This window comes from Flavobacterium procerum (assembly GCF_042431625.1).
Lineage (GTDB): Bacteria > Bacteroidota > Bacteroidia > Flavobacteriales > Flavobacteriaceae > Flavobacterium > Flavobacterium procerum.
On sequence record NZ_JBHLYW010000009.1, the window covers coordinates 453,351 to 782,252 of the forward strand.

235 protein-coding genes, 1 tRNA gene and 3 pseudogenes (1 of these 239 cut by a window edge) are annotated in these 328,902 nt (G+C 35.0%); 91 read left to right on the top strand and 148 right to left on the bottom strand.

Annotated elements, in window-relative coordinates; all coding sequences use genetic code 11:
- From ACFFLS_RS13245 to ACFFLS_RS13270, 6 genes are all read right to left on the bottom strand, one after another.
- Positions 1–2,002 carry the 5' portion of a glycosyl hydrolase gene (locus ACFFLS_RS13245; RefSeq protein WP_379682058.1) on the bottom strand. Its footprint begins 1,385 nt before the window's first position, so 2,002 of the gene's 3,387 nt are visible here — the first part of the coding sequence; the start codon lies at positions 2,000–2,002; its stop codon lies off the left edge, out of view.
- A gap of 256 nt (positions 2,003–2,258) precedes the next feature.
- On the bottom strand, positions 2,259–5,600 hold the full coding sequence (locus ACFFLS_RS13250) for a glycoside hydrolase family 2 TIM barrel-domain containing protein (RefSeq protein ID WP_379682059.1): 3,342 nt from the start codon (positions 5,598–5,600) through the stop codon (positions 2,259–2,261).
- A 137-nt stretch (positions 5,601–5,737) separates the two neighbouring features.
- Positions 5,738–6,862 carry a glycoside hydrolase family protein gene (locus ACFFLS_RS13255; RefSeq protein WP_379682060.1) on the bottom strand — a complete coding sequence of 375 codons (1,125 nt, stop codon included), beginning with the start codon at positions 6,860–6,862 and terminating at the stop codon, positions 5,738–5,740.
- Between the two features lie 312 nt (positions 6,863–7,174).
- Positions 7,175–8,842 (bottom strand): hypothetical protein, encoded by a 1,668-nt coding sequence (locus ACFFLS_RS13260; protein ID WP_379682061.1) that lies wholly within the window; start codon positions 8,840–8,842, stop codon positions 7,175–7,177.
- A 278-nt stretch (positions 8,843–9,120) separates the two neighbouring features.
- Complete coding sequence (locus tag ACFFLS_RS13265; RefSeq protein ID WP_379682062.1) at positions 9,121–11,307, bottom strand: alpha-L-rhamnosidase-related protein; 2,187 nt, start codon at positions 11,305–11,307, stop codon at positions 9,121–9,123.
- Between the two features lie 438 nt (positions 11,308–11,745).
- Complete coding sequence (locus ACFFLS_RS13270) at positions 11,746–12,537, bottom strand: AraC family transcriptional regulator (protein ID WP_379682063.1); 792 nt, start codon at positions 12,535–12,537, stop codon at positions 11,746–11,748.
- Positions 12,538–12,666: 129 nt separating this feature from the next.
- On the opposite strand from ACFFLS_RS13270, the gene ACFFLS_RS13275 reads away from it, so the two are divergent.
- Positions 12,667–13,875 (top strand): MFS transporter, encoded by a 1,209-nt coding sequence (locus ACFFLS_RS13275; RefSeq protein ID WP_379682064.1) that lies wholly within the window; start codon positions 12,667–12,669, stop codon positions 13,873–13,875.
- 251 nt (positions 13,876–14,126) lie between these two features.
- Positions 14,127–15,497, top strand: coding sequence for a phophatidylserine decarboxylase associated domain-containing protein (locus ACFFLS_RS13280; RefSeq protein ID WP_379682065.1), 1,371 nt, complete (start codon positions 14,127–14,129; stop codon positions 15,495–15,497).
- Positions 15,498–15,846: 349 nt separating this feature from the next.
- On the opposite strand, the gene ACFFLS_RS13285 is transcribed toward ACFFLS_RS13280, so the two are convergent.
- Positions 15,847–15,990 (bottom strand): hypothetical protein, encoded by a 144-nt coding sequence (locus ACFFLS_RS13285; protein ID WP_379682066.1) that lies wholly within the window; start codon positions 15,988–15,990, stop codon positions 15,847–15,849.
- 2 nt (positions 15,991–15,992) lie between these two features.
- Positions 15,993–16,523 (bottom strand): hypothetical protein, encoded by a 531-nt coding sequence (locus tag ACFFLS_RS13290; protein ID WP_379682067.1) that lies wholly within the window; start codon positions 16,521–16,523, stop codon positions 15,993–15,995.
- Positions 16,524–16,614: 91 nt separating this feature from the next.
- On the opposite strand from ACFFLS_RS13290, the gene ACFFLS_RS13295 reads away from it, so the two are divergent.
- Complete coding sequence (locus ACFFLS_RS13295) at positions 16,615–16,737, top strand: helix-turn-helix domain-containing protein (protein WP_379683380.1); 123 nt, start codon at positions 16,615–16,617, stop codon at positions 16,735–16,737.
- Between the two features lie 48 nt (positions 16,738–16,785).
- On the opposite strand, the gene ACFFLS_RS13300 is transcribed toward ACFFLS_RS13295, so the two are convergent.
- The 4 genes from ACFFLS_RS13300 to ACFFLS_RS13315 all read right to left on the bottom strand — a co-directional run bounded on the left by ACFFLS_RS13300 (position 16,786) and on the right by ACFFLS_RS13315 (position 23,695).
- Positions 16,786–18,294 (bottom strand): hypothetical protein, encoded by a 1,509-nt coding sequence (locus ACFFLS_RS13300; protein WP_379682068.1) that lies wholly within the window; start codon positions 18,292–18,294, stop codon positions 16,786–16,788.
- A 133-nt stretch (positions 18,295–18,427) separates the two neighbouring features.
- Positions 18,428–20,008 carry a sodium:solute symporter gene (locus tag ACFFLS_RS13305; RefSeq protein WP_379682069.1) on the bottom strand — a complete coding sequence of 527 codons (1,581 nt, stop codon included), beginning with the start codon at positions 20,006–20,008 and terminating at the stop codon, positions 18,428–18,430.
- Positions 20,005–21,069 carry a Gfo/Idh/MocA family protein gene (locus ACFFLS_RS13310; protein WP_379682070.1) on the bottom strand — a complete coding sequence of 355 codons (1,065 nt, stop codon included), beginning with the start codon at positions 21,067–21,069 and terminating at the stop codon, positions 20,005–20,007. Before ACFFLS_RS13310 ends, ACFFLS_RS13305 begins: the two co-directional genes overlap by 4 nt.
- A 115-nt stretch (positions 21,070–21,184) precedes the next feature.
- Positions 21,185–23,695 (bottom strand): right-handed parallel beta-helix repeat-containing protein, encoded by a 2,511-nt coding sequence (locus ACFFLS_RS13315; RefSeq protein WP_379682071.1) that lies wholly within the window; start codon positions 23,693–23,695, stop codon positions 21,185–21,187.
- A 426-nt stretch (positions 23,696–24,121) separates the two neighbouring features.
- Here ACFFLS_RS13315 and ACFFLS_RS13320 point away from each other — a divergent pair, with 426 nt between their 5' ends.
- A complete protein-coding gene (locus tag ACFFLS_RS13320; protein WP_379682072.1) occupies positions 24,122–25,801 on the top strand; it encodes a glycoside hydrolase family 28 protein in 1,680 nt (559 codons plus the stop codon).
- 393 nt (positions 25,802–26,194) lie between these two features.
- Here the strand turns inward: ACFFLS_RS13320 and ACFFLS_RS13325 are convergent, their stop codons facing one another.
- From ACFFLS_RS13325 to ACFFLS_RS13340, 4 genes are all read right to left on the bottom strand, one after another.
- On the bottom strand, positions 26,195–27,025 hold the full coding sequence (locus ACFFLS_RS13325; protein ID WP_379682073.1) for an amidohydrolase family protein: 831 nt from the start codon (positions 27,023–27,025) through the stop codon (positions 26,195–26,197).
- A 6-nt stretch (positions 27,026–27,031) separates the two neighbouring features.
- Complete coding sequence (locus ACFFLS_RS13330) at positions 27,032–27,829, bottom strand: SDR family oxidoreductase (RefSeq protein ID WP_379682074.1); 798 nt, start codon at positions 27,827–27,829, stop codon at positions 27,032–27,034.
- Between the two features lie 170 nt (positions 27,830–27,999).
- Complete coding sequence (locus ACFFLS_RS13335; protein ID WP_379682075.1) at positions 28,000–29,013, bottom strand: zinc-binding alcohol dehydrogenase family protein; 1,014 nt, start codon at positions 29,011–29,013, stop codon at positions 28,000–28,002.
- 197 nt (positions 29,014–29,210) lie between these two features.
- Entirely contained in the window at positions 29,211–30,065 is an 855-nt protein-coding gene (locus tag ACFFLS_RS13340) for a fumarylacetoacetate hydrolase family protein (protein ID WP_379682076.1), read from the bottom strand.
- Between the two features lie 401 nt (positions 30,066–30,466).
- On the opposite strand from ACFFLS_RS13340, the gene ACFFLS_RS13345 reads away from it, so the two are divergent.
- From ACFFLS_RS13345 to fucP, 7 genes are all read left to right on the top strand, one after another.
- A complete protein-coding gene (locus tag ACFFLS_RS13345) occupies positions 30,467–31,615 on the top strand; it encodes an ABC transporter substrate-binding protein (RefSeq protein ID WP_379682077.1) in 1,149 nt (382 codons plus the stop codon).
- Positions 31,612–32,754 (top strand): CaiB/BaiF CoA transferase family protein, encoded by a 1,143-nt coding sequence (locus tag ACFFLS_RS13350; protein WP_379682078.1) that lies wholly within the window; start codon positions 31,612–31,614, stop codon positions 32,752–32,754. Before ACFFLS_RS13345 ends, ACFFLS_RS13350 begins: the two co-directional genes overlap by 4 nt.
- Before the next feature lie 207 nt (positions 32,755–32,961).
- Positions 32,962–34,101: a CaiB/BaiF CoA transferase family protein gene (locus tag ACFFLS_RS13355; RefSeq protein WP_379682079.1), complete on the top strand. Its 1,140-nt coding sequence runs from the start codon at positions 32,962–32,964 to the stop codon at positions 34,099–34,101.
- Positions 34,101–35,327 (top strand): extracellular solute-binding protein, encoded by a 1,227-nt coding sequence (locus tag ACFFLS_RS13360; RefSeq protein ID WP_379682080.1) that lies wholly within the window; start codon positions 34,101–34,103, stop codon positions 35,325–35,327. Before ACFFLS_RS13355 ends, ACFFLS_RS13360 begins: the two co-directional genes overlap by 1 nt.
- Positions 35,328–35,382: 55 nt before the next feature.
- Positions 35,383–36,456, top strand: coding sequence for a Gfo/Idh/MocA family protein (locus ACFFLS_RS13365; protein ID WP_379682081.1), 1,074 nt, complete (start codon positions 35,383–35,385; stop codon positions 36,454–36,456).
- A gap of 109 nt (positions 36,457–36,565) precedes the next feature.
- Positions 36,566–37,009 (top strand): MaoC/PaaZ C-terminal domain-containing protein, encoded by a 444-nt coding sequence (locus ACFFLS_RS13370; RefSeq protein ID WP_379682082.1) that lies wholly within the window; start codon positions 36,566–36,568, stop codon positions 37,007–37,009.
- A gap of 197 nt (positions 37,010–37,206) precedes the next feature.
- Entirely contained in the window at positions 37,207–38,511 is a 1,305-nt protein-coding gene (fucP, locus tag ACFFLS_RS13375) for an L-fucose:H+ symporter permease (RefSeq protein WP_379682083.1), read from the top strand.
- A 277-nt stretch (positions 38,512–38,788) separates the two neighbouring features.
- On the opposite strand, the gene ACFFLS_RS13380 is transcribed toward fucP, so the two are convergent.
- The 9 genes from ACFFLS_RS13380 to ACFFLS_RS13420 form a co-directional block, all read right to left on the bottom strand.
- Entirely contained in the window at positions 38,789–39,571 is a 783-nt protein-coding gene (locus ACFFLS_RS13380; RefSeq protein ID WP_379682084.1) for a hypothetical protein, read from the bottom strand.
- Positions 39,572–39,579: 8 nt separating this feature from the next.
- Positions 39,580–40,377: a hypothetical protein gene (locus ACFFLS_RS13385; RefSeq protein ID WP_379682085.1), complete on the bottom strand. Its 798-nt coding sequence runs from the start codon at positions 40,375–40,377 to the stop codon at positions 39,580–39,582.
- On the bottom strand, positions 40,365–41,867 hold the full coding sequence (locus tag ACFFLS_RS13390) for a hypothetical protein (protein WP_379682086.1): 1,503 nt from the start codon (positions 41,865–41,867) through the stop codon (positions 40,365–40,367). Before ACFFLS_RS13390 ends, ACFFLS_RS13385 begins: the two co-directional genes overlap by 13 nt.
- 15 nt (positions 41,868–41,882) lie before the next feature.
- Positions 41,883–43,463, bottom strand: coding sequence for a type VI secretion system Vgr family protein (locus ACFFLS_RS13395; protein WP_379682087.1), 1,581 nt, complete (start codon positions 43,461–43,463; stop codon positions 41,883–41,885).
- Between the two features lie 69 nt (positions 43,464–43,532).
- Positions 43,533–43,691 (bottom strand): hypothetical protein, encoded by a 159-nt coding sequence (locus ACFFLS_RS13400; protein WP_379682088.1) that lies wholly within the window; start codon positions 43,689–43,691, stop codon positions 43,533–43,535.
- Between the two features lie 172 nt (positions 43,692–43,863).
- Positions 43,864–44,361 (bottom strand): hypothetical protein, encoded by a 498-nt coding sequence (locus tag ACFFLS_RS13405; protein ID WP_379682089.1) that lies wholly within the window; start codon positions 44,359–44,361, stop codon positions 43,864–43,866.
- Positions 44,362–44,711: 350 nt separating this feature from the next.
- Positions 44,712–46,118 (bottom strand): efflux transporter outer membrane subunit, encoded by a 1,407-nt coding sequence (locus ACFFLS_RS13410; protein ID WP_379682090.1) that lies wholly within the window; start codon positions 46,116–46,118, stop codon positions 44,712–44,714.
- 18 nt (positions 46,119–46,136) lie between these two features.
- Positions 46,137–49,307 (bottom strand): efflux RND transporter permease subunit, encoded by a 3,171-nt coding sequence (locus tag ACFFLS_RS13415; RefSeq protein ID WP_379682091.1) that lies wholly within the window; start codon positions 49,305–49,307, stop codon positions 46,137–46,139.
- A 5-nt stretch (positions 49,308–49,312) separates the two neighbouring features.
- Entirely contained in the window at positions 49,313–50,467 is a 1,155-nt protein-coding gene (locus ACFFLS_RS13420; RefSeq protein WP_379682092.1) for an efflux RND transporter periplasmic adaptor subunit, read from the bottom strand.
- 266 nt (positions 50,468–50,733) lie between these two features.
- Between ACFFLS_RS13420 and ACFFLS_RS13425 the strand changes: the two genes are divergently transcribed.
- From ACFFLS_RS13425 to ACFFLS_RS13445, 5 genes are all read left to right on the top strand, one after another.
- Complete coding sequence (locus ACFFLS_RS13425) at positions 50,734–51,783, top strand: sensor histidine kinase (protein ID WP_379682093.1); 1,050 nt, start codon at positions 50,734–50,736, stop codon at positions 51,781–51,783.
- The gene (locus ACFFLS_RS13430; protein WP_379682094.1) at positions 51,780–52,511 is read left to right on the top strand and encodes a LytR/AlgR family response regulator transcription factor; all 732 of its coding nucleotides are present in this window, start codon (positions 51,780–51,782) and stop codon (positions 52,509–52,511) included. The genes ACFFLS_RS13425 and ACFFLS_RS13430 overlap by 4 nt, the downstream gene beginning before the upstream one ends.
- 22 nt (positions 52,512–52,533) lie before the next feature.
- Positions 52,534–52,827 carry a DUF3861 domain-containing protein gene (locus ACFFLS_RS13435; protein WP_379682095.1) on the top strand — a complete coding sequence of 98 codons (294 nt, stop codon included), beginning with the start codon at positions 52,534–52,536 and terminating at the stop codon, positions 52,825–52,827.
- 64 nt (positions 52,828–52,891) lie between these two features.
- On the top strand, positions 52,892–53,782 hold the full coding sequence (locus tag ACFFLS_RS13440) for a dienelactone hydrolase family protein (protein WP_379682096.1): 891 nt from the start codon (positions 52,892–52,894) through the stop codon (positions 53,780–53,782).
- Positions 53,783–54,139: 357 nt separating this feature from the next.
- Positions 54,140–55,366 (top strand): PQQ-dependent sugar dehydrogenase, encoded by a 1,227-nt coding sequence (locus tag ACFFLS_RS13445; RefSeq protein ID WP_379682097.1) that lies wholly within the window; start codon positions 54,140–54,142, stop codon positions 55,364–55,366.
- A 161-nt stretch (positions 55,367–55,527) separates the two neighbouring features.
- Here ACFFLS_RS13445 and ACFFLS_RS13450 read toward each other — a convergent pair whose 3' ends face one another.
- The 9 genes from ACFFLS_RS13450 to ACFFLS_RS13490 all read right to left on the bottom strand — a co-directional run bounded on the left by ACFFLS_RS13450 (position 55,528) and on the right by ACFFLS_RS13490 (position 64,129).
- A complete protein-coding gene (locus ACFFLS_RS13450; RefSeq protein WP_379682098.1) occupies positions 55,528–56,142 on the bottom strand; it encodes a thioredoxin family protein in 615 nt (204 codons plus the stop codon).
- A gap of 3 nt (positions 56,143–56,145) precedes the next feature.
- The gene (locus ACFFLS_RS13455; RefSeq protein WP_379682099.1) at positions 56,146–56,622 is read right to left on the bottom strand and encodes a TlpA disulfide reductase family protein; all 477 of its coding nucleotides are present in this window, start codon (positions 56,620–56,622) and stop codon (positions 56,146–56,148) included.
- A 457-nt stretch (positions 56,623–57,079) separates the two neighbouring features.
- Positions 57,080–59,566, bottom strand: coding sequence for a DUF1963 domain-containing protein (locus ACFFLS_RS13460; protein WP_379682100.1), 2,487 nt, complete (start codon positions 59,564–59,566; stop codon positions 57,080–57,082).
- A gap of 53 nt (positions 59,567–59,619) precedes the next feature.
- The gene (locus ACFFLS_RS13465) at positions 59,620–60,270 is read right to left on the bottom strand and encodes an Imm19 family immunity protein (RefSeq protein ID WP_379682101.1); all 651 of its coding nucleotides are present in this window, start codon (positions 60,268–60,270) and stop codon (positions 59,620–59,622) included.
- A gap of 25 nt (positions 60,271–60,295) precedes the next feature.
- Positions 60,296–60,883 (bottom strand): hypothetical protein, encoded by a 588-nt coding sequence (locus tag ACFFLS_RS13470; protein ID WP_379682102.1) that lies wholly within the window; start codon positions 60,881–60,883, stop codon positions 60,296–60,298.
- Between the two features lie 11 nt (positions 60,884–60,894).
- The gene (locus ACFFLS_RS13475) at positions 60,895–61,617 is read right to left on the bottom strand and encodes a DUF1963 domain-containing protein (RefSeq protein ID WP_379682103.1); all 723 of its coding nucleotides are present in this window, start codon (positions 61,615–61,617) and stop codon (positions 60,895–60,897) included.
- A gap of 54 nt (positions 61,618–61,671) precedes the next feature.
- The gene (locus ACFFLS_RS13480) at positions 61,672–62,046 is read right to left on the bottom strand and encodes a hypothetical protein (RefSeq protein ID WP_379682104.1); all 375 of its coding nucleotides are present in this window, start codon (positions 62,044–62,046) and stop codon (positions 61,672–61,674) included.
- A gap of 8 nt (positions 62,047–62,054) precedes the next feature.
- Complete coding sequence (locus tag ACFFLS_RS13485) at positions 62,055–63,419, bottom strand: DUF6138 family protein (RefSeq protein ID WP_379682105.1); 1,365 nt, start codon at positions 63,417–63,419, stop codon at positions 62,055–62,057.
- 8 nt (positions 63,420–63,427) lie between these two features.
- On the bottom strand, positions 63,428–64,129 hold the full coding sequence (locus ACFFLS_RS13490) for an SMI1/KNR4 family protein (RefSeq protein WP_379682106.1): 702 nt from the start codon (positions 64,127–64,129) through the stop codon (positions 63,428–63,430).
- 293 nt (positions 64,130–64,422) lie between these two features.
- Between ACFFLS_RS13490 and ACFFLS_RS13495 the strand changes: the two genes are divergently transcribed.
- Positions 64,423–65,340 carry a DsbA family protein gene (locus ACFFLS_RS13495; protein WP_379683381.1) on the top strand — a complete coding sequence of 306 codons (918 nt, stop codon included), beginning with the start codon at positions 64,423–64,425 and terminating at the stop codon, positions 65,338–65,340.
- Positions 65,341–65,535: 195 nt separating this feature from the next.
- Here ACFFLS_RS13495 and tnpA read toward each other — a convergent pair whose 3' ends face one another.
- Entirely contained in the window at positions 65,536–65,997 is a 462-nt protein-coding gene (tnpA, locus tag ACFFLS_RS13500; protein ID WP_379682107.1) for an IS200/IS605 family transposase, read from the bottom strand.
- A gap of 483 nt (positions 65,998–66,480) precedes the next feature.
- On the opposite strand from tnpA, the gene ACFFLS_RS13505 reads away from it, so the two are divergent.
- From ACFFLS_RS13505 to ACFFLS_RS13515, 3 genes are read left to right on the top strand one after another with little or no spacing between them, the layout of a single operon-like run.
- Complete coding sequence (locus tag ACFFLS_RS13505) at positions 66,481–66,963, top strand: hypothetical protein (RefSeq protein ID WP_379682108.1); 483 nt, start codon at positions 66,481–66,483, stop codon at positions 66,961–66,963.
- Between the two features lie 9 nt (positions 66,964–66,972).
- A complete protein-coding gene (locus tag ACFFLS_RS13510; RefSeq protein ID WP_379682109.1) occupies positions 66,973–67,377 on the top strand; it encodes a hypothetical protein in 405 nt (134 codons plus the stop codon).
- 24 nt (positions 67,378–67,401) lie between these two features.
- Positions 67,402–67,677, top strand: a complete 276-nt coding sequence (locus tag ACFFLS_RS13515; protein WP_379682110.1) for a PrgI family protein — start codon at positions 67,402–67,404, stop codon at positions 67,675–67,677.
- A gap of 91 nt (positions 67,678–67,768) precedes the next feature.
- On the opposite strand, the gene ACFFLS_RS13520 is transcribed toward ACFFLS_RS13515, so the two are convergent.
- The 12 genes from ACFFLS_RS13520 to ACFFLS_RS13575 form a co-directional block, all read right to left on the bottom strand.
- The gene (locus ACFFLS_RS13520; RefSeq protein WP_379682111.1) at positions 67,769–68,137 is read right to left on the bottom strand and encodes a SpoIIAA family protein; all 369 of its coding nucleotides are present in this window, start codon (positions 68,135–68,137) and stop codon (positions 67,769–67,771) included.
- Between the two features lie 311 nt (positions 68,138–68,448).
- Positions 68,449–70,383, bottom strand: a complete 1,935-nt coding sequence (locus ACFFLS_RS13525; protein ID WP_379682112.1) for a metallophosphoesterase family protein — start codon at positions 70,381–70,383, stop codon at positions 68,449–68,451.
- A gap of 284 nt (positions 70,384–70,667) precedes the next feature.
- Positions 70,668–73,529 (bottom strand): carbohydrate-binding protein, encoded by a 2,862-nt coding sequence (locus tag ACFFLS_RS13530; RefSeq protein ID WP_379682113.1) that lies wholly within the window; start codon positions 73,527–73,529, stop codon positions 70,668–70,670.
- Between the two features lie 109 nt (positions 73,530–73,638).
- On the bottom strand, positions 73,639–75,267 hold the full coding sequence (locus tag ACFFLS_RS13535) for a glycosyl hydrolase family 18 protein (protein ID WP_379682114.1): 1,629 nt from the start codon (positions 75,265–75,267) through the stop codon (positions 73,639–73,641).
- A 132-nt stretch (positions 75,268–75,399) separates the two neighbouring features.
- Positions 75,400–78,051: a beta-1,3-glucanase family protein gene (locus ACFFLS_RS13540; protein ID WP_379682115.1), complete on the bottom strand. Its 2,652-nt coding sequence runs from the start codon at positions 78,049–78,051 to the stop codon at positions 75,400–75,402.
- A 172-nt stretch (positions 78,052–78,223) separates the two neighbouring features.
- Positions 78,224–82,177, bottom strand: a complete 3,954-nt coding sequence (locus tag ACFFLS_RS13545) for a family 16 glycosylhydrolase (protein WP_379682116.1) — start codon at positions 82,175–82,177, stop codon at positions 78,224–78,226.
- 218 nt (positions 82,178–82,395) lie between these two features.
- Positions 82,396–85,326, bottom strand: coding sequence for a triple tyrosine motif-containing protein (locus tag ACFFLS_RS13550; protein WP_379682117.1), 2,931 nt, complete (start codon positions 85,324–85,326; stop codon positions 82,396–82,398).
- 276 nt (positions 85,327–85,602) lie between these two features.
- The gene (locus tag ACFFLS_RS13555) at positions 85,603–86,754 is read right to left on the bottom strand and encodes a hypothetical protein (RefSeq protein ID WP_379682118.1); all 1,152 of its coding nucleotides are present in this window, start codon (positions 86,752–86,754) and stop codon (positions 85,603–85,605) included.
- Positions 86,755–86,920: 166 nt separating this feature from the next.
- Complete coding sequence (locus ACFFLS_RS13560; protein ID WP_379682119.1) at positions 86,921–87,559, bottom strand: HAD family hydrolase; 639 nt, start codon at positions 87,557–87,559, stop codon at positions 86,921–86,923.
- Between the two features lie 26 nt (positions 87,560–87,585).
- Positions 87,586–90,591: an AAA domain-containing protein gene (locus tag ACFFLS_RS13565; RefSeq protein WP_379682120.1), complete on the bottom strand. Its 3,006-nt coding sequence runs from the start codon at positions 90,589–90,591 to the stop codon at positions 87,586–87,588.
- A 48-nt stretch (positions 90,592–90,639) separates the two neighbouring features.
- Complete coding sequence (locus ACFFLS_RS13570; RefSeq protein WP_379682121.1) at positions 90,640–91,713, bottom strand: hypothetical protein; 1,074 nt, start codon at positions 91,711–91,713, stop codon at positions 90,640–90,642.
- Between the two features lie 3 nt (positions 91,714–91,716).
- Entirely contained in the window at positions 91,717–92,652 is a 936-nt protein-coding gene (locus ACFFLS_RS13575; protein WP_379682122.1) for a hypothetical protein, read from the bottom strand.
- A 196-nt stretch (positions 92,653–92,848) separates the two neighbouring features.
- On the opposite strand from ACFFLS_RS13575, the gene ACFFLS_RS13580 reads away from it, so the two are divergent.
- Positions 92,849–94,012 carry a BT3233 family polysaccharide utilization protein gene (locus ACFFLS_RS13580; protein WP_379682123.1) on the top strand — a complete coding sequence of 388 codons (1,164 nt, stop codon included), beginning with the start codon at positions 92,849–92,851 and terminating at the stop codon, positions 94,010–94,012.
- Positions 94,013–94,108: 96 nt separating this feature from the next.
- Here ACFFLS_RS13580 and ACFFLS_RS13585 read toward each other — a convergent pair whose 3' ends face one another.
- On the bottom strand, positions 94,109–95,164 hold the full coding sequence (locus tag ACFFLS_RS13585) for a substrate-binding domain-containing protein (protein ID WP_379689443.1): 1,056 nt from the start codon (positions 95,162–95,164) through the stop codon (positions 94,109–94,111).
- 227 nt (positions 95,165–95,391) lie between these two features.
- Here ACFFLS_RS13585 and ACFFLS_RS13590 point away from each other — a divergent pair, with 227 nt between their 5' ends.
- The 11 genes from ACFFLS_RS13590 (at position 95,392) to ACFFLS_RS13640 (ending at position 115,861) form a co-directional block, all read left to right on the top strand.
- Entirely contained in the window at positions 95,392–95,841 is a 450-nt protein-coding gene (locus tag ACFFLS_RS13590; RefSeq protein ID WP_379689445.1) for a NanQ anomerase/TabA/YiaL family protein, read from the top strand.
- Positions 95,842–95,972: 131 nt separating this feature from the next.
- Complete coding sequence (locus ACFFLS_RS13595; RefSeq protein WP_379682125.1) at positions 95,973–96,785, top strand: SDR family oxidoreductase; 813 nt, start codon at positions 95,973–95,975, stop codon at positions 96,783–96,785.
- A gap of 124 nt (positions 96,786–96,909) precedes the next feature.
- Positions 96,910–98,094, top strand: a complete 1,185-nt coding sequence (uxuA, locus tag ACFFLS_RS13600; protein WP_379682126.1) for a mannonate dehydratase — start codon at positions 96,910–96,912, stop codon at positions 98,092–98,094.
- A 234-nt stretch (positions 98,095–98,328) separates the two neighbouring features.
- Entirely contained in the window at positions 98,329–99,957 is a 1,629-nt protein-coding gene (locus tag ACFFLS_RS13605; RefSeq protein WP_379682127.1) for a hypothetical protein, read from the top strand.
- A gap of 110 nt (positions 99,958–100,067) precedes the next feature.
- A complete protein-coding gene (locus ACFFLS_RS13610; protein WP_379682128.1) occupies positions 100,068–104,159 on the top strand; it encodes a two-component regulator propeller domain-containing protein in 4,092 nt (1,363 codons plus the stop codon).
- Positions 104,160–104,376: 217 nt separating this feature from the next.
- Entirely contained in the window at positions 104,377–107,379 is a 3,003-nt protein-coding gene (locus tag ACFFLS_RS13615; protein WP_379689447.1) for a SusC/RagA family TonB-linked outer membrane protein, read from the top strand.
- A gap of 15 nt (positions 107,380–107,394) precedes the next feature.
- A complete protein-coding gene (locus tag ACFFLS_RS13620) occupies positions 107,395–108,915 on the top strand; it encodes a RagB/SusD family nutrient uptake outer membrane protein (protein WP_379682130.1) in 1,521 nt (506 codons plus the stop codon).
- Positions 108,916–109,464: 549 nt separating this feature from the next.
- Entirely contained in the window at positions 109,465–110,658 is a 1,194-nt protein-coding gene (locus tag ACFFLS_RS13625; protein ID WP_379682131.1) for a glycoside hydrolase family 88 protein, read from the top strand.
- Between the two features lie 72 nt (positions 110,659–110,730).
- Positions 110,731–113,145: a glycoside hydrolase family 2 protein gene (locus ACFFLS_RS13630; RefSeq protein WP_379682132.1), complete on the top strand. Its 2,415-nt coding sequence runs from the start codon at positions 110,731–110,733 to the stop codon at positions 113,143–113,145.
- A 210-nt stretch (positions 113,146–113,355) separates the two neighbouring features.
- Entirely contained in the window at positions 113,356–115,170 is a 1,815-nt protein-coding gene (locus tag ACFFLS_RS13635; RefSeq protein WP_379682133.1) for a glycoside hydrolase family 2 protein, read from the top strand.
- A 127-nt stretch (positions 115,171–115,297) separates the two neighbouring features.
- Entirely contained in the window at positions 115,298–115,861 is a 564-nt protein-coding gene (locus tag ACFFLS_RS13640; RefSeq protein ID WP_379682134.1) for a DUF2911 domain-containing protein, read from the top strand.
- 381 nt (positions 115,862–116,242) lie between these two features.
- Here the strand turns inward: ACFFLS_RS13640 and ACFFLS_RS13645 are convergent, their stop codons facing one another.
- The 3 genes from ACFFLS_RS13645 to ACFFLS_RS13655 are packed head-to-tail and all read right to left on the bottom strand — an operon-like array spanning position 116,243 to position 120,070.
- Positions 116,243–118,447: a xanthine dehydrogenase family protein molybdopterin-binding subunit gene (locus tag ACFFLS_RS13645; RefSeq protein WP_379682135.1), complete on the bottom strand. Its 2,205-nt coding sequence runs from the start codon at positions 118,445–118,447 to the stop codon at positions 116,243–116,245.
- Between the two features lie 7 nt (positions 118,448–118,454).
- Positions 118,455–119,435: an FAD binding domain-containing protein gene (locus tag ACFFLS_RS13650; RefSeq protein WP_379682136.1), complete on the bottom strand. Its 981-nt coding sequence runs from the start codon at positions 119,433–119,435 to the stop codon at positions 118,455–118,457.
- The gene (locus tag ACFFLS_RS13655; RefSeq protein ID WP_379682137.1) at positions 119,432–120,070 is read right to left on the bottom strand and encodes a (2Fe-2S)-binding protein; all 639 of its coding nucleotides are present in this window, start codon (positions 120,068–120,070) and stop codon (positions 119,432–119,434) included. Before ACFFLS_RS13655 ends, ACFFLS_RS13650 begins: the two co-directional genes overlap by 4 nt.
- A 396-nt stretch (positions 120,071–120,466) precedes the next feature.
- Here ACFFLS_RS13655 and ACFFLS_RS13660 point away from each other — a divergent pair, with 396 nt between their 5' ends.
- A complete protein-coding gene (locus ACFFLS_RS13660) occupies positions 120,467–121,615 on the top strand; it encodes a cysteine desulfurase family protein (protein WP_379682138.1) in 1,149 nt (382 codons plus the stop codon).
- Positions 121,616–121,738: 123 nt separating this feature from the next.
- Here the strand turns inward: ACFFLS_RS13660 and ACFFLS_RS13665 are convergent, their stop codons facing one another.
- Genes ACFFLS_RS13665 through ACFFLS_RS13675 form a run of 3 tightly spaced genes read right to left on the bottom strand, consistent with a single transcriptional unit; the run spans position 121,739 to position 124,280 of the window.
- Positions 121,739–122,362, bottom strand: a complete 624-nt coding sequence (locus tag ACFFLS_RS13665) for a nucleotidyltransferase family protein (RefSeq protein ID WP_379682139.1) — start codon at positions 122,360–122,362, stop codon at positions 121,739–121,741.
- Positions 122,343–123,476: an XdhC family protein gene (locus ACFFLS_RS13670; RefSeq protein ID WP_379682140.1), complete on the bottom strand. Its 1,134-nt coding sequence runs from the start codon at positions 123,474–123,476 to the stop codon at positions 122,343–122,345. Before ACFFLS_RS13670 ends, ACFFLS_RS13665 begins: the two co-directional genes overlap by 20 nt.
- A 36-nt stretch (positions 123,477–123,512) precedes the next feature.
- Entirely contained in the window at positions 123,513–124,280 is a 768-nt protein-coding gene (locus ACFFLS_RS13675) for a response regulator transcription factor (protein WP_379682141.1), read from the bottom strand.
- 111 nt (positions 124,281–124,391) lie between these two features.
- Here ACFFLS_RS13675 and ACFFLS_RS13680 point away from each other — a divergent pair, with 111 nt between their 5' ends.
- Both ACFFLS_RS13680 and ACFFLS_RS13685 read left to right on the top strand, forming a co-directional pair.
- A complete protein-coding gene (locus tag ACFFLS_RS13680) occupies positions 124,392–125,141 on the top strand; it encodes a DUF1349 domain-containing protein (protein WP_379682142.1) in 750 nt (249 codons plus the stop codon).
- Positions 125,142–125,297: 156 nt separating this feature from the next.
- A complete protein-coding gene (locus tag ACFFLS_RS13685; RefSeq protein ID WP_379682143.1) occupies positions 125,298–125,630 on the top strand; it encodes a YegP family protein in 333 nt (110 codons plus the stop codon).
- A gap of 67 nt (positions 125,631–125,697) precedes the next feature.
- Here ACFFLS_RS13685 and ACFFLS_RS13690 read toward each other — a convergent pair whose 3' ends face one another.
- The 20 genes from ACFFLS_RS13690 to rhaT form a co-directional block, all read right to left on the bottom strand.
- Positions 125,698–126,612, bottom strand: a complete 915-nt coding sequence (locus ACFFLS_RS13690; protein WP_379682144.1) for a PorP/SprF family type IX secretion system membrane protein — start codon at positions 126,610–126,612, stop codon at positions 125,698–125,700.
- Between the two features lie 9 nt (positions 126,613–126,621).
- Positions 126,622–127,836 carry a T9SS type B sorting domain-containing protein gene (locus ACFFLS_RS13695; RefSeq protein ID WP_379689450.1) on the bottom strand — a complete coding sequence of 405 codons (1,215 nt, stop codon included), beginning with the start codon at positions 127,834–127,836 and terminating at the stop codon, positions 126,622–126,624.
- A gap of 61 nt (positions 127,837–127,897) precedes the next feature.
- Positions 127,898–132,343, bottom strand: a complete 4,446-nt coding sequence (locus tag ACFFLS_RS13700; protein WP_379689452.1) for a beta strand repeat-containing protein — start codon at positions 132,341–132,343, stop codon at positions 127,898–127,900.
- 490 nt (positions 132,344–132,833) lie between these two features.
- Positions 132,834–134,768, bottom strand: a complete 1,935-nt coding sequence (locus ACFFLS_RS13705; RefSeq protein ID WP_379689453.1) for a glycoside hydrolase family 43 protein — start codon at positions 134,766–134,768, stop codon at positions 132,834–132,836.
- Positions 134,769–134,816: 48 nt separating this feature from the next.
- A complete protein-coding gene (locus ACFFLS_RS13710) occupies positions 134,817–137,375 on the bottom strand; it encodes an alpha-L-arabinofuranosidase family protein (RefSeq protein WP_379689456.1) in 2,559 nt (852 codons plus the stop codon).
- Positions 137,375–138,745, bottom strand: coding sequence for a beta-L-arabinopyranosidase (locus ACFFLS_RS13715; protein ID WP_379689459.1), 1,371 nt, complete (start codon positions 138,743–138,745; stop codon positions 137,375–137,377). Before ACFFLS_RS13715 ends, ACFFLS_RS13710 begins: the two co-directional genes overlap by 1 nt.
- 308 nt (positions 138,746–139,053) lie before the next feature.
- Positions 139,054–141,477, bottom strand: coding sequence for a glycoside hydrolase family 2 TIM barrel-domain containing protein (locus ACFFLS_RS13720; protein ID WP_379682153.1), 2,424 nt, complete (start codon positions 141,475–141,477; stop codon positions 139,054–139,056).
- 119 nt (positions 141,478–141,596) lie between these two features.
- Positions 141,597–143,180 (bottom strand): glycoside hydrolase, encoded by a 1,584-nt coding sequence (locus ACFFLS_RS13725; RefSeq protein WP_379682154.1) that lies wholly within the window; start codon positions 143,178–143,180, stop codon positions 141,597–141,599.
- Between the two features lie 144 nt (positions 143,181–143,324).
- Positions 143,325–144,962, bottom strand: a complete 1,638-nt coding sequence (locus ACFFLS_RS13730) for a glycoside hydrolase (protein ID WP_379682155.1) — start codon at positions 144,960–144,962, stop codon at positions 143,325–143,327.
- Position 144,963: 1 nt separating this feature from the next.
- Entirely contained in the window at positions 144,964–146,565 is a 1,602-nt protein-coding gene (locus ACFFLS_RS13735) for a RagB/SusD family nutrient uptake outer membrane protein (RefSeq protein ID WP_379682156.1), read from the bottom strand.
- Positions 146,566–146,576: 11 nt separating this feature from the next.
- Entirely contained in the window at positions 146,577–149,609 is a 3,033-nt protein-coding gene (locus tag ACFFLS_RS13740; protein WP_379682157.1) for a SusC/RagA family TonB-linked outer membrane protein, read from the bottom strand.
- A gap of 46 nt (positions 149,610–149,655) precedes the next feature.
- Positions 149,656–151,053 (bottom strand): hypothetical protein, encoded by a 1,398-nt coding sequence (locus ACFFLS_RS13745; RefSeq protein WP_379682158.1) that lies wholly within the window; start codon positions 151,051–151,053, stop codon positions 149,656–149,658.
- Positions 151,054–151,673: 620 nt separating this feature from the next.
- Positions 151,674–155,693: a two-component regulator propeller domain-containing protein gene (locus ACFFLS_RS13750; protein WP_379682159.1), complete on the bottom strand. Its 4,020-nt coding sequence runs from the start codon at positions 155,691–155,693 to the stop codon at positions 151,674–151,676.
- A 202-nt stretch (positions 155,694–155,895) separates the two neighbouring features.
- Positions 155,896–156,483, bottom strand: coding sequence for a LutC/YkgG family protein (locus ACFFLS_RS13755; RefSeq protein WP_379682160.1), 588 nt, complete (start codon positions 156,481–156,483; stop codon positions 155,896–155,898).
- Positions 156,476–157,876, bottom strand: coding sequence for a lactate utilization protein B (locus ACFFLS_RS13760; RefSeq protein WP_379682161.1), 1,401 nt, complete (start codon positions 157,874–157,876; stop codon positions 156,476–156,478). Before ACFFLS_RS13760 ends, ACFFLS_RS13755 begins: the two co-directional genes overlap by 8 nt.
- Positions 157,877–158,047: 171 nt before the next feature.
- A complete protein-coding gene (locus tag ACFFLS_RS13765) occupies positions 158,048–158,788 on the bottom strand; it encodes a (Fe-S)-binding protein (protein WP_379682162.1) in 741 nt (246 codons plus the stop codon).
- A gap of 95 nt (positions 158,789–158,883) precedes the next feature.
- Positions 158,884–160,245: an FGGY-family carbohydrate kinase gene (locus ACFFLS_RS13770; RefSeq protein ID WP_379682163.1), complete on the bottom strand. Its 1,362-nt coding sequence runs from the start codon at positions 160,243–160,245 to the stop codon at positions 158,884–158,886.
- A gap of 178 nt (positions 160,246–160,423) precedes the next feature.
- Positions 160,424–161,698, bottom strand: coding sequence for a sugar isomerase (locus ACFFLS_RS13775; protein WP_379682164.1), 1,275 nt, complete (start codon positions 161,696–161,698; stop codon positions 160,424–160,426).
- A gap of 514 nt (positions 161,699–162,212) precedes the next feature.
- Complete coding sequence (locus ACFFLS_RS13780) at positions 162,213–164,354, bottom strand: bifunctional aldolase/short-chain dehydrogenase (RefSeq protein ID WP_379682165.1); 2,142 nt, start codon at positions 164,352–164,354, stop codon at positions 162,213–162,215.
- Between the two features lie 27 nt (positions 164,355–164,381).
- Positions 164,382–165,452, bottom strand: coding sequence for an L-rhamnose/proton symporter RhaT (gene rhaT / locus ACFFLS_RS13785; protein WP_379682166.1), 1,071 nt, complete (start codon positions 165,450–165,452; stop codon positions 164,382–164,384).
- Positions 165,453–165,833: 381 nt separating this feature from the next.
- On the opposite strand from rhaT, the gene ACFFLS_RS13790 reads away from it, so the two are divergent.
- The gene (locus tag ACFFLS_RS13790) at positions 165,834–166,874 is read left to right on the top strand and encodes a GntR family transcriptional regulator (protein WP_379682167.1); all 1,041 of its coding nucleotides are present in this window, start codon (positions 165,834–165,836) and stop codon (positions 166,872–166,874) included.
- Between the two features lie 106 nt (positions 166,875–166,980).
- On the opposite strand, the gene ACFFLS_RS13795 is transcribed toward ACFFLS_RS13790, so the two are convergent.
- From ACFFLS_RS13795 to ACFFLS_RS13860, 14 genes are all read right to left on the bottom strand, one after another.
- Positions 166,981–167,157, bottom strand: a complete 177-nt coding sequence (locus ACFFLS_RS13795; RefSeq protein WP_012026201.1) for a BF3379 family histone-like protein — start codon at positions 167,155–167,157, stop codon at positions 166,981–166,983.
- 431 nt (positions 167,158–167,588) lie between these two features.
- Entirely contained in the window at positions 167,589–168,878 is a 1,290-nt protein-coding gene (locus ACFFLS_RS13800) for a DUF4861 family protein (protein ID WP_379682168.1), read from the bottom strand.
- Between the two features lie 172 nt (positions 168,879–169,050).
- Complete coding sequence (locus ACFFLS_RS13805; protein ID WP_379682169.1) at positions 169,051–169,446, bottom strand: hypothetical protein; 396 nt, start codon at positions 169,444–169,446, stop codon at positions 169,051–169,053.
- A gap of 504 nt (positions 169,447–169,950) precedes the next feature.
- Positions 169,951–171,369, bottom strand: coding sequence for a tail fiber domain-containing protein (locus tag ACFFLS_RS13810; RefSeq protein ID WP_379682170.1), 1,419 nt, complete (start codon positions 171,367–171,369; stop codon positions 169,951–169,953).
- Between the two features lie 414 nt (positions 171,370–171,783).
- Positions 171,784–172,527 (bottom strand): rhamnogalacturonan acetylesterase, encoded by a 744-nt coding sequence (locus ACFFLS_RS13815; RefSeq protein ID WP_379682171.1) that lies wholly within the window; start codon positions 172,525–172,527, stop codon positions 171,784–171,786.
- 72 nt (positions 172,528–172,599) lie between these two features.
- Complete coding sequence (locus ACFFLS_RS13820; RefSeq protein ID WP_379682172.1) at positions 172,600–173,949, bottom strand: glycoside hydrolase family 28 protein; 1,350 nt, start codon at positions 173,947–173,949, stop codon at positions 172,600–172,602.
- A gap of 22 nt (positions 173,950–173,971) precedes the next feature.
- Positions 173,972–175,972 (bottom strand): pectate lyase, encoded by a 2,001-nt coding sequence (gene pelA, locus ACFFLS_RS13825; RefSeq protein ID WP_379682173.1) that lies wholly within the window; start codon positions 175,970–175,972, stop codon positions 173,972–173,974.
- Positions 175,973–175,979: 7 nt separating this feature from the next.
- The gene (locus ACFFLS_RS13830) at positions 175,980–177,575 is read right to left on the bottom strand and encodes a glycoside hydrolase family 43 protein (RefSeq protein ID WP_379682174.1); all 1,596 of its coding nucleotides are present in this window, start codon (positions 177,573–177,575) and stop codon (positions 175,980–175,982) included.
- A gap of 84 nt (positions 177,576–177,659) precedes the next feature.
- Entirely contained in the window at positions 177,660–178,886 is a 1,227-nt protein-coding gene (locus ACFFLS_RS13835) for a glycoside hydrolase family 88/105 protein (protein ID WP_379682175.1), read from the bottom strand.
- A 22-nt stretch (positions 178,887–178,908) separates the two neighbouring features.
- On the bottom strand, positions 178,909–180,126 hold the full coding sequence (locus ACFFLS_RS13840; RefSeq protein WP_379682176.1) for a glycoside hydrolase family 88/105 protein: 1,218 nt from the start codon (positions 180,124–180,126) through the stop codon (positions 178,909–178,911).
- A gap of 30 nt (positions 180,127–180,156) precedes the next feature.
- Positions 180,157–181,095 (bottom strand): alpha/beta hydrolase fold domain-containing protein, encoded by a 939-nt coding sequence (locus tag ACFFLS_RS13845; protein ID WP_379682177.1) that lies wholly within the window; start codon positions 181,093–181,095, stop codon positions 180,157–180,159.
- Positions 181,096–181,193: 98 nt separating this feature from the next.
- On the bottom strand, positions 181,194–182,867 hold the full coding sequence (locus tag ACFFLS_RS13850) for a RagB/SusD family nutrient uptake outer membrane protein (protein WP_379682178.1): 1,674 nt from the start codon (positions 182,865–182,867) through the stop codon (positions 181,194–181,196).
- A 12-nt stretch (positions 182,868–182,879) separates the two neighbouring features.
- Positions 182,880–185,927, bottom strand: coding sequence for a SusC/RagA family TonB-linked outer membrane protein (locus ACFFLS_RS13855; protein ID WP_379682179.1), 3,048 nt, complete (start codon positions 185,925–185,927; stop codon positions 182,880–182,882).
- 119 nt (positions 185,928–186,046) lie between these two features.
- Positions 186,047–187,486 carry a glycoside hydrolase family 28 protein gene (locus ACFFLS_RS13860; RefSeq protein ID WP_379682180.1) on the bottom strand — a complete coding sequence of 480 codons (1,440 nt, stop codon included), beginning with the start codon at positions 187,484–187,486 and terminating at the stop codon, positions 186,047–186,049.
- 287 nt (positions 187,487–187,773) lie between these two features.
- Here ACFFLS_RS13860 and ACFFLS_RS13865 point away from each other — a divergent pair, with 287 nt between their 5' ends.
- Positions 187,774–188,802 carry a LacI family DNA-binding transcriptional regulator gene (locus tag ACFFLS_RS13865; protein ID WP_379682181.1) on the top strand — a complete coding sequence of 343 codons (1,029 nt, stop codon included), beginning with the start codon at positions 187,774–187,776 and terminating at the stop codon, positions 188,800–188,802.
- A 161-nt stretch (positions 188,803–188,963) separates the two neighbouring features.
- Here ACFFLS_RS13865 and ACFFLS_RS13870 read toward each other — a convergent pair whose 3' ends face one another.
- The 9 genes from ACFFLS_RS13870 to ACFFLS_RS13910 form a co-directional block, all read right to left on the bottom strand.
- On the bottom strand, positions 188,964–190,586 hold the full coding sequence (locus ACFFLS_RS13870; RefSeq protein WP_379682182.1) for a UxaA family hydrolase: 1,623 nt from the start codon (positions 190,584–190,586) through the stop codon (positions 188,964–188,966).
- A gap of 189 nt (positions 190,587–190,775) precedes the next feature.
- Complete coding sequence (locus ACFFLS_RS13875; protein WP_379682183.1) at positions 190,776–192,221, bottom strand: tagaturonate reductase; 1,446 nt, start codon at positions 192,219–192,221, stop codon at positions 190,776–190,778.
- Positions 192,222–192,433: 212 nt separating this feature from the next.
- The gene (locus ACFFLS_RS13880) at positions 192,434–193,105 is read right to left on the bottom strand and encodes a bifunctional 4-hydroxy-2-oxoglutarate aldolase/2-dehydro-3-deoxy-phosphogluconate aldolase (protein ID WP_379682184.1); all 672 of its coding nucleotides are present in this window, start codon (positions 193,103–193,105) and stop codon (positions 192,434–192,436) included.
- A gap of 10 nt (positions 193,106–193,115) precedes the next feature.
- On the bottom strand, positions 193,116–194,138 hold the full coding sequence (locus tag ACFFLS_RS13885; protein ID WP_379682185.1) for a PfkB family carbohydrate kinase: 1,023 nt from the start codon (positions 194,136–194,138) through the stop codon (positions 193,116–193,118).
- Between the two features lie 201 nt (positions 194,139–194,339).
- Positions 194,340–195,740 carry a glucuronate isomerase gene (gene uxaC / locus ACFFLS_RS13890; protein ID WP_379682186.1) on the bottom strand — a complete coding sequence of 467 codons (1,401 nt, stop codon included), beginning with the start codon at positions 195,738–195,740 and terminating at the stop codon, positions 194,340–194,342.
- Positions 195,741–195,764: 24 nt separating this feature from the next.
- On the bottom strand, positions 195,765–196,556 hold the full coding sequence (locus tag ACFFLS_RS13895; protein ID WP_379682187.1) for a gluconate 5-dehydrogenase: 792 nt from the start codon (positions 196,554–196,556) through the stop codon (positions 195,765–195,767).
- Positions 196,557–196,560: 4 nt separating this feature from the next.
- Positions 196,561–197,400, bottom strand: coding sequence for a 5-dehydro-4-deoxy-D-glucuronate isomerase (kduI, locus tag ACFFLS_RS13900; RefSeq protein ID WP_379682188.1), 840 nt, complete (start codon positions 197,398–197,400; stop codon positions 196,561–196,563).
- A 95-nt stretch (positions 197,401–197,495) separates the two neighbouring features.
- Positions 197,496–198,818: an MFS transporter gene (locus ACFFLS_RS13905; RefSeq protein ID WP_379682189.1), complete on the bottom strand. Its 1,323-nt coding sequence runs from the start codon at positions 198,816–198,818 to the stop codon at positions 197,496–197,498.
- 48 nt (positions 198,819–198,866) lie between these two features.
- The gene (locus ACFFLS_RS13910) at positions 198,867–200,462 is read right to left on the bottom strand and encodes an MFS transporter (protein WP_379682190.1); all 1,596 of its coding nucleotides are present in this window, start codon (positions 200,460–200,462) and stop codon (positions 198,867–198,869) included.
- A 379-nt stretch (positions 200,463–200,841) separates the two neighbouring features.
- Between ACFFLS_RS13910 and ACFFLS_RS13915 the strand changes: the two genes are divergently transcribed.
- The 6 genes from ACFFLS_RS13915 (at position 200,842) to ACFFLS_RS13940 (ending at position 206,336) form a co-directional block, all read left to right on the top strand.
- Entirely contained in the window at positions 200,842–201,804 is a 963-nt protein-coding gene (locus ACFFLS_RS13915) for an alpha/beta hydrolase (RefSeq protein WP_379682191.1), read from the top strand.
- A gap of 603 nt (positions 201,805–202,407) precedes the next feature.
- Entirely contained in the window at positions 202,408–202,722 is a 315-nt protein-coding gene (locus tag ACFFLS_RS13920; protein WP_379682192.1) for a hypothetical protein, read from the top strand.
- 23 nt (positions 202,723–202,745) lie between these two features.
- On the top strand, positions 202,746–203,309 hold the full coding sequence (locus ACFFLS_RS13925) for a 2'-5' RNA ligase family protein (RefSeq protein ID WP_379682193.1): 564 nt from the start codon (positions 202,746–202,748) through the stop codon (positions 203,307–203,309).
- A gap of 256 nt (positions 203,310–203,565) precedes the next feature.
- Positions 203,566–204,489, top strand: a complete 924-nt coding sequence (locus ACFFLS_RS13930) for a helix-turn-helix domain-containing protein (RefSeq protein ID WP_379682194.1) — start codon at positions 203,566–203,568, stop codon at positions 204,487–204,489.
- A 193-nt stretch (positions 204,490–204,682) separates the two neighbouring features.
- Positions 204,683–205,405 carry an SDR family oxidoreductase gene (locus ACFFLS_RS13935; RefSeq protein ID WP_379682195.1) on the top strand — a complete coding sequence of 241 codons (723 nt, stop codon included), beginning with the start codon at positions 204,683–204,685 and terminating at the stop codon, positions 205,403–205,405.
- 166 nt (positions 205,406–205,571) lie between these two features.
- Entirely contained in the window at positions 205,572–206,336 is a 765-nt protein-coding gene (locus ACFFLS_RS13940) for an SDR family oxidoreductase (RefSeq protein WP_379682196.1), read from the top strand.
- Positions 206,337–206,504: 168 nt separating this feature from the next.
- On the opposite strand, the gene ACFFLS_RS13945 is transcribed toward ACFFLS_RS13940, so the two are convergent.
- The 3 genes from ACFFLS_RS13945 to ACFFLS_RS13955 form a co-directional block, all read right to left on the bottom strand.
- Complete coding sequence (locus ACFFLS_RS13945; protein ID WP_379682197.1) at positions 206,505–206,978, bottom strand: PepSY-like domain-containing protein; 474 nt, start codon at positions 206,976–206,978, stop codon at positions 206,505–206,507.
- A gap of 146 nt (positions 206,979–207,124) precedes the next feature.
- Complete coding sequence (locus tag ACFFLS_RS13950; protein ID WP_379682198.1) at positions 207,125–207,823, bottom strand: LytR/AlgR family response regulator transcription factor; 699 nt, start codon at positions 207,821–207,823, stop codon at positions 207,125–207,127.
- A complete protein-coding gene (locus ACFFLS_RS13955; RefSeq protein WP_379682199.1) occupies positions 207,820–208,857 on the bottom strand; it encodes a sensor histidine kinase in 1,038 nt (345 codons plus the stop codon). The genes ACFFLS_RS13950 and ACFFLS_RS13955 overlap by 4 nt, the downstream gene beginning before the upstream one ends.
- Positions 208,858–209,031: 174 nt before the next feature.
- Between ACFFLS_RS13955 and ACFFLS_RS13960 the strand changes: the two genes are divergently transcribed.
- From ACFFLS_RS13960 to ACFFLS_RS13985, 6 genes are all read left to right on the top strand, one after another.
- Positions 209,032–210,417 carry a TolC family protein gene (locus ACFFLS_RS13960; RefSeq protein WP_379682200.1) on the top strand — a complete coding sequence of 462 codons (1,386 nt, stop codon included), beginning with the start codon at positions 209,032–209,034 and terminating at the stop codon, positions 210,415–210,417.
- Positions 210,418–210,429: 12 nt separating this feature from the next.
- Positions 210,430–213,720: an efflux RND transporter permease subunit gene (locus ACFFLS_RS13965; protein WP_379682201.1), complete on the top strand. Its 3,291-nt coding sequence runs from the start codon at positions 210,430–210,432 to the stop codon at positions 213,718–213,720.
- A 225-nt stretch (positions 213,721–213,945) separates the two neighbouring features.
- On the top strand, positions 213,946–215,034 hold the full coding sequence (locus ACFFLS_RS13970; RefSeq protein ID WP_379682202.1) for an efflux RND transporter periplasmic adaptor subunit: 1,089 nt from the start codon (positions 213,946–213,948) through the stop codon (positions 215,032–215,034).
- A 263-nt stretch (positions 215,035–215,297) separates the two neighbouring features.
- Positions 215,298–218,537, top strand: coding sequence for a DEAD/DEAH box helicase (locus ACFFLS_RS13975; RefSeq protein WP_379682203.1), 3,240 nt, complete (start codon positions 215,298–215,300; stop codon positions 218,535–218,537).
- Between the two features lie 9 nt (positions 218,538–218,546).
- Complete coding sequence (locus ACFFLS_RS13980; RefSeq protein ID WP_379682204.1) at positions 218,547–219,086, top strand: hypothetical protein; 540 nt, start codon at positions 218,547–218,549, stop codon at positions 219,084–219,086.
- 354 nt (positions 219,087–219,440) lie between these two features.
- Positions 219,441–219,758, top strand: a complete 318-nt coding sequence (locus ACFFLS_RS13985; protein WP_379682205.1) for a GIY-YIG nuclease family protein — start codon at positions 219,441–219,443, stop codon at positions 219,756–219,758.
- Positions 219,759–220,056: 298 nt separating this feature from the next.
- Here the strand turns inward: ACFFLS_RS13985 and ACFFLS_RS13990 are convergent, their stop codons facing one another.
- Entirely contained in the window at positions 220,057–220,605 is a 549-nt protein-coding gene (locus ACFFLS_RS13990; protein ID WP_379682206.1) for a type 1 glutamine amidotransferase domain-containing protein, read from the bottom strand.
- 374 nt (positions 220,606–220,979) lie between these two features.
- On the opposite strand from ACFFLS_RS13990, the gene ACFFLS_RS13995 reads away from it, so the two are divergent.
- The 3 genes from ACFFLS_RS13995 (at position 220,980) to ACFFLS_RS14005 (ending at position 222,654) form a co-directional block, all read left to right on the top strand.
- Positions 220,980–221,633 carry a DUF4253 domain-containing protein gene (locus ACFFLS_RS13995; RefSeq protein ID WP_379682207.1) on the top strand — a complete coding sequence of 218 codons (654 nt, stop codon included), beginning with the start codon at positions 220,980–220,982 and terminating at the stop codon, positions 221,631–221,633.
- A 237-nt stretch (positions 221,634–221,870) separates the two neighbouring features.
- The gene (locus tag ACFFLS_RS14000) at positions 221,871–222,113 is read left to right on the top strand and encodes a hypothetical protein (RefSeq protein ID WP_379682208.1); all 243 of its coding nucleotides are present in this window, start codon (positions 221,871–221,873) and stop codon (positions 222,111–222,113) included.
- Positions 222,114–222,162: 49 nt separating this feature from the next.
- A complete protein-coding gene (locus ACFFLS_RS14005; protein WP_379682209.1) occupies positions 222,163–222,654 on the top strand; it encodes a hypothetical protein in 492 nt (163 codons plus the stop codon).
- Positions 222,655–222,735: 81 nt separating this feature from the next.
- On the opposite strand, the gene ACFFLS_RS14010 is transcribed toward ACFFLS_RS14005, so the two are convergent.
- Positions 222,736–223,173 (bottom strand): cupin domain-containing protein, encoded by a 438-nt coding sequence (locus ACFFLS_RS14010; protein WP_379682210.1) that lies wholly within the window; start codon positions 223,171–223,173, stop codon positions 222,736–222,738.
- Between the two features lie 130 nt (positions 223,174–223,303).
- Between ACFFLS_RS14010 and ACFFLS_RS14015 the strand changes: the two genes are divergently transcribed.
- From ACFFLS_RS14015 to ACFFLS_RS14100, 18 genes are all read left to right on the top strand, one after another.
- Positions 223,304–223,531, top strand: a complete 228-nt coding sequence (locus ACFFLS_RS14015; RefSeq protein WP_379682211.1) for a DUF2683 family protein — start codon at positions 223,304–223,306, stop codon at positions 223,529–223,531.
- Positions 223,521–223,820, top strand: coding sequence for a type II toxin-antitoxin system RelE/ParE family toxin (locus ACFFLS_RS14020; protein WP_379682212.1), 300 nt, complete (start codon positions 223,521–223,523; stop codon positions 223,818–223,820). Before ACFFLS_RS14015 ends, ACFFLS_RS14020 begins: the two co-directional genes overlap by 11 nt.
- A 462-nt stretch (positions 223,821–224,282) precedes the next feature.
- Positions 224,283–224,876 (top strand): TetR/AcrR family transcriptional regulator, encoded by a 594-nt coding sequence (locus ACFFLS_RS14025; protein WP_379682213.1) that lies wholly within the window; start codon positions 224,283–224,285, stop codon positions 224,874–224,876.
- Positions 224,877–225,124: 248 nt separating this feature from the next.
- Positions 225,125–226,342 carry an efflux RND transporter periplasmic adaptor subunit gene (locus ACFFLS_RS14030; protein ID WP_379682214.1) on the top strand — a complete coding sequence of 406 codons (1,218 nt, stop codon included), beginning with the start codon at positions 225,125–225,127 and terminating at the stop codon, positions 226,340–226,342.
- A gap of 12 nt (positions 226,343–226,354) precedes the next feature.
- On the top strand, positions 226,355–229,519 hold the full coding sequence (locus ACFFLS_RS14035) for an efflux RND transporter permease subunit (protein ID WP_379682215.1): 3,165 nt from the start codon (positions 226,355–226,357) through the stop codon (positions 229,517–229,519).
- Positions 229,520–229,841: 322 nt separating this feature from the next.
- The gene (locus tag ACFFLS_RS14040; RefSeq protein ID WP_379682216.1) at positions 229,842–231,260 is read left to right on the top strand and encodes a TolC family protein; all 1,419 of its coding nucleotides are present in this window, start codon (positions 229,842–229,844) and stop codon (positions 231,258–231,260) included.
- A 262-nt stretch (positions 231,261–231,522) separates the two neighbouring features.
- Positions 231,523–232,128: a Crp/Fnr family transcriptional regulator gene (locus ACFFLS_RS14045; protein WP_379682217.1), complete on the top strand. Its 606-nt coding sequence runs from the start codon at positions 231,523–231,525 to the stop codon at positions 232,126–232,128.
- 73 nt (positions 232,129–232,201) lie between these two features.
- A complete protein-coding gene (locus ACFFLS_RS14050) occupies positions 232,202–232,933 on the top strand; it encodes a GNAT family N-acetyltransferase (RefSeq protein WP_379682218.1) in 732 nt (243 codons plus the stop codon).
- Between the two features lie 392 nt (positions 232,934–233,325).
- A complete protein-coding gene (locus ACFFLS_RS14055) occupies positions 233,326–233,706 on the top strand; it encodes a DoxX family protein (protein WP_379682219.1) in 381 nt (126 codons plus the stop codon).
- Between the two features lie 12 nt (positions 233,707–233,718).
- Positions 233,719–233,928: a hypothetical protein gene (locus tag ACFFLS_RS14060; RefSeq protein WP_379682220.1), complete on the top strand. Its 210-nt coding sequence runs from the start codon at positions 233,719–233,721 to the stop codon at positions 233,926–233,928.
- Between the two features lie 175 nt (positions 233,929–234,103).
- The gene (locus tag ACFFLS_RS14065; protein WP_379682221.1) at positions 234,104–234,613 is read left to right on the top strand and encodes a DinB family protein; all 510 of its coding nucleotides are present in this window, start codon (positions 234,104–234,106) and stop codon (positions 234,611–234,613) included.
- 27 nt (positions 234,614–234,640) lie between these two features.
- Positions 234,641–235,108, top strand: a complete 468-nt coding sequence (locus tag ACFFLS_RS14070) for a DUF1440 domain-containing protein (RefSeq protein ID WP_379682222.1) — start codon at positions 234,641–234,643, stop codon at positions 235,106–235,108.
- Between the two features lie 351 nt (positions 235,109–235,459).
- Positions 235,460–237,730 carry a glycosyltransferase gene (locus ACFFLS_RS14075; protein ID WP_379682223.1) on the top strand — a complete coding sequence of 757 codons (2,271 nt, stop codon included), beginning with the start codon at positions 235,460–235,462 and terminating at the stop codon, positions 237,728–237,730.
- A gap of 276 nt (positions 237,731–238,006) precedes the next feature.
- Complete coding sequence (locus ACFFLS_RS14080) at positions 238,007–238,765, top strand: MlaE family ABC transporter permease (RefSeq protein WP_379682224.1); 759 nt, start codon at positions 238,007–238,009, stop codon at positions 238,763–238,765.
- A gap of 2 nt (positions 238,766–238,767) precedes the next feature.
- Positions 238,768–239,547, top strand: a complete 780-nt coding sequence (locus ACFFLS_RS14085; protein WP_379682225.1) for an ABC transporter ATP-binding protein — start codon at positions 238,768–238,770, stop codon at positions 239,545–239,547.
- A gap of 23 nt (positions 239,548–239,570) precedes the next feature.
- On the top strand, positions 239,571–240,416 hold the full coding sequence (locus ACFFLS_RS14090) for an MlaD family protein (protein WP_379682226.1): 846 nt from the start codon (positions 239,571–239,573) through the stop codon (positions 240,414–240,416).
- A gap of 135 nt (positions 240,417–240,551) precedes the next feature.
- Complete coding sequence (locus ACFFLS_RS14095) at positions 240,552–243,368, top strand: AsmA family protein (protein ID WP_379682227.1); 2,817 nt, start codon at positions 240,552–240,554, stop codon at positions 243,366–243,368.
- A gap of 54 nt (positions 243,369–243,422) precedes the next feature.
- Positions 243,423–244,622, top strand: coding sequence for an NAD(P)/FAD-dependent oxidoreductase (locus ACFFLS_RS14100; RefSeq protein ID WP_379689461.1), 1,200 nt, complete (start codon positions 243,423–243,425; stop codon positions 244,620–244,622).
- A gap of 490 nt (positions 244,623–245,112) precedes the next feature.
- Here the strand turns inward: ACFFLS_RS14100 and ACFFLS_RS14105 are convergent, their stop codons facing one another.
- Positions 245,113–246,138, bottom strand: coding sequence for a helix-turn-helix domain-containing protein (locus ACFFLS_RS14105; RefSeq protein WP_379682229.1), 1,026 nt, complete (start codon positions 246,136–246,138; stop codon positions 245,113–245,115).
- A 196-nt stretch (positions 246,139–246,334) separates the two neighbouring features.
- On the opposite strand from ACFFLS_RS14105, the gene ACFFLS_RS14110 reads away from it, so the two are divergent.
- From ACFFLS_RS14110 to ACFFLS_RS14120, 3 genes are all read left to right on the top strand, one after another.
- A complete protein-coding gene (locus ACFFLS_RS14110; protein ID WP_379682230.1) occupies positions 246,335–246,820 on the top strand; it encodes a DNA-deoxyinosine glycosylase in 486 nt (161 codons plus the stop codon).
- A gap of 315 nt (positions 246,821–247,135) precedes the next feature.
- Complete coding sequence (locus ACFFLS_RS14115; protein WP_379682231.1) at positions 247,136–247,570, top strand: DUF6526 family protein; 435 nt, start codon at positions 247,136–247,138, stop codon at positions 247,568–247,570.
- Positions 247,571–247,945: 375 nt separating this feature from the next.
- Entirely contained in the window at positions 247,946–248,854 is a 909-nt protein-coding gene (locus ACFFLS_RS14120) for a hypothetical protein (RefSeq protein WP_379682232.1), read from the top strand.
- 338 nt (positions 248,855–249,192) lie between these two features.
- Here the strand turns inward: ACFFLS_RS14120 and ACFFLS_RS14125 are convergent, their stop codons facing one another.
- The 6 genes from ACFFLS_RS14125 to ACFFLS_RS14150 form a co-directional block, all read right to left on the bottom strand.
- Positions 249,193–251,211, bottom strand: a complete 2,019-nt coding sequence (locus ACFFLS_RS14125) for a glycoside hydrolase family 97 protein (RefSeq protein ID WP_379682233.1) — start codon at positions 251,209–251,211, stop codon at positions 249,193–249,195.
- A 25-nt stretch (positions 251,212–251,236) separates the two neighbouring features.
- Positions 251,237–252,481 (bottom strand): glycoside hydrolase family 99 protein, encoded by a 1,245-nt coding sequence (locus ACFFLS_RS14130; RefSeq protein ID WP_379682234.1) that lies wholly within the window; start codon positions 252,479–252,481, stop codon positions 251,237–251,239.
- A 342-nt stretch (positions 252,482–252,823) separates the two neighbouring features.
- Positions 252,824–254,332 carry a RagB/SusD family nutrient uptake outer membrane protein gene (locus ACFFLS_RS14135; RefSeq protein ID WP_379682235.1) on the bottom strand — a complete coding sequence of 503 codons (1,509 nt, stop codon included), beginning with the start codon at positions 254,330–254,332 and terminating at the stop codon, positions 252,824–252,826.
- A 28-nt stretch (positions 254,333–254,360) separates the two neighbouring features.
- Positions 254,361–257,378, bottom strand: coding sequence for a SusC/RagA family TonB-linked outer membrane protein (locus ACFFLS_RS14140; protein ID WP_379682236.1), 3,018 nt, complete (start codon positions 257,376–257,378; stop codon positions 254,361–254,363).
- Between the two features lie 29 nt (positions 257,379–257,407).
- Positions 257,408–258,490, bottom strand: coding sequence for a hypothetical protein (locus ACFFLS_RS14145; RefSeq protein WP_379682237.1), 1,083 nt, complete (start codon positions 258,488–258,490; stop codon positions 257,408–257,410).
- Positions 258,491–258,498: 8 nt separating this feature from the next.
- Complete coding sequence (locus ACFFLS_RS14150) at positions 258,499–259,020, bottom strand: DUF5004 domain-containing protein (protein WP_379689463.1); 522 nt, start codon at positions 259,018–259,020, stop codon at positions 258,499–258,501.
- Positions 259,021–259,501: 481 nt separating this feature from the next.
- Between ACFFLS_RS14150 and susR the strand changes: the two genes are divergently transcribed.
- Positions 259,502–261,100, top strand: coding sequence for a SusR family glycan utilization regulator (gene susR, locus ACFFLS_RS14155; protein WP_379682239.1), 1,599 nt, complete (start codon positions 259,502–259,504; stop codon positions 261,098–261,100).
- 138 nt (positions 261,101–261,238) lie between these two features.
- On the opposite strand, the gene ACFFLS_RS14160 is transcribed toward susR, so the two are convergent.
- The 9 genes from ACFFLS_RS14160 to ACFFLS_RS14200 all read right to left on the bottom strand — a co-directional run bounded on the left by ACFFLS_RS14160 (position 261,239) and on the right by ACFFLS_RS14200 (position 269,651).
- Positions 261,239–262,462, bottom strand: coding sequence for a sterol desaturase family protein (locus ACFFLS_RS14160; RefSeq protein ID WP_379682240.1), 1,224 nt, complete (start codon positions 262,460–262,462; stop codon positions 261,239–261,241).
- Between the two features lie 132 nt (positions 262,463–262,594).
- Positions 262,595–263,881, bottom strand: coding sequence for a Glu/Leu/Phe/Val family dehydrogenase (locus tag ACFFLS_RS14165; protein ID WP_379682241.1), 1,287 nt, complete (start codon positions 263,879–263,881; stop codon positions 262,595–262,597).
- A gap of 430 nt (positions 263,882–264,311) precedes the next feature.
- Positions 264,312–265,166, bottom strand: a complete 855-nt coding sequence (locus ACFFLS_RS14170; protein ID WP_379682242.1) for an EamA family transporter — start codon at positions 265,164–265,166, stop codon at positions 264,312–264,314.
- Positions 265,167–265,428: 262 nt separating this feature from the next.
- Positions 265,429–266,892 (bottom strand): MoxR family ATPase, encoded by a 1,464-nt coding sequence (locus ACFFLS_RS14175; RefSeq protein ID WP_379682243.1) that lies wholly within the window; start codon positions 266,890–266,892, stop codon positions 265,429–265,431.
- A gap of 160 nt (positions 266,893–267,052) precedes the next feature.
- A complete protein-coding gene (locus ACFFLS_RS14180; protein WP_379682244.1) occupies positions 267,053–268,171 on the bottom strand; it encodes a vWA domain-containing protein in 1,119 nt (372 codons plus the stop codon).
- 106 nt (positions 268,172–268,277) lie between these two features.
- Complete coding sequence (locus ACFFLS_RS14185) at positions 268,278–268,676, bottom strand: YchJ family protein (RefSeq protein ID WP_379682245.1); 399 nt, start codon at positions 268,674–268,676, stop codon at positions 268,278–268,280.
- Positions 268,648–268,881 carry a hypothetical protein gene (locus tag ACFFLS_RS14190; protein ID WP_057116258.1) on the bottom strand — a complete coding sequence of 78 codons (234 nt, stop codon included), beginning with the start codon at positions 268,879–268,881 and terminating at the stop codon, positions 268,648–268,650. Before ACFFLS_RS14190 ends, ACFFLS_RS14185 begins: the two co-directional genes overlap by 29 nt.
- 81 nt (positions 268,882–268,962) lie before the next feature.
- Positions 268,963–269,109: a hypothetical protein gene (locus ACFFLS_RS14195; protein ID WP_179005364.1), complete on the bottom strand. Its 147-nt coding sequence runs from the start codon at positions 269,107–269,109 to the stop codon at positions 268,963–268,965.
- Complete coding sequence (locus ACFFLS_RS14200; protein WP_379682246.1) at positions 269,109–269,651, bottom strand: hypothetical protein; 543 nt, start codon at positions 269,649–269,651, stop codon at positions 269,109–269,111. The genes ACFFLS_RS14195 and ACFFLS_RS14200 overlap by 1 nt, the downstream gene beginning before the upstream one ends.
- Positions 269,652–269,738: 87 nt before the next feature.
- On the opposite strand from ACFFLS_RS14200, the gene ACFFLS_RS14205 reads away from it, so the two are divergent.
- The 6 genes and pseudogenes from ACFFLS_RS14205 to ACFFLS_RS14230 all read left to right on the top strand — a co-directional run bounded on the left by ACFFLS_RS14205 (position 269,739) and on the right by ACFFLS_RS14230 (position 273,079).
- Positions 269,739–269,984, top strand: a complete 246-nt coding sequence (locus ACFFLS_RS14205; protein WP_379682247.1) for a hypothetical protein — start codon at positions 269,739–269,741, stop codon at positions 269,982–269,984.
- 323 nt (positions 269,985–270,307) lie between these two features.
- The gene (locus ACFFLS_RS14210; RefSeq protein WP_111366992.1) at positions 270,308–270,748 is read left to right on the top strand and encodes a KTSC domain-containing protein; all 441 of its coding nucleotides are present in this window, start codon (positions 270,308–270,310) and stop codon (positions 270,746–270,748) included.
- Between the two features lie 259 nt (positions 270,749–271,007).
- Complete coding sequence (locus ACFFLS_RS14215; protein ID WP_379682248.1) at positions 271,008–271,769, top strand: DUF4369 domain-containing protein; 762 nt, start codon at positions 271,008–271,010, stop codon at positions 271,767–271,769.
- 18 nt (positions 271,770–271,787) lie between these two features.
- A pseudogene (locus tag ACFFLS_RS14220) lies at positions 271,788–272,174 on the top strand (TlpA family protein disulfide reductase); the annotation flags it as partial.
- Between the two features lie 184 nt (positions 272,175–272,358).
- Positions 272,359–272,439 (top strand) — tRNA-Tyr (locus ACFFLS_RS14225).
- A 292-nt stretch (positions 272,440–272,731) separates the two neighbouring features.
- The gene (locus ACFFLS_RS14230) at positions 272,732–273,079 is read left to right on the top strand and encodes an Arm DNA-binding domain-containing protein (RefSeq protein WP_379682249.1); all 348 of its coding nucleotides are present in this window, start codon (positions 272,732–272,734) and stop codon (positions 273,077–273,079) included.
- On the opposite strand, the gene ACFFLS_RS14235 is transcribed toward ACFFLS_RS14230, so the two are convergent.
- From ACFFLS_RS14235 to ACFFLS_RS14330, 20 genes and pseudogenes are all read right to left on the bottom strand, one after another.
- Positions 273,051–273,716 carry an IS6 family transposase gene (locus ACFFLS_RS14235; protein ID WP_379682250.1) on the bottom strand — a complete coding sequence of 222 codons (666 nt, stop codon included), beginning with the start codon at positions 273,714–273,716 and terminating at the stop codon, positions 273,051–273,053. The genes ACFFLS_RS14230 and ACFFLS_RS14235 overlap by 29 nt on opposite strands.
- Before the next feature lie 189 nt (positions 273,717–273,905).
- A complete protein-coding gene (locus ACFFLS_RS14240) occupies positions 273,906–274,283 on the bottom strand; it encodes a YbaN family protein (RefSeq protein ID WP_379682251.1) in 378 nt (125 codons plus the stop codon).
- A gap of 12 nt (positions 274,284–274,295) precedes the next feature.
- On the bottom strand, positions 274,296–276,605 hold the full coding sequence (locus tag ACFFLS_RS14245; protein ID WP_379682252.1) for a hydroxymethylglutaryl-coenzyme A reductase family protein: 2,310 nt from the start codon (positions 276,603–276,605) through the stop codon (positions 274,296–274,298).
- Positions 276,606–276,607: 2 nt separating this feature from the next.
- On the bottom strand, positions 276,608–277,408 hold the full coding sequence (locus ACFFLS_RS14250; RefSeq protein WP_379682253.1) for a hypothetical protein: 801 nt from the start codon (positions 277,406–277,408) through the stop codon (positions 276,608–276,610).
- On the bottom strand, positions 277,405–278,007 hold the full coding sequence (locus tag ACFFLS_RS14255; RefSeq protein ID WP_379682254.1) for an AAA family ATPase: 603 nt from the start codon (positions 278,005–278,007) through the stop codon (positions 277,405–277,407). Before ACFFLS_RS14255 ends, ACFFLS_RS14250 begins: the two co-directional genes overlap by 4 nt.
- On the bottom strand, positions 277,997–279,361 hold the full coding sequence (locus tag ACFFLS_RS14260; RefSeq protein WP_379682255.1) for a nucleotidyltransferase family protein: 1,365 nt from the start codon (positions 279,359–279,361) through the stop codon (positions 277,997–277,999). Before ACFFLS_RS14260 ends, ACFFLS_RS14255 begins: the two co-directional genes overlap by 11 nt.
- On the bottom strand, positions 279,354–281,825 hold the full coding sequence (locus tag ACFFLS_RS14265) for a PEP/pyruvate-binding domain-containing protein (RefSeq protein ID WP_379682256.1): 2,472 nt from the start codon (positions 281,823–281,825) through the stop codon (positions 279,354–279,356). The genes ACFFLS_RS14260 and ACFFLS_RS14265 overlap by 8 nt, the downstream gene beginning before the upstream one ends.
- Before the next feature lie 629 nt (positions 281,826–282,454).
- Positions 282,455–282,862, bottom strand: a pseudogene (locus tag ACFFLS_RS14270) (transposase family protein); the annotation flags it as partial.
- A gap of 117 nt (positions 282,863–282,979) precedes the next feature.
- Positions 282,980–291,046, bottom strand: coding sequence for an RHS repeat-associated core domain-containing protein (locus ACFFLS_RS14275; protein ID WP_379689466.1), 8,067 nt, complete (start codon positions 291,044–291,046; stop codon positions 282,980–282,982).
- Between the two features lie 217 nt (positions 291,047–291,263).
- Positions 291,264–292,382: a prenyltransferase/squalene oxidase repeat-containing protein gene (locus ACFFLS_RS14280; RefSeq protein WP_078227663.1), complete on the bottom strand. Its 1,119-nt coding sequence runs from the start codon at positions 292,380–292,382 to the stop codon at positions 291,264–291,266.
- Entirely contained in the window at positions 292,369–293,244 is an 876-nt protein-coding gene (locus tag ACFFLS_RS14285; protein WP_379682261.1) for a phytanoyl-CoA dioxygenase family protein, read from the bottom strand. The genes ACFFLS_RS14280 and ACFFLS_RS14285 overlap by 14 nt, the downstream gene beginning before the upstream one ends.
- Before the next feature lie 2 nt (positions 293,245–293,246).
- Positions 293,247–294,101, bottom strand: coding sequence for a phytanoyl-CoA dioxygenase family protein (locus ACFFLS_RS14290; RefSeq protein ID WP_379682262.1), 855 nt, complete (start codon positions 294,099–294,101; stop codon positions 293,247–293,249).
- 29 nt (positions 294,102–294,130) lie between these two features.
- Positions 294,131–294,436, bottom strand: coding sequence for a hypothetical protein (locus ACFFLS_RS14295; protein WP_379682263.1), 306 nt, complete (start codon positions 294,434–294,436; stop codon positions 294,131–294,133).
- A gap of 278 nt (positions 294,437–294,714) precedes the next feature.
- Positions 294,715–294,810: pseudogene (locus ACFFLS_RS26135) on the bottom strand (transposase family protein); the annotation flags it as partial.
- 155 nt (positions 294,811–294,965) lie between these two features.
- Complete coding sequence (locus ACFFLS_RS14305; protein WP_379682264.1) at positions 294,966–295,367, bottom strand: transposase; 402 nt, start codon at positions 295,365–295,367, stop codon at positions 294,966–294,968.
- Between the two features lie 143 nt (positions 295,368–295,510).
- Positions 295,511–296,533, bottom strand: coding sequence for a hypothetical protein (locus tag ACFFLS_RS14310; RefSeq protein WP_379682265.1), 1,023 nt, complete (start codon positions 296,531–296,533; stop codon positions 295,511–295,513).
- 12 nt (positions 296,534–296,545) lie between these two features.
- The gene (locus tag ACFFLS_RS14315; RefSeq protein ID WP_379682266.1) at positions 296,546–297,214 is read right to left on the bottom strand and encodes a hypothetical protein; all 669 of its coding nucleotides are present in this window, start codon (positions 297,212–297,214) and stop codon (positions 296,546–296,548) included.
- A 33-nt stretch (positions 297,215–297,247) separates the two neighbouring features.
- Positions 297,248–297,589, bottom strand: a complete 342-nt coding sequence (locus tag ACFFLS_RS14320) for a hypothetical protein (protein ID WP_379682267.1) — start codon at positions 297,587–297,589, stop codon at positions 297,248–297,250.
- A gap of 1,056 nt (positions 297,590–298,645) precedes the next feature.
- Positions 298,646–299,140, bottom strand: coding sequence for a hypothetical protein (locus ACFFLS_RS14325; protein ID WP_379682268.1), 495 nt, complete (start codon positions 299,138–299,140; stop codon positions 298,646–298,648).
- A 92-nt stretch (positions 299,141–299,232) separates the two neighbouring features.
- Complete coding sequence (locus ACFFLS_RS14330) at positions 299,233–299,898, bottom strand: IS6 family transposase (RefSeq protein WP_379682269.1); 666 nt, start codon at positions 299,896–299,898, stop codon at positions 299,233–299,235.
- A 193-nt stretch (positions 299,899–300,091) separates the two neighbouring features.
- Between ACFFLS_RS14330 and ACFFLS_RS14335 the strand changes: the two genes are divergently transcribed.
- Positions 300,092–301,069, top strand: coding sequence for a helix-turn-helix transcriptional regulator (locus ACFFLS_RS14335; protein WP_379682270.1), 978 nt, complete (start codon positions 300,092–300,094; stop codon positions 301,067–301,069).
- Positions 301,070–301,077: 8 nt separating this feature from the next.
- Here the strand turns inward: ACFFLS_RS14335 and ACFFLS_RS14340 are convergent, their stop codons facing one another.
- From ACFFLS_RS14340 to ACFFLS_RS14350, 3 genes are read right to left on the bottom strand one after another with little or no spacing between them, the layout of a single operon-like run.
- Positions 301,078–302,916 carry a heme ABC transporter ATP-binding protein gene (locus tag ACFFLS_RS14340; protein ID WP_379682271.1) on the bottom strand — a complete coding sequence of 613 codons (1,839 nt, stop codon included), beginning with the start codon at positions 302,914–302,916 and terminating at the stop codon, positions 301,078–301,080.
- Positions 302,917–302,935: 19 nt separating this feature from the next.
- Positions 302,936–303,979 (bottom strand): FecCD family ABC transporter permease, encoded by a 1,044-nt coding sequence (locus ACFFLS_RS14345; protein WP_379682272.1) that lies wholly within the window; start codon positions 303,977–303,979, stop codon positions 302,936–302,938.
- 5 nt (positions 303,980–303,984) lie between these two features.
- Positions 303,985–304,836 carry a heme/hemin ABC transporter substrate-binding protein gene (locus ACFFLS_RS14350; RefSeq protein ID WP_379682273.1) on the bottom strand — a complete coding sequence of 284 codons (852 nt, stop codon included), beginning with the start codon at positions 304,834–304,836 and terminating at the stop codon, positions 303,985–303,987.
- A gap of 393 nt (positions 304,837–305,229) precedes the next feature.
- On the opposite strand from ACFFLS_RS14350, the gene ACFFLS_RS14355 reads away from it, so the two are divergent.
- From ACFFLS_RS14355 to ACFFLS_RS14395, 9 genes are all read left to right on the top strand, one after another.
- The gene (locus ACFFLS_RS14355) at positions 305,230–307,572 is read left to right on the top strand and encodes a TonB-dependent receptor (protein WP_379689468.1); all 2,343 of its coding nucleotides are present in this window, start codon (positions 305,230–305,232) and stop codon (positions 307,570–307,572) included.
- A 38-nt stretch (positions 307,573–307,610) separates the two neighbouring features.
- On the top strand, positions 307,611–308,291 hold the full coding sequence (locus tag ACFFLS_RS14360; RefSeq protein WP_379682275.1) for an HmuY family protein: 681 nt from the start codon (positions 307,611–307,613) through the stop codon (positions 308,289–308,291).
- Positions 308,292–308,297: 6 nt separating this feature from the next.
- A complete protein-coding gene (locus tag ACFFLS_RS14365; protein ID WP_379682276.1) occupies positions 308,298–309,134 on the top strand; it encodes an HmuY family protein in 837 nt (278 codons plus the stop codon).
- A 42-nt stretch (positions 309,135–309,176) separates the two neighbouring features.
- Positions 309,177–309,998 carry a hypothetical protein gene (locus ACFFLS_RS14370; RefSeq protein WP_379682277.1) on the top strand — a complete coding sequence of 274 codons (822 nt, stop codon included), beginning with the start codon at positions 309,177–309,179 and terminating at the stop codon, positions 309,996–309,998.
- Positions 309,999–310,256: 258 nt separating this feature from the next.
- The gene (locus ACFFLS_RS14375; RefSeq protein ID WP_379682278.1) at positions 310,257–311,105 is read left to right on the top strand and encodes a hypothetical protein; all 849 of its coding nucleotides are present in this window, start codon (positions 310,257–310,259) and stop codon (positions 311,103–311,105) included.
- A 167-nt stretch (positions 311,106–311,272) separates the two neighbouring features.
- Positions 311,273–312,028 carry an HmuY family protein gene (locus ACFFLS_RS14380; RefSeq protein ID WP_379682279.1) on the top strand — a complete coding sequence of 252 codons (756 nt, stop codon included), beginning with the start codon at positions 311,273–311,275 and terminating at the stop codon, positions 312,026–312,028.
- Positions 312,029–313,294, top strand: a complete 1,266-nt coding sequence (locus ACFFLS_RS14385) for a S41 family peptidase (RefSeq protein ID WP_379682280.1) — start codon at positions 312,029–312,031, stop codon at positions 313,292–313,294. It begins immediately after the preceding gene.
- 58 nt (positions 313,295–313,352) lie between these two features.
- Positions 313,353–313,916 carry a biliverdin-producing heme oxygenase gene (locus ACFFLS_RS14390; RefSeq protein WP_379682281.1) on the top strand — a complete coding sequence of 188 codons (564 nt, stop codon included), beginning with the start codon at positions 313,353–313,355 and terminating at the stop codon, positions 313,914–313,916.
- Between the two features lie 107 nt (positions 313,917–314,023).
- Complete coding sequence (locus ACFFLS_RS14395) at positions 314,024–314,323, top strand: helix-turn-helix domain-containing protein (RefSeq protein ID WP_379682282.1); 300 nt, start codon at positions 314,024–314,026, stop codon at positions 314,321–314,323.
- Between the two features lie 616 nt (positions 314,324–314,939).
- On the opposite strand, the gene ACFFLS_RS14400 is transcribed toward ACFFLS_RS14395, so the two are convergent.
- From ACFFLS_RS14400 to ACFFLS_RS14425, 6 genes are all read right to left on the bottom strand, one after another.
- The gene (locus tag ACFFLS_RS14400) at positions 314,940–317,741 is read right to left on the bottom strand and encodes a M16 family metallopeptidase (protein ID WP_379682283.1); all 2,802 of its coding nucleotides are present in this window, start codon (positions 317,739–317,741) and stop codon (positions 314,940–314,942) included.
- Between the two features lie 41 nt (positions 317,742–317,782).
- Positions 317,783–319,834, bottom strand: coding sequence for a protein-disulfide reductase DsbD family protein (locus ACFFLS_RS14405; RefSeq protein ID WP_379682284.1), 2,052 nt, complete (start codon positions 319,832–319,834; stop codon positions 317,783–317,785).
- Between the two features lie 97 nt (positions 319,835–319,931).
- Positions 319,932–321,326 (bottom strand): TlpA family protein disulfide reductase, encoded by a 1,395-nt coding sequence (locus ACFFLS_RS14410; protein ID WP_379682285.1) that lies wholly within the window; start codon positions 321,324–321,326, stop codon positions 319,932–319,934.
- A gap of 28 nt (positions 321,327–321,354) precedes the next feature.
- Positions 321,355–322,686 (bottom strand): RagB/SusD family nutrient uptake outer membrane protein, encoded by a 1,332-nt coding sequence (locus tag ACFFLS_RS14415; RefSeq protein ID WP_379682286.1) that lies wholly within the window; start codon positions 322,684–322,686, stop codon positions 321,355–321,357.
- Between the two features lie 71 nt (positions 322,687–322,757).
- Positions 322,758–326,252 (bottom strand): SusC/RagA family TonB-linked outer membrane protein, encoded by a 3,495-nt coding sequence (locus ACFFLS_RS14420; protein ID WP_379682287.1) that lies wholly within the window; start codon positions 326,250–326,252, stop codon positions 322,758–322,760.
- Positions 326,253–326,348: 96 nt separating this feature from the next.
- Complete coding sequence (locus tag ACFFLS_RS14425; RefSeq protein ID WP_379682288.1) at positions 326,349–327,488, bottom strand: FecR family protein; 1,140 nt, start codon at positions 327,486–327,488, stop codon at positions 326,349–326,351.
- A gap of 112 nt (positions 327,489–327,600) precedes the next feature.
- Between ACFFLS_RS14425 and ACFFLS_RS14430 the strand changes: the two genes are divergently transcribed.
- Entirely contained in the window at positions 327,601–328,209 is a 609-nt protein-coding gene (locus ACFFLS_RS14430) for an RNA polymerase sigma factor (protein WP_379682289.1), read from the top strand.
- Positions 328,210–328,352: 143 nt separating this feature from the next.
- Here the strand turns inward: ACFFLS_RS14430 and ACFFLS_RS14435 are convergent, their stop codons facing one another.
- On the bottom strand, positions 328,353–328,724 hold the full coding sequence (locus ACFFLS_RS14435; protein WP_379682290.1) for a helix-turn-helix domain-containing protein: 372 nt from the start codon (positions 328,722–328,724) through the stop codon (positions 328,353–328,355).
- Between the last annotated feature and the right edge of the window lie 178 nt (positions 328,725–328,902).

A 328,902-nucleotide genomic window follows, 5' to 3' on the forward strand; every position in this document is an offset into this window, starting at 1 on the left:
CTGCCAGATCAATTACAGGTTTTCCTTTTTGCAATTGAAACTGCACTCTTTGACAATAATCAAACCAAGCTTGCCCAGGCTTCCACCAAGTTTGGTCTCTCTGGAAAAAGGTTCCAATATCATCTAAAGTCATTCCCGGTTTTCTGTCTGTCCACGGATTATGTACAAAAACATGATAGAATAAACGGTTAATCCCTAAAGCGTAATTACGGTCTGCCGTTGTTTTTAAGTTTCCTGGATGTTCATCCCAATCCATTCGCAGAGCCGTAAAAGATTCCGCCTGAATAATATCTTTTCCGTAAATATGCCCACCCGAAATGGCGTCGACCATATCAAAAGGTTTGTCGTGCGTTGGGCTTTTCAGCCAAAATTCTCCACCCGGATAATCAACATATTTATAATGTAACAAAGCATCACTCATCATTGTTGGCGCAACGTTCTCTGAACTTAACTTAACGTTATATTCTTTGGCGATTTGCGCTACAGTTCCGTAGAAATTATCAGCAACTAAATCGGCAATTGTTTTTCTAACATCATATAAAACTTTCTCCGAGAAATCGGCACTTTCTACTGGAATTCCCACCATTACAGGCAAATATTCCACAATATCGTAACCACGTCTCTTTTTAAATTCCGCTTGAAAAACCGAAGACCAGTTTTGACTTCCGCACTCCCAGCTGTCAAAATGAAGAATTTCTAAAACTTTTGAAGCTAATTCAGGACCAGCAGAACGAACAGCTTCTCCAAACCAATGATCCAACTGAAAACGAATTAATTCGGGATTAAATTTGTCAACTTCTAATCCTTTTCCTGCTCCACCAGTTGCATTTTCATGTCCGGTCGAAGTATGTCCCATTCGGATAATTTTCCATTTTCCTTTTGGTGCTTTCCAGTTCAAATTTCCATCAGCATCAACGAAATTGGAAATATTGATGATTTCTGCTTTTTTGAATGCATCAGAATTTGGAATCTCTTTTTCTGTAGTCTGCGGAGTCAAACGCCAGATTGCTCCCGATTTTCCTTCGTAATTATTAATCAATGATTGGTTCGAAAGGGTTATTTTACTGACTTTCAGATTTTGTTTCCACTTCGCAAAGTCCAAATCTTCTGCTCCAGGTTCTGTTCCTTTTGGATCATAAACGAATCGGAAATATTTTGCTGTTACGGGTGTAATCGTATGTGTATTGGGGAAATCCATGTCTTGCCAGCCGTGACGCGGTGCAATCATTCTTTCGTGAAATCTAAAATTAATTCCGTCGTCACTCACTTCTACAATAAGACGTTGTGCCTGAAAATCTCTTCCCTTGGTTTCTATCACAATAGATTTGCAGGTAAATGGTTGAGTAAATTCATACTGAATCCAACCTGCATCAGCAAATTTGAAGTTTTCGTCTTTTTTAGAATCTGCCAAAAACGAGGCGTCGCTATTGTTGGATGTCGTTACTTTTGGTAATTGCATCTGCGAAGTAATTTGATATTCTTTTATCGGAATAGCAAAAGTGGCAATGTCTTTATAATAGTCTTTGTAATGTGCTGGAACTGGTAGTTTTGAAGTAACTTTTTTTCCGCCTAAAATTTCAGTCATTGACCAAACTATTTTTTGCATCGACATTTCTGGCGTAATCCAAGGCCCACCTGCAACGGCAAATCCGTCTGCTCCATGAAAGGCTAGTTTCAAACCTAAACGATCGGCTTCTTTAAAAGCCCAATGAATCATATCCCAAAACTCCGGACTCAACTGCAAAACCGGCGGATCTATCAATGTTGGATTGGCTGGCCCTTTGATAGTCATTAAATAAGCACCCGCAATTCCCGCTTGTTTCATCGCTTCTAAATCGGCTGTGATTCCGGGTTTAGAATACGCCGATTTCATCCAATACCAATATACCCAAGCTCTTGAGGATTCTAAAGTTGGATGAAAAGATTCTTTTTTATGGATTTCCTGTGCACAGACGAAACTTGCGAAAAGGAGGATAAAAAAGAGGTGTTTTTTTTGAAACATTTTATTATTTTTTTTGATAATCTGCTTTATCTGCCAAATCTGCGAGAGCAAATTTTTCCCGCAGATTTAGCAGATTTTGCAGATTTTTTTTCTGATATCTCGCTTTTTTTGTCATTTCGACGTAAGGAGAAATCACACTCGAAACTCCACAACGTACTTCTCCAATCTTTGTCGAAATACGCGTGTGATTTCTCCTTACGTCGAAATGAAATGAACTATGCTTTTTAATTTTTAAATCTTAATTTTTAATTATCTACTAATATTTAAACTTCTTCAAACTATTTTCCAATTCATTCTTAGAACCACTAAAAGGCGTCAAATAAAAACTATACTCATAATTTCCTGATTTAATCTGATATTGTTCTAACGGCTGTGCCACAATCGTCCAGCTGTCGTTTCCTCCTACTCCCATTTGAATTAAATCGATGTTCAGTGTTAAAAATCCTGGATCTTTCAAATCGTACGTATGTCCTGATGCACTTAGGTTTTCTTGTGTATAAGGCCATGCGCTCATGCTTAGAACTTTACTATCGTTTACTACTAAAAATCCGTTATTTTTCTGTGGAGTGCTTAATGCCATCCATCTTACATCGCATCTGTTTCCATTTTCTTGTGGTTTTGGATAATGTTCGATAAAATCATTTATTTGAAGCGAATATTTTCCAACAAATGAACCAAAACTTCTGTCGTTGTAATTTTCCAATTCGCCTTTTCCGTACCATGAAATCTGATCGAAACTTCTCTTAATTCCCATCTGCATTCCGATTTTTGGAATGTTTGGCAATTTGTCTGATGCTTTTAGGCTGTAATCTACTTTTATTAATCCGTTTGGTAAAATGCTGTAGATTACTTTTACACTTGCGCTGTCTTTTATGACTTCGTAATCGCTTGTAATTTTAATTGCTGAATCCGATTTATCAATGGCAATATCTACCAATTTTGGTTTTGCTTTATACCATTGTTTTAATAATTTTTGAGACTTCCATCCACGTTTATCGTTGTCTGTAAGCGGTCTTACGAAGTTTGGTAATAGCGGTGCGAAAACTTGTTCTTCTCCATTATAAATATAAGAACTCAAAGCTCCGTTTGTTTTTCCAATTGTAATATCAAAAGTTTTTCCTTTTATTTTGAAATCTGAATCGGATTCAGAAACGTTTATATTCTCTTTTTTCGATTCAGGCGAAACAGCTTCTTTCTTTTTCAACACAAACTGATCTTCCGCGACAGCGTAACCTTTTGAAGCCCACAACTCATCCTTTGAAAGCTGGAATTCTATATTTAAAATATATTCCGCATCCGCTTTCATTTTTGGAAGATACGGACTCACATCTAAAGTTGTCGATTGTCCCGCTTCTATTTTAAATGGTTTTAAAATTTGAGCTTTGATTACGTTTCCGTTCTCTAAAACTTTTAAAACCGGAATATAACCTTCTAAAGATTTAACGGCCTGACGATTTTTAATTTCTAACTGATTTCCGTTTAAAGTTGAAATCGCTGGCTGATACACCCATTTATTCTCAAAAATCGAACCTTTTGGTTTTCCGTTAGAATCTACAATTCCTTTTGTATTGAAGTTTCCGTCATGATATTTTTCGCCAAAATCTCCTCCATGTGCAAAATAATTCTGTCCTGATCTTGAATCAAATTTCACAATTCCCTGATCTTTGAATTCCCAAATACAACCTCCGATAACTCTTGGAAGCGAACGGAATTCATCCCATAATTCTTTTAAATTCCCAACTGAATTCCCCATTGCATGAGAATATTCAACGAAAATAATCGGACGTGTATCTTTCTTTTGGTCTACTAAAAATTTTGGTGTGAAAACGCCCGGATAAAAACGGCTAACCATATCGACATACGAATCATCCTGCGGGTTTTCGAATCGGTACGCATGATCGATTGTTTTTGGATATCCTGGATCAAGCGGATCGATATAACCATCTAATTTTGCATTTCCCTGCGCTGGTTCATAATGAACTGGACGTGTAATATCAAAATCGTGAACCCAACCCGACATTGCAGCATGATTTGGCCCTTTTCCGCCCTCATTTCCTAAACTCCACATCACAACCGACGGATGGTTTTTATCTCTTTCGACCATTCGAATCATTCGTTCCATATAAGCATTCGTCCAAAGTGGGTCATTGCTTAATTTACCGCCAATTCCGTGTGTTTCCTGATTCGCTTCGTCCATAACCATGATTCCGTATTGATCGCATAATTCGTAGAAATAAGGATCGTTTGGATAATGGCTCGTACGTATAAAATTGAAATTGAACTTTTTAATCGTGGTAATATCTTGTTTGATGTCTTCTCTCGTAACGGCTTTTCCTCTTGTGGGATGGTGATCGTGACGGTTTACGCCATAAACATACGTTTCTTTTCCGTTAATGAGCATTTTGCCATTCTCTTTCGAAAATTCAATCGAACGGAAACCTACTTTACAGCTTTTTGCTTCGGTAACGTTTCCGTTTTTATCTTTTATCGAAATAACCATTGTATATAAATTCGGCTCTTCTGAACTCCATTTTTTAGGATTTTTGATGGTCTCTTGAAAGAATCCAAAACGAACATTATCCAAACGGGGATAACTTTCATTAATTAAATCAATCACAGGCCTTTGAAGCGGTTCTTTGAACATTGCAGTATTATTGGCATCATATAACTGCACATTCATCGTATAATCTTTGACTTTTTCTCCTGTCAAATTTTCAACTTTCGGACGCAATTTGAAGATAGCATCTGTGTATTGTTTGTCTAATTTGGTTTGAACAAAGAAATCCTGAATACGCAATTTCGGCTCAGCCATAATGAAAACTTCACGCTGGATTCCGCTCATACGCCAATGATCCTGGTCTTCTAAATAAGAACCATCTGTCCAACGAATTACACGAACTGAAACTACATTTTCTCCTGCTTTTAAATAAGGCGTAATATCAAATTCGGATGGCAGAAAACTGTCTTCACCATATCCTAAAAATTCCCCATTTAACCAGACTTCAAAACCTGAACTTACGGCTCCGAAATGTAAAGTCACGGTCATATCTTTCCACTTTTCAGGAACAGTAAAACTTCTTTGATAAGAACCAACTCCGTTATAATCTTTCGGGATATATGGCGGATTTATTGGTCGAAACGGATAAACGGCACTTTTGTAAATTGGATTATCATATCCTTTCATTTCCCAGTTGGAAGGCACGTCGATTTTATCCCAACCTGAAACAGTATTTTTATAGAAATCTTTTGAAGCTTCTTTTAAATTTACAGCATATTTGAAATCCCAATCGCCATTTAGCATCTGGATTCGGCTTTTGGTTCTGTCGCCTTTTAGTGCGTCTTCAACAGAAGTGTATGAATATGAAGTTGCTCTTGATGGCTGCCTGTTGATGCTTGTAATTGTTGGATCTTCCCACGGAGCAAATTCGTATTTTTTATGTAATTCTGGAACTCCCGCTGGTTCTCCTGTTACGGATTGGGCCTGTGTGTAAGTTGTGAATAGTAAAATGTAAAATGTATACGTCAAAAATCGTAATCTGAAAAATGGATTATTGTATTTTGATTTCGATGTAAACATTGGCTTTATATTATTTTTCATTATTATTTGATTCAATTGTCCCTACGGGACAAAATTTTCTCTGCGCTATTTCTTTTCTACCGACGAGAGCCTCCTAACGGAGTCATTTCAGTTGGGAGTATTAAGGTATTTCATAATTCATAATTCATAACTCACAACTATTTCTTCGTCTTTTTCTCCGGCGGTGCTACAAAATTCAATTTGCTTTTTCCTAAATCCTTTGATGTTGCAATGGCAATTCCTCTTTGTTCTGCTTTGTTTACAGCGCAATAGAAATGATACACAACGCTGTCATGTTTTACCACAAATGATTTGTGTGCAAACAAATCATCGTATGGTTCTGATGATTTAACTAAATCATCTCCTTTCCAGTCCGTCCAGTTTACTAAATCATTTGAAACGGCGAAACGGTTAAATGCACCTTGATTCCAACCTGTCCAAAAAGCTCCAAAATAAAACATCACCCAAGTATCATTAATTCGCTGAATATAAGCATCTCCCGAAATTCCTTTATGATGGTTAATTAACGGTTTATCGCCATAACGTTTCCATGTTTTCATATCGTTCGACACTGCCATCGCGATACGCTCTGCCCCTTTTGCAGGATTTAAACTATCACCTCTGGCATTATAATACATAATAAAATTGTGTCCTGTCAGTTTATCTTTATCACGGATTACACTGTTTTTATACATCGTACTATTATCCCACCATCTGGCGTCTTTGTCTTTTGGCGTTAAAACCGGATTTTCTAACCTTTGAAATTCGTGCGGTTTTGTCGGAGATTCTTTGGTATATGCCATTCCGATTGATAAAACGCCTGCTTCGTAACCTTTGCTGTCTCCGCCAAAATAACTCATCCAGTATTTATCATCGTATTTTTCCCATTCGTAGCTTCCGCCCCAAGTCAGATCTTGCAACGAAATATATCCTGCTTTTTGGTTGACGTCCCAATGTTTTTCATTTTCTGAAAAGGACATTACTTTTCCTAGATATTTCCAGTCTAACAAATTATCACTTTCTGCTAACCAAGTTTCATAACCTCGTCCGTCATAAATTAAATACGTCATGTACCATTTACCGTCTTTTCTGAATACACTCGGGCAATCCATTTTGTATGAGTTGTCGGTAGGAACCATCACCAAACCGTATTTATAAGGCGTTTTGATTTCTTGGTAAATCTCCTGCATTACGCTATCGGTAATTTCCCTTTTCTTGTATTTGGTCGCACAGCTGGTTATAGCAAGTGCTGAAATGATTAGAATTAGATATTTAATTTTCATTTTTATGTTTTATTTTGCCACGAAGGCGCTAAGGCTCTAAGTTTTTTTTTATTTGTGACTTTGTGTCTTTGCGAGATTAATATCTAAGCTTTACATTTAGCTCTCGCAAAGTCGCTAAGACGCAGAGTTTGTTTATTTTTCTCTCGCAGATTTTGCAGATTTAACTGATTTTTTTATCTGCTTGATCTGCAAAATCTGGGGGAAACTTTAATTTATTTTCTAAGTTTCAAATCAATCAATTAAAATAAAATCTGTGTAAATCAGCGTTTTTACGAAGTAAATCCGTTTAATCCGCGTTCTATTTATGCTCAATTATTTCTTCAATTCTCTTAATTTAGATTCCATCACATCTTTGTTCAGTTTTACTTTTACCATTCCGGTTGGGTGAAATCTTCTTTTTAAATCGATTGCATTATACACGATTGTATAAACATCATTTCCTTCTGGGATTAAACACAAAGGCGTTCTCATAATATCCCACCATTTATCTACTTTAGTTTCTATTGGAAGATAATGTGCTTCTGCCCAATTAACGCCGTCTGCTGATAAAGAATACGCAATCATGTTCGGCAAATGATGTCCCCAGCCGTCTGGGCCTCCGTCGAAAATTGCAATGTACAGACCGTTTGGCAACTGACTTACAATTGGATTTTCTACAAACTGTGGATGCATAGTTTTAATGGGTTCCAAACCTTTGTTCATTCTCAACCAAGGACCTTCTAAGCTTTTGGATTCGGCTAAAGCCACAAACCAGCCTTTTCCTGATTTCTTCGGATAATCTGCCCATGAATTAAACGGATAAGCTCCGCTGTAAAATCCGAAATATTTATCGCCTACTTGATACGGAAAAAAAGAAGCTACACCTTGACGTCCTTCCCAAGGCTGAGAATCTAATCCCGGTTCCATAATGATTCCCATATCTTTATACGGGCCACCAATTCCGTTGATTCCTTCAACTGTTGATTCGCAACGCCAAATTCTTCCAAAAGAGTGATTGGGTTCTATTTCTTTACTTACGGTATAAGCTAAATAATAGCCGTACCATTTGTTTGCTTTTTCGTTGAAAACCGGCATATACGACCAAATGGCTGCACGACGGTCGTTCATCGGGTTATCATCTTCGGTTACGGCGTAAGTTCCGCTGGCTTGATAAATGGTTGATTCTCTTTTCCAGTGAATGGCATCTTTGCTTGTCCAATGTCCGATTTTGGTTTTGACACGGTCGTAATAATAATCAACGCCTTTTTCTCCCGCTCTTTCGGTTGGAAACATGTGATAGGTATCGCCGACTTTTACTACACGTCCGCCTTCAAAACCGCCTTGAATTCCTTCTGTTCCAGACATTCCTTCATCAATGACTGGTTTGTTTTCTCCTCCGATAATTTCGAAAAGCGGTTTTTCATCTGAAAATCCTTCAACAATAAAAGTTGGATTCCAAAGTTTTCCATCTGGCAATTTGGCATTTCTGAATTCTAGTTTTTCAGAAGCTTTTACAACTCCTAAAATAGCGAATGGTCGGTTTACTGGATTAATCAGTTGGATTCCTTTTGCATAGCTCACCGAATATACATTCATCGGAGGCAAACCAGTTACAGTTAAACCATTTTCAATCAATAATTTAGCACTGTTTAATGGAGTAAATTCAGCCGTACTTATATCCTGAAACACACCAATTAAAATATTAACTGATTCTTTAAACTTTAGTTGTAATGTGGAATTAGCTCCATTTTCATACGTTACAGGAAGTTCGATACCTGTTAGCCCCTGCAATTCTGGAGCTAAACGAACAATATTATGTTTACTTCCTGAAAATATATGAGCATATTGTGTTGTTTTGAAAGTTTTGTAATTGAATTTTACGATTTCAAAAGATGCTGGTTTCCATGCGTTCGTTTGTGCTGTCGCTTGGATGCAGACAGACAACAGCATTAGGAAAGCGGTTTTTAATTTGATGTTGTATTTTTTATTTTTTGAAAACATTATTTTTATTTTTTGGCTTTTATTCTTTTAATGTATTTTCCCAATCTTGTCATTTCGAGGAACGAGAAATCTTCGTGAGAAACTCTACAAAGATTAGCGACATTCGGTGCGGAGCTACTTGCGAAGATTTCTCCTTACGTCGAAATGACAAATTGTACGTGATAATCTTTGTGGTTACGAGTGTGATTTGCTTCGCCTATTCGCTATGGCTCGGGTCTCCTTCGTCGAAATGACAAACAGTACTAAGAACTAATTACTAGGCACTAAGGACTAATCACTTACAAAGCCTTATAACTCACTTTATATTCCACATTCGGTTTTACAATCAATTGATATTTATTCTTTGTTAATTCTGTAATCGTTCCAGAGTTTGTTTTCGGTTTACTCGAGCTTTCAAAAATCAATTTTCCTTCTCCTTCACCTGCTTTTACTTTGATTTCTTTGATACTGCAATACACGGCAACTTCTCCGTTTGGTGTTGGTACTTTCCCTTCCATCCATTTTAATCCTCCTAAATTTGGCTTGATTTCGTATTCTGAATAACCCGGAGCAGTTGGTTTTACACCTAAATAATATTTCCCTAATAAGTAAATCGGACTTGCACCCCAAGCGTGGCAAAGGCTTTTTCCGTAAGGACGACCGTACATCGTTAAGTGTTCCGTTCCTTTTTTGTTTGGATTGTATTCTTCCCAGAAAGAGGTTGCGCCTTCATTCAGCATTCCGCCCCAATAATCTTTCATTTCTTTTAAAACATAATTCTGTTCGCCCATAGCACACAATGCTTCCAACTCATAAAAACGCATATATGGAGTTGTGATTTGAAGAACATTTTTATTCAGTAACACTTTATTTTTTACGCTTTGCTTTTGTTCTTCATTAAAATAATTAAAGAAAATACCGAACATATTAGCGTATCTGGTTACAATATCCTGCATTTTTCCATCGATACGTTGGTGTTTCATGACGTTTTCTTTTTTATCCCAAAAAACATCAAACAATTTCGTTTTTAAATCAGTTCCTAATTTTTGATATTGTTTTTGGTCTTCGACTTTACCAGCAATTTCAGCACTTACTGCCATCGCTTCTAAACTTCTCGCTAAAAGCATTTGCTCAAAACTAACCTCGCCTGTTTTTGGCAATCCGTCAGCCCAGTCGATGAAAACCCAATCACCTTCTAATGGCTCAAGGAATCCGTTTTTGTTTCTTCTCTCTAAGCAGAAATCCATAAGTGATTTCATTCTCGGATAAAAAGTTTTGATGAATTTCGTATCGCCTGTGTGTAAGTAGTAATCATAAACTCCAACAAACCAATACAACGAATAATCCATTATAATGTTTACGTGAGCCGTTACAGGATCTTTTCCGCGAAGCGCTAACAGTGTTCGTTCTACAGAAGCCGAATCAAAGAATAGATAATAATTCATTAAATAACTTTGATAAGCGTCGCCTGACCAAACCCAGCGGTCACGTTTAATTCCGTCTATAAAAAATTCACGAGAAGTTAAATGCATCGTATAAGCCGACACATCCCAAATTTTATTCAATTGCTCATCCGAAGATTTGAATGCGCCACGGTAATCTAATGGCAGATACTCATAAAGCATCGAAATTGAGTCATATTTTACTCCTGCATCTGCTTGAACCTGAACATAACGAAATGCTTTTGAACCGTTATGAGTGTAAGTTTCAGATTGTTTTCCGTCAAAAGATAAATGGTCTAAAGTTTCGCATTTGGCAGAATCCAAAGCTTCTTCACGAGATTCTCCATAATACAATGCTAGTTTCCCTTTTCCCTTTAAACCGTGAATTTTAATATAACCAAAAGTCTCTTTTCCAAAATCTACCAACTGACCCGCTCCAATTTTTTCTGTTTTTTTAGCACTTAAAGGTTTCGTCGTCAGTTTGAATCCAGAAGGTTTACTTTCTGGCGAATTAAAATTCCAAGAACCAACAGGAACCCATGGCGTACCGGATTGCTGTGCTTTTCCGGTTTCATCAATCCAAAGTTTATCTTCGTTGGTTACCTTCCAAGAGGCATCGGATTTAACATATTTACCAGCAATATAAATAGCCGGCAACACTTCCTGATTATAAACTTTAAAGGAAATTTTATGTTTTCCGGCAGGAACTGTAATTGATTTTGGCTGTCCATAAATCTGAACGCCATCTAAAAGTAATTGAAAAGGTCCTTCTGAAAAGATTTTTACCTCGTCTGGTTTTGGAATATCTACTTCTGTCTGAAAAGTGACCAAAGCATACGGACTGTAATATTGCCAAAGCGGAGGAAATACAGCCTCGCGTTCTGTACGTCTTACCTGCATTTTATTGCTTAACCAAACTTCAAAATCTCCTGGATACCAAATCCATGTCGCTTCTTTTGGTTTTTCTTGAGCTGACAAGAAAGAGGACGGACATAATATAGTAAGAACCAATAAAAATTTAAAAATTGAAAGGCGGTTTAGCATAGTAAGTTTATTTTGGGACTAAAGATAAGTGTTATTTTTACATTTCACAACCCGCACTGTCCTGTATTTTCTTAATATAGCTTGATTTTGATAATTTTTTAAGGTTAAAATTATGAGTTATCACTTTTTTAGTACTAAAAAAAATAATGTTACAATTTTTATGAGACGCGGATGAGAGGGATTCCTTATCGCGAAGATGCGGATGAAAACGGATTTTAATTTTTTAAACACATAGAGACATAGAATTGCTCCATGCGTAAAAGACGTTTCACTTGCATACATACACATAGCTATGTGTTAATGACTAGTCATTTTCATTATTTCTATTTAGCAAAGAGAATAAAAACCTATGTTTCTATGTGTTTAAAAAATCCGTGTCAATCCGCGTCTTTACGAAGTAAATCCGTTTTATCCGCGTTCTATCTTCAGGTCTAAAATCTAAGCCGATAACTTATCGTTCTCATTTTCATCTTCCAAAATATAATTAGAAGGCGTTTTTCCCAAATGCTTTTTGAACATATAAATAAAAGCGCTTGTGTTTTCGTAACCTAAATTGAGAGCAATCTCTTTTATGGATTGTTTTTCGCCCAAACGTTTTATGGCTTCCAATAATTTTAAACGAGTTCGCCAGTCGCTGAAATTCATTCCGAGTTCTTTGATGAATAAGCGTGATAAAGTTCTACTACTCATAAACGAAAGTTCGGCGTAGTAATCGATGGTGTTTTTACTGGCAATATCATCCATTATAAGCTCGACAACTTTTTGCAATCTTTCGTGATTGGTTGTTGGCAGGAAAGTGGCACTTGGTTCTATTAAAGCCAATTCATCCAGAAAAACCGATATGATTCGGTGTTGTGGAGGAGTTAAATTTCCTTTAACTCCAAAAGAAATAATCTTGAAAACCAACTGCTTTAAAAACATCGGAATATCAAAAGAGAAACTGTTTTCTGGCAATCCTTCCATAAAAGATGGATCGATAAAAACGCTGTAATAATTAACGTCTTTCTGAAAAGTAACCTGATGTTCTACTCCACCCGGAAGCCATAAGCCTTGCAACGGATTCACAACCCAAATATGATTGCCCACTACAACATTCATTACGCCACGAGTTGCGTAGATTAGCTGACCTCTTGGATGCGAGTGTGAAATACACATTTCATTGGTTACCATTTCGGTATAGCCAATAACAGGAATCGATGGATCAACTCTGTATCCATGATCCTGTGCCATTCGATATGTCCGAATCTGGTTATTCATTGTCCAAATATAGCAATTCTGACATTACTATTCTTTTAATCTTTGCAAAAAATAATACAGCTGTTGTTTTTTAACCTAATTTAAAAATCAAAAAAATATCTCATGGACACTATTAAAGCAAATCCTGACATAGTTAAAAAAACCACCTACTCCATCTTATTCATCATAAGTTTTTCTCATTTAATAAATGATCTTTTACAGGCGGTAGTGCCATCAATTTATCCGTTAATTAAAGAAAACTTTAATCTGAGCTTCTCTCAAATCGGAATCATCACTTTTACTTATCAAATCGTAGCTTCTATACTTCAACCTTTTGTGGGAATGTACACCGACAAAAATTCTAAACCATATTCTTTAATAATCGGAATGTGTTTTACAATGGTCGGACTTTTTATGGTTTCGATTGCGACTAGCTTTGTTTACTTATTATTATCAGTAAGTTTAATCGGAATCGGATCTTCCATTTTTCATCCTGAATCTTCTCGTGTAGCACATTTGGCTTCGGGTGGAAAAAGAGGTTTGGCACAATCCATCTTTCAATTGGGCGGAAATGCAGGAAGTGCGATTGGTCCTTTGTTAGCGGCGTTTATCGTAATTCCACACGGACAGTCTTATATTGCCTGGTTTTGTATTATTGCATTAATTGGCGTTTTTGCTCTGTATAAAATTGCGATTTGGTACACAGAACATTTGTCTGAAAGAAACGCAAACAAATCGGCTCATAAAATTGAAACGCATCACTTATCTAAAAACCGTGTAATTGCTTCGTTGATTATTTTATTGGTTCTGATTTTCTCTAAATACTTCTACATGAGTAGTATTACAAGTTATTATACGTTCTTTTTGATAGATAAATTCCATATCTCAATTCAGCAGTCGCAAGTTTACTTATTCTTGTTTTCTGGAGCTGTCGCAGCCGGAACTTTAATTGGAGGTCCAATTGGAGATCGTTTCGGACGTAAATATGTAATCTGGGCTTCTATACTTGGAGTTGCTCCATTTACTTTAATGTTGCCTTATGTTTCTTTGTTCTGGGTTGGGACTTTATCTGTAATTATCGGATTGATTCTTTCTTCTGCTTTCTCTGCAATCTTAGTTTATGCAACTGAATTAATGCCAGGAAAAGTTGGTTTAGTAGCGGGTCTTTTCTTCGGCTTTGCTTTCGGAATGGGCGGATTGGGTTCTGCTGTTTTAGGTAAAATCGCCGATGCAACGAACATTGAATATGTATTTAAGATATGTGCGTTTCTGCCTCTGATTGGTGTTATTACTGGTTTCTTGCCTAATATTGAAGGGAGAAAAAAGGACTAATTTTTTAAACACATAGAAACATAGTATTTTTGGATTGTCTTTAGAAGGCATTTCATTTCATAATAAAAACACATAGTTTTTCTGGATTGAAAAGCTATGTGTTTTTTTTATCTAAGTTGCTTTTCCAAAAGTATTTCGTTCCCTGTCAGCAATATAAGCTCTTCATAACATAAAAACAAGCACTTGTAACTAATTATTTTTTTTGCATTATTTTCTAAAATACCTTCGATATAATTTTAACCCAAAGACCTATGGAAGCAACAAATTTTAATAAAGCAAAACAATTATTGGGAGGCTGGTTACCACAAAGCCCACAAATTATCGAAGATTGGATTCTAAAAATCAAAGAATTTACCAAAAAAAATCCAACACCGCTTATTCCTGAAATTGCCGAATTTCGAGATCTAGTATATTCAGACTCTGTTTTGTATGCTAATGTGCAGGGAATGTTTGCCGAAGCACATTTTTTAAAACTAAGAACTCCTTTGCTTTGGGAACCAGAGCCCTTGAATTTTGAGGATTTTCTTGTTTTACTCAACGGAATCATGCAAACCGCACCCGAGGCCTATCAAACTGGTCTTCCTGGAAATCAAACACCTGCAGGTATGATTGGTTTTCCTATCAATGCTCTTTTAGCTTGGCCAATGGCAACCAATTTTGGGTATGACGTTTTCTCAAACGCTTTGGTCAATCAGCAACTAAAAAAAATATTAAACTACTGGTCTAAATATTTGGTTACAGAAGATTCTCGATATGTTTTGATAGAAAATGATCCTTCAGAAAACGTAATTGCTTGGTTAAGTGACGTAGCGCAAGCCGAAATGATGCAAGTCGCCCAAGGTGCATTAGGTTTAGAACCGAATCCTATTCCGTCTAACGCTACATTTTCTGATGTTTTTCAGTCAGACCCTTCAGTTCCTTATTATGGATTCAAAAGCTGGGACGATTTCTTCACGCGATTGTTTTGCCCAAATGTACGCCCAGTTACTGCACCGAATGATGATTCGATTATTGTAAACGCCTGCGAATCGGCACCTTTGCAAGTGGCAAAAAATGTAGCATTATCGGATCAATTTTGGTTAAAGGGACAACCTTATTCGTTGGAAAACATGATGAATTTTGATGAATTAGCGCCTCAATTTGATGGAGGAACAGTTTATCAGGCCTTTTTGAGTGCCTTGAGTTATCACCGTTGGCACAGTCCAGTAAACGGTAAAATCGTAAAAACGGCTATTATAAACGGTTCTTATTATTTAGAAAATCTACACCAAGGTTTCTACAATCCAGAGGGAGCCGATTCAAGTGCGCCCAACGATTCACAACCTTTTTTAACGGCAGTTGCAACCAGAGCTGCTATATTTATTGAAGCAGATAATCCCGCAATTGGACTTATGTGTGTAATGCCTGTAGGCATGGCAGAGGTTTCTAGCTGCGAAATAACAGTAAAAGCTGGCGACATTGTGAAAAAAGGCGACGAACTGGGTATGTTTCATTTTGGAGGCTCAACACATTGCCTGATTTTTAGACCAGGTGTTAATTTAGAATTCACCACTTACGAAACACCAGGTTTGGATGCTCCAAACAATATTCGTGTAAACACACAAATAGCAAAAGTGGTTTAAAACTCAAGTTACTTTTATAAAGCTCAAAAGGCTTTAGCCAAAATATCTACAATTTCGCTAAAGCCTTTTCTATTTTTACTACATACACCTCCAGTTAAAACTGAAGGCAACTTACAAAATAGCTTTGCTTTATTATTTATAATCTTTTTCAAAACATAGCCAGAGGTTTCAGCCACTAGGACGCAAAGGATATCACATTACGTTTATCAAAATACGTTTCCCGTGGTTGAAACCACGGGCTATGTTTGAATGGATGTCTTTTATTATTTTGAATAAAACTCAGAAAATTATTCCGGTAGCTTTTTCATTTTTATTACAAATAAAAAAACACATAACATCATCCTAAATGTTATGTGTTTTTTACTTTTTCAGTTTTCTTTTTTATTGCTTTTTTCTTTTTAAAAAAATCACTTAGGGCTTTTTCTTCTGCAACTGTTAAAGAACTTAAACCTCCTATAGTGTCAATTTCTAAATCTAATTTTTTAGTTTTCATATTTACTTATTTTGAAAATACTTATTAATCAATTTCAATGCTGATTTTGTTTCAATTATCATAATTCTGCCTCCAAAATGAAATGCTCCAAGTGTTTTTTCATAATGTTCTACCAATTGCGATTTTGAAAGAAAAGATACGTTTCCATCATGTCCACGCTGAAAAGATAATTTACAAGCATAAGCAACTAAATTACCTGCTACTCCCACATAGACTTTTGTTTGTCCTTTGTTAAATGGTGCATTTTCTAATAAATGCATATAAACATGGTCAGCTTTAACTTCTAAACTAACAAGACCTTGAATAATCTGAGAATTTCCTAAAATTGTAAGTTTATATACATCTCTAACTGGATTTTTAAATTCTTCAACCCAATTAAAAACCCAACCATTTTTTTTTGTTATAGATTTTAAATCTGAATTTTGAAGAATAGAAATTTCAGTCTGAAAACTATCTCCTGTAATTACATTTTCTATTGAGTTCGTTAACTTATCAATTATAAAATCCAGACCAAATCCTACTTCTCTATTCATTCAGCTAATTTAATGAATATAATCTAATTTTAGAAATATTGTCTATCATAGCTTTATTTCAAGAAACTAGCCAATCAATCATTTAGGTAAAATTGAATCAACCGTTTCTCGCTGGTGCACAAATGAAGTTCAGCCGACTGTTGAAACACTTTATGAGATTTCTAAATATTTGAAGGTTGATATTCGGGAGTTGTTGATTTCGACTGGGAAATAATGATAGATTATAAAAACTCGTTGAGTTTTTATAATCTATCATTAAATTCTAGACAGATTTTGATTTAAAGTATCTCTTATATCCTTTTAACAATCTCTTAATCAAAGAATCATTGCTAGCTAATTTTACATCTGCAATCTTCTTTTTTATTTCTTCATTATTATAATACAATTGTAACCATCCATTTATTCTAACAAGTTTTATCTCGCCAACATCTGATAACCAATGCCTACCTCCCCATATTTCATTCTGAATTTCAGAAATTTCAAATAATTCTAATCCATTTTTATCTGGACCAAAAGCTTCGTAAAACATTCTAACTAATGATTCGATCTCTTTAAATGCAGTGTATATTTTACTTGGATTGGGAGGAACCGTACTTAATGTAAAATAAAAATAATCTTCTCCCTTATTAACCGGAACCCAAATTTTATTGAAAAAATTGAAGAAATACTCGTTTGGATATGCAAATTTTCCAAAATATTCTCCTTCATCATTATCTGTATCATAAAAAATTGGTTTAGTAAAAATTTCAAATAACGATTTAAAATGATCTGAAATTGAATTATAATTTAGATACTCATTGTAGTACTCTATAAATTCTGCTGGTTTCAAAACTTTTGTTTCGATTGAAAGTTTTTTATATACAGCTTTTGTTTTAAGATAATTTTTGTCATCATTAGTTAGATAAAAACTACAAATAGAGGCAAAAGCCGTATGAGATGCATCATCTGTTGTATTTGAAAACGTATTTTTCTCTTTTTCAGACACTTTAACTTTGTCAGATTTGTAACCATGCATATCTAGATAAAGATATTCATTCATAATTTCATCATACCATTCGGGTGCATTTTTACCCTTTGGTAAATATTCATTAGATTTAAAATTTTCAATTCCTTTCTTTTTATATGAATTGTCAATTAACTCGAATGGATCTTTATTTTCATTAAAATGCCCACTATTTACACCTATTTTTTGAACTATTTGTCTTAAATCCTTATAACCTTCTGTCTCATTTAAATTATAGTTCATTTTACTAAAGCTATTGAAAAAGCCATTCATTGTAAGATCATCTTTCAATCCTGGAAATATATCATTTAGAATTTTTGCAGATTCTGGATTTTCAAATGCTTCTTTAAAAACAGAGTCTAATTCTAAAGATTTTAGGGTTGTTTTAAAATATTCTAATAATGAATTTAAAGCAGGATCATCGGAATCACTTTTGAATAAATTATCGATCGATAAATCTGAAAAAATATCCGACTCTTCAATTCTACTATCAAGTAATTCTTGTGGATCATATTGGTCCAGAATTATATTTTTACCATCATTAAAGAGACAAAAATCATTCGTTATTTTTGTTATGAATTCTAAATCATCTTGAATTCTTGCTTTCTGTTCTTCATCATCCGAATAACTTCGAAAAATATCACTAATATGTGATGTTGAATATAAACACAAGAATTTATCATTGTTTAAAAGTATAGATAATAATTCTGGGAAGTGGTTACTTCTCATTCCTGACATTATATTCCAGTCAACATATATTTTAATCATATTTAATTTTTATTTCTTTGAAATTCATATAAATATACGAACAATTTTAAAAAATATATTTTAAAACATAAACACAAAAAACGCTTCCTATTATTAGGAAGCGTTTTTCTATAATATAAGTTTAATAACTATTCTAATTCCCATTAAAAACCAAATACAAAGCCAAAATCACTAACCCCAACAAACCAAACAACAGCTTCACATTTTTACTAGTTTTAGGAATATCAGTTTCATCTGAAACATTCACTTCAGGATTTTTATCGGTTAAAGAAATAATAACTGCACTAATCATTAAAACAGCAAAAATGTAAAACGAAATCAATAAAAAGTGAGGCCAAACTGGATATTTATCGGCTGGGAAAATCCATAAATATAAAACTCCAACAAGCAAACTAAAAGCAGAACCCCAAGAAAGCGTTGCATTTACAGCTTTTTTAGTCGTACGTTTCCAAAAAACACTCAAAAGAAAAACAACAGACAACGAAGGCGCCAAGAAACCTAAAACCGCCTGAAAAATGTTGAATAAATTCTGTCCTTTGATATTGTCAATTGCAACGGCAATTAAAATCGCAAATACACATCCTGCAGCAATTGTCAAACGACCAATTTTAATCTGATCCTTAATCGTTGCTGTTGGATTTATTTTCTTTACATAAATATCATTGGTAAAAACAGTACTTAAAGCATTTAGCGAAGAACCAATCGTTCCTACCAAAACGGCAATCATCACGCAGATTACCAAACCGTTCATTCCGCTTGGGAAAAGGTTGGTGACCATGGTCATATAAGCTAAATCGGAGTTTTTACCTAATTCAGGATACAAAGCATAACACAAAATTCCAGGTAAGATAAATAACGGAAGCGCCATCACTTTCAGCCATCCAATAAAGTTCACCCCAAGCTGTCCTTGCTCTAGGTTTTTAGCTCCTAAAACGCTCTGCACCATCGATTGATCGGTACAGAAAAAAGCAACTGCCGCTACAGGATATCCCAACAAAATAGCAGGCCACGGATAATGTGCATCGTTGGCAGGCTGAACTAAATTCCAGAAATTAGATGGTGTTTTTGCAATTAAAACATCGATTCCACCTAACTTTTGTAAACCTAAATACGAAAGGGTTAATGAAACCACAATCAGCAGAATCATTTGAAAAACATTGACTTTGGCAATCGCTTTTAATCCTCCAGCGAAAGTGAAAATTCCAGAGAAAATCACTAAAACCGTAACACTCTGCCACATCGGAATTCCCAAAATCTGACGTACTAAAACGCCTCCGCTGAATAATCCTAAAGACAGCCAGCTTACTAATATTTTTACTAAAGCGTACCATGCTAAAATATTCTGCGTACTGTCGCCGTAACGTTTTCCCATATATTCGGGCATCGTGCTTACTTTACTCGCAATATATCTTGGTGCAAAAACCATCGCCAAAAGCAGTAAAAACACAAAAGCGTACCATTCGAAATTTCCAGCTACAATTCCAGTAGCGTAACCAATACTCGCAAAAGCCAATAATGACGAAGGTCCAACGTTTGTTCCCCACATATTAAACCCAATGCTATACCAGTTTAAAGAATTTCCGGCAAGAAAAAGCGTTTCGTTTTTCTTTCTCTGCTTCATACTTACTACATATCCAATGACTAATAAAGCCACCAAATAACCCGCAACAATGACAAAATCGAGCGTGGTTAATTTATCGTAGATACTGTTCATAGTCCATATTCGTTAAGAATATCGGCAATTTTAACCGGCATTCCAGTTTGCAGGGATTTGTCCATTGCTTGTAATAAAGCTACGGTTCCAATTCCTTCTTCCATGTTTGGATAAGCTTCAAAACCTTGCTCGATACTATCTGTAAAATATTCTAAGTAATTCTGATATTCTCCGCCGTGATGACTTTGTCCTTCAAAACGGAAATAATATTTTATAGTACTATCACCCCAAGTAATCACTTTTTCTTCTCCTGTTTTGTCTGTAACGGCATAACGCAATTCATGATAATCTGCCTGACTTGCTCCTTCTGTAGCTCGTAGAATTGTACTCATTCCGCTGTCGCGTTGCGCTGGCTGAGTTGGCGAAGTATACACACCACTTACACGAGCGATTCTTCCATCGGTTGCTTTGAAGATAAAATGCATAGTATCTTCATTCTTTAATCCTGCCGATTGTCCGTTACTGCTGATCATTCCATACCCCATTACTTCCTGAATATTTGGCAAATACCATCTGATGAAATCCACAGGATGGCTCAAACCTCCGTACAGCCATTTAAATGATTGCAAAAGCGACCATTCTTTCTTCAAAAACCATCTGTGATCGGCGTGGTATTGTGCTTCAATCGTAATTAAATCTCCTATTAAACCCGCTTCGTAATCGGCTCTTTGTCTTTTGGCTGGTTCGAAAAAACGAGAACTTTGTCCGATGAAAACTTTCTTTCCTGTTGATTTGCTTAATTCTAAAAGTTCTTTTGCATCCGAAAGATCATCAATAAATGGTTTTGTACAAACGACATGTTTTCCGCTCAATAAAGCTTGTTTTACGTGTTGTGCGTGCAGATGATCTGGCGTATAAATCGCGATAATATCAATTGATTCATCGTTTAACAAATCGTCATAATTAGTAGTGTACGAATGAAAATCGAATTCTTTTGCACGCTGTTTGCACAATTCTTCGTTTCGGTCGCATATTTTAACGAGTTCTAGTTTTGAACTTTCGATTGCAGCCGACATTGTGCTTCGTCCTTCTCCTAGTCCCAGAATGGCTATTTTTAACATGAGTTGTGGTTATTTTAGATTGTTGAGTTTAGTTTTTAGATTTTTTTGCCACAGATTAAAAGGATTAAAATGATTTTTTTTAATCTGTGGAAATCCTTTAATCTGTGGCAAAATATTATTTCGTTTCTACTTTGTTTAAGAAAATCCAGGTTTCGTCTGGTTTTGCGCCTTCAATTCCTGATTGGTATTTTTTCATTAAAGCGTTCCAATCATCAACTCTTGGATTATTTTGGGTAGTTTTTGGATTTAATTTGTCTAGATTTTCTCCTTTCGGAATACTGATTACCAAAATTAATTGTCTATCTTTTTTGAAAACCTGCAATTGTTGGAAATCGGCATTACAGAAACCTTTGGCAACTTCCGGCCATTTTTCGAATTGTGTTTTGTGATACTCTACATATTCTTTTTGCAATTTTTCATCAGAGGGAAGATTCGCTGTTAAAACCACATTTTCCCAATCCGATGCTGGTTTTGAATCTTTACATCTTTCGAAGTTTTGGAAATCGTAAACCAAATCTTCGTAGATTTTGATTTGTAATGATGGAAAAGCCCCAGCCAATTTTCTCTTCGTTCTTTCCGGCTGATTCATTTTTCCGTAAATCACTAAATGATTTTTCCATTGGTACAATTCCTGCCCCACAATTCTAAACCCAACCAAAGTCGATTTGATTTTTTCGATATCAAAATCAGAACCTATCAATTCGATTGCATACGGTTTTGGCATTTCCTGCAATCCCCATTTTTCATCGATTACGACTTCTTTTTCTAAATCTTTGTAAGGCGCTCTGATTCCAGCTGCATCTTTAATTTTTGCACTTACATACGGATCATTGTACTCCCAGATATTTCCTTTTGGGCCATTATGGTTTTTAAGGATTTTCTTTTCGGCAATCCAGTTGTTTTTAATCGTAAAACCTTCACTTCCTTCATCGGTGTACAAATACAGCCATAAAAACGGATCGTGTGCATACGGACTGTTGTAAACCTTGTCAATATAGTTTTCTTCAATTCGGCTTCCTGGCTGAGCCGAAAGTGTATAAATTCCAGCTACATCATGTAAATGTTTCGCATAATGATGAATTTTATTACCCAGAATTTTATTGTTCTGCATTACGTTTGGCGTGTGCGTCCAACCCCAGCCCATCGCCATTCCTGAGTAGGATACGTCCGAAATTTCGTTGTGTTCAATCGTAATATTTCGAACAAAACCAGCACTGATTCCCAAAGTTCCCCAATCTTCATTGGTTACGTTTGTAATTAAATTATCAGCTATTACTTCATCAGAACACATTTCTCTTTCATCTTTTATGATTAAAGGCAAATGCGCTTCGAAAGCTTCTTCAGAGAAAATTCCAACGTTGATGGCACTTCCCCCAATATCTTTAAATAAATTTCCTTTTACGGTATTGTGATTTGTTCCTTTATTTAAATCCAAACCAGTCGAAGACAAATGTTCAAAACGACAGGATTCAAACTGAATGTTATTCGCATAATTTACTTCAACCGCGGCACGAGGTCTTCCAACCCAAGCCTGATTTTCCAAATTCGCCTGATTTGGTGTTCCCGGCTGTTTCAATTTATAAGCATCCAACAAATATAATCCTGACTGCAACGGCACGTGACCTTGCTGTGAAGGACGAAGCCAGTTGCTGTACTGAAACGAAATTCCTTTAAACTGAAAATGATGTACAGGCGAATCGATTGTTCCTTTTACTTCAACTAAATTTTCTAAAACTGGAGCTGTAATAATAACCGAATTAATTTCTTCTCCAGCTCTCGGAACATAATAGATTTTAGCATTTTTCTTGTCCAAATACCATTCCCCAGGCTCGTTTAAAAGCGAAAAAGCATTGTTTAAAAAATAAGCTGAATTTCCATTATTTTTCGAAATCCACGGCGCTGGCCATGGATGTTCGCTTTGAATTCGGCTTTCTGGTTCTTCAAACGAAAGTTTGGCGCTGTCTTTCTGAACTTCGATATTTTTAATACGCAGATTGGCATTCGACCACCATTGTACAATAAACATTTCCATTCCCGGCTCAAACTTAACCGATTTATCTTTAAATGGAATCCAGCAGGTTTGTTCTTCGTGATTCCAAGACAGAATGCGTTCCATTGTTGTTCCGGCTGTATTTTTGGCCCTTACAGCTTTTTTTCCATTCACCCATAATTGTCTAAAATCAATTAAAGTTCCTGCTTTTTTAGGAGCATCTGCCACCCAAACCGATCCTTTTTTAAGTCCGTTAATTACTGTTGTCGATTTTGTCCAGTTTTTTATTTCAATTCCACCATTTATGATTGGTTTTGCATTTACATCGGCTATAATTGTGGTTGGACTTTCTGCCGTTCCCGAATCTTCTGGTCGTACAAATAAAGGTTCGTTTAAATAATACGTTCCATCCATTACTATAATTCTAATGCCATCCTTTATTGACGCATCTTTTAAACGACGAAGTTCTCTGGCTTTTCGCATTGCCATATGAACCGTTGCCAATGGACTTTCTTTTGTTCCCAAATTTTTATCGCTCCCTTTTGTGGAAACCCATATTTCGGCCGCACTAATAGGAAGTGAAAAAACGATTAACAAAAAGAAAATGAGTATTTTAGTAACAGGATTTAAGCGCATTATTTAGATTTTTGATTTTTTTCTTGGAATAAATTTACGAGGCATTCAATTTAAATACTATTAATTTTACAAATAAATGTATTTTTAACACTTTTACCAAATAATTCGTCCAATTTAAACGAACATAAAATCAATGGCATCCTGTACCCTCCTGTTTTTCTTTGTAACCGAATCGCATTGAAAGTTTCCTACGTTCTAATTTTGAATTACATGCATTTTTAAAAATCCTATCTCTTTGTGAGAAAAAACAATAGAATTCAAGTAAATAGCAGACTTCAAAGTTGTTTAACTTAATTTTACGAATACAGTTTATTGTTAATCCAAAATTTTTAATAGATTTGTGTAATCGATTACATTTAACTATTGTTATTTATGTGAGATTAATTTTTCACATACATAAAAATAATCAACAAAAAATTACTAACAATGAAAACTAACCGACTCAACCTCCTCACACTTGCCATGGCTGTACTACTTTGCTGCAATTCTAAAAATCTCATTGCCCAAAATAACTCTTCGGCAGACAGCTATAGTAATATCGAATTCAAAATGTCTAAAATTAACGAGCCTGTTATTCCAAACAATACCGTAAACTTAAAAGATTATGGTGCAGTAAATGGAGGCTATGTTTTAAATACAAAAGCATTTGCTGATGCAATTGATGCGTTGTCTAAAAAAGGCGGTGGAAAACTAATTATTCCTCCTGGAATTTGGCTTACAGGTCCGATTATCTTAAAAAGTAATATTGAACTGCATGCTCAAAGAGGTGCTCTAATAAAATTTTCTCCAGACAAAACTTTGTATCCTTTGGTTGAAACCAATTTTGAAGGCTTAAATACTTGGCGTTGTATCTCTCCTATTTATGGCAAAAACCTTGAAAATATAGCTTTTACAGGAAATGGCGTATGGGATGGTTCAGGTGAAGTATGGAGACAGGTTAAGAAAAGTAAAGTAACAGACAGCCAGTGGAAAGAAGTTATTTCTAGAGGTGGTGTTTTAAATAAAGACAAAACAAGCTGGTATCCATCGGAGGTTTTTATGAATGCCTCTAAAGGTGCTGACCAAAATGTACGTCCTGATTTAAAAACAAAAGAAGAATTTGAAACCATTCATGATTTTCTTCGTCCGGTAATGGTAAGCATTCAAAATAGTAAAAGAGTTTTATTTGACGGTCCTGTTTTTCAGAATTCGCCAGCTTGGAATATTCACCCTTTTATGGTTGAAGATTTGATTGTTCGAAATGTAAGTGTTCGTAATCCTTGGTATTCTCAAAACGGAGACGGTCTTGATGTAGAATGCTGTAAAAATGTATTGGTTGAAAATTCAAGTTTTGATGTCGGAGATGATGCTATCTGCATTAAATCTGGAAAAGATAAAGACGGACGTGAAAGAGGTGTTCCTTGCGAAAACATCATTGTGAGAAATAATATCGTGTATCACGGTCACGGCGGTGTTACAGTTGGAAGTGAAATGTCTGGTGGTGTAAAAAATCTTCATGTGTCTAACTGCACTTTTATGGGAACAGATGTAGGACTTCGTTTTAAAAGTGCCAGAGGAAGAGGTGGTGTTGTTGAAAACATCTTTATTTCGGATGTGTTTATGACTGATATTCCGTCTCAGGCTATCTCTTTTAATTTGTATTACGGAGGAAAATCAATTGCTGAAACATTGGAAGAAGGTGGCGATAAAATCGTTAATAAAGCAATGCCCGTAACAGTTGAAACACCTCAATTCAAAAACATTTCGATTAAAAACATTACGATAAAAGGTGCTCAGCAAGCAGTATTTTTACAAGGTTTGCCTGAAATGAATTTAGAGAATATTGAAATTACGAACTTAATTGCTAAAGCAGAAAAAGGTTTTTCAATTATTGATGCTAAAGGAATAAAAATCAGCAACCTGCAATTAGATATAGAAGCTAAAAATGCATTTGAGATTTACAATGCGCAAAATCTTTCTCTAAAAAATGTAGCATTTAATCCTTCTTCTTCAAACACAATTACGATTGCAGGTGAAGCGAGTAAAAACATCGATTTAAGCGGTTCAAATTTATCAAAAACGACTACGGTTGATAAAAGCGTTCCTAAGAAAGCGGTTAAATTTTAAAAACATTTTTCAAATATAGCCCGTGGTTTCAACCACGGGGACGCAATATTGTCAAGTCTAGTTATCTATTGACATAGTTTTTAATATAGTAAAGGAATATTATGATGTTTGCTTTATGTTCCCGTGGTTGAAACCACGGGCTATGTTTTTGTCATTTTTGATAATAGGCCAAAGGCCTCAAAGCATCACCATAGGGCAACGCCCTATGAATTGATATAGAACAGCATAATAAAGCCCTGAAAGGGCATAAGCAATTACATGACGATTAATGCTTACGCCCTTTCAGGGCTTTGTTACTCTTAGTATTTGCTGTCACTGGGCGTTGCCCGGTGTTCATGATGTGAGCCTTTCAGGCTTTTATAATCTATGAGCTAACTCATAACAATTCATGGCTTACAACTCATAAAACTCATTCGCATTTTCAAACCAAATCTTATTCTGGTCTTCAACAGAAAGCTTCGAAATATAATCTTCTAAAGTTTTTACCACTTCATTATAATCAGAAGCGACGTTTAAAACCGGCCAATCTGAACCATACATCAATTTATCTGCTGAGAAATTTTCAAAAATCACATCTAAATAAGGTTTTAGATCTTCTGCCTTCCAGTTTTTCCAATCGGCTTCTGTGACCATTCCTGAGATTTTACACCAAACATTGTCGTATTTTGCAATTTCTTCTATGCCACTTTTCCAAGAATCAATACTGCCTGATTTAATATCTGGTTTAGCAATATGATCAATCACAAACTTTTGATTTGGGAAATCTTTTACCAAACTTACTGCAGCCGGAAGCTGTCTGTGGAAAATTAAAATATCGTAAGTATAATTGAATGGCTTTAAAGCTTTGATTCCTCTTCTGAATTCCTCACCATCCATAAAATCATCGGCTTCGCCTTGAACTACATGTCTAAAACCTTTTAGTTTTTTTTGATTGGAAAAGAATTGTAAACGCTCTTCGATATTTTCATTTCTTAAATCTATCCAGCCGACAACACCTTTTATAAAATCATTTTTTGAAGCTAAATCCAATAAAAAATGTGTTTCTTCTTCAGATTGACTCGCTTGAACAGCGACACAACCTTCAAATTGATTTTCTTTTAAAATTGGCTGTAAATCTTCAGGAAGAAAATCTCTTTGAATATTCTGCATGGTTTCATCAATCCAGCTGTCTCGAACAGGATCAAATACCCAAAAATGCTGATGGGAATCTATTCTTTTACTCATAACTTTTTAATTAACATCGCTGATTAAAGCGCGGTCTAAATGTACGTAACCTCCATCCACAAAAACAAATTGTCCTGTAGTATGCGATGATTTTTCTGAAATGACAAAAAGAGCCGTATCTGCTATTTCTACTGTTTTAGTCATTCTTCCTTCAAACGGAATACTTTTGTTGATTTTCTTCAAAACAGTTTCGCCATCTGGCAATGTTTTAATCCAATCTTCGTAAGCTGGCGTATAACTTTCAGCAATTATAATGGCATTCGAACGGATTCCGTACTGAATCAAATCTACCGCCCATTCTCTTGTTAAACCTAAAACGCCACCTTTCGCAGCAGCGTAACCAGAAGTACCGCCCTGTCCGGTTAAAGCAACTTTTGAACCGATATTCAAAATATTTCCTTTTGATTCTTTCAAAAACGGAAGCGCATATTTTACCAATAAAAAGTAACTTACTACATTCAGTTTCAGAGAATCCATAAATTCCTCATAAGAAGCGTCTAATCCTGCTCCGTCGTTAACACCAACGTTGTTAATTACTGCATCAATTCTTCCGTATTTTGAAGTAATGGTTTTGACTGCATTTTCGATTTCGATAGGATCTGTAACATCAGTCTGAACAAATAATGAATCAATTCCTTTTTTCTGAAGATTTTCCGCGTAAGCGAAACCTCTTGCGTTTCTATCAACTAAAACCGGAATTGCACCTTCATCTGCCAATCTGTTGATTATAGTTTCTCCGATACTGCCCTCTTTTCCAGCCGAACCAGAAACGACAATTATTTTGTTTTTTAAGTTTAAATCCATTTTTGTGGTTATTTAAGATTCATTTTTAAACACATAGAAACATAGTTTTGGAACCGCATAAAGGCGTTTCACTTGCATTAATTCACATAGTTCTATGTGTTAGAAACTAGTTTCTTTTTATTCTCTTTCGATAAATAAAAAAATCTATGTTTCTATGTGTTTAAAAAAAATTATTCTATTTCAATCAACGCCTTAATCACATTATTCTTAGGATCAATCAAATTCCCAAAATCAGTAATCATTTCATCAAAACTCGTTCTATGTGTGATGTATTTCTTCGGATCAATTTTTCCTTCTTTCAGGCATTTCATTACATATTCGAAGTCTTCAATTGTAGCATTTCTGCTGCTCATTAAAGTCGATTCTCTTTTGTGGAAATCAGGATGACTGAAACTCAATTCTCCTTTTTGAAGTCCCACCAAAACAAATCTTCCGCCATGCGAAATATAATTGAAAGCACTATTCATTACTTTCTGATTTCCAGTCGCGTCAATTACTACATTCGCCATATCTCCATTTGTCAATTCAGCTAATTTTTGAGCAACATCATCGTTCAAAGGATTAATCGTTTCGTCTGCCTGCAATTGTTCTTTGCAGAAATTCAATCTGTAATCGTTAATGTCCATTACAATAACTTTCGCTCCGGCAATTTTAGCAAACTGAATCAAACCAATTCCGATTGGTCCAGCTCCCATTACCAAAACTTTATCTGTAGCTTTTACAGCCGCTCTTCTTACGCCGTGTGCCGCAATTGCCAAAGGTTCAACCAAAGCCAATTCATCATAATCTAAACCTTGGCCGTGCAATAAATATTGTTCTGGAATCGAAACATATTCAGCCATTCCGCCATCAATATGAACTCCGAAAACTTTAATATTTACACAGCAGTTTGTCAATCCGTTTCTGCACGCCACACATTTTCCACAATTAAAATACGGAATAAAAGTAACTTTATCTCCTGGCTTAAAACCTGCTGCATTTCCTTTTACATATTCTGCGGCCAATTCGTGGCCCAGAATTCTTGGATATTCAAAATAAGGCTGCGTTCCGCCAAAAGCGTGAATATCAGTTCCGCAGATTCCGATTCTTTTAATTTTCAATAAAACTTCACCTTCTTTAGGTTCTGGAATACTGGTTTCTTTTAGTAAAAATTCCTGCGGTTTTTCGCAAACAATATATTTCATTTTTTTGTTTTGTTTAAATTTCTAATTAGACGCGGATGATACAGATTCGCTATCGCGAAGACACGGATTAAAAGGATTTTTCATTAGTTTTCTTAAATATAAAATCCGTTTAAATCCGCGTTTTTACGAAGTAAATCTGTTTCATCCGCGTCACAATTTATAATTATTGAATTATTTAGTTCAAACAGATATTTATATTACTCTTTGTAAGCTACAGCCTTTTGCTTACTAGTTCCTAAACCTTCAATTCCAAGCTCAATAACATCACCTGCTTTAATGTAAATCGGATCTGGTTTTATTCCTAATCCAACTCCCGGAGGCGTTCCTGTACTGATAATATCGCCCGGAAGCAAGGTCATAAACTGGCTTAAATAATGCAGTAAATAAGGAATTTTGAAAACCAAATTTAAGGTATTGCTGTCTTGGTATTTTTTACCGTTTACCGTCAGCCACATTTTTAAATTGTCTACATCTACAATTTCGTCTTTTGTAGCCAAAAATGGTCCAAGAGGCGCAAAAGTATCACTTCCTTTTCCTTTTGCCCATTGGCCTCCGCGCTCTAGTTGAAATGCTCTTTCACTGTAATCATTCAACAAAGCGTATCCAGCCACATAATCTAAAGCATCAGCTTCTTCAATATAACTTGCTTTTTTGCCAACAACAAAAGCCAATTCCACTTCCCAGTCTGTTTTTTCACTGTTTTTAGGAATAATCAAATCATCGTCTGCCCCACACAAAGAAGTAGTCGATTTAAAAAAGATAATAGGTTCTGTCGGAATCGGAGCATTTGTTTCTTTACAGTGATCGATATAATTTAGACCAATACAAATAATTTTTGAAGGTCTTGCAACCGGCGAACCCAAACGTACAGAGGCATCTACTTCTGGCAAAGTTGGATTACTTTCTAATGCTTTTTGTAGTTTTTCTAAACCGTTTTCTTCAAAGAAACTTTCATTAAAATCGGTTACAATCGAAGAAACATCATATCTCTTTTCTCCAATTAAAACTCCAGGTTTCTCTTTTCCGATTTCTCCAAAACGTATTAATTTCATAATCGTATACTATTTTAAATTGTTAGTTTATTTTTTTTAATGGATGAGTTTCACCAATCATTCAATTTCAGTAGCAATTATAGCAGTTATCAATTCAAAACCTGCTACAAACGCAAGCAAAATTAATAAATGTAAAAATCACAATTACAAAAGTACTTTTTAAAAATTAATATTCGTGATATATTTTATTTTCAGCCAATGAAAATAACCATACTTTAAAAATTTATAACATTTTTTAGATGGTTTGTAAAAAATCAGTCTTAAATTTTTAACTTTATTTAAAAAAGCCCCTTATTAACACAGGGATTTCTTGTGCATTACAATCTTATTTCTACTTTTGTAATTGTATTTTTTACATTTATTATTTCTAACGACATCACAATCCAAAATTCCAATAAAAAATGATAAAATTAAAAGGCATAACCTGGAATCACACAAGAGGTTTACTTCCTATGGTTGCCACTTCACAGCGTTTTACCGAATTACACCCTGAAGTTGAAATTTCTTGGGAAAAAAGAAGCTTGCAAGAATTTGCAGATGCTTCAATAGAAGATCTTGCCAAAAGATTTGACTTGCTGGTAATTGATCATCCATGGACGGGTTTTGGAGCACAAACCAAAGCTATTCTACCATTAACCGACTTTTTATCAAACGACTACATAAAAGATCAGGAACAAAATACTGTTGGAAAATCATATGGGAGTTATGTTTTTCACAATAAATTATGGGCTCTTCCTATAGATGCTGCAACTCCAGTAGCTTCTGCCCGATTAGATATTTTAGAAAAAAACAATCTGGAAGTACCAAAAACCTACGATGATTTACTAGTATTGGCTCAAAAAGGGCTTGTTGCTTTTGCCGGAATTCCAGTTGATGTTTTGATGAGTTTTTATATGTTTTGCTGCAGTCTTGGAGAAGCGCCTTTTCTTACTGAAGAAAAAGTAATCTCTGAAACTACAGGAACAAAAGCACTACAGATGTTTAGAGAACTGGCGCAGTTGATTGATCCGGCGAACTTTAACCGAAATCCGATTCAGGTTTACGAGGCTATGGTCAATACAGACGAAATTGCCTACTGCCCTTTTGCTTATGGTTATTCTAACTATTCTCGTATTGGATACAGCCAAAAATTACTTCATTTTTACGATTTGGTAAGTTTAGAAGGAAAACCAATGATTTCATCACTTGGCGGAACCGGATTGGCAGTTTCTTCTTTTAGCGAGCATATCGGAGAAGCAATGCGCTATGCTGAATTTACAGGATCTTCTCAAGTACAGCAAAATATATACACCGATAACGGAGGTCAGCCGGGACACTTACAGGCATGGAAAAATGAGCGATTGAATGAGCTGACACACGATTATTTTACCAATACATTACCTGCTTTACAACGAGCATTTTTGCGTCCGCGTTATTACGGTCATATGTATTTCCAAGATCACGCAGGAGATGTAGTTCGTAATTATTTGATTTACGGCGGTGACGAACAGAAAGTTTTAGACGAAATGAATTCGCTTTACGCAGAATCTCTAAAAATTCAGACGGTATGAGGCCTTTAGAAGGATTAATTGTTCTTGAATTCTGTCAGTTTTTGGCAGGGCCTTCAGCTGGATTAAAACTGGCTGATTTGGGTGCACGTGTTATTAAAATTGAGCGTCCTGTAAAAGGCGAAGCCTGCAGACAATTGAGTATTAAAGATTTGTTTGTAGACGACAGCAGTTTGCTTTTTCATACCATTAACAGAAATAAAGAATCTTTTGCAGCCGATTTAAAAAATCCTGACGATTTGGTTTTGATAAAAAAACTAATCGAAAAGGCTGATATTATGACGCATAATTTCAGACCTGGAGTAATGGAAAAAATCGGTTTAGATTTTGAAAATACTTTGGATATTAATCCGAAGCTTATTTACGGAACGATTACAGGTTATGGAAATGATGGTCCGTGGGCAAAAAAACCAGGACAGGATTTATTGTTGCAATCGCTTTCTGGATTAAGCTGGCTGAGCGGACGTAAAAGTCAAGGCCCGGTCCCTTTTGGTTTGGCTGTAGCCGATTTAATGTGTGGGAATCATTTTGTACAGGGAATTTTAGCGGCACTTTTAAAAAGAGCTAAAACTAAAAAAGGCGTTTTGGTTGAAGTCAGCTTGTTGGAATCTATTTTGGATGTACAATTTGAGGCCATTACTTCTTTCTTAAACGATGGCGGTCAACAGCCAGAAAGAGGCGATATTAAAGGAAGTGCGCATGCTTTTTTAAGCGCTCCTTATGGCGTTTACCCAACTCAGGACGGCTATTTATCGCTGGCAATGGGCGATTTGATTTTCATTGGAAAAACCTTAGGATTGGATTTAAACGCTTACGCGGATAAACATCTTTGGTTTGAAAAAAGAGATGAAATCAGAACGATTTTAAGTGAAAAAATTCAAACCCAAACTTCTGATTATTGGATCGAAATCCTGCAAAAAGAAGGCATTTGGTGCGGAAAAGTTTTCAATTACGAAGAATTAGACAGTCAGCCTTTTGTCAATGAATTACAGCTGAAACAAACTGTGAAAAATACCGAAGGCGAAACGATGGTAACCACCAGAAGCCCTATTCAATTGGATGGTGAGATTTTAAAAAGCGAAAAAGCAGCACCAAAAGTAGGTCAAGATAATTTAGCAATACATCAAGAGTTTATTCAATAATCAGCTAAAATCTATTATTCATCAGCTTAGATTTAAATCTGTCTAATCTGCTTTAATCTGTGTAAATCTGCGTGAAAAAATCTATACGCAAAAAAGTATTTCACGCAGATTTAAAAAGATTTGAGCAGATTAAATTAGATTTTTAATTATTGAATAAAACGATTCAACAAACAAACAAACAAACAAACCAAAACGGTTAAACATAACATGAAACCATTAGAAGATTATTTAATTGTAGATTTCAGTCAGTTTCTTTCGGGGCCTTCAGCCAGTTTACGATTGGCTGATTTGGGAGCACGCGTTATAAAAATTGAAAAACCAGGAACAGGAGACATCTGTCGCACTTTATATACTTCTGATTTGATTATGAACGGCGAATCGTCTGTTTTTCATACCATCAACAGAAACAAAGAATCTTTTGCAATTGATTTTAAACAGCCAGAAGAACTTCAAAAACTAAAAAAGTTATTAGCCAAAGCCGATGTTGTCATGCATAATTTCAGACCCGGAGTTATGGAGCGCATTGGTTTGAGTTATGAAGATGTAAAAAATATTAATTCAAATGTGATTTACGGTTCGATTTCTGGTTTTGGAGAACATCCAGACTTGAAAGATTTACCAGGACAGGATTTGCTTTTGCAATCTTTAACGGCTTTAACTTGGTTAAGCGGTAACCAAGAAGATGGTCCAGTCCCAATGGGATTATCGATTGTAGATATGCTCGCCGGAGCCCATTTGGCACAAGGAATTTTGGCTGCTTTATACAGAAAAACAACTCATAATATGGGTGCACAAGTTCAGGTAAGCATGCTTGAATCTGCGTTTGATTTTCAGTTTGAAACCATTACAACTTATTTTAATGATGGTGGTGAATTGCCTGTTCGAACCAAAACCAACAACGCCCACGCTTATTTAGGCGCACCATACGGAATTTACAAAACCAAAAATGGTTATTTAGCCTTGGCAATGGGATCAATTCCTGTTTTGGCTTCTTTATTAAAATGCGATGCTTTACTTGCTTTTCCTGAAAATAAATTTACGCTTAGAGACGAAATCAAAAACATTTTAGCTGAGCATTTGCAAACGCAGGAAACACAATTTTGGCTAGATATTTTAGAACCAGCAGATATTTGGTGTGCAGGGGTTTTAAATTATCAGCAATTATTTGCAGAAGATGGATTTAAGGTTTTGAATTTTACCCAACAAGTTGAAATGCTTGATGGATACTCTTATAAAACAACACGTTGTCCGATAAAAATTGATGGTGAATATCTGACTTCTGGAAAAGGTTCTCCGAAACTAGGTCAAGACAACGAAAAAATTATTAAAGAATTTATAGACTGCTGATGGAAAAATTTAGAATCGCTGTTCGAAAATTTGATCCTTTCGAAAGTACGCTGCAAAAACTCTGGGATACCTTCTGTCTTCAAAATAATATTGAAATAGAAGCAGAAATGATTCCATACGAACTGCATAATCTGTATGTGGAAACTATAGCTAAAAAAGGATTAGAAAACGGAAATTGGGATATTGCACACTTAAATACAGACTGGATTTTTGATGCTGCAAATGAAAAAGCGGTTTTGGATTTAACTTCTTTTATTACTGAAAATCCGCCTGAAAATTATCCTGATGGCTGGCATAATTCACTATTACATTTACAGCAAATCGACAATGGAACTTATGGACTACCTTTTCATGACGGTCCAGAATGTCTTATTTTCAGAAAAGATTTATTTGAAAATCCTTTAGAAAAAGAAAACTTTAAAAAACAGTTTGGCTATGAACTTCATCCGCCAGAAAACTGGGAAGAGTTCTCACAAATTGCTTCTTTTTTTAACCGCCCCGAAGAAAATCTTTATGGTGCTGTATTTGCCAATTTTCCAGACGGACACAATATGGTTTTCGATTTCTGCTTGCAACTGTGGACAAGAGGCGGTTCTTTGTTAAATGAACACAATCAAATTAATATTAATCATATTGAAGCAGTACAAGCTTTAGATTTTTATCGAAACATCGTCAATAATGACAATGCGGTTCATCCAAAATCTAAAAAATTCGGCTCTGTAGAAGCTGGTTTGGCTTTCGCCGAAGGGCAAGCCGCAATGGCAATTAACTGGTTCGGATTTGCTTCAATGTGCGAAGTGATTGATGAATCAAAAGTAAAAGGAAAAGTTGATATTGCGGCTCTGCCACATGATCCAAATCATAAAACGGCTTCATTAAACGTGTATTGGCTTTACACAATAGGTTCTGGCAGTAAACATCAAAAACTGGCTTATGATTTTTTGAGATTTGCTACAACTGCAGAAAGCGACAAATTGTTGACCACAGAAGGCGGTATCGGATGCCGAAAATCGACTTGGAAAGACGACGAAATCAATAAGCTTATTCCCTATTATCATAAATTGGAAATGCTGCACGAAAATGCTTTGACATTACCACAGACACCAATTTGGCCAAAAGTTGCAGAATTGATTGACCAAATGGTATTGAAAGCGATTGAAACGGATATTTCTACTGAAAAACTTTTGCAGGAAACACAAAAAGCGATTCAAAAATTACAGAACTAATAACTTTATCAATCTTTAAATATTGATAAAGATTACAAATCAAAACAACATAAAAATGAATATTCCATATAAACCTTTATTGCCCGAAACAGAACAGCCAATCGTAATTATTGGCGCTAGTGGCATTGTAAAAGACGCGCATCTTCCGGCTTACGAAATGGCTGGATTCAAGGTTTTTGGCATCACCAACAGAACCATTTCTAAAGCATACGATTTACAGAAGCAATTCAAAATTGATCATGTTTTTGAAAATGTTGCCGAAGCTGTTAAAAATGCTCCATCAAATGCAGTTTATGATATTACGGTTTTGCCTGATCAATACATCGAAATTTTAGAGCAGTTGCCAGACGGCGCAGCAGTTCTGATTCAGAAACCAATGGGTAATGATTTGGCTCAGGCACGAGAAATTGTGGAAGTCTGCGAAAGAAAAAAACTTGTTGCTGCAATCAATTTCCAGCTTCGTTTTTCTTCGTTTGTAAGTGCTGCACGTTACTTAATGACAGAAGGCATTATCGGCGATTTGTATGATTTGGAATTTAAAGTTACTGTAAATACGCCATGGGAATTGTTTCCATTAATTAAAGAACATCCGAGATTGGAAATACTTTTTCACAGTGTTCATTACATTGATTGTATTCGTTCTTTTCTGGGAAATCCGAAAAGCGTAATGGCAAAAACAGCAAGCCATCCGCTTAAGAAATTATCATCAAGTCGATCTACGATTATTTTAGATTATGGCGAAAATATGCATGTTGTAATCAATACAAATCACGATCATCATTTTGGTCCGAAACACGAAGAAAGTTATATAAAATGGGAAGGAACAAAAGGTGCTATTAAAGCAAAAATGGGATTGTTGATGAACTATCCTGACGGTTTACCAGATGTTTTTGAATATGCGCTGCCAAAAAAAGATAATGAAAATGAGTATGAATGGACCGAAGTAAAACTTGAAGGCTCATGGTTTCCGGAAGCTTTTATTGGCGCAATGTCAAACCTGATGCGCTTTAAAGAAGGTTCTGATGAGAAATTATCTGCCAGTGTTCAGGATGTTTTAGGAACTATGAGGGTTGTGGAAGCTTGCTACGAGAGCAGTAAAAATGGCGGAATTTCTTTTGATGAAGTGTAATTAAAACACTATATTTCAAAACCAAAAAAAAACAAATTTCAGTCCGTCTCAAAATAAAAGTCTTTTAACATTTATTTGAAGAGCCAGACCGATAAAAAATATCTAGAATATGTATTTTAAATCCACTTTTTTCGAAGATTATACAATCAACGACAAACGAGTAACATTAGGCAGAACAATAACAGAAACTGATTTCGTAGTTCACGCCGGACACACTGGGGATTTCTTCCCGCACCACATGGACGAAGAATGGTGTAAAACACAACCTTTCGGACAAAGAATCGCACACGGAACCATGGTTTTCAGCATCGGAATCGGCTTAACGGCATCAGAGATAAATCCAGAAGCTTTTTCAAGAGGTTACGATAAAATGCGTTTTGTAAAACCTGTACATATTGGCGATACCATTCACTCAGAAATCACAATTTCTGAAAAAGGAGAAGCCAAAAACCCTGAAATGGGAACTGTGACCGAACACGTAGAAATCATTAACCAACGTGGTGAAGTCGTTTTGGTTTGTGATCATTTACTTTTAGTCAAAAAGAGATACTAAGACTCTAAGCTGCTAAGATTTTTTTTACAATCTTTGGCTTAAACACTTTGCGTCTTAGCGACTCTGCGAGATTACTTTTAAAGTATTCTTTTTTTAGTCTCGCAAAGTCGCAAAGAAAAAATGAAAATACTTTGAGTCTTAGCGCCTTCGTGGCAAAACAAAAAACTCCAAAAAATAACAAAAAAACTATCAACACAATGCAAATTACAAACCAAGCCGGTGATCAACACAAAGTGCCGACAGAAGGCGGAAAAGGAAATCAGTATCTTTTGCCGTTTATTTTAGTTACATGCCTATTTTTCCTGTGGGGAATGGCTCATAACCTTGATTCTGTATTAATTCCGCACCTGAAAAAAGCGTGTGAATTAAATAATAGACAATCTACGCTAATCGACACTTCTGTGTTTTTTGCCTATTTTATTATGGCAATTCCTGCTGGAATGCTGATTAAAAGATTTGGATATAAAAACAGTATTATAACGGGATTACTAGTTTTTGCCGTCGGAGCATTTTTATTTGTGCCTGCTGCCAATACCAGAACTTATGAATTATTTTTATTTGCGCTTTTTGTAATTGGCTGTGGTTTAACAATTTTAGAGACAAGTGCAAACCCATACGCGGCGATTTTAGGGCCTGCAGAATCTTCATCAAAAAGATTGAATTTAGCAGCTTCTTTTAATGGTTTAGCTGCAATGGTTGCGCCAATTGTAGGGTCTTTGTTTATACTATCGGGAACCAATCATACACCAGAAGAAATGGCTGCAATGCCAGAAGCTGAAAAAGCTGCCTATTTATTGGGCGAAGCCGCTTCTGTAAAAATGCCATATATTGTTTTGGGAAGCATCTTGGTTTTGGTTGCTATTATATTCTACTTCGTTCAATTGCCTTCAATGAAAGCAACTCACGCAGAAGCAGAAATTAAACCTGGATTTTTCTCTGTTTTAAAATTCAGACATTTAAGCTGGGGCGTTATCGCTCAGTTTTTCTATGTTGGTGCGCAAGTTTGTATCACAAGCTTCTTTATTCGTATTGCACAACAAGGCGCTGGATTAGACGAAAAAACAGCAGGATATTATTTAGGAATCTATGGTTTCCTTTTTATGGCGGGACGTTTTATTGGGACTTTCTTTTTACGTTTTGTAAAAGATTATGTTCTACTTTCTATCTACTGTGTAATGAGTGCTATTCTTTGTTTAGTAGCTATTTACGGATCTGGAATTGTAGTGATTTACGCTCTTGGCGGAATCGGGTTCTTCATGTCGATTATGTTTCCAACTATTTTCTCTTTAGGAATCAAAGGATTAAAATCAAACACTGAAACGGGTTCTTCATGGTTGGTAATGTCGATTGTTGGTGGCGCTATTATTCCTTACGGAATGGGAACTTTAATCGATATGAATCATGATGATATTCAGTCGGGATATATTATTCCATTAGTTTGTTTCTTGATTATTCTTTCTTTTGGAGCTATCGGACATAAAGTAAAAACGGTTTCGGAATAAGAAATTTTAAATATATAATTGAAAAGGCTTTCTCAAAAAAATGAGAAAGTCTTTTTTTTATAATTAAAACCTAATTGCTTAGGAGAAGATAAATGTTTATAGACATAAAGCTCCAACGGAGCGACATAAATATTGTAATAATACGTTTCCCCCGCTAACATTCCGCACCCTGTTATTTTCAACTGCACTTAATACACCTTGTTTATTAGAAGCTCTGTCTAATTTAAAAACAGTAAAACTATATTTTTAATCATTGTCATCTCAGGTCTATCTTTTTTTATCCCCTTGTTTTTTTATACACTTCTTTTTCATGAGCGTCCCATTCGTTTCGTGTATAATCTTTACCCTCAAAAGTTAACAAATACTCGTCTGGTATTTCTTGATTGTCTAGCTTTCTTTGATATTCATCAAAAGGCATTCTTCCTTCGCGTCTGTAATAGAAAGTTTTATATAATAATTTGCCAGTTGTACCATCAATTAAATAGTATCTTCTTTTATATTCATTTTCTTCGCATACCAATCTTACCTCATAAAAAACTCTGCCTTTAAATTTTTTATCTTCGGGTTTACGTCTTAATACCCAATTTCCTAATGTGAAATCTTCTAAATCGACATGGTATTCTTTCTTAAATTTTTTTATCAATTTTTTTATCGAAAATTTATAGAGTCTATCATTATCAATTTCTTTAATAAGCTTCCCATTTTCATCGTAGTATTTGTCAATTTCAATTGAAATTTGATAAAAATAAATTCCTTCTGCAAATAATCTTTTTGTACTGTTTGAAAAAGCTTTAACTAACTTGTATGGATACTTTATATTGCTTTCAGTTGTTTTAATTGATTTATCTGAAAAATTTATCTCTACTCTTTCATTCTCTCTCTTCAGGAATTTATCATTCTCATACAAAGTATAAGTACTGTCTGTTTCCCAATCCTTATATTTATCTATATCAAAATATTCTTTGGTTTCCTTTTTTGCTGTTGTTTTCTTTTTTTTTGTTTGTGCAATTGTATTGTTGCCCAAGCTTAAAAATAAAAACAGTACAATGATGTTTTTCATGATTGTCATTATGGATCTGTAATTTTCTTGGTTCCTTTGTATTTTTTATAAAATGCACGTTCATAAGCATCCCATTCGTTTCTTGTATAATCTTTGCCCTTAAAGGTTAATAAATATTTATCTGGTATTTCGCGATTGTCTAGCTTTATTTGATATTCATAAAAAGGGCTTCTTCCTTCACGTCTATAATAAAAGGTTTTATACAATAATTTGCCAGTGGTGCCATCTATCAAATAATATCTTGTTTTATTTTTGTTTTCTTCACTCACTAGTCCTACCCCGTAAAAGGCCTTGCCTTTAAGCTCTTCTGATTCAAATCTCTCTACATAATTTTCTAATTTGAAATCTTCTAAATCGACATGATATTCTTTTTTAAATTTTTGAATCAATTTTTGTACAGAAAACTTATAAAGTTTGTCATTATTCATTTCCTTAATAAGTTTTCCGTTTTCATCGTAGTCTTTATCAATTCCAATTGGAAACTGATAAAAATAGATTGCTTCTCCAAATAATCTTTTTGTACTATTTGAGAAAACTTTAACGAATTCGTATGGAGAGTTTATATTTTTTAAACTTAGCTTAATTGCATCTTCTGAAAAATCTATCTCTACTCTTTCAGAGCCTCTTTTTAAAAATTTATAATTTTCTTTCGTAGAATGATCATTATCAATTTCCCAGTCTTTATACTTTTCTATATCAAAATATTCTTTGTTCTCTTTTTTTACTGTTGATGTTGTCTTTTTTTTGGTTTGAGCAAAAATATTGTTCAGACTTAAAAACAAAAACAGTAAGATTATATTTCGCATAATTTTTTAATATTAGGATTAATAATTTCCCACTGCCATTTCCATGAAGAAAAAGCATCGTTGTCTATATACGCCATAACATTATTTGTAGCATAGTGTGACATAAATTCACCAGAAGGATAAGTGTATTTGCAGCTGCTATATATAATTGCTTCCTTGCTAGGATGATGGATGTGTCTTAAACCTAAACCGTGCATAGTCTCATGACATAATGTACAATTATCTTTTTTACTTGTCGTAAGCATAATAACATTCCGTACCCAAATTTTTTCAACTGCTCCCACAACAGCACTTTCGTTAGAAGCTATTCCAAATTTAAAAATAGTAAAATACTCCTCATATTTTAAATTTAGCTTAATCCCTTTATCATCTTTCTCATCAAAAAATAGGGTGGTGCAATCTTTATATACATTTAAATATTTTTGTAGTTCGTTTTCATTATCACGGTAAAAAAGCTTTACATTTTTGTCTATTATATTTATATGTTTACCTCCAATCTGAAAATCTGCATTTTTTCTTAAATCTAAGATCGTTTCTTCAACAACAGGAACAATCAATGCCTGATACAATGTTTTATATAAATATTGTTTTTCTTCTAGGGAAAACTCTCCATTTTTTTCTCCTTTTTTTAATTTTTTTCCAACGTCCGTTTTTACTTCTACCAGCACAATTTTTTCTTCTTTGCGTACTGTACTGTCATTTTTAAGCACTATTATTTTTCCTGCCAGTTTTTTGTCTGTGTTACTTTTATCTTTTGGATAGGCATAAATACAAATTTCCTTATATTGGTCAAGGTCTTTCAGGCATTTTATTTTTATGGTTTTTTCTGCAGGCTTAAGCCCCATATTCTTTTTGCTTTCTGCGAGCTGGTCGTAACTGAGTTGAAAAAAATCACGATTATAGTCAAATTCCAGTTTTTCCAGATCTTCGTCTATGTACAAAAGCATTCTTAGCTCTGCTTCAAAACAAGGCTTCACAAGCATTTCTGGCATTTTTTTTGACAGAGCCTCGACAAACTGCTCAGAAAACAAGGTTAAATAAGGCACATAATATTTTTCAGGAATACCAGAATTGGTTTCTGCCACCTCCTTCTCTTTTAAACTAATATCTATGCTCTTGTATTCTGTTTTTAACTGTTCATAAGCTTCTTCTTTGTTTAGATTATTTACTCCATCTTTATAACCGCCTTCTATTATGTCTTTATACGGAGGCTCAAGATTATAGCCATTGTCTTTTTCCCTAAGCCAGTCAAATCCGTATTCTCCCTTCCATTCTTTTTCTAAAGGACGAAAATAAACTACTGCAAGTGCTATAGGTTCTTCAAGAAAAACTGCTTTTTTTGGGGGCTGTTCAGGCTCTCCATAGGTATAATTCTTGGCATAATAATCAATACTCCCTCCCGAATTAATTTTAATACTGTTTCCAAAAATCTTGGAAGTTCCTCCTGTAACTTCAGTAATTTTTCCTTTTACTATTCTTGTTCTTGACATAATTTTTCAAAGTTTTTAATTTTGTGTAGTATCTTCGGTGCTGTTGTTTTGGATGTCATTTTTTGAATGAAACTCAACATTTTTTTCACTTTGAGAAACAACATCAGAATGTCCGATTGTATGTCTGTCCTGTTTAGCTTCAGAATGATAATCCCCATCTATTTGTTCATGGAAGCCACCAATTACATAAAGTATTTTGTCTCCTCCAACACTTGTATTCATAACCCCGCCAACGTTCGTTGATTTGTTGATAGTTGCCGTTTCAGAAATATTTGTTCCCGCTTTTAGCGTAATACTTTCACTAGCCTCAAAAACAATATTTTTGGCTCGTATGGTTACTGTCTCCGGCGATGTAGCATTTATATTTTTGTTCTCTTCATCCAGATGAATCTCATTCCCGCTTGGGTCAGAAAGCCAGATGCCCACTTTTTCAATAAACTTGAGCAGCATTCCAAATCGAAGCTTCCAGCCTTTTATCATATTCTTCGGGTCAAAAAAATCAGGTTTTTCTTTTCCGTTGTAATACGTTCCCGATACATACGGGCATTCGGCATTGCCTCCCTGAAAACTGACCTGCACTTCTTCTCCAATTTCGGGTCTGAAGTAACCGCCCTTTCCTGATCCCGCATATAGCTGTGTTACGCGCATCCATTCGCTCTCATTTCCCCAGCCATTCCAGTAATATTGCACTTTAACGCGTCCTAGGCCTTCCGGGTCATTGTTGTCGGTTACTTTGGCAGGCTGGGCTTCGGCAGAAGCAAAGACATTTACATTGGTATAATGTGGTGCAGCAACATCAGATGGAATAGCTTTGAATTCACATTTGTAATTGCCATTTACCTCAGAATGGTGAATGACTTCTACAGCTATCAGGCTATGTTCGACCGTTTTGTTTAGAATGCTAAAAACCTGCCCGACGCCAATCGGAAAATAGGATACGCCGCTGTAAAAAACGCAATTGGCATTATGTGCCGAGGTCTGCAGTTTGACCATTTCATCGATTTCTTCTTTGTTCTGCGCATTATTGGTATAAGTTCCTACACTTAATTCCTTTGTGGTTACAGCTGGCTGATTCCAGACCATTGAGGAGGTAAATCTGTCTCGGCTTCCGTTATCATTAACCAATGCCGCATTGCGAATATTTGATGCCGTGAGGTAATCATAGCCTCCAAACGAACTTTTGTGCGAAAACAGATTGGTTTCTATCGTAAACTCATGCAACGATGAACCATTGATCAGTTTGATATTGGTGGCCTTGGTTTCTCCAAACTGCATTCGCATTCCGTCAAAGTAAAACCACTGCCCATAGCGTTGAGAAAGACGTTTCAAGAAATTAAAGCTTGTTTCGTTATACTGCGGCTTAAAAGAAAAACTTTTGGCATAAGTCGGCTTGATGGCCTGTCTCTGATAAAATTCATCGGATTGGGTTTCACCAAATATTTCAAGCGCAATCTGTTCCAGGTTTTTATTGAGAAAAATTCTTGATTTAGGACCGTCTTCTAGAAAAACTGTATGACTGATTCCATAAACATGAAGGCCAGCCGGGCTTCCATGGCGATCAATTGATTTGAGTCCACGAACAATACCTTTGGACATTAACTTAATTCCGTTGACCTGAAAAGTAAAAATGACTTCACTCCCTATGTATTTTGAAATAGCATCAGCCTATTTTTTGGGATCAATTACAGCTTCTGCGGTGTGTTGCCAAGTAAAAGAAAAATAATGGTGGTCTGCCATTGACTGAGTCAGCTTTAAATCATAGTAAACAATGTTTTTTTTGAAAGTGCTGATAGAAATGTGAACTTGGTCTGAAAATTTACTCATAACTTAAAGTTTTTAGTTAATTACAATTGTTTTAAATTTAGAATTAGCAAAACAGTAATAAAGACACTAAAAGATATAATTATGACAGAATAAGACTTTTAACTAAAAATCATAATGTTGTAAATAAAAAACGCCTCCGAATTGGAGGCGTTTTCTTTAGTCATGTTAAGAATTAACGGTGTTTGCCGTTATAATCGTGGTCTTTGCTTGACTGTTGTTTGGAGTTATTTTTACCTTTATTTTTTTCTGTATTTTCAGATTTTTTTTGTCCTTTTCCATTGTCATTTTTTTCTGGTCTTTCTCCTCTATTCTTTTGAGGTTCTCCTTTATAACCTTTTGGATAAGCTTTTCTGTGTTTTGTATGATAATTATAAGGTGAATTTCCTTTATAATCTGTCAAAACTACTTTGTAGCCTGAATACAAATCATATCTTCTATATTTCGATGGAAGGTTTTTATCACCAGTCCATTTTCCAGCGTTATTGTAAATAAACAAACTTTGATCAATATCATAATATACATCAATATCTGGCAGATAATAATATCTACTATCATCGTAGCCTTGTGGTCCCCAATTTGGCGGTGTTCCAATGTTTACATTAATGGTCACTTGCGCTTGGGCAAAAAATACACTCATAAAGAGTACGGAGGCGAATACTAATTTTTTCATGATCTTTAATTTTAAATATTAATTTTAGTAGATATGAATCTAAAGTAGTGCCATTATTTAACGCAGTCGCATTCATTATACAAAACCTCAAAACTAATCGACGAACAGCACTTTCCAACCGACATGGATTTAAAAAAAAATGCCTCATTTATGAGGCATTTTTAAATCATGTTTTTATTTCAATTAAGCGATTATTAAAACAATTATAATAATAGTGGAACTTATATAATAGGCTTTTAATTATTTTAACTGTTTCAAAGGTATAGCCAATTATTTAATAGTAATCATAAATTAGACGAAATGTATAATTATTCCGACAAACGACATTTTTTTCGAATTGAAGATGTCATTTATTTCCAACCTCCGCCCAAAGCTCTATACAAATTAACAACAGCCTGCAATTTCTGAAGATTGTCGTTGATGCCGCTTAACTGCGCTGACAATAGATTTTGTTCTGAAGTCAAAACATCAGTATAATTAGTGGCTGAGCTATATTCTAAAAGCTGTTGTGTAAAATCAACCGCTTTTTCAAGAGCTTCAATTTGTTTCTTTCTTGAATCTTCTTTTTCAACTGCCATTTCATACGAATACAAAGCATTCGAAACTTCCTGACCTGCTACCAAAAGCGTTTGCTGGAAACTGTTATACGCTTGCAATTGTTGAGACTGAGCCGTTGTTAATCTCATCTTATTCAATCCTTGATTAAAAATTGGTTGTGTTAAACCTCCGATAATTGAATAAAATATAGAGTTGGTGAAAAAGTCTTTCAATTCTAAATTAGAAAAACCTGTACTAGCTGTAAGCGTCAAACTTGGATAAAAATAAGTTTTCGCCAAATTAGTAGATTCAAACGCAACTCTGAAATTAAATTCCGCCTGACGAACATCTGGACGGTTATTCAATAATTGAGCAGGCATTCCGATTGCAATATTTTCAGGAATAATCTGAGTTCCTAATTCTCCTCTATCAATTGTCCCTGGTCCTTGTCCTAATAAGATATTTAGAGCATTTTCGGTTTCGCGAATGCTTTGTTTCAAATCTGGAATCAGAACCTCTGCTGCATGTTGATTGGCTTCACTCTGCACAACCGCCGCTCCTGTAACAATTGCACCTTCTTTTAAAGCTTTAATTGTTTCCACATTTTTAATTCGGCTTTCCAAAGTCTCCTGCGTAATTTTCAATGATTTATCATAAGCCAAAAGCATGAAATAATTATTGGCAATATCAGCAATCAATTGTGTCTGAATAGCTTGTTTCGCAGCATCGGTTGCTAAATAAGTTGCCAAAGCCGCTCTTTTAGAACTGCTCAGTTTTCCCCAAATATCCAATTCCCAAGAAGTACTTGCCCCTAATTTGTAAGTAGTTGTCAAAGTATTAATATTAATTCCAGGAGGGAAGTTAAGTCCTGCTTGAGATTGCTTGTTATGCGTAACACTTGCGTCTAATTGTAAAGTCGGATAATAAGCCAATTTACTCTGACGCAATGAAGCTCGAGCTTGAACAATATTCTCAATCGCATTCTTCAGATTCAGGTTTTGATCTAATCCTTTCTGAATTAAAGCGTTCAGTTTTTCATCTTTAAAAACACTCTGCCAAGGCATATCAGCAATTGTAGTCGAATCTGTTGAAGATTGATCGCGATAAAGTTGATCTGTTTTTAAGGTTGTGGGACGTTCGTATTTCTTGGTAACGGAGCATGCACTCAAAAGTGCGGCCGTCATTACCAGTAAAATATATTTATTTGAACTATTAATCATTTCTTTCTTAATTAAATTTTACTCTTTATGAGCTTCTATTAAATGAATTTCGTCTTCATCGTCATCGTCTTCATCGTAACCGTCTTTTGCAGGACCACTAATTTTTTCTTGTAAATTTTGGAAAATGATAAACAGAACTGGAATTACGAAAACTCCTAAAATGGTTCCAATCAACATACCACCTACTGCTCCAGTACCAATCGATTTGTTACCAACAGCACCTGCTCCAGAAGCAAACATTAATGGAACAAGTCCAAGGATAAAAGCGAATGAAGTCATCAAAATCGGACGTAAACGCGCTACTGCTCCCTCGATTGCCGCTTGAACAACTGGCAGACCTTTTCGTCTTCTGTCCAAAGCAAATTCCACAATCAAAATACCGTTCTTGGCGAGAAGTCCAATCAACATGATTAAGGAAATCTGCAAGTAGATGTTACTATTCAGTTTGAAAATAATCGAGAACAAATAAGCTCCTGCTAATCCAAACGGAATGGAGAATAATACAGCAAACGGCAAAATATAACTTTCGTACTGTGCACTCAATAAGAAATAAACGAATACTAAACACAAAGCAAAAATGAATATCGTTTCACTTCCAGAAGCTAATTCCTCACGTGTCAATCCAGAAAATTCGTAACCATAACCTGCCGGAAGATTTTCTGCTGCAACTTCCTGAATTGCTTTAATCGCATCTCCAGAACTATATCCAGGATTTGGTGCACCTGTTATCGAAATCGACGTAAACAAGTTAAATCTCGAAATCGATTCTGGCCCGAAGACTCTTGTCATTTTTACAAACTCCGTAATTGGCGCCATATTTCCCGCACTGTTACGAACGAATATTTTATTCAATCCTTGTGTATTTGCTCTAAATTCTGGAGCAGCCTGAACCATTACACGGTATTGTTTTCCGAACTTATTGAAATTCGAAGCGTACAATCCTCCGTAATATCCTTGCATGGTTGATAGAATCGTATTTACAGAAACTCCTGCATCTTTCGCTTTCGCTAAATTAATATCCATCATATACTGAGGGAATCCTGGATTGAAAGGTGTTGTCGCGTATTGAATTTCTGGACGCTCTGATAATTTCGCTAAAAATTCATTATTAACTTTAAAGAATTCGGCAGTTGTGTGTCCACCTTTATCCTGTAATTGGAATTCGAATCCACCACTTTGTCCAAAACCTTGAATCGTTGGCGGCGAAATAAAGAAGATATTAGCCTCACGAATACCACTAGTTTTAGCAAAAAGCTGTCCGATTACATCATCAACACTTAAATCGCGCTGGTCCCATGGTTTCAATTTTACAATAACCATACTGTAGGCACTACCCGCTCCAGCCGTAAAGTTCTGCCCCACGATTCGAAGTGTATTTTTAACTCCCGGAATAGTTTTGGCAATACTGTCTACTCTTTTGGCAATAATATCCGAACGCTCCATAGAAGCTGATGGCGGCAAGCTAATGTTAGCGAAAACAGTTCCCTGATCTTCAGAAGGAACGAAAGCAGACGGCGTAGTTTTCATCATATAAACCAATGCTAAACCAGCAATAATAATAGAACCTAAGGCAATCCATTTTTTGACAGAAAGAAAACTTACGGAGCGTTTGTATCGCTGGGTTACGTTATCAAAAGCAACGTTGAATGATGTATAAAAACGCTGTAAATAACTTTTGTGCTTATGATCATCTGCATGTGGTTTCAATAAAAGCGCACATAAAGCCGGACTCAAAGTCAAGGCATTTACTGCCGAAAGAATAATCGCGACGGCCAATGTAATACCAAACTGTTTGTAAAAAACTCCTGTTGATCCGTTAATAAATGTTACCGGAATAAATACTGCGGCCATTACTAAGGTAATCGAAATAATTGCTCCCGAAATTTCATCCATCGCGTGAATGGTTGCTTTTTTAGCCGATTTATATCCGTGATCGAGTTTTGCATGGACGGCCTCGACAACCACAATCGCGTCATCGACGACAATACCAATGGCGAGAACCATCGCAAAAAGCGTCAATAAGTTAATTGTAAATCCGAATAAATTCAGGAAGAAAAACGTTCCCACAATCGCAACCGGAACCGCAATCGCTGGAATTAAAGTCGATCTAAAATCTTGAAGGAAAATAAATACTACAATGAAAACCAATATAAAGGCTTCAATCAACGTGTGAATTACTTTTTCGATAGAAGCATCTAAATTTTCGTTGACATCCACCATAATAGTGTATTTCATCCCTTTTGGAAAACTCTTTGCAGCTTCTTCAATTAGTTTTTTAGAATTGATGATTACATCACGTGCATTAGATCCCGGAGTCTGGCTGATGGCCATTGCAGCAGATTCTACGCCGTTTGTTTTAATTGTAGAAGCGTAACTCAACGATCCTAATTCTACTTTAGCCACATCTTTAAGTCTAAGCATCTGACCATTTCCAACAGATTTAATAACGATATTCTCAAATTCCTGAGCGCTCGTCAAACGTCCTTTGTATTTGATTACATATTGGAATGCCTGATTTCCGTTTTCACCAAATTTACCTGGCGCTGCTTCGATATTCTGTTCCGCTAAAGCTGCCGAAATATCACTCGGAATCAATTTGTATTGTTGCATTACATCTGGTTTCAACCAGATTCTCATCGAATAATCTTTTGCACCAAAAACGGTTACATCTCCTACTCCAACTACACGCTGAATCTGAGGTACAAGGTTAATCTTCGCATAATTCTGAAGAAACGTCTGGTCGTAAGCTTTATCATCACTATATAAAGAGAAAATCAATAAGTTACTACTCTGGCTTTTGGTTACTGTAACTCCAGCCTGCGTTACCTCTACGGGTAATAAACTTGTAGCTCTGGAAACCCTGTTTTGCACGTTTACCGCCGCTAAATCGGGATTGGTTCCTACTTTAAAGAAAACTTTTATAGAAGCATTTCCGTCGTTTGTTGCTGTAGAAGTCATGTAAGTCATGTTCTCTACACCATTAATTTGTTCTTCCAATGGAATTACGATACTTTTAAGTACCACATCCGCGTTGGCTCCAGTATAACTTGCTGCCACGTTTACCGTTGGCGGTGCAATATCCGGATATTGAGAAATCGGTAACTCTATTAGGCCTAAAACACCTAAAATAACGATAATAACAGATATTACCGTTGAGAGTACGGGTCTTTGTATAAACTTTTTAAACATTTGATTTATTTTAAGTCAGCGTAAACTGTTTCTGGACTTTGCTTTTGCGCTTTAATTTCAGTTCCTTCTTTTAGAGAAGCCACTCCTTCTAAAACTATTTCGTCTCCTGCCTGCAAACCGCTTGTTACTACATAATAGTTTCCTGCTGTATTTTCAAGTACTGTGATATTGGCATTTCTTGTTTTTCCGTCTTTTCCTAAAACAACTGCAAACATTTTATCTTGAAGTTCGAATGTTGCACTTTGCGGAATAATAATTCCGTCTTTTACTTCTTTTGGAATACGAACTGTAGTACTGCTTCCGCTTCTAATAATTCCTTTTGAATTTGGGAAACGAGCTCTCACATTTACCGTTCCTGTTTCTGTATTGATCAATCCGTTTACGGTTTCAATATGCCCTTTTTCATCGTAAGCAGAACCATCTGAAAGCACTAAAGAAACGGCTGGCATACTTTTTAATTTTTGGTTTAATGAAGCTCCTGAATCTTTAGTAAAATTCAACAATGTTTTTTCGTTCATTGCAAAATAAGCATAAACATTACCAATACTTGAAACTGTCGTTAAAGGTTCCGTAGTATTAGAACTTACTAAACTTCCTAAACGAAACGGAATTGAACCTACCACTCCATCAACCGGACTTGTAACTGTAGTATATCCTAAATTAACTTTAGCATTTACTAAAGCCGCATTTGCCTGTGCTAAACTTGCCAAAGCTGACTCATAAGTATACTGAGCCGATTCTAAATCGTATTTACTGATGATGCCTTTTTCTACTAAAGGTTTTACTTTATTTACCGCCAATTTTGCTGCGCTTAAATCTGCTTGAGCACTTTTAATGCTTGCCGTAGCAGTACGAACTTGCTGCTCGTATTCTGGAGCGCTAATTTTAAACAAAGGCTGTCCAGCTTTTACAACGGCTCCTTCGTCTACAAAAATTTTATCAATATACCCCTCAACTCTTGGGCGGATCTCTATATTTTGCTGTCCTTGAATACTTGCTGGAAAATCGCTGTTTAATGTAGCCGATTCCTTCTGTAACGTCACAGTCTTATACTCTTTTATCTGCGGTGCTCCGCCAGCCTGAGCCGACTTGTCATTTTTACCACAAGATGCGATAATAAATGCTGCTGCGAGAATACTTAAAAATGATTGCTTATTCATTGTGAAAAATGTGTGATTATCGATTATATGACAACAAAAGAACTAAAATATAACAAACGAAAATTTTCAAATAGACGAAGAGTGAAAGACAATCGATAAAGGCAACCTTAGAACCGATGGACTTTTTTAAAATATTAAACAAGTGTTTAATTTTTGTCTTATCGGCTCTAAAACACTTTTTAGAGATTCTAAATCCCTGTTGGGCGATTGCCTAAAAATTGTATTCGAATAAAATGTAATATTGTCCTTAAAAATAACAAACTGCAATGACACCTAACTTTTTTAGACCCTATTTATTTACCGGATTGCATATTCTAAGCTGGGTATTATTAGGCTTTATCATGTTGTTCTACATGCCATTAACTTGGAATGTAATTCTTCCGTCTATTTTTTGGCTTTGGCAGATTATTTTATTGTTTTTGTTAATGATTATTTTTTATTCGAATGCCAAAATCATAGTTCCAAAAACCATTTTTAAAGACAATACTTCGCCTTTTATGGTTTGGGCTCTTGTCATTATTTTTACAATGCAGCTTATCGCCTATTTTTACACTTCTCAGACTGACTTACATCATAAAATCAGTTTGATTTTAGGATTCAAAAAGTATCGAAATCCCTATTTCGACAACTATGTTCTAATGCTCACTTTGTTGGTTTTAGGAATTAGTACAAGTTGGGCGATGTTGCAATATTGGCAGAAAGCCGCGCAACATAAGCAGAAACTAGAACAGGACAAAACAATGGCGGAACTGGCAATGCTGAAAGCACAAATTAATCCGCATTTTTTCTTTAATTCCTTAAATAGCATTTATTCTCTTACCTATACAGATATTGAGGATTCTAGAAATGCGCTTCATACTTTAAGCCGAATGATGCGTTATCTACTTTACAGCACAGAAGGCGAAAGAACAACTTTGTTGAAAGAAGTCGAATTTCTAAAAGATTTTATTGCTTTAATGAAACTTCGTGCCAACAGCAAATTATCCATTACAACCGAAATTCCCGAAAAACTGAACGACTATCCGATTGTTCCAATGTTATTACTACCTTTAGTAGAAAATGCATTTAAGCACGGTGTACACGCAACAGATAAAAGCGAAATTCACATCAAACTTTTACAAAACGGAACCGATTTAGAATTTGAAGTAGAAAATACTTTCTTCGAAAAAACAACTGTTCAAGATGTGGGCGGCATCGGCTTGACCAATACCAGACGAAGATTACATCTCATTTATCCGAACAGTCATTTTATGACATTCGGCATTACCGATGATGGAAAATATAGAATAAAACTGAAAATAACTTTAGAGCAATGACAGTATTAAAATGTATAGCAGTAGATGATGAACCATTGGCTTTAAAACTTGTCGAAACATTTATACACCAGACTCCTTTTTTAGAACTAGTAGGAAGTTGTGATAATGCGGTAGAGGCCATGGGTGTTATTCGCGAAAAACAACCCGACGTGGTTTTCTTGGATATCAATATGCCCAATCTAACCGGAATGGAACTTGCCAGACTTTTGCAAGATCAATCTGGTCCGTTGCCGAAAATCGTTTTTACTACCGCATACAATCATTATGCTATTGAAGGCTATCGAGTGAATGCTGTAGATTATCTTTTAAAACCTTTCAGTTATGAAGAATTTCTGCGAGCTTCCAGCAAAGTTTTACAATTGTATGAAGAAGCCAATACTGGATATCAAAACATTACTGCCGATGACGAATTTATCTTTTTAAAAGTCGAATACCAATGGGTCAGAATTTCACTTAAAGACATTTGTTATATTGAAAGTTTAAAAGATTATGTAAAAGTACATTTAGAAGATTCACCAAAATCACTGCTGTCGCTTATTTCATTAAAAGCTTTAGAAGAAAAACTTCCTTCGTCAAAATTTATGCGTGTGCATCGTTCTTTTATTGTGGCATTAGATAAAATCAGCGCCATCAGCAAGAACTCCATTTTTATCGACAAAATTGAAATTACGGTAGGAGAACAATACAAAGAAGCCTTTAAAATTATGGTGGATAAATGGCTTAAATAACATTTTTTGAATTATAAAAACTATGGAAAAAAGATCTAATAAATATTACCTGACTTTAAGTCTTAAGGAATATTCAAACGGAGAAACCGAGCCTGCAAAAGAACTCGGAATACAATTTGACAATCACGATGAGATTTTCGGAATAATAGAACGAATCAGAGAAAAGAATATTTTTGAAGATCAATCTGAAGTGGTTCAATTTGCTTTGGGATTGAAATTATTCAGCGAGATTAAACTAAAACACAGAAAAAATCCTCTTTTTGAAGAACTCAATGAAGTTTTTCCTGTATTCATGAAAAAATTAAAAAGCTTGTAGTTCAATAAACTGCAAGCTTTTTTTATCTTCCTCTTTTCGAAATTAACGCTTCAAAAAACAGACCATGGACAAAATAACCAAAGAAGATATCAGTCAAGAAGTATTTGATTTGTACGATGATTATGCACACAATAAAATAAACAGAAGACACTTTGTCGAAAAGCTTTCCATTTTTGCTGTAGGAGCGCTTACATTGCCTTCTCTTTTAAGTTTTATGACGCCTAATTATGTCGACTCTATTTTGGTGCAACCAACAGATCCTAGAATAAAAACTGGATACATCAACTACGATTCTCCAAAAGGCGGTGGCAGCATAAAAGGGCTTTTATCGCAGCCTTCTGAAAGCAAAAAGAAGTTACCCGGAATTATTGTAGTTCATGAAAATCGTGGCCTTAATCCGTATATAGAAGATGTGGGAAGAAGAGCCGCTCTTGAAGGATTTATTTCGCTTGCTCCAGACGCTTTGTCTCCGCTCGGAGGTTATCCAGGAAATGACGATGAAGGACGTGAAATGCAAAAGAAACGTACTAGAGAAGAAATGCTTGAAGATTTTGTTGCTGCTTATGAATATCTAAAATCTCATAAAGACTGCAATGGTTCTATCGGAGTGGTCGGTTTTTGTTTTGGTGGATGGATTTCGAATATGATGGCAGTAAAAATACCCGATTTAAAAGCAGCAGTTCCTTATTATGGGGGACAGCCTTCAAAAGAAGATACTGAAAAAATTAAAGCACCACTCCTGCTCCATTACGCTGGTTTAGATACTCGTGTAAACGAAGGCTGGCCTGCATTTCAGGAAGTACTGAATCAAAACAAAGTAGAAAATACAGCTCATTTTTATCCAAATGTCAATCATGGTTTTCATAACAATACAACTCCAAGATATGACGAAACCGCTGCCACGCTCTCTTGGACCAGAACTATCGATTTTTTTAAACAAAAACTGAAAAAATAACTTTTAAAAATATTTTTCTTCAAGAAACTTACAATGCCGTAATCCCTTTAAAAAATAAGGGTTAAGCGTTATTTTGCTTTTAGAGTTTCGACAGAAACAAAAACTTTTTCATCTTTTACGGCAATAATTTGTAGCTATTTTCCGTTACAATTAAGCATGCCCCACTAAATGCCATTCCAAAAAGAAGTTTAATTTCTATTGAAAATTTATGATTTTTTGTATGCTTAAGCATTTAGGCATTTCTAAATTGAAAAAATAAAAGAGAGGTTTCTAATTGATAGTCTCCAAAAAAATAATTCTATTTCGAGATGTTTGGTAATGCATAAATTATTTTTTAACCATAAAAATGAAAGCATTATGATAATCAAAAAAAGTATTTTTCTACTCGTCGCACTTGCAGCTTTTAGCAGTTGTTCAAATAATGACTCAGACGATGATGCCAATGTGGGGCCAACAGGTCCTCCAGTAGAGACCCAACCCGCAAACACCGCATACCAGCCTGCTTTTTCGGGGCAGACACGCGCAGGAAGCATTCAGACTACTACTGAATATGAATCTAAAATTATCACCAACGGTTTAAGCTCTCCTTGGGGAGTCGCATACCTTCCTGATGGACGTTTATTGGTTACCGAAAAAGGAGGTACAATGAAGATTGTAACCCAAGCTGGCGCTGTCGGCGCAACCATAACCGGAATTCCTACTGTAAATCCTGCTGATCAGGGTGGTTTATTGGGGCTTTGCCTTGATCCTGCTTTTGAGACAAACAGAATGATTTACTGGGTATTTTCTGAGGCTGTTTCAGGCGGCAATATTACCGCTGTAGCGAAAGGAAGATTGGCAAACAACGATGCTTCTATAGAAAATGCAACCGTAATTTATCGTTCAAATACACCTAATTCAAGTACATTGCATTATGGAGGTCGCATTTTATTTGATAAGACTGGAAATCTTTTTGTAAGCATTGGCGAGCGTTCTGTTTTACAGACCCGTCCATTAGCACAAGCAGTCAACAGCAGTTTAGGTAAAGTTATACGCATCACTACAAGCGGTCAAGCGGCATCTGGAAATCCAACTTTTAGCGGATCAGGAGCTTTGCCGGAACTCTATACAATTGGACACCGAAATCCGCAGGGATTGGCTATTCATCCGACAACAGGAGAACTTTGGCAGAGCGAACATGGACCGAGAGGTGGTGATGAAATTAACAGAATCTCAGCTGGAGCCAATTACGGATGGCCAACAATTACTTACGGAATTGAATACGGAGGAGCAAAAATTGGTGACGGAATTACACAAAAAACAGGTATGGAACAGCCTGTCTATTATTGGGATCCTGTGGTTTCGCCAAGCGGTATGACATTTTACGCTGGAAAACGCATTCCCGAATGGCAGAATAATCTCTTCATAGGTTCGCTTAGCGGCACGCATATTGTACGTTTAGCCTTTAAAGACAATAAAGTAGCCGGAGAGGAAAGATTGCTTGCCGGAGAAGGACAAAGATTTAGAGATGTTACTCAAGGAAAAGATGAAGCATTATACGCCGTTACCGATCAAGGAAGACTTTATCGTATAGACAAAAAGTAAACTTGTTCATTATATTTGCCAAAAAACGCCCCAATCGGGGCGTTTTATATTTTATGGATTGTTTTCTTTTGTTTCAGGTTTCAGGTTTCAGGTTTCAGGTTTCAAGTTAACGCAACGGAATAAAACTTGAAACCTGAAACCTGAAACCTGAAACAAAAGAACTAAGCTTTTGCTTTTCTTTTTACTGTACAACCAATTTCTTTAGTTTGTGTAACAGTTGGTTTTTGACCGCTTTTTAAAGACGCAATAACTTCTTCTGCATATTTTGTTTTTTGAGGATTATTCCCTTCAGGATCATTGTCGATTGCTCCTACATATTCTACAACATTTCCTTTTGCAGTTTTAGAAACTATAAAAATGTGCGGTGTACGTTTTGCACCATATTGATCTGTAATCTTTTGTCCTGGATCAAATAAATATGGGAAAGGATATTTTTTGTCTTTTGCTAAATCTTGCATTTTAGTGAAAGTATCTGCTGTAGATGCTTCAGGATCGTTTGGATTAATCGCGATTACAGGATATCCTTGTGGTCTGAATTTTTTATCTAAATCGATAATTCTTTGCTCGTATCCTATTGCATAAGGACAGGTATTACAAGTAAAAACAACAATATAACCTTTTGCGTCCTTGAAAGTTCCGAAAGAAACTTCTTTGTTGTCTACGTTTTTAAGTTTGAAATCGGGTGCGACATCGCCTGCTTTTAATGTTGTCCCAGTTTGTGCCTGAGCTAAAAAGGCAGAAAGTGCCAATGTCAGTAATAAGATTATTTTTTTCATGATTTACAGTTTTTTATATTCAGTTAATAATTCTTCGTATGTAAATTCACTTTCTACAAATTTTCTTTTGTCATTTTTAATAAAAAGTGTTGCGGGAATGCTGCCTGACCAACTTGGGTCGATTCTATCAATAAACTCCTGCGGATTGCTTTCGTTCAATAAAAAAACCTCATTTTTTAAGTTTTTTCTCTTCACGAACGGAATCACATTTGAAGCTAATTTTGATTTAAAATCTAAACTTACCAATAAAACAGCCATTTTCTCTGTTTTATGTTCGGCAGCGAGTTTTTCAAAATGGGGTAATTCTTTGATGCAAGGCGCGCACCAAGTTGCCCAAAAATTAACCACATAAGTGCTGTCATTTCCTTTTTTGATTCTTTCATTCAACTGATCGATATTCATCAGTTTAACTTTCTGACTATATGCTGAAACGGAAAAAATAATCAATAGGAATATATGGAGAACTGATTTGATTTTCATAAAAAATACTTTAGGATTAATTTGAGCCTTACAAATATAAACTAATGAAATCTTACTTTTTGTTAATAAAAATTTAATGAGTCTTTTTTGAGATGCTAAGGGACTAAGATTCTAAGTTGCTAAGATTTATAAATCGTTCCTACGGAACTTTATAATTTTTTTCAATATTTTTCAACGGATTGAAAATCCGTTGCTACAAAATCGAACATTCCTACGGAATTCTGGATTTTGTATTTTCAAAGAATCGTATGCAAGCTAATATTAAGAACCATCAGTTCGAATTATTTTGTTACGCTGGATTGAAATCCAGCGTAAAAGAAAACGCATCGAAAGAGAGAGCCGTAGGTTCGGTACATTTTTAATTTTTATTTTTTCGTATCTATATAATCTTTGATTGCATTTGAGAATGAATTCAAATCCGTTGATGAAAAATAATGTAAATTCATTTTTAGAAAAATTAGCTAGTTTCTAATCCGCAATAAATGTTTGAAAAATCTTTTTTAGCCAAATCACTTTTGTGAATGACAAAATAAACTTCTCCAGCATCCCAAAAACAAAAGCCCGGATTATTGTCACTGCTTACACGCAAGAGTACCATCCATTCTTCTGGTTTTCCTTTCAGTGTATTTACTGCTTCTATTTCAGGCGAATCATGTTGTTTAAAAACATAATTATTAATTCCGTGAGAAGATTTTGTATCAAAAGGCGATAGTGCTTGCTGTAATGCTTCAGTCTCATCGTATTTTTCTTCTAATTCCCTTAATTCAGGTGCAATGTCTTCATAATAATGCTCATCATTATAAAATGATGGAAGACTTACGCATTTTGAAGAATTGGTCTCAAACGGGTTGAAAATACCCGATTCATCATAGATAAACTCTTCATCGATATCCAATTCTTTTGCTGATTTTAGATCTTCCGTTTCCCCTTCATAATAAATGACTTTCGGAACAAAATCCTGCTGATCTTCAATAAAAAAATAAAGCATTCCTGTTCGAGGCAGATAATCCTGAAAACCGGCAACAGAGGCGCAATTGATCTGAGCAATAAACTGATAGCCTTTTTTTTCTTCATCAATTATTATCGTAGGATAATCTACATTTGCGGGTAAATCCGGAAGTCCTCCAAATCGATTATTTCCTAATTCATCGTACAAATCTGGAATTGTAGTAGCAAAATTTACTGAATGGCGTGCAATTTTAGAAAGTCCATTTTCGTATTCCTGAAAATCGTTTTCCTTAATAGCTTTTTGAAGGTTTGATTTTAAATCCAAATCTTTGCGCGCAAAAAATAGTTCATTGTCGTAGACAATTGTTCCTTTGTTGTCTGCGCCATTATAGGTATAATCGAGCAAAGTCATTTTTTTCTCCAGTTCTAAATCAAGTTCTGGAATATTTTCAAGTTCACTAGGAAGTGATTTAAGAGGATTGTTTCGAATATGAAGTTTTCTGAGATTCTTTAATTGAGTATATGAATTTGGAATATCCGTCAGTTGATTTCCTTCTAAATGCAGAACCTCCAAATTATCAGGTAATAACTTAGGTGCGGATCCTAAATTGTTATTTTCAAGATAACAAAATTTAAGTTTCGAAAGATACTGCAATGTATAGGGATGAATTCCTTCGACTTTACTTCCTGTCAGCAAGAGAAATTCCAATTCACGAAGATCCCCTATCCATTCTGGGAATCTCGTAATGGCTGAAATACCCCAAAGATGTAAGGTTTTTAAATTCTTAAGATGCTTAATTGATGAAGGCATTTCAGTAAATGCTTCAGCCTCTTTACTGTTGTTTGAGAACTGAATTGTAAGTGATTCCAAATGAACAAGTGAATGAAGCTCTTCTCTTAACTCAATTGGATCTGGATCTTTTAATTTTAATTGACGTACAATTTTTGGTGATGTCTTTTCCAATTCTTTTAGCATCGTAAAATCATACTTTTCCCATTCTAATTCTTGTACGGCTATTTTTTTAGCTAAACTTATTTTATATCTTTTAGGATTCCATTTATCTTCCAGATAACCATTTAATCCTATCCATCCTTCTTTTAAAGTAACATTGCCAGTAAAACCGAGTGAATATTGAAAACCTCTATCCCATAAATAATGATTGTAACTTTCGTCTCTCCCTTTTTCAAATGGAATAACACCTGTAGGTATCCCTTGATTGTATATCTGACTAAGAGAAAAATTTAATGCTACTGCTCCATTATACGAATCAACTATATAGCCGTATTTTTTCTCATCAAACTCAGGAATAATCCCCTCTAAATTAACGTACAAAGTTCCATTTACTGAAGCAGTGCATTCTGCTAAAAACTGTAATTCAACATCATCTATTATCCAATATTCTTTGTCATCAGTTGGAATAGAAAATTCTCCTATAAATGGAAGAATGCTGTTTTCCTCTGATTGTTCTTCTTCATTAAAATTATTTTCTGATTTTTTATGATAATAAAAATCTTGCAAAAATTTAGGAAGTTTGTCTATTGCTTCCTGTGGATTTCCAAAGTACTCCAAACTTTGCCAAATAGCTTCAAATAGCGGTTCATAGAAATTTCTCTGTTCTATTTTACAATCGCCTTTAAAAATATAACAGAACTTATCACTTATCTGAACAATAGCCAAATAATAGAAAATACCCTCTTTTGATTTGACCAATCGAATATTCGAACTATGACCTGCTACCTGAATTTCCTTTTCCAATATCAGTTCAATTTCCTCGTCTGCTAGTTTATTAGATTGCCAAAAGCGTGACACAATATTCTCTCCATCAAATTCATTAAAAAATTCTACAGGAATAAGAGTTGTCGTTGCGTAGGACAAATAATCATCATCGGGCTGTTCGTGAGCTGCTCGAATGCTTTCCCAAACCACCTGCATATCGGTGTAAACAGAAGGGATTACAAGAGAAAATGTATCGGTTTCAAATTTTTGATTGTTCATATTGCTTAACATAAAAAGAAAATAGACTTGTATTAATTAATTTTTGAAATCATCTACTGCAACGCAATCAGAATTTTATTCAGTTCTATTACATCTTCCTTATAACGTGGATATGTTGCTATATTCCTTACGCTATGATTTTGATTATTTGTTATACCGACTCCTTCTATTTCTACAAATCCAGATTCCATAATCAAACCGTTTAAAAGACAGTCTGCTATATAGTGTGAATAAATTTCAAATTTTGGAATCGATTCAAGATGTTTGACAATAAACGGTTTCAGAATATCCCTTTGACTTTCTGTAATTCCTGTAATTGGTAGAAAAAGAAGAAACAGATTCGGATATTTTTCAAAAGCCAATAATTCATCTAATGTAAAAAACCAAGCTTCAAAATGTCCTCCCAAATTGCCAATATAAATATCATTCAGAAAAAAATTGATTTCATATTCCTGAAATTCAATTACATAATTCAAATTATCCGTCAGCTTTTCTGCGATGTATCTTGGATTTTCTTCTATATCAGCTTCATTCAAAAATTGTCTTTCCCATTCGTAAGCTTTGGTTTCATCAGTTTCTACAACTTCCAGAACCTCATCAATATTTAGTTCTTCTTTTTCATTGTAACCTCTGGACCAACAGAAATAAAATTTCCAAAAAAAGGTGTTGTTATGGAGTTCTTGTAACTGTATTTGTCTATTCATAAAATTTAAATTTCTAATTGATGGCTCACAATTCTACTTTAAACGGATAAGTAAAATCAGCCGTAAAATCAGGCCTTTCGGCAGAAGGTTTTATGAGAAATTCAAAAGTAGGCTCCATGTCTTCAACTTGCTTTATTTCTCCCGATACCGTTTTTATATCCGTTATCTGTTTGGTCAGTCCAGCTAAAATTGAAACATTATAAAAACCATTTGGTAGTTCTACTGTGGCGTGTTTGTATTTTTTTAGCAAATCAACTGTACCTTTCGTAAAATCTCTTAAATACGGAATCGTATACAAATAGATTTGTCCATTAACCACCGTCAGGCAATAGCCGTCTTGTTTGTGCTGCAACTGATTTTCGGGTTTTAATAATTCAGGCGTTTCATCTGAAAGATTAAAATAAATCGTGTACGGATGATTTTCTACTCCAATCATCGGTATGATTATACCTTCTTTTACCACCTGATCTCCAGTTTCTTCTGTCGTGAATTCCGTCAATAAATCGTCTGGCAAATCATTTTCGATCTTGTACTGCATCAAACAATCTACATCACCTAGAATGAAATAATCCATCAAATCATTTAAAACTTCGTCAAATTTGTGTAATATCATTTTTTTGATTTTTAAGATTGTCCCCAGTGAAATTCACAGTTGCTAAAATTCAAATTCTTCAAATCATTTTTATCAATCAAAACGCTAAAAACGCCTTCATCATTAAAACCATTTTCTCCAATCTGCAGCAACACCACTTTATCAGAATTGACTACATCCAATATCTGTTGCTCCTGCGCCTGGCAGTGCGTAAAAATTCCAAAGATTTTTGAAGTTTCGCTTCCTGCAAAGAAATCCCACAAAACGCCGTCTTCATTGGCATCTTCTTCTTCATATTCATCTTCCGGATCACGGTATCTGTCTGAAAGTTTTTCGATTGAGACAAAAGCTTCTTTTATCAAAACTCCTTCAAAAAAATTATCGTCATGGTCTTTTACAACTCTAATAAGTTCGCTGTTCTCAACATCTGCATAAACGACAAGTCCTTTGTCTTCGACAATATCGGCGAAAAAGAATAAATGTCCTGTTTGGGGCAACAATCCAGATCTGTCATAAGGCGTAAGATGTTTAAGATCTAACTGGGCCGCAAAACGCAAATCTTCTGGATATTCAAAATCTTTTGGAAGGTCGGCAATGGGACCGCCATAACGAGAATGCCCAAGCGGAATATCTAAAGTTCCCGCTTTTACCAATAATCCGTCTTCTAAAAGAATATCGGGCATTTCTAAGCTGTCTCCATAATAATGTTTGGTTGCGGGGCGCAGTTCAATAATTTCGAAAGTATCTTTTGTCATTTGTGATTGAGGTTAATATCTTTAAAGTTAAAAAATGAATTCATAAGTTTTAGATTAAAAAGTAATTTCTACATTTTCGTTATCATCATCGTCCTCTTCCAAATATAATTTCCATTCTAAAGCTTTTGCTATTTTTAAAAAAGTCTTAATGTAAACTGACTGATCTATATTTTTCCCTTTTGAACAAACGATAGCGATTAAATTGACAAAAGGAATCTCTTTGTCTGTTGACGAAAAGTTTCCATTTCTTGTTTCCACCAAAACTAAATCTAACCAAGGAAAATCCTCGACATTCGAAAAAATCTGATTTCCTTTTTGTCTAAAACAACGGCTTTCTAATAGAATGTTAACTACTTCTTTCGTATCAATTCTTTTCGAAAAGGATAAATCACTTTGAATGTTATAATAATTATATCTATCGCTCCACATTTTACTATTTATTGTTTAGCTCTAGTTTGTAATTTCTCAAATATTATTTTTTCATCATCGGTAAGTGTTTTACTTATTTTAGCAAAACCCTTAGTTTGCCCAAAAGTGGTGTACATGACACTTTCCCAGCAGTATTCTGCCATTTCAGATGCTTCATTACCACTATCTGTGTACTCTTTTAAATCTTGATCAGTAAAATAATAAGAAATAAAGTTTTCTTTATTGTCTAACAATAATTTCAAGCTTTTCTCTGTGGCAAAATAGGAAGCAAAAGTTTTATTGTATGGATGTTCCTGAATAGACAAAATCGCATTGATATATACTTTTATTGATTTTTCCGTCACACCAAACTTTTCCAGAAACGCTTGCGTAAACTTAGACTGAACAGATTGGTGCTCTTCATCAACTGTTTTATAATATGAAATCAGGGTTTCAAAATAGTTCTCATTTTCTAATCCCAAAGCAAATACTGCAAAAGTTGAGGGCATTGCGCAATTTTCATCTTCAAGATTATTATACCATTCATATTTATGTTGAGAAAGATGGACATACTCTAGAATTTGCGGATGTAATTTTGGAAATTTTACAGCTCCGGCAAATAAATAATGCTGTCCGCATTTAGGAAGTCCCTTTACAGGAAGCAGTTCTTTATTTTTTGCTGAAAATGATATTTCATAACTTTTAGGGAAATCGGTTTGAAGCAGTTTATTGACAAATGTTAAAGCTTTACCATAACTCTCTTCATTATCATTTGCGAGTTTAAGATTTATAGTAGCAAAAACATCATTGGCTTTTGCAGTTAAATCGCTGTCTTTGTATTCTATTAACTCTTTTGCAAGTTTACCTGTACCGTTTTTCTTTAGTTGTGCTACTTCATCCGATCCTAATTCTGTTACAATATCAAAATATTCATTTGCAGTAACCGATGCATAACTTGGTCCGTATTTGATATGCGAAACAGCCAGATAACATAAAAAACTTAAAAGTTCTTTATCCTCTTTTGTTAGTGATGGGCTTGAAAGCTCTTCCTCTTTTTTCGGAATGAATATTTTATGTTTGTTTTTCTTGACTCTTTCAAATGCATTAAAAACCAATTCTTCTGTCTGTTTTCCCAATGCATAATAATAACTATTAAAGCCGCTGATTTTTCTAAGTTTTTCTATAAAAGAAATATAAAGCTCTTTAGAAAAAGTTCTTGTCTGGAAAAAATATTCGATAATGACGGCCAAAAGAAATTTTTCTCCCGAATCTAATAAATAAGGATTTGGATACTTATCATCAATCTTACAAGTTCCATCATTTATAGCGTCAATAAATCTTTCTAAAAGAAGTTCGTTACCTTCAATTTTTACTAAATAATTTAATTCTCTCATTTTTAATTTTATTCGTTTTCGTCTTCTTCATCATAATCCTCATCATCATAAGAAAGATAAGACCAATCAATGTCTACAATATCCAAAATGGCATCAAACCGTTCCTGATTACTGCTTCCGATAAAAGCCGCTTTGCAATTGTTATCTTTATCAAAAGACAAACTGATTACATCATAAAAATTGTCTGTATACACTTTTTGATTATCTCTACTGATTTCGGGTACAAATGTCCAGTTTTCTTCTACTTGTTTTACTATTGCAGAATCAATGTCACCAATATAATTACCGTTGTATTGTAAACCACCTAAAGTTCCATTGTAAACTCCCATAAATAAAAAGAAGTCTTCTGTGGTCTGTGTTTCAATTTCCCAATCCGATTTCTCGATTGTATCATAATTTCCATACACTGGCGGATTCTCCAGCTTTAAATCATCGTTTTTGATTCCCCAAATGGCTACATTTTGATTTTCTTCATAAATAACCAAAAAATCATCTTCAGAAAATCCGATTTCTTCTTCAGGTTTCAATAATCTGTTATAGACATAATTTAGTTTTTCTTCTTTACCTAATTCCAGATAATATTCTTTAAGTTTTATTGGAAGAGAAGTTTCTAAATTCTTTTCAAGTTCAAGAATTTCGGCTTCTGAAAATCCGTAGTTTACCTTTTCAGACAAATTATAAAGGCGTTTAATTTTTTGAATATAATTCATTTTGGCTTTGTAAGTTTTATTGAAACGTGAAAATACGCAATTCCTTGTAAGATTGCAATTACTTTATGATTCAAACATGGATTTTAGAAAAAGATGACGCTTACTGATAAATTAAAATTATTTTATAGTCATGTTTTTCAGACTAATTGACTTGTGATTAAATACTGACGAACTTTGTTTAAAGTTATAAATTTTAAACCAAAGCGAAAATTAGAACCAATTATATGAAAGTACTTTCGCTATTCTTAATCTTGATTTTCAGTACAAGCTGTCAGTCACAAACGCATTCTAAAATGAACGAAAACCAAACAAATCCGCTTTTATGTGATCCTGTGAGCGGAACTTGCGAAATGCCTTCCGGAGAAAAATCAACTGAAAATGTTGCCATTAAATCTGAAAACAAACCTGTTAAAATCATCTATTATACGGATCCAATATGCTCTTCTTGCTGGGGAATCGAACCGCAGCTTCGAAAACTAAAACTAGAGTATGGAGATTATTTTGAAATTGATTATCGCATGGGCGGTTTATTGCCTGACTGGAGCTATAATAGTGGCGGAATCAGCAAACCAGCTGATGTAGCACACCATTGGGATGAAGCAAGCCTTCATTATGAAATGCCTATTGATGGTGATGTTTGGCTTGAAGATCCTCTTGATTCTTCTTATCCGTCGTGTATTGCCATGAAAGCGGCTCAGATTCAAAGCAAAGAAAAGGCTGTAAAATTTATGCGTATCCTTCGTGAAAAACTTTACTTGGAAAAAAAGAATATTGCAAAATGGGAAAATATCGAAGAAGCTGCAAAAAATGCTTCACTCGATATTCAGAAACTGAAATCTGATTATGAGACTGATGCCAAAAAACTTTTTCAAGATGATTTGGATCTGGCGCGTAAACTAGGTGTTAGAGGTTTTCCGACTATGTTTTTTTCTGACGGAAAATCAAATCAATTGACCGTTTATGGATTTAAATCGTACACCTCTTACGAAAACGCATTATTGGCTCTTTTTCCTGATATTAAAAAGAAAAAGATAGCAAATGAAAATCCACTAGATATTTTTCAGATTTATCCAACTCTTACGCCAAAAGAATTTGCTGTAATCTTTGCTATTTCAAGTAATGAGGCTACAATGATTCTGGAAAGATTATTCGATAAAGGCGAATTGAATAAAAAGACGATCAAAAATGGTTCTTTGTATTCTGTAAAATAACATTGTTAATTTCGTTCCGTAGGAGCGTTTGATTGATCATAATAAAAATGACATCAGACGTCCCTACGGGACGAAACATAACATACGGATATTATTTGCTACCGATGAGATGTTCCTAGCGGAACATGATTTTTTTTGACAAAAAATTCCAATTGGGGTCTTATTCTTGAAAATCAACCATTCAAAATCTTATAATTACTGCATTGGTTCTTTAAAAATATATCTATCATCATATTCGATTTCGAAGACTTTTAACTGCTTTTGATATTCTTCTAAAAATGTTTCTTTTTTATGATGCTGTTCCTGATTTTCTATGTAACGAATAACATTCGGAACATGACTTCTTGAATATGAAAATGCTCCATATCCTTCCTGCCAAGCAAAATCTTTCGCTAATTGCTGCTCTTTTATCCATTTTGTGCTTTCTGCTTTTACATTTTGCATAAGAGATGAAATAGATTGCGTTGGTCTCATTCCGATAAATATATGAATATGATCTGGCATGCTGTTTATACACAACATTTTATGTTGGCTTGACTGAATTATACCTGTAATATATTTATGTAATTTGTCTTTCCATTCTGGTGCAATTAATGCTTTTCTATATTTTACTGCAAAAACAAATTGTATATGCAATTGTGTGTACGTATTTGCCATAGTTCTACCGATGAGATGTTCCTAGTGGAACATTTTTTAACATTTGCTATAAAATTCAAAAAAAATCAATAATTCGTATGTCTTTCAGAAAACATTAAAATGTCATTTTGAGACAAAATGAAAGTGTTCCGCTAGGAACATCTATTTACATTTGCTATAAAATTCAAAAAAATCAATAATTCGTATGTCTTTCAAAAGACATTAAAATGTCATTTTGAGACAAAATGAAAGTGTTCCGCTAGGAACATCTCGTCGGTAGAACTTCAATATTAATCGCCATTTTATTTCGTCCCTAGGGACGTTTGCAACGATTCAAATTTAGTTTAATGATTTTACCATTTATAGCATTCAAAAAAACATAAAAATTGTAACAAACTGAAAATTATAAAAATACAAACCTTATTTCTGTAAGAACGTCCGTTTAAAAATAGGATAACTTTGTAAAACAGGCTATTTAAACAAAACAAACTAAAAGATACTGCTATGAAAAATCCAAATAATCAAGATTACGGACAATTTGATCCGGATTTTATAGACCAAAACACACTTATAGACGGAACTAATTCTTATGAAGATCAATACAAGCAGGATTTGCAAAAAGAAAACGAAATGGAATTTGGAGAAAGCGACCCTGACTACATTGATCAAAATACATTGATTGACAATGATAATTATGCCAGAGATGAAGATCCGTACCAATATCAGAAAGAGTTTATAGACGATTTAAAACATCCTGGACAGGACTTCGAAGGAAATTCTAATGTACAATCTGAAAATATTCCGAACGAGGAACGTGTTGTAAACGAAGATGATGCAATTACAAATGATGACACCGAAAATGATTTAAACGAGGATTATAATCCAGATTTGGAATCTGATTTGGAAAAAGAGCGCGATTTAGATGATGACGAAGAACTTGATGATTTTGATGCCGAGCATTACCCTGAAAATCATCCTAGAGAATAAAAGCAACGAATGGAAATTACAACACAAATCATATGGCTTTTTGTTCTTGCTGTGCCGATAGCTTGCATCAGCTGGACAGTTACACATGAGGAAATTTTTAGAGAGCCACACGAATGGTGTGTAAAACGTTCCAAATTTGACAAGCTATTGATTTCCAGAAAGTTCTTTTACCTCTTTACCTGCGAATATTGTTTCAGTCATTATGTAACTATCTTTTTTATCGTGCTGACAGATTATAAACTTTTGTTAAACGATTGGCGAGGGTGCTTTTTGGCAGGCTTTTCGCTGGTTTTTATGGCAAATATCTACATGAGTCTTTTTGCTTTGCTACGGCAGGCTATAAAAAAAGAAAAAGTAGAGATTGAAAAAATTGAAAACGAAAAAGAAAACAACGGTAATAGTAATTGTAATTAAGTATAACTAAATAAATTAACAAACATGGAAAATTTAAATTTCATAGACCCATTATTACACGGAATCAATCCTATAAACGAAAATAAATTAGATCTTTCTGCTAAACAGCTTGCCTGTGCTGGTGTAGGAAGTCTTATTGCTGCGGCTGTCTTAAAAAAAACGGGACATGCGAAATCTAGTGCTTTTGTCGGAAGCCTTGCTTTACCGTTACTAGCTTCTGCCTTGTATAAAAAATACACCACAACTGCAAAAGAAAAAAGAGATGCCAATAGTTCAAGCGGTATAGAATACAATCACTAATGTTATGGTTTTATTCAACAAAAAAGCACTTTAATTTAATAATTGAAGTGCTTTTTTATTTTTCAAAATTAGATATCAAAAATCATAAATTTTACGAGATATTACCCTCAACCCAGTTTAATGCTTTGTTAAATTCTACTTTTTTATATCCTCTAAATTCCCCTGGAACAATATAACTGAAACCGTTGGTAAACGATATAATTTCTTCTGTATCGGTAATAATTGCGGCGCGGTTCCATTTCCCTAAATGTTTTAGGCCGAGAAGCGCATCCTGAAGCCATGCTCCTGCTGTAAAATTTTTAATATCCGTGTCTAAAACCAATAAAAAATTAATTTCATTTGTCTGCTTTACCAGATGTTCGACTGCCGGAACTACCGCAGTTAAAAAATCTTCTTTAGTAACTTCTGCCAAAGCTCTAAATGCAACAATATTATCGGTGGTATCAATTTGATGTATCATGATTATTATGCTTTTAAATTAAATTAGTATTTATTTTTATTTCACTGAAAAACAATAACTTAAACCTATTAAAAGGCATATCAAATATACAACAAATCAGTAGTTAAATCTTACATTTATTCGTTTGATTATTATATTTTTTTGTTTAATTGTTATGGTAATAATTTTGGAGCATTTTTAACTGAAAAGCTTCATGAATAGAGCTTTACGAACTTACTTTTTTAGATTGCTCACAAAATCGCGAAGTCACAAAAATCTAAAATAGTTTGTGTTTTCGCGACTTTGTCAGATAAAAAAACTTTGAGTAAACCTTAACGTGGCTTGCGATTAATTTCTCCAGTTTTCAAATCAACTGAGAAATGATCTGCTGGAACTTCATGCATGAATTTATTAAAGATTACCAGAAATAACTTCATCTGTTTCTGTAAAGGATTATCTTTTGAGAAATCCGATTTAGAACCTTCTAAAAATAGATTCGACAGCACTTTATATTCTTTTGCTCTTTGCGTCCCGACATCAGCAAGAGCCAATTCGTCTGCACTTCTGAAGCGATAAAAATCAATCAAAAGGTCATTTCCTGTCCAATTGAAATTTTCTTTTTTCAGATTGTACTGTGCTAAAATTTGTTCTGATTGTGCTTCGGAATCATTCCATTCTTTTTGAAATTCTTCTTTGTTTTTAAGAACATAATCAAAATCTTTATTCGTTTTTATATTCGCTAAAACCAATAAATCTTGGGCCGAAACATTCATAATAAAATCTTTAAATGCAGAAGGCCAGTCATCTTTTAGAAAACGGAGACGTACCAATTCTTTCAAATGGAAATCGGTAAAATCATGATATTTTTTGGTTTTCAGGATATCAATATTCCAAATATTTGTATCGTTCTGGCTTTGCAAAAACTCATATTCCATTTTGTACAAATCAAAAAGTTCATCAAATCGAGGAACATTATCAATTGTTATGGTTTGAATGTCAATAAGATTATCCTTTTGAATCGTCAGCAATTTATATGCAGGAATATAAGCTGCCAGCGAAGGCGTTTGAACATTCACTAAAGTGTTGCCTTTTTCGGTCGTACGAACTCCTGTATCGTTAATGTGCATATGACCTCCAAAATGAATCTTCAATCCCGCATCGGCAAAAACCTGCGCTACTTCTTCAACAGGAACACGGTTAAGCTGCCATTTATTCGGACCCAAAAGCTCTTTTATTTCCGCTGAAGCGTCATCATTAAAATCAATCATTGGAAAATGGCTGAAAGCAACTAATGTTTTTCCATTAAGCTTGGCTTCTGCTGCAATATCCTGCACCCATTTTATAAGATGCTTTTTGTTAGAAAGCACATTGTTATATCCTGTACTGGCTTCAGAATAACTTTTAGAATCTTTAGGATCAGCAGCATTTTTCTTCGGAATATAAACATTACCATCAATTGCCATCAACCAAAGTCCGTCAATTGGCTCCACAACATAACTTACGTCTGGCACTTCATATCCTGGTTCTACTTCATAAACTCTGTTCTTTAAAAGTGAGCCATCAAGAGCTTTTTGGTAATTATAATTCTGACTGTTGTAAGTGGTAAAAGGAGTTGCCCAGAACTTATAGTTCTTATTCGGATAAAAACCAAAATTTTTAAGGTCTTCTGTTATGCCTAAATAACCCATTTTAGCAATATCGGCTGTAATGACAACTGGCTGTTCGATATTCATGTTAGGCTTATACATGCCGTCTTTGCTGAAAATGGGTTGGCTTTTTCCTTCTTTTCCTAAAAAATCTTCTTTACCCGATTCCTGAGCAAATGGTCCAACCGGATCATGATTTCCGGTAGTTATAAAAAATTCAATACCATATTTTTTCTGATACTGATCTAAAATTTTCTTCAATCCGCGCACGTGTATCGGCTGTCCGTCATCTGTGTAATCGCCCGGAAGTGCTACATATTTTATCTTTCTCTTGGCGATATCTTCCAGTGCTGCGATGAAGGCAAAATAATTTTCGTTGAAAATTCTAGTCGAATGCAACTGCGAGGCCATCGTTCTTACTAACGTATATTTTCCAGTTTTGGTATTCAAAACTCCTTTAAAATCAGTATCTGAAAAATTACCAAATAAATCCTGAAGATGGATATCTGATAAAAATGCAACTTGTGTTCCGTTTAAATTCTTTGTTTTTTGCGCCGAAATGGTAGTATTAAAAACAACAAAAAAAGACACTATAAAAAGTGTGGTAAGTTTTAAATTCATAGGTTTTAACTTTACTAAATTGGAGACACTTATTAGAAGTTTTAGGAATTTTAATCAGCAGCAATTTTATCGATTTAACCCTAGAATCAGTTTATGTTAGTGTTACGGAATGATAATTTTTTAAGGCATATTATACTTTTTTCAAAAAGTTCATCATGGTTTTTCATTGAAGATTCCGTTTAAAATAGATTCACAAAATAAAAAGGCTGTCATTTCTGACAGCCTTCATTACATTAAAACCTAAAATTTAATGTATTAAAACCCTTATGGCAAATGGGTTAAAATTACTTTTTAATGAAACGTTTTACCGTTCTTTTTCCATCTTTCTCTAAAACAATAAAATAAATTCCTTGTTTTAAATTCGAAACATTCAAACTATTTTCTTCTGCATTTTGAGTACCAAGAATGGTTCCTTGAGAATCTATAATATTGATTTTTCCTCCTATTACATCTGTTGTAAATGACAATACATCTGAAACCGGATTTGGATATATAGTAAAAATATTTTCTGGTGTTTGTTCTTCGGCAGAAATTGTCGCAGTTGCTGCATTTCCAATTTTCGTAATTCTAATCCAGTTGATATTCATTCCAGTATTCTGAATATAGATTCCGAAATTGTATGTTCCTGCATTTACGCTTACAGTCTGCGTAACCGTTTGCCAATTCTGCCATCCGCCTGTATTTGGAATATCGACATTTCCTAAAACAATTGCTCCAGCATTTAAATCAGATGATAATCTACCGCCTGTAACACCGCTTGCAACGCGATATTCGATTAAATACGAACCTGTAATCGGGAAATTAATATTATTATAAGCCAGCCAATCGCCAGTTTCTGTGTAACCAACATTAGATCCTCCGCCTGTATCAGTTGTTGCTTCGACTTGAATACCGCTCATTGCTGAGTAATCTTCGGCCTGAATTAAGGTTGATGTCTGTGATGTTGTAGTGGCAATCAATTTCCATTGCCCGCAAGTTTGGTTGTTATTATCCCACTGCTGTACGATTGCTCCCGAAGCTGTACTTGCTCCCGCAACTTCAACAATTCTGCCACTGTGGCGAGCAACGATTTTATAGAATCCGTCTCCTGTAGAAACTAAGATAAACTGCTGATTCGTAGTTCCGTTATACGGATATTGTTCAACGCGCGTACCATTTGCTTTATTAAAACCATTAACATCCATTGATTGACCGCTATGGTTGGCAATAATCTTATACATTCCGTCTCCTAGATGCGTAAATGTAAATTTCTGGTTGTTTCCAGAATTAAGACCGCCTTGATTGATTCCCGCTCCGTTTGATGGGCTTGAATTCCAAACATCCATATACAAACCGCTGTTTCTGTTTTGCAGAAAGAAAGTCTGGTTTCCTAAAGTTGCTGTTCCGTTGGCAATAATTCTAATCGAACTTACTTTGTCATTCCAAGTTGTGTTCAAACAAGAATTATCAGAATTAATTACCGTTGATGCTCCTGAGAAATTATCATCCATATATAAAATTGCCTGATACCCCTGAGTAATTTTTAGTGAAGAAATATCATCATTTAAAACTCCCAAAGAATTTAAACGAGCCAGATTATAATCACCGATTGTCAATCCGCCTGAGAATCCTGTGTAGTTGCAATCTTTATAAACCGTAATCACATCTGTAGACGCACTGATATTACCTCCTGGCGGAATTGTTCCGGTAATCGAATAACTTCCAATAGAACCATAAGCAGAATAACCACCGCTTCCGGCATTTCCTGCTCCTGTTCCATCAACACCAATATAATATTTACCAGCTGCAAGATTTACATTCATAGATGCATTTAAAGCAAACGGATCTGAGTTCCAATACGTTCCCATTTCTGCACCTGCCGAATTATATAATCGTATCAAAAGATGAAGATTTCCATCTCTCGAAACAGTATTGGCATTGATAGAAACATTTCCGCCTCCAGTTGTAAAAGAAAAGAAATCATAATCTGCTTCATTAGAAATAATTCCGTTTTTCTGATTGATTTGTCCACTTGAATTGTAATCTAAAGTTGCCGCAGAAGCAATCGTGTTTCCGTAGTCATCTCCACGAAATCCAACTCCAAATTTAGCGCTAGCAATAATCGCCACATCATCTTGTTTGTTATTAGCATTATTGTATTCGCCTTTACTCCATTGCACAACAGGTCTGTAATAACCTGCACCCATAATAGGTGCCCATGAAGTTCCGTCTAAACCAATAAAATAATCTTCGGCTGGACTTGTTCGTCCGTCATGCCCAAGATCAAAAGTATGTCCAATTTCATGAGAAGAAGCATCACCCCCCGATTTTCCAGATGTAACAAATACCCAGCAAGGCACATCATTATCCCAGTTAAAAGAACCAATATAGGCTACACCTCCAGCCCCGGGAGCTGCTGTATTGGTTGGCGTAACGACAACACGCATTCTTCTATTTTTTGGATAAGAATTAAAAACAGCTTCATTTGTAGTAACATTTACGTTAAAAGGGCGGTAATCTTCTGAAACCACTTCCCAGTGCTGTTGCACCGCTGCATCACTCATTCCAGAAGGTGCTGCATTGATAGCATTACCGTTATTCCAAAGATTTCCTGCCGGCATATTGTAACCGTCAAAATCCAGCATAACACAGCCAGCTGCACCTGGTAAACTTTGTAAATTGAGTAAAGCGGGAGCAATTGCTGCGGCTGCAGCTGTTTTACTTGTTGCATTATCTTTTGTCGGTAGATTTTTGTAGTCGATACAAACCAAAGTATTGATGTCTACTTTTTTTACATAAGCATTTCCCTGTGCATCAGAAAAATACTTGTAGGCTTCTTTTGTTTTTTTTAGAAGAATGTGTCCTTCCAATGATTTGTCTTTTACTTTAATGTAAAAAGAAGATTCTGCAATGTTCTTGATTTCTCCAATTAAAAACTCACTGGATTCACTGGATTCTTTAAAATTTATTTTTCCGTCGAAATTTGTTTTCTCAGCCTGAAGCAGAATGGTTTTATCTGCACTTTTTGAAGTAGTTGAACTAGTCAATTCTTTCTTTAAAGTATTCATAAAAGATTGACTCGACCCTAAAGAAGTCTGTGCAAAGGCAAAACTTCCGAATGCCAAAAACACAAGCAGGCTTAGGATTAATCCGTAATTGTTTTTCATATAATTTGGGGTTAAGGAATTACATATTGAAAAATTAGTAACCGCAAAGAGCATCAAGCTTTACAAAATTTTGCAGTTTTTCTTTGCGGTTAATTGTGGTTAAAAAAACTTATTTTTTAATGAAGCGTCTCACTGTTTTGATTCCGTTCTTCTCCACAGAAATTAGATAAATACCAGATTTCAAAGTCGAAACATCAATGCTGTTGTTGTTTATGGTTTGTGAAGAAACTACAGCACCGCCTTCGGCATTGATAATATTAACATTTCCTCCTGAAACTTCTGCAGTAAAGAATAGTTCGTTTTCACTTGGATTCGGATAAATAGTCAGGCTTTCGATTTTATCTGTTGCAGCTGATTTAGCAGCTAAAGCCGAACCCGATTTGGTGATTCTAAACCAGTTTAAATTAAACCCAGTATTTTGAACATATATCCCGAAATTGTACGTTCCGGCATTTACATTTACGGTTTGAGTAATCGTCTGCCAGTTCTGCCATCCGCCAGTATTTGGAACATTTAAGTTTCCTAGCTGAATAGTTCCTGCATTCAAATCAGATGATAATCTGCCGCCTGTAACCGCACTTGCTACTCGATATTCAATCACATAAGCTCCAGAAGTTGGAAAATTGATATTGTAATACGCCATCCAATCACCTGTATCGCAGTATCCTACGTTTAATCCGCCACCAGTATCTGTTGTCGGTTCTGTTTGTACACCGCTCATAGCGTTGTAATTTTCTGCCTGAATTAAAGTTCCGGTTCCCGTTGGAGGATTATTTCCCGTAATTACCTGATTGATTGCCGTAAGTAATGATTTTGATCCTGTGGCATCTTGAGATAATTCCCAAATCATTACTCCTCCTGCATTTTGAATCGCAAAAGTCGTTTTTTGTTTGATAGTTGGAATTCCGTTATAATAAATAGTATTTCCTACCTGATCCAGATTTTCAGCTCCTGGATATTGGGCTACAATATTTGCAAATGAAATTCCTTGATTTGCTGAAGCTCCAAAACCATATCCATAAAACGGAACTCCAATAATAGCTTTACTTGCTGGCAATCCTCTTCCTGTCCAGTAATTAAACTGATTTACAGCCATACTGTAAGGAGAATGCTGTCCCGGATTTCCAGGTGCCCAAGGTCCTGTTGCATCATACGCCATGATGTTGATCCAGTCATAAGCTGAAAAAACAGATGAAGGTACATTGGCACCGCCATAACCTTCTGATAGCGCCGCAGTAATGAGTTTTCCATTGGCATGAAGTTTATTCGCTAAAGCCATCACAAAACCTCCGTAATCACTGTTGATTGCTGGACCTTCTAAATCCACGTCGACTCCATCAAAATTATGAGCCACTACATAATCATAGATTTTTTGAACAAATGCGGTTCTGTTGGCTGGGGTTATTAAATTAAAATAATTGTCACGAATCGCTCCTCCTTCAGAAATGGCTCCTCCACCAAGAGAAACAAATACTTTTACATTATTAGCATGCGCTGTATTGATTATTGCATTATTTCCAGAATTGAAACTTAAGTAACCACTAGCATCCGGATTTTCAAAAGCAATATTAATATGTGTCAATTTACTGTACTGAATCGTACCCGAAAAAGCATTTAGATCTATCCAGTTAGGCACATAAGCAATCACTTTTTTCTGTTGCGCCTCTGCATAATTAAAAATACATATTACTAAAATGAGAATCCATTTTGCCGACATTCTTTTGTAATTGTCTTTCATAATAATTGTTTTAATAGATTAATAAATTCGTAAATAATTGGGGTCGGTTTTTTTGAATTTTAGATTTTAGAATATAGATTCTAGATTGATTTCCAAATAATCTAAAACCAATCTAAAATCTATACTTTAAAATTATTTTTTAATGAAACGCTTAATCGTCTGTTTGCCGTCTTTTTCGAAAACAATCAAATAGATTCCTTGTCTCAAATGAGAAACATCGATACTATTTCCGTTGATTTTTCTCGATAAAACTGCATTTCCAGTCTGTGCGTCTACTATTTTCACATCACCTCCAGAAAGGTTTGTTGTGGTATATAAAGTTGTTACTACAGGGCTTGGGTAAATATTTAAAACTGTTTCTGCGACTTCTTCTTCCGTTTGTACCGAAGCAGTTTTTGCAGCTGCATTACTCACTTTTGTAATTCTAATCCAGTTGATGTTCATTCCGGTATTCTGAATATAGATTCCGAAATTGTACGTTCCTGCATTTACGTTTACAGTTTGAGAAACCGTCTGCCAGTTCTGCCATCCGCCTGTATTTGGAATATCAACATTGCCTAAAACAATTGCTCCAGCATTTAGATCAGATGATAATCTGCCGCCTGTAACAGCACTTGCCACTCGGTATTCGATCAAGTAAGAACCCGTTGTTGGAAAATTAATGTTGTTATAAGCCAGCCAATCACCAGTTTCTGTATAACCAACATTAGAACCTCCGCCAGTATCCGTTGTTGCTTCTACCTGAATACCACTCATTGATGAATAATCTTCGGCCTGAATTAAGATTGAAGTTTGGGTAGATGTCGCCGGAACTAATTTCCATTGTCCGCAAGTTTGGTTGTTGTTGTCCCATTGCTGTACGATTGCTCCCGAAGCTGTGCTTGCTCCTGCTACCTCAACAATTCTTCCGCTGTGACGGGCAACAATTTTGTAAAAACCATCGCCCGTAGAAACCAAAACAAACTGCTGATTGGTTGTAGCATTGTATGGATATTGCTCTACTCTTGCGCCATTAGCTTTATTAAAATTATTTACGTCTAAAGACTGACCGCTGTGATTGGCAATGATTTTATACATTCCGTCTCCTAAATGCGTAAACGTAAATTTCTGATTGTTTCCTGAAGTAAGCGCTCCTTGGTTTATTCCTGCTCCGTTTGATAGACTTGCATTCCAAACATCCATGTATAAACCGCTGTTTCTGTTTTGTAGAAAGAAAGTCTGGTTTCCTAACGTTGTCGTACCATTTGCGATAATTCTAATCGAACTTACTTTGTCGTTCCAAGTTGTGTTTAAGCATGAATTATCAGAATTGATTACAGTTGATGTTCCCGAGAAATTATCATCCATATATAAAATTGCTTGATAACCTTGCGTGATTCTTAGTGACGAAATATCATCATTTAGAACTCCCAAAGAATTTAAACGAGCTAGATTATAATCACCAATTGTCAATCCGCCTGAGAATCCTGTGTAGTTACAATCTTTATAAACCGTAATCACATCTGTTGATGCGGGAACTGAAGGAGTCAATCCTGCATAACCTCCAAAAGTCGCGATAACTTTTGTTGGCTGAGGCGAATGAAGCGACGGCGACTGATCTGCAACATCATCGTAAGCAAATCCGTAAGCCAGATTATCGATATTGATACCCGGTAAATGCCAAAATTTTGAATAATGATTTGTTGGGTTTACCTGATAATATTTTGATGCGTCATACCAGTTTTGTTGCCCAGGATTTGCCGTAGTTGTATTCACAACATGACGATTAATTGCAGCAGTTAACTGAGATTGAATTACGAGATCTAAATCGCCATCAACCAATCTTCTGTCTAGAACGCCTTTTCCTTCAAGAGCTTCTTGAGTGCTTGGTCGGTTTTGAACACGTCCGGTCCTTCCAACAAAAGCTCCAGATTGTCCTACCATTTCTAATTGTTCGCCAATAACTCTTCCTTTAAAAACTCCGGCATCACCGGCATAAAAGATCAAATCTTCATTTTTGTATTTGTTCCAAATCGCATCAATGTAAGATTTCAGGTAGTTTGCATATTGTCCAGATCCTTCCGCATAAGCTGGAGTTTTAGAAGGGGCAGTAATTTCTCCCGTTGCATCGTTTACACATCCTTGAAATTCTACTGGAACATTAGCTTTAAAAGCAGCAACGATTTCAGCATGTTTTTTTAAATCTCCTACTTTCTTTTGGTAGCCATTAGCTCCAAATAATTCCAATCCCATTGGATATTTATAGGAATCTACTCTTGTTGGATTTCCGAAGAAACCGTGCTGATTGTTTGTTAATTCAATCATTTCATATAAAATTCCCTGATTAGGATCGGTTGCATTTTGCGGATTTGGCGATGCATATCCAGAAGGCGCACCACTGGCTCCAAAAAAGTAGAAATACAATTGTGATCCTTTAGAAATAAAAACTCTACATCCTGCGATTAATGGCAAAGTGAAGGTTTTATTCGGAATTTCACTCAGTTTCGTAAAACAAGCAGCATATTTTGAGTTTTGTCCCGGTCCGGTATTTCCTCCATATGTCGGCCCTGTAACCGTATTGTAAGAAGCATTCATTGGTAAAACCTGGCTCGTTTTGGCGTTTACCCAAACATGATTTCCTGTTGTATAATCAATCCCGACAATAGCGACATATAAATCGCTGTCGGCGAACGTTGAATTGTTTGAAATGGTAAAAGGAACTGGTCCCTGACCATACATTAAACTTGAAAACACCAGAAACAGTGTTGTCAAAATGGATGATTTTTGAAGTTTACTTTTCTTCATATCTAAATAATTTTGGGGTTACGTAAATAGATTCTAAACCAAAGTCATTTTCTACATAATGACTTTAAATAATCCGTCAGATGCAATTCCTGGTGCTATCCTTTTAAATTTTATTCCAGTTTTTTTTGATTGGGGGTTCTTTAAAATGAATTACATCCAACGGATTTAAAAATTATTGCTTGATAAGCTTTTTGGTCCAGCTTTTCTGATCTGATTTGAAATTCAAAATGTAAATTCCTTTTGTCAGTCTGCTAATATCAATTGTGCTTTCATTTACATTCGCTTCAGCTGTTTTCTCAAGAATCAATGTTCCTGAATTGTCATAAATCGTAATGATTTTATTGTCTAAATTTTCAGGTAATGAAAGTTGAATATAATTACTTGCTGGGTTTGGATATACTATAAAAACAGTGTCTTCCGGCTGAGTTGTTACAACAATGTCATTTGCTTTTTTAGCAGTTGAAGCCGATCCGTAAGCTTCTATTTCGTATAACGAATAACCATAAGGAGCTAAAGCTTTTGCTGTACATAAAATACGAAGGTATCTTCCGGTTCCGCTTACTGTCAAATCATCAGTTCCACCATCACTTGCGGTCTGCGTACTGATTGTTTCACTTTCTGTAAAAACATTATCACTTGAAAGCTGTACTTTATATTGTGTAGCATAAGCCGCTTCCCATTTTAGGACTACACGATTTAGATTGTAATTACTTCCTAAATCAACATAAATCCATTCTGTTGCATTGGCAAAAGAACTTGCCCATCTTGTCGCTGTCGCGTCTCCGTCTGTTGCTTTATTGGCAGATAAAGTCGCATTTTCTTCTGTAGAAGCCGTTGCTGTTTTAGCCAAAGCTAAATTCACATTCGGATTTGGTGTAATGTTTCGAACCATTACATCGCTGAAAACTCCTGTTGCTAAAGTTCCATTCGCGTGAGATGTTACGGCCATTCCTACATAAATTGTATTTGCCATTGCAATCGTTTTTGGCATTCCAATTTGCGTCCACGTAGTTCCGTTATCCGAAGAATAAGAAGTAAATACATTTCCTGATCTTACTACACGAACCCATTTTGGAGCTGCTCCCGTTACAACCTCCGCAGTTGTTATTCCAGAAGTTACATCACGAGACAAAAACTCAATTCCTGCAGCAGCACTTACATCGGTCATGGCGTGTTTAGAAGTTGGTGTAAGCGTTTCGCGAAACATGACTCCTGCTTTTGCATAAGTATTTGTATTTGTTAATGAATTTACTTTAGCAATAATTTCTGCATCACTAGTAATTGGTTGATTGACAAACTGAAACTGATCACTTGTTTCCCAGATATCTGTTCCTGCGCCTTTAATTGTAAAAGTTCCGTTAGAATGAGAAGCTTCTCCGGCTGGCGTAACCGCTCCTAAATCTGTACTGATCCAAGGCGAAGGCAATCCCGCAGGGGTTTCTGTCGAAACTAAATTTAAAGCTCTGATATTATCAAAATAATACGTGTTTCCTGAATTGGTTCCTGGTTCAAACAAGAAAACAAAACGGTTTACCTCATTATCTGAAGTCGAAGCATCTGGCGTGCTTACATACGTAAACGTAATGGTATGCCAAGTATTAGTCTGTTTTACAACTCCTTGATAAATGCTGTGTCTTCCGACAGGATAATTAGACGGAACCGAAGCACTGCTTTCTGCCTGCCATGAAATGATAGATCCAACGGGAGCAGATGTATACACATCCATTGCGAATTTTTTAGTGCCTGTTTTAAAATCACCAATGTTAGTTAAAGTCGTATTGAACGAGAAATTATCATACAACTCTGTTGATTTACGAACGTATCTCCCAACATTTGAAGAAGTATTAATTCCTGATGCGTTGGGATTTCCCACATTTGCCGTGTAAGTTCCAATAGCATCTCTAAACGTTATATTGTGTGTATTTTGATAATCTTCATAAATAACACCTGGAGTGTAAGTATCCGGCAGTTTGGTTGATCCAATCCTGATATTATCAAAATAATACGTATCGTTTGTATAAGAACCCGAATTAAACAATAAAACCATTTGGTTTACAGCAAGATTAGAAGTCCCAGCATCAGGACTTGAATTGTAGTAGAAAGTCAGCGTTTCCCATTGATTTTGTTTGGTAGTAATGGCGACATAATTACTATTTCTTCCTGTTGGATAATTGGCAGGTAGCGACGTTGCACTGTTTTCAAAATTCATGCTTACAACCGTTCCAACTGGAGCCGTAGTATAAACATCAATCATGATTTTGTTTGTCTGGCTTTTGAATAAGCCGGCATCTTCGATAGAAGTTTGTGTGTTAAAGAAAAGTACATCATACTGTTCTGTCACATTTCTGACATATCTCGCTACATTGGCAGATGAGTTAACCGAATTTGAAGCCGGATTTACTACAACAGAATAAGTTCCAGTTGTTGTTCCTTTTATAATTTTATTGATGCCGTCATAGTTCTGTAATACATCTGTGGCAACAATTGGTTTTTCTGGTTCTGCTCTTGTAAGCAGATTATCAAAATAATAGGTGGCTCCCGAATTTGAATTCGATTCAAAAAGGAAAGCTACATTATTGATTGTCAAAGCACTTGTATTTGGGTCGATTATTTTTTCGAATTCAAATTCGATTGTTTCCCATTTATTTTGAACCGTTGTTGTCGCTTTAAAACCGCTGTGCCTTCCCGATGGATAATTGGTCGCTGTGGTCACATTACTGTTTTCTAACTGCATTGAAATTTTAGTTCCAACAGGCGCAGACGTATATATATCAAAAGAAATTCTTTTTCTTCCATAAACGTAATCATTGGCATTACTGATCACTACATTTTTAATATTGAATACATCATAAAGTTCTGATGAATTGCGAACGTACCTTCCAACCAAAGCCGAAGGATTGATTCCTGTTGCCGAAGGATTGGCTACAGCTTCTGTCAAAACTCCGGTTTTATTTCCGTAAACTATATTTCGGTTAGACTGAAAATCTTCGTAAATTCTTTCTACCGGAATCGCTGGTTCTGTTTTTACAGCCAACTTATACGTATTTGCAGTACAACCAGAAACTGTTGTGGTTACAGAAACATCACCTCCTGCACTTCCCCAGTTTACAGTAACAGCATTGGTTCCCTGTCCAGAACTTATCGAAGCTCCCACAGGAATTGTCCAATTATATGATGCACCTGCAACAGCATTTATCGAATACGTTTTGCTCGTTTCATTTTGATATACTTTTGAATCTCCGGCAACACCATATTTATAACTTCCATCATAAACACGAACATAATCTACTTGCAATTTTGCGGGAAAATCAGCTGGAATTGGTGGAACTCCCGCTCCATTTACACTTGTATAAGGCGTTCCTGCACTTCCTACAGCCAGATTTAAAATAATATAAAACTGACTATCATTAAACGGCCATCCGCCATTTACGGTAGTATTTGGTGTTGCTGTATGAAACAAAACATCATCTACAAACCATTTGATGAAATTGGGTCCCCATTCTACAGCATACACATGAAAATCAGAAGATAAATCTGTTGGTGAACTGTAACTTCTTCCTGTAAAATGATATCCGTTTCCGTCGTAGTGAATGGTTCCGTCTACAGACTGCGGATTTCTGTGTTTGGCTTCCATAATGTCAATTTCACCAGTGTACGGCCAGTTTCCATTAACAGGAAGCATCCAGAAAGCGGGCCATGCTCCCTGCCCGTTTGATAATTTCATACGAGCTTCTATTCTTCCGTATTTAAGTGAATACTTCCCTTCTGTTGTTAATTTTGAAGAAGCATAAGGCTGGTCTGGAAATTGAGAAGTCGGCTGATATTTAGCCTCAATGTTTAAGTAACTGTTTGTTCCTTCTTTTACAATTGTAGCCTGATTAGGATCGTAACGCTGTGCTTCTGCATTACCAAATCCGCAGAGCGAAGGACAGCCATTTCCCGAAATACTTTGCCATTTTGTTAAATCGACTGTAGTGCCGTTAAATTCGTCTGACCAGACCAATGTCTTACACTGTGCCTGAACTTTTAAAAACGGAAGCAATACAAATAATGCTACAGCCAAAAACTTAAAATAAGTGAAATTGTCTTTCAGTGGTCGGCTGAAAAAAGAGTAGTTTTGATTCATTTTTTTAGTTTTTTGTTAGTAAAGTCTATTATCATATAAAACCTTCACCTCATAGGAATGAGGTTGATATTTTAATAATAATCCGACAATATTAACAAATAAATCAGGCTAGACTTACATTTTGGGCTACGGTTTGACTACGGTGTTTATAAAAAAATTGTAATAAACAGCTCTCAAAAACCGTAAAACTACCTAAGATTTTACTTTGTAATAAAAAACTAAAAATTAAGAATGAATTCTGTTATGTTTGTATCAGATGGAAGCTTTAACTTTTTGCGTATTCTGTATCGGGTATCTTCAACACCTCTTACAGAGATTCCTAAAAGCGGAGCGATTTCTTTTGTATTGAAATTCATTCGCAGATAAGCACACAATCGCATATCTCGCGGCGTAAGTTCTGGGTAACTTTGTTTGAGCCTTTGCATAAAATTATCATGTAGCTGATTAAAAATCTCCTCAAACTCATTCCATTGTTTATCGCCCTGCAATTCGTGATCAATCAGTTTGTTTATTTTGGTTAACAGACTAAAGTTTACATTCGGATCATTCTTCTTATCAATCTGACTTATGAGTTCTTTTATCGAAAGCAGAATTTCATTTAAATGAATAATATTCACGGTACTAGAAGCGACTTTAGCATTTTTCAGATTAATCGTTGCTTCAAGATTCTCGCGTATAATAGCCATGTTTTCATGTTCCATCGTAAGTTTCTGTTCGTTAAGCTCTGCACGACTTCTAAGCAGTTCCTTTTCCTGATTCTGGATTAACTGATGGCGTTGTCTTCCTGCAACTGTTTTTTGGTATTTAACAATCAAATAAATCACGAAACTGTAAAGTAAAAAATACAATATATAAGCCCACATCGTTCTGTACCAAGGCGGTAAGATTTTAAAACGAAAAACGGCTTCTTCGCTTGCTACATCGTAAATGTTTTTTGCACGTACATGAAAAACATATTCTTTTTCGGGAAGATTGGTGTATTCTTTTTCTGTTTGAAGACTGCAATCCGACCATTTGGGTTCAAAACCCTCCAGCCAATACTCGTATCTAGTCGCTTCAGCTTCATCATAAAAAAGTGAAGCAAAAGAGAAATGAAGAGCATTATTTTTATATGACAATACTGCCGAAAATTTATCATCAGCAGATTTATTAAGATTTGGAAGGACATCATATCGACTTGAAAATAATAGACTATCCTTCGGTATAATGCATTTTACTTCAGAAATTACGGCTTTGTATTTTGTCTGATATTTTTTGTTTTTTATTGAATTGTAATGAATTAGGCCGTCCTGAGTTCCAAAAAAAACATCTCCGCTGGTTGTAGTCTGAATATTTTCAAAACCTGGAACATATAAATAACGAAGTTTTCTAAAAGGCAGTTCTTCGACTTCAAAATTACCATTAGCTTTTCTAATCATTTTTCCAGTATTTTCTCCAGAAATGTACCAGATATTGTTTTGACTGTCCTGTTTTAAAAGACGGATATGATTTTCGAGTCCCAAATATTTTTTAAAAACAGGATCAGCAAACATTTTCTTTGAAGCCTCATTCTGTTTATAAACTCCTTTTGTCGTTCCAAAAAGAATCTGTTTGTCAATCTTAAATGTATTTAAAAACAAACTCGAAGGAAAACCATTTTTCTGATTATAAAACTGAACATCCGAAACAGCATCAAATGCCGTATTCAATTTAATTTTAAAAATACCTTTATAACCATGTGCAATCCATATAGCATTATTGGAATCCGTTTCAATTACACGGCTGCTTTCTTCAAAACCTTTTAATTTATGCTGATAAACCCACGATCCGTTTATATTCTTTAAAAGATACAAACCTTTATAACCTCCTACAAGCAGTAAATCAGGATGATTGGGTACCAGAATTCCCTGCCAAGCACCATCTATTTTGGCAATGTTTTTAGCTGTATTTCCTGAAACTTCAAATATTCCGTTTTTCTCAAAAGCCAAAAGCGAGTTTCCGAAAATACCAATATTCCAAACATTTTCTGACATTCCAGCAATATGCTGAAAATGGATGTTATCCCGTTTTCCTTTTTTATACGCTTGCCAATCGAACCACAACAAACCATTATCTGTCGCGATATACAATTTATCCTGATAAATCTTGCTGCAGTATATTTTGGTTTCAGAATTTGAAGCATCCAAAATTCTGGATAAAGGCGATGAAATCTGAATCAGCGAAATTCCTTCTTTTAATATTACCCATAAATTGTCTTCTCTATCAACTTTAAAACTAGTAACATAATTATTCTGAAGTCCTTTTTGTTTATTGATATGTTGGATTAAATGTCCTTCACCATCTATAACTATCAAACCAGTCTGACGCGTTCCAATTCCAAAATACCCATTAGAAAATTGAATTCCGGTTGAGATTTGATGTTGCTTCAATAAATAATCGACTTCTGTTGCAAATGGTTTTATCTGATTTTCTGTATAAAGAAAAAGTCCTTCCTGTTGGGTAAACAATAAAAGCCCTTTTTTTGTTTTAAAAATCTTTCTAATCTTCATTCCGGCAAATTTTTCTCCATTTGGAAACGGAACCAAAGCATCGTTCTTTAACTGTACTAAACCTTTGGCATTATCAGAAACATAGATTTCATTCCCTGATTCAAAAAAATCATCAAAACTAGATCTTGACTTTAAAACATTGATTTTATTATTCTTATAAATAAAAATCCTTTCGTCAGAAAAAAAAATAATTTCATTATTTCGAATCACAGTATGCGTAACATCTCCAAAATTTCTATCCGAAGCAGAAAGTAGCTTTACTAAAGATGTATATCGATATTGGCCATTTGATAATTGAACAACATAACCAAAATCTCCTTGAGCACCTACATACATTTTATCATTCTTGTCGATGGCGAGAGAGCGAACCATACTGCGATTTTCAGGCTGCGTAATAATATTCCATCGAACGCCGTCAAACTGCATGATTCCAAAATGATTGGCAAAAAACATCATACCTTTTGAATCCTGAATAACATCCCAGTTTTCAGAAGCCGCTTTATAATTTTTTGGACTGTAACTAGTAATAAACGGAACTCCAATTTTTTTAATTTGAGAAATAACAACCGGAGAAATAAGCGATACTAATAAAACTAAAAATCTAATTCTAAATTTCGTCATTTTGTTTCTGTCTGTAGGTTACTCTGCAGTCATTGGGAAACTACAGCATTAAAAACAACCCTTTGGGAGAAGTCGTTTTTTAGGCAAAAAACATTCTTTTTTTAAATGTATCAATAACAATTATTCATTATTACCAAACCAAAAAAGAGAATATCGAAATTCAAATATATAAAATTTTATTTTAATGCAACAAATTACATTTGCTAATAAGAATATCAAAAATGCAAGAAATTATCTTATAATTCAAAATCGTAACCGGTTATTGAGAACTAAAATTTAATCCTGATCTGTTTCATAAACCGTATTATCGACCATGAACTTTTGTTTAGCGCGATGAACAAAAACATTATCTGATTCTGCTCCTAGTGCGCGCTGTGCTGGAGTAAGTGTATCATAAAGAGATATTATTCTTTCTTCATAATGTAAGGCAGTAAAATCTTTTTCTAATCTTTGAACAGCTTCTTGGTATACCTCCCAAATTATAGGGTTGGTTTCTTTATGCTGCTTTTCTAAAAGTAACGGAATTGCTTTTTTACAATTTAAATCGGCCAAAGCAAAAATCGCAAATATTGGACTTAAGTTTTCATCGTTCTTTAGAAAACGCAACGGTTTAGATGTATTTTTTTCAAGAATCCATTTTGTGTAGCGCGTTTGGTGTACATAAACTGCATCTGGAGAAAACTTACGTTCTTTTTTGATAAAATTTTCTAAAATATTTAAATCAAAAGGAGTTTGGAATTTTGTTAACAAAACAGCTATAAAACCTGCTGTCTGTTTCATTTGATAATTTCTTTTTCTTTTAATGGAGAAAATATAAATTTCAAAAACTGTAGAGGTAAAATGCTCTCTTGACTTTACATCAAAAGAAGAAAGTGCTTTTGCAAGTTCAAGCAATGTACTTCCATCGGGATCTTTGCTGGTACTTGTTTTTTTTGTATCATTTTCTGAGGCATATTTTTTTACATAATCAAACGCAGTTTCAAAAAACAATAAAATTTCTTTGCTGAACAGAGAATTTTCATAAGCACTTACCAAAGCAAAAAGCACTTCTGAGTTGACATACTGCTGCTGAAAAAAAATAAAATCCTCTCCTTTCAAAAAGTCGTTTGCATAAGCCAGCACTTTTTGAAATATATCTTCTTCTTCGAGACCAATCAACACATCATAATCACGGTCATACGACACATCAGCGAGATTTACAATTAATTCTTTTAGATTTTTATCTTTAGAAGTTTTAAAATCAGCTATTGCACGTTTTAAGTAATAGCTTTTAAGCTCTTTTCTAAATTTAAAAAATTCATTAAAATCGTTTGTGTAATTTTTATAATTATAGGAAAGAATTTTTTCTATAATTAATTTGTAATCCGATTCATGTTCTGCCGCAAATTGTGCAATTTCTTTCTCAATAGCTATTTGATATTCTTTCATTTCCTTAGTCTAAAATTAATTTTGCATGTAAGTCCAAAAGCAAATTTAATTTTCGGTTTCATTAAAAGAATCACTATAAATAATGATTTTAAACACTAAATCCGACAGGTTTTTAAAATCTGTCGGATTTAGTCTGAAAGTTTCTTTAAAAACTGAATTATCAAATCTAAAATTTCAAAATCTCAGTCAGTTCCTTATAACTATGAAAAAGGGTCGCTCCTTCTTGTTCTAAATCTTCATTATTGAAACCGTTTGCAAAACCAAAGACTTTAAAACCTCCGCTTACTCCTGCCTTAGTACCAGCCGCACTGTCTTCTATTACGATACAATCTTTTACTTCAAAACCCATTTCTTTAGCTGCGTGCAAAAAAATTCCTGGATCAGGTTTCCAGCTTTTAATAACATACGAGCTAAATATTCTGCCTTCAAATCTGTCAAGAAGTCCTGCAAGTTCAAGATTAAGCCTGATTTTTTCAAGAGGACCGCTCGAAGCCGTACAATACGGTATTTTTAGACTGTTTAAAAAATCAACAATCCCTTCCATTGCTTTCGTTTCTTTTTTAAAAGCTTCAAAACTTCTATCTCTGTAATTCGATTCAAAATCTTCCGGAAGTTTTGTCCCGATTCCTTTTTCAATCTGTAAAAAACAATCTTTTAAACTGCGTCCGTTAAAATAACGATAGGCATCTTCCAAATCCATTTCGAATCCGTGCTCTTGAGCCATTGACAGCAATATTCCGTTTCCGATTTTTTCTGTATCTACCAATACTCCATCACAATCGAAAATAATACATTTAACTTCCATACCTTATTAATATATTTCTCCCTTAATTAAACCTTATCATTATAAATCAAATGATTCGCTAATATTCCAGAAGGTATTTTTGATTGTTTGTTTAATATTTCTGTATTTGCAAAAACAATAAAATTATCCTTTGCTCTAGAAACTGCAACATTTAACATATTAGGTTTGTTATCTCTGTCAAAAAACATTGTTCCCGAATCGTTTTTTCCATAGACCATTGAAAATAAGACAATAGGTCTTTCTGCGCCTTGCAATGCATGAACTGTTCCTAATTTTAACAGGTTAACATCAAAACCAGCATTTTTCAATGCGTTACGTAAAGTGTTTTTTTGTCCTACAAAAGGTGTGATAATCCCAATAATATTTTCAATTCTCTCTGATATTTCATTGTTTTTGTATTTTGACTCAATGCTCTTTTTATTGGAAATCAGCCAATTTACAATAGCATCTACTTCATTTTGATTATATCTACTAGAATTTAAAATTTTTGATTTACCTTCTACATGGATGCAATACATTGGAGGAAATAACAAATCATTAGGAGCTTTCCCTTTAAGAGCTTTCAATTGTCCATTATATGCTAAAACATTACAATACTCAATTATTTCATTATAACAACGTCTATGCTCCAATAATGTCAAACCTTTCTCTTCAAAATTACTTGATTTAACATTGCATGCATTTTGAGCTATTTTCATTATGCTCCCAGTAGAAGATAAAAATCCTTTAAAATCATATTCTTTCTCGTAAATTCCATCATCATAACTCTTAATTATCTCGCTCTTTTTAAGATTACCTATATCAATTTTATTGGAAACATTCCAAATTGGCTCAATTTGTTTGACATCTCCAACAATTACTGCTTGTTTAGCAAGAGAAAAGGTTGCAACACCAACTTCTGGTGTTACCTGTCCAGCTTCGTCAACCAGCAATAAATCTACAAAATCATAGAGTGGTGGATTATCAAAAAGATTAGTTCCGTCTTCACTTTGTCTGAAAAATTTATAATAACTGAAAAATTTTGGAGCCATATAAAATGTACTAACAAAACAAGGTGTTAACATGGCCTGACGTTTCCATCTATTTTTAACAGCGTCAATGCCTTTTTTCTTAAAATTAGGATCTGTTAAATCTGTCTCTAATCTCATAAGCCATCTACCTTCCCAATAGTGCAAAGCTAATTGAAAAGACTTATGGCGAAGGCTGACATCTAATTCATCGTAAAAACAATTTGGTTCTGCCTTGTTTTTTATCTTAGCATATTCAAAATTCCAATATTCATCTTCATTCTTTGGAGGATTTCCAATAATTGAATTTTTAACTTTCCAATCTTTCCACTTTTTTACAGAGTTTGAAATTGAATCAGCTAATCTTATTTTTTTATCAATTGTGTCAAGAACATCAATCTTATTATATACAAAATCATTTGTTTCTTCTATTAATGAATCCCGCAACAAAATTCTAATCTCTGATTTTCTATTTTGAAGAGCTGATTTAAATCTAAAAAAACAAAACAGTTTTCTAAAAAATGGCTCATTATTAAAGTAAAAGATATTTTTTTCTTCCAATTTTTTAAGTTCACTAATATCTGAATCAAAATAAGATTCGTTTAAAAGTGTACCTGTATAATATTTATCTTTAATTGCTTTCGGAATATAGTATTCATTCTGGAATTGGTTTTCCATATTTAAATAATCATTCCAAAAAGCAGAAGCTTCTTTTAGATTATTTTCAATCTTAATTATCTCATTTCTAAGTTCAGTGGTTACTGATTGAATATTTAAGATTTGCTTTTTTAAGTAAATTTTGCTTTTTTCAATAAAATAGTCCTTCGCTTCTTTCAGATAAGATGGGTTTTCTACATTATTAAACAATCCTTCGCCATCTTCTTTCTTGTAATTAATCCCCTTTAATTCTTCTACTGTTTTTATTTTTGATGATAAATAAGTTGCATATCCATCAATTTCAGGAATCCATCTTCCTTGTAAATCTCCTTCTCTTGTATTTGATTTAGAAAAACTATCTATAATATTTGTAACAGCCTGGTTATTTGTCGAACAAGCGAGAATTAGAGGTGCTTCACCACCTTTAATTGCACTTTCAACTATTTTATTTGCAACTATACTCTGCAATAACGTAGTTTTTCCTGTTCCAGGAGGGCCGTTTACTGCAAAAACTTTATCATTACGCTCTAAAAAAGTATACAAGCTTTTTCTCTGTGAAATAGAAATAGAATGTTCATATCCCATTTGTCCTAAATGCAGAAAATTAGAATCTATAAATTGCTTTACTTCTAATGGTGGATTTACATTCTTGTTTTCTAATGTAATGAAGTGCTTTAATAAACTTGGAATCTCTTTTTCTTTTAATATTTTTTCGTACAATTTTATTATACCGACAGCTGCATTAATTTCTTCATTAGGCAAAAGAATAATTCCGCTTTTTAACGTTTCATATCCTGTAGATACATAATCTTTAAAATCTTGGTCAATTGCCAATTTAAAAACATTTTGCAGGTAGTTTACATAATCCGAATAGTTGTCAAATTTTTCTTTTCCTACAGCAGTAGCTTTATCAATATTTTCTAGAGATCCAAAAATGAACTCTGTACGCTCATCAGCAAGCGGTTCTAAAAATTTTCTTTGAAAAATGGGAAAAGTATCATCTGGAACATTTAAATTACCTAATCTATCTACTTTTGCAAAAAACCAAAAGGGAAATTTTGGATTTTTATCCTTTAAATACACCAAGTTTTCGGTTGTAGGCTTAATTTTAATAGGAGAAATTAAAATGTGGATATCAGCTAGAGAAACCCAATTTTCACTTTCTTTATTTGTGATTCCTTTTTTTTTGTTTAAAATTTCTTCTTCAAAATCTATTAACTTATTTATTTTTCCAAGTTCATTTACAACAGGATTTTCTATATTAAAAATATCAACTTCAAAATGTTTTAGGTTTTTAATATCAATATCACTTTTCAAAGAGTCAGATAAGTTTTTTTTCCAATATGTAAGCCATTTTTTATATTCCATTATAAATATATTTAGTTACATTCATTTAAATTTTCAATATGAAACAATCTACTTTATTTGTTTTATTAACCTATCTAAAATTAAAGAAAATTCGTCAGCTTGATTATAGATTTTAATAAACACAGATTTAATAGTTTCTTTATCTATTTCAATTCCATTAGATTGTGGAGTTAATCTCAAAATTTTCTCAAATCTTATGTTTAGATTTTTATTTCTTCCAATAAAAATAATTCTTTTATTAGTAAGATATAAACTTCCAGAATCGATATATTTTGTATAAACTGTATTGTTTGTTTTTTGAGTATTTAAATAAAATCTTTTTAGTTCTTTAACATTAGAATTATAATCAACAGGTTTGTGCTTATAATTTTTTAATTCATGCCATTGAGCCGAATCAATTTTGAAATAACATAGCTCTGATTTTTGAATTTCAATATTACATGAAACAGTTGGTAAAGGTAAATTTTGCAACTTCCAATATAAATGCAGTCTTGCTAATTTCTCTGTAGTTTCTTTATCAAACTTTAAATCTATTCTAAAGCTCTCAGCAATATTTTGCAGCTCTTGTTCTTTATTTGGCGTAAGCTCCAAATCTCTAATTATATTATTAGCATAATTATGAATAAACCCCATTTTTACATCATTCGAAATTCTATTTACCGTTTGCTTTGGTAACTCTAAATCATTTTCAATCTTTTCTAAAAAATCCTCCTCTCTCCTTATTAATCTGCCATTTGCAATCGCTTTCTCAAAAAAATTCTTGTAAACAATCTCTCCAATCTTGTGGTGCAGTTCTTTAGCTGTACTATCATTTAAAGACAGAATCAAACGAAGATGATTCAGATTATCAAAATCTTCATCTTTTAAATTTCCTTCTTCAAGACAATGATTTAAATAGACAGCGTAAAACTCCTCAAGATTTAACTTAAATTCGTCTTTAAGTATTATTTGATAACGTTTTTCGATCTCTGCAACTCTTTTTTTAGAAATTTCCGAGATGGGATAAATTGCTAATAAGTTATTTAACTCAATTACACTATTCTCTATCGGTAATTGTTTAAATAATTTTTGAAAAAAACTAGGTTTTACCAACGGAACGTTTTGGAAAATATTAACTCTCATAACTTATTCGTATTTTCTATATTCTTCATAAACTGGTTCGCTCCAATTGCAAACTCCTCCATGGTGTGAGCAAGTTCCTCTACCGCTTGAACTTGAAGTAGTGCCATCACAACAGCGAGTTACATAGTATGCTATACGTTTTTTTATCGGATTGATTTTATCGTGAAGCTTCTCCGCATTTGTATCCCCCAATTTAACCGCTGTTTTACAATCTACAACAGCTTCACCAATTTTACCTGTTTTGCTATAACAAACTGCTCGTTTATAGAAAAAAATCGCATTATCATCATCATCGCTAATTAAAGTATCCAATAAAGGAATTGCTAACTTATATTGTCCCGAGTCAACAAAATCAAATGCTTTTACTTTGGCTATATTATTTTCTTCAACAACAATTTTCTCTTTATCTTCAGGCAATCTAGCAAAAAAAGAAGCTTTATTTAGTATCCTTTTAGCTTCAACTGTCTTATGTATATCTACCTGTTTTTTACTTTCATTTATAAAGAAAATAAGACTATCTTTTCTAATTTTTTCTTTCTTTTGGAATTCAGCTTTCAGTTTTTCTTCTTGTTCAATTTTAAACTTTAATAATTGAGCTTCTTTTTTATCTAATGAATCGTAATGTCCTAAAAGCGGGAGAGAAAATAAAAAAATTATGACACCCGAAAAAGATTTAATCTTTGTCGTTAAATTGAAACGAAACTTTTTCTCTAGCCAATTATGACCTGGAGGTAAAATCATAAAACCAATTAAGCCAAATAATAATGTAAGTATTAAATGTTTTAAAAATGACAATGCAATTAACATAAAAAATAAACCGCCAATCCATCTTAAAACATTCTGAAAAGAGCTCACTTTTTTTGGTTTATGAATATTTCCTTTAAAATAGTGTCCTAATACTTTTGATTTGTCTGGAATTAAATTGGGTACATATCTCATCTTTTCATTTTTAAAAATTTAATAGCCAAACATAAAAAATACTATAAATTAATTATTATGGTTTTCCGTAACAAAATAATTTAAAATTCAACATTCCGTACAGAATTACTCCAATTCTGTATTTCCATTTCATTTTTGATTTGTACTTTTATAAAATCCTATCAAACCTATTTTACAAATTAAAAAGTCTTACATTTTGAAAAAACACCTTTTAATCATAACCATTCTGACAGCCAATTTTACTGCATTTTCTCAGAATAAAATCATAACAGTTACCAATAATTTAAAAGTTGACAGAGAATTTGAAACCATCGAATTAACAAAAAAGTCTCTTGGATTAGCAGCTAATATTAAACTCGAAAATTATGTAATAAAAAATGGCAATACATTTTTAGAAACTCAAACAGTAGATAATGACGGAGACGGAATAGCAGATGTTTTATTGTTTCAGCCAAAAATCAAAGCTTCATCAAAACAAGATTTTGAAGTTTTAGTGGAAACAAATCCTTCAGCTTCAAAAAAAATCAACTGTTTTTCTCGCTTCGTACCAGAACGTACAGACGATTACGCATGGGAAAATAACAGAGTGGCTTTTAGGACTTACGGCCCTGTGGCACAAAAAATGGTCGAAGACAATATTCCAGGCGGTACATTAACCAGCGGAATTGATGCTTGGCTAAAAAAAGTCGATTATCCGATTATTGATAAATGGTATCAAAAAATGACTTCTGGAGCTGGAACTTATCATAAAGATACAGGCGAAGGTCTAGACAACTTTCACGTAGGTGACAGTCGCGGCGTGGGCGGAATTGCAGTAAAAGCAGATGGAAAGTATTATTTCTCTAAAAACTTCATCAGCTGGAAAACGATTACCAATGGACCAATCAGAACGAGTTTTGTTCTCACTTATGCCGATTGGGATGCCAAAGGCAATAAAATAACCGAATCAAAATTAATCAGTCTGGATTATGGAAGCCATCTTTCAAAATTTGAAATCACTATTACCGGAACAAAAGAAATTGCTGCAGGATTGACTCTTCACGATAAAAAAGGTACAGTTGAAACCAATCAAAAACAAGGCTGGCTAAGCTATTGGGAACCTATTGACGATTCTGAAATCGGCTTGGGTTTAGTGGCTCCAAAAAATACTTTGCTAAGTTTTGACAATCATGCAACAGACGAAAAGGATTTAAGCAATTTGTACGGAACTATTTCTGTTAAAAAGAACAAAGCCGTTTACTACGCAGGCTTTGGATGGAAAACCCAAGGATATTTTGTAACAAAAAAATCATGGGAAAATTACTTAAGTGCTTTTGCTGAAAAGATTAATAATCCTCTGATTGTGAAGGTTAATAAATAAGTTTTTTCTGCCACTAAAGCACAAAGACACAAAGGTTTTTTCATACAAATTATACCTGACAGTTTTTTAAAATCTGTTAGGTATAATTTGCAATCTTTACTTTCGAGCAGGAGAATAATTCTCTTTTACAATAATCTCAAGCGGAATATAATTTGTACGGTCTGTTTCTTCCTGAAGCACTAATTTTTTGTATAAATAATTAATTCCCAAATAGCCTTGTTTTTCTGGTCTTTGATTGATTAAAAAATCGATTATTCCTTTATTCAGATAATCAATATTTTCATTTAGTAAATCATAACCTATAATACGGAGACCTTTTATATTGTTTTCCTCCAAAAATTGAGCAACTATATATGCCCTCGAATTGGGAACAAAAATGCTGTTTATTCCAGAAAACATTTCCAAATTCATTTGGTTAATTCCTGAATCTTTAATGGTAATCTCAGAAAATTTAAAATTGGTAATTTCCTGATGGTCATTAAAATAAGAATAAAAACCATCTATTCTCTGAAGATAAACTGAAGTACTTTCAATTTCTCGAGCGATTTTAAATATAAGGACTTGTCGTTCATTCTTTTCCGCAAAACTAATTAACCTTCCTGCCAAATAACCGCTCTGAAAAGCGTCTTGTCCCACATAGGCATGATCGCTGCTTTTAATATCTGAATCAATCATTACTACAGGAACGTTTTTCTTTTCAAACTCTTTTAAAAATCGAACTGATTCTTCATAAAAAATAGGAGCAAACAAAAGAGCATCACATTCATATTCAAGAACTTCTTTTATGGCTTCCTTAAATGAAGCCACATCAAAATCGTAAAAGAAATAATCGAGCATGATTCCGAATTTACTGTATTCTTCCTCAGCTTCCATAATTCCTTCTATCTGGCTGCGCCAATACTCAAGATTTTCATAATGCGGCAGAAAAACAGCAAAACGAAACTTCTTGTTCAAAGCCAGATTGCTGGCTAGAATATTTCTTTTGTAGTCGTGTTCTTCTATTATGGCATTTACTTTATCGACTGTTTCTTGCGCAACCTGTCCTCGATTATGGATGATTCTGTCTACTGTTCCTGCCGAAACACCTGCTAAAGCTGCAATTTGTTTAATTGTTATAATGGCATTTCTATTTTTAAGTTGAAAAAATAACATTTAAGCACCTTTATTTTACGTCTAAAAAAGTTGTTTTGCTTAACTTTTTATTTACATTTGTAATTGTCCGTGTGCGTACACGCAAAAATAAACATATGTTTCTAAACTATCATGATTTTTGTAAAAATTTATTTTTAGACGCAAAACCGACAATTGAAATTATCTGTGACTTAAAACAACTGAGATTTAGAATAAAAACTTAAAATTCAACATAACAAAAAAATATAATGATAATAGATTCTCTACAAAATGCATCAAAATATTTTGGGCTTCATCCAAATTTTCAGAAAGCCTTCGAATATGTAAACCAAACCGATATTGCTGGTCTTGAAGCTGGCGTGATTGAAATCAGCGAAGGCTTAAAACTGATTGTAATACATGGAGACGGAAACTCTAGAGAGGAGAGCATTAAAGGATTTGAATGCCATGATAAAAATATTGATATTCAGATTTCGATACAAGGTCCTGAAACTTTTGCATGGAAACCAAGAGAAAAGTGTATTAGTCCGAACGGCGATTACAGTGACGAAAGAGATGTTCGTTTCTTTCACGATAAACCGGATATGTTTTTTGAACTTCAAGAAAAACAATTTGCCATTTTATACCCAGAAGATGTTCACGCAGCTATGATTGGCGAAGGTTTTATAAAAAAACTTGTCTTTAAGGTTAAAATCTAAAAAATCCAATATTTGAAATTCCAAATTTGTAGTTTGAAATTCCAATTAAAAACTTAAATAGTAAACTAACCATAACCATACTTTTATTTCTCAAAATTGGAATTTAAAGTATTGAAAATTAAAAATCAAAAATGGATTCAATATTCAATCTAAAAGGAAAAATTGCACTGATTACAGGAGGCGCAGGAGTTTTAGGAAGCCGATTCGCAAATGTTTTGGCGCAACAAGGAGTTATTGTCGGAATCGTTTCGCAGTCGCTTGAAAAAGCAGAAAGCACTGTAAAAACTCTTGAAGTAAACGGCGGAAAAGGATTTGCTGTTCAAGCGAATGTCTTAAATAAAGAAGAAGTAGAAAAAGTAAGAGATTTTATTGTTGAAAAATACGGACGTCTTGATATTCTAATTAATGCCGCAGGCGGAAATATGCCTGGGGCAACGATTCAGCCAGATCAAGCCGTTTACGATATGAAAAGCGATGATTTGCAAAAAGTTATTGATTTGAACATTATCGGAACCATGCTTCCAACTCAAGTTTTTTCTTCACTTTTTGCAGAGCAGAAATCAGGAAACATTATCAACATTTCATCGGCATCGGCGCAAAGACCTTTAACGAGAGTGGTTGGATATTCGGCTTCAAAAGCTGCTATTGACAACTTCACACAATGGATGGCGGTTGAATTGGCATCAAAATATGGTGAAGGAATTCGTGTCAATGCCATTTCTCCTGGTTTTTTCATCGGAGAACAAAATCGTGCATTATTGCTGACTCCGGAAGGAAAACTAACCCCAAGAGGAGAGAAAATCATCGACCACACACCAATGGGAAGATTTGGAACTCCAGAAGATATTGACGGTGCGCTTTTATTTTTATGCAGCGACATGTCGAAATTTGTAACAGGAACTATCTTAAAAGTAGACGGCGGATTTGCCGCTACGAGTATTTAAAATTTAGCAAAATCTCTCCCGCAAGATTTATAAAACCTTGTAGGTATAACTATTTACAACAATAACTTTAAAATCAAACCTACAAGGTTTTTTATAAACCTTGCAGGAACTAAAAACATAAAACATGGAACAAACATTAAGATGGTTCGGACCAAATGACCCTGTTTCTTTACAAGATATCAAACAAACTGGAGCAACAGGAATTGTAACCGCTTTACACCATATTCCAAACGGAGAAGTTTGGAGCATTGATGAAATCATTAAAAGAAAAGTTGAAATCGAACACGAAAACGGCGATCCTAAAAAAGGAGCTTCTGGTTTGACTTGGTCGGTTGTAGAGAGTATTCCGGTTCACGAAGACATTAAAAAACAGACTGGAAAATATCTGGAATACATTGAAAATTATAAAGAAAGCATCAGAAATTTAGCTTTATGCGGTATTAAATGCGTTTGTTACAATTTTATGCCTGTTTTAGATTGGTCAAGAACTGATTTGTCATATACGGTTGAAGACGGTTCAAAAGCGCTGCGTTTTGATATCAATGCATTTGCTGCATTTGAATTGCATATTTTGAAAAGACCAGGCGCAGAAAACGAATATTCTGAAGAACAAAAACAAAAAGCAAAAAGTTATTTTGAAGCTATGACTTCTGAAGATAAAGTCAAATTGCAACAAAATATTTTAGCTGGACTACCAGGCGCCGAAGAAGCTTATACTGTTGAAGATTTCTTGGTGACTTTAAGCGCTTACAATCATATTGACAGACAAGCTTTGAAGAATAATCTTTTTCATTTTCTAAAAGAAATTATTCCAGTTGCCGAAAGTAAAGGCGTTTTGATGGCGATTCACCCAGACGATCCTCCTTACCCAATTTTAGGTTTGCCAAGAGTGGTAAGCACAGAGGAAGATTTAATAGAATTAATGAACGCCGCTCCTTCTCCATCGAATGGATTCACAATGTGTACAGGTTCGTACGGTGTTCGTGCCGATAATGATTTGCCCGGAATTGTAAGACGTCATGGCGATAAAATGAATTTTATTCACTTAAGAAGCACGCAACGCGACGAAGAAGGAAGTTTCTATGAAGCCAATCATCTTGAAGGCGATGTTGACATGTACGAAGTCGTAAAAGCAATTCTCGAAGTCGAAAAAAGAAACAACAGCAAATTACCAATGCGTCCGGATCACGGACACCAAATGCTGGATGATTTGAAGAAAAAAACTAATCCAGGTTATTCTGCTATCGGCCGTTTGAGAGGTCTTGCAGAATTACGTGGACTTGAAATAGGGATCAAACGATCTTTATAATTTTTTTTGCCACTAAGGCGCTAAGACACAAAGATTTTTTTATGCTAAAGATTAAAAGGATTTTGTTTCACGCAGATTTGGCAGATTACAGCAGATTTTATTATAATGAATATCTGCGAGCATCTGCTTAAATCCTTTAAAATCTGCGTGAAATAAAAAAAGAAAAACTTTGTGTCTTAGCGCCTTAGTGGCAAACCTCACAAAAAAACTAACTAACCACAACCACAAAAAACCATGATTCGCCAAGCCATTATTCTCTCCTGTGGCTTTTTTATGAATACCATATTGGCGCAGGAATTACCTAAAATTAGTACTTCAAAAACAAACTATCTTCCCGATTTTAGTTATGCAGGATACAACTTCGGCGAAAGCCAAATTCCTGAAATTAAGGGGAAAATTATTAATGCAACAGATTTTGGCGTCAAAGCCGATGATGAATTAGACGATTCTAAAGCTTTATTAAAGGCATTAAAAGCTGCTAACGCCGTTGAAGGAAATGTCATTTTACAACTGCCAAAAGGAAAAATCATCTTAAGTGATATTCTTTATATCGAAAGAAGCAATTTTGTCCTTCGAGGCGCAGGTTCTGATGCAAACGGAACTGAAATCTATTGTCCAAGACCGATGATGTATCTTAAAGATTCTGAAGTTTTGGCTGAGCTTCGCGAATACTTAACCACTTTTGACAAAAGACAGCGTGAATCCGAAAACAATATCGATCTTCCTTTCTCGCAATATGCATGGTCTGGCGGTTTTATCTGGACACAAGTTCCGGGCGAACGTGTAAAATCGTATTTGGATAAATACGAACCAGAATCTAATACGTTGGCGAAAGTCAATTCGGGAAAAATGGGCGAACATATCATTACCGTTTCAGATGTAAAAGGATTAAAAGTTGGTGATGTTGTCGAATTGCAATTATTTAATAAAGACGGTGAAAACGGCGAAATCATCAAAGATTTATATCAAGGCGCAAAAGTAAAACCAGGCTCGCATCATTGGAAATTCCCCAAACTTCCGATTGTGAGACAGCAGGTTGAAATCACTAAAATTTCGGGTTCAAAAATCACTTTAAAAACTCCTTTAACTATTTCCATTAAACCAAGCTATCAGGCACAATTAGTAGAATGGAAACATTTAAACGAAGTCGGAATCGAACATCTTCGTTTTACATTTCCAGATATTCCGAGAGTTGCACATCATGTTGAACCGGGAAACAATAGCATTTTCTTGACGCGTCTTTTCAACAGCTGGGTAAAAGACATCAAAATCACCAATGCCGACAGCGGTATTTTAGCCGAAGAAGTTGCTAACGTTACCATTCAGGATATCACGACCGATGGTTCGCATTTGGCACATTATACTGTAACTTTGGGTGGCGTGCATAATATTTTGGTAAAGAACTTGAAAATCTATAATTCAGCTGTTCATCCTTTAAGTTTCAACACTTTTGCGACTAAAAATGTTTATCAAAACTGTGAAATTTTTACAGATCCAGTTTTAGACCAGCATTCGGGAGCCAATCATCAAAATTTATTTGATAATATTACCGTTCATTTAAAACCCGATAAAAACAACAGTTACGCCTTATTTGGCGGTGGCGGTGCCGAATATTGGAAACCTTCTCACGGACCTTTCAGTACGTTTTGGAATATCAATGTTCAGGTAGAAAACCCAGACGCATCAAAATCGGTTTTATTATACGGAATGAAAGACGGCGCTTTAGCTAGAATTATTGGTGTTCACGGAAATACGAAATTTGAAATCAAATACGATGTTGATCCATACATTGAATTTTTGAACACACCAATTGAAAAAATTCCGTCGCTGTATGATTATCAATTAAAAAAGCGATTGAAGTAAAGTTCTTTTTTAATCTCGCAAAGTCGCTGACGCAAAGAAAAAATTTAAAAAAAACTTTGCGACTCTGCGACTTTGCGAGAAACTCAATTCACAACATAAATCTGTGCGTTATGAAACTAAAAATAGTAGTTTTATTATTTCTATTTGTTTTTGGAAATCTGTCCTCCCAAAATAAATACCGCCTGAAAAATTTCTCAACTACAGACGGGCTTTCGCAGAGTTCTGTTATTGCCATTCATCAAGATAAATTGGGGCAGATGTGGTTTGGGACACGCGATGGTTTGAATAAATATGACGGCAGCCGATTTACGATTTTCAGGAATGATGTTTCTGATAAATTCTCTATCAGCAATAATGATATTTTGGCTATTGAAGAAGACAATTCGGGAAAAATATGGGTGGGAACTTACAACGGACTCAACTGCTACGATCCTGTTTCTAATCGTTTTACCAGATATCTTCACACCAAAACAAATCATACCATAAGCAACAATGCTATTTGGAGCATCAGAGAAATTGACGGAGAAATGTGGTTCGGAACGTCAAAAGGATTGACAATCTACAATAAAAAATCAGGGTTGTTTGCTTCCATTTTTCATTCAGATGATGATGCCTCAACCTTGCCGAGCAATAATATTCTAAGCATTTTAAAAACCAAAAAAGGCGAAATCTGGATTGGAACCACAAAAGGTTTGTGCCAGCTGAGAAGCAGAAAAGGCGGTAGATTTTCATTTAAAAATTATCCTTTAAATCCAGTTGATTTATTGAATGTACAAACTGTTATCGAAGATCAAAATGGAAATTTATGGATCGGAACAAAAAATAAAGGCCTCTTGAAATTTGATGAAAAACAAAAGACTTTCGTTCCTTTTTTACCTGCTGAAAAATACCGTGAAATCAATACAGATATTCGATCTTTACTAATTGACAAACAAGGTTCTTTGTGGGTTGGAGCTTACGACGGAATCTATATTTTAGAACCAGACAAAAGCCTTCAAAAAATCAACAATACCAATAACGGCAACGGAATCGACAAAGTAAAGTCGGTCTATATGGATAAAAAAGGTTCTATCTGGATTGGATGTTATTACAAAGGCGTTAATCTTTGGGACATTTCGAATGTAAATTTCTCTAATTACAATCAGACTTCAAAAAAAATTCCGATGAGTTTTGATGTCGTGAGTTCTATCATTGCTGATAAAAATCAGAATATTTATTTTGGAACTGAAGGCGGTGGCATCACGATTTACAATAAAAATACCGAAGCCGTAAGCTACATTAACAGCAAAACTGGTCAAAATCATAAAAATGACATCAAAGCAATGTGCCTCGCAGATGATCATGTTTTATGGATTGGAACTTTTTCTAAAGGATTGTCTGCTTATAATACTATTTCCAAAAGGATAGAAGACAACAGAATCGCGCCCGATTTAGTTGCTTTTTTGAAAGAAAGTGGCGTATATGCACTAAAATCAGAAGGCACTACTTTATGGATTGGAACTTTTGGAAAAGGCTTAGTTCGGTATGATACTGTTAGCAAAATCTTTGAAGTTATAGGAAGCGACAATACTAAATCTGTCTTTCTAACCAACAATATTCTTCGTACACTTTTGGTTGACAAACAAAACTTTCTTTGGATCGGAACACAAAATGGATTAAACCGCATTCCGCTTCAAAATTTCAATTCAAAAAAATACCAAATACAACATTTCTTTTATGATCATTCTGCTTTGTCGGGCGACGATATCTTGACTTTGTTTCAGGATTCTCAAAACAAAATATGGGTCGGAACAAAAGCGAAGGGATTGCATTATTTCGACGGAAAAAAATTCAATCCAATCAATCTTAAAGTTGGAAATACTGTCATTACTTCTATTCATTCGATTTTAGAAGATGATTATAAAAATTTATGGATCAGCACCAATCAGGGAATTATCAAATACAATACTATTAAAAAATCGGTTGTAATTTACGATCAAAAAGACGGTTTGGCGAGCAATGAATTCAACGATAATTCAGCTTTAAAATTAGAATCAAATCAGTTTTATTTCGGAAGTCCGTCGGGAGCAACTTTCTTCGATGCGACAAAAATCTCCTTAAACCATTATGCACCACAAGTTTTAATTACCGATTTAAAAATTAAAAACGAAACGGTAAATGCACATGATAAAGATGGAATTTTAGAACGAAGCATCGGTTTTACTAAAACCATTACGCTAGATTATGACAAGGCGAATTTCTCAATCAGTTTTGCGATTCCGAATTACATTCGATCCAAAAACAATCAATACAGTTATCGTTTGACAGGTCTAGAAAATAACTGGACAACTACGAAAAACAGCGAAGCAAATTTTGCAATTCAAAATCCAGGAACGTACACGTTTGAAGTCCGAGGCGCGAATAATGACGGCGTTTGGAATCAAACTCCAACGACTTTGACGGTAATTGTAAATCCAGCTCCGTGGCGCAGCATTTGGGCATTTTTATTGTACGGAATTGTTATTGGTTTGGGTTTATATGGTTTGATTTGGATTATGAAATCGAAAGCCACATTGAAGCAAAAACTAGAATTGGAATATTTAGAAACGCAGCGAATTGAAGAAAACAATAAGCTAAAACTGGATTTCTTTACCAATATCTCGCATGAATTTAGAACGCCTTTGACTTTAATTTTAGGGCCATTGCAACAAATTCTGTCCGATTACAACGGAACCAATGAAATGTATAAAAAACTTCTGGTCGTTGAAGGAAGCGCCAATCACCTTTTGAGTTTGATTAACCGTTTAATGGATTTCAGAAAACTTGAAAATCATCAGGTTAGGCTGGAATCGGCAAACGGAAACATTGTAAAATTTACCAAAGAAATCTTTTTATCTTTTATAGAATATGCCAAAGACGGCGACTACGATTATAGCTTTGAAACAGAAAATGAAGAAATTCTGATTTATTTTGACCGCTATAAATTGGAACGCGTATTTTATAATCTGATTTCGAATGCCTTTCGATATACTCCAAAAGGCGGAACAATCAAAATTAAAATCAATCATGATCAACAACATCTTTTTATTACTGTTGAAGATTCTGGCGTTGGCATTTCTGAAGAACATATCGATAAGATTTTTGATTTGTTTTTTGAAGTTCCAACACACAATCAGGTTCAGAAAAACTACAATAAAGGAACCGGAATTGGTCTTTCTATCGTAAAAAACATTGTTGAACTGCACAAAGGAAAAATTGATGTTACGAACAAAACGACTGGCGGCGTAACTTTTAAAGTGACTTTACCACTTGGACGCGAACATCTTTTGGACAGCGAAATCATTCCTGATTTTAAGATCAGCGACGATATTGCACAATATGAAGCTCAATTGGAAACCTCTGAAGTTGTCGAAAATGAAGACATCGAAGATTTAATCGTAAACGAAGAAAAGCAAACCATTCTGCTTGTTGAAGATCATAAAGTTTTGAGAAAGTTCATGAAAAATCTCCTCAAAAATGAGTACAACATTATTGAAGCAGAAAATGGCAAAATTGCTTTAGAAAAAGCCTTAAAAATTGTTCCGAATTTGATTATAAGCGATGTCATAATGCCCGAAATGGTTGGAACGGAGCTTTGTTCAAAAATAAAAGAAAACATCAAAACCAGTCATATTCCTGTAATCCTGCTAACTTCAAGATCCTCATTGGTTTATAAATTTGAAGGATTAGAAAGTGGCGCCGATGATTACATCAGTAAACCATTCAATTTAATGGAATTCAAACTTCGTGTTAAAAACCTTCTCAACACAACCGAACGTCTGCGAATCAAATTTTCGAGCGAAGACAGTTTTATTCCTTCAGAAATAACAGTTTCTTCTTTGGATGAAGAACTTTTGAAAAAAGCATTCAAAATTGTAGAAGAAAACATTTCAAACGAACAATTCGATATTCCGTTTTTCTGTTCAGAATTAGGTGTCAGCAGAACCATGTTATTTTTAAAAATCAAAGCTTGGACGAACTGCACGCCAAATGAATTCATTCACGAAATCAGGTTGAAACGCGCTGCTCAATTATTAGAACAAAACAAATTGACTGTTTCAGAAATCAGTTATAAAGTCGGGTTCAATAATCCGAAATATTTTAGCAAATGCTTTCAGAAAAAGTATGGAGAAACTCCTTCTCAATTTGCAGACAAATTTTATAGATCTTCTGCAACAAATTAAAAAATCCTCTATTTTAAAGGCTTAAAAAAGGGTATCTGTATTTTTAGATACCCTTTTTTGTATTTCTGTTTCTCATTTGGCTTCTACATTTGCTGAATGAAAATCAAAAAAACAAACTTCTTATTTCTGCAGATTCTATTTGTCATTATCATTATCGGAATGAGTTTATTGCTTTTCTACTTTATCTAACTTTTATAACCTTAAAACCAAAAAATGAATGTCTACAAAACAAAAAACCAAACCGTTTAAATGGTGTTTACTGGTATCTTTTTTACTGGTGAATATCGTGATTTACGCACAGGATCGAAAAGTCATCGGAAAAATAACTTCCAGTGAAGATTTACTCGGACTTCCGGGCGCTAATGTGTATATTAAAAATTCTTCTGTTGGCGCTTCTGCCGATATGGATGGAAATTATACTGTAATCGTAGGAGACAAAAATGCTGTTCTAGTTTTCAATTTTGTCGGATTTCAAACTGTTGAAATTCCGGTTGGAACTAAAAACGTTATCAATGTTAGCTTAAAACCAGATACAAAAGCGCTGGACGAAGTAATTGTCGTAGGCTACGGAACTCGTAAAAAGAGCGATATTACAGGCTCAGTTTCGTCTGTCACAGCAAAAGAACTGACAGCTTATCCTTTATTAAATGCAGAACAGGCTTTGCAAGGACGTGCAGCGGGTGTTTCGGTAATGACCAATAATGGCGGTGAACCGGGAGCTCCTGTAAAAATCAGGGTTCGTGGAGGAACTTCTATCAATGCCAGCGGTGATGCGCTTGTAGTAGTCGATGGTTTTGCAGGAGTTGCTATGCCGGCTCCTCAGGATATTGCTTCTATTGAAGTTTTAAAAGACGCTTCGGCAACAGCAATTTACGGATCAAGAGGTTCAAATGGAGTTATTATGGTAACGACAAAAAAAGGAAAACCTGGAAAACCAGTAATTGAATTCAGTAATTCGACTTCGATTCAGTCAGTAAACAACAAACTTCATTTATTAAATGCCGACCAATTTGCGACTTATAGAAAAAGCTTTACTACACACACGCAAGGTCCCGCAAACACAGATTGGCAAGATGTTATTTATCGTGATGGAATGATTTCTAATACCCAGTTATCTTTTTCTGGCGGATCTGAAAATGTAAGGTATTATGTTTCTGGAACTTATTTCAATCAAAATGGAGTTGTAATCAATTCAGGAATTGACAAATACACCATTGTTGCCAATCTTGAAGCCGATTTGTCACCAAAATTTAAAGTGGGCTTAAACACTTTTACAAGCAAACAAAACAAAGATGGAATCGTAAGTCAGACAGGTGCTGGAGGAACAGGGGCTGCAGGTGTAATTGCTTCTGCCTATCGTTTTATGCCAGACAAAGGAATTTACAACACAGACGGAACTTATACGACAACTGCTCCGATTGGAGACGATATCGATAATCCGTATGCAACAGCAATGGAAAATATCCTAGAAACTGTTTCTATCGTAAACAGAAGCAATTTCTTTGCGCAATATCAAATTACAAAAGATCTTGATTTTAAAACTACTTTAGGTTTAACCGATAATAATTCGCAGACTGGAAGATTTATTCCTTCGACTTTAATTGCCGGAAAAAATATCAAAGGAGAGGCTTCAGTCAACAACACCAGATTCTCTTCTTTCCTGACAGAGAATTATCTGACTTTCAAACGTGAAATCATCGAGAAAGGAATGCTGACTGTCTTGGGTGGTTATTCGTATCAAAAAAACAAAAACGAAAGTTCGTATGCTGCTTCACGAGGATTTTTGACGAATACCAATTCATATAGAAATTTAGGAGCCGGAACAGTCTTCTTAAAACCAGATTCTGGGTTGTCTGAAACCGAATTGATCTCTGCTTTTGGAAGGTTGAATTTTGATTATGCCGATAAATATTTACTAACCTTTACAGCGAGACGAGATGGTTCTTCAAGCTTTAGCAAGAATTACAAATACGGAACTTTTCCTTCTGGAGCTATTGGATGGAACATTGGTAAAGAAAATTTCTTGAAAGAAAATAAAACCGTTTCAAACTTAAAACTTAGAGCAAGTTACGGAGCAACAGGAAATCCTTCGATTGGTGCCTACTCTACCCTTTCTAGATTTTCTGAAATTTACTATGTAAGCGGCGATGTGATTACAAATGCGGTACAATTGACATCGCTAGACAATCCGAATTTAAAATGGGAAACATCTTATCAGCAAGATTATGGTATCGATTTAGGTTTGTTTGACAACAGAATCAGCATGACAGCCGATTATTACAAAACGATTACCAAAGATTTATTGTTCAACAGACCGCTTCCGGGAGTTTCTGGAATTGCTTCTCAGTTGCAGAATGTTGGGGAATTAGAAAATAAAGGATGGGAATTGGGAATTAATACACGAAACTTTATTGGTGCTGATTTTACTTGGTCGACCAGCTTCAATATTTCTTCAAACAAAAACAAAGTATTAAAATTAGCAGACAACAAAGATCTTTTGATCAATTCTGCTCCTGGACATTTCCTAGCAACTGAATCACAAATTTTAAGAGTCGGACAGCCCGTTGGTTCTTTCTTCGGATTTATTTATGACGGCGTAATCCAGCAAGGAGAAACAGTATTGCCAGGAAACTTTGAAACAGCTCCCGGAGGTGAAAAATTCAGGGATTTTAATGGCGACGGAAAACTAGATTCTCAGGACAAAACGATTATCGGAAACCCAAATCCTGATTTCATCTTCGGATTTAATAATGATTTCACTTATAAAAATCTAGATTTGAATATCTTTTTTCAAGGTTCACAAGGAGGTCAAATCTTGAACTATACTTTGATGGAATTGGCTTCTGGAAACAACAACGCTACAACTGAGGTTTTAGACGCTTGGACACCAACCAATACCGATACAAATGTTCCGGCAAATGCAGCGAGAACCAAAAGAATCACTTCAAGATTTGTTTACGATGGAAGTTACATTCGTTTGAAAAACATTTCTTTAGGATACAGTTTAGACGAAAAAGTGGTTTCGAAACTAGGTTTAAGCAAAGTTCGTTTTTACATCAGCGCCCAAAATCTTTGGACCATTACAAATTATCCGGGAACCGATCCTGAAACGAATTACCTAAACGATACCAATTCAAGAAGCAATACCAATTTAGGATTGGATTATGGAGGTTATCCAAACGTAAGAACTTTTACAGCAGGATTCAATTTAAAATTTTAATCTAATACAATTATCATGAAAAAATATATCGCTTTTCTTTTCTTCGGAACAATGGCATTCTTCAGCTGTTCTGATTTGGAAGAAAAACCAACAGGAATCATTCGTCCAGAAAATTTCTTCAATAATACAGACGATTTACAAGCCGCTGTAAATGGAGCTTTTGCCAACATTGCCCACAATAATTATTGGGGAAGAGAATTTACAATTGCTCTGATGCTTCGCGACGATATGGCCGATATTGGCGACAGAACTACACAAGCCGCTCGTATAGACGTAAACGATATGTCGATGAACGATACCAATGCGCTTGTAGCCAACTTTTGGCCTCAGTCGTACGTAATCATTACAGCAGCCAATCAGGCAATTGAAGGTGCAAAAAAAACTCCGGGAGACCCCGCAAAAGTCAATGCAATTGTGGCTCAGGCGTATTTTGCAAGAGCTTTTACCTACTATCATTTGGTACGCCTTTTTGGAGATATTCCCTATGTTGATTTTGTTGTGAATGATGTTTCTCAGATTAATTCGATGAGCAAAACTAAAGAAGCAGATGTTTATCCAAAAATCATAGCCGATTTAGAATTTGCAAAACAATGGCTTGAAGACAAACCAAAAGTAAAAGCTGTTCCTGGTAAAGGCACCGCCGCAGGATATTTAGCATCTGTCCATCTGACTTTAGGAAATTTTCAAAAAGCTTACGATGAAGCCAAATATGTAATTACAAACGAAGCTAAATTCGGTTTAGGACTTGATGCCGACTTTCAGGATTTGTTTAATGCTACAAAGACTGCCTCATTAAAAGAACCGCTTTTTACAATCGATTTCAACAACTTGACCTCTGGAAATTATGGTCAGGATTATACAGCGTTTTTTACTGGATCTTTAAAAGACGACAGTTACAGTTATGGACAAGGATTCTCGGTTGCGGTTCCATCTTTAAAAGTTTTCAATACTTGGGATCAAAGAGATTACAGAAGAGCGGTAAGTTTTGATACAATCATCAGAAAAAAAACAGGTCCAGGCGGTTCTTTACAGGTTTATCCTTCAAGCGATAACGAAAAAGCGCCTCGTCCGCATATTGCAAAATATTTCCGTTTTCCAGGAAAAGCCGGAGCTAACGGAAGAACTTCTCAGCACAATTATATCACGATGCGTTTTGCAGAAGTTTTATTGACCGCTGCAGAAGCCTTAAACGAAATCACTCCGGGAACAGCAGAAGCGGATGGCTATGTAAACCGAGTTCGTGCAAGAGCCAGAAACAAAGCAGGAAAACTGGTTTCTTTTCCCGCAAATGTAACTCCTGGGCTTTCTCAATCCGATTTTAGAAAAATGGTTATTGACGAAAGAAGATTGGAATTGGCTTTTGAATATGTAAGATGGTACGACATTAAAAGACTTAAAATCGGATTAGAAGTATTTGGAGCAAACGGATTAGAACCGCATGCTAATTTTGACCCAAACCGAGATTATTTATGGCCGTTGCCGGGAACCGAATTGGCTATTAATCCGAATTTAAAACCGAATAATCCTGGGTATTAATTTAGCTTAATTTATTATTTACCCAATATTGTTAGTCTCACACAGATTTTGCAGATTTTAGAATCTATTTAACCCGTTGGGTGAAATTATTTTTTTTTCAACTCTATTAAATCAGTTTATGTCTAAATCTACTTTAATCTGTATTAATCTGCGTGAAAAATTTATAAGTAAAAGAATTTCACGCAGATTTTAAAAGATTTCAGCAGATTAAATTAGATTTTAATTCTTGAGTCAAGCTATTTTATTCTATTTCACCCAACGGGTTCTATTTATTATATTTTTTAATAATCTGCGTAAGCAAGAATCGGCCAAATCTGCGAGATCTGCGAGAAAATAAAAACAGATAAAGAATATTTAAGTTTCACACAGATTTAAAAAAGATTGTAGCAGATTAAATTGATTTATCAGCATACCGATAAAGAAAATCTGCAAAATCTGCTTTAATCTGTAGAATCTGCGTGAAATAAAAAAATCTGTGCAAATCAGTGTTTTCGCGGTAGCGAATCCGTACAATCCGCGTCTAAAAATCATGATTATAAAATATTCAATATGAAAAATGTCAATTTCATTTCTTTGATTCTTGGATTTGCATTGCTGGTTACAGCGTGCAAATCCGGAATTAATTCAACAACAAAAAACGCTTTATCGGCAAATACACTTCTAGAAACGCGTTACAAAATGTTACTCGATTATCCTGTAGATTCGATGTCGATGCCTAGAAGTATGAATACCAAAACGCTTGAAATTCGCAAAGTTCCTTCAAAAGACTGGACAAGCGGTTTTTTTGCCGGAAACCTTTGGCAATTGTACCGATTAACAGGCGATTCAAAATACAAAGAAAAAGCTCAAAAATGGACTCCTTTCAGCAAAAAGGAAAGTGTCAATAGTAATTCGCACGACGTAGGTTTTAAAGTGTTTTGCAGTTTTGGAGAAGCTCTGAAAGTGGAAAACAAGAAAGAATACGAAGCTGTGATTGTTAAAGGCGCAGAAACTTTGTGTACAAGATTTAATTCAAAAGTGGGCTTGATTCGTTCTTGGGATTTCAACAAAGAAATCTGGGATTATCCTGTAATTATTGATAATATGATGAATTTAGAACTTCTTTTTGAAGCGTCAAAAATATCGGGGAATCCAAAATATCGTGATGTTGCCATTAAACATGCTAATACAACTTTAAAGAATCAGTTTAGAGAAGACAATTCATGTTATCATGTTATTGATTACAACCCAGCTACAGGCGAAGTGAGAAAGAAAACAACACTTCAGGGTTATAACGACGATTCGGTTTGGGCTCGCGGTCAGGCTTGGGCAGTTTACGGATTTACGATGTCCTATCGTTACACAAAAAATCCGGCGTACTTAAAGCAAGCAGAAGGAACCGCAAAGTTTTTTATGACTAATAAAAACTTGCCCGAAGACGGAATTCCATATTGGGATTTTAAAGATCCAAATATTCCCAATTCGCCACGCGATGTTTCTGCGGCTATGGTTATGGCATCTGCTTTATACGAATTGTATAGTTATACGAAAAATGACACTTATTTGGTTTTCGCTGATAAGCTGATGACTTCTGTACAAACAGATCGATACATTTTAGATCCAAAAATCAAGGCGCCTTTCTTATTTGACCACAGTACTGGAAACTGGCCAAAACACGACGAAATTGATGAACCGATAATCTACGCTGATTACTATTTTCTGGAAGCATTAATAAAGGTGCAAAGGCTCAAAGGTTCAAAGTAACAAAGGTTTTGAAACTTTGAACCTTTGAGCCAGAAAACCTTTGAACCTTTGTAACTATGAACCTTTGTAACTATGAAAAAACAACACCATAATGCATTTTCAATTTTTGCGCTTTTTGTTTTTTTTCAGATTTGTCTGAGCAGCGGTTTTGCTCAGACAAAAATGAATATCAACGACAATTGGCTTTATTTAGAAAATCATACAACAAACCTCAACGAAGCACAAAAAGCTTCTAACTGGATTCCTTTAAACTTACCTCATACATGGAATGCCGAAGATGCAACCGATTTAGTTCCAGGATACCGACGCGATGCCAGTTGGTATCAAAAAAAATTAAATATTCCGCAAATCGACAAAAACAAAGTTTATTCCTTATACTTTGAAGGTTCGAATGTAACGACCAAGGTTTACGTAAACGGAAAAGAAGCTGGTTCGCACATTGGCGGTTATATCGGGTTTTCTATCGATATCACGAATTTGATCAAAGAAGGAAACAATACTATTTTTGTTCGTGTAGATAATAGTTATGATATCGAAATTATTCCGTCTCAAAAAAGCGATTTCTTTATTTACGGTGGCATAACACGTGATGTCTGGCTGGTTTCAAAATACAAAAATCATATCGAAAATATAAAAATAACAACTCCCGAAGTTTCGGCTAAAAAAGCTTCGGTTCAGATTATTTCTTCAATTTTAAATTCGGATAATTCAAAATATTTGTCATTGACGGTTACTTTAAAAAATCCGAAAGGAAAAAAAGTAGCTAGCAAGGTAATTTCGGTTTCAGATAAAACCTCTACGATTACTTTCGAAAACATCAAAAATCCAGAACTTTGGGATACTGAGAAGCCGAATTTATACAAACTGACCGCCGTTTTATTAGAAAAAAATCAAATTAGAGACAGTATTTCAGAAAAAGTTGGTTTTAGATGGTTTGAGTTTAAAGATCATGGCCCTTTTTACCTTAACGGAAAACGTCTGTTGCTTCGCGGAACACATCGACATGAAGAACAAGCCGGAGTTGGTGCTGCAATGACAAACGCACAACATTGGGCAGACATGAAATCGATAAAAGATATGGGAGCAAATTTTGTCCGTTTGGCCCACTATCCGCAAGATCCAGAGGTTTACAAAGCTTGTGACGAATTAGGTTTATTAGTTTGGGATGAGCTTCCTTGGTGCCGTGGCGGAATTGGGAACGACGTTTGGAAAACCAATACTAAAAATATGCTGGCAGAAATCATCAATCAAAACTACAACCATCCAAGTATTATTATCTGGTCTTTAGGAAACGAGATGAACTGGCTTCCTGATTTTCCAGATGGCGATAATGCAGAAAAAACAAATGTCTTTTTAAATGAATTGAATGATATCGCGCACAAACTAGATCCAACTCGAAAAACAGCCATCAGAAAATATTATGAAGGTTCGCATATCGTAGACGTCTTCTCTCCTTCTATTTGGTCCGGCTGGTATTCTGGAAGTTACAAAAACTATCAAAAAGCAATTGATGTTTACAAAAAAGAATACAAACATTTTATACATGCCGAATATGGCGGAGACAGTCATGTAGGCCGTCACAGCGAAAACCCAATTACAGGAGAAAATATCATAAAAGCCGAAGGCTGGGAAGAAGCGATTGTACAGACAAAAGTGGCAAACATTGCTCAAATTGGCGACTGGAGCGAAAATTATATTGTCGATTTGTTTGACTGGCATTTGCATATATCTGAGAATGACCCAGCTTTTGTGGGCAATGTACAATGGGCATTTAAGGATTTTGCAACACCTTTACGTCCTGAGGATGATATTCCGTACATGAACCAAAAAGGACTTACAGATCGCAACGGAATTCCGAAAGATGCGTATTATGTTTTTAAAAGTTATTGGGCAAAAGAACCTTTTACCTACATTGAATCACATACTTGGACAGAACGTCAGGGTCCTGAAAATACTACGAGAACAATTAGCGTTTTTAGTAATTGCGATAAAGTAACTTTAACGCATAACGGAAAATCATTGGGAGAAAAACAGCGAAATCTTTCTTTATATCCCGCAAATGGCTTAACTTGGGATGTCAATTTTACTAAAGGTGAAAATATTTTAATTGCTGTTGGGAAAACAAAAGAAGGAAAAACAGTTTCTGATACGCTAAAAGTTAATTATCGTTTTACTAAAAATGACACAGCGGTTTCTTTGCAATTATCATCAGAAAAACTAAAAAATGGAAATTATCTGATAACCGCAATTGCTGTCGACAACAATAATTTACGTTGTCTGGATTATGAAGCAAGTGTGTACTTTCAATGTTTAAAGGGAGGAAAAACATTAAAAAACCAAGGAACACCAACGGGAAGCGAATCTATAAGAATGGCAAACGGAAAAGCTTCAATCGAAGTAATTCCTGATGGTTCTGGCAACTCAATTGAAATGACGGCATTAAACCAGAGTTTCAAAGGAGAATATCTGAGGATTCCTATAGAGTAAGAATTATTGCCACAAAGGCGCAAAGACTCTAAGTTTTTTTTCTTTCGCAGATTATGCAGATTGAGCAGATTTATTTTAGAAACTGTTTGTCATCCTTGACGTAGAAGGAATGACAAAAACCTTGCGATTTAGCGACTTTGCGAAAGCTAAAAAAATAAAAAAAAATCGTGCCCTAGCGCCTTCGTGGCAAAACAAAAAAATACAAAAAAAATGAAAAAACTATTAATCGTACTACTCCTAACCTCTTCTGTTTTGGGATTTGCACAAAATCTAATCTCTAATGTACCGAATCGAAACACCACTTCGCTAAACGGAATTTGGAATTACATTATCGACCCCTATCAAACTGGTTTTTACAGTTTTCACCTTGATCAATACGATAAACAGGAAAAATTAGCAAAAGGAGCGTTTTTCAATAATTATCATGCTCAAAATAAGCAGGAATTAGTTGAATATGATTTTGATAAATCACCAACAATCAACATTCCAGGCGACTGGAATTCTCAAGTTCCGGAGCTGAAATATTATGAGGGAAATGTATGGTTTAAAAAGTCTTTCGATTATAATCTGGTGTCTAAAAAACGTCTGTTTCTATATTTAGGAGCTATCAATTATAAAGCTGATGTTTATTTAAACGGAAAAAAACTGGGTACTCATGAAGGCGGTTTTACTCCATTTAATTATGAAGTAACTTCAATTGTACAGCCAAAAGGAAACTATCTGGTAATAAAAGTTGATAATACACGCCATAAAGAAGATGTTCCAACCTTAAATACCGATTGGTGGAATTACGGTGGCATAACGCGCGATGTGACTCTAATTGAGGAAGAATCTTCTTTTGTAGAAGATTATACGATTCAGCTTAAAAAAGGCAATGCAAATGTTATTTCTGGTTTTATAAAAATCAATAATTTAGATGCTTCACAAAACAATGTTTCGATTTCGATTCCAGAATTAAAAATCAATTTTAAAGGAAAAGTTGGTGATAATGGAATTTTGAGTTTTGAAATTCCAGCAAAGAAAATCTCGCTTTGGTCACCTGAAAATCCGAAATTGTATGATGTTTTGATTGATTTTAATGGTCAAAAAATAAAAGATACTATTGGCTTCAGAACCATTGAAACGAAAGAAGATAAAATTCTGCTCAACGGAAAACCAATTTTTTTACGTGGTATTTCTATTCATGAAGAAAATGCCAAAGGCGGCCGAGCAAATTCTCAGGAAGATGCTTTACGTTTGTTGAACTGGGCAAAAGAGTTAGGCTGTAATTTTGTTCGTCTTGCGCATTATCCACATAATGAAAACATCATTCGCGAAGCCGACAAAATGGGCTTAATGGTTTGGGAAGAAATTCCGGTTTACTGGACTGTGGAATTCACCAATAAAAATACCTATCAAAATTCTCAGGATCAATTAACAGCTGCAATTACAAGAGATAAAAACAGAGCAAGCATTATTATTTGGTCTATGGCAAACGAAACTCCGATTTCTGATGCCAGAAATGAATTCATTAAAAAACTGGTAGATCATACCAAATCATTAGACAATACGCGATTAATCAGTGCCGCATTATTAACGCAAAGTGATTCTGCAGGTTTTGGGACTATAAATGACGCTATTGGCGATTATTTAGACATTATTTCCTTTAATCAGTATTTAGGCTGGTACGGAGGAAAACTAGAAGATGCAGAAAAAATACTCTGGAAAACGAAATACAATAAACCGGTTATTGTTTCTGAATTTGGAGGAGATGCTAAAGCCGGTTTTCACGGAGAGAAAAACGAGCGATGGACAGAAGAATACCAAGAATACCTGTACATTCAGAATTTAAAAATGATAGAAAAGATTCCACATCTAAGCGGTACAAGTCCTTGGATTTTGGTTGATTTCAGGTCACCGAAAAGATTGCTTCCTGGCATTCAGGACGGTTACAATCGTAAAGGATTAATTTCAAATGATGGCGAAAAGAAAAAAGCCTTTTACATTATGCAAAATTGGTACGCCAAAATGAAAAAAGAGTATTAAAGCATTTCTGTCATTCTAAATTAAATAGAAGTCCATTACCAATTCATTAACAAAAAACAAGCTCAAAATTATATGATTTTTCTTCATTATTAACTTACTTTGTAGTTATTCTAAAAATTGTAATCCTATGAAAAAATTTTATTTAATGGCAGTAACATTGTTTGCTGCTTTTACAGTTCAGGCACAAGATGTAGTTAAATTTTCTCCATTAGACAAAAGTCCTGTTGATATTTCTTATTTCCCAAACAAAGCTGTTAAATTCAAAAAAACAGATAATCCAAATCCGGTTGTCAAAGTTGTTTACGCAAGACCCTCTGCAAATGGAAGAGCTATTTTTGGCGATGTTGTAAAGTTTGGTGAAGTTTGGAGAGTTGGTGCCAACGAAAATACAGAAATCAAATTTTACAAAGACGTAACCATTGGAGGTAAAAAAGTTCCTGCTGGATACTACAGTTTATTTGCTATTCCAGAAAAAGACAAATGGACTATCATCATCAATAAAGAGTTGGATTTATGGGGCGGTTACGCTTATGACGAAAGCAAAGATGTAGTTAGAGTTTCTGTACCGGTTAAAAACGTTTCTGATGTTATCGAAGCTTTATCTATCGCGTTTACAACTCAAGGAAATATCGCTAATTTAGTTATTGGATGGGACAAAACAACTGTTGAATTGCCTATTACGGTTAAATAAGTTTAACTGATATGCCACGAAGGCACAAAGTCGCAAAGTTTTTTTAAGCTTTGCGACTTTTTTTATTTAAACGTAAAGACGGCAGGGTTTGCAAGGTTCGTTTTTTTTAATCTTGCTAAGTCGCAGAGACGCAAAGTTTATTGACAAAGTAACCCATTTTTGTCATTTCGACGTAAGGAGAAATCACACACGAAACTCCACAAAGTGAATCCTTAATCTTTGTCGAATAACAAGTGTGATTCCTCGTTCCGCGGAATGACAAGATTGAGTGATAACCTCTGTAATAAACTTTGCGTCTCTGCGACTTCGCGAGATTTTTTCATAACACAAAAAAAAACAAGATTTTACTCTTAAAGGGATTCTTGTAATTGTTTTTTATACTTAAACCTTAACGGTTTCTATAATCTTATCCAATGTAATTGGCAGATCTCGAACACGTTTTCCTGTTGCATTAAAAACCGCATTTGCAATTGCAGGCGCCATTCCAACTAAAGCAGTTTCTCCTAGACCTTTTGTTCCCATTGGATTGCTGATTGGGTCTTTTTTGTTTATGAAAAATACTTCTTGTTTTTCAATATCGGCATTTACAGGAACATGATAATCCGCAAAATTATTATTAATCGGACGACCAAAACGATGATCGATTTCCAGTGCCTCCATCAATCCCATCCCGATTCCGCCTACTGCACCTCCAAACATTTGTCCGGCAGAAGTTTTCTGACTTATAACGGTTCCAATATCGGCACAAGAAACCACGTGCGCCAGTCTTATTTTACCCAAATTCGGATTTACTAATACTTTTACAAAATGAACCGAAAACGAATAAATCGAATATTTCTTTGCTTCTTCAGCGGCTTTAGACAGATTTTCTACTTCAAAATCTTCTAATTTGTTACTTCTCAAAAGCGCGGTTAAAGTAACCGATTTAGATTTGTCTTTTTTAGAAAAGACCGATCCATTTTCAAAAGTCAAATCTGTAATCGCTATTCCTTTTAAAGCAGGATTTTTACTTCCTACTTCAATTATTTTATTCAACAATAAATTACAGGCATCATGTACGGCAGAACCAACCGATGAAGTTGTTGCCGAACCTCCCTGAGTCGGTCCTTTTGGCAATCCGCTTTTACCCATTTCAATAATAACATTTTCTGATGGCAGACCAATTACTTCGGCTCCAATTGCCGTCATCATGGTTGCTGTTCCTGGTCCCATATCGTTTACACTGCATTGCAAAACCAAATCGCCATTGGCTAAGAATTTTGCTTTTACAGAAGTCGGACTTCTATAGCAACCAAAAGTTCCCGTTCCCATTCCGTAACCAACCAGCCAGTTACCTTCTTTTACAGAACCTGGTTCGTTTTTTCGGTTTTTCCAGCCAATGCGTTCCATTCCCGCTTCGTAACATTCTAACAGAAACTTGCTGCTCCAGGGTTTATTTTGTTCTTGATCTTTTTCGGCATAATTGCGTTTTCTGAATTCAATCGGATCCAAATTTAGTTTGTATGCTAATTCGTCCATTGCAGATTCTAATGCAAAAGAACCCGTCGCTTCTCCCGGACCGCGCATCCAGATTGGCGTACAGGTATCAAGAGGCACAATTCTATAACGCGTAGAAACATTCGGGCAATCGTAGATAAATCTGGACATATTTACCGTTCCTTCCATGAAATCTTCATAGCTAGAAGTCATAGCAACAGCTTCATGTGTTAATCCCGTCAGTTTTCCATCTTTTGTGGCACCCAATCCCATTTTTTGAATAGTATAAGGTCTGAAACCAACATTGGTAAACATCTGTTCACGATGCAAAACCAATTTTACCGGACGATTTAGTTTTTTCGCACCAATCAAAGCAGCGATTTCGTACGGCCAAGTATGCAATCCCATTCCGAAAGCGCCTCCAATATATTCCGCATGTACTTCGACATCTTCCACAGGAACATCAAAAACTCCAGCTACACTTCGGCGTGTTCCTTCAACACCTTGGCTTTTCGTATATAAAATTGGTTTATTTCCTTCCCATTTTGCAATAATATTCGCCAACTCCATTGGATTGTGAACTTCGGTCGGAATCGTATATTCAGTTTCTAGAATGACCTCAGCATTTTTATAACCGTCCTGTTCACCGCGATGGTAGTCATTTCCTTTGTCAGTATCTATTTTTCTTTCTTTATCGGCAGCTTTATGAAGTTCCGTCGAATGTTCTTCTTTCAGATAATCTGCTTTAATCAAACTTGCGGCATATCGCATACGTTCAAAAGTATCAGCAATCACCAAAGCAATTGGCTGATCATAATACAAAATCGAATTATCTTTGAAAATCTGAAGTGGCTGACCAAAATTTCGTTTGTCTTTTGCCTTTTGATAACCAGAAGGTTTGTCGACATTCAAATGCGTAATAACCGCCAAAACGCCTGGCGCCCATTCGGCTTTTTTAGTATCAATGGTTTTGATTCTTCCTTTGGCAATCGTACTTCCTACCAAACAGGCATAGACTACACCCGCCGTTTTATATTCAGCCGAATAAGTTGCAGAGCCAGTTACTTTAGCAAATCCGTCAACTCTATTAATATTACTTGTCTTGCTCATAATCTAATTATTTTGATGCTGCTATTGTAAGTGCTTCGGTTACTGCGTTTTCTCCAAGCGTCAGTTTAAAATCATTACCGCCGTATCCTCTGGCGCCTTTCATAGACAAATGGCCTGCTTGTTTAAATACATCTTCTGAAATCGTTTTTCCTTTAAGGAATTTTTCTGTTTCAGTTAACCTCCAAGGTTTATGTGCTACACCGCCCATTGCCAGCCTAACATCATGTATCGTATTGTTTTTTATATCCAAAGCTACGGCAACAGATACTAGAGCAAAGGCGTAACTCGTTCTGTCGCGAACTTTTAGATAATGAACATTTTTAGTGAAATTATTATCCGGAATTTCAATTGAAGTAATCAATTCTCTGCTTTCTAAAGTATTGTCTTTTTCTGGCGTATTTCCAGGAAGTCGATGAAAATCGGTAAAATTGATTTCGCGCTTTCCTTTTGGACCTTCTACCAAAACCGTTGCATCTAGTGCAGCCAAAGCGACACACATATCACTTGGGTGAACGGCAATACAGCTGTCTGAAGCTCCAAAAACGGCCGCCATTCTATTAGAACCTCCAATAGCACCGCATCCACTTTTTGGCACCCGTTTGTTGCACGGCATATCGGTATTATAAAAATAAGAGCATCTAGTACGTTGCAACATATTTCCTCCGACCGTTGCCATATGGCGAATCTGCTGAGAAGCACCTGCCGCTAAAGCCAATGCTAGCAAAGGATGTTTTTCTTTTATGGAAGTATCTTCCGCAACTTGACTGTTTTTAGCCAAAGCTCCAATCGAAACTTTTCCTTTTAAAAACTCTATTTTCTTTAAATCTAATCCATTGATGTCTACTAATTTGTCTGGTGCCACGATGTTCTTCTTCATTAAATCGACCAGATTAGTTCCTCCTGCAATAAACATTGAAGAATTATCTTTTGCTTTTCCTGTCACTGCCGACGAAGACGATAAAGCTTTAATTATCTGAAAATTTTTCATATCTCCTTCCCTCCTTCCTTCACTTCAGTTATAGCATCAACAATATTGTGATAAGCACCACATCTACAGATATTTCCGCTCATATATTCGCTAATCTCTTCTCTGCTGTTGGCATGACCTTCTTTGATACAAGCAATTCCAGACATGATTTGTCCAGGCGTGCAATACCCGCACTGAAACCCATCGTGCTTGATAAAAGCTTCTTGCATTGGGTGTAGTTTTTTGCCTTTAGAAAGTCCTTCGATTGTGGTAACCTGAGCATTTTGTTGCATTGTTGCCAAAGACAGGCAAGACAAAATTCTTGTCCCGTTTACGTGTACAGTACAAGCTCCACATTGTCCATGATCACAACCTTTTTTGGTTCCCGTAAGCTGTAATTGTTCACGAAGTAAATCAAGCAACGTGGTTCGCGGCTCGATGTTTAAATTGTGTTTTGTGCCATTTACTTCAATAGAAAGCGGTACTGTTTCTAAATACTCCGCAATTTTTTCGTCCCATTTATTTTCTGAAGCCATTACCAATGAAGGCGGTGCCAGAGCAAGAGCGGTAAAAAGTCCTGATTTCTTTATAAAGTCACGACGCGAATTAACGTCTTCTGGCGTTACTTTATTCTGGTTTGTTTTTTTAGAAGCCATTCAGTCTATTTGTTAAATTAGCTAATTCACTTTTTGTCATTCTAACAAATTTAATCATCTTAAATCACAAAAAGTTATGAAATTCAAACATTACTCTTATTTAGAATAATTACAATTTCGTGTTTTTTTAACCGCAAAGCACGCAAAGGATTTTCGCTAAGGTCGCAAAGCTTTTTATTATTTTCTCTCGCAGATTTCGCAGATAATGCAGATTCTTTATGATAGAAATAAAAAATCTGTTTAGATCTGTAAAATCTGCGAGAAACAAAAATTTATACGCATTAATACTTTGCGACCTTAGCGAAAATCCTTAGCTCCCGATAGCTATCGGGATTGTGGTTAAATTTTCACACTTATTAATTCTGAAATTGTATTTTTACTGAAATAAGCCAAAATATGTCACAGCAAGAAATCATTTATCTCGATAATAATGCCACAACACGCGTTGATGAACGAGTTCTGAATGCAATGCTTCCCTATTTTACTGATTTGTATGCTAATTCAACAGGAGCGCATTTAGCTGGATTAACGGTAAAAGAAGCAGTTGAAAATGCTGCCTGGCAAACGGCCGATTTGATAAATGCTGACGCAGAAGAAATCATTTTTACCTCTGGCGCTACTGAGGCTATCAATTTAGCGATAAAAGGTTTGGCTAGTCAAGAAAGAAAACATATTGTTACCATTCAAACCGAACACAAAGCCGTTCTTGAAACGTGTCGTTTTATGGAAGACAACGGCTTTGAAGTTACATACTTACCAATTGACTCTGATGGACTTTTAAACTTTCAACTTCTAGATGAAGTAATTACAGATAAAACTTTGGTTTTCATAGGAATGTTTTCTAATAATGAAACTGGTGTCATTCAAAATATCAATGCGATTTCTAAAATACTAAAAAGCAAAAATGTGCTTTTTTTCTGTGATGCGACCCAGGCTGTCGGTAAAATTCCGGTCGATGTAAAAAAACTCGGAATTGACCTTTTAACCTTGTCAGCACATAAATTTTATGGCCCAAAAGGGATTGGCGCTTTGTATGTTTCGGCGAAAGCCAAAATAAAATTGTCACCACAAATTCTTGGCGGCGGACAGCAACGGAAATCAAGAAGCGGCACACTCAATGTTCCCGGAATTATCGGTTTAGGTAAAGCATCTGAAATCGCTGTAAATGAATTAGAAAAAGATAAAAATAGAATTTATCTATTACGACAAAAACTCGAAAAAGGTTTATTGCAGTTTGAAGGTTCTTTTTTAAACGGCGATGAAGAAAACCGAATTTACAATACTTCCAACATTTGTTTTCCGGGGGTAAATTCAGAACAGCTGATTTTGGCTTTAGGAAACATTTCTGTTTCAAATGGCGCTTCGTGTTCAGCCGTCACTTCTGAACCTTCACATGTTTTAAAAGCAATGGGATTGTCTGATGAAGAAGCTTTGAGTTCAATCCGTTTTAGTTTAGGAAGATTTTCTTCAGAAAAAGAAATTGATATAGCAATTGAGAGGGTTTTGAATTTGGCTCGGCAATTGGTTTTGCCACAAAGGCGCTAAGGCACGAAGTTTTTTTATCTATTTTTTAAATCTCACAAAGATGCGAAGATTTCTTTATTTATATTTTTTGAGCTCAAAATATGGAAAGGAGAACCTTTGCCACTCTGTCACTTTGAACCTTTGTCACTTTGAGCCTTTGTCACTTAAATCAGAAATCAATTGAAGATAATCTTCTTCGGTATCGATATCAATATTGCCTTTTTCAAAAAGAACTGAAACTACATCATTTGCATAATTCTTAAGGAGTTTTTTGGCGCCTTCTTGTCCTTTTAATTCCAAAAGTTCTTGAAAATACTTTTTATGAAATAAAACCGGTGTTCCTAAAGTTTCAGAATAAGCCGATGCAACGATTCCTTTTCCTCTTTTACTTGATTCAAAAATTAAACTTTCGAAAACAGAACTCGTAACAAAAGGCTGATCACAAACCGCCATAATACATTGTTCACAATCTGGATTTAAAAGCAACAACTCACTAATTCCTTTTACGATTGATGAAGACATTCCTGTTTCCCAATTGGAGTTGAAAGAAAATGTTATTTCAGGCGAATTAAGCTCTTTTTCTATTAAATCATGATCTGAGCCTGTAACGATAATTATAAATGAATTTTCAACCTTTAAAGCTTCATATATAGAATTTTTTAGCAAGGTCGATTCTTTGTATTGCAGCAATTGTTTTGGTCTACCCAGCCTAGAGGAATTTCCAGCGGCCAGAATGATGATGCCAGTCTTATTTCGAAATTTCTTCATAATGAATTTCGTTGTGAATTTTGCCCGTCTTAAATTTTAGAGAAGTTCCCGTTCTTTGCGATGCAAAAGCTTTAATTTCCGCAATAATCGATAAAGCTATTTCTTCAGAAGTTTCAGCACCAATGTCTAAACCTACAGGGCTGTGAATTCTTCTTAATTGCTCTTCGTTTACAGCGACTTCTTCCTTCAAAAGATCGTCTAACATTCTGTTGAATTTTGATTTGGGACCAAGAATTCCAATATAATGGCAATCTGTTGTTAATAACGCTTTCAAGACCGCTAAATCGTATTTGTAATTGTGAGTCATCAAAAGAAAATAGGTTTGATCATCGACAACAATATTTTCTAAAAATTCTTGCGATTTTACAATAAAGATATCATCTGCTTTTGGAAAGCGCTTTTTTGTTGCATGTGTAGCTCGCCCTTCCTTAATGGTAATTTTCCAGCCTAAAACGGCAGCAATTTTTACTAAAGGCTGAATATCATTTCCAGCTCCTGCAATCACTAAGGAAATAGAGGGTTTTATGTATTCAATTAAAGCTTCGTTACCGTTTTCCTCTTGAAGTTTTTTTACGATTGAGGTTTTCGTCTCCAAAACCTCTTTTACATCTGGAATCAAACTCAAAACATCGTTGTTGTAATTTAAAACCGGACTATCTTTTCTAAAAAACAAAGTCGTTCCTATCTGTGAAGCGTTTCTCTTTAATGAAAAAACGGTAACTACAACAGCTTCTTTTCTTTCCAATTCCAATTCTTGTAAAAGCTGAATCGGATTAATATTGCTTTCATTGTCAATGTATTCAAACAAAATATGAACAATTCCGTTGCACCCCAACTGTAAACCTATTTCGGCATCATCTTCGTTATTGGTATCATAGGTTACAAGTTTATTCTGTTTTTGATTTATGGAAAGAAGTGCTTTTCGAAGCGCATCGCCTTCAAGGCAACCTCCGCTAATTGCACCTGTTAGAATTCCGTCTTCAGTAACGAGCATGCGCGCTCCTGCTTGTCTATAAGATGAGCCTTCAACTTTTACGACGGTTGCTAAAGCACATTTTTTAGCTGTTTTTTTTTCCTCTGAATATGCTTTTAATATATCGCTGATTTCTTTCATGATCAATTATCCTCCTAACAAAAATAAGGAAATCTTTTAAAGAGAAATAATTCCCATCACAAAAGCCGTCTGAACAGCTTCGGCAGTATTTGTTACTTTTAATTTCTCTATGATGTTTTGTCGATGGCGACGAACGGTATAGACCGAAATATTCATCTCTGAAGCAACCTGTTCGCTTTTATTACCTTTTGCAACGCTGGTTAAAACCTCTATTTCTCTTTTCGAAAGTATATTTTCTGTGTTGTTTTTGTATTTTTCAGCTTCAATTACTTCTCCTGTCTTAATATTGAAAATCTTTCCATCAATTCCAGGTCTGGATTGTAAATCTGTTGAAGGCAGATACAAACACAAAGCAAGAGAAATACTTCCATTGCTAAAGGTTTTAAGGTAAATCGTTCTGTGATTGATATAAGAGCATTTTTCGACCAAACCTTTCATTCTAAGTCGGCTCGATGTACTGTAATTGCTATATTCTTCCTGTGGAATTCCCTTTAAAAACTGATAAAAATTAAGTTCTAAAACGTGACGTTCAACCAAATCATCAGGGTTGATTTTAGTGAAGATACATTCTTCAAAAGCAGAGTCGATTACGGAATTTTCATTTGGAAGCCCAAAAACAGAACCAAAACTGCCCGAATAAATATAACTGCAATCTGATCTGTAATCCGACAAAACTGCTACACATTGCTCAATCTTAACATAATTCGAAACAAATTCTTTGTACATTTCAATATCATTAGCTTCTTCAATCTCAAACTTTTGTTCTAAAAATGTAGTTATTAATTGGTTTTCGATTGAAGGCATCTGAGACATTTAAAAAGTGGAATTGGTTAATTTTACGTATTGCTGTTCTTGTTAGACAATTCTATTTTTGGAAAATTAAAAATATTACTTTCTATCTCAAAAAAACAATTTATGAAAACATTTTTTTACAATGCCATTATTCTTTTAAGTCTTTCTGTATTATCAAGCTGTAATAACAAAAATGAAACTTCAAAAACAACAATGAAAGAAGAAACAAAAACTGATTCTGCAATTGTAAATGGCTCGCCATGCGACATCAAGCTGTCAAATATACATTTTACGAAAGCCGTAAATGGTGCTGACACCTTAATCAATAAAGAAGCTGATGAGAAAATCATTTTTAAAGCTGGCGAGAAATCAGATTATTTCTCTGATCCAGACGGAAAATTATCCAACACTACTGCGCCAATGCTTTTGTCTAAAGTCGACAACACCAAACCATTTACGCTGACTGCAAAAATAACTCCTCAATTTACTGAAAAAGGCCTGTATAATGCTGGTGTTTTATACATTTATGTGAATGACAGTTTTTACCAGAAATTCTGTTTTGAACAAGACGAAAGAGGAAATCACAGAATTGTAACGGTTCGTACCATGGGAACTTCTGATGACAACAACCACGATGTGGTAAAAGAGCCTTCTGTTTATATGAAAATCTCTTCTGATACTAAAACGGTTGCTAGTTATTATTCTATTGATAAAAAGAATTGGCAGATGGTTCGTTTGTACAAAAACAATTACCCAAAAGAAATCTGGATGGGAATCAGCACGCAATGTCCTGTTGATAAAGGCACACAAAGTATTTTTGAGGAAATTAATCTAGAAGAAAAAAGTGTTTCTGATTTCCGTTTAGGAATATAACTTCCATTCTAAAAAGACTGTTTTTCAGATTTTCTTATGCTCTATTTTTTAGCATTAATATAATCATTTTTTTAAATAGATGTATGATTTGTATTACCAAGTTTTGTATTTTTATCGATAGCAAAATAATATTACCTAACTTAATTAATAAACTACATGGGAAAATTTGTAATCACTACTAGAACCAACGGTGAGTTTCAATTCAATTTAAAAGCTGGTAATGGCCAGACCATCTTAACAAGCGAAGGTTACACTACAAAAGCAGCATGCAATAATGGCATTGAATCTGTTAAAAAAAATGCGCCAGACGACGATCGCTATGATAGATTAGAGTCTAAAAGCGGAAAACCATATTTTAATTTAAAAGCTGGAAATGGGCAGATTATTGGCTCTAGCGAAATGTACGAAAGTGTTGCCGCAAGAGAAAACGGAATCGAATCTGTTAAGAAAAATGCTCCTGAAGCCACTATAGACGACCAGACGGTATAAAAACAATCTTATATTTTAAAAATGAGGTATTATTGTAAAAGTAATACCTCTTTTTATATAAAATGATTTAAAAGAATCTCGGATTAATCATTCGTTTCCTTGATTTATTGAAAAAATCAAATCTCAAAAGAATCTCATGTGTACCTGAGTTGTAATTTCCTAAGTTTGTTGTTTCATAGTCATACGCATAACCAATTTGTATATGATCGGTAGCCTGAAAACCAGCTAAAGCACTTATACTCGCACTCCATCGATAGCCAACTCCTAAAGTTAATTTATTATTTATTGATAAATTAGCCGATACATCTACCGCTATAGGAGCTCCTTCTACCGCTTTGACCAAAACGGCAGGCTTAAATCTTAAATCTGGATTTAGATCAAATACATATCCTGCTATACCATAAAAATGCGCGCTTGAAGAATACACCGTTGATGCAACATCGTCGTAATAATTAGTTTTAAGCAATTTGGGTACCGATACTCCAAAATACCAATTGTAGGTATGCACATAGAATCCGACTCCCAAATTGGGTAGAAATTTAGATTCTTGCCCATATAGAAATTGATCTGGATTTTCGACATTCAATTCATTGTAATTAACTTCATAATTATTGAAACCTGCCGAAATACCAAAAGAATATCGTAAATCATTATTACCAATGATGGTGTAGGCATAATTTATCATTAACCCAATATTGTTTGTTGGTCCAATTTCTTCGCTAACAATATCTAATCCGATACCATTAGCGTGATATCCTAATGGACTTTGAATTGAAAAATTCATTGTTTTTGGAGCACCATCAAGTCCGACCCACTGCGTTCTGTATAATCCCATTGCGCTAACCACTTCTCTCGAACCCGTATATCCGGGATTAAAAGTCATAGTGTTGTACATATATTGTGTGTATTGCGATTCTTGCTGAGCCTGAGTTTCAAAACTTGCCAATAATAATATCGTTATTATGTAAAAGTATTTTTCCATAAGCCAATTTTATTGATTGTTGATGTACAAATAACCCGTTTTTTCAATTACATCGTTGCCTTTAGTATAGTTTATAATATAGAAGTAAGTGCCAGTAGGAAGCTTTTCTCCTCTATTGATTGTTGCACGCCCATCAGAATAACCTTCAAACATTCTATCGCTTTCATTGTATGATTTTGCATCGTAGACTTTTACTCCCCAGCGATTATAGATTTCGACTCTATTATCAGGAAATTGACTTATTCCTTTGATATGAAAAGTATCATTTATTCCATCTCCATTTGGTGAGAGTGCATTGTAAATTGTAATTCCATCAGCGGGAGGTTCTGGATTTTCTTTTTTAACTATTGCAATTGCAAAAATTCCATATGCACTGACTTGAGTTGTTATTAGTTTTGTATAATCTGCTCCTGTGAGAAGCTCTGTTGTAATGCCTTTTTCATTAATCCATTTAGACGTTGCTGCATCCCATCTCACTATTCCTAATTGGGTATCATCACTTTCCAGAAAAAAAACAGGCGGTGTCGTATTTTTGTCCAAAGTAAGACTTAAAACGACTTTATCTGCTCCTTGTTCTTGAGTCACATTCCAATATTCGGCTTCATCTATGGTTATAATGCTTTCTTCTTTACTGGTATAGGGATGAATATTACCTGTAGTCTCAAAAAAATACTCCGTTACATATATATTCATATTGCTGTTTTCGTCCTTCATTGATGGTCTGTAAAAGACATCATCTCCCACAGGAAATTCAAATTTAGCAGAACCTTTTTTTTCTACTCTTCCATCAACAAAACTCAAATTACTAGCGTCTGAATGTGAAGCATTTTCATTAAAAATCATTTTTCCAATATCATTGGAGGCATCAATAATTCCGTTTTTAAATAATGCCTGTTTGTTAACAACAATTGTTGTTGCTAAACGAAAAGGCATTACATCTGAAGTATTGTTAAACTCAATATTCTGGAAATGTGAAATAGACAAACCGTCGATGAGCTGTTCTTTATTTCCAATGAAAAAAGTTTTTCCATTTTCTGAACCTGAATAGGTAAATAATCCGTCATTTTTGAAATTTGCATAAACATACAAATTTCCGTCATTTAGAAAATCGCCACTTGTTTTGTTTTCAAGGTCAAAAATGGTAGAAAACTGTGTATTGGGTGCTATTGATAATTCGCCGATATTTACGGTTTGTGCCGATATGGGTCCAATGCAGAATATCATAATTATACAGGAGAATGCTCTATATTTTTTTATTTTGTTCATGACTTTAATACTACTAACATTATTCTTCTTGTTCCATTTTTTCTACTAACTTCTCTAAACGTGCTAAACGTAAATCCATGGCTGCAACGGTCTGTTTTAAGTTTTGAATTTCCATATCTTTTGCATCGAGCTGCTTTTGCTGTTCAATTGCATATAAATAGAGCTCTTCTACTTTTTCTAAAACCTGAACTGATAATTCTGATACATTAAAAATATAATCTCCTTTTTCATTTTTAGACAGTTCTTTTATTCCTGTAACTCCTGGCAAATGATTGTTTTCATTTACAAAATTTTCAATTTCCTTTAATGATTTAAATGAATAATTTTTATTTGAAGAACTCCTTTTTTCAAAATATTTTTCAAATACATAATCCGGATAAATGTTTGTAGTAGTTTGTATCGATCCGTTTACGGCAAGCCAAGTTGCAGGATCTGCCGTTCCTCCAAACATATCTGAAGTACCAATAGCAACTTTACCAGTTTGGTAAATTGCATCTGTGTTTGAAGTAGATTTATCATTAGTGGTTTGGATGTGCCAAGGCCCTAAAGCAGCATAAAAAGGACTTACAATTTTCAAAACTCCATTTGCATCGGCAACTACTAAATTATCTGTGATGGTACTTCCAGCTTTAAGTCCCTCAATTCGAACTGGGTCATCTGTACCTACAGTCTGAGGCGAAACATGAAGTGTGTTAGTTGGCGTATCAATATTAATTCCAATTTTTGAAACCTTAGCTGAAGACCCTAAATTATTAACTCCTGTACCAAAAATAGCATTCCCAATATTTAAACGGTTACTTCCTGTTGCTGCCGGCAGATTTACAGTATTTCCTATAATAATGTTTTGGCTTCCTGATGTTAAATTCATACCAGCCTGATATCCTAAAGCTGTATTACCTGTGCCAGTTGCTAAAACTCCAAGCGCAGTATTACCTATAGCAATATTTTGATTTCCTGATGTATTAGCGAGCAGAGTTCCGACTCCTAATGCCGTGTTAAAACTCCCTGTATTTCCCTCAAGCGCTCTGTACCCCATGGCAACATTTCCTGTACCGCTTGATGAGCTAGTCAAAGTATTATGACCAAATGCCGTATTATTGGTTCCTATAGAATTTGACAGTGCTCTTAGGCCAAAAGCAGTTGCACCTATTTGAGATAATATTCCAGCTTTTACATTATTAATTTTAAACATCAAGGATTGACCATCAGTAGTTCCTAGAAAATTTACTGCAGAATCAGTTCCTCCATTTCCTGTCATTCTCCAGTAGTTTGCAGCATTCGGTGCAATTGTTTTAAGCACACCGGTTGAATTCACCACAACAAAATTATCTGTAACAGCTCCTGTTTGTAGACCTTCGGCGCGAATTGGATCTGCCGTGGCTGTAACATGTAAAGTATTTGTTGGTACATTAGTATTAATTCCAATTTTACCTGTCAATGTTCCTGTTGCGTTATTTACTCCTGTCCCAAACAAAGTATTACCTATATTCATTTCATTACTGCTAGTTGGCGCAGATGCATTTACATTAATGGATGAAGCTCCTCCTCCAATTAGTATATTGCTACTTCCAGTAGTATTAGTAATTCCTGCACTATCACCAATCGCTATATTATAGTTACCTGATGAATTATTTTGAAGAGTCAGGTTTCCTAATGATGTATTGTATCCTCCCGTTAAATTATGATTTAGAGAACTTGCTCCTAAACCTGTATTATAGGACCCTGAAGTGTTATCTCCTAATGAGAGGTAGCCTATAGCTGTATTTCGCCCTAAAAAAGTGATACTATTAGCATTTGCAAGTGCCATAGCACCAACCGCTGTATTACCAGAAAAACTAGACCCTGTAGCTTTACTTAACGCTGCATAGCCTATAGCTGTATTATCATTGGCACTACCACCAACAGCTAAAGCACTGTTTCCTAGAGCTGTATTTTCAAAACCTTGTTGCGCAACTGGAGTAGTTGACCAATTCGAAAGAGTCCTATATCCTAAAGAAGTATTAGACTTGCCAATAGCAGCGGTGCTCACCATGCCAGATACAGCATTATTAACCTTGAACATTAAATACTGATCATCAGTAGTTCCAATGAAATTAGTCGTTGGAGTTGTACTTGCATTACCGATTGTGGACCACATTGATTGAGTAACTGTTCTTAAAATTCCGCTTGAAGGGTCAATAGCTACGAGCCTATCTGATGCTGTCCCAACTGGTAAGCCATTAATTGCAAAATTATTGCTATTAGTTGTCAGAGTAGTAGATTGTACCAACGTACCGCCTAACTGCACATTGCCATTAGTTGATGTCAAACCATTGTTTGCTGTAATTAATACAGGAACTGATGGTGTTGTCAATACACCGTTTATCGTAGATACTAAATTTCCGTTTGTCGCTGTTAATGTATTGGTATTAATAATGTCCACTCCCGTTCCTGTTACTCCATTTACTGTTGTACTCAATGTATTTACTGCCGATGTATTTGAAACAGACGTTGCTATACTAAGCGATGCCGGAGTCAATAATGATCCGCCGTCAGTTCCAATTGTCAAGATATTGCCTACATCGGCACTGGTAATATTTGCTGTCTGCCCGGTTCCGTCCTCATTGGTATAGGTGATTACGCCAGTGGTGGAAGACTGCACTAGGTTGGTCAAAGTCTGAGATGCCGAAACTGCTGGGGCAATATCCAAAGCTGTACTCGAAACTCCGTTCACAGTTGTAGTTAGTTCTGTTCCTGATAGTGATGTTTCGTTTGTATTGACAATTGGAGCTCCTGAACTTGTAATTCCGTTTACCGTGACTGTTGCTGTATTTACATTTGACGCATTTGAAATTCCGCTTACGGCATTTGAAGTCGAAGTAATTCCGTTTACGTTGGATGTCAATGTATTTCCTGCTAAACTCAAAGCGTTTGTAGTTCCAGAAGCCAAAATCGGACTTAAATCCAAAGCCGCACTTGCAACTCCGTTCACAGTTGTAGTCAATTCTGTTCCCGACAATGATGTTACGTTTGTATTGATAATCGGAGCGCCTGAACTTGTAATTCCGTTTACAGTAACTGTTGCTGTATTTACATTTGATGCATTCGATATTCCGCTTACGGCATTTGAAGTCGAAGTAATTCCATTTACGTTCGATGTCAAAGTATTTCCTGCTAAACTCAAACCGTTTGTTGTTGCAGAGGCCAAAATTGGAGTCAAATCCAAAGCTGTTCCATAAACACCATTCACAGATGTAGTCAAACTGCTTCCTGACAAAGAATTTGAAACATTACTTACTGCATCAGAAGTTGAACTAATTCCGTTTACGTTCGATGTCAAAGTATTTCCTGCTAAACTCAAAGCGTTTGTAGTTCCAGAAGCCAAAATCGGAGTCAAATCCAAAGCTGTTCCAGAAACTCCATTCACAGATGTAGTCAAACTGCTTCCTGACAAAGAATTTGAAACATTACTTACTGCATCAGAAGTTGAACTAATTCCGTTTACGTTCGATGTCAAAGTATTTCCTGCTAAACTCAATGCATTTGTTGTTGCAGAAGTCAAAATCGGAGTCAAATCCAAAGCTGTTCCAGAAACACCATTCACAGATGTAGTCAAACTGCTTCCTGACAAAGAATTTGAAACATTACTTACTGCATCAGAAGTTGAACTAATTCCGTTTACGTTCGATGTCAAAATATTTCCTGATAAACTCAAAGCGTTTGTAGTTCCAGAAGCCAAAATCGAACTTAAATCCAAAGCCGTACTTGCAACTCCGTTCACAGTTGTAGTCAGTTCAGTTCCCGATAATGATGTTTCGTTTGTATTGACAATCGAAGCGCCTGAACTTGTAATTCCGTTTACAGTAACTGTTGCTGTATTTACATTTGACGCATTAGAAACTGTGATAGAACTTACCGGAATCACAGAAATATCTAACATCGCTCCTCCATCGGTTCCTACTTTAAGTAAGTTCCCTACATTAGCACTGATTACTTGTGAAGTTATTGAATTCCCTGTCTCATTTGTATAGGTAATTGCCCCCGTTGCTGTGTTCTGAACCTGATTGGTAACAGTTTCATTCGCTTTAACAATAGGACCAAAATCAATTACTTGAAAATTTCCCGAATTATCGGTATAGGAAAAAGTTTGAGTAACTGCATTGTAAATAACTGTTCCAGAAGCTGTGGTTGTTTCTCCCGAAATTACAATCCTATTCCATTTATTATCGAACCAGTAATAGTATCCTGGTTTTATATCAGCAACAGTTGCTGTATTAAACACCAATAAACTATTGATATTTCCACCCACAATTGTTGCTACATCTGTTGAACTGGTCAAATTTATTCTAGGAATCAGTATTCCTCGATTTGTTGCAGCGACTTCCAGTTGAGAAGATGCATTAGGCATTGGTGTCCCTATTCCAACTTGAGAACAAACAGTAAAACTCCCTAAAAAAATAAGAATGCAAAGTATTTTATTCTTCATAAGATTGAATTATTAGCATTAACAATTTTAAATTATAACAGAAATAAAAAAACAAAAAATCAAATCTTAAATTTTGGCTTTGAGGAATCTTAAAAGGAATTATTTAGAGAAGACCTAAATAGTTCCTATAATTATTTTTGCTAAGAAAAAATGAAAAAGCAATTGAATTGCTAATAAAATAAGTTTGAATGGCAGATAACAATACAAAAGAAAATCAGTGCAAGTACTAGATTTGATTGTTAAAAAGTAATAGACATAAATTTAGAATTGTAAATTTAAATAAAAATAAAACATTAATAATCAAATACTTAAAATTATTTTATTACTAAAATACTTATATATAAATATTTAAGCACGTTTTAAGTTTATAATTCCATCATAATGTCTTTAATCATTTTAAAAAAAAGTTCTCAATCTTAAACACAACTCCTAAATAAAAAAAAGGCCAATTTCCATTAAGAAATTGGCCTTTTTCTAACTCATTAAAAACTCACTTCAAACTTTCGATTCCTGTATGAGTAGGAACAACCTGCTTAATAGTTCCGTCTAAATTAAACTCTAACTTATCAATACAGACTTCACGATGAAAACCACCAGCTCTTCCCATTTTAATTCCTGTTGGGTAAGAAAATCGATGATATACCATATACCATTCATCTTTGTTTGGAATTTGTAAAACCGAATTATGACCCGTTGCGTGAATTCCCTGCTCAGGGACTCCTTGAATCACAATATTATTTTCCGGGATTTCGATTGGCCCTAAAGGCGATTTTGAAATCCCGTATCGTACTTTGTAATTCGGACTTCTCGTATCATCCTCACTCCATAAAAAATAGTAGGTTCCTTTTCTGTAGAAAACATAAGTTCCTTCGCGGAAAGTTTTGTCCACTTTTATTACTGTTTCGGTTCCTTTTTTAGCAGAAATCATATCGTCATTCAATTCAAAAGCCCCCATATAACCATTCCCCCAGTAAAAATAACTTTTACCACTTTTGGGATCTGTAAAAACATCGGGATCAATTTCTTGTCCGCCTTTTATTCCTTCTGGTTTTGTTGCCACAAGGGCTTTTCCACTGTCTTTAAAAGGGCCTGTTGGGTTGTCTGAAACCGCAACGCCTATTTTTTGAGCAGCCGTAAAATAGTAGAAATATTTATATTTCCCTTTTATTTTTTTCTCCACGATACAAGGTGCCCATGCATTTCTGTCTGCCCAAGAAACATCTTTTTTTAAATCTAAAATTACGCCTTCGTCTTTCCAATCAATAAGATTATCAGAAGAAAAAGTTTTAAAATAATAACCAGACCAACTGTCAAATCCGTCGCTTGTTGGGTAGATATAATATTTTTTAGTTTTGTTCGAATATAAAATTTCAGGATCGGCATAATATCCTTCTAAAACCGGGTTGTTATTTATTTTAGGATATTGAGCAGGCATTCCCCATTTTTCGGTTATTCTTTTTAATTCTGATCTCGTGATTGGGAGAATAGTTCCGTGACGTGGTTTAAAATCCATCGAAATCTCATTGTCAATTACAGTAAAATTCTCCAAATCTGTACTTTTGGTAAATTGATATTGTCCTTTTTTGTAGACATCGTACATAAGAATATATTCATCAGAATTGTTGAGTTTAAAAATACTAGAACCTTCAACAGATTCTTTTGTCTGTTGAAGATAATTGTCATTTTCTATCCATTTTCCTGAAGTCAAATCAGTTGCAGTTGCCGATTTGATTCCCGGAGTATTGGTTTCTGTTTTATAAAAAAGATGATAAACTCCGTCTTTTTCTATAATGTCTCCATCTATACAAGCGTTACCCGATTTTGGCACATACAATAATTTCGGCTCGCCTTCTAAAGCTGTAAAATCTTTATTGGCGTAAGCATAATAAATCTTATCAGGTCCTCCAGCATGCTGCATACTGAAATAAATCATGTATTTTCCAGCTTTCGTATCATAAATAGTCTGAGGTGCCCAAACTCTTTTTAAGTTTTCGTTTCCTGGAAATGTAGTCTGGATATTCACTATACTGCTTTTCCAATTTACTAAATCGGTACTTTTTAATAAAACCATTGCACGATTACTGTCCCAGCCTTTTGAAGAAGTCATGTCGGTCAAAACCATATAAAATGTTTTGCCATCTTCTCCTCGCAATATATGCGGATCGCGAACGCCTCCGGTTGAACTGATTGCTTTACTATCTATAACCGGTTTGTTTCCATTTAAACTATAATAATGATAACCATCTTGACTCACAGCATAATTAACCGCTTCTTCTTCTACCTTATTTCCGATAAAATAAACGAATAAATAGGCTGTCAAATCTTTCTCTGCAACTGCAGGTGGAACTCCTTGTGCTTTATCTTGCGCTTGTAAAAAAGTTGAAATCAATAGCAAGAATACAATGCTGATTTTTAATTTTTTCATTTTGTAATAAGTTTAATGCCGTTATATTTTCGAAAATAATACAACAGTTTATTTTTTAGTTTTAATACGGATAACAGTAAAAGAATAGGGCGGTAATTCTTTTGAAAATGCTTCTTTAACGGTAATATTTTGAGTAATTGGTCTAGCATCTGTTTTTTCTGGATTTCCCGCTAATACCGTATAACTTGCATTTTCAGTTGTAGTTAAATCAGCTATTTCAATTGATGGTATAAAACTCACAGGAAGCACGTTGACTAATTTTACAATCAAATCTCCCGAAATACTTTCTTTAACAACAGATATGCCAATACGTTTATTAGCCTCGGCATTATCCGAAGCTTTTATACTGCTTTCAATATAAATATCGCCTGGGTTTTGACCGTAAAGTTTTTGAACGAAATAATTTACTGTCGGTTTTACTTCATTTCCATTAAAATAAATTAAATCCGGATTCCATTGTGTATGTTTTTCTCTTGCCAATAAAGGTGCATAAGAAGCCATTGAAACCACATCTCCATTTCGTTCAACACCTGTTAGATACAATGCCTCTGCCAAAGCGTTATAGAACTTATTGCCCCATGAAGCATATTCTCCTAAATATACCTTAGATTTTGAACGATCATAACTATCATAAAAATCGTGATTATTAATAAACCATCCTGGCGATTGGTAATAATGTTCATCAACAAGTGGCAGTTTCAAATCATCAGCAATTCTCCAGCCTTCTCTATAATCTGTTCCTTCAAAAAATGGTCCGACTGTACCGATAATGATAATTTCAGGATATTTTTGCTGTACCGCTTTTACAATCATTCGGTAACGTTCTTCGAAAACATCACTGATTAAATCTTCATTCCCAATCCCGACATATTCTAAATTGAAAGGTTTTGGATGTCCCGCCTCAGCACGTTTTTTACCCCAAACGGTATTGACGCTTCCGTTAGCATATTCAATTAAATCCAAAACATCCTGAACATATTCATCCATGTCTTCCATTGGAATTCCAAATTGCTGTCCAGAACCTCCGTCAGATGAATTTTGACATGGAACTCCAGCAGCTAAAACGGGAACAGCTTCGGCTCCTAAATCTTCACAAAACTGAAAATACTCAAAATACCCCAATCCCATTGATTGATGATAGCCCCAAATATTTCGCGATCCTATTCGGCTTTCTAGCGGTCCAATCGTATTTTTCCATTTGTAAATATTATGCAATCCATCTCCGTGTGCTACACATCCGCCCGGAAAACGAACAAATTTTGGGTGCATAGCTGCAATTGCTTCAGCAAGATCCAAACGTAATCCGTTTTTACGATTTTTAAATGTTTGCTGAGGAAAAAGTGAAACCATATCAACAGCAGTTTCACCGTTGGTACTAATTTCTAAATGAGCATCATTTACTGTTTTATAAGGTTTTAAAACTAAATTAAATTTCTTCCATGAATTTGAAGGTGTAAATACCGCTTCCGCTAAAGTTTCTCCGCTTGCCGTTTTCAGACGAACAATGGCTTTTGTTCCTTTAGCAAAAACACTAAAATCGTACTTTTCATTCGCTTTAAGCGTAATTCCGTCAAAACCTAAATTCGTGATATTTCCGTTTTTGATTACGGCATAATTTGGATTGTTAACATGAATTGGATTTTCTTTTTCAATTTTAAAATCACCGCTCCAAGCCATTGAAGCATTCCATTTTTCGTCTCTTCCTTTTTTATCATGAAGCGAATATTCGAAATCACGATTCTGAATCAGTTCTCCATATAAACCGCCATCTGCTGCATAATTGATGTCTTCAAAGAAAACACCCGTTAGCATATTGCTGATTTTTTTTGAATCTTGACCGTTTATTTTAATTTCGGCCTTAACCGGTTTTAAACCTAAAAAAAGTAAACTATCACTTTTAGGAGAAGTATTATTCTGTTTATCTCTAAACTTAACCGACTCCATATTTTTAATCATGTTGTCTAACAAACTCCAATCTACTTTATGCAGTGTTCCTTGTAAAACCTCTCCTTGGAGCTTAATTTCACTTTTTAAATTTAAAGGAGAAGCATTAGCATCAATTACAGCAGGAGTATAATTTTGAAAGTCTTTTGTAGCAGTATGATAATTTTTACCGCTTTCGCTAAAGTGAACTACATATTGTTCCTCTTTCTGACTAACCTGAACATTTAGGATAACTGATTTGTCTTGGCTTTTTCCAACAAAATTTTTCATTCCCTGAATGTAATTTTGTCTTCCCCAATTGACTAAATCTTTGCTTTCTGAATGCGCAAAAACATTATCTCTAACGCTCCAATAGCAATGAAAAATCCCAGCATTATCACGAATCAAAAAAGCTTCAGACATACTTTTACCCGTTGGTCCCCAGCTTCCAAAATCTGATTTTAGAAAACTGAATTCAGGGCCAATCGCAAACCAGTTTTTCTGATCTGTACTCCACGCAAAATGAAGTCCGTTTTTTCCATTATTTTTTAAAGTAGAATACGCAAATAAGTAAACTTTACCAGGATTTTCATCTTTTGTTTTGATTGTAAATCCAGACATTCCAAAAATAATGACAAAAAGCAAAAGCAACTTTATAGTGCTTTTAAGCAAAAACCTTTTCATTATTTTTTGCTTTTTAATTGATACAGAACTGAACTATGCGGTTTTAAATCGGCACCAATTTCTTTTGAAGTTGTTTTAGATTTTTCGCCTGTCCATATATTTAAAATTTCCGCAGAACCTGAAATTCCAACATCTGAAAGATTTACAGATACTTTCTGTGAGTCTTTATCTGAGATATTGAATAGTGCCAAATAAACACTTCCATCTTTTGCATTTTTTGAAGTCACTGCAATCTTTCCGTCTTTCTGGAAAAGTTGTTTTACAGCCGTGCTTTCATTATGCATTTTCACAACCTCTTTATTTGTTAATAATGATAAAGTGAAGGCATCATTACTTGGTAAATCTCCTCCAAAAAACAATGGTGATTTAAAGATGTTGAAAAATGTAATTAAAGTATATTGTTCGTCTTTTGTTAAACGAGTCATTCTATCGTTGCCACGTTCGCCTCTAATCGAAATACGCCCTAACGGAATCATATCGCAATCTGGCCATGTTCCCGGTGCGATGTACGGATACCATTTTTGTGCTACATCCATTAAATGTGTGATATGTGGCCAAGTGTCCCAAACATCGTCAACCATACGCCACATATTGGCGTGCGTCGTTACGTGCTGTGCTGCCGAAATTGGTGTTTCTCCAGGCGAAGTGCTTAATACAATTTTGCGTCCGCAATGGTCAATCGCATTTCTAATCAAATTGATTTCGCCTTCGTGATAGGGCCTTGATAAATCATCAATCTTAATAAAATCTACTCCCCATTGTGCATACAATTCGAAAATAGAATTATAATATTCCTGTGCTCCTGGTTTGTCTGCTACAACTGTATAATTGTCTCTCAACCATTCGCATTGCAATGCTGTCGAATAAACTTGATCTGCTGTAATTCCGTTTGCACCTTTAATCGGCATTTTTTCTTCAACCGCTTTTTTGGGAATACCACGCATGATATGAATTCCGAATTTCAATCCTTTTTTATGAATATAATCGGCTAAAGGCTTAAAACCTTGTCCATCTTTCGCTGAAGGAAATCGGTTTACAGCAGGAAGATACCTTCCGTATTGATCGATTACATAACGTGGATCTGTTTGATTGTAACCGCCCGCTTTGTCATTTTCGACAAACCATCGGATATCGACTACGACATATTCCCAGCCAAATTTCTTCAGCTCTTTTGCCATATAATCGGCGTTGGCTTTTACTTCATGTTCTTCAACAGTCGGTCCGTAACAATCCCAGCTATTCCAGCCCATTGGCGGTGTCTGAGCCCATTGTTTAAATTCTTCTTTTTGAAATGGTTTGGTTTGTGCGGTAGATACAACTGACAGGAAAAATGTTCCCATCATCATGGCTAGTAAGTTAGATTTTTTCATTATAGATGGTTTATGTGTAAGTTTTACACTTTAAAAGTAATGAACTTTTTTTAATAACAATTATAGTTTTCTGTCAATTAGAGATTTACTTGTGAAATTCTTCAAATGTCAATTTCTCTTGTAAGGTTATTTTGCCAATTTAATCATACAAACAAAATGTCCCAAATGGAACATTTATCAATTTATTATCAATGATAATATTCCAATGGGACATTTTTTTTTTACCGATGAGATGTTCGGATGAAACATTTTTAATTTTACATTAATGGTAATCTCTACTACCGATGAGATGTTCCGTTGGAACATTTTTATTTTACATTAATGGTAACCTCAACTGGTTTTAGCCATTGGCTTGTGAATTTCACTTTTATCGGTTCTGATGAATCTCCTTTTGCCTGAATATACGCTGCGATGTGACCGTGAAATACTCTTTGTACATTATCGGTATAATCTGTCATATCGCTGTTGTTTCCTGCTTCAAGACCTAACAAAGTACCTGGCCCTGTAATTGTACAAGTTACTTCATTGTCTGAAAGCATTACTGGAAGCCCGTTTTGGTCTTTAACCTGAACCATGATTTTGGCTACACCTTTATCTTTGCTGATTGTGATGTTTTTCTCTGCAATCGTTAATTCAACTGGCTGTTGTGTCGAATTAATGGCATAACGGCTGACTTCTTTATCGTTTTTGTTTAAACCAACAGCTTCCAATTTTCCTGAAGCAAAAGGAATATCCCAATACATAATTCCTGTTTTTTCGTCGTATAATTTCGTTTCACCAACTACTTTTCCGTTTAATTCTAAACGTGCTTTTGCAGCATTAGTATAACAAAACACACGGATTTTTTGTCCGTTTTCATAATTCCAAATTGCCCATGCATCTTTAGAAATATCTTTTTCGTTTACTAATGGATACGTTCCTAAATAAGCCATTGGTTTATCTGACCATAAAGACTGTCGGAAATAACCTCTTGGTTTGATAACTCCAGCAAAATCAACTAGTCCAGAGTAAAATCCTCTTGAAGGCCATCTTCCTGATTCTCCTAAATAATCGATACCTGTCCAAAGGAACTGTCCGAAAATATGTTTGTTGTTTTTTACTGCCAGCCAAGGTTCCATATCATGAACATTTTCACTTCCGTAGATTACTCTTTTTGGATATTTAGCATGATCAGTCTGATATTTACTTTCTGTATAATTGTATCCTGTAATGTCTAAAGCGCCTGGGTATTCTGTTTCATTAGACATAGCAACTCCTGCTAAACCAGCTGTTGTCGGCCGTGATTTATCATATTTTTTAACTGCTGCTACCAAACGTTTTGCGATTGCTCCAAGTCTCATAGCATCTGGCGCATCTGGTTTATAACCGCCATAAGCTGCTTGTCCGAAACCGTCTTTTCCTTTATCTAAAACAGGATGCGAATACGGATCGTTTGGATAATCTACTTCGTTACCAATACTCCATGCAAATACAGAAAGATGATTTCTATCACGACGTACAAAATCTTCAAGGTCTTTTTCAGCATACTCTGCAAAAATATCAAACGAACCTTCAAAACCTGGAGTTCCATAATTCCAGCCTTCTAACCATTTACGTTTTGGAAATTCCCATTCGTCATACGCTTCGTTTAAAACTAATAATCCTAATTCGTCACAAAGCTCATAAAAAACCGGTGCCTGTGGATTATGACTTGTTCTGATGGCATTTACACCAATTTCCTTCAAGGTTTGCAATCTTGTTTTCCAAACTTCTCTTGGAACTGCTGAACCTAAAACTCCAGCATCGTGATGTAAACAAACTCCCTTCATTTTCATCCACTTTCCGTTAAGAGCAAAACCATTGTTTGGATCGAATGTAAAGTTTCTAAAACCTGTTTGTGTTACCGTTTTATCGATTTCTTTTCCGTCTTGTAAAACAGTAGTTTTCAGTTCGTATAAATTTGGGTTGTCTAAATCCCATAACTGTGGGTTCTTAACATTGATTTTAGCTGAAATTTTTCCGTTTTGATTCCCTGCAACTTCAACTTTAGAAGTTGTTTTCCCAACTGATTTTCCATCTTTTGAAAACAGTTCGTTTACAACAGTCAAAGCTGATTTAGAAGAAGAACCATTTTCTACATCAACCTCAACATTTAGAGTTCCTGTTCCTTTTTTTACTTCCGGATAGGCATAAACGCCCCATTGCGCAATATGAACGGGATTAGCATAAACTACCCACACATTTCTGTAAATTCCTGAACCCGTGTACCATCTTGAATCAGCACTTTGACTGTGGTCAACACGAACAGAAATGGTATTTTCTCCACCAAATTTCACAAACGGCGTTGCATCATACGCAAAAGAAATGTAACCATTTGGACGTTTCCCTAATGATTTTCCGTTGATGAAAACTTCACTTCTGTTGTAAACTCCCTCAAAGTACAAATACACTTTTTCACCCGATTTGCTCTGCGGAATATTAATTGATTTTCTGTACCAAGCAATACCGCCCGGCAAGTATCCTTGACAGCTTGCCAACGTTGGACTCAATTGTCCTTTTACGCTCCAATCGTGCGGTACATTTACGTTCTGCCATTTAGCATCATCAAAATTGGTATTTTTTGCATCGGAAACATCCTGAAGATTGAATTTCCAATTGTCATTTATTTTCTTCGAATCTCCAAACGAAATCTGACTGCTCGCAGACAGACATGAAAAGAGTAAAACTGGGATTAAAGTTTTCTTACTTAACACTATATTTTTATTTTTTAGTTAATTTGTTTTTCTTGCATTTTTGATTTAGTTCGCAGTCTCAGTTTACAGTTGCTAAGCTGAAAACTGAGACTGCGACTGAATACTAAAAACCTGCTCACTTACTCAAATTCTCCCACAAACGTCACTACCGACTTCGCAGGAATTTCTAAATTATTAATTTTCTGCGAATTGGCTCTTTTTAAATTTAAATTATCAGAAGTTACATAAGGAGTAAACTCATTATTTTTTAGAGTTCCTTTTGATAAATCGAATTTATATTTCTGAGCTTCTTTACCACAGTTAACAGCTACAACAATCAGTTTTTTGTTCTGAATATCTTTGTAAGCGGTCAACATCACATCATTTGCAGCATCTAATTCTTTTTGGTTTGGAATATCAATTCTCTGCATTCCCGGACGAACAAAAAGAGAATAATTTCCTAATGCCCAAAGTAATTTTGAATCGTGAAATTCTCCATCATTTTTTACATAATTTGGCTCAGTTCCACCATTGCTTTTTCCATCATCCAAATAAATTAATCCGTCTTTGTAATCTACTCTTGTGATGGATGTCCACCACTGCCATGAAGCTGCATTGGCAACTGCAATATCATTATGGATTAATCTTGCTACAAATAAAGCGGTCTGCATTCCTAAATCTCTTCCTCCGCCTGAACCACCCGGAATTTCAGCTTCTCCCGGATTTTCTAAAATACAATACTCAGATTGCCAATATTTTAATCCTGGTTTTTGTTTTACTTCGGCAGCAATTAACTTTCGGCTTAAAACTTGTCTTTCAATTGGCCAAGTTGTAAAATAACTGTGTCCTAGGATTACATTTTTTACGTTTGGAAATTTAATGACATTCGTCTTAGTCTTTCCAAAGAAAAAATCAATTTGATTGTCACGATTTTCTGCATTTACATTTTCATATAAATAATCAATTTGTGCTGCTTCTGCAATCACAATTTCAGTATTCATTTTTTTAGCTTTCAGCTTTTCCGAAAGTGATTTGGTCAAATCATAAATTTCCTGATTGGTTGCCGGTGTTCCTTCCTGACTGTTGGTATCGCCTTGTTTTGGCATCCATTCCCACTGTGGTTCGTTTATCGGACTAACATAATCGAATTTAATTCCTTCTTTTTTCTCCAATCCTTGAATACTTTGAACTAAGAAATCAGCAAATTTTGGAATTGCACCATCTTTTAGATTCAGTTTATTCTTTTGAGAGGCAAAAGATAATCCGTTGTTTGTCATATAAACCGGAGGACTATTGGTAAAAATAAGAAATTTTTCTACTCCTCGTTTTTTAGCTGCCTGCAGAAACCATCTTTGTCCTTCTTGTTTAGAAAAATCATAATTCCCATCAGCATTTAGAAAACATTCACTTCTTCTCCACTCGTCAGAAACTTTGCTATTTTCTCCTTGTTCCGTACTTCCAGCACCCAAATTAAATCGCCAGATTGAAAGTCCAATTCCTTTTGGATTTCCGTTTGCATCGATTTCTTTACTGAATAACAAATCTGCAATAGCATTTTTTTTCTGTTCTGGCCAATTTTTGCCCACAAACTGCGTTCTCCAGGCATCAGAACCTCCAAAACCGTCCATGATTTGTACTACATTATCTGTGCTGATGGTAACGGTTCGCTGTGCAAAAGACAACGAACTGATTACCAATAAAAGCGAGAGATATACTTTTCTCATTTGTTTTTTATTTTTATTTAACCGCAAAGACGCTAAGTTTTACGCAATGTTCGCAAAGTTTTCTATCATCTTTGCGGTTAATTTTCATTCTTACTTTATGTTTTTCAAAACCTTAGTATCTTAGCATTTCAGAACCTTAGTATCTTATTTATACGTTCCTACATAAGTCACTACCGATCTGGCAGGAATTTCAAAACCAGAAACATCAACCGCAGTTCCTTTTTTCAAACTTAAGGCTTCAGAAGTAATATAAGGTGTTAATTTATTATCGGTTACAGTTCCTCCTGCAAGATTTAATTTATAGGCTTTTGCCGATTTGCTCATATTAACCGCAACCACAACTAGTTTTTTGTTTGTTGCATCTTTATAAGCCGTAACCATTACATTATTTAATTCTGTCGTATTATCAACACTTGGAATTTGAACTCTAACCATTCCCGGTTTTACGAAGAATGAAAAGTTTCCTAATGCCCAAAGCGTTTTAGAATCTCTGATGTATCCGTCATTTTTACAGTAATCTGAATTTCCAGCTCCGTTGCTTGCGCCATCGTCTACGTGAATCAAACCATCTTTGTAATCTCCACGGCTGATTGCTGTCCACCATTGCCAAGAAGTAACACCTCCAACAGCAATATCAGTGCTGACAATACGAGCTGTCCAAAGTGCTAATGACATTCCTAAATCTCTTCCTGCTCCTGCTCCACCCGGAAGTTCAGCTGTTCCTGGACTTTCTAAAACACAATATTCTGATGACCAAAGACTAACTCCTCCAACTGACTGGATTCTTGATGCCGCTTCCTGTCTTGACGAAACAAGAGTGCTTAACGGCCAAGCCTGCCAGTAACTGTGTCCAGAAATAGTCTTTTTTACATTGCTTAAACCGCCAATATTTTTAGTCGAATTCGCAGCAAAGAAATAATCAATCTGGTTTGATCTGCTTTCTTTTCCTGAAACTGTTTTATATAAAGGTTCATAAGCTCCTGCTTCTCCCACCACAATTTTTGCTTCTAAATTTTTAGCCTGCAATTTTGGAGATAAAATGTTCACAAAACTGTAAATGTTTGTATTAGTTGCCGGCGAACCTTCCTGTCCTGAACCATCCCATTCGTATTGTGGTTCATTAAACGGGCTCACATAATCAATTGTTAAGCCGTGTTCTGTTTTTAATTTGTCTAAAGAGGTAACCCAGAAATCAGCTAAATCGGGCATTTTTCCATCTTTTAAATTGTAGAATTCTTTGATAGAAGCATGTGCTTTTCCGTTTTGAGTCAAATAAACCGGAGCACTGTTTGCAAATGCTAATAATTTATCTACACCACGTTCTCTTGCTGCTTTCATAAACCAAACCTGTCCAGCTTGTTTACTCATATCATACGTAACTCCGTTAGTTGTAAAACATTCCGATCTTCTCCATTCATCTGTAATATCACTGGCATCTCCCTGCTCTGCACTTCCTGCTCCTAGGTTGAAACGCCATAACGATAATCCGATTCCTTTTGGATTTCCATCAGCATCTAAACCTTGGCTGAACAATAAATCGGCTATTTTATTTCTTTTATCCGTCGGCCAGTTTTTTCCAATAAAATTACACTGCCAAGCATCAGAAGCTCCAAAACTTTCCATTGTCTGAAGATTCATATCCAAACTTACTTTCAATTCCGTTAACGTGTTTTCTGAACCTGAATTTTCAGATTTTTCAGCATCACAACCTACAAAAAAAGAACTTGCGAAAAGTAAGCCTGCACACAGCAGACCTACTTTATTATGATTATTAAACTTCATCTTAGTATCCTGGGTTTTGTTTGATGACATTTCCACTCAAATCGATTTCTAATTGTGGAATTGGCCACATTAAGTGTTTAGCAGGGTTAAAATTGATTCCTTTATCTTGTGGTTCTCTCAAGTTTGTGGTTTCGTATGGATCTGTAGAACTCAAGTTATATTGAACGAAAGTCCCGTTTGGTCCCATCAAAGATTCGATAACTGGTCTTCCTGTTGTTGGATCTTTTTCACGACGAATATCGAACAAACGTAATCCTTCGAAAGCCAATTCTAAACGACGCTCTTTGTAGATTTGTCTTAAAAGCGTTGGGCCAGAAATTCCTGTTTTTGGATCTAATTTTACACGTGCTCTAATTACATTGATGTCTGCTAAAGCATCTCCTCCTGTATGATAATTAGCCTCCGCTCTTGTCAAATACATTTCAGCCAAACGAATCAACGGAATATTCAACGGCAAGTGACCATCCTTTTTATCCAATGAACGACGTGTTGCAATTGGAATATAATATTTGCGACAGATACGTCCTGATTTATTATCGTTTAAACTGAACTTATGTGTTGGATTTAAAACCTCATCTCCATACGCAGCTTCTCCCCATTTTGTAATAGTACTTCTACGACGGATTACATCATTTTCAGATAAATAAGCATTCTCCAAATCACTTGTTGGCATACACCATCCCCATCCGTCTAGAACGTCTGCAGCATCATTACTTGGGAAATTCTTTTTGTCTTCCCCTCTAGCACCAGCTAAAGTTGGCAAAGCCGCTCCTAAATCTCTATTTTGGACAGATGATGACTGTGCTTCTAAAATAGATTCAACTCCGTTATGATTATTGACATTCCAGATATTTAAGAAATCAGCCTCTAATTGGAACGGCCCTTCCGTAATTACTTTGTTCGCATAAGTTTTCGCTTCTGCCCATTTTTCTTGGAACAGCGATACACGTGCCAATAAAGCATAAGCAGCCCATTTGTTTATTCTTCCGTCTCTTGCTACTGGAGCACTTTCTAATTTTGCAGCTGCATCTTTAAGGTCAGCTTCAATCTGTGCATATACATCTGCTGCAGAACTTCTTTCCAGAGTTAAATCTGATGTTCCTAATGATTTTGTATACAAAGGAACTCCTCCAAAAAGATTTACCAATTCGTAGTAACAATAAGCACGTACAAATAATGATTCTCCCATATATTGGTTTTTCTGAGTTTCAGTAATTGGCGACATAGCCATTTTTTCCAAACCAATATTTGCCGATTGAATGGTGTAGTAATGAGCCGTATAAATACCATTCATATCTCCCATATTATCTGGCGTAATGATATATTGCGAACAAGGTCTGTGCGCGCTGTTGTCCTGTCCTGTGTTTCCCATCCAAGCGTCATCAGTAGACATTTCGTTGGTTACTCTTGGAGCAGTTAATACCCACCATTCTTTTGCCAATAACAAACGCTGCGTCAATTCATTTGCATAGTTTTCGCATTCTTGTACCGTTTGAAAATAGTTTTCTAACGTCTGCTTTCCTCTTTGTTCTTTTTCAATAAAGTCGCTGCAAGAAGCCGAGAATAGAGAAAAAGCTATAATTGATACTATTATTTTTTTCATGATCTTTTTAATTAAAATGCAACATTAAGTCCCATCAAGATTGTTGGCTGTACTGGATAATTCCATCCTCCAAAACCTGCTCCTTTTACTCTGTCCTGTTTATCAGGATCTCCCGCACCTACCTCAGGATCAACTCCCGTGTACTTTGTCCAAGTCCATAAATTTTGTCCTGATAATGAAATTCTTAATTTGTCTAAACCGAATTTGTTGTAGAAAGAATACCCCAGCTGTAAGTTTTTCATACGCACAAAAGAACCGTCTTCGACATAAAAAGAAGAGAATTTTGTAAAGTTCTCGTTGTTGTCATCTTTTGATAATCTCGGAATGTAATTAGAAGTTCCTTCGCCATGCCAAGCCATTTGTTCTAATCCGCTTACTTTATTCGTTAAGCTTGCTCCGTTATACAAATCCGAAATATTTTCATTTACTATATCATTCCCGATGCTTGAATAGAAATTAGCTATCAAATCAAAGTTTTTGTAAGCAAAATTTAAGTTTAGACCAATATTATAATCTGCCCAAGGAGAACCAATTTTTGTTCTATCCTTATCATCAATTTTTCCATCGCCATTAAGATCTTTAAAACGAATGTCTCCCACTTGTGCATAAGGCTGTAATTTGGTTCCGTGTTCATCTGTATGCGAATTTAATTGGGTTTGGTTTTGGAATAAACCATCTGCAACATATCCGTAGAAATATCCTGGTTCATTACCTTTAACCGTTAATGTTCTATTATTTGAACCGTACAATCTTTCTCCATCAGCAGAAAGAGACAACATTTCAACATTTACCGTTGTAAAAGTCACATCTACACCGTATGAGAAATCCCCTTTTTTGTTTTTATAAGAAAGTAACAAATCAATACCGCTTGACTGCATAGATCCAATGTTTGTCCACATTCTAGAATTATCTGGAAATCCGCTGTAAGTTGGAAATTGTTTTAAGAACAACATATCGTGTGTCTGTTTTCTGTAATATTCCAAAGAACCAGATATTTTGTTTTTAAAGAATCCGAAATCAAGACCAAAACTCATATCTTCAACTGTTTCCCATTTAATGTCTTTGTTTGCCATTGAAGAAGGATAAGAAGTATCTACAACTTCACCGCCAATTACATAATAACCTTGTCCAATATTAGATTGATAAACAGCATCTGGCAACCCTTGATTCCCTACTTTACCCCATCCTGCTCTAAGTCTCAAATCACTTACAACATCTTTAACCGGTTCCATAAAGCCTTCGTTTAAAATTCTCCAAGAAACCGATGCCGAAGGGAAATTTGCCCATTTGTTTTCAGTCATGAACTTTGAAGAACCGTCTCTTCTGAATGTTCCTGTGAAATAATATTTACCATCATAGTTATATGAAAAACGGGAAATATAAGACATTAAAGAATTTGACGTTCTGTTACCACTGCTGTTACGGTTTTTAGTAGCAGCATCCAATTCTCTCATAGAATCAGAGTTGTTTGGAACTCCTTCTCCATATCCCCAAAGTTTACTTTGATTATATTCTTCCATTGTATTACCCACCATTAAAGACGCATTGTGTTTTTCTGCGAATGTTTTATTATAGGTAATTGTGTTTTGCCATGTCCAGTTAACATCAGTAGTATTCCATTTTTCAATACTGTTGATTTCTGCTTTTTCGTGTGCAGCATCAATTACAAAATCTGGGCTGAATTTATTTCTAACAATATCCCCAACTTCAATTGAAGCTTGTGAACGAATCACTAAACCTTTGATTGGTTCGTATTGTAAATATCCGTTTGTATTCAAGTTATACTGATCTGAATAATCGTCATATCTTTTTACGCCAGCAACAGGATTCCATACATACGAAGGTGATCTTGCATAAATACTGTATTCGTTTTCAGTACCGTTTAACTGATTAGCAGGTTTATAAATTGGTGTAATCGGATCAATTTTATCAAAATCTGCCCAATTGTTAGGCGCTCCCCAAGTTTCATAACGTGGGTTTAAAGTGATTCCTGCCGAGAATTTATCAGAGAACTTGAAATCATTTGCGATTCTCATTGTCACTCTTTCCCAGCCTCCAACTCCATACATAGAATCAGAATTATAGTAGTTCAAACTGATGGCATAAGTATGTTTATCAGAGCCTCCAGATATACCTAAAGAAGCATTAGTAACAGGTGTTCCTTTTCTAATTCCAGTATTCCACCAATCGGTAGTTTTTCCTCTGTATTGAGAAGGATTTGGTAAATAATCTGAATATCCTGAATTGTTGTAAGCTGTATTCATAATTCTAGCATAGCCCTCAGCATCAGCCATATTATAAGGATTATTCATAATCTGCATACCAGAACTTAAGTCAAAATTGAATCTTGTTTTACCCACTTTTCCTTTTTTAGTGGTAATCAAAATAACCCCATTCGAAGCACGAGAACCATAAATAGCACTTGCAGAAGCATCTTTTAAAACTTCCATAGATTCAATTTCATTGTTGCTTAAGAAATTGATGCTGGTTCCCATCGGAATTCCATCAACCACATAAAGAGGATCTGTATTTAGGTTTAAAGTCGAAATACCACGAATTAAAACTCTGGGTTGAGCTCCCGGACCTCCAGCCCCCGTTACTTGGACACCGGAAACTTTTCCCTGTAATGATTCCGTAACATTACCTACTGTCATAGTCTGTAATTCTTTTCCTTTTACTGAAGAAATAGAACTTGTTACATCACTCTTTTTTACTGCGGCATAACCTACTACAACTATCTCGTCTAATGTTTGGCTCGATTCTTCAAGTATGACATTAATCTCAGTTTTATCTCCAATCGTTTCCAATTTGGTTGTAAAACCAACAAAAGTGAATTCGATTTGTGCATTTTTATTCGGAACATCGATTACATAATTCCCGTCAAAATCAGTTGCTGCCGATGATGAAGTTCCTTTTACCATTACATTTACTCCCGGAATTGGCACATTGGCTTTATCCTTTACAGTACCTTTTATTTTTATTTGTCCAAAGGATACAGCAGTACACAAAAGGGCAATAAAAAATCCTATATATTTAAATTTCATATGAAGCTGTTTTATTTGTTAAATGTTACAACAAGGTTATAACCAACTATTTTTTTGTTATAAATACTCTTTCTAATTCGGTATCTAAAACTACTTTGTAAACCCCTGCAGCAGCTGGGTATTTAGCATTTCCATTTTCTCCCGGTGACATCGTTGCAATTCCGTTTTTAATCAATCTCCAAGATGGATCCCACCATTGACCTGTGAAAGTAGCCTCCATAGTTCCCGTTAAAGTATATTCTCCAACCAATTGATATGGGTTTGAAGCATTATTAGCTAAGTGAAGCCCTTTTTGTGTCCAAGCATCCCAAGTATCCCAAGTCGCACCTTGAATACCGCCGCCGCAAACACTTACGAAAGGTTTTCTCTGCGCTGCATCATCATGCCATAAACCGTTGGCCACATCTGCCCAAACTTTGCTTGAAGGCGTGTATTTTTCTGCAGTGTATTTTAAAGTATTTGGATTGACTTTAATTTTGTAGTATCCTTTTGTTGGTAAAATAATGGCTGTTGAAGCAACATCATCAACCAATTCGCCTGATGCATTTAAACCAAAACAATGTGGTGCAAAATCGGATTCCTGACCTAAGAAGTAAATTTCTTTATTGTCTTTATCTGCATAATATTTGAATTCGAAATCCTGACCTGTTTTCTCATGGAAATACATTGGAACACCAACTGCATCTGTTGTCAAATTAGTTCCTTTTGGCTGGTCACATAAATAGATTGCTGGATACTCATTTGTAGCCACAATATTTATATTTATTGATCCTGTATTTGGAATCGTAAATTTATCTTTAGCCGTAATTGTTAAAACATAGTTTGCCGCAGTAACTGGTAAAGTATAGGTTTTATTGAAAGTATAAGATTGTGGAGAACCGTCCAATTGAATAGTTTCATCGATATCAAGCTCTTCACATTTTACCTGAATATAATCGATACCTGAATCATCATTTACCACAAAATTTACAGGCATGTCATTACTTGTAGACAATAAAATTACTGCTCCTTCTTTTGGCGTTATCATGGAAATGCTTGGTGCTGCAAACTCTCCGTCAAGACGTAAATTGATTTCTTCATTTACAACATTTCCCGAAACGTCAGTAATGATTAATTTTATTTTGAATGCTTCTGATGTTCCTCTGTTTGCTGGAACTTCAAAAAAGTAACTAAGATCATACGATTCTAAAAGCGGATTTGTCGAAAAACTAATTGTTTTATCTAATGATAATTCTGGAATTTGAATCTGTACGCTTTTTAATCCTAAATCATCAGCAAGAGTTGCTTTGATTTCAAATTTTCTACTTGGCGCTCCATAAATTTCTTTTGTAGAAACTACCACCGTAGGGTTATCAGAACTAGGAAATCCTGATTCATTATTTTGACAGCCTGTTAGAAGAATGCCAAAAAGAGCAAGAAAAAATAAAAATACATTTTTTTTCATTTCTTTGATTTTAAGGTTTAGTTAGTTGGTTTTCTTTCTAAAGCGAAAGTTTTAATAGTAAGTTATTCGAATTCTCTCTTTTTCCCGAAGGCAAAAAAAGGAGTCAGAATTAATTATGTAGTTACTTGCATAGTGAATTGAGTTTGATTAATTGTTCTCTATTTTTTTCTTTTTTTACTTCTTAAGTGTGTCCGTTTTTTTTAATTAACCCGCAGCTTATTTTTAAACTGCGGGTTCAAAAAGTAATGTAACCAACCATTACTTTTAGAAAATTTAAAGAGTGTTCCGCTCTTTAAACAGATAAAAAAATTATCTTGAAACTAACTTTTATAACTAACACCAATTCATTATTAATTGATTGCTATAATTGCAAAGAAATGTTTATTACACACTTCTAAGGAGGGGTAAAATGGAAAAAAAAGGAGGTCAAAATGGTAATTAATTATTATTTCTTGTTTGTTTTTAGCAACTATTAAAAATTAGATACGTATTTTTAAATTATCCGCAATTATTGAATAAATACTATTTTTACAGCTAAAACGTTTAAGTTGCATAGAAGATTTTAAGCATTATCGCAAAAATCAAGCAAATAATGCAGCATAATTTTATTGTTCTCTTAACTATTTAATGATATTTAAATCCGAATTGAAGGAACTTTTATACTTTTTGATATATTCTGAAGGAGTCATTCCAAAAAGTTTTACAAACTGCTGTCTGAAATATTTTGGATCTTCAAAACCTACCTCAGCACTTGCTTGTGCAATATTCATTTCTTCGGTTAGCATCAACATGGCAGCTCTTCGAATTCGTAACGAACGAATAAAAGCATTTAAAGTTTGTCCGGAAATAATTTTGATTTTGGTATAAAGTGTTCTATGGCTCATTCCCATTTCGAGCGCAAAAGTTCGAATCGTAAAGTCTTTTTTATGAATATTGGCTTCTACAATATCAATACATTTTTTAAGCATCTGCTGATACTCTACGGGAACCTTCTGTGTGTTTTCTTTTAATGTAATACTGTCTAAGAAATAAGCACGTAAATTATGTCTGTTTCGCAATAACGATTCTACTCTGGCGGTGAGAATATCATCGTCGAATGGTTTTGTTATATAATCGTCGGCGCCTTCATTAATTCCCTGCAAATGAGTTTCAGGATTTTTAGAGGCTGTCAGTAAAATAACTGGTATATGGGATAAAGCATTATCTTCTTTTATTTTTCGGCACAATTCCAGACCGTCCATTTCTTCCATCGTAATATCACTGATTACAAGATCGGGCATGTGTTTTTTCGTGAGTTTTAAACCTTCTTCTCCATTTTCTGCACTATAGACAATGTAGTTATCCGAAAACAATTTGATTAAATATGCCCGGATTTCTGCATTATCATCAATAATTAAAACTGTTCGTTTTTCGGTCAACATTGCCTTATTTAAATCGCTTTCAGAAACTGAATTTATTATGGCTGGTTCTTCAATTTCATCTGGAACCAATTCATCAAACAACTGACTTCTCTGCTGTTTTTCGTCTGTTATTTCAGCATCTTCAAAATGACTGTTTCCTTTTAAGAAGGTTAGCTTAAAAGTGCTTCCTTTTCCTGTTTCACTACTACAGGTTACAGTTCCTTTGTGTTTGTCCACAAAATACTTAACGATATAAAGTCCAATGCCAAAACCAGTTCCAACGGAAACTTTCGAATTGATTTGCTTGAATTTTTCAAAAATAACGTCAATATCTTTTTTGTCAATTCCGTCACCACTGTCGGTTATTTGAAGAAAAACTTTTTCATCATTTTCGGTTACAGTCAAATTGATTTCGCCTCCAATCGGCGTGTATTTAAACGCATTTGACATTAAATTAAACAACGAAATCTCTATCTTTTCATAATCGCCAATAATGATTATTTCATGTTCTGTACTAATGTGATTGTACCTAATCTGCTTTTCTTTCGCCTGATTCACAAAACATTGATACACTTCATTACAAAGATTATTTACATTGATTGGAGATAAACGTAATGAATCGGCATCATTTTCTGCTTTTCGTAGTAAAAGCAATTGATCGACCAAACTTAAAAGCCTTCTAGCGTTTCGGTGCGCAATAGCCAAATCACTTCCAGAAGAGCCGTTTTCTACAATTTCTTTCTGAACCGCTTTTTTCAACGGATTAATAATCAGCGAAAGCGGTGTTCTAAATTCATGCGAAATATAAGTAAACATTGATGCCTGTTTTTCAGCTATCTCTTTTTCTTTTTTGCTTTCAAGTTCAGCGATTTTTACCTTGTACTTTAATTTTTCTTTATTCTTATTGTAATCCAGATATAGAAATAAAACTCCGCCAATTATTGCTAAATATAATGTATAAGCCCACCAGGTTCTGTACCAAGGCGGTAAAACGGTTATAGAAACCAAACTGACTCCTTTATTCCATCCGCCCTGAAAATTGGTTGTTTTTACCTTAAAAGTATATTTTCCTTCCGGAAGTCTAGAGTAATTTGCTTTTCGGATTTGTCCAACATAATTCCATTGTTCATCCCAGCCTTCCAGAAAATAAGCGTAATTTATTTTGTCTGAATTGTTATAATCCAACGCAACAAACTCTAATGACAATGTCGTTTGATCGTATTCTAAACTAACATCTTTTATTTTATCTGAATCAATATCAACTTCTGCTTTACTTTCTTCTATCAATTGATTGTTGACGTAAAAATCAGTCAGTAAAACGGTATTCTTTTGGTTAAATCCCTTTATCGTTTCCGGATAAAAAATATTAAAACCATTAATTCCTCCAAAAAGAAATTCACCAGAAGAAAGCTTAATTCCAGCATTAAAACTAAACTGATTGCTTTGAAGTCCATCATTTAAAGAGAAATTACGGAATGTCTTACGCTTCTTATCGTATCTGCAGATTCCGTTGTAGGTACTCATCCATAAGTTGCCGTATTTGTCTTCCAACAACCTTAAGACAGTATTTGATGGCAAACCGTCATCAATGGTCAATCTTTTAAAAGTGTTTGTTTTTCGATCAAACAAAAGCAAACCTCCTTCTTGTGTTCCAATCCATAGATTTTTGTCTTTGTCTTCATAAATACATCGAATAGGATTTCCAATCGCTTTTTTAGTAACTTTTCGGGTTTCTTTTTCGATAGACAAAAGCGTGCTATAATTCCCAGCCCACAATTTCCCGTCTGAAGTTTCCGTCATACATTGCAGATTGTCAATATTTTTATCGAAAAGAATAAAATTGTCTGTACTTCGGTCTAAAAGATATAGGGAACCTTCATTTGTTGCGCTTGCCCAGATATTGGCTTTTGAATCCTTAAATACAAACCAGATATTTTTTTCCGTTTGTTTGGTAAAAGTGTTGTAACAGGAATAATGTTTTACAGTATTTGTTTTCTTATTGATTCGATTGATACCTCCCGCCCAGGTAGAAATCCAGATATCATTATTATCTCGAATTATTCCCGTTATAAAAGGGCTTGAAAGTGAAGTTCCATAATTGGTATATGTATTATTTTTTCGGTCCCAATATTTTAATCCCGCACCATCTGTTCCCACCAAAAGATTCTTTTTTTCATCTTCACAAAAAGATAAAATAAAGTTATCGGCTGGTTCTTTAGCATTATATCGGATGCTTTTAAAATATTTAGGCGAATCACTCAGCATACTGATTCCGCCACGAAGCGAACCAAACCATTTGTTACCCGATTTATCTTCGTATAAACTCCAAACCGAATTACTCTTGGCCAATTGCTCGTTATAAGGAAGAGGTTTGTTATTTTGATAGATGTAAAAAATACCGCATCCGTCCGTTGTCAACCAGGTTGTTCCTTTTTTATCTATTAAAATATCGGTAACACTGCATTTATTTGCAAAATAATTATTAGAAACAGAACCCGTTTTGGTATTCAATAAAAATAACCCTTCATCGCTTCCTAATAAAAGATTACCATCGGCAGAAAGTTTCATGGCTTTTACGCCAATAGAAAGCGGAAAAATGATTTTTAAATCTTTTGCTTTATAATTGTAAACACAAACTCCAACATTACGCACATAAACCCAACATCCCGATTTTTCTTTGTTCTCCTGAATAGCAATGGCATCGTAACTATTAATACTGATTCTATTTCCTAAAGCATTCAGGGGAATTGGATTTCCTATAAAAGAGCCATTTTCAAAAGCTAATAAACCCAATTTTTGGGAAGCAACAAGCACCAATTGATCTGATACAGAACGCATCTGATGAATAATATCCTGTAAAACTTTTGTTTTTTTATCCTGAGCTATATATCGAACGGTATGAAAAACAGCTTTCTTTTTGTCGTAAATACAAATCCCGTTGGTTCCTCCTACCCAAATATTATTTTTAGAATCGCCTTCAATATTGTAGATGGTATTGAATAAAAGTGATTTTTTATCGTTGATTCGGTTTCGAAATACCTTAAAGTTGTAACCGTCGTATCTATTTAAACCATCATAAGTTCCAAACCACATAAATCCCTCGTTATCCTGATAAATTGAGATAATTGAATTGTTAGACAACCCGTCTGATATATCAAGAAATTTGACTGGATAATCCTGAGAGAAAACCTCAGGAGAAAATCCGATAAGGAGTAGAAAATAGAGAATAAGTGGTTTCAAAATGTACTTAGTTATAGTCGAGTAATAAGTACAATTATAATCTAATTTTAGATAAAACTTAAAAAAAGAATGCAGAAATGACAAACATTCCTGCATTCTAATTAAGATTTTATATTTAAGCTTTTCTTTTTAACAAAACATTCCTTATCGGTTTTAGATTATATGGGAATATTTTCATTAATAAATAAGCTCTTGTGATTTATTAATCTAACAAGAACACGATTAACCCTCTTGCTCCATGAGCTCCAAGAACTAAAGACTGTTCAATATCAGCGGTTTTGGACGGCCCTGCGATAAAAGTTCCAAAACCATATTCCATGTTTCCAATTCTGTCATAAGCCTGCTGCATAGTTCGCAAAATGTCATTTTTATGAACTACAATCGCTAAATATTGAGCTATAAAAGGTGCAACACGCTGTCCTAAAATATCATCGGTAACCCAAAGTCCGCTGTTTTCTGCTACTCCAAAATGAGCCTTAATAACCGTTAATTCGACATCTTGAAGTGAATGTGGGTCAGCTGTTTTCCAGTCTAAGGAAGCAATTTCTGAAAGTTCAGGAAGTGTGGTAATCAGCCTTTTTTCCAGATTATAATTGGATTTTATATAATTGATTATTTCATTGTAATTGGCAACTTCTACAGGATCACCTCCGATACCTTTTAAAACTGTTTTATAGGTTTCTAAAATATCAAATTGTTCAGAACCTAAAACTTTAAGATCTGGCAGTTCTGAAACCAAATCAGGCTGATTTGCTTTTATTCTTTTTAAAATTTCGCCTTTACTACTCATTTCCTTTTTCTTTAGATTCTTTCGAATTTTTCTTGTACCATTCTCTAAATGATTCTTCTGGAACATCTGGCATTTCGCGCTGATCGTACCATTTATTCAATTTATTATTGACCATTCCTGGGATATTCTTCATTACAAATCGTCCTGATTTTCCAGCAATATTAAAAACGGTCGGATTGGCTAAAACAGTTGCCATTGTTTTCATTGCCATTGTTTTTGCTTTTGGCGTATGTCCTTCTTTAACCAAAACCTGACGCCATTTGTACAACTGATCGTGAATATCAATTTTTACCGGACAAACATTGGTACAAGAACCACAAAGCGTACTCGCAAAAGGCAAATCGGCATTTTTGCTCATGTCTAAATTTGGTGCCAAAATAGAACCAATTGGCCCTGCAACCGCATTATGGTAGCTGTGTCCGCCGCTTCGTCTGTAAACGGGACAAGTATTCATACAAGCACCACAACGAATACATTTCAGCGAATTTCTAAATTCTTCTCTTCCTAATTGTTTACTTCTTCCGTTGTCCACAATTACGATATGCATTTCTTTTCCGTCTCTTGGTTTCTTAAAATGACTTGAAAAAGTGGTAATAGGCTGTCCTGTTGCGCTTCTAGCTAATAATCTCAGGAAAACACCTAAATGTTCTCTTTTCGGAATTAATTTCTCGAATCCCATGCAGGCAATGTGAACGTCTGCTAAATGCGCTCCCATATCAGCATTTCCTTCGTTGGTACAAACAACAAATTCTCCTGTTTCTGCAACAGCAAAATTAACTCCTGTTAAAGCTGCTTTTCTCGTCAAAAAGGTATTTCGTAAACTTTGACGCGCAGATTCTGTTAAATACTGCGGATTAAAATTTCCTTTTTCTGTACCTAAATGTTCGTGAAAAGTTTCGCTTACGTCTTCTTTTTTAAGGTGAATCGCAGGAAGTACAATATGACTTGGCGGTTCTTTTCGAAGCTGTACAATATATTCTCCTAAATCTGAGTCGATTACTTCGATTCCTTTTTCGGCTAAATAATCATTTAAATGGCATTCTTCTGTAAGCATCGATTTGGATTTTACCATTTTCTTTACATCATGTTTTGCCAAAATTGAATGTACAATTTCGTTGTGTTCTTTTGCATCGGCCGCCCAATGTACAATTACGCCGTTTCTTTGAGCATTAGCTTCAAATTCAACTAAATAATCGTGAATATTAGAAAGTACATTTAATTTTATTTGAGAAGCCGTTTCACGAAGCAATTCCCAATCTTTAATCTGATGTGCCGATTTATCTCTCTTAGCACGAACAAACCAAAGTGTTTCATCATGCCAATTGACACGTTCTACATCTTTATTAAACTTTGCCGCCGCTTCGCTGTGCTGTATTATTTTTTCTGATGACATTTTTTACTATTTAAAAGTCAATTTTGAAATGTTTATCATTGGTATGATTTATTTAACCGCAAAGTTCGCAAAGGAAAAAGCGCAAAGTTCGCAAAGATTAAAATTAACTTTGCGAACCTTGCGTAAAACTTTGCGAACTTTGCGGTTAAATTTTATACTCAACATCTATTCTTAGTTTTCGAGTGAATTTAATATTTCTGCAATATGGATGGTTTTGATTCTGCTTTTTTGTCTTTTTAGAATTCCATCCAAATGCATTAAGCAAGACATGTCTCCGCCTGTAATATAATCCACATCATGACTTTCGTGATCTTTAATACGATCTTGTCCCATTTTTACAGAAATAGCTTCTTCAGTAACGCAAAATGTACCTCCAAAACCGCAACATTCATCTTTTCTGGTTAAAGCAACCAAATCAAGATCTCTTATACTGTGTAATAATTGTTCTGGTTTAGAAAAAAACGGCGCATTTAATTCTGACATCTGCGAAAGCTTTAAACCTCGCTGACCATGACAGCTAACATGCATTCCGACTTTAAAAGGAAATCTTCCGTCTATATGATCAATTTTCAAAACATCAGTTATAAACTCCGTAAGTTCGTAAACAGTATTTCGAATAGCTGTTGCTTTTTCTTCCTGTTTTTCGTCATGTAAATGGTCTTTCACGTGTAAAACACAGCTTCCTGACGGACAGACGATATAATCAAATCCAGAAAAATTGGCAACAAAATTGGCGTCACAGCCTTTTGTTAAGTGTGCATAACCGCTGTTTGCCATTGGCTGGCCGCAACAGGTTTGTCCCATCGGAAAATGAACTTCGCAACCTAATTTCTGTAGTAATTCGTAGGTTGCTATACCTACTTTTGGGTAAAATTGGTCGACATAACAAGGTATAAAAAGTCCAATTTTCATATTGTAGTATTTATTGTGTTGTTCATTAGGCGTATAATAGCAGAATCGTAAAAAATTTGTTTTCTGCAAATTTACGACATACAAACCGTTTTTGCCTAATGTTTATAGAATTTCAAGTCAATTAAATCATTCTGAATTGGTTTTGGATTCCAGTTTTGATGAATCGCCAGCGCTGCTCCCAAAGCACTCGCTTGCGCCATCGAAGCCGCATAAACTTCTACATCAGGAAAAGCTTCTGCTAATAAATTCATGTAAATAGAATTCTTACTAAAACCTCCATCTACAAAAATCTTTTTCACTGGACTGTTATGAATCACCAGATTAGTCGAAAAATACTGTTGTTCTACCAAATCCAGCATCAATTGATGATAAGCTGTCTCGTAATCTTTAAACTGCGAAAGGTCTCTTTTCTGAAACGGACATTCGCTTAAGATATCAAAATCGTATTTCTTTGGATAAAAAATCTGATAGTTGAGCGAACGCAGGTTTGAAGTTATCTTTTTATCAAAATAAACTTCTTTATAAGTATCAATCGGTACATTAAAATACTCTGCCAAACGTTTAGTCTGCACTTCGTGTTCATTACCCGCAAACAAACGCGCTGCCTTTACAGGTTTGTCGGTGTACTGCATATAACACAAACAGTCTTGCTGCAACTCTTCAAAAGTCAGTGGCTTATTATTGAAAGGATTCAGAGAAATACTCCAGGTTCCTGTCGATAATAAAACAAAAGGTTCTGTAAAGTTGATAGTATAAGGTATAATAGCCGAAGAACTATCGTGAAGACCAACTCCTACTGCTAAACCTTCTTTGTTTTTAATAACATCTTTACCGTGATGAATAGGCGGTAGTTTTTCTGAAATTTCTTCCTGTTTTAGCCATTTATGGTATTTCATCTTTTTGAAATTCCATAAATTAGTATGGCATCCAATACTGGTAATATCAGCATAAGCTTCATTAGTCAGTAAAAAACTTAAAAACTGAGGAAGATGCAGGCAGTACTTTACCTTTTCGAATATTTCTGGTTTTTCTTCCTTTAGCCTGTAAATCTGCATTCCGGAGTTCAGACTTCCTAGAACGGGAGAAGCTGTTTTTACAGCAAATTTTTCTTCTCCCTTATATTTTTTATAAAACTCTGATTTTAAATCCTCTGGATAATCTTTTAAATAATTATACAGAGGAGTTAAAACTTTTCCATCTTTATCTATGTAAACAAAGCTAGCCCCGTAAGTGCTAAAGTTGATTGCTTTTAAAACATAATCTTTCAGTTCTTTTATTTCTGCCAATCGGTCCAAAATCCAATTTTGCAGTAAATCTATATCCTCACACGGAAAACCATCTTCATCTTTAGATTCTACAAGATTTACTGATCTTTCCCAGACAATTTTATAATTTTCATTAAATAAAAAAACCTTCTTGTTTGTTTTACCAATATCAAAAATTGCAGCTACATTCATTTAGTTAATTTGTGGTTAGAAGTTAGGAGTTAAAGGTTATGGGTTAAAGGTTATACTGAAAAGTGTGATAATCTTATCCTTAATCATTTGATTTACAAATCAAATAAACAGTGTAAGCAAAAAAAATCCATTTCAACTTATAACTCTTAACCCATAATTCATAACTTAAGATTTCAGATTATAAGCCGGTAGCCATTGTTTTTAAACCTCTCTCACCAATTAGATTTTCTCTAACTTGAATAGAACGATATAATTCAACCGGATTTAATGCCGCGCCAGAACGAAGACGAGCTTCCGCTACAAGTGCGCGAACATCTGTACGGAATGCATTCTGAAGAATTTCTTGCGCTTTTACCACATCATTTTCTTCCTGAGCTTTTTCCAATGCTTTTCTGTCAACAGAAAGTGCTTGTGCATAAGCAATCATAATCGCTTCTACAGATTGTAATAAATCTTCCAATGGATCTTTGATGTTATGAGAAGCATCAATCATCCAACCTAAATCTTTAGCGTGATTCATTCCTCTAGCATCCATACCTTCTACCAATTCATTGAAAATCAAGAACAATTGATATGGTTTTAATGCTCCAGCAGTCAAATCATCGTCACCGTATTTAGAATCATTGAAATGGAAACCTCCTAATTTATTATCCATCAATAAAATAGAAACAATTTGTTCAATGTTTGCATTTGGTAAATGATGGCCTAAATCAACAAGTGTTTTTGCTTTGTCTCCTAATTTTTGCACATAAGAATAAGACTGTCCCCAATCGGCTACAGTTGTAGAATAAAAATTAGGTTCAGCACATTTATATTCTAAAAATAATTTCCAGTTTGAAGGCAATGCATCATAGATTTCCTCTAAACTTTCTAATGTATTCTGATAGGCTTTTCTAAAATTCAATTGCCCAGGAAAATTAGAACCGTCTGCCAACCAAACTGTCAAAGACTCAGATCCTAATTCGATTCCGTGTTTAATAACTTCAATATTGTGAGCAATCGCCTGTTTGCGAACAGCTTTGTTTACGTTTTGCAAAGAGCCGTATTTATAAGTATGCTCTGAATTTGCTTGATCCTGAAACGTATTTGAGTTCATCGCATCAAACTTCAAACCGTGTTGTGCGGCAAGAGTTCTAATCGCTTTATAATCTTGTGGAATATCCCAAGGAATATGAAGCGAAATAGCACCAGAAGCATTGTTTAATTTATGAAGCAATCCAACATCTTCAATTTTTTCTTCTAATGAGCGAGGCTCTCCACCACCTGCAAAACGGCCAAATCTAGTTCCTCCTGTTCCTAAAGCCCAAGATGGAATTGCAATTTGAAAATCGATTAACTTTTTGATAATCGCTTCTGATTCATTTATTTCAGAAGCTGTAAAAACTAATTTGTTTTGGTGTTTTTTTAATAAATCCTCATTATGAGATTCGATGTGGTTTGATGAGATTAACATAGTTATTTATCTTTTTAATAGAGTTTACAATATATAAATTTTATACGTTTAGTATATTTTTTTTTTAACATGCTTTGCGAAATTTTGGACGCGGATTTTACGGATTCGCTATCGCGAAGACGCGGATTGACGCAGATTTTATTTTCTGGGTTTCACGCAGATTGAAAAAGGATTTTAGCAGATAACACAGATCTTTTTTTTAATCATCTCAAATTAAAATCTGTTAGATTTGCTTAAATCTGTCAAATCTGCGTGTAACAAAAAAATCCGTTTTTTTCAGCGTCTTCGCAATAGCGAATCCGTGTCATCCGCGTTCTGTGATTTTCATGTGTTTAATATTTTTCAACTTAAAAATTTTATAGCAACTAAACTCTGGTTGTACTTCATTTTTTTGTTAAGTTTTGCTTTTGTTTAATTACGGTTATTATAAAAAATCTAACGTCCGAAAAATTCGAACGTTAGACCACAAAAAACCACTTTTGCTTAAACAAACTTATATAAAAAACCTAAACACTTATCTATAAAAGCCCATTGCTACTCCGCCATCTACATTTAACGCATTTCCTGTCGATTTACCTAGTAAACCTCCAACAAATGCAAAACAAGCGTTTGCGATATCATCAGGCAGTATTATTTCGTTTAATAATGTACGTTTTGCGTAATATGCAGGAAGTTCTTCAACAGTAACTCCGTATGCTTTTGCACGGCCTTCCGCCCATCCTCCAGACCAAATATTTGAATCTGAAATTACAGCATCAGGATTTACTGTATTTACACGAATTTTATCAGCTCCAAGTTCTGCAGCCATCAAACGTGTTAAATGTGCTTGTGCTGCTTTTGCAGAACCATAACCAGGGTTATTCGGGCCAGCAACAACAGCGTTTTTAGAAACGATATTTACGATATCTCCTCCAAAACCTTGTTTACGCATCACTTCGATTCCAGCTTTAGAAACAATAAATTGTCCTTTAACCAAGATATCGTATAATCTATCCCACTCTTCAAGAGTATGTTCGGCAATAGATTTTGAAATACTGATTCCAGCATTATTTACCACAATGTCAACACCTCCAAAAGCTAAAGAAGCTTCGTCTAATGCTTTTTCTGTGCTAACTTCGTCTGTAACATTCAATAAAGTACTAGAAACTGCATCTTTTCCAAATGCCTTGATAAACTCGGCAGTCGCGCCTTGTAAACGCTCTTCATTAATATCATTAATCACTACACAAGCACCTTCTTGAGCGAATTTTTTAGCGATAGCTTTACCAATTCCACCAGCAGAACCTGTAATCAAAGCAACTCTTCCTGATAATGCTTTTGGTTTTGGCATACGCTGTAGTTTAGCTTCTTCCAACAACCAGTATTCAATATCAAAAGCTTCTTGGTGAGGCAAAGAGGTATATTCAGAAACGGCTTCTGCACCTTTCATTACATTTACAGCATTGATATAATATTCAGATGCTAAACGCGCCATCGTTTTATCTTTAGCAAAAGTAAACATTCCCACACCTGGATATAAAATCACAACCGGATTTGGGTCACGCATTGCTGGTGAGTTTGATTTTTTGCATGCATTGTAATAATCTTTGTACATTGCACGGTAAGCTTCAAACGCAGGAGTTAATTTTGCTTTAATAGCATCAACATCAGATAAATCTTCGTTTGGATCCAATTCTAAAACTAAAGGACTAATTTTTGTTCTTAAAAAGTGATCCGGACAAGAAGTTCCTAATGGAGCTAATTTTGAAAGATCATTAGAATTGATAAACTCTAATACTCTTGCATCATCAGTATAATGACCAATCATCTGACGTTCTGATGAACAGAAACCTCTCAAAATTGGAGCCACTTTTGCCGCTTTAAGTTTACGGTCAGCTTCTGGGAGGCTGTCTATTTTTTTACCTCCAAAAACAGGACGTTTTTTTCCGTAATTTTCTTCAAGGTAAGTTGCACATTTCTCGATTACCTCAAGTGTATTGATATAGCTTTCAAATGCAGTGTCTCCCCAAGTAAATAATCCGTGAGAACCTAACATGATACCACGTAACTTTTTGCCATTTTGAGCTGCTTCTTCTAAACAAGCTCTTAACTGAAGACCAAGATCAAATCCTGGACGTTGCCATCCTACCCAACCGATTTCTCCGTTGAATAATTCTTCGGTAATTTTTTTTCCATCTTTCGCAGCAGCGATTGCAATAGCCGCATCTGGATGAAGGTGGTCTATATGTTTAAATGGAAGAAAACCGTGTAATGGAGTATCGATTGAAGGCGCTTTAGAAGCCAAATCGAAAATACAGTGGTTAAATAACTCTACCATTTCGTCTTCAAACTCAATTCCTCTGTAAACATTTTCAAGATTGCGAAGTCTTTCCAAATACAAAGCGGCACAACCAGATTTTGTCAATGTTCCTATATCCCCGCCAGAACCTTTAATCCACATTACTTCAGAAGCTTCTCCAGTAAGAGGATCTTTATCTGTAATTTTCACAGAAGTGTTACCACCTCCGTAGTTGGTCAATCTTAAATCCGCACCTAACAAGTTAGAACGATAAATAAAAAGCGCTACTTCATCACCTGCTAATGCTGCTGCCTTAGCGTCATCCCAAAGGTAGCTTACATGCTTAAAATTCATATTAATTGTGTTTATATTCGACATATAGTATTTATATTATTTTTCTGTTATTTATAATGAGTTACCTATTCCAACCAAAACGATCGAAAGCATCATAAGAGCTATTCCTAAAACAAAAGCACTGAAAGTCTTTTTTGAAACTCCTTTCCATTCTTTCAGATAAAATCCCCAGAAGTTGGCAGTCAAAATTATCGTTGCCATATGAAGAATCCATGAACTTGCTCCATTTCCTAATTTGCTTTCTCCCATTCCATAAAAGAAAAACTGAAGAAACCACATTGTTCCTGCGAGTGCAGAAAAAAGCACGTTTTTGGCAATTGGTGTAGATTTATTGGTATAATCGCCAATAGTTTTATTTTTTAAGTTCAGATAAATACACCAAATAAAGTTTGTTGTCAATCCTCCCCAGAGTATTATGATATAACTTACATTGTTCTGAAAAAGGAATTCTCCCTGATTTGGATGCAAGACTTTCCAAGCATTATTTGCAACGTCTGCCATCGGTTTTGCAGCTTCAATTCCGAAATTGAAAAACGAGCTTAAAATACCCGATACAATAGCAATGATAAGCCCTTTTACTAAGCTGAAATCTTTATCTTTATCTTCGTGGCCTGTTGCAAAATCTTTTTCTTTTAGCATTCCTGCCTTTCCTAAAATTGCAATACCAATAATACAAACAAGCACACCGCCTAAAACCATCTGCCCTCCTGAGTTAGCAAACATATCACTAATTGACTCTTTGCCTTCTACTGCATTGAAATTATAATAAATAGGTGGAATCAAAGCACCAAAAGCAGAACAAAATCCTAAAGTGATTGAATTACCAAGTGACATTCCGAGATAGCGTACACCTAACCCGTAAGTTAATCCTCCAATTCCCCAAATCAATCCCATTGAGAATGCTAATGCTTTTACTGAAGGCGCTGCCTCCACAATTATTTCTGTGAAATTTGGAATCGTTAAGTAAGCTGCAATTGGTGGTACTATCAACCATGAAAAAAAACCTCCTACTAGCCAATAGCTTTCCCAAGCCCAATTTTTTACTTTCTTAAAAGGCATATAAAAACTGCCTGAAGAAAATCCTCCTATAGAATGAAAAATAATTCCTAATATTGATTCCATTTAATGTTTTTTGGTTGTGGTTATTGTGATAGTTAATTTGTTTTTGTAAAATAATAGAATGTAAAAAACAAAACTGTCCTGTACTATCCTTGTACAGTAATAGCAATTATGTTAAAACTGGATATTTAATGCAAAGAAGCTGGCATTATTATTGGAAAAATAAATTTAAAAACGCTATTTTAGCAATCGATTTCGTAATTATTGAATCTGCAATCCGCAGTTAACAGCCAGATTACAGCAAATATAAAACAAGCCTTATTTAAAAAGCTCTTTTGGGTAAGAAAAATAGTAAAAAAATCCCAGCTTTATTTGAAGAGTTTTTACAAAAATTATAATTTAAAATTCGTTTTTATTGATTAAACGAATCTGCAGAAGATAATCATGATTAAACTTATTAAAATAGACGAAGACTCAAGGGTTCCTAAATACAAACAAATTGTTGATTCTATTCTTCAAAACATTGCCAACGGAAATCTAAAAATCAATCAGAAAATTCCGTCTATCAATAGTTTTAGTGAAGAGTTTTATATGTCAAGAGATACTGTAGAAAAGGCATATAACATTCTGAAAGAACGAAAAATAATTTCTTCAATTCGCGGAAAAGGATACTACATTACCAGAACAAAATTAGAATCGAAAGTGAATATTTTGTTTCTGACCAATAAACTGAGCGCCTATAAAATGAAGACTTACAGCACCTTCATTAATACTTTAGGTGCAAATGCGCATGTAGATCTCCATATTTATCATTGCGACGAAACCTTATTTTTAAACCTTCTTGACAAATTTGAAGGCGCTTACGATTATTACGTAATTACCACACATTTTAAAACAGACGAACTAAAACACTTAAGTTTTACTGATGAAGTGGTTAGTGCGATCCGAAATATTCCGCAAGATAAGCTAGTCGTTTTAGACAATATCAAACTCGGAATGGGCGACGACGTGATAAAAATTTACCAAGATTTTGAAAATGACATTTATAATGCCTTAAAAGAAGGACTTTCTAAAATAACCAAATACAAACGTTTAATTCTGGTATATCCAGACAAAGCCGTTTATCCTTATCCAAGAAGAATTCTTCATGGTTTTAGAAAATTCTGCGTTGAACATGAAGTCAATTTTGAAATTCTCAGCGAAGTTTATGACGATATGATTCTTAAAAAAGGTGATTTGTTTATTACGATTGAAGAATCTGATCTAGTTAATTTAATGAAACAAATTCGCGACGAAGAATTTATTTTAGGCAAAGAGATTGGAGTGATATCTTATAATGACACTCCTTTAAAAGAGTTATTAGGAATTACAGTAATGTCAACTGATTTTAATATCATGGGAGAAACTGCCGCCAGAATGATCTTAAATAAAGAAAAAGGACAATTTAAAGTTCCGTTTAATTTTATTGATAGAAATTCTATTTAAAGATACTTAGTGGCTAAGATGCTGAGATTCTAAGTTTTTTTCTTTGTACTTTGTACTTTTGTAAAACATAAAAAAACCTCGTCTATTGACGAGGTTTTTAGTTGTATTATTTTTTTGATTCTTCGATAGAAACTTTTCTGAACTCTTTCAAAAGTTTTTCGATTTCTAAAGTAGCTTTACGTGCTCTTGGACCTGCAGCTTTAATTCCTTTTTCAGTTAAAGATTCAGCTTCTGCTTTAAATGTTTCAATTTCGGCGTTGATTTTTACTAATAAATCTTTCATGATTATATTTTGTTAAATTAAGCCACAAAAATAAAAGTTTGTGTGATAGTTACAACACTTTTGCTGTTAAATTTAGTACTGTTTTTCAGTCATAAAATTTATTACAAAAGCTTCTTTAACTCCTTTAAAACCTGCACCAACACAACAATCTAAAAATCAAACAGTTATTTTCAAAATGTTAAAAAAACTAAACCTATAGATACTTAAAACAACAATCCATTTTTTTAAATTCCTTTTTTCGTTTACTTCAAAAAATCAGCAAATACCTACAAATCAGCGGTTATAAAAATTCTATTCAAAGCAAAACTGCCTCTAGAAAGACTCCTTTTAAGAAATATTTGATCAAAAAACGTCAACTGAAGCTTCATTTTCAAATCTAGTCATTGAGCATTAAATTAACTACAATCCAAACAAAACCGTATTATAAAATTCTATTTAAACTCTACCTTTATTTCGGCAGAAAGCTGTTCAGCCAGATTTACAACATAATTTTTAAAATAAGTCGCATCATTAAAACCTTTATCTGCACTTAATTCCCATGCTGCAATAGCGTAATAACTGATTTCTTTATCATTCTGGATTTTCAATTTTGCCAAATAAGAATCAGTAAGCTGTCCTGTTTTGGGAGCTTCAATATATCCGAGATATATGTCTTTTGGAACTAAAATAGCTGTACCAAGAATCCATTCGCGGTTATATGTTAGGTAATCGTGCTGTATTAGGCAAACCCAATTTCCAGATTCAACAACCTGCAGGGGATTTTTATTATTTAAATTAGAAATAGCTGCTAGAAAAGTTTCTTTACCTTTTATTCCTTTTATTGAAACGGTATTTTTATAACCATAAATTCCAGCCCAGATTGAGGTTGTTTCTTGTACCTGATATAAATTTCCAGACGCGTTCCAATTTTCATACTGATAGCTTAAAACAGAATTTACAGGCCCTTCACTTACAATTTTAAAAGTTGTTTTTGCAACATTATTCACCATATCGGTTCCCAAAATACCAAGCCTGTCAATTTTATTATCAATTAATAATGCATAGCCTCCTAAACCAACAGAACTTCCAACAGGAAAAATATCCCTCCCCCAATCATACATAACATGATAATTATCTTCTACAGCTCCTTTACTATTTATCCCAACATCTTCTGGCGTAATTGCAGGCAGTTTTTTCCCGAACACATCCTTTGAATTTCTTCCATCCAAATAATGTCTAAATCCAACCTTGTCATTTTCCCATGTTGGTCCATCGGTCTGATATTTTTGATACCCTAATTTTTTATACACCTGATCAGCCATTAAAACTTCTTCCTGAGCAGGATGTACAGGAAGATTTTCGGCTTCTCTTTTACCAAACCTTACACTTGTTTTCTTAGTGAATTTTGGATCTGTCTGCGACCATTTTAATTCTAACCTTTTTTCTTCATTGGGCAAAAAATCGGCAGTGAAGAAGATTTCATCCCATTTTCCATCTGCATTAAAATCATTAATCTGAGCCGGAATGGTATCATTCTTAAAAATAACAATCGGAAAATTATCTTGTAAATCATTTCCCTCAAAATGACTTCTTAAGAGAGATACAGGCTTTTGCACCAATGCAACTGAACTGTTGTTTCTTAAGACAATTGTTTTATCCGATAATTGCTGCGTTGTTTTACAGTTCGAAAACAAGACAATTGGCAGGGAAATATAAAGACAAAATCTGCTTACCTTTTTCATTCTTATATTGTTTATTATTTAGAACAATTTAATAATTAAAACTTAAACAGAAACTTTCTTCGAGAAATAAAACATTTTTTTACGCATAAGTGAATAAAAGTAAAATGCAGGATAACGAACAACAATTATCCTGCACTACTTATCTATCCCAATCAGAATAGGTATTGTAAAGTTACATTAAGAAAAACATGGCTTTATAGTAATTATTAAATTTGGATTGAAGGATTTGAGCATTTGCAATATTTCTTTTAATCTTTTTAGACGTAACCCCTGAATTACTTTTAAAATGTGCCTTCAGATCCTTAATAATTTCAGTTCTTGTTTTAGAAGCGTCTAATAAAATGAAATTTTTAATCTCCTCCAGAAAAAACAAACTATTATATAATTGCTTGTCAAATAAACACACCAAAACATTCTTGTCTTTTTGCTCCATTTTAAAAAACTGAAGCAATTCAAATTTATCATACACTACATATATGTATCGATCAAAACTTATTGATTCGTTTGTTTTACTAAAAAGCAAATCCTCAAAAAAATCAAATTCTTCTTTGAATTTTCTTTTAAACATCCTTAAAAAAATCCCTTTATTATCAAGAAGCATTAGGCTTTAATGTCCCAACACCTACTTGCGAATAAGCGGAATATGACCCCAAGGCAATGAATAAAGGGAGTAATTTATTTTTCATGACATTTAAATTATTAGAATGTTTGAACTATTCAACAATCATAAGAGCATAATTATCAGTCCTCTTTTATTAAGCAACACCTATATCGACTCAATAAAGATTTCTAACAATAGACCCTTATTTTAAAATGCAAATTTCCTCCCAAACAACTTTTATTTGTGCCAGTAAAAGTTTTTAAACTTATAGATTAGGGTAATTCTATAAGTTTTTTAATTTTAAACTCTTAAAAACAAATACTTTGAAGAATAAAGAAGCTGAATCTGTTAAATATTTTCATGAGTTATAAACATAAAAAAGGGAAAGTTTAAAACTTTCCCTTCTCTTATCTAAGTACTCTAAACAAAAAATCACATTATTAGATTATTCCTATTTAATATGCTATTAGTTTATCCTTTTTTCAACAATTCATCAAGTATTTTTTTCATGTTCCTCACTTCTTGCTGAAGTTCATTAATCTTACTATTCTGAGATTCAATCTCCGCTTGTTGTTCCTGAACTGCCTTTACAAGTGGCACTACAAATTCTGCGTAACTAAGACTATAATAACCATCTTTAGATTGAGGTTTAACCACACCACTAAACTGATAATCTATTGAATTTGCTACAGTTTCCACTTCTTGTGCTATGAAACCTGTTTTTAAATCGGTTGGTCCGGATTGCATAAAATAAGTAACTGGACGCAATTTGGTGATGAAGTTTAAACCAAAAACACTGTCATTAATATCCTTTTTTAAACGAACATCCGACACGTTTGACCAAGGCTGGTAACCTCCAATACTTCCAATAGTGCTATCTCCAATAGTAACTGTGTTAGAACCTCTTCCTACTGCTCCATATCCTATCACAATTTCATTAGTTTCATTATTGCCATTCACCCTTGCCTTAGCTCCCAATATTATAGAATTATCCATTACTGCAAAATACGATGCTCCCGCATGACTCCCCAGTATAATATTATTACTACCCGTTGTCAAAGCATTTCCAGCCATATATCCCGCCGCTAAATTAAAATTACCTGTAAGTAGTTGAGTCAATACACTATGGCCAAGAGAAGCATTAAATGAAGCTCCGGTTGTACAATATTGAAGACTAGCATTTCCTACTATTGTATTATATCCACCTGTACTATTGTAATACATCGTCGCGCTTCCAACTGATACATTATGATTTCCGGAAGTATTTGACATTAAAGACGCCCCACCAATAGCCAAATTATGAGCACCGCCATTAATTGCTGGGAGTGCTGAATATCCTACTGCCACATTGTTGTAGGATCCATACGCATTTTTTAAAGCCCCTACTCCAATTGCAACATTCTGACTCGCACCACCTATGGCTCCTGAAAATGCGTCAACGCCAAATGCTGTATTGGTAGCACCTAATTGTCCTGCTTGAATACTTTTTCGTTTAAAAATTAAATCAACATCATCAGTCGTACCTAAAAAATTAGTTCCCGCAACAGTGCTCCCATTCCCTTTAAGTCCCCACATAGGTAATGCAGTTGGTGCTAATGTTTTTAAAATTCCACCACTACTTACCATCATAAAATTATCTGTACCAACCCCTGACTGCAACCCTACTATCGCCAATGTATTTGTTGGCGAAGCAGTTATGACAGTAGAAGGTATCGTTAAACTACCTCCCAACTGTACATTTCCAGAAGCGGCTGTAAGACCGTTATTAGCGTTGACAATAGGATTAGGATTGTATTGCACTTTTTCACCATACATTGTCACCAACGTCTTTGTTTGTGCCATTATTAATCCTCCTTGGATTAACAACAAAACATGAAGTATTTTTTTCATTTTCTAATTCTTAAATCAGACTTTGTTAAAATAAAGTTCCCGCTGCGAAAGATGCATCATGAATACCAGTAGAAAAACGAAAAACATTTTTCCAAACCAGAAATTAATTTCTGTACGCAAATTTCTTAAGAATTGGTGTTCTAGTTTACCTGTAAACGTCTTAAAACTTGTAAATTAAGGTCAGTCAACAAAATATATCCAAACAAAACAAAGACTTGGAAATCTGTTTATTAAAAAAAAGAGAAAGCTTCCGCTTTCTCTTTACAACTAATTACTAATAATGGATAAAAAATCTATCTCAATTTCTTTTACAGTTTACAAATATAGTTCTCCTTGAAAGGAATTTAGCTCCTATAAGTTTTAATTTGGATAGAATAAGATCAATATAATTTATTTATAAGGCACTCTTAGCTCTTATTTTATGTTTTTCTTTAATTTGTTCAAAGAGGCATCTTCTAATAACCTAAGCTGTTTAATAAATATTTGAGCTATTTCTTCAGCTCCTTTTAAAGATAAATGTGTATCATCTGCTTTATCTTTATCATAATATGGATTTTCTCCAGCTTTAAAATGCAGATGTAAGAGCTTCGATTTTTCAGGACCATAGGATTGTTCCAGCAGTTCCGTATAATATTCTAAATCAATAAAAGGAACTTTGTATTCCTGAGCGACCAAACGGGTTTCTAACGGATAATCGCCATGCGTCGGCACTAATACGCCTTTTTCATTAAAATTACGCCTTGCTATTGAAGTCAATAAAACAGGAATGGCACCTTTTTCCCTACTTTCTTTTACAAAACGGATCAAGTTGTATCTGTAAGCTGTATGTGGATTTGTATAACGGCTTGGATCTTCTATCTTTTCATCGTTATGTCCAAATTCTATCAGTACATAATCACCTTTCTTTAATTTTTTATAAATAGAATCCCAGCGATTTTCATTGATAAAACTTCTGGTGCTTCTTCCATTAACTGCTTTATTTACAACTATTATTTCATCCTTAAAAAAAGGTTGCAACACCTGTGCCCACCCATGTTCTGGGTTTTTATCCGGATCTTTTTTATTGGCCATAGTAGAATCGCCAATGCAATAAATTGTTGTTTTCTGGGCGAAGCCTAGAGAAGTAATCAAGAGCGTTAGTAAAATATATTTTTTCATTTGATTGTTTTTTTAACCACAAAAGCGTTGATTTTTTTTAACGCAAAGGTGCTAAGCTTTGTCTCTTTTAATTTAATTTTTCGAAACGGCCGTGGGTACGCTCGCTCTTTTTCCAATAAAAACATCGGTCATCAAAACGTTTTCTGCATTTTCGTTGGATATTGCATTTTTTGCTTCTTTGATTTCGACATTATTTAAAGATATGTTCCTGATCTTTTTATCGGCAAATCCCTGAATTACAATTCCGGATTCTGAGGCTTTGTTACAGCTTATATTAGAAAAATGAATGTTGGAAATCTCTGATTGATAGCCTTTTCCTTCTCCGTGATAATTTGCTGTAATGTATAAACAATCTTCAACCTGATCCAATGTGATGTTTCGAACAAATACATTTTTAATAAAACCTCCTCTGTCTGCATTGGTTTTTAGGTAAATTCCTCTTTTTAAATATCCCGCAGTTTTGCAATTTTCTACAAATACATTTTGTACGCCAGCAGACATTTCACTGCCAATCACTACTCCATGTAGACCTTTAAAGTTACAATTTCGAATTACAATATTTTCGCTTGGTGTCGTGCTTGCTCTTCCTTCATGATCCCTTCCTGCTTTTATAGCAACATTATCATCTCCGTTATCAAAATCAACGTTTTCAATCAGCACATCTTTTGCATATTCGGGATCGATTCCATCATTATTATGGTTTAATGATTTATAGCTGATTCCACGTATTGTGATACTTTGTGATTTTAGAAGATGGAGACACCAAAATGGTGAATTTTCGATTCGAACATTCTCTACCAAAATATTTTTACAATTTAAAAATTGAATCATTTGCGGTCTTAAAAAATAACCTTCTCCAAATTTTCGATTTTCAATCGGAGCGCTGGTATGATTCATTTCACGGCTTAGCTCTTTTCCTTTTGCTTCTTTTGCCTTAAAAGTTTTCCAGGTCTTTCCTCCTTCACCATCAATAATTCCTTCACCCGTTATGGCAATATTATCACAGTCAGCAGCATAAATTAATGGACTGTAATTGTACAACATTGTTCCTTCCCAACTGGTTAAAACCATTGGAAGATAATCTTTCGGATTGTCGCTGAATTTAATTTTTGCTCCTTTTTCAATCCTCAAATTTACGTTACTCACAAAATGAATAGGTCCGTTTATTTTATAAATACCTCTAGGCACAATGATTGTCCCTCCTTTATTCTTTTTGCATAACGCCATCGCTTTTTCAAAAAACTTTTTATTATCGGTAATAGAATCACCTTTAGCGCCTAATTTGGCAACACTTATCTGGTAAGAGGGAATAACAGGAAGCTTAATTCTCTCGACAATAGAGGCGACTTCAGACGACGGAAAATTATTCTGCGAAAAAGAAGTACAACCAATCAGTAAAAAAATCAAATATTTAAAATTCATAGTATCTAATTAAAAAAGGAACTTATTTTGAATACCAATTTCCGGTTTTGTCGCTCAGAATTTTTTCTATCGAATACTGTTCTGCTTGTTTCTTAGAAAGCTGATGTGACCACTTAACTCTTTTTGTAGGCTGATAACCTTCGCCCTTACAGTTGTATTCTGCATAAAAACTGTTTTTCTGTGCTTCTGGTTTTGACCAGTTTTCCCAGCCTTCCTGCTTGATTTGATTTCCCATCTCGCAATTGATATAAACCGTTTTTGCATAAATACGCCAAGGTCTGCCGAGATAAACATCTTTTGCCTCTGGATTTGAAGTTAATTTGCATTCCTTAAAAACAAATCCGTAAGGAGTTCCTTGGGGTGTTGAAGCGGCAGTGATATAAGAACTTTTGATACTGTGAATAATACAGTTTTCGAATAAAGCGGTAGCACTTCCAAAAATAAAATCGGTTGTTCCTTCAATGTAACAATCCTTAAAATACTGCTTGGCATCTTTTCCAGATACATACAACGTATCCTGATTTCCTAAAAGATTGCAATTTGAAACTTTTACGCGATTTGCCACTACAGACAAGGCAATTCCCTGACCACGATCTCCCGATGCATTTTTGATTGTTAAATTTAAAACTGCACAATCATCTCCTTCTACCAAAACAGTATAGGTGTAAAAAGTACTGTTTCTGCCCAAAGCAATTTTCGAAAAATTATCATCGAATGTTATTATAGTCTTCTCTTTGCTTTCACCTTTTAAAATCACATTGGTGTTCCATTCTGGAATTCGTACTTTTTCGTTGTAAGTGCCATTTTTCACGAATATGGTTACTTTTTCATAAGGGAAAGCTGGACAGGCATACACTGCATCTTGAATTTTTGTAAAATCACCCGAACCGTCTTGTGCAACAGTAATCAGAGTAACATTCTTTTTATCTGAAGCACTTACTTTTGTTCCGTTTTTTACTGCCCAGTCTGGAAATTTCTTTAAAACTTCCTTTGGTGCATCAGAATACCACGAATAGCCGTTTCGTCTTTCAGAACCAATTTCATCAATAGATTTTTTTCTAATTCCGTCACGATCGCAAAAGAAAGGTTCATTGGTATCTAAGTCCATAAATCTCGCCCATATCGGAGATCCGTTTGTTACAGGAATCATCTTTTTATCGATAATTTTTCCTGCATCATTCAATACCCTTTTTTCTTCTAAATTGGTGATTTTCGTTTTTTCGAACCAAGCTACAGCACTTTTTACAGCAGTGATAATTTCAGCTGAAGGTTTTTCAATTGACATTAAAAGCAACGTAATTCTAGCTGATTCGTGACCACTCAAAGACACCAATTCAAAAGCTCTTGCCTTTGCTGGCAATAATGTTACTTCATCATGTTGCGCACACCAAGCAGTTAAAACTCCGTTCTGTTTATATTGCGTTTTTAAGATACAGTCTATTCCTTTATCAAAAGCTTTTTTACATTTTTCGACAACGCCATTAGAAGGTTTTATACTGTAAAAATTGGTTTCTTGTGCAATATTTTTAATGACATTCATGATGTTTACCATAGAATCATCATTGTAGGTAATATGTGTGTAATATCCTTTTTTAAGAGGATAAAACTGTGGCCAGCCTCCATTTGCATATTGTGCTTCTAGCAAATAATCCAGACCTTTCAAAAATGACTCTTTATAGCGTTCGTCTTTTGTTTGTTCATACATCTTAGACATAAAAAGCATTTCCTGAGTAGTTGCTCCATTGTCTGTTGTAGTTTCAACTGCTGTCTTTTTAAGAGCCAATAAATCTTTCTGCTGTTTTTCGGAAAGCTCCTGCTGCATCTGAATGTTCTTTGGCCATCCGCCGATATCTCTCTGATAGAGCAAAACATTTTCTGCTATTTTTTTTGCTTCGGCTGTACCAAACCAAGCTGACTCATTCTTACGGATAATTTCTGACCAGCTTTTATAATTATTCTGTGCATTTAAACCAAAGCTTAAGCAACACATCAAGAATAAAATACTTTTTTTAATCATTTTCATTACTCTCTTATTTTGTAATTCTAAACCAATCAACAGCAACATTTCCTGAATCGTTGGTCACTTTTTCCCCTAAAGCAAAAAGACCAACTTTGGCTCCAATCCATTTTCCTTCAATAGCCGTGAAATCATTTCCAAGTCTCTGATAATCTTTGTCATCTGTACTGTAGTAAAAACTACAGATTGCACCTTTTTTTATCTTGACTCTTAAATAAATTGTATTTTCTGTTATTAAAACTGGCTTTGATTCTGATTCTGATACCGTTTTATTAAAAGTTCCTGTTTTTTGACTTAGATACAATTTCCCGTCATTATTCTTTAAACATAAATAACTATAATCCAATCCCATTATAATCAGACCGGTAGATTCTCCATTTATTCTGGAGTTAAAGGTTAATTTTGCTGTTGCTGTAAATTCTTCTGCCGGAAATTTTTGCAACAAGAGGTTTGGAGCATTAAAAATATTTTTACTGTTGACTGAAGTCTGGCAATATAAATTCAAATAACCCAAACTTGTCGGCATTCCCCAATTTATTTGTTTATTGGCTTGCCATTGCCATTGCAGTCCTAACTCTGGAGAATTAAATTCATCTGATTCAGCAGGAGTTTCTATAGCATATTTTTTTCCTACGTTTGGTTTTTTAAAGGTAGTCACAGGTTCTCCTATTCCGTTTTTGTCGAAATCCTGTCCCATTACGGGCCAATCGTTTACCCATTTCATAGGTTGTAAATGCACGATGCGTCCGTAAGCGCCCTTATCTTGGAAATGAAAAAACCAATCTTCTCCTGTTTGCGTTGTTACCCAAGCACCTTGATGCGGACCATTTATATTAGTTGAGCCTTGTTCTAGGACTTTTTTCTTTTCATAAGGACCGAAAACATTCTTGGATCTTAAAACCGTTTGCCAGCCTGTAGGAACACCGCCGGCTGGAGCAAAAATATAATAGTAATTATTTCTCTTATAGAACTTTGGTCCCTCAATTGTTCCTTCACCATCATGCCCGTCAATAACCATTACTTCGTCATTATTCACTTTTGTTCCATCCTGACTCATCGTGCAGACTACTAACAAACTTTTTATCTGCGCACGGCTTCCTGCAAAAGCGTGTACCAAATATGCCTTTCCGTCATTATCCCAAAGCGGACTCGGATCTATCAGTCCTGTTCCTGCTTTAACTAAAAGAGGCTCAGACCAAGGTCCTGATGCTTTTTTTGCTTTAATCATATAAATTCCAAAATCGGGATCAGGATAATAAATATAAAATTCGTTGTTATGATAATTGATGCTTGGCGCCCAAACTCCGTTTCCGTGCTGTACTTTATTATACGTTTCAAAAGGTGGCTGTTTTACAAGTGCATGACCAATTATTTTCCAATTTACAAGATCCTTAGAATGTAAAATTGGAAGCCCTGGAATACAATTAAAAGAGGAAGCTGTCATATAATAATCATCGCCTACACGGACAACATCGGGGTCTGAATAATCAGCATGAAGAATTGGATTTGTATAAGTCCCGTCTCCATTATCTGAAACCCAGACTTGTGCGGTATTCTTCTGAAAAGAAAAAAAGTAAAGAAGAAAAAGGATGATTTTTATATTTTTCATTTTAAAATATTTGGCTTTAAAAACTTAATCCTGACAGGGCCTATAAAACCTGTCAGGATGTTTAAGATAATTTGCAATAATTTCCTATCTGTTTAATTCTAAAGCTGCCAAAATAAACGGACCTGTTGCTTTAGGATCATTGTCTTTTTTTCTTTCGTTTACATAATATTCATAAGAACCATCACGATAAGGAGTTCCACCTAAACCAGCAACCTGACAACAGTTGGTTAAAGTGATTCCGCCGTCTTCATCTACTTTTTTGATCAATACTTTTGTAAGTCCGTCAAAAGCTTTATTAGCCAGCTTTTTATATTTAGAAGGCAAATAACCTTTGTTGGCTCCTTTTGCAAAAGCATAAGAGAACATAGCAGAACCTGAAGCTTCTAAATAATTATCTTTTCCTCCTGCTTTGTCCGTAACCTGATACCACAATCCAGACGATTTATCTTGATATTTCGCCAAAGCTTCAGATGCATTGTTCAAATATTTAACCAATTCTTTTTGTTTTGGATGATCTTTTGGAAAATAATCAAGTACATCTACCAAAGCCATAACGTACCAGCCTAATGCTCTAGACCAGAAATTTGGAGAATTTCCGGTTTCTTTATTAGCCCATGGCATTTGCTTACTTTCATCCCAACCATGATACAATAATCCAGTTTTAGGATCTGTTGCATGCATCTGAATCAATTCAAACTGTTTTGCAATATCATCTAAGTTTTTACCATTCTCGAAAGTAACAGTGTATTGCGTATAAAATGGCTCACCCATATACAATCCGTCAAGCCACATTTGGTTTGGATAAATCTGCTTATGCCAAAACCCGCCACTAGCAGTTCTTGGCTGTTCTTGTAATTGTTTACGTATCTGCTGTAACGCTTTTAAATATTTATCTTGTTTTGTTTCTGAATAGATATCAAAAAGCAAGCGTCCAGGCACAACTAAATCAATGTTGTATTTGTCAAATTCGTAAGTTTTGATAGAACCGTCTTCCTGAACCAGCTCATCTACATAACCTCTAACATATGCTTTGTATCTTGAATCGGGATTTTTTTTGTACAATTCTTCAATAGAATGTAAAACCAAAGCATGCACATAGTCCCATTTTGGCTTCTTAGCATCATCCAACATATAAGCCTGCGGATGACGTTTCATTAAAGTCAAAGCCATTTTATCAGACCATTTCAAATTCTTACCGATTACAATTTCTTTGCTTGCAGGTTCTTGTGAAGTTACTTTACAACTTGTAATGGTCATGATGCAAATCATCAAAACCGACATAAAATAACGCTGCTTTCTACTATTCTTCATTTCAAAATATATTTAAATTCTACTATTTTTCTAATTCTAATGCAGCCAAAATAAATGGCCCTAAACCATGTGAATTGTCTACTTTTATTTTTTCGCCTATATAATATTCATATGAACCATCGCGATACGGATTTCCTCCAAGCCCTGCACTGGCGCATACCTGAGTAATGTGTATTTCTCCATCCGAATCTAAAGTAATTAATTTCTTTACAATTCCGTCAAAACCTCTTAAGGCAGCTTTTTTATACTTTTCTGGTAAATATCCTTTATTGTATCCTTTTGCAAAAGCGTAAACAAACATTTCTGATCCTGACGCTTCAAGATAATTGCCTTTCTTATTTCCTGCATCGGTAACCTGATACCACAATCCAGATTTATCCTGATATTTTAAAACCGCTTTTGAAATAGCATTCAAATACTGAATTAGTTCTTTTCTTTTCGGATGATCCTTTGGCATATAATCTAATACATCTGTCAAAGCCATCATATACCAACCGATAGAACGTGACCAAAAATTCGGCGAAGTACCTGTTTCTTTATTTGCCCAACCCATTTGTTTGCTTTCGTCCCAAGCATGAAAAAGCAGTCCCGTTTTTAGATCTAATGTATGCTTGTGGATTTCTTCAAACTGCTTTGCGATATCATCAAATGCCGTTCCATTTTCAAATACAGAAGTGTAGCGAGCATAAAATGGCGCTCCCATATACAAACCATCGAGCCACATTTGGTAAGGGTAAATCTTTTTGTGCCAGAAACCTCCAGAATTTGTTCTCGGATGCGTTTCCAACTGTTTTCTTAAAGTCTGCATTGCAATAAGATAACGTTGCTCTTTGGTCGAATCGTAAAGATCAAAAAGAATTTTTCCAGCATTAATATTATCAATATTGTAATCATCTAATTTATAATTCAGGATTTCTCCTTTTTCATTTATAGTCGATTCTGCATATCCTTTTGCATATTCCAGATAAATCGGGTTCTTTGTCTTTTTATAAAGTTCCTCAAACGACATCATTGCAAGACCTAACTTATAATCCCATTTTGTTTTTTCATTATTATCAATCTGCCATGCTTTTGGAGCACGTTTCATAATAGAAAGAGCCATTCTTTCTGACCATTTCAATTGATTAGAAATTACATTTTTACTTTCCTGACTTTGAGCATTTATATTTCCATTCAAAATAAATAGAAAAGCAATGATGCATTTTAGAAAATTAGTTTTTATTAAGGCGACTTTATTCATGTTTTTTTTACGAATTTTCAATTGTTATCGTTATTTAAAAATTCTCTCTAAAAATAGTGTTGTGTACGAAATTGTTTGACTGAACCAAGGTTCGAAAAACCAAAATGAATGTGGTGAATCTGCAATAGTTTTTACCTCATTGTATATTTTATTGTCATTCAAAATCTTAATCATATCATCTCGTCCGGCATGAAATCTAGGTATACTGCTGCAGATGAATAATGTTGGAGGTGTATTTTGATCTGTATGAGTTAATGCTGAAGCTATTTTCCAAGTTTCTGGATTCTCATCCGATTTTCCTCCCAGCCAAAAGGCCGCCATATCTCCTTCTGATGATTCAGGATGCTTAAACGCTAAAACGCCATCTACATCTATAATTGCATGCACTTTTGAAGAAGATTTACTTTTAAAAGATTTATCCTCAAAAATCGGATTGTTGTTTGTTGTACCAATCAAAGCTGCCATTTGGCCTCCCGAAGAACAGCCTAAAACCGCAATTTTGTTTGGATCAACATTAAACTTTCCTGCATTATCTTTTATAAATTTTATCGCATTTTTTACATCTATAACTCCTGTTGGATATTTGGCTTCTAATGATAATCTGTATTCAATCGAAAAACAAGAATATCCTTTTGCTGCGATTTCTTTTGCCAAAAACTGCATTTGACTTTTGTTCCCCGATCTCCAGCCTCCGCCGTGTATCATAATGATTGCGGGATTCTTTTTTTTCTTTTTATTGACGAAAGCATCAAAATGCAAAATACGTCCTTGTTCCTGATTATAAACCAAATCGAATGTTTCTTTGACATTGGAATTTGGTTTTACTTCTGGAATTGTAATGAAAGGATGTTTTTTTAGTAATTTGTCATACGTGCTTTTAACAGTATAAGATGTATCAACCTTATACTGCTGGCAATTTGCATTAATAGCAATAAAAAGCACCAATAAAATTACTCTAATATTCTTCATTATAAATCTTTAAGTTTAGTTAAGAAAGGAGTTCGACAAAAGCCAAACTCCTTTTTAACTTTTCAAAAAACAAATAGTCTCAAAAAACTAACAAATTACTAATAACCAGGATTTTGAGGAAAATCTTTATTTTGATTTAAATCCAATACCGTTTGTGGAATTGGTCTTAAAATCTTAAGTGCACCACCTATACCTGCAAAATTTGCAGCTTTAATTTTATAATTATGAGCAGATGCTCTTGCAACAAGAGTTCCGGTACGTTTTAAATCAAACCAGCGTTTATATTCTCCCAATAACTCTCTTCCTCTTTCATCTAAAATATAATCGATATTGAATTGTCCGATAGTTGCATTAGCAACTCCTGCTCTTCTTCTTACTTCATTCAAGCGATCCAATCCTGTTGACGGCACTCCTGCTTTTAAGTAAGCTTCTGCAGCAATTAAATACGTTTCTCCAAGTCTGGAAACAATTATATCTCTTGTACTAACAGGTCCTGTGCTTGAAGGAGTAGTTGGATCTGGATCATCAAATTTTTTAACTGGAATTGTGTAACAATCTAAATTTTTAATTAGTGTATGAGCTGCTGAATATTCTCCCCAAGGATGATACACAAACGTAGCTGCCAATCTAGAAGCATTAGTTGTCATCCAAGCAGTTTTATCAGCTGCCGTAAACCATTTTGGCTCATAAAAATGTCTCACTTTTAATGATGCCGGATTTGCACTTCTATAATATGGATAATATAAAATTGTTTTAGTTACGCCATTTGTTGTTTCTGGTCCCTCTAAAATTTCTGTCATAAAAGTAGCATCCCATCTCTTATCTCCTTTTTCATATAGTCCAAGAGCATAATCTGTCGGGCATAAATTATAACTTCTTAATGGAGCTCCTGTTTCTGCACCTCCTAAATAAGAGCTGAAATAATAAAACTGATTGTTTCCAAGTCTTGTTGGATCGGTACTAGCAGAAGCTTTATCATACTGAACCGAAAAAATAGTTTCGGCATTAAGGTCGTTTCCTGGCTTAAATAATTGATCCCAAGCAACATTCAATGCCTGTCCTGCAATTGCCACATCTGCATAAGCTGCTGCTTTTGCAAAATCATCAGGTTTACCAAAACTTTCATATCCTCTAGTTAAATAAACTTTAGCCAATAAATCATTAACAGCTCTTTTGTTTACTTTTCCTGATGTACTATAGGTTGAAGTTCCTGCATTTGCTAAAGCAAAATCTAAATCAGAAATTATCTGTGTATAAACTTCTTCAGCAGTGTTTCTTGTAAAAGACAGAACTGGTGTTGTAATGTGCTCATTTACAACTGGGACACCACCATAAGTCTGAACCAATAAAAAGTAGGCCTGGGCTCTTAAGAATCTAGCTTCTCCTACTAAAGTGTTTAAATTTGCCGTCTGCTCTGTTACAGTTGAATAATAAATCGTTTTATTAACAGATTGAATCAATTGGTAACAAGGCGTGTATAAATCAGCAACATTATCTGATGAAGGTATTAGAAGGGTGTACTGGCTTAAACCTGCAGGTTCAGGAGTTCTTCCTTCTGCATACATATCAGTTCCAGCTTCGAAAAGCCATGGATTACCACCATAGATGCTTTTCAGCCACGCATAATTTGTATTTACTAATAATTGAAATCCAGACGCTGTCTTGTACGTTGCATCAGCTGGTACATAAGAACGGCTATCTTCTTCAATATAATCACTGCATGAACTTACAGAAACAGCGATTATTCCTAACATTATTATGATTTTTTTCATTAGATATCTTTATTAAAATTTAACACTTAATCCCAATTGCGTAGTTACTGATGCCGGACGGTTTACTCCAAATGGCGAACCTGCCCATTCTGGATCGTAACCATCAAATTTAGTAAATACAAATGGGTCCAAAACATTCACATAAATCCTTAAATTAGTGATTTTCAATCTTTTTAACAATTCTGAATCTAATGTGTATCCTAAAGATATATTTTTGATTTTTACATATGAAGCGTCTCTGTAGTATCCAAATAATGAAGTCCAATATGCCCCGGCTCCAGTTGCTACAGGTCCTGGTCTTGGATTCGTATTATTAGCGTTTGCTTCTATACCTGTACCGTTTGTTGGAATAAAATAATCCATTGCTAATTTTTGGCGCCCTCTATCGCTTACATCAGCAAAGTTTTGGTGAAATGTACTTAATACTGTTTGCCCTTGGCTTGTTAAAACTGAGAAATTAAAATCAAACTGGCCTACAGTTAATTTAGAATACAAACTTCCTTGCCATTCCGGATTTGGATTTCCAATAACAGTTCTATCATCTTGGTTAAATTTACCGTCTCCATTTAGATCTTTTGGTCTTGCTTGTCCAGGAGCCATTCCGTAAGATGCTGCCTGAGCCGCTTCGCTTTCCTGCCAAACTCCATCATACACATAATTATAATTAGGGTTTAACGGAGCTCCAAGTATTAATTTGTTACCTATATCACTTACTTTATCCTGATTGTAAATAGACTCTAATTTGTTTACGTTTTTAGTAAAAGTAAAAGTAGTTTCCCAGTTTACTTTCGCGCTTTTTATATTTTTTGTAGTCAATAATACTTCGACCCCTTTGTTGCTTACAGATCCAACATTGGCAAAAGTATTTTTCCATCCAGATTCTGCTGGTAACTGTTGTTTGTAAATCAAGTCATCTGATAATCTGTCGTAAACATCGATACTACCAGAAATTCTATTTTTTAAGAATCCAAAATCAAGACCTAAATTGTATTCTCTTGTTTTTTCCCAAGTCAAATCAGGATTTGCTAAATTTTCTGACTGCCATCCAGTAACCACATTAGCACCAGCTGCATAAAATGTCTGTTGGTTTAACAATGCCTGAGAAGTATAAGGAGCAACGTTGTCATTTCCTGTGTAACCTAAACTGGCACGAAGTTTTAAATCAGAAACCACTGAACTATTTTGTAAGAAAGATTCTTTACTGATTTTCCAACCTAAAGCTACAGAAGGGAAGCTCTGCCATTTATTTCCTTTTGATAATACTGAAGAACCATCCCATCTTGTTGACGCTGTTACTAAGTACTTATCTTTATAACCATAGTTTAAACGAACAGCATATGAATTTAAAGTGTTTTTTGCGTAAGATGATTTTACAACATAACTCGTTTGAACACCAGATCCCATATTATCAGTTCCTACATCAAAAGGTTGATTATTAGAGTAAAGAGAAGAAAATTCATCAACATTTGAGTATAAACTCTGTAACAACAACAAACTAAAATCATGTACTTCATTAAAAGTATGTTTGATATCAACTTGATTGTCCCATGTATAATTGAAATTGTTGAAATTTTCAAGTGTTGCAGCGTTTTTTCCGTTTAATGTTACACCTGCATTGGTTTGTGCAGTATAGGCTTTTGAATTTTTTGTATCCATAATACCTGCAGCAAAAGTGGTTTTGAACGAAAGCCATTTTAAAGCCTGATACTGGAAATAAGCATTACCAACTGTCTGCCATGTTTTTTCAGTTTGAGAAGAATTGGCAATTTCCATTAAAGGATTTACCGTTGATGTTTTATTAATCGCCCATGAACCATCAGGGTAAGTCAATTTACCAGGTAGAAAAAATAAAGTTCCGACCTTTTCATTTCCGGCTGCATCAATAGCCCATGGAGACATTAATGGACTCAATCTGAAGGCATCCTGCATAGCTAGATCACTTCCTAACTGATTGTCTAATCTGGCAATTGTAACATTAACACCTGTTGAAAATTTATCGTTTATTTTGTGATTTAATCCTAATTTAAAAGAGTATTTATCTGTTGAATCATTATCAATTAAACCTCTGTCGCTTTGAATACCAAATCCTAAGTTGTAGCTCAAACCAGATTCAGAACGTCCTGTAATGTTTAAATAATTATTCTCGGTCATTCCTGATTTCAACACAGCATCATACCAATTAAAATTGTAACCACTATTAGCACGAGAAACCAATAATGGACTCTGATTTCCTGCTAAAGTTGCCAATTGAGCTGGAGTTTGTGTCTGAGGCGTAGCACTCATGTAAGCCACCTGATGGAATTTCCACCATTCTTCTCCGGTCATCATTTTTGGTAATCTTGTTGCGCTTTTGTTTCCGTAAGAAGTATCAAACGTAACACTAATACCTGCTTTTGCACTTGTACCGCTTTTTGTTGTTACAATGATAACCCCATTTGAACCTCTCGAACCATAAATAGCTGCAGAAGAAGCATCTTTTAAAACGTCCATTCTAGCAATATCTTGCGGGTTTAGGAAATCAATTCCGTCCATTGGAACTCCATCTACTACATATAGCGGAGAAGATCCTACTACACTAGGATTGTTCGAATCAGCAATTAATGAATTGTTTCCACGAATAACTACTTTAAATCCATCACCAGCACGTCCAGACGAAGATGATATTTGCACCCCAGGTGTGCTTCCTTGAATTGCTTCAAGAGGATTTACTGTATTTCTTTCGGTTATTGTTGCAGCGCTAATTGTACTTACAGAACCGGTAAGATCGGTCTTCTTAACCGAACCATATCCTACAACTACGACTTCGTTTAATGAATTAGATTGTTCTGCAAGACTTACATTGATTTTTGTTTTTCCAGCCACACTTACTTCCTGCGTTTGAAAGCCTAAATAGCTGATAATTAAAATAGCTTTAGGATTTGTGACGTTAATTTTGAAACTTCCTTCAAAATCTGTCGAACTTCCGTTTTTTGTTCCTTTTTCTTGGATATTAACACCCGGTAACGATAGTCCCGAAGCATCTGTAATTTTTCCTTCAATTGTATTTGACTGTGCACTCATATTGTTGCAAAACAGCAAATTCACGAAAAATAAAAACGCAAGTCTGCATTTTATATTTTTCTGCAATAATTGTTTAATACTCATAATGTGGTTACTTGTTTAGTTAAATTGATAGTTGTTTAGTTTTTAATGGTTTCTACTTTCTTTTCATTGATATAGGTGTTTATAAAGTTTATATTTTTTACATTTTTTAATAAATAGACAGAATCTACCTTTTGAATTTTTACATTTTTAAGTGTAATGTTTTCTACTGGAGATTCTTTATATCCCTCTGCCCAAACGCTGTATTTTCCGCCATTCTTAACAGTTACATTTTCCAGACTTACATTTCTGATCACTGGGATAAAATTTCCAGTTTGCGAACCGTAGACATTGTAAAACATGTTTAATTTTAAAACACATTCTTTTACAGTTCCCACTTCGAGATTTCTTACATATATATTCTCAATGATTCCGCCTCTTCTTGAATTGGTTTTAATTCGAATGGCGCGATCCAGATTCGGACTGTCCATAACACAGTTTTCTACAAAAACATTGTTTACTCCTGCTGATATTTCGCTGCCAATTACCACACCACCGTGTCCGTCAATCATTTTGCAGTTTTGTACGATAATATTTTTGCTTGGAATCGCTACTCTTCTTCCGTCAGCATCTCGGCCGGCTTTGATAGCAATACAGTCATCACCTGTATTGAAAGTGCAATTTTTGATTAAAACATTTTGAGAGTATTCAGGATCACATCCGTCATTATTTGGTCCATGACTGTTTACTCTTACTCCATCAATGATCATATTATTGGTTCTGATAGGATGCAGAATCCAAAAAGGAGAATTTATGACTTTGATGTCTTTTACCAAAACCGTATTGCAATCCATAAATTCAATAAAATTTGGACGAAGGTATCTTCCCTCACCAAAAATTCTTTCTGATACTGGAATTCCTCTCTCAGCCATATCTACTAAAACTTCACGATTTGTTGGGTCATTCTGAGATGGAACTCCTTTTTTCCAACCATAACTTTTAGCTCCAGACCAAATCCACCAGTTTGTATTGTTTGCTTGTCCATTTAAAGTTCCTTTACCTGTAACAGCAACATTAGTCTTGTTTTTAGCATAAATTAAGGGCGAGTAGTTCATTAATTCTGTTCCTTCCCAAGAAGTATGAACAATCGGATAATCTTTAGGATTGATACTAAAAAGAATTTCTGCATTATCTTCTAAATGAAGATTAACATTACTTTCTAAATGAATAGAACCTGTTAGATATTTTCCATTCGGAACAATTACTTTACCACCTCCATTAGCAGCGCATTGTTTTATTGCTTTTTGAAATGCCTCCGTATTTAACGTTTTTCCATCTGCAACAGCTCCAAAATCATTGATATTATAATTCTTATCTTGAAAGTTTGTCTTTGGAAGAGTTTTTACAACTAAATCCATTTCTTTCCATGGATTACTAGAAGAACCAGAAGATGTCTTTTGCGCGCAAGACATAACCATCAAGGCGGCAGCGGTTAAAGACACAATACATTTCAATCTAATAAGCTTATTCTGGATCATTGCGGAGTGTTTTTTATCATTTACGACCAAAAACGTCATAAATTATGTAATCGATTACACGAAAATAGGAAATTTGTTCTGACACACCAAATTTATTTAGAAAAAAAATGTATATTTAATTTTTATTGCAAAAAATAATTACATTTAATGCAAAAAAACATATAATTTATTATCATTGTAGAACTGAAATCGTTTTAAGAAAAGCCTTTGGTAATCGATAACAATTTATATTGAGTTATGAAAAAAAATGTATTTTTGTCTAAAAATAATCTGAAAAACCATTTTTAATGAGCGAAAAAGTAACCATTTACGATATTGCCGAAAAATTAAATATCACTGCTGCTACTGTTTCTAGAGCATTAAATAATAATCCTAAAATAAAAGAGAGCACCCGTGATTTAGTGTTAAAGACTGCCGCTTCTATGAATTACAAGCAAAACAAGCTGGCATTGGCATTAAAAAGCGGCAGAAGCAATAATATAGGTGTTATAGTGCCACGTGTAGACAGCAACTTTTTCGCATCGGTTATCAGGGGAATAGAAGAAGAACTTTATCCTCATGGTTACCAAGTGATTATATGTCAGACTCATGAAAGCACAAAAAGGGAAAATGAAAACCTTCATACTTTGGTAGATGCTCAGGTTGACGGAATTATGATGTCTGTGACTGATGTATCTAATGAAAATGACAGTGCCTTTAGAAATGTTCTCCAAAAAAATGTGCCTTTAATCTTCTTTGACCGAAGCAAACATATCGAAGGAGTAAGCTCTGTTACCATTAACGATTTTAAAGGTGGCTACATGACTACCAAACATTTAATTGATGAAGGTTGTAAATGCATTGCACATTTGTCCGGAGATCAATCACTTGAAATTTTTAAAAATCGTTTTTTAGGATACAAACAGGCTTTACTGGATAACGGAATCCCTTTTAAAGAAGAATACGTTATTTACTCTAAAAGTTCTGTAGATGCAGGAAAAGAAGCTGTTGAAATATTATTAGATTTAGAAACACCACCCGATGCCATTTTTTCTTCAAGTGATTTTGCTGCTTTAGGAGCAATTAAAGAGCTTCAATCCAGAAATATTAGTATTCCAAAGGAATTTTGTGTAGCAGGATTCAGTAACGAACCTTTTACCAAATTCATGGAACTTTCAATCACTTCTGTCGATCAGTCACCGCTTGAAATGGGAAGAATGTCTGCCCGAGTTTTCTTAGAACAAGTTGACAAAACCGATACTATTAAAATTGAAAAAAAGGTCGTGCTTGCACCAGAATTGCATATCCGCAAATCTTCTACGCGAACAATCTTTTAATTGTTTTCACCTATTAAGATAAATAAGCTCATTCATAGTGAGCTTTTTTTGTTGAAAAAAGTTATTTGACTCCGTTGAAGCTTTCTCTATTAGAAAAAAAAAGAGACGCACTGTGCGTCTCTTTACAAACTTTTGTCACTTTGTAACTCTCTACTAAGAGACTAAAGTGAAACTCCTCTTTTCCAAGGAATAAAATCATTTTGATTTAATATTGCTGCTTTAGTTTTTACAGTCCCACTAGCGATATCGATAATAGTTTCAAGCATTTCATCAGCCATTTCTTCGATAGATTTTTCACCTTTGATAATTCCACCAGTGTCAATATCGATAATATCAGACATCTTTGCCGCTAATTCTGAGTTAGAAGATATTTTAACTACAGGTGCAATTGGATTTCCTGTAGGAGTTCCTAAACCTGTTGTAAACAATACCATATTAGCTCCTGACCCTACCATTGCGGTTGTGCACTCAACATCGTTTCCTGGCGTGCATAGCAATGTTAATCCTGGCTCGTTAATATACTCACCGTAATCATAAACACCTGCAATTGGAGATGTCCCACCTTTTTTAGCAGCTCCTGCAGATTTCATAGCATCAGTAATCAAACCGTCTTTAATGTTTCCAGGAGAAGGATTCATGTCAAATCCTGAACCAGCGTCAACAACTGTTTTTTCGTACCATTTCATCAAATCCAAGAAACGCTTTCCATCCTCGTCATCCACACAACGGTTTACTAATTCTTGCTCTACACCACATAATTCAGGAAACTCAGAAAGAATCGTTGTTCCTCCTAATGCAGCCAACTTATCAGACAACACTCCTAAAGTTGGATTAGCAGAAATTCCAGAGAATCCATCAGATCCACCGCACTCTAAACCAATTCTTAGTTTAGATAATGGTGCTGGTTCTCTCTTAATTTCATTTGCCTTTTTAATAGCTTCAAAAGTATCTTTTACAACACTACTCAACATCGTTTCAATCGTTCCGATAGATTGCTGATCGTAAATCAAAACAGGCTTTTTACTATTTGGATTAATTGCATCTAATGCATCTTTGAAAATCTGAATCTGAAGATTCTGACATCCTAAGCTTAACACAGTCGCACCAGCAACGTTTGGATTGTTTACATAACCAGCTAAAAGTTTAGCCAAGCTATGAGAATCCTGACGAATTCCACCGCACCCACCTTGATGTGTAATAAATTTAACTTCAATATTGTTAAACAAATTAGCATCGTTAGAAGCAGCCTCATTTCCAGCACCTCCCGTTTCTGACTTCACTAAAGAACGAAGTAACAATTGATAATCGTTTTCTTTAGGCTTCATCAACTCTTTCTCAAAAATATCTTTCAAGATTTCGATGTTTCTGTTTTCACAGAATACTAATGGAAAAAACAACCATACATTTTCTGTTCCAACCTGTCCATCTTCTCTGTGATAGCCCTGCCACGTTCTGTCTTTCCATTTATCAACATTTGGTGCAGACCAGCCAATCGTTTCAGTTTTGCCGGTTACTTTGTCACTTTCGTGCTTAACATTGGCAGTAGAAAGCAATCCTCCTTTTTCGATTCTTGCACTCGCTTTACCTACCAATACACCATACATAATGATTCTGTCTCCTACATTAAAAGGAACCATTGCAATCTTATGTTTCATTTTTACATCAGACTCAACAGTAATTGATTCTCCTTCAAAATCAATTACTTCGCCTGCTGTAAGATTCACCAAAGCTACTGCAACATTATCAGTAGGGTGAACTTTAATTAATTTTTTCTGCGCTGCCATAATCAACCTTTGTCTTTGTTTTTTTTGTTTTTCTTTTATTTTAAATAGTTGAGTAAAATTGAAATGATACAATTTTTCTCAACATCTTAGATTTAAATCTGCATAAATCTGTGTGAAAAAATCGATGAGCAAAAAATATTTCACACAGATTTTAAAAGATTTCAGCAGATCAAATTAGATTTTACTTTATTATTTTATTCTTTCTTGAAACTTAACAAAGCCAGCTTCAATTCCGCTTGAATCTATTTCTTCTAAAGCAATTGTAATCGCTCTAGTTAATCCTGGAATTTCAGTTAAATCCACATCCCAGAAACCTTTATTTTGCAATGTTAAACGAGCAATTTTCTCATAGTCATCAGACTTCCAAAGTCCGTTGAAGAATGCTGTAATATCTTCACTGTCTTTAACCGGTAAACTTTGACCATTCCAATTTCCTTTGTAGAAACGAATTAAACTCGCAAATGAAAACGTCAAATTAACAGGTAGTTTTTTATTAGCATTAACATATCCTAATAAACTAGGCAAAACTCTTACTTTGAATTTCGACACAGAATTTAATGCAATATCAGCAAGTGCATGTTTGATAAATGGATTTTTAAATCGATCCATTACTTCCTCAGAATAGGCCGTAATTTCATTTTTGTCCATATCAAGAGTTTCACTAATTTCACTAATGACACTATTTACAAATTTTCCAGTAAAATCTCCGTTAACAGTTTCCATTACTAATTTATTACCATGCAAAAGTGAAAAAGGAACCATTGCCGTATGCGCACCGTTTAAAATACGAACTTTAATCATTTTAAAAGGACGTATATCATCAACGATTTTTACATTCAAATCTGTCTTGTGAAAAGGCAATTTTGCTTTTAAATCATCTCCACCTTCAATAGCCCAAAGGAAAAAAGGTTCAGCCGCAACAATTAAATTGTCCTGATAATCTAATTTACTATTGTATTCTTCAATTTCAGCTCTTGGATATCCAGGAACAATTCTGTCAACCAAAGTACTATGATATGTACAAGCATCTGATACCCAAATTTTAAATGTATCTTCTAATTTCCACAAATCAACATATTGTAAAATATATTTTTTAAGCGTCTCAGAGTTATAATCAATTAATTCACAAGGAATTATTGTAACTCCTTTAGAAGCATCTCCATTAAAATGTTTAAATCTTTCATATAATAAAACCGTCAATTTTGCAGGAAATGACACTGGTGGCTGCATCTCTGGAGTATCACTTTCAATAAATTCAATTCCAGCTTCTGTAGTATTAGAAACAATAAACTGAAGTTCTTCTTCTTTAGCTAAAGCTAAATAATTTGCAAATTCAGTATATGGGTTTACAGTTTTTACGATATTATCAATTAACTCAATATCTTGTATCTTTTCACCTTTTTTGATTCCGTTCATAAACAAGGTATAAAGACCGTCCTGATCATTAATCATATTTACCATACCGTCTTTCAAAGGTTGAACTATTGCAATACCAGCATTAAAATCAACTTCTTTATTTAGTCTGTAAAAAGCATAATCAACAAAGGCTCTTAAAAAGTTGCCTTCTCCAAACTGAACCACCTTAATTGGCTGTAACTTTTCTAATCCCGTATTTATTCTATTTAATTTTTTCATTTTAAATTTTCTTCTTGTAAAGCGTTACAAATAACCACTATAAACCTTATTTTTCTACTTTGTTTTCTAAATTGTAAAAGAAACATCACACTTAAAACAAAACCTGCTGTGAGGAGTGACAAGCTTAATTACTCAAGCGCAATGTTCAATTACAATCTCTAAAATCTAAAAAAAACGTATCTAAATAAGGAGTTGGCATGATTACTCCTTATTTATTTTTTTCTAATGTCTTTAATTATATCAAGAACCTCACTCACTTTTTTGGTCAGTCCGTCAAAATCTTTACTGTCTAAAAGATCTTTCGAAATAAGCTGCGACCCTAACCCAACGCAAGTTGCACCCGCATTGAGCCATGAGCTTAAACTTTCAACAGTTGGATAAACACCTCCAGTAGGCATAATGTTTGTCCATGGGCATGGTCCCTTTATTGCTTTAATAAATTCTGGTCCATAAATATCCGCAGGAAATAATTTTACGATTTCACATCCTAATTCTTCAGCTCTTGCAATTTCTGTCAAAGTACCGCAACCAGGAGACCAAAGTACTTTTCTGCGGTTACAAGCAATTGCAATATCTTCTCTAAAAACAGGTGTGACAATAAAATTTGCACCTAAACTCATATACAAAGAAGCCGAAGCTGCATCTGTAATAGATCCTACACCCAACATCATTCCTGGAAGTTCTGCTAAAGCATATTTATTTAAAGCCCCGAAAACTTCATGGGCAAAATCACCTCTGCTAGTAAATTCCATTAATCTGGAACCTCCGTCATAACATGCTTTTAAAACTTTCTTGCTGACTTCTATATCTGAATGAAAAAACAACGGAACCATTCCGTTTTCTTTCATTTGAGCAGCTACTTCTATTCTTGAATATTTTGCCATTTTTCTCTATTTATCTTGATACTAATGCAGAACCATCACCATCAATCATATTTTCAACTTCTTTTAATGTAACTAAATTATAATCTCCAGCAATAGTATGTTTTAAGCAACAAGCCGCTACAGCAAAATCTAAAGCTCTCTGATTATTATTCTGATATTCTAATAAACCGTAAATCAATCCGCCCATAAAAGCGTCACCACTTCCAACTCTATCTACAACTGGCGTTACTTCTTTTACAGTTGCACTATAAATTGCTTTTCCGTCATATAAAATTCCACCAATTCTTTGATGAGAAGCACTTACAGAATAACGAAGTGTCGTCGCAGCAATTTTAAGATTCGGAATCAATTCAAACAACTTATTATAAACAGCTGGAAGTGTTTTTTCATCCTGATAATTTGGATTTACCTTAGGAATTCCAAGCATAAAATAGGCAGTATCAATATCTCCTAAAATTATATTGCTGTATTTAAGCATCTCTGGCATTACTTCGCTTGGAGTTTTGCCATACTGCCAAAGTTTTGATCTATAATTTAAATCGCACGAAATTTTAATTCCTAATTTATGAGCTGTCTGAATAGCTTCTAAACAAGCTTCTGCAGCACTTTGAGAAATTGCAGGCGTAATACCGCTCCAATGAAACCACTCAGCGCCTTCCAAAACTTTTTCCCAGTCAATCTGACCTTTTTGTATCGTTGACATAGCACTGTGCGCACGATCATACACAACATTACTGCCACGTGTCCCTGCACCAGTTTCTAAGAAATAGATTCCTAAACGCTCTCCTCCATAAACAATGTTTTTAGATTCGACATTCATTTTTCTCATTTCTCTTAATGCAGAAAAACCGATTTCATTTTCAGGTAATCTCGTAACAAATTCAGCATTTACACCATAATTTGCTAATGAAACACATACGTTAAATTCTCCTCCACCATATGTAGCACCAAATGCCGTAGATTGTGAAAAACGTAAATGTCTCTCCGTCGAAAGACGAAGCATGATTTCTCCAAATGCAACTACTCTACTCATACTATCTTTTTTATATTTTACCCTTGAGGTATTTTTCATTTCACCATTAAGAGATTAAGAAAATTAAGCTTAAACCTTTTTTTAAATTCTATACTTCAAAATTTAAGTTTATTAAGCATTTCTGCTTCATTATCTTTTTATTTTAAAATTAATTTAAGCTCAAAAACTTAATTTTCTTAATCTCTTAATGGTTAAAAAAAATTAAAATTTGAAATATTCTTTTGCGTTGTTGTATGAAATATCAGAAACCAATTTTCCAATCCATTCCATATCATTTGGCAATTCTCCTCTTTTGATTTCATCTCCAAGAAGATTACATAAAATACGTCTGAAATATTCGTGTCTTGGGAATGATAAGAAACTTCTTGAATCTGTCAACATTCCAACAAAACAGCTAATCAAGCCCATGTTTGAAAGCGCATTCAATTGTTTAGTCATTCCATCTTTTTGATCTAAGAACCACCATCCTGATCCAAATTGTACTTTTCCGCGAACGCTTCCGTCGTTAAAGTTTCCAATCATAGTTGCCATAACTTCGTTATCGGCAGGATTCAAGTTATAAATAATAGTTTTAGTCAATTTATCTTTACTGTCTAAAGCATTTAAAAAGCCAGACAATTTTTGTGCTTGCGGATAATCTCCTATAGAATCCCATCCTGTATCTGGGCCTAAGATTCTGTGCATACGTGCATTGTTGTTACGCAACGCACCTAAGTGAAACTGCTGTACCCATCCAAACTCGTGATACGTTTCGCATAAGAAAATCAAAACGGCACTTTGGAATTTTAGCGCTTCTTCTGGAGACAATTCTCCATTTTCTCTTTTCTTTTTGAAAATAGCGTTGATTTCGCTTTCTGTAAAGCTTTCGAAGTAAATCTGATCCAAACCGTGGTCACTTAATTTACATCCGTTTGCATTAAAGAATTCGATTCTTTTTCTTAATGCTGTCAATAAATCAGCATAAGTATTAATTGCAACTCCGGACACATCCCCTAATGTGTCCAGATATGCATTATAACCATCATTAGCAATTAAGATGGCTTTATCAGGTCTGAAAGCCGTACTCATCTTGATTCCAGTTGAGTTGTTTGCGAATTTTTGGTGAAATTCTAAAGAATCAATTGGATCTTCTGTAGTACAAACTAATTCAGCGTTTACTTTTTTAAGAAGGTTTTGAGTGCTATAAGCCTGAGAATTTATCTTTTCTGAAGTTTCAAGATAGATTTTTTCAGCTGACTTTTCATTCAACAAATCATAAATATCAAAATAACGAGCCAACTCTAAATGTGTCCAGTGGTATAATGGATTACGCATGGAGTACGGAACTGTTTTTGCCCAGTTTAAGAATTTATCTTTATCCGATCCATTTCCTGTTACAAACTGCTCGTTGATTCCTAAAGTACGCATTGCACGCCATTTGTAGTGATCACCATTGATCCAAACTTGTGTAATATTGTCGAAGATTTTGTCTTCGGCAATAAACTGCGGATTTAAGTGATTATGGTAATCAATAATTGGCTGATTTTTAGAGTAATTGTGGTATAACTCTTCAGCATATTTATTTTCTAATAAAAAATTATCGTTTATGAATGTCTGGCTCATGTCTTTTTAAATATAATTTGAAAATTATTCTTCGTTTGAAGGTTTTCCGATTGTAGCAAGGATTCCTCCATCAACATATAAAATGTGACCATTTACAAAATCACTAGCTTTTGATGATAAAAATATTGCTGCTCCGGCTAAATCGCTTGGGTCTCCCCATTTTGCTGCTGGCGTTCTGCTGATGATAAAATCATTAAAAGGATGTCCATCAACTCTAATTGGTTTCGTTTGCTCAGTTGCAAAATATCCAGGTCCGATTCCGTTAATCTGAACATTGTATTTCGCCCATTCTGTTGCCATATTTTTGGTAAGCATTTTTAAACCGCCTTTTGCAGCAGCATAAGCAGAAACGGTATTTCTACCCAACTCACTCATCATAGAACAGATGTTGATTATTTTTCCTTGTCTTCTTTCAATCATTCCTTTAGCAACATGCTTAGAAACAATAAACGGACTTACTAAATCTATATCAACCACTTCTCTGAAATCTGAAACTTCCATATCAAGCAACGGAATTCTTTTGATAATTCCAGCATTGTTAATTAAGATGTCGATCGCCCCAACTTCACTTTCAATTTTTTGAACAGCTGTTTTAACTTCCTCTTCTTCTGTTACATTAAATTTGTAACCGACAGCATTGATTCCTTCGCTTTTTAATGCTACGACAGCACTATCAATTTTTTCCTGAGAAGAATTTCCATTTACAACAATTGTTGCACCCGCTTGACCTAATCCTTTTGCCATTGCCATTCCCAGTCCGTGTGTACTTCCTGTGATAAGGGCAACTTTTCCTTTTATATCAAATAAATTTGTCATTTTCTTATCTTAAATCAGTGATTTTACAAACATCCATATCTCCGTAATCTAAATTCTCACCAGCCATTCCCCAGATAAAAGTATAATTACTAGTCCCTGAACCTGAGTGAATTGACCAAGGTGGAGAAATTACTGCTTGATGATTATTCATCCAGATATGTCTTGTTTCCTGTGGCTGTCCCATAAAATGGCAAACAGCTTGGTTTTCTGGAATATCTAAATAGAAATACACTTCCATTCTACGATCGTGGACGTGTGCTGGCATTGTATTCCAAACACTTCCTGGTTTTAATTCCGTCATTCCCATTTGTAATTGGCAAGTTGTAACCACACTTCCAATAATCATTTGATTTACTGTACGATGATTTGCCGTTTCCATAGTTCCCAACTGCAATTTATTCGCTTCTGCTAAACTTACTTTTTTAGTTGGGTAAGTGGTATGTGCTGGTGCAGAGTTTAAATAGAATTTAGCTGGGTTGTTTTTATCATCGCTTTTAAAAACGACTTCTTTATTGCCAGCTCCGATATACAAAGCATCTTTAAAACCTAACTCATAAGCAGTTCCTTCAACTACCACAGAACCACTTCCTCCAACATTGATGATACCTAATTCTCTTCTTTCTAAAAAATACGGAGCTTTAAGCGGATCTATTGTTTCCAAAAGCAAATCGCCCTTTACAGGAACTGCAGAACCTGCAATATATCGATCGTAGTGCGAGTAAACCAATACAACTTCATCCTCTTGCATTAAATCATCAATTAAGAATTCATCTCTCAACTGTTGCGTGTCGTATTTCTTAACTGCATCTGGGCTTGACGCGTATCTTGAACTATATTTTGTCATAATTTTTTATTTAATGTAATCGATTGCACAAAATTATATTTTTATATTTAAAAACCATAATTCAAACAAAAATTTATTTCAATTTTCATTTAAAATTACAATTCAACTTTTTTCATTCTAGGAACCAGAACATGCATAATTAGCCATGCTGACAAATATGATGCTCCGCAAATGCAGAACATAATAAAATACCCCGTTTCTATCTTTCCTATTTTAGTGTAATAAACAAACATATTTTTCTGAACCAGCACAGTCAAAAGAATTCCTCCCAAAGCTCCAAACATTCCTCCTATTCCTGTAACAGATGCCGTTGCATTCTTTGGAAACATATCTGAAACTGTTGTGAAAATGTTAGCGCTCCACGCCTGATGCGCAGAAACCGCCAAACCAATCACCAATATCGCCAGCCATATGTTTATTGCACCTAAATACTGCGAAAACAAAACAGGCAGCACTGCAATGGCATAAATCAGCATACTGGTTTTACGAGCCTTGTAAGCTGGCCAACTGTTATTTATTAACCTTAACGGAAGCCAGCCTCCGCCAATGCTTCCAACACTGCCAATCATATATACTAAGGCGCAAGGCCAGATAATCTCTGTTGCTGATAACTTATACTGCTTCATCAGAAAATCGGGCAGCCAGAAGAGATAAAACCACCATACTGGATCAGTAAGCAGTTTGCCAATAGCAAAAGCCCAAGTCTGGCGAAAAGAAAGCAATTTAAGCCATGAAACTTTTTCTTCCTTTTCATTCGCTTGTTCTTCACCAGCTACTTGATCAGAAATTATGTATTCTAATTCTGCCTGAGACAATCTTTTTTGCTTTTGCGGAACTTCATACAAAAGAAACCAAAGTCCAAGCCATACAAATCCAACTATTCCTGTTAGAATAAAAGCCCACTGCCAGCCAAAATGTTCTGCAACATACGGAACAGTTAATGGGACTATAATTGCGCCTATATTGCTTCCTGAATTGAAAAGCCCTGTTGCCAATGCTCTTTCCTTCTGCGGAAACCATTCTGCAGTAGCTTTAATCGCTGCTGGGAAATTTCCGGCTTCTGTAACTCCCAAAAACACACGTGCAATTAAAAAGCCTCCAGTTCCTGTTGCCAATGCATGACCAATGGCCGCTAAACTCCATAAACCGGTTGCAATTGCATAACCGATTTTTGTACCCAATTTATCAATAATACCACCCGCAATCAGCATTCCGAATGCATAGGCTATTTTAAAAGCTAATTCTATATTCGAATAATCTATAACCTCCTGTTCTGGTGTCCAATGAAAAGCTTCTGCTAAAAAAGGACGAAGGTAACTTATTACATTTCTATCTAAATAATTTACTGTAGTTGCAAAAAAGACTAAACCGCAAATTGTCCAGCGGTATTTCCCAATTGCTGCATTAGTTTGGTTCATAATTAGTTTTGATTGGTTTAGGTTGGTTAGTTAGTATTCAGATCGTGGTTAAAGATCTGTAATTGGTCTGTATTTTGGCACTAATGTTTTCATTACAATCCATCCTGTCAAATAGCAGACTGCACAGATTGAAAAAATTATCATATAGCCAGTGTTTATTCCGTTTACAACATTTTCTCCAGCAGTTGTAAGTGATTTTAAGAACTCCTCTAAATTCCCTACTCCTTTTTCAGCCAAAAAAGCTTTTTCTGTTACTGCATCTTGAAACTGCGGATATTTTTCTAATAATGGCTGACCGTTTATGGTGCTCCAATTTCTTTGTGTAAAATCAAACAATACACCAGAACCCTTGTTTATAAGCGTAGAGCCGATTCCTCCTGCTAATCCTCCGATACCTGTAATCGTCGCGATTGCTTTCTTTGGGAACATATCTCCTACTGTTGTAAAAATATTTGCCGACCAAGATTGGTGTGCAGCTCCTGCGATTCCGATAATGATAACCGGCACCCAATAGCTAATGTAACCTAAAGGCTGAGCCGCTAAAGCCAACAAAGGGAAAAAGGCAAAAATAAGCATTGCTCTCATTCTTCCTTCGTAAGGATTCATGCCTTTTTTCTCTACAAAATAAGTCGGCAACCATCCTCCGATAATTGACAATAAAGTAATCATATAAAGAACAAACAATGGCAAAGCTGCTTGTGTAGAATCCATTCCATAAACAGAACTCAAGTAGGCTGGTGTCCAGAATAAAAAGAACCACCAAACACCGTCAGTCATGAATTTTCCAAATGCAAAAGCCCACGTTTGTTTGTATTTAAAACAATCTGCTAAAGAAACTTTTGAACTTTTTTCTGAAACACCTCCTGCTAATGCACCATCTACTATATCATCTTGCTGAATATAAGCCAACTCTTCTGGAGTTACTTTTGAATGTTTTTCTGGCTTATCATACATAAACATCCAGAATCCCATCCAAATAAATCCTAAAGCTCCAATAATGATAAATGCCATTTCCCAACCAAAAGATTTAGCAATAAACGGAATTGTAACTGGTGCAGCTAAAGCTCCAACTGTTGCTCCTGCATTAAAAATACTAGTCGCAAAAGCCCTGTCTTTTTTAGGAAAATATTCTGCCGTGGTTTTAATAGCAGCAGGAAAGTTTCCTGCTTCTCCTACAGCTAGAACAAAACGTGCAAAAATAAACAAAGCAACGCTCACATTGATTACTAAGGCAGTATCCTGAACGGTGCTTATTATTTCTTTTGACCCATGAAAACCAACAAACCAATCGCCTGTTATGATTCCTGACGTAGCAATACCACAGAAAGCATGAAGACAGGCTCCGATAGACCAAATTCCGATTGCCCACAGAAATCCTTTTTTCGTATCCAACCAATCTACAAATCGACCAGCAAACAACAATGAAACAGCATAAAATATAGAAAACAAAGCAGTTATATCTCCATAATCACTATTGGTCCAATGAAATTCTGGAGCGATAAAATCTTTCCATGTTAAAGAAAGTACTTGTCTGTCTAAATAATTGATGGTTGTTGCAAAAAACAGTAGTGCACAAATACTCCAACGGTATTTTCCTGCAGATTTAATGGTGTTGTTCGTAGAAACGGCATCGGTTTGATTCATGATAGTCGGTAGTGTAAAATTTATAATTTTTGGCGATTTGAGTTCAATTTCATAAGTTCATTAAATTAATTAAAAATCAAATCTTTAAACAATTAAAAATAAAATAATGTAATCGATTGCACAAATATAGTTTTTAATCTCTATATTCCAAATTAATTGTATAAAAAATTATTTTAACGCCTAAAATAAACATATCATTTAAAAATAGGCTTACAAAATTACACATTAAATAATATATTTGTTAAAAGTTATCCTTGAAAATTCATTCGTTTTTGGGTACAAAATTGTCCAATACAAACTCTTGCAAAAAATGATATTCTTTTAAATTCCATTTTTACTTGATTAAAATAAAACATTAAAAAACTAGCTATAAACTTTTATGAAACAACAGATTACATCACAAATAAAAAACACGAAAGCAACAAGAAGAAAAATTTTGCTTAGCTTAATTTTTACACTTATAACTACCATTTACAGCTCGGCACAAAATCAGGTTGTTAATTTATGGGAGCAGGTTCCCGGAGAAATTCAAAACGGCTCTTACAAAGAAAAAGAGACTCTAAAGGATGGGAAAGTACAAAGTACTAGTCAGGTTTCTATTCCTACTTTAAGCATTTTTGTTCCTTCAGCAAAACCAAATCAAACTGCTGTTATCATATGCCCAGGTGGTGGTTACTCGCATTTAGCAATTGATAAAGAAGGAACGAAAGTTGCTCAGTGGCTTAATAGTCTAGGAATAACAGCATTTGTTTTAAAATACCGCCTCCCTAACGATTTGATTATGAAAAACAAGAATATCGGACCGCTTCAGGATGCACAAGAAGCTTTGCGTTACGTACGCCAAAATGCGGCAAAATGGAATCTGGACATTCATAAAATAGGAATCATGGGCTTCTCTGCCGGCGGTCATTTAGCGGCGAGCCTGTCAACTCATTATGACGACAACACCTATACAAGCCGTTTTAATGTTAGTGCCAGACCTGATTTTTCGTTGTTGATTTATCCCGTAATTTCTATGCAGAACGAGCTTACTCATAAAGGTTCGCAAACTAGTCTCTTAGGAGAAAAACCTTCACAAGATATCATTGATTCTTTTTCGAATGAAAAAAAAGTAACTCCTCAGACTCCTCCTGCATTTTTGATTCATGCAACAGACGATGGCGCCGTTTATGCTGAAAACAGTATTGCTTATTATATGGCTCTGAAAAAAAATGGTGTTGCAACCGAAATGCATATTTATGAAAAGGGAGGCCATGGATTTGGCTTAGGCATAAAAGACACGAGTCTTTATTGGACAAAAGACTGTACAGAATGGCTTAAAAGTCATAACTATTGTAATTAATTACATTTATTCAGATAGAAATCCTGCAGTCTGTACATGAGAAAAAAAAAAAGGGTTTTTAGAAAAATCTAAAAACCCTAAAAATTAAGACAGATTGTACAATTGTAAATTCATACAAAGACCACGATCAATGGTGCCTAACTTTTGTTTCAAAAAAAAATAAAAACGTTTCTCCAAAAACAGTTTTAGAGTAAAAACTTAATATGATATTTAAAAGGTAAAAAAACATCACAATCATTAATTTTTTACTATCCCAAAAGTATAAAGCGGTTTACTGATAACCTTACGGGTTTCCACATTATCGCAAAAAATCAAATTGTTTTTCAAAAAACGTAAATCCAAATAATTGTTTTTCAATAAATTAAATTTAAAAATTTAACATATATTTTACACAACTTCAGACGCAAAAAACAATTTACTTCCAATTTCCCAAGATAAAACGTTTCAAAATTCAGAAAGTAAAAAGATTAAAAAACTCTTTTTCTTATCCTAGATTAAGTTGAACATCCTTTTTAAGCAATACATTTGTAAAGCAGAATACTATTGCTGTGAAAGTAATAATAAACTGCAAAATTTCTATTTTTTAATAAAATCAACCCAAATATGAAAACTCTGGAATTTTTATTACTTGGAAAAAATGAGGCAATACTAGCCATCTTACTCCGTCTTGTAAATGCTGATGAAAATTGGAATGCAGTCGCTTTTGATAACGAAAAGGATGCCGAGGAGCATTTTCAAAATCACAAAATAGACATTGTATTGCTGAGTTCCGGAATTGAAGACCATGTTGAGAAAGATTTTACATTATTCTGTTTGGAAAAACAGCCGGATGTAGAAGTTATTGAACATTTTGGAGGCGGAAGCGGTTTGTTGAAATCTGAAATACTTCATAGATTACATTTGAAAGGAAAACTTTAGATTTGTACATCAAAGCCAAAAAAATGGAAAAAAAGTATTCGGTTGCTATTTACCCTTCACAAGAAGTTCATGACGCTGTAAAAACAATGAAGGACTATTTAAAAAGTAAAATCGATTGGTTTAACAGCTGTAATTCGGCAGCTCATATTACCATTTGTGAATTTTCTATTGATGATTCTGAAATAGACAAATACAAACAAAAGATTTTTAAAGTATGTGATACTTTTATTCCTTTTCAGGTACATTTAGACCATTTTGGTTCTTATGACAATGCTGGCGCTTACTATATAGCTCCTGATGAAAATTCAAAAAATGCCCTGAAACCCATTATGAAAAATCTTCAGGAATCTTTAAAACCTTTAAAGCTAAAGAAAAGCGAAGATCCGCATATGTCGATTGGAAGAAAACTAACTCCCGAAAATCTTAAAATCGCGTCACAGCTTTTCACCACAATCGAATTGAATTTTTTTTGTAATGAAATCGTTCTTCGCGAACTTGACCCCATAAAAAAGCAGTTTTTCGTAATTGACACTTTTCCTTTTGGAAATAATCCAAAACCAGAGTTTGTTCAGGGAAGTTTGTTTTAATTGTTCTGCCACGAAGACACCAAGGCACAAATATATTTTTTCTAAAAATGAAAAAAAAGCGAATGGTTTGAACCATTGCAAATCAATATATACCTTTTGTTAATCGTTGTTGAAAACACGGGCTATAATCAAAATCATTTTTTTTTCTGTACCAATTGTAAATACTGTAAAGTAAACTTTGCATCTTAGTGCCTTCGTGGCAAAAAAAACTGCACGAGATTTTTTTGTATATTTGAATTTTACAATTCCTTGCAATATGAAATCACTTGACTCTTTTTACAAAGACATAACCGAAGGCTCAACAGTTGATCCCAATTCTTTGCTTCCAAATGATATCCAAAAGGAAATCGGACATTTTAATATTTTTGATATAAAAGAGCTTTTGGAGCGCTTACAGGGAAAATCGGTTATGCCATATGACAGAAGAGCGTATTACAAAATCAGTTTGATAAAAGGCCACAACAGAGCCGAATATGCCGATAAAATAATCGAAATCGAGAAACAGGGATTATTGTTTGCAACGCCTAAAATTCCTTATAACTATTTGCCTCAAGATACTAATCAAGGTGGACAGTTTTGTGTTTTTACTAGTGAATTTTTGTCGAAAAATAAAAGCGGAATTGATTTGGACGAATTACCAATTTTCGCTTCAGACGGATATCCTATTTTTCAATTATCTGATGAAGAAGTTGCAGAGGTAGAATTGATTTTCAATAAAATACAAAAAGAAATCAACTCCGATTATATTTATAAATACGATTTAATCCGAAATTATGTCGCTGAATTGATTCACTTTGGACAAAAATTACAGCCAATAACTGCCTTGTATTCAAAACACAATTCAGCAGCAAGGGTTTCATCTTTATTTGCTGAATTACTAGAAAGACAATTCCCAATCGAATCACCACGACAGCGCTTAGAATTAAGAACTGCAAAAGATTTTGCTGCTCGATTATCGGTACATGTCAATCATTTGAATAAGGTTTTAAAGGAAAACACTGGAAAAACCACTACTGAATTAATCAGCAATCGACTAACCAACGAAGCCAAAATACTCTTAAAACAGACAGACTGGAACATTTCTGAAATTGCCTATTCTCTTGGTTTTGAAGAACTGGCACATTTCTCTAATTTCTTTAAAAAACAAACTTCTTATACACCTTTGGCTTTTAGGAGTTAGGTTGTTTCAGGTTTCAGGTTTCAGGTTTCGCTGAAACTTTGTCAAAGTTTGGAATTTGGAATTTCATTATTGGGATTTCATTATTGGGATTTCATAACTGATTTGAATTTCGCAAACATCGATTTGATATTTACAATTCACCATTACTGCTTCGTTTCTAACTTTGTCTCATCAAATTAAAAGATCGAAAAAAATGAATTTATCAAACAACAAAATTTTAATAACTGGCGGTGCAAGCGGTATCGGACTTGGACTTGCCGAACGATTTATTCAGGAAAACAATACAGTAATTATCTGTGGCAGAAGAGCTTCTCTTTTAGAAGAAGTACAAGCAAAATTCCCGACAATCATCACGAAAGTATGCGATTTGTCTCAAGAAGCAGAACGTATTGCTCTTTATGAATGGATCAAAGAAAATCACCCTGATTTGAATGTTTTAGTAAACAACGCCGGAATTCAGAATTGGATGACGATAACAGATGCCGACTTTTATGAAAACATGAAAAATGAGCTAACTACCAATATAGAAGCTCCTTTGCACTTAACTTCCCTATTTATTGAGTTGCAATCTCTAAAAACAGTAATGAACGTGACTTCTGGATTGGCCTTTTCTCCTTTTGCAAAAGTTCCGGTTTATTCGGCTACAAAAGCATTTTTCCGTTCGTTTACGCTTTCGCTTCGTCATTTGCTGAAAGCCAAAAATATTGAAGTAGTCGAAATCATTCCACCAGCATTGAATACCGATTTAGGCGGAATCGGCCTTCACGACGCACATCCAAGCGTAAGCAGTTTTATCGAAGCGATTTTTGAACAATTAAAAGAAGGCAAACAAGAACTTACATTCGGAACAAGCGAAACTAGATTAAAGGCAAGTGCAGAAGAATTGCGAAATCATTTCAATGCAATGCATAATTAATTCTAAATTAAACACATAGGCTATTTATCAGAAACTAGTTTCTTTCAATAATCTTTAAAAGAGAAGCTAAAGTCTATGTTTCTATGTGTTTAAAAATATTCGTACTAAAAGCCTTCGACTTCGCTAAGACTGACAATAAACAACAAACAATAAAACACTATATAAAATGGCAGTAAATACAAAAATAGCTCTGGTTACAGGAGGAAGCAGAGGTTTAGGAAAAAACATGGCAATCGCAATTGCAAAAAAAGGACTTGATGTAATCATCACGTACAACAGTAAAAAAGAAGAAGCTGAAACAGTAGTCGCAGAAATTGAAAGCTTAGGTCAAAAAGCTGCTGCATTACAATTAAATGTTGCTGCATCAGGAACTTTTGATTCTTTTTTTGAAGAAGTAAAAACAGTTTTGAAAGACAATTTTAAAACAGACAAATTCGACTTTTTGGTAAACAACGCTGGAATCGGGATTCACAATTCTTTCATCGGAACAACAGAAGAAGAATTTGACCAATTGACTAATATTCAATTTAAAGGACCATTTTTCTTGACACAAAAAGGACTTAACGTAATGCATGACGGCGGTGGAATTGTAAACATTTCTACAGGTTTAGCGAGATTTTCATTCCCAGGTTATGCTGCGTATGCTTCTATGAAAGGAGCGATTGAAACTTTGACTAAATATCAGGCAAAAGAATTAGGTGCTAGAAAAATCAGAGTTAATGTAGTTGCTCCCGGAGCAATTGAAACTGATTTTGGCGGTGGCGTAGTTCGTGACAACGAACAAATGAATCAGCAAATTGCTTCGGTAACTGCTTTAGGAAGAGTTGGATTACCAGATGATATTGGAGGTGTTGTTGCCTTTTTATGTACGGAAGACGCAAGATGGATAAATGCCCAAAGAATTGAAGCTTCTGGAGGAATGATGTTGTAATGGAGTTTTAAAATATATGTTTCAAGTTTCAGGTTTCAAGTTTCAGGTTTGAACGTGAAACTTGAAACCTGAAACTAAAAAACTATAAAAACTATAAAAACAAAACCCGATGAGCAAAAAACTCATCGGGTTTGTCGTTTCAAATAAAATTTGAATTAGTAAGCAATCTTAATTTTTCTCGATAATGACATCGAATCCACCGTTTTTATCAAACACTACATCATAAAATCTGGAATCTTTCTCAATACCAACTTCATAGGTCGTTTTGTTTTTATCGTCTACAACTACAGCAATTTCTTTAATTGCTTTTGCGGGATAATTTTTCTTCAGATAACTTTGCGCTTTTGGTGGCAATTGACTTAACGAAATCTGCATTTCATATGCTTTTAGATTTCCCAGATTATCATATATTGCCAGCGCTTTCGTTGTCTTGTTTACATCGTATTTCGCTTCATATCGAATCTCATCATTATCGTCTCCCACATATTCTTCAGACCAAACCGGTGTTTTTCCAGGATATTCTTTTTCAAAAGCCAATTTTACTATTTCTGGAGGCACTATCACTCTTTTCATGTTAGTTCCCTCCTGTGCTCTCAGAAAACTGCTGCATAAAAAAACAGCAATAAATAATACGTTTTTCATAGCTTCATTTTTTAAAACCCAACTCAACAAGCGTATTAAAAGTACTACTTTTTCATTAAGAATAACTGAACTTTTTCATTTTTTTTAGTTTTCTTTACACAACTTCTCCTACAGCGTTTAAAACCCCGAAAACTGAAAATTCATAATTAATTTTTCTTCAATCGGTCGGTCAATTCTCTTTTATAAGTAATTCCGATTGGAAGTTTTTCATTCTTAATTACAAGAAAATCCTTTTCAGTCAAATCAATTTTGTCCAAAGCAACAATATATGATTTATGAATTCGCACAAAATTCCTTTCAGGAAGACATTTCTCTAATTCTGTTGTTGTTATTGAAGCAAGATAGGTTCGTTTTAGCGTATGCAGTTTGACGTAATTCCCAAAGCTTTGCGCATACAAAAGCTGGTCGAGTTCAATATCCATTAAATAACCATCTACTTTAACCGAAATTGTATTTACTGCTTCTTCTATTTTAATTTTTGTGCCTTCTGAGGCAAAAAAACGATCAATTGCTTTTAAAAATCTAGGGAAATAAATGGGTTTCAATAAATAATCTATTACGCCATAATCATAACTTTCTAGAGCAAATTCAGAATAAGCCGTTGTTAAAACCGTTTTAGGATGGTTCGGAATAATCTTTAACAATTCCATTCCTGAAATTTCAGGCATATTGATATCCAAAAACATCAAATCGACAGTGTTTTCGCGAAGGTAATTCATCGCTTCAATTCCGTTATAACCTTGAAAAACCAATTCCAATTGCGGATTCTGCTTGATATAATTGACCAGAACATAATGCGCTGCTGGTTCATCGTCTACAATAATGCACTTTTTGGTCTCTCTCATCCTACAAACTTTTTAAGTTGTATTTCTAAATCAACCACATATATCTGTTTATTATCCTGAATATCTAACTTATAGTCTTTTCCATAAATTAAATTCAATCTTTCGATGGTGTTTTTGAGTCCGATTTTTGTAGAAATCACATCCGTTTTTTTCGGAATTGAATTTTCTGCATGAAGATGCAACAATCCGTTTTCGACCGTAATTTTTATTTTCACAAAACACTTTTCGATTGCGCAAGTTCCGTGTTTAAAGGCATTTTCAATGAATGCAATTAAAAGCATTGGCGAAATTTTATAGGTATAATCTTTATCAACCGTACTTTCAAATGCAATATCGCAACGATAACCAACGCGTTCTTTTTCCAACTGAACGTAACTGTTTATAAACTCCAGCTCGTCTTCTAAAGACACAAATTGCTTACCATTGCTTTCTAATTGGTAACGCATTAACTGCGAAACTTTCATAATCAAATCGGGCGTTCTGTCTGGAAACTCCAAACTGATTCCGTAAAGCGTATTAAAGGTATTGAACAAAAAATGCGGATTTAATTGTCCTTTCAATGAATTCAATTGCATTTGATTGAACAATAAAGCCGCATCGGTTTGTTTTCGGTGAATACGATAAAACTTAAAAACAATTATCGGACTCAGAATACAGACCAAAGTACCTAAAACGCTCGCCAATTGGTACGCATAACTTCTTTGATGCGAGTTTTGATACAGATGACATTTCGCAAACATATCCATCATTGTAATTTCGTACAACAAAACAGAAAAAACAAAAACTCCAAAAAGCGTTAAAATAATGTAAGTGAAAGGTTTATTGGATTTGAATAATATCGGAAGCAGGAAAAAACGATTAAACTGGGCGTGCATGTACAAAATGCAGTAAAAAAATATTCCCATCAAAATTGAAGTGAATGAACTGATCAGCATCCAATCATTTTTCAAAGTATATATGGTGAAAGAGAAAAGGATAACAGCCACTTCTTGCCACCATTTGTTATCCAGTATGTTATCAATTCTTTGGTTCATTCTTAATTTTGAAATAGTTTACAAAGTACGAACAAATATTTAATTATTTTTTTCAAAAAATGACCAATTGAATTCGTCATTTACTAGTGCAGTACATCACTAAAGATGACTTTTATCAGCGTAAGAGAAATAAATTTGTTTCATCAAAAACTATTTATATCACACCTTGAGTTTATGTATTTCAAAAAAATTACCATTTTATTTTTATTGATTTTTGCCTCAATCGGTCATGCTCAAACCCTATCTTTAAAAGAAGCAGTTAAGACAGGTCTTGAGAATTATGGTTCGATCCGGGCAAAAAGCAATTACACCAATGCATCAAAAGAGACTCTAAAACAATCGCGCCGTGATTATCTGCCAAACCTAAATTTATCGGCACAGCAGGATTACGGAACTGTAAACGGACAAAACGGACCGCTTTACGGTTTTGGAGGTTTAGGAGTTGCTTCGTCAGGATTACCACTTCCTGAACAAAACTGGAATTCGGCGTTTGGAGCGCTTTATTTAGTCAACATGAACTGGGATTTTTTCACTTTCGGAAAAATACAGCAAAAAATCAATTTGTCTAAAATTGATGTTCAGGCTAAAGAAAAAGATTTGCAACAAGAGAAATTCCAACAGGAAATCAAAATTTCGGCCGCTTATTTAAATCTGTTGGCAAGCCAAAGATTATTGATCTCACAGCAAAAGAATTTAGACCGTGCAGAAGTTTTCAAAAAGACGGCTGCAGCGAGAGTTAAAAATGGATTATTGGCAGGAGTCGATTCTACATTGGCTACAGCCGAAGTTTCTAAAGCTAAAATTGCTTTAAACCTTGCTAAAAACTTCGTTAAAGAACAAAACAACAAATTAGTAGATTTAATGGGCGTTGCACCGCAGGATTTTGTTGCTGATACACTTTTTGTAACTCAAATTCCAAAAGAATTGGTAACAAAAGAAACTGCAACAGACAGTCTTCACCCTTTATTACAATTGTATAAAACCCGAATCGATTACAGCAACCAACAGGTTAAATTGTATAAAAGATTTTATTATCCGACCATGAGTGCTTTTGGAGTCCTGCAAACCAGAGCTTCTGGATTTGATTCTTCGTATGCCACCAATCAAAATGCTTTTACGAGAAATTATTGGGATGGCGTAAATCCTGACCGTACAAACTATTTAATTGGAGTTGGAATTACGTGGAATTTGACCACGCCATTCCGTTCAAGCAAACAAGTAAGTGCTCAAAAATTTGTTTCTCAGGCAATCCAAGAAGAATACAATCAAGCGGACAGAGAACTAAAATCGCAGTTGAATTTTGCCGAAGATAAAATCAGAATAACGCTCGAAAATTATGCCGAAGCACCGATTCAGGTAGAAGCTGCAAAAAGAGCTTACATTCAAAAATCGACCTTATACAAAAATGGTTTAACCGATTTAACCGATTTGACACAAACAATGTATGTTTTAAACCGTGCTGAAATCGACCGAGATATTGTCAATAATAATGTGTGGCAGTCGTATTTATTGAAAGTCGCCGCAACAGGAAATTTTGACTTATTTATAAATGAATTTTAATTATAAATCCTAATGAATTTAATACGTTTTGCACTCCGCAAACCCATTTCCATTTTAGTACTGGTTGCGGGTCTATTTTTCTTCGGAATCGGTGCCATCAAAGACATTAAGGTAGATATTTTACCAAAAATGAATTTGCCAGTTATCTATATCGCGCACCCGTTTGGAGGTTATACGCCAGACCAAATGGAGGCTTATTTTGCCAAAAACTACGTAAACGTTTTGCCTTTCTCGAACGGTATCAAATCGGTAGAGACTAAAAATATTCAAGGGTTAATGATTATGAAATTAACCTATTACGAAGGAACAAACATGGCTCAGGCCGCTGCCGAGTTAAGTGCCCTTTCAAACAGAATCCAAGCGGTTTTTCCACCAGGAACACAGCCACCGTTTATCATTCGTTTTGACGCTTCTTCTCTTCCAATTGGACAATTGGTTTTGAGCAGTAAAATACGTTCAAATAACGAATTACAGGATTTAGCCAACGTTTATGTTCGTGCTTCGTTTACTTCCATTCCTGGTTTATTATCTCCAGCGCCTTTCGGCGGAAGCCCAAGAACAATCGAGATTAACGTAGATCCAGATTTATTGCGTTCGCACAACATGACTCCCGATCAGATTGTAGAAGCGATTCGTTTAAACAATCAGACTGCGCCATCTGGAAACGTTCGTATGGGCGACAAAAACTATATTACGCCAACCAATAATACGATTAAAGAAGTTAAAGATTTCGAACAAATTCCGATTTTCAAAGGCGGTGTTCAGAACTTAAAATTGGGCGATGTTGCGTCTGTAAAAGACGGTGCCGATATTACGGCAGGTTATGCTTTGGTAAACGGAAAACGTTCGGTTTACATCAGTATTGCAAAAGCGGGAGATGCTTCGACTTGGGATGTGGTTCAGAAATTAAAATCTGAATTGCCAAAAATTCAAAGTACGCTTCCAGAAGACGTAAAATTATCTTATGAATTTGACCAATCTGTTTATGTAATCAACTCGGTTAAAAGTTTGATCACTGAGGGAATCATCGGTGCGGTTTTAACCGGATTAATGGTAATGCTTTTCCTTGGCGACCGTCGTGCAGCTTTAATTGTAATTATGACGATTCCGATTTCGATTATTTCTGGGGTTTTATTCCTGAAATTATTCGGACAGACAATTAACTTAATGTCTTTATCAGGCTTGGCTTTGGCAATTGGTATTTTGGTCGACGAAAGTACCGTAACCATCGAAAACATTCACCAGCATCTCGATATGGGAAAACCAAAAGCCCTTGCCATTTGGGATGCCTGTCAGGAAATTGCGTTGCCTAAATTATTGATCTTACTTTGTATTCTAGCGGTATTTGCGCCAGCGTTTACCATGGTTGGTATTCCGGGAGCGTTATTCTTGCCTTTGGCTTTAGCAATTGGATTTTCGATGGTGATTTCATTTTTATTATCACAGACTTTTGTGCCTGTAATGGCCAACTGGATGATGAAAGGACATGAAAAACACGAACATGGTCCTGAAATTACAGATGATGAAGCCGAATTTAACGACTGCGGCCTAACGCCTGAATCTGAGCAAAATTTAATTAGCCAGAAAAAGGGTATGGTCGAAAGAGAAGATTTTAACAACGATGGAAAAGTAAGTGCTTTTGAACGATTCAGAAATCGTTTCATGCGAACTTTAGACCGATTGTTTGTACATAAAAAGGCGACTAGTATTATTTATTTGGTTTCCGCTACATTTTTAGCCATCGTTTTGATTTCTTTTATTGGAAAAGACGTTTTCCCGAAAACTAATTCGAGTCAGTTTCAGTTGCGAATGCGTGCTGCAGAAGGAACTCGTTTAGAAAGAACAGAGGAACAAGCCATTAAAGTTTTAAAAGAAATTGAGAACAAAGTCGGAAAAGAACATATCGGAATTTCGTCTGTATATGTAGGGCAACACCCTTCTCTATTCTCAATCAACCCGATTTATTTGTTCATGGCAGGTTCTCATGAAGCGGTTTTTCAGGTAAGTTTGAAAGATTATCACGCTGATATGGACGAATTTAAAGATGACTTACGTGCCAGAATTAAAAAAGTCTTGCCAGACACCAAAGTTTCTTTTGAACCGATTGAGTTGACAGATAAAGTTTTAAGTCAGGGCTCGCCTACTCCAATTGAAATTCGTGTTGCCGGAAAAGATAAAAAACGAAATGAATTGTACGCGACTCAAATTGTAGAGAAATTAAAAGGAATTTCGTATTTCAGAGACGTGCAGATTGGACAGCCAATTCATTATCCGGCTATGAATATCGATATTGATAGAACAAGAGCAGCCGAATTGGGAGTAGATATGAATGACATTTCGCGTTCGCTTGTAGCCTCAACTTCATCTTCACGTTATACCGAAAAAAACAACTGGGTAGATGAAAAAGCAGGATTATCGTATTCTGTACAGGTTCAGGTTCCTTTGAATAAAATGAAAAGTAAAACCGATATTGGGGAAATTCCGGTATTGAAAAACTCGCTTCGTCCTGTTTTAAGTGACGTTGCCAAAATTACACCAAGCTTTGTAAGTGGTGAAAATGACAATTTAGGGGCCATGCCGTACATTACCGTTACTGCCAACATCAACCAGACCGATTTAGGAACGGCTTCAAAAGATGTGAGCAAAACAATTAGTTCTTTGGGCGAATTGCCACGTGGTTTGTTTATAACGCCAATCGGACTAAGTACTGTACTGACCGAAACATTAAGCAGTTTGCAAACCGGATTATTGGTTGCCGTTTTCGTAATCTTCTTAATGTTGGCCGCTAATTTCCAATCGTTCAAAGTTTCGTTGGTAATTTTAACGACAGTTCCTGCAGTAGTTTTAGGCGCTTTATTAATGCTAACAATTACAGGTTCAACCTTGAATTTACAATCGTATATGGGAATCATCATGTCGGTCGGGGTTTCTATTGCCAATGCCGTACTTTTGGTGACTAATGCCGAACAATTGCGTAAAATAAACGGAAATGCGTTAGAATCGGCTCGTGAAGCGGCTGCATTGCGTCTTCGTCCGATTGTCATGACTTCGGTTGCGATGATTGCAGGTATGTTGCCAATGGCGATTGGGCACGGCGAAGGAGGCGATCAAGTTTCTCCGTTAGGAAGAGCGGTTATTGGTGGACTATTATTTTCTACTTTTGCCGTATTATTGATCCTGCCTCAGATATTTGCGTGGGCACAAGAAAAAACATCGACAAGATCGGTTTCTTTAGATCCTGAAGACGAAGAAAGCATCCATTATATCTCATCGATAAGTAAGTCGAAAGTTGGAAAGTCATAAAGTCAGAAAGTCTTAACTCGTTGAATGTAACTATTTTTTAAACACATAGAAACATAGATTTTAATTTTAAATAAAAAGGTAAAAGAAAAAACTAGTTTTCACACATAGCTATGTTTATTAAAAAAAGTGAAACGCCTTTTATGCACAAAGAAAAGCTATGTTTCTATGTGTTAAAATAATTACTCGCAAAGAGTTAAAAACATATTCATTATATAAAACCAAAAAATGAACACTAAAATCATAAAATATAGCACGCTGTTTTTTGCAGCATTATTTTTCCTTAACAGCTGTAATTCTAAAAAAGAAGAAGTTGTTAAACCAGAAATCGAACCTAAAGTGGAAACTTTCGCTTTAGCGAAAGAAAAACTGACTACAGAATTGCGTTTGCCAGCAGAATTAACCGGTTTTCAACAAGTTGATTTGTATGCCAAAGTGAGCAGTTTCGTAAAAACCTTAAAAGTAGATATTGGTTCTAAAGTAAAAAAAGGACAACTTTTGATTGTCTTAGAAGCACCAGAAATCAGTTCACAATTGGCAGCAGCCGAATCGAGATTAAAAGCGATGGAAGCGATTTACACAACCAGCAAAAGCACTTATAACCGTTTGTACGAAACCAGCAAGGTTGAAGGAACCATTTCTAAAAACGATTTAGAAATGGCGAACGGAAAGAAAAATTCTGATTACGCACAATATCAAGCAGCAATCGCGGCACATAAAGAAATCTCGATTATGAGAGGTTACTTAGAAATTCGCGCGCCTTTTGACGGAGTTGTAGCCGCTAGAAATGTCAATTTAGGAACCTTTGTTGGCCCGGCAGGAAAAGGTTCAGATTTGCCTTTATTGACGATTCAGGAGCAATCTAAATTACGTTTGGCGGTTTCGGTTCCAGAATTGTATACTGGTTATTTACATCCAGGCGACGAAATGACTTTTAATGTAAAATCGCTTCCAGATAATTTTAAAGCTAAAATTACCAGAATGTCTGGCGCTTTAGATTTAAAACTTCGTTCTGAAAGAGTTGAAATGGACGTTCACAACACCAAAGCAAACCTATTACCTGGAATGGTTGCCGAAGTTTTGTTACCGCTTAACGCGAAAGACAGCACTTTTGTAGTACCAAAATCTGCGGTAGTGAATTCTGCAGAAGGTTTGTATGTAGTAAAAGTAGTAAACCACAAAGCCACAAGAGTTGACATTAAAAAAGGAAGAGAAATCGACGACAAAATCGAAATATTTGGTGATTTAAACCCACAAGATAAACTAGTTAAAATTGCCAGCGAAGAAACTAAGGAAGGCGATGTCATAAACGAATAACCTGCGTTTAGCCTTCATTTTAGTGATTACCAATTACTGTACGCATTCTTAGGAATGCAAATTTTTAAATTTGCCCTAACGGCCCTCTATTTATTTGGAGGGCTGTTTTTTTTTGGAAAAAAATCAGGTAAAAACACTTGCTTTTTTTATTCTAATTATCTTTAAAATTGTTTCTCGATGATTTTTTAAACCAATTATGGTTTTCCGTAAAAACACAGTAAATGATCTAATTAAATTTATAGCCTTTAACTAAATAAACCATTATGAAAATAATTTTACCCGAATTAAGAGAAAAAACCAAAATTCATAATAACTCTATAATCAATTTAAAAGATGTTGAAAGGGAAATCGAAGTTGTTATAGATGAAAAGAACAGAAGTTACATCACATTCAATTATAACAATCATAAATATTGCATCACTGGAAACAAGAAAATATATCCAGATAAAACTGACTATATTTTATTGTCAAATGGAGCTCCTACAACTGAAAAAATTGTTATAAAAAAATGGTTAAAACATCCTGATATAAATGAAACCGATCCAAATATAATAATTGATTCCTGGAAAGATAGCTTTGTTTATAAAAGTGATAGCAACTCTAAAGCTAGCGGAGAAGGGTTGCGAAAACCACAATTAGGAGCCATACATAATATTTTAGGGCATTTTACAAATTCGAAAGAAGCTGGTATTGTTGTATTGCCAACTGGAACAGGAAAGACAGAAACCATGCTTTCTGTATTAATAGCTAATAGATGCAAAAAACTTCTCGTTATAGTACCTTCTGATTCTTTGCGTGGTCAGCTTTCTGAAAAATTTATTTCACTAGGTATCTTAAAAAAGTTTGGTATTGTTTCTAAATCTGCATTATATCCAAAAGTTGGAATATTAGATACAGGAATAAAAAAAATAGAAGATTTAAAAGATTTTTTTGAAAAATCAAATGTTATTATATCTACAATGAATTTAATTTCAAATATACCAAATGAATATATTGAAATTATTGCTGGTCTATGTTCACATTTATTTGTTGACGAAGCACACCATGCAAAAGCAAAACAGTGGAGCAGAGTAATTGGATATTTTGATAAAGGAAAGGTAATACAATTTACAGCTACACCATTTAGATACGATGGAGAGCGTCTTTCAGGAAAATTTATTTATAATTTTTCTATGAAAGATGCACAAGAGCAAGGTTATTTTCAAAAAATCGATTTTATACCGGTTAGAGAATATGATAGAGCGATTGCTGATAAAGAAATTGCTTTAAAAGCTATCGACAAATTAAAAGAGGATAGAGATATTAAAAACTTGGATCATTTTCTCATGGCAAGATGTAGAACCAATTTAAGAGCTGATGAAGTATTTAAATTATATGAAAATTATACTGAGTTTAATCCCGTTGTAATCCATTCGAATGTTTTAAACAGACAATTTATTCTAGAAAATATAAAAAAGGGAAAACATAAAATAATAGTTTGTGTTGATATGCTTGGAGAAGGTTTTGACTTACCTGAATTAAAAATTGCAGCATTACATGATATAAGAAAAAGTCTGCCTATTACCCTTCAGTTTATTGGAAGATTTACAAGAGTAAGTAATTCAATTAAATTAGGGAATGCTTCGTTTATTGCTAATTTAAGACAAGAAGGAATTGAAGAAGGTATAGATTTGCTTTATAATAAGGAATCTAATTGGAATACTATCTTGCCAGATTTAAGCCAAATTGCAACTCAAGATCAGATTGATTTTAGTGAGTTTTTAGCGGGATTTAATAATATAGAAGAATCGGATATTCCATTTCAAAACATAAATCCTGCTTTTAGTACATTAGTTTATAAAAATTCGAAAAATGTCTTTCAGAAATTAAATGTAATTACAAAAGAAGATTTTCCTGAATACAAACACAGGTTCATTTCATATAATGAAGAAGAAAGAACTTTGGTTATTTTATTAGGTAAAGAGTTTAATGTTGAGTGGGGAAGTTTTAGTGAATTTCAAAATTTTGACTGGCATTTAATGGTAATTCATTATGAGGCCAAAAATAATTTGCTTTTTATCCATTCATCAGTTAAAAAAGAAAGTTTTAATTATTTAGTTGATAAAGTTTTTGTTGAAGGATATAGAAAAATTTCAGAAATTGATGTATTTAAGGTGTTTTACAACGTAAAGAGGTTGTTGTTATTTAACGTTGGCATGAGAATGACTCCAGGAAAAGATAAGAGTTTTCAATCTTACTTTGGCAGTAATTTACAATCTGCTATAACAAAAGCTGAATTAAATGCTGGTATTAAGAATAATATTTTTGGAGTTGGATTTGAAAATGGAGATAAAGTTTCTTTTGGAGCTTCAACTAAAGGTAAAATCTGGTCATATTTAAGAGGTAATCTAAAAGAACTTACAAATTGGTGTTCAAGTGTAGGAGATAAATTAATTGATCCAGATATAGATCCTAATGAAGTGCTAGATACTCTAGAACCCAAAATTATAGAAACAAGACCAGAGTCAATACCATATTTTATTGATTGGAATCCTCTTTTTTATAAAGAGATCGATAAAAAGTATCTAATAAAGATTTCAGGTGTCACATTTAATTTATGGGATTGTGAATTACAAATTAAAAATCCAAGTGAAACAGGAGATATACTATTTGATTTATTAACTGCAAAGGATATAATTAGTTTTAAATTAGTAATAAATGCAAGTGGATTTAAAATAGAAAAAATTTCAACATTAGATGTTTTAATAATAAAAGGAACACAAGAATCAAAAACTTTACTTAGTTATTTTAATGGAGATTATCCTCCTCAGATAGGTTTTATAGAAAATTCTATACTTTATGGGAATCGCTATATAAAATACAATGAAGAAATTTTAGATTTTCCAAAGAATGAAATTATACCATTTCTTTGGGAAGGCGTAGATCTATCAAAAGAATCGATGGGGTTTGATAAAGCTAGTTTTGTAAAAGACTCTATTCAATACAAATTATATGAATCTTTAAAAAATGAAAATTGGGATGTGATTTTTAATGATGATGATAGAAATGAAATGGCAGATTTAGTCTTACTGAGAGATGATCCTGATAAAGTCTGTTTGAATTTATATCATATTAAATTTGTCACTAAAGGGAGAAATCAAGCTGTAGCTATTCCAACTAACAATCTAGAAAATTTAAATTTATATCAAATATGTGGACAAGTTCAAAAATCTATTAATTGGAAGTATAAAGATTATAAATTTTTTAAAGAGCATTTCAATAGAAGAGAGAATTTGAAGAAACTAATAAATAAAACAAGAATTTTAAAAGGCGATTTAGATCTAATCGATGAAGTGTGTAACAGTATGAGAAAAAAACCTTTAGAAATTCAAATTTTTCTAGTTCAACCTGGAATAAATAAAAATGATGTTTCTGAAAATGTTCTCAAACTATTATATGTTACAGCTAATCATTTAAATATTACAGCTGGGCTAAAGTTAAAAGTAATAGGATCTGAAATTTAAACTTAAAAAATGATACGAATAGTTGATACAGAAATAACCAAACAACTTGATTTAATTAAAGCATTTGCAAATGAACTTCATTTTAAAGAAATATGTCAATTTGAATTGAACGAAAAATTAGAAAATATTCCATGGAGTAATTTAACGCATTCAGGGCTTTATTTAATAGAAGTTAGAAATAATCAGAATTTTGAATTGTTTGAAGAATGGGTTAATGATTTTAAATTTAGATGGGAAGACAAAAGCTATTTAAAAAAGTTTACTCCAAATTTTAAATTGAAAAGAATAAAAGCTCATAATGAATTAAAAGAATGGATTCCATTATACATTGGAAAATCAAAAAACATTAAAACTAGATTACATGGCCATATTTATAAAGAGTTAGGTAAAACAACTTTTGCCATGAAACTTTTAGCAAGAGAAAATATGAAACAAGAAACTTTTAGAATTAGTGTAATAAATCTTCAATTAACAAATTATGACGCTATAATTCCTGTCATAGAAAATCAATTAAGAAATAAAATAAATCCACTGATTGGTAAACAATAAATTAAAAACCTCGATCCTAAAAAATCGAGGTTTTTCCATTTTATAAACCTTACTCCTAACTCAAATAAGGATTCAAAATCTCCGCCAATTCATTGAGCCAATACTAATTGTCATCAAAATTGGTTAGTCCTATTTGGAGGGTTTCGTGTTGTCGCATTACGCCGAGAGCTAAAATGCAATTTACTTGAGTTTACAGTATAAGGCTCAGTTTGTCATTTCGACGTAAGGAGAAATCACACTAGCAACTCCGCAAAGTATATCACCAATCTTTGTCGATATACGCGTGTGATTTCTCCCTTCGGTCGAAATGACAAATCATAAAAAAAACATGTATATTCGCACAAAAAAAAGAAAATGCTAAATCCACAAATTGGCTTTCACAGTTATTATGTTTACATTATAACGAATGAACATCGCTCTTCCTTTTATATCGGAGTTACCAATAATTTAAAACAAAGACTTGCAAAACATAAGGAAAACATCGACTTAAATATTAGCAGTTTTGCTGCAAAATATAATATTCAGTTTTTAGTTTTTTACGAAAAATTCACATGGATACAGGAAGCAATCGCACGAGAAAAAGAACTGAAGAAATGGCGAAGAGATAAAAAAATTGAATTAATAAAGAATTTTAATGAAACCTTCGAATTTCTTAATTTCCATTTTGAATGAGTTTTCAAATCTTTGTCGATAATCTTATGTGATTACTGCTTTCGGTTGAAATGACAAGCTAAACTTATACACACCATCTTGTCATCTTCGAATTAAGGAGACTCGAGCGATAGCGAACAGGCGAAGCAAAATCACACTAGAAACTTCGCAAAGTATGTCGCCAATCTTTGTCGATTCTCGAGTGTGATTTCTCCCTCCGGTCGAAATGACAAACTGGATTAAAAATTCCATAATAAAAAAATGCAAGACCAAAATTGATCTTGCATTTTTTATAATTTGATAAATCTAAAAAGAAATTTTAGACTCTCTGACGCTCGTGTATTCCTTCTTTAATTTCTTCCACCATTTTTTTATTAAAAGCGGGTAAATCGTTCGGGTTTCGGCTGGTTACTAATCCGTTGTCAACGACTACTTCTGAGTCTTCCCATTGTGCTCCGGCATTTTTTAAATCGTTTTTAACAGAGAAGAACGAAGTTACTTTTCGACCATCTAAAACATCGGCATCGACCAGAATTTGAGGTCCATGACAAATAGCGGCTACCGGTTTTTTACTTTCAAAAAAGGAACGTACAAAATCTACTGCCGCTTCTTCTCTTCTTAATAAATCAGGATTTATAACTCCTCCAGGCAAAACCAAAGCATCGTAATCTGCTTCATTTGCCTGATCTAATACAACATCAACATTGTATTCGTTGCTCCAATTACCGTCTTTCCAAGCTTTGATAGTTCCTGATTTCAAACTGACGATATCGGCATTCCAACCTTGTTCTTCTAGATAGGCTTTAGGAGATGCTAATTCTGATTCTTCAAAACCGTTTGTGGCTAATATGGCTATATTCTTTTTCATGATTTTAATTTTTTAAAATGTTATTAATTTGATTTACCTAAAATTACTTATTTCAGATAGCCATTGGAAACAGACGATGTTAAACCTTTCTTTAATAAAAGTTAATTAATTGAAATACAGGTTTTTATTAAAAATTAAACTAAAATTATATAAAATTGATATCCATTTAGGTTACTATTTTATAGGATAAAAACTAAGGAAGTCATTGTTGAGCATTTTAAAAACTGAAAAAAATATTTCCATCTTTGAAATAGTATTTCGAAGGTGCTTTTTTGTTTTCCTTCAAAAATAAAAACCAATCCTTATTTGTAAGAAGATTTGAATATATTTGAAAAAGATTACCAATACCAGAACTTGTTAACTAAAAAATCAGCATGAAACAAAAATTACTAATTGCGGCTCTCGGACTCTTTTTATTATCTAATTGCGACAAAAAAAACAATCAACCAGAAACGGAATCTAAAACAGAAAAAAGTACCAACTCCGAAGCAGATTTACTGAAAGAATTAAAAGATCTTACTCAAAACGATTTAAAAAAATTACCTGCAATAGATCAGGAAACGGGAGAAATTCTTAGTGATAAGTTTTACGACGGATCTTATTCAGAAACTACGGAAGATAAGGCTGTAGAAATTGTCAAAAAACTTAAAAGTAAATTCAGAGACAGTGGTTATTTAGTTTTTGTATTTGAAGGAGATGATAGCAAAAAAGGGGTTGCTGTGATTAAAGGAACAGATGATTTGGACATTCTTAAATACAGAAGAACTGATGGAATAAACTATGGTTTGGAGAATACTGCTATAGTAGAAAAAATCTCTGAATGGAAATCAAAATACGGTTTAGTAGTGATTGGCTGCGGGAGAGACTGGGTTCATATCGAGTTTGACAAACTTCCAGCTGACTTGGATGCTTTTTCAAAAGAAGTTTATAAGTTCTGTCCAGATTCTGTCGATCAAGGCGTTGGTTCTCTAGAAAATCTAAAACCAGCCATTCAAGAAATGCACGGATTATGGCTATGGTGGGATTAGCAAAAAATCGTTTTTCTAAATCCTTATTCGCAAAAATAATACAAACATTATTTGTCTTTGCGTGTACTTTCAAACTCAAAACTGAAAATGATTAAAAATATTTTTTTTATAACTATCATCTTACTCTTCACGTCATGTCAAAAAAGTGAATTTGAAAATTTACTTATTAATCCAGATAAAAAGTGGTCTTATATTAACAATCATAAATTAAATCCGAATTCGAGAATAATTTTTTACATGAAATTTCATCCCAATGGAGATTTTGAAAATCGGTATATTTCAAATGGCCAAAAACATATATTTATTGATGGCCAAGTAAAAGATTGTAAATGGAAATATGTTGAAAAGGACAGTATTTTAGAATTGTGCGATTCAAAATATAAAATTTTAAAGTATGAAGAAGACACCATTCATCTATTGACATTAAAAGACAAATTCAAATGTCTTTTTATAAATTATAACCCTAAAAACGAGAAATAAATTACCTCAAATCTTTTTTAATAACCAAGTATTTTAAACCAAGCTAAAAATGAAAAAATCATTGTTATTATTAACTTCAATTTTCGTTATATCCTGCGGAGAAAATAAAAAAGAGCCTTTAAATAAGGATATTCCAGAAATAGAAGTAAGTACGGCGAAAGAAGAAACCTCAGAAAACGACTTAGAAAAATTTAGAGTAATTTTCGAAAATAAGATTGTTGTATTGCTAAACAAAAAAGGAACTAATCCTAAAACTAATGATGTTAATTTTCAGAGTTACATTGACGAAAAAAATGTCGAGTTTATTCCTATGTTTACTTCAAAGGATAAAGTTTTAGAGTCAACTGGAGGTGTCGTTCTCGGAAACCAAATGGTATTGGATGGTTTTCTATTTCTTTCGCAAAAAAATCCAGGCATAAAAGTCCTTAGAATTAATCCTTCTCTTAGTGATGACACTTACGTTAATATAGATGAATTGCAAAAATATTTTGCTAAAGAAATTGCACAAAAAACGAAAGAACTAAAAATCAATTTAGAATAAAGATAAATCTTAGTAAGAAATAATAATCTTTTTAAAATTAATAAAGAAAGGCAAAGTTCAATCGCTTGCCTTTCTATTTATTTACCTCAAATCTTTCTTAATAACCAGATATTTCAAATCAGTATTTCCGGCATTGCTTATTCCATGCTCGGCATTTGGCGGGCAGTATAAACTTGTATTTGGCCCCACGACAACGGTTTTACCATCTAAGAAAAAAGAAGCTGAACCTTCTAGAATATAAAAGAATTCTTCTTCTGGATGATGATGTGGCGCGTGTGTTGATTTTCTAGGTTCAACGATACTCATTTTTAGTGTATTTTCTTGAGTGAAGTTTTTGTTGCCAAACCAATATTGATAACCTACTTTGGTTTTGGTGGCTTTCTTCAATTCAAAATGATTGACACAGTTTTCGATTGTATATTGAGGTGATGCGGTTTCTTTTTTTGTTTCCTGAGCGAAAGCTATTTGTTGGAAAAATAAAACAGCAAATGTGGTTTTGATGCTAGTTAGTGCGTTCATTTTTTTATTGTAATGTTACGAAAAAATTGAAGTTCATAAATAGGTTTTATAAAATAAATTATAATCATTAACATGAAGATTAGACTTTTGTCTTAACTTTGTTTATCAACTTTAGTAAACTTTAAACACCATGAAAGCAATCAATATCACAGCGTATACAGAAGATGCTTCGCAAATTGAAGCTGTAAAAGCTTTTATGAAAGCATTAAAGATAAAATTTGAAATTGCAAATGTAAAACCTTACGAATTATCTTCTGAACAACAAGAAATTTTAGACAGTCAGCTTAATTCGGACAAAAGCAATTACAAAGATGCTGAAGCTATTTATACTGATTTAAAAAAGAAGTATGAATTATAAGATTACTGTTTCGCCAATTGCATTAAAAAACATCGAAGAGGCAGTTGAATATTACATCTTAAAAGTTAGTAAAAAAGTAGCCTTAGACTTTCTTAATGATTATAAAAAAGTTTATAAAGCGCTACAAATAAATCCATTTTATCAATTTCACGATAACAACTACCGCTATCTTCCTTTTAAAAAATTTCCGTACATCGCATTTTTCATCGTTGATGAATTATCGAAAACTGTATTTTTAAATGCTGTTTTTCATACTTCGCAGAATCCCGAAAAATATCCTGTGAAATAAAAATTATCAATTAAAATTTATGGTGAATACGATGTTGCTTCTCTGGAGCATTTTCTCTATTGGTAATCGAATGATCTATAAATATTCCATTCTTCTGGAATTTTACCAATGATAATCCTTCATAATAAACTTTGTCAAAATTTGAAACTGTCAAAGTTCTTAAGAAAAAGATACGTTCACTCCTAGCCCCGATCGAAACGGCATCTCCCGATTTAGAAAAACAAAGCTTTTTAGCGCAGTTTTTCTAAATCGGGAATATAGTGAAGAGCAGGACAAAACGTTCTTAAAAACCGAAAAATGTGCTGCTCCTGAAAAATATTAAAAGTAAAAATATCAGTAAAATCAAGCCTTTTCAATTAATCTATGGCACGATAAGAAAATATTATGATAAAAATATTTTGTAATTCGAAAATCCGCCATACATTTGCCTAACAGTGTTAAACGATTTAATACTTGAATACAATGGCTAGCAAAGATCGAATTTTAAGACAAAAAGAAGAGACAAGAAATAATATTCTTGGCGCTGCTTATGATATCGTAAAAGATGAAGGCTGGAATGGTTTGAGTATGCGTAAAATTGCCGACAGAATCGAATATACTGCTCCTATTATTTATGAATATTTCTCGAATAAAGAAGCTATTTTAGAAGAACTGACAGGCAAAGGTTTCGTTAAACTGACTAAAGAGCTACAAGCTGCAATAGACAAGTTTAAAAAACCCGAAGATCAATTGGAAGCCATGTGGATGACTTACTGGGACTTCGCTTTTACTAATACTGAAATGTATCAACTGATGTTTGGTGTCCAAATGACTTGCTGTGCACAACGATGTTCAGCTCAAGAGGGACCTTACAAATTATTCACTCACGTAATTGCTGAAGTAATGAAAGACAGCAATCCGAGTCAAGATATCATAAAGCAAAAGTACTTCACTTTCTTTTCTGTTATTCATGGTTTAATCGCCATCAACATCATTAATAAAAGTGATATTTTAGAAACAATTAATGCTCAGATTTTGAAGGATGCCATTGGTGGTATCATCAAATCTATACAATAAAAAAAATTTTCAATTTTACTTAACAGTGTAAAATGATTTAAACAGGATAATACAAAATCCTTTTTTTTAGAACTTTCGCTTAACACTGTTAGAAAATTTAATAAAGGTAATAAAAGCTCTTTTTTTAGACTTTTACTTAACACTGTTAAATATTTTAATACTGATTTTAAATAAAATTGGAAAGGATTGCTGTATGAAAATTTGCGCACATTTACTTAACAACGTTAGATAATTTAATTCAATTAAATATGAATCCCGAGAATTCTAGAATTCAAACAATTTTTACCCGAGAAAATGTTCAACCAATTAAAACCAAAATGAAAATGAAAAATGTAATTATAACCAGTTTTATTCTGGCATTAGTACTAAGCAGCTGTGCCGATAAAAATCAGGCGCCTACTGCTCCACCTCCACCAGTTTTACCAGTTTTGGCTATCACAAGTGCAAACACTACTACAGATAATGAATATCCTGCTTCTATACAAGGAACTGTTGACGTTGAAATTCGTCCACAAGTAAGTGGCAACCTTGACAGAATTTTTGTTGACGAAGGAGCTTATGTAAGCAAAGGACAGACTTTATTTAAAATTAATGAGCGTCCGTTCCGCGAGCAGTTAAACAATGCTTTGGCTAGTCTTCATGCAGCTGAAGCGGCTTTAATCAACGCAAACTTAGAAGTAGATAAATTGGCTCCGCTTGTACAAAACAAAGTAGTTTCTGATTATCAATTGAAAACTGCTAAAGCTTCTCAGAAAATCGCAACAGCGAATATAGAACAGGCAAAAGCGATGGTTGGTTCTGCTAAAATCAACTTAGGATATACGAATGTAACAGCTCCAGTTAGCGGTTATATTGGAAGACTGCCTAAAAAACAAGGAAGTTTGGTTTCTGCTTCAGATATTGAGCCTTTAACTACTCTTTCAGATGTTCATGAAGTATTTGCTTATTTCTCTTTAAGTGAAACGGATTTCATCAACTTTAAATCAAAATACGCTGGAAATTCTTTAGGAGATAAAATCAAAAAACTGCCTCCAGTTAACTTGATTCTAGCTGATAATACTGATTATCCAAAAACTGGAAAAATCGATATGGTTGACGGTCAGTTTGATAAAACTACTGGTGCAATCACGCTTAGAGCAACTTTCCCAAACACAAACGGAACTTTACGTTCTGGAAACACAGGAAGAATCCGTTTAGGATTAAATCACGATGATGCGATTTTGGTACCTCAATCGGCTACAGTTGAAATGCAGGACAAAATATTTGTTTTCACGGTAGGCAAAGACAACAAAGTAACCAAAATGCCTATTACAGTTGTGGGTAAAAGCGGTACTAATTATTTAATTAAAGAAGGTGTAAAAACAGGCGACCAAATCGTATTAAGCGGTATTGACAAGCTTCAGGACGGACAAGCGATTCAACCTGAAAAATCAACTAAAGTTGCCGAAGTAACTAATCAAAAATAATTCTAAAACACAATGTTCAAAATATTTATACAAAGACCTGTACTGGCAACCGTAATTTCCATTTTGTTGGTGATTCTGGGAGTATTGGGTTTAACAAAACTGCCTTTACAACAGTTTCCTGATATTGCGCCTCCATCGGTTTTGGTAACGGCGGTATATCCGGGAGCCAACGCAGAAACGGTTTTACGTTCTGTGGCGCCTTCTCTGGAAGAGTCTATAAATGGTGTAGAAAACATGACTTATATGAGTTCTACTGCCAGCAACGATGGTACTTTGGCTATTACTGTTTTCTTTAAATTAGGAACAGATGCCGATCAGGCTGCGGTAAACGTACAAAACCGTGTGGCACAAGCAACTAGCCAATTACCAGCAGAGGTTGTTCAGCAAGGTGTTATCACAGCAAAACAACAGAACTCTTTCATCATGGCCATTGGTATGTATACCGAAGATGAAGCAAAATACGACCAAACCTTTGTTGCAAACTATGCACAGATTAATATTATTCCGGAATTAAAACGTATTCCCGGAGTTGGTTCTGCCAGTATTTTTGGTGGTGTAAAAGATTATTCTATGCGTGTTTGGTTAAACCCTACACAAATGGCAACTCATAATGTTACGCCAAGTGAAGTTATGGGTGCAATTCAAGACAAAAGTTTGGAAGCGGCTCCAGGGAAATTTGGAGAGCGAAGTAAAGAAGTTTTTGAATACGTTATTAAATACAAAGGAAAACTTACTAAACCAGAAGATTATCAAAATATTGCTATACGTTCTAATTCAGATGGTTCTGTTCTTCGTTTAAAAGATGTGGCGAGAGTTGAATTGGGTGCTTACTCTTACAACAGTTTAACTCGTTTAAATGGTAAAAAAGGAATTGTAATTGGTGTGATTCAGTTAGCGGGTTCTAACTCGAATGATATTCAGATTGCAATCAATAAAATGATGGAAAAGGCTTCTAAAGATTTTCCAAAAGGTATTAAACACAATATATTTTACAGTACAAAAGTTTCTCTTGATCAATCTATCGAACAAGTTGAACATACATTATTAGAAGCTTTTATACTGGTATTTATTGTGGTATTTATCTTCTTGCAAGATTTTAGATCAACATTAATCCCGGCTATTGCTGTACCTGTAGCAATTTTAGGAACGTTCTTCTTCATGCAGTTATTCGGATTTTCGATCAACCTTTTAACGCTTTTCGCATTAATTCTGGCGATTGGTATTGTGGTCGATGATGCCATTGTGGTAGTCGAAGCGGTGCATGCGAAAATGGAGCACAAACGTTTGTCTCCAAAAATCGCCACGCATGAAGCAATGCACGAAATAACGGGTGCTATTATCTCGATTACGCTGGTAATGGCTGCTGTATTCCTGCCGGTTGGTTTTATGGAAGGCTCAACAGGAGTTTTCTATCGTCAGTTTGCCTTTACGATGGCAATTGCAATTGTAATTTCGGCTGTTAATGCCTTGACTTTGAGTCCTGCTCTTGCTGCATTATTTTTGAAAGACAATCATTCAGCTCATGATGCAAATGCGCCTTATGAGAAAAAAGGATTTAAGGAAAAATTCTTTACGGCTTTTAACAGCAGTTTTGAATCGCTTACAAATTGTTATGTTGGCGGATTGAAATTCTTAATCAGAAAAAAATGGTTGAGTTTAGGCGGATTGGCTGCAATTACTTTAGCAACTGTTTTATTAGTAAAAACTACGCCTGCAGGATTTATTCCAACAGAAGATCAAGGATTTATTGCAATTGCTGTAAATACACCATCTGGAACTTCGCTTGACGGAACTCAAAAAGTAATGACCGAAGCTGAAAATACTTTAAGAGGTTTAGATGCTTCAAGATTCGTAACCGCGATTTCTGGTTTTAACTTATTAACAAATTCAACAAGTCCGTCTTCAGCCGTAGTTTTCGTATTGCTTAAACCAAACGAAGAACGTGGCGAAGTGAAAAATATTGACGAAATCATGAATCAGGTTCGTGGTAAACTGGGCAGTATTTCTGGCGGAAGTTTCTTCGTATTCAGTTTCCCAACGGTTCCTGGATTTAGTAACGTTGAGGCTTTAGATTTAGTTCTTCAAGATAAAACGGGAGGAAAACTGGATAAATTCAGTGGTATTTCTCAAAACTTTATCGGTGAATTAATGAAACGTCCAGAGATTGCAGTGGCCTTCACCTCTTTCAAAGCCGATTATCCACAATTGCAATTGGAAGTTAACGATGAAAAAGCAAATCAATTGGGTGTTAATGTAAAAGACATTTTACAAACGATGCAGGCTTATTTCGGTAGTGCGCAGGCATCTGATTTCAACCGATTTGGTAAATATTACCGAGTTGTAGTTCAGGCTGATATCGAAGACAGAGCCGATCCAACTGCCATTGACAGAGTCTTTGTAAAAAACAAAACAGGCGAAATGGTGCCAATAAATACTTTAGTGAAACTAACTCGTATTTATGGTTCTGAAACCGCTTCCAGATACAATTTATTTAATTCAATTTCGATTAATGCCATTCCGAAACCTGGATTTAGTTCTGGAGATGCCATTAAAGCAATTGAAGAAGTAGCAGCACAACAATTACCTGCAGGTTACGGGTTTGAATTCTCGGGCCAAACGCGTGAAGAGATTTCTTCTGGAGGGCAGTCGGCTACAATTTTCTTACTGTGTTTGATATTCATTTATTTCCTACTTGCTGCACAGTATGAGAGTTATATCCTTCCTCTAGCAGTTATCTTGTCAATCCCTGCAGGTATTTTTGGAGTATTTGTGGCAATTGGTTTAACTGGAATCGAAAACAACATTTATGTACAAGTTGCACTTGTCATGCTGATCGGATTACTCGCTAAAAACGCCATTTTGATTGTGGAATTTGCGGTACAAAAACGAAAATCAGGTATGGCATTAGTAAAAGCTTCTATAGATGCTGCAAAATTACGTCTAAGACCAATTATCATGACTTCTCTAGCCTTTATCGTTGGTTTAGTGCCAATGATGAGCGCCAAAGGACCATCGGCTCAAGGAAATCACTCTATCAGTATTGGAGCTGCGGGCGGAATGATTTCGGGAGTAATTTTAGGATTATTCATTATTCCGGTTTTATTCATCGTATTCCAATATTTACAAGAAAAATTCAGCGGCAAACCAATCGCTGTCATTCATAACGAAGAAAAATAAAATATGGAAAACTATATCACAATTATTCTCGGAGCCATACTATTTGGCATCGGATATATATCATACAGAATCTCGAAAGATCTTGAAACTAGAAAAGATACTTGTACAGAGATTTAGGCCTTTGGGATGAAAAATATTTTAATACATAGAGATATAGATTTTTTATGCGAAAAAAAGAGACTAAAAGAAACAAGTTTCTACACATAGCTAAACTATGTGCATTTAAACTAGTGAAACGCCTTTTTTAAAGCCACTACAAACTATGTTTCTATGTGTTTAAAAAAACTACATCCAACGGATAAAAAATTTAATAAAAAACTAAATGAAAAATTATATAACCAAAATCGTGACCTTCGCCATTCTGATCACGACTATAATATCCTGTAAAGTTTCTAAGGATATTGAAACTCCAAAAGATGCATTTCCTGAGAATTTCAGGAGTGCATCGGTTTCGAGTGATACGACAAGTATTGCCGATATCGAGTGGAAAAAATTCTTTACAGAAAAAGATATTGTTCAGTTAATCGACAGCGCGGTTGCTAGAAATAACGATCTGCTTATTGCACAAAAAAACATCGAAATTGCGCAATACAGATTCACACAATCAAAATGGGGAAATGTTCCTCAGGTTAATTTATTTATAAATGCCAGTACAAGCAATCCTTCTGACAATAGTTTTACAGGAATGAACTTGAATCAGGCATTAGGTGCAAAACATATTGATGATTATTCTGCTGGAGCTTCACTTTCTTGGGAGGCTGATATTTGGGGAAAGATTAGAAACCAAAAGAAAGGAGCTTTTGCAGGATATCTTCAATCTGAAGAAGTAAAAAAAGCATTGCAGACCAATATTGTGGCCAATGTTTCAAGAGGATATTACAATCTTTTGATGCTTGACGCTCAGTTGAAAATCGCACAGCAAAACTTGAAATTAAATGACAGTACGACTAACATTATCAAGTTAAAATACGATGCTGGTCAGGTAACTACATTAGCGATTCAGCAGTCTGAAGCACAAAAATTAAACTCAGAACAATTGATTCCTTTATTGGAACAAAACATTGCTATTCAGGAAAATGCTTTGAGTGTTTTGACAGGTTCATTCCCAAATTCAAAACAAAGAACCATTCTTTTAAATTCAATTGAAATAAAAAGCAATCCAGCGATTGGAATTCCGTCTTCATTAGTAAGCAGAAGGCCAGATGTAAAAAGCGCTGAATTGGCACTTAAAGTAGCCAATGCCAATGTCGGTATCACAAAAGCGGATTTATACCCAGCTCTTAGAATTACGGCTCAAGGTGGTTTAAACTCTTTCGAAACGAGCAGCTGGTTTACTATTCCGGCTTCTCTTTTCGGAACTGTTGCAGGAGGCTTAACACAGCCAATTCTGAACAACAAAAGAGTAAGAACGCAATATAATATCGCTGTCGCGGAAAGAGAAAAAGCGGTCTTAAGTTTTAGACAATCCGTTTTGGTTGCGGTAAGCGAAGTTTCGGATGCTTTGGTTAAAGTAGAAAAATTACAATTGCAGGAAACTTTCTTGAAAGAAAAAGTAAAAACACTACAGTTGGCAATTAAAAATTCGAATTTGTTATTTAAAAACGGTATGGCAGAATATCTTGAAGTTTTAACTGCGCAAGCGAATTTACTGCAAAGCGAATTGGAACTTGCCGACTTAAAAAGACAACAACTTACAGCCAATACAGACTTGTACCGCGCTCTCGGCGGAGGCTGGAAATAATACCTATTACATTACCCGTTAATTATTTATTTTTTGAGAGGAAAACGCTGTGAAGCCATTTTTGGTTTCATGGCGTTTTTTAGTTTTTTGTTTTTATTTGCCACTAAGGCACTAAGACGCTAAGTTTTTTAGTTTGCCACGAATTTTCACTAATTTCTTTTTCTTTCTTGAAATAATTATAAAAATAATTCGTGAAAATTCGTGAAATTCGTGGCAGTAAACTTTGTGCCTTCGTGCCTTCGTGGCAAAACCAAACCAATATATGACTTTCAATAAAGAAATATACCTCAACAACCTAAAACAAACCATCGAAAGTTATTACCCGCTTTCTGATCAGTCTTGGAAACAGATAGAAAGCACCACCCATTTCCAAACTCTTAAAAAAGGTGAAAAACTATTAGAAAACGGCGAAGTTGCTAAAAATCTTCATTTTATTGCAAAAGGCATTTTAAGGGCTTTTATCACAGACGAAGAAGGAAATTTCTATAACAAAAATCTTTTTCTTGAAAATTATTTTGCGGGTTCTAAAGTTTCGTTGATGCTCCAAACTCCTTCTAATTTTACAATTGAAGCTTTGGAAGATTCGATTGTAATCAACATCAACTATAAAAAATACATGGAACTGATCTACCAAAACGACGATCTTAAAAATTTCTACATTGCTCATTTAGAGAAAAATTGGATTATCGAAAAAGAACAAAGAGAAGTGGCTTTAGTAATGCAAAATGCAACAGAACGATACCTAAAACTTCTGGAAAAACATCCTGATATTGCAGAGCGTGTTCCGTTATTACATATTGCGTCACATTTAGGCATTACACCAACACAATTAAGCCGAATCAGAAAAAGTTTGGAAAAAAAAATGTAAATCAACATATGTAAAGGCTTTTCTGAAAAACTCAATTTACCTTTGTTTTTATAATTCAAACTCGCCATTTATAATGAACTCTATAAATCTTATTAAAGACAATATTGACAATCTTACAACGCTTTGGAAAACCGTTGCAACTCCTCTCCTTTCCTATTATAAAGCCGATTTTTTAGAATTCTCTCAAATCAAAAACTCAGGCTGGCCAAATAGATTATGGTTTCGTGAAGATATTACGGAAGAAAATCTTACTGAAATTCTCGATACCATCGAAAAAAATCCCGGCTTGGTGGTTCCGTATTGGGATATTTTTGGAAGTAATTCAAAATCTTTTTTTGAAAAAAACGGCTTTAATATTCGAATTCAGCTTGTAGCAATGGCGCTAAAACTTGGAGAAAAATTTCCGCTTCAAAACAATCTTAGTTTTAAAAGAGTTTTAAGTGAGGAAGATGCCAAAACTTGGTCAGATATTTATCCGTTATCTTTTAGTTATGTAATCAGTAAAGAAACTTTGGTTCATAATTATGAAGATGTGAAGTTTTACTTGGTTCATTTTGAAGGAAAACCAATTGGAACGCTTACTCTTTTCCAGACCGAAAAAACAATGGGAATTCACGGTGTCGGCGTTATTCCAGAAATGCGCAAAAGAGGCTTCGCCGAAGAAATCATGAAATTTGCAATTAACGAAGCGATTGATGCAGAATGTGAATATGCACAATTACAAGCTTCAGCCTTAGGAAAAGGTATTTATACTCAATTGGGTTTTGAGGATTTGTTTACGATTACAAATTACCAACTGGTATAAATTTCAAATTTAAAAAATCCCAAATTCCATTGTTTTTGTCATTTCGACTGAAAGGAGAAATCACACTAGTAAATCGACAACAATTGGCAAATTACTGTGTAGAATTTCTAGTGTGATTTCTCCTTTCAGTCGAAATGACAAACTGTTGTGATAACTTTATTTATCACTTTGCAGAGCTACTTACGGAAATCCTTCTTTCCTCTAGGATGATATACTGTAATAGACGAACTAAAAAAAAAACTCTGAACCTTTGTCACTTTGCATCTTTGAACCTCTCAAAAAACAATCTTGTCTTAAATGCCCCTAAAATAGTCCCAAATATGTATTTGTAACCGAAAGAACATTAGTAGATTTGTAATACATTAACTAATAATCATTTAAACAAATACCAAATGAAAACTACCAAAATTATTTTCTGGACTACCACTATTCTGATTTTCCTTTTTGAAGGAGTAATGCCGGCACTGACTTCTCAGACCGAATTGGCTAAAGAAGGAATCAAACATCTTGGTTATCCTGAATATTTCGGAAATGCCTTAGTTGTTTTTAAAATTCTTGGCGTTTTGGCCTTGATTATTCCCCAAGTTCCTGCACGAGTAAAAGAATGGGCTTATGCCGGATTCGCCTTTGATTTTATTTTCGCTTCTATAAGTCACTTCGCTGTAGACGGATTTGATTTTCAGACCATTTTTCCTTTGATTGTTCTAGGAATCCTAGTTATATCTTATGTTACCTATCATAAAATACAGCGTTACAAAAACATCGCTCTCTAATAGCAAAACTTTATGATTGAAGTTTTCAAAACCAATGTTCAGGAAGAATCTCAATGTAAGATTATCATTGAAAAACTTCTTGAGCATTATCCCAACAGCTCAATTAATTTTGATTTAGAAGATTGTGACAAAATTCTGCGTGTGCATGCCAACGAAATTTCGAACACAAAAATCATTTCCATTCTAAATTTTCATGGGTATATTTGTGAAGTCCTTCCTTAAACTTCAAAAACACACAAAATACTCATTTATAGTATTTTATTTTTTTTATCGTATATTTGAAATACTATCATTCCTGTAATTCTATAAATTTAATTTAACAAAGATACATTGCGGGTTTCTTCAAATCCTAAGCTTTGCATTTATTGTTAATTCTCTAATTTCTAAATTAAATAAGATGAAAAGTGCAGTCCAAAATACTATTTTAGAAACCTATAGTAAGCTGAATGATATTCTTTCCTCATTTACACAGGAAGAAATTAATGAGGTTCCCTTTGAAGGAAGCTGGACTGGCGGGCAAACAGTACAGCATATAATTTTGGCAAGTTCCGGTATTCCGATGTTATTTGCTGGAAAAACCGAAAAAACCACACGAAAACCTGATGAAAATATCAAACAACTAGATACCATCTTTTTAGATTTCAATACCAAATACCAATCTCCCGAGAATATAAAACCTCCCGAAATTGTTTATGACAAAAAACTTTTGGCCATTTCTATAACAAAAATCCAAAATGATTTGTTTGAAGCTGCCGAAACATACGATTTAACACTGACTTGTCTGGATGCAAAAATTCCTGGTTTTGAAAATTTCACTATCTACGAATGGCTTCACTTTGCAATTGTGCATACACAAAGACATACACATCAGTTACAATCGATTTATGAAACTCTCAAGAAAAAATAATTCGCATTTAACCAAAAACCATTTTTTATGAGATCAAAAGCAAAAACCATTGTTTCATCTGGTTTAGTAGCCGGCACTTTAGATATTACAGCTGCAATTTTAGTTTATGCAGTAATCCTTCATAAAACTACTGCCGAAAAAATCCTGCAGTCTGTTGCTAGCGGTATTTTCAAAAAAGAAGCTTATACAGGCGGTTCAGAAATGGCCGTTTATGGTTTATGCCTTCACTTTCTAATTGCATTTATATTTGCGTGGTTTTACTTTAAGATATTTCCGTACATTCCTTTTTTCAAAATAAACACAGTTCTTTCTGGAATTTTATACGGTATTTTTGTTTGGATTATTATGAACCTTATTGTGCTCCCGCTTGCTTTTCCGGTGCTTCCAGAAAAAAAGCTCGATTTTCCTCTTCTGCTCTCTATATTGATTATTATTTGTTGTGTCGGGATGCCTATTGCTTTTATCACGAGGAAATACTACGCAAAATGGTATTAAAATCTTAAAAAATCATGAATTTCTCATTTCTCTAATTCTTACAAATAGCATTTATTGCAAAACCGTGTTTTTTTAACATAAATAATACCGAAACACCTGTTTACTAAGGGGTTTCAGCATTATCCTTAATACTTACAGAATTACCATGTTTAAGCTTTTGAGTTAATTTTTTGATCGATTGGATCAATACCCGCTTTAGTCCTAAAGTAATTTTAGATAAAAATTTTTACAGCGCTTAAAATAGCGATAAACTGTATTGATTTTATATCGAGATATGGCGCTGCCGATGATACAATTGCGGTGGCATTACAGAACTTCAACGTGTTATTAACCGAATAAAAATTAGTCCTCATGAAAACAATATTAAATAAATCAAAAATAGTTTTTTTATCTACTTTTCCGCCAACGCAATGCGGCATAGCAACCTATACTCAGGATACCATTAAAGGAATCACAGATGTTTATGGTAAATCTATTCAATGCGAAATATGTGAATTGGTTGATAAACCTAAGGAGCAGCCTACGCAGGCTTTTACTTTAAACACAAAAAACAGAGAAGAATATGCTAAAGTAGCTGAAGAAATTAATGAGGATGAAACTGTAAAACTAGTTCACATTCAGCATGAATTTGGTTTGTTTTCTGGGAATTATGGGGATTATCTTTTAGATTTTTTAAATACGATTAAAAAACCAGTCACTTTTACATTTCACAGCGTAATTCCAAATCCGAATGACGATTTACGAACATTTGTCAAACTATTATTGACCTACAGCGATTCGGTTTTTGTAATGACGAATAAATCAAAAGAAATATTAATCACTGATTACGAAATTGATGAAAAAATAATTACTTGCGTATCACACGGAACTCATATTGTTGTTTATGAAACTCCAGAAACAGCAAAAGAAAGACTGAATATTCAAGACAGATTGGTATTAGCTACTTTCGGACTTTTGGGCGAAGGAAAGAATATCGAGACAGGATTACAGGCGCTTCCAAAAATTATCGAAAAAGCACCAAACGCATTGTATTTAATTATTGGCAAAACGCATCCAAATTTAATTAAAGACGGCTTTGATCCTTATCGTGAAAAACTGGAAGGAATCGTTGCTGACCTTAATTTAAAAGACAATGTACGTTTTATTAATGAATATTTAGATACTGAAGAACTTTTAGAATATCTGAAAGCTACAGACATTTATATGTTTACTTCTAAAGATCCGAATCAGGCTGTAAGCGGCACTTTTGCTTATGCTATGAGTTGTGCGTGCCCGATTGTGGCTTCTAAAATACCGCATACAAAAGAAGTTTTAACTTCAGATTCAGGAATTTTATGCGATATCGGAAATCCTGATCAATTTGCTGCAGCAGCAATTAAACTGATCGAAGATGAAAATCTAAGACATGAAATGGGAATTAATTCATTTACAAAAATGAGAGCTACTTCATGGGAAAATGTTGCTATAACACAGGTAAATGCTTATAAAAAACTAATTGATAATCCGTCGGAAATTAAATTTAGTTATCCGGATATTCAACTTAAACACGTCAAAAAGCTGACTACTGATCTCGGAATAATTCAATTCAGTAAAATCTCTATTCCCGATTTAGATTCAGGATACACTTTAGACGATAATGCTAGAGCACTGGTTGCTTTCTGTATGCATTATCAACTTACGCAAGACAAAGAAGATTTGGCTTATATTCTAATTTATCTTGATTTTATAATTCGTTGTCAAAAACCAAAAGGAAACTTCCTTAATTATGTAGATAAGGAAAACCGAGAACATATCGAGCAAAATGCCGAAGTTAATCTAGAAGACTCAAATGCGAGAGCCGTTTGGGCATTAGGAACAGTAGTATCGATTGGAGAAATTCTTCCAGAGGCCATTACCAAAAAAGCGGCCAAATGTTTATTGCATTCGCTAAAATGGGCAGAAAATATTCAGTCTCCCCGTTCAATTGGTTTTGCTACTAAAGGGCTTTATCTATATCATACAGCCGTTCCGAACTTGTATGTTGCCGCAATAATAAACAAATTGAATGCAAAATTGCTTGCCAATTACGAAGATCATGCCTCAGACGAATGGCAATGGTTTGAAAATTACCTAACATACGGAAACGGTGTTTTACCAGAATCTATGCTTTATGCTTATTTAGTAACCAACAAACCCGTTTACAAAAAAGTAGCTATGGATTCGCTGGATTTCTTAATGTCTAAAACATTCGTCAATAAAACTTTTAGAGTTATTTCGAATAACGGATGGCTTCATAGAGATTCTGAACCGCATCCGTATGGAGAACAGCCAATTGACGTTTCGTACACCATTCAAACTTTAAATTCATTTTATAAAGCTTTTGGAATTCCAGAATACAAACACAAAATGAAAAAAGCTTTTGACTGGTTTTTAGGAAAAAATCACCTCGGACAAATTATGTACAATCCCGTAAGTGGCGGTGGTTACGATGGTCTCGAAAAAGAAAATGTCAATCTCAATCAGGGAGCCGAATCGACAGTTTGTTATTTAACAGCAAGATTGATTATGGAAAATCTTAAGATGTCGGATACAAAAGTGATTCCGTTAATGAAAAACCGAACAGGCATAGCAATGAATTCTTAAATCAAGAAATTAAAATATACACGGTGAAGCTAACCAAATACTTCATTTAAACCCAGAAAATCCCTCTTCGCAAAGAGGGATTTTTTGTTTACATAAGTCCCTCCTAACGTTGGTTTACAGTCTTTATTGTGCAGTACGATGAAAATTATATAAAGTTGAAAAAAAGTTGTGTAAGATTTTTTCCTTGTAATAAAAGTAAATTTAATATAGCAAAATCAGCTCTTTTCGAATCTGATTGGCTGTTTTTATATCATTCACCATTAAAACATTAACATTTTGATTCTCAGTCTAAAAAATATATTTACAGAAATTGGAGAAACCTCTTTGTTTGCAAAGAAGTTTTTTAAGGAGGTTTTTGTTCCGCCTTACGAGACCAAAGAGTTTCTAAGACAATGTTACGTTATAGGTTATAAATCTCTTCCACTTGTAGCGATTACGGGATTTATCATGGGATTGGTACTTACGCTTCAATCTCGCCCAACGCTAGTCAAATTTGGAGCCGAATCTTGGCTTCCGGGAATGGTGGCATTATCGCTTATACGCGAAATTGCTCCTGTCATAACTGCGTTGATATGTGCAGGAAAAATTTCTTCGGGAATTGGAGCCGAATTGGGTTCTATGAAAGTAACCGAACAAATAGATGCTATGGAAGTTGCCGCTATCAATCCGTATAATTACCTCGTGGTTACAAGAGTTCTGGCTTGTACGCTAATGGTTCCGATTTTGGTATTTTTTGCCGATGCGGTTGGGATTATAGGTGGCTATGTCGGAATCAATATTCATGGAGATGTAAACTTTTATCGATATCTCACGCAGATCATTCAGTCTTTAGAATTTCTTGATCTTTTCCCTGCCACTATAAAAACATTCTTTTTTGGCTTTTGTATTGGCATGATTGGATGCTTTAAAGGCTTTAATGCCTCAAACGGAACAGAGAGTGTTGGGCAAGCTGCAAATTCAGCAGTTGTGACAGCCTCATTAAGCATTTTTATAATTGATATGGTAGCAGTTCAAATAACCGATTTATTCTTTTAAAAATGATTAAAGAAAAATTACATAAAGATCCAAAAGCAAAAACAGAAGATAAGACACCCATTATCGAGATCAAAGACTTGCACAAAACTTTTGGCACAGATAACACGATTCTGAAAGGCGTTAACCTAAATCTAAACAAAGGTGAAGATCTTGTGGTTTTGGGCCGTTCTGGTTCTGGAAAATCAGTTACTATAAAATGTATTGTTGGTTTAATAGAACCCGATCAAGGTGAAATAAAAGTTTTTGGCGAAAATGTCTTAAACCTGAAAAAAAGCGAACTAAATGAAATAAGAGTCAGAATAGGCTTTTTGTTTCAAAGTGGCGCTTTATACGACTCGATGTCGGTTCGAGAAAATCTTGCTTTTACGCTCACAAGGCACAAACGTGATTTAAATCCTGATGAAATTGAAAATGAAGTCATGGAAGCACTCGAAAACGTAGGTTTAGCAGATGCCGTTGATAAAATGCCATCGGAACTTTCTGGAGGTATGCGAAAAAGAATCGGACTTGCACGGACCTTAATCCTGAAACCAGAAATCATTTTATATGATGAACCGACAACAGGATTGGACACCATAACATCGAGAGAAATCAGCGAATTGATTTTAGACATCAAACACAAGCAAAAAACATCTTCTATCATTATAACGCACGATATGGCCTGCGCCAAACTAACGGCAGACCGTATTGTAGTGTTAAAAGACGGTGTTATTCATGCTGAAGGAACATACGAAGAACTTGAAAAAGACGAAGACGAATGGGTACGCTCATTTTTTGAATAAAGCAAAATAAAATACTAGAAATCATGGAAAAGCAATCGGGATATACTTGGAAATTAGGAATGTTTGTAACAATAGGTTTACTGCTTTTTATAATGGCTGTATATTTTATAGGAAAACAACAGAATCTATTTGGTTCTACCTTTCATATTACTTCACAGTTTAAAAACGTAAGCGGTCTTGAAGTCGGCAATAATGTTCGTTTTTCGGGAATAAATGTCGGAACTGTCGAGGAAATCAAATTAATTAACGATTCTTCTGTAATCGTAGTTTTGGTGATGAAAGAAGACGTCCGAAAATTTATTAAAACAGACGCACGCGCCAGCATTGGTTCAGACGGATTAATGGGAGACAAAGTCCTTACAATTTCTCCGGGACTTAAATCACAAACCATTATTGAAGATAATGGGCAACTCGCTTCTATAGACGGAATCGAAATGGCCGATCTTATGAAAAGCGTGAAAAAAAGCGTTGATAACGTAGGCGTTATTTCTGAAGAATTAGCCATTTTCAGCCACAGCATGAACAACGGGAACGGAGCTCTCGCCAGATTGGTGCGAGACGATAAAATGGCCAATAGCGTTTCGAATACGCTGTCTAATCTTGAGACCGGAACAAAAGGTTTCAGTGATAACATGGAAGCTGCTAAAAGCAATTTCCTTCTCAGAGGATATTTTAAGAAAAAAGAGAAAGAAAAGGAAAAGAAACAGGAAGAAATAAAAGAGAAAAAAGAAGAAAAACAGGAAAAAGCTGCTAAAGAAAAAGAGCAGAAAGAAAAAGAATTGAAAGAACAGAAGGAAAAAGAAGAAAAAGAAAAACAAAAACAGCAAGAGGCAAAAAAAGCCGAAGCTGAAAAGAAAAAATCAAACTAGAAATACTAAAGCTAGGAATAATTCTTCATTCATCATTTATAACCTGTAATTATAATTTACAACTTTTAAACACTGAATGACAATATTTTTACTTCTATTTTTAACCGCTGCCTTAAAACAGCAAATTTTATCTATATGCCTTTCACAATCAAACATACCGCCTTAAAAGTTTTAAAAATTACCGGAATTACAATTGCAGTCATTTTGCTTTTGTTATTCATAATTCCGTTGCTTTTTCCTGGAAAAATAGCCTCAGAAGTAAAAAAGATAGCTAACGAACGTCTCGATACCAAACTTGATTTTTCGAAATCAAAACTTTCTTTTTTTACTCATTTTCCTTCACTAACGGTATCACTTGATGATTTGTCTCTTACTGGGTCTGCTCCTTTTAGCAACGATACATTGTTAAAAGCAGATGAAGTGGCTTTTGGAATAAACTTAAAAAGACTTTTGTTTGACAATGAAGTAAAAATCAACAAACTGTATGTTTCTGACGCTCTTATCAATGTAATGGTAAATGAGAAGGGACAGGCTAATTACAATATCTACATAGCGCCAGAAGACCGAAAAGACGAGAAAAAAGATGAAAATTCGCCCGAAGAAGGAACTGCAATCCGTTTGGAGCGAATTGATTTAAAAAACTGTCATGTAAAATACAACGACCGTTCTGCAAAAATTCTGGTCGATGCAAAAGGTTTTAATTATGTTGGAAAAGGAAATCTTAGCGAAGATATTTTTGACCTAGCCACAAACGCAAAAATTGAAAATCTAGATTTCTATTACGACAGAACGGGTTATTTGAGAAGAAAAAAAGTTTCCGCCGATTTAATTACTCGAATCAATACTCATGCGCTCTCTTTTATTTTACAGAAAAACGAACTCCACATCAATAAACTTCCCTTAAAGTTTACGGGATTATTTACCATTCTGAGAGACGGTTACAAAATCAATATAAAAGCGGCTTCTGAAAATACAACTGTAAAAGATTTATTGTCTGTAATGCCTCCAGAATATCTGACTTGGCTGGAGAAAACAGAAATTTCGGGCAAAAGCGATTTGTTGCTCACTTTTAAGGGAGATTACAATGTTTCTAAAAAACTGAAACCAAATCTGGCTTTCAATCTAAAAATAGATAAAGGAGCAGTAAATTATCAAAGCGCTCCTGTGCCGCTTACTGATTTTCAAATGGATTTAAATGCGATTCTTCCGTCGCTTGATACAGAACAGTTATTGGTTAACCTTAGAAAATTAAGTTTTAAAGTTGGCGAAAAAGATTATTTCAATGCCTATCTACACAGTAAAGGTTTAAGCGAAATGAAGATTGACGCAAGTGTAAAAGGTGCGCTTGACCTTGCTGTTGTGGATGCTGCATTGGGATTAAATAGTATAGAATTAAAAGGAATCTTAAAAACCGATATAAAAGCCAAAGGAGATTTTAGTACTTCAAAAAAATTATTTCCAAAAACAATTGGAGGTATATCATTGCGCAACGGCTGGCTGAAAACCGAATATTATCCGAACCCTATTACGAATATCACTTTTGTAGCCAATGCTTTAAACAAAACCGGAACTTTTAAAGATTTAATTGTTGCCATAGCGCCTGCCTCTTTTGTTTTTGAAGGAAATCCGGTGTATGTAAATGCTGCGTTATCAGATTTCAGCGATTTGGCTTATAATGCTAAAATCAAAGGAGAACTAAATGTGGGGCGAATTTATCAAGTCTTTTCTCAAAAAGGTCTTGATTTGACAGGTTATGCAAAAGCCGACCTTTCACTTAAAGGAAAGCAAAGTTATGCAACAAACGGACAGTATGATAAATTAGACAATAAAGGAACCATTATCCTTAAAAATATAAAAGCAACTTCTGAACTTTTCCCTAAAGCGTTTTTTATCAAACAAGGAAATTTCCGTTTTCAAAACGAAAAAATGTGGTTTGAAAAATTCAATGCTTCTTATGGAAAATCGGATTTTGATATTAACGGTTATCTTCTGAATACCATAAATTATTTCCTGGAATCTAACGGAACATTGAGTGGAAACTTCAATATGAAATCGAAATTAATCAATGTAGATGAGTTTATGGCGCTTGAAAAAGGTGAAAACAAAGACCGAACAGCGGCCGTAGAATATGCAAAAGAAGATCACCCAAAAATGAGCGGTGTCGTTATAATTCCGAAAAATCTAAACGTGAGTTTAAATGCAAATGCAGACAAGGTAGAATATAACGGATTGATATTCAATAAACTTTCTGGAAAAACTGGCATTAAAAAAGGTGGATTTTATTTAGAAAACACTACCTTTAGTATCATCGACTGTATTTTAGGTCTTGATGCGGTTTATAAAGACGAATCCCCAACGTCTGCGCATTTTGATGCAAATTTCCGTGCCAAAGATTTCGATGTTCAAAGAGCCTACAAAGAAATACCAATGTTTCATGATATGGTTACCGCTGCTGAAAAAGCACACGGAATAATCTCTGTTGATTATACTATTAAAGGAGATTTAGACGGAAACATGAGTCCGATTTATCCTTCTCTTGAAGGCGGAGGAACGATAAATCTGCGTGATGTAAAAATTAAAGGTTTAAAACTGTTTGACGGAATAAGCTCAAAAACTGGACAAAACGGACTGAATAATCCCGATATGAAAGGAATTGAAATCAAATCAAATATTGACAACAATCTCATTCATATTGAGCCATTTACTTTCACGGTTGCCAGTTTTAAGCCAACTATAAAAGGAACAACCAGTTTTGACGGTCTTTTGGATTTAAGAATGCGTTTAGGGCTTCCATTGTTTGGCATAGTCGGTTTTCCGATCGTAATCACCGGCACGCACGAAGATCCTAAAATAAAAATATTTAGCAAAACAGGTCAGAAAATAGAAGATGCAGTTTATGATGAAAAAAACAATAAAGTAATCAGGAAAGAGAAAGTGAGTAAATCTAAATAAAACCAAACTCCCAATAATACTACCAGAAATACCTCTAAAAACAAAAACCAAAACATGAAACTACGCTCTAATGAGACTTTATGGCCAATAAAAAATGCCATGAAAACAAGTTACCCTTCCCTGGATTCCGATCTAAACACAGCCATCTTAATCATTGGCGGCGGAATTACTGGTGCCTTAATTGCTTACAAGCTAATAAATGAGGGAAAAAAAATAGTACTAGTCGACAGGCGGGATGTCTGTGGCGGAAGTACGGCAGGAAGCACCGCTTTATTACAGTACGAAATCGATGTTCCGCTGCACCAGCTCATCAAACTCAGAGGAACAAAATGTGCTGTCGACAGCTACAACAGTGGTAAAAAAGCAATTTTTGATCTTCGACAAATTATCGATGAAATAGGTTGTGACTGCGACTTTGAGTTCAAGAAAAGTATTTACTTTACTTCATTCAAAAAAGACATTCCGTTTCTGAAAAATGAATTCAAAACCAGAAAACTACATGGTTTTGATATCAGCTGGCTCAATAAGTACGAACTCAACAAAATGGGACTTAATGCAATGGCAGCACTCGAATCTAAGACAGCAGCAGTTATGGATCCGTACAAACTTGCAAGCGACCTTTTGTATTACTGCCAGCAGAACGGAATGCAGGTTTTTGATCGTACAAATATTGCTTCCATTCAGCATCAAAAAGGAAAATGCGTTGCTGTAACAGATGAAAAATTTACCATTACGGCCGATCATATAATTCATTGTACCGGTTACGAAAGCACCGAAACCTTAAGTGAAAAAGTAGTAGATTTAAAAAGTACCTACGCTATTGCGACCGAAAGCCTACTCGAAGTTCCTCAGGTTTTAAAAAATGCCGTTTTATGGGATACAGCATCTCCTTACAATTATTTTAGGGCCACAACAGATAACCGAATTATTCTTGGTGGCGGCGACGAAGACTTTAAAGATCCTAAGAAAAGAGATAAACTTATTCCGAAAAAGGAGATTTATCTTTTGAAGCAATTTCAACGAAGATTTCCCGAATTAAATGTCAAAATAGATTATTCTTGGGCAGGAACTTTTGGAGAAACAAAAGACGGACTTCCCTATTTTGGAAAACCGAATCCTAAAAAAAATGAACATTACGTAATGGGTTTCGGAGGAAATGGAATAACTTTCAGCGTAATTGGAATGAATTCTATAATGGATTCCATTAACAACAAAAAAAATACGGATCTCGAATATTACAGATTTGGGAGATAAAATTCTAAGAGTCTGAGATGCTGAGTTACTAAGATGCTAAGACTCTAAGACACTGGGAAAAAAGATTAATCATTTGAGTAAATAAACACTATCTATATAGAGACAGAAATATAAAGTGGCAAAGTTTGAAATCTACAAATTTGCCACTTTAATCTTTTAAAAGCATAAAAAAACTAAGACTCTAAACAGGAGTTTTTAAGCTTACACTTAAAAAAACACAGCAACTTAGAATCTTAGCATTTTAGTATATATCTTGCTTAATAGCTAACGACATTATTTTGATAAAACTTTACAATTTTATTACTTTAATCCTTCAAAAACATAAAAAAACTAAGACTCCAAATAGGAGTTTTAAGCTTACACTTAAAAAAACTCAGCAAATCAGAGTCTTAGCATTTTAGTATATATCTTGCTTAATAGCTAACGACATTATTTTGATAAACCTTTGCAACTTTGAATCTCAGAATCTTAGCATCTCAGAATCTCATTTTTATGCTGTAATCGCCATCGGACTCAAATTAAACTTATATTCTTTTGGACTGCAGTTGAATTTTTGTTTGAAGATTTTAGAGAAATAACTTCTGCTCGTGAAACCAATACAATACACGATTTCTGAAATATTCAAATCTGAAGTACGAATCAGTATTTCGGCTTTTAGGACTCGCATATGCGTAATGTAGTCGTTTACAGTTCGATTATGAATCATTTTAAAACCTTCCTGCAGTTTGTTTGGCGACAATCCAGATTTTTTGCTCAATGATTTGATCGTGAAATTTTCCTCGGGACATGATTTTATAAACTCTGAAAGTTCTTTTATTTCTTCCATTTCTTTCAATGTCAATCCGTTTGATTCGTTTGCAAAAGAATTAAGATCGTCAGAATGCTGTTGAATTTCCATTGCCAGGATAATTCTTAAAATGCCTTCTTTCAAAAGATTTCTAACAATTCCCGTTTGAGTAACCGAGTTTAGCTGTTCTATCTTTTCGGCAATTTTAAGATTATAAGAACCAACATAAAAGAAATCACGAACTAGGTCGTTTTCAAAAAAAGTATTTTTTACTTTTTGATTTAAAGAATGGTTGCCAATCTGTGCGTCATTTTGGGTTCCTACTATAATAAGAGTGAATTGCGTGTTTTTGTCTTTTTCAAAAAACAAAACATTATCCTGCTTTTGCGTAGAACTCACAATAGCAGTCTGAAAAGTTTTCAGCTCTCTTTCTTCGCCATTTAATCCAAAACTATGTGCTAAATTTCCTTTTGAGCAATATGCAAAATAAATTGGAGAAGACTTTAGATTTAAAATATCCATTCGCACATCTGTCTTAAAAGTCATATTAAACTGTACATACGAAATATTATCATTAAAAGAAGCACCAATTATAGAACCAGATGCAAAACTATTTTCTACTTCAAGCATGTATTCGTCAAGATCAAAAGTTACCTTGCCTCCGAAATTCGCATTCAACTCATCAAAAATATTTTGAGTCTTTTCTGTGTTTATAGTAACTATTTTCATTGGAAATCGATTTAAAAATTCAAAAATTGCAAAACAGATTTACGGTCGAACTTCCTAAGTTTCTTATCTTTAAATCTGATAATTCAAAGTTCCACAATCATTCCTCAGAAATGTTATATAATTTTCTGGTTTTGTTTTATAATTACTTATTAATAATTATTTTAACTCAAAAAAATTATTTCTTAATTCAATTGCTATGAAAAGTTTTTCATTCCCGCCCATTTCCAATTCAAATGCAAAAATCCTTATTTTAGGAACAATGCCGGGAACCAAATCTCTAGAACTCAACCAATATTACGGTCACAGCCAAAACAATTTCTGGAAGTTTATGTTTGCCTTATTCAATGAAGATTTTTCTACAGATTATGAAAAACGAAAAACACTATTAGACAAAAATAAAATTGCGCTTTGGGATGTTTTGCAATTCTGTGACCGTGTAGGAAGCCTAGACAGCGCAATCAAAAACGAAACGGCAAATGATTTTGAAACTTTTTTAGAATCGCATCCAAATATTGAAGCTTTATTTTTTAACGGACAAAAGGCTGCGGCTTTCTTCAAAAAATATGTAAAACTCAAAAAAGATTACAAAATCTATACATTACCTTCAACAAGCCCCGCAAATGCTGGGAAAACTTATGAGTCTAAATTTGAAGAATGGAAAATAATCAAAACTTTTCTTTAAAAACAAGCACAAAAAACACAAAAAAAGATTCAAATATTGGAATCATGTAACTTTTTCGATTTAAAATATAACAAAAAATTCTGACAACCGAGGTAATTTTACATCAACGAAATTAAGCCAAGAGAAATTGATTTTGATGATAAGGAGAATGGCTTTCTTGCACTATAGATATTACTAAGACAAACCGTAAAAGGTTTAGATTATAAAGAGAACATTGGTTATGTTAGTTTATTTTTGGGAAAAAGCTGCTCTATCTTTTTAGAGCAGCTTTGTTTTTTTTAGACAACATTAAAAACCATATTAACGCAAAAAAACATGAAAGTTCAAACCTACAAGAATCACATACGATTTTACGCCCCTCATCACTTTGTTTATTACCCAATTCTAATACTCTTTTTAGGAAGCAGTATTTATTTTGCTTTTACAACAGACGATTATTTAATCTGGAGTTTTATAAGTCTTGCTTTCTTATTTTTATTCTGCCTTGCTTTTATGCTGAGACAGCATTATGCCCTTACGCTACAAAACAGAATCGTTCGTCTAGAAATGCGTTATCGTTATTTCTCGCTCACAGGCAAAAGATTTGAAGAATTTGAATACAAACTCACAGAAGATCAAATATTTGCACTTCGATTTGCACCAGACGAAGAATTGATCCAACTGATAGACGATGCTTTACAAAACAGCCTTAGCGGAAATGCCATAAAAAAAGCAATCGTTCACTGGAAAGCCGATTATCATAGAGTTTAAATTAAACTAACAGAAATCAAAATATTCCAGTATTTACCTGTAAATCCTTAAACTGGGGCGCGACAATTCTAAAAACTTCAAAAATAATCTGGGCGTGCCACCCTATTGGCAAAAAGGGTAAATTTTCTTTGCGCTTACACCCCTTTTTACCAATAGGCTGTCAGGCTGTCCAGGCTGCTTCGGCAGCTTCTTCCCATCCTTCACGCGAATGCGTATCCAAAAGAACCTTTTTGTAATTTCAGCTTCAAAATACTGTATTAATCTGAAAAACAATAACTTAAATACAAACAAATCCATTAAAAACACAAAATGAAAGATAATTTTTACTAACTTTATTTATTAAAAAAAATCCTAACCAAATTAAAACCCAAGCTGATGAAAAAATTACTTTATTTTTTGATAACGGCTCTTTGTTGGATTCCACTAAAGGCGCAGACCACAGCTGAAAATACTTCAGAAGAAAGCTTGATTACTTCTAAAGTAGAAAATTATGATTTTCAGAATGAAGAAGATTTTCCATGGCACGCGAGAAGATTTAAAGTTACCGCTGGTGTATTTTTTCCGGCAAACAACACCGAAATACGCGTCGATGGCAATAACGGAAATATCGGAACCACTATTGATCTTGAAGACGATTTAGGTTTTAACAAAGCCAGTACCTCTTTTATGACAACTTTTGATTGGCGAATTTCAAGAAGATCCAGATTAGGCTTTGAATATTTCCTTTTAAACAGAAGCGCTGCTAAAACACTTGAGCGAACTATTACTTTTAAAGATGAAACTTATAATGTAGATGCACGTGTTTTGGCTTTCTTTGATATCCAAATTGCCAGAATTGCTTACGGATATTCTATTATATCAAAACCAAAATACGAAGTAGGTTTACTGATTGGTGCTCATGTACTTTTTGGAGAACTTGGAATCCGTTTCGATGTCAATGATGCCAGCTTACAACGCAAACAAAATTTCAATTTTACGGCACCGCTTCCAGACCTTGGAATTTGGGGAGAATTTGTTTTAGGAAAACGTTTTGGTCTATACGCAAATGCCAATTATCTGGCCGCAAAAATCGATAATATCGACGGTCGTATTATAAGCTACGGGATTTCTGTTCTTTACAATGTCTATCAAAATTTTAGTCTTACTGCGGGTTATACAGGACTGAATTTCAAAGTAAACGCTATCGAAAAACGTTTTAACGGAGATTTAAAATGGGGTTACAATGGCCCAACAATCGGTGCGACCTACACTTTCGGAAATCACGTAAAACTCTACAAACATTGATTTTTTTTAAGTTGCTAAGATGCTAATTTCTAAGTTTCTCAGCTTTGATTTCTTACCGCAAAGATTGCTAAGCTTTGCGTAAATATTGAATCTCGCAAAGTCGCGAAGGCGTAAAGTTTTATTTTTTTTTGCGTCTCCGCGCCTTTGCGAGATTATTTCTATTAGCTTATGACTTTACGAACTTTGAGATTAAATTTTATGTTCAAAGCTAAGAAACTTGAAACCTGAAACTTGAAACTTGAAACTTGAAACTAAAAAAGCAAACCCGATAACTTCTCAGCTATCGGATTTACTGCCAAACATAAACTTATAGTAGCTCAAAATAAAACTGAATCACTTTATTTATCAATTGGAGTAAATTTTACCGCTGTTCCTCCTCCAGCAGCCAGTTTTAGATTTAATATCGTTTTGTTATTAACCTTTTGTTTAGAGATTGCAACCGGATACGGATTGGTTTTGTAATTTGCTCCGGCACCGTCGGCGTAGATTTCAGCTTCATATTCTTTTTCTGAGTCTAAAAAAGAAAGTTCGACTTTTAAATCACGTGGATTTTTATTGGTAATCGATCCCAAATACCAGTTTTTTTCGTTCCAATCTTTACGTGCAATTGTAGTATATTCTCCTATTTTTGAATCCAATACTTTGGTATCAGACCAATTACACGGAACATCTTTTATGAATTGAAACTCTGGTTTTCCTTCATAATTCTCAGGAAGATCCGAAGCCATTTGCAGCGGACTGAAAATAATCACATACAAAGCCAATTGATTTGACAGAGTAGTATGCACTCTTGCACCAGAGGGAACCTTATAATTAAAATCGAAATTCCCTGGCGTATAATCAAAAGGTCCCGAAAGCATTCTGGTAAAAGGCAGTGTTGTTAAATGTTCTGGAGTATTTCCTCCATCTACAGACCATGCATTGTATTCTTGTCCACGTCCGCCTTCCTGAGACATCAAATTCGGATAAGTACGCTGTAAACCAGTACCTTTCATCGGTTCATGATTATCGATCATGATATGATATTTGGCAGCCGTTTCGATTACTTTTCGGTAATGACGCGCACCGTACTGACTGTCATGCCATTCTTTTTTATCCAGATATTTGTTTACATAACCCGTTTTAACCGAATTAACACCCATTTTCTGGTATAATTTAAAAGCATCTTCTAATTGCTTTTCATAATTTTTTGTTGCGCCTGCAGTTTCATGATGCCCAATCAAACGGACGTTTTTCATGGCTGCATATTTGGTTACCTCTTCTAGATTAAAATCAGGATAAGCTTTTGTATAACTAAACGCAGAACCGTCGGCTGTCCAGTCGCCGTCCCAGCCTTCGTTCCAGCCTTCTACCAAGACTCCATCGAAATTATTCTTTGCTGCAAAATCAATGTATTCTTTGGTATTTTTGGTTGTTGCGCCATGTTTTGGTCCCTGTCCCCAAGTGAATTTTTCTAAATGCATTCCCCACCAGATTCCAATATATTTTGATGGCGTTATCCAAGAAAGGTCTTCAATCTTAGAAGGCTCATTTAAATTCAGCATAATGGTTGATGTTGCAACTTCTCCCGGATTTTTCCCTACAATAATGGTTCTCCAAGGCGTTACAAAAGGAGTTTCGGTATATACTTTTACACCATCTGCCCATGGCACAAGATCACTTTTGTATTGCTTATCGCTTGTTTTTAATAATGTCATCGAAGCAAAATCGGTTAAATTGGCTTCGTGAATGGCTACATATAATTTGTCTTTGGTTTCAAAAGTTGCTGGCGTATTGATGGTATCCGTTTTACTCATCAACGTCTTGCGATATTCGCTTTCATAATAACTGTTTTCGCGGTGAACCGGAATCCACCAAACTTCATTGTTATCCTTGAAAGTAAATTGTGTTACTTCGTTCGAAATTTTCACTTTTCCTAAATGAGGCTGTTTAGGAAAAGAATACCTAAAACCAATTCCATCATCAAAAACTCGAAAAATAATATCAACCAAACGCTCCTCTCCTTTTGATTCTTTTAAATGCACAATCAATTCTTTGTGATGATCGCGCACTTTTTTGAATTCGCCCCAAGGCTGTTCCCAAGTCTCATCTGCCGATTTTTCTTCGGTAGAAACCACTTCAAAACCATCGGTCATCTTTGCAGTTCCCTGAAATTCAAATCCCATCAAAGAAGGCTCAATAACCGATTTTCCGTTAGACGAAAAACTGTATTGCGGCTGACCCGTAGGTGTTAATTCAAAAGTAAGTTCAGAAGTATTGTCAGGCGAACTGATTTTGTACGTTTTTTTAGTACTGCAGGCAAAAATAAGCGCAGATGCCAAAGCCATCAAACAGTATCTATAGTTTTTGTTTCTCATTATTTAATTGTATTAATTACGTCTCCTATTTAATTTCGCTTAGTAATTGTTTTGCTTTTGCAGTTTGCATTGAAACAAAATAATTAAAAGCCTGATCCAACTTTTTCTGGATTTCTATATTTCCTTTTTTCTGTACACGTAACTCATACAATCTGCTGATATCCGAAAATACGTTCTCTGTATTTTTTACACCCGCAAAAGCTTTTACTTTTTCGATATACGAATAACCAAATTCAACAGTCGGCTCAAACATTGTACCTTCTCCAAAATCGTTCCATGTAATTAACTGAAGATAATCTACAGCTGCATTTTTAGCCAAAGAAAGGGTTTCGTCCAAAGTTGTTCCGTTATTGTGTTCTATAGTCCAGCCAATTGCCCCTCCGCCTCCGCCTTCTACATAAAAATCTTTAAAACCAGGATATGCAGCTCCCATTGTTATGTTTAATTTTGGTTTAGTATTGGTATAAAAATTAGTCAAGTAAGTACTGTTTTTGTAAACCCACGCATATTCGCCAGAAGCATTTGCTCCCGCTTCTATAGATTGATCCCATAAAGTTAAAAAAGTTGGTTTTTCTGTCAGCGTATTAAACACATTTGTCCATTCGGCAGGTGTCTGCAATACAATGGGCCCAAAATTCATCAACAAAGGCTTGCCATTAATTTTGATGTAATTGGCATCAGAAAAATAGTTTTTCTGTACATAAGCCAAATCCGTTTTGGCAGCTCCAGTAACCGAAATCGCTTTTCCAGCATTTACGACATTGGTCAAAAAACGATCTTCGTAAACAATGGCATATTCTAAACCAACCTCATCGAGCATATCAATAAGCTGTTCTGTATTTTCTTTAACCATTCGATAATCGTTAACATCATAAGTGCCGTACCAGTCAATCAGAACGCCGTCTATACCTGCATATTTCATGAGCAATAAATGATTTTCGATCACATTTTTATCTCCTGAATGGTATGGTCCAATCAGCGGATAATAATATGATGCGATTTCTCTTCGGCCGTTTGCCCCTACATTATCTGGATTTTTATTTGCCATTGTCCAATGGTATCCCCATTTTTTGTCGGTACTGCTTTCTTTGGTTTCAAACCATGGCATGTAGTGCATGTAAATTTTAGTACTGTTGGTTTTCTCAACCGAAACAGGTTCTATTTTTTCTGGTTCTAGTGGTTTATCAGAACTTTTGTCATCGTTGCTGCATCCGGCAACCATTACAATATTCATTAAACCAAAAACCAATAATTTGATATAGTTTTTCATACTGATTTACTTTTTACTATTTTATTTTTTGCCACAGATTAAAAGATTTAAAAGATTTTATTGCTGGGCAATTTATTTCACGCAGATCTAAAAAGATTTAAGCAGATTCGCGCAGATTAATTTTTTCCGATTTATTTAGATTCAAATCTTGGAGAATCCGCTTTTATCTGGAGAATCTGCGTGAAACTTTTTTTTTGATTTTAATAATTCTTTAGATTAAAAAGGATTAATAATCTGTGAAAATCCTTTAATCTGTGGCTAAAAAAGCCATGCAGATATTCATTTAAAAACCATGTCAGCCTTCCACGACTAACCAACATGGAAGACTGACATTCCAGTAACCTAATTTGGATACCCAGGATTTTGTTTTAGGTTTTTATTGGTAGTCAAAACAGTACTTGGAATTGGGAAAATTCCTCTGTAAGCTTCTGTCGCTCCTTTTTCCCACCATGGTTGGAAGAATGTTCCAAAACGGATGTTATCGGTTCTTCTTCTTCCTTCAAAAGTAAATTCTTTAAGAAGCTCTTTGTCTATAAAAGCCAAATCTATTACTGCTGGCATTTCTTCGCCTGCACGTGCTGTAACTTGCTGTAGAAAAGGTCTAGCCAAATCTGGAGAACCTAAACGTACATAACATTCTGCCTGCATCATCAAGATTTCTGAATAACGTATTAGCACAAAATCATGATCACGCTCCCAATTTTCTCCGGCTTTCATTTCATATTTTGCCAAACGAACCCCTTCATTTTCTTTTGCGTCTGTCAGACTTCTTAAATTCTCTGTATAAGTGAGCGGTTCTCCGTTGTCCATCATAATTACGGAACCGGTTGCTAGATTGATTTGATCTCCCTGAAGCATACATTTTTTTCTCTTATCAGTATCAGCAAAAGCGGAATAAACTCCGGGCTGCGCGCACATTCCGTTTGCGCTCCAAGGATAATTACCGATTGGAGAAATGGCCAGTTTTTGGTTGTAATGTGCAGACATTGAACTCATATAATTTCCAACCGTTCCTGCTTTTGAATCGTACGGAATCGCAAAAATAATTTCGCTTGAAGTCTGATTTTCGGTCACAAAATTGTCAAAGAAATTTGGTGTCAAGGTATAACCTGTAACTTTCTGACACATATTGATGCAGTCTTCCCAACGCGCTGTGCCGATATAAACTTGTGAGTTTAAGTACAGTCTCGCTAAAATGGAATAGGCAACATTTTTAGTTAATTTAGAATACACCACATTTAAATTTAGATACGGAATCGCGTCTGTTAATTCTTTTTCAACAAAATCATACACCTGTTTTCTAGTCGAATTAGATGGAAGATCGGTGTCTTCAAAATTGGTTACAATAGGTACATTTCCGAATAAATCTAGAAGATTGTAGTAATAATAAGCTCTTAGCGCTTTTAACTCGGCAAAAATCGGAGCTTTTGCAGTTTCAGACAAAGACGATTTATTTATCTGGTAAATGATCGCGTTGATTTTTGCAATCCCGGTATAATTGTAACGCCATGCCGAAAGAATCATTCTGTTATCGGCTTTCCAAGTATGTCTCTGAGCATCCTGATATTGTCCGCCATCGTACCAGTTGGTTCCTCTTGTTGGAATGGTGGCTTCATCTGAAACTACTTCATTCAAAAAGAAAACATATTCACAGGTCGGATAATTGTTTGATATGGCATCGGAGAATCCTCTCAAAGAAGAATAAGCTCCTCCAACTAGCGCATCGACTTCTTTAGTCGTATTTCCAAAATTTCCGTCTTCTACCTGATCATAAAGCTGTTCGTCCAAATCAGTACAGGATACCGTAAAAAGCATGCTTAAAAGTAGTGCTGCTGTTATTTTGATTTTCATTGTTACTATTTTATGGTTATCAATTCGCTTAATTATTCAGCGTAAAATTTAAGCCAACAGAAATTGTGGTTGGTCTTGGATAATTATTGTATCTGTCAATTCCAGGAGCCGCAAGACCTGTTTGATCCATCACTCCCGTCTGATTTATTCCGTCCTGAGCATTTAAGCCAATTTCTGGATCTACACCTTTGTAACTTGTAAATACAAAAAGGTTTTCGCCCATTACATACATTCTAACTTTAGATTTTTTGTATTTTAATGGTAAAGTATAGCCAAGCGATAAAGTTTGTAATCTGAAGAAAGAAGCGTCTTCAATCCAATAGTCAGAATATTTAGGTGCCGATGTGATGCCGGTGTTTAAGAAATCATCTGGAACATTAAACGCAGGCAATCTGTTTGGGTCGTTTAGCATCATATTGGTTGCATTAAGTGCTTTTTGTCCAAACATTCCGTAACCGGTAATTCCAAGATCAAAATTTTTATAGGTAAAATTCATTCCGATTCCCAAAGTCAGGTCTGGCTGAATATTTCCTAAATCTCTTTTATCTGCGTCAACTAATGCGCTTTCAGCTACTACATCTCCAGCAGCATTGTAATACATTATTTTTCCGTCGGCATCTAAACCAGCATTTTTGAATCCCCAAAAAGTTCCAACCGGATACCCCTCTGCAATTATCTGTGAATATTGTCCTGACATACCAGCCAATCCGTGTAGAGATCCGCTGTAAATCACATCTGTTTTATAAGTCGGATTAGAAAGTTTTTCGATTTTCTGAACGTTGTGTCCAAGTGTCAAATTAGCGTCCCAAGTAAATTTATCTCCTTTTACGATTTCTGCATTCAACGTCAATTCTACTCCTTTATTAGACATTTCGCCAACGTTTGCCAGCATTGTTCCAACTAAATAAGGAGGTTGAGGCACTTCATAAGTATATAATAAATCTTTTGTTGTTTTAGAATAATATTCGAACGAGCCTGTAATTCTATTGAAAAGTCCAAAATCAAAACCAACATTGATTTGTTGAGTAGATTCCCATTTCAAATCAGGATTCGGATTTTGTTTTGGTGAATAAGCCAAACTCCAAGTTTTCGTAACTGGATCGTAGTAACTGTCTTTTCCAACACCTAAGATTGAAAGCGATTTGTATTCTCCAATTCCATCCTGATTACCCGTAACTCCGTAACCCACTCTCAATTTCAGGTTATCAAGCCATCCTTTTGTACCGCTCATAAAATCCTCGTTAGAAACCCTCCAAGCTGCAGAAGCAGATGGGAAAGTTCCCCATTTGTTATTTTCTCCAAAACGGCTTGATCCGTCACGTCTTATGGTTGCTGTCAATAAATATTTCCCGTCATAACCATAGTTTGCACGAGCATAAAATGACACTAAATTTGATTTTCCTTTGTATGAATACACATCGCCTAAACGATAATTGTAACCTGCTCCGAGATTATTGTAACTGAAAGCGTCTGTTACAAATCCGCCTCTTTGCGCACCAAAACCTTCGTAGATATTCTCCAGATAAGAATATCCAGCCAAAGCGCTTATATTGTGTTTCTCAATTGTTTTATTGTAGTTTACATATAATTCGCCTTGCGCATTTGTAAACTCACCGTAGCTTCTTTGGGCATAACCTCCTTCATTCTGTCCTTCCATAACAGCATAAGAAGGTTTGTAAGATCCTCCTTTTACTGCATTATGTTCTAGCGAAATATTGGCTGTTGCCATGAAATCACGCAAGAATTTAACTTCTGTTTTAAAATAGCCAAGAAGTCTGTGTCTTTCGTTATCGATAGTTCTATTCGTTAAAATCTCTACAGGATTCTGATAGATATTCCCTGTAACAACACTAAACTCACCATTTGAATCGTAAACCGGAATTGTTGGATTTAAATTATAAGCTCTTTCAAAAATTCTATAATCAATCAGATGCCATTTGTCGATGTTGGCAAATAATCCCATATCAAATTTTACATCTTTGTTGTCTCCAAGAAACTGATAACCGCTAACATTTCCGCTCAATCTTTCTAAACCGGATCTTTTTATAACACCTTCATTTTTTAAATAAGAAATCGAAGTTCTGAAACCGCTGTCTGCTTTTCCTGAATTAATACTCAAAGTATGCGACTGCGAAATAGCTGCATGTTCAATAGCTTTCTGCCAATTTGTATTTCCTCCGTAATCTACTGCATCAAGGTTATTGGTCTGACGAACGTAAGCTCTCCATTGATTGGCAGACAAAAGATCTAAATTGTCGGTTACATAACCAATACTTGATAAACCGCTATAAGTTACAGAAACACCTTTGGTTCCTGATTTGGTTGTAATCATGATTACACCGTTTGCTCCTCTAGAACCGTAAATGGCCGTTGCCGAAGCATCTTTTAACACATCAACCGATTTAATATCAGATGGCTGTACGACATTGATATCGACTCCAGCAATTCCGTCTACAACAATCAACGGACTGTTGCTTGCTGTTAACGAAGTTCCTCCGCGTAAGCGAATAGTCGAACCCGCCGAAGGATCACCTGAAGGACGAATGATATTTAATCCCGCAACTTTTCCTTGCAGAACTTGCTCTGTAGATGAAATTGTTCCTTTTACTAAATCATTGGCTCCTACAGTAGAAATCGCTCCAGTCAGATCCGATTTTTTTACTTTTCCGTAACCTACAGAAACGACCTGAACTTCTGCCAAAGCATATCCGTCATTTTGCAGCCGTACTTCTATAGTATTGCTATTTGCTGTAATTTGAATTTTCTGTGTAGTCGAACCAATAAAAGATACTTCTATCGTACCTCCTACGGCCACCAAAAGACTGAATTTGCCATCAAAATCTGTTGTAGTTCCGTTTTTTGTACCTACTTCAATTACAGAAGCCCCCGGCAAAACACTGCCTGTATTATCGTAAACAGTACCCGATACCTGCTTTTTTCCCTGCGCCCATACACCGGCAGAAAGAAAAAGCATCAATATTAGCAATACCGTTTCTTTAGCGTTCCACATTTGATGCAGGACGCTTTTTTTATTTTTACTATTCATTAGAATTGGTGTTTTAATTTAATAGTGAATTATTTGTCTAAAGTCTTAAGCGGAATCGTCGTATCCGAAATGGTCTTGTCTTTGTTGTCTTTAACCAAAACATGAATTTCACTTAAATTCGGAAGTCCGTTTAGTTCCGAAACCAAATTGACAAATCCTTTAATTTCTGACGTTCCTCCAGAAAACTCACCAGAGATTGTCTTGCTTCCAGCCGTAATCGTGTAAAGTAATTTGTTTACACCTACTTCGTTATTTTTTCTAGACATTCCAAGAAAATCTTTCTGACTTATTTGCAATGGAAAAAAGCTGAAACTTGGTGGCGGCGGTGGAACAAATTCACCTGCATAAATAATCTGATCACCCGAATTTGTTGTCCAGTCTTTTGCAACCATCAGAAAAGTGATGTTTTCCATGACAAAGCCTGCTGGCGGATTATAGTACTCTTGCGGAATCAAATCCATTCTATAAAAACCATTTCCCAAATCTTTCAATTTTGTTTTTTCAGATACATCTGGAAGCCATGCTTGATATTCTTGTGAAACCGCCCAATTGTTTAAACCACTATGAAAGTGAACGCTTGGAACGCCTGTAAATCCGTCTTTTAGATTAGAATTGAATAAAATACTAACCGGTTTATCAATCAAGGGTTTTGACGGATACGATCTGATTAATTCGTTTGCTGTGTAGAAAGAAGAAAAATCAGTGTAGGCCATATTCGCAACGTCACTTTGTTTTGATCCATTTTTGTTTTTCAAACGAAACCAGAATCCCGCGCTCGCAGCAATTTCTTCTGGAGTCTTAGAAAAATAAATTGTTGGTGTTAAAGTGAAACTCCAAATCTTATTTCCTTCATATTTTAATTTGGCAAAATCAGACGAATGTTCCCAATTTCCTGCATCTGGTTCAGATGGCGACCAGATCCAGATGTATAAATCTTCTGTTTCAGCAAATGTAGTTCCTGATAAATCGAAAAACCAGGTTACTTTTTCGTCGTATTTGTAAACCACCGGAAACGAAGACATCGGACCAACGGCTCCTGCATTTTCCTGTGCCTTAATAAAATTTGGCGCCATTAAAAAGGCAAGTAGAATGGTATAGATAAACTTTTTCATATTACACTTTAGTTAATAGCATTTAATTTGAATACATAAGACACAAATGGTGTTCCGCCAGAAGAACGCACTAATTGAAACTGCATTTCCTCATTTTTACCCGGAACAGAAATTAATCGAAGCTCATCTGTTTTCTGCGTTTTCTGCGCATCGCTGTACAAATAGATTTTTGTCGCTTCAGCATTGGTCGGCTGAAAATCTGAACTCAGTTCCCAATAGCCCTTTGGAGCAAATAAAGGAGGGACATTTCCTGTTACCTGATAACTTGTCGGTTTGTTTTTTTCGTCTACGCTGAAGTTGATTTTAAAATCTTCATAGTTAAAATAAATGCTCAGGTTTTCTTCACTTGGTTCAATCTTGTTCGCTTTCGCGGCCTCATCAACCATTTTCAAATTTGTTAAGCCCCAATTACCATTTACTTTCTCATAAATGGTAATTGGATCTACATAACTTCCGTCTTCTGTGTTATCGCAGCCAATGGCAGAAAAACACAACATAAAAGCTATCCAGTAAATACTTTTACATCTCATAATTTTTTTGGTTTTCGTTAGTTTGTTACCCCTTCAAAAGGTTAGAGCGAAGCTAGAAGTTTAATAATTCCTAAAAAAAATATCTGATAAAAATCAAGATTAAATTCAATCAATTTCAAAACCAAACAATTGACAATCAATTAATTAATTTTATTTTCACAACTAAAAAATCAAGATGATGTTTAGACTAAAAATCATGTTTTTTAAATGGTAAAAATGACAATATGAAAAATATTAAAGGGATTTTTTTCGGCATGCACATATATCCATTCTTTTTATTGTATAATTGCAAATAATTTTCTTGTTTTTAACATTTAACTCTTATTTTCATATCGAAATTCGAGTTTTAGTACAATGTTAACAGACCAATTTCAAGAAATCTCAAAATCAAAATTGCATTTGATTTCAATCTATTCTAATTTCAAAATAGAACTAACTAAACTATATCACGAAACCATTCTATCTTAAACCTAACCAAATCATGCAAAAAATAGTAATGCTGTTTTTCTTTATAATCGGATTCTCTTTGACTGCAAAAGAGACAAATCCGGTTTTGGAAGAATTAGATCAGGCACTTCAAAAAAAAGAAGTGTACCTGAAAGATAAATATCGAAAAATAGAAGCCTTAAAAAAAAATATATCCAAGTTTAAACTCAATCAGAACAATGAAGAATTGTACAATTGTTATATGTCGCTTTTTGGCGAATACAAATCGTTCAAATACGACTCTGCTTACTATTATTTAGAAGAAGCAAAAATCAAAGCGATAGTTCTAAAAAATCCAAAGCTTTTGTCCCAAAGTCGCATCAAAGAAGGTTTTGTATTGCTTTCGTCTGGACTTTTTAAAGAAGCAATTGATACACTGGATGTGATTGACGATAAAAAACTTGATCTTAAAAACAAAATTGAATATTACAACATAAAAGCCCGCGCTTATTATGATTTGGCTGATTATAACAGTGATATGCGCTTTAAGATTCACTATGTCCAAAAAGGCAATCATTTCCTGAAAAAAGCTTTGGAATTAATTGAAATCAATACCAATGAATATTGGGCAGCGGAAAGTTTAAAACGTTTAAAACAACAAGACTGGCGCGGGGCCGAATTTGCTTTCAGCTATTGGATCAACAACTATAATTTACCTCCTGATTATTATGGAATCGCTGCTTCGAGCCTTGGCTATATCTACTCGGAACGGGGTTACACCAAAAAAGCGATTCAGTATCTCGCTCTGGCCGCTATTTCTGACGTTAAAAATGCCACCAAAGAAACGGTTGCATTGCGAAATCTAGCCAACGAACTTTTTAAAATGGGAAATCTGGACAAAGCCAACGAATATATCAATATAGCAATGGATGATGCCACTTTCTACAATGCCAGACACAGAAAAATTGAAATTTCGTCTATTCTTCCCATTATCGAAAAAGCACAATTGAATAATGTGAAAGATAAAAACGATAAACTGGAAAAAATCATTATTCTTCTCACGATATTAACGGTTATCATTTTCATTTTTCTTGGAATAATTTTCAAACAACTAAAAGAAAAAAACAAAGCCCGAAAAATAATGGCCGATTCGTATTTGAAATTGCAAGAAATGAATGTGAGCTTAAGCGAGGCCAATGCCATTAAAGAAGAATACATTACCTATTTTATCAAAGCAACTTCGGCTTTCATCAATAAAATAGACCATATTCAGAAAAGTACGCTGCATAAAATCATCACCAAAAAAACCGATGAAGTTATTGCAAGCCTGAAGCGCTATAATGTGAAAGAAGAGCGAGAAAGTCTCTTTCATCAATTTGACGAAATCTTTTTGAAACTGTTTCCAACTTTTGTAGCAGAATTCAATAAATTATTTCCCAACGACCATAAATGCATTGTTAAAAAAGGAGAACTGCTGAATACAGAACTGCGAATTTTTGCTCTTTACCGATTAGGAATTCAGGACAGTAGTCAGATGGCTGAATTTTTAGAACTTTCTGTCGCAACCATTTATACGTATAAAACAAGAATCAAAAGCAAATCTGATTTTAAAGATACGTTTGAGCAGAAAATTATGGACATAAAGACGATTTAAGATGCTGAGATTCTAAGACACTAAGGCTTTGAGTTTTTTTTCGCCACGAATTCACGAATTATTTTTTAAATCTATACGTGTAATTCGCCACAACCACATACTAAATTACACTAATTCGTGAATTCGTGGCAAAAAAAATCATTCAACAGTTTCCAACTGTAAAATAGTATTCTGATAAATTTTACTTAACGAAAATAATTGTTCTGCAAAAATCATTATTGCAATTGGTACAAAGAAAAACATGATTAGATCTTCCTCGTATAAAAAATAGGTCGAAATCATGGCAAGTCGAGCATATTCTAAATAATAAATCCACTTTCGTTGTTCTAATAAGGCGCCGCAGTTTATTAAAGTCAGAATAACTAGTGAAAGCACAAATATCTTATCATAATTTTCGAGATAATCAAAGTAATAGGTGAAAACAGTCAGAATCAGCGTGCAGATTCCTAATTGTATATAAAGATAATTTTTAAATCGAAGCCTCTGATTTGGAGCTGCTTTATCCTGCAGAAAACGTTTCTCTAGAATCGGGCGAATATCCTGATCCATATCGGCCGGACTTCCAAAAACGGCTTTCCATCTAGCTTTAAATCCGCTTGAGCGTTTCCATAATTCATAAATTTCGAAATAATAATGAAAATGCTGCCATAAAAAACTATAGCTTTTCAGCGGATGCGTCAATCCGTATTTTGGTTTTTCTTCTTCGGTTTGAAAAGTGCCGAAAAGTCGGTCCCAAAAAGTAAACATATCGCCGTAATTCTTATCTAGATATTTTTCGTCTGAAGCATGATGAACACCGTGAACAGAAGGTGTGACAAAAATATATTCCAACCATTTTATTTTGCCGATAAGTTGTGTGTGCGTAAAAAACGAATAAGCGCCATGAACAATAAGCATCGTAATAACCATTGTTGGATGAAAACCAATTAAAGGCAGAACACACCAAAATCCAGTCCTGATAATGGCTTGAAAAGTCGTAATTCTGGCTGCTGCAGTAAAATTAAACTCTTCGCTGTGATGATGTACAATATGTGCTGCCCAGAAAAAATTGACTTCATGTCCTAACCTGTGATACCAATACCAAACAAAATCGGTTGCAAGAATAAGTGCAAACCAGATTAAAGCATTTGCAGGAATATCAAAAATCCTGTAATCATCATAAATAAAATAGTACAACTGGTAAAAACTGGCTGCAATAAATAAATTGATCAGACGCTCTGCAATTCCGATACTGATATTAGATACAGAACTTTCATAATTAAAAATTTCCGGTCTTTTTTTGCGTTTTGCAAGCTTATACTCTATAAATAAAAAAAGGAAAAAGGCCGGCATAGCAAACGCCAGAAAATTTATATTTTTCATCTTTTCAACACTTTACGATTCTAAATTTTGTATTCATTAAATAAAACGAAAAAGACATTTCCATTAATCACGTCAATCTGGAGAGAAAAAACGCAATCGATGAAAATGATCTTTAACTAAATAAACCTGATTTTAATTCTGTTTATACTGAGGTGCTTCTAGCGCAAACTCTTTTACAGATTGCGTTTCGGCTACTTTTTTCAAAGCAATAATATAAGCAGCGATACGAGGCGTTACATTGTATTTTACTGCAACTCTAAAAACAGTATCAAAACCTTTTTCGAGAATATCTTCCAGACGGGTATTAATCTGATGGATTCTCCAAGACTCCAAAAGCGAGTTTTGAAGCCATTCGAAATAAGAAACTGTAACACCTCCTGCATTGGCTAAAATATCAGGAACAACTAATATATTTTTTTCGTGCAGAATCTGGTCAGCATCCGAAGAAACCGGACCGTTGGCTCCTTCGACAATAATTTTTGCTTGAACTTGTCCAGCATTCTTCTGCGTAATTACATCTTCTTTTGCTGCCGGAATCAGTAAATCGACTTCAAGAAGCAGCAAATCTTCGTGTTTTATGGCAACTGAATTCGGATATCCTTTTATCGTTTTGTTATTAAGATTATAATACAAAATCAGTTCAGGAATATTAAGACCTTCAGGATTGTAAAATGCTTCTGAAACGTCGCTTACGGCAACAATTTTTACACCTTTTCCGTAAAGAAACAAAGCAGAATGAAGTCCTACATTTCCAAAACCCTGAATTGCAGCTGTCGCTCTCGCCGGTCTGATTTTTAATTTTTCAAGCGCCAAAAGACTTATAATGCTTACACCTCTTCCAGTTGCTTCTACTCTTCCGAGTGATCCGCCAGAGTGCAAGTGTTTTCCTGTCACTACAGCATGAATCGGTTTTCCGTGCAATAGTGAAAATTCATCCATCAGCCAGCCCATTTCGTCAGGGCCTGTTCCCATGTCGGGAGCAGGAACATCTTTTTCAGGTCCAAAAATATCGGATAGCGTTTTTGTGTAGGCTCTTGTAATCTTCTCTAATTCGGTTTTTGAATGCTTTCTCGGGTCGCAAATAATGCCGCCTTTTGCTCCTCCAAACGGAATTCCGGTTACAGCAGATTTCCAGGTCATCCAGGCGGCAAGCGCTTTTACCTCATCAAGATTTACCGCTGTATCATAACGGATGCCTCCTTTTGACGGGCCTAATGCGGTGTTATGAATAACGCGATAGCCTTCAAAATTCTGAATATTTCCGTTGTCTAAAACAATAGAAAAGTTTACTGTGATTTGTTTCTCAGGACGCTGCAGTTTCTGTCTGATAGAATCATCTAAATTTAGAATATCTGCAGCAATATTAAACCTATCAATCATAGATTGAAAAGGGTTATGTTTTATAATTTCTGAACTCATTTTATATAGTTTTTAGGTTTGGGTTATTTTTTTGGTCATCGAATCACTTTTGCATTTACAACAAAATGCAACACGGAATTTTTCTCAGACAGCAGCGCATCAAAATATTTATATTTCTATTGGTTCTCATCTTTTGATTTTTTAATGATTTCAAAAAAAAGCCTTTCATGGTGCAATGAAAGGCTAAAAAAAAAAATAACTAACAAGTACTTTCTCTATTAACGCCATTTCTGAGCACGGTCCATCATACAGCACATCGCAAAGCTGCAGGTAAAAGACGTCATCATATTTCGGCTATAGTTTTTCATTGTTGAAGCAAATCTACAAAATAAATTTATAAATTCTATAGAATTAGTAGAGTTTATTTTTAAATAATTAAAATCCTACTATTGAATCCATTGTAAACTAAAGGGTTATATTATGAAAAAAATTACTTTAATTGCGAAAAAACAATGAAAACAATGGCAATTAAAGCCAAAAACAAACCTAAAAGATTAGTTTTAGAAAGTTTTTCTTTGAAGAAAAAGGCGCCCGTAAGTGTTCCGAGAATTATGACTCCCATATTCATTCCTGCAAAAACCGTAGATGGATTTTCAGCGAAAGCTTTATGGGCTTTTAAATAAAATAAAATATTACAAAAATTGAATACTCCAACCAGTGCTCCAAAAAGCAGATTACGCAGATTGAATTTTTCCTTAACGATAAACAATTTGTAGAAAACAATTAAAACTGAAACCGCCAAAGCAATTACAAACACAAAAAACAGCGAAGTGGTATACGGGACAGCTGTATATAAAGCTATTTTCTTGAAAAGAATGTCGATAATTCCGAAACCAAACAAAACCAAAGCCGGATAGATCCATTTGTTTTCTTTATTGTCAGATTGCTTTCTCAGAATAAACAAAAGCGACGTAAACCCAACTAAAACCCCGATAATTTTATAAGTATTAAAATTTTCATTGAATAATAACCAAGCTGCCAAAATGGGAATAAAAAGAGACAATCGCTGTGCGGCATCCGTTTTTGCAATTCCCATATATTTTATAGAAAAGGCCAAAAACAGAAAAACAATAGGCAGTAAGATTCCAACCGCTGTATAAATATTCCATGGCGCCGATTTGTCTAATGTTTTCAAATCTGGATTAAAAGTAAAATAGCAAAGTGCGATTGCCGCAACGTAGTTAAAAGAAATAATCTGCGCAGCATTGCTGTTGTATTTTCTGCTGATTTTAAAAATAACACCCACTGTTACACTGCAAAGAATACTTAAAATAAGAAATAACATAAATTGATTTTTGGATTGTAAAAGTACGTCATTGTAAAGTAAAATGGTCCAACCGGTTAAAAAAAAACCAGCTAGACCAGATTATATTATAAACCGTTGAAACTAAAAAATCCAATTTGATCTGCCGAAATCTTTTGAAATCTGCGTGAAATAATTAGTACACATAGATTTTTCACGCAGATATACACAGATTAAAGCAGATTTTAGGCCGATTAATTCTACCTAAGCAAAGTATAAATTTGAAAAAAAGTAAATGCTTTTCTTAAAATTTACTGATATAACTTCCGTAAATATCTCTAAACTGATTTCCTTTTTCAAATCGATCCTTGCTTAGTTTTTTATATTCGACCAAACCCCATAAAATAAACTCTTTCATAAAATATTTATCTTCTTGAGCTGTTTCTGGTTGATACTTTTGCAATAGCGCATTTAACGGTTCAACCTCGTCAAGAATACTTTTATAATCTTTATCTGAAGCATCGTCTAACAATTCGAAACCGCTTTCGGCAAAAAACCATTCGACAACATCAGAATAAGGTGTTTTTTCGTCTGGTTTTTCTAATTTTTCGATTTTTGGAAAATATTCCGGAAACAAAGTACGAATTGCAGCACCAATCAGTGTTTCTGCCACAACATCAGCTCCCTCCTGTTCTCCTTCGTAAACCAATTCGACTTTTCCTGTAATTGCTGGAATGATTCCAATAAAATCTGATAAACGAAGTGTCGTTTTATCTGTCCCAGAAAGCAACGCGCGACGCTCTGCTGTACTAATTAAATTTTCAAAAGCCGTAATACTCATTCTTGCACTTACACCACTTTTGTTATCGATATATTCGCTTTCGCGAGCTTCAAAACTAATTTGTTCCAAAATATCTCTCGCCAAACTTGGCACATAAACCAAATCGGTCTGATTCTGATCCAATTTCGATTCTTGTTCCGTAATGGTTCTTGCAATCTCAATAGTTTCTGGATAATGTGTTAGAATCTGAGAACCAATTCTATCTTTTAAAGGCGTTACGATACTTCCTCTATTGGTATAATCTTCCGGATTTGCGGTGAAAACAAACTGCATATCCAAAGGCATTCTCAATTTAAAACCACGAATTTGAATATCACCTTCTTGTAAAATATTAAATAACGCAACCTGAATTCTGGCTTGCAAATCGGGCAATTCATTGATTACAAAAATACAACGGTTGGCTCTCGGAATCATTCCGAAATGAATTACGCGGTCATCTGCATAGGATAATTTCAAATTTGCAGCTTTTATTGGATCAACATCTCCAATCAAATCGGCTACCGTTACGTCTGGCGTTGCCAATTTTTCGAAGAAACGTTCGCTTCTATGCAACCATGAAATAGGTGTTTCATCACCTTTTTCCTCTATTAAATCTTTTGCAAAACGAGAAATCGGATTTAACGGATCGTCATTAATCTCAGAACCATCTACAAACGGAATGTATTCGTCTAATAATTCGACCATTTTACGTGCTAAACGCGTTTTTGCTTGTCCGCGAAGTCCGAGTAAATTAATATTATGACGAGACAAAATTGCACGTTCCAATTCTGGAATTACTGTGTTTTCAAATCCGTGAACTCCTTCAAAAACTGGTTTTCCCGATTTAATTTTTTCCCGAAGATTGTTTCGTAATTCATCTTTAATACTTGTACTCTTATATCCTGTGACTTTTAATTGACCTAATGTCTTTATAGTATTTATTTCCATTTTATTGAAATATAGATTTTGTTTTTTTTATTTTATGCAGACAACAACCATTGTGTCAGATCCACTGCAGTGCGTCTCTACAGAAAACCTTTGTTACTTTGTTACTCTAGAAAACCTTTGTTACTTTGTTACTCTGCACCTTTGTACCTTTGTACCTATTTTACTTTATTCGTTTCTTCCTATTCGCTTCATAATCTTCAAAAATCATTTCGCCCAGACCTTTTAGTCCGGTATAAAACGCTTTTCCTTGATTCGCTTCAGTAAACTGATTCACAAAACGCTGTAAATATGGATCTCTGGCAATCATAAAAGTCGTAATCGGTATGTGCAGTTTTCTTGCCTGTTGCGCCTGAGTGTAGCATTTATCTACAATATATTCATCCAAACCATTACTGTTCATATAATAAGAACCATCACGTTCTCGAACACAGCTTGGTTTTCCGTCGGTAATCATAAAAATCTGCTTGTTGGTATTCCGCTTTCTGCGAAGAATATCCATCGCCAACTGTAGACCAGCAACTGTATTGGTGTGATAAGGTCCCACTTGCAAATAAGGCAAATCTTTGATTGGAATCGTCCAGGCATCATTACCAAAAACCAAAATATCGAGCGTATCTTTTGGATAGCGTGTTGTAATGAGTTCAGCCAATGCCATTGCCACTTTTTTGGCAGGCGTAATTCGGTCTTCGCCGTACAAAATCATGCTATGACTGATGTCGATCATCAAAACGGTACTCATTTGTGCTTTGTACTGCGTTTCTTCTACAACCAAGTCATTTTCGGTTAGCATAAAACTTTCAACTCCGTTATTGATTTGTGCATTTCGAAGACTTTCGGTCAACGAAATTCTTTCTAAACTGTCGCCGAAATTAAACTCACGGAATTCCCCCGTATGTTCATCACCATTTCCAGCATGTTTTGTTTTGTGATTTCCGCTTCCAGAACGTTTTAAATTTCCAAAAATCTGATCTAAAGCCTGTTGCCTGATAGCGCGTTCAGTTTTTGCTGTGATTCCTAAACCAGAACTTCCATCGCCTTTAACTTCATCTCGGATATAACCTTTCTTTTTTAAATCTTCGATAAAATCGTCTATAGTATAATTTTCGTCTGTAAGTTTATATTCTATGTCCAGCTCCCGAAGCCAGCTGATGGCTTCATCAAAATCGCCCGAAGTATGGGTGATTAACTCTTTAAAAATCGTAAAAAGTTTGTCAAACGGAGACTGAAAAGGAGCTTCGTAAGTCTTAAAATAAAAGCCTTTTTTAAATTCGTTTTTCATAAATCTAAAATTACATCTTTTTAGAATTATGAAAAACGAATCGTTTATTAATTTTTAGTTAAAATATTTAATCAAAAATCTCAACTAACAGTGTTAGATGTAATAATTATTCAAACTTTCCATCCAAATAATACCAAGCTCCATTTTCGAATTTAAATGTAGAAAATTCATAATGTGTTTGAGATTTGTTATTTGAATCTAAAAAGTAAGCTTTGAATTCTACTGTATTTTCAGTAAAACTAAGAATTTCCAGTTTCTGCCATTTATTAGAAACTGCCCATTTTAAAATTTCAGGTTTTGAATAATATTTTCTTTCTGAAATATAAGTTGTCTCCATCAAATAATCGGCATTGTGAGTCGCGTAAGCAGAATATCTCGATCGCATTAAAGCTAATGCTGAAGATGCATTTTGGCCTTTATTCAAATACAATCCACAGCAGTTTTCAAAAAGCAATCCGGTGTCGCAGAAACATTTTCTATTCTCCATCAACTGGTTCTTCTCCATTAATTTTTACATGAAGCTGGTTCAATAAAACCTGATAACGGGTAATTTCTCTCACTTCTTCATCTTCTTCAGCAAAATCAATCATTTCGTCTAATGTTTCACTTACTTCTAATAGTTTATTATTAGCTTCTCTGTCATTTTTTGCAGCGATTAAATCGATAATTTCTTGTACGCTCGCTTTTAAGGTTTCAAATTTACTATTCATTTGTTATTTTGTTTCAGGTTTCAGGTTTCAGGTTTGCTACGTCAACTTGTAACATTAAACCTGAAACTTGAAACTATTATTTCACTCTTCGTTTTTACTTTCGTTGAATTTTTTCACAATTTCTTTCAGCTTTTCTTTGCGCGAAACTTCGGCTTGTTTTTTCTTAGCCTGGGCTTTGTGCAATTTATCGTTATGTTTTTTGATGTTCTTTTCGTTATTGCGTCCCATTACACTTCTCTTTTAATTTGTTCCAACGTTTTTTCTGTGAAAATCAGTTCGTTGATGAGTTGCTTTCGTAAATCATCAATATACTCATAATCAAAATGTTTTGCCCAATTCGTCAGTTGTTGTAGGTTCCTTATTTGTTTCAACCTTTTCGTTGTTTCCAAACTTGTTCTTAAAACCGATTTTCCGTCGTATTCTGGATTATTCTTATGTTGGTAATTGGCTGAATTCTTTTCGAAATCGGCTTCTATATAATATAGTTTATCTGTTGCATTGTCTGGATAAAATTCTGTCCATTTAGCAAAACCAATTTTAGTTTTCAATTCTGTTTCCGGTTCACGGGCAACTAAACGCCATTTGCTGTTTGCCAGCCTTCCCCAGTGATTCGAAACGCGATACATACCTTCTTCTGTATAATAATAAGTGCTCCCTGCTTTACTTTCAAATTGTTTCTTTAGTCCCTGAATCATTTCTGGAAGCACTTCATGAAACGCACAAAATGTATTTTTAAAAGAATTTGGATGTGGTCTAAAGTTTTTCTGCATGCTGCAAATATACTCAGTTTGCATGGAACTCAGAAAAACAATCCTAATTGCTTATCTTTGCTCCTTATAATTTAAAAATAGAGAATCATGTCGAAAGATACGCAACAACAAATGCCACAAAAAGGAGTTTTTACTGGTATTATCGAAAAAGATGAAAACAATAATTATTTCTGTGGTGAATATCTTTTAGACTATAAAATGGTTCAGGCGAAGTTTAATGTCGGCGATTGGATTACGATAAAGTCTGTTATCGAAAACCCAAGCGATATAAGCTATAAGCAATATCCAAAGAAATCTAGAAACTTCGATAAGGCGAATCATAAGCCGGAATAAGCATTTGTTTCAGGTTTCAGGTTTTGTTGGAACGTATATTTTTTACCATAAAGAACACTAAGGTTTAGGCAAAGTTCGCAAAGTTTTTCACTAAGCTTTGCGAACTTTGCGCTTTTGCTATGAAAGCACATCAAAACCCTTGCGTGCTTTGCGGTTAAAAAAGATTCCAACATCTAATTAACGTTTTAATAAACCAACTTTACTGAATATTTTTTACATCAAAACTAAAAAGTTAAAAAAAAGTGTACCTTTGCAAAAAATTTGTCGATTTGAACTAAAACACAAACGATTTCAAACTAATAGACAAGTAGTTACCTTTATTTATGAAAAAAATAGTTGAATACCGCAAGTTACTAAACGTAGAGAAAACTGCAGAATTAAAAGATTTAAAAACAATTTATCGTAATGCGATGAAAGAATCTCATCCAGATAAATTTGTTGGAAATGAAGCTGGTTTAAAAGAGGCAGAAGAAAAAAGTAAAACGATTATCGAAGCTTACCACTTTTTAGTAAGTATTCACCCTGATACTATCAAACTTAATTTACCTGAGTACACAGAAACAATTTCAACTTGTTCTATCACAGATTTTAAATTTGTCGAAGGTCGTTTGATTATCGATTTTTCTAACGGAAGTGTTTACGAATACATTAGTGTTCCTAAAGCAACTTACGTAAAAATGGTTAATGCTGATTCTCCTGCAAGATTTGCAAAAAGACATATTTTGAATGCTTTTACTTGGAGAAAGAAAACAAACCAAGAATAGATTTACATCAAAACACTCATATAAGCACTCTTATTAAAGGGTGCTTTTTTTATGCTCAAAAATTATAAATTTGACCAAATAAGTTTCTAAATAAATTCAAAACTGCGAGTTTTAAATCAAATCGAGCAAGCAAACACGTTGATTGATTGAAGATTACCTAAAAAAAAACTATAACAAAATTTTAGGTTGCAAAATTCTGTATGTTTTATATTTTTAGATACTTTTGTTGCACAAATCATTTAACTAATTAATTTTTATAATGAAAAAAATACTTTTTTTACTTACAGCATCTGCAGCTATCATTTCATGCAGCAAAGTTAAAGACGGAGAATATCTAATTACAGGTACTGCAAAAGGAATTGACAACGGAAAAACAATCATCTTACAAGGAATCGATCCGACTACAAGAATGACAGTTGCTCTTGATACAGTAAAAGTTGCAGACGGAAAATTTGAAATAAAAGGTAAAGTAACAGAGCCTGCTTTTCATACATTAATTCTTCAGGATGCAAATGCTCCTATTCCTTTTATCTTAGAAACAGGAGAAATCAAAATTGAAATCGATAAAGACAGTATCCAAAGAACAAAAGTTTCTGGAACTTACAATAATGATGAGTATGTAAAATTTGACGAAGATTTAAGAAAAACTCAAAAAAGCTTAATTGATTTTCAAAAAAACAACAATGCGAAAATGAAACAAGCTCAAGAAGCACAAGATACTGCTACTATCAACGGCTTGATGAAACAATACATGACTATCCAGACAGAAGTTCAGGAAAACAGCAAAAAGAAATATTTAGCTTACGCTGAAGGTCACCCAAAATCTTACATCTCTGCATTGATTATCCAAAGCATGATCAATGACCCAAGTGCAGATGTTAAAAAAGCAGAAAGCTTATACAATTCTTTAGATGAGTCAGTAAAAAACACTACTCCTGGTAAAGAAATCAAAACTAGATTAGGTCAAGCAAAATTACCTGCAGTAGGTGCATCAGCAGCTCCTGTTGGTAGCGCTAAATGAAGAGCAGATTTTTCGGCTCCAAATCCAGAAGGAAAAGTAGTTTCGCTTAAAGAAAGCTTAGGGAAAGTAACTATCGTTGATTTTTGGGCTTCATGGTGCGGACCTTGCCGAAAAGAAAATCCTAATGTTGTAGCGCTTTATAAAGAGTTACATTCAAAAGGGCTAAACATTGTTGGAGTATCTTTAGATGAAGATCCAGTAAAATGGAAAGAAGCAATTGCTAAAGATGGCTTAACGTGGACACATGTTTCTAATCTAAAACAATGGGATGAACCAATAGCAAAGCAATATCAAGTTGAAGCAATTCCAGCAACTTTTATCCTTGATGCATCAGGAAAAGTGGTTGCTCAGGATTTAAGAGGTCCAGAATTGAAAGCAAAAGTTCTAGAATTACTATCGAAATAATCCTACTTTTTGAAATAAATCAAAAAAATCCCCTTCTTGGGGATTTTTTATTTTATTCAATTCCAAGCGATTAAAAAATAACTTTAAAATAACCTAAAATTAAGTCGTTTTTTTGTTTGGAAATGTAGAAAGAGTTCCTATCTTTGCAACCGCTTAGAACAACAAAGCACAACAAGCTGAGATCGGGGAGATACTCAAGCGGCCAACGAGGGCAGACTGTAAATCTGCTGTGTGAACTTCGCAGGTTCGAATCCTGCTCTCCCCACAAAAAGGGTAAAAGAAGCCGAAACGTAAGTTTTTCAATCTTTTTAAAAACCCGAAAAAAACGTGGTAAAGCCTGCAAATCGTAAGATTCGCAGGCTTTTTTTATTTATACTGCTTTTCATATTTTTTAAAACCTAACAAAATTTCTGTGGCAAAATCGTGGCACTTTTAAGTACCTGGAAAATGTGCCACAGAATTTGGACAAATCCCTTATAAGCAAAGGGGTTAAGGAGGTTAACGACTTGTTTTTTTGATGCTATAATTCTACATTTATTAATCTAAAAAGCTGAATTATGTTAGAAAACAGTTTTGGGTTGGCATTTTTTCTAAAAACCGCCCACAAAGGAAGTAAAATTAGAGCAGTACATCTTAGAATAACCGTAGACGGCATTACTAAGGAAACATCAACTAAGAGAAAATGGGATTTTACCCGATGGGATCAAAAGACTGAACGTGCCCTCGGCAGTAAAGAGGATGCTAAATCTTTAAACTTCTTTCTGGATTCATTGACAATAAAAATCAATGAAACCAAAACAGAAATCATGTATAGCGGAAAGCCGGGTTCTGTCGCATCTGGCATTCAAATTCGAAAGAAATCAGAAACCCGAAAAATTATGCAGCCAATTTACAGAATGATTTGAACATACTTATTCCTGGGTTAAGCATCTGATTTTTTCTCAACATGTGCACAACTTCAATTCCTGCCAATGTTCTTCCGGCAGACTCAAAACTTTTAAAACCCAAACAGGTTTGTATCCGCCATTTTATAAAACGATGATCCTGCTCAACAATATTGTTCAGATACTTACACTGCCTAATCTTTATATTCGAAAATGATCGTTTGTTGTAAACCCTTATTGCGCTGGTGTTAGAGCCGCTTTTGTCTATATTTATTACCGTTGGCCGGCAATTATTCTTTATCGCTTTTATTAAAAATGACTGTGCGCTCATTCTCTGTCTTCTTCTGGTCAGAAGAAAATCCACCGTACTACCCCATTTATCAACAGCCCGATATAAATAACACCAGATACCTTTTACTTTTATATAAGTTTCATCCATTCGCCAGCTGACCCCTACTCTGTTCTTTCTTTTTTTCATCTGAGATTCAATCATTGGAGTAAATTTAAATACCCAACGCTGAATCGTAGCATGATCAACTGCTATTCCTCGCATTTTCATTATTTCCTCAACATCACGGTAACTCAATGTAAATCGCAATTTGAAATAAACAGCCTGCAAAATAATGGCTTTGGGAAAACAATGACCTTTCGTATTCATAAAATATATTTCGAAGATCTAAAGATAATAGTTATTAAACAGAAGCGACAGAACCTGCAGCCGAATGGGTTATGCTTTTATTTGAAAAATAAAACATAAACAAAAATCAATGCTTTTATCTAATCAAGCTACGAGTACATCTAAAGTAGTTTCATTGTTTTTCCAATGATCTCAAAAATTGATTAATTCTTAACAATGCCTGCTTATCATTTTATAAATAAAAAGGCTTACTGCTATTCCCGCTAGGTTCACAACGACGATAACCGGAAATACGGGCCTCAAAATGATTTGAAAAGTTATAAGCGATACCCATAACTGGGAAATTACAAACCATATAGTTCCTTTTGATTTTTTTGTTCTAAGCAAATATTTTCTTAGCAAATGCCCGACGAACTTTCTACGCAAAAGCCACTGATAAAACTTTGGCGAACTGTTAAGAAAAAAATACCCGGCGGAAAGAATAAATGGAACAGCGGGAACACCAGGCAGCAAAATGCCTATATACGCCAAGACGAGAGAAATTATCCCTAAAAACAGCTTAACATATTTGAGTAAACGGCCGCCCATCCATCAATGCATCTAAAGCCTGTTCTCTATATAAGAGAGCATGGCGAAACAATTCTTCATCACCCTATCAGGAAATTTGAGCTTCATCAAGATCTCCGAAACTTTATAAAACGACATCCTGCATACCATAAATTCTTTTAAAGCGTATGCATAGCCGTTCAGCCAATCTTTATCATTCAAATCCCTTCCCCAGGCCGCCGCATGCCGGCCAAGGTGCATTTCCAGTATACTCATATTCTCAGAATCCGTTATTACAAAAGCCAAAAATTCTACAATATCGCGGTGGGGTATGTTTTTTACCGCCAATTCCCAGTCATATATGCATACCTCACCATTGCTTCGTATTCCTGCATTCCTCGGGTTAAAATCATTATGAACGAGGCAGATGGGAAGTACATTTTCTATTGAACCTTTTGTTATATCCTGCAAAAAATCCGATAGTCTTTTAAGATCTTCAATACTTTCAGAGGCGGCTTCTTCTTTCAAAATAATAGAAATAAGCTTTTCATACAGCGATGCGGACTTTGAAGGATCGAACCTATTTATAAGGTGGCCAGGTATCTGTGAATCCTTTGCATGATAGTGCAGATGGATATCTGTAATGGCTGTTATCGCTTTCTCAATATCTAGCTCCCCCCACATTTCAGGGCTGTTTTCGGTATTAAAGAGATGCATAGAATCCTTGGTCAGGTATTCCATAACTAAAAGATATATTTCTCGCTGCAGGTCTTCTTTCTTTCCGTAATAGGCAGGCGTTACGCAAAAACCGCTGTTGTAGAGGTCTTCATAAATAAAAAGCTCTTTCCGATGGCAGTTATAGTATTCGGTATGGTTGCGGCAGTTGTAAATCAGGTCAGACAATGCAGGATCAATAGCTGCCGCCATATTGTGCATCCCCTTGATAATATCCTGATCAAGCGCTTTAGACTTTACAAGCAGCAGCATGCTGTATTGAGTGCTTTTTGCTGTGAAGGGGAAAAAACCAATAAGCTTTTGACTGGTTTTACCAGTAAGGCTGGTTATTATTCCATTCTCCATTTCCCTTTCTTCGAAAGAGACAGAAAGCGCAGCATAATCATCTGACAGACCGCCCATTATTTCGTTCATCAGGCTTTGATTAAGCTCAGATTTTATAAGCCAGTTCACAGGCTTGTTTCTCCCCAGTTTTTCATGTGCTTTTGCAAAAGCACCGCTTACAATCGCTGCATAAGTTGAGATTTCAAGGGATAGGGCAAACGCAGCAATAAGCCGCGCAAACCGTTCCAGTCCCCCTTTTCCATGACATTGCATCAACTCGAGCATTTCTTTTTGTTTGGGCACAGAGGTTCCCCCTCCAACCGTTCCAATAACAAGAGTAGGTAGGGTAAGTGAAATGTACAGCCCATCTTTCGCTTTTTCTAGATGAAGCATCCCTACCGAAGATTCGTGGACGCATCCGAGGTCCTGTCCAGTCGCAGCAAATATTGCGGCAATGGCATTTGCCACATTGATGTTATACCCAAACATGTTATCTTTTTTAGCCAGCATAAGGGATGGTGCATAACATCTTAAAACATCATCTGAAGTAGTGCGCAGCACATTCTCTATAACCTCCTCTTTTAGATGACATTCCGCTACGACATGAACTCCCCTGCCCTTTTCAACTGAATGTGCTGATATTTTTTTGTCTGATGAGCCATTGCCTTCAATAACATAGTTTTTTATCGCTACTGCAGTTTCTTTGGTAAATAGCTCCACAATAAAAAGCATAGCATGCCAAGTACAGGTAGTTGTCATGTTCTGTCCGGATGCATCGCCGGTGCGGTAATAAAACCGGAGATGCACTGCATTAGTTATGCAGACAGGCTCTATAGATAAAAGCTGCGCATGGTTGGAATACTTTTCAGCTTCTTTTTTAATAGAGTGATACTTGTCCTGCAGCCAATTGTAAAATAGGGCGGCGGCGGCGGCATCGTTAAAAACAAACATCGGGCAGCGGCTCATTTTTTGGTGGACAAAACTAGTTTTGACACCTCCGCTGAGGCTGGCCGCCTTGGCGCCCCTGTTCATACTCGCTACAAGCGCCCCTTCCAACGTCGCAGCCCCGGCATACACCCATTCCTCCTTATCTTCTCCAATATGCAAAAGAGGCCCCACCAAGCCTACCGGAATTTCAACAGAACCTATATACGATTCTATCTTATTTTGTATATCTGCATGAAAAAGGCTTGATGCAGAAATATACTTTGTAGAATGTCCCAGCTCATCCAAATGATCGTGCCGTAATTTGGTTGAATAAGCTGTTACCAGCCCCCTTCCTGGAACTATTGGGTAATTTTCCATAATTAGTGTAGGTTGGTTATTTCATTTTTAAGCCTCGCATAAAACCTGTCAAGGTTTTTAAAGTGCGAAGCATCAATATATTCGACGGATATTCTATAGCTTTGGGAGATGTTTTCAAATAGGGCATCATATGCATTATCAAACAATTCCAAAACCTCAAGTTTTTCATGGGGCTCGGATACATTTCTTGATGCAATGCGTTCAAAAAGAATCTCCGGATCCGCTTTTAAGAAAAAGACTTTATTTGGCAGCGTTGCCTTAAATAATGCTTTTATATTTTCATCGGGCACAGTGGTGTCCTTAAAAAAATTGCGGATGAAATTAAAAATACCCATTACTGGGTCAGCCTTGTTTTCGATAGGCAGCAGTTCTGCTATAAATGCAAGCAGCTCACCGTAGGCATTATTATAATGATCCAGCCTTTTGCGATTAAAATATTCGGGAGTTATGCGCTGAGCATAAAACTTAGCGTAAACAAGGGTATCTATCAATGGATGCCTTTCACATATCACAATCCGGGTACGAGGCGTTATGATTTCACAAACCAATTTTTCATATAACATCATGGAACCAAACAGCGCAAGCGCCTTAAGATCGGCCCAGCCATTCTCATCTGCCTCGCTGCTCATTTGATTTAGGAGCCCCGCCTGCTTTTTCAATGCACCTCCTGCAGGTAATGCATCTTCGTCTATATGGGGTAAATTAACCAGCACCGCATGCTCAGGCCTGTCCGATTTCAGCTTTAGAAACAGCGTACTTTTACCGCAGCCGTCTAATCCGGTAATGAGGATGGTCCGTATCATTCCGTTATAGATTTAAGAGCCAATGCACATAACTCTTCAGGCTCCAAAGCCGCATTCAGCACGCACCATTCGGGCTTGATATATTTTTCGAGCTGAAGAACTGATCTTTGTTGAAAATTAATAAAATTCTGGTAAGTTGCTTCGCGACAACCGCACTCATATTTTGAGAACCGTTTCTTTCTTGCCGCATTAAGCTCCGGTGGATGAGAAAGGAAAATGACCTTATCCGGCGCCGGCATGCGCAGAGCAAGGAAATCTTCGAGTACTTTGTCCGCTCCCATAGCCAGCTCAGAAGCAAAATATTTATAGTAATAGGCATTAATCAAGATAATATCAGAATCAGATTGCAGCGCCCTATCTATAGCTGCCTCCATGGCGTGAGCAAGAAACAACAGGCGGGCATCGGCATTGAGCTGGCACAGGTACTCGTCTATATCTTTCTTATTGCTAAAAACCTGCACTTGCGTGTTTTCCAGCATATCCCAGATGCTTACTTCATGTGCGTGCGGCCATTTTTTTTTCAGTGCCCTTACAAGTGTTGATTTCCCCGAGCCATCAGCTCCCGTTATGCAGATAATAGTTCTAAGTTTACTGTACATCGTTTACCACTTTCTTTATATGTTTAGGATCTATGTTGTTTTTTCTAAGATAATCGAAGTAAGATTCTTTTGGGAAAACGTAATTTACAGGCGAAAGCATAACATCAAAAAACAGCTTTATAAAAAGCAGACCGGTAACCTTCCAGCCTATTTCTTGTGCAATTATAGAAAATGAAAACCACGGTCCCTGCACCCTCCCTTTTATCTTGTTCATTGCAGTTGGCTTATGAAACTTGTCTATAAACTTAAGGCTGTGCTTTATATCGGGGAAGTATATCATTTTCAGTATCTTTCCATAAAAATGAAGGCGGTGGTGAAACTTAGGAAAGAGATTAAGATAGATGACGTTCTTTTCTATATCCTGAAAATAATCATGGTAAGAAAGATGAATATCACCCGTTTCGGCAAACATTTTTTTTCTTTTTACAAGGCGAGTCCCAATAAATGACGCATCCTTAAACGCCAGTCTCTGCAGCCATCCATCAGGAATCGTATCTGTACATAAATTGCACATCTCAAAAGTAAAACGGGCCTTTTCTGCAGCGTTTGCGCTTTCTATTAAGGCAAACAGCTCTTCTGTATTCCACGTTTCCGAAGCAATCAGATTGTATACATCCATGCAGTCCCGTATGCCGCATTTATATATGCCCATGTGCAGTATGAGATGCAGCAGATTATAAGCAGGCGAAAGCTGTTTGCACGCAGCGCCGGCAACTAAAAAAGGCGTTGCTGTACTCCATGCCTGTTTTATGTCGACACTGAAATTTGTCGTGGGTGATTTTAATCCCCACTGCGTGCCGATGATGCATTTAAAATCGGGACTGATAAACGGTATTGCCGTATGGCTGAATTTTGTTTCTTCTTCCTTTTCGCCGCTCCATCCGAATCCTAATGGAATAAACCCAAGGCCAAGATAGATTTTATGAATTTTTGGCCAGTCTTCCTTCTTCACGAGAATATCAAAATCGTTCATCTTTTTATACCCCGTATCTTGATAAATGGTGGCTGCAAACAAATTGCCCTTTAGGATAATCACATCAATGCCGTTATCATTAAATGCTTTCAAAAAGCGGTGGGCTATGGTAGTCCTCTGCTCATTCTCGTTGAGTGTCTTTTGATATTCCGATTCAAATCTACCTCTAACATCTTGATCAAAGAAATCAATAAGTTCATAACGCTTAAGCTGAATATTAATCCACGGAGCCATTTTCCATTTCAGACAGTATTCAAAAAAGGCATCCTGAAGTTCAGGCTCGCGGCATAACAAAGTTAAATGCTCCCTGATTTCATAAAGCGCCGACGGCTTTATCTCTACCTGGCTTAGCAGTGCTGTGGTTTTAAAAGTACTATTCATGAATGCTTACTTTTTCTATAGAGCCTGTGGCTCCGTTTATTTTTACTTTTTCTCCATCGATGAGCACTGAAGCCGCATTTTTAGCACCTACAATAAAAGGGATTCCCATTTCCCTGCATAAAATGGCCGTATGCGAAAGCAGACTGCCCCGTTCTGCTACGAGTCCTCCCGCCCTTGCAAACAAGCCGATCCAGCCTGGCTCAAAAAATGAGGACACCAGTATTTTACCTTTTACATCAAGATCATGGATCTCTGGTGAGCGCACCTGCAAGACCGCCCCTGTAGCGATGCCACTGCTGCAACCGGTTCCTGAAAGGCAGTCCCGACTGGCAGATGATTTTTTTTCAATCGGATAAAATGCGTCACCGATCTGATGGTAACGCTCGGGCTGATATTCATTCTGATAGCCCGCATATTCTTGTTTCCTTAAGTTCACTATCATTTTGTAACTATTGGCGAGCAACGGGGCGTTTAGTTCCTCAAAATGCAGGTACAAAGAATCTCTTGGACCATCTATCAGTCCCTGATCAAGCAATCGTTTGTCCATCTCCCTGAAAAGCCTCCTGGCCATATCAAATGATTTTGTCCTTATAAAGCGGAAATTTTCACGGTCGCGTATGCGGGCAATTGCAAATTTTAATCCTGTACTCAGCAACAGGCGTGTAAATGGACGGTACATATAGTGTTCCTTCAGTATTTTACTGTAATCGAATTGCTTTTGCGGCGGCCTCTCTTGATATGGCTGTGACAGGTTTGCTTTTAGCAGAGCAATAAATTTTGACGGGTCTTCACGGTAATTCACCGTTTCCATCTTCATCTCCCCTTCGTCGCACCGTTCGCCGAACCTGTCCAGATAGTCCTTGATTAGCATGTAAAACTCCGGGTGCTCCAGCTGTATTTCATGTAGGGCCTTCTGCGCCGGCTCTTCAATAATTATTCTTTTCACAGCTTCGTCTTTGTCAAGCCTGTCTATCAGTTCCCCAAATGTGCGCACAATTTCTACAGATACCACATCTCCGATTCCCGCTATAGCATCGTTAAGAAAATTAGGATGCCAATCATGCATCTTTGAACGCAGGAGTATCTTTTTTAGCCCGTTATAGGACAGCATGGCAAAAAAACCGTTGATCATGGGCGGGTACCAGTATTTCCCTAGATCAGACTCCATTTCCCTATAGATGTCAATCAGCTCCTGATGCCCCTTAGCTTGCAGGCCGGTTGATTCAAACTGCTCTCTGGTGCGGTTGTACTGGTTAAGGTATCGCTTTTTGTAATGGCCAAAGAAAAGCATGCATTTCATTAAGTTAAGCAACAGCCTGAGATACACCGCAAGGGAAGCTCTAACAGGCGGTCTGCTGAATCTGGCCTCATCAGCCCCCATCATTTTTGTAATCATCCGGCTTGTCTTATTCCCGAAAGGCAGCTGGAATAAAAGCTGCTGCCATGCCGTTATATTATAGTACATTCCTCCCTTAATAGCCCCAAGCATATCTTTGAAAAGGCTACGGTTATTTTCTATAAACGAATTGCCCGAACCTAAAAATCTGCACATCTGCATATATGCCATGCTGTAAGAATGCTGCATATACGAACTGGTAAGGGGTAATGTAACGCCTGGATAATTTATTGCCAGGTTGGAATTGTCCCAAACCGTATAATCACCTTTTGGCACTAATGAAGTTACGGGGCGTACCTGCAGCCAGTAAATTCTGTTCTTACTGATCGTAAATTCGGCATCTACAGCATACCCTTTTAACTGCTCTAGTTTTATGAGCCGGCCTCTGATTTCTTTTAGATAGGGAGCCGCTTCTAAAAATAACGCATCACCCGAAAGAGTCATGCTTCTGTATACCTTGTCAAACACTTTCCCTCCATAGGCATCATCCTTCGAAATTATTTTAGGAGAATCGGCCAACTCTATCCCCATGCCGTTCTCTTCACCCGAAACAAGCTTAAATCCTAAACCGGGAATGATGCTGACTACGGGATTTTCATTGTCAGGGTTTAATGGATCCACTGAGAACCCCACACCGGAAATTTCTCCCTGTACCATTTCTTGCAACACCATATTAAAACTAACATCATTATCTGTATCATATCCCGATGCAGGCATCTTCTTAAAACCTGCCAGTACTTCTTCAAAAGCTGCCGGCAGCTCATCGGCCGTACAGTTAAGTACCGTAATAAACATGCCCGCATAAGACTTTTCGGTGCCGTCCTCTGCACCTGCACTGGAGCGCAATGCCCAAAGCGAATCTTTATCAGGATTGGCATCCGACCGCCACTCTTTAAATAAGCTTTCAGCCTGGAGTCCTCCTGAAATGACGTTTTGAATAGCCTCATTGGGTATTATAAAAAAGGGAGGTACATCGAATCCTTCTTTAACAAGAAAGGCTAGCCCATCGGCTTTTCCACCAAAAGACAGGTCTGGAATATCAAGGTATGAATAATAATTCATCATCATCAACAATAGGTTAGGAATCTATCAGGTCTCTTCCGATATACTAAAAGTGGTCCGTAATAATCTGTATGTTTACCAGTGCTTGTTTGTTTGTAAACTGATGAATCAGCATATCTGAATGATTCCCCAATTCGCAATAATTTATCATCTTCTTGCTAAAAACCATACATTTCAATCCTTCAATGAGGTAGTATCCAAAAATTGCACTGTCCAACATATTTTTTTATGCAAGAAAATTCTTCAGATTCAATAGGTAGGCAAAAGTTTGTATGATCCAAATCGAATGCCAAAACAAAAAAGTCTGCAGTTCTAGATAAAGAACTAAAGCAAAGGGCTATAGTGATCAGGTCACAAACCAACCTTAAAAAACTAACAATCAAATATATAAAAACTCAAAAAACTATTAACAAGTAAAAACACCTTTTTTTTTACAAATCTATGGTCAATAATTTTAATATTTGGGATTGGAGGCCCTAGAGGAATTATACACGAGGATAAGGGGTATTTCTCGATCTGGGGCTGTCTTCGATTTTTCCGCAAAAAACTAAGACAGTCGTTTAAAATATTTTGATGATGGTGACTGAGTCTGAAGTTGCCGTCACTATCAGCCGCTTTAAAGTCCATCTTTACCGGTCTAATAAATGAAAAATTCCTGATACAGAACAAACTCCGTGAAGTTTATATCCATAAAACCAGTTGTTTTGGGAAGCACAAAATCCTTTTGATGGAGCCGTTTCTAATTTATCTTTACATATTTTAACTCTATTATGACGAGAAAATTTACGGACTTCTAAAGGCATACTGTCAACAATGAAATAATCTTCAAATTCAATAAGATTAGGTATTGAATTAGAATCGATCTGTTTAAACAATGAATTTTCACTATCAATAGACATAAAGTCAGCCGTCAAACTTAATGCAACAACTTATTTATCAGACATTTTGCCTTTTCTTCCAACACTTGATTTACAGTATGCTTCACAATTCAAAGAACTTATAACTTCTAAAACTCTAAAATAATTTTTAACTATATTTGTCATGAATATTGTTTTGTTTTATGACGTCAAGACACTGTATTCCAGAATCTTGAACAATACCCACTTCCATTATTTTACTTCAGTTAATTTCACCCAACGGGTACTTATAAGTATTCTTTTTTACAATCTAATGATTCCATTAGCTGCAGGCTGATTTTGTGTTGCAGGAAGATTCATAAAATTAGCTTCATTTTTTGCTCTTGCAGTAGCATAGGATTTAGTCCCTAAAGCTCCCACACTTCCACCTACGAATCCTTTAACAACTGTATTCATAAGTCCTGTATCTAAACTATTTCCATGAACAGCATTCGACCCTAATTGAATAGACACACTAATACCCTCAGCTTTTGCAACATTAGCAGTAATTCGTGAAAATAAATTTCCCCATCCAGATTTATAATCAATTCCTCCTATTGCCCATGATAATGTAGCGCTTAATACTCCTTTTATTAGCGCTTCATCCAAACCAGCTCCTAAACTATTTCCATTTGCTGAATTATCTATTAGTGTTGATGATGTAACAGCAAGCTCAGCACCTGTAACGGCAAAAGCACCTTTTATTCCAGTATTGGCTACTTTGGCCAAAGTACTTACAGCTTGTCCAGCCTCTGCTGCCGCTTTTACACCAGTAGCTGCTTCAGCAGCGATAGAACCTGCCGCTCCAAAACCACCTGTTAAAGCACCAGCAACAAAACCAATTGCGGTGTTGATACCATATTCTTTCCAACTGAAATCGTTTGTAATTAAACTAACAGCTGAATACGTTACAGAACTTACTCCTGCTCCTATGAATGCACCTGCTAAAGAAGCTAATCCAATACTTACAGGTGTGGAAAGACCTCCTGTAACGACTTCTAAAACTCCTGCCAAAGCATCGATAGCAACACCTATTAAAATTTCAAAGGCTCCAATAATAGCACCTCCAATAGCCGAAAAGAAATTGCCTATGGAAAAATTACCCGATGGGTCTATATATACTAATGGACTATTTCCTGCGTAGATATAAGGACTAAAGAATTGGTTATAAGCATCAATTACACCGAATCTACCTATTCTGCTAAAATAAAAACGAGCTTTGTAATTATATATACCCAATTCATAATCATATTCTTGACTAGTAAATAGATAAGGAAAGAAATCGGTTTCTGGTTGAGCAACAATCGTTACATTTCCATACACATCATATTCATAAGCTGCAACAGGATTAGCACTTTCATCCAGTATAACTCTCACAGAACCTAAATGATCCTTCAAAGTAAAATAGGTATTATTATTTTTTACAAATGATACTACACCAATTGGTCCATATACCATATATAATGTATTTTTCACACTATCACTTTGCTTTATTTGTACTAATGGATTGCCCGATAAACTTTTTACATACAAAGTACTTTCCTGAAGAGCACTTCCAGAGAATTGTTGCTTTAATACTCTATCACTTGAACTGTTATAAAATAATTTATATTGTTTTTCAAGATTTAAATCATTTATCACAGCAGTCATACGGGAACCAGCATCATAAGAAAATTGTAATTGTTGTGCTTCGTAACCATCTGCATTAGCGGTTTGATAGTGTTCAATAGAACCGTTCAAATTGTATTGAAAGTCAAATAAGGTACTTTGATTTCCTGTATCTGTTACTTTTTGAAGACGATCTCCTTTTCCAATCTCTGGCTCAAATTGATAGGTTTTAGAATTAATGGTTATAGCATCAAAATTTCCATTATTATCAAACTGATATTGTTTAGTATTCAACTCATTCTGCCCTCTACTTTCTTTAACATTTTCTAATGCATTTAGTGCATTATAAGTATTTGTAAAAGTAGAACCAGCACTCATACCTGAAGGATATTGGAAACTAATAGCCGCTGATTGTCCATTATAATAAGCTGGTCCTTCTGGCAATGAAGTTTGTAACGTTTCTTGAAAAATAAAAGAACTGTCTTTCGTTTTAGTATCCTTTATAGTATCAAGCCATACAGGAGAATTATACCCATAATTACGAATAAAACCAGTTCCGATAGGGTTTAAAGTTTCTACTAAAGGTTTTCCCACTGGATTATAAATATAAGAAGCGATATTACTTGAAGCAGCCGTATTTCCTATACTTTTAATTTGTCCAATGCTATTGTAAGTATAATATACTGCATAAGGAGCATTCCCTTTTTCAATAGGATAATCAATTTGAGTAATACCTCCTAAATTGTTGTAATAAAAACGAGTTTCATAATTTTCATTGTCAAAATCAACTACTTTTTGAGTTCTACTAATTACATTTCCATAGCTGTCATATAAGAAATTTTCTACTACATCTGCATTGCCCTTGTCTGAATGATTATTCTCTGTTTTTACTACTTTTCCTATTTGATAAGGTGCAGTAGTTCCATCATAGTCATAATAGGTTTTCATTCTCCAAGTCGCCACATTTTCAGGATATTCAGGATGAAAACTGGCCTGGTCTTGTAAAATATTTCTATCCCAAACTCCTGAAACATATCCAGTTTCACTTATTCTTCCAGAAAGATCATATTTATAATATTGATAATTCCCTTGTGATTTCCCTTCTTCATCTTGTCGGAAACGCAAACGATTGGCTCTGTCGTAAATCATTTCTGTTGTTCCTCCATTTGCATTCGAAGTACTGATTAATTGACCTATAAAACTATACGTTTGATAGCTTATCCAATCTTCGTTATTTAGCTCACCTTCTTCATAATTTGGTGATAAGGCTCGTATTGGATAGCCTAAATCATTATAATAAACCGCTGAAACAATCTCCTCAATTTCCGATTTCTGACTTACTTTTCTAACTTCTTGATTTCGCTTATCGGTAATTGTATACGTTTTATTTCCATTTTGATCCGTAACACTTACCTGATAATATTCTCCTTTTGGCAAACCATAAGTTCCTGTATTACTTCCATATTGATATTGCTGAGTATTAGCTCCTAACTTAAAGGCTACTCCTGGCATGGATTGCTCTAGTATTCTTCCCAGTGGGGAAACTTCATAACGGTATCCAAAATAAGGATAGCCTTCATCCTCTTGGTAAGCATCCGCAATTAACCCTTGCATTTTTTGAGTGGTTGAATCATATAGTGCAAAGTCTGCTATATATTTAAAAACAGGTGTAGTATTTGATGCTTCAACAAAAGCAGGCTTCGTATTGGCAATTATACTTCCTTGATTGTTATAAATTTTATCAATTACTGTCATTCTAGTATTATCTAATAATTGCGACTGCTTATCATTTCCTACAGCATTAACAAATGTTTGCGTTGCCATAGGATTAATAATTGTTGATAAGCTATTGATGCTTATTTTATTGTTTGTAAACAAGCTTAGTTTTCCAGAAATAATACTACTAGATGCATAGTTAAAAACAAGCCTGCCATCGGCAAAAAACAACAAAGTGTTTTTAGTAACCATAATAGTCCATTGTTCGGCTAATGCGACTATTTCTGTTGCATCAGAGCGCTGCTCTATGGTATAGAATTTATTAAATTCTGATTCATAAACAGCTCTTTTTTTTGACTTAACAGCATTTTTAATAGCTCTAGAATACAAACCCGTTCTTACTAATAAAGATTGCACCTCATCTTCTGATTGGGATTTGCTTACTTTCATACTTTGCTTTTTAGACTGGAGAATTTGACTATCACTTCCTAATAATTCCCATTGACTAGATGATGGATTCCATTGCACCGTATATTGATCTCCTATTTTTATGCCTAATGCTTTAGTGATGATTTCTTTGGGCATCAACTGAACCAATAATCCATAATCATTCAGTTCGTTTCCTTTGTAATTTAAAATTCCTTCACTAGAAGATTTTGTATAATTCAATAAACCGTTATCTGTTTGCCAGTCTTGTTCATTAGAAGGAGTCCAATAGTTTTTCCATTCATTACCCTGATTAAAAGAAAGAGCATCTCCTCCATTAACAGCCATTATTTTTAGTTTACTATTAGGATCTTCTTTAGAAAAAACATTATCATTTCCTGTTCGTGAAAAATAACTAGTTGCTATGGATGTTGTTTTTTCTGCAAAACTTGTATTGGCTATTACTCTTTGGAAATTATCAAAAAACTTTCTCTTTACTTCACCATTTGAACCTAAACTGGCTTGAATAGCATCAATTTGTGTGTTAACGGATGCCGCAGAAAATAAACTTCGTAAAGGAGAAAAACTAATACAGTCCACTAAAACTGCAGTTGCAGCGTTATTATTTTGCGCTTTAATAGTAATAGTTATAGCAGTATTTGCACTTGTTTGTACTTCTTTTAAATTTAAAATTTGATAAACGTAAACCCATTTGCCTACTTCATTGCCAAAAGATAAATCTATTTCATTTCCTATTGTTGTTCCATTTTGACTAAAAGACAGCATCCATTTTGCATCACCTTTTGTTGGATCAAAACCTTCTGGAAGTTTCACATAACTTGAAAAAACATACTCTTGTAATTGATTTTGAGGAGTAAAACTATTTTGTATTCCAATTCCCTTTTCTAACTTTAGCGATGATTGTCCTATTTTAGCATCTATAGTTGTATCCAAGTCATTAGGAATAATGCTTGCGTTAGGTAAGATTGTCCACCCTTCATTATCCTCATAAGATTCAAAACTTAAAAATGAAGCTTCCTCACCTATTTTACTAGCCGTTAAAAATTCGGCTATTTGAAATTGTGCATCAGTGCTATAGATATAAGACGATTTTGTACCTTCTACATCCATCATTTCGTTTACAGTATCATAAACACCTCTTGAAACAACTTCTTGCTTTTTTAACCAATCAGTATTATTTTGAGTATTAGAAAAATCAAAATCGGGTGTATTTTTATCATTCCCCAGCCATTCAAAATTTTGAAAAGGTGACCATTTCCATTCTGTCTCAGTCGACCAGTTTTTCCATGTAACCGTTTTTGAAGCTATACACTTCTTTTCTGTATTTTTATCACTTATAAATACCGATTCCTGTGCTATAGCATTCAACAAATGTTTTTGTTGCATGACCACTTGATAACTCGGAATCTGAATAGCATATTTTTTCTCACTGGTAATTGTTTTCTGATCACCATTTGAGTCATAATAGGAACTAAAAGAACGCATGGGCAATCCTAGATCTTGATAGTATTCTACTGTAGATAATTGTGTAACGCCATCTTGTTCTGATAAGGTTTTATTTATCCTAAAAAATGCACCAAACAAGTAATTTTTTTGATTTAAATTAGTTGTAAATAGTTGCCAATAATTAATATCCTTGCTTACCAAATTACCTTCTTTATCATATTGTAATTTTTGTAGTAAAGCACCATTTAATAACTGACTGTAATTATATACCCAATTAGTATTGTAAGGAATTTCATTCTGCACAGACACGCCATTAGAAAAATAACTAATTAAAATGCCACTTGTTGTTAAAGTCGCATCAGGTATTTTAGTCCCTATAAAAGTGGTTACTTTTGGAAATTGTGCTAAACTAGAACGAGAATCGTAAGTGATAATAGATTGTGCAGAACGAGTATAGTCATAAGATTGACAAAAAGCTTCCTCATTATTCACATCATTAGTAATAGCAATATAAGATACAGGTGTTACTTGAACCGAATCAGTAGCTTTACCGTCTACTACTTTATATAAGGCAAGAGAGGCACATGTATCAAATTCCTGATTAGAAGGATAGGTTACAAAAACATCAGCTCCTGCTAATAAAGTACCTGCTTTTACCGTTTCTTGGTCAACCACTATTTTTTGTCCAGGACCTTCAGAAGTAATAGGTAGTTTTACAGGTGCACTTAAACTGCCATTAATAGGATTTACAAAATAGGTTTGTGCAGTATCATCTGTAGTATCTTGATAAGCAATATACATAGAAGCTCTATTCTGAACCGTTTCAGGAGCGTTTAAATTATTTAATTGTTGTGTTTGCTTAATCCAGTTACCATCTGTATTCTGATAAAAAACATCCTTCCCAACCGTCATATAATTACTACTTATAGTACTATTTTTCCCTGTTGAAGCTAAATTTTGAGGCACTCCCCACAAGCCAGTGTTTGGATTAAATTGTAGGTATTGATTACTGTTGTTTTGTCCTTGTTCTTTAGACATAGTTGCAACGTCTATACCTGCTGCAAAACTTACAATATCTTCAGGTTTAGTAATAAAAGAGGTGGCTTTCCAATTTAGCGGATTATTAGTATTTCCCATTCCTGCAATATATCTATTCAAGAAAGGATTATTTGCTATCAAAGAATCAGTTACTAAAGTAGAAAACAATTGATATTGCGATTTTCCATTTACAATAGGAGATTCATAGGTTTTCACTAAAGGAGTTCCTGCATTAAGGATATTAAAATTCTTATCCCATTGCAGAATTCTTAGGCTGTAACTTATTTTTGTATCGGTTTGATCGGTAATGTAAGTAGCTACCCCAAAGGAAGTACTCAAAGTTAAATTCAATGGAAAATCTAATCCTTCAGAAGTGTTTTTATAAATAGAAACATTAGAAGTATTATACACTGCGCTTTTGGACCAAACATTATTCCCATTGTGATAAAACAATTGAAATTGTAATACTTTTGACGTAAAATTATAAAATGTAGCAATATAATAATTATCTCTTGCTTTGATTGCTATATTTGATGCTTTAGAAAGATCTGAAGGAGAAGGTATTGCAATTGCTATTCCTCCTTGTTGGGAATTCGATGAATTATTCCATGTTTTTTGCTTCCAATTCCACTGAAATGCAGTAATAGGAGTTGTAGTAATGTCTTTACTAGAAACAATAACAAAGTTTTTACCAGATTCGACACTTACTTTTGATGTAGCAGCTTGCAAGGGAAAATACTGCGCTCCATTAGTTAAATTAAAAGTTCCAAATTGTTCTGGATTTCTTCGGTATAGAAATAATTGAAATTGTTTCTTTGTCTTATCAGTAAAATAGAGCGCTATGTAATCTTGTTTGGTTACTACTCCTAAACTATCGATATCAAAATCAACATTGTTAAAATAATTTTTAGTGGACACATCTGAATTTAATACATATTCAGACCAGTTGCCCGACCAAGAATGTACTTTAGCCACTAGTTTCTTATTTGCCTTATCATACCAAGTAATTACCGTATAATCAGAACCAAACCAAACCCTAGGAGTTGCATTAACGAATGGTGCATTAATCTTAATATTACGAGAACTATTTAGAGGTTCTTCCTTATAGGTATAAATTGCTCTTGCTCCTTGTGGATAAAGAATACTTTTTAATGCACCCGAATTTATGTCTTGAATTTTATCATAATACTCAAATTCAATGCCTGGTAATGTATTTCCGCTAGGTTGCACTTGCCAAAAACTTTTTAAAACCCTTTTCCACATTAAAGGATAAACGGCAGCTTGGCTATTGGATCCTAAATTAATAAAATCATATTCAAATAAAATAGTGAATTGAAGTATATTCAATTTATTTTTCACTTCAATATGATCTAAATAACGGGTTTCATAGCTATCTTGATAAGCATTTGGTTTAGGCTGATTGGTATGACTAGACTGATATTCCACAATATTTTTTGTGCTTGGATTTTTAGCACCATATTTTTCTCCATAAAAAAATACAATTGTTCTTTTAAAACTATCTTCTATTTTTTTTAGGTAGGAAGCCTGTGTATAAAACAGACCATTACTATTCCCTACAGCAACTTCCACATTATCGTAAGTATAGAGCACCGATTCTCCCCATGTATTGATCACTTCAGACAAATTCCAAGCACTTGCAAAATGTTCTTGCCCTATAGTTAAATTTGAAGCTCCAATCCAGTTACCCCATTGCACTCCATATTGTACTGTATTTCTGCCACTGTTTTTATCTCCATAAATAAAGACAGTTCCATCTTCCTTAATTATGGTCCATTTTTCATTATATGCATCATATTGTATGTCCCAAAACTCATAATTTCTAAGTTGATACAATAAAATATTTACCGGATTTGTAGGTAAAAAACCATCTTGTATCAATTGGTTTGAACTACCATTACTTACTAGAAAATACTCATCTGATGAAGTAGTACCACTGCCATTTTTTTCAACAGCAATTTTATCAAATGACATATCCCAACCCAATCCTAAAATTCCAGTTGGATTTGAAATATTCCAATTTTTAACTGAATTTTGAACATTACTATTATACATCATATCAATATCTACATCCAACCCTTTTCTTCCTTGAAAAGTGGCAATATTAATAGGAATATTAGCGGTTCCTGTAAATAGATTAACACTATCTTTTACTTGACCAATTGCTTTATTATCAAACTGAAACGTAGCAACTTGAGGTTTACTTTGTTCAGCGTTGCCCTGTGTATTATTAAAACTCATTTTTTCTGTTGTTTATCAATTGTAAATAGGTTTTTTATAAAAATTGTAGGCAAGCCTTACTAACGAAGTTGGTAGTTATTGGAGCGCTCTCATAAGTTAATATGGTATGTACAAAACCAATAGGTCTTCCCATTGGCATTTTAATGAAATGGCAAGATTCCCAACCTGTCTTTTCCTGATATTGATTAGCTAAAAAGAGTAAACTTTTATTTAACCATTGTGAATCTATAGTCCTTTCTAAATAACTTGAAGCTATTGCAATACCCAGTAAAGCAAGTGCCGTTTGTAAAGAATCTGAGGCTTGTTCTGGCAAAGACCATCCTCCATCCTCCTGTCTAGAGCAAATTAAAAAATCTAAAGCACTAGCAATGACTTGGTGGTCTCCATTAGCAAAACAAATGGCTTTTATACTAACATATGTGCCATAATAAAGACCGTGATACCAAGTGCTTTCCCAAGCCCCTTGTTGTTGTTTGTTGTTCAAAAATTGTAACCCTTTTTGAATGTCTTCTTTAAAGCGTTCTTTATCATACAACTGTAGCGCATATAAAAAATTAGCCACAACGTCAACGTCAGAACCTGTTCCCCATGCTTTATGAATCCATTCATACTGCAATTGTTGTTCTTGGGTTAAATTGTCCTTTGGAAGTATCCATGTTTCCCATCCTAAATCTTCATTTGGTTGATCATTTAATACCGTCTGAATTGGCACTTCAAATAAATCTTTAAAAGTATCTTTTGGATAAAATTTACAAAATACTTGTAGTATTTGTGCTAAATCATCTACATCTGGAGGCAACTCTTTTAAATCAGGAAAATAGCTCCATGCTCCTATTCCTCCTTCCCTTTTGCTTCGCATTAAGTAGAATAATTCCGATACTATAATCTCCTGTAAAGGAATTGGATATTTCTCTTGTGCGTCAATTAAAGTATCAACTAGTAAAGCTCTTTGAAAAATATCCGCTACTTGCAATTCCTGTTCAACCTGAAATACTTCCTTTGTGAAAGGCATACAATGCTTTGTATTCACAAAATCGGCTTTTTTTTCTGCCATTAAGTGCTCAATACCTTTTTTAAAAAGAGAATGCCAAGAGGTTTCTTTTGTAGCAATTACCTCACTCTTATTTAAAAATTCTTTACTAGCATGTAACATGGTCTTTTTTTATTTTAAATTGATTTAAATAATCAAACAGTATTTCTTTTGTAACCTTTTGCTTTTCTAAAACTAAACTTTCTACTATTTCATATTCTTTTACATTAGGCCTACTAAATAAAGGAGCTGAGAGATAGTATTTTCGATCTACTTCAAAGATATCGACACTATTGTTTGCCCCAGATTCATTATAGCAATGGTATCTTAAACTACTTTCTGAAGGACCTGCTAAACCTGCTGCTGCTATTCTGGGATGAAGACTTTTATTAGTTGGTGAAGCGTGAAATAAAGCAGGATTACCAATGTAAATTTGACCTGCTTTCATGGGTAATGAAATACCAAATTCCTTTAAAAGTGCTTCTTGATACTTAGAAAAAGGAAAAGCTGCTCCACCACATCTAGGAAAATCCAAAAAATGATGGCTTCCAGGTATCACCTCCAATGCTCCATTTTCTATATTTGTATCTATTAAAGGAACCCATAAACCAAGCGGTTGAAAACGTCTTTCATCTAAAAAAGAAGGGTCTTGATGCAAAGGAACCATACCTATATTTTGATGAGGATATTTAATATTGAAATTTCCCCAAAAGAAAGTAACCTCTTCAAAGATAGTAGCCATTGCTCTTTCAAAATGATTGCCTATTCCCTTAGAAACTGCATTTCTATAGATAGCGCTTTTACTCATGATCGTTGAAGCAAAAGCTGGTTCTCCTAAATCCCCTTCTAAAGAATCATAAAATTTTTTGAGTGATGTTATTTCTCTATCATTTAAAAAATCAACCACTACATATCCGTTTACATCAAAAAAAACTTGATGTTCTGGATTTTTAAAAAGAATTCTATTTACTATACTTGCTTTCATTTTTAAACCGATAATTTTATTTTACTATGTGCTTCTCCTAATATGGCGGCAACACTTTCTTCATTTTGAGGAGTAAAATAAAAAGGAGTTTCTCCTATTTTTTTGGCTCTAGTCTCATCAGGCCTGCTAAACAAAGGGGTTTCTATGTAATAATCGGGTTCTAATTCAAACACCTCCATTGTTTCTCCTGGGTTTCTAAAATCTTGATAATAACAACGCATTTGGCTTTCTTCTTCAGCTAACCAAGCTAGTGCGGCTACTCTTTCAGTATCGCTAAAATTAGAGGGTGACCAATGGAAAACTTTAGAACTTCCTATATAGGCTTGTCCAGCCTTAATATCTAAACGTTTAAAGTAATTTTCTATCAAATAAGGACTCAATTCATTGTATGGAAATTTAGGAAGCGTACTTCTTGGGCCATCATTCAATTTGTGACTGCCATCTATAACTTCAAGAGCTCCATTTGTGGCATTAGTATCTATAAGAGGAACCCATAACGTAATACCTTGATATTTTGATTCGTCTACATAAGTAGGATCCTGATGGATAGAACAAATGCTTTCTGATTGATTTGCTTGCTTAGACGTGAATATTCCGAAAAAGAGCTTAAAATTTTCTAAATGCAAGGCAATCGCTTTTGCAAAAGTGTCTGTTATAGCATTGGATACATTCTTTCTGTAATTGGCATCCATACTCATATTAGAGGTAGAAAAACCTCTCTCTTTAGGCTGAGCATTTAATTGATTATATAATTGTTGCAGTGCATCAACTTCTGAAGGATTCAAAAAATCAATCACCACATACCCTTTTTCTTCAAATTCTTTTTGTTGAATGGGGTTTTTAAAAACATTTCTCATATTTCTTGAAGAAAAAAATTAGACATTAATCAATGCTCTTGAAGAAACAAAGATTGTAGTTTGTAGAACCAGGACAAGACAATAGCAAAAGGAACTGCTGGAAAAACCCAATAATCATAAATAGGCGTTCTACCTAAAAAAAGTATCGGATAGCCTTTCGCTTTAGGATAATCTTCAAAAAAAAGTTGAATACTTTCATCCACTTCTAGCGGTATTCTTTCTATAATATACAAGGATAAAACAACTACCATTTTAGATAAAATTTTACATTTGGTGCAATATCCTTGATAATAAATAACAATTTTGTTTCTTGGAATAATGATGCTTTGTTTCATTTGTTTTGATAATAAGAATTTAGTACAGTTCATAATTTGTTTGCTGCCATAGTAAATTGTAATAATATAGAGTCTGCTAAAAAACTCAGCGCCATCCCATCTTTAAAGTTGACACTTAGTATATTCATTAACCAATAATGGCTTTAAAACGCCCCTATTTCCGTTTGCTGTTTTTTTTGAATATGGGTGCTGAAAAACTAAATAGTTTAGCAAACTTAATCCACAAGGATACTACCCACGACAATTTGATGAGGTTTAGCACCATAGATTATACTTGCAATCCAAGATTCGCTGGTGTCTTGCATTCTAGCTTTAATACAGCCTAATCCGTATGCTGTTTTGGCTTGACCAAATTTACCTTCTATTGGATTTCTCATGGGCATCATTCAAAAGATTCAAATCTGTTGGGTAAGCTATATTCTGCGGACAAGCAGTAGCATCAATTATTAGAGTTCCTTTGTTTGGTGGATTTTCATCATCGGAATCAGCTTCTGATTTGGAATTCTCATTTTTTTCTCAAATTGCGTTTTTAATTCCAAATCTTGGCATTGATGGCATTCAAATTCTCTAAACCCAAACGTTTTCTAAACTCTACAAAAAGAGAAGCATCAAAAGGAATTTCATCGCTAAAGCTAGAATAACCCAAGAAGTATTGCATATAGCTGTTTTCTGAAATTTGAGCCACGGTTTCTCTATCGTCAAGATTGCATAAATGCTTAATTATTATAGCTCCCAAAACAACTCTTGGATTCAATGGTGGGCGGCCCGTTTTCTGAATAGGGACAAAGGTTAAATATAAATTGCAAATCTCATCCCATCTGTTTTTTGGATTTAATTCTTTGTGAAAAGGAGCCTCAAAACCTTCCAAAACTAACTGTTTGGAGCTTACATATTCCTGCGTTGATGCACGTTTTTTTGGGGATGTTCTCATATTAACTTGCACTTAAATATTGCAAATACAATTATAATCCCTTGTTTTTTTTAAAGAATTAATGATTTTTCAGCAGACCCTAATTAAGTATTTTGCTTAGAGAGAAAAATAATACTTCAAAAATTAAGATCTTTAAATACGTTTTAATTAGCTACCACTTTATTCTTTAAATAAAGATTTAGTCTTTTATTTCCCATAATATCTATCCCTAATCCATAATAAGAAACAGCACAGTCATTTTCTAGTACTGCTTTTTTTACAGGAAATTGATTAACCTTATTTTTTGTTGTGGTTTTCTCTAATAAATCGACCCAATCGCTAGGATTTAGTTCAACATAAGAAGGGCAAGCACAAATATCAATTTTTGCATCAAACAATTTTGAACTAGCAATATGAAAACCTACATTAAACACTACTCCTGCCAAATTTATCTCTTTATTCCCTATTACATCAGTAAAGAAATCAGTAACCGATTCGTCGAGCAAAACAGGTATTTTTAAATCTTCAATTGTAAGTTTATGGGTTAATCTAAAATAAATTTTAGCTCTTACATTTTTTAAAGAACTTCCTTCTAAACCGATACTCATAATATTAGCGTACGGACTCAAATTGTTCACAAATTCATCAATTTCTGTAGTATCAGGCATTAAGTGTTTTAGCCAATTTCTAAATCGTTTCCATGAAGCTTCTTTACCGCCTCTTCTACCATCAATATAAATAGCTATGCCTTTACTGTCTGGAGAAGCACCTAACCAAAAAACACCATCGGGATACTCATCCATATTTGCTTTTGAAACAGGCAAATGAAAATCCAACATTTCTTCACACATTTCCTTTATTTCTTCGGTTTGTGTGATAGCATATAATTTTTGCAACGCTTGATAGCTATACTTAAATCGTTCTTCTGGTGAACCCACAATACAAGATGGATCACTTATAAAACGGCCATGTAAACCTTCACTGGAAGAGCTAATGCAATACTGTAATGGACTGCCATCAATATTTAAACCCGATCTACCGCCTAGTTGAAGGTCGGTTTTCTCTGGTAAAGCCAGTAATTCATCTCTTAGATCCAGCACTTGTTTGGCCGAAGCCGAACTAAGTGTGGATGCATAAGATGAAAGTAGCGCTACATTTGACAAAATTGAATCTTTAGTCGCATTCATAGCATTCCTTTTTTAAACTGGTTGCAAAATAATATTAGATTGACTTCCATTATTTCCAGATGCAGCACTTGAACCAGCACTACCTCCAGATCCTTGTGCTCCTCCAGGTGAACCTGCTTTACCAGCACTTCCACCATTACCACCTATTCCACCTGAACCTCCTTTAGGAATTGGAGAAGACGTTAAAACACTACCGCCATGGTATTGCACCACTATACTATTAGCACCGTTACCGCCGTTACCACCGTTACCACCGTTACCGCCTTTTCCACCATTTCCAGCAGCACCACCACTACTAGCACCACAATCTGAACCAGCAGGGCAACCAGATGCTTTTCCACCATCGCCTCCATTACCTCCAGTTTGACCATTGCCTCCTGCTCCTCCTGCTCCTCCTGCTCCTGCAGCTGCTGCAACTACTATAGAACCTGTTAATTGTCCTATTGTAATTGTGGCAGAGGGACAATCAGATCCATTGCCTCCAGATGCTCCTGAACCTGCATCCGCTCCATTTGCTCCTGCGGTTCCGGCAGTAGAACTAGGTCTACATACAGAATCCCAGTCACAGTTAGCATTTGTACCATTATTTCCACTAGGTGCTGGGTTTGAAAACCCTTGGCCAGCCGTTCCATCCGTACCGTCTGCACCATAAATTATTATATCGCCATTTAAATTACTCATGTCTATTTTTTTTAATGTTATTAATTAGTTGAATTACATTTTTACTAACTCTGCAATTTTAATATCTGCAGTGGTTAATACTTTTATTTGTCCTCCTGATTGAATGGTTACTTTATTATAACTCACCTGTACTGGACCACTTCCTGAAATAATTAAAGGATTTGCAGGGGTTACTACCACATCAACATCAACAGTATAGACCGCTACTTGTGGAAGTGGAGCAGCAGATCTACTAGCCGTTGCTGCAGTAGTATCGATTTTAAAATCTTTTACTTCATTTAAGTTTTTTAATTCCGGTTGAAAAGCACTATCCGGATGAGGTGGATTGGAAAAAAATAATTTTCCGTCGGCTGTTGAAATCTCTTTTGCGCTCATGATTTTTGTTTTTTGTTATTAGATTAATTTTTATGATGCCCTATTGTACCGTTTGAATTTTCCATTTTGTTATCTATTTTGGTCCTTTTCAGGTTAGTCACGTCTCGTTTTGGAAAGTGATTCTGAGGTACATTGGCGCATGCATCTTATCTCATTTCTGTAATAAAATTAATATAACGCTATAGTTCAAATTAAAAAAAAGGTACGAGTGCGGAATTTTTATACATGAGAGGCCGAAATAAAAGCATAAGACTATTTCGTTATATATCTACTAACTGCTTCCCGGTATTTAATCTGAAAAGAATAGATGTGCAAAAAAGTGGAGAGACAATTAAAATGGGCATGTTAAAACATTGTAATAATTCTCAATAAACTGGTTAGATAATTGAATGCTTCCCGCTATCAAAAGAGCATTTGAGATTTTAAGTCTTTTCAAACAAATTCTTTAAAAGTAAAATTTTTAGGCACTCAGTAGCTCTATAACCACATTAAGCATTAAATTACAAAATCAGTTTATTTAACAGTACTATGATATGCTAATCCTTATCTTTAATGTTATACTAAATAAGTATTAAGTTTTTAGCTAAATTCTACTTTTCCAGCTTTTTTAGTAAAATTTATTTGTAAAGGTAAATAGCTTAAATCTTTTGTTGCCCTAATAAATATAGAGTTTCCTTTTGATTCAATTTTCTTAAACATAACCAAAAAAAAATCCATTCCATTTGAACCACTATGTAATAATTTGTTTAAAAGATTAAAAATAAAAAAACACCCCTAAGTTTTTTTTATTCTATGCGATGTTAATATAAATCATTGATAATCTATGAACCTTTGACGTAGTAAAATAACTACCAACACATCTGATACGTTACCCAATATAAGATTGTTTAAGACAACATTAAACAAAAAAGATGAGCAGTAATGCTCATCTTAAGTCATCTCCTATATATTCTTCATTTCAACAAGTTTAACTATAAGTTCTCTTATCATCAACTTTGAAACACTTGCAAACTTGAGCATTACAATAAGATTTTTTATGATTTTAATTACTAATTTTTAGATTTCAAGATGTATTCTTAACTTAGTTAGAGTTTCATCAATACTACCATAATTGCTAAATGCTAAATTCTGACCAAAATGTTCAGTTTGGTCAATAATCTTTCTTTCTTTTCTAGCCAATTTTGTTCTTAAGAGCCCCCAGTAAATTTCACCGGAAGCGATAATATTCATTCTTTCTTTAAAAATATAATCTAAGTTCTTATTCTCTAAAAAATCATCAAATTCTTTTAAGAATTTGAGCATGAATATTATGTTTAGTTTACTAACGCGTCTGATAAAAAAGCATTTCCATACCATATCAAAAAAAGAAGAATACGGCTTACCCTCAAACAGTAAAAGTTCTAACTGTAGAATAGTATATTTATAATATTTTCGCTTATCTTCAAAATAAACAAAAAAATCTTCCTTATTTGAATATCTTGCAATGGAAAGATTCATTTGCCGAAATAAGATAACAATAAGCTTGAATAAAGGCGAATTTACTTTTAACATTGAATATTATATGTTAATGATTAGTATGAAAATTAATGTAGATTCTGTCGCATCTGGCATATAAATTCGAAAGAAATCAGAAACCCGAAAAATTATGCAGCCAATTTACAAAATGATTTGAACATACTTATTCCTGGGTTAAGCATCTGATTTTTTTTCAACATATGTACAGCTTCTATTCCACTTAATGTTCGTCTGGCCGATTCAAAACTTTTAAAACCCAGACCGTTCTGTATCCGCCATTTTATAAAACGATGATCCTGCTGGGCAATATTGTTCAGATACTTACACTGCCTAATCTTTATATTCGAAAATGATCGTTTGTTGTAAACCCTTACTGCGCTGGTATTGGAGCCGCTTTTGTATATATTTATTACCGTTGGCCGGCAATTATTCTTTATCGCTTTTATTAAAAATGACTGTGCGCTCATTCTCTGTCTTCTTCTGGTCAAAAGAAAATCCACCGTATTATCAAATTTATCAACAGCCCGATATAAATAGCACCAAATACCTTTAACTTTTATGTAGGTTTCATCCATTCTCCAGCTCACTCCCACTCTGTTCTTTCTCTTTTTCATCTGAGATTCAATCATTGGGCTAAATTTAAACACCCAACGTTGAATCGTAGCATGATCAACTTGTATTCCACGCATTTTCATTATTTCCTCAACATCCCTGTAACTCAATGTAAATCGTAATTTGAAACAGACTGCCTGAAGAATAATAGCTTTGGGATGACAATGACCTTTGGTATTCATTTAATATTTTTTGAATCTCAAAGATAATAAGTTTCAAATAGATGCGACAAAGCCGCTCTACATGGTATTCGATAAAATTTAAGAACTGCAATAAATCCAAAGTAAAAAAATATTATTTAGAATCTTTATAAATAAAAATATATATTTGCATCACTCCAAATAATGACAGTTATCCTACAAAACCAATAGATATATGTTAATCCGAGCTAAAATAGAAAATTACAACGAATGGCTTTTTCTGGAAGAAATCCCGGAAAAATATGCACCGGGCCACAGGCTGTCCGAACGTCAGATCAGCATCAAGCATTCACCTGTTGATATGAAAAATTACCAGCTGTCCACCAACGGCATGTTCCTGCTGCATTCTGAAATGAGTTTCAGTGAAACCGTTAAGATAGAGTCAGAGGTTGACGGCGATGCGATTGCCTGCCAGTTCATTTTCAGCAAGGAGAAAAACAATAATGCCATTAAGTCAGGTGGATACGGCCACAGCCATCATAATATTCGCTATATACCTTCCGGAAAAGAGTCACATGAAATCAGGCCTGAACTGGAATATATCTATTTTCTGATTGTGCTTTCCAAAGACTACTATTTCAATTTGGTAGACATGGCCTCTCCACTGCATGAAGACTTTGTGCGCCAGATGGAAAAAGGCATCAGCACATCCTTTATTGAAGGAGATTTGTACGTCACTCCCGAAATGCGCCATTCAATCAACAGTATTAAGGAGTGCAAGCATGAAGGCCATCTGAAAAGAATGTTCATTGATACCCGAATCATGGAATTGATCATGTTCCAGCTGGAACAGTTCGGACAATATCTTCATAGCGATAAAGAAGTGCTTCATGAAGAAGATATCGAAAAACTGGAAGCTGTGCGGGAGCTTTTGGAAAAGCAGTATGTGAATCCTCCCACTCAGAAAGAACTCGCCAGATCGGCACTCATCAATGAATCTAAAATGCGTACCGGTTTTAAGAAATATTTCGGCACAACAATATATGATTTTGTTACCCGTATGCGCATGGTCGAGGCCCGCAGGCTGATAACCGAGGAAAAGAAAAACAATATGTACGAGGTGGGCACCATGGTTGGTTTTAAGCATCAGGCCAGTTTTACCAATGCTTTTAAAAGATATTACGGACTGCCACCAAGCGAGGTCAGGCTATAGCAAAAGGCCTAACCAAGATTATCCGCCAGCACCTTTTTCCAGCTTTGAAGCTCTGCTATTCCTGGCTTCCGCTCCCCAAAAAACTGGGCTATCATGCTGCCGTCCGCACCGTAAAGCTCCAGAGAATTAACATCTCCGTCTGCAGTTGGCTTAACCACATGCCATACACTGTGAACGGCATCTTCGTTCAGTCTTGTCTCCCCTCCCGATCTTTCTGAAAACTTCAGCCAAGCTCCATTGATACTCACATTATCTAATTTTCCGGTATTAATCTGCACACATCCTTCATTTGAGGTAAACATCATAATAGGAATTTCTGTAACTGAACAATTCAGAATAGCACGACGGAAAGATTCCAAACTCACCTGCACTGCCCTTCTCGGTGGAGCCAGTCTCAAAGCCTGAGTGCGTGTCAATCCAAAACGTTTTAATAAGCCGTAAAATTCATGCGTATCAAGCATATTGTTCCATGCCTGATGAAAATCTCTTATATCAATTTCAGCATCCCTTTTTTCCTGCTTCTGCTCCTGTACGATCTTTTCCAGCAATGGAGCAGACTGGTCCTGGTGCTTAAATTCCTCTATCAATTCTGCATAAGCCTGCCTGTAGCTTCCTCCTGTAATATAAATCTGGTGCAGAGCCTTTCCGCAGCCGTCAAAAAACTGAAGACTTTCTTTTCCTCTATCTTCTACAGCTAAGACCGTCTTCCATCTGTCGGTAAAAATTCTAAGGTCAATATCTTCGCCTAAAAACAGTGTGGTATATTCATCTATTGTCAGGTTACGGTAAACCCCCACACGTTCTGTCTCGCAGTGCTCATTGCAGGTGACTGCATTCACCAATCCCAGTCCCTCAATACGCTGCAGTATGGCCTGCATTTCAGGGCGCAACAGAATGACATTTTCCCCCAGTCCAGTAAACATCAACTCTGCTTGGCTAACTCCTAAAATCTGAGCTGTACGCCACAAAGGGTTTCCCGGATATTGGTCGCGGTGCGAAATAAACCGTGCCTTGAGCGAACGTTTTGAATTGGAATCTGCCAGATTGGAGTTGAACACAGACGCATCGAGCTTGAAGCCGTTCGGCGTAATCTGCGTAAGTAAGGTTCTTGGATCGGTCTGTACCTGCGAATGGACTCCGAAAGCGGTAAAAATGTTACGGCTTGTCAGTACTTCTTCAGGAGCGCCGTCCCACCATTTTCTGCCTCCCTTCAGCATAATGACGCGGTCAGCGTATTGTGCCGCGAGGTTAATTTCATGCAACACACAAACCACCATAAAACCTTTCTTGGACAATGCATTGGCAATTGCCAGGGTCTGGTGCTGATAAAGCATATCCATACTGGAAACAGGCTCATCCAGCAATAGCAAACCCTCCTTATTGTCCCAAAGCTGGGACAGCACTCTTGCCAGATGAACCCTCTGCTGCTCCCCTCCGGAAAGCGTCAGCATGGAACGTTCTGCCAGATGGCTAATGCCACAGATCTCCATAGTTTCTTTCAGCGCAAGCTGGTCGGCAGCTTCTGTTGTGTCTTTTTCTTTCGCATAGCGCCCCATCAATACGATTTCCTGAACGGTAAATGCAAGGCTCACCGTATTGTGCTGGTAAAGTGTGGCCCGCTTGCCAGCAAGTTCTTTTGCTGAATATTCATTCAGGCTTTTAGCATCATAAACAATACGCCCTTCACAGGGCTGCTTTTCCCTGCACAGCATTTTCATCAGCGTGGATTTTCCGGCGCCATTGGCTCCCAATATAGCCACCATTTCCCCTTTACGGATACTGAAGGTGACATCTTTCAATAAATGCCTGTTATCGACCTTATAGCTGATTGATTCTACTCTTAACATAGACTTCCTTTAATAGTAATTATTGCAAGATTTTCTTTTTGTCCTTATATAATATGTACAGAAATACAGGAGCTCCCAAAAGTGCTGTAATTACTCCGATCGGAAGCTCAACAGGGGCTACCAGCGTTCTTGCCAGCATATCCGATACAGTGAGCACCAGTGCCCCTAAAAGCGCCGAGGCCGGCAGTACTAGACGATGGTCAGCTCCTCCTAAAAGCCTGATAATATGAGGCACAAGCAGTCCCACAAAACCAATGATTCCTGTTACCGATACACATGCTCCCACAGCCAGCGTCGAAAGAATCACTACTCTGTTTTTGATTTTCCCAGGGTTCATACCAATCTGTTCTGCCTGATGTTCACCAATTGCAAACAGATTCAGCCCCCTGCTGTAGAGTGGCAATAAGAACACAGGAATTAGAATAAATGGTGTAATGCCAATAATCATCTCCCAATTTGCTCCCCCCAGACTTCCAAGCATCCAGAAGGTAATGGTACGAAGCTGTTGTTCATCGGCTGTATAAGTCAACAGTCCTGTGAGTGCTCCCGCTAAGGCATTTATTGCAATACCTGCCAGCAGCATAGTGGCTATATTGGGTCTTCCATCTGTTTTCGAAAACTGATATACTAACATTGCAGCAAATCCAGCCCCGGCAAAGGCACCAAATGCAAGCAGGTAGAATCCTAAAAGTTCACTTAGAGAAACAAACAAAAAGGACTCCATGCCAATGATCAATACTGCAAAGAGAGATGCGCCCGCTGAAATTCCCATCAGTCCCGGCTCTGCCAGCGGATTGCGGAAGATCCCCTGTACGGCAGCACCTGATATTCCTAAAGCAGCACCGACTAAAAGTCCCAATATTATTCTGGGTAGTCGTACATGCAGCAGTACATTTTCTGCCAGATCATCGGCTGCTGTAAAATCAATGATCCCAATTTTTTTGGTCAGTATAGTAATTACATCTAAAAGTGGAATATGCATTGCACCCAAACCCAAAGAAGATAACACAACACTGAAAAGCCCCGTAGTTAAGCAGATATATAGTGTTTTTTTATTTGTCATTATTTTTATTTAACTTTTATAAATTCTTTATGCAGTGCCAATATCGCCTGATCCAGTCTTGTTGAGAAATTAATCATTAACGGACCATTCATAGCAGCTATTCTCTTATTTTTTCCGGCATTGGTATAAGCCACTCCTGGCATTCCAAGCAAACCATTACTGCCACCAAGACTTTCTATTCCAAAATCAAATAGAAATAAAACATCAGGATTAGCGCTTACGAGTGCTTCCGTACTGTAAGTTTTATATCTGTTAAATTCCTGTATGGCATTGCGTCCTCCAGCGAGAGCAATCATGGCATCCATGTTGCTTCCTTTTCCTGCTACAGTCATTGTTCCGGTTCCTCTGGCATATATAAAGAGTACTTTGGGTTTCTTTTTATTCAGTTTTACTGTCTGCAGTGCTTTATCAATACGTTTTGAGGTTTCCAAAGCCAGCTCATTTCCTTTATCTTTCTCTCCAAGCGCTATACCTATCTCGCGAATAAATTGCAAAGCCCCTTTTACGCTATATTCCTGTTTAACAGCAACAAACCTGATTCCTGCGCCTTTTAAAGACTGTATAACTCCATAAGGCACATCACCATAAGGAGCAATAATTAAATCTGGACGAAATGCCATTAGGCCTTCAGCAGATACCGAACGATTCTTGCTTACTTTTGGGAGTTTTTTTATGTTATCAGAATGTTCACTGGTAACATCCACAGCAACAATTTGTTTTTCAAAGCCCAGATCAGCAACCGTCTCAGTAATGGCACCACCTAATGTAATAATTCGTTTAGGCTGGCTGTAAGCAAGTGATGAACAAAAAAACAGTATACCTGCAAACAACTGATTTTTCCTGATTCTCATCTTCATATTTATTAATATTTAGCAGATCAATAGTCATCTCTATTCATCAATTTCAGCACAAAAGAACTATTTAATTAATCTAAATACAAACTATGCCATTTGTTAAAAAACGGATAAAACAAAATTAGAAATCACGAAATCCTTATAGCAACAAACACTTAAAAAACTAAACACCAATACATTAAATAAATAAATAATCAATAGTCATTAATTGAAACTTTATAGTTTTTGCTGAATAAAAAACGGATTGAACAAAAATTAAAACAGAATGAACAAAAGAAAAAACGGATAGAACAAGACTCCTACCGACTCTTATGCCTAATATTGCAAAACAATCCTTGTTTAGAATCAATAAAAATAACAAAGCTCTTAAAATTGAAAATTACTTTATACATCTATATGCTTTTACCATTGTTTATATTCCCTTACACTATTCAGGCGCAATCAAGTATTCGGGGGGCATTGAAAGGTGTTGTAACAGATAAAGAAGGACAGGCCGTCGCAGGAACTATTGTCCAATTAGAACCCGACCTGCACCAAGTCCAGACAGATGATAAAGGCAATTTTCTATTCAAAAATATCATAGCCGGAAATTATACGCTTAAAACCAGCCATCTCGCATATCACCCATTTCGCACGCAGGTAAAAATTGAAGCCACAAAACAGGTTTCGCTATCTGTACAATTGGAAAAAAATGAGACTTCACTTGAAACTGTTGTGGTGAAGAGCACCTATCACAACGCTGATAATTTTATAGACATGACCCGTACAGCAATGCCATCTACCGTAATTACTCGAAAAGAAATAGAGATGATGGGCAGCCGCAGACTTGATGAAGTGCTAAAAGAACAGACAGGCCTTGCTATTATTAATGATATCGGATCAGGAAACAGAGCCGTAGGCTTGCAGATGCAGGGCTTTGATAGCGGATACACAATGATTATGATTGACGGGCAGCCTATGGTAGGCCGTAACAACGGTAATTTTGACTTGTCTCGAATCACGGTATCAAATATTGAGCGTATAGAAATTATTAAAGGGGCCTCTTCCTGCTTATTTGGCAGCGAGGCTCTTGCTGGTGTAATCAACATTGTTACCCGAAAAATCATTACCCAGCCGCAAGCTATGGCAGCACTGCGCTATGGCAGTTTTAACATGGTAGATGCCACCCTTGAGGGCGAAACCCCATTTGCCGACAAAAAGGCTTCAGCCTATTTATCTGCCAATTATTACCATACCGATGGTTTTAACTCTAACCCTTATTTGGACCAAGGCAAAACAGCCCCACCTTTTTACAGCTACGCACTGCAGGGACGCGGCCGTTATCTGCTTACCGAAAACAGCACGCTAAACATTAACGGCAGGTTAATGACACGCCATTCTGAAAATAAATATGCCTACAATGGACTCTCTTCAAATCTAGATGAGTTAAATGAGTACGATTTTAACGGCTCTGTCTCGCTTAACAATGATTTTACGAATGGTACAAAACTTAAAACGCAGTACTATCTGACACGCTACAAAACAGATCAAAACATTACTGATTTGGCAAACGGAACGGTAATTCCCGGCAGCACTTTTGATCAATATCTGCACCGTGCCGAAATACAGGCAATCCATAAAATTGGCCAGCAGCTAAACTTAACCGGCGGTATGGGTGGCGCATACGAACTGTTAGAGAATACGTCCTATCGCGGCAGTAAGAGTATGGACAACTATTTTGTTTATGCACAGGCAGACTGGCAGACCAGCGAACGTTTTTCGGTAGTTGCCGGAGCGAGATTTGATTTCCATAACCAATACGGGAGTAAAATAAACCCTAGCATAGGTCTGCAATATCAGCCCTTAAGAAATCTTACCGCTAAATTCGCAGTAGGCACTGGCTTTAAAACTCCAAATTTCCAGCAATTGTACCTCGTATTCACAAATGTACAGAGTGGTTATACCGCTCTTGGAGCCGCAGAATTCTGGAGAGAAATTACCATCTTGAAAGATGCAGGTTTGATAACCAGTATTTTTCCGATAGCGAACCAAATCGGCAGCCTAAAACCAGAGCGTTCAGTGTCTTACAGCTGCAAAATCGATTACGCGCCTATAAAGAGCGTAAAGTTGGATGTCAACTTTTTTTACAACGATATGCGAAACTTTATAAACAACGAGCCTGTAGCCGTAAAAACCAACGGACAGCAGATATGGTCGTATCTTAATATTGCAAAGGCCTATACAACTGGCGCAGAGCTAAATATTAAATGGTCTGCCGCTAAAGCCATTACTATATCGGCAGGCTATCAATTGCTCTACGCTATCGATAGAGGCGTGCTTGATTCCATTAGAAACAATACTGGCTTGTACGGAATGGTCTACGACAAGGAAATAAACAGAACCAGACGATCTACCGTAAAAGATTATTTTGGAATGACAAACCGCTCCCGCCACATGGCCAATATAAAAATAAGCTACAACCATGAAAAGACAGGCATTTCTGGGGCTTTTAGAGTGAATTACCGCAGCAAATACGGTTTTATGGAAGACAACAGAGCCAACAATTTTTTAGACCCCTGGGATACCTATGTGAATAGCTTTTTCCTGCTAAACCTTTCGATACAAAAAACATTTTACAACAAACACTTACAGCTGCAGCTTACAGCCGATAACCTGATGGATTACCGCGACCAGCTGATGCCCGCCCAGCCTGGACGAACCATACTAGCCGGAATAAGCTGGCGATTTTACAAAAACTGAGAATAACTTAAAGCATAAACAATAGAAAGCAAAAAAGTATGAAAAGAACAATTGCAATGATCAGCTTGGTAATGGCATTACTAATTTCTTGTACCAAAGAAGAGGAAAAAGCCGACTTATTTGATGGTAAAAGCACTGTCATTGAAGACCTGCCTGGAGATATTGGAGCCTCTATGGCAGAAGGAGTGGATGGAAAAGAAAAACGTCCATTTCAAGACTGGTATTTTAACATGCGTACTAAAACCCAAGTAAAAGACACCGCAGCATATGCCAAAACCAATACCTGGGATATTGGGTTTACAGGGATATATAACTCTATGGTAGTCATAAATAGTGGCACTGACCCCAAAAGTCCTGGTTACGGAGGTCCCGGAAAAGGGCTGATTGTAGCCATAGAAAAGTCCTATAGCGAAGTTACCGAAGCGCCAAGCCTGCAAGAGATGCAAACCAAAAACCTATCGTTTGTCGGCTGGGACGGATACCCGCAAGCCTACAATACCGGATGGTACTTTTACGATCTTAAGACACACATTTCCGTACCTGTAAAAGGCAGAACATTTGTACTGCTTACCGCCGATGGAAAATTTGCCAAATTAGAAATCCTAAATATTTATAAAGGAAATCCCAACACCGTTACAGACCTGCACTGGCCTGCCCCTTACTTTACGTTTAGATATTACATACAGGAAGACGGCAGCAGAAACTTAAATACCAATTAAAAAGATATGAAACATACCCATCCAATTTTCTCGAAATGGAGTCTGCTATTGGCAACAGCACTCATTTTAATGGCTTCGTGCTCCAATAGTGAAGACACTCAAGAAAAACCATTGCCAGAATTGGCTCCAATAACAGTTACGCAAAGCGGCGAATATACCGTAAAAGAGCTGCCTGGCGACACCCTTAGCACTATGAAAGGCAAAGATATAAGTGATAGCGGAGGATTTAAGCCTTTGTTTTACAGTTTAGAAGATGGGCGCGTCATACCAGAAGAATATGCTGATACGGACAAATGGGACATCGCTTTTACCGGCATTTACAATAGTAGCATATGGGCGAATCACGGTGAAGTGATATTTGACAATGGCAATAAAGGTCCAGGTTATGGAAGCCCTGCCCGTGGCGGCATTTATTTAGTGATCGATGACGCTATAGATGCCAAGTATTATGATAAAACAAAGCGTCGTCCGAGTCAGGTGCCAATCAGTAAGAGTCTGTTTGATGAAGCCTACAATAATGTAAAAACAGTGCCTATAGCAGATAACCAGTTTCTTTCTAGAGAATACCTTACGCTGGATTATTTTCTGGGGAGCGGTTCTGGCTATTCCTTTTATGATTTTTACGGAAGCATGTTTCCAAGCGATCCTAAAAAAGCGCACATAGTGTACAACCTCCCAAGAACAATAATCATTAAAACAGCAAAAGGGAACTATGCAAAATTAATTATTTACAATACTTATAAAGGACAGCCCAATAGCCCGACTTTAGATGACAAAGCCCCTTATCTGACCTTCAAATACAAAATATTAAAAGACGGGACAAAAGATTTCACTAAAATATAAAAGAGCTGAATGCTACCATTAATCAATTAAATAAAAAAAATAATGAAACAATTCATGCAGAAATACTGGCTAATTGCACTTATAATTCCACTGCTTCTTATCAGCTGCAGCAATAGCGATGATGAAAATAAGGAAGAAGCTGAATCTTTTAAGGCAGAAGCACCATGGGTACCTGCTAGGGCAAAAAAAATAAAAGAGATGGATTTTGAATACGATGCCGTAATACCTTACACGGATGCCAGCGGCAAAAAAGTTTGGGATAAAGCAAATACTGAGAGAAGAAAAGGGAAAGGCTACGTGTTTTTGGACGAAAAATACAAAGTGGTTTATGTAGTAGATTGGCCGGGAGCAAGCACAAATGCTGCCGATGGAGCCAATACTCCTTTCTATTTTAATTTTGACACCCAAGATGTCGTTGCCGAAGCAGATGCGCTGGCAAGAACAAAAACATGGCATGTAAAGCATTTTGATATTTACAATGCTTTTATACTTACCGACGCAACCACTGAAAACGGACAGCCGGGCTTGGGAAAATTGCGCATAATACGCTCACCTTTTGACCAATTGGACGAAGCGCCTGCAGAGCCAATGATAAGGACTGCGGCAAGTGTAGAGTTTGAAGACAGAGAATCTGTAGACGGCTGGGGAAGGTACCGCTTAAGCGACCATATCCTGCATCCATATAAAGACCGCACCTTTATTTTCCAGCTGCGAGATGGCCGCTATGTAAAATACCAGCTGGCCAATCTGTACAGAAGCAACCCGGATAATGTAATAGACAAATATGAATATGAAGCACCGTTTTTCAATTTCAGGTATTTTATACAGCAGATGCCTAATGACCGAAATGTAAAAACAAGGTAAGAAGCAAAAAACTGCAATTTATTAAATAATTAAAAAGAAAAACCTTTGGAAAAAAGTATAACAAACAACAGTTATTGCGCAAAATAGAAATATTTCGGTTGCTTTATAAAACACATTCCATAGGTTGACAGGCTTCGTTTAAGCCGAAATGCCAAATAGAGGGGAACTAAATAAACAAGAGGCGTCCCCCTCATAATTGGCAACTGTAATGCCAGAGAGTCTGGCATACATAATAGTTTAATTTAATATTTTTTTTAAATGGAAAAATTAATTTCCTCGCCAAACACAAATTTTGGCAAACTTAACAAAAAAATAGCCAATTTTGGCTTTCTAGTTGCCATTGCAGCCACCTTGGTGTTTACATCTTGTGAATCTGAAGACAGTAATGCTTCTTCTGCAGGCTTAAAGCTAAATGGACAAACGGCTTTAGCGCCTAACCAGGGCCAGACGCTTTCACTTACCAATGTAGATGCCGGAACGGTACACCGCGACAACAATGATGTATATACGGTAAACAACTACTTTGTTTCACAAGGCATTTACAGCGGTTCAGGCAACCACATCCCAAACGGAACCTATTATTTTAGCTTCTACAATAATGACAACGTTAAGGGGGCAACTTCAACCACGCCACCATCTGCAGATTGGGATGTCTCTTTTTCGGGAACAGGAAATGCAGATATAAGAGTTGAAGGCAGTGTCAGCATCAAGTACGTGAACGAACCGTTCTCAACTGTTAAAAGCTATGCAGCAAGCTACGCTTGGGACACAAAAGGCGTAACCCCGCCTTCTGTGCCATTTGGGCATAACAGAAGCCTTTACCTGCCGCCGGCATCGGCACCGGCAGGTCACGTGCTAACCTCTGCAGATTATCTGGCAGCTGCCAGCGGACATACCATCAAAGGCTGGTGGAACTATTATTTCCCTAAACATATCGTAGAAGGTACAACAGATTTAACCATATTGATTCAAGATGCATTTGGAGATGTTTATGCACTACACATGATAAGCGTTTATCAAAATGGTGCGCCTTACGAGCCAGGGGATAATACAGCCAATCCTCCTGCTGATTACTCATGGCTGAAATTTGAGTACAAAAAACTGTAATTCAAAACTAATATTATTACCACCCCCGCCTCTTGGGCATTTTTCCCAGAAAGCATGCCGAAGACCGGGGTGGTCTAATAAAAATAAATAAAACCAATACCTATTGGCTAGACCATAATATAATACTCAACCATAATTTATTTTTTCTCAAAAACATTCTAAAACAAATGAAAACACTTAAAATTGTATCTCTTTTTACACTATTTGTTCTTGCATTGAGCGCCTGCAGCAATGACGACAAAGAAGCGGCGCCTGAACCGGAACCAGATTTTGTACAAATAGACGACTACACCAAAAAATACAAAAACGGCATGGTAGAGGTAACCTATGCTCCAGTGGATATTACAACAGAAAGACCCGCTTTACAATATGTGTACTACGATTTCGATAAAATGGCTTTTGTAAAACCTGCTGACCCAAAAACAGAAGCTTGGGATATTACATTCACTAGCCGCCGTACTACTACATTTGCACCATACGGAGTTATATGCGCCCATAATAGTACTATAACGGACACTCGTGCTCCTTGGACAACCGGTACGGATGCCTTTAATGTAACGGGCAGCTATATCCCTAAAAGCTTTGATGAAGTGGAAACCGTACCTGATGACTTAAAATATAGTTTTGATAAAGCAGCGGGCTATATTACCGGAGTAGGTGCATACGATGACCCTTCTTATATAGATACAAATATTAGTGGATTTTACGTCAACAGCACAGAAACGGGACTTGCATTGTACTATGTTCCTTATGCTAACAAATGTTATATTATTAAGCTTAATGACGGGAGGCTGGTTAAATTTGAGTTTACAAACATTTACAAAAACAAGCCGGCTGATAACAATAAAGATTCTGAAAAAGGATATTTAAGTTTCCGTTATTACGTAGCCAAACCGGGAAGCAAAGATGTTAAGACAAAATAAATGGATACGATACAGAAAATAGGCTTCAGGATACTTATAATTGCCATCTGCCTTACAGGCTGTGAAGAGGACAAACCATCATCTCCAGAGCTGCCTATTGTTTCGCCTGTTACAGGCACGCGCAAACAGTTTACCTTGGATTCTATTTTTTTGTATGCCCGCCAGATCTATCTTTGGAACGATGCATTGCCCAGCTATTCTGATTTTAATCCCAGGGAGAAATACGGCAGCATAAGTTCGGACATGGCTTCATTTAATGCTGAGCTGTTTGATATTTCACAGCTAAAAATTAATGCGGCTACAGCATTGCCGTTTGAAAACCCTATTAGCGCTGGTACGCCCAAATATTCTTATCTGGTATACGGCAAGGCAGCGGACAGGCAAACCGCTTCTGCTCAAGAAAGCAGTCTTCCTGATAATCCGGTATTAAAAACAGCGATTGTAAATGCGGGCACAGCTAAGGTAGGCTATATAGCTTTATCCTGGTTTCCCGAAATGGCTGCCGCACAAACCCATTTAGATAAAGCCTTTGCACAGTTGGCTATTACAAGCCCACAACATTTGGTAATTGACCTGCGCAGCAACGGGGGCGGCTATGTGCAGACCGCCGAATATGTGGCTAATTTGGTTGTGCCCTCATCGCTTAACGCAAAAAAAATGTATACAGAGCAGTTTAACCCCCTAATGCAGCAAGGCAAAGCCACAATTTTAAAACATCAGCCCTATTTAGATGATAAAGGAAAACCTGTTATCTACAACGGAAGAGCGGCCACTATGGCCGATGTCGATTATTCAGAAACGGGCAACACCTACACCTTTAGCAAAAAAGGTTCATTAGAAAGTATAAAAAACGTCTACTTCATTGTTTCGGGCAGTACAGCATCGGCGGCAGAGATGCTTATCAACTGTTTAAAACCTTATTTTAACGTAAAACTTGCCGGAACCAAAACCTACGGCAAGCCAGTAGGTTTTTTTGGTGTGGCTATAGACCAATACACCGTTTATATGAGCAGTTTTTTAATTAAAAATGCCGATGGGGAGGCCAACTATTTTGAGGGAATGCAGGCAGATATTCCCGCAATAGACAGTGGGCTGTACGAATTGGGCAACCCACAGGAAAGCTGTCTAAAAACGATATTGGGCTATATAGAAACAGGCAGTATACCTACAGCAAAAAAAACTGCAAAAACAAGCGGTTTGGCAGCACCGCAAAACCTGTCTCATTTTAATATGATGATAGAAAACAGAAGAAAATTAATTCGTTAATTTAGATGATGGTTGAAAACTGATAACTAGTGACTAAGAATAAAAAAATAAAAGAAATATGTTAAGCAATATAATCAAAGAGGCTACAAAGACCGGCCATCAGGAGACAGAGAAAAAAGTGGTTCTCCGAATTAAAAACATCAGCAGCGACGCCGATTACATAGAACTGCTAAAATGTTTCTATGTTTATTTTAATGAGGTGGAAAAAGCAATTGCCCCTTACATCAACGCAGTGCTGCCGGATTACAGCGAACGCCGCAACTCATCTTACATCAAAGCGGATATTGAAGTATTAGGCGGCAGCATAGACAAACTGCCTGCAGCCTCGACAGCTGAAATAAAAGATCCCATTCAGGCAATGGGCGCATTATACGTACTGGAAGGCTCTATTATGGGCGGCCCGTATATCGTACAGATGCTGCAGAAAAAAGGAATTGAAAAAGGGTTCTCTTTCTTCAGCGGCTACGGAAATGAATCCGGACTGAAATGGGCGTCTTTCACTGCAGCATTGAATATCCTTCCAAAGACAGAATCAGATGTTGTAAAGGCAGTAGATGCGGCACGAGAAACTTTCAGCAGGTTCGGCGATGTATTTGAAACAGCCTCTCTTATTAAGGCATAATAAACCTATATCCTTAAAAAACAATAAGGCGCTATAAAGCGCCTTTATCTAATTAATAACTCTTTTCAAACACCTCCGCACAATTGAAAAAGTCAAAACTTTTGGATATGCGCCTAAAGCGTAAAATCAGCCAGGATAGCATGGCATACCTTATAAACATTACCCAGGCTACCTACAGCCGCAAAGAGCGCGGGCAATCAGGCATCACGCCTGCCGAATGGGACAAAATTGCCGAAGTATTAGACGTGGAGAAATCTGAAATATACGAAAACAGTTGCAGCAGCATACAGTATGGCAATTTGAAAAGACGCAATACCTACATTCCGCCCGAACTGATTGAGGAAATTAAATCATTACGAAAAGAAAACTCTTCACTTAAACAAGAAATTCGCAGATTGAAAACCTAAAAAGCAATTGGAGCTGCCTCCAATTTTGACACAGAAAGCTAAGGCGGTTTTGTAAAAAAATAACCGTACTGGAAGTGATACCTGTTTTGCCACAAAAACTTACAGCAGTTTTTAGAGATATTTCACTCTTTTAGTAAAATGAGGTTAATGTTTTGTTTTTTGACAATCCATTTTCTATCTCCAACTGGACATTCAAACCAAATTCACAAAAGAATAATGAAAAACAAGCACTAAATGTAGGACGTCAATCTCTTCAAATCCTCCATAAAATGTAAAGAAACTTATGCTATAGAGGTAGCAAACTTAAAAAAACACTCGTTTTTGATGATATATTTAAATTGAAAAATACTAGAAATTCATTCTACGATTAATCAAATTATATCGAAAGTATATGGATCCTCATTGACTTTTTTTCAGTCTGCTTTTCTAATGTAATAGACTAAAGCAAAAAACATGCGCAAGCAATTAATTTTACCTGCATTAAATTTAAAAGAGCTGTCGATAAAACAGCTCTTTTTGGTCTTTCATAATTTAACAAGCTTACTAATTCATGTATATTAAAATTCAATGGATGAAAAACCGTACTATTGCAATAAGCATTTTTATTCCAATGCTCTTAAGGTTTAGATTTCATAATCACCTGAACAGATTTCGTATGATTAAAAAACTTTTCTGCAAAACTTCTAATATCTTGTGTTGTAATTTCTTCTAAAGTTGTTTTATAAGCATTATCATCTTTGAAATTTTCATTAAAAAGTTTCATGTTTTGAAGGCTGCTAATCCAGAAATTATTAGACAATACTTTTTCAGAGCGGGTTTTTAAAAGACTGCTTTTAATTGACTGAATGGTTGGCGGATCGGCCAGCTCTTTCTGGATCAGTTCAATTTGTTTGTAAATAACCGGGGTAAGTTTTTCTTCTTTCTCCGGGTCGCACTCAAAACTTACTGTCATTATATAATTATTCTCAGGAAGTCTGTTCACTGAACTAAAAACATCTACACCGTAACTGCCTCCTTGTTCTTCACGAATTAATTCAAGGTATTTTTTTGATAACAATTCAGAAAGGATATAAGCACTAAGACCGTCTTTTAATGTGTAAGACGATTTATAAGAATACCTTAGATATACAGTAGCTTTTGGAACATCCATATCGCGAATTAAAAACTGCTTTGAAATACCGGCTGCCGGCTCAATATGATGATCAATATAATTTTCTTCTTTATTGGGTACAGATGAAATGCTTCCTATATATTTCTTTATTAGTTCAAGTGCATCCTGAGGAAGGTTTCCAACAAAAATAAAAGTAAAATCTGCTGCATTTTGAAATCTCTCTTTATAGCAGATTGCTGCTTTTTCAAACTCAATTCGATTTATAAAATCTTGATTAAACAACGGAACTCGCTTATTACGATTACTATTTAACTGCGAAACAGTATCCTGAAAAACCTTAATATTATTATTGATTGAATTGTCAACAGTATTTTTATACTGTGAAATTATTCTGGAATAGGATTCTTTATCCCGCCTGGGATGCTCAAAATACAGATATAGCAGCTGCAGCATCGTTTCCATATCCTTTTGATTAGTGGAACCCTGAAATCCCTCTGATATCTCATTAATATAGGGTTGAATACGAACAATTCTACCATTTAATTTATCTGATAAATCAGAACTTCTAAAAGATCCCAACCCTGACTTTTCAACTAAATTTACAGCCACTTGCGATGAAGGAATATCTTCGGTTTTAATTAAAGAACTCCCTCCTTTACTAAAAGCACTAAATAAAATTTCATCTTTAGCCAGTCCAGTAGGATATAATATTATTTTGGCTCCGTTGCTCAATGTATATTCTTTCGCTCCTGAAATTCCATTAACAGCAAATTCTTTTGATACTGACACAGCTTTCAGCTTGTCTTCAACCAAAGGTCTCTCTATATCAGTTTCTTTATATTTTTCAAGGTTCATTTTCTGTACATCAGACATAATCTTTGTAAAATCACCTTCCATAGGATAACTAATATCTGTTCTATCAGGACCTGTAACCATTAAAAATTGGTTTTCAGAATGGTAAAGTTCTTTTACAGCAAGGTTTACATCAGCAAGCCTAATCACTTCTAATGCCGCTTTGACCTCATCATATTGCTTTTGAAGGCTCATGAATGGCTCTGCTGAAAAAAAATACTCGGCAAGCTGGCCGGCAAAAGAATCACTTTTTATTTTATCCTTATTGCGAAGCAAATTTTCAAACGAACTTAAAGTGTTTTTTTTACTGCGGTCTAATTCTTTTTGGGTATATCCGAAACGTACGGCTCTTTCTGTTTCAGTCATCAGTTCTTCAAAACCTTTTTTTGTTTTGCCATTTTTGGGAATCATAACTAAACTAAAAGAATTTGTTGACCTGGTTATTTCAGTTGTCCCCGCTCCCAATGAGATACTGGCAGTTTCTCCACTTTGAATAAATTGCTGAAAGCGTCTGTTGAGCATATTTACGCAAAGGCTATTGATTAAGTCCTTCTTAAAGGATTGGATATTTTTTTCTTTATCTGGATTCTTCTTGTAATAAAGGGTGATTTTAGTCTGTTTTGCTTCTTTATCTTTTGCCAAAACATATTGCATTTCTTTATTGTCAGGAATTTGCACATAATAACGCTTGGCAGGATTTTGAGGCATCTCTATATCCGAAAAAAGTTTTATGATTTTTTGTTCCACTTCTTTGACATCAACGTCTCCTACAACAATGACAGCCTGGAGATCCGGACGATACCATTTTTCATAATAATCCTTCAGATCCTGGTATTTAAAATTGTCAATAATATTCATATCCCCTATTACATCTCTATCGGAATATTTTGAACCTTTAAAAAGCACTTTATTAGTCTGGGTGCGCAATCTAAAATCAGCAGTATTGCGAGCTCGCCATTCTTCCCTGATAACACCGCGCTCTGCATCAATTTCTGCATCTTTTAAAGAAAGAAATCCCGACCAATCGTGCAGAACCAAAAGACAAGAATCTATCAATTGTTTTTTCGCAGGCACATTGCTTAAATTATAAACCGTTTGATCCTGAGACGTGTAAGCATTAATATCAGAACCAAATCGCACTCCATTTTTCTCTAACATATCAATAATGCCTTTGCCTTCAAAATTCTGAGTACCATTAAAAGCCATGTGTTCTAGAAAATGTGCCAGTCCATTTTGATTATCCTCTTCAAGAATCGCTCCAACGTTTTGAGCAAAATAAAAGCTCACCCTGTCCTTCGGCCATTCATTATGAAGCACATAATACTTCATTCCATTTCTTAAATTTCCGGAAACAACTTCTTCACTTAATGGGATAGTAGTTGAAAATTGTGCATTACTCTTAGCTCCAAAACACAAAAGTGTAAAGAGTAAAAATTTAGATTGAACCAATTTCATATGCTGTTTAGTTTGCTATTTTATTTCTATTTTTTTGATCCTTATTTAAAATTCTGAATTCCTTCTTTGAGCCATCGGGCATACGATTGAATATCTGGATTGTAAGCCGTCGGTTCATTAAGGGATTCGCCATTGTGATCCATTAAAACATAGTAAGGCTGTGCATTGGTTTTATAGTTAAGAATTTGCAGTTCACTCCATTTTTGTCCTGCATATGCAATCTTTTTACCATTAATTTTGGAAATGAACTGTTCATTTTCCGGGAGCATCCTCTTATCATCGACATATAATGAGATTAAGACAATATCATTTCTTAAATGTGATAGAACATCATTGGCTGGCCAGACCCGTTCTTCCATTTTCCTGCAGTTCACACATGCATATCCTGTAAAATCAAGCATGACAGGCTTGTGTACTTTTTTAGCATATGCCAGTCCTTGTTCGTAATCAAGAAAAACCGGAATTCCCTGCGGACCTTGTTCTGCACCTTCAGGCAGGCTTACGGGTGCGGACCCAATTTGTTTTGATGTTCCAATTCCATTAGGCGATTCACTGTAATGCTGAGGAGGAGGGAATCCGCTGATCCATTGAAGCGGAGCCCCCCATAATCCCGGTATTAGATAAATGGTAAAAGCCATCACAAATATTCCTAAACTCAGCCTTCCAACAGAAAGATATTGTAAAGGCGAATCATGGCTCAACTGAATCTTTCCAAACAAATAAAAACTCAGCGCTGCAAAAATGGCAATCCAAATCGCTAAAAAGGTTTCTCTTTCCAGCAGATGCAGCTGTAACACCAAATCAGCATTGGATAAGAATTTGAAAGCCAGAGCAAGCTCTAAAAATCCTAAAAATACTTTAACCGAATTCAGCCAGCCGCCTGATTTTGGAAGTGAATTCATCCATCCTGGAAAAGCTGCGAAAATCGTAAAAGGGAGAGAAATGGCCAATGAAAAACCAAACATTCCAATTACTGGTGCGAGACCTCCCTGACTTGCTGCCTGAACTAATAAGGTTCCGACAATCGGGCCTGTGCAAGAAAATGACACAACCGCCAGTGCAAGTGCCATAAATACGATTCCGATCAGACCGCTTCGCTGTGATTTTTCGTCAATTTTGGTAAGCCATGAACTTGGCAGCACGATCTCGAAAGCACCTAAAAAGGAAAGAGCAAAAAAGACCAGTAAGGCAAAAAACATCAAATTGAAAGTCACATTAGTTGCCAGTGCATTTAAAGCATCTGCTCCAAACACTGCAGTAACTAAAGTTCCAAGAGCCAGATAAATAAAAATAATAAAACATCCATATAATAAGGCATCTTTAATTCCGTCAGCCTTAGTTTTGCTTTGCTTGGTAAAAAAGCTGACTGTCATAGGTATCATCGGGAAAACACATGGGGTAAGCAGGGCCGCAAAACCTCCCAGAAAACTTAGTATAAAAATCGTCAACAGACTGCTAGATTCCGTTTCCTCCTTTTGGTGTTTAGATGGTTTATATTTAACTGAAACCAATTTACTTTCCGATACTGTATCGGCAGACAACCTAGAGACCGGCTCCTCCTGCGCAGCTGTATTAGAAGATGAATCAGAAACTAATTTGTTCTTCGCTTTTGCATCTGCAGAAAATTCAGAAGCCGAACCTGGTTTATAAGTCAGTGCTGCTGTATAGTTTTTGGTTTCAGGAGGAAGACACTGCGTATTGTTGCATGCCATATATTCTACTGAGAAATCAATAGATTTTTTAGAAGGGTCTGTCAATTTGAACTGCTGCTTAAAAACTGCCTTGTCCTCAAAAAATTTAATACGCATTTGGAAAACAGGATCATCCACTATATGTCCTTCCGGCTCCTTAACATTACCTATAAGCTCAATGCCTTTGTTGCTTTTAAAGCTAAATGTTGTAGGCACAGGACCATCCTGCTCGACTTTCTGGGAATAAAGATGCCATCCTTTTTCAATACTAGCGGTCATGGTGAGCTCATAAATGCCGTTTTTAACAGCATGAACCTCATTTTTAAAATTTACGGGATTATAAATCTGTGCTTCTGCAAAAGAACAGGTCAGCAACAATATAGCAAGAAAATAATTTTTCATTTGAATTTAAATTTTTAGGCATGACAGTTCCTATCAGCCTAATCTTTTTTGTCGATTAAGCCGATAACTGAATTCTGCCATTATAATTTCTTTAGTACTAAATATTAAGCCCGTTGAGCAAATCCCTTAATTTTGCTTCTGAAGGCCTTGGTGCATTCGAAGAGATTATCTTTCCCTGAGGATCTATTAAAATGAAGCGCGGGATGCCTTTAATAAAATAATCCTGAATAAACTTAGAATCCCAGGCATTATCAGCTATAACCTGAATGCCTCCCATTTTTTTATCGTTTATCATTTTTTTCCATTTCTCTATATCGGCGCGCTTGTCTATGGAAATACTTAAAAATTGAATATTCTTTCCTTTGTATTCTTCTTCAATTTTACCAAGATGTGGAATTTCTACTTTACAAGGACCGCACCATGTCGCCCAGACATCTATATAAATATACTTCCCTTTTAAGTCATCTAAAGACACCTTATCTCCACTGTAACTATCGTAACCAACAAACTTTGGAGACATATTTCCTTTAGAAATAGGAAGCAGTTTTTCATAAATCTGGCTTATAACTTTATTGTTCGCCTGATCTGTTGACGAATTGATGTATATTTTGTAGTATTCCTGAACATCGCTGGTATATGCAATTGCATTTTTAGCATGCTCGTAAAGAAGTATGTTTTTTATGTCCTGATTTTTTGCTCTTGAAACTGCTGTGATATAAGAAAGATAATAATTATCGTGTTTGTCTCTTTCTGCAAGTTCTTTACCTAATCTTCTGTAATGACCTAATACAATATTTTTATAAGAGTTTGAGAAATAAAAATCGTCTGAATTATCATAATCAAATGTTTTTAACTCAGGCAGAAAATCTGCCGAAACTTTAAAATCAGGATTTGCCGTGTAATGAGCAGGATCACTTTCATACTTGATCATCTCATTAATGTATTCATAATTAATATTCCTTTTTTCTTTATTTTTAAAATTCTCAGAAATACCTACCTGACTAAGAAGCAGGGAATCTTTCGATGTTTTTGCTTTAGTCATCATACGCTTAAAATCTGTTTCACTAAGTCCGTAACGAATCTTTAAGTCTTCTGCAATTCCCCAATTCTTACTTGATTTTTTCTGAATGTAAGAATTGACCGCTCCTCCCTTACCTGAAAATTTTAAGCTCTTTTTTAAATCTTTAGCATCAAATGAAACATTTAAATTGGATCCGGACTCCAGAAACATTTTGGAAGAAGCATCTTCATACTTCAAAGTGTAGAAACCATCTTTCAATTTTAATGTTTCTGCAAATTTCCCCTGAGGAGAAACTTTTATTTCTGAAACAATCTGGTTCTGAAAATCGTATATCTTGATTTGATCATCAATTTTATTACTAATCACACCCGAAAAAACAATAACATCATTTTTCTTTTGGGCCGTAGCGTAAACACAACTTATAATTAAGCTGAAAACTAGTAATGTTTTTATTTTATGTCGAATTTGCATCTATGTTAAATTATTATGTTAAACCCTATTACTCGCGTTCGTTTTTTCCGATTTCCGGATTTGCCAAAATATACTTTGGAGCAACCGGCACCGCCCAATTTTTACTATTGGCCTTAAGTTCTGCCATTTGACTGCTAAGGTTATGAGTCAAGTTTATATTAGCATTGTGAAATTGATTTAACCTTTTAATGTCGAAAAATCTTAAGCTCTGACCTACTAATTCTAATCGTCTTTGAGCTAACACCATATTGATCACTTCAGTCTGACTGGTGCTTGCTAAAGCTCTATAATCGGCCGCAGGGACACGATTTTGTCGTAAATAGTTAATATCGGTTAAAGCGGCATCCAAACGATTTAATCTGGCATTACATTCTGCTCTTGTCAATAAAGCTTCCGGCACAGAAAATCCACAAAATCTAAAGGATGTAAAAAACGAGGTTGCATATACAAAATCGCTTCCAGCTATACCAAATAAAGTTATAGGGGCAAATTGTCTTTTTCTTTGGTCTCTGGTTTCGTATAAATTATATAGTTCCTGCGTAACAGGTAATAATCTAAAAGGTCTTGAAGATTTTTTCAGCCATATTATTTCCGGGTTATTCTGAGGCAGCGGCATATTAATTATACCGGAAGAATTATTTGCAACCGTATTATAATTAAGCAACTTATTATTTAGAGCCAAAGTAAGATCGGCATATTTTAATGCTGTTTCATAGTCCCCTAAATATAAATATACCCTTGATAAAAATGCATAAGCGGTTACTTTCGCCGGCCTGTGCCTAAGAGTAGTATTTGCTTGTAAATCTGGCAGATACTGAATGGAAGAGGTTACATTTTCTATAACATGATCATAAAGCTGCTGCACTGTTGCACGTGGTAATTTTACATTTTCCAATGCCGTAGTGGTTCTAAATGGAACTGCCTGTACACTAGAGGCTGTAGCCGGATTATAATGAACTGCATACAGATTTGCTAAAGCAAAGTAAGCATACGCATTGTGAATTTTTGCTTCTGCCTGCAGCTGTAACTTGTCATTCATATCACCTTCCGCATTCATAATTTCTTCGGAAACGACATTAGTTACATAGATTTGGCCGTATAGATTTTGCCAATCAGGATCTTCCTGGTCTGCGTTGAAAAAATCATCCTTCCAAAGGAACATATTCTGTTCATTTTCAGCAACTGTGGCGCTTACATTTGGATTATTATATTGGTATTCATCCCCCATTAAATCTACATTTGAATAGGTAGTTACCAAAGCTGGTGATTTAGAGGTTGCAGTGATTGCAGACTGATCAAGCAGCAATCTGTAATCTGCAACTTTTTGAGGAATAATAATCCCTTTAGGTTTTATGTCCAACCATTCTTCTCTGTTACATGCCGTTAAAGATATAAGGCAGATAAATGATATATATATGTTTTTCATTTTAGTTAAAAGTTAGCTTTAATATTAAATGTATAAGATGTTGGTGTTCTGTAATACATGCTTTCCGGATCAACATTCCATTTATTAAAAGTAAAAACAGCCAAATTATCAATTTGAAAACCAAGTTCAAATTGTTGAATACCTATTTCCTGTAATGCATTACTGTTAAGATTATAGCCTAATGCTACCTGCTTTAATCGTATATGGCTTGCATCATCAATAAACTGCTTTGCATTTGCATAATAAGTATATCCAGCTCTAAAATCGTTTGGTCCGGTAGGGATTCTTGGAATAATAGTATTGTTCTCATCTCCTAGGTTTTGCCATCTTTTATCGTAATCTTCATGTATATGGCCACTATTCAGACCAAAACGAACATCGTAATAATCAAAAACATTTCTATTTCTGAATACATAACCAAGTTTATAGGTGGTAAGAATTCGAAGATTAAGATTTTTGTAATTAAAATTATTAATCCAGCCTCCATAATATTTAGGTGTCAAAGAACCATTGTAAACCAACGCATTTACATCTGTAATAAGCGCGCTGGCTCCTTGTTCATTTCTTCCATTTACATCAATTACCTCCCCATTTTGGTTTAATGTCAATGGGTATCCGTTTGCATCCAAACCGATATAATTGTAACTATACAAATATCGCAATGGCTTGCCTGCTAATGGCTGACCATCTAAATAGGTATTTATGGTTTGAGTAGGCACATCAACTTTAGTAACTTCATTCTGATTATAGCTAAAGTTTAAGGTTGTTTGATATTTGAAGCTTTTATTATCAACTATTTGACCCGTTAACTGCGTGTCAATCCCTTTATTGGTCATTACTCCGGCATTAACGAGAGCTGAATTAAAACCTAAAGTAGAAGATATGGCAACTGTCGATAATAAATCAACACTCTTTTTGTTATAGTATTCAATGCTTCCGCTTAATCTGTTATCAAAAAATCCAAAATCTAACCCTAGATTCTGCACATAGGTCTTCTCTAATCTCAACGATGGATTTTTCACAGTAGAAACATATGCATATTGATTACTTGTCTGAGAATCTCTGCTTATGCTTGCCTGCAAAAATGGACTTGTGCTGTTATCTACGTTTCCATTACTGCCATATGTCGCTCTAAGACTCAACAGATTAATATTTTTTATTGATCTCATAAAAGGCTCATCATGCAAATTCCATTTAAGTCCAACTGAATATAATGGTATATTTCTATACTCCTTGCTGCCGCCAAACAGATTCGCATCATCAAGTCTTATACTTCCCGAAAGGATATATTTTCTTTTAAATGCATAGGCCGCATTGCCAAAATAAGATATAAATCGATTCTCAATTTCAGTTATCGTTGTCGGGTCATTTAGTGTACCGGTTCCCGAAGGAGAAATATTCACTACAGCACCAAATGGAATATTTGCGTAAGTTAAAGACTCCGGATCATACCCGTATTTAGATGTCCCAAAAGTATTACTCATCTCTTTTCTGATTTCATACCCAGCAACTGAAGTAATATTATGATCGTTAAATGATTTGTCTAAATTAAGCTGGAACCTCCCTGAATGTGTTGTATTTTGTCCAAATTGATTAGTCAGTACGCTTCCTTTTGGAACCGTACTTACATATCTGCCTAGTGATGAATTATTCGCAGTATAAGTATTAACTAAATTTCTCACAAAATAAGTGCCTTCATCAAATAAGTTATTCATATTATTCTGTCCCCATTCGTATTGGTATTTCGCCTGAATATTTAAATAATCAGTTAGATCATATTTTAATTCCGTCTGTAAACGAAGTAATGTTGTTTTTGTATTATTATTTTTGCTGTCATATTCCTGCTTCAGGTTATAATCCCATGTATATGGATAATTAGCGGCTGTTGCAGCATTATAAAATCCATATCGCTGAGGCAGATATTCTCCATTACTCCCTACTATATCCTGGTACTGGAATAAATTGCTGTAATCAGAAAAAGACATTCCGTTATTTTTATAATCGTAAGTATCGAAGTTGAAATTAAAATTCAGCTGCAATTTTTTTGAAAGATCAATACTGTTGTTCAGGTTAACAATAAGTTCATCACGATCATTATTTTTGAAAAAATTTAAACTTTCGTTTTTATTATAGGTCAGTGAAGCGCGATAAGCGCTGCGTGTTCCTCCACCTGATATACTGGCATTATGCTGGCTCCAGATACTGTTTGCCATAAATAAGTTTTCAAACTCGTTCCTATTATCTTTAGCTGATAAACCATTAATAATGTCATCCTCCTGACTTTGGGTAATGCTGCCATTGTTTTGTCTTAAGTAGGTTTCCAATCCTTTACTTAATCGTGGTGGGCCGTAATTTGTCGGGTATGTAACCCATCTGTTATCTGCTCTGTGTTTTTCGTATTGCAGATAACTTGATGTAGGTGCATATTTTAGATCGTTCAGGTCATATTTTGAACTAATTTTAGTTATGGATGACAAACTAATACTTGGCGCTTCTTTATTACTTCCCTTTTTAGTAACAATTACTATTACCCCATTGGCAGCTCTAATACCCCAAATAGAAGCCGCGGCAGCATCTTTTAGAATTGTTATGCTTTTTACATCGTTGGGATTAATAGAATTTAGATCCTGCGAAACCGGAAAACCATCAACAATAATCAAAGGGTCATCATTAGCGTTAATCGTACTTAAGCCCCTTATGGTTACCCCATCAGTGTTGTCAAATAATACACCCGAAACCTCTCCTTCAATTTTTGAGATAATATCCTGAGATATCTTAAAATCCAGAACATCTTCATTAATTTTCTGAAATGATCCTGTAGCTCTTTCTTTAGAAATATTTTGATATCCGGTAGATACTATCTCCAACGCATTAAGCTCTGTTACATCTTCTTCCAGAACAACATTTATAATTTTTTGATCTCCCACCAGGATTTCTTTAGATTTAAACCCTAAAAACGAAAAGACTAAAACATTACTTGATGAAGGTGCAGTGATGGAATAGCTGCCATCCATATCACTTGAAACTCCTTTACGGCTTCCTTTAACCAAAATGGTAACTCCGGGTATAGGTATTCCATTTTTGTCAATAATTTTTCCCGATACTTTTATCTCGTCAAAATAACTGAAAAGTGTTTTCTTTTTGATAATAATAGTATTGTCTGCAGATACAATAAAATTAAAATCTTCATTTTTTATAAGCTCTTCCAGAAGCTTATTGACCTTAATATCTCCTTTTTTGAGCTTAATTCGAGGCAGGTCTTTGAACAATCCGGATTTATATATAAAAGAATAACCCGTCTGCTGATTGATAATTTTAAAAACTTCATCAACAGTTACCGTTTTATCAGCATCAATAGACACTTTAGCGGTTTGCGAAACCATTTTTTCAGAAGAAAAACTAAAGACTGTCGTACAAAATAAGAGTAGAAAAGTTCTCATAATAAAAGCTAAGATTCTCCTTTCAAGATAAAAAGGAGGTTTGGTAATTTTAAATTCCATAAATTTGTTTTTGGTGTTAGTTAAATTTCAATTAATACTTCAGAGGGGAAATTAAGGCCTGCATTGTGAAGGATTCAGCCTTGTTTCCCTTTATTTTTATCTAATGATCAAAGTCTTGCCTTGTATCTCATAGTTTATATTATTGGTGTTTTTTATCATCGTTAAAATACTGGTAATGCTTTGTTTCTTATTCAATGCCCCATTAAAGGTTTGTGCCTCTATATTTTTGGATTCAAAGACAATATCGATGTCATACCATCTTGAAAGCACTTTCATTATATTCTTAAGAGACTCATTTTCAAACAAAAAAACACCTTTTTTCCAAGAGACTATTTTATTTACATCAACTGTTGAAACAGCTATTCCTCTATGAGAAAGATTAATTATTGACTGCTGGTTTGGCACTAATTTTTCAGTATAATTACTTCTATGAACTTCAACACTGCCTTCTATAAGTGTGGTGTAAATGCTTTGTTCATCCCTGTAGGCTTTGATATTGAATTGAGTCCCCAAAACTTCAACTTCCTGATTGTGGTTAAGCACTTTGAAAGACGATCCTCCATAATTTGTACTGTGGGACACATCAAAGTAAGCTTCACCATAAACCAGTTCTACCTCACGTGTTTTACCTTGAATAAAATCTACAGGAAATTTTAATTTGGATTCCGAATTAAGCCAGACTTTAGTCTGATCAGGAAGCTTAAGACAAAACTGTCCGCCTCTTGGAACCGTTAAATAATTATATACAATTTTGCCCTTAGAGACATGACTGTATATCAGCTCACTGCCATTGCTTTTCGCATTGCCTGACGCATAGCTTTGATTTTTGTCCAATGTTACATTGGTTCCGTCGCTCAATGTGAGGATTGCTTTATCCGAACCTGCAGCAATATTATTACTAATTACATCTCTTGTTTCTTCCAAGTTATCTCTATTTAAGAAAAAGTATCCCGCAGAAATAATGACAGCAATAACAGCGGCATATTCAAATACATTTAAATAACGAAGTATGCCTTTCCTCTCTGTCTTTTTTATTTTTCTTTGTGTCTTTTTATATGCCGCCAAAGAATCAAAAATCAATGTATTATCCAGAGCATGGTTGATTATTAAATAGCTTTTAAAAACTTCCTTGTTCTTTTCATCCTCCAGCCAGGAAACGAGAAGCATAATTTCCTCCTCCGAAGCTTCTCCATTAAGATATTTCGAGATAATTACCTTATTTTTTTTATCACTCATTTTTTAATAATTGCATGGTTTTATTCTAAGACGTATAAATCATAAAAAACCACTATTAATTTATTAAAATTATTTAAATTTGTATATTATTACATCTAAACAACGTATTTAGTTGAAAAATTCTTACATAAACAAACAATTAATAGAGGATTTCAAAAATGACAGCAATCAAGCATTTAAGGAAATATACTTAGCTTATTATCAAGATTTATGCGTATATGCCAATAGTTACACAAGAGACAAACAAGCTTCGGAAGATTTGGTTCAAAATATACTGCTTAGGTTTTGGGAAAACAGAGCGTCTTTTAACGTACAGCAGAATATAAAAAGTTATCTATACAAAGCTGTCTACAATTCATTTTTGGATTCTGTTCGGAAAGAGAAAACACTGAATAAGAACTTAGAAGACTTAAGATACAGTTTATTATCCAGTATAAATGAAGAAGATCCGGAAACAATTGATGAGCGCATCGCCGTTCTTAAATCGGAAATTGAACGACTTCCTAAAAGATGCAAAGAGATTTTCATCTTAAATAAATACGAAAGCTTAAAATACCAGCAGATTGCTGAAAAATTAAACATTTCCATAAATACAGTTGAAAATCAGATTGGGAAAGCATATAAAATTTTGAGAACTAAATTATCAGACAAAAATTATTTGACTATGTTTTTGAGTTTAATTTTTAAAGGAAAAAAAAGATTTCATATTTCTAATTTTTGATCAGAAGATAACAAATAAACTAAATTACTCAATATTTATTTTTATTGAATTTTGAGTCTAAACTATTGAATGCCTGAATACGACTTTTATAATAAAAAGTTTTTAAACATTCTTTTTCATTATTACATATCACTGTCACTAAATTATAACGGTCCGAACTTTTTTCTGTAAATCTGAAGTTCATTATTTGTTTTCGAGACAAACTTTTCTAAAAGTTCAATTTTATCTTCATAAAGCTTTTTAAGTAATGAATAGCCAATAAAGCTGCCAGTATGTGATCCATTTTCACAATTCATATCATCATTAAAATCTCTATGCATTTCAAAATTAATTATATCCTGCAAAGGCAACTCCAAAATAATAGCGAGCTGTTCGAGCTTTACCATACTAATTCTTGTTTTACCTTTTTCGATTTTACTGTAAGCTGGCTGTGTTATGCCTAATTCACAGGCTATATATTGCTGGGTATAATTTTTTAATTCTCTGATACTTTTAACCTTGTCGCCTATTAACATTTTGAAGATATTCTAATCTTATTGCTACTATCAAATTCAAGTCAGAATAGTCAACAAAAAAGGCTGTCTGGTGAAGACAACCTTTAAAGACTAATAAAATAAAAATGGATGTTGAAGTTTTTATTTTCCTGATTGGCTTTCAGGGTTTATAACAACTTCCACGCTGCTCGAACTATCC

Bases quoted from the DNA above. Each gene is read 5' to 3' on its own strand.
- ACFFLS_RS13250 (WP_379682059.1), bottom strand. From the start codon at position 5,600: ATGAAAAATAATATAAAGCCAATGTTTACATCGAAATCAAAATACAAT.
- ACFFLS_RS13255 (WP_379682060.1), bottom strand. From the start codon at position 6,862: ATGAAAATTAAATATCTAATTCTAATCATTTCAGCACTTGCTATAACC.
- ACFFLS_RS13260 (WP_379682061.1), bottom strand. From the start codon at position 8,842: ATGTTTTCAAAAAATAAAAAATACAACATCAAATTAAAAACCGCTTTC.
- ACFFLS_RS13265 (WP_379682062.1), bottom strand. From the start codon at position 11,307: ATGCTAAACCGCCTTTCAATTTTTAAATTTTTATTGGTTCTTACTATA.
- ACFFLS_RS13270 (WP_379682063.1), bottom strand. From the start codon at position 12,537: ATGGCACAGGATCATGGATACAGAGTTGATCCATCGATTCCTGTTATT.
- ACFFLS_RS13275 (WP_379682064.1), top strand. From the start codon at position 12,667: ATGGACACTATTAAAGCAAATCCTGACATAGTTAAAAAAACCACCTAC.
- ACFFLS_RS13280 (WP_379682065.1), top strand. From the start codon at position 14,127: ATGGAAGCAACAAATTTTAATAAAGCAAAACAATTATTGGGAGGCTGG.
- ACFFLS_RS13285 (WP_379682066.1), bottom strand. From the start codon at position 15,990: ATGAAAACTAAAAAATTAGATTTAGAAATTGACACTATAGGAGGTTTA.
- ACFFLS_RS13290 (WP_379682067.1), bottom strand. From the start codon at position 16,523: ATGAATAGAGAAGTAGGATTTGGTCTGGATTTTATAATTGATAAGTTA.
- ACFFLS_RS13300 (WP_379682068.1), bottom strand. From the start codon at position 18,294: ATGATTAAAATATATGTTGACTGGAATATAATGTCAGGAATGAGAAGT.
- ACFFLS_RS13305 (WP_379682069.1), bottom strand. From the start codon at position 20,008: ATGAACAGTATCTACGATAAATTAACCACGCTCGATTTTGTCATTGTT.
- ACFFLS_RS13310 (WP_379682070.1), bottom strand. From the start codon at position 21,069: ATGTTAAAAATAGCCATTCTGGGACTAGGAGAAGGACGAAGCACAATG.
- ACFFLS_RS13315 (WP_379682071.1), bottom strand. From the start codon at position 23,695: ATGCGCTTAAATCCTGTTACTAAAATACTCATTTTCTTTTTGTTAATC.
- ACFFLS_RS13320 (WP_379682072.1), top strand. From the start codon at position 24,122: ATGAAAACTAACCGACTCAACCTCCTCACACTTGCCATGGCTGTACTA.
- ACFFLS_RS13325 (WP_379682073.1), bottom strand. From the start codon at position 27,025: ATGAGTAAAAGAATAGATTCCCATCAGCATTTTTGGGTATTTGATCCT.
- ACFFLS_RS13330 (WP_379682074.1), bottom strand. From the start codon at position 27,829: ATGGATTTAAACTTAAAAAACAAAATAATTGTCGTTTCTGGTTCGGCT.
- ACFFLS_RS13335 (WP_379682075.1), bottom strand. From the start codon at position 29,013: ATGAAATATATTGTTTGCGAAAAACCGCAGGAATTTTTACTAAAAGAA.
- ACFFLS_RS13340 (WP_379682076.1), bottom strand. From the start codon at position 30,065: ATGAAATTAATACGTTTTGGAGAAATCGGAAAAGAGAAACCTGGAGTT.
- ACFFLS_RS13345 (WP_379682077.1), top strand. From the start codon at position 30,467: ATGATAAAATTAAAAGGCATAACCTGGAATCACACAAGAGGTTTACTT.
- ACFFLS_RS13350 (WP_379682078.1), top strand. From the start codon at position 31,612: ATGAGGCCTTTAGAAGGATTAATTGTTCTTGAATTCTGTCAGTTTTTG.
- ACFFLS_RS13355 (WP_379682079.1), top strand. From the start codon at position 32,962: ATGAAACCATTAGAAGATTATTTAATTGTAGATTTCAGTCAGTTTCTT.
- ACFFLS_RS13360 (WP_379682080.1), top strand. From the start codon at position 34,101: ATGGAAAAATTTAGAATCGCTGTTCGAAAATTTGATCCTTTCGAAAGT.
- ACFFLS_RS13365 (WP_379682081.1), top strand. From the start codon at position 35,383: ATGAATATTCCATATAAACCTTTATTGCCCGAAACAGAACAGCCAATC.
- ACFFLS_RS13370 (WP_379682082.1), top strand. From the start codon at position 36,566: ATGTATTTTAAATCCACTTTTTTCGAAGATTATACAATCAACGACAAA.
- fucP (WP_379682083.1), top strand. From the start codon at position 37,207: ATGCAAATTACAAACCAAGCCGGTGATCAACACAAAGTGCCGACAGAA.
- ACFFLS_RS13380 (WP_379682084.1), bottom strand. From the start codon at position 39,571: ATGAAAAACATCATTGTACTGTTTTTATTTTTAAGCTTGGGCAACAAT.
- ACFFLS_RS13385 (WP_379682085.1), bottom strand. From the start codon at position 40,377: ATGCGAAATATAATCTTACTGTTTTTGTTTTTAAGTCTGAACAATATT.
- ACFFLS_RS13390 (WP_379682086.1), bottom strand. From the start codon at position 41,867: ATGTCAAGAACAAGAATAGTAAAAGGAAAAATTACTGAAGTTACAGGA.
- ACFFLS_RS13395 (WP_379682087.1), bottom strand. From the start codon at position 43,463: ATGTCCAAAGGTATTGTTCGTGGACTCAAATCAATTGATCGCCATGGA.
- ACFFLS_RS13400 (WP_379682088.1), bottom strand. From the start codon at position 43,691: ATGAGTAAATTTTCAGACCAAGTTCACATTTCTATCAGCACTTTCAAA.
- ACFFLS_RS13405 (WP_379682089.1), bottom strand. From the start codon at position 44,361: ATGAAAAAATTAGTATTCGCCTCCGTACTCTTTATGAGTGTATTTTTT.
- ACFFLS_RS13410 (WP_379682090.1), bottom strand. From the start codon at position 46,118: ATGATTAATAGTTCAAATAAATATATTTTACTGGTAATGACGGCCGCA.
- ACFFLS_RS13415 (WP_379682091.1), bottom strand. From the start codon at position 49,307: ATGTTTAAAAAGTTTATACAAAGACCCGTACTCTCAACGGTAATATCT.
- ACFFLS_RS13420 (WP_379682092.1), bottom strand. From the start codon at position 50,467: ATGAATAAGCAATCATTTTTAAGTATTCTCGCAGCAGCATTTATTATC.
- ACFFLS_RS13425 (WP_379682093.1), top strand. From the start codon at position 50,734: ATGACACCTAACTTTTTTAGACCCTATTTATTTACCGGATTGCATATT.
- ACFFLS_RS13430 (WP_379682094.1), top strand. From the start codon at position 51,780: ATGACAGTATTAAAATGTATAGCAGTAGATGATGAACCATTGGCTTTA.
- ACFFLS_RS13435 (WP_379682095.1), top strand. From the start codon at position 52,534: ATGGAAAAAAGATCTAATAAATATTACCTGACTTTAAGTCTTAAGGAA.
- ACFFLS_RS13440 (WP_379682096.1), top strand. From the start codon at position 52,892: ATGGACAAAATAACCAAAGAAGATATCAGTCAAGAAGTATTTGATTTG.
- ACFFLS_RS13445 (WP_379682097.1), top strand. From the start codon at position 54,140: ATGATAATCAAAAAAAGTATTTTTCTACTCGTCGCACTTGCAGCTTTT.
- ACFFLS_RS13450 (WP_379682098.1), bottom strand. From the start codon at position 56,142: ATGAAAAAAATAATCTTATTACTGACATTGGCACTTTCTGCCTTTTTA.
- ACFFLS_RS13455 (WP_379682099.1), bottom strand. From the start codon at position 56,622: ATGAAAATCAAATCAGTTCTCCATATATTCCTATTGATTATTTTTTCC.
- ACFFLS_RS13460 (WP_379682100.1), bottom strand. From the start codon at position 59,566: ATGAACAATCAAAAATTTGAAACCGATACATTTTCTCTTGTAATCCCT.
- ACFFLS_RS13465 (WP_379682101.1), bottom strand. From the start codon at position 60,270: ATGAATAGACAAATACAGTTACAAGAACTCCATAACAACACCTTTTTT.
- ACFFLS_RS13470 (WP_379682102.1), bottom strand. From the start codon at position 60,883: ATGATATTACACAAATTTGACGAAGTTTTAAATGATTTGATGGATTAT.
- ACFFLS_RS13475 (WP_379682103.1), bottom strand. From the start codon at position 61,617: ATGACAAAAGATACTTTCGAAATTATTGAACTGCGCCCCGCAACCAAA.
- ACFFLS_RS13480 (WP_379682104.1), bottom strand. From the start codon at position 62,046: ATGTGGAGCGATAGATATAATTATTATAACATTCAAAGTGATTTATCC.
- ACFFLS_RS13485 (WP_379682105.1), bottom strand. From the start codon at position 63,419: ATGAGAGAATTAAATTATTTAGTAAAAATTGAAGGTAACGAACTTCTT.
- ACFFLS_RS13490 (WP_379682106.1), bottom strand. From the start codon at position 64,129: ATGAATTATATTCAAAAAATTAAACGCCTTTATAATTTGTCTGAAAAG.
- ACFFLS_RS13495 (WP_379683381.1), top strand. From the start codon at position 64,423: ATGAACGAAAACCAAACAAATCCGCTTTTATGTGATCCTGTGAGCGGA.
- tnpA (WP_379682107.1), bottom strand. From the start codon at position 65,997: ATGGCAAATACGTACACACAATTGCATATACAATTTGTTTTTGCAGTA.
- ACFFLS_RS13505 (WP_379682108.1), top strand. From the start codon at position 66,481: ATGAAAAATCCAAATAATCAAGATTACGGACAATTTGATCCGGATTTT.
- ACFFLS_RS13510 (WP_379682109.1), top strand. From the start codon at position 66,973: ATGGAAATTACAACACAAATCATATGGCTTTTTGTTCTTGCTGTGCCG.
- ACFFLS_RS13515 (WP_379682110.1), top strand. From the start codon at position 67,402: ATGGAAAATTTAAATTTCATAGACCCATTATTACACGGAATCAATCCT.
- ACFFLS_RS13520 (WP_379682111.1), bottom strand. From the start codon at position 68,137: ATGATACATCAAATTGATACCACCGATAATATTGTTGCATTTAGAGCT.
- ACFFLS_RS13525 (WP_379682112.1), bottom strand. From the start codon at position 70,383: ATGAATTTAAAACTTACCACACTTTTTATAGTGTCTTTTTTTGTTGTT.
- ACFFLS_RS13530 (WP_379682113.1), bottom strand. From the start codon at position 73,529: ATGAAAAACAATTACGGATTAATCCTAAGCCTGCTTGTGTTTTTGGCA.
- ACFFLS_RS13535 (WP_379682114.1), bottom strand. From the start codon at position 75,267: ATGAAAGACAATTACAAAAGAATGTCGGCAAAATGGATTCTCATTTTA.
- ACFFLS_RS13540 (WP_379682115.1), bottom strand. From the start codon at position 78,051: ATGAAGAAAAGTAAACTTCAAAAATCATCCATTTTGACAACACTGTTT.
- ACFFLS_RS13545 (WP_379682116.1), bottom strand. From the start codon at position 82,177: ATGAATCAAAACTACTCTTTTTTCAGCCGACCACTGAAAGACAATTTC.
- ACFFLS_RS13550 (WP_379682117.1), bottom strand. From the start codon at position 85,326: ATGACGAAATTTAGAATTAGATTTTTAGTTTTATTAGTATCGCTTATT.
- ACFFLS_RS13555 (WP_379682118.1), bottom strand. From the start codon at position 86,754: ATGAAAGAATATCAAATAGCTATTGAGAAAGAAATTGCACAATTTGCG.
- ACFFLS_RS13560 (WP_379682119.1), bottom strand. From the start codon at position 87,559: ATGGAAGTTAAATGTATTATTTTCGATTGTGATGGAGTATTGGTAGAT.
- ACFFLS_RS13565 (WP_379682120.1), bottom strand. From the start codon at position 90,591: ATGGAATATAAAAAATGGCTTACATATTGGAAAAAAAACTTATCTGAC.
- ACFFLS_RS13570 (WP_379682121.1), bottom strand. From the start codon at position 91,713: ATGAGAGTTAATATTTTCCAAAACGTTCCGTTGGTAAAACCTAGTTTT.
- ACFFLS_RS13575 (WP_379682122.1), bottom strand. From the start codon at position 92,652: ATGAGATATGTACCCAATTTAATTCCAGACAAATCAAAAGTATTAGGA.
- ACFFLS_RS13585 (WP_379689443.1), bottom strand. From the start codon at position 95,164: ATGTTATTTTTTCAACTTAAAAATAGAAATGCCATTATAACAATTAAA.
- ACFFLS_RS13590 (WP_379689445.1), top strand. From the start codon at position 95,392: ATGATAATAGATTCTCTACAAAATGCATCAAAATATTTTGGGCTTCAT.
- ACFFLS_RS13595 (WP_379682125.1), top strand. From the start codon at position 95,973: ATGGATTCAATATTCAATCTAAAAGGAAAAATTGCACTGATTACAGGA.
- uxuA (WP_379682126.1), top strand. From the start codon at position 96,910: ATGGAACAAACATTAAGATGGTTCGGACCAAATGACCCTGTTTCTTTA.
- ACFFLS_RS13605 (WP_379682127.1), top strand. From the start codon at position 98,329: ATGATTCGCCAAGCCATTATTCTCTCCTGTGGCTTTTTTATGAATACC.
- ACFFLS_RS13610 (WP_379682128.1), top strand. From the start codon at position 100,068: ATGAAACTAAAAATAGTAGTTTTATTATTTCTATTTGTTTTTGGAAAT.
- ACFFLS_RS13615 (WP_379689447.1), top strand. From the start codon at position 104,377: ATGTCTACAAAACAAAAAACCAAACCGTTTAAATGGTGTTTACTGGTA.
- ACFFLS_RS13620 (WP_379682130.1), top strand. From the start codon at position 107,395: ATGAAAAAATATATCGCTTTTCTTTTCTTCGGAACAATGGCATTCTTC.
- ACFFLS_RS13625 (WP_379682131.1), top strand. From the start codon at position 109,465: ATGAAAAATGTCAATTTCATTTCTTTGATTCTTGGATTTGCATTGCTG.
- ACFFLS_RS13630 (WP_379682132.1), top strand. From the start codon at position 110,731: ATGAAAAAACAACACCATAATGCATTTTCAATTTTTGCGCTTTTTGTT.
- ACFFLS_RS13635 (WP_379682133.1), top strand. From the start codon at position 113,356: ATGAAAAAACTATTAATCGTACTACTCCTAACCTCTTCTGTTTTGGGA.
- ACFFLS_RS13640 (WP_379682134.1), top strand. From the start codon at position 115,298: ATGAAAAAATTTTATTTAATGGCAGTAACATTGTTTGCTGCTTTTACA.
- ACFFLS_RS13645 (WP_379682135.1), bottom strand. From the start codon at position 118,447: ATGAGCAAGACAAGTAATATTAATAGAGTTGACGGATTTGCTAAAGTA.
- ACFFLS_RS13650 (WP_379682136.1), bottom strand. From the start codon at position 119,435: ATGAAAAATTTTCAGATAATTAAAGCTTTATCGTCTTCGTCGGCAGTG.
- ACFFLS_RS13655 (WP_379682137.1), bottom strand. From the start codon at position 120,070: ATGGCTTCTAAAAAAACAAACCAGAATAAAGTAACGCCAGAAGACGTT.
- ACFFLS_RS13660 (WP_379682138.1), top strand. From the start codon at position 120,467: ATGTCACAGCAAGAAATCATTTATCTCGATAATAATGCCACAACACGC.
- ACFFLS_RS13665 (WP_379682139.1), bottom strand. From the start codon at position 122,362: ATGAAGAAATTTCGAAATAAGACTGGCATCATCATTCTGGCCGCTGGA.
- ACFFLS_RS13670 (WP_379682140.1), bottom strand. From the start codon at position 123,476: ATGAAAGAAATCAGCGATATATTAAAAGCATATTCAGAGGAAAAAAAA.
- ACFFLS_RS13675 (WP_379682141.1), bottom strand. From the start codon at position 124,280: ATGCCTTCAATCGAAAACCAATTAATAACTACATTTTTAGAACAAAAG.
- ACFFLS_RS13680 (WP_379682142.1), top strand. From the start codon at position 124,392: ATGAAAACATTTTTTTACAATGCCATTATTCTTTTAAGTCTTTCTGTA.
- ACFFLS_RS13685 (WP_379682143.1), top strand. From the start codon at position 125,298: ATGGGAAAATTTGTAATCACTACTAGAACCAACGGTGAGTTTCAATTC.
- ACFFLS_RS13690 (WP_379682144.1), bottom strand. From the start codon at position 126,612: ATGGAAAAATACTTTTACATAATAACGATATTATTATTGGCAAGTTTT.
- ACFFLS_RS13695 (WP_379689450.1), bottom strand. From the start codon at position 127,836: ATGATATTCTGCATTGGACCCATATCGGCACAAACCGTAAATATCGGC.
- ACFFLS_RS13700 (WP_379689452.1), bottom strand. From the start codon at position 132,343: ATGAAGAATAAAATACTTTGCATTCTTATTTTTTTAGGGAGTTTTACT.
- ACFFLS_RS13705 (WP_379689453.1), bottom strand. From the start codon at position 134,768: ATGAAAAAATTAAAAATCAGCATTGTATTCTTGCTATTGATTTCAACT.
- ACFFLS_RS13710 (WP_379689456.1), bottom strand. From the start codon at position 137,375: ATGAAAAGGTTTTTGCTTAAAAGCACTATAAAGTTGCTTTTGCTTTTT.
- ACFFLS_RS13715 (WP_379689459.1), bottom strand. From the start codon at position 138,745: ATGAAAAAATCTAACTTACTAGCCATGATGATGGGAACATTTTTCCTG.
- ACFFLS_RS13725 (WP_379682154.1), bottom strand. From the start codon at position 143,180: ATGAGAAAAGTATATCTCTCGCTTTTATTGGTAATCAGTTCGTTGTCT.
- ACFFLS_RS13730 (WP_379682155.1), bottom strand. From the start codon at position 144,962: ATGAAGTTTAATAATCATAATAAAGTAGGTCTGCTGTGTGCAGGCTTA.
- ACFFLS_RS13735 (WP_379682156.1), bottom strand. From the start codon at position 146,565: ATGAAAAAAATAATAGTATCAATTATAGCTTTTTCTCTATTCTCGGCT.
- ACFFLS_RS13740 (WP_379682157.1), bottom strand. From the start codon at position 149,609: ATGAAATTTAAATATATAGGATTTTTTATTGCCCTTTTGTGTACTGCT.
- ACFFLS_RS13745 (WP_379682158.1), bottom strand. From the start codon at position 151,053: ATGAAAAAAAATGTATTTTTATTTTTTCTTGCTCTTTTTGGCATTCTT.
- ACFFLS_RS13755 (WP_379682160.1), bottom strand. From the start codon at position 156,483: ATGAGTAGTAAAGGCGAAATTTTAAAAAGAATAAAAGCAAATCAGCCT.
- ACFFLS_RS13760 (WP_379682161.1), bottom strand. From the start codon at position 157,876: ATGTCATCAGAAAAAATAATACAGCACAGCGAAGCGGCGGCAAAGTTT.
- ACFFLS_RS13765 (WP_379682162.1), bottom strand. From the start codon at position 158,788: ATGAAAATTGGACTTTTTATACCTTGTTATGTCGACCAATTTTACCCA.
- ACFFLS_RS13770 (WP_379682163.1), bottom strand. From the start codon at position 160,245: ATGAATGTAGCTGCAATTTTTGATATTGGTAAAACAAACAAGAAGGTT.
- ACFFLS_RS13775 (WP_379682164.1), bottom strand. From the start codon at position 161,698: ATGTTAATCTCATCAAACCACATCGAATCTCATAATGAGGATTTATTA.
- ACFFLS_RS13780 (WP_379682165.1), bottom strand. From the start codon at position 164,354: ATGTCGAATATAAACACAATTAATATGAATTTTAAGCATGTAAGCTAC.
- rhaT (WP_379682166.1), bottom strand. From the start codon at position 165,452: ATGGAATCAATATTAGGAATTATTTTTCATTCTATAGGAGGATTTTCT.
- ACFFLS_RS13790 (WP_379682167.1), top strand. From the start codon at position 165,834: ATGATTAAACTTATTAAAATAGACGAAGACTCAAGGGTTCCTAAATAC.
- ACFFLS_RS13795 (WP_012026201.1), bottom strand. From the start codon at position 167,157: ATGAAAGATTTATTAGTAAAAATCAACGCCGAAATTGAAACATTTAAA.
- ACFFLS_RS13800 (WP_379682168.1), bottom strand. From the start codon at position 168,878: ATGAAAAAGGTAAGCAGATTTTGTCTTTATATTTCCCTGCCAATTGTC.
- ACFFLS_RS13805 (WP_379682169.1), bottom strand. From the start codon at position 169,446: ATGTTTAAAAGAAAATTCAAAGAAGAATTTGATTTTTTTGAGGATTTG.
- ACFFLS_RS13810 (WP_379682170.1), bottom strand. From the start codon at position 171,369: ATGAAAAAAATACTTCATGTTTTGTTGTTAATCCAAGGAGGATTAATA.
- ACFFLS_RS13815 (WP_379682171.1), bottom strand. From the start codon at position 172,527: ATGAAAAAATATATTTTACTAACGCTCTTGATTACTTCTCTAGGCTTC.
- ACFFLS_RS13820 (WP_379682172.1), bottom strand. From the start codon at position 173,949: ATGAATTTTAAATATTTGATTTTTTTACTGATTGGTTGTACTTCTTTT.
- pelA (WP_379682173.1), bottom strand. From the start codon at position 175,972: ATGAAAATGATTAAAAAAAGTATTTTATTCTTGATGTGTTGCTTAAGC.
- ACFFLS_RS13830 (WP_379682174.1), bottom strand. From the start codon at position 177,575: ATGAAAAATATAAAAATCATCCTTTTTCTTCTTTACTTTTTTTCTTTT.
- ACFFLS_RS13835 (WP_379682175.1), bottom strand. From the start codon at position 178,886: ATGAAGAATAGTAGAAAGCAGCGTTATTTTATGTCGGTTTTGATGATT.
- ACFFLS_RS13840 (WP_379682176.1), bottom strand. From the start codon at position 180,126: ATGAATAAAGTCGCCTTAATAAAAACTAATTTTCTAAAATGCATCATT.
- ACFFLS_RS13845 (WP_379682177.1), bottom strand. From the start codon at position 181,095: ATGAAGAATATTAGAGTAATTTTATTGGTGCTTTTTATTGCTATTAAT.
- ACFFLS_RS13850 (WP_379682178.1), bottom strand. From the start codon at position 182,867: ATGAAAAAAATCATAATAATGTTAGGAATAATCGCTGTTTCTGTAAGT.
- ACFFLS_RS13855 (WP_379682179.1), bottom strand. From the start codon at position 185,927: ATGAGTGCACAGTCAAATACAATTGAAGGAAAAATTACAGATGCTTCG.
- ACFFLS_RS13860 (WP_379682180.1), bottom strand. From the start codon at position 187,486: ATGATCCAGAATAAGCTTATTAGATTGAAATGTATTGTGTCTTTAACC.
- ACFFLS_RS13865 (WP_379682181.1), top strand. From the start codon at position 187,774: ATGAGCGAAAAAGTAACCATTTACGATATTGCCGAAAAATTAAATATC.
- ACFFLS_RS13870 (WP_379682182.1), bottom strand. From the start codon at position 190,586: ATGGCAGCGCAGAAAAAATTAATTAAAGTTCACCCTACTGATAATGTT.
- ACFFLS_RS13875 (WP_379682183.1), bottom strand. From the start codon at position 192,221: ATGAAAAAATTAAATAGAATAAATACGGGATTAGAAAAGTTACAGCCA.
- ACFFLS_RS13880 (WP_379682184.1), bottom strand. From the start codon at position 193,105: ATGGCAAAATATTCAAGAATAGAAGTAGCTGCTCAAATGAAAGAAAAC.
- ACFFLS_RS13885 (WP_379682185.1), bottom strand. From the start codon at position 194,138: ATGAGTAGAGTAGTTGCATTTGGAGAAATCATGCTTCGTCTTTCGACG.
- uxaC (WP_379682186.1), bottom strand. From the start codon at position 195,740: ATGAGCCAGACATTCATAAACGATAATTTTTTATTAGAAAATAAATAT.
- ACFFLS_RS13895 (WP_379682187.1), bottom strand. From the start codon at position 196,556: ATGACAAATTTATTTGATATAAAAGGAAAAGTTGCCCTTATCACAGGA.
- kduI (WP_379682188.1), bottom strand. From the start codon at position 197,400: ATGACAAAATATAGTTCAAGATACGCGTCAAGCCCAGATGCAGTTAAG.
- ACFFLS_RS13905 (WP_379682189.1), bottom strand. From the start codon at position 198,818: ATGAACCAAACTAATGCAGCAATTGGGAAATACCGCTGGACAATTTGC.
- ACFFLS_RS13910 (WP_379682190.1), bottom strand. From the start codon at position 200,462: ATGAATCAAACCGATGCCGTTTCTACGAACAACACCATTAAATCTGCA.
- ACFFLS_RS13915 (WP_379682191.1), top strand. From the start codon at position 200,842: ATGAAACAACAGATTACATCACAAATAAAAAACACGAAAGCAACAAGA.
- ACFFLS_RS13920 (WP_379682192.1), top strand. From the start codon at position 202,408: ATGAAAACTCTGGAATTTTTATTACTTGGAAAAAATGAGGCAATACTA.
- ACFFLS_RS13925 (WP_379682193.1), top strand. From the start codon at position 202,746: ATGGAAAAAAAGTATTCGGTTGCTATTTACCCTTCACAAGAAGTTCAT.
- ACFFLS_RS13930 (WP_379682194.1), top strand. From the start codon at position 203,566: ATGAAATCACTTGACTCTTTTTACAAAGACATAACCGAAGGCTCAACA.
- ACFFLS_RS13935 (WP_379682195.1), top strand. From the start codon at position 204,683: ATGAATTTATCAAACAACAAAATTTTAATAACTGGCGGTGCAAGCGGT.
- ACFFLS_RS13940 (WP_379682196.1), top strand. From the start codon at position 205,572: ATGGCAGTAAATACAAAAATAGCTCTGGTTACAGGAGGAAGCAGAGGT.
- ACFFLS_RS13945 (WP_379682197.1), bottom strand. From the start codon at position 206,978: ATGAAAAACGTATTATTTATTGCTGTTTTTTTATGCAGCAGTTTTCTG.
- ACFFLS_RS13950 (WP_379682198.1), bottom strand. From the start codon at position 207,823: ATGAGAGAGACCAAAAAGTGCATTATTGTAGACGATGAACCAGCAGCG.
- ACFFLS_RS13955 (WP_379682199.1), bottom strand. From the start codon at position 208,857: ATGAACCAAAGAATTGATAACATACTGGATAACAAATGGTGGCAAGAA.
- ACFFLS_RS13960 (WP_379682200.1), top strand. From the start codon at position 209,032: ATGTATTTCAAAAAAATTACCATTTTATTTTTATTGATTTTTGCCTCA.
- ACFFLS_RS13965 (WP_379682201.1), top strand. From the start codon at position 210,430: ATGAATTTAATACGTTTTGCACTCCGCAAACCCATTTCCATTTTAGTA.
- ACFFLS_RS13970 (WP_379682202.1), top strand. From the start codon at position 213,946: ATGAACACTAAAATCATAAAATATAGCACGCTGTTTTTTGCAGCATTA.
- ACFFLS_RS13975 (WP_379682203.1), top strand. From the start codon at position 215,298: ATGAAAATAATTTTACCCGAATTAAGAGAAAAAACCAAAATTCATAAT.
- ACFFLS_RS13980 (WP_379682204.1), top strand. From the start codon at position 218,547: ATGATACGAATAGTTGATACAGAAATAACCAAACAACTTGATTTAATT.
- ACFFLS_RS13985 (WP_379682205.1), top strand. From the start codon at position 219,441: ATGCTAAATCCACAAATTGGCTTTCACAGTTATTATGTTTACATTATA.
- ACFFLS_RS13990 (WP_379682206.1), bottom strand. From the start codon at position 220,605: ATGAAAAAGAATATAGCCATATTAGCCACAAACGGTTTTGAAGAATCA.
- ACFFLS_RS13995 (WP_379682207.1), top strand. From the start codon at position 220,980: ATGAAACAAAAATTACTAATTGCGGCTCTCGGACTCTTTTTATTATCT.
- ACFFLS_RS14000 (WP_379682208.1), top strand. From the start codon at position 221,871: ATGAAATTTCATCCCAATGGAGATTTTGAAAATCGGTATATTTCAAAT.
- ACFFLS_RS14005 (WP_379682209.1), top strand. From the start codon at position 222,163: ATGAAAAAATCATTGTTATTATTAACTTCAATTTTCGTTATATCCTGC.
- ACFFLS_RS14010 (WP_379682210.1), bottom strand. From the start codon at position 223,173: ATGAACGCACTAACTAGCATCAAAACCACATTTGCTGTTTTATTTTTC.
- ACFFLS_RS14015 (WP_379682211.1), top strand. From the start codon at position 223,304: ATGAAAGCAATCAATATCACAGCGTATACAGAAGATGCTTCGCAAATT.
- ACFFLS_RS14020 (WP_379682212.1), top strand. From the start codon at position 223,521: ATGAATTATAAGATTACTGTTTCGCCAATTGCATTAAAAAACATCGAA.
- ACFFLS_RS14025 (WP_379682213.1), top strand. From the start codon at position 224,283: ATGGCTAGCAAAGATCGAATTTTAAGACAAAAAGAAGAGACAAGAAAT.
- ACFFLS_RS14030 (WP_379682214.1), top strand. From the start codon at position 225,125: ATGAATCCCGAGAATTCTAGAATTCAAACAATTTTTACCCGAGAAAAT.
- ACFFLS_RS14035 (WP_379682215.1), top strand. From the start codon at position 226,355: ATGTTCAAAATATTTATACAAAGACCTGTACTGGCAACCGTAATTTCC.
- ACFFLS_RS14040 (WP_379682216.1), top strand. From the start codon at position 229,842: ATGAAAAATTATATAACCAAAATCGTGACCTTCGCCATTCTGATCACG.
- ACFFLS_RS14045 (WP_379682217.1), top strand. From the start codon at position 231,523: ATGACTTTCAATAAAGAAATATACCTCAACAACCTAAAACAAACCATC.
- ACFFLS_RS14050 (WP_379682218.1), top strand. From the start codon at position 232,202: ATGAACTCTATAAATCTTATTAAAGACAATATTGACAATCTTACAACG.
- ACFFLS_RS14055 (WP_379682219.1), top strand. From the start codon at position 233,326: ATGAAAACTACCAAAATTATTTTCTGGACTACCACTATTCTGATTTTC.
- ACFFLS_RS14060 (WP_379682220.1), top strand. From the start codon at position 233,719: ATGATTGAAGTTTTCAAAACCAATGTTCAGGAAGAATCTCAATGTAAG.
- ACFFLS_RS14065 (WP_379682221.1), top strand. From the start codon at position 234,104: ATGAAAAGTGCAGTCCAAAATACTATTTTAGAAACCTATAGTAAGCTG.
- ACFFLS_RS14070 (WP_379682222.1), top strand. From the start codon at position 234,641: ATGAGATCAAAAGCAAAAACCATTGTTTCATCTGGTTTAGTAGCCGGC.
- ACFFLS_RS14075 (WP_379682223.1), top strand. From the start codon at position 235,460: ATGAAAACAATATTAAATAAATCAAAAATAGTTTTTTTATCTACTTTT.
- ACFFLS_RS14085 (WP_379682225.1), top strand. From the start codon at position 238,768: ATGATTAAAGAAAAATTACATAAAGATCCAAAAGCAAAAACAGAAGAT.
- ACFFLS_RS14090 (WP_379682226.1), top strand. From the start codon at position 239,571: ATGGAAAAGCAATCGGGATATACTTGGAAATTAGGAATGTTTGTAACA.
- ACFFLS_RS14095 (WP_379682227.1), top strand. From the start codon at position 240,552: ATGCCTTTCACAATCAAACATACCGCCTTAAAAGTTTTAAAAATTACC.
- ACFFLS_RS14100 (WP_379689461.1), top strand. From the start codon at position 243,423: ATGAAACTACGCTCTAATGAGACTTTATGGCCAATAAAAAATGCCATG.
- ACFFLS_RS14105 (WP_379682229.1), bottom strand. From the start codon at position 246,138: ATGAAAATAGTTACTATAAACACAGAAAAGACTCAAAATATTTTTGAT.
- ACFFLS_RS14110 (WP_379682230.1), top strand. From the start codon at position 246,335: ATGAAAAGTTTTTCATTCCCGCCCATTTCCAATTCAAATGCAAAAATC.
- ACFFLS_RS14115 (WP_379682231.1), top strand. From the start codon at position 247,136: ATGAAAGTTCAAACCTACAAGAATCACATACGATTTTACGCCCCTCAT.
- ACFFLS_RS14120 (WP_379682232.1), top strand. From the start codon at position 247,946: ATGAAAAAATTACTTTATTTTTTGATAACGGCTCTTTGTTGGATTCCA.
- ACFFLS_RS14125 (WP_379682233.1), bottom strand. From the start codon at position 251,211: ATGAGAAACAAAAACTATAGATACTGTTTGATGGCTTTGGCATCTGCG.
- ACFFLS_RS14130 (WP_379682234.1), bottom strand. From the start codon at position 252,481: ATGAAAAACTATATCAAATTATTGGTTTTTGGTTTAATGAATATTGTA.
- ACFFLS_RS14135 (WP_379682235.1), bottom strand. From the start codon at position 254,332: ATGAAAATCAAAATAACAGCAGCACTACTTTTAAGCATGCTTTTTACG.
- ACFFLS_RS14140 (WP_379682236.1), bottom strand. From the start codon at position 257,378: ATGAATAGTAAAAATAAAAAAAGCGTCCTGCATCAAATGTGGAACGCT.
- ACFFLS_RS14145 (WP_379682237.1), bottom strand. From the start codon at position 258,490: ATGAAAAAGTTTATCTATACCATTCTACTTGCCTTTTTAATGGCGCCA.
- ACFFLS_RS14150 (WP_379689463.1), bottom strand. From the start codon at position 259,020: ATGAGATGTAAAAGTATTTACTGGATAGCTTTTATGTTGTGTTTTTCT.
- susR (WP_379682239.1), top strand. From the start codon at position 259,502: ATGCAAAAAATAGTAATGCTGTTTTTCTTTATAATCGGATTCTCTTTG.
- ACFFLS_RS14160 (WP_379682240.1), bottom strand. From the start codon at position 262,462: ATGAAAAATATAAATTTTCTGGCGTTTGCTATGCCGGCCTTTTTCCTT.
- ACFFLS_RS14165 (WP_379682241.1), bottom strand. From the start codon at position 263,881: ATGAGTTCAGAAATTATAAAACATAACCCTTTTCAATCTATGATTGAT.
- ACFFLS_RS14170 (WP_379682242.1), bottom strand. From the start codon at position 265,166: ATGTTATTTCTTATTTTAAGTATTCTTTGCAGTGTAACAGTGGGTGTT.
- ACFFLS_RS14175 (WP_379682243.1), bottom strand. From the start codon at position 266,892: ATGGAAATAAATACTATAAAGACATTAGGTCAATTAAAAGTCACAGGA.
- ACFFLS_RS14180 (WP_379682244.1), bottom strand. From the start codon at position 268,171: ATGAAAAACGAATTTAAAAAAGGCTTTTATTTTAAGACTTACGAAGCT.
- ACFFLS_RS14185 (WP_379682245.1), bottom strand. From the start codon at position 268,676: ATGGAGAAGAACCAGTTGATGGAGAATAGAAAATGTTTCTGCGACACC.
- ACFFLS_RS14190 (WP_057116258.1), bottom strand. From the start codon at position 268,881: ATGAATAGTAAATTTGAAACCTTAAAAGCGAGCGTACAAGAAATTATC.
- ACFFLS_RS14195 (WP_179005364.1), bottom strand. From the start codon at position 269,109: ATGGGACGCAATAACGAAAAGAACATCAAAAAACATAACGATAAATTG.
- ACFFLS_RS14200 (WP_379682246.1), bottom strand. From the start codon at position 269,651: ATGCAGAAAAACTTTAGACCACATCCAAATTCTTTTAAAAATACATTT.
- ACFFLS_RS14205 (WP_379682247.1), top strand. From the start codon at position 269,739: ATGTCGAAAGATACGCAACAACAAATGCCACAAAAAGGAGTTTTTACT.
- ACFFLS_RS14210 (WP_111366992.1), top strand. From the start codon at position 270,308: ATGAAAAAAATAGTTGAATACCGCAAGTTACTAAACGTAGAGAAAACT.
- ACFFLS_RS14215 (WP_379682248.1), top strand. From the start codon at position 271,008: ATGAAAAAAATACTTTTTTTACTTACAGCATCTGCAGCTATCATTTCA.
- ACFFLS_RS14230 (WP_379682249.1), top strand. From the start codon at position 272,732: ATGTTAGAAAACAGTTTTGGGTTGGCATTTTTTCTAAAAACCGCCCAC.
- ACFFLS_RS14235 (WP_379682250.1), bottom strand. From the start codon at position 273,716: ATGAATACGAAAGGTCATTGTTTTCCCAAAGCCATTATTTTGCAGGCT.
- ACFFLS_RS14240 (WP_379682251.1), bottom strand. From the start codon at position 274,283: ATGGGCGGCCGTTTACTCAAATATGTTAAGCTGTTTTTAGGGATAATT.
- ACFFLS_RS14245 (WP_379682252.1), bottom strand. From the start codon at position 276,605: ATGGAAAATTACCCAATAGTTCCAGGAAGGGGGCTGGTAACAGCTTAT.
- ACFFLS_RS14250 (WP_379682253.1), bottom strand. From the start codon at position 277,408: ATGATACGGACCATCCTCATTACCGGATTAGACGGCTGCGGTAAAAGT.
- ACFFLS_RS14255 (WP_379682254.1), bottom strand. From the start codon at position 278,007: ATGTACAGTAAACTTAGAACTATTATCTGCATAACGGGAGCTGATGGC.
- ACFFLS_RS14260 (WP_379682255.1), bottom strand. From the start codon at position 279,361: ATGAATAGTACTTTTAAAACCACAGCACTGCTAAGCCAGGTAGAGATA.
- ACFFLS_RS14265 (WP_379682256.1), bottom strand. From the start codon at position 281,825: ATGATGATGAATTATTATTCATACCTTGATATTCCAGACCTGTCTTTT.
- ACFFLS_RS14275 (WP_379689466.1), bottom strand. From the start codon at position 291,046: ATGATGTATAATAGTAATGTTCAAAATTCAGTTAAAAATTGGAATATT.
- ACFFLS_RS14280 (WP_078227663.1), bottom strand. From the start codon at position 292,382: ATGTTACATGCTAGTAAAGAATTTTTAAATAAGAGTGAGGTAATTGCT.
- ACFFLS_RS14285 (WP_379682261.1), bottom strand. From the start codon at position 293,244: ATGAAAGCAAGTATAGTAAATAGAATTCTTTTTAAAAATCCAGAACAT.
- ACFFLS_RS14290 (WP_379682262.1), bottom strand. From the start codon at position 294,101: ATGAGAAATGTTTTTAAAAACCCCATTCAACAAAAAGAATTTGAAGAA.
- ACFFLS_RS14295 (WP_379682263.1), bottom strand. From the start codon at position 294,436: ATGAAACAAAGCATCATTATTCCAAGAAACAAAATTGTTATTTATTAT.
- ACFFLS_RS14305 (WP_379682264.1), bottom strand. From the start codon at position 295,367: ATGAGAACATCCCCAAAAAAACGTGCATCAACGCAGGAATATGTAAGC.
- ACFFLS_RS14310 (WP_379682265.1), bottom strand. From the start codon at position 296,533: ATGAATGCGACTAAAGATTCAATTTTGTCAAATGTAGCGCTACTTTCA.
- ACFFLS_RS14315 (WP_379682266.1), bottom strand. From the start codon at position 297,214: ATGAGTAATTTAAATGGCGATATAATAATTTATGGTGCAGACGGTACG.
- ACFFLS_RS14320 (WP_379682267.1), bottom strand. From the start codon at position 297,589: ATGAGCGCAAAAGAGATTTCAACAGCCGACGGAAAATTATTTTTTTCC.
- ACFFLS_RS14325 (WP_379682268.1), bottom strand. From the start codon at position 299,140: ATGTTAAAAGTAAATTCGCCTTTATTCAAGCTTATTGTTATCTTATTT.
- ACFFLS_RS14330 (WP_379682269.1), bottom strand. From the start codon at position 299,898: ATGAATACCAAAGGTCATTGTCATCCCAAAGCTATTATTCTTCAGGCA.
- ACFFLS_RS14335 (WP_379682270.1), top strand. From the start codon at position 300,092: ATGTTAATCCGAGCTAAAATAGAAAATTACAACGAATGGCTTTTTCTG.
- ACFFLS_RS14340 (WP_379682271.1), bottom strand. From the start codon at position 302,916: ATGTTAAGAGTAGAATCAATCAGCTATAAGGTCGATAACAGGCATTTA.
- ACFFLS_RS14345 (WP_379682272.1), bottom strand. From the start codon at position 303,979: ATGACAAATAAAAAAACACTATATATCTGCTTAACTACGGGGCTTTTC.
- ACFFLS_RS14350 (WP_379682273.1), bottom strand. From the start codon at position 304,836: ATGAAGATGAGAATCAGGAAAAATCAGTTGTTTGCAGGTATACTGTTT.
- ACFFLS_RS14355 (WP_379689468.1), top strand. From the start codon at position 305,230: ATGCTTTTACCATTGTTTATATTCCCTTACACTATTCAGGCGCAATCA.
- ACFFLS_RS14360 (WP_379682275.1), top strand. From the start codon at position 307,611: ATGAAAAGAACAATTGCAATGATCAGCTTGGTAATGGCATTACTAATT.
- ACFFLS_RS14365 (WP_379682276.1), top strand. From the start codon at position 308,298: ATGAAACATACCCATCCAATTTTCTCGAAATGGAGTCTGCTATTGGCA.
- ACFFLS_RS14370 (WP_379682277.1), top strand. From the start codon at position 309,177: ATGAAACAATTCATGCAGAAATACTGGCTAATTGCACTTATAATTCCA.
- ACFFLS_RS14375 (WP_379682278.1), top strand. From the start codon at position 310,257: ATGGAAAAATTAATTTCCTCGCCAAACACAAATTTTGGCAAACTTAAC.
- ACFFLS_RS14380 (WP_379682279.1), top strand. From the start codon at position 311,273: ATGAAAACACTTAAAATTGTATCTCTTTTTACACTATTTGTTCTTGCA.
- ACFFLS_RS14385 (WP_379682280.1), top strand. From the start codon at position 312,029: ATGGATACGATACAGAAAATAGGCTTCAGGATACTTATAATTGCCATC.
- ACFFLS_RS14390 (WP_379682281.1), top strand. From the start codon at position 313,353: ATGTTAAGCAATATAATCAAAGAGGCTACAAAGACCGGCCATCAGGAG.
- ACFFLS_RS14395 (WP_379682282.1), top strand. From the start codon at position 314,024: ATGCGCCTAAAGCGTAAAATCAGCCAGGATAGCATGGCATACCTTATA.
- ACFFLS_RS14400 (WP_379682283.1), bottom strand. From the start codon at position 317,741: ATGAAATTGGTTCAATCTAAATTTTTACTCTTTACACTTTTGTGTTTT.
- ACFFLS_RS14405 (WP_379682284.1), bottom strand. From the start codon at position 319,834: ATGAAAAATTATTTTCTTGCTATATTGTTGCTGACCTGTTCTTTTGCA.
- ACFFLS_RS14410 (WP_379682285.1), bottom strand. From the start codon at position 321,326: ATGCAAATTCGACATAAAATAAAAACATTACTAGTTTTCAGCTTAATT.
- ACFFLS_RS14420 (WP_379682287.1), bottom strand. From the start codon at position 326,252: ATGGAATTTAAAATTACCAAACCTCCTTTTTATCTTGAAAGGAGAATC.
- ACFFLS_RS14425 (WP_379682288.1), bottom strand. From the start codon at position 327,488: ATGAGTGATAAAAAAAATAAGGTAATTATCTCGAAATATCTTAATGGA.
- ACFFLS_RS14435 (WP_379682290.1), bottom strand. From the start codon at position 328,724: ATGTTAATAGGCGACAAGGTTAAAAGTATCAGAGAATTAAAAAATTAT.